The sequence below is a fragment of the Winogradskyella sp. J14-2 genome, from assembly GCF_001971725.1.
Lineage (GTDB): Bacteria > Bacteroidota > Bacteroidia > Flavobacteriales > Flavobacteriaceae > Winogradskyella.
Genome location: NZ_CP019388.1, coordinates 1,268,772 through 1,730,144 on the forward strand (window position 1 = coordinate 1,268,772; position 461,373 = coordinate 1,730,144).

General features: G+C 34.6%; 405 protein-coding genes, 5 tRNA genes and 1 pseudogene (2 of these 411 running past the window's edge). 155 read left to right on the forward strand and 256 right to left on the reverse strand.

Annotation, left to right across the window (positions count from 1 at the left end; all coding sequences use genetic code 11):
* From BWZ20_RS05930 to BWZ20_RS05940, 3 genes are all read left to right on the forward strand, one after another.
* Positions 1-220 carry the 3' end of a M1 family metallopeptidase gene (locus BWZ20_RS05930; RefSeq protein ID WP_076617644.1) on the forward strand. The gene continues 2,078 nt to the left of window position 1, outside the view, so the window shows 220 of its 2,298 coding nt (coding positions 2,079-2,298); the start codon falls outside the window, past its left edge; its stop codon occupies positions 218-220.
* 77 nt (positions 221-297) lie between these two features.
* Positions 298-588: a twin-arginine translocase TatA/TatE family subunit gene (locus BWZ20_RS05935; protein ID WP_076617647.1), complete on the forward strand. Its 291-nt coding sequence runs from the start codon at positions 298-300 to the stop codon at positions 586-588.
* Positions 589-704: 116 nt separating this feature from the next.
* On the forward strand, positions 705-2,207 hold the full coding sequence (locus BWZ20_RS05940; protein WP_076617649.1) for a S8 family peptidase: 1,503 nt from the start codon (positions 705-707) through the stop codon (positions 2,205-2,207).
* 55 nt (positions 2,208-2,262) lie between these two features.
* On the opposite strand, the gene BWZ20_RS05945 is transcribed toward BWZ20_RS05940, so the two are convergent.
* The 11 genes from BWZ20_RS05945 to kynU all read right to left on the reverse strand — a co-directional run bounded on the left by BWZ20_RS05945 (position 2,263) and on the right by kynU (position 11,771).
* Positions 2,263-2,904 (reverse strand): O-methyltransferase, encoded by a 642-nt coding sequence (locus BWZ20_RS05945; RefSeq protein WP_076617652.1) that lies wholly within the window; start codon positions 2,902-2,904, stop codon positions 2,263-2,265.
* Positions 2,905-2,933: 29 nt separating this feature from the next.
* Positions 2,934-3,164, reverse strand: coding sequence for a hypothetical protein (locus BWZ20_RS05950; RefSeq protein ID WP_076617655.1), 231 nt, complete (start codon positions 3,162-3,164; stop codon positions 2,934-2,936).
* Positions 3,165-3,219: 55 nt separating this feature from the next.
* Positions 3,220-4,305 (reverse strand): amidohydrolase family protein, encoded by a 1,086-nt coding sequence (locus tag BWZ20_RS05955; RefSeq protein ID WP_076617659.1) that lies wholly within the window; start codon positions 4,303-4,305, stop codon positions 3,220-3,222.
* A gap of 67 nt (positions 4,306-4,372) precedes the next feature.
* Positions 4,373-4,864: a 3-hydroxyanthranilate 3,4-dioxygenase gene (locus tag BWZ20_RS05960; RefSeq protein WP_076617662.1), complete on the reverse strand. Its 492-nt coding sequence runs from the start codon at positions 4,862-4,864 to the stop codon at positions 4,373-4,375.
* Positions 4,865-5,052: 188 nt separating this feature from the next.
* Positions 5,053-5,835 carry an SDR family oxidoreductase gene (locus BWZ20_RS05965; RefSeq protein WP_076617664.1) on the reverse strand — a complete coding sequence of 261 codons (783 nt, stop codon included), beginning with the start codon at positions 5,833-5,835 and terminating at the stop codon, positions 5,053-5,055.
* 33 nt (positions 5,836-5,868) lie between these two features.
* A complete protein-coding gene (locus BWZ20_RS05970) occupies positions 5,869-6,186 on the reverse strand; it encodes a GIY-YIG nuclease family protein (protein ID WP_076617667.1) in 318 nt (105 codons plus the stop codon).
* Between the two features lie 36 nt (positions 6,187-6,222).
* Positions 6,223-7,665, reverse strand: coding sequence for an aldehyde dehydrogenase (locus BWZ20_RS05975; protein WP_076617669.1), 1,443 nt, complete (start codon positions 7,663-7,665; stop codon positions 6,223-6,225).
* Positions 7,665-8,420: a hypothetical protein gene (locus BWZ20_RS05980; RefSeq protein ID WP_076617672.1), complete on the reverse strand. Its 756-nt coding sequence runs from the start codon at positions 8,418-8,420 to the stop codon at positions 7,665-7,667. Before BWZ20_RS05980 ends, BWZ20_RS05975 begins: the two co-directional genes overlap by 1 nt.
* A gap of 8 nt (positions 8,421-8,428) precedes the next feature.
* Positions 8,429-8,839, reverse strand: a complete 411-nt coding sequence (locus BWZ20_RS05985; RefSeq protein ID WP_076617674.1) for a RidA family protein — start codon at positions 8,837-8,839, stop codon at positions 8,429-8,431.
* Between the two features lie 174 nt (positions 8,840-9,013).
* A complete protein-coding gene (locus BWZ20_RS05990) occupies positions 9,014-10,432 on the reverse strand; it encodes an FAD-dependent oxidoreductase (RefSeq protein WP_076617677.1) in 1,419 nt (472 codons plus the stop codon).
* A gap of 70 nt (positions 10,433-10,502) precedes the next feature.
* Positions 10,503-11,771, reverse strand: coding sequence for a kynureninase (kynU, locus tag BWZ20_RS05995; protein ID WP_076617680.1), 1,269 nt, complete (start codon positions 11,769-11,771; stop codon positions 10,503-10,505).
* Positions 11,772-11,903: 132 nt separating this feature from the next.
* Here kynU and BWZ20_RS06000 point away from each other — a divergent pair, with 132 nt between their 5' ends.
* Positions 11,904-12,323: a (4Fe-4S)-binding protein gene (locus tag BWZ20_RS06000; RefSeq protein ID WP_076617682.1), complete on the forward strand. Its 420-nt coding sequence runs from the start codon at positions 11,904-11,906 to the stop codon at positions 12,321-12,323.
* A 147-nt stretch (positions 12,324-12,470) separates the two neighbouring features.
* Here the strand turns inward: BWZ20_RS06000 and BWZ20_RS06005 are convergent, their stop codons facing one another.
* On the reverse strand, positions 12,471-13,151 hold the full coding sequence (locus BWZ20_RS06005; RefSeq protein WP_076617685.1) for a hypothetical protein: 681 nt from the start codon (positions 13,149-13,151) through the stop codon (positions 12,471-12,473).
* Positions 13,152-13,190: 39 nt separating this feature from the next.
* Here BWZ20_RS06005 and BWZ20_RS06010 point away from each other — a divergent pair, with 39 nt between their 5' ends.
* Positions 13,191-13,991, forward strand: coding sequence for a class I SAM-dependent methyltransferase (locus BWZ20_RS06010; protein ID WP_076617688.1), 801 nt, complete (start codon positions 13,191-13,193; stop codon positions 13,989-13,991).
* A gap of 97 nt (positions 13,992-14,088) precedes the next feature.
* On the opposite strand, the gene msrA is transcribed toward BWZ20_RS06010, so the two are convergent.
* From msrA to BWZ20_RS06030, 4 genes are all read right to left on the reverse strand, one after another.
* Positions 14,089-14,751: a peptide-methionine (S)-S-oxide reductase MsrA gene (msrA, locus tag BWZ20_RS06015; protein ID WP_076617690.1), complete on the reverse strand. Its 663-nt coding sequence runs from the start codon at positions 14,749-14,751 to the stop codon at positions 14,089-14,091.
* Between the two features lie 105 nt (positions 14,752-14,856).
* A complete protein-coding gene (locus BWZ20_RS06020; RefSeq protein ID WP_157358332.1) occupies positions 14,857-15,306 on the reverse strand; it encodes a hypothetical protein in 450 nt (149 codons plus the stop codon).
* Positions 15,307-15,525: 219 nt separating this feature from the next.
* Positions 15,526-16,311: a zinc ribbon domain-containing protein gene (locus BWZ20_RS06025; RefSeq protein WP_076617696.1), complete on the reverse strand. Its 786-nt coding sequence runs from the start codon at positions 16,309-16,311 to the stop codon at positions 15,526-15,528.
* A 2-nt stretch (positions 16,312-16,313) separates the two neighbouring features.
* Entirely contained in the window at positions 16,314-17,408 is a 1,095-nt protein-coding gene (locus tag BWZ20_RS06030) for a Nif3-like dinuclear metal center hexameric protein (RefSeq protein WP_076617697.1), read from the reverse strand.
* Positions 17,409-17,448: 40 nt separating this feature from the next.
* On the opposite strand from BWZ20_RS06030, the gene lpxK reads away from it, so the two are divergent.
* Positions 17,449-18,447 carry a tetraacyldisaccharide 4'-kinase gene (lpxK, locus tag BWZ20_RS06035; protein ID WP_076617700.1) on the forward strand — a complete coding sequence of 333 codons (999 nt, stop codon included), beginning with the start codon at positions 17,449-17,451 and terminating at the stop codon, positions 18,445-18,447.
* Here the strand turns inward: lpxK and BWZ20_RS06040 are convergent.
* The 9 genes from BWZ20_RS06040 to BWZ20_RS06080 form a co-directional block, all read right to left on the reverse strand.
* Positions 18,444-20,681 carry an ATP-binding protein gene (locus BWZ20_RS06040; protein ID WP_076617703.1) on the reverse strand — a complete coding sequence of 746 codons (2,238 nt, stop codon included), beginning with the start codon at positions 20,679-20,681 and terminating at the stop codon, positions 18,444-18,446. The two genes, lpxK and BWZ20_RS06040, sit on opposite strands and share 4 nt — an antisense overlap.
* Positions 20,682-20,710: 29 nt before the next feature.
* Positions 20,711-21,727, reverse strand: coding sequence for a type I glyceraldehyde-3-phosphate dehydrogenase (gene gap, locus BWZ20_RS06045; RefSeq protein ID WP_076617705.1), 1,017 nt, complete (start codon positions 21,725-21,727; stop codon positions 20,711-20,713).
* A complete protein-coding gene (lipA, locus tag BWZ20_RS06050) occupies positions 21,727-22,599 on the reverse strand; it encodes a lipoyl synthase (protein WP_076617708.1) in 873 nt (290 codons plus the stop codon). The genes gap and lipA overlap by 1 nt, the downstream gene beginning before the upstream one ends.
* Positions 22,600-22,755: 156 nt before the next feature.
* The gene (nqrF, locus tag BWZ20_RS06055) at positions 22,756-24,066 is read right to left on the reverse strand and encodes an NADH:ubiquinone reductase (Na(+)-transporting) subunit F (RefSeq protein ID WP_076617711.1); all 1,311 of its coding nucleotides are present in this window, start codon (positions 24,064-24,066) and stop codon (positions 22,756-22,758) included.
* Between the two features lie 12 nt (positions 24,067-24,078).
* Positions 24,079-24,816 (reverse strand): NADH:ubiquinone reductase (Na(+)-transporting) subunit E, encoded by a 738-nt coding sequence (gene nqrE, locus BWZ20_RS06060; protein ID WP_076617714.1) that lies wholly within the window; start codon positions 24,814-24,816, stop codon positions 24,079-24,081.
* Positions 24,817-24,895: 79 nt separating this feature from the next.
* Complete coding sequence (locus BWZ20_RS06065) at positions 24,896-25,528, reverse strand: NADH:ubiquinone reductase (Na(+)-transporting) subunit D (RefSeq protein WP_076617716.1); 633 nt, start codon at positions 25,526-25,528, stop codon at positions 24,896-24,898.
* Between the two features lie 3 nt (positions 25,529-25,531).
* Positions 25,532-26,326, reverse strand: coding sequence for a Na(+)-translocating NADH-quinone reductase subunit C (locus BWZ20_RS06070; protein ID WP_076617719.1), 795 nt, complete (start codon positions 26,324-26,326; stop codon positions 25,532-25,534).
* Positions 26,327-26,328: 2 nt separating this feature from the next.
* Positions 26,329-27,606, reverse strand: coding sequence for an NADH:ubiquinone reductase (Na(+)-transporting) subunit B (locus BWZ20_RS06075; protein ID WP_076617722.1), 1,278 nt, complete (start codon positions 27,604-27,606; stop codon positions 26,329-26,331).
* Positions 27,606-28,955: a Na(+)-translocating NADH-quinone reductase subunit A gene (locus tag BWZ20_RS06080; protein ID WP_076617726.1), complete on the reverse strand. Its 1,350-nt coding sequence runs from the start codon at positions 28,953-28,955 to the stop codon at positions 27,606-27,608. The genes BWZ20_RS06075 and BWZ20_RS06080 overlap by 1 nt, the downstream gene beginning before the upstream one ends.
* Positions 28,956-29,117: 162 nt before the next feature.
* On the opposite strand from BWZ20_RS06080, the gene BWZ20_RS06085 reads away from it, so the two are divergent.
* Complete coding sequence (locus tag BWZ20_RS06085; protein WP_076617729.1) at positions 29,118-30,371, forward strand: DUF5103 domain-containing protein; 1,254 nt, start codon at positions 29,118-29,120, stop codon at positions 30,369-30,371.
* On the opposite strand, the gene BWZ20_RS06090 is transcribed toward BWZ20_RS06085, so the two are convergent.
* On the reverse strand, positions 30,368-30,904 hold the full coding sequence (locus tag BWZ20_RS06090) for a cysteine dioxygenase (protein ID WP_076617731.1): 537 nt from the start codon (positions 30,902-30,904) through the stop codon (positions 30,368-30,370). The genes BWZ20_RS06085 and BWZ20_RS06090 overlap by 4 nt on opposite strands.
* A 74-nt stretch (positions 30,905-30,978) precedes the next feature.
* On the opposite strand from BWZ20_RS06090, the gene BWZ20_RS06095 reads away from it, so the two are divergent.
* The gene (locus tag BWZ20_RS06095; protein ID WP_076617733.1) at positions 30,979-32,355 is read left to right on the forward strand and encodes a pyridoxal phosphate-dependent decarboxylase family protein; all 1,377 of its coding nucleotides are present in this window, start codon (positions 30,979-30,981) and stop codon (positions 32,353-32,355) included.
* A 63-nt stretch (positions 32,356-32,418) separates the two neighbouring features.
* Complete coding sequence (gene apaG / locus BWZ20_RS06100; protein ID WP_076617735.1) at positions 32,419-32,805, forward strand: Co2+/Mg2+ efflux protein ApaG; 387 nt, start codon at positions 32,419-32,421, stop codon at positions 32,803-32,805.
* A 19-nt stretch (positions 32,806-32,824) separates the two neighbouring features.
* Here the strand turns inward: apaG and BWZ20_RS06105 are convergent, their stop codons facing one another.
* The gene (locus tag BWZ20_RS06105) at positions 32,825-33,829 is read right to left on the reverse strand and encodes a DUF6695 family protein (protein WP_076617738.1); all 1,005 of its coding nucleotides are present in this window, start codon (positions 33,827-33,829) and stop codon (positions 32,825-32,827) included.
* Positions 33,830-33,971: 142 nt separating this feature from the next.
* On the opposite strand from BWZ20_RS06105, the gene pruA reads away from it, so the two are divergent.
* The gene (pruA, locus tag BWZ20_RS06110; protein ID WP_076617740.1) at positions 33,972-35,597 is read left to right on the forward strand and encodes an L-glutamate gamma-semialdehyde dehydrogenase; all 1,626 of its coding nucleotides are present in this window, start codon (positions 33,972-33,974) and stop codon (positions 35,595-35,597) included.
* Between the two features lie 146 nt (positions 35,598-35,743).
* Complete coding sequence (locus BWZ20_RS06115) at positions 35,744-37,438, forward strand: T9SS type A sorting domain-containing protein (protein WP_076617743.1); 1,695 nt, start codon at positions 35,744-35,746, stop codon at positions 37,436-37,438.
* 155 nt (positions 37,439-37,593) lie between these two features.
* Here BWZ20_RS06115 and rsmG read toward each other — a convergent pair whose 3' ends face one another.
* Positions 37,594-38,220 (reverse strand): 16S rRNA (guanine(527)-N(7))-methyltransferase RsmG, encoded by a 627-nt coding sequence (gene rsmG / locus BWZ20_RS06120; protein ID WP_076617746.1) that lies wholly within the window; start codon positions 38,218-38,220, stop codon positions 37,594-37,596.
* A 139-nt stretch (positions 38,221-38,359) separates the two neighbouring features.
* On the opposite strand from rsmG, the gene BWZ20_RS06125 reads away from it, so the two are divergent.
* From BWZ20_RS06125 to BWZ20_RS06135, 3 genes are read left to right on the forward strand one after another with little or no spacing between them, the layout of a single operon-like run.
* A complete protein-coding gene (locus BWZ20_RS06125) occupies positions 38,360-39,460 on the forward strand; it encodes a fatty acid desaturase family protein (RefSeq protein WP_076617749.1) in 1,101 nt (366 codons plus the stop codon).
* A 17-nt stretch (positions 39,461-39,477) separates the two neighbouring features.
* Complete coding sequence (locus BWZ20_RS06130) at positions 39,478-40,662, forward strand: pyridoxal phosphate-dependent aminotransferase (protein WP_076617751.1); 1,185 nt, start codon at positions 39,478-39,480, stop codon at positions 40,660-40,662.
* Between the two features lie 48 nt (positions 40,663-40,710).
* Positions 40,711-41,079 carry a hypothetical protein gene (locus BWZ20_RS06135; protein ID WP_157358336.1) on the forward strand — a complete coding sequence of 123 codons (369 nt, stop codon included), beginning with the start codon at positions 40,711-40,713 and terminating at the stop codon, positions 41,077-41,079.
* A gap of 213 nt (positions 41,080-41,292) precedes the next feature.
* On the opposite strand, the gene BWZ20_RS15260 is transcribed toward BWZ20_RS06135, so the two are convergent.
* From BWZ20_RS15260 to trkA, 4 genes are all read right to left on the reverse strand, one after another.
* On the reverse strand, positions 41,293-41,457 hold the full coding sequence (locus BWZ20_RS15260) for a hypothetical protein (RefSeq protein WP_157358338.1): 165 nt from the start codon (positions 41,455-41,457) through the stop codon (positions 41,293-41,295).
* Positions 41,458-41,575: 118 nt separating this feature from the next.
* The gene (locus tag BWZ20_RS06140; RefSeq protein ID WP_076617757.1) at positions 41,576-41,824 is read right to left on the reverse strand and encodes a hypothetical protein; all 249 of its coding nucleotides are present in this window, start codon (positions 41,822-41,824) and stop codon (positions 41,576-41,578) included.
* Positions 41,825-41,977: 153 nt separating this feature from the next.
* Positions 41,978-43,480 carry a TrkH family potassium uptake protein gene (locus BWZ20_RS06145; protein ID WP_076617759.1) on the reverse strand — a complete coding sequence of 501 codons (1,503 nt, stop codon included), beginning with the start codon at positions 43,478-43,480 and terminating at the stop codon, positions 41,978-41,980.
* A gap of 8 nt (positions 43,481-43,488) precedes the next feature.
* Complete coding sequence (gene trkA / locus BWZ20_RS06150) at positions 43,489-44,838, reverse strand: Trk system potassium transporter TrkA (protein ID WP_076617762.1); 1,350 nt, start codon at positions 44,836-44,838, stop codon at positions 43,489-43,491.
* 173 nt (positions 44,839-45,011) lie between these two features.
* Between trkA and ubiE the strand changes: the two genes are divergently transcribed.
* Both ubiE and BWZ20_RS06160 read left to right on the forward strand, forming a co-directional pair.
* Positions 45,012-45,743: a bifunctional demethylmenaquinone methyltransferase/2-methoxy-6-polyprenyl-1,4-benzoquinol methylase UbiE gene (gene ubiE, locus BWZ20_RS06155; RefSeq protein ID WP_076621274.1), complete on the forward strand. Its 732-nt coding sequence runs from the start codon at positions 45,012-45,014 to the stop codon at positions 45,741-45,743.
* 2 nt (positions 45,744-45,745) lie between these two features.
* Positions 45,746-46,462, forward strand: coding sequence for a porin family protein (locus BWZ20_RS06160; RefSeq protein ID WP_076617764.1), 717 nt, complete (start codon positions 45,746-45,748; stop codon positions 46,460-46,462).
* Here BWZ20_RS06160 and BWZ20_RS06165 read toward each other — a convergent pair.
* The gene (locus BWZ20_RS06165) at positions 46,449-47,183 is read right to left on the reverse strand and encodes a TrmH family RNA methyltransferase (RefSeq protein ID WP_076617767.1); all 735 of its coding nucleotides are present in this window, start codon (positions 47,181-47,183) and stop codon (positions 46,449-46,451) included. The two genes, BWZ20_RS06160 and BWZ20_RS06165, sit on opposite strands and share 14 nt — an antisense overlap.
* 175 nt (positions 47,184-47,358) lie before the next feature.
* Here BWZ20_RS06165 and BWZ20_RS06170 point away from each other — a divergent pair, with 175 nt between their 5' ends.
* The 3 genes from BWZ20_RS06170 (at position 47,359) to accD (ending at position 52,086) form a co-directional block, all read left to right on the forward strand.
* A complete protein-coding gene (locus BWZ20_RS06170; protein ID WP_232217144.1) occupies positions 47,359-49,851 on the forward strand; it encodes a BamA/TamA family outer membrane protein in 2,493 nt (830 codons plus the stop codon).
* A 108-nt stretch (positions 49,852-49,959) separates the two neighbouring features.
* Positions 49,960-51,027: a class II fructose-bisphosphate aldolase gene (fbaA, locus tag BWZ20_RS06175; protein ID WP_076617770.1), complete on the forward strand. Its 1,068-nt coding sequence runs from the start codon at positions 49,960-49,962 to the stop codon at positions 51,025-51,027.
* A gap of 201 nt (positions 51,028-51,228) precedes the next feature.
* Positions 51,229-52,086, forward strand: coding sequence for an acetyl-CoA carboxylase, carboxyltransferase subunit beta (gene accD, locus BWZ20_RS06180; RefSeq protein ID WP_076617773.1), 858 nt, complete (start codon positions 51,229-51,231; stop codon positions 52,084-52,086).
* A 51-nt stretch (positions 52,087-52,137) separates the two neighbouring features.
* On the opposite strand, the gene BWZ20_RS06185 is transcribed toward accD, so the two are convergent.
* The gene (locus tag BWZ20_RS06185) at positions 52,138-53,052 is read right to left on the reverse strand and encodes a hypothetical protein (protein WP_076617777.1); all 915 of its coding nucleotides are present in this window, start codon (positions 53,050-53,052) and stop codon (positions 52,138-52,140) included.
* Positions 53,053-53,122: 70 nt separating this feature from the next.
* Positions 53,123-54,229, reverse strand: a complete 1,107-nt coding sequence (locus tag BWZ20_RS06190; protein WP_076617780.1) for a sensor histidine kinase — start codon at positions 54,227-54,229, stop codon at positions 53,123-53,125.
* 182 nt (positions 54,230-54,411) lie between these two features.
* On the opposite strand from BWZ20_RS06190, the gene rpsO reads away from it, so the two are divergent.
* Together rpsO and BWZ20_RS06200 are read left to right on the forward strand one after the other, a co-directional pair.
* On the forward strand, positions 54,412-54,681 hold the full coding sequence (gene rpsO / locus BWZ20_RS06195) for a 30S ribosomal protein S15 (protein WP_076617784.1): 270 nt from the start codon (positions 54,412-54,414) through the stop codon (positions 54,679-54,681).
* A gap of 238 nt (positions 54,682-54,919) precedes the next feature.
* On the forward strand, positions 54,920-57,166 hold the full coding sequence (locus BWZ20_RS06200) for a polyribonucleotide nucleotidyltransferase (protein ID WP_076617786.1): 2,247 nt from the start codon (positions 54,920-54,922) through the stop codon (positions 57,164-57,166).
* 69 nt (positions 57,167-57,235) lie between these two features.
* Here the strand turns inward: BWZ20_RS06200 and BWZ20_RS06205 are convergent, their stop codons facing one another.
* Positions 57,236-58,918, reverse strand: a complete 1,683-nt coding sequence (locus BWZ20_RS06205; RefSeq protein WP_076617789.1) for a DUF6029 family protein — start codon at positions 58,916-58,918, stop codon at positions 57,236-57,238.
* Between the two features lie 57 nt (positions 58,919-58,975).
* On the reverse strand, positions 58,976-59,455 hold the full coding sequence (locus BWZ20_RS06210; RefSeq protein ID WP_076617793.1) for a TlpA family protein disulfide reductase: 480 nt from the start codon (positions 59,453-59,455) through the stop codon (positions 58,976-58,978).
* A gap of 122 nt (positions 59,456-59,577) precedes the next feature.
* Here BWZ20_RS06210 and BWZ20_RS06215 point away from each other — a divergent pair, with 122 nt between their 5' ends.
* The 7 genes from BWZ20_RS06215 (at position 59,578) to rpe (ending at position 66,394) form a co-directional block, all read left to right on the forward strand.
* Positions 59,578-60,696 carry an Omp28-related outer membrane protein gene (locus tag BWZ20_RS06215; protein ID WP_076617796.1) on the forward strand — a complete coding sequence of 373 codons (1,119 nt, stop codon included), beginning with the start codon at positions 59,578-59,580 and terminating at the stop codon, positions 60,694-60,696.
* 403 nt (positions 60,697-61,099) lie between these two features.
* Positions 61,100-61,906 carry a pyrroline-5-carboxylate reductase gene (gene proC, locus BWZ20_RS06220; protein WP_076617799.1) on the forward strand — a complete coding sequence of 269 codons (807 nt, stop codon included), beginning with the start codon at positions 61,100-61,102 and terminating at the stop codon, positions 61,904-61,906.
* Position 61,907: 1 nt separating this feature from the next.
* The gene (gene proB / locus BWZ20_RS06225) at positions 61,908-62,687 is read left to right on the forward strand and encodes a glutamate 5-kinase (protein ID WP_076617801.1); all 780 of its coding nucleotides are present in this window, start codon (positions 61,908-61,910) and stop codon (positions 62,685-62,687) included.
* Between the two features lie 13 nt (positions 62,688-62,700).
* A complete protein-coding gene (locus tag BWZ20_RS06230; RefSeq protein WP_076617804.1) occupies positions 62,701-63,900 on the forward strand; it encodes a glutamate-5-semialdehyde dehydrogenase in 1,200 nt (399 codons plus the stop codon).
* Between the two features lie 67 nt (positions 63,901-63,967).
* Complete coding sequence (locus tag BWZ20_RS06235) at positions 63,968-64,342, forward strand: hypothetical protein (protein ID WP_076617807.1); 375 nt, start codon at positions 63,968-63,970, stop codon at positions 64,340-64,342.
* A 93-nt stretch (positions 64,343-64,435) separates the two neighbouring features.
* The gene (locus BWZ20_RS06240; RefSeq protein WP_040247666.1) at positions 64,436-65,299 is read left to right on the forward strand and encodes an RNA polymerase sigma factor RpoD/SigA; all 864 of its coding nucleotides are present in this window, start codon (positions 64,436-64,438) and stop codon (positions 65,297-65,299) included.
* A 432-nt stretch (positions 65,300-65,731) separates the two neighbouring features.
* Positions 65,732-66,394 carry a ribulose-phosphate 3-epimerase gene (gene rpe, locus BWZ20_RS06245; RefSeq protein WP_076617809.1) on the forward strand — a complete coding sequence of 221 codons (663 nt, stop codon included), beginning with the start codon at positions 65,732-65,734 and terminating at the stop codon, positions 66,392-66,394.
* Positions 66,395-66,424: 30 nt separating this feature from the next.
* Here the strand turns inward: rpe and BWZ20_RS06250 are convergent, their stop codons facing one another.
* The 24 genes from BWZ20_RS06250 to BWZ20_RS06365 form a co-directional block, all read right to left on the reverse strand.
* A complete protein-coding gene (locus BWZ20_RS06250; protein WP_076617812.1) occupies positions 66,425-66,844 on the reverse strand; it encodes a CBS domain-containing protein in 420 nt (139 codons plus the stop codon).
* A gap of 100 nt (positions 66,845-66,944) precedes the next feature.
* Entirely contained in the window at positions 66,945-69,284 is a 2,340-nt protein-coding gene (locus BWZ20_RS06255) for a GumC family protein (RefSeq protein ID WP_076617815.1), read from the reverse strand.
* A gap of 3 nt (positions 69,285-69,287) precedes the next feature.
* Positions 69,288-70,049 carry a polysaccharide biosynthesis/export family protein gene (locus BWZ20_RS06260; RefSeq protein WP_076617817.1) on the reverse strand — a complete coding sequence of 254 codons (762 nt, stop codon included), beginning with the start codon at positions 70,047-70,049 and terminating at the stop codon, positions 69,288-69,290.
* A gap of 96 nt (positions 70,050-70,145) precedes the next feature.
* Entirely contained in the window at positions 70,146-71,237 is a 1,092-nt protein-coding gene (locus tag BWZ20_RS06265) for an MraY family glycosyltransferase (RefSeq protein ID WP_076617819.1), read from the reverse strand.
* 85 nt (positions 71,238-71,322) lie between these two features.
* A complete protein-coding gene (gene wecB, locus BWZ20_RS06270) occupies positions 71,323-72,420 on the reverse strand; it encodes a non-hydrolyzing UDP-N-acetylglucosamine 2-epimerase (RefSeq protein WP_076617822.1) in 1,098 nt (365 codons plus the stop codon).
* A gap of 260 nt (positions 72,421-72,680) precedes the next feature.
* Positions 72,681-73,379 (reverse strand): WecB/TagA/CpsF family glycosyltransferase, encoded by a 699-nt coding sequence (locus BWZ20_RS06275; protein WP_076617825.1) that lies wholly within the window; start codon positions 73,377-73,379, stop codon positions 72,681-72,683.
* Positions 73,380-73,381: 2 nt separating this feature from the next.
* Entirely contained in the window at positions 73,382-74,575 is a 1,194-nt protein-coding gene (locus tag BWZ20_RS06280; RefSeq protein ID WP_198034975.1) for a delta-aminolevulinic acid dehydratase, read from the reverse strand.
* Positions 74,576-75,048: 473 nt separating this feature from the next.
* The gene (locus tag BWZ20_RS06285) at positions 75,049-77,187 is read right to left on the reverse strand and encodes a bi-domain-containing oxidoreductase (protein WP_076617827.1); all 2,139 of its coding nucleotides are present in this window, start codon (positions 77,185-77,187) and stop codon (positions 75,049-75,051) included.
* Positions 77,188-78,276 (reverse strand): glycosyltransferase family 4 protein, encoded by a 1,089-nt coding sequence (locus BWZ20_RS06290; protein WP_076617830.1) that lies wholly within the window; start codon positions 78,274-78,276, stop codon positions 77,188-77,190.
* Complete coding sequence (locus tag BWZ20_RS06295) at positions 78,269-78,832, reverse strand: acyltransferase (protein WP_076617832.1); 564 nt, start codon at positions 78,830-78,832, stop codon at positions 78,269-78,271. The genes BWZ20_RS06290 and BWZ20_RS06295 overlap by 8 nt, the downstream gene beginning before the upstream one ends.
* A gap of 1 nt (position 78,833) precedes the next feature.
* Positions 78,834-79,583 (reverse strand): sulfotransferase family 2 domain-containing protein, encoded by a 750-nt coding sequence (locus BWZ20_RS06300; protein ID WP_410529707.1) that lies wholly within the window; start codon positions 79,581-79,583, stop codon positions 78,834-78,836.
* 85 nt (positions 79,584-79,668) lie between these two features.
* Positions 79,669-80,550, reverse strand: coding sequence for a sulfotransferase domain-containing protein (locus BWZ20_RS06305; RefSeq protein WP_076617837.1), 882 nt, complete (start codon positions 80,548-80,550; stop codon positions 79,669-79,671).
* Positions 80,551-81,393: a sulfotransferase family protein gene (locus BWZ20_RS06310; protein ID WP_083677167.1), complete on the reverse strand. Its 843-nt coding sequence runs from the start codon at positions 81,391-81,393 to the stop codon at positions 80,551-80,553.
* On the reverse strand, positions 81,390-82,586 hold the full coding sequence (locus BWZ20_RS06315; protein ID WP_083677168.1) for an O-antigen ligase family protein: 1,197 nt from the start codon (positions 82,584-82,586) through the stop codon (positions 81,390-81,392). The genes BWZ20_RS06310 and BWZ20_RS06315 overlap by 4 nt, the downstream gene beginning before the upstream one ends.
* Before the next feature lie 12 nt (positions 82,587-82,598).
* Positions 82,599-83,609, reverse strand: a complete 1,011-nt coding sequence (locus BWZ20_RS06320; RefSeq protein ID WP_076617845.1) for a glycosyltransferase family 52 — start codon at positions 83,607-83,609, stop codon at positions 82,599-82,601.
* 3 nt (positions 83,610-83,612) lie between these two features.
* Complete coding sequence (locus tag BWZ20_RS06325; protein WP_076617847.1) at positions 83,613-84,872, reverse strand: lipopolysaccharide biosynthesis protein; 1,260 nt, start codon at positions 84,870-84,872, stop codon at positions 83,613-83,615.
* Between the two features lie 50 nt (positions 84,873-84,922).
* On the reverse strand, positions 84,923-85,750 hold the full coding sequence (locus BWZ20_RS06330; RefSeq protein WP_076617850.1) for a hypothetical protein: 828 nt from the start codon (positions 85,748-85,750) through the stop codon (positions 84,923-84,925).
* On the reverse strand, positions 85,743-86,426 hold the full coding sequence (locus tag BWZ20_RS06335; RefSeq protein ID WP_076617852.1) for a cytidylyltransferase domain-containing protein: 684 nt from the start codon (positions 86,424-86,426) through the stop codon (positions 85,743-85,745). The genes BWZ20_RS06330 and BWZ20_RS06335 overlap by 8 nt, the downstream gene beginning before the upstream one ends.
* 1 nt (position 86,427) lies before the next feature.
* Positions 86,428-87,474 (reverse strand): nucleotidyltransferase family protein, encoded by a 1,047-nt coding sequence (locus BWZ20_RS06340; protein ID WP_076617854.1) that lies wholly within the window; start codon positions 87,472-87,474, stop codon positions 86,428-86,430.
* Positions 87,461-88,567: a UDP-N-acetylglucosamine 2-epimerase gene (gene neuC, locus BWZ20_RS06345; RefSeq protein WP_076617857.1), complete on the reverse strand. Its 1,107-nt coding sequence runs from the start codon at positions 88,565-88,567 to the stop codon at positions 87,461-87,463. Before neuC ends, BWZ20_RS06340 begins: the two co-directional genes overlap by 14 nt.
* A complete protein-coding gene (gene neuB / locus BWZ20_RS06350; protein ID WP_076617860.1) occupies positions 88,564-89,586 on the reverse strand; it encodes an N-acetylneuraminate synthase in 1,023 nt (340 codons plus the stop codon). The genes neuC and neuB overlap by 4 nt, the downstream gene beginning before the upstream one ends.
* Positions 89,583-90,479, reverse strand: coding sequence for a methionyl-tRNA formyltransferase (locus BWZ20_RS06355; RefSeq protein WP_076617862.1), 897 nt, complete (start codon positions 90,477-90,479; stop codon positions 89,583-89,585). Before BWZ20_RS06355 ends, neuB begins: the two co-directional genes overlap by 4 nt.
* On the reverse strand, positions 90,476-91,624 hold the full coding sequence (locus BWZ20_RS06360; protein WP_076617865.1) for a LegC family aminotransferase: 1,149 nt from the start codon (positions 91,622-91,624) through the stop codon (positions 90,476-90,478). The genes BWZ20_RS06355 and BWZ20_RS06360 overlap by 4 nt, the downstream gene beginning before the upstream one ends.
* 1 nt (position 91,625) lies before the next feature.
* Positions 91,626-92,813, reverse strand: a complete 1,188-nt coding sequence (locus tag BWZ20_RS06365; protein WP_076617868.1) for a UDP-N-acetylglucosamine 4,6-dehydratase — start codon at positions 92,811-92,813, stop codon at positions 91,626-91,628.
* A gap of 298 nt (positions 92,814-93,111) precedes the next feature.
* On the opposite strand from BWZ20_RS06365, the gene BWZ20_RS06370 reads away from it, so the two are divergent.
* The 6 genes from BWZ20_RS06370 (at position 93,112) to BWZ20_RS06390 (ending at position 101,892) form a co-directional block, all read left to right on the forward strand.
* Positions 93,112-96,231: a beta strand repeat-containing protein gene (locus BWZ20_RS06370; RefSeq protein WP_076617871.1), complete on the forward strand. Its 3,120-nt coding sequence runs from the start codon at positions 93,112-93,114 to the stop codon at positions 96,229-96,231.
* Between the two features lie 170 nt (positions 96,232-96,401).
* Positions 96,402-98,648 carry a T9SS type A sorting domain-containing protein gene (locus BWZ20_RS06375; RefSeq protein WP_076617874.1) on the forward strand — a complete coding sequence of 749 codons (2,247 nt, stop codon included), beginning with the start codon at positions 96,402-96,404 and terminating at the stop codon, positions 98,646-98,648.
* A gap of 166 nt (positions 98,649-98,814) precedes the next feature.
* Entirely contained in the window at positions 98,815-99,000 is a 186-nt protein-coding gene (locus BWZ20_RS15265; protein WP_157358340.1) for a hypothetical protein, read from the forward strand.
* A 13-nt stretch (positions 99,001-99,013) separates the two neighbouring features.
* Positions 99,014-100,147 (forward strand): hypothetical protein, encoded by a 1,134-nt coding sequence (locus BWZ20_RS06380; protein ID WP_076617878.1) that lies wholly within the window; start codon positions 99,014-99,016, stop codon positions 100,145-100,147.
* Positions 100,148-100,175: 28 nt separating this feature from the next.
* Positions 100,176-101,234, forward strand: coding sequence for a nucleotidyltransferase family protein (locus tag BWZ20_RS06385; protein WP_076617881.1), 1,059 nt, complete (start codon positions 100,176-100,178; stop codon positions 101,232-101,234).
* Between the two features lie 91 nt (positions 101,235-101,325).
* Complete coding sequence (locus BWZ20_RS06390) at positions 101,326-101,892, forward strand: hypothetical protein (protein WP_076617885.1); 567 nt, start codon at positions 101,326-101,328, stop codon at positions 101,890-101,892.
* A gap of 80 nt (positions 101,893-101,972) precedes the next feature.
* Here the strand turns inward: BWZ20_RS06390 and BWZ20_RS06395 are convergent, their stop codons facing one another.
* Together BWZ20_RS06395 and BWZ20_RS06400 are read right to left on the reverse strand one after the other, a co-directional pair.
* Entirely contained in the window at positions 101,973-102,920 is a 948-nt protein-coding gene (locus tag BWZ20_RS06395) for a UDP-glucuronic acid decarboxylase family protein (protein ID WP_076617888.1), read from the reverse strand.
* Positions 102,921-102,969: 49 nt separating this feature from the next.
* Positions 102,970-103,773, reverse strand: coding sequence for a zinc-dependent peptidase (locus tag BWZ20_RS06400; protein ID WP_076617892.1), 804 nt, complete (start codon positions 103,771-103,773; stop codon positions 102,970-102,972).
* Positions 103,774-104,324: 551 nt separating this feature from the next.
* Here BWZ20_RS06400 and BWZ20_RS15525 point away from each other — a divergent pair.
* Entirely contained in the window at positions 104,325-107,009 is a 2,685-nt protein-coding gene (locus BWZ20_RS15525) for an HYR domain-containing protein (protein ID WP_076617895.1), read from the forward strand.
* A gap of 457 nt (positions 107,010-107,466) precedes the next feature.
* Here the strand turns inward: BWZ20_RS15525 and BWZ20_RS06410 are convergent.
* The 15 genes from BWZ20_RS06410 to mraZ all read right to left on the reverse strand — a co-directional run bounded on the left by BWZ20_RS06410 (position 107,467) and on the right by mraZ (position 123,929).
* Positions 107,467-107,540, reverse strand: a tRNA-Arg gene (locus tag BWZ20_RS06410).
* A gap of 32 nt (positions 107,541-107,572) precedes the next feature.
* Complete coding sequence (locus BWZ20_RS06415; protein WP_076617898.1) at positions 107,573-108,022, reverse strand: GatB/YqeY domain-containing protein; 450 nt, start codon at positions 108,020-108,022, stop codon at positions 107,573-107,575.
* 146 nt (positions 108,023-108,168) lie between these two features.
* A complete protein-coding gene (gene ftsZ / locus BWZ20_RS06420; protein ID WP_076617900.1) occupies positions 108,169-110,094 on the reverse strand; it encodes a cell division protein FtsZ in 1,926 nt (641 codons plus the stop codon).
* A gap of 48 nt (positions 110,095-110,142) precedes the next feature.
* On the reverse strand, positions 110,143-111,474 hold the full coding sequence (ftsA, locus tag BWZ20_RS06425; protein ID WP_076617903.1) for a cell division protein FtsA: 1,332 nt from the start codon (positions 111,472-111,474) through the stop codon (positions 110,143-110,145).
* Positions 111,475-111,477: 3 nt separating this feature from the next.
* Complete coding sequence (locus tag BWZ20_RS06430; protein WP_232217145.1) at positions 111,478-112,152, reverse strand: cell division protein FtsQ/DivIB; 675 nt, start codon at positions 112,150-112,152, stop codon at positions 111,478-111,480.
* Positions 112,153-112,186: 34 nt separating this feature from the next.
* On the reverse strand, positions 112,187-113,485 hold the full coding sequence (murC, locus tag BWZ20_RS06435; RefSeq protein ID WP_232217158.1) for a UDP-N-acetylmuramate--L-alanine ligase: 1,299 nt from the start codon (positions 113,483-113,485) through the stop codon (positions 112,187-112,189).
* 103 nt (positions 113,486-113,588) lie between these two features.
* A complete protein-coding gene (murG, locus tag BWZ20_RS06440; protein ID WP_076617912.1) occupies positions 113,589-114,728 on the reverse strand; it encodes an undecaprenyldiphospho-muramoylpentapeptide beta-N-acetylglucosaminyltransferase in 1,140 nt (379 codons plus the stop codon).
* Positions 114,728-115,924 carry an FtsW/RodA/SpoVE family cell cycle protein gene (locus BWZ20_RS06445; RefSeq protein WP_076617915.1) on the reverse strand — a complete coding sequence of 399 codons (1,197 nt, stop codon included), beginning with the start codon at positions 115,922-115,924 and terminating at the stop codon, positions 114,728-114,730. The genes murG and BWZ20_RS06445 overlap by 1 nt, the downstream gene beginning before the upstream one ends.
* Positions 115,925-115,969: 45 nt before the next feature.
* Positions 115,970-117,373: a UDP-N-acetylmuramoyl-L-alanine--D-glutamate ligase gene (murD, locus tag BWZ20_RS06450; protein WP_083677258.1), complete on the reverse strand. Its 1,404-nt coding sequence runs from the start codon at positions 117,371-117,373 to the stop codon at positions 115,970-115,972.
* 80 nt (positions 117,374-117,453) lie between these two features.
* Complete coding sequence (mraY, locus tag BWZ20_RS06455) at positions 117,454-118,695, reverse strand: phospho-N-acetylmuramoyl-pentapeptide-transferase (RefSeq protein ID WP_076617917.1); 1,242 nt, start codon at positions 118,693-118,695, stop codon at positions 117,454-117,456.
* Positions 118,696-120,159, reverse strand: a complete 1,464-nt coding sequence (locus BWZ20_RS06460; protein WP_076617920.1) for a UDP-N-acetylmuramoyl-L-alanyl-D-glutamate--2,6-diaminopimelate ligase — start codon at positions 120,157-120,159, stop codon at positions 118,696-118,698.
* A complete protein-coding gene (locus BWZ20_RS06465; RefSeq protein ID WP_076617923.1) occupies positions 120,156-122,117 on the reverse strand; it encodes a penicillin-binding protein in 1,962 nt (653 codons plus the stop codon). Before BWZ20_RS06465 ends, BWZ20_RS06460 begins: the two co-directional genes overlap by 4 nt.
* Positions 122,118-122,174: 57 nt before the next feature.
* A complete protein-coding gene (locus BWZ20_RS06470) occupies positions 122,175-122,498 on the reverse strand; it encodes an FtsL-like putative cell division protein (RefSeq protein WP_076617925.1) in 324 nt (107 codons plus the stop codon).
* Between the two features lie 77 nt (positions 122,499-122,575).
* On the reverse strand, positions 122,576-123,472 hold the full coding sequence (rsmH, locus tag BWZ20_RS06475) for a 16S rRNA (cytosine(1402)-N(4))-methyltransferase RsmH (RefSeq protein WP_076621278.1): 897 nt from the start codon (positions 123,470-123,472) through the stop codon (positions 122,576-122,578).
* A complete protein-coding gene (mraZ, locus tag BWZ20_RS06480) occupies positions 123,459-123,929 on the reverse strand; it encodes a division/cell wall cluster transcriptional repressor MraZ (protein ID WP_076617928.1) in 471 nt (156 codons plus the stop codon). The genes rsmH and mraZ overlap by 14 nt, the downstream gene beginning before the upstream one ends.
* 284 nt (positions 123,930-124,213) lie before the next feature.
* Here mraZ and BWZ20_RS06485 point away from each other — a divergent pair, with 284 nt between their 5' ends.
* Positions 124,214-124,978: an alpha/beta fold hydrolase gene (locus BWZ20_RS06485; RefSeq protein WP_076617931.1), complete on the forward strand. Its 765-nt coding sequence runs from the start codon at positions 124,214-124,216 to the stop codon at positions 124,976-124,978.
* Between the two features lie 83 nt (positions 124,979-125,061).
* Positions 125,062-125,676: a ribosome biogenesis GTP-binding protein YihA/YsxC gene (yihA, locus tag BWZ20_RS06490; protein ID WP_076617933.1), complete on the forward strand. Its 615-nt coding sequence runs from the start codon at positions 125,062-125,064 to the stop codon at positions 125,674-125,676.
* 1 nt (position 125,677) lies between these two features.
* Here yihA and BWZ20_RS06495 read toward each other — a convergent pair whose 3' ends face one another.
* Positions 125,678-126,772: an ABC transporter permease gene (locus BWZ20_RS06495; RefSeq protein ID WP_076617936.1), complete on the reverse strand. Its 1,095-nt coding sequence runs from the start codon at positions 126,770-126,772 to the stop codon at positions 125,678-125,680.
* A gap of 50 nt (positions 126,773-126,822) precedes the next feature.
* The gene (locus BWZ20_RS06500) at positions 126,823-129,000 is read right to left on the reverse strand and encodes a carboxy terminal-processing peptidase (RefSeq protein WP_076617939.1); all 2,178 of its coding nucleotides are present in this window, start codon (positions 128,998-129,000) and stop codon (positions 126,823-126,825) included.
* Between the two features lie 169 nt (positions 129,001-129,169).
* Between BWZ20_RS06500 and surE the strand changes: the two genes are divergently transcribed.
* The 7 genes from surE to BWZ20_RS06535 all read left to right on the forward strand — a co-directional run bounded on the left by surE (position 129,170) and on the right by BWZ20_RS06535 (position 137,406).
* On the forward strand, positions 129,170-129,940 hold the full coding sequence (gene surE, locus BWZ20_RS06505; protein ID WP_076617941.1) for a 5'/3'-nucleotidase SurE: 771 nt from the start codon (positions 129,170-129,172) through the stop codon (positions 129,938-129,940).
* A gap of 13 nt (positions 129,941-129,953) precedes the next feature.
* Positions 129,954-130,268: a hypothetical protein gene (locus BWZ20_RS06510; protein ID WP_076617944.1), complete on the forward strand. Its 315-nt coding sequence runs from the start codon at positions 129,954-129,956 to the stop codon at positions 130,266-130,268.
* Positions 130,269-130,270: 2 nt separating this feature from the next.
* Positions 130,271-131,389: a lipid-A-disaccharide synthase gene (lpxB, locus tag BWZ20_RS06515; protein WP_076617946.1), complete on the forward strand. Its 1,119-nt coding sequence runs from the start codon at positions 130,271-130,273 to the stop codon at positions 131,387-131,389.
* A gap of 24 nt (positions 131,390-131,413) precedes the next feature.
* Positions 131,414-131,926 (forward strand): C40 family peptidase, encoded by a 513-nt coding sequence (locus BWZ20_RS06520; protein ID WP_076617949.1) that lies wholly within the window; start codon positions 131,414-131,416, stop codon positions 131,924-131,926.
* Positions 131,927-132,068: 142 nt separating this feature from the next.
* Positions 132,069-133,526: an alkaline phosphatase PhoX gene (locus tag BWZ20_RS06525; protein WP_076617951.1), complete on the forward strand. Its 1,458-nt coding sequence runs from the start codon at positions 132,069-132,071 to the stop codon at positions 133,524-133,526.
* A gap of 1 nt (position 133,527) precedes the next feature.
* Complete coding sequence (locus BWZ20_RS06530) at positions 133,528-135,333, forward strand: cytochrome-c peroxidase (protein ID WP_076617954.1); 1,806 nt, start codon at positions 133,528-133,530, stop codon at positions 135,331-135,333.
* Positions 135,334-135,378: 45 nt separating this feature from the next.
* Complete coding sequence (locus BWZ20_RS06535) at positions 135,379-137,406, forward strand: ComEC/Rec2 family competence protein (protein WP_076617957.1); 2,028 nt, start codon at positions 135,379-135,381, stop codon at positions 137,404-137,406.
* Positions 137,407-137,411: 5 nt separating this feature from the next.
* Here the strand turns inward: BWZ20_RS06535 and BWZ20_RS06540 are convergent, their stop codons facing one another.
* From BWZ20_RS06540 to BWZ20_RS06555, 4 genes are all read right to left on the reverse strand, one after another.
* Entirely contained in the window at positions 137,412-137,981 is a 570-nt protein-coding gene (locus tag BWZ20_RS06540) for a thioredoxin family protein (protein ID WP_076617959.1), read from the reverse strand.
* Positions 137,982-138,087: 106 nt separating this feature from the next.
* Positions 138,088-139,863 (reverse strand): peptide MFS transporter, encoded by a 1,776-nt coding sequence (locus BWZ20_RS06545; protein WP_076617962.1) that lies wholly within the window; start codon positions 139,861-139,863, stop codon positions 138,088-138,090.
* A 70-nt stretch (positions 139,864-139,933) separates the two neighbouring features.
* Positions 139,934-141,760, reverse strand: coding sequence for a peptide MFS transporter (locus BWZ20_RS06550; RefSeq protein WP_076617966.1), 1,827 nt, complete (start codon positions 141,758-141,760; stop codon positions 139,934-139,936).
* A gap of 28 nt (positions 141,761-141,788) precedes the next feature.
* Positions 141,789-144,020, reverse strand: a complete 2,232-nt coding sequence (locus tag BWZ20_RS06555) for a S9 family peptidase (protein WP_076617969.1) — start codon at positions 144,018-144,020, stop codon at positions 141,789-141,791.
* A 149-nt stretch (positions 144,021-144,169) separates the two neighbouring features.
* Here BWZ20_RS06555 and BWZ20_RS06560 point away from each other — a divergent pair, with 149 nt between their 5' ends.
* Together BWZ20_RS06560 and BWZ20_RS06570 are read left to right on the forward strand one after the other, a co-directional pair.
* Positions 144,170-145,474 carry a hydroxymethylglutaryl-CoA reductase, degradative gene (locus BWZ20_RS06560; RefSeq protein WP_076617972.1) on the forward strand — a complete coding sequence of 435 codons (1,305 nt, stop codon included), beginning with the start codon at positions 144,170-144,172 and terminating at the stop codon, positions 145,472-145,474.
* A 49-nt stretch (positions 145,475-145,523) separates the two neighbouring features.
* On the forward strand, positions 145,524-146,819 hold the full coding sequence (locus BWZ20_RS06570; RefSeq protein ID WP_083677169.1) for a GYDIA family GHMP kinase: 1,296 nt from the start codon (positions 145,524-145,526) through the stop codon (positions 146,817-146,819).
* A gap of 115 nt (positions 146,820-146,934) precedes the next feature.
* Here the strand turns inward: BWZ20_RS06570 and BWZ20_RS06575 are convergent, their stop codons facing one another.
* The 7 genes from BWZ20_RS06575 to BWZ20_RS06605 form a co-directional block, all read right to left on the reverse strand.
* Positions 146,935-149,091 (reverse strand): SurA N-terminal domain-containing protein, encoded by a 2,157-nt coding sequence (locus BWZ20_RS06575; RefSeq protein ID WP_076617976.1) that lies wholly within the window; start codon positions 149,089-149,091, stop codon positions 146,935-146,937.
* A 94-nt stretch (positions 149,092-149,185) separates the two neighbouring features.
* A complete protein-coding gene (locus BWZ20_RS06580; protein WP_076617978.1) occupies positions 149,186-150,475 on the reverse strand; it encodes a hemolysin family protein in 1,290 nt (429 codons plus the stop codon).
* Positions 150,476-150,478: 3 nt separating this feature from the next.
* On the reverse strand, positions 150,479-150,670 hold the full coding sequence (locus BWZ20_RS06585; protein WP_076617981.1) for a hypothetical protein: 192 nt from the start codon (positions 150,668-150,670) through the stop codon (positions 150,479-150,481).
* Between the two features lie 37 nt (positions 150,671-150,707).
* Positions 150,708-151,274, reverse strand: a complete 567-nt coding sequence (lptC, locus tag BWZ20_RS06590) for an LPS export ABC transporter periplasmic protein LptC (protein ID WP_076617983.1) — start codon at positions 151,272-151,274, stop codon at positions 150,708-150,710.
* Positions 151,274-152,635 carry a hypothetical protein gene (locus BWZ20_RS06595; RefSeq protein WP_076617986.1) on the reverse strand — a complete coding sequence of 454 codons (1,362 nt, stop codon included), beginning with the start codon at positions 152,633-152,635 and terminating at the stop codon, positions 151,274-151,276. Before BWZ20_RS06595 ends, lptC begins: the two co-directional genes overlap by 1 nt.
* Positions 152,636-152,648: 13 nt before the next feature.
* The gene (locus BWZ20_RS06600) at positions 152,649-153,971 is read right to left on the reverse strand and encodes a hypothetical protein (RefSeq protein ID WP_076617989.1); all 1,323 of its coding nucleotides are present in this window, start codon (positions 153,969-153,971) and stop codon (positions 152,649-152,651) included.
* A complete protein-coding gene (locus BWZ20_RS06605; protein ID WP_076617993.1) occupies positions 153,971-154,699 on the reverse strand; it encodes a type III pantothenate kinase in 729 nt (242 codons plus the stop codon). The genes BWZ20_RS06600 and BWZ20_RS06605 overlap by 1 nt, the downstream gene beginning before the upstream one ends.
* A 102-nt stretch (positions 154,700-154,801) precedes the next feature.
* On the opposite strand from BWZ20_RS06605, the gene BWZ20_RS06610 reads away from it, so the two are divergent.
* The 3 genes from BWZ20_RS06610 to BWZ20_RS06620 all read left to right on the forward strand — a co-directional run bounded on the left by BWZ20_RS06610 (position 154,802) and on the right by BWZ20_RS06620 (position 156,860).
* Positions 154,802-154,877, forward strand: a tRNA-Phe gene (locus BWZ20_RS06610).
* A gap of 344 nt (positions 154,878-155,221) precedes the next feature.
* A complete protein-coding gene (locus BWZ20_RS06615) occupies positions 155,222-155,560 on the forward strand; it encodes a P-II family nitrogen regulator (RefSeq protein ID WP_076617996.1) in 339 nt (112 codons plus the stop codon).
* Positions 155,561-155,564: 4 nt separating this feature from the next.
* Positions 155,565-156,860, forward strand: a complete 1,296-nt coding sequence (locus BWZ20_RS06620; RefSeq protein ID WP_076617998.1) for an ammonium transporter — start codon at positions 155,565-155,567, stop codon at positions 156,858-156,860.
* A 96-nt stretch (positions 156,861-156,956) separates the two neighbouring features.
* Here BWZ20_RS06620 and BWZ20_RS06625 read toward each other — a convergent pair whose 3' ends face one another.
* The gene (locus BWZ20_RS06625) at positions 156,957-159,536 is read right to left on the reverse strand and encodes a phosphoenolpyruvate carboxylase (RefSeq protein ID WP_076618002.1); all 2,580 of its coding nucleotides are present in this window, start codon (positions 159,534-159,536) and stop codon (positions 156,957-156,959) included.
* A 171-nt stretch (positions 159,537-159,707) separates the two neighbouring features.
* On the opposite strand from BWZ20_RS06625, the gene BWZ20_RS06630 reads away from it, so the two are divergent.
* From BWZ20_RS06630 to BWZ20_RS06700, 15 genes and pseudogenes are all read left to right on the forward strand, one after another.
* Positions 159,708-160,181 carry a nucleoside deaminase gene (locus BWZ20_RS06630; protein ID WP_076618005.1) on the forward strand — a complete coding sequence of 158 codons (474 nt, stop codon included), beginning with the start codon at positions 159,708-159,710 and terminating at the stop codon, positions 160,179-160,181.
* A 134-nt stretch (positions 160,182-160,315) separates the two neighbouring features.
* Complete coding sequence (locus BWZ20_RS06635; protein ID WP_076618007.1) at positions 160,316-160,651, forward strand: arsenosugar biosynthesis-associated peroxidase-like protein; 336 nt, start codon at positions 160,316-160,318, stop codon at positions 160,649-160,651.
* Positions 160,652-160,721: 70 nt separating this feature from the next.
* Positions 160,722-161,777: an arsenosugar biosynthesis radical SAM (seleno)protein ArsS gene (gene arsS / locus BWZ20_RS06640; protein ID WP_076618010.1), complete on the forward strand. Its 1,056-nt coding sequence runs from the start codon at positions 160,722-160,724 to the stop codon at positions 161,775-161,777.
* Positions 161,778-161,783: 6 nt separating this feature from the next.
* Positions 161,784-162,464: a DUF2064 domain-containing protein gene (locus BWZ20_RS06645; RefSeq protein WP_076618013.1), complete on the forward strand. Its 681-nt coding sequence runs from the start codon at positions 161,784-161,786 to the stop codon at positions 162,462-162,464.
* A 73-nt stretch (positions 162,465-162,537) separates the two neighbouring features.
* The gene (locus BWZ20_RS06650) at positions 162,538-165,732 is read left to right on the forward strand and encodes a SusC/RagA family TonB-linked outer membrane protein (protein WP_076618016.1); all 3,195 of its coding nucleotides are present in this window, start codon (positions 162,538-162,540) and stop codon (positions 165,730-165,732) included.
* Between the two features lie 10 nt (positions 165,733-165,742).
* Positions 165,743-167,185 carry a SusD/RagB family nutrient-binding outer membrane lipoprotein gene (locus tag BWZ20_RS06655; protein WP_076618018.1) on the forward strand — a complete coding sequence of 481 codons (1,443 nt, stop codon included), beginning with the start codon at positions 165,743-165,745 and terminating at the stop codon, positions 167,183-167,185.
* Between the two features lie 5 nt (positions 167,186-167,190).
* Positions 167,191-168,534 (forward strand): sodium:solute symporter, encoded by a 1,344-nt coding sequence (locus BWZ20_RS06660; protein ID WP_076618021.1) that lies wholly within the window; start codon positions 167,191-167,193, stop codon positions 168,532-168,534.
* Entirely contained in the window at positions 168,510-169,337 is an 828-nt protein-coding gene (locus BWZ20_RS06665; RefSeq protein WP_076621280.1) for a metallophosphoesterase family protein, read from the forward strand. Before BWZ20_RS06660 ends, BWZ20_RS06665 begins: the two co-directional genes overlap by 25 nt.
* Before the next feature lie 30 nt (positions 169,338-169,367).
* Entirely contained in the window at positions 169,368-169,862 is a 495-nt protein-coding gene (locus tag BWZ20_RS06670; protein ID WP_076618023.1) for a rhodanese-like domain-containing protein, read from the forward strand.
* Complete coding sequence (locus BWZ20_RS06675; protein ID WP_076618026.1) at positions 169,855-170,484, forward strand: TIGR04282 family arsenosugar biosynthesis glycosyltransferase; 630 nt, start codon at positions 169,855-169,857, stop codon at positions 170,482-170,484. The genes BWZ20_RS06670 and BWZ20_RS06675 overlap by 8 nt, the downstream gene beginning before the upstream one ends.
* A complete protein-coding gene (locus BWZ20_RS06680) occupies positions 170,477-171,289 on the forward strand; it encodes a purine-nucleoside phosphorylase (protein ID WP_076618029.1) in 813 nt (270 codons plus the stop codon). Before BWZ20_RS06675 ends, BWZ20_RS06680 begins: the two co-directional genes overlap by 8 nt.
* A 33-nt stretch (positions 171,290-171,322) precedes the next feature.
* Positions 171,323-172,216 carry a sterol desaturase family protein gene (locus BWZ20_RS06685; protein ID WP_076618031.1) on the forward strand — a complete coding sequence of 298 codons (894 nt, stop codon included), beginning with the start codon at positions 171,323-171,325 and terminating at the stop codon, positions 172,214-172,216.
* Between the two features lie 75 nt (positions 172,217-172,291).
* Positions 172,292-172,720 (forward strand): annotated as a pseudogene (locus BWZ20_RS15570) (DUF547 domain-containing protein); the annotation flags it as partial.
* Positions 172,721-172,998: 278 nt separating this feature from the next.
* The gene (locus tag BWZ20_RS06695) at positions 172,999-173,739 is read left to right on the forward strand and encodes a TIGR04283 family arsenosugar biosynthesis glycosyltransferase (protein ID WP_076618037.1); all 741 of its coding nucleotides are present in this window, start codon (positions 172,999-173,001) and stop codon (positions 173,737-173,739) included.
* A gap of 124 nt (positions 173,740-173,863) precedes the next feature.
* Complete coding sequence (locus BWZ20_RS06700; protein WP_076618041.1) at positions 173,864-175,483, forward strand: carboxypeptidase-like regulatory domain-containing protein; 1,620 nt, start codon at positions 173,864-173,866, stop codon at positions 175,481-175,483.
* A 34-nt stretch (positions 175,484-175,517) separates the two neighbouring features.
* Here BWZ20_RS06700 and BWZ20_RS06705 read toward each other — a convergent pair whose 3' ends face one another.
* The 3 genes from BWZ20_RS06705 to BWZ20_RS06715 form a co-directional block, all read right to left on the reverse strand.
* Complete coding sequence (locus tag BWZ20_RS06705) at positions 175,518-176,246, reverse strand: metallophosphoesterase family protein (RefSeq protein WP_076618043.1); 729 nt, start codon at positions 176,244-176,246, stop codon at positions 175,518-175,520.
* A 63-nt stretch (positions 176,247-176,309) separates the two neighbouring features.
* Complete coding sequence (locus BWZ20_RS06710) at positions 176,310-177,584, reverse strand: POTRA domain-containing protein (protein ID WP_076621281.1); 1,275 nt, start codon at positions 177,582-177,584, stop codon at positions 176,310-176,312.
* Between the two features lie 108 nt (positions 177,585-177,692).
* Positions 177,693-178,700 (reverse strand): glycoside hydrolase family 113, encoded by a 1,008-nt coding sequence (locus BWZ20_RS06715; RefSeq protein WP_076618046.1) that lies wholly within the window; start codon positions 178,698-178,700, stop codon positions 177,693-177,695.
* A gap of 141 nt (positions 178,701-178,841) precedes the next feature.
* On the opposite strand from BWZ20_RS06715, the gene BWZ20_RS06720 reads away from it, so the two are divergent.
* Both BWZ20_RS06720 and BWZ20_RS06725 read left to right on the forward strand, forming a co-directional pair.
* Positions 178,842-180,146: an NAD(P)/FAD-dependent oxidoreductase gene (locus BWZ20_RS06720; protein ID WP_076618049.1), complete on the forward strand. Its 1,305-nt coding sequence runs from the start codon at positions 178,842-178,844 to the stop codon at positions 180,144-180,146.
* Between the two features lies 1 nt (position 180,147).
* The gene (locus tag BWZ20_RS06725) at positions 180,148-181,731 is read left to right on the forward strand and encodes a 4Fe-4S binding protein (RefSeq protein ID WP_076618052.1); all 1,584 of its coding nucleotides are present in this window, start codon (positions 180,148-180,150) and stop codon (positions 181,729-181,731) included.
* Between the two features lie 89 nt (positions 181,732-181,820).
* Here BWZ20_RS06725 and BWZ20_RS06730 read toward each other — a convergent pair whose 3' ends face one another.
* Together BWZ20_RS06730 and BWZ20_RS06735 are read right to left on the reverse strand one after the other, a co-directional pair.
* Positions 181,821-182,822 carry a fasciclin domain-containing protein gene (locus tag BWZ20_RS06730; protein ID WP_076618056.1) on the reverse strand — a complete coding sequence of 334 codons (1,002 nt, stop codon included), beginning with the start codon at positions 182,820-182,822 and terminating at the stop codon, positions 181,821-181,823.
* A gap of 52 nt (positions 182,823-182,874) precedes the next feature.
* Positions 182,875-183,762 (reverse strand): hypothetical protein, encoded by an 888-nt coding sequence (locus BWZ20_RS06735; RefSeq protein WP_076621282.1) that lies wholly within the window; start codon positions 183,760-183,762, stop codon positions 182,875-182,877.
* A gap of 274 nt (positions 183,763-184,036) precedes the next feature.
* Here BWZ20_RS06735 and BWZ20_RS06740 point away from each other — a divergent pair, with 274 nt between their 5' ends.
* The 4 genes from BWZ20_RS06740 (at position 184,037) to BWZ20_RS06755 (ending at position 188,471) form a co-directional block, all read left to right on the forward strand.
* Positions 184,037-184,504: a toxin-antitoxin system YwqK family antitoxin gene (locus tag BWZ20_RS06740; RefSeq protein WP_076618059.1), complete on the forward strand. Its 468-nt coding sequence runs from the start codon at positions 184,037-184,039 to the stop codon at positions 184,502-184,504.
* Positions 184,505-185,212 (forward strand): glycosyltransferase family 2 protein, encoded by a 708-nt coding sequence (locus tag BWZ20_RS06745; RefSeq protein WP_076618061.1) that lies wholly within the window; start codon positions 184,505-184,507, stop codon positions 185,210-185,212.
* A 56-nt stretch (positions 185,213-185,268) separates the two neighbouring features.
* On the forward strand, positions 185,269-186,702 hold the full coding sequence (locus BWZ20_RS06750) for a cellulose synthase family protein (protein WP_198034981.1): 1,434 nt from the start codon (positions 185,269-185,271) through the stop codon (positions 186,700-186,702).
* Between the two features lie 275 nt (positions 186,703-186,977).
* The gene (locus BWZ20_RS06755) at positions 186,978-188,471 is read left to right on the forward strand and encodes a mannosyltransferase (RefSeq protein ID WP_232217146.1); all 1,494 of its coding nucleotides are present in this window, start codon (positions 186,978-186,980) and stop codon (positions 188,469-188,471) included.
* Between the two features lie 15 nt (positions 188,472-188,486).
* Here the strand turns inward: BWZ20_RS06755 and BWZ20_RS06760 are convergent, their stop codons facing one another.
* The 7 genes from BWZ20_RS06760 to BWZ20_RS06790 form a co-directional block, all read right to left on the reverse strand.
* Positions 188,487-188,855: a hypothetical protein gene (locus tag BWZ20_RS06760; protein WP_076618067.1), complete on the reverse strand. Its 369-nt coding sequence runs from the start codon at positions 188,853-188,855 to the stop codon at positions 188,487-188,489.
* A gap of 164 nt (positions 188,856-189,019) precedes the next feature.
* Complete coding sequence (locus BWZ20_RS06765) at positions 189,020-189,796, reverse strand: RMD1 family protein (RefSeq protein WP_076618070.1); 777 nt, start codon at positions 189,794-189,796, stop codon at positions 189,020-189,022.
* The gene (locus BWZ20_RS06770; protein ID WP_076618072.1) at positions 189,796-190,209 is read right to left on the reverse strand and encodes a VOC family protein; all 414 of its coding nucleotides are present in this window, start codon (positions 190,207-190,209) and stop codon (positions 189,796-189,798) included. Before BWZ20_RS06770 ends, BWZ20_RS06765 begins: the two co-directional genes overlap by 1 nt.
* Positions 190,210-190,283: 74 nt before the next feature.
* Complete coding sequence (locus BWZ20_RS06775; RefSeq protein WP_076618075.1) at positions 190,284-190,610, reverse strand: hypothetical protein; 327 nt, start codon at positions 190,608-190,610, stop codon at positions 190,284-190,286.
* A 15-nt stretch (positions 190,611-190,625) separates the two neighbouring features.
* Positions 190,626-191,603: a deoxyhypusine synthase family protein gene (locus BWZ20_RS06780; RefSeq protein WP_076618077.1), complete on the reverse strand. Its 978-nt coding sequence runs from the start codon at positions 191,601-191,603 to the stop codon at positions 190,626-190,628.
* Complete coding sequence (gene speB, locus BWZ20_RS06785) at positions 191,593-192,534, reverse strand: agmatinase (protein WP_076618080.1); 942 nt, start codon at positions 192,532-192,534, stop codon at positions 191,593-191,595. Before speB ends, BWZ20_RS06780 begins: the two co-directional genes overlap by 11 nt.
* A gap of 111 nt (positions 192,535-192,645) precedes the next feature.
* Entirely contained in the window at positions 192,646-194,037 is a 1,392-nt protein-coding gene (locus BWZ20_RS06790; protein ID WP_076618083.1) for an arginine decarboxylase, read from the reverse strand.
* A gap of 557 nt (positions 194,038-194,594) precedes the next feature.
* On the opposite strand from BWZ20_RS06790, the gene BWZ20_RS06795 reads away from it, so the two are divergent.
* The 3 genes from BWZ20_RS06795 to BWZ20_RS06805 all read left to right on the forward strand — a co-directional run bounded on the left by BWZ20_RS06795 (position 194,595) and on the right by BWZ20_RS06805 (position 196,968).
* Positions 194,595-195,359: a sulfotransferase gene (locus BWZ20_RS06795; RefSeq protein WP_076618085.1), complete on the forward strand. Its 765-nt coding sequence runs from the start codon at positions 194,595-194,597 to the stop codon at positions 195,357-195,359.
* Positions 195,360-195,522: 163 nt separating this feature from the next.
* Positions 195,523-195,939 carry a carboxypeptidase-like regulatory domain-containing protein gene (locus tag BWZ20_RS06800; protein ID WP_076618088.1) on the forward strand — a complete coding sequence of 139 codons (417 nt, stop codon included), beginning with the start codon at positions 195,523-195,525 and terminating at the stop codon, positions 195,937-195,939.
* A gap of 33 nt (positions 195,940-195,972) precedes the next feature.
* On the forward strand, positions 195,973-196,968 hold the full coding sequence (locus BWZ20_RS06805) for a hypothetical protein (RefSeq protein ID WP_232217147.1): 996 nt from the start codon (positions 195,973-195,975) through the stop codon (positions 196,966-196,968).
* Here the strand turns inward: BWZ20_RS06805 and BWZ20_RS06810 are convergent, their stop codons facing one another.
* The 3 genes from BWZ20_RS06810 to BWZ20_RS06820 all read right to left on the reverse strand — a co-directional run bounded on the left by BWZ20_RS06810 (position 196,969) and on the right by BWZ20_RS06820 (position 198,607).
* A complete protein-coding gene (locus tag BWZ20_RS06810; RefSeq protein WP_076621284.1) occupies positions 196,969-197,808 on the reverse strand; it encodes a pseudouridine synthase in 840 nt (279 codons plus the stop codon).
* 80 nt (positions 197,809-197,888) lie between these two features.
* On the reverse strand, positions 197,889-198,167 hold the full coding sequence (locus BWZ20_RS06815; protein ID WP_076618093.1) for a hypothetical protein: 279 nt from the start codon (positions 198,165-198,167) through the stop codon (positions 197,889-197,891).
* Positions 198,164-198,607: a hypothetical protein gene (locus BWZ20_RS06820; RefSeq protein ID WP_076618096.1), complete on the reverse strand. Its 444-nt coding sequence runs from the start codon at positions 198,605-198,607 to the stop codon at positions 198,164-198,166. Before BWZ20_RS06820 ends, BWZ20_RS06815 begins: the two co-directional genes overlap by 4 nt.
* Before the next feature lie 118 nt (positions 198,608-198,725).
* Between BWZ20_RS06820 and BWZ20_RS15575 the strand changes: the two genes are divergently transcribed.
* Entirely contained in the window at positions 198,726-198,818 is a 93-nt protein-coding gene (locus BWZ20_RS15575) for a helix-turn-helix domain-containing protein (protein WP_157358342.1), read from the forward strand.
* Positions 198,819-199,062: 244 nt separating this feature from the next.
* Here the strand turns inward: BWZ20_RS15575 and BWZ20_RS06825 are convergent, their stop codons facing one another.
* From BWZ20_RS06825 to BWZ20_RS06850, 6 genes are all read right to left on the reverse strand, one after another.
* Positions 199,063-200,010 carry a carbon-nitrogen hydrolase family protein gene (locus BWZ20_RS06825; protein ID WP_076618098.1) on the reverse strand — a complete coding sequence of 316 codons (948 nt, stop codon included), beginning with the start codon at positions 200,008-200,010 and terminating at the stop codon, positions 199,063-199,065.
* Position 200,011: 1 nt separating this feature from the next.
* Positions 200,012-200,914 (reverse strand): geranylgeranylglycerol-phosphate geranylgeranyltransferase, encoded by a 903-nt coding sequence (locus tag BWZ20_RS06830; RefSeq protein ID WP_076618101.1) that lies wholly within the window; start codon positions 200,912-200,914, stop codon positions 200,012-200,014.
* 66 nt (positions 200,915-200,980) lie between these two features.
* Entirely contained in the window at positions 200,981-201,910 is a 930-nt protein-coding gene (locus BWZ20_RS06835; RefSeq protein ID WP_076618103.1) for a mevalonate kinase, read from the reverse strand.
* Between the two features lie 78 nt (positions 201,911-201,988).
* Positions 201,989-203,116, reverse strand: a complete 1,128-nt coding sequence (locus BWZ20_RS06840) for a diphosphomevalonate/mevalonate 3,5-bisphosphate decarboxylase family protein (protein ID WP_076618106.1) — start codon at positions 203,114-203,116, stop codon at positions 201,989-201,991.
* 3 nt (positions 203,117-203,119) lie between these two features.
* Positions 203,120-203,656: a DUF1697 domain-containing protein gene (locus BWZ20_RS06845; RefSeq protein WP_076618109.1), complete on the reverse strand. Its 537-nt coding sequence runs from the start codon at positions 203,654-203,656 to the stop codon at positions 203,120-203,122.
* Positions 203,653-204,870 carry an NAD(P)/FAD-dependent oxidoreductase gene (locus BWZ20_RS06850; RefSeq protein ID WP_232217149.1) on the reverse strand — a complete coding sequence of 406 codons (1,218 nt, stop codon included), beginning with the start codon at positions 204,868-204,870 and terminating at the stop codon, positions 203,653-203,655. The genes BWZ20_RS06845 and BWZ20_RS06850 overlap by 4 nt, the downstream gene beginning before the upstream one ends.
* Before the next feature lie 85 nt (positions 204,871-204,955).
* On the opposite strand from BWZ20_RS06850, the gene BWZ20_RS06855 reads away from it, so the two are divergent.
* On the forward strand, positions 204,956-205,765 hold the full coding sequence (locus BWZ20_RS06855; protein WP_076621285.1) for an SdiA-regulated domain-containing protein: 810 nt from the start codon (positions 204,956-204,958) through the stop codon (positions 205,763-205,765).
* Here the strand turns inward: BWZ20_RS06855 and BWZ20_RS06860 are convergent.
* Both BWZ20_RS06860 and BWZ20_RS06865 read right to left on the reverse strand, forming a co-directional pair.
* Positions 205,762-209,478, reverse strand: coding sequence for a metallophosphoesterase (locus tag BWZ20_RS06860; RefSeq protein WP_076618114.1), 3,717 nt, complete (start codon positions 209,476-209,478; stop codon positions 205,762-205,764). The genes BWZ20_RS06855 and BWZ20_RS06860 overlap by 4 nt on opposite strands.
* A gap of 37 nt (positions 209,479-209,515) precedes the next feature.
* Entirely contained in the window at positions 209,516-211,078 is a 1,563-nt protein-coding gene (locus BWZ20_RS06865) for a protein adenylyltransferase SelO (protein ID WP_076618116.1), read from the reverse strand.
* Between the two features lie 171 nt (positions 211,079-211,249).
* Between BWZ20_RS06865 and BWZ20_RS06870 the strand changes: the two genes are divergently transcribed.
* Positions 211,250-212,521 carry a Pycsar system effector family protein gene (locus tag BWZ20_RS06870; RefSeq protein ID WP_083677170.1) on the forward strand — a complete coding sequence of 424 codons (1,272 nt, stop codon included), beginning with the start codon at positions 211,250-211,252 and terminating at the stop codon, positions 212,519-212,521.
* On the opposite strand, the gene BWZ20_RS06875 is transcribed toward BWZ20_RS06870, so the two are convergent.
* The 12 genes from BWZ20_RS06875 to BWZ20_RS06930 form a co-directional block, all read right to left on the reverse strand.
* The gene (locus tag BWZ20_RS06875) at positions 212,511-214,889 is read right to left on the reverse strand and encodes a GAF domain-containing protein (RefSeq protein ID WP_076618119.1); all 2,379 of its coding nucleotides are present in this window, start codon (positions 214,887-214,889) and stop codon (positions 212,511-212,513) included. The two genes, BWZ20_RS06870 and BWZ20_RS06875, sit on opposite strands and share 11 nt — an antisense overlap.
* A 128-nt stretch (positions 214,890-215,017) precedes the next feature.
* A complete protein-coding gene (locus tag BWZ20_RS06880) occupies positions 215,018-217,129 on the reverse strand; it encodes a glycoside hydrolase family 97 protein (RefSeq protein ID WP_076618122.1) in 2,112 nt (703 codons plus the stop codon).
* A gap of 21 nt (positions 217,130-217,150) precedes the next feature.
* Positions 217,151-218,809 carry an alpha-amylase family glycosyl hydrolase gene (locus BWZ20_RS06885; protein WP_076618125.1) on the reverse strand — a complete coding sequence of 553 codons (1,659 nt, stop codon included), beginning with the start codon at positions 218,807-218,809 and terminating at the stop codon, positions 217,151-217,153.
* On the reverse strand, positions 218,809-220,224 hold the full coding sequence (locus tag BWZ20_RS06890) for an alpha-amylase family glycosyl hydrolase (protein WP_076618127.1): 1,416 nt from the start codon (positions 220,222-220,224) through the stop codon (positions 218,809-218,811). Before BWZ20_RS06890 ends, BWZ20_RS06885 begins: the two co-directional genes overlap by 1 nt.
* 2 nt (positions 220,225-220,226) lie before the next feature.
* Entirely contained in the window at positions 220,227-222,119 is a 1,893-nt protein-coding gene (locus BWZ20_RS06895; protein WP_076618130.1) for an alpha-amylase family glycosyl hydrolase, read from the reverse strand.
* A gap of 54 nt (positions 222,120-222,173) precedes the next feature.
* Positions 222,174-224,654, reverse strand: a complete 2,481-nt coding sequence (locus BWZ20_RS06900; protein ID WP_076618132.1) for a TIM-barrel domain-containing protein — start codon at positions 224,652-224,654, stop codon at positions 222,174-222,176.
* Between the two features lie 48 nt (positions 224,655-224,702).
* A complete protein-coding gene (locus BWZ20_RS06905) occupies positions 224,703-225,677 on the reverse strand; it encodes an alpha/beta hydrolase (RefSeq protein WP_232217150.1) in 975 nt (324 codons plus the stop codon).
* Between the two features lie 17 nt (positions 225,678-225,694).
* Positions 225,695-227,656 carry a glycoside hydrolase family 13 protein gene (locus tag BWZ20_RS06910; RefSeq protein WP_076618137.1) on the reverse strand — a complete coding sequence of 654 codons (1,962 nt, stop codon included), beginning with the start codon at positions 227,654-227,656 and terminating at the stop codon, positions 225,695-225,697.
* A 35-nt stretch (positions 227,657-227,691) separates the two neighbouring features.
* Positions 227,692-229,998 (reverse strand): glycoside hydrolase family 65 protein, encoded by a 2,307-nt coding sequence (locus tag BWZ20_RS06915; RefSeq protein WP_076618140.1) that lies wholly within the window; start codon positions 229,996-229,998, stop codon positions 227,692-227,694.
* A gap of 36 nt (positions 229,999-230,034) precedes the next feature.
* On the reverse strand, positions 230,035-230,691 hold the full coding sequence (gene pgmB / locus BWZ20_RS06920) for a beta-phosphoglucomutase (protein ID WP_076618144.1): 657 nt from the start codon (positions 230,689-230,691) through the stop codon (positions 230,035-230,037).
* Positions 230,691-232,061 (reverse strand): MFS transporter, encoded by a 1,371-nt coding sequence (locus BWZ20_RS06925; protein ID WP_076618147.1) that lies wholly within the window; start codon positions 232,059-232,061, stop codon positions 230,691-230,693. The genes pgmB and BWZ20_RS06925 overlap by 1 nt, the downstream gene beginning before the upstream one ends.
* 130 nt (positions 232,062-232,191) lie before the next feature.
* Entirely contained in the window at positions 232,192-233,238 is a 1,047-nt protein-coding gene (locus BWZ20_RS06930; protein WP_076618149.1) for a LacI family DNA-binding transcriptional regulator, read from the reverse strand.
* 271 nt (positions 233,239-233,509) lie between these two features.
* Between BWZ20_RS06930 and BWZ20_RS06935 the strand changes: the two genes are divergently transcribed.
* The 4 genes from BWZ20_RS06935 to BWZ20_RS06950 all read left to right on the forward strand — a co-directional run bounded on the left by BWZ20_RS06935 (position 233,510) and on the right by BWZ20_RS06950 (position 242,423).
* The gene (locus BWZ20_RS06935) at positions 233,510-236,413 is read left to right on the forward strand and encodes a SusC/RagA family TonB-linked outer membrane protein (protein ID WP_076618152.1); all 2,904 of its coding nucleotides are present in this window, start codon (positions 233,510-233,512) and stop codon (positions 236,411-236,413) included.
* 39 nt (positions 236,414-236,452) lie between these two features.
* Positions 236,453-238,072 (forward strand): RagB/SusD family nutrient uptake outer membrane protein, encoded by a 1,620-nt coding sequence (locus BWZ20_RS06940; RefSeq protein WP_076621286.1) that lies wholly within the window; start codon positions 236,453-236,455, stop codon positions 238,070-238,072.
* Between the two features lie 10 nt (positions 238,073-238,082).
* Positions 238,083-239,459, forward strand: coding sequence for a SusE domain-containing protein (locus BWZ20_RS06945; RefSeq protein ID WP_076618155.1), 1,377 nt, complete (start codon positions 238,083-238,085; stop codon positions 239,457-239,459).
* Positions 239,460-239,546: 87 nt separating this feature from the next.
* Positions 239,547-242,423 (forward strand): alpha-amylase family glycosyl hydrolase, encoded by a 2,877-nt coding sequence (locus BWZ20_RS06950; protein ID WP_076618157.1) that lies wholly within the window; start codon positions 239,547-239,549, stop codon positions 242,421-242,423.
* Positions 242,424-242,648: 225 nt separating this feature from the next.
* Here the strand turns inward: BWZ20_RS06950 and BWZ20_RS06955 are convergent.
* Positions 242,649-242,730 (reverse strand) — tRNA-Leu (locus BWZ20_RS06955).
* Between the two features lie 105 nt (positions 242,731-242,835).
* Here BWZ20_RS06955 and BWZ20_RS06960 point away from each other — a divergent pair.
* Positions 242,836-244,230, forward strand: a complete 1,395-nt coding sequence (locus BWZ20_RS06960) for a dipeptidase (RefSeq protein ID WP_076618160.1) — start codon at positions 242,836-242,838, stop codon at positions 244,228-244,230.
* 2 nt (positions 244,231-244,232) lie between these two features.
* Here the strand turns inward: BWZ20_RS06960 and BWZ20_RS06965 are convergent, their stop codons facing one another.
* A complete protein-coding gene (locus tag BWZ20_RS06965; RefSeq protein WP_076618163.1) occupies positions 244,233-245,621 on the reverse strand; it encodes a M28 family peptidase in 1,389 nt (462 codons plus the stop codon).
* A gap of 121 nt (positions 245,622-245,742) precedes the next feature.
* Between BWZ20_RS06965 and BWZ20_RS06970 the strand changes: the two genes are divergently transcribed.
* The 4 genes from BWZ20_RS06970 (at position 245,743) to BWZ20_RS06985 (ending at position 251,047) form a co-directional block, all read left to right on the forward strand.
* Positions 245,743-246,108 (forward strand): BlaI/MecI/CopY family transcriptional regulator, encoded by a 366-nt coding sequence (locus tag BWZ20_RS06970; protein ID WP_076618165.1) that lies wholly within the window; start codon positions 245,743-245,745, stop codon positions 246,106-246,108.
* A gap of 2 nt (positions 246,109-246,110) precedes the next feature.
* Entirely contained in the window at positions 246,111-249,305 is a 3,195-nt protein-coding gene (locus tag BWZ20_RS06975) for a M56 family metallopeptidase (protein ID WP_083677171.1), read from the forward strand.
* Positions 249,306-249,437: 132 nt separating this feature from the next.
* Entirely contained in the window at positions 249,438-250,538 is a 1,101-nt protein-coding gene (locus BWZ20_RS06980) for a DUF4407 domain-containing protein (RefSeq protein WP_076618171.1), read from the forward strand.
* 65 nt (positions 250,539-250,603) lie between these two features.
* The gene (locus tag BWZ20_RS06985) at positions 250,604-251,047 is read left to right on the forward strand and encodes a YybH family protein (protein ID WP_076618173.1); all 444 of its coding nucleotides are present in this window, start codon (positions 250,604-250,606) and stop codon (positions 251,045-251,047) included.
* Between the two features lie 82 nt (positions 251,048-251,129).
* On the opposite strand, the gene BWZ20_RS06990 is transcribed toward BWZ20_RS06985, so the two are convergent.
* From BWZ20_RS06990 to BWZ20_RS07155, 34 genes are all read right to left on the reverse strand, one after another.
* Positions 251,130-251,444, reverse strand: a complete 315-nt coding sequence (locus BWZ20_RS06990) for an STAS domain-containing protein (protein WP_076618176.1) — start codon at positions 251,442-251,444, stop codon at positions 251,130-251,132.
* Positions 251,445-251,659: 215 nt separating this feature from the next.
* Complete coding sequence (locus tag BWZ20_RS06995; protein ID WP_076618178.1) at positions 251,660-251,923, reverse strand: DUF1272 domain-containing protein; 264 nt, start codon at positions 251,921-251,923, stop codon at positions 251,660-251,662.
* Between the two features lie 185 nt (positions 251,924-252,108).
* Positions 252,109-252,672, reverse strand: coding sequence for a PhnA domain-containing protein (locus BWZ20_RS07000; RefSeq protein ID WP_076618181.1), 564 nt, complete (start codon positions 252,670-252,672; stop codon positions 252,109-252,111).
* 221 nt (positions 252,673-252,893) lie between these two features.
* Positions 252,894-253,172, reverse strand: a complete 279-nt coding sequence (locus BWZ20_RS07005; RefSeq protein ID WP_076618185.1) for an STAS domain-containing protein — start codon at positions 253,170-253,172, stop codon at positions 252,894-252,896.
* Between the two features lie 96 nt (positions 253,173-253,268).
* Positions 253,269-253,745, reverse strand: a complete 477-nt coding sequence (locus BWZ20_RS07010) for a hypothetical protein (RefSeq protein WP_076618189.1) — start codon at positions 253,743-253,745, stop codon at positions 253,269-253,271.
* Between the two features lie 29 nt (positions 253,746-253,774).
* Positions 253,775-254,962 (reverse strand): glycosyltransferase family 2 protein, encoded by a 1,188-nt coding sequence (locus BWZ20_RS07015; protein WP_076618192.1) that lies wholly within the window; start codon positions 254,960-254,962, stop codon positions 253,775-253,777.
* Between the two features lie 124 nt (positions 254,963-255,086).
* Positions 255,087-255,710 (reverse strand): acyltransferase, encoded by a 624-nt coding sequence (locus BWZ20_RS15555; protein WP_042241222.1) that lies wholly within the window; start codon positions 255,708-255,710, stop codon positions 255,087-255,089.
* A gap of 2 nt (positions 255,711-255,712) precedes the next feature.
* Positions 255,713-256,915, reverse strand: a complete 1,203-nt coding sequence (locus BWZ20_RS07025) for a glycosyltransferase (protein ID WP_076618196.1) — start codon at positions 256,913-256,915, stop codon at positions 255,713-255,715.
* A gap of 5 nt (positions 256,916-256,920) precedes the next feature.
* On the reverse strand, positions 256,921-258,078 hold the full coding sequence (locus BWZ20_RS07030; RefSeq protein ID WP_083677172.1) for a glycosyltransferase family 4 protein: 1,158 nt from the start codon (positions 258,076-258,078) through the stop codon (positions 256,921-256,923).
* 1 nt (position 258,079) lies between these two features.
* Positions 258,080-259,291: a glycosyltransferase gene (locus tag BWZ20_RS07035; protein WP_076618200.1), complete on the reverse strand. Its 1,212-nt coding sequence runs from the start codon at positions 259,289-259,291 to the stop codon at positions 258,080-258,082.
* A gap of 27 nt (positions 259,292-259,318) precedes the next feature.
* Positions 259,319-260,284 carry a phosphoribosyltransferase family protein gene (locus BWZ20_RS07040; RefSeq protein WP_076618203.1) on the reverse strand — a complete coding sequence of 322 codons (966 nt, stop codon included), beginning with the start codon at positions 260,282-260,284 and terminating at the stop codon, positions 259,319-259,321.
* Between the two features lie 11 nt (positions 260,285-260,295).
* Positions 260,296-261,768: an O-antigen ligase family protein gene (locus tag BWZ20_RS07045; RefSeq protein WP_083677173.1), complete on the reverse strand. Its 1,473-nt coding sequence runs from the start codon at positions 261,766-261,768 to the stop codon at positions 260,296-260,298.
* 222 nt (positions 261,769-261,990) lie between these two features.
* Positions 261,991-263,361: a lipopolysaccharide biosynthesis protein gene (locus BWZ20_RS07050; RefSeq protein WP_076618206.1), complete on the reverse strand. Its 1,371-nt coding sequence runs from the start codon at positions 263,359-263,361 to the stop codon at positions 261,991-261,993.
* A gap of 2 nt (positions 263,362-263,363) precedes the next feature.
* Positions 263,364-265,688 (reverse strand): GumC family protein, encoded by a 2,325-nt coding sequence (locus BWZ20_RS07055; protein WP_076618209.1) that lies wholly within the window; start codon positions 265,686-265,688, stop codon positions 263,364-263,366.
* 18 nt (positions 265,689-265,706) lie between these two features.
* Positions 265,707-266,441 (reverse strand): TolC family protein, encoded by a 735-nt coding sequence (locus BWZ20_RS07060; RefSeq protein ID WP_198034976.1) that lies wholly within the window; start codon positions 266,439-266,441, stop codon positions 265,707-265,709.
* Between the two features lie 216 nt (positions 266,442-266,657).
* The gene (locus BWZ20_RS15560; protein WP_076618215.1) at positions 266,658-267,845 is read right to left on the reverse strand and encodes a sugar transferase; all 1,188 of its coding nucleotides are present in this window, start codon (positions 267,843-267,845) and stop codon (positions 266,658-266,660) included.
* A 40-nt stretch (positions 267,846-267,885) separates the two neighbouring features.
* Positions 267,886-268,272, reverse strand: coding sequence for a response regulator transcription factor (locus BWZ20_RS07070; RefSeq protein ID WP_076618218.1), 387 nt, complete (start codon positions 268,270-268,272; stop codon positions 267,886-267,888).
* A gap of 20 nt (positions 268,273-268,292) precedes the next feature.
* On the reverse strand, positions 268,293-269,234 hold the full coding sequence (locus BWZ20_RS07075; RefSeq protein ID WP_076618221.1) for a UDP-glucuronic acid decarboxylase family protein: 942 nt from the start codon (positions 269,232-269,234) through the stop codon (positions 268,293-268,295).
* A gap of 27 nt (positions 269,235-269,261) precedes the next feature.
* Entirely contained in the window at positions 269,262-270,626 is a 1,365-nt protein-coding gene (locus tag BWZ20_RS07080; protein ID WP_076618222.1) for a UDP-glucose dehydrogenase family protein, read from the reverse strand.
* Positions 270,627-271,373: 747 nt separating this feature from the next.
* The gene (locus BWZ20_RS07085; protein ID WP_076618225.1) at positions 271,374-272,087 is read right to left on the reverse strand and encodes a LytR/AlgR family response regulator transcription factor; all 714 of its coding nucleotides are present in this window, start codon (positions 272,085-272,087) and stop codon (positions 271,374-271,376) included.
* 9 nt (positions 272,088-272,096) lie between these two features.
* Positions 272,097-272,414 (reverse strand): histidine kinase, encoded by a 318-nt coding sequence (locus BWZ20_RS07090; protein ID WP_076618228.1) that lies wholly within the window; start codon positions 272,412-272,414, stop codon positions 272,097-272,099.
* Between the two features lie 4 nt (positions 272,415-272,418).
* Positions 272,419-273,567: a sensor histidine kinase gene (locus BWZ20_RS07095; RefSeq protein WP_076618231.1), complete on the reverse strand. Its 1,149-nt coding sequence runs from the start codon at positions 273,565-273,567 to the stop codon at positions 272,419-272,421.
* On the reverse strand, positions 273,567-274,664 hold the full coding sequence (locus tag BWZ20_RS07100; RefSeq protein WP_076618234.1) for an FIST signal transduction protein: 1,098 nt from the start codon (positions 274,662-274,664) through the stop codon (positions 273,567-273,569). The genes BWZ20_RS07095 and BWZ20_RS07100 overlap by 1 nt, the downstream gene beginning before the upstream one ends.
* A gap of 1 nt (position 274,665) precedes the next feature.
* Complete coding sequence (locus BWZ20_RS07105) at positions 274,666-276,648, reverse strand: PAS domain-containing sensor histidine kinase (RefSeq protein ID WP_076618236.1); 1,983 nt, start codon at positions 276,646-276,648, stop codon at positions 274,666-274,668.
* Entirely contained in the window at positions 276,645-277,187 is a 543-nt protein-coding gene (locus BWZ20_RS07110; RefSeq protein WP_076618239.1) for a heme NO-binding domain-containing protein, read from the reverse strand. The genes BWZ20_RS07105 and BWZ20_RS07110 overlap by 4 nt, the downstream gene beginning before the upstream one ends.
* A 103-nt stretch (positions 277,188-277,290) precedes the next feature.
* Positions 277,291-277,665: a response regulator gene (locus BWZ20_RS07115; protein ID WP_410529709.1), complete on the reverse strand. Its 375-nt coding sequence runs from the start codon at positions 277,663-277,665 to the stop codon at positions 277,291-277,293.
* A 162-nt stretch (positions 277,666-277,827) separates the two neighbouring features.
* Positions 277,828-278,184 carry a hypothetical protein gene (locus BWZ20_RS07120; protein ID WP_076618245.1) on the reverse strand — a complete coding sequence of 119 codons (357 nt, stop codon included), beginning with the start codon at positions 278,182-278,184 and terminating at the stop codon, positions 277,828-277,830.
* 135 nt (positions 278,185-278,319) lie between these two features.
* Positions 278,320-278,649 carry an MmcQ/YjbR family DNA-binding protein gene (locus BWZ20_RS07125; protein ID WP_317041694.1) on the reverse strand — a complete coding sequence of 110 codons (330 nt, stop codon included), beginning with the start codon at positions 278,647-278,649 and terminating at the stop codon, positions 278,320-278,322.
* 116 nt (positions 278,650-278,765) lie between these two features.
* Positions 278,766-279,374, reverse strand: coding sequence for a DUF4230 domain-containing protein (locus BWZ20_RS07130; RefSeq protein WP_076618250.1), 609 nt, complete (start codon positions 279,372-279,374; stop codon positions 278,766-278,768).
* 100 nt (positions 279,375-279,474) lie between these two features.
* Positions 279,475-280,224: a cyclase family protein gene (locus tag BWZ20_RS07135; RefSeq protein WP_076618252.1), complete on the reverse strand. Its 750-nt coding sequence runs from the start codon at positions 280,222-280,224 to the stop codon at positions 279,475-279,477.
* Positions 280,221-281,447, reverse strand: coding sequence for a radical SAM family heme chaperone HemW (gene hemW, locus BWZ20_RS07140; protein ID WP_083677174.1), 1,227 nt, complete (start codon positions 281,445-281,447; stop codon positions 280,221-280,223). Before hemW ends, BWZ20_RS07135 begins: the two co-directional genes overlap by 4 nt.
* 5 nt (positions 281,448-281,452) lie before the next feature.
* Complete coding sequence (gene ruvC / locus BWZ20_RS07145; protein WP_076618255.1) at positions 281,453-282,031, reverse strand: crossover junction endodeoxyribonuclease RuvC; 579 nt, start codon at positions 282,029-282,031, stop codon at positions 281,453-281,455.
* A gap of 38 nt (positions 282,032-282,069) precedes the next feature.
* Positions 282,070-282,627, reverse strand: coding sequence for an energy transducer TonB (locus BWZ20_RS07150; RefSeq protein ID WP_076618258.1), 558 nt, complete (start codon positions 282,625-282,627; stop codon positions 282,070-282,072).
* Positions 282,628-282,708: 81 nt separating this feature from the next.
* Positions 282,709-283,350 carry a cell envelope biogenesis protein OmpA gene (locus BWZ20_RS07155; RefSeq protein WP_076618260.1) on the reverse strand — a complete coding sequence of 214 codons (642 nt, stop codon included), beginning with the start codon at positions 283,348-283,350 and terminating at the stop codon, positions 282,709-282,711.
* Positions 283,351-283,377: 27 nt separating this feature from the next.
* On the opposite strand from BWZ20_RS07155, the gene BWZ20_RS07160 reads away from it, so the two are divergent.
* The 4 genes from BWZ20_RS07160 (at position 283,378) to BWZ20_RS07175 (ending at position 287,179) form a co-directional block, all read left to right on the forward strand.
* Positions 283,378-284,346, forward strand: coding sequence for a lysylphosphatidylglycerol synthase domain-containing protein (locus BWZ20_RS07160; protein ID WP_076618263.1), 969 nt, complete (start codon positions 283,378-283,380; stop codon positions 284,344-284,346).
* Positions 284,343-285,485 carry a glycosyltransferase gene (locus BWZ20_RS07165; protein ID WP_076618265.1) on the forward strand — a complete coding sequence of 381 codons (1,143 nt, stop codon included), beginning with the start codon at positions 284,343-284,345 and terminating at the stop codon, positions 285,483-285,485. The genes BWZ20_RS07160 and BWZ20_RS07165 overlap by 4 nt, the downstream gene beginning before the upstream one ends.
* A 90-nt stretch (positions 285,486-285,575) precedes the next feature.
* Entirely contained in the window at positions 285,576-286,439 is an 864-nt protein-coding gene (locus BWZ20_RS07170; RefSeq protein WP_076618268.1) for a hypothetical protein, read from the forward strand.
* A 2-nt stretch (positions 286,440-286,441) separates the two neighbouring features.
* Positions 286,442-287,179, forward strand: coding sequence for a Bax inhibitor-1/YccA family protein (locus BWZ20_RS07175; RefSeq protein ID WP_076618271.1), 738 nt, complete (start codon positions 286,442-286,444; stop codon positions 287,177-287,179).
* A 114-nt stretch (positions 287,180-287,293) separates the two neighbouring features.
* Here BWZ20_RS07175 and BWZ20_RS07180 read toward each other — a convergent pair whose 3' ends face one another.
* From BWZ20_RS07180 to BWZ20_RS07190, 3 genes are all read right to left on the reverse strand, one after another.
* Entirely contained in the window at positions 287,294-287,770 is a 477-nt protein-coding gene (locus BWZ20_RS07180) for a hypothetical protein (protein ID WP_076618273.1), read from the reverse strand.
* A gap of 74 nt (positions 287,771-287,844) precedes the next feature.
* Positions 287,845-289,812, reverse strand: a complete 1,968-nt coding sequence (locus BWZ20_RS07185) for a M56 family metallopeptidase (RefSeq protein WP_076618275.1) — start codon at positions 289,810-289,812, stop codon at positions 287,845-287,847.
* Between the two features lie 2 nt (positions 289,813-289,814).
* On the reverse strand, positions 289,815-290,174 hold the full coding sequence (locus BWZ20_RS07190; protein WP_076618278.1) for a BlaI/MecI/CopY family transcriptional regulator: 360 nt from the start codon (positions 290,172-290,174) through the stop codon (positions 289,815-289,817).
* A 211-nt stretch (positions 290,175-290,385) separates the two neighbouring features.
* On the opposite strand from BWZ20_RS07190, the gene BWZ20_RS07195 reads away from it, so the two are divergent.
* On the forward strand, positions 290,386-290,883 hold the full coding sequence (locus BWZ20_RS07195; RefSeq protein ID WP_076618281.1) for a DUF456 domain-containing protein: 498 nt from the start codon (positions 290,386-290,388) through the stop codon (positions 290,881-290,883).
* Between the two features lie 246 nt (positions 290,884-291,129).
* Here BWZ20_RS07195 and BWZ20_RS07200 read toward each other — a convergent pair whose 3' ends face one another.
* From BWZ20_RS07200 to BWZ20_RS07240, 10 genes are all read right to left on the reverse strand, one after another.
* Positions 291,130-291,798 (reverse strand): response regulator, encoded by a 669-nt coding sequence (locus tag BWZ20_RS07200; protein ID WP_076618283.1) that lies wholly within the window; start codon positions 291,796-291,798, stop codon positions 291,130-291,132.
* A gap of 75 nt (positions 291,799-291,873) precedes the next feature.
* Positions 291,874-293,874: a tetratricopeptide repeat protein gene (locus BWZ20_RS07205; RefSeq protein ID WP_198034977.1), complete on the reverse strand. Its 2,001-nt coding sequence runs from the start codon at positions 293,872-293,874 to the stop codon at positions 291,874-291,876.
* 183 nt (positions 293,875-294,057) lie between these two features.
* Positions 294,058-294,228: a hypothetical protein gene (locus BWZ20_RS15275; protein WP_157358344.1), complete on the reverse strand. Its 171-nt coding sequence runs from the start codon at positions 294,226-294,228 to the stop codon at positions 294,058-294,060.
* A gap of 458 nt (positions 294,229-294,686) precedes the next feature.
* Positions 294,687-294,760, reverse strand: a tRNA-Asp gene (locus tag BWZ20_RS07210).
* Positions 294,761-294,835: 75 nt separating this feature from the next.
* The gene (locus tag BWZ20_RS07215) at positions 294,836-295,765 is read right to left on the reverse strand and encodes a DUF58 domain-containing protein (RefSeq protein WP_076618286.1); all 930 of its coding nucleotides are present in this window, start codon (positions 295,763-295,765) and stop codon (positions 294,836-294,838) included.
* Between the two features lie 176 nt (positions 295,766-295,941).
* Positions 295,942-296,259 carry a thioredoxin gene (gene trxA, locus BWZ20_RS07220; RefSeq protein WP_076618289.1) on the reverse strand — a complete coding sequence of 106 codons (318 nt, stop codon included), beginning with the start codon at positions 296,257-296,259 and terminating at the stop codon, positions 295,942-295,944.
* A gap of 114 nt (positions 296,260-296,373) precedes the next feature.
* Positions 296,374-300,759, reverse strand: a complete 4,386-nt coding sequence (dnaE, locus tag BWZ20_RS07225; protein WP_076618291.1) for a DNA polymerase III subunit alpha — start codon at positions 300,757-300,759, stop codon at positions 296,374-296,376.
* Positions 300,760-300,922: 163 nt separating this feature from the next.
* Entirely contained in the window at positions 300,923-301,372 is a 450-nt protein-coding gene (locus BWZ20_RS07230; RefSeq protein WP_076618294.1) for a ferritin-like domain-containing protein, read from the reverse strand.
* 137 nt (positions 301,373-301,509) lie between these two features.
* Positions 301,510-301,974 carry a ferritin-like domain-containing protein gene (locus BWZ20_RS07235; RefSeq protein ID WP_232217152.1) on the reverse strand — a complete coding sequence of 155 codons (465 nt, stop codon included), beginning with the start codon at positions 301,972-301,974 and terminating at the stop codon, positions 301,510-301,512.
* Positions 301,975-302,155: 181 nt separating this feature from the next.
* Positions 302,156-303,412, reverse strand: a complete 1,257-nt coding sequence (locus BWZ20_RS07240) for a DUF6252 family protein (RefSeq protein ID WP_076618297.1) — start codon at positions 303,410-303,412, stop codon at positions 302,156-302,158.
* 214 nt (positions 303,413-303,626) lie between these two features.
* Here BWZ20_RS07240 and BWZ20_RS07245 point away from each other — a divergent pair, with 214 nt between their 5' ends.
* From BWZ20_RS07245 to BWZ20_RS07270, 6 genes are all read left to right on the forward strand, one after another.
* Positions 303,627-304,127, forward strand: coding sequence for a 30S ribosomal protein S16 (locus BWZ20_RS07245; RefSeq protein WP_076618300.1), 501 nt, complete (start codon positions 303,627-303,629; stop codon positions 304,125-304,127).
* 157 nt (positions 304,128-304,284) lie between these two features.
* On the forward strand, positions 304,285-304,818 hold the full coding sequence (gene rimM, locus BWZ20_RS07250; protein WP_076618303.1) for a ribosome maturation factor RimM: 534 nt from the start codon (positions 304,285-304,287) through the stop codon (positions 304,816-304,818).
* 31 nt (positions 304,819-304,849) lie between these two features.
* Entirely contained in the window at positions 304,850-305,563 is a 714-nt protein-coding gene (locus tag BWZ20_RS07255; protein WP_076618306.1) for a tRNA1(Val) (adenine(37)-N6)-methyltransferase, read from the forward strand.
* 111 nt (positions 305,564-305,674) lie between these two features.
* Complete coding sequence (locus BWZ20_RS07260; RefSeq protein ID WP_076618310.1) at positions 305,675-306,853, forward strand: acyl-CoA dehydrogenase family protein; 1,179 nt, start codon at positions 305,675-305,677, stop codon at positions 306,851-306,853.
* Between the two features lie 88 nt (positions 306,854-306,941).
* Positions 306,942-307,658, forward strand: a complete 717-nt coding sequence (locus tag BWZ20_RS07265) for an SGNH/GDSL hydrolase family protein (RefSeq protein WP_076618313.1) — start codon at positions 306,942-306,944, stop codon at positions 307,656-307,658.
* A gap of 35 nt (positions 307,659-307,693) precedes the next feature.
* Entirely contained in the window at positions 307,694-308,590 is an 897-nt protein-coding gene (locus tag BWZ20_RS07270; RefSeq protein ID WP_076618315.1) for a metallophosphoesterase, read from the forward strand.
* Between the two features lie 143 nt (positions 308,591-308,733).
* Here the strand turns inward: BWZ20_RS07270 and BWZ20_RS07275 are convergent, their stop codons facing one another.
* The 8 genes from BWZ20_RS07275 to trmB all read right to left on the reverse strand — a co-directional run bounded on the left by BWZ20_RS07275 (position 308,734) and on the right by trmB (position 313,705).
* Entirely contained in the window at positions 308,734-309,060 is a 327-nt protein-coding gene (locus BWZ20_RS07275; RefSeq protein WP_076618318.1) for a 2Fe-2S iron-sulfur cluster-binding protein, read from the reverse strand.
* Between the two features lie 26 nt (positions 309,061-309,086).
* Positions 309,087-309,437, reverse strand: a complete 351-nt coding sequence (locus BWZ20_RS07280; protein WP_076618321.1) for a four helix bundle protein — start codon at positions 309,435-309,437, stop codon at positions 309,087-309,089.
* Positions 309,438-309,465: 28 nt separating this feature from the next.
* The gene (locus BWZ20_RS07285) at positions 309,466-310,518 is read right to left on the reverse strand and encodes an NAD(P)/FAD-dependent oxidoreductase (protein ID WP_076618324.1); all 1,053 of its coding nucleotides are present in this window, start codon (positions 310,516-310,518) and stop codon (positions 309,466-309,468) included.
* A 67-nt stretch (positions 310,519-310,585) separates the two neighbouring features.
* A complete protein-coding gene (locus tag BWZ20_RS07290; RefSeq protein ID WP_076618326.1) occupies positions 310,586-310,825 on the reverse strand; it encodes a NifU family protein in 240 nt (79 codons plus the stop codon).
* The gene (locus tag BWZ20_RS07295) at positions 310,826-311,965 is read right to left on the reverse strand and encodes an Mrp/NBP35 family ATP-binding protein (RefSeq protein WP_076618328.1); all 1,140 of its coding nucleotides are present in this window, start codon (positions 311,963-311,965) and stop codon (positions 310,826-310,828) included. It abuts the gene before it with no gap.
* A gap of 94 nt (positions 311,966-312,059) precedes the next feature.
* Positions 312,060-312,398, reverse strand: coding sequence for an MGMT family protein (locus BWZ20_RS07300; RefSeq protein WP_076618331.1), 339 nt, complete (start codon positions 312,396-312,398; stop codon positions 312,060-312,062).
* The gene (locus tag BWZ20_RS07305; protein ID WP_076618333.1) at positions 312,398-313,027 is read right to left on the reverse strand and encodes a LysE family transporter; all 630 of its coding nucleotides are present in this window, start codon (positions 313,025-313,027) and stop codon (positions 312,398-312,400) included. Before BWZ20_RS07305 ends, BWZ20_RS07300 begins: the two co-directional genes overlap by 1 nt.
* Before the next feature lie 3 nt (positions 313,028-313,030).
* Positions 313,031-313,705, reverse strand: a complete 675-nt coding sequence (gene trmB / locus BWZ20_RS07310) for a tRNA (guanosine(46)-N7)-methyltransferase TrmB (RefSeq protein ID WP_076618336.1) — start codon at positions 313,703-313,705, stop codon at positions 313,031-313,033.
* Between the two features lie 65 nt (positions 313,706-313,770).
* Here trmB and BWZ20_RS07315 point away from each other — a divergent pair, with 65 nt between their 5' ends.
* Positions 313,771-314,814, forward strand: a complete 1,044-nt coding sequence (locus tag BWZ20_RS07315) for a glycosyltransferase (RefSeq protein WP_076618338.1) — start codon at positions 313,771-313,773, stop codon at positions 314,812-314,814.
* On the opposite strand, the gene BWZ20_RS07320 is transcribed toward BWZ20_RS07315, so the two are convergent.
* Positions 314,797-315,840 (reverse strand): sensor histidine kinase, encoded by a 1,044-nt coding sequence (locus tag BWZ20_RS07320; protein WP_076618341.1) that lies wholly within the window; start codon positions 315,838-315,840, stop codon positions 314,797-314,799. The two genes, BWZ20_RS07315 and BWZ20_RS07320, sit on opposite strands and share 18 nt — an antisense overlap.
* Positions 315,840-316,523 (reverse strand): response regulator transcription factor, encoded by a 684-nt coding sequence (locus tag BWZ20_RS07325; RefSeq protein ID WP_076618344.1) that lies wholly within the window; start codon positions 316,521-316,523, stop codon positions 315,840-315,842. Before BWZ20_RS07325 ends, BWZ20_RS07320 begins: the two co-directional genes overlap by 1 nt.
* 229 nt (positions 316,524-316,752) lie before the next feature.
* Here BWZ20_RS07325 and BWZ20_RS07330 point away from each other — a divergent pair, with 229 nt between their 5' ends.
* On the forward strand, positions 316,753-319,179 hold the full coding sequence (locus BWZ20_RS07330; protein ID WP_076618347.1) for a lamin tail domain-containing protein: 2,427 nt from the start codon (positions 316,753-316,755) through the stop codon (positions 319,177-319,179).
* Between the two features lie 73 nt (positions 319,180-319,252).
* On the forward strand, positions 319,253-320,233 hold the full coding sequence (locus tag BWZ20_RS07335) for an acyl transferase (RefSeq protein WP_076618350.1): 981 nt from the start codon (positions 319,253-319,255) through the stop codon (positions 320,231-320,233).
* A gap of 102 nt (positions 320,234-320,335) precedes the next feature.
* Here BWZ20_RS07335 and tyrS read toward each other — a convergent pair whose 3' ends face one another.
* Positions 320,336-321,634, reverse strand: a complete 1,299-nt coding sequence (gene tyrS / locus BWZ20_RS07340; RefSeq protein ID WP_076618352.1) for a tyrosine--tRNA ligase — start codon at positions 321,632-321,634, stop codon at positions 320,336-320,338.
* A 137-nt stretch (positions 321,635-321,771) separates the two neighbouring features.
* Between tyrS and BWZ20_RS07345 the strand changes: the two genes are divergently transcribed.
* Complete coding sequence (locus BWZ20_RS07345) at positions 321,772-322,797, forward strand: NAD-dependent epimerase/dehydratase family protein (protein WP_076618354.1); 1,026 nt, start codon at positions 321,772-321,774, stop codon at positions 322,795-322,797.
* A 1-nt stretch (position 322,798) separates the two neighbouring features.
* Here the strand turns inward: BWZ20_RS07345 and BWZ20_RS07350 are convergent, their stop codons facing one another.
* Genes BWZ20_RS07350 through BWZ20_RS07360 form a run of 3 tightly spaced genes read right to left on the reverse strand, consistent with a single transcriptional unit; the run spans position 322,799 to position 325,319 of the window.
* Positions 322,799-323,248 carry a DUF4296 domain-containing protein gene (locus BWZ20_RS07350; RefSeq protein WP_076618357.1) on the reverse strand — a complete coding sequence of 150 codons (450 nt, stop codon included), beginning with the start codon at positions 323,246-323,248 and terminating at the stop codon, positions 322,799-322,801.
* Complete coding sequence (locus BWZ20_RS07355) at positions 323,245-324,588, reverse strand: dihydroorotase (protein WP_076618359.1); 1,344 nt, start codon at positions 324,586-324,588, stop codon at positions 323,245-323,247. The genes BWZ20_RS07350 and BWZ20_RS07355 overlap by 4 nt, the downstream gene beginning before the upstream one ends.
* Positions 324,589-324,593: 5 nt before the next feature.
* Positions 324,594-325,319, reverse strand: coding sequence for a polyprenol monophosphomannose synthase (locus BWZ20_RS07360; protein WP_076618362.1), 726 nt, complete (start codon positions 325,317-325,319; stop codon positions 324,594-324,596).
* 140 nt (positions 325,320-325,459) lie between these two features.
* Between BWZ20_RS07360 and BWZ20_RS07365 the strand changes: the two genes are divergently transcribed.
* Complete coding sequence (locus tag BWZ20_RS07365; protein WP_076618365.1) at positions 325,460-326,110, forward strand: DUF4271 domain-containing protein; 651 nt, start codon at positions 325,460-325,462, stop codon at positions 326,108-326,110.
* Positions 326,111-326,126: 16 nt separating this feature from the next.
* Positions 326,127-326,876, forward strand: a complete 750-nt coding sequence (locus BWZ20_RS07370) for a uroporphyrinogen-III synthase (protein ID WP_076618367.1) — start codon at positions 326,127-326,129, stop codon at positions 326,874-326,876.
* A gap of 75 nt (positions 326,877-326,951) precedes the next feature.
* Here BWZ20_RS07370 and pckA read toward each other — a convergent pair whose 3' ends face one another.
* Together pckA and BWZ20_RS07380 are read right to left on the reverse strand one after the other, a co-directional pair.
* Positions 326,952-328,571 (reverse strand): phosphoenolpyruvate carboxykinase (ATP), encoded by a 1,620-nt coding sequence (gene pckA, locus BWZ20_RS07375; protein WP_076618370.1) that lies wholly within the window; start codon positions 328,569-328,571, stop codon positions 326,952-326,954.
* A gap of 65 nt (positions 328,572-328,636) precedes the next feature.
* A complete protein-coding gene (locus BWZ20_RS07380) occupies positions 328,637-329,026 on the reverse strand; it encodes a DUF423 domain-containing protein (RefSeq protein ID WP_076618373.1) in 390 nt (129 codons plus the stop codon).
* Between the two features lie 81 nt (positions 329,027-329,107).
* On the opposite strand from BWZ20_RS07380, the gene BWZ20_RS07385 reads away from it, so the two are divergent.
* From BWZ20_RS07385 to BWZ20_RS07395, 3 genes are all read left to right on the forward strand, one after another.
* Complete coding sequence (locus tag BWZ20_RS07385) at positions 329,108-330,472, forward strand: saccharopine dehydrogenase family protein (protein ID WP_076618376.1); 1,365 nt, start codon at positions 329,108-329,110, stop codon at positions 330,470-330,472.
* Positions 330,473-330,522: 50 nt separating this feature from the next.
* Entirely contained in the window at positions 330,523-330,993 is a 471-nt protein-coding gene (locus BWZ20_RS07390) for an Lrp/AsnC ligand binding domain-containing protein (RefSeq protein WP_076618378.1), read from the forward strand.
* Between the two features lie 99 nt (positions 330,994-331,092).
* Entirely contained in the window at positions 331,093-331,692 is a 600-nt protein-coding gene (locus BWZ20_RS07395; RefSeq protein WP_076618381.1) for an MCP four helix bundle domain-containing protein, read from the forward strand.
* 60 nt (positions 331,693-331,752) lie between these two features.
* On the opposite strand, the gene BWZ20_RS07400 is transcribed toward BWZ20_RS07395, so the two are convergent.
* The 4 genes from BWZ20_RS07400 to BWZ20_RS07415 form a co-directional block, all read right to left on the reverse strand.
* Positions 331,753-332,448 carry a zinc metallopeptidase gene (locus BWZ20_RS07400; RefSeq protein WP_076618384.1) on the reverse strand — a complete coding sequence of 232 codons (696 nt, stop codon included), beginning with the start codon at positions 332,446-332,448 and terminating at the stop codon, positions 331,753-331,755.
* 92 nt (positions 332,449-332,540) lie between these two features.
* On the reverse strand, positions 332,541-333,641 hold the full coding sequence (gene ald, locus BWZ20_RS07405) for an alanine dehydrogenase (RefSeq protein WP_076618388.1): 1,101 nt from the start codon (positions 333,639-333,641) through the stop codon (positions 332,541-332,543).
* 530 nt (positions 333,642-334,171) lie between these two features.
* A complete protein-coding gene (locus BWZ20_RS07410; RefSeq protein ID WP_076618391.1) occupies positions 334,172-334,525 on the reverse strand; it encodes a hypothetical protein in 354 nt (117 codons plus the stop codon).
* A gap of 135 nt (positions 334,526-334,660) precedes the next feature.
* The gene (locus BWZ20_RS07415) at positions 334,661-337,810 is read right to left on the reverse strand and encodes a leucine--tRNA ligase (RefSeq protein WP_076618393.1); all 3,150 of its coding nucleotides are present in this window, start codon (positions 337,808-337,810) and stop codon (positions 334,661-334,663) included.
* Between the two features lie 197 nt (positions 337,811-338,007).
* On the opposite strand from BWZ20_RS07415, the gene BWZ20_RS07420 reads away from it, so the two are divergent.
* The 6 genes from BWZ20_RS07420 to BWZ20_RS07445 all read left to right on the forward strand — a co-directional run bounded on the left by BWZ20_RS07420 (position 338,008) and on the right by BWZ20_RS07445 (position 342,311).
* Positions 338,008-338,886, forward strand: coding sequence for a cell division protein FtsX (locus BWZ20_RS07420; protein ID WP_076618397.1), 879 nt, complete (start codon positions 338,008-338,010; stop codon positions 338,884-338,886).
* 67 nt (positions 338,887-338,953) lie between these two features.
* Entirely contained in the window at positions 338,954-339,211 is a 258-nt protein-coding gene (locus tag BWZ20_RS07425; RefSeq protein ID WP_076618400.1) for a DUF3098 domain-containing protein, read from the forward strand.
* Between the two features lie 94 nt (positions 339,212-339,305).
* Entirely contained in the window at positions 339,306-339,773 is a 468-nt protein-coding gene (locus tag BWZ20_RS15155; protein ID WP_232217161.1) for an RDD family protein, read from the forward strand.
* A gap of 56 nt (positions 339,774-339,829) precedes the next feature.
* Positions 339,830-340,624, forward strand: a complete 795-nt coding sequence (locus BWZ20_RS07435) for an undecaprenyl-diphosphate phosphatase (protein WP_076618405.1) — start codon at positions 339,830-339,832, stop codon at positions 340,622-340,624.
* On the forward strand, positions 340,621-341,331 hold the full coding sequence (gene truB, locus BWZ20_RS07440) for a tRNA pseudouridine(55) synthase TruB (RefSeq protein WP_076618407.1): 711 nt from the start codon (positions 340,621-340,623) through the stop codon (positions 341,329-341,331). The genes BWZ20_RS07435 and truB overlap by 4 nt, the downstream gene beginning before the upstream one ends.
* A gap of 245 nt (positions 341,332-341,576) precedes the next feature.
* Positions 341,577-342,311: a hypothetical protein gene (locus BWZ20_RS07445; protein WP_083677177.1), complete on the forward strand. Its 735-nt coding sequence runs from the start codon at positions 341,577-341,579 to the stop codon at positions 342,309-342,311.
* Between the two features lie 27 nt (positions 342,312-342,338).
* Here BWZ20_RS07445 and BWZ20_RS07450 read toward each other — a convergent pair whose 3' ends face one another.
* Positions 342,339-342,956: a thioredoxin family protein gene (locus BWZ20_RS07450; protein ID WP_076618409.1), complete on the reverse strand. Its 618-nt coding sequence runs from the start codon at positions 342,954-342,956 to the stop codon at positions 342,339-342,341.
* A 107-nt stretch (positions 342,957-343,063) separates the two neighbouring features.
* Here BWZ20_RS07450 and BWZ20_RS07455 point away from each other — a divergent pair, with 107 nt between their 5' ends.
* From BWZ20_RS07455 to BWZ20_RS07465, 3 genes are read left to right on the forward strand one after another with little or no spacing between them, the layout of a single operon-like run.
* Positions 343,064-343,627 carry a DNA-3-methyladenine glycosylase I gene (locus tag BWZ20_RS07455; protein WP_076618412.1) on the forward strand — a complete coding sequence of 188 codons (564 nt, stop codon included), beginning with the start codon at positions 343,064-343,066 and terminating at the stop codon, positions 343,625-343,627.
* A 3-nt stretch (positions 343,628-343,630) separates the two neighbouring features.
* Positions 343,631-344,209, forward strand: a complete 579-nt coding sequence (locus BWZ20_RS07460) for a hypothetical protein (protein WP_157358346.1) — start codon at positions 343,631-343,633, stop codon at positions 344,207-344,209.
* On the forward strand, positions 344,196-344,879 hold the full coding sequence (locus BWZ20_RS07465; RefSeq protein ID WP_076618417.1) for a DUF2490 domain-containing protein: 684 nt from the start codon (positions 344,196-344,198) through the stop codon (positions 344,877-344,879). The genes BWZ20_RS07460 and BWZ20_RS07465 overlap by 14 nt, the downstream gene beginning before the upstream one ends.
* On the opposite strand, the gene aat is transcribed toward BWZ20_RS07465, so the two are convergent.
* From aat to BWZ20_RS07480, 3 genes are all read right to left on the reverse strand, one after another.
* Positions 344,876-345,499, reverse strand: a complete 624-nt coding sequence (gene aat, locus BWZ20_RS07470) for a leucyl/phenylalanyl-tRNA--protein transferase (RefSeq protein WP_076618419.1) — start codon at positions 345,497-345,499, stop codon at positions 344,876-344,878. The two genes, BWZ20_RS07465 and aat, sit on opposite strands and share 4 nt — an antisense overlap.
* 265 nt (positions 345,500-345,764) lie before the next feature.
* Positions 345,765-346,142: a DUF3127 domain-containing protein gene (locus BWZ20_RS07475; protein ID WP_076618421.1), complete on the reverse strand. Its 378-nt coding sequence runs from the start codon at positions 346,140-346,142 to the stop codon at positions 345,765-345,767.
* Positions 346,143-346,184: 42 nt separating this feature from the next.
* On the reverse strand, positions 346,185-347,054 hold the full coding sequence (locus BWZ20_RS07480) for a flavin reductase family protein (protein ID WP_076618423.1): 870 nt from the start codon (positions 347,052-347,054) through the stop codon (positions 346,185-346,187).
* Positions 347,055-347,176: 122 nt separating this feature from the next.
* On the opposite strand from BWZ20_RS07480, the gene BWZ20_RS07485 reads away from it, so the two are divergent.
* Complete coding sequence (locus BWZ20_RS07485) at positions 347,177-348,337, forward strand: sensor histidine kinase (protein ID WP_076618425.1); 1,161 nt, start codon at positions 347,177-347,179, stop codon at positions 348,335-348,337.
* Between the two features lie 78 nt (positions 348,338-348,415).
* The gene (locus BWZ20_RS07490; RefSeq protein ID WP_076618427.1) at positions 348,416-348,772 is read left to right on the forward strand and encodes a hypothetical protein; all 357 of its coding nucleotides are present in this window, start codon (positions 348,416-348,418) and stop codon (positions 348,770-348,772) included.
* Here the strand turns inward: BWZ20_RS07490 and BWZ20_RS07495 are convergent.
* Together BWZ20_RS07495 and greA are read right to left on the reverse strand one after the other, a co-directional pair.
* Positions 348,769-349,161 carry an HIT family protein gene (locus BWZ20_RS07495; RefSeq protein WP_076618430.1) on the reverse strand — a complete coding sequence of 131 codons (393 nt, stop codon included), beginning with the start codon at positions 349,159-349,161 and terminating at the stop codon, positions 348,769-348,771. The genes BWZ20_RS07490 and BWZ20_RS07495 overlap by 4 nt on opposite strands.
* A gap of 102 nt (positions 349,162-349,263) precedes the next feature.
* Positions 349,264-349,737 carry a transcription elongation factor GreA gene (gene greA / locus BWZ20_RS07500; RefSeq protein WP_076618432.1) on the reverse strand — a complete coding sequence of 158 codons (474 nt, stop codon included), beginning with the start codon at positions 349,735-349,737 and terminating at the stop codon, positions 349,264-349,266.
* A 167-nt stretch (positions 349,738-349,904) separates the two neighbouring features.
* Between greA and BWZ20_RS07505 the strand changes: the two genes are divergently transcribed.
* Positions 349,905-350,342, forward strand: a complete 438-nt coding sequence (locus tag BWZ20_RS07505; RefSeq protein WP_076618434.1) for a hypothetical protein — start codon at positions 349,905-349,907, stop codon at positions 350,340-350,342.
* A gap of 74 nt (positions 350,343-350,416) precedes the next feature.
* Here BWZ20_RS07505 and BWZ20_RS07510 read toward each other — a convergent pair whose 3' ends face one another.
* From BWZ20_RS07510 to BWZ20_RS07545, 8 genes are all read right to left on the reverse strand, one after another.
* Positions 350,417-352,843 (reverse strand): TonB-dependent receptor, encoded by a 2,427-nt coding sequence (locus tag BWZ20_RS07510; protein ID WP_083677178.1) that lies wholly within the window; start codon positions 352,841-352,843, stop codon positions 350,417-350,419.
* A gap of 443 nt (positions 352,844-353,286) precedes the next feature.
* On the reverse strand, positions 353,287-353,691 hold the full coding sequence (gene arfB, locus BWZ20_RS07515; RefSeq protein ID WP_076618438.1) for an alternative ribosome rescue aminoacyl-tRNA hydrolase ArfB: 405 nt from the start codon (positions 353,689-353,691) through the stop codon (positions 353,287-353,289).
* A gap of 2 nt (positions 353,692-353,693) precedes the next feature.
* A complete protein-coding gene (locus BWZ20_RS07520; RefSeq protein ID WP_076618441.1) occupies positions 353,694-355,250 on the reverse strand; it encodes a DUF4301 family protein in 1,557 nt (518 codons plus the stop codon).
* Positions 355,247-355,816 carry an AAA family ATPase gene (locus tag BWZ20_RS07525; protein ID WP_076618445.1) on the reverse strand — a complete coding sequence of 190 codons (570 nt, stop codon included), beginning with the start codon at positions 355,814-355,816 and terminating at the stop codon, positions 355,247-355,249. The genes BWZ20_RS07520 and BWZ20_RS07525 overlap by 4 nt, the downstream gene beginning before the upstream one ends.
* On the reverse strand, positions 355,777-356,409 hold the full coding sequence (pnuC, locus tag BWZ20_RS07530) for a nicotinamide riboside transporter PnuC (protein ID WP_076618447.1): 633 nt from the start codon (positions 356,407-356,409) through the stop codon (positions 355,777-355,779). The genes BWZ20_RS07525 and pnuC overlap by 40 nt, the downstream gene beginning before the upstream one ends.
* Before the next feature lie 12 nt (positions 356,410-356,421).
* A complete protein-coding gene (locus BWZ20_RS07535) occupies positions 356,422-356,682 on the reverse strand; it encodes a hypothetical protein (protein ID WP_076618451.1) in 261 nt (86 codons plus the stop codon).
* A 2-nt stretch (positions 356,683-356,684) separates the two neighbouring features.
* Positions 356,685-357,407, reverse strand: coding sequence for a geranylgeranylglyceryl/heptaprenylglyceryl phosphate synthase (locus tag BWZ20_RS07540; protein WP_076618454.1), 723 nt, complete (start codon positions 357,405-357,407; stop codon positions 356,685-356,687).
* A 3-nt stretch (positions 357,408-357,410) separates the two neighbouring features.
* A complete protein-coding gene (locus tag BWZ20_RS07545; protein WP_076618457.1) occupies positions 357,411-358,037 on the reverse strand; it encodes a 4'-phosphopantetheinyl transferase family protein in 627 nt (208 codons plus the stop codon).
* A gap of 133 nt (positions 358,038-358,170) precedes the next feature.
* On the opposite strand from BWZ20_RS07545, the gene ahcY reads away from it, so the two are divergent.
* Positions 358,171-359,487 (forward strand): adenosylhomocysteinase, encoded by a 1,317-nt coding sequence (gene ahcY, locus BWZ20_RS07550; RefSeq protein WP_076621294.1) that lies wholly within the window; start codon positions 358,171-358,173, stop codon positions 359,485-359,487.
* A gap of 139 nt (positions 359,488-359,626) precedes the next feature.
* Positions 359,627-360,898 (forward strand): DNA (cytosine-5-)-methyltransferase, encoded by a 1,272-nt coding sequence (dcm, locus tag BWZ20_RS07555; RefSeq protein ID WP_076618459.1) that lies wholly within the window; start codon positions 359,627-359,629, stop codon positions 360,896-360,898.
* Here dcm and BWZ20_RS07560 read toward each other — a convergent pair.
* Positions 360,884-361,663: an Eco47II family restriction endonuclease gene (locus tag BWZ20_RS07560; RefSeq protein ID WP_076618462.1), complete on the reverse strand. Its 780-nt coding sequence runs from the start codon at positions 361,661-361,663 to the stop codon at positions 360,884-360,886. The genes dcm and BWZ20_RS07560 overlap by 15 nt on opposite strands.
* A 24-nt stretch (positions 361,664-361,687) precedes the next feature.
* Between BWZ20_RS07560 and BWZ20_RS07565 the strand changes: the two genes are divergently transcribed.
* Positions 361,688-362,167: a very short patch repair endonuclease gene (locus tag BWZ20_RS07565; RefSeq protein WP_076618466.1), complete on the forward strand. Its 480-nt coding sequence runs from the start codon at positions 361,688-361,690 to the stop codon at positions 362,165-362,167.
* A 127-nt stretch (positions 362,168-362,294) separates the two neighbouring features.
* On the opposite strand, the gene BWZ20_RS07570 is transcribed toward BWZ20_RS07565, so the two are convergent.
* Positions 362,295-364,382: a S46 family peptidase gene (locus tag BWZ20_RS07570; RefSeq protein WP_076618469.1), complete on the reverse strand. Its 2,088-nt coding sequence runs from the start codon at positions 364,380-364,382 to the stop codon at positions 362,295-362,297.
* Positions 364,383-364,464: 82 nt separating this feature from the next.
* Here BWZ20_RS07570 and BWZ20_RS07575 point away from each other — a divergent pair, with 82 nt between their 5' ends.
* The 4 genes from BWZ20_RS07575 (at position 364,465) to BWZ20_RS07590 (ending at position 367,486) form a co-directional block, all read left to right on the forward strand.
* Positions 364,465-365,607: a methionine aminotransferase gene (locus BWZ20_RS07575; RefSeq protein WP_157358451.1), complete on the forward strand. Its 1,143-nt coding sequence runs from the start codon at positions 364,465-364,467 to the stop codon at positions 365,605-365,607.
* A gap of 81 nt (positions 365,608-365,688) precedes the next feature.
* Positions 365,689-366,213, forward strand: coding sequence for a hypothetical protein (locus tag BWZ20_RS07580; RefSeq protein WP_076618475.1), 525 nt, complete (start codon positions 365,689-365,691; stop codon positions 366,211-366,213).
* A gap of 4 nt (positions 366,214-366,217) precedes the next feature.
* Complete coding sequence (locus BWZ20_RS07585; protein ID WP_157358348.1) at positions 366,218-366,706, forward strand: hypothetical protein; 489 nt, start codon at positions 366,218-366,220, stop codon at positions 366,704-366,706.
* A complete protein-coding gene (locus BWZ20_RS07590; RefSeq protein WP_076618481.1) occupies positions 366,707-367,486 on the forward strand; it encodes an amidohydrolase in 780 nt (259 codons plus the stop codon).
* Here BWZ20_RS07590 and BWZ20_RS07595 read toward each other — a convergent pair.
* Positions 367,470-369,086, reverse strand: a complete 1,617-nt coding sequence (locus BWZ20_RS07595) for an Ig-like domain-containing protein (RefSeq protein ID WP_076618484.1) — start codon at positions 369,084-369,086, stop codon at positions 367,470-367,472. The genes BWZ20_RS07590 and BWZ20_RS07595 overlap by 17 nt on opposite strands.
* Before the next feature lie 56 nt (positions 369,087-369,142).
* Positions 369,143-369,802, reverse strand: coding sequence for a ComF family protein (locus BWZ20_RS07600; protein ID WP_083677179.1), 660 nt, complete (start codon positions 369,800-369,802; stop codon positions 369,143-369,145).
* Between the two features lie 83 nt (positions 369,803-369,885).
* Here BWZ20_RS07600 and BWZ20_RS07605 point away from each other — a divergent pair, with 83 nt between their 5' ends.
* Together BWZ20_RS07605 and BWZ20_RS07610 are read left to right on the forward strand one after the other, a co-directional pair.
* A complete protein-coding gene (locus BWZ20_RS07605; RefSeq protein WP_157358350.1) occupies positions 369,886-370,773 on the forward strand; it encodes a hypothetical protein in 888 nt (295 codons plus the stop codon).
* Between the two features lie 62 nt (positions 370,774-370,835).
* On the forward strand, positions 370,836-372,380 hold the full coding sequence (locus BWZ20_RS07610) for a glycine--tRNA ligase (protein WP_076618492.1): 1,545 nt from the start codon (positions 370,836-370,838) through the stop codon (positions 372,378-372,380).
* An 86-nt stretch (positions 372,381-372,466) separates the two neighbouring features.
* On the opposite strand, the gene BWZ20_RS07615 is transcribed toward BWZ20_RS07610, so the two are convergent.
* Together BWZ20_RS07615 and BWZ20_RS07620 are read right to left on the reverse strand one after the other, a co-directional pair.
* The gene (locus BWZ20_RS07615) at positions 372,467-373,018 is read right to left on the reverse strand and encodes a DUF3575 domain-containing protein (protein ID WP_076618495.1); all 552 of its coding nucleotides are present in this window, start codon (positions 373,016-373,018) and stop codon (positions 372,467-372,469) included.
* Positions 373,019-373,116: 98 nt separating this feature from the next.
* Positions 373,117-376,563: a hypothetical protein gene (locus BWZ20_RS07620; protein ID WP_076618497.1), complete on the reverse strand. Its 3,447-nt coding sequence runs from the start codon at positions 376,561-376,563 to the stop codon at positions 373,117-373,119.
* 134 nt (positions 376,564-376,697) lie between these two features.
* Here BWZ20_RS07620 and BWZ20_RS07625 point away from each other — a divergent pair, with 134 nt between their 5' ends.
* From BWZ20_RS07625 to BWZ20_RS07655, 7 genes are all read left to right on the forward strand, one after another.
* Entirely contained in the window at positions 376,698-377,459 is a 762-nt protein-coding gene (locus BWZ20_RS07625) for an exodeoxyribonuclease III (RefSeq protein WP_076618500.1), read from the forward strand.
* 24 nt (positions 377,460-377,483) lie between these two features.
* On the forward strand, positions 377,484-378,443 hold the full coding sequence (locus BWZ20_RS07630; protein WP_076618502.1) for an OmpA family protein: 960 nt from the start codon (positions 377,484-377,486) through the stop codon (positions 378,441-378,443).
* Positions 378,444-378,629: 186 nt separating this feature from the next.
* Positions 378,630-379,667 carry an aldo/keto reductase gene (locus tag BWZ20_RS07635; RefSeq protein ID WP_076618504.1) on the forward strand — a complete coding sequence of 346 codons (1,038 nt, stop codon included), beginning with the start codon at positions 378,630-378,632 and terminating at the stop codon, positions 379,665-379,667.
* A 179-nt stretch (positions 379,668-379,846) separates the two neighbouring features.
* Positions 379,847-382,255: an efflux RND transporter permease subunit gene (locus tag BWZ20_RS07640; protein ID WP_076618506.1), complete on the forward strand. Its 2,409-nt coding sequence runs from the start codon at positions 379,847-379,849 to the stop codon at positions 382,253-382,255.
* 35 nt (positions 382,256-382,290) lie between these two features.
* The gene (asnS, locus tag BWZ20_RS07645) at positions 382,291-383,736 is read left to right on the forward strand and encodes an asparagine--tRNA ligase (RefSeq protein WP_076618509.1); all 1,446 of its coding nucleotides are present in this window, start codon (positions 382,291-382,293) and stop codon (positions 383,734-383,736) included.
* Positions 383,737-383,811: 75 nt separating this feature from the next.
* Positions 383,812-385,275 (forward strand): RNA polymerase factor sigma-54, encoded by a 1,464-nt coding sequence (rpoN, locus tag BWZ20_RS07650; protein WP_076618512.1) that lies wholly within the window; start codon positions 383,812-383,814, stop codon positions 385,273-385,275.
* A 12-nt stretch (positions 385,276-385,287) separates the two neighbouring features.
* Positions 385,288-385,896 carry a hypothetical protein gene (locus BWZ20_RS07655; protein ID WP_076618514.1) on the forward strand — a complete coding sequence of 203 codons (609 nt, stop codon included), beginning with the start codon at positions 385,288-385,290 and terminating at the stop codon, positions 385,894-385,896.
* Here the strand turns inward: BWZ20_RS07655 and BWZ20_RS07660 are convergent.
* From BWZ20_RS07660 to BWZ20_RS07695, 8 genes are all read right to left on the reverse strand, one after another.
* A complete protein-coding gene (locus BWZ20_RS07660; protein ID WP_076618517.1) occupies positions 385,891-386,589 on the reverse strand; it encodes a porin family protein in 699 nt (232 codons plus the stop codon). The two genes, BWZ20_RS07655 and BWZ20_RS07660, sit on opposite strands and share 6 nt — an antisense overlap.
* 88 nt (positions 386,590-386,677) lie before the next feature.
* On the reverse strand, positions 386,678-387,139 hold the full coding sequence (locus BWZ20_RS07665) for an ExbD/TolR family protein (protein ID WP_076618519.1): 462 nt from the start codon (positions 387,137-387,139) through the stop codon (positions 386,678-386,680).
* A gap of 12 nt (positions 387,140-387,151) precedes the next feature.
* Positions 387,152-387,766 carry an ExbD/TolR family protein gene (locus BWZ20_RS07670; protein WP_076618537.1) on the reverse strand — a complete coding sequence of 205 codons (615 nt, stop codon included), beginning with the start codon at positions 387,764-387,766 and terminating at the stop codon, positions 387,152-387,154.
* A gap of 6 nt (positions 387,767-387,772) precedes the next feature.
* A complete protein-coding gene (locus BWZ20_RS07675) occupies positions 387,773-388,213 on the reverse strand; it encodes a hypothetical protein (protein WP_076618540.1) in 441 nt (146 codons plus the stop codon).
* 15 nt (positions 388,214-388,228) lie between these two features.
* A complete protein-coding gene (locus tag BWZ20_RS07680; protein WP_076618544.1) occupies positions 388,229-388,999 on the reverse strand; it encodes a MotA/TolQ/ExbB proton channel family protein in 771 nt (256 codons plus the stop codon).
* A gap of 75 nt (positions 389,000-389,074) precedes the next feature.
* Positions 389,075-389,162: transfer RNA gene (locus BWZ20_RS07685), tRNA-Ser, on the reverse strand.
* A 74-nt stretch (positions 389,163-389,236) separates the two neighbouring features.
* Positions 389,237-390,262 (reverse strand): asparaginase, encoded by a 1,026-nt coding sequence (locus BWZ20_RS07690; protein WP_076618547.1) that lies wholly within the window; start codon positions 390,260-390,262, stop codon positions 389,237-389,239.
* A 1-nt stretch (position 390,263) separates the two neighbouring features.
* A complete protein-coding gene (locus BWZ20_RS07695) occupies positions 390,264-391,031 on the reverse strand; it encodes a TatD family hydrolase (RefSeq protein ID WP_076618551.1) in 768 nt (255 codons plus the stop codon).
* Between the two features lie 47 nt (positions 391,032-391,078).
* On the opposite strand from BWZ20_RS07695, the gene BWZ20_RS07700 reads away from it, so the two are divergent.
* Together BWZ20_RS07700 and BWZ20_RS07705 are read left to right on the forward strand one after the other, a co-directional pair.
* On the forward strand, positions 391,079-391,531 hold the full coding sequence (locus tag BWZ20_RS07700; RefSeq protein WP_076618554.1) for a TIGR02281 family clan AA aspartic protease: 453 nt from the start codon (positions 391,079-391,081) through the stop codon (positions 391,529-391,531).
* Positions 391,532-391,578: 47 nt separating this feature from the next.
* Positions 391,579-392,202, forward strand: a complete 624-nt coding sequence (locus BWZ20_RS07705; protein WP_076618557.1) for a response regulator — start codon at positions 391,579-391,581, stop codon at positions 392,200-392,202.
* A gap of 508 nt (positions 392,203-392,710) precedes the next feature.
* On the opposite strand, the gene odhB is transcribed toward BWZ20_RS07705, so the two are convergent.
* Positions 392,711-393,967 (reverse strand): 2-oxoglutarate dehydrogenase complex dihydrolipoyllysine-residue succinyltransferase, encoded by a 1,257-nt coding sequence (gene odhB / locus BWZ20_RS07710; protein WP_076618559.1) that lies wholly within the window; start codon positions 393,965-393,967, stop codon positions 392,711-392,713.
* A 43-nt stretch (positions 393,968-394,010) separates the two neighbouring features.
* Positions 394,011-396,773 carry a 2-oxoglutarate dehydrogenase E1 component gene (locus BWZ20_RS07715; protein ID WP_076618562.1) on the reverse strand — a complete coding sequence of 921 codons (2,763 nt, stop codon included), beginning with the start codon at positions 396,771-396,773 and terminating at the stop codon, positions 394,011-394,013.
* A gap of 114 nt (positions 396,774-396,887) precedes the next feature.
* Between BWZ20_RS07715 and BWZ20_RS07720 the strand changes: the two genes are divergently transcribed.
* Positions 396,888-397,430: an alpha-ketoglutarate decarboxylase gene (locus tag BWZ20_RS07720; RefSeq protein ID WP_076618565.1), complete on the forward strand. Its 543-nt coding sequence runs from the start codon at positions 396,888-396,890 to the stop codon at positions 397,428-397,430.
* Between the two features lie 32 nt (positions 397,431-397,462).
* Here the strand turns inward: BWZ20_RS07720 and BWZ20_RS07725 are convergent, their stop codons facing one another.
* Together BWZ20_RS07725 and BWZ20_RS07730 are read right to left on the reverse strand one after the other, a co-directional pair.
* Positions 397,463-397,810, reverse strand: coding sequence for a hypothetical protein (locus BWZ20_RS07725; protein ID WP_076618567.1), 348 nt, complete (start codon positions 397,808-397,810; stop codon positions 397,463-397,465).
* The gene (locus BWZ20_RS07730; RefSeq protein WP_076618570.1) at positions 397,810-398,784 is read right to left on the reverse strand and encodes a polyprenyl synthetase family protein; all 975 of its coding nucleotides are present in this window, start codon (positions 398,782-398,784) and stop codon (positions 397,810-397,812) included. The genes BWZ20_RS07725 and BWZ20_RS07730 overlap by 1 nt, the downstream gene beginning before the upstream one ends.
* Before the next feature lie 118 nt (positions 398,785-398,902).
* Between BWZ20_RS07730 and BWZ20_RS07735 the strand changes: the two genes are divergently transcribed.
* The 8 genes from BWZ20_RS07735 (at position 398,903) to BWZ20_RS07770 (ending at position 409,823) form a co-directional block, all read left to right on the forward strand.
* A complete protein-coding gene (locus BWZ20_RS07735; protein ID WP_076618572.1) occupies positions 398,903-399,520 on the forward strand; it encodes a TetR/AcrR family transcriptional regulator in 618 nt (205 codons plus the stop codon).
* The gene (locus BWZ20_RS07740) at positions 399,520-400,845 is read left to right on the forward strand and encodes a TolC family protein (protein WP_076618575.1); all 1,326 of its coding nucleotides are present in this window, start codon (positions 399,520-399,522) and stop codon (positions 400,843-400,845) included. Before BWZ20_RS07735 ends, BWZ20_RS07740 begins: the two co-directional genes overlap by 1 nt.
* A 10-nt stretch (positions 400,846-400,855) precedes the next feature.
* Positions 400,856-402,037: an efflux RND transporter periplasmic adaptor subunit gene (locus BWZ20_RS07745; protein ID WP_076618578.1), complete on the forward strand. Its 1,182-nt coding sequence runs from the start codon at positions 400,856-400,858 to the stop codon at positions 402,035-402,037.
* A 14-nt stretch (positions 402,038-402,051) separates the two neighbouring features.
* A complete protein-coding gene (locus BWZ20_RS07750; protein ID WP_076618580.1) occupies positions 402,052-405,591 on the forward strand; it encodes an efflux RND transporter permease subunit in 3,540 nt (1,179 codons plus the stop codon).
* Between the two features lie 102 nt (positions 405,592-405,693).
* On the forward strand, positions 405,694-407,448 hold the full coding sequence (gene aspS / locus BWZ20_RS07755; protein WP_076618583.1) for an aspartate--tRNA ligase: 1,755 nt from the start codon (positions 405,694-405,696) through the stop codon (positions 407,446-407,448).
* Positions 407,449-407,493: 45 nt separating this feature from the next.
* Entirely contained in the window at positions 407,494-409,275 is a 1,782-nt protein-coding gene (locus tag BWZ20_RS07760; RefSeq protein WP_076618586.1) for a chloride channel protein, read from the forward strand.
* An 11-nt stretch (positions 409,276-409,286) separates the two neighbouring features.
* On the forward strand, positions 409,287-409,532 hold the full coding sequence (locus BWZ20_RS07765; RefSeq protein WP_076618588.1) for a hypothetical protein: 246 nt from the start codon (positions 409,287-409,289) through the stop codon (positions 409,530-409,532).
* A 99-nt stretch (positions 409,533-409,631) separates the two neighbouring features.
* On the forward strand, positions 409,632-409,823 hold the full coding sequence (locus BWZ20_RS07770; protein WP_076618591.1) for a cold-shock protein: 192 nt from the start codon (positions 409,632-409,634) through the stop codon (positions 409,821-409,823).
* A gap of 52 nt (positions 409,824-409,875) precedes the next feature.
* Here the strand turns inward: BWZ20_RS07770 and BWZ20_RS07775 are convergent, their stop codons facing one another.
* Together BWZ20_RS07775 and BWZ20_RS07780 are read right to left on the reverse strand one after the other, a co-directional pair.
* Positions 409,876-410,328 carry a protease complex subunit PrcB family protein gene (locus tag BWZ20_RS07775; protein WP_076618594.1) on the reverse strand — a complete coding sequence of 151 codons (453 nt, stop codon included), beginning with the start codon at positions 410,326-410,328 and terminating at the stop codon, positions 409,876-409,878.
* Positions 410,329-410,339: 11 nt separating this feature from the next.
* Positions 410,340-410,789 (reverse strand): nucleoside deaminase, encoded by a 450-nt coding sequence (locus tag BWZ20_RS07780; RefSeq protein WP_076618596.1) that lies wholly within the window; start codon positions 410,787-410,789, stop codon positions 410,340-410,342.
* A 40-nt stretch (positions 410,790-410,829) separates the two neighbouring features.
* Between BWZ20_RS07780 and BWZ20_RS07785 the strand changes: the two genes are divergently transcribed.
* Positions 410,830-412,599 carry a 1-deoxy-D-xylulose-5-phosphate synthase gene (locus BWZ20_RS07785; protein ID WP_076618599.1) on the forward strand — a complete coding sequence of 590 codons (1,770 nt, stop codon included), beginning with the start codon at positions 410,830-410,832 and terminating at the stop codon, positions 412,597-412,599.
* Here the strand turns inward: BWZ20_RS07785 and BWZ20_RS15280 are convergent.
* The gene (locus BWZ20_RS15280) at positions 412,573-412,743 is read right to left on the reverse strand and encodes a hypothetical protein (protein ID WP_157358354.1); all 171 of its coding nucleotides are present in this window, start codon (positions 412,741-412,743) and stop codon (positions 412,573-412,575) included. The two genes, BWZ20_RS07785 and BWZ20_RS15280, sit on opposite strands and share 27 nt — an antisense overlap.
* Positions 412,744-412,825: 82 nt before the next feature.
* Positions 412,826-414,166, reverse strand: coding sequence for a deoxyguanosinetriphosphate triphosphohydrolase (locus BWZ20_RS07790; RefSeq protein WP_076618602.1), 1,341 nt, complete (start codon positions 414,164-414,166; stop codon positions 412,826-412,828).
* Positions 414,167-414,412: 246 nt separating this feature from the next.
* On the opposite strand from BWZ20_RS07790, the gene BWZ20_RS07795 reads away from it, so the two are divergent.
* Together BWZ20_RS07795 and BWZ20_RS07800 are read left to right on the forward strand one after the other, a co-directional pair.
* A complete protein-coding gene (locus tag BWZ20_RS07795) occupies positions 414,413-415,687 on the forward strand; it encodes a hypothetical protein (protein ID WP_076618604.1) in 1,275 nt (424 codons plus the stop codon).
* A 66-nt stretch (positions 415,688-415,753) separates the two neighbouring features.
* Positions 415,754-418,588 (forward strand): TonB-dependent receptor, encoded by a 2,835-nt coding sequence (locus BWZ20_RS07800; RefSeq protein ID WP_076618607.1) that lies wholly within the window; start codon positions 415,754-415,756, stop codon positions 418,586-418,588.
* Between the two features lie 75 nt (positions 418,589-418,663).
* Here BWZ20_RS07800 and BWZ20_RS07805 read toward each other — a convergent pair whose 3' ends face one another.
* Complete coding sequence (locus tag BWZ20_RS07805) at positions 418,664-419,020, reverse strand: toxin-antitoxin system YwqK family antitoxin (RefSeq protein WP_076621295.1); 357 nt, start codon at positions 419,018-419,020, stop codon at positions 418,664-418,666.
* A gap of 287 nt (positions 419,021-419,307) precedes the next feature.
* Between BWZ20_RS07805 and BWZ20_RS07810 the strand changes: the two genes are divergently transcribed.
* Complete coding sequence (locus BWZ20_RS07810) at positions 419,308-421,581, forward strand: inorganic phosphate transporter (protein ID WP_076618610.1); 2,274 nt, start codon at positions 419,308-419,310, stop codon at positions 421,579-421,581.
* A 129-nt stretch (positions 421,582-421,710) separates the two neighbouring features.
* A complete protein-coding gene (locus tag BWZ20_RS07815) occupies positions 421,711-422,562 on the forward strand; it encodes a flagellar motor protein MotB (protein ID WP_076618612.1) in 852 nt (283 codons plus the stop codon).
* A 93-nt stretch (positions 422,563-422,655) separates the two neighbouring features.
* Here BWZ20_RS07815 and BWZ20_RS07820 read toward each other — a convergent pair whose 3' ends face one another.
* Together BWZ20_RS07820 and BWZ20_RS07825 are read right to left on the reverse strand one after the other, a co-directional pair.
* Positions 422,656-423,159 carry an RDD family protein gene (locus BWZ20_RS07820; protein WP_076618615.1) on the reverse strand — a complete coding sequence of 168 codons (504 nt, stop codon included), beginning with the start codon at positions 423,157-423,159 and terminating at the stop codon, positions 422,656-422,658.
* A gap of 340 nt (positions 423,160-423,499) precedes the next feature.
* A complete protein-coding gene (locus BWZ20_RS07825) occupies positions 423,500-424,069 on the reverse strand; it encodes a DUF3109 family protein (RefSeq protein WP_076618618.1) in 570 nt (189 codons plus the stop codon).
* 90 nt (positions 424,070-424,159) lie between these two features.
* On the opposite strand from BWZ20_RS07825, the gene BWZ20_RS07830 reads away from it, so the two are divergent.
* From BWZ20_RS07830 to BWZ20_RS07840, 3 genes are read left to right on the forward strand one after another with little or no spacing between them, the layout of a single operon-like run.
* Positions 424,160-424,741, forward strand: a complete 582-nt coding sequence (locus tag BWZ20_RS07830) for a MarC family protein (RefSeq protein ID WP_076621296.1) — start codon at positions 424,160-424,162, stop codon at positions 424,739-424,741.
* Positions 424,742-424,752: 11 nt separating this feature from the next.
* Positions 424,753-424,956, forward strand: a complete 204-nt coding sequence (locus BWZ20_RS07835) for a hypothetical protein (protein ID WP_076618621.1) — start codon at positions 424,753-424,755, stop codon at positions 424,954-424,956.
* Complete coding sequence (locus BWZ20_RS07840; protein WP_076618624.1) at positions 424,953-425,564, forward strand: FAD-dependent oxidoreductase; 612 nt, start codon at positions 424,953-424,955, stop codon at positions 425,562-425,564. The genes BWZ20_RS07835 and BWZ20_RS07840 overlap by 4 nt, the downstream gene beginning before the upstream one ends.
* On the opposite strand, the gene BWZ20_RS07845 is transcribed toward BWZ20_RS07840, so the two are convergent.
* The 4 genes from BWZ20_RS07845 to BWZ20_RS07860 form a co-directional block, all read right to left on the reverse strand.
* Positions 425,554-427,161 carry a S41 family peptidase gene (locus BWZ20_RS07845; RefSeq protein WP_076618626.1) on the reverse strand — a complete coding sequence of 536 codons (1,608 nt, stop codon included), beginning with the start codon at positions 427,159-427,161 and terminating at the stop codon, positions 425,554-425,556. The genes BWZ20_RS07840 and BWZ20_RS07845 overlap by 11 nt on opposite strands.
* On the reverse strand, positions 427,161-427,592 hold the full coding sequence (locus tag BWZ20_RS07850) for a deoxycytidylate deaminase (RefSeq protein ID WP_076618628.1): 432 nt from the start codon (positions 427,590-427,592) through the stop codon (positions 427,161-427,163). The genes BWZ20_RS07845 and BWZ20_RS07850 overlap by 1 nt, the downstream gene beginning before the upstream one ends.
* Positions 427,593-427,680: 88 nt before the next feature.
* A complete protein-coding gene (locus tag BWZ20_RS07855; protein WP_076618630.1) occupies positions 427,681-428,271 on the reverse strand; it encodes a HupE/UreJ family protein in 591 nt (196 codons plus the stop codon).
* Between the two features lie 63 nt (positions 428,272-428,334).
* A complete protein-coding gene (locus BWZ20_RS07860) occupies positions 428,335-429,723 on the reverse strand; it encodes a tetratricopeptide repeat protein (RefSeq protein WP_076618633.1) in 1,389 nt (462 codons plus the stop codon).
* 603 nt (positions 429,724-430,326) lie between these two features.
* Here BWZ20_RS07860 and BWZ20_RS07865 point away from each other — a divergent pair.
* Both BWZ20_RS07865 and BWZ20_RS07870 read left to right on the forward strand, forming a co-directional pair.
* Entirely contained in the window at positions 430,327-430,515 is a 189-nt protein-coding gene (locus BWZ20_RS07865) for a hypothetical protein (RefSeq protein WP_076618636.1), read from the forward strand.
* Positions 430,516-430,660: 145 nt separating this feature from the next.
* Positions 430,661-432,388: a hypothetical protein gene (locus BWZ20_RS07870; RefSeq protein WP_076618639.1), complete on the forward strand. Its 1,728-nt coding sequence runs from the start codon at positions 430,661-430,663 to the stop codon at positions 432,386-432,388.
* 35 nt (positions 432,389-432,423) lie between these two features.
* On the opposite strand, the gene BWZ20_RS07875 is transcribed toward BWZ20_RS07870, so the two are convergent.
* The 8 genes from BWZ20_RS07875 to BWZ20_RS07910 form a co-directional block, all read right to left on the reverse strand.
* Positions 432,424-434,082: a solute:sodium symporter family transporter gene (locus BWZ20_RS07875; RefSeq protein WP_076618641.1), complete on the reverse strand. Its 1,659-nt coding sequence runs from the start codon at positions 434,080-434,082 to the stop codon at positions 432,424-432,426.
* 124 nt (positions 434,083-434,206) lie between these two features.
* Positions 434,207-435,409, reverse strand: coding sequence for a T9SS type A sorting domain-containing protein (locus BWZ20_RS07880; protein WP_076618644.1), 1,203 nt, complete (start codon positions 435,407-435,409; stop codon positions 434,207-434,209).
* Positions 435,410-435,524: 115 nt separating this feature from the next.
* A complete protein-coding gene (locus BWZ20_RS07885; RefSeq protein ID WP_157358356.1) occupies positions 435,525-435,875 on the reverse strand; it encodes a hypothetical protein in 351 nt (116 codons plus the stop codon).
* Between the two features lie 23 nt (positions 435,876-435,898).
* Complete coding sequence (locus BWZ20_RS07890; RefSeq protein WP_076618649.1) at positions 435,899-437,638, reverse strand: hypothetical protein; 1,740 nt, start codon at positions 437,636-437,638, stop codon at positions 435,899-435,901.
* 110 nt (positions 437,639-437,748) lie between these two features.
* Complete coding sequence (locus tag BWZ20_RS07895) at positions 437,749-440,412, reverse strand: T9SS type A sorting domain-containing protein (protein ID WP_076618652.1); 2,664 nt, start codon at positions 440,410-440,412, stop codon at positions 437,749-437,751.
* A 54-nt stretch (positions 440,413-440,466) separates the two neighbouring features.
* Positions 440,467-441,396: a sugar phosphate isomerase/epimerase family protein gene (locus BWZ20_RS07900; RefSeq protein ID WP_083677181.1), complete on the reverse strand. Its 930-nt coding sequence runs from the start codon at positions 441,394-441,396 to the stop codon at positions 440,467-440,469.
* On the reverse strand, positions 441,396-442,418 hold the full coding sequence (locus BWZ20_RS07905) for an aldose 1-epimerase family protein (protein ID WP_083677182.1): 1,023 nt from the start codon (positions 442,416-442,418) through the stop codon (positions 441,396-441,398). The genes BWZ20_RS07900 and BWZ20_RS07905 overlap by 1 nt, the downstream gene beginning before the upstream one ends.
* A gap of 12 nt (positions 442,419-442,430) precedes the next feature.
* Positions 442,431-444,221, reverse strand: coding sequence for a T9SS type A sorting domain-containing protein (locus BWZ20_RS07910; RefSeq protein WP_076618657.1), 1,791 nt, complete (start codon positions 444,219-444,221; stop codon positions 442,431-442,433).
* Between the two features lie 206 nt (positions 444,222-444,427).
* Here BWZ20_RS07910 and BWZ20_RS07915 point away from each other — a divergent pair, with 206 nt between their 5' ends.
* Positions 444,428-447,859, forward strand: coding sequence for a T9SS type A sorting domain-containing protein (locus tag BWZ20_RS07915; RefSeq protein WP_083677183.1), 3,432 nt, complete (start codon positions 444,428-444,430; stop codon positions 447,857-447,859).
* 105 nt (positions 447,860-447,964) lie between these two features.
* Here BWZ20_RS07915 and BWZ20_RS07920 read toward each other — a convergent pair whose 3' ends face one another.
* From BWZ20_RS07920 to BWZ20_RS07960, 9 genes are all read right to left on the reverse strand, one after another.
* Positions 447,965-449,644 (reverse strand): sulfatase, encoded by a 1,680-nt coding sequence (locus BWZ20_RS07920; protein ID WP_076618662.1) that lies wholly within the window; start codon positions 449,642-449,644, stop codon positions 447,965-447,967.
* Positions 449,644-451,389, reverse strand: a complete 1,746-nt coding sequence (locus tag BWZ20_RS07925) for an endo-1,4-beta-xylanase (protein ID WP_076618666.1) — start codon at positions 451,387-451,389, stop codon at positions 449,644-449,646. Before BWZ20_RS07925 ends, BWZ20_RS07920 begins: the two co-directional genes overlap by 1 nt.
* A 1-nt stretch (position 451,390) precedes the next feature.
* Positions 451,391-452,461, reverse strand: a complete 1,071-nt coding sequence (locus BWZ20_RS07930; protein WP_076618669.1) for an SGNH/GDSL hydrolase family protein — start codon at positions 452,459-452,461, stop codon at positions 451,391-451,393.
* A 1-nt stretch (position 452,462) separates the two neighbouring features.
* Complete coding sequence (locus BWZ20_RS07935; protein WP_083677184.1) at positions 452,463-453,908, reverse strand: sulfatase; 1,446 nt, start codon at positions 453,906-453,908, stop codon at positions 452,463-452,465.
* A 1-nt stretch (position 453,909) separates the two neighbouring features.
* Entirely contained in the window at positions 453,910-455,328 is a 1,419-nt protein-coding gene (locus BWZ20_RS07940; RefSeq protein ID WP_076618677.1) for a sulfatase, read from the reverse strand.
* Positions 455,321-457,120 carry an alpha-L-fucosidase gene (locus tag BWZ20_RS07945; protein WP_076618680.1) on the reverse strand — a complete coding sequence of 600 codons (1,800 nt, stop codon included), beginning with the start codon at positions 457,118-457,120 and terminating at the stop codon, positions 455,321-455,323. Before BWZ20_RS07945 ends, BWZ20_RS07940 begins: the two co-directional genes overlap by 8 nt.
* A 22-nt stretch (positions 457,121-457,142) precedes the next feature.
* Positions 457,143-458,591: a sulfatase gene (locus BWZ20_RS07950; protein ID WP_076618682.1), complete on the reverse strand. Its 1,449-nt coding sequence runs from the start codon at positions 458,589-458,591 to the stop codon at positions 457,143-457,145.
* 115 nt (positions 458,592-458,706) lie between these two features.
* A complete protein-coding gene (locus tag BWZ20_RS07955; RefSeq protein WP_083677186.1) occupies positions 458,707-460,305 on the reverse strand; it encodes a sulfatase in 1,599 nt (532 codons plus the stop codon).
* Positions 460,306-460,309: 4 nt separating this feature from the next.
* A protein-coding gene (locus tag BWZ20_RS07960) for a sulfatase (protein WP_083677187.1) crosses the window boundary here: on the reverse strand, positions 460,310-461,373 show its 3' portion. The gene runs 577 nt beyond the window's last position; 1,064 of the gene's 1,641 nt are visible here — the last part of the coding sequence; its start codon lies off the right edge, out of view — the gene reads right to left on this strand; its stop codon occupies positions 460,310-460,312.

Sequence of the window (461,373 nt, forward strand, 5' to 3'; positions counted from 1 at the left end):
ATATGCCGATGGGTCCAAAGAAAAAATTACCTATCCTGCTCAGATTTGGAGATTAAATGATAATGAAGTAAGTAGAGCTATTGCAACAGATAAGGAGATTGTTGCCATAACTGTAGATCCAGAGCTAGAAACCGCAGATATTGATACTTCTAACAACTCTTGGCCAAGAGAAACTAAAGAAAGTGATTTTGATAAGTTTAAAAACAAAATTAAGGATTAAGAAAAATTAATTCTAAAATTAAGCCGACTTTAACGAGTCGGCTTTTTTATTACACAAAGTCACTTTATATTTGTATCGTGATACAAACAACAACATTATTATTTATCGGTGGCACCGAGATAGTCTTTATACTATTTATAGTGGTATTGGTATTTGGCGCAGATAAGCTGCCCGAAATTGCTAGAGGGCTGGGCAAAGGTATGCGAACATTAAGAGATGCTACCAACGATATAAAGCATGAGGTTACAAAAAGTGCCAAGGACAGCAATATTGTAGATACCGATACGACCAAAGAAATTCAACAACAAATTAATAAGGTCAAAGATGATCTTGAGAATTTTACAGGCTCAGTAAAGCGAAACATGTAAGATGAAATATTATATATTTTTATATTAATTTTTTACCACATCCCTAATATTTTATGTGTTTTTAGAAGAATAATTTAATATATTTAGACAATTACTAACCACCTAAATCATATTAAATGAAAAAAAGTTTTTTCAAACTATTTCTACTAGCTGCAATAGTGTTAGTATCATGTTCTAAAGATGATACGAATGTTGAAACCCAACCAGAAACAGTTCAATTTCCTGAAAACCCACTTACCATTGAACAAATTAATTCGAGAATTTCAGAAACTTTAGAAAACACAGGTGATTTTGATTGGAATGCCGTAGACGAATATTTTTTATGGAGTGCCGTTGTACATGGACAGAACGTATTAACTATAGGCTATGGAAATCCAGGTCAAAGTTTTAGTGAAACAAAAGATGCTAATTTAGAATCCAAAAAAACTACTTTGATTGATATTATTCTTAAAAATGAAGCTATCGATAACAGAAAATTAAGGTTAGTAGAACACGAAATTATTACCGTATTTGATGTAGAAATTACAAAAATTGAAACCATAATTGAGCTTAGAAAAAGCAAATACGTGCGCTACTTAGAACCAAATGGCTATAATCAATACACCGCTGCTATAGAGAAAAGTAATTCTGGCTGCGATAAAAATCCAGACAGTATAAATCCTACTCACTACACAACTACCAGTCCAAACAATGCGCAAATTTCTTGGCATTTTAATGAGCATAATATTCCTCAAGCTTGGAATCACAGTACTGGCTCTGGTGTAACAATAGGCCTTATAGATACTGGTGTTTCTGCTTCACAATATTTATTAAACTCATCAGGATTTAATGATGGTGCTTCTACGGGTAGATTTATACAGAAATACGGAACATTTATTGACTCTTGGTGGTGGTGGAGCAACAATTATGATGGCCCACATGACAAATGCGGACATGGTACCGCTATGGCTTCTGCTATGGCTGCACCCAGAAACAATGATGGCATGCCTGTTGGTGTGGCTTACAATGCTAACCTTGTAGCTTACAGAGCAACAGAAGATGTATTATTAAACGATTACCACGAGCGCAAGGGAGTATCTATGGCTTTAACACAGCTAGGAAACAGAAACGATGTTAAAATTATCTCAATGTCTATAGGCTATATTTGGTCTATAGGCAATATTAAAGACGCTGTAAGGTATGCTCACAGTAAAGGAAAATTAATCTTTGCGGCCGGCGGAACCTCAACGAGTTTCACCAATGGTTTTGGAGTAATTTTTCCTGCAACTATGAGCGAAACTGTTGCAGTTACAGGTGTGAATGATGGCTCTAGCTATGAACGATGCAATACATGTCATAGTGGAAGCAAAATAGATTTTACAATCATTATGGAAGGTGATAACAACACAAGTAAAGCTCCACCAGTTTTAGGATTTAACACAGGACAAAGAAGGTATACGGGTGGCTCGTCAGTTGCTACTGCAACAACAGCAGGTATAGCAGCCTTAATTTGGTCTAAATATCCTAGTTGGTCTAGGACTCAGGTAATCAACAGATTAAAGCAATCTGCAGAATTTTATCCTTACAAGAATGGTAGTTTTGGTTACGGTAATATAGATGCCTTACAAGCTGTACAATAACAATAACCAATCATTAACTAAAAAGAGCTTTGCAAATTAAAGCTAAGCTCTTTTTTTATTTCTTCCTACTGATTGTTAGTCCGTCTCGTATGGGCAACAATACTGTTTCAATCCTACTATCTTCCTTTAAAAGTGTATTATAATCCAAAACAGCTTTTGTAGATACATCTTTATCATTTAAAGGTTCAACCACTTTTCCGTGCCATAAGACATTATCAGAAAGTATAATGCCTCCCGAATTCAACCTGTCAATTACAGCATGAAAATAATTAGAATAATTAGGCTTGTCTGCATCGATAAAAATTAAATCAAAAGTTAGATCTAATTCAGGAATGACATCTAACGCATTTCCAGTATGCTGAATAATTTGATGGCCATAATCAGATTTATCAAAATACTTTCTTTGAAAATCGTGAAGTTCTTCATTTATATCAACGGTATGAATAACACCATCACTTTGCAATCCTTCGGCTAAGCATAAGGTAGCATAGCCTGTAAATGTTCCTAGTTCTAAAATAGATTTAGGATTTACCAACTTAGAAATCATACTCAGCACTCTACCCTGGTAAGGACCACTGAGCATGATAGGTTGTAAAATTTTTTGATATGTTTCTCGTGTTAACTGTTGTAATAACTCTGGCTCTTGCTCAGAATGTGAAACAACGTAATTGTCTAAAGCCTCTGGCAAAAAATACATATCAAAATAATTTTAAAATAAATATTAATTTATTCAGCTTTTTCTGGCTCTTCAGGAAGTTCTAATTCTACCTCTTCAGCCTCTGGCTTACCTAAAAAGAATAATGCAGCACCAATAACTACTAAGCCTATTTTTATAGCCCAAGCTGGTGTTTCCCCCAATTCATCAATCATTCCAAATAATCTAAGGGTTAAACCAAAATAAGGTAAGATAATTAAAGCAAGTCCTATTACAATCGCATATAGACCGATTTTTCTCATAATATATAGTTGATGATTAGAATTTAAATATAGACAAAATTTGAAAATTGTAATTCTAAGAAGTAATTCTGGTTATAAGATCTTCTTTAGCCTGTTCATCATTACCACACAACCACTGTACAATATTATCTTCCCAAATGGCATGGCGTTCAGACTCATTTATGATTTTTCGTTCTATGGCCAAATCTAAAATTTTACCAGGATACGACGATTGTTTAGCACTTTCCATTTCACCTAATGGATAAGGGTCATCTAATCCCATTATAACTTGTTTTGAACCTTGATTTTTTATCAGTAATTCTAAAGAACCTGTATCATGCACTAAAGTGTCAAAAAAGATATTTTTATGGCCTACCGCTTTACGAGGATGCTTTTTACCTTCAAACAAATCTGGTCTACCATCAAACCCTTGAATGCGACGACCAAGATTAATCTGTGCTAACTGTCCTCCATGAGCAAAACAAATTCGCATATTAGGATACTTTTCGTAGTAACCATTTAAGGTTAAAAAATGATAAGCATCTGCACATTGCGCCAGCATCCAAATTAAATGAAAACGCCATGATGTGTTTTCTAGTTTAATGAATTTTTCGCCATCGTATGGGTGAATTTCAACCGCTAAATTATACTTATCTGCCAGCTCAAAAATAGGTTCGTTTTCTTCATCAAAAATACAACGCCAAGTCCCAATAGTATCCATATAATGTGTTGGCAAACACAACAAACGCATTCCTAAAACCTCAACACATCGCTCTATTTCCCAACAAGCACCACGCACAAAACCAGGGTGCACCACAAAACCCGTTGTAAATTTACTTGGGTGATCGTGCTGTATGCGTGCATTAAAATCATTCTGAAATCTAAGCGCCTGCTTCATTTCCTCTAGACGCAAACCGTTACCATAAAGTTGCGACAAATTAAGAACAACAGCATGGTCAATTTTAAAATGCTCCATCCAAGCCAATTTCTCATTTAAGAAAAAGCTAGAATCTGTAATAGGTCTGTTCCAATCTTTTTGAAGCATGAATTTACGGTCCTTATCGACCCAAAAAATGCCTTTATCTTTCATAAATTCAGGGATTTCTTCAGGATAAGGAAGAAGATGAGAATGACCGTTAATTCTTAGTTTGCGTTTGCTCATTTGTTAAAGGGATTACCAAATTTTAAATTTTAGTAACTGTTCTTGTGTTGGTTAGATATATTTTGGTTTATTTTTTAAAAGCACCCTTTTTAACCATGTCGTTATAACGGTCAAAAATAGCGGGCATATCAGTTTCTATATTATCAAGCATAAATTCTTCTTCATAAATCAAACTTGTGTCCTCTTCAGAGTACCATTGTAATTTATCCATAACACCTTCTGGTCTTGGATACTCGATAACCAAACCAACTGTATTTGCGCTACGTTGAGGTGAATGTGGTACTTTTGGTGGTAACACAAAAATCTCACCTTCTCTTATGTGGATATCCTTTGATTCACCATCTTCAATCACTTTTAAAACCATATCACCTTCAATTTGATAGAAAAATTCAGGTGTTTCGTTATAGTGATAATCTTGTCTGTCGTTTGGCCCACCAACAACCATAACAATAACATCGGCATCCTTCCAAACCACTTTATTACCTACTGGTGGCTTTAATAAGTGACGGTTTTCTTCAATCCATGCTTTAAAATTAATAGGCGGAAATAATTTGCTCATAATATAATATTTTGGGCGTTACCCTATCGGGTCAGGCTTTACGCTATATCTTTTTTACTTGTTTTCGATACATTTTGCTCATGCTTCGCAAAACACTCAAACTGACGTAAAAAAGGATGTCGCTTCAATCCTTAACGCAGATTCATCAATTCAATAAAATTAAGAATAATATTTTTGAAATATCAGGCTTATAAACTTTTTGTTCTACCACCATCAACCGGAAGGTTAATGCCGTTAATGTAACTCGCTTTTTCACTTGCTAAAAAGGTGATAGCTGCAGCTAATTCTTCTGGTTTTGCAAAACGTTTTGCTGGAACAGCGCTTTTCATGGCGTTAGCAGCTTCGTCTTCTGTTTTGCCTGTTTTAGCACTTTTGTTTTTAATAATTTCGGTTAGACGTTCTGTACCAGTTGCACCTGGTAAAACATTATTTACGGTAATGCCATACTGTCCAAGCTCGTTAGCTAAGGTTTTACTCCAGTTAGCTACTGCACCACGAATGGTATTACTTACACCAAGTCCATCTAATGGCTGTTTTACAGATGTTGAAATCACATTAATTATACGTCCATATTCTTCAGCTTTCATAAACGGAACAACAGCTTGAGCTAATACATGATTACATTTTAAATGTTGTGTGAAAGCGCTTTCAAATTCTTCAATTTTTGCATTAAAAACTGGTCCACCAGCTGGTCCGCCAGTGTTGTTTACCAACACATGAAATCCGTGATTGTTTTTAATATAGCTTTCAACTTTTTCTTTTAATTCCATTGGATTAGAAAAATCAGCTACAATATAATCGTGATTTCTGTGTTTTGGCAGTTCAGCTAAAACTGCCTTTAGCTTGTCTTCGTTTCTTGCAACTAGTGTGATATTTGCACCTTCTTCGGCTAACGCTAAAGCAGTTGCTTTACCAATACCTGCTGTGCTACCACAAACCAGTGCGTATTTGTTGTTTAAGTTTAGATTCATAATTCTGTCTGGTCGAGCGCAGTCGAGACCTACTTAACTGTTCAGTTTATAATTAGAATGTGTTGCATTTCTACATTCGGCTAAAATCTGCAACAAATTATACTCTCCATTAGCTAAAGCAAATTTCTTTTTTGCACTCCATTTTTTTATTTTCTTTTCAAAATATATTGCTTGTTCTGCATTGTTAAACTCTTGTTGAAATATTAATTCTAAAGGCCTTCTGTTATATGTAAAACATGTTTTATTTAATCCGTTTTGGTGTTCTTCAAATCTCCTAGATATGTTATTTGTTATTCCTGTATAAGTTAACCCATCTGAACATTTCAATATGTAAACATAATACGTTTTCATAATTAACCTCTCGACTGCGCTCGAGGCGACATCAAATTAATACTTTACACACACATTTTTAGCCTCAGTAAAAAAGCGTAAAGCTTCAAATCCACCTTCGCGACCAACGCCACTTGCTTTTACGCCACCAAAAGGTGTACGTAAATCGCGCATCATCCAAGTGTTTACCCAAACAATTCCTGCTTGTAGTTGGTTGCTCATTCGCATCGTTCGTTTTAGGTTATTTGTCCAAAGCGTTGCTGATAATCCGTATTTTACTTTGTTAGCCATCTCTAAAACGTCGTTTTCAGTTTTAAATGGCATAATGGTAACGACTGGACCAAAAATTTCTTCTTGATTCACGCGACATTCATCTGTATTTACCTCAACAACCGTTGGTTGTAAATAGTAACCGTTTTCGTAACCTTCAACAGTAACTTCATTACCGCCACATAAAAGAGTTGCACCTTCTTCTTTTGCAATTTCGATATAGCTTTTCACCTTTTCAAGATGCGGTTTTGAAACTAAAGCACCAATATTAGTATCTTTTTCAGAAGGATGACCAACTTTTAAGGCATTTACTTTTTTCACAAAGTCTGTTTTGAATTTCCCATAAATCGCTTCCTCTACAAAAATTCGGCTTCCGCATAAACAAATCTGACCTTGATTGGCAAACGACGAGCGTACCGTTGTGTTCAACATATCGTCATAATCGCAATCAGCAAAAATGATGTTTGGGTTTTTTCCACCTAATTCTAAAGACAATTTTTTAAACATTGGTGCTGCAACTTTGGCAATATGTGCGCCAGTTGCTGTTCCGCCAGTAAAACTAATGGCTTTAATACTTGGATGCTCTACTATAGCTTGACCTGTCGTAGTGCCTAAACCGTGAACAATATTTAAAACGCCTTTAGGTAAACCTGCTTCGTTGCAAATTTCGCCTAACAAATACGCTGTCATTGGTGTGACTTCGCTTGGTTTGGCTACGACGCAATTACCTGCTGCGATTGCCGGTGCGATTTTCCAAGTGAATAGATACAAAGGTAAATTCCAAGGACTAATGCAGCCTACAACACCAATAGGTTGGCGTAATGTATAATTTACAGCGTTTTGACCAACGCTTTCGTGACTTTCGCTTGCAAATTGGGTAATGGCATTTCCGAAAAACCTGAAATTACTTGCTGCTCTTGGTATATCAACCATTTTGGCGAGACTTATGGGTTTTCCGTTGTCCTTACTTTCGGCTTCAGCAAAACGGTCTAAATTGGCTTCTAATAATTCTGAAATCTTAATTAGAATTCTGCTACGCTCTTCTAATGTAGTTTGACTCCAACTAGGAAAAGCAGATTTAGCACTTTGATAAGCTTGTTCTACGTCGTCTTTTGAAGAGTTTGGAATTTGTCCATAGACTTCACCATTTGAAGGGTTGTAGTTGTCAATCCACCCATTAGCAATGGGAAGCAAGAAATCTCCGTTTATGTAGTTTTTGATTCTAGACATTAAATTATATCACCTAAAAAATTAACAAATTTAATTGTGTTATCAATTTTTGATTTTACTGAAGGATTATTGGTTTCCTTATTATCCATTTTAAATACATCGATAATATTATCAACAGAAACAACAAATTCGTCAGAATCTATTGTTTCTCTAGACGTTAGCTTTAGTACATATTCATCAGAATTACTTGTTGTATGTTTATATGGTACTTTATATTCAATTGCGAATTTTTTTAAAAAATCTAATAATTCAATATCATTAAAACTTCTTATTTTTTCAATTATGGAATTGTCTATAACGGTACCTGCCCAGTTTTGACTTTCAGCTTTAATATGAGAATTTACTATTCCTTTGCCATAAATAGTATTAGCATTATAATAACCACCTGTCTTCGTTTTCATCTTGCCGTCCAAAATATATATTTCATCATATATAATTGCCCCTCTGATTGGAAAATTCCAATTGTTTTGAGACCAGTTAAATTCATAGCAAACTTCCAATAATTCTTTGAAAGATTCAATGGAATCGTCCTTAGTCCAAAACAATACTGTGTCGGATATATTTACAGTTATTAATGGTGATTCACTTACATCATTTATAATCTGTCCCGCTCTATGATAATATTTTCCTTTAGCTAATGCAGACTCTATGTCTCTTTGTATATGACCAACTCTAATGTGATGATGTTCACTATCATTATTCATAATAAACTCTTTGTACCCTAAATAATCAAAATAAGCAATGAACTTTTTCATCTTGTAAACTACTTTTTATAAGCCATCACCTTAATCTCAACCAGCAAATCAGGATGTGGTAATTGGTGCACAGCAACGGTTGTTCTTGTTGGTCCTGTTTCTTTTTCAAAAAACTCAGCGTAGGCTTTATTGTAACCAGCAAAATCGTTCATATTTACTAAAAATGTGGTCACATCAACAACGTCTTTTAGACTTGCGCCAACAGTTTGTAAATTTTTATCGATGTTTTTTAAAACTTCTCTGGTTTGAACTTCGATATCTAATTTTTTGGTATTCATTTCGTCAATAAGTTCTACACCAGCAATGGTATTGTCTGCGCGTCTTGAACTGGTTCCTGACACGAAAATGAAATCGCCTACCACTTTTACGTGTGGATATGCGCCTCTTGGTGTTACTTTGGTTCCTGCGTTTGTATTCATAATGATCGTCTCTCTGAATTGTCACACTGAGCCTGTCGAAGTGTTGATTCAGAATTTATTTTTATAATTATTGGGTCATAATGAGCCAATAGAGCTGTCTTTTGGATAGACTTCTCGACTACGCTCGAAGTGACAGTTTATACTTTTTTTTGAGATTCCTGCTTTCGCAGGAATTTAGTGATGCATTGTTTTTGCAACGTTGTCATCATCAATAATATCATTAGTTTTTTCTTGTACTTTTTGTAAAGCCTTTTCTAATTGCTCATAAGTCATATCTGCTGTTATCGATATCTCGTTATCTACAATCATGTTTAAAATGGCTTTATCTTGCGCACGACCTTTAGTCATGGCTTCATGATAACCAATATTTTCATTGAATGTTACCATCGAGTATTTTGAAAAATAGTGCTCTGGAAAATGCTTTTCTAGCTGCACTTCTAGCTGGCGTTTTTTCTTGAACATTGGATTAGCAACGTGATCGCGCATTTCGTAATAATTCTCTTGAGCTAATTCGCCAATAGCATCTGCATCTGCTTTTCTTACGTTTTGATAGGTTTTGAAAATCGTTTCCCAGTCTCCTTCGTGCTTATCGATAACACTATCTAGAACTGCGACATCTTCAAAAGATGCATTCATCCCTTGACCGTAAAACGGAACAACAGCATGCGCTGCATCACCTAAAATTAAGGTGTTGCCTTTAAAATGCCATGGTGAACACTTAATAGTACCCAAAGGTCCCGTTGGATTGTTAGCAAATTCATCTGCTATGTTTGGAATTAATGCTAACGCATCTGGAAATTGTGCTTGAAAAAAGGCTCTAATCTTGTCTTCTGTATCTAGATCTTTGAAATTATACTCGCCTTCTTCATGACTTAAAAATAAGGTTACGGTGAAACTTCCATCTAAATTTGGCAAGGCAATTAACATATAACCACCTCTTGGCCAAATGTGTAGATAATCTTTGCTTATTTGATGACTTCTGTCTTTTGCTGCGGGAATTTCTAACTCTTTATAACCATGGGTTAAAAAATTCTGAGAAAAACTAAATAAGAATTTACGTTGTAAAAAGTAGCTTTTTCTTAATTCTGAACCCGCTCCATCGGCACCAAATATAACGTCTGCAGTGACGTTAAAGGTTTCTTTTGTATTTCGGTTTGTAAAATGAACAGTATTGGTATCTAAATCTACCGTTTCGCATTCGGTATTAAAATGAATGGTGAGATTGTCGTATGTATCGGCTTCGGTTAATAGCATTCCGTTTAAATCGCCTCTTGAAATTGAGTTGATGTATTCGTTATCGCGACCAGAATAGTTGGACGCAAAGGTATTACCTTCGGTATCGTGCATGAGTCTGCCTTTCATTGGGATACATATCTCACGCGCTTTATCTTCAACATTAGCTAAACGTAAGGCTTTGAATCCGCGATCTGATAAAGCAAGATTGATAGAACGACCTGCGGAAATATCTGTTGTGCGTAGATCTGGTCTACTTTCGTAAACATTGACATTATATCCTCTTTGTGCTAATCGTAATGCTAAAAGTGAGCCGCATAAACCTGCACCAATGATTAATATGTTTTCTTTTTGTTTCATTATTTTTGTTGTCTGGTTGAGCCCAGTAGAGACCTTTTTATGACCTCTCGACTGCGCTCGAGATGACAGTTTAATTTAAAATTTCTTTCAACTTTTCTACCATTCTAAATACATCTTCAAAACTGTTATAAAATGGTACTGGTGCACAACGGATCACATCAGGTTCGCGCCAATCACTTATAACACCTGCATCCGTAAGTTTTTGGTGTAGTGATTTATCTGCATTTAAAACTTGAATAGATAGTTGGCAACCTCGTTCCTCAGGATTAGATGGAGTAATAATTCTTATAACATCTTCTCCTAACTGTTGCAACAAAAACTCAAAATAACCTGTCAGTTTCTTAGATTTTTCTGTGAGTTTATCCATCCCAACTTCGTTAAACATATCTAATGATGCCTTAATTGCCGCCATTGATAAAATAGGTGGATTACTCAGCTGCCAACCTTCGGCTCCAGGCAATACATCGAACTCATGACGCATATTGAAACGCGTTTCTTTATTATGGCTCCACCAGCCTGCAAAGCGGTTTAAGCTTTTATCATAAGCGTGTCGCTCGTGTACAAAACAACCTGATAAACTTCCTGGTCCAGAATTTAAATATTTGTAGGTACACCATACTGCAAAATCAGCACCAGAATTATGCAAGTCTAATTTTACATTGCCTGCGCCATGTGCACAGTCGAAACCAACCATACAACCGTGGCTATGACCTAATTTGGCAACGCGTTTTAAATCGAAATATTGCCCAGTATAATAGTTAACACCACCAATCATTATTAACGCTATTTCATTACCATGAGTTTCAAGAATTTGTTCTAAATCCTCATAGTTAAGTAGTTCTTCGCCTGTCCTTGGCTTCCATAACAACAATCCTTCCTTATCATCAAAACCATGATGACGCAATTGTGACTCTACTGCGTATTTATCAGAAGGAAATGCATCGCTTTCTATTAAAATTTTATAACGTTTTTTTGTTGGCTTGTAAAAAGACGCCATCATAAAATGCAGGTTTGCCGTTAACGAGTTCATCGTAACCACTTCGATAGGTTTTGCTCCTACTAATTTTGCTGAAGCTTCTGTTAAAAACTCATGATAAGGCATCCATGGGTTTTTAGCATGTGTATGTCCTTCAACCCCTAGATTTGCCCAATCCTCTAATTCTTGATTTATGTACTCTTTTGTGGATTTTGGTTGTAATCCAAGAGAATTTCCACATAGATAGATCAGCTCATTTCCGTTATTATCTTTTGGGATATAAAATTGTTTTCTGTAATGGGATAAGTTATCTAACTCATCTTGCTGTTTAGCGTATTCTAGGTTAGTTTGAAAGTTGAACAATTTGAGATAGATTTTTCGGTTTGTAACAAAAATAAGGATTTAAAGTGTAGTATTAAAAGGCTGATTGAGGATTAAATTTTAGTACCTTTAAAGAAAAAGAGTTGAATTCTAATTTTAAAAATCTAATTATAGATGGGCAATACAAAAGAATATTCTAACGGCGAAGTCACAGTTGTTTGGGAGGCTGAAAAATGCATTCATTCAGCAATGTGTGTAAAGGGCTTACCAGATGTGTTTCAACCTAAGGAGCGACCTTGGATAAAAATTGATTCAGGCACAACCGACAACATCATTAAAACGGTTAAAAAATGCCCATCAGGAGCACTAAGCTATTATATGACTGATAGTGAGGACAAAACTTCAGAGATTTTAGAAACTAAAGTTGAAATTTTAGAAAACGGTCCGCTATTAATTTATGGCACGCTAAAAGTCACCCACAAAGACGGAAAACAAGAAACCAAAAATAAGACTACCGCGTTTTGCCGATGTGGTGCTTCGCAAAATAAGCCTTACTGTGATGGAGCCCATGTTAAACAAGATTTTAAAGGATAAAAAGCACTTTAGCTTGTATAAACTAAAGTGCTTGAATATATATAGACGCCAAAAGGCGGAAAATGTAAGCTATACGTTCTAAGTCTTAACGACCCACGTGAAACTTACATTATAGATTACAAAAGTAATGCCAAAATTTTAATCTCTTTATTTAAGCGTTATGCTTACATCTGTAAAATTTAAGTTCCAATTACCATTATCTTTTTTGTGGTCTATTGCTATTTTTATACCGTTGAAATCTTGATAATTTTCAAAGGTATTACTTAAGGATGGCTCTGGTGAATTTCCTTGTCTATACGTCCATTCTCTAATCAAATAATCTTCATCAAAATAAATATCATAGGCATCACCAGGTGTGTAACCACCTTCATCAGGATAGGTAATTGTAATCATCTCCAATTGTTCTTTGTTAATTGGCGATTCTACTTTTTTTGGCTCAGAAATTGTCGCAGATGTATCCCAAACCAATTGAAATGGTACTAGAAGCCAAAATTTGTCATTTATAAAGGCTTTATCTACATTGGCTGCCACACTGTCTAGATTTTTCCTAGAGTATCTTACTTCTTGTGTTCCTGCCTTCATATAAACACTATCGTTCTTTGGAAACCAAACCCATGAACGACCGCTACCTTTTATAGTATCTCTGTCTACTTTGAAAGTGAATGCTACTTTTTCAACATTCACCCAGTTCTCATAACCGTGAGCATTCGCTATTTTTTCTACGATACGTAATTCAGCTTCTTTTGTTTTGTTTGGAGTTTCTTTCTTTTCAGATTTGCATGATGAAAGAATTAGCAGACATATAAAGCTTAGGTAAAATGGTTTCATATAAAAAGATGTTTTAAATTACATCAAAATTAATCAACCATGGATAAGTACGCTAATTATTTTGACGTTAATAAGGAAACCTGGAATAAAAAAGTAGCTATACATGCAGAAAGCAAAATGTATGATTTAGAAACTTTTAAAGCTGGAAAAACTTCTTTAATGCCTTATGAACTGAATGCTTTAGGCAATGTTAAAGGAAAATCACTTTTGCATTTGCAATGCCATTTCGGACAAGACACTTTAAGTTGGCAACGCAAGGGAGCGCAATGTGTTGGTGTAGATTTAAGTGATGAAGGCATAAAACTCGCAAAACAATTAAACAACGAATTAAACCTTGATGCTGAGTTTGTATGTTGTAATGTTTTGGATACTTCAAAGCACATTAATAAAACCTTTGATATTGTTTATACGAGTTATGGAGTTATTGGGTGGTTGCCAGATTTAAAACCTTGGGCTAAAATGATTTCTGAACGTCTTAAGGTTGGTGGTACTTTTTATATGGTAGAGTTTCATCCTATCTTATGGATGTTTGATTATGTGGATGATGAGCCAAAAATGAAACACCATTACAACCAAGATGAAGTGATTTATGAAGAATACGAAGGTACGTATGCCAATCAATCTTCTAAAATGGTAAGTAGGGAATATGGTTGGAATCATGGACTTTCACAGGTGGTTAATGCACTTATTGAAGCTGGCTTGCAGATTGAGTATCTTAATGAACATGATGAAAGCCCTTATGATGTTTTTCCTAATTTAGTTAAAACTGAATCTGGCATGTACAAAATGAAACATCAATTATTTCCAATGATTTTTGAGATTAAGGCGATTAAGAAATAATAGATAATATTCTGTCATTTCGAGCGTAGTCGAGAAATCTTGAAACTATTAAGTCATATAGACATCTCGACTGCGCTCGATGTGACAATGGAAAAAATTAATGCTTCTCTTCATCCTTCAGTAACTCAGGAAACTTAGCTTTAAAACGATTTAATCGAGGAATAGAAACAGCTCTTACATAACTCTGGTTTGGATTTCGCTTTTCAAAATCCTGATGATAGTCTGACGCTTTATAAAATTTTAAAAATGGATATACTTCAGCGGCTATTGTCGCATCTAATTCTTTTGCAAGCGCTGCTTTCTTATTCTCTATAATTTCTTTTTGCTCATCATTTTGATAAAATATAATAGAACGGTATTGCGGCCCTTTATCTGGTCCTTGACCATTAACTTGTGTTGGATTCTGAGAACCAAAATATACATCTACCAATGTTGAAAAACTCACTACTTCTGGATCGTAAACTACCTCCACAGCTTCTGCATGGCCTGTTGTACCTGAGTGACTTTTCTCGTACGTAATGTCATCTGTATGTCCACCTGAAAAACCACTGTAGACTTCTTCAACACCTTTTACACTTTCGTAAATTGCTTCTACGCACCAAAAACATCCACTTGCAAAGTAGGCTTTTGCTTTACCATCCTCCATAGGAACTTCTACAGGTTCTGCATTAATAATTTCTTGTTGTTTTGGATTGGATTGTGCCTGGTTGTGGCAGCTAAAGTAAAGCGATATGCTTAATACAATGAGTAACTTTTTCATCTGCTAATATTTATTTTTTTTCTTTTTCTATAGACGTATAAAAATACAATTCCTTAAAGAAATCTTTTAAAGTTTTACTAAATAAGTCTACAAAAAAATTTTAGGCTAATAGTTAATAATCCAATCATTATTTAAGTAGTAATACAAACTTATAGGCATAGAAAGACAAGAATATGGCATGTTATCTATTTGTATAAAAACTGTATCCATTGATTTATTAAAAAAGGGCTTTGATAATGCCATAAATCCTTTAGGACAAAGTGAGTCCATAACCCGAATCCTTTCATCTCTATCTTTAATCCTAACAATTGAATCTGCCAATCGAGCTGGTATTAATTTATACCCACTTTCAATTATTGTTGTATTAAGATTAACTTGTTTTGAAAGTGTATTGAGACTATCTTTTTCTCCTTGTGATTTTATATTAGTCCATTTCATAATTTCCTTTTCCATATTGCCAGTTGGACGTTCTATTTTCATATAGTCCAACAAGGTATGTCTGGGTTCTATTACACAATTACAATTAAAATCTTGATATTTTAGTAATGTAGCCACAAACTCATTAGCCTTTTTATTATAGAGATCTTGTGGTTATTGATTTTCTTTAGAGCTGCATCCAATACAAATAATTAGCAACAGAATAGTAAAGAATTTTATTTTTTTCAAAATTGATTTATTGTTTTTTACAAACAACTAATTTATTTTCTAATTATTGTATTACACAAAAAAGCCCTCACAAATCGTGAAGGCTTTTAGAATATTATTTAACGGTAATTACTTTGCTAGTTTAGCAAATAACTTATCCATTTTTTCTTTTTCTTCATCTGCTAAAGCAGCATCTACTAGAATACGACCACTGTGCTCATCTGTAATTACTTTTTTACGAGAAGCAATTTCTACCTGTACTTGTGGCGGAATAGTAAAGAAAGAACCACCAGATGCACCACGCTCTATTGGCACAACAGCTAAACCGTTTTTTACGTTATTTCTAATTCTCAAATACGCTTTTACTAAACGTTCATCAATTTTCTTTTGGTACTCTTCAGATTTACTAATAAGCGCTTCTTCTTCTTTTTCAGTTTCTTTTAAGATTTCGTTTAATTCACCTTTTTTGTGCTTAAGGTGCTCTTTACGATCTTTTAAACGGTCTTTAGTTTCAGAAATAACTTCTTTTTTCTGCTCTATCTGAGCCTTAAATTCTTTGATGTGTTTTTCAGCTAACTGAATCTCTAGTTCCTGAAATTCAATCTCTTTCGTTAATGAATTGTATTCTCTGTTATTTCTAACGTTATTTTGTTGCTCGCTATATTTTTTGATTAAAGCCTTAGCTTCTTCGATTAAATTTTTCTTTCCTTTAATCTCATCATCAATAACAGCAAGGCTATCATTTAATTTCTCTAGTCTGGTATTTAACCCTTCTACCTCATCTTCTAAATCTCTTACTTCTAAAGGAAGCTCACCTCTCACATTTCTTATTTCGTCTACTCTAGAGTCTATTAACTGTAAATCGTAAAGCGCTCTTAAACGCTCTTCTACAGTAACTTCAGCTTTTTTCGCCATAATTATAAATACTTTACCGGATTTGTATTTGTCTTTGATAAAATGACTGCAAAATTAGTAATTTTTTTCGAGAGATAGTCTACTAAAAACGATTTTGTGAACTGTTCACTCTCATAATGACCAATATCTGCTAACAAAATATTGTTTTCTGCACTAAAAAAGTCGTGATATTTAAGATCTGCTGTTACTAACAAGTCTGCACCAGATGCCTTAGCTGCGCTTATGGCAAAGCTTCCAGAACCTCCTAAAACCGCTATTTTTTTTATGGATTTATTGAGGAGTTTTGAATGTCTCACGCATTTGGTATTCATTTTTTGCTTTACGTAATTTAAACAGTCTAACTCATGCATCTCTTCTGCCAAATCACCAATCATTCCCATACCTATATACTGGTTGGTATTATCTAACGTGGTAACTTCGTAAGCGACTTCTTCATAAGGATGTGTATTAAAAAGTGTTTTTAAAATTTTAGATTCTAGATGCTTTGCAAATACTGCTGAAATTAAGGTTTCATTTTCGGTATGTAATTTGCCTTTTTCACCTATTGTTGGATTTGATTCTTCATTTCCTCTATAAGTTCCTTTGCCTTCAAGATTAAAACTACAAGCATCGTAATTACCTATATTGCCTGCACCTGCATTAAATAATGCTGCCCTTAATGCTTCAGCATTTTCGTTAGGTACATAGGTTTGTAACTTTTTTAAGGTGCCAGTTTGTGGTATTAAAATCTTTTTATTCTGTAATTGTAACTGATCGCAGATTATTGAATTAACACCTTGAAATGCGTTATCTAAAGCCGTATGTATTGAGAAAATTGCGATTTTATGCTGAATTGCTTTTATAACAACGCGCTCTACATAGGTTTTACCGGTCAGTTTTTTTAGGCCTTTAAAAATGATAGGATGAAAACTCACAATGAGATTGCAGTTGTTTTCTATAGCTTCATCTACAACAGCTTCAAGCGTATCTAAAGTTACCAAAACACCTGTGACTCTTTGATTTTTATCACCTACCAAAAGGCCTACATTATCAAAATCTTCGGCATAATTTAAAGGTGCCAAATCGTGTAAATGATTTATTACATCTTGTACTAGCATAAGTGTATATTTGTTTCAAAAATAATATAATTTAGTGCTTGTGAAATTTCTACGCATCATATTGTTTCCTGTTGTGCCAATTTACTACTTGGTGACCTGGCTAAGAAATTGGCTATATGATAAAGGTGTTAAGTCTTCAAAATCATATGACATTCCGATTATTTGTGTTGGAAATCTTAGTACTGGTGGTACAGGAAAAACACCTATGATAGAATACTTGATTCGTTTGCTCAAAGATGAAAAGTCTGTTGCTACACTGAGCAGAGGTTACAAACGTATAACCGAAGGTTATGAGTTGGCAGACCAAGGTGCAACAGCTGATACCATTGGTGATGAGCCGTTTCAATTCTTCAGAAAATTTAAGGATATAAAAGTTGCTGTTGATGGTAATCGCCAAAATGGAATTGCTCAGTTGCTACTACTAGAAGACAAACCCGAGGTTATTTTACTAGACGATGCTTACCAGCACAGAAAGGTAAAAGCTGGTTTCAATATTTTGCTAACCGCATATTACAATCTCTATAGCAATGATATTGTTTTGCCTACTGGAAACTTACGAGAACCAAGATCTGGTGCCAAAAGAGCTGATATAATTGTAGTAACAAAATGTCCCTCGGATATTTCTGAAAGTGAAAAGCATAAAATTTCTAATAGGTTAGGGATTAAACCACATCAGCAATTAGTGTTTAGTTCTATAAGTTACGCTGAAAGGGTTATTTCAGCACATTCTAAGATGACATTACAATCTTTACCAGAATTTACACTTGTAACTGGTATAGCCAATGCAACGCCTTTGGTTGAATTTTTAAAAACTAAGGGATTAAATTTTGATCATTTGGAGTTTCCTGATCATTATAGCTTCCGGATAAATGATATTGAAGAATTGGCAAAAAAAGAATTGATAATTACAACAGAGAAAGATTTTGTAAGACTTGTAGATAATGAAAGCTTAGTCGCTAAATTATTCTACCTTCCGATTGAATTAACAATTGACAAAAAAGATGCTTTTGACACGTCTATAAAGACTTTTGTAGGTTAAAAATAATTAGAAACTACCTCTTTACCAGAAAGTACATCATATAACTTTCCTTCAAAGTCCTCTTGCTTAAAGGGTTTAGAAATAATGTCATTAAAACCGGCTTCCCCAAACTCGTGCATCTTATCTTCTAATGTAACGGCAGTCAGTGCAAAGATTACCAAATCTTTATTGAACTCTCTAATGAGTTTTGTGGCCTCTAACCCACTGATGCCAGGCATATGGATGTCCATTAAAACAACATTGTAATCTGTGGCTTTAACTTGCTCTACGGCAGCTTCGCCATTATCAACCACATCACAATAAAGCCCCATTTTGTTTAGGATTTTTTTAGTGATCATCTGGTTAATTTTATTGTCCTCAACAATTAAAATCTTAACATTGCTTAGATCCAAATCTTCCATCTTATTTGATTGTTTAGTTTCTTCTACCGTAGGTGTCTCAATGGTTTCTGCCTTCTCTAGAGGGATCTCAAAGAAAAATGTTGTGCCTTTTCCAAGTTCACTCTTCAGATAGATTTTACCATTAAGAATTTTGATGAGTCCCTTTACAATAGATAATCCAAGACCTGTTCCGCCATATTTGCGGTTAATTTGTACGGATCCTTGTGAGAAGCTCTCAAACATCTGATCTTGTTTTTCTTTTGTAATACCGATGCCATTATCCTCTATTTCAAAGCGCAGAGTGTACTTATTGTCCTTTTGGTCAATCTTGTAAGCTCTTACCCAGATGTCTCCATCTTTTGTAAATTTAATGGCATTTCCTAGTAGGTTAATTAAGATTTGGGATAATTTTAATTGGTCACCATTATAAGTTTCTGGCAACCCATCTTCATAGTTAAGATGTAATTTAGTACCGTTGTCCTTAGCCGAATTATCTAAGGCAGACATTACATTCTCTATTTTACTTTTTAGGTTGAATATTTCCGGATCTAGTTCAACTTTATTGGCTTCGATTTTATTGATTTGAAGAATATCATTAATAAAGGTTAATAAATAATCCCCAGAAAACTTCAGTGATTTTAAATGTGGTATTTGATGCTCTTTTGGGTTTTCATCTAGTAACATATTCGTTAAACCTGTGACTGCGTAGAGCGGAGTTCTCAACTCATGCGTTACTGTAGATAAAAAATTAGCTTTTGTTTTTGAAGCCAACTCAGCTTTTTCTTTGGCAACAATGAGCTCATCATTTTTTTTGTGCAACATATTGTTGGTCTTAAGCCTAATGTTATTGTTTTTGTAGAGTGACAGGGTTAATAACGACAAAATTGTTATTAAAGCTATGCTTAATATTGTGGTAATTCTTGTAAAATTACTTTCGGCACTTACTTCATCTATTTGCTGCTTAAGCTGCTCGTTTTGTGCATCTTTATATTTATTGATGATTTGACTTGAAACGCCTGGAGCTAAGTTTTCACGTTTAACATCTAGTATAGAATCCGAGAGTCGTATGTGCTTTGTTATATTTTCTAAAGAACTTTTATAGTCACCTCTTTTTTTATGTATATCACTTAAGGTTAAGTAAGCTTCATTAACGTTTTCAACAATATCATAGGTTTTTGCTATTGCAAGACCTTCTTCAACCTGAGATAATGCCAAGTCGATATTACCGAGTGAGCTCGAGGCTTTACTAGACTGAATCAATGCACTGCTTAAAACTCTTTGTTGATCGTACTTTTTAGCAATTATAATGGTCTTTTCTAGCTGTGTTTTCGCTTCTTCGTATCTATTGAGAGCAATGTAGGCTTTGGCTTCATTTAGGGTAACTTCTGAAATATATTCTTCTAGATCTTCTTGTTCAAACAGGTTTTTGGCAGATTTATAGTAATCTAATGCAAGCCCATACTTTTGGTCAGTACTGTAAACAACCCCTTGTATGTTATAACTAAGGGCAAGGTTTCCGTAATCGTTATTTTCTCGCTGTAGCTGTATTGCTTTTTGAAGGTCTATGTTGGCTTTATCTCTTTCTCCTACCAAATAGCGAACTTTGGCAATTTTTGTAAGTGTAGTCCCTTGACTAATTTTATCATCGATAGTTTTGGCAATTTCTAAAGCTTTTTCTAAGTTATTTAAGGCATTATAGTAATCGCTTCTATCGCTCTCTAATTTTGCTTGATTTACACGTTCTTGCAGACGTAGTGCCAACATGTCTGAATCTTCCTCAAGACCCTGCTGAGAGAAAATTAGACTAGAGAAACTTGCTAAAAACACAAATAAGTTATATTTGATTCGGGACATTTCAGCTTTATTTATTAAAGCAAATATAATTATTTATTCGATAAAAGTGCTTTTTTATCCGATAAATTGCAAATTAAATCTAAAATTCTCGAGCTATAGCCCGTTTCATTATCGTACCAGCCCACTATTTTCATCATGTTTCCGATAACGGAAGTCATCTGAGAGTCGAATATACAAGAGTGTCTATTACCTACAATATCTATTGAAACTATTGGATCTTCTGTATACTCTAAAATATTTTTTAATGACCCTTTTGAAGCGTTCTTAAATATAGAATTTACTTCTTCTATAGTAGTATCAGTTTCTACATTAATAGTTATGTCAGTTAGTGAGCCGTTTGCTACAGGAACTCTTATACCACAGCCTCCGATAACATCGCTTAAATCAGGAAATATTTTTGTCAGAGCCTTTGCAGCTCCTGTTGTTGTTGGCACAATAGATTGGCCTGCAGCTCTGGAGCGTCTTAAGTCTTTATGTGGCTGGTCGTGCAGACTTTGGTCTGTAGTGTATGAATGAACCGTTGTAATATAAGCCTGTTTTATACCAAAATGTTCTTTTATTAAAGCTATCATTGGTGCTGCGTTGTTGGTGGTGCAAGAAGCATTTGATATAATAGACTCTGAGCCTACGATAGCGTCTTCGTTGACACCAAGAACTATAGTTTTGATGTCATCATCCGTAGGCGGAACAGACAAGATCACTTTTTTTGAACCATTAGTAATATGGTGTTGTAATTCTGCTTTGGATTTAAATTTTCCGGTTGATTCAACAACTATATCGGGTTGAGTTGATTTCCAGTTGATTGTTTTAGGATGCTTTTCGTTGAATAAAGGGATTGCATCACCGTCTATAATAATACTATTAGCACTGTAGGTAACATGTTTATGAAGCACACCATGTATGCTGTCGTATTTAAGAAGGTGACCCAATGTTTTGGCATCTGATATATCGTTAATAGCAACGATTTTTATTTTTGGATGGTCTAATGCTAATCTAAATACACGTCGGCCAATTCTACCGAATCCATTTATGGCAACCTTTATCATTAATTAATATGTTTCTGTGCCTTGTAAGAAGATCTCACTAATGCGCTACTTTCTACGTGCCTAAACCCAAGATCTAAACCAATTTCTTTGTATTCATTAAACTCGTCTGGATTGATAAATCGTTGTACAGGTAGATGTTTTTTGGTTGGTTGAAGATACTGACCAATAGTGACAACATCGACATCGTTTTCTCTAAGATCGTGAAGTGTTTCAATAACTTCTTCCCTTGCCTCTCCGAGACCTAGCATTATTCCAGACTTAGTTCTACGTTGTCCTTGTTGTTTTAGGTATTTTAATACATCCATACTGCGGTCATATTTTGCTTGAATACGAACTTCCCTCGTTAATCGTCTCACAGTCTCGATATTATGTGATACCACCTCTGGTGCCACCTCAACTATTCTATCAATATGACGCTCTATACCTTGAAAATCTGGAATTAATGTTTCTAGGGTGGTTTCAGGGTTCATTCGTCTCACAGCCTTTACGGTTTCTGCCCACATGATGCTTCCCATATCTTTAAGATCGTCTCTATCTACACTTGTTAAAACAGCATGCTTTATTTGCATAAGCTTTATAGAACGTGCTACTTTTTCAGGCTCATCCCAATCAACAGTTTCTGGTCTTCCAGTTTTTACACCGCAAAATCCGCAAGAACGTGTACAGACATTGCCTAATATCATAAATGTAGCCGTTCCTTCTCCCCAACATTCTCCCATGTTTGGGCAACTTCCGGATGTACAAATAGTATTTAACTTGTACTTGTCTACTAAACTTCTTAGTTCTGTATATTTTTTACCTGTTGGTAATTTGACTCTTAACCATTTAGGCTTACGTTCTGGTAATATATTTGAAGCTACTTTTGTTTCCATGCATTTTCTTTTTCTGTATAACAAAGATACGAAGTAAATAATTAAAGAACGATGATATTACACAAACCATTACCTCGGCTAAAAGAATAGTAAGGGTACAAAAAAACCTATTCGAAATAGCATCAGAATAGGATTTTTTGTTGTTTATTTTGGTGCTTATCCACCAAAGTCATCGAATCGTATATGCTCGTCTGGGATACCAAAATCTTCTCCCATCTTCTGAACAGCTTGATTCATTAACGGTGGGCCACAGAAGTACAATTCTATATCTTCTGGCGCTTCATGATGGTTTAGATAATTATCAATAACACAGTTATGTATAAATCCTACAAAACCATCCCCTTCTTCATCATTAATATCTTTTTTCACTTTCCAATTATCTTCTTCTAACGGTTCTGATAATGCCATATAGAATTTAAAATTAGGAAAATCTTTCTCTAATTCTCTAAAGTGCTCAATGTAAAATAACTCTCTCTTTGAGCGTCCACCATACCAGTATGTTACTTTACGACCTGTTTTTAAGGTTTTGAATAAGTGATATAGGTGCGAACGCATAGGTGCCATACCTGCACCTCCGCCAACATAAAGCATTTCACTCTCTGACTCATTGATAAAAAATTCGCCATAGGGACCAGATATTACTACTTTATCACCTGGCTTTTGAGCAAAAATGTATGATGATGCTACACCTGGGTTTACATTCATCCATTGGTTTTTTGCGCGATCCCATGGTGGAGTAGCAATACGTACGTTAAGCATAATCTCTCTACCTTCCGCCGGGTAAGAAGCCATGGAGTATGCACGCTCTACAGTTTCTGTGTTTTTCATTACTAATGGCCAAAGACCAAACTTATCCCATTCTGCTTGAAACTTATCTGGTGTATCATGCTCTTCTGGGTGTGCGGTAATATCTATATCAGAATATTTAATTTCGCATGGTGGTATTTCAATCTGAATGTAACCTCCTGCTTTGTAATTCATATCTTCAGGTATTTCAACAACAAACTCTTTAATAAAAGACGCAACATTATAGTTACGAACAACGGTTGCTTCCCATTTTTTAATACCAAATACTTCTTCGGGAATAGTAATTTCCATGTCTTGTTTGACTTTTACCTGACATGCTAAACGAGCACCATGCTGAAGTTCCTTTCTTGAGAAGTGAGGTGTTTCAGTAGGTAAAGCTTCTCCTCCGCCAGATAGTACGTGACATTCGCACTGAATGCATGTTCCACCACCACCACATGCAGACGGTAAGAATACTTTATTACTTCCTAATGTTGATAGTAGGGTACCACCTGAGGCCACTTCAATCTCTTTTTCGCCATTAATTAGGATTTTTACTGGTCCAGAAGGCGATAATTTTTGTTTTACAAATAATAATAGTGCTACTAGTAATAGCGTCACTAATAAAAAGGCTCCAACTGTTGCTACTACAGTTCCGATTGTATTTGCGGCTAATATCATCATGCTCATCAATTACTTATTTATATTTTCAGCTAATTCTAAATCAGACTCAGGCTTAGTCTCTTGTTGTTCAACATCTTCTTGAATTCTTTCTATTGCAGCGGATTTGTCTTCAGTTTTTCCTTCATCATCTCCACCTGTTAGCATTCCACCAAAACTCATAAAGCCGATTGCCATTAATCCTGTAATTATAAAAGTGATACCAAGCCCTCTCAACGGCGCTGGCACGTTGCTGTATCTTATTTTTTCTCGGATTGCTGCAATAGCTAAAATGGCTAAGAACCAACCTATACCAGAACCAACACCGTAGTTTAGTGCCAGACCTAGGGTTGCAATTTCACGGGATTGCATAAATAAAGATCCACCTAAAATTGCACAGTTTACAGCAATTAATGGTAAAAATATACCTAAAGAGTTGTATAAGGAAGGTGAAAATTTCTCTACTATAATTTCTACCAACTGCACCATAGTTGCTATGGTAGCGATAAACATAATAAATGATAAGAAACTTAAATCGTAGCTTGCATACTCAGCACCTAACCAAGATAAGGCGCCTGGTTGTAAAATATACTGATCTAATAACCAGTTTAAGGGCACTGTAATCGCTAATACGAATATTACAGCAGCACCAAGACCAACAGCTGTTGATACTTTCTTAGATACCGCTAGGTATGAGCACATTCCTAAGAATGTTGCAAATACCATATTATCTATAAATATTGATTTAAAAAATAATTCTACGTGTTCCATATTCTTTTAAGTATTGAGTTTTGAGCAATTAGTATATTGAGAAGATTAAATTCTCATTACTAAAATCTCATTACTACATTTAATCTTCTATTAATGCTTTGTTTCTTGTTCGTTGCACCCAAATAATAATTCCAACTACAATTAGAGCCATTGGTGATAACAGCATAAAACCGTTATTCTCATATCCTAAGGCGTATAAACCGGTTTTTTCTATTGGATCCCCTAACACAGGAATTCCTAGTAGCGTTCCCGAACCTAAAAGCTCTCTGAAGAATCCTACAATTATTAATATAATCCCATAGCCTAACGCATTACCAATACCGTCTAGAAATGACCTATACGGTCCATTACCCAAAGCAAAAGCCTCAAAACGCCCCATAATGATACAGTTAGTAATGATTAGTCCAACGAATACAGATAACGTTTTACTTAGTTCGTAAGCAAAAGCCTTTAAAACCAAATCTACTATGATTACAAGTGTCGCTACAACAATAAGCTGTGCTATAATTCTAATTTTTGAAGGAATAATGTTTCTCATCAAAGAGATGACAACGTTTCCTACACCCATTACAAACAACACCGAAATAGACATTACGATAGATGCTTCTAACTCAGCAGTAATTGCAAGTGCTGAACAAATACCTAATACCTGAATAGTAATTGGATTATTATCTGTTAGTGGGTCTAATATTAATCTGCTATCTTTTGCCATCGCTTATTTTCCTTTTAATGAATTAAAGTAAGGTAAGTATAATTTTAAATCTTTCTTAATCATTGCTGTTACACCGTCACCCGTAATTGTTGCACCAGCAATAGCGTCTACCTCATTGTCTGTTTTATCGTTATTCTTTGGATCTGCATTACCCTTTGCTACTGTTATTCCTTTAAAGGCTCCATTTTTAGTTAGCAGATGCTCACCGTAAAAGTCGTCCATAAAATAACGCTGCTTTATGTTAGCGCCAAGACCTGGTGTTTCCCCTTTATGATCAAAATAGGCACCTCTAACAATCATATCCTCGTCCATCGCTACATAACCCCAAATAGCATCCCAAAGTCCTTTACCATAGATTGGCGCAACATAGACTTTTTTACCTTCTGGGTTCTTACCCACAAATAAGGGAAGCTTTCTATTTCCTCCAGCTTTTACACTTGCTTGCTGCTTCTTAACGTCTATAAGATAAGGTTCTTGGTTCGTCTCCTTAAAATACTCGTCTCTATTCTGAGTTTTAATTACTTTACCATTAGCATCCACAGTAATAACAATTTGATCAGTGACATTGTTATCAAAAGCCTCAGGAGCTTTGTCGGTAGAGATGAATACTGCACTTGTTTCGTCGTTTTCATTTATGCCCATAGCATAGAGAATATTCTGCTGCTTTTCTAACCTTTGGTTTTCTGTGATTTTTGGTTTAAGCGTCGAGGCTAGGTATGCTAACAAAGCACCAACTACGATTACCATTCCGATGGCAAATATGATGGTGTAAGAATTTTTATCTGTTTTATTTTCCATGATTATGCAACTTTCGCTTTTAATCGTTTCATTCGTTTTTTAACATTGGCCTGAACTACATAGTGGTCTATGGTAGGCGCAAATACATTCATTAACAAAATCGCTAAGAATACACCTTCAGGATAAGCCGGATTAAAGACACGTATCATAATTGAAATAAATCCGATTAAAAAACCATATATCCATTTTCCTTTATTTGTTTGTGATGCGGTTACAGGATCAGTAGCCATGTAAACGGCACCAAACAATATACTTCCAATGATAAGGTGTTGCCAAAATGGAACACTCATTAGTCCGTAGAATTTACTTGTTTCGCCAATCCAACCAGCATCGACAACCCCATTAAAAATTAATCCCATAACTAATGCACCAATTACTGTACTTAGCATTATTCTCCAACTTCCTATTTTAGTAAAAATTAAAAATAGAGCACCAACGATAATTAAGAACTTTGAAGTCTCACCTACTGAACCAGGTATAATACCCCAGAACATATCTGCATAAGAGTATAATTCTTCTGCTCTAGCACCATAAGTGGTTACTGTATCTGTCCCTGCTACAGTTAACTCTTGTCCGGATTTAGCATAATACCCTAACAAAGTTTCGCCAGAGATCGCATCTAAATTAGCGCCATTTGCAATGGCTTGATCACGTTCTACAGCGCCATGGACCCATACTTTATCTCCAGACATCCAAGTTGGATAAGCAAAAAATAAAAATGCTCTGATAGTTAACGCGGGATTAAGAATATTCATTCCCGTGCCACCAAATACTTCTTTGCCAATGATTACACCAAAGATTACAGCTACCGCTAACATCCACAATGGAATGTCTACCGGTACAATTAATGGTACTAACATTCCTGTTACCAAATAACCTTCTTCTACTTCGTGCCCTTTGATAATAGCAAATACAAATTCTACAGCTAAGCCAACACCGTACGATACCACTACCAATGGTAAAACTTGCCATAGACCAATAACAAAATTGTCCCATGTCCAGAAAGATGCACCTAAAAACCCGTCTGCAGATTCTATTAAGCCCTGTGCTAGGTAATGCTGGTAACCAGCATTAAACATCCCAAAAATTAAACATGGCACTAAAGCCATTATTACCGTATTCATGGTACGCTTAAGATCATCTGCCGCTTTTATATGAGTACCATTATGTGTAGTCTCGTTTGGCATGTACAAAAAAGTAAAAAGGGCATTAAATCCTGGAAGCCACTTTTTATCTTTATTTTTCTCTTTAAAATTGTGTAAATTTTGTTTTAAACCCATTATCCTATCTCTTTAAGCATTAAGTCTAATCCTTCTCTTATTATTTTTTGATGTGGTTGTTTAGACACACAAATAAATTCTGTCAACGCAAAGTCTTCCGGTGCTACTTCGTACATGCCTAGAGCTTCCATTTCATCTAAGTCATTATACATACATGCTTTTAATATTTGCATTGGGTAAATATCCAAAGGAAATACCTCTTCGTAGCTACCTGTAACCACAAAAGCACGATGCTCACCGTTTGTGTTAGTATTGAGGTTGTACTTTTTCTTAGGGTTTAACCATGAAAAAGTTAAAGCTCTAGATGTAGAAATCTTATTGAATACTGGCTTATTCCACCCAAAGAATTCATAGTCATCACCTTCTGGTATCACAGTAATGGCATTACTGTAATAATCTAAAGCTCCATCTGGTGCTACTTTTTTTCCTGTTAATACATTTCCTGAAATAATCCTGTCGTTACCATCTTTGTCTACACCATTGTCATAGACCATAGTAGCAACTTCAGAACCAATTTTTGTTCTAAAATATCTTGGTTTCTTAACAGAAGAACCTGTAAGAGCAACAATACGTTCTGCATTAAATCTCCCTGTTAATAATAACTCGCCGATAATTACTAAATCTTGGGCATTAACAGTCCATACTACTTCACCTTTGTTGATTGGGTCTACTTTATTAATTAAAGTACCAACATTACCTGAAGGATGTGGTCCAGAAACTTTATGAGTAGTTACATTATCTAATCCTGCTAATGGAGAATCAGAACTTCCTATAGCAACATGAACACTCCCTTCAGTAAGTTTGGAAAGTGCAGTAACAGCAGCTTGCAATTCTGCTTCTTTGCCTGCTAAGGTATAATCTAAATCAGCAGCTAAAGGCGCACTAGCATACCCTGAAATGAAAATTCCTTTTGGAATGCTATTAGCTTTTGCCACAACATCGTATGGACGTTGCTTAATAAAAGCCCAACAACCAGATGCCAGTAGATGTGCTTTTAGTTTATCTGCATCAGATGACATATCAAACTTACCGTGATCTACATAAGATTGTTCTTTGTCTGCAGTAATTTTTATTGCGTCGATACGACGTCTTGCACCACGTTGTATTTCAGTTATCTCGCCCGAAACAGGTGAAACAAACTTCATATCCTCCATGTCCTTGTTGTAAAACAGCGTTTCACCCGCTTTTACACGTGTACCTTCTTTAGCAACAAGTTTTGGAATAATACTGTGGAAATCTTCTGGTCTGATATAATAAAAATTACTAACAATAGCATTTTCGATTGTTTTCTCAGCTTCGCCGACTAGTTTTATATCTAAACCTTTTTTTATTCTGATGTCCTTTGACATATAGTTAAAGATTAGTTATCTAAAAATCCGTGCAAATTTAAGAATTAAAGAGGAAAATATTTTCAATTTAACATCAACATTCTTATTTATAATGATTATAAATAACCTCTTTGTCTAAAGGCATAGATTTTGATTATCTTTATACCATTCTACATTTATCATATGACAACAAAGAATTTTTATTTTATTTTATATTTTTTAGTAATACCAATTACTTTATTTTCTCAGGTAGAAGAGGTAAGCCCACCAGATTTTATAAAAACCATAACCTTTAAAAGCAACACTACACAAGGTCAGTTACCGGTTTTAAAACTAGGCGAACCTTTAATCTTAGAATTCGATGCACTTAACGCCAATGAAGAGGACTTTTATTACATTATAGAACACTTTAATTTTGACTGGACACCTTCTATTCTTGCCAAAGCTGAATACCTGAGAGGGTTAGATAATCAGCGTATATTAGAATATTACAATTCTTTCAACACTTACCAAGTTTACTCTCATTACAAGTTACAGATACCAAATATTCAGACAAGAGGGCTATTGAAAAGTGGTAATTACATGATTTCTATATATGACGAATATGATGAACTGATGTTCAGCAGGAAATTTATGATTTACGAAGATTTGGTTAACGTTGGTGTTAGAGTAAAACGCTCAAGGGATGTTACAGTCATTGATGAAAAACAATCGGTTGACCTTACCATTTCAACAAATAGCATTAATTTTAACAATCCGCTCGAAACGATTAAAACGGTTATTATTCAAAACAACAACCTTAACACGTCAATATCAGATTTAAAACCACAATACACATTGGGTAACGAACTTATTTACCGTTACGATACAGAGTCTGCTTTTTGGGGTGGCAATGAGTATTTATGGTTTGAAAATAAAGACGTTAGAACCTCTAACGTTGGTGTACAGTTTATTGATTTAAAAGATATTTACCAAAGCTATTTATACACAAATATTCCCAGAGCAGGAAGACCTTACACTTACAACCCTGATCTTAATGGTGTTTTTCAGGTAACGGCAGCTGACAGATTAGACACCGATATTGAAGCCGACTACACTATGGTTCATTTTTCTCTCGCCCAAGAAAAACTTATAGGTAAGGATATACATGTTTATGGAAACTTTAATGCCTTTGCCATTGAGCCTTTAACCAAATTAGAATACAATGCCGAAAAAGGTGAGTACCAAACTAGTTTTAGACTAAAACAGGGATTTTATAATTACAAATACGTTGTGGTAGATAGCACAACTGGTGAGCTAGATGAGGGCGCTATTAGTGGCGATTATTGGCAAACCGAAAACAACTACAAAGTTTTAGTCTATTACAGAGATCTAGGCGCTCGGTTTGATAGACTTATTGGTTATGGCGAAGCTACCTCTGTAGATATTTCAAACTAAATTACCTCAGAAGACACAACACCTTTATAGGTGTCGTAACTCAATTTTTTATCAACCAACTTTCCTAAAGCATCATCAAAAGTAAGACTTTGCGCTATTGGCTTTGCGTACACATGAAGACTTATTGCTCTACTTTTAGTACTATTTCCTAAACTATGAAATACATCATGCCCTTCAGATTTAGTGATTTCATTTGGCCTTAAAATCTGAGATGATTTATATTCTAATTGCCCAGAATCATCCAACTCATAAAAATCCTCTTCTAACTCACCTTCTAAGAGATATACCCAACATTCTTCACCATTATGATTATGAATAGCCGTTTTTTGTCCCTTATCCCAACAAATTAAAATCAGCTCAAAATTTTTATCCTTATAAAAACAGTTTCTTGTATAATCATGGGGTTTCCAATGTTCTATTTCCGAAAAGTCTATATCCTGAAAATTAAAATTTAAGAGAATGTTTGTGTAATCTTTTTTAGAAGACTCCGTCAGTAAGTTAATGAGTGTATTAATGAGTGCTTGTGTTTTCAATATTTATTAAAATAATTCTTTAATACCGAAAAATAGGAATAAATTTATGCTATGCAAAATTTGAAATCAATCTAATGCAAAAAGATCTCGATATATTTTTAGAACTCGCCGAACAGTTATTGGTTGAAGAAAATAAACAGCCTGTAGCCAAAAAAATATCCACTTCTAAACTATACCAAACACTAGACTTATCTTTAGATGAAGATGGTATAGTTGATAATGCCCTAATTGGTAATCTAAAAAATATTATAAAAAGCACGCCCAAAACAGCTTCAAAATCCTTTTTTAATCAACTGTTTGGAGGAAGAATAAGCAAAGCAACTTTAGGGGATTTATTAGCCGTAATGCTCAATAACAGCATGTATACCTACAAGGTAGCAGGACCACAAGTTGGCATAGAAAAACAAGTTCTCAAAAACATCTCTAAACTCGCAGGATATCCAGAAAATAGTGATGGCACGTTTGCACCAGGAGGCTCCATGAGTAATATGATGGCACTTATTATGGCAAGAGATGCCAAAAATGAGTACATCAGATTAAAAGGTCTAACCTCAAAAATGATTGTTTACACATCTGCAGAATCCCATTATTCCATAGCAAAAAATGCAGCTTTAACTGGTATTGGACGCGAGCAGGTACGTCTTGTTAATACCAATGACAAAGGTGAAATGCAAGCCAGTCATTTAGAAACTTTGATAATAGAAGACCTCAAAAACCAACACATACCATTTTTTATAAATGCCACCGCAGGTACAACGGTTTTGGGTGCTTTTGACCATATTGATACTATCAGTAGTATGAGCAAAAAATATAAGCTTTGGCTTCATGTTGATGGTGCTTATTGTGGCGGAGTCATCTTCAGTAAAAAATATAAACATCTAGTCAACGGATTAGAACATTCAGATTCGTTTAGTATTAATGCACATAAAATGCTTGGCACACCGTTAAGTTGCTCTATTATTGTTACAAAACATCCTGAGCAACTGCACCATTCATTTTCTAACGAAGCTGATTATTTATACCAAACCGATGGCGATGATTTTAATCTAGGTAAAACCTCAATGCAATGTGGTAGACGCAATGACGCTCTTAAAATATGGACACTATGGAAATCCGTTGGCACCAAAGGATTAGAGAAAATTGTTGACAAGCAGTTTGAAATGGCTGAAGTTGCCAGAAAATACATCAAAAAAAACAAAGACTATAAACTTTATAGTTTTGATGATTCTATTTCTGTCTGCTTTAACTACAAGGATGTTGACGCTAAAGCACTTTGTACATCCTTATATGAAAACTCGGATCTTATGGTTGGTTTTGGGTCTTTTAAGGATGAGCAGTTTGTTCGTATGGTAACTATTAATAGCGTCTTGGAAGAAACTGATATTTTAGCATTTTTTAAAACTCTAGAAATGCATGTTAACGATAAAATGTTAAAAATATCTACCTCTTAGCTTAAAAATATGGCTTCAATGAAAATTTATTATATTTTAGCAGATACAACACACAGATAATCAATGGTACAACAAGTTACAAGCGGTATAAAAATTTCCGTAGAAACCAATTTTGAAGGCACTTTTTATAAAAATTATAAAGTGCATTTTGCTTTTGGATATAAGGTAACTATTGAAAACCAAAGTAAAGATTCTGTTCAGTTACATTCTCGCCACTGGAAAATCCTTGATGCCCTTAATAACGAAGAGATTATTGAAGGTGAAGGTGTTATTGGAAAAAAACCTGTACTTAAACCAGGTGAAAAACACACTTATAATTCTGGTTGTCTACTAACTTCTCCTTTTGGCGCTATGCAAGGCCATTATAATATGGTAAACTTTACCAAAGCTAGTAAGTTTAAGGTATATATTCCTTCTTTTAAATTAAGTGCTCCTTTTGCACTTAATTAGGTTTCGACTGCTCTTAACCTTACATATAATCTTTTATAAGATTAAACCTAAAAATCTTTCCTTCTTGTTCCACATTAAAAAACAAACAATTAGAGTAATGAACAAACTGATAATGTTCAGAAATATCAAAGCTATCATCATTCACTTTGTAAATGCCATCACAGTCCATATTTCCATAAGGTGAAATTCTTCTAAAACGGTATTCTGAATCGTGTCCTAAATCATGTAACTCAAACCAGGCACCTGCAGCAATACCACTCAGCCATTGCGCATGTTCTTCCTTAACTTCATTGTGTTTGGGCTCGAGCGTTCCAACCAAACTTGGATTATAGCCTTTGAGCCTATCTAAAAACAACCTTCTATTTTCTCTACTCACGGTAGATTTAAATTCAGATATAACACCTTTTTCATTTACCAAATGGACAAAATCTTCTGTATCAGCGATAACAACATTTCCAATGGTACTTGGTGTAAACCATTTAGATCGAATGAGTTTTTTCTTAATTTTCACATCTAAAACACCTGCTATTAATGCATCAGTTACAAACCTAGCACAATTACAAGCATCCTTTATAAATGCCGCATACCTAATAAAGCCTTTAGCTTGCATGGTATCGATATGATTTCGGGCTGACGCATAATCCACGGCATTACAAACCGATGCATACAAATGACCATCACCATGCGTCAATTTTGGATTGATAGCTAAAAACTCAAGAATTTCATCTAAATTTTTAATCGTATTGCCTTCTATTTTTGCTTTTACAGGAAAATGCAATTCAAAATCAGTCTCTCGTCCCCTTACACGTCCGTTAGGTTCTGAGGTGATGTAGCGTCCAAAATCGTGATACTCTAAAACACCTGTTTCTTTATGAATTAAAACCATGGCTGCATGACCAGCTCTCACATGATTTTTATTTCCGATTGAAAGGTATTTTAAATACTTAGAATACCATTCCTCTGCATGAGACACAATAGTTTCAGGATAAGCAAGGGTTAAAATAAAGGCATCATTTTTCAACATGCTTCTTTGTAGAAAATTTCGCTAGCAACTTACAAAAAATTATGCTTGTAAGTTTCACAGAACTATAACGTTTGAAACCAACTTTCTACTTTAAAAATTGTACCTTTGCACTTTCAAAAATTCAAACAAAAACAATCATATTATGTCAAAAGGATTCTTTAATGTACCTGTAGCGGTTAATGAGCCTGTAAAGTCTTATGCACCAGGTTCACCAGAGCGTAAAGCTGCAGCCGAAACTTACAAAGCTATGTTTAACAGCAAAGTAGAAGTCCCTTTATATATTAATGGAAAGGATGTAAAAACTGGAAACACCAGAACCATGTCTCCTCCTCACGACCACCAACATATCGTAGGTGAATACCATGTAGCTGAGCAAACTCACGTTGAAGAAGCCATTGCTACAGCATTAGAGGCTCGTAAGACGTGGTCTCAATTACCTTGGGAACAGCGTGCTGGTATTTTTCTTAAAGCTGCAGAGTTAATTGCTGGTCCATATAGAGCAAAGATTAATGCTGCAACTATGATTGCACAATCTAAAACAATCCACCAGGCAGAGATTGATTCCGCATGTGAGCTTATAGACTTTTTACGTTTTAATGTACAGTTTATGACTGACATCTACATGGAACAACCAGAAAGCACCAGCGATGCTTGGAACCGTGTAGAATATCGTCCGCTTGAAGGCTTTACTTATGCCGTAACCCCTTTTAATTTTACTGCAATTGCAGGTAACTTACCTGCTTGTATGGCATTAATGGGTAATGTGGTTGTTTGGAAACCAAGTGATAGCCAAGTGTATTCTGCTAAAGTAATAATGGATGTGTTTAAAGAAGCAGGTGTGCCAGATGGTGTAATTAATGTTGTATTTGGAGATCCAGTAATGATTACCAATACTGTTTTAGCTAGTCCAGATTTTTCTGGTTTACACTTCACCGGTTCTACATTTATATTTAAAGAATTGTGGAAACAAATCGGAGAGAACATTCACAACTATAAGACTTATCCTAGAATTGTTGGGGAAACAGGTGGTAAAGATTTCATCGTAGCTCACAAATCTGCTAATGCTAAACAAGTAGCTACTGCTATTTCTCGTGGTGCTTTTGAATTTCAAGGTCAAAAATGTAGTGCTGCGTCTAGAGCATACATTCCAAAAGGTATTTGGGCAGATGTTAAAAACTATGTGTTAGAAGACCTTGCTTCTTTTAAAATGGGTTCTCCTGAAGACATGAGCAACTTTATCACTGCAGTAATTCATGAAGGTTCATTTGATAAATTAGCTAAATATATAGACCAAGCAAAAGCTGATAGTGATGCTGAAATCATTGCTGGTGGTAATTATGATAAATCTAAAGGGTATTTTATAGAGCCAACAGTTATAGTAACTACCGACCCAAAATACACGACCATGTGTACAGAGTTATTTGGCCCTGTGATTACAATCTATGTTTACGGAGATGATGCCTATTCTGAGACTTTAAAACTTGTTGATGAAACAAGTGAGTACGCCTTAACTGGCGCGATTCTATCTACCGATAGATATGCTATTGAAGAAGCTACAAAAGCACTTCAAAACGCTGCCGGAAACTTCTACATCAACGACAAACCAACTGGTGCTGTTGTTGGCCAACAACCATTTGGTGGTGCCAGAGCATCAGGAACAAACGACAAAGCAGGTAGTGCTCAAAATTTATTACGTTGGGTGTCTCCAAGGTTAATTAAAGAAACATTTGTAACACCAACGGATTACAGATATCCTTTCTTAGGATAAGACTTATAATAATCTGAAATACAAATCCTTAAAAGCATAATGCTTTTAAGGATTTTTTTTGCTTTTAATAGAATATTACTGAACTATTGGTTGCTGACCTTATGAAACTTTGTATCTTTCAGTCTAAAACCAAAAAACCCATCAATATGAAGAAACTTTACATTTTATTCTTTTTAATTAGTCCTTCTTTAGTTATCGCTCAAATTTCTTTCACTTCGAGTATAACACCAGATTTATCAGCTTATGGTGAAGCAAATAATTATCCTGGTGAAGGTGAATATCAGATTTTTCTAGATACTGATGATGGTATTTTAGACAAACCTATCATTGTAGTTGACGGCTTTGACCCAACAGATTCAAGAGATATTCCTGGGTTATACAGTTTATTGGATTTTACTGGCAGTTCTGGTTCCCAAAACTTAGCAGACTTAGTTAGAGCAGAAGGTTTTGATGTTGTTATCTTAAACTTTCCTGTTTATGTAAGAGCTGCTGATGGCGCAACAATAGATGGCGGTACTGACTTTATAGAACGTAATGCCATGCTACTTGTAGAGCTTTTAGACATTATAAACACCTCAAAAGCTAGTGCCAGTAACCCTGAGCAAAATGTCATTATTGGTCCAAGTATGGGTGGATTAATATCTCGTTATGCCTTAAATTATATGGAAGCGAACATGCTAGATGCCGATACGAGACTATATATGTCTTTTGATTCTCCTCATCATGGAGCTAATGTTCCTATAGGTTTACAGCATCAATTAAATTTTCTTGCTAATAATGGCACACAACCCATTGCAGAGGTACAACCACTCATAGATTCTTTTTTAAAATCTGCTGCTGCAAGACAATTACTGGTCGATCATTTTGAAGCACATCTTCAATCTGGTAGTTCAGTAAATTTTGATGCCACGTTAACACTTCCACAAGCTCACCCATTTAGAACTCAGTTTGAAAATAACATCAATAGTTTTAATACTTCTGGTTTTCCCGAAAACACAAGAAACGTTGCAATAATAAATGGCAGTGGTATTGGTAGCTCATATTTTGCAATAGGTAATAGTGGTCCAACGGTTACCAATGGGTATTCAGTAATTAGCACTAGTTTTAATGTGCCTGCTGGTATATTTACAGCTATTGTAGATGTAGATATCAACTTTACACCAGCAGCTGGCATAACATCTACAGTAAGTGATATTTCTATTTCTCTTTTTGGAATAGAAGTAGAAGGATCTGAAGCAAGTAGCCAATCGTTCTCTTATTCTGACGGCTTAGATTCGGCACCTGGTGGACTTTTTGATTTGGCCGCGTTAACTGGCGATATTGCCTCTGGTGGTGGTACAGCAGGAGATTTTATAAATGCGCTTCAAATTGATAAATTTAGTTTTATCCCTTCGGTAAGTGCTTTAGCCTTAGAAATTACTGATGATGAAATAGATTGGCATCACGACATTAATCTAACTAGCCGAGGAACAACTAATATTACTCCTTTTGACAATACATTTTTACCAGATGATAATGAACCTCACGTTCAGTTAACAGAGGATAATGTAAATTTTGCATTAACAGAAATATTAACTCCTCCACTAGCAATTTTAGATAATGAGGCTATAACATTTCAATTAGAAGAAAATCCTGTGAGAAATGAATTGGTACTATTAACGGATAGAGAATTAAATGCATCAATACAAGTCATAGATGTTTCAGGAAAGGTAGTTTATAACACATCAATGTTATTGAATAATAGAACTACAATTCCTATAAATCTAGCTTCAGGGTTTTACATATTGAATGTAAGCGCAGAAAACAATACTAGCTTCACAACTAAGTTTGTTTCTAACTAATCTAATTTTAGCATAAAAAAGAGGCTGTCTAAAAAGTCTGAAAATCTGTCATTCTGAATTTATTTCAGAATCTCAATAAGCAGATTTTTAGTTTTTTTTGAGTTTGAAACCAGTTCAAATTGACAAAACACTGACTTTTTAGACAGCCTCTTTATTTAGTTATGCTTAAGTGGTAAATGAATCACTTTTTTAGTTTCAAAGAATTCTTCTTCAAAATAATCTGATAATAGATAGGCTTTAACCGCAGAATATGGCTTTAATTCTTCGGTTAGATCGCCTCCTTTTAGATACAGAATACCATTTTTTAATTTATTTCGTCGTTTTTTGGTGGTTTTACCTTTTACCCATTTGGTAAATTCTGGCATGGCTGTTACTGCTCTACTGACAATAAAATCATATGTTTCGTCAATAGCCTCTACTCTACTATGTGTTGTTCTTACATTCGTTAACTCAACTGCCTCACAAACCGCATTAATAACTTTTAATTTTTTATTAATACTATCTACCAAATGAAATTGACAATTAGGAAACATAATGGCCAAAGGCACGCCAGGAAAACCACCTCCAGTGCCTACATCTAAGATTGAGGTATCATCTGCAAACTGAATAACCTTAGCAATGCCCAAAGAGTGCAGTACATGTCTAAGATAGAGTTCCTCTATATCTTTGCGCGATACCACATTTATTTTTGAATTCCACTCTTTATAAAGTGTTTCGAGAGCTGCAAATTGCCTAATTTGATGTTCTGTTAAATCAGGAAAATATTTTAGAATTACATCCATCTATTTCAATTTGTGCAAAAATAACTATTTTAGTGTGCATAATTTAACGCCTTATGCTAAGGCTTCGTTTTATTTATTAATTATCTTTGGCAACCTATAATTAACGTAATCCCTTTTCGTTATAGATAAAAATAGTTTTATGGCTCAACAAACCTTATCATTTTCTCGTGTCGACTCTGCAAAGTTTTTTAGAACTTTAAATAAGCGTGTAAACAATTATTTTAAAGAAAATAACATAAAAAGAACAGGTAATTGGCAACTTTGGTTAAAAACAGTTGTTATGTTTGCTATCTTTTTAACACCATATTTTTTACTACTTACTTTAGATATTCCTACCTGGGCGCAACTACTGTTAACAATTGTAATGGGTATAGGTATGGCCGGAGTTGGCATGAATGTAATGCACGATGGTAATCACGGTTCGTTCTCTAACAAAGAATGGGTAAACCGTTTAATGGGTAGCAGTATCTATATTTTGGCAGGTAATGTATACAACTGGCAAGTACAGCACAATGTTCTTCATCATACTTATACTAATATTCATGGCCATGACGAAGATTTAGAAGCTGGTAGGATTTTAAGATTTTCTGAACATGCAGAGTGGCACAAGCATCATAGATTTCAACATTACTATTCTATTTTCTTATACGGATTACTTACTATCAACTGGGCTATTACCACAGATTTTCAGCAAATGAAGCGCTACATGAAACGCAAACTGTCTTACGGCAAATTTCCTAATCCAATTGTTAATTGGAGTAAATTGGTGATCTCTAAATTGGTTTATGTCTCGATGTGGATTGTTCTTCCAATACTTTTAACTGATCTGGCCTGGTACGAAGTATTAATTGGATTTTTTATTATGCATTATGTTGCTGGTCTTATACTGAGCGTTGTTTTTCAGTTAGCACATGTCATGGACGAAGCTGAAATGCCTATGCCAGAAAAGGATGGCACCATGAAGAATACATGGGCAATTCATCAGCTTAAAACTACGGTTAATTTTGGTGCTAAAAACTGGTTAGTAAACTGGTATACTGGTGGTTTAAATCATCAGGTAGAACATCATATTTTCCCTAATATAAGTCACATCCATTATGGCAAAATAGCTAAAATTGTGAAGGATACTGCAAAAGAATTTAATTTACCCTACAAAGAATACGAAACCACAAGGAAAGCAATAATTGCGCACTTCAGATTTTTGAAAGAAATGGGTACACAACCAGCAATGCAAGCATAATTCTATTACTTTAGCACATGAACCAACTTTCTGATAGAATTAACAATCTATCGACTTCAGCAACCCTAGCTATGGCTGCAAAAGCCAGAGAACTCAGAGCAGAGGGTAAAGATATTATTGGGCTAAGCCTAGGCGAACCAGATTTTAACACACCAGATTTTGTCAAAGAGGCAGCCATAAAGGCTGTAAATGACAACTACAATAGTTACACACCTGTTGACGGTTATGTAGAACTAAAAGATGCGATTATCACCAAATTTAAACGCGATAATGGTTTAGATTATACCAGATCTCAAATTGTAGTATCTACTGGCGCTAAACAAGCTTTATTTAATATTGCCTCTGTAATGCTTAATGACGGTGATGAAGTTATTTTACCATGCCCATATTGGGTTAGCTATGCTGATATCGTAAAATTAAATGGAGGAGTTCCTGTTGAAGTAAAAACAGATATCAGCAACGATTTTAAAATGACAGCTGAACAATTAAGAGCTGCCATTACTCCAAAAACTAAAATGATTTGGTACAGTTCACCCTGTAACCCAAGCGGTTCTGTTTATAGCAAGGATGAGCTTAGAGCTATTGCAGATGTTTTACAGGAGTTCCCTAATATTTATGTAGTTTCTGATGAAATCTATGAGCATATCAACTTTATTGGTGGTCACCATAGCATGGCTCAATTTAATGATATGTACGATAGAACAATCACTGTAAATGGTGTCTCTAAAGCCTTTGCTATGACAGGTTGGAGAATCGGTTATATTGGTGCGCCAGACTGGATTGCAAAAGCTTGTAACAAAATGCAAGGCCAAGTCACTAGTGGAGCAAACTGTATTGCACAGCGCGCAGTGATTGCTGCTTTAGAAGCTGACCCTTCCAAAATTCAATATATGATAGACGAGTTTAAAGAACGTCGTCAATTAATTTTAAACTTATTAGAAGGAATAGAGGGTTTTAAAACTAACCAGCCAGAAGGAGCATTCTACGTCTTCCCAAATGTGTCTGCATATTTTGGAAAAACCATCAAAGGAAAAACCATTAATAATGCAACTGACATGTCATTATTCTTATTAGAGGAAGCTTTAGTTGCTACAGTAACTGGTGAAGCTTTTGGAAATAAGGATTGCATACGTATATCTTATGCTGCATCGAAAGAACAGATTACTGAAGCCCTTAAAAGAATTAAGGAGGCTTTGAATTAAGTTATGTCTCATTAAATTTATTGAATTATTTCTTTTAACTTGACCAAATTGAGTTCTAAAATAAAAGAAAGACTCATAATAGGAGGGATTTTTACAACACTTTTTGTAGGTGGATTTCTTCATAACAAAACTCATTTTGATGAACTTTCTGAATTTGGTGAAATTACAGAAGCTACAATAATTAGTTTTAGATACAGAAGTGATGCCAGATATAATTTAACTTTCGAATATTATGTAGATGGTAAAAGATATATTAGTTCGGAGGCTGTTTCTTTTTTTAGATGCAACGAAACAGATAATGACAACAAAGGTTGCATCGGCAAAATATTTAAATTAACATACTCTAACAAAGATCCAAATGTTTGCGAAATTGATTTAGGCAAGTACAATTGGACTAAAGGTTATAAACCACATTGAATAACTTGATAAACTATAAAAAAGCCATTACACAAATTCTGTGCAATAGCTTTTCTTTTACAATGCAAATAGCATCCAAATCCAAATTCTATTTGTTCAATAGGTTAACAACTGTATTATACCACCTCTTGAAGCAAGAAAGACAGCTACAAGAATCAAAAAAAGAATTATTGTCACCACTACCACTTTTGCCATTCTAATCCTATGCTCTTCTTATAATTGTTTAGCTATTTTACCAAGCTGCTTCTTAGATGCCTTTGGCAGGTTATACTCTGTATTACCGGCATCATAACTACCTAAAGTGTTTCTAAGCTTTTTTCGTTTAGAAAGAAGATTAAGATTATTCTTAATACTTGTTGACATGTAACTTGCAGACATCGCTTCTTAGTTTAAAATTATAGTATAGATTACTGGCAGTTTGTATGTGCACATTATTCGTAGGAAATAAAAGATATTAAAAATATCAGTTAGAGTAAAAAAAAGTAAGCTGTATGAATTAGAAAATAGCGATTAAAGCTATCACAAATAGGAACAACTTTAATATTGCAGCTACGTGGTCTACTTTGCTCAATTGTGAAGCCTTAACACGTTGTCTAATTCCGAACACAGATTTTGCAGTAGACTTACTAAAATTGTGCTTTACAATAGATTTGTAACTAGAATTTAACAAACCATTTGATGTGTAATGTGATACCGCAATGGGTTCTGGTAAAGATTCTAATTCTTGATGTAATACTAATTCCATGATTGATAATTTTTAATTGGTTACGTAAATACGACGCTATACAAGTAAAAATGTTACACTCACTATCACTACAATCGCTTGGTTTTGAGCATATAAAACTTAAAAACTAGTAGTAAAATTATAGGCTGGCTAAATTCTAAAAAAATTAAAATTTTATCTGTTTCTCCAGAAAAAAGGTGTTAGTATTATCAGTACAGTAAATAATTCTAGTCTACCAATCAGCATTAAAAAAGAAGCCCACCATTTCCCTAGAGGTGGTAAACCAGCATAATTATTCACAGGTCCGAAATCACCAAGTGCTGGCCCAACGTTACCTAAGCTCGAGGCTGATAAGCCTATTGCAGATTCAAAATCTATTTGAAACATTGAGAACACTAGAGCGCCAATAATAAACGACAGCATATAAAGAATAAAGAATCCTAACACATTAAATACAATATCTTTAGAAATAGATTTTGTATTATATCTAACTGGTAAAATAGCATTGGGATGCAATGAACGCTTAAATTCTAAAAAACCGTTCTTTATTAAAAGTAGGTGTCTTACCACTTTAACACCACCAGAAGTACTACCAGCAGAGCCACCCAAAAACATTAAACCAAAGAAAAATACCGTTAAAAAAGGCGTCCATAGGGTATAATCTGCAGTAACAAAACCTGTAGTTGTAACAACTGCCAATACTTGAAACAGCGCATGACGTAGAGCACTTTCTCCTTCTCCCAAAACCATAGGATGTGCAATAGTAGATTGAGAAACATCTGCTCTAAAATAAATTAAAATCGCAGCGATCATGGTAAAGATAGCTATGAATTTAAAATATAATTTAAACTCATCATCCTTAATGATTTTGGTAACATTACCTTTAAAAAGATAGTAACTCAGTACAAAATTGGTACCAGCCATGAACATGAAGAAAATGATAATATATTGTATTGCTGGGTTATCATTCCAATACGCTACACTAGCATTTTTAGTTGAAAAACCTCCTGTAGACAAGGTACTTAATGCATGATTGATAGCATCAAAAAACGACATGCCTGCAACTTGCAACAAAATTGTTTCGGCTACTGTATACCCAAAATATATAAGCCATAATCGTTTTGCTGTATCTGTAATTCTTGGGTGTAATTTATCTCCTCCAGGACCAGGCGCTTCTGCTGCAAACAACTGCATACCACCTACTCCTAATAACGGTAGTATGGCAATGGCAAGCACGATGATTCCCATACCTCCTATCCAATGGGTCATACTTCTCCAAAACAATACACCTTCTGGTAGCACTTCAATATCATTAATAATGCTTGCACCAGTGGTTGTGTAGCCAGACATGGTCTCAAAAAATGCTTCTGTAAACGTTGGCATAGATTCCGTTGCCAAGTAAGGCAATGTGCCACTTAAGGACATCACTATCCAACCAAAGGCTACAACTATATAGCCTTCTCTTTTATTCATCTCTTTACTGTGGTTTTTAGTGCCATACATAGCAAGACTACCGATTAGTAAAGTAAATAAACTGGCTAAAAACAAATTTAAGGTTACACCATCTTTATAAATAAGACTAATCAGCGTTGCCAACATCATAAAACCACCATTGAAAAGCAAAAGCAATCCAAAAAAATGGAAAATAATTTTATAATTGAGTCGAATTATAGACATAATACTAATTAAGAGAAAAAGGCCTCGACCTCAGAAATAGAACGCGGTAAACAACAGACAACAACTCTATCTCCAGCTTCAATTTTAAAGCTTCCCAGAGGAATCATACCTTCTCCATCTCTAATAACACCACCGAAGATAGCCGATCTTGGAAAATTTAAATCCTTAATAAGCCTATTTGTTATTTTAGAATTAGGCTTTACCACAAATTCTAATAATTCAGCATTCATATTGGTAAGCTTGGTCATAGCCACAACCTCACCCTTTCTTATATATCTAAAAATATTGTTTGCTGCTAAAAGCTTTTTGTTAATTAGCGTATCTATACCAATAGATTGCGAGAGCTGGTAGTAATCCATATTTTCTACCAAGGCAATTGTTTTTCTAACACCCTTTGATTTTGCTAACAGACAAGACATAATGTTAGTTTCTGAGTTGCCAGTAACAGATATAAATGCGTCCATATCTGTAATATTTTCTTCTTCTAAAATTTCCACATTTCTACCATCACCGCAAATAATAAGTGCATTTGGAAGTCGGTCTGCTAAATCCTCTGCCATAGACTGCCTGTTTTCTACAAGCTTTACATTAAACTTACTTTTACAAAGGTCTCTTGCTGTTTTAAAACCAATTTTACTTCCTCCAAGAATCATTACATTTTTTATATCAGTCTTTACTTTTCCAGAGAGTTCAAATAATTCTGCATCTCCGCCTTTAGAAGTCATAAATACCACTTTATCACCTTCTTTAAATTGTGTATCACCTCGCGGAATGATGGTATATTGCGTTCCGTAACGTTGAATTGCAATGGGTATAAAGTGTAACTCAGAATAGATTTCTGCTGCCTCCTTTACAGTTTTTCCTACGAACTTTGCGGTTCTAGAAAGCCTTAAGCCTAACATAGTCAGTGCACCTCCCTCAAATTCGTAGGTATCGTTAAAACCATATTGGTTTAGTAGTAGTTCTATCTCTGATGCGGCTAAAGACTCTGGTGAGATTAACTCGTCTATACCAAACTGTGAAAAACCAATGGTTTCTTTTTCATCAATAAACTCAGTATTAGATATTCTGGCAATTGTACGCTGAGCGCCGAGTTGTTTTGCCAGCACACATGCAGTAATATTTGTGGTCTCTGAGGATGTAACAGCTATAAACAAATCTACCGACTCGATACGCGCATCTCTTAAGATAGAAATTGAGGTGGCATCGCCTTTGATTGTTTTTATATCCAGATGCTCACCAGCATAGGTTAAGTTATCCTTTTTGGTGTCTATTAGAGTAATTTCTTGAGACTCGTAGGATAAAAGTTTAGCTAAATGAAACCCTACCTCTCCTGCACCTGCGATAATTATTTTCATCTATATTTTATTCAAAATAACGTACAAATATAGTAAGAAGTAATAAGTTAATATGCTATTAAGATTTAAACTTAAAAGTTATCTGTAATCTGTAATAGCTTGAGAATTGTTTTAATTAGTATTTTGTGGATTTTGAAACGAAAAAATTCATGTATTTTTGCAAAAAAATTTTAATGGCTGATAAAGTTAAACCGTACAAAAACAGTGACGCTTCTAAAAAAGAACAAGTCACCGAAATGTTTGACACCATTTCTAACGAATATGACGGACTAAATCGTGTTATTTCCTTTGGTATAGATGTAAAGTGGCGAAATAAAGTTGTTAAAATCGTTAGTCAAAAACAGCCTGAACGTATCCTAGATATTGCTACTGGCACAGGAGATTTAGCTATAAGTCTTACAGCAACCCATGCTAAAGAAATAATTGGCTTAGACATAAGCAATGGTATGTTAGACGTTGGAAGAAAAAAAATTGCTTCGAAAAAGTTAGAAAATATTATCTCTATGGTTATTGGTGACTCCGAAAATCTGCCATTTGAGGATAATACCTTTGATGCAATTACCGTTGCTTTTGGTGTTAGAAATTTTGAAAACTTAGAAAAAGGACTTTCCGAAATACTAAGAGTATTGAAGCAAAATGGAATTTTTGTTATTTTAGAAACTTCGGTGCCAACAAACCCTATTTATAAATTTGGGTATAACATCTATTCTAGATTTATTTTACCAACTATTGGCAAATTATTTTCAAAAGATAAAATAGCATACAATTACCTAAGTGAGTCCGCTTCTGTTTTTCCTTACGGTGAGGAGTTAAACAATATTTTGAGAAAAATTGGGTTTATTAATGTCAAAGATCAACCACAAACAATGGGTGTGGCAACAATATACACAGCATCTAAAGCATAGTTATGAGGAAAATTTTTGTTTTCTTAACATTCATAATATTAACACAATCTATTAAAGCACAGCTTTTTACAAAAGAAAAAGTAGCTAACAACATAGATAATCTTGACCAAAAATTCTTGTCATGGGGTTATTTCTTAGGTTTTAATCAATACGATTTTAAGTTTGAGTACGAAGAAAACCTTGACGACATATTGGTAGACAACACCTTTGGATTTCACTTAGGCCTCATTGGTGACATGCGTATTAACGATTACATGAACCTAAGGTTAGAACCTGGTGTGTTTTTTACTACAAGAAACTTAATGTATAATGAAAGTTATTTTGCAGGTACAGATTTTAATGATGCTGACTTATTGCGAGAAGTAAAATCTACTTACATTCATATTCCTCTATTACTAAAAGTATCTACTAAGCGAATAAATAATTTTAAACCATTTATTGTTGGTGGTTTTTCTACAGCTTTAAACCTTTCTAGTAATCAAGACAACCCAGATGACAACAGTGCTGGCGAGTTTAGAATGAAAAAAAACACCTATTTCTACGAAATTGGTTTTGGGATAGATTTATATCTACTTTACTTTAAGTTTACACCTTCAATTCGTGGTGTTTTTGCAATAAATGACGAAATTGTTAGAGATACAGACCCAAACAGTCCTTGGACTGGTAATGTTGCTAAAATGCAAACCAGAGGCATCTTTATCAACTTTACATTTCAATAGTTCGTCTTCTAAACTCACTTAAAACGATAGCTGCAGCGTTGGCAACGTTTAGGCTCTCTGTATCCTTACCAATTCCAAATTGAGGAATTGTTATTTTTTTATCTATTATTGAATTTATTGTTTCTGAGATACCATTTGCTTCATTACCAAAAACAATGAGAGCTTCATTTGGTAGGTGAGCATTGTAAATACTTTCCCCATTCATATAAGTCCCAAAAACACTAACCTTTCTGTTTTGTATAAATTTTGAAAGCTCTGTGTAAGTAATATTAACTCGCGTTAAAGACCCCATTGTAGCCTGTACTACTTTAGGATTATAACAATCTACAGTGGAATTACTACACACCATATTTTTTACTCCATACCAATCACAAAGCCTAATAATTGTGCCTAAATTTCCAGGATCTCGCACATCATCTAAGGCTACAATCAATCCTTTGTCTTCTACTTCAACTGGCTTCGGAATCTCAAAAACTGCCAATGCAGTATTTGGGTTTTTTAAAGCTGAAATTTTTCTTAGTTCATTGCCAGAGATCTCTATAATTTGATTTTTTGGCGCACTAAAGATTTGTTTAGTAGTATATAATTTGCTGAGTTTAATATTAGAATTTAAAAATTCTTCAATGCCTTTTACACCCTCTACAGTGAACAACTCTAACTGCTGTCTATATTTTTTTTGACTTAAACTTTTAATTACCTTTATTTCTTGCTTAGTAACCATTAAAATGTATTTACTTTTGTTGTGCTAATTACAAAGTAAACCTTTTTTGGACTAATTTTTGTTTATAGCAACCAATATCAAAAAAATCATACATTAAATAAGCTTGCAAATTCAATCTTCAATAGTATCAAAATGTTTTAAAGTACTGTATTGCACTTTATTTTTGGTTTTTATCTTGTTTCTTAATTCGTGTAATGTAGTTAAACGTGTAAAAAACAAAGAACATTTAATTACAAAAAACACAATAATAGAAGACGGCAAGGCTGTTAAAGAAGAACGTATTAACAACATTATTCTTCAGAAAACCAACTCTGGCATGAACAGTTTACTAGGCTTTCCGCTAAAACTCCATGTCTATAACTTAGCCAGACCTAACATAGACTCAATTATAGAGGCCAAAATACTAAGTGACACTTCTAAAGTGCGATGGAAAACAAAACTACTATCTAAAAAACAATTTGATAGAGAAATAGAAGCTAGAAAAATATTTAATAGCTGGCTAAAACGTACAGGTGAAGCACCTGTAATCTATAATAAAGACAAAACAGAAAAGACAACAATTAACCTAAGAAAGTACTATTACAGCAAAGGGTGGTTTAATAATGAAGTAACTTTTGAGGTTGATAAGGACAGTAACAAAAGAGCTGAAGTTACCTATAAGGTTACTAAAAACAAGCCTTATTTTTTAGACTCTTTAAAACCCATTATCAGCAGCCCTTTAATAGACACTCTATATCCTAAATTTATTAAGGGCACATTACTAAAAAAAGGGCAGCAATACGACGAACAAAATTATGAAGATGAACGAGAACGAATAAACTATTATTTAAGAAATTCTGGCTTCTACTATTTTGCTCAAGATTATATAAGGTTTGAAACTGACACGATAGACACAAACCACAAAGTTAACACAGACCTCATCATAGCAAACAGATCTATACGTACCGAAGACTCTACAAGAACAGAACCTTTTAAAATCTATAAAATAAAAGAGGTTAATATTTTTACCGACGAAAGTTTTAACAATCAAGATAAAGCAATTTCAGACACTACCGTATACGATAACTATAATCTTTACAGCAAAGAGAAATTAAGATTTAGACCAAAAGCACTTACAGATGCTGTTTTTATAAACAAAGGAGACATCTATACCGACTTAGCCCGAAGCAGATCCTTAAGCTATCTCAACGATCTACAAATGTTTAGATATCCAAGCATAGAATATTTAGAAAATCCTGTAGATACCACCCTAACCGCAAATATATACTTAGAACCTAGAAAAAAATATGCGCTAAGCTTAGATTTAGATGTATCGCAAAGTAATATACAAACCATTGGTTTTTCTGTAACACCTGGCTTAAAAATTAGAAATATTTTTAGGGGTGCCGAAACCTTAGAAATAAGCGGTATCGCCGCCATAGGTGCCTCTAAAGACGGTAGTGACGACGATGACAGCTTCTTTGACATTAATGAGTTTGGTGGTAATATAAGACTTACTATTCCACGTTTATTTACACCATTTAATACCGATCGTATTATACCAAAATACATGTCGCCTAACACAGCCATAAACCTTTCTATTACCAGCCAACAAAATATTGGTCTAGATAAACAAACTCTATCAGGACTTTTAAGCTATAATTGGTCGCCTTCCAGAACTGTTACCAACACCTTAGAGCTCTTTAATGTTCAGTTTGTAAAAAACCTAAACACAAGCAACTACTTCGGTGTTTACACAAACTCATACGGTAGACTTAATAATATTGCCCAAAATATTGGTTACATAAACTCTAATGAAAACTTAACCATCCCAACAGAAGCCGATCAATTTATTAACGATGTACTAGGCGGAAACACAGCTTTAACCTCAGCAGATGAAGACTTTATTACCGTAAATAATATTGAAGAACGCAAACAACGTCTAACAGAAAATAACCTTATTTTCTCATCAAGCTTTGATTATAAAAAGGATAGACGTTCAAGCATTTTTGATAACGATTTTTCTGTTTTTAAATGGCGTGTAGAATTAGCAGGTAATTTACTCTCAAATCTTTCTGAAATCTTTGGTGTTCCAGAAAATGAAAATGGTGACTATGAGGTTTTTGATGTGGTGTTCTCTCAATATTTTAAAACAGAAATTGACTACATTAAATATTTTGACTTAGGCAATAACAATGTGTTTGCATTTAGGAGTTATGCAGGTATAGCAATACCTTATGGCAACTCTAATAGCATTCCTTTTGCAGAAAGTTTCTTTGCTGGCGGACCAAACGATAACAGAGCATGGACAGCCTACAACTTAGGACCAGGAAGCTCAAATACAACTAACGAGTTTAACGAAGCTAACTTTAAAATTCACTTAAGTGCAGAACAGCGTTTTAGCCTATTTGGCGATTTAAGAGGTGCACTTTTTATAGATGCAGGAAATATTTGGAATGTACTAGACAACGTTGAAGATAACAATGCAACTTTAACTGACTTAAATTCTCTAAAGGATATTGCTGTAGGCTCAGGCTTAGGCCTTCGTTACGATTTTAACTTTTTTGTGCTTCGCTTTGATACTGGTTTTAAAACCTATGACCCATCGCAGAATGAAGGAAATCGATGGTTTAGAGATTATAACTTTAGAAATGCCGTGTACAACATTGGTATTAATTATCCTTTTTAGAAAAATAAGCAATTTTACCTATATCGTTTTCGGTTTTTATCTTCTAAAACACTCAAAAAGATGCCTAAAATTATGTATTTTTGAGAACTAATTTTCAATCATAAAAACATGAGTCACAATATCAAACCTGGAGTTGCAACAGGAAGAGAAGTTCAGGAAATTTTTAAATTAGCTAAAGAAAAAGGGTTTGCTCTACCAGCCGTTAATGTTATTGGTTCAAACTCCATAAATGGTGTTTTAGAGACCGCCAAGGCTTTAAATGCTCCAGTAATTATTCAGTTTTCTAATGGAGGTGCGCAATTCAATGCTGGCAAAGGCTTAGGAAACGACAACCAAAAAGGCGCCATTGCAGGTGCTATTGCTGGCGCAAAACACGTACATCACATGGCCGAAGCTTATGGAGTTCCTGTAATTTTGCACACAGATCACTGCGCAAAAAAACTATTGCCATGGATTGATGGGTTATTAGATGCCAGTGAGAAACATTTTAAAGAAACAGGAAAACCACTTTACAGCTCTCATATGATTGACTTGTCTGAAGAGCCCATTGAAGAAAATATAGAAACTTGTAAAAAATACTTAGCTCGTATGAGCAAAATGGGAATGACCCTAGAGATTGAACTTGGTATTACTGGTGGTGAGGAAGATGGTGTTGATAATAGCGATGTAGATGCCTCAAAATTATATACACAGCCAGAAGAAGTGGCTTATGCCTATGAAGAGTTAAGTAAAGTTAGTGACCAATTTACTGTTGCCGCAGCTTTTGGTAATGTACATGGTGTGTACAAACCAGGAAATGTAAAGTTAACGCCTAAAATCTTAAAGAATTCTCAAGAATATATTACAGAAAAATACAATGTTGGTCATAACCATATCGATTTTGTATTCCATGGTGGATCTGGTTCTACCGTAGAAGAAATAAGAGAAGCGATAGGTTATGGTGTTATAAAAATGAATATAGACACTGACATGCAATGGGCATTCTTAAGTGGTGTAAGAGATTATGTACAAGATAATCGCAACTATCTGCAAACCCAAATTGGTAATCCTGATGGTGACGATGTACCAAATAAAAAGTACTACGACCCAAGAGTTTGGTTAAGAAAAGGAGAACAAGCTTTTGTTGAGCGTCTTAAAAAAGCATTTGAAGACTTAAATAATGTAGATACCTTATAATTAAGTAAGCAATATTTTTAAAACCTATCAATGCTTTTTTTTAGCTTTGATAGGTTTACTTATTTTAATAATTACATGGCACAACTACTTTTGAGTTTAATTAATTAATAGTAATTTTGTCTCAACTAACTAGTAAACGTTTATTTTAGATACTGCCATTTTGGTTTATCTAAAATTGCAACACTAAAATCGTAAATCAATATGGCTTGGTTTAAAAGAAAAGATAAAGGGATTCAAACTTCAACTGAAGAAAAAAAAGATACACCTAAAGGACTTTGGTACAAGTCGCCTACCGGAAAAATAATAGACACTAAAGAATTAGAACAAAACTATTACGTTAGTCCAGAAGACGGTTACCACGTAAGAATTGGAAGTAAAGAGTATTTTGAGATTCTTTTTGACGACAATAAATTTAAAGAATTAGATACAAATTTAACTTCTAAAGACCCTCTAAAATTTGTAGACACCAAGAAATATCCAGACCGCTTAAAAGCAGCACAAGCTAAAACTAATCTTAAAGATGCTGTGCGTACAGCGGTAGGAAAATCTATGGGAGAAGATTTAGTCATTGCCTGCATGGATTTTGGCTTTATTGGTGGCTCAATGGGAAGTGTGGTTGGAGAAAAAATTGCTAGAGCAGCAGATTATGCCTTAAAAAAGAAAACACCGTTTATGATAATTAGTAAATCTGGTGGCGCTCGTATGATGGAAGCTGCATTATCTTTAATGCAGTTAGCCAAAACATCGGCAAAATTAGCTCAATTGGCAGATGCAAAAATACCTTACATTTCATTGTGTACAGACCCAACAACAGGAGGCACGACAGCATCATTTGCAATGCTAGGTGACATAAATATAGCAGAACCAGGTGCTCTAATTGGATTTGCAGGCCCAAGAGTTGTTAGAGACACTACAGGGCAAGAATTACCGGAAGGATTTCAAACTGCTGAGTTCTTGTTAGAGCATGGTTTCTTAGACTTTATTTCGCATAGAAAAGATTTAAAGAAACAGGTAAACCTATATATAGATTTGATAAAAAACCAACCTCTAAGGGTATAAAAAAAGCGAGCTTAACAGCTCGCTTTTTTAATCCAATCCACTATTTTAAACCTAATTTAGCACAATAGGTATTTCTGTACCATTATTAAAAGTGAAGGTGGCTTGGTTATCACAATCTCCCTCTCCATAATCAAAAATACCACCAAAGTTGGTTCGCTCCACATCAAAGGAACCACTAACAAAGTAAGCACAAACAACCTCTCTTCTTAGCGGCACTAAAACTTGGTAATTATGCGTATTACCATTTACAAAAGTTGCAGTCCAGTTACCAGTAATTTCAAAAACGTTATCACTGAAGGTTCCACTACCAAAACCTTCAACCCACTCTCTAATTCTGGTGCCTTCTCTAGAGGCTTGCACTCCATTTGGCCAAATAACTGTAATACTTAGATTGTGGGTAAACTGAGGATTTCCGTTATCATTAGATAATTCTTTCAAAATAGAACGACTTGCAATTACGTTTTTAGCATCAAAATAAAAATCTACTAAATTGTAATTAATCATAATCTGTTGTGCTTCAGTATTTCTTGTATAATCAAAAACAATCTGCCCTTGTATAATATGTCCGCTAATCTCACAGCCTTCTGTACCAAAATCTAATGTTACCTCTCTGTAATTCTGTTGTGCTACTACAGTTACTGTAACACATTCTGGTAGGTCTTTTGCATAACTATCTAAACCATTTGTTGATGCTCCGGTTCTACTGGCAGTAGCTTCCTGCGCTTCGTAAGCATCAATAACCAAATCGCCTAATATATTGTCTATTTGATCAATCTCGGCCGAGCGTTGTACTTCAGTAGTATCTTGAGAAAGATCTTCTGCTTCAGTGGTGTCCTCGTTATTACTACAAGACGCGGTTACTACGAGCAAAATTAAAAGGCCTAGAATATTTTTTGCTAAGGGATTAAAGTTTTTACCCATATCATCTTTACTATTTTTTTTGAGTTTGAGATTTAAATAATTCATGATTACTTTTTTATTGTTAATATACTACTAAGACTACGACAACTAAAAAAAGTTTAATCACAGAAAAAAATTATGCTTTTCTAAAGTAGATTGAAAACTCCGTGCCTACATTTACCTTACTGGTAACGGTAACTTTTCCGCCTAAGGATTCTATATGGTTTTTTGTAATAAAAAGTCCAATGCCTATAGCATTTTCGTTACAATGAAAGGTTTTGTACATCTTAAACAATTCGTCGCCAAATCTTTTCATATCAATACCTAAACCATTGTCTTTAATTTTAAACACAATATAAGCACCATTAATTATAGAACTTAGTTCAATAACAGGCTCCCTCGTTAGTGATTTGTACTTTATGGCATTGGTAAGAAAATTTAGAATAATACTGTCTAAATAAGCGGGCACACCCAAAATATTGTGTGTTTCATCTATTAGATTATAAATTAAGGCATTTGCGTTTTGTGCCATTGCAATAATGTTATACATGGCTTTTTCCACAAAATTGTAAAGATTAAGCTTTTGTAATTTTGATGCCTCTATTTCCCTAATTTTTGCTACTTCGGTGAGGTGCGCAACAGTTTCTTGCAAATTACCTACGGCTTGTTTAAGCAGCTTATAATTTTCATTATGGATAATATCTTCAAAATCACCTTCTAAAAATTCGCTTAGAGATACTAAATTTCCTGAATGCGCCCTTAAATTGTGAGTTACAATATTTGCAAAAGAGGTCAATCTATCATTTTGCTCTTTGGCAACGCTGAGCATGGTTTTTAACTTTTCTTGATTTTTTTGACGGTTAGTAATATCTGTAAACTGCCATATCATATGTGGTCTGTCCTCTTTAAAAAAAACAAGAGTCACGTAGATTAATACCCAAATTACATTACCATTTTTATGAAAATAACGTTGCTTAACCCTATATTTATCTATTTTACCATTTATTAATTTCTCAAACTTCTTTTCGTGCACACCTAGGTCTTCAATAAAGACCATATTATCAATATCCATATTAAAAAGTTCGGATTTGGTATAACCAAAAATATCAGAAACTGCTTCATTCATTTTTAGCCAATTTCCGTCCAAGCTAACAACCGCAATGCCATTATAAGTATTGTTAAACACACGATCGAGGACATCAAAGGCATTGGCAACATGTTGAGAAGATCGAATAGCTTTCATCCTAAAAGTTTTTTTAAGGATCAATAGGAAGAAGCTCTTAACGCGTTCAGGGGAACTTACTTAAACTAAATAGTACAGATTAAAAGTTACGAAAAAAACCTCAAATAACAAAAAAGTAGTATATTTGCCGCTTGAGAGAAAATCTTTCAAAGTACATAACAATCATTTACAACAATATTAGAATGTATTTAACTAAAGAGACAAAAGAAGAAATCTTCGCAAAACACGGTAAAGGAAAAAATGATACTGGTTCTGCAGAAGGACAAATTGCGTTATTTACGCACAGAATTAACCACTTAACTGAGCATTTAAAAAACAATCGCAAAGACTATAACTCTGAGCGTTCATTGGTAAAACTAGTAGGTAAACGTCGTGCGTTACTAGATTACTTAACAAAGAAAGATATCTTAAGATACCGTGCTATCGTTAAAGAATTAGGATTAAGAAAATAATCTAAATACAAAGACCACGCTTTTAGCGTGGTTTTTTGTTTTGGACACTGAGGTAAAGTCAAAGTGATACAACGTCCTCGAAAGCGTTTAATTTTCGAATTGAAATAGCAGATGAGATCCTAAAATTAGTTTGGGACTTCGGTTTTTCATTGGTCATAACAACTACACAACAACACAACGACCATTGTTTAACATTGCTGATATGTGCTGCATATCCGCAAAAGAATTTTTAATTTTTATGATTCCAAAAACTTACAAAGAGGTCATAGACCTAGGTGATGGTAGAGAAATTTCTATCGAAACCGGAAAACTAGCAAAACAGGCACACGGATCTGTTGTTGTACAATCAGGAAAATGTATGCTACTATGTACAGTCGTTTCTAATTATCATCAAGCCGATGTAGATTTTTTACCTTTAACTGTTGATTACAGAGAGAAATTTGCTGCTGCAGGTCGCTATCCTGGTGGATTTTTTAAACGTGAGGCGAGACCAAGCGATGGCGAGGTACTTACTATGCGTTTAGTAGACCGTGTTTTGCGCCCACTATTCCCAAAAGACTATCATGCCGAAACTCAAGTTATGATTCAACTAATGTCTCATGACGATGACGTTATGCCAGATGCTATGGCAGGTTTAGCCGCTTCCGCAGCAATTCAATTATCAGATATTCCTTTCGAGACGGCAATATCAGAGGTTAGAGTTGCTCGCGTAAATGGTGAATTTATTATTAACCCAACATTTTCTCAATTAGCCGAGTCTGATATTGACATGATGATCGGTGCTTCTGCAGATTCTGTGATGATGGTTGAAGGCGAAATGGATGAGATTTCTGAAGAAGAAATGGTAGAAGCTATTAAGGCAGCTCATGAAGCAATTAAAGTGCAATGCGAAGCGCAGTTAAAATTAGCGGAAGCCTTTGGTAAAAAGGAAACGCGCGAATATGAGCCAGAAGTTGAAGACGAAGAATTAGCCAAGAAAATTCATGAGATGGTTTACGATAAAACGTATGCCATAGCTAAAGCAGGTTCTGCAAAACACGAAAGAGGTGCTGCATTTTCTGAAATTAAAGAAGAAGTATTCAATTCATTTTCTGAAGAAGAACAAGATGAATTAGGCAAACTTATTCATAAATATGTTGCTAAAGCTCAAAAAGAAGCTATTAGAAATTTAACCTTAGACGAAGGATTACGTTTAGATGGTCGTAAAACTACAGATATAAGACCTATTTGGTGTGAGGTAGATTATTTACCATCCACTCACGGCTCAGCCATATTTACACGTGGTGAAACCCAAGCGTTGGCTACCGTAACCTTAGGAACTTCTAGAGAAGCAAACGTTATTGACATGCCATCTTATGAAGGTGAAGAACGTTTTTATTTACACTACAATTTCCCGCCGTTTTCAACCGGTGAAGCTAGACCTATTAGAGGAACTTCAAGAAGAGAAGTTGGCCACGGAAACTTAGCACAACGTGCACTCAAAGGAATGGTTCCTGAAGATTGTCCTTACACGGTAAGAGTAGTTTCAGAAGTCTTGGAATCTAATGGTTCGTCTTCTATGGCAACGGTCTGTTCTGGTACAATGGCTCTTATGGATGCAGGTGTACAGTTAAAAAAGCCTGTTTCTGGTATTGCTATGGGATTAATCTCCGATGGTGATAAATACGCTGTACTTTCAGATATTTTAGGAGATGAAGATCACTTAGGTGATATGGACTTTAAAGTTACCGGAACCGCAGATGGTATTACAGCAACCCAAATGGATATTAAGATCAAAGGTCTATCTTATGAAATCTTGGTAAAAGCACTAATGCAAGCTAGAGAAGGACGTTTACACATCTTAAAACATCTTACAGATACAATTGCACAACCTAATGCTAATGTTAAAGATCATGCACCTACCATGGTGACAACACGTATTCCAAATGAATTCATCGGAGCATTAATTGGGCCTGGTGGCAAAGTGATTCAGGAATTACAAAAAGAAACCGAAACCACTATAGTAATTAATGAAGATCCTGTGACTGAAGAGGGTATTGTTGAGATTCTTGGTGTTGGCAATAAAGGTATTGACGCTGTAATGGCTCATATAGATGCCATGATGTTTAAACCAGAGGTTGGTAGCATTTATGAAGTAAAAGTGATTAAAATGCTAGACTTTGGTGCCGTTGTAGAGTATACTGAAGCGCCTGGTAATGAAGTTTTACTTCACGTCAGCGAACTCGCTTGGGAACGCACAGAGAATGTTTCTGATGTCGTTAACATGGGAGATGTATTTGATGTAAAATACTTTGGTATAGACCCTAGAACTCGAAAAGAAAAAGTATCTCGCAAAGCTATTTTACCAAAACCTGAAGGTTGGGAAGATAGACCAAAACGCGATAACAGCCGTAACAGAGACAATAATCGAGGACGCGATAACCGTAACAGAGGTAATAATCGCAGAGACGATAGAAACCGAAGAGACAATAACAAAGAAGATTAATTACGCTTTTTATGTTTAATAAAAAAAGCCCATCAAAATTGATGGGCTTTTTTTATTAAACGTCCATTTCTAAAACGACATTAACAAACTCGCAGAAAGTCCTGTAGCCTCCGGAACAAAACGACAAACACCACCTACACAGACTAATCCTGCACGTTGTCTACCATAATTTAAAGAAAAACGTGTAGAGCCTTTGTTAAAGCTACCACCAAAATTGTAATAATGATTTTCTGAAGTACTACTATCAGTTCCGCTATTATAGATATCGTTAACGTAAAATGATAATCTCGGACTTGCATTATATTCTATAGTTCCACCTACCCAATCATGATTTTCAGTGTTAGACCATAGTTTCTGCAATTCTAAGCGTACAGACTGTCCTATTCTACCAAACTTATAAAAGGTTTCACCAACAATAATATTAGTTTTAATTTGTTCACCAGAAAAATTATCTTCTATAGTTCTTTGGTTATAGTATTGGTTTACGTAGTAAAAAATAGAATTCATCTTTTTGTTCCATTTTTTTCTGATCTCTAAACTAACATCAGAAAAATACTTTTCACCAAAACCAAAATAATCTACGTCATAAGTTAAATTATCAAAATCATAATCTCCTTTAAGACCTGCCCAATACGACGCATTAAATGCTAGTTTTGTACCATATTTACCACCAAGTGCTGTTCCTTTTTTAATGTTATAAAATACATCAATCTGCCCTCCAATTTCACCTGCCTCCATAAGTTGTGGATCTGCAAAAACAACTTGAGACTGTGCCTGATACACAAAAATATTAGTCAATAAATAATCGTGCTGCTTTGTTAGTGCAGGCGTAAAATTGATATTATTCTCTAAAAAAACATTTCCTGTTTTTTCACGCTCAGAAAAGAATCCCATATTTTCTAAGCGTCTAAATGTGGCATCTAGTCCAAAACCTTTTTTAGAAAACCCAGTATTGAATAATAAAGCATTACCTGGATTAACAAAGGAATTAATGACTTGTCCGTTAATAACAAAGACATCATCAGACTTGGTAACGTACTCTGCATTGGCATAAAAGTTACCTTTAGAGAAATCTATGCGACCAGAAAAAGCATTAGTTAACTCGTCAAAATTTGGGTCTTCTATATCTGTTTTTTCTTGCCTACCAACATAACTAATCCCAAGATTTAATGAGGAACTCTCAAACTTAAAAATATTAGAAATATCGATTTCAGTATTGAAACCAAAAATATCACTGTCGGCAGTTTCAAAGCCAACACGTTGTTTTCCATACAACCCTGTTAAAGACAAAAAGTTTGTGGGCATGTATTTTACTCTTCCGCCCAAAAGTGCATTATTGAGACCTAGTTGTCGATCTTCCCAGTTCCTAAGGATGAGACCACTACCAAATTGCTCATAATAATGTCCTGCACTTGCTTCTAGTTTATCACTTCTGTAATTGAGTGAATAAATCCCAAAGTCTGTACCTTCAAAATTTGGTGAATAATTTAATAAAGCTAATGGCTCGTATGATTCTATTTGAACCGTCGCTGTAAAACTTTCAAGAAAATCATAGTCTAGTTTTAGGTAAGAATTGACCCTTACATGCTCATCACCATCATTATTTTCACCATCAAAAAAAGGTCCTGTGCGTTTGTCATCATTATACCACGCCATGTTAGACTCGAGACCAACACGCAAGTTATCTAGCAATTGTGCTGACATTTGGTTTACCGTAAAACAAAATGTTAACAGCATTAAAAGCTTTTTCATATATGATTGTAAATTTTAGTTAGGTTAGTTAGGTTATTGTTGTTGTTTTGTCTACAGTTATTTAGAATGTTCTTTTACGACCTCATATAGTTCCTCTTCACTTCCAGGTGTGTAGCCTGTTCTGGTATGGATAATTTCACCATTTTTAACCACAACAACATATGGTAGCACATTAATATTTAGAGCGCGTTTAAGATCTTGATTTTCATCTAATAAAATCTGGTATTCCCAGCCTTTTCCATTCACTAAAGGAATAACGCGTTTCTTAGTTCTAGCATCATCTGTAGAGACTGCTATAAGCTCTACGTTGGTTTCATCTTGCCAATCTTCATAGACATCAGCTATAGCATCTAGCTCATTAATACAAGGCACACACCAAGTCGCCCAAAAGCTAAAAATTTTTATATCGCTAGAGTCCGCAAGCGCTTTTACAGAAATACTATTTCCATCGAGATTATTTAGGTTTATGTCTGGAAATTCCTGACTATGCATTAGTAATGAGATACTTATAAAAAAAGCAGCAAATAGATATTTCATGTTTTTAAAATTTTAGTTTTTTTTAACATTTTGCAATAATAATACCACTTTTTTAAAAAATTAGTATAATTTGCATTTTTTTAAACAAAACCTTAAAAATTTTTTATTAAAACTCATAATTTATGAAAACTAAACATCTATTTAATCTTTTATTTATGGCCTTAGCTATAAGCTTTGGCGCTTGCAGTAGCGACAGTGATGGTGACGGAAACGGCAATGGAAATGGAAATGGAAACGGCAATGGAAACGGTAATGACATAACAAGCATCTCTGTTGAAATATCAAGTTCTGTCGCCTGTGGCATTTACGCTGGTGACACTGTGAGTTTTGCTGTTATGGGCAACAATAACACAGATGTTACCAATTCGGCTACAATCTCTGTTAACGGTACAGCCATATCTGGCAATACATATACTACAACCCAAGCAGGTTCGTTACAAGTCTCTGCGACGTATCAAGATATAAGTACAACTAATAATTTAAACGTAAATGTTGCAGTTGATAACGCTAAATTTACTAAGCACGTAGTCATAGAAGATTTCACAGGGACTTGGTGTGGTTACTGCCCAAGAGTATCTTATGCTATTGAACAGGTCAAGGAGCAAACAGATCAAATAAGTGTAGTTGCTATTCACAGATACAATTCTGATCCTTCTCAAAATGGTTATGACCCATTTAATTTTGATGAAGCGGCAGTTATGGGTGTCAATAGTTACCCAACAGCTAAAGTTAATAGAGGTTCTGAATGGACATTCCCTGAGCCGAGTAATATAGACCAAATTGTCGACCAAACTGTCTGTGACAATGCACCTCTAGGTTTAGCAATTACACCGTCGTTATCTGGTAATACAATGACCGTTAAAGTAGATGCCAAATTTAGCCAAGACTTTGATTTTAATAATACCAAACTTATTGTTTATGTGTTAGAAGACAACCTAATTGCAGATCAAGAAAATTATACAAGCTATTATGGTGGTGTAAGTATTCTTTCTAATTTTGAGCATGACCATGTGCTTAGGGCTAGCTTAACCAATATTTTAGGCGACGACCTTCCTAATAATGAAGTTACTAATTCTGTTTATAGTAGGACTTTCACTGCTAATGTACCATCAAATGTTGTAGATACAAATGAAATGAGTATCGTTGCATTCATTACCAATGAAAATTTTACAGGTGATGCTTTTGCCATCAACTCAAGAGTCGCTCATTTTGGGGATGCACAAACCTTTGAAGAGAATTAATTCTAAAACTAAAGGATTTTAGTATTTCCTTCAGTTAAAAAAAGGAGACCGATTAATATCGATCTCCTTTTTTTATTTGTTTTTCTAAACTTTTATAAATTAAGCACCAAGATATTATATAAAAACGCTTTTAAAGACATATCTTAAATATCATAAAACGCTTCGGTTTTATAATAAAAATCACATTTTGTCACCGACATACTGACAGTTTTAATGTATTTAACATTTCTTAAGATTCACATATCCTTAAGCATACAAGCAATATTTTGGCATATCCTCAACAATTCCACTTTTTCTTTTTAAACTTCAAAAAACTTAAAATCAACTTTTTAGTTTGGCACTATCGCATAGTGTTTGCGGCTTACATAGCTACTGACAAGTAAAGTTTAATTAAAACACAAGTATGAAAGTATTAGTAATAGGTGCCGGAAATATGGGCTTAACCTATTCAGAAGGCATGGCAGATTCTTCTTTATTAGGAAAACAAAAGTTAAGAATCTATGACACTGACCCTAACAAAATCGAAACACTCAGACAAAACCCAAGATTTGATGTATACACCTCTTTAGAGAATGGTTTACCGCAGTCGGACATTGTATTTTTAGCAGTAAAACCATATCACTGCGAAGATTTATTCAAAAAAATGAAGCCGCTTATTCATAGCGAACAAATATTTGTATCGCTAATGGCAGGTGTAAGCATAGAAACAATACAAGATGGTTTAGGAATTAAAAAAGTAATACGCACCATGCCAAATCTACCAGCTAAAGTAGGCAAAGGTGTAACCTCGTACACTGGCGCAAAAGCCATATCTCGTGTAGAGTTACTAATGGTGCGCCAACTATTAGACACAACAGGGACTTCTATACATGTAGACTCCGAGAAGTTTATCGATGCCTCTACAGGTATTTCTGGTAGTGGGCCAGCTTATGTATTCTACTTTATGCAATCTATGTTAGAAGCTGCTCAAAAAATGGGCTTTTCAGACTATGATTCTAAAGTTTTGGTAAGCAACACTTTTGAAGGAGCTATTGAATTGTTTAACCAGTCTAATATTTCACCTGAGCGCTGGATTGACAAAGTAGCATCAAAAGGCGGCACTACACAAGCCGCAATAGACTCTATGGAAGATAATAATGTAAAACAACTCATACAGGATGCAGCTTATGCCGCATTTGATAGAGCTGTTGAATTAGGAAAAGATAAATAAAATGAAAGATGACATTAAACGTGTGGTTGTAAAAGTAGGCACCAACGTTTTAACAAATAAAGACAATAGAATTTTAGGACCAGTACTAAGAGAGTTAGTTCGCCAAATCGCTGTATTATATGAAGAAGATATCATGGTAATTTTGGTATCTTCTGGCTCTGCAATTGCAGGTATGGAAGTTTTGGGCGATACTAAAATAGATAACAAATCTGTAAGAAGACAAGTATATTCTGCCGTAGGACAACCCAGAATGATGCGTCATTACTACAGTATTTTCCATGACTATGGAATGCGCTGCGCGCAAATTTTGGCAACCAAACGCGATTTTGACCCTGGGAAACATCGTCAGAACATGATAAACTGCTATGAAGGATTATTGGCCGAAGGTGTAATTCCGATTGCAAATGAAGACGATGCCGTCTCTTTAACCATGTCCATGTTCTCTGATAATGACGAGCTGGCGAGTTTAGTCGCAGAACTACTCGATGCAGATCGCCTAATCATACTATCAGATACCGACGGACTCTACACAGGCCACCCAGACGATGACGAATCTAGAAAATTAAACGTCGTAAAAACAAACCAAAATGTAGAAAAGTATGTTTGCGCTTCTAATAAAAAAGAAGGCGAAGGACGTGGAGGCATGGCTTCTAAACTAAAGATAGCCAAAGGTACTGCCAAAAAGAATATTCCTACTTACATCGCAAACGGCAAGCGCGAAAACGTCATTGTAGACATTATTAATAACAAAGAAGTTGGCACAAAATTTATTAGTGCCTAAAATCGAAACAATTATGAAACTTTTAAATACAGAAATAAAAAATAAGGTATTAACATCCATGGCAGATATTTTAGATCGCAAACGCGATGCTATTATAGAAGCCAATAAAAAAGACTTAGAAGCTTTTAAAAAGGAAGACCAGGCGCTTTTTGATCGCCTCATTGTAAACAGTAAAAAGGTTGACGAAATGATAGAAGCCGTAAACTCGGTAAGACTTCAAGACGATCCTGTTGGTCAGGAAATTTCTAATACAACCTTAAAAAATGGACTTAATATAGTGAATACTACTGCCCCATTCGGCACCATTCTTATTATCTATGAATCGCGACCAGATGTTACCATTGAAGCCGCTGTATTGGCATTTAAGGCCAATAATAAAATCTTACTAAAAGGTGGTAAAGAAGCTTATAACAGTAATATTATTTTAGAGCAATGCTGGCACGAAGCTTTAACTAAAAACGGACTTTCAAAAGATTGGATTAAGCTATTACATTTAAAACGAGAAGAAACCCAAGAGTTTTTGAAAAATCCAACCGAACCGTTAGATTTAATTGTGCCAAGAGGTGGTGAGCGTCTTATTGAGTTCGTTAAAACGCATGCAAGTTGTGCAGTACTCGTTAGTGGCAGAGGAAACAATTTTTTATATGTCTCAGAAAAAGCAGATTGGAGCAAAGCTGTTAATGTTATTATTAATGCCAAAACCGATAAAATTTCGGGATGTAACGCTCTAGATAAGGTGCTTATTAATAAAAACATTCCAGAATATGAGACAAAATTAAAAATGCTGCAGCAAAAATTAGAACAATATAACGTTGAGATTATTGCTGATAAAAGTGTTTCAAACGTAATAGAAGACGCTAAAGAGATATCTAAAAAAAGTGTTTGGTTTGAAGAGTTCTTGGCTTTAAAGCTCCTCATCGCCGCAGTTAATAACATTGACGAGGCAACAGATATGATTAACAAATATTCAGGAAAACATTCTGCAGCCATAATAACAGAAGATAAAAATGAGGCTTTAACATTTATGAACAACGTTGATAGTGCAGCCGTTTACCATAACGCGTCTACTCGATTTACCGATGGCGGACAGATGGGTGTTGGTGCCGAACTTGCAATAAGTACAGACAAATTACACCATAGAGGGCCGTTGGGACTAAAGCAGTTGGTAACTAATAAATATTATATTTTTGGCGATGGACAAGTAAGAGTATAGCGTAATTAAACCGCTTAAACACGTTTGTAATTTGGAATTTTCATTTCTAATTATTATATTTTGTGTTATGATTTCAGAAGACAAAAAAAAATACAGCGAAGAATTGAGTAACTCCATAAGCTATTTAGAAAACTTAGGATACAATAACATTAAAGCAGATTTAGAGGGCTATGAAACGCCCAAATCGTATCACAAAAGAGGTAGCGATATAGATATAACGCCAGATATTGTTGCTGAAAAAGAAGGTAGAAAGCATATTTTTGATTTAAGTCTAAAGTCTGAAAGACCTAAACTATTAAAATCAAAATGGTTATTTCTAAACACCCTCAGTCAACTCAAGTCTTATCGCTTTAGATTAATTACAACACGAGGACACTACAAATTTACTAATGACACTATGGATGCCATCCATCTCGATACCGTAAAATTGCTAAAAATTTAATTTTTTTTCCAAACGCTGTAACATTTTGATGCTTATTTACGTATAATAAAAGCAACAACAATGTTGTATAATTGCACAAACCATAAAAAGTAAATGAGACAGCTCAAAATCACCAAGCAGGTTACTAACAGAGAAACCGCTTCATTAGACAAATACCTACAAGAAATTGGTAAAGTCGATTTAATTACAGCAGATGAGGAAGTAGAATTAGCACAGCGCATTAAAGCAGGTGACCAAGTTGCTTTAGAAAAATTAACCAAGGCAAACCTACGCTTCGTTGTATCTGTAGCAAAGCAATACCAAAACCAAGGATTAACATTACCAGACTTAATTAACGAAGGAAATTTAGGTCTAATTAAAGCCGCACAGCGTTTTGATGAAACACGTGGTTTTAAGTTTATATCTTATGCCGTATGGTGGATTCGTCAGTCCATATTACAAGCATTAGCAGAGCAATCTCGTATTGTGCGTTTACCGCTCAATAAGATTGGTTCAATAAATAAAATTAATAAGACATTTGCCTTTTTAGAGCAAAGTCATGAGCGTCCACCATCAGCTGAAGAAATCGCAAAAGAATTAGACATGACTATTAACGATGTTAAGGAGTCCATGAAAAATTCTGGTCGTCACGTAAGTATGGATGCACCACTTGTAGAGGGTGAGGACTCTAACCTTTACGATGTATTACGTAGTGGTGAGTCGCCAAATCCTGATAAAGATTTATTGCACGAATCTTTAAGAACCGAGATTGAGCGCGCGCTAGAAACCCTTACTCCACGAGAAGCTGATGTGATTCGATTGTATTTTGGACTTGGTAATCAACACCCAATGACTCTAGAAGAAATTGGTGAGACTTTCGATTTAACTCGTGAGCGTGTTAGACAAATTAAAGAAAAAGCAATTCGCAGATTAAAACATACGTCTAGAAGTAAAATATTAAAAACCTATTTAGGCTAACCTCGACTAGGCTCAGTTACCAATACTATAAAACAAAATATAATTTGGTCATTGAGCGAAGCCGAAATAACAGCAAAAAAACTTATTTAGATTAACTCTTGTAACAGAGTGCTTTAAGTATTATTATTCAAAATAATTATAAAAGTATTTAGAGTTAAAATGAAATATTGGCTTAATTAGATGTGTTTTTTTGTATATTTAAAAACAAACTAATAAAGGTAACAACAGTTACAAAACATAACTGTTCGTTTTTTGATTGATGAAAGAACCCACGGCTGATTACCGTGGGTTCACTTTTGTATAAGCCCATGCCTAAATCCTTTCTTGTTAATTATAGACTTTTATTTGCAATTAAAAACACTAAAGCGTTCATTAACTATCTTTAACATTTTAAGTACATTTGCACTGTAATTTATAAAATGACTTAAAAAAATGGCTTCAAAATTAATAGCACCTTCTATGTTAGCCGCAGATTTTGGCAACTTACAACGCGATACAGAAATGGTAAACAATAGCGATGCCGACTGGTTTCATATAGATGTTATGGACGGTCATTTTGTACCAAATATTTCTTATGGTATGCCAGTAATAGCGGCTATAAAAAAGCATGCAACAAAAACATTAGATGTACATTTAATGATAGAAAAACCTGAACGCTATATTGAAGAATTTGCTAAAGTGGGAGCAGATATTATTACGGTACATTATGAATCCACCGTTCATCTGCACAGAACATTACGACAAATAAAAGATGCTGGTTGCAAAGCAGGTGTTGTGCTTAACATTACAACACCCATACACGTTTTAGAAGATATTTTACCAGAATGCTACATGGTATTATTAATGTCTATTAATCCTGGTTTTGGAGGCCAAAAATTTGAAGACGTGACCTATCAGCGAATCAAGAAACTTCGCGACTTAATAGATAAGCAAGGACTAGATACCCGAATTGAAATAGATGGTGGTGTTACGGATAAAAATATTGAAAAATTGGTAGACGCTGGCGCAGACACTTTCGTTGCTGGAAGTCATGTTTTTAAAAGTGACGATCCTATGGCAACAATTAAAAATTTAAAGACACTTGCCAATTTATAAAAAGCGCCTTATAGGCGCTTTTCTCTTTTTTTACAACTGTTCTAAAAGATAATTTATTAAATCTGTAGTGGTAACAATACCTACAAGGTTTCCGTTATCCACAATGGGCAAAGCATGAAATTCTTTTTCTGCCAATATTTTAGCAACGTCTTTTATAGTGGCAGTTGGTGAGACTGTTACTACATTTTTAACCATAACTTGATCAATTGTAAACATATTGTATACAAGGGTGTCTACTTCTTCTTCTGTGTCATAGACTGCATCGGCAAAACTGATGCGTAGCAAATCAGAGTAGCTAAGCATACCTATAATAACTTCGCCATTTACCACAGGAATATGTCTTATTTTATGTCTCTTAAAAAGTATTTCGGCAGTTTCTAGATCATCGTCTCGGTTAAGCGCAATGATGTTTGTACTCATTATTTCAGAAATTGGCGGTATATATCTCATAACTATTAGGTTTATATTTCACTATTAAAAGTAATGTATAAAACCGATAGAAATTATGATAAATATCATGTAAGAAACTGAAACTAAGACAGTCTAGCGCCTACATATTGTCCGTCTTACCGTAACCATAACTATAACCATAATTATAGCCATAGCCTTGAGACTTACTTGCTCCAACACTATTAATAACATAGGCCATATTCTTTAACTTACCGCTATCTGATAGATCTTTAGAGAATTTTAATAAGTTTTTCTCGGTGTAATTGGCCCTAGCAATATAGATCGTAGCATCTGCTAATTGCGAAATTAACATGGTATCAGTCACTAAAATCGTTGGTGCTGTATCTACAACAACATAGTCGTATACTTCTCGCGCTTCTTCGATTAGTTTTTTAAAGCGTCCGTTGGTTAGTAAGTGTGCAGGATTAGGAGGAATGCTTCCTGAAAGTATAATATTATGGTTTGGATGCTTTTCAAAACCTTTAATTAAAGCATTTTTCCAATCGTAATTAACATCATGAAGATAATTTGATAAGCCTGGTTTTTGTTTATCCTCGCTAATATGTGTGTGTATCTGAGGGTTTCTTAAGTCGGCACCTATAAGCAATACTCTTTTATTGATGCTAGAAAGTGCTAAAGATAAATTTAGGCTTACATATGTTTTTCCCTCTCCTTTAATTGTACTTGTACAATAGATAACTTTACCTTTTTCACCGTCTTTAACAGGTAAAATATAATCTACATTAGAACTTAGAATTCTAAAGGATTCTGCAAGCGGAGAGCGATCATTAGGATCGTTAAAAATAAGATCTTTTTTCTTCTTTAAATCGGGTATTTCACCAATAACCGGAATTTTAGAAGTAACCTCGACGATATCTTCTTTGCTGTGTAATTTAGTATCTAGCATAAAAATGAGATATAACACTCCAAAAGGTATCAAAACGCCGGCTAGTAGAGCACCTGCATAGACTATGGTTGGTTTTGGTGATATTGGTTTTATGCTAGAAAGTGCTCTTTCAACTTCTTTTATAGATGGTTCTGTAATGGCTAAATTTATGGCAGCCTCCTCACGTTTTTGAAGTAATAGAAGGTAAAGACTCTCCTTTATTTTCTGCTGTCGATCAATAGCCTTAAATAATCGTTCTTGTTCAGGTATTTGAGATACTCTTCCTGCTAATTGTCTATTTTTTCTTTTTAATTGGTTTAAAGACGCCTTAACTTGGGCTGAGTATGTTCTTAGAGATTTATCTATACTAGATTTTAAATTTTGTACCTCACTAATAGCAAGTTGCACCATTGGGTTATTATCGCCACCACTGCTTATTAACTTATCTCGGTTTATAACCGCAGTGTTATATTCTGAAATGAGTTGGTTTATACTTACATTCTCTATACCAATATTAGCTGGCAATAAGGCAGATTCAGAATCACTAATTAGAGAGTTAACTAATAAATTAGAAAGCTCGAGCTGGTTTTCTAAAGCAAATACTTCTTCTTCTGATTTTGTTCGTTGTTGAAGCCCAAGCTCTGCATCTGTTTGGATATCTACGATGTTATTATCTTGTTTAAAACCTTGTCTATCGATTTCTATAGAGTCTAACTCTTTGGCTAAAAATTCAAATCTAGCATCTATAAAGTCTAAGGTGCGTTCAGAAACTAACTGTCTGTCTTTTATTCCATCTTTATCAAAAACCTCCATTAAGGTATTTAAAATGTTTTCTGACAGTACTTTACTTTCTCCTTTAATAGAGAGTTTTAATAAATCGCTTTGTTCACCAATGGCCTCAACGACTATTTTACTTTTTAAAGCTAAGGTCGCATCCTTTACAGTTTTAAAGATAATATTGTATGACGTATCTATAATATCAGCCAAAGGAATCTGATTATTTAACTTTAGATTAAAAGGTAATCTATGGTTTTGAGCAAAGGTGGAATGCTCATTAAAGTTAAAGACTTTATCTGTATCTAAATTAGTAATTTGAAATCCCTTATCGGTTATTACCAGTTTATAAGACATGGTATTTGCCACACTATCGGCTTGTATTATCTGACTATAATCTAGCGGTAAAGATTCTATTTGTTTTGTTTGAATTGTACCTTCCTCGTAAAAGACCGTATTTAAGTTTAGCGCTCTAACCACTTTCTCCATGATAAGGAAAGAACTTATTATTTCAATTTCGTTTTCGAGATTAATATTAGTGCGCTTAAATACAAAGGCAGATGTTGGCAACTCTAGGCCTTCGGATTCATCTAAAATTTTCACCTTAGAATAGGTCTCAAAAATACGTGGCGCATATCGTAAATATATGTAGGCACTTAATAATGAAACCACCACAGCAATAACAAACCATGGCCAATAGGTTAAGTATTGTCTCACTAATTGCTTTACATCAATTTTATCCTCTTCACCAAAAAAACTACTATTCAACTGATTATCCATACCTTATCTTGTTAGTAAAATTGTAACACTAAGGGCTAATGACGCAATTGTTAAGATAGTACCTACATTACCTACAAAACCTGCACTTTTCACCTTTGGATTATTAGGACTTACTATTATATTGTCATTGGGTTTTATAAAATAAAATTCACTGTTCATAAATGAAGCCGAAGTTAAGTCTATGTGAGATATTTTACGCACACCATCTACTTCCCTTGTGATTAAAATATCATCTCGTTTACCATTAATGGTTAGATCTCCTGCATAACCTAAAGCTTGTAATATAGTAATGTTTTGTTCGGTAAAGCTGTAGGTGCCAGGCTTATTAACCTCACCTAAAATAGTAACCTTAGCGTTTATAAGTCTTACGTTTACAGTTGGATCTAAAAGATGACCTCCAGAGATTAGGCGATCTTTTATTTCTGCTTCTAACGCCTTAGTGGTTTTGTTTGCTGTTGAAATTTCGCCTAAAACCGGAAACTTTATGGTATTATCTACCGAAACTAAGTAACCATCTAATTGAAGTACTTGAAGATTTTGAGGTTGTGCACCTATAGCTCTAGATTTATTGTAAGGTATTGCTGCTTCTGGTATAGTACTTTCAACAGTTATTTTTAATATGTCATTAGGTTGAATGTTTGCAGATTCATAGTTTACTTCGCTATTGTTTTGCTCTATTGCATCTTGCATGTAGAGTATTTCTTTTTTTGAAGCACAAGAGCTTAAAACAATTAATACGAATAGACTTAAAATTCTTTTTTTCATTAAAAACTTATATAATTACAAGTGTAGCAAATATAACCGCATTTAGAGGACTAACAAAAGCTAATGTAATATAAAAAAATAAGCTTCATACTGCGCTCAATTATTAGCTGACTTCTTAATGAGAAATGGCAACGTATAAAGCGTAGAACCATACAGTAGTAAAAAAATAATTTGTGTATTAAGATTAAGGTGTAGTAAATTAAAGGCAATACCTATTATAATTACATTGATGGTACAAATTAAAATGGTTGTCATTAAATGGCTATAGCCCCTTTTTATAAATCTATGGTGAATATGATTTTTATCTGCTTTAAAGGGACTCGTTTTATGAATTACTATCCTTATAAAAAATATTCTTAGGGTATCTATTAGAGGGTAGAATAATAAGGCAAATGCTAGAGCTGGCGACGCTTTAAAATATGCAGAATCTTTATCTAATTGCGCTATATTTATAAAACTAATGGTGAAAAAAGCTAATAAAAATCCTACTATCATTGAGCCCGTATCACCCATAAAAATTTTATTTTTCTGAGAGAAATTAAGCCGTAAAAAGGCTAAAAGGCATCCACAAAGCGCAATAGCTATCGTTGCCAAACTCAATTCATTAGAATTTACAAAGAGATGCACAAAAATACCACTAATGCTTAATGCTATAGTTCCTGCAAGTCCATCTACGCCATCAATTAAGTTGTATGCGTTAATAATAAGAATATAAACAAAAAGGGTAAAGCCTACCGATATCCAATATGGCAACACATCGATATCTAAAATTTTTGAAAATCCAATTATCCTAGTATCTGTAAACACAATAAGCAGACCAGCCGCAAGTAATTGCCCCATAAACTTCTTCCTTGCAGAGAGTACAGTTAAATCATCTTTAAGTCCTAAAAAGAAGAGCATCGTGAGACCTCCCATTACCAAAAGTAAAACCTTGGTATTTAAAAAGGCCCCTACAATAGTCATTACAACAATGAGTCCTACAAAAATACCAATGCCACCAAGGGTTGGTGTTTTATCAGAATGCACACTTCTACTATCTGGTTCATCCATTAAATGCTTTTCTTTTGCTACATATAATATGGTTGGAAATGTTTGATAAGCAATAAAGAATGCTAACAAAAATGCTGCTGTTAGCCAGATGGCTATATTATTTTCGGGAGTAAAGTTCTCCAACAATGTTTCAATCATATGGTTGATTTTAAAACATCTTAGGGGATCAGAAATATACAACTTTCTAAACGAAGTCTAAGATGTTTAGACAAAAATCTACAAATTATTTCTTAGCAAAATTTAGGATATGTGCTACTATTCTTTCAGCGGTTTTACCATCCCATAGCGGAATTGTTTTGTAATCTTTCCATTCTCCATTAAAAAGTTTTTCTAAGTAAGGTTTAATAGCCTGCGGATTAGTTCCTACCAACTCATTAGTCCCTAAGGTTATCGTTTCTGGTCGCTCAGTATTATCACGAAGCGTCATACAAGGTACGTTCATAACTGATGTTTCTTCTGTAATACCACCTGAATCTGTAATGACTGCTTTAGCGTTTTCTACTAAGTAATTAAATTCTAAATAGCTTAAAGGTGCCACCATATGCAATCTAGGATGTGACACTTTTAAATGCTCTAGGATCTTAGCTGTTCTTGGATGCACAGGAAAAATTAATGGTAAGTCTTTAGTATTCCCAACAATCTCTTCTATCATAGCCTTTAACTGACCCTCTTCATCGACGTTTGCTGGTCTGTGAAGCGTCATTACGATATACGATTTTGGCTTGAGACCTAATTTACCATAGACCTCTGGTGCTTTAAAGTTTGGTCTATGTTTTAAAAGGGTATCTATCATTGTATTTCCTACGTAAAATATTTGGTTAGCTTTAACACCACTCTTTAAGAGGTTTTGATTTGCTAATTCTGAAGTCGTAAAAAAATAGTTGGTAATACTATCAGTAACTAATCTGTTAATCTCTTCTGGCATTGTCCAGTCATAAGAGCGAATACCTGCCTCTACATGGGCCACCTTAGTATGCAGTTTTTGCGCTACTAAAGCACAAGCCATTGTTGATGTTACATCACCAACCACCAAAACCAAATCTGCAGGATTTGTCATTAATTCCTTTTCAAAACTTACTAAAATTGCTGCTGTTTGCTCAGCTTGTGTGCCGCCACTGCACTCTAAGTTAATATGTGGTTCTGGGATGCTAAGCTGTTCAAAAAAGCTGCCAGACATATTTTTATCGTAGTGCTGACCAGTGTGTACTAATCTATAGTCTATTGCTTTGCCATTCTGTTTAGCATTTTTTATAGCATGAATTATGGGTGCAATTTTCATAAAGTTTGGCCTTGCACCTGCTATTATTGTAATATGATACATGATAGTTTTGGGTTGATTGGTTTTATTACAGCTATACTACTGATGCTACAAATTTATGTTTTTTTAATAACTCTGTTACCATGAACTAAAGTCTTTAAATTCCAACTTTTAGGATTTGTAAGAAAAAACTACAGCTGACCCGAATATGACCCGAATATGACCCGAGTTAGACCCGAGTTAGACCCGACGGAGCTCCTCAATGAGGTATTGCTGAGTTACATTATAAAATTTTGGTACAAACTTATGATATTACTTAATTTCTAATATTTCCCTAACATTAAATTTGCTAAAAAACGCACCAGATGTATTTGACGCTTTATTCTTGATGGCTGGTTAATGAGCCTGTATGCCCATTCTAGATTGTTTTTTACCCACCATTTTGGGGCACGTTTTACATGACCTGTATAGACATCAAAACTTCCTCCTAAGCCTTGATATACGGCTTGATGTTTTTGCTGTATGCGTTCCATGAGTAGTTCTTGCTTTGGTGAGCCCATAGCTACAAAGACAACATCTGGCTGGTGTTTAACGATATCTTGAATAAGCGCTTTTTCTTGAACTTCATTCTTTATGTAGCCATTTCTGTAGTTACATATGTTAATGCCCTTAAAGTTTTCTTTTAGCTTTGCAACGGTTTGATCTATAACTTCTTGTTTCCCACCTACCAAATAAAACGTCTTTGTTTTATGGTGTTTTGCTACAATATCTAGCCAAAGTTCGCATCCTGGGATTTTAACGACCTCTTTATGTCCTTTTTTATGTAATGCCCAAACAGCACCTATACCATCTGGATAGCCTAAGTTTCGGTTAATAATAGCGCGACTTTGATCTGTAGCATGTAGAATCTTTTCTGCATTTACTGCCACCAATATTTTATGATGCTCAAAAGCGTAGTCTATAAGTTGATCTCTAGATTTTGGCGCGTAAGTAATGACGTTATTTAGGGCTTGAAACTGCATAGTTATTTGTTTATTTCTAAATAATAATGTGCCATAGCATTGAACATAAAGGCATTACTCCATCGCATATATGAAATTTTTGAACTCAATCCTTGCCTGTATTGGTAATAAAAGAAGCCTTTTTTAGACTGCATATTTTCTATCGTCCAGTTTAGTGTACGCTCTAATAATTCTAAATGTTTTGTAAAGGTGTTCAATTTTGAGGCTGTTACTATAACTTGTGCTGGGCAATGGATATCTATAGGATAGGTTTTATCGTGATAATATTTTGGTTTGCCGTCTGCTTCAAAAAAGTGTTCTGTGTAATAGTCCCAACCTTTATCTATGTATTTTTGAAATGCGGTATCGTCTGTATTTTGCTGATAGGTTTCTAAGGCATCTAAATTAAAACCCGTATGAAAACTGTCTTTCCAAGATTGTACTGGTAATAATCCATAAATCCAAGAGCCATCGTCTTCTTGTAAATCGCAGGCCGCTACCACTGCTTTTTTTGCCATGTCTAAATACGTTTGCTTTTTTTTGTATTTGTAGGCATAGCTTAAAATTTTTGCTCCTAATAACGAGGCATTGATTACCGTATTGTTACCGTCTTTGATACTGTAAGAAAAGATGTGTCCAGTACCGTGTTCGGTTCTGGATAAATCTTGCAATACAAATTCTGCTGATGACAGGGCTGTATTTAGCACGTTTTCGTCTTGTGTTATTTTATAGCTTTCTATTAGTGCCTCTACGCAAAAGGCAGTGGCCACTACTGTTGGTGTATTTTTTTTGAATAGAAATAGTCGTCTTGCCTGCCAATCGAAGTTATAGCCCCAACATGCGCCTGCATAGCCTTCTACTTTCATGTCTAAAAGTAGTTGGGTTAGATACTTAATTTTCTCTACAAGTGTTTCTGAGGTTCCGAATTCGATTTTGCCTTGACTTGCTGCTTCGTAAAGCCTACAGTAGCCCAGAAGAAATAATGCTATCCCTTTTGAGTTGTGCTGCTTAGGCACCAGCAATAGTTTCCTAAGATTAATAGGACTACGCTTAAAGCCCTGTATCCAAGCCAATCTTGCTATGTCCCAATGTTTTAAAGGCAATGCTTGAAACACTTTAGAATTTAAACCATCATAAGGGTCCCAGCCTGCGAAGTTTTGGTCTTCGCAGTAGGATTTGAGGTTTTGGAAGCTATCATTAAATTTTATGGTTCTCAATACGTAATTGTTTTGATAGGTAGGATGATAAATCCTTTTAAGACCTCAAATTTAGGGTCTTTATTTTGAACTCTTATACAATTCGTTACAATTTAATTTCGCCTGTTCCTTAATGAACTTGGGAACCCAATTTGGCGCTTTAATATAGATGTTCATTTTTTGCTTGACCAGGACCCTTCGACTGCGCTCAGGGCAGGCTTCCCAAAAAACTCAAGACTGCCGATGTTCTCGCTAAACATTATGCTCGCTTCGGCATAAAAATAAAGGGCATTGGAAGTATTTTAGATTTGAACTCCCCAATGCTCTTTTTGTTTCCTAGATTAGGATTAGTCTCCAACGATTTTTATTTAACCCATTGCTTCACTGCATGTTTTACGCTCAATCCTCGGAGGTCAACTAAAAAAATTGTAGTTTTTGCATTGGTTCTCGATACATCCCGACGCAAACGGTCGGGACACTCGAACTGACGTTAATTATACATCGACTTGTTCTCCACCACGCTTTATAGATTCTAATACTTTAAATGACGCTTTTGTTACTGCTACTATATCTTTAAAGGGGATTGGTGCCTGACCCTCTTTAAGTAAACCATCAACAAAAGCTTCTACCATTTCCTTTTGACCTTTATTCTGATTAAGGATCTTTTTCTTTTTTGGCTTCCCTTTTCCGTAAATTTTTAACTCTTTAAAATCGCTCAATGTTGCAGACATACCCGCTGAGAATACCTCAACATACTCTTTGGTCATTGCTTTAGGTCCATTAGCGTAATACCCAATAACACCTGAAGACCCATTTTCAAATTGAATTAAAATATTTAGCGTATCATTTAACTGATTGGCGTCTGGTAATGCTGATGCCGTAATCTTTGTTGGCAAACTTCCGTTGAGATATGTTAAGTAGTCTATAAAATGGCAGGCTTCTCCTAGAATTCTACCACCACCTATTTCGGCATCTTGTATCCATGTATCTTTTGGTATAGCACCTGCATTAACTCTGTAGATCATGGTCATTGGGTTATTACCAACTGCTTTTTTAAGTTTCTTGGTTAAAGGCGAAAAGCGTCTATTAAAGCCAACCATTACTGCTTTTTTACTTGTTGCTTGTGCTTCAATAATTTGCTCTAATTCTGACTCTAGCAAGCACAACGGTTTTTCTACAAACACATTTTTATTGGCTTGCAGGCTTTTTAAAACATAAGGCCCATGCGAATCGTGACGCGTCGCCACAAAAACTGTATTGGTTTTATCGTCTAAAACATCGGCTTCTTCTGTAGCACAAAATTGAAACTTAAACTTTTCTGCGACACGCTTTGATGTTGTCCCTGTATTTGTTAATACACCTACTCTACCGACTTCTGAAGTTTCTGGAATATTTGGCAATAAATTGCCCTGGGCATAACTCCCAGCGCCAATAAAAGATATATTAACCTTTCCGAGCTTAGTAGCAGCTGATGTTGCTATTTTAGCTTTAGAAATGTCCTTAGATGTATCGTATTTTAGAGCAATACCTGTGAACGGTTCTGATTTAGACACTACCAAATCGAAAGCATCCTTGGCATTATCGAAATCAAACTCATGTGTGGTTAAGTAGCCAATATTAATACGACCAGTTGCTATTAAACTCTGAAAGGCCTCCATGTTTCGTTTTTCTGTCCAACGCACGTAAGGCAATGGGTAGTCTATACCTTTTTCTTCATAATTAAGATCATAGCGCCCTGGCCCATAAGAACATGCCATTTTTAATTCTAACTCTTTACGATACCAATACGGATCGCGATCGAACCCTGTTGGCACAGCACCCAGAACCACTACTTTACCTTTTTTGCGCGCCATAGCACCAGCAAAATTAATTGGATCTACACTTGAGGTTGCCGCAGCTATAATCACCGCATCAGCTCCATGACCTTTTGTAGCATTTAAGATTTGCTCTTCAACTCCAGCTGCATGTCGCGTTAATCCTAAATCAACAACGTTATTTTCTACAGCTTGATTAACCGCAGCTTCTGACACGTCTACACCAATCACCGTAACACCAGATGCTTTGAGGATTAATGCAGCTAGCTGACCCAATAGACCTAAGCCGATGACCACACAAGATTCTCCTAATCTTAAATCTGCCTGACGCACTCCTTGCATAGAAATAGCACCCAATGTATTGTAGGCTGCATCTTTAAGGTTGGCATCGTTTTCTAATTTTACACAAAGGTTTACCGGAACCGCTACAATTTCAGCATGGTTAGCGTATCCTGCGCCTGCACATGCTACCTTATCACCAATTTCAAACTCAGTGACTCCCTCACCAACCTCTATCACTTCACCAGCACAACTGTAACCTAACGGTGAATAGGCATCGAGCTTTTTCATCACTGCTCTATAGGTTTGTACGGGCCCTTGCTTTTTTAAGGTATCAATCACTTGTTTTACTTGTTGCGGGCGCTCTTTTGCTTTACCAATAAGACTTTTGCGAGCGGCTACCACCGTTGAGCCTTCTGTACCTGCGCTTATGATGGAATAATGGTTTTTTACAATGACCATGCCTTTGCCTAATTGCGGATAGGGTACGTCTTGTATCATCATATCTCCTGAGCCTAGTTTTTGTGTGAGTTGTTGCATTTAATTAAGTAAATCTGAATAAATCTCTGTAATCTGATTAAAAATTTGATGTGCCGAAAACCTTTTAATATCCTTAAGATTGTTTTGGCTTATCGTTTTTCTTAATTCTTTGTCTTTATAACAATGTAGTACTGCATTAACGATTTCGTCAACATTGCCAGGTGTAACCAAAAATCCATTTCTAGGTACCGTAATTACATCTGGTATGCCAGATATATTAGTTGAAATTATTGGCAATCCAAAATTCATTGCTTCTAAAATAGAGATTGGCATACCTTCTTTGTAAGATGGCAGTATAAAGGTATCGGATTTTTTATAAAGGTTGTCTTTATCTTCTCCAGAAACCCATCCTATATAATCTACACTTTGCGACAATTGATGCTCTGTAATGAATTTGTTGATGTATGCTTCTAATTCGCCTTTACCTGCAATGGTTAACTTAATACTTGAATAACTCCTGTCTTTAAGTTGTTTCATGGCCATTAATAGATCTTTTATTCCTTTAGATTCTATTAAAAACCCAACAAAGGCTAGAGTAAACTCATTATCGTTGTTTGCTATCTTATGGTCTTGATTAGATATGTTTTCAAGATTTATAGGGTTTGCTATTCTGACCACATGCTTTAAGTTATAGGCTTCCCTTAACTTATTTTCCCAATCTGTACATAATACAACAATCCTATCAGCTCTGTTAAATATAAAGTTAATATATCTTTTTAATCGTCTATTCTTTGTTAGAAAAAACCCATAAAAATCGCTAGAATGTAAATGCAATATTATTTTCCTACCAGTTATCTTACTTAACAGAAGAAATATAGATTTTCTAAAAAAACTGACTTTTGCAGAAGAATGTATATGTACAATTTTCACCTTCTTAAACAGTATAAAATACAGACACTGAAAGAATGCTTTGAACAAAATTAGAACTTCGAAAACCAGTGATTTGTCTTTATAATGATTGGTCTTAAGCAAAAACAATTTAAAAGGAAACTCTTTTGATTGATAAGCCTTGTAATGTGATTTTATTACACTAGCGATACCGCCATTACTAGTTAGGTCTGCACCAATTACTAAAATATTCTTACTCATTGAGTCTTTTAATTATTTTGAATGGTACACCAGCCACTATACAATTATCTGGCACATCTTTATTAACTACTGTATTTGCCGCAACAATTACATTATTACCTATAGTCACCCCTTTTAAAACAACAGCCTTATCAGCAATCCATACATTATTTCCTATTTGTATTTTATCTGTATCATACCCCTCTAAAACCAAATCATCTCCTTTAAAGTCATAATGATGATCATGATCTAAAACTGAGACAAACTGAGCAATGGTAACATTATTACCTATAGATATGTCACTAAAAGCAATAACTCTTGAATATTTATTTAAGTAAAAATTTTCACCAATTGTAAGATTTCCTTTTGCCTTTAATTCTGCATATTTAAACAGTCTGGCTTTACCATTTAAACTAATTTTACCTTGATCTTTAATACCAATAACAGCTCCTTTTTCTACAACAAAAGTTCGTTTGGTTTTAAGTTTATTACCGTACAGTAACTTTATAAACCAAAACTTCAATACACCAATGGAGTTAGAAAGGATACTAAATTTGTATGAAATGTTATTGAGCAAATTATTGTTTTTTATGTGCTAAAGGTTCTATTATTTTCTCAGTAAATAGCCTTGTTGCTTTGATGAGATTATATCTTAAACGATTGTATTTATAATCACTGTTTTCTTCTTTAAATTTAACAAGATCTTGTTCCAAATTACCCTTATACTTTTTTACAAATTCTGGGTACAATTGCGTCTTGGCCTCATTATATAATTTAATATCTAAGCTATTATTTGCTATTATTTTTTCTTGAACTTCAACTGACAGATCTATAAACTTTACTTTTTTCTCATTGAGAGAATCATTCTTTACTTCGTAGTTTGGTCTTATCTTTTTATTGAACACCAATTGATTGAGCAAAAGTAAGGATTCATCATAACTTTCAAACACGCCTATAAAATCATAATGATTTTTTAAATTGTATAATGCTATATCAATATCTTCACTACCAGCAACGCGCCTTGTTATACAATTATTGAACTTATCTTCATTGATAAAAGACTCTATCGTCCAATCGATACCTTTTTTATTGACTTGGTGGTTAAAATGAGACATGTATCTTGCTATAGGATCTCTTAAAAATGTAAAATATTTGATATTTTTATTTACGACATCTTCATAGTTTGCATAGGTTCTTGTCGTATGCCCACCAATGCCACTCAAAAAAGGGTAAAGTTTTATAATTCTTTTTAACTCTAAACTCGATAGATAATTATTGGGTTCATTAGACCAAAAATACCATGGCTTAAGCGATAAATATGTGGGCATATTATATTTAAGAGAATGACTAAAGGTTGTTCCTGCACATTTTTCGATATGGATAAAGCAATAAAAATCTTTCATAACAACATACTTAATTTCTAAAACCCCACAGTTGCTCCAAGTCTTTACCTGTGAGTGTCGCTGTTTCTATAACTTGAGGTCTAAACTTTTGTTCTAAAAGCTTTTGAGTGCTTTGACTTATCGTTGTTTCAATTTTTTTATCTCCTATATTTTTTTGCTCTAGTGCCTTACCCAACCTTTTTCTGTATCGGAGTGGTAATAACGGCTTTAAAATCTTTGTTAAACCAGATTTTCGCATCACATAATTATAGAACTTAGACTTCGGCTGTGCGCTTGCATTAAGATGTACATACTTGAATTGAAAGCCATTATCTATACCCAAAAAATCACACACCTCTTTCATAACGTTTAGCTGTTTTTGTTTATCTATAAGTTCTTCAAATAGTACAAAGTGGCAATTTTCCCTTCCAAACATGTTAATAAACGGTTGTATTTGCTCCGCATAATAACCATGCTTTAGGTAAGTATTATTAGATTGTTGCTCAAAGGTGTTTAACTCTCCTTTAAGTTCTGCCTCAATTGCTTGCTCAAAGGTGTTTTCTTCACGTAATGTTCTCTTAAAATAATTATATGCAGAAGTCGCTCTTTTTATTGGATTTCTTAGGCAAATAATGATCTTAATGTCTTTATTATAGTCTTGTATTCTTTGGCAAGCTTTGTTATGAAAATACATGTAATTAACTGCACCATGCAGCGCTATATCTGTATCTCCTTTTTTGTAAAAGGATTCTAAATGCTTAATTCCTTTTTTAAAGAAATCTTCATTAGTAAAAAAATGATAATCTTTTATTTCTTCTGGTGCAAGCACCTGAGGATGTTGCCCTAACCAATCGTATAGACTTGTAGTACCTGCTTTTTGCGCACCAATTAAGAATGTGTTAATTTTTTTCATTTAAGACGAAAAATAATCATTATACACCTTACTATAAAAAGGTTTGCATAGTTTTATGAGAAACTTTTCATCGGGCTTTAAATTATGTTTCCATTTCTCTACAGAGTGTTTGGAAATCCCTTTTGTTTGTTCTCTGTTATAACTCGATCCTTTTACTTTAATTTGTAACAGTGCGTCTGAATATGCTATTGATAAGAAATTACATAGTCTTTTTATTTCGCCCTCACTGTTACTTAATAAGTTCTCATATTTTATAATAATAGCGTCATTTGAGTTCGAATATTTTTTAAGGATTATACTATACCAAATCATCTGAATAAGCACGTATAGCATTATTGTTTTTCGGTTTACAAAATCACTTTTTAAAATCGGAAACTTAGATGAGCCTTTTATTTTAGTTTTCATAATTATTTCTGATGAACAAATTGCTCTGGGATCTCTCACTAAAAATATGATTTTAGAATTTGGATACCATCTTTTGAACTTTGATAAAAATGAAAAATGAAAAGGAAACTTAGCACCTATGATTTTCGCTTCTGATTTATTGATATTAGCTTTTTGAAACATCAATTCCTTAAAAACCGTTTTAGGTTCTTTTTTTTTCAGAATCGTATTAACATTATTAAGTTCTTCTGTAAACTGAATGAATTTTGGACTTATCTTTTTTAAGTCCTCTACAGCTGGGTGGTCGGTATTAGACAGGTATTTATATACACTTTTTGAATATGGGTTGTAAAATCCTAATTCTGGTGCTGTATATACCTCGAAGTGGTTATCTAGTATTTGTTTGGTCATTTTTGAACCTGACCTACTTAAGCCTAAAATTGTAAACGAATACTTCATGCTTTACTTAATCTATTACTTAGATATGGTATTATATGTTTTAAATACACAACACCCAACAAATATCCTAATGAGATGCTCAAGACAATACTATCTGTTCTGTTGGTACCAGAAAATAAGCCTCTTCCAAAGAATACGGTTAAACAAAATAACAGTAATGTATATAAGTAATTATCGTATTTTTTTAATCTTTTAATGTTTTTATAAAACCTTACCAATAGGTAAGACCACAAAGTAAGCCCTATTAATCCTAAATCTATGAGGTATTCTACAAAATCATTATGAGCAACGTGTCCTTCTATTTTTGGTGATGCATAAAAGCCAAATCCAAATATCTGATTAAACAAAGATGCATCTGCCCAAAAGAACAGCAAAGTTTTCCATATAACATCTCTGCCTGAGCCAACTGTACCACGTTTCTCATTTTCTATGTTTACCATTCTGTGCATTAAACTATCATAAGCACTCTCTACAAAGTAAAGTCCGGCCAACAGTAGAACCCCAATAAAAATGATGGCTCTCCAGTCTAATTTAAAATTTCTAAAAACTTTTCTGAAGTTTTTTGACGCATAGATAATTAAAATAACAAAAACTACCACGGCACCACGTTTACCAGAGAAAAGTGTTAATACTAGGCACATGGCAAACATCCAAAAATTTTGCTTTCTGTATCTGTGCATTAAAATTGGTAATAACATTAAAAAAATGTAGCCTGCTGAGGTATTTACAACCTCCACGCCTAATTTTACCTCTCTATTATTTAGTGCAATAACGACCTCCGTAATGCCGTTAAACATTAAAACGGCAATAAGCATTGTTAATGTCTTACCCACTAAATGTCTGTTTACAGTAGCATTATAGAAAAAATAGATTGTTGTTAAGATATATATTAGGATAATAGCAGACCTTACATTAACGCTTGCATACTCTGAAGGAAATCCTATAAGACTGAAAAAAAAATAGGCTACACCTGTGATAACAAAAAACAGCCAAACTTTAAGAAACCCAAAAAACTTCCATAACTTAGGTCGTTTTCCTAGGTAATAGACGTTATACACCAACATACCTATAAGTGAAGCTCCAGCCACTAGCTGAACAATTGGTCGCTCTGCTTTCTCTTCGCCTCTGATAAGTACATCTGCACCCAAATAACAGAGTACCAATATTAATGTTATGTAAAAGACTTGCTTCATTAACTTCAGCGCTTATAACTCTAATAATGTTTTTACATTAACAACTTTAATATTATTCTGAACAAAAAACTCATAAACCTCATCTATTCTATTCCAATTGGCATTACCTCTCCAATCTCTATTTATAGCAATTGCCATAAACTGGGTATTAAAACTCATTCTACTTAATACATAAAGAGAGGTGGAGAAATACCCAAGAATAAATTTAGGTCTTTTGCTAGCTTTGAAATAAAACATCTCAAAAGGCATGGTATTTTTTACAATTTCAAAATCAATTCTTCTATCTAAATTTTCAACCCTGTGTGGAAAATACTTTATTTTTAAATGATTATTCTCAGCAAATACTTTTAATGTTTTAAAAACTGTATTGCTTGCTTCTTGTGTAATAAATTGTTTTTCTAAAAGAGGGCTACCTAAAAACCACACTTCGTTAATTAGTTCTACTTGGTTATCTAAATATTTTTGCTTTGTATAACTAAAATTATTGATTAATAGTTCGTCTTGTTTGCCTGGCAAAATATTGAAGCACGTAAAAAAGGTAATGCTCTTTGGTAGTGGTTTTTTAGGGTTTAAAAACAAAAACTCCAAAAATCCTTTTTGATTTAGAATAGTTCCTCTACTTGTTCTGTATTGGTTTTTATTTCTAAGTTTTAGTATGTTTATTGTTGCCGCTCCATCATCAACGACAACAGGCCTCGTTTTGCGCACATTTTTAAGAACGTACTTAGACCAATGATTATCTAAATTACCTACTATAGGTGTGTGTGTATTAAATTGATTTAATAATTTTTTAGTTTTTAAGAATCTTAGCCAGTAATTGCCCTTGCCCAACATTGGTATATGTATATTAGCAAATTGCTTTATTTCATCAAATTCATTTACAATCTGGTTTATGGCAATTTGTCTTTCTGATAGTAAAACAAGTTCACAATCACTATAATCAATGCTCTTAGCATGAAGATATTCTAATACATTGATGAATTGAAATGGGCTTAAAACCAGAAGAACATATCTCTTTGTCATACTTTAATTTCTTTTGGCTTTTTTGAGAAACACATAATAATTAAACATATTAATACATTCTGTAACTGCAGCTGCTATAGACACTCCTAAAAGTAAATCATCATATATTGTTACAAACACGTATGAACAGATTAACAAACTAAACAGCCTAAACGAAATTAAATACTTAAAGAATTTAAACTCTTTAAGACTATTAAGCGCCACATGAAACACCGTATTAACGCTATAAAACACACCAGAAAATACCATTATCTGAGCTGCTAAAATACCGTCTTTATATTTAGGAAACACTATTGGAATAGCATAAGGCAATAAAAACACTAATACCAAGCCAACACCTAGCATTACCAAAAAGAGATATTTAACGGTCTGTAATGCTGTTTTAAATACATTTTCTTTATTCCCATCTTGACCAAATTTAAAGGTCATTTTAGGGAATAAGTATCTGTTTAAAAATTTTGGAATTGCTAAAACCGCATTATTAATATTGGCTGCAGGAGCAAATAAACCGACTAGTAGCGGACTTCCAAAAATCACTAAGACCAATCTTGGTACTGAGCGCGAGATTACACCAATATAGTTCCAGAAAAAAATTGGGAAACCAACTTTAAACAGGTCTATAAAATCTTCCTTGTTGAAGTTGTATTTTATTTTATAAGGTCGGTATATTTTGAATAAAATCACAAAAACACCATTAATAACAAATTGATAAGCAACGTAACCCCAAATATCAAAAACGTATATTAATGGAATAAGCAACACATAAAGCGCACTTATTGCCAACTGGATATTGGTAAGCTTAGCAAATTCCTTGGACGTTCTGTAAGTTGCTCCCAGGAAACTTCTTTGAATATTGAAAAATGCCAAAGACCCTGCAAACATTAACATTGCCAGACCTTCCTTTTCTATCGTTTTAGTAGTATATAATACTATAGCTACAATTGTTAAAACTACATATAGAGCAACCACCAACTTGTTTATAAATGCACCAGCGGTTTTTAATTTTGCCAATGCTGTATCTATACGATCTTTACCTAACCAATACGGTAACTCTCTGTTAATACCTTGCGGTATTCCTAAGGCAAGTAATTGCACATAACCAATAAAAACCGTGTAACTCTGCCATCTCCCTAGTTCTTCAGGTTTAATCCAACTCAGCACTATAAAACCTGTAATAAGAGATGTAAAGGTCATCAAAAGACCAGACACTACATATCTACCACCTGCTGAATGCTTTTTTATATTGGTTAGTTTTTTTTTCAATTATCACGAAATTAAAAGAATACATGGTCAAAATTAAACCCTAACTTTATTTATGTATTCTTATTAGCTTGTATAGATTTTTTAGTCAACACATAATTCCAATCTTGGTCAAATTTTTCATTTATTTCTAACACAGTATTAGGGTTGAGCATAAATTTTTTACCAAAATCAGGTAAATATTTCTGACAAATTTTACGAGGAGTAATATTTAAAAACTTGAAAAGTTTACTATACAGCAACTTAAATCTAAACATCTTATGAAACTTAATATCTATATAATTTAAGCGGTATAATAATTTTGTTTGAAAATTAGTACGAATACCTGAATTCACCTTTTTTGATTCAAAATTTATAGATGCGTCTTCTAACCCTAAAAATTCTGAAAACGACTTATGAAATGATTCCATTGCTCTTAAATCGTCTAACGTGTAGATAAAAACATCTTCAAAATTATGTTGTATTACTTCAATAAAACTTCTAAAAACTACATCTTCTTGTTTTAAAACACCTGTATTCTCAAAATTGAAAAAATCTTTAAACTTTAAAGCATTCCCTTCATGCAGGAATTGCTTGTAAGATGACAATATATAATCTGAATGCTTCCTAAAACCAACAACAATTTTAGCCTCTGGATACATTTCTTTTATGCTATTGATTGTACTAATACACTCTTCTAATTTATTTCCACCAAATAATCTTCCACTTAAGTTTTCTTCGGATATTAAGACAGGTTGTTTAGCTATATTCATACCCATTAATACCTTGTAATACGGCTCACTGGCTTTAATGTATTTTAGTGCTAATTGTGGAAAATACTCCCTTTGCAGATATGTTGTGCCTGTTTTATGTAAACCTATATGAAATATAATGTTACTCATCCATTTTAAAAATTTCTTCGGCTACTTTCCAATCCATTACTGTATCTATATCATGGGAGCTTAATTCATCCATTTCAAACTTTTTCACTTTAACCAGTTGTGCTAAAGAATTAGCTTCAATTGATCTTGTATTTATGATATAAATAGCACCATTAAGTTCCCAAACTTTTGGCACATCTTGCCTTCTGGTGGCATTAGATACTTTAGACTTTACCAAATACCCTTGCTCGTTTTCTTCTCTAAGTACGTAATAAGGATTAGATTTTGTTTCTTTTACCGAAACCAGCATATCTAAGTTGTCATTATAGTGAGTTAAAGCATCCTTAATATGTTGGGCTGTTCTAAAAGGTGATGTAGGTTGAAGCAATATTAATGTATCTGCATGGTATCCTCTTTCTGCATAGAATGTTAAGGCATGTTTTATAACACTTTCTGAGGTTGCAGTATCCGTTGCTAATACCTTTGGACGTAGAAAAGGGACTTCTAAACCAAAGGATTCGACTGTGCTTTTTATTTTTTGGTCATCAGTGGAGACACATATTACATGATCATTAAATATCGCTCTAGCAGCATCAATAGTGTATTGTATTAAAGGTTTACCGTTTAGCAACTTAATGTTTTTTCCCGGCACACCTTTAGACCCTCCTCTGGCTGGTATTAGAACTAATGGTCTCAAATTAGAATTTTATGGTGTTAATATCTATTTGTGCTTTTTCAAAATCTTCGTGCTTACCCACGTCTAGCCAATACCCAATTAATGGAAAAGAAATTACTTTTTTGTTCATTTCTATAAGTTTTTCCATTAAATCCGTGGCGTTAAAAAATACATTTTTAGGAATGACGTCTAGTACTTCTTTTTTCATTAAATAAATACCACCATTAGAATAATAGGTATAGGTTGGTTTTTCTTTAAAATCTATAATATGATTATTAGATGTCTCTAATACAGCATAAGGTATACTTACATTGTAAGGTATTGTAACTACAGCCAAATCCGCATCTTGCTTTATAAAATCTAAGTAAAATGCTTCGTAATCTAAATTGGTTAACACATCTGAATTGGATATTAAAACATGATTATGCTTAAAATCTTTGATTTTAGAAACGGAACCAATGGTACCTAGAGGCTCATCTTCCCAAACGTAACTAATAGCACAGTTCTTTTCACTACCATCACTAAAGTAATCTTCTATCTGCTCACCTAAATATCTTACAGAAAACCAAAAATCGTCTATACCGTAAAGTGCTAAACGGTCTACATTGTGCTCCATAATGGGTTTACCTCCTACATTAAGAAGCGGTTTTGGGGTTGTATCTGTGAGTGGTCTTAATCGTTGCCCTCTGCCTCCTGCCATAATAACGGCATCTACAGGCAAGTATGAACGCATAAATCTAAAATTAACGATATTAATAACTCTATCGTCTTTATCTAAAACTGGTATAATTTTAAAGTTTCGTTCTCTAAACTCTATAATTTGAAGTATATCTCTTTCGTCTTTTCTTATAAATTTAGGATTATCTTGTATTATAGCTTCTACAGACTCATCTATGTTAACTCCTTTAAGCAAACCTCTACGCACATCACCATCTGTTAATGAGCCTATAAGTTTATCTGAATCATCTACAACAAAAACAACAGCATTAGCTGCCAAAACGTCTAATTTTGCCAAAGCTTCGCGTATGGTTGTTTTATTAAGAACTAAATGCTCTCTATAGTTTATCATGCTCTTTAATTATTTTTATAATCGTATTAGCTGTGTTTTCGTTATAATACGTGTTTTCACCTGAATAAGCAGGTAAGCTTAAAACTTCCTTTACTTTATTTACAATATTTACCGCATTAAAATCTACATCAAAGGTATTTTTACTCTGTGCCCTTCCTTTTTGCCTATCCCCAACATTGACCACATATTTTTTGAAAGATGCAGCTTCAATAATTCCGCTAGACGTATTTCCTATTAATAGGGTTGAATAATGCATTGCTGAAAAATAATTTGCCTTTCCAAAATTTTCAACCAAGACCACCTTATCAGGAACATTTTCTTTGAGTTTGTTAATCTCATTTCTATACACACCACCTAAGGTGTCTGCATTTGGCATTGTAACCACAATCTGTAATTCGCTTGTTAAAGCTTCCAAAGCGATTCGCATTTGCGAAGCATACTCATTATTACGCTCTACAGCAACAGTCTCTGGATGAAATGTAACCAACGCAAAGGGTGCGTCCTTAATATTAAATTCGCCGAATATCTTTTGTCTTTCAACAGGTATAAAGTCCTTAATACCATCTAAGCTTAATGCTCCTACGTTAAAACTATCTGCACTCTCAATAAGCTGTTGTACTTTTTTCTTATAATCTAATGTAGCAACAAAGTGTAACTTTGAAGCTAGTGTTAATTGATGCCTATATATATTATCTATAGCACCTAAAGTAGTTTCCCCTCCATGTATATGAGCCATGGGCACTCCGTAAGGAATACTTGCTTGAACTGCGGCACTCATCTCAAATCTATCGCCCAAACAGAAGACCAAATCGAACGTATGTGTTTTCCAAAAATCAGCAAACTTTAAAACTGTATTTCCATAAGATTTGGTAATGCCATATTGGCTATCGTCAGCCTCTAAGGAAGAAATTGTATGAATCGTTTTAAAACCATCTTTCTTAATATCGCTTAACGTGTATCCATGTAATTTTGACAAATGTGTACCAAAGGCAATAATCTCCATTTGGAAAAAAGGATCTATCTCTAATTGTTTTAATAATGGTAGATAAATTCCGTAATCTGCTCTAGAGCTTGTTAGGACACCTATTTTCATACAATATCGGACCAGGTTAATTTGTCAAACTTTTTAACATCTTTTGCGAGTGTTTTACCCACAATGTCATTCCATCGCATTGGCGAAATACCGTCTCCAGGACGTAAAGGCAATAGGTCTGATTCTGAAATAACATCACCAGCAACCATATCTTTTGCCATATGTAGGCTCTTTCTAGCTATACTAATATTTTTTTGCTCACTTTTTGATGGCTCTTTTTTGCCATTACCTGACATTGCCTTCTCTATATTTCTTATGGCTTTGACCATTTCTTTTAATTCATTAGGCTCTAACGATGCTTTATGGTCTGGCCCAGACATGGTCTTATCTAACGTAAAGTGTTTTTCTATAACTTTTGCCCCTAGAGCAACTGCTGCTACAGGCACCTCAATACCCAATGTATGGTCTGAATAACCTACAGTAACACCTAGTTCCTTTTCGATAGTAAGCATTGCTTTAAGATTTACATCTTCCATAGGAGTTGGGTACTCCGTGTTACAGTGTAAAATTATGACATTCTCTTTTTTTACACCATTATTTTGAAGCACTTCTAGCGCTACCTTTATTTCTTCTATATCAGCCATTCCGGTTGACAAAATCGCTAACTTGTTTGTTTTTGCAATAGCTTTTAAATAAGGATAGTTTGTAATTTCTCCGCTTGGTACTTTAAATATATCTAAGCCTAGATCATCTAAATATTTAACACCCTCAGCATCAAAAGCACTTGACAAGAATTTAATATTCTTTCCTTTACAATAAGCAATTAAATCTAAGTGATCTTGATGATTAATTTCAAGACTCTTAAGCATATTGTATTGTGAGTTATCACTATCCTGCATATTTTTTGCTTGATAAACGGCTTTACTAGCATCAGGGCTTGCTAACTTATCTGCTTTGAAACTTTGAAACTTTACATAGTCTACCTTGGCATCAACAGCTGCATCAATTAGCTTTTTCGCTAAACTTATATCTCCATTATGATTTACTCCTGCCTCAGCAATTATAATTACTTTACTCATTTTCCTAATTTATCACCTACTCTTATTTTTCCATCTACATCTAATATTTCAATAAAAGAGTCTTTAGTTTTTACCAAAAATCCTGATTCTGTTTTACTAAGCACTTGGCCAACGGTACCAATATAATTTGGGACATCAGGAATTAACCTTGACTTATTGATTTTTATTTCTTGCGAGTTATTGACAGTTCTTGCTATTGGACCTGGTGTAGATATTGAACGTATGAAGTTAAATAAGTTTCTTGAAGTGTCATTCCAATTAATAATTTCGTCACCAACACCTCTTCTTCCGCAATAAAAACCAACAGGATGAATGGTCTTTTGATCTATGCGTTCATAATCATTTTCTGCTATTTTCACTAAAGCATCGTATAACAAACGAGAACATTCTACAAATGCTACTTCTAAAAGAGAAGCGTAATCATCTTCATCCGTTATAGGGAAAGTATCTTGCAGAATAATATCTCCTGTATCTATACCTTCATCAACAAAATGTACTGTGATACCAAATTCTTTTTCATCATTAATAAGCGCCCAATTCAAGATATTTCTCCCTCTATAAAAAGGTAATTTACCTGCATGACAATTAATAATACCTTTTGGTGTTAGATTAATTATGCCTTTTCTGAAAATCTGATTAAAACTCATTGACACTAAAACATCGCAATCGTATGTTTTAATCTTTTCTAAACTAGAAGGTGAATTAACATTATCTAATTTAAAATAATCTATATTATATTTCTTAGAAAAATCAGACAACACCATGTCTGTTGTATCTGTTCTAGGTACAATAAACTGAATATCGAATCTATCATCATTATTGATTATTTCAAAAGCTCTATGTGACCATGGTCCATCAGCAAAATAACCAATTCTTAACTTCTTTTGACTCATATAACACTACTTGGTATATTAACAATTCGTTCTTCCAAAAATATAGCATTTTTTTGACTGTCTCTTGTACAATCCTTATACATTGGCAATCTAAACATTAGTTGCCATATAGGTCTGGTCATAACACCTTGAGCATTTGTAGTCTCTAAAAACAGATTACGTTCTTCTTTGTTTGCTAACTCAACACACATTAACCAGTAATTGGCTTTTGTATCTTGTGTTTCTGTTCTAAAAACAATGCCTTTTGTACTAAAATATGCTTTATAACTTGATGCTAATTTTCTTTTTTTCTTTAAAAAACCTTGCAATTGCTCCAATTGCGCACATGCCAAAGCTGCATTGACATTAGGCATTCTGTAATTATACCCTAAAGTGTCATGATAATACTCATAAGCATGCGGTTGCTTTGCAGTGGTAGTGAGATACTTTCCTTGGTCTGCAAGTGCTTTATTGTTGGTAACAATGGCACCACCACCACCAGAAGTGGCTATTTTGTTTCCATTAAAAGAAAACACACCCAATTCACCAAAACTTCCGGTAGGTTTACCCTTATAAAGGCTACCTAAAGATTCTGCAGCATCTTCTACAATAGGGATATTCCATTTATTGCAAACCACTATAAGCTCATCTAAATGTACCGGAAAACCAAAGGTATGCATAGGTAAACAAGCACTTATTTTACGTCCTGTTGATTTATTATAGCAACCATCTTCACGCAGGTCTCCATGTTCTTCTAAAAAGTCTGAAACCGCATTTGGAGATAAACCCATAGTATCTAAATCAACATCTAAAAAGACAGGATGCGCATTATTGTATAGTATAGCATTTGCTGTAGCCACAAAAGTTAATGCTTGAGTGAGCACCTCATCACCTGCACGCACACCTACTAAGTGCAGCGCCACTTGTATGCCTGCAGTACCGTTAACCACAGCAACGGCACGATTAGTTTGCGCTGTAGTTGCTATTTGTTCTTCAAACTGATCTACAAATTTACCCACAGAAGACACAAAGGTAGTGTCTATACATTCGTTAAGATACCGTTTTTCATTACCTGAAAAATGCGGCACATGTAAAGGGATAAAATCTGTTGTTTGAAACGTTTCTTGAATAAAACAAATGGTTTGGTTTAAATAAAGGTCTCTCATATTACATTTTGGCCTCTAAATACTTTCCGGTTTCTTTATGATTGAAGTTTGGAATCATTTTATTGAATACATCCACTAGTTGCTGTTTCTCCCAACTGCCATGCTTTCGCAGGCTTAAAATAGTGTTTTCAAAAAATTCTAGTTTATCAGCTTCAATGTTTAGAGAATTTTTTATAATTCCTAAACTCTTAAAACGACTCATATCTAAGGTTTCTGATGCTGTAAAAAACTCTTCAAAGTCTTTTTCGCCTGTAGTATCACTTTTCACAAATAAGCATGGCCATTTTTTCTGACGAGAAAGCTCCTTCACTTTAGCTCTTGCCTCATCTTCCGAATATACAATTATAGGCTCATAACCTCGCTGCCTTAAATAACGCTCTGCTATGTCTGCAAATGTAATTAGATGCAAACCTTCATTTAACTTTGGAAAAAATATATCTCTATTATCTCCAAAAATCGTTGACATTAAACATAATTCACCTGCTTCTTTAGGAATAACGAAATAACGTCTAATATCACTTGGTGCTACTATAGGTTGCTGTTTTAACATACGCTGATTAAATCCATGAAGTAGAGAACCATCAGAAAACGCCACATTTGCAAAACGTGCTGTAGATATACAAATATCCTGGCTTTTTTGCATTAAAAACATTTCCATAATCCTTTTAGACGCACCCATCATATTTACCGGGTTGGCTGCCTTATCGGTAGAGACGCAGAAATATTTTTTTGCCTTACCTACAACAGCATGTTCTATGGTTTTAATGGTATTGAAAATGTTAACATCGACCATACGCATTAGAGTGAATGAATCTTTCTCGCTACGCACATGCTTTAATGCTGACAAATTTAGAACGTAATCGTATTTACCATCAGACTTTATAAAGGCATCATATATATCTGACCCACAATCTAAAGCAAAGGTTTTAAATTCACCCGAAATATAACCTACAGAACTGCGCAGATCTCTAACCAATTCTACCAGATTGTTTTCGCTAATATCAACAACATGAAGTTTTTTGGGGTTTCTTTTAAAAATCTCGGTCGTAACAGCCTGACCAATTGAACCAGCACCACCAATTACCAAAAATGTTGAAGAACTGACAATTTTATTTAAATCATCACTATGCTTGGCAATATCTTCAACAAATAATTCTGCTTCTCTTCCTATTAGAGGTAGAATTTCCATCTCTGTACTTATTATCAATTACACCCAACAAAACTAAACTAATTCCCCAAACCTCATAACAAAGCAAACTTTAAATTAAAGAAAACAACAGCTTTACTGTAATAAAAACACCAGCACCAATAAAAACCTAATTCAATAATAAGCTAACTATTAATAACACCATAAAATACTATTAACGCTTTGTTAATATCTAAATATAGGGTAGATATAATGTTTTACTATATTTGCAATCCCTTTCTACTGTAGTGTTTTTAGCCTGCACTAATTTTTATCGATAAACAACATATTTCTTAGACATATGAAACATTTTTACACATTTTTAGTTGCTATTTTATTTACTGGTTTTGGGTTTGGGCAGACTCTATCACAGGGTGATTTAGCTATCATCGGAGTTAGCGTTGATAACGAAGAGATTCTAGTGGTTGCGCTGGAAGATATTCCTGCTGGAGAATCCGTTTTCTTTACTGATGATGAGTGGAGCGGTAACGCTTTTAATACTGGTGAAGGTTTTTATGAATGGTTAACACCATCAATTACTGCTGGTACTGTTATTACTATTACAACGACTGGAACAACTGCAGGTGGTTCTGTAAATCTACAAGCAGGTAGTTTTGCTTTAAGTAATAGTGGTGATGGAGTGTTTTTGTATCAAACTTCTACCAATACTTACAACACAGGGACATATACTTTACTTGGCTTTGCTGGTGAAGACGGTGGTGATGCCGGAACATTAACTGGCTCTGGATTAACACTAGGCACTACAGCAATTTATTATGGAGGAGATAATGGAATTTACACTGGAACTAGAACAGGGCAAGATAAAGCTACTTATTTATCATTAATATATGACAGTGGAAATTGGGCTACATCAGGTTCTGCACAGACATTTGATACAACTGCATTTACTTTTTCTGGTGGTTCACCAAGCACTTCTGTAGAATTTGCAACAGCTTCAGCATCTGTATCTGAAGGAGTAGGAACAACCGATTTAATTTTTTCGATTACAAATCCAGACGGCACCAATGCTACCTCTTTTGATGTAGAATTAATCATAGGTGATAACGCAGACATTAACGGATATACAACACAGACTGTTACGTTTCCTGCTGGTTCTTCTACCGATGAAACTGTAACTATAACAGTTACTGATGACACTGTTTTTGAAGGAGATGAAACCTTAATATTCACCATTACAGGCGTAACTGGTGGGAATAACGCAACTTTAGGTACGCAATCTACATTTGAGTTAACAATAGAGGAAAATGATCCAAATCCAGCGGTGGCTTTTTGGCACGAGCCTTTCAATAACAATAACCTCTATACAGTAACTATTGGTGGTGAGGGTAATGACGGAACTGCAGATTATTTTCAGATAACTGATGGTTTAAACATCAACCAATCCTACACTAATATAGACGGAACCTTCCACGCCTCTCAAGACATTGATGATGGAGGATGGACAAATAGTGCTGCGCCAAGTCAACTAACATGGACAGGAATTGATATCAGTGAATTCACGACATTATCCTTTAAAGGTTCTTTTGCTTCTAATGGTGGTGGTATTGATGAGTCAGACTTTGTCTTGGTTGAGTATCAAATTGATAATGGTGGCTGGATGAATTTATTAGCTTTTGAAAATACTGGAGGTTTTAATAACAATTTTTTTGAGGATACCGATTTTGATGGTACAGGAGATGGCTTAGAACTTTCAGACACATTTCAAGAGTTTGAAAAATCAATTCCTATCGGTTCTAGTTTAGACTTAAGAATTACAGTTTCGGTAGATTCTGGTGGTGAAGATTTGGCTTTTGACAACTTTAAAGTTGAGGGTATCTATAACGGTTATGCATATTCTAACGGTTCTTGGTATCCTACAAATCCTGATAACACAACAGGAGCATCAAACGCTATTGTTGTTGATGGTGTTGCTATTTTCACTACAGATGTTAATCTTAATGATGTGGTTGTTAGTCCAGGGGCAGGTTTAGATGTTGAAACTGGTAACACTTTAACTGTTAACAGTCTTAATTTAGAATCCACATCAACAACCTTCTCCAGCTTAATTTCTGATGGAACTATAACAGGTACTGTAACATATAACCGTTACATAAACACAAATAATGCTGTAAATGGTAACGACTTAATTAGTGCTCCTTTAAGCGGACAAAATTTTGATGTCTTTATTGGCAACAATACCAACATATTAACAAATCCAAGTGGACCAGAGGTTCTATTCGGTGGTTTTGACAATGATAATGCCAGCGCACCATATGAACTATGGAACGACACTGACACCACACCACTTACTGCTGGTATCGGATACCGCACAGGTATTGAGGTTGGGGCTCCTACTAACCTCGTATCTTTTGAAGGTACTGTAAATACTGGTTTGGTAGAGGTTGCTATAAACCAAGGTTCAGCAAGTATTCTTAATTTGGTAGGTAACCCGTTCCCTTCTTACTTGGATGCCCAAGCTTTTTTAACTCAAAATGCTGCGGTTTTAGATCCGAGTGCCGTGGTGATTTATGGTTATAATGACAGTACTGACGGTACTTCTGCTGATGATTACACGATTATCAGTGCCATAGAAAACAATACACTAAACATTGCCCCTGGTCAAGGGTTCTTTGTAGCTTCTAATGTTGTTGGTGGCAACCTTCAGTTTACAACAAGCACTCCAGATATGCGTATTATATCTACCGATGACGACTTTATTGCTGGTAGATCGGCTATATCGAACGTTAATATCAATTTAAGTAATGCTACAGACAATTTTATCACTAAGGTATATTTTACAGCCTCTAGTGGCTTAGGTTTAGACCCTGGTTACGATGCTAGTCTGCTTGGTGGTGTGGCACCAGCTTTTTCCTTGTTTTCACACTTAGTAGAAGAGAATATGGACGTGCCGTTTGCAACGCAGGCCATTGGAAAAACAGATTATAACGACACAACTATTGCACTGGGTGTTAATGCTAATATGGGTGAGCAGTTGACTTTTAGCATTGCTGAAAACACAATGCCAGCCTCTATTGAAGTGTATTTGGACGATACACTAACCAGCACCTCTACTCTATTAAACGCTGCTGATTATGTCTTAACCCCTTCTGAGGATTTAAATGGTACGGGACGTTTTTACTTAAGGTTCTCTAATAGTGCATTGTCTACAACAGATGCTATTTTTGATGGTATTTCAATCTATGGCAACCAGACCAACAGAACTATCAGTATCGCAGGACAGCTAACCGAAGGGACCTCTGCTAATGTATATGATATACAAGGACGTTTAGTTACTGCGAGACCGTTAGTATCTGACTCAACATTACAGACTATTGATGCCAGCAACTTACATACAGGCGTGTATATTGTGAAGCTCGTTAATGGCAATGTCGTTAAAGCTGAAAAAATTATATTGAAATAAAGAGAAAAAATTCTCATTAATAATAAAACGCACTCAGTATTGGGTGCGTTTTTTTATTGTTTTAGAAATACCGATCTATGAACTTTAGATCAGTAAGATGTATTAAATCTGAAAAAAAAACTATATTTGGTTTTATCTAATTATCATAATATCACATCTATAATAAGCTTATGAGACAGTTTTACATTTTTATTTCATTTTTGTTTTGCGCACTTACTTCTTTTGCTCAAGTTACCTATAATGGTAATGGTAATTCTGGTTTTGGAGGAGCAGTTGGTGGTAGCAATATGACTATTACAGACAACGGAACAGACATCACCATTACGTTTAATCGAGGTCCAGGCACTTTTGACAACGAAATGGTTATCTATATCGATAGCAGAACAGGTGGGTTTAGTTCTACGGTGGATTTTGCTGACCCAGATAATGGTGACAAGTTACGCAGAGCCATAAATGGTGCTGGTACTTTTGCTGGTGCTACACGCTCTACAGTAAATTTTCCTGTGGGAATGGAAGCTGATTTTGCTATTGCTGTGAACACCTCTTTTGGTGGACTATGGGAATTGGTTAATAACGCTTCGTTTCCTTTTATATCGGGTGTTGGAAACCCAACTAGTAATACCGAAACTAGCTTCACGATGAGCTTTTCAAAGGCAGATATTGGTATTGGTGTCAGTGACGCCATTGAATTTACATTTGTTGTTACCTATCTTGATGGTTTTGGTGGTGGTGGAGTATTTAGATCAGATGAAGGCTATGGAAATGGATTACCCACAGGCAATCCAGGAACTAGTGATATTACCTTTACAACATCAGAGTTATACCGAGAGTCTACCACATATACCTATAACAGTTCTTGGTCTCCAAGTGATCCCAACGGTACATCTACTCTAAATGATATATTTTTAATAACGTCAGATAATGCTATCATTTCAACAAATACTAATGCAAAACTCGTCACTGTAAGTCCAGGAGCGGCTTTAACAATAAATTCAGGTGTTAACCTCAATGTGGCGGATGCTCTAACTTTAGAATCTGTTTCAAATAGTTACTCTAGTCTTATACCAGTAGGAACGGTTACGGGTACTGTAATCTATAATCGTTATGTTAATGATAATGGACCTATTAACGGTAATGACTTAATTAGCGCACCTGTTTCTGGTCAACAATTCAATACTTTTATAGGGAACAACACCAATATTTTAGCCAATCCTTCAGGCACAGATGTTCTTTTCGGTGGTTTTGACAATGATAATGCTACGGAACCGTATGAGCTTTGGGATGAAACTGATACTACACCACTTACCGCAGGTGTTGGTTACCGTAGCGGTATTGATCCTGTTGCCGGTTCAAATTTAGTATCTTTTGAAGGTACTGTAAATACTGGTTTGGTAGAGGTTGCTATAAACCAAGGTTCAGCAAGTATTCTTAATTTGGTAGGTAACCCGTTCCCTTCTTACTTGGATGCCCAAGCTTTTTTAACTCAAAATGCTGCGGTTTTAGATCCGAGTGCCGTGGTGATTTATGGTTATAATGACAGTACTAACGGTACTTCTGCTGATGATTACACGATTATCAGTGCCATAGAAAACAATACACTAAACATTGCCCCTGGTCAAGGGTTCTTTGTAGCTTCTAGTGTTGTTGGTGGCAACCTTCAGTTTACAACAAGCACTCCAGATATGCGTATTATATCTACCGATGACGACTTTATTGCAGGTAGATCGGCTATATCGAACGTTAATATCAATTTAAGTAATGCTACAGACAATTTTATCACTAAGGTATATTTTACGGCCTCTAGCGGCTTAGGTTTAGACCCTGGTTACGATGCTAGTCTGCTTGGTGGTGTGGCACCAGCTTTTTCCTTGTTTTCACACTTAGTAGAAGAGAATATGGACGTGCCGTTTGCAACGCAGGCCATTGGAAAAACAGATTATAACGACACCACTATTGCACTGGGTGTTAATGCTAATATGGGTGAGCAGTTGACTTTTAGCATTGCTGAAAACACAATGCCAGCCTCTATTGAAGTGTATTTGGACGATACACTAACCAGCACCTCTACACTATTAAACGCTGCTGATTATGTATTAACGCCTTCTGAGGATTTAAATGGTACGGGACGTTTTTACTTAAGGTTCTCTAATAGTGCATTGTCTACAACAGATGCTATTTTTGATGGTATTTCAATCTATGGCAACCAGACCAACAGAACTATCAGTATCGCAGGACAGCTAACCGAAGGGACCTCTGCTAATGTATATGATATACAAGGACGTTTGGTTACTGCGAGACCGTTAGTATCTGACTCAACATTACAGACTATCGATGCCAGCAACTTACATACAGGCGTGTATATTGTGAAGCTCGTTAATGGTAATGCCGTTAAAACTGAAAAAGTTATTTTGAAATAGTAAAAACTAAAACACTGTAATTTTCGTAAGTTTAGCAAAGGTGAAAGGTTTTTTGATTTTATTTCTATTTGAGTATACTAATTGAATTGAAAAACCTTACTTTTAAACATTAGTTTGAATAAACCTTTTTACATTTTTTATTGATAAATAAATTATTTTATTATTTTTGAACCGAAATCTAGGCTTGGCCATGAAAAAAGATAACCATACCGATAAAATCACTCGTAAAGACGCTATTAAAAAAATGGGCAAATATGCAGCTTTAACTGCTGTTGGAACATTTGTGATTTTAAATCCACTCAAAGCACAGTCCTCTTCACCTCCAGATCCAGGAGGTAACCCTTTTGATTAATTTGTAACATACATTGAAAAACAACTTAGCGCCAACATATCAATATTTGTTTGGTCATTACTGGGTGCTTTGGTATAAAGAGTCTAATAGTTACAGTATAGTAGATAGGGATTTTAAACATTTGCTATACATGTATCTTCAAGCTCCGTCGCTTAACAAATTTAAATCTGGTCTATTCGCTGTTGATTCTAGTTTAGATGCTGATACTGTTGCCAATAATCTACAAGCTTATTTAATGCAATGCAATACGGCACAGCATGATGATACCACATTGAGCGCCGATTTTATTGCTACCAGATCTAATATATTCAAGACATACGTTTTTAATGACAAGGCGTTTCAGGTTAATTTTGATTCTGAATTAGTAGAAAAAACCATTCATCCAAGTATCGCCCATTTAGAAATAAAAGAACCCATTACACCACATACGACCTACAATATTTATGTAGAAAATGACCAACTGTGTTTGTTTAGAAATGAAACATTGATAAGCATGGTTCCTAAACGCGACTACCATCTTATACAAGGCAAGTTTGCAATGGAACTTCTTTCATTTGCGCACAGTAAAGAAGAATCGGATTGGTTGGGAACTTTTCATGGCTCAACCATTGCCGACGGAAACCATTCTATTTTATTCATAGGAGCGTCTGGCAAGGGTAAAAGTACATTATGTGCTTTATTGGCAACCAAAGGTTTTGAGTTAGTTGCGGATGACGTTTCACCTATGCTCGCTTCTAATTTTAACATTTACCACAACCCATCTGCAGTATCGATAAAGGAAGGATCTTTTGAATTGTTACGCCCATTGATTGGTGATTTTGATAGTTTCCCAAACACAGTTTTTAATAAAACCAAAGGCATCATTAAATATGTACCTTGCAAAAATCCCATAAATGATAAATACCCTTGTAAAGCTATTATTATGGTGAATTACAAAAAGAGAAGCAAAACCAAACTTGAATCCATATCAATAAAAGAAGCTCTAGAAACTCTTATTCCTGAGTCTTGGTTATCTCCAAATCCTTTTCATGCAAAACAGTTTTTAGATTGGCTGTCCCAAACACCCGTTTATAAACTCACATACAGCAATACAGAAAGTGTAACCAGAGAAATAGCGAATTGTTTTGAGCAATTTAACTACCATTAATTATATTAGTGGTTACTAATTTTATCTTATGGGTAATTTAGCAAACACATACCAATATATCGCTGATATTTTGAGTTTTAGATCTTCTAAAGATGAATTAGAAAAAGTACTTGGCAACAAAGATTTTAATTGGGATAATATAGTCATTGAAGGCAGCAAACATCTTGTATTACCAACAATTTACTGTCGGTTAAAATCGAAACAACTTACGTATGTTTTACCAAAAGAATTAGATTCGTATCTAGAAGAAATTACCTCTTTAAACAGAAACAGAAACACACAAATAATATCTCAAGTACACGCACTAACAGAGTTGTTAAAGGCTCATAACATAGAACATGTATTCTTAAAAGGTGCTGCATTAATCTCTTGCTGTTATTATGGTGACATAGCAGAACGCATGCTCGGAGATATCGATATTTTGGTTAACGAAGATCACCTTGACTTGGCCTTTAATATTTTAAAAAACAATAGTTATTACCCTATAGAACAGACATTGGGTAACGATTTTTTTGAGCACAAGCATTTACCAAGATTAAAAACAGACAAATATATATGTGCGGTTGAATTGCACAAAAAGCTTTTTGTAACCTATAAAAACGAAGAATTACAAAGTCCAAAAGTACTATCTTCAAAAACAATTGTAAATGGTATTTTCGTTCCTTCACCAAAACACTTATTACTTCATAATATTCTAAACTATCAGATTAATGACAAAGGCAATCTTTACAACAGTATAAATTTTAGATCGGCTTATGATTGTATTGTGTTGTACAACAAAGCAAATATAGATTTACCAAAAAATTCTAAAACAATTAGAAAGTATTACAACTTATTAGGTCTATTTTTTAGTGATATTCCTAATAAACACAAAAATACAAATAGCACAACAAGTTTTTATTTCTACAAATTAAATCATATTGGTTTTTATAAGGTTTGGAATAAACTCTTAAAACTTCTAGATTTTTCATGGACAGTAATGAGCAGAGTTCCTTATTTAATAGGTAATAAAGCATATAGAATGGCTTTATTTAAAGACCGAAAGCGAATTTTAACCTATATTAGTTCTGTTTTAAAACGCACATAATTATATTTACATTTAATATTAAATAACTTTGTACCTATATTTGTTTTCTAAATCATAAAGTTTAACTTTGATTTTTAAATAAATTTTTTTTATGAAAAAATTACTCATACTAACAGCCTTTTTTACACTAACTTTAAACTCATACAGCCAGTCAAATTCAGCTGAGTGGTTTGGAAGCGTAGGTCTTAACGCTGTTAACAGCGCCGGAACTCGGTCTCCTATTAATGGGATGACAGATTGGGCCATTAATTTGCCTATTTCACTTGGTGTAGAGGTGGGTTGGACTTCTGGTTTATCAATTGAGCAAGCCTTTACCTTAAATTCATTTGCGAAGGGTGATAAGATCGATAATTTTGAACTTCAAGAGGATTATACCTATTACTCTTTTGACACACATGCAAAATACTATTTTGGTAAGCATATTTTTCCATCAGCAGATTGGATAGATTTTTACGGTAATGCAGGTGTTGGTTTCTTTAATATAGACGAAACTAATATATCTTTAAATCTTGGTGGTGGTGTTTTATTTTGGTTAAATAGACGACAAACGTTTGGAATAAGAGCACAGATTATTGGAAAATTTGCTTTAGACCATGCTGAAAGTGGTTTAGATAACAATCATTATCAAACACACATACAAGCGGTATTTGCATTGTAAAACAACGTGTACAAGATTAACTAATAAAAAAAGTCTCTTTTAAAAGAGACTTTTTTTATTAGTTAATCAATTTAAAAATACTAACGCCCTTCTCTCAATAACTGGTCAAAATAATCAATAGTACTTCTTAACCCATCCTGTAGATTTATTTTTGGTTTCCAACCATCTAGTTCTTTTTGAGCCAAACTTATATCTGGTTGACGCTGCATGGGATCATCTTCTGGAAGTGGCAAGTACACTACCTTAGACTTTGAGCCTGTGAGATCAATGATTTGATCCGCCAGCTGAAGCATAGTAAACTCTTTTGGATTGCCAATATTAACAGGGCCTATAAAAGCATCTCGAGTACCCATCATCCTAACAGTTCCTTCAATTAAGTCATCGACATATTGAAAACTTCTGGTTTGCCTGCCATCGCCAAATACCGTTATATTTTTACCCTTTAGCGCTTGTACTATAAAATTAGATACCACTCTACCATCTTGAGGGTGCATCCTAGGACCATATGTATTAAATATGCGTATTATCTTAATTTTTACTTTATTTTCCTTATGATAGTCCATAAATAAAGTCTCAGCACATCGTTTGCCTTCATCATAGCAAGAACGTGTACCAATAGGGTTTACGTTTCCCCAGTAAGTTTCTCTTTGTGGATGTACAGTAGGATCGCCATAAACCTCGCTTGTAGAGGCTTGCAATATTTTAGCTTTAACGCGTTTAGCCAACCCTAACATATTAATGGCACCCATTACTGAAGTTTTGGTAGTTTTTATAGGGTTGTATTGATAATGTACAGGAGATGCTGGACATGCAAAATTGTATATTTCATCAACTTCAGCCATAAATGGATTTGTAATATCATGTCTCACCAATTCAAAATAATGATGATCCATAAGATGCTCAATATTTTGTTTAGAACCTGTAAAATAATTATCTAAACAGATTACTTCATTCCCCTCGTTTAACAAACGTTCACAAAGATGTGAGCCAACAAAACCCGCGCCACCTGTTACTAATATTCTCTTCATTTATTAACTAATTACTTGTACCTCAAAAATAATGCTTATTTCTTACTCTTCAGTATCCAGCAAAATTAAAGTTCAACATTCGTTTCATGTATTGATATAACTCTGGGTAATTAGTTCTGAACATCTCTGGTGTTTCAATAAAGTTTTCTAGCAGTACAGCAAAAAATTCAAATTGATTGGTGTACGCATATGCTCTAAAGTATTTTGATGTTGTTAAGTGATCTCTAACCTGCTTATGGGCTTGCAAATAACGCGTTAATCTACTAAAGCCCTGTTTAAAAATCTCACTGCTAATATCCTTATTGCTATAAGCGTTTAAATGAATTGCATGCCCAAACTCATGTATGCCCAAGTTTAAATTATCATCACCTATGCGGTATCCTTTCTTAAAATCTTGCCAAGAAAAAACAATGGCTTTTAGTTGCGGATTCGTTTCTCCTCTATGGTAGGTTTCATTTATTTTTGAATAATACTCTCTGGGGTAAATAATAATCTTATCTATCAACGTTATAAGATAGTTTCTAAAACCAAAAGTTAACATTACCGCTGTTGCAGAAATTAGTGTAATCATCTCTTGGTTTACTGTTAAACCCTCCCTGCCTATAAACTGTTTACTCTCCATAAATACTGCAAGTCTATGTCTAAAAATAGCTTGCTCGTTTTCATTGAGTCTATTGTAGAAAAGAAATTTATTATTTAAAATGGATAATTGATCTTTGGTTAGCCTCTTTCTAAATACTATAAGGTTTAAAAAAAAAGGCTTATTGTATTCTAAGCCATACATAGATTCAAAAAAAACATAAAACCTATACACCACTATAACAGCAAAACCAACAAAAAAGATGATTAACATAATTAGTCTAAGAGTAGGTTACGTTCTTGGATTTTGAATTCCCAAATAATAAAATCACTGACCAAATATAGAAATAAAAAGAATCAAACTATTACTCATACGTTTTTAGAAACCCAAATGCTGAGGTAGGCTCGACTAATTAATACAAGAAATAGCAAACCCTAGCAAACTTCAACAACTAGTTAACATAGGTTTATAATGCCTACTAATGTTTCTAAACAAATATTCTAGTGCTTAATTTTTAGCTTTTTGATAAGTTTTATAATGACAATACGATATCCTCATTTTTAAGAGCATTTTGTCGGAAATTTACAAATTCAATGGCTTTCAAAATATTAGTTTTACCAAAATGCTGAAAACGGAAAAATTAAAGATGTGCAAATTTCATTAATATTAAAGCTAAAGCTAGCCAACACATTTACTTTACTTTCTAGATACTTTCTGAAGGTTTTTTCTATTATTTATAATAGACAACCCCCTTATCAGTAAGCTTAGATAGAATACAAAAAATCATTAATTAAAATATTTTAACCCCATTTAAATTAAATCTTATGAAACAACTTTTACCTATTATTTATGTCGTATTACTAGCTTTAAGCTCAGGAATACAAGCCCAAGAATCTGGGACACAAAACCTTCTAAATTGTCCTGAAACTATAAACCAAACAACAGATCAAGGTCAGTGTGGTGCTACTGTAAGTTACATTGTAGACGATACAATTACCGAAATTTTTGAATATACTGGTAGTGTCAACACCTTCACCGTACCGCCAGGCGTTACGTCATTGAATATTTCGGCTTTTGGTGCCGAAGGTGGTTCTAGTAGTATGGCCAGTGGAGGTCTTGGTGCTCATATAGTTGGTGATTTAGCCGTAACACCTGGCCAAGTTTTACAAATATTGGTCGGACAAAAAGGAACTGATGGCGGTAACTTTGCTGGCGGTGGCGGTGGCGGTTCATTTGTTATTTTAGGCAATGATGTTGCAACCGGAACACTCCTTATCGCTGCTGGTGGTGGTGGCGGACGCGGTGCTGGTTTTGCTGGTGGTAGTCAAAACCCAGGAGGGCTTGGCGGTGATGGACAGCTTACAGAAAACGGCGGTGCAGCTATTGGTGGTGAATGCAACCCGTGCTCTGGTACTGCAGGAACAAACGGCAATGGTGCCACAGGTGGTGATAGTTTTGGTGGTCTTGGCGGCGGCGGCGGAGCCGGTTTATTGACAAATGGTGGAGACCGCTCTGGTGGTGCTTTAGGAGCAACAGGCGGGCAGGCTATTATTAATGGCGGTGCTGGTGGTGCCACCCTTACAAACGATGGTATCCCAGGCGGTTTTGGTGGTGGTGGTGCTGGTGGTTCTTCATCTGCTGCTGGTGGTGGCGGTGGTGGCGGTTACAGCGGTGGTGCTGGCGGTGGCCAAGGTGGTGTTGTTGGAAGTGGCGGCGGTGGCGGCGGTTCTTTTAACAGCGGAACAAACCAAGTAAATACTGCTGGTGTTAGGTCTGGTGACGGAGAAATTATTATTACTTACAATGCAATCCTTACACAAACCGCAGGACTACCTAATAATTCTTACTTTCCTATTGGAGAAACTATTAATACTTTTGAAACTATTGATGGCTCAGGAAATACAATATCTTGTAGTTTTAGTGTAATAATAACCGATGACGAAGATCCAATCCTTACGGTACCAGCAGATATATTGCAAGATACGACTAATGATACTTGTGGGGCTATTGTAAATTATTCAGTTTCTGGCACTGATAATTGTGCAAGCGGAGAAATAATATTTACAGCATCAGGTACAGTTGAAACTTTTACCGTACCGCCTGGCGTTACGTCATTGAATATTTCGGCTTTTGGTGCCGAAGGTGGTTCTAGTAGTATGGCCAGTGGAGGTCTTGGTGCTCATATAGTTGGTGATTTAGCCGTAACACCTGGCCAAGTTTTACAAATAATGGTCGGACAAAAAGGAACTGATGGCGGTAACTTTGCTGGCGGTGGCGGTGGCGGTTCATTTGTTATTTTAGGCAATGATGTTGCAACCGGAACACTCCTTATCGCTGCTGGTGGTGGTGGCGGACGCGGTGCTGGTTTTGCTGGTGGTAGTCAAAACCCAGGAGGACTTGGCGGTGATGGACAGCTTACAGAAAACGGCGGTGCAGCTATTGGTGGTGAATGCAACCCGTGCTCTGGTACTGCAGGAACAAACGGCAATGGTGCCACAGGTGGTGATAGTTTTGGTGGTCTTGGCGGCGGCGGCGGAGCCGGTTTATTGACAAATGGTGGAGACCGCTCTGGTGGTGCTTTAGGAGCAACAGGCGGGCAGGCTATTATTAATGGCGGTGCTGGTGGTGCCACCCTTACAAACGATGGTATCCCAGGCGGTTTTGGTGGTGGTGGTGCTGGTGGTTCTTCATCTGCTGCTGGTGGTGGCGGTGGTGGCGGTTACAGCGGTGGTGCTGGCGGTGGCCAAGGTGGTGTTGTTGGAAGTGGCGGCGGTGGCGGCGGTTCTTTTAACAGCGGAACAAACCAAGTAAATACTGCTGGTGTTAGGTCTGGTGACGGAGAAATTATTATTACTTATGAAATTAGTCCTATTCAAACTGCAGGTCTTCCTAGCGGAAGTGAATTTCCTGTCGGAACCACTACAAATACTTTTACACTTACAGATACTTCCGGAAATTCAATTACCCAAAGCTTTGATGTTGTAATTACCGATAACCAAGACCCTACGATTAATTGTCCTGCTGACTTTACTGTCAATGCGGCATCTAACGGGACATACACAATTGAAGATTACACCTCTATTGCTAGCGATAATTGCACAGCTGAAGATAACCTTATAATTACACAAAACCCTATTGCTGGTTCTGTTGTAAATACTGGAGTTACTGCAGTCACTGTAAACGTTGAAGACGCTTCGGGGAACATATCTGAGTGCACTTTCGAAATAACCGTTGACGCATCACTCGGTATAGAAGATGGATATCTTAATAATAACACAGTTAATGTTTATCCCAACCCTTCAAATAATGTTATAAATATTAACATAGAAAACTCAACTATTGATTCTGTAGCACTATTTGATCTTAGCGGTAGACAAATTAAATCTTTTAATACGCAATCAAACAATAACGTTCAGATATCTTTACAAGACGTATCAACCGGAACATATCTACTAAAAATAGTTTCGGGTTCTGAGCAAATAACAAAGCAAATAGTTAGAAAGGATTAATATTAGTTTCTAATTTATCAATGACCAAAAGAGACTGTTTAAATGACAGTCTCTTTTTTTTCTATTTTCCTATTATAATTAATTTTAAAAATGAAACTTTAACAGATAAGTTGATCATAAGGTAGACGCTCTACTAATGGAAAAAAGGTGTTCTATTTTTATGAACTACTAAGATTGAAACTAAACCTTGTGGTTTGTCCTTGTTTATAATGCTCTTTGAGATTGACGCTTCATGACATGGTTTAACGCGTATCATTTTAAACATTGACACATTTAAGTACTATTGATTTCAACACTGAAGTTTTTAGATATTGATGTTACACTAAGTACTTGATGGCATCTAAAAAACATTTGAAAATACGTGATCTTCACCACATAAAAAGCAAATTTTATAAAACTAAAAAGGGATAAAACAGAATAAAGTTAATTCCGTATTTTATCCCTTTTAAATTAAATGTGACCACGGTAGGATTCAAACCTACGACCGCTGGAGCCGAAATCCAGTGCTCTATTCAGCTGAGCTACGTGGCCATATATTTCTACTTTTGCAGAAACGTAGTAATTTAAGCTAATTTTGCTTTTACAATCGTAGAAATGGTTTTTCCATCTGCTTGGCCTGCCAGCTCTTTACTCACAATACCCATAACCTTACCCATATCTTTCATGCCTTCTGCACCAATATTGTCTATGGTCATTACAACAACTTTCTCAATTTCTTCTTCGCTTAAAGCTTCTGGTAAAAATTGACTGATCACTTCGGCTTGGTCTAATTCTGGTTGCGCCAAATCCTCTCGTCCTTGTTCTTGAAAAATGGTTGCACTGTCTTTACGTTGCTTTACCATTTTAGAAAGAATCTTTATCTCTTGTTCTTCCGATAACTCATCGCTTCCATCAGAGGCTGTTTTGGCTAATAAAATTTCAGATTTTACAGCTCTTAATGCGGCCAATGCTGTTTGGTTCTTTTCTTTCATTGCTACCTTCATAGCAGACATAACGTTATCTTGTAAACTCATATTACCGTAATCTATTTTGAGGTGCGAAGATACTAAAAAGTTAGGTTTCTTTTTGATTTAAAACTCTTGAAAACAAAAAGCTCAAAAAGTTTGAGGACACTTTTTGAACTTGACAGTGGTGTGATAACACTAAACTGAATTTGCTATTAATCTACGTTATCGTGTAAAAATGAATTATTGCTTCTTAACTGAATGTCGTCATTATCATCTGTACCGACAGACAGCCTCGAGGCATTAGTCTCAGAAGAATGCTGCGCTTCTTCTAAATTAACACCTTGTCTTTTGTAAGCAGGCTCTTTTTCTATTTCGTCAATCTTAGCTGTATTGAACTTATAATTAAAGTCTTTCATGTGCTTTCTGCGTTCGTCTGCACGGGCTTTTATTAAGTCTGAAATTGGACTGTTCATTGGGTCAATTTCATCCTCTGAAATAGCTTCTGTTTCTTCAACAGGAAGTACTTTCTTTTCAAAAACGACTTCTTCCTTGACTTCTGTTTCTGTTTTCGTATTCATTGAAGACTCGTAGGCCTCAACATCATCTAGTGCATAACGCTTTTCACCTTGTTCATTAACCTCTGTGACCGAAATTATTTCTACGGGCTCATTTACATTAATATCTTTTACGTCTTCATCTAAACTAAAGAACATCATTTCTTCGCCAGATTCTGGCTCTTCTACTGTTTCTTGTTCATTATTATTAGACAATGGCAAATCAAAAGTTAGTGTAATCTGCTCTTCTTTCTCTTCAATAATGGGCTCTGCCTTATTTTCTATTGGTGTAATAATGAATTCCTCAGGCTCTTCATTTAACTCTGCTCTTGTGTCTAATACTTCATCGTATACTACATCGATGTTTCTTAATAAATCTGTAGTTGCAATTAAATCCCTATTAGGCGTTGCAGATGTGTCTGGGTCTTCCTCATCTAAAAGCGTATGACGCACTATCGGGTCTTCTTTCTTTTCTTCGAGAACAATGTCTGGCGTTATAATGGCAGGTTCTTTTTCTTGCGTACTTACTTCTTCAATAACTTCTTCTTCTAAAGCATGAATGACTTTTTTAGTTTCGGTATTAGAGATTTCATTTTGCTGATCGATATTGAAACCTGTTGCAATAATGGTTACCGCGATAGATTCCTCTAGTGAATCATCTTCACCAACACCCATAATAATGTTTGCACCATGGCCTGCTTCATTTTGTATATGGTCATTAATCTCACCGATTTCATCGATAGTAATTTCTTGAGAACCTGAAACGATCAGCAACAATACGTTTTTAGCTCCAGTGATTTTATTATCGTTGAGTAATGGCGAATCTAAAGCTTTCATAATAGCTTCTTGCGCTCTGGTCTGACCAGAGGCTGTAGCCGATCCCATAATGGCTGTTCCGCTGTTACTCAATACTGTTTTAGCATCACGTAAATCGATGTTTTGTGTGTAGTGATGTGTTATAACTTCTGCTATACCTCTTGATGCTGTTGATAAGACTTCATCTGCTTTAGAGAACCCTGCTTTAAATCCAAGATTACCATAAACTTCACGAAGCTTATTATTATTAATTACAATCAGCGAATCCACATGCTCTCTTAGGTTTTCGATACCACGTTGTGCTTGCTCATTACGCATTTTCCCTTCAAACTGAAATGGCATAGTAACGATACCAACAGTAAGTATATCTAATTCCTTAGCCATTTTTGCGATGATTGGCGCTGCACCAGTACCTGTACCACCACCCATTCCGGCAGTGATAAATACCATTTTGGTATTGGTATCTAGCATTCTTCGGATATCTTCTAAACTTTCTACTGCCGCTTGCTCACCAACATCTGGGTTAGCACCAGCACCTAATCCTTCAGTTAAGTTAACTCCTAATTGTATTTTATTTGGAACACCACTATTTTGAAGCGCTTGTGCATCTGTATTACAGATTACGAAATCTACTCCTTTAATACCTTGCTGAAACATGTGATTAATGGCATTACTACCTCCACCACCTACACCAATAACCTTGATGACGTTAGATTGATGTTTTGGTAAATCGAATGCGATATTTCCAAATTCGTTGCTGTTACTCATATTTTTTGAGATTATGGGATTCTATGTCTTAATTAATTATTGTTACGTCTATTCTGCGTTGTCTAAAAATTCTTTAACACGCTCTGTTAACTTATCTAAGAATGAACGACGCTCTTTCTTAGGTTCTTCTGTTACAATGTCTTGTTGCGCTTCAGAAATTGTTCCTTCACTTTCATTTTCAACAACCTCTTCAGCAACTTGTTCTGCTTTTTTACGATCTTGTCGCTTAAGACCATCCATTACTAAACCAACTGCCGTTGCAAATAATGGACTAGCGATATCTTCATCACTATCACCTGCTAAATGCTCATTTGGATATCCTATTCTAGTATCCATTCCTGTGATATACTCTACTAATTGCTTTAAATGTTTTAACTGGCTTCCACCTCCTGTTAAAACAATACCAGCAATCAGCTTTTTCTTTTGCTCTTCGTGTCCGTAGTTTTTAATTTCTACATAAACCTGCTCAATAATTTCTACAACTCTTGCATGTATAATCTTTGACAAGTTCTTTAGGGTGATTTCTTTTGGTTCTCTTCCTCGTAGTCCTGGGATAGAAACAATTTCATTATCCTTATTTTCGCCTGGCCACGCAGAGCCAAATTTTATCTTTAAAAGTTCTGCTTGCTTTTCTATAATTGAGCAACCTTCTTTAATATCTTCTGTGATCACATTTCCACCAAATGGAATTACGGCTGTGTGGCGAATAATACCATCTTTGAATACGGCTAAATCGGTTGTACCACCACCTATATCAATCAATGCCACACCTGCTTCTTTCTCTTCCTGGCTTAACACTGCATTTGCGGATGCTAAAGGTTCTAAAGTGATACCCTCTAACTCCAGGCCTGCACTTTTAACACAGCGACCAATATTTCTGATTGATGATACTTGCCCTACAACAACATGAAAGTTAGCCTCTAGCCTTCCTCCATACATACCGATTGGCTCTTTGATTTCTGCCTGGCCATCAACCTTAAATTCTTGCGGTAAAACATGAATAATTTCCTCTCCTGGAAGCATCACTAGTTTATGCACCTGATTTATTAAACGATCAATATCTGTTTCGTCAATAACCAATTCAGAATTTGGTCTTGTGATGTAATCGCTATGTTGCAGACTACGAATATGCTGGCCTGCAATACCTACGGTTACATCTTCTATCTTTTCTGATGCTGCAGCTTCTGCTTCTTGTACCGCTTGCTGGATAGATTGTATCGTCTGTGTAATATTGTTTACCACACCACGATGCACACCTAAACTTTTGGATTTACCTACACCAAGTATCTCAACTTTACCGTACTCATTTTTACGACCAATCATGGCCACAATTTTTGTGGTTCCTATATCTAAACCTACCGAAATTTGATGCTTGTCCATAGTCTAAATTTTGGTGCAAATCACTTGTTCGTCAAATTTGAGATTTACAAGCTTATAGTTATCTAAAATCTTATCTTTTAAAGCCTTCTGATAGAAGGCTTTGAAATTATTTATCTTCTTTTGAAGCTGATTTAAGGTTCCTAAGTGAACTTTAAAATTGCTTTTTCTAATTCTAAAATCAATGGTTTCATCCTCATTTTGATGAATTTCAATGACATGCTTTTTTAAGAATTCGTCCTCATCTACAGCCTTTGCAAATTGAAATACTGTATTGAGGTTATTTTTCTTAATATTACCAGTAACTAATGGCACTCTAGCTGCAAAATTTGAAGACAAGGGCATATACGAGCCCTCATCATCAATGTAATACGATGCATTAGTATGCACTCTAGCGATAGGTCGTTTTTGTTCAATTTCTGCTGAAAGCTCACCGTTTACTGACATAAACACCTCTGCTTTCTTTATCATCGGATTAGAATTTAGGGCAGCTTCTAAATCGTTCAAATCTATAATTTCTTTAGGTTGTCCCGTAACTGCGGCTTGATTTTGTATTAACAATTTACTAACAGTGGCCTCTGTTATAAACAACTTATTTTCTCCTGTAAATTCTATGTTTGGCTCCGACACTTTTCGGTTGTCATTTCTGTAATTAGAAAACGCAAAAAGGAAGCTAACCAAAATCAGTAACACTATGACTTTTATGTAGTTAAGATTAACTCGCAATACTAAAGGCTTCTTTTATCTGTTTTACTTCTACTCCAATATCTCCAGCACCTATTGTTAAAACAACATGTGCATCAGAAACTTTAATTTCATCAATTATAGCTGACTTAGAAATCAGCTTTTTATTAGGATTTTCAATTTTACTTAATAGCCATTCCGACGTTACTCCTTCAATTGGTAATTCTCTTGCCGGATAAATATCCAAGAGCAGTATTTCATCAAACTTTGAAAGACTTTGTGCAAACCCATCAACAAAATCTCTGGTGCGACTGTACAAATGCGGCTGAAAAATTGCCAACACCTTTTTATCTGGATACATTTCGCGAACCGCTTGGTGCACTGCATTTATCTCTTCAGGATGATGTGCATAATCATCAATAAATACAAAATTTTCAGTTTTAATCTGGTATGTAAATCGACGTTTAACACCCTTGTAAGATGCTAAACCCTTGGCGAGCTGGTTGTAAGGGCAACCGTAGTCAGCAGCCATCGCCAAGGCGATTATTGCATTCGACAAATTATGTCTACCAGGTAGGTTAAATTGAAAATCTTTATGTGTTCCGTTAGGTGTTTTCAAATCAAACACATAACTGCCGTTTTTTATTCTAATATTTTTTGCACTGTAATCAGCGTTGTCATCTACTCCGTATGTAATGCCTTTTAGTGGCAACCCATTTTTTACAAAAAGCTTACCGTGAGGCTTTATACATTCTGAAAATGCTTTAAACGTTTTTGTAAGTTCATTAGCATTACCATAAATATCGAGATGATCTGCATCCATTGATGTGATGCAAGCCAAATCTGGCGATAAGGTTAAAAAAGAACGATCAAATTCATCTGCCTCCACTACTGTAACCTCTGTACCATTTATGATTAAGTTAGAGTTATAGTTTTCGCTAATTCCCCCTAAAAATGCTATAACTGGAGCATTACACTCATTTAACAAATGCCCTAAAATGCTTGTCGTTGTGGTTTTACCATGTGTTCCTGCAACCGCGAGACAGGTTGTTTGCCTAGTAACTTCACCAAGTACTTGAGAACGTTTATACACCTTAAAACCATTATCTTTAAAGTAGTTTAACTCTGAATGGCTTTTTGGAATTGCTGGTGTAAACACAACCAAAGTCGTTTCTTTATCTAAAAACTCTTGTTTAACTTCTGAAATACTATCATTAAAATGGACCTCAACACCTGACTCTTGCAAAAGCGTTGTAATATCTGAAGGTGTTTTGTCATAGCCAGCAACGTGCTTTCCGTTAGCCACAAAATAACGCGCCAGTGCACTCATACCGATACCACCAATACCGATAAAATAGATGTTAGAAGCCCATCCCAAACCCTTCCCAGCAGGAAGGGCTTTTTCACTGTTGCTTATATTTTTTTTGTCTTTTTTATTCATTTTCTTTGAGTTTCTTCCCTAGGGAAGACGGAAGATGGGCTTTATTCAATAATTTTTCAACCTCATCAACAATATCGTTGGTTGCATTCACCAATGCTAAGGCTTCAATATTTTTACTAAGTTCTGTCTGTTTTTCTTCATTAGTAATTAATTCAGAAAAATGCTTCTGAAAGTCATTATCTAAATCACTCTCCTTTATTAAAATCGCTGCATTTTTTTCCGCGACAGCAAGCGCATTCTTTGTTTGATGATCTTCTGCCACATTAGGCGATGGTATAAAAATGGTTGGCTTACCAACGATACAAAGTTCAGAAACTGAAATAGCTCCAGCTCTAGAAATAATAACATCTGCAGCCGCATATGCCATATCCATATTATTTAGAAAGGTATGCACCTGAACATGTTTTAAATCATTATACTGCTTGTATTTATCGTAATACAACTTACCACACTGCCAAATAAGCTGTACATTTTGGGCTTCAAAAAAATCGAGATTCGCCTCAATCAACTCATTGATACGTCTTGCGCCAAGACTACCGCCTAACACCAACAATGTATGTTTACTATGAATAAGATTAAAAGCATCTTTACCTTCAATATGCCTACCTTTTACAGCTAACAACTCTTTTCTTATTGGGTTACCAGTAAGCTTTAATTTTTCTTTTGGAAAGAATTTATCCAAACCATCATAAGCCACACAGATCGTATCTACTTTCTTACCTAACAATTTATTAGTAATTCCAGGATACGAATTCTGCTCTTGTATTAAACACGGTACACCTTTGGACGTTGCCATTTGCAATAATGGTCCGCTTGCAAATCCACCAGTACCTATGACCACATCAGGCTTGAAGGTTTTTATGATTTTTCTAGATCTCAATAAGCTTGTCATTAACTTAAAAGGAAACATTAAATTCTTCAGCGTCAATTTTCTTTGAATACCAGAAATCCATAGTCCTTCAATTGTATAACCAGCCTGAGGCACCTTATCCATTTCCATACGGTCAGAGGCACCTACAAATAAAAATTCAGCATTTGGATAACGCGATTTTAATTCGTTAGCAATAGCGATAGCAGGATAAATATGACCTCCTGTACCGCCTCCTGACAATATGAATTTATAATTACTCATTAAATTGTTTCACTTAAAATATCTAAAGGATTATCACCTTCCAAAACTTCATTTTCTTTTATTTCCTGGCGTTTTGCACTCACACTTAATATTATTCCTATTGCCATACAAGTCATCCAAATGGACGTACCTCCACTACTTATTAATGGCAATGTTTGTCCTGTAACCGGAAATAATTCAACTGCAACTGCCATATTAATTAAGGCCTGAAACACAATTGGCAGGCCAACACCAAGCACCAACAACATACCGAAAGTGGTATCAGCTTTTTGCGACACCACAACAATTCTAAACAACAGCCAAGAGTACATTATCAATAAAAAAATACCACCAAACAAACCATACTCTTCAATGATGATTGCGAATATGAAATCTGATGATGATTGTGGTAAAAAGTTTTTCTGAACACTTTTTCCTGGACCCAATGGCTTTATTCCTGTTGCAATTGCAATTTTTGCTTTTTCAATTTGATAGTCTGCCTCTGTGTCTTCGCCATTTGCAAAATTTTCAATTCTGCTCATCCATGTATCTACACGATTTGGCATGGCATCTGGAAATGCCTTCGCCACCAAAATAAATAGCACCAAAGCCAACAAACCTGAACCAATTATTACTGCGAGATACTTTATTGGATAACCACCTATGAATGCCAGCATCATTACCATAGTAAAAATGATTGCTGTTGTAGAAAAATTAGCAGGAAGAATGAGAATTAGAACAAAAAATACTGGTCCCCAAAGTGGTAAAATAGTGTCTTTAAAACTTACACTTTTCTCTCTAATCTTTGAAAGGTATCGCGCCACATAAACCATTAAAACAACTGCCGCAAATGTCGATGTCTGAAAGGACATATTTACAATTGGAATTTGTATCCAACGGCTTGTGTTTGTGCCTTGACTGTTAGTTGACCCTTGTAAAATTGTAATGAGAAGAAGTACTAAAACTACAGGAATCAACACCATAGAAAGTCCTTTAAAATACCTATACGGAATTTTATGAACTGCATACATTATTGCAAAGCCTAAGGAAAGGTGCATAAAGTGTTTCACAAAAAAAGAAAAAGTATTACCTGTACCACCAACATATGCCAAATTACTGGCAGCACTATAAACTGGTAAAAATGAGAATATCGCCAATAGCGTTACTATTGCCCAAATTGCTCTATCTCCTTTTATTTGTGAAAAAATATTTTGCACGCTTAACCTTTTATCGCTGCCTCCCTAATTCAGCGTTTTAAATTTTTATAAATTTCTCACAGCATCTTTAAATTGACGTCCGCGATCCTCATAGTTTTCAAACAAATCGAAGCTAGCACATGCTGGTGACAATAATACATTATCGCCTGCCTCAGCTACTTTGTAAGCAATCTTAACAGCCTCGCTCATGTATTGTGTTTCCACAATAACATCTACCATATTACCAAAAGCTTCTATTAGTTTTTTGTTGTCTACACCAAGACAGATTATCGCTTTTACTTTCTCATTAACAAACTGAAACAATTCTTTATAATCATTACCTTTATCTACACCTCCAACAATCCAAACTGTTGGTGCATCCATACTTTCTAGTGCAAAATATGTTGCATTAACGTTTGTCGCTTTAGAATCGTTGATGTACTGTACTTTATTAATTTTAAGTACGTGTTCTAGACGATGCTCTACCCCTTGAAAGTTCTCTAAACTCTCTCTTATAGTTTGCTTTCTTATCTTGAGCAAATGCGCTACGGTAGAGGCAGCCATAGCGTTTTTAACGTTATGCTTACCCTCTAAGGTTATGTTTTCTGTTGGCATAATTATTTTGGTGTTATCTATTGTTATTATTATTTTATTGTCTTTATAGTAAGCCCCTTCTTCGATTTCTTTTATTAGTGAAAAAGGCAACTTTTTAGATTGAATCTCATGGTTTTGTAACCAATCTGTTATAACCTTATCATCTGCATCGTAAATGAAATAATCATCTTCGGTTTGGTTTTCTACAATTCTAAATTTTGAAGCGATGTAGTTTTCAAACTTATAATCGTAGCGATCTAAATGATCTGGTGTTATATTGGTTAAGACTGCTATTTTGGGTTTGAAATCATGGATGTCATCTAACTGAAAGCTGCTTACCTCTAACACGTAATTCTCATGATTCTTCTCCAAAATTTGCTTTGCAAAACTGTCTCCGATATTTCCTGCTAACCCAACATCTAATTCTTGCTTTAACAAATGATGCGTTAGTGTTGCCGTTGTTGTCTTGCCATTACTACCTGTTATTGCAACCAATGTGGCATCCGTATAGCTTGAAGCAAATTCGATCTCGGAAACCACCTTAATACCAGCATCTCGAATCTGTTTCACCAAAGTCACTTTATCTGGAATACCAGGACTTTTCATTACGATGTCTGCATTCAGAATTTTAGATTCTGTATGCTGTTCATCTTCAAATTCAATCTCATTATTTAAAAGAACGTCTCTGTACTTTTCTTTAATTTTTCCTTTGTCGGACACAAATACTTCATATCCTTCTGCCTTCGCTAAAAGTGCTGTACCCACACCACTTTCTCCACCGCCAAGAATTACTAAAAGCCCTTTCTGCCCCTTCCTAAATCCTTCTCCAGAAGGGAAGGACTTCTTTAACTTTTGCTGACTCTTTTCATTTTGCATCATATTTCTGCTCTAACCAGCCTTTTTCTATACTATTTATAATTTTTTGATCACTCTAAATTCCCTCCCTCTGAGTGGGTTTACCTAATCTTCAATGTCACGATTGAAATGATAGCTAACAGAATGCCCACAATCCAAAATCGTGTGACTATTTTACTTTCGTGGTATCCTGATTTTTGATAATGATGGTGCAATGGAGACATCTTAAAAATCCGCCTACCTTCACCATATTTTTTCTTTGTGTATTTGAAATAACTCACCTGCATCATTACTGATAAGTTTTCAGCTAGGAAGATGCCACATAGTACAGGTATTAGCCATTCTTTTCTTACTGCTATTGCTATTACAGCAATGATTCCACCAATAGTTAAACTTCCTGTATCTCCCATAAATACTTGTGCTGGATAAGCATTATACCATAGGAATCCGACGAGTGCTCCCACAAATGCTGCGATGTATATCGTGATTTCCTCTACTTGAGGGATATACATGATGTTGAGATATTTAGAAAAAATAATATTACCAGATACCCAAGCAAAAATCCCTAAAGTCAATACTACTATAGCAGATGTTCCTGCTGCCAAACCATCAATACCATCGGTTAAATTTGCACCATTGGATACAGCCGTTACAATGATGATGCTCACCAACACGAAAATGATCCAAGCGTAGCTTTCTAAATCTGGACTTATCCAAGTGATTAAATCAGAATAATCGAACTCATTATTTTTTACAAACGGAATTGTTGTTTTTGTTGACTTTTTAGCCACATCAAACAATTGCGCTTCAGGTACGTTAGGATTTTCAGCCAACAATTCTTGTTGTTGCTGCAGCGGTAATTCTTCTTTTATGGTTACATCGTCATGAAAATACAAAGTCAAACCAATGATAAGCCCTAAACCTACCTGTCCTAAAACTTTAAACTTTCCTTTTAGACCTTCTTTATCATTTTTGAATTTTTTGATGTAATCATCGATAAACCCAATAGTTCCCATCCAAAGTGTCGTAATGATGAGTAGGATGATATAGATGTTTTCAAGTTTAGCTATTAATAATACAGGAAGTAACGTCGCCAGTATAATTATAAGTCCACCCATAGTTGGTGTACCTGCTTTTTCTACCTGACCTTCTAAGCCTAAATCGCGTATAGTTTCACCAACTTGTTTTTTACGTAAAAACTCTATAATACGTTTACCATAAATAGTAGAAATTAACAATGACAAAATAACTGCCATTGCCGCCCTAAAGGTTAAGAACCCAAACAGTGATGCTCCAGGAAACTGGAATTGTTTTTCTAAATATTCGAATAAATAATATAGCATCTACTTCTGTAATTGTTTTAAAAATTCTTGTACTATTTTATAGTCATCAAAATCAAAGCGTTCGCCCTTAATTTCTTGATACGTCTCGTGCCCTTTACCCGCAATTAAGATGATATCTTTAGCTTCAGCCATCTGACATGCTGTTTTTATGGCTTGTTTTCTATCTGTAATTGATAATGTCTTTTTGAAATTTTGAGGCTCAACTCCTTTTTCCATATCCTCAATGATCGCCTCAGGAACTTCTGTGCGTGGATTATCGCTCGTAAAAATCACTTTTGTGCTTAATGCCGAAGCAATATGCGCCATCTTTGGCCGCTTGGTTTTGTCTCTATCTCCTCCACAACCCACAACTGTAATTAGCTCTTCATTTTTAGTACGAATACTATTTATGGTTTCGAGTACATTTTTTAGAGCATCTGGCGTGTGCGCATAATCAACAATAGCAGTTATTTTTTCGTCTGAAATAAAATATTGAAAACGACCAGAGACATTATCTAATTCGCTTATTAACCTTAAAATTTCATCTTTTTCTAAGCCTAATAATTCTGCTGCACCATAGATTGCCAAAATGTTGTATGCGTTAAAACTTCCGATAAGCTTTGTCCACAGCTCGCTATCATTCACCTTTAACAACAAACCACTGAATTCGTTTTCTAAAATCTGTGCTCTGTAATCTGAATAATTCTTTAAAGCATAAGTATATTTCTTCGCTTCAGTATTTTGAAGCATTATCAATCCATTTTTATCATCCATATTAGACAATGCAAATGCATTTTTTGGTAAGTGATCGAAAAATGATTTTTTTACATCTCTGTATTCTGCGAAAGACTCATGATAATCTAAATGATCATGAGATAGATTTGTAAAAATGCCTCCTGTAAATTTTAAACCTTCAGTTCTGCTTTGATGTATACCGTGCGAACTCGCTTCCATAAAGCAAAATTCCACACCTTCTTCGTTCATAAGTTTTAAATACTTATTGATAGTTAAAGAATCTGGTGTTGTATGGGTTGCCTTATATTCGGTATTATCTACCATAATTTTTACGGTAGACAATAAGCCAACTTTATAACCTGCTTTTTTAAACAACTGATACAACAAACTCGTTACTGTTGTTTTACCATTGGTACCTGTAACACCAACAAGTTTTAAATTCTCGGAAGGGTGCTCAAAGTAATTTGCAGCCATAAAAGCCAATGCTTGGTTAGAATTAGCAACTTCCACATAGGTAATTCCATCTTGCAAAGTTTCAGGCAACACTTCACAAACTATAGATGTTGCACCATCTGCAATTGCTTTATCTATATACTTATGGCCATCAGTAAGCGTTCCTCTTACGGCCACAAAAACATCATTGGTTTCAATTTTACGAGAATCGAATTCAATTTTGTTTACGGCAGCGCTTGTACTACCTACAACAGCATTTAAAGTAACCTTGTATAATATGTCTTTTAGTAGCTTCATGATGCTTCGAGGACTATTGTTTGGTTAGGCTTTAATTTTTGATGTCTTTCAACAGATTGTGATCTTACGGTCCCACTACCCTTTAATTTCACTGTAACATTAACCTGAAGATTTTCTAATAAGGCAACAGCATCCATTGCTGGCATACCAACGACACTAGGCATTAACTCCTTGTACTTATTTACATTATCGAAATAATTTTCATAATCTTCATTAACGAGCTTACTCTTAAAGTCTAATGTTTTTACCTCGTCAACTAATGGTGTGTCTGTGTATATTTTTTGAGCGATTCGTTTAAAAACAGGGCCAGAAACATCTGCACCATAATAGCCTATTTTAGTACTTGGCTTATGAATTACTACAATGCATGAATACTTAGGATTTTCAGCTGGAAAATAACCCGCAAACGATGAGACGTATTTTTTATCTTTTTTCCACTCTTCAAAGTTGGCATAATCTGTCCAAGCAGTTCCTGTCTTTCCTGCCATAGAGAATGTCTCAGAATACATACTTTTACCAGTACCTCGAATAACAACATTCTTAAGAATATCTTGAATTTCATTCAAAGTTTTATCTGAACAAAGCTTCTCAACTAAAACCTCTTTTTGAAAGGTTTCAATGGCCTTATCAAAAGATTTTACTGAACGTATAAACCTTGGCTTAATTAGCTCTCCATCATTGGCTATCGCATTATAAAATGCTAAGGTTTGTAAAGGAGTCATTTTCATATTGTACCCATAAGCCATTGATGGCAAGGCATTTTTACTCCAGTTAGCTGCACCTGGTCTTGGAATATCTGGCTTACCCTCACCAATTATAGACACGCCAAGCGGCTGGTCTAGTTTCCACTTACTTAAGCGATCTAGAAATTTTTCTGGCTTTTTTGAATAATAATCATCTACAATTGTTGCCAAACCAATGTTTGAAGATACCTCTAAGGCTTTTGCGGCAGAAATTTTACCATAACCACCACGATGCGAGTCGCTAATAGTTCTGCCATAAAAATACTTTGTTCCGCTTTTTGTATCAATTATAGTAGCGGTATCTATCACTCTATCTTCTAAAGCAGCCATTAAGGCCATGGTCTTAAAGGTAGATCCAGGTTCATGGCTCTCACCCACAGCATAGTTTAGTTTCTCGTAATATGTTCCTTTAGAAGTTCTTGCCAAATTAGAAATTGCTCTAATCTCACCTGTTTTTACCTCCATAACAACAACGCAACCATGCTCAGCTTCGTAAGTTTCTAGCTGTTTTAAAAGCGAATGATGCGCAATATCTTGAATATTTACATCTATAGTTGTATACACATCATAACCATCTTGCGGTTCAACTTGATCAAAATCAGCAATTGGTTTCCATTGCCCATTCCCTATTTTCTGTTTTAAGCGTTTTCCTTTAACACCTCGTAAATATTTTTCACCGAAAGCACCATCAATCCCAACTCTGGTTGCATACTGATTCTCATCAATACGCTCATAACCTATAGATCTTGCTGCTATCTCACCCATTGGATGCTCGCGCCTTGTAGTCTGCTCCACAATTAAGCCTCCACCAATAGCACCTTTATTAAGAAGCGGAAAGTTTCTTAATCTTATATAGTCTGAATAACTGATATTTCGAGCTAGCAAAAAGTATCTATTCTTATTTCTACGTGCCTTACGTATAATATCTTTATAGTAACTTGCCGATTTACCTTTGTAAGCTGAAAGCGAATCTGCCAAAGCACTAATATGCTCATCAAAAACGGCTTGCTGAGCTTGTACTGCATCAAGTCTTATATCGTATTTAGGTATAGACGTAGCCAATAAACTTCCATCAGCAGAATACACATTACCTCTATTAGGTTCAATATCAAAATCTTTTACCGTACGCTTTTCTGCCAATTGACGGTACTCTTCACCCTGAATAAACTGAATGCTAACCAACTTAAATACCACAGCAAGTGCAAACACAAACATGCTACCTGCCACAAAGTATAATCTGTTTAATATGTTAGTTTCTGTTGTTGCCAAAGTTTATTTTTCAACTGATGATTTAACTTTAATTTTTGTTGGTGGAATCTCAGAAATGTGGATTCCTTTGTCCGCTACTTTTCTTATTATGGTCGATTCCATTTTTAATCGCATTAACTTTGAACGACCATCAACAAATGCAGATCTTAATTCTTTTACTTCATTATTCAATTTTGCAATTTCATGTACTTTTTTATCAGCACTATGAGAGCTCGCAATCATTATAATGGCGAGGAACGAAATAAAAATGATGATGCGCCAATTTTTAAACGAATCATCACTGATTAGAAACTTACCTCTTAATATGCTGTAGATACTTTTCTTCATACGACTTACTGCGTAGGCAGGAATCTTTTATTCTTTATTCTATTTCGTTGTGGCTTCGAGAGCCTCAGCCACCACTCTCATATTTTTTCAGCAATTCGAAGTTTTGCACTTCGCGCTCTATTGTTCATTTTTATTTCTGACTCTGTTGGCACAATTAAGCCACCTACTTTTTTTAATGGCACTTCAAAATTGCCAAACACATCACGTTCTGGCTCTCCTTCAAACATGCCGTTTCTTATAAAGCGTTTTACCAATCGGTCTTCTAGCGAGTGATAAGAAATAAAACTCAACCTCCCTCCTTTTTTTAAAATCTCTGGCATTTGCAAAAGCAACTCTTTTAAAACTTCAATCTCTTGATTGACCTCTATTCTTATAGCTTGATAGATTTGGGCTAAAATCTTATTCTCCTTCCTATGATTCAGAAACTTCTTCAACACCAATTTTAACTGCTCACTTGTTTCAATTGGATCATCCTTGCGTTCTGAAACTATCACTCTCGCCATTGCTGGCGCTTGCCTTAACTCACCGTACTGCAACAAAACATCTCTTAGCTGCTCTTCCTCATATTCGTTGATGACCTCAAAGGCAGATAACTTCTTATCCTGATTCATTCGCATATCCAACTTTGCTTCAAATCGTGTTGAAAACCCGCGTTCAGCAACATCAAACTGATGCGAAGACACACCAAAATCCGCTAAGACTCCATCAACCTCTTTCACACCATAAAACCTCAAAAAACGCTTGATATACCTAAAGTTTTCATTGATAAGAACAAAACGGTCATCATCAATTTTATTTGCTAAAGCATCTTTGTCCTGATCGAACGCATATAGCTTTCCTTCATCACCCAACCTTGACAAGATTTCCCGACTATGTCCACCACCACCAAATGTGACATCCACATAAACACCATCTGGTTTTATGTTTAAGCCATCAACCGTTTCTTTGAGTAAAACTGCATTATGATATTCCATTGTCATCATCATCTTGTCCCATTACTTCTTCTGCTAAATCCGCAAAATCAGACGCAGCATCATCAATAGCCTGTTCATATTTGTCCTTATCCCATATTTCAATGATGTTTACCGCAGAAGCTAACACTACTTCTTTTGTAATTCCGGAGAAACCAACTAAGTCTTTTGGAATTAATAAGCGACCTGCACTATCAACCTCGACCACCTTAACACCTGCCGTAAAACGTCTAATGAAGTCGTTATTCTTTTTCTTAAAGCGATTAAGCTTATTAATTTTCGCCATCAAAGCATTCCACTCAGACATAGGATACAACTCCAAGCAAGGTTGAAACACAGCACGCTTAAGCACAAAACCATCTTGTAAAGCAGCAGACATTTGCTTTTTTAGAGCAGCAGGAACCATTAACCTCCCTTTTGCATCTGCTTTACACTCGTATGTTCCAATAAATGAATTCAATACCCTTGATTTTCCACTTTAACGTTTAAGAATCAAATATATTGAAAATTTTACCACATTTTACCACATACTCCCACTTTTGTTGATAAGTTTTAAATTTTCGAATTGAGAAAAATCAAAAAGCACAATGAAATAAACCTCCAGCGCTTCAATTTTGAAGTGGTAATTATCAACAACATTCAATCGTAAAAAATCACTCCAAAAGCATTCAATAGGAATAATTGTATTTGTTTTAAAAAGGATTTAGTTATATTTGTTTTTAACACTAAGCACTGATATTATAGATGGCACACCTTTTAAAAAAAGAAAAGGATTATAGATATATTGAAGTAGGAGAAGGCACACCAATCATAGTGCTTCACGGTTTAATGGGAGGTTTAAGTAATTTTGATGCTGTAACTGGTTTTTTTAGTGAGAATGGGTACAAAATTATCATTCCAGAACTCCCAATCTACACAATGTCGCTTTTAAAAACCAATGTAAAAAGCTTTGCAAACTACTTAAAGGATTTTATAGAGTTTAAGGGCTTAGAAAATGTTATCCTTTTAGGAAATTCATTAGGTGGACATATAGGGCTTTATCACACCAAATTATATCCCGAAAAAGTAAAAGCTCTGGTAATTACTGGCAGTTCTGGTTTGTATGAAAGTGCTATGGGAAGTGGTTATACAAAGCGCAGTGATTATGAGGTAATAAAAAAGAAAGCTCAAGATGTTTTTTACGATCCTGCTGTTGCTACAAAGGAAATTGTGGATGAAGTTTACGAAACTGTAAATGATAGAAATAAACTTGTAAAAACCTTAGCTATTGCAAAAAGTGCAATACGACACAACATGGCAAAAGACTTACCTAAAATGAATACACCAACGTGTATTATTTGGGGAAAGAATGACAACGTAACTCCACCTGAAGTTGCGGAAGAATTCCACGAACTTTTACCAGATTCTGACTTATTCTGGATTGATAAATGCGGCCATGCTGCAATGATGGAGCACCCTGAAGAGTTTAATAAAATTTTGAATTCTTGGCTTGAGAAGCGTGGATTTTGAAGCTCTCATAAAGTTGCTATGGCAAAGATTATAATTCAATAAGTTTAATTTAAAAGAGATTCTCACTTCAGTGAGAACTGAAGATGAAGATAAAATCAGCTGAGTTTGTAATGAGTAATTCTGATGTGGCAAAATGCCCTAAGAATCGTATTCCTGAATATGCTTTTATTGGTAGAAGTAATGTAGGCAAGTCTTCACTTATTAATATGCTTACGGACAGAAAAAGCTTAGCAAAAACCTCTGGTCGACCAGGAAAAACACAATTAATCAATCATTTTATTATTAACGACGAGTGGTATTTGGTTGATTTGCCGGGTTATGGTTATGCCAGAGTTTCAAAAACTTCAAAAAAGAAATTTCAGAAATTTATAACCAATTATTTTGAACAAAGACAACAATTGGTTTCTGCTTTTGTTCTTGTTGATATTAGACATGAGCCTCAAACTATAGATTTAGAATTTATGCAATACTTGGGTGAAAATGGAATTCCGTTTGGAATTATTTTCACCAAAGCAGATAAGCTAAAACCCAATGCTATAGATAATCATGTTGAAGACTATTGCAAAGAACTATTAAAAACTTGGGAAGAGTTGCCTCCTTATTTTATTACATCGTCTTCTAAGAAGATAGGTCAGGATGATGTTTTAAACTTTATTGAGGCTACTAATGAAGAGATTGAGGCTTTGAAAAACGAATAGACTAAGTTTTTACATCTAGAGCGTCTCTTAGAGCATTTCCAACCAACATAAATGCCATTACCAAAAGCATGATACAAATTCCAGGTATTAATGCTAAATACGGTTTCCCAAGAATGATGTAATTATAATGATCTTTAATCATAGCTCCCCAACTAGCCATTGGTGGTTGTGCACCAATTCCTAAAAAGCTCAGTCCACTTTCAATAAGTATTGCTGCTGCGAAATTTGCTGCGGAAATTACTATTAATGGTCCAAATATATTAGGTAAAATATGCTTTGTTATAATTCTGTAATCTGTATATCCTAATGCTCTTGCTGCGGTAATATACTGCATCTCTTTGGCACTTATAATCTGCCCTCTTACAACTCTTGCCACCTCAACCCACATGGTTAAACCCACGGCAATAAAGACTTGCCAAAAGCCTTTACCCAATGCTAATGTTATCGCTATGACTAAAAGTAAGGTTGGTATGGACCATGTGACATTTATAATCCACATTACAACTGCATCTATTTTACCTCCATAATAACCTGCCAAACTTCCCATTAGCAAACCAACCATCAAAGAAATAAAGACAGCAATAAAACCAATAAAAAATGAAATACGAGACCCAATTAAAATACGACTCAGGTAGTCTCTTCCATATTTATCTGTACCAAAAACGAAACTCCTATTTTCTATAAAAGATTTGTAAACGGAATTAGGAAAACGCTCTAAATCTATTTGCTCTTCTATGCCTTGGAGACCATCTGAAGCATATTCAACGTAAGTCAATACGTCATCTTTTACAGCATAAGATTGTATCGGAATTTCGGTATCAGTATTTTCAGAACCAAAAAAAAGTTTAGATAAAAAACCTTGCTCAGATTTAATACTTGAGGGAAGTGTAAGTATCTGCACTTTAAATCCAGGAGGTTTTGAATGAATAGACAAATGCATTTGATTGGCATTCTTAGAAGCATCTGGCGCAAATATGTATGCAAAAACCGAAACCAAACCTATACAAACAATTATCCCCAAACTGAAAACGCCCCAAAAGTTTTTTTTAAACTTTTGAAGCGCTAAACTTGTTAATGAGTTGGTTCTATTCAAAATTAGCTTATATAAAATGCTTCGACAAGCTCAGCATGACATCCAAATTTTAATTAATTCTTTACTTCTGCTACTTTATTTTTAATAGCATAGGTCATTTTTAAATCGTGCAGTACATTTAGAGCCTCCTCGATATAAACATCCTTGGCTAAACTTTGATGCCAGCGATTTCGCTTTTCTTTAAGCACAGAGTCTTGTTCCATAAGCTTAATTTCGTATGGCAATGAGGTAAAGGTTAGATTTGTTTGATACTCTGATAATTTTTCAAAACGCTTTGCCTCTTCTTCATTGAGCTCCATTTCTCTTTTGTAGTTTTCATAATTTAAAGAATAGCTCTCGCGATCTCTTATTTTCTTTACCCATTTAGCATTAGCATCGATTAACTTTAATTGTTCGTTAGCAGCCATACGTGCCTTGCTTTTAGCTATAGTAGTATCGTAATCAAAATAATTACCCCAAACATCATAATCTACAGCATCTATTTTATCCCAAGGCAGCGGATTTTCCTGATCCTTTTCACCTATATCGATATAGCTATATCTATCTGGCACTACCACATCACTCTTAACACCTTCTAGCTGGGTAGAACCTCCATTTACTCTATAGAACTTCTGCGTTGTAAACTTTAATGCTCCTAAATCTCCATTGGAATTATTTCGAACCAATCGGTTTAGATCTAACACATTCTGAACAGTTCCTTTTCCGTAAGTTTGCTTACTACCAATCACTATTGCACGTTTATAATCTTGCATTGCTGCCGCTAAGATTTCAGATGCTGAAGCCGATAATTCATTTACCAAAATCACCAAAGGCCCATCCCAAACAATAGATTTGTCTCTATCTTTTAAAACCTCTTTTGGCTGGCCAGTCTCTTTAACCTGCACCACAGGTCCTTCTTCTATAAATAAGCCTGCTATATCGACAACCGTCTGCAACGATCCGCCACCATTATTTCTTAAGTCGAGTACTAAACCTTCAACGCCTTCTTGCTTTAATCTAATAATTTCTTGTTTTATATCTGATGCAGCATTTCTGTTCTTATAGTCTTCAAAATCGACATAAAATTTTGGAAGGTTTATGACGCCAAATTTCTTATCATCCTTTATAACAGTAGATGACTTTGCATAGGTTTCTTCCAATTCTACGATATCTCTGGTAATTGAAATATCTTCGATAGTACCATCAACTTTCTTTAGGGTTAAAACTACTGTTGTACCTTTTGGTCCTTTTATCAACTTAATAGCATCATCGAGACGCATACCAACAATATTCACTGGCTTTTCTTCATTTGATTGACGCACTTTTAAAATTTGATCACCTACTTCTAATTCATTAGCTCTCCAAGCAGGACCACCACTAATGATTTCATTTACCATAATAGCGTCCATTTTCTTTTGAAGTCTTGCACCAATTCCTTCAAAATTACCAGACATCGCTACATCAAAACGGTCTTTGTCTTCTGGTGCAAAATAGAATGTGTGTGGGTCAAACTCTTCAACAATGGCATTGATGTAAACCGCAAACCAATCTTTGCGTTGTCTGTCATCAATGAAATCGTATAACTCATCAAGAGAACGTTTTGTTGCTTCTCTTGCTTCCTTTTCTAGGGCTTTTAAAGATTTTTTATCTTTTGGTTTTGATTTTTCATTTTGAGCTGAAAAGACACTTTCTGGAAGCGCATTAGCCTCTAGATCTGTATTTCGCTGTGAAATGGCATCATCATAATTAGCAATGGTTGAAAACTTAAGTTGTTGCCTCCAACGCTCTTTCATTTCGCGCTTGCTCTTAACGTACTCTAAGGTTTCATAATCAGCCGTATAACTTTCGTCTTTTGTAAAATCGAATGGCTTTTCTAAAATTTCTGCATAAATAACTTTAGACTCTTCAATTCGCTTTAACAAACGCTCGTGCGTTAAATTGAAAAATGCCACATCGTAATCCTTAATCTGATCATCTAATTGTGTTCTAAAGGCCTCAAATTCCTTGATGTCAGACTCATAGAAATAACGCTTAAATGGATCTAACTGATTTAAGTAATCTTCAAATACATTTTCAGAAAAATTATCATTTAAATCTTGTGGATTAAAATGACCATTATCCAGCACATAGGTAATAAGCTGTATAAGCAATTTATCTTTATCTGGATTATCATCAAATTTCTTACTCGTAAAGCTACATGAGGCAAATGCTATTAAAAATGCCAACAGTAAAAACTTATAATTCCCTTTCATGTTTCTAATTTTTCTAATTACAATAAGTGGATAGTGATTAATGTTACTAAAATAGAAGAAAAAACCATGCCATAAAAAATCATGGCACTAATTTTTTGTTAAAGGTATAAATACTTCTACTTCTTAAGGTTTTTAGTATTTTTACGCTAGTTAAAACCTCTAGTAGATTATGGCAAATCGCCCTTTAATTTTAGTGACTAATGATGATGGCATAACTGCTCCTGGCATACGTACACTAATTAGTGTAATGAACGCTATTGGAGATGTTGTGGTCGTTGCACCAGACAGTCCGCAGAGTGCCATGGGACATGCTATTACTGTAAACTCAACACTCTACATAGAAAAAGTAAATATTGACGGAAAACAGCCAGAATACAGCTGCTCTGGTACACCTGCCGACTGTGTTAAACTGGCAGTTAGAGAAATTTTGGATCGTAAACCAGATATTTGTGTTTCTGGCATTAATCATGGTTCTAACTCTTCTATAAATGTGATTTATTCGGGCACTATGAGTGCTGCTTTAGAGGCTGGTATCGAAGGGATTCCGGCAATTGGCTTTTCGCTTTTAGATTATAACTGGAATGCTAATTTTGAGCATTGCAAATCTTTTGTTGAAACCATTACCAGACAAGTTTTAGAACATGGCTTACCTGATGGAGTGGTATTGAATGTCAACTTACCCAACCTTCACAAAAAAGATATTAAGGGTATAAAAGTTTGCAGACAAGCACGCGCCAATTGGGTTGAAGAGTTTGATAAACGTATTAATCCAATGGGTAGAGAATACTATTGGTTAGCAGGAAAATTTGTGAATATGGATAATGGTGAAGACACAGATGAATGGGCTTTAGAACATGGCTATGTATCAATTGTTCCTGTTCAGTTTGATTTAACTGCTCATCATACTATTCAATCCCTCAATACATGGAAATTGAATTAATCTTCAGAATGAAATGACATTAACACCAACTAAAAATGCAAATTTAAATAAAGATATAGCTATTGGGTTTTTAGTTGCTATTATTGGTACATTTTTAGGGCTTTTAATAACTACACAAATTTTTGGAAATGACGATGATTGGCTATTAGTGTTAAGGCAAAGTGTACACCGTGGTATTTTAACCAAGATGATTAGTCTCGGTGCCTTACCTAATCTGGCGCTTTTCTTTTTCTTTTTAAGAAAGAAAAAAGATCATAGAGCGCAAGGTGTTCTTATAGCGACAATGTTAATTTTTATAATAACCATGATTATTAAATTTTTTAATTAATAATGAAATATTACATCATTGCTGGCGAAGCCTCTGGCGATTTACATGGATCTAACCTTATGAAAGCTTTATTAAAAGAAGATAGTAAAGCCGATATTCGTTTTTGGGGAGGTGATTTAATGAAAGAGGTTGGTGGTGAATTGGTGTTGCACTATAAGGAGCGTCAGTTTATGGGTTTTGCTGAAGTGATTATGAATCTTAGAAAAATTTCTGGTCATATAAAATTCTGCAAAAAAGATATTGCGCAGTTTCAACCAGATGTCATCATATTTATAGATAATTCTGGTTTTAACTTAAGAATTGCCAAATGGGCAAAAGCACAAAACTTTAGAACGCACTATTATATTTCTCCTCAGGTTTGGGCATCTAGAGCAAGTCGTGTTGAAAAAATAAAACGTGATGTGGATGCTATGTATTGTATCCTTCCGTTTGAAAAAGCGTTTTATAAAACGTATGATTATGATGTTAATTTTGTTGGCCATCCATTAATTGATGCCATTGCAGACCGACCACAAGTTGACGAAACTGAATTTAGAAAAACACATCGGTTAAATAATCAACCTATTATTGCATTATTGCCAGGAAGTAGAAAACAAGAAATCACCAAAATGCTTGGTGTTATGCTGAGCCTAGTTGATGATTTTAAAGATTATCAATTTGTAATTGCTGGTGCTCCGAGTCAAGATTATGAGTTTTACAAAACCTTTATTAAAAAGAACAACGTTAGTTTCATTTCCAATAAAACCTATGACCTGCTGAGCATTTCTTATGCTGCTTTGGTGACATCTGGTACTGCCACCTTAGAAACAGCATTATATAAAGTTCCGCAAGTTGTATGCTATAAAGCAAATGCTATTTCTTATCATATTGCAAAGCGCATTATTACTTTAAAATTTATTTCGCTCGTAAACCTTATTATGGACAGAGAAGTTGTTACTGAGCTTATACAAGGTAACCTCAACAAAAAGCGTTTAAAACAGGAGTTAAACGCTATTTTAAATTCAGATAAACGAGACCAATTATTTTTAGATTATTTTGAACTTGAAAAGAAACTAGGAGGTAAAGGAGCAAGTGCAAAAGCGGCTAAACTTATTGTTGAATCAGTAAACAGTATTCAGTAGATAGTATTCAGTATATAAAATCTTATGAAAAAAATTATATTACTTATTTGTGTTATTACCGTCTTAACGAGTTGTAAAGCCAAGAAATCATATTCTACCGCAAAGAAGCGACAAACACATACAGTAAAAGTAAACCCAAATATTAAACCTACACAAGAAGGAGTAGCTATTGCCAGATATGCTAAAAAATTTAATGGCACACGTTACAAGTATGGTGGCACAACAAAGCGTGGTATGGATTGCTCTGGATTGGTCTACACTACATTTAAAAACAATAACGTTTCTGTACCAAGAACAACTGGTAGCCTATCCTCTTATGGAGATTGGGTAGATCTAAAAGAAGTTAATGTTGGTGACTTGGTCTTCTTTGCTACAAAAAAAAATAGCAGAAAAGTTAATCATGTTGGTATTGTAACCAATGTACGTACTGGTAATGTAGAATTCATACATGCCTCAACAAGTAGAGGAGTTATGATTTCTTCTTTAGCAGAAAAATACTGGTATTTTGCATTTGTGCAGGCTAGGCGCGTACTTTAATGATACGACTTATTTATTATCATTCTATTTATTAATAATTAAATAACAAAGTTTACGATAGAAATACTTTTTCTTAATGATGCATTGAAAATGTGTTAATACGGTCCAAGTAGTTTTGTATTAATTAATCAATATAACTACAATGAAAACATTAAAACACATTACATTATTAGTCATTTTTGCTTGTTTTGCATCGTGCAAAAACGATGATAACAACAACAGCCAACCTCAAAATTTGGTTGAGTTAAACTCTCACTCTCAGACACCTGTTTTTCTAAAGCTAGAACCTGAGTTTTCTAACGTAAACATTTACAATTTTTTATCTTCCGAAGATCAGCTAGCAGACACACCAAACTTTGTATATGGTTCTATGGCAGATGGTGCTGGCCTCTTAAAAAACTCAGACAACACTTACACGCTTATAAATAATATTGAGGCAGATTACTCTATTGCTAGAGTTACATTAGATGAAACTTTTAAACCTATCGCTGGCGAATATATACTTAATGCCGCTGCCACTGCTGCTACTGCTCAATGCTCTGGCTCTTTAATCACTATGGAAGAGCATGGATTTGGCCCACTATATCTTTCTGGTGGTGAATGGGGAGGTGCATCTAAAGGTGTATTTGCAACAGACCCTTATAAATCTGCAAACTCTGCCTCTTCTGCGTTAATGCTTCCTGCTTTTGGGCAATGGTCTACAGAAAATGCTGTGGTAATAGGCAAAGATGCTTACCCAAATAAAACGGTTGCTTTTATTGGCGACGATCATTCAGACAACGCAATTCCTTCTGGACAATTAGGTATGTATGTTGGTGACTTTGCTGATTTAAATGGTGGACAGCTTTACGGACTAAGAGTAACACAAGCTGGTATTAACTTTGAAATGGATATGCAAGAAGGGCAATCTTACCCAATTGATTTTGTTGCTTTAAACGAAACTAATATCGATTTGTTAGATGCCGAAGCAAAAACCAAAGGTGTAATGGGCTTTTCTAGATTAGAAGATATTGATTGGAGAAGAGGTTCTGCATCAAACAATAGAGAAATTTATTTCTGTGTTACTGGCAGAAAAAAGCCAGATTTAGTAGGTAAAGGTACAATTTACGGCCGTATATATAAAGTTGTTTTAAATGATAATGATCCTACAGGTGCTGGTACAATAATATGCGTATTAGACGGTGATTTACAAAATGGCATCGCTAAAGCTTTTCATAGCCCAGACAATATTTTAGTAACAGAAAACTATGCGTACATTCAAGAAGATCCAAATGGTTACTTTGATAATGCAGACAAAATGCACTACGCTCGTTTATATCAATATAACCTAAATACTGGTGCACTAAAAGTTGTACTAGAATGCGACCAAGAAACAGCTTCTGCTCAAGGCTACGGTACCACTACTGGTGTTTGGGAATTAACTGGTATGATTGATATCTCGGATATCATTGGCATAGATGAATCCTTTGTTTTAATTACCCAAAATCACGGTTGGGAACCTGCAGATGGTTCTGCTTTTACTGACCCTAATGCCAACCCAGCAGCAGATAGCAGAAAAGAAGGAAGCATGTTATACGTATTACAAGGATTAGATAGATAAGATGAATATAACCACATTAAAAAAGGCATACATTTTACTGGTATGCCTTTTTGCTTTAAATTACAGTTGCAAAAACGACAAAGATTATACTGCTGTATCTCAAAATGAGAAAGCAATTCCACTTGCGCTTTTAGAAAACCACTATAAGACAAAGTTGAGCCAATGCATTAACGCTCTTGAGGCACTTGAAAATGCAACAAGTTTTGAAACCGCTCTTTCTAATTACAAAGATGCCAGAAACCATTTTAAAAGCATAGAGCCAATCCTGGCATTTGTAGATAAGAACAATTATATGTCCTTAAATGCACCTAACATTTTAAAAGTTGAAGAGGAAGATGCGACAGACATAAAAATCAAAACACCGTTTGGCTTTCAGGTTATAGAAGAAAAACTGCACGACGAACCTTTAGACCTTAAATCTGTTGCAAAAATTACCAAAAAAACCAAAAATAGATTACAGCTTATTGAACAAAACACCTATGTAAAGCTTAAAGATTATCATGTCATTTGGCTTATTAGAGATCAAATTGCTAGAATTGCTTTAACAGGTATTACTGGTTTTGATTCGCCTGTATTAGAAGCTTCTTTAACCGAAGCTCAACTAGGTTATGCAACCGTTAAAAATATTTTAAATACATATACTGAAAACTTTTCTGACCCAGCGTTATTAAAAAAGTGGAATACTGAAATAAAGGCATCAATTAAAGCACTTCAAACAGACTTTAATAATTTTGACAGGTATCTTTTCATTAAAAATCATACACATAAGCAACTAGCACTACTCAATAATACTGTGAAAGATTGGAATGTAGAGTTCCCTTTTGAATTAGCTTTCAACAATACGATGACATCGCTATTTTCTAATAACACTTTTAATATTGATTTTTTTGCAGACTACGTAGAAATTGATTCTTTAAAACACAATAAACAACAGCTAGGAAAGACCCTTTTTAATGATAGGAAACTATCAGCCAACAATGCGATGAGTTGTGCAACTTGCCACAAACAAGAATTAGCGTTTACAGATGGTTTAAAGATTTTTCCAAAGCAGAAACGCAATACACCAACGTTAACCTATGCTGCATTGCAGCAAAGCTTTTTCTACGATGGAAGAACAGGTAATTTAGAAGGGCAAATTGTAGATGTGGTAAACAATGTTAACGAGTTTCATAGCGATTTATCAAATTTGCAAACGGTAATAAAAACGGATAGCACTTACGTTAAATTCTTCAACAAACTATATCCAAATGGTGTTACAGATGCTAATATTAGAAATGCTATTGCAGTATACATTAGAAGTTTGAATACATTCAACTCTAAATTTGACAATAACATCAACGACATTGAGCAAACTATTAGCCAATCTGAGATTAATGGTTTTAATCTATTTATGGGAAAAGCAAAATGTGCCACTTGTCATTTTGCACCAGTTTTTAACGGTACAGTACCTCCAAATTTTACAGAAACTGAATTTGAACTTTTAGGTGTGCCAAAATCAACCAATTTGCCTGCTATTGCAGACACAGATTTTGGAAGGTATGATGTGTTTAAAACCGAAGAGCGAAAGCACTTTTTTAAAACACCAACGGTTAGAAACATTTCTAAAACTGCACCATACATGCACAATGGTGTTTACGCAGATTTAGAAGCCCTAATGGATTTTTATAATAACGGAGGTGGTGCTGGTCTGGGCTTAGAATTTGAATACCAAACTCTCCCTCCAGATTCATTAAACTTACAACCAAATGAGATAAAAGATATTATTGCATTTATGAATAGCCTAGAAGATAAACAACCTATACTATAAATAAGAAACAGACTACAAATTTTATTATATTAGTAACTCACAATCATGAAGTTACTAAATTTTACCATAATAAAACTTACAGTTTGTCTTATTCTAGGCATTTGTATTGCCCATTATTTTAAACCAAGTTTTAGCATAGCCATTTACCTATCCTTAGGTTTAATGGCTATACTTTTTCTCTACTATTTAATACTAAAAGGCAAGCATAGCAAACAACCACTCTTTGGATTAATTTCTTATTTCTGCATGATAAGTCTAGGAATTAATGCTTATAATTTTGAGAACGAGAAGATCCATCAAACCCATTACAGCAACTTAGATTTTAATGCCTTAATTGAATTAAGATTAAAAATCAAAGAGCGCCTAAAATCAGATCTCTATAACGATAAGTATATTGCTTCATTGATTTCTGCTAATAAGCGTGAAGCATCAGGACAACTACTTATTAATATTAAAAGAGATTCTTCATCAAGCCCATTACCTGTTGATGCTATTATTTACACTAAATCAGTTTTAAAAGATATTCAGAAACCGCTGAATCCGCATCAATTTGATTACAGCAGATATTTAGAACTAAGACAAGTTTATAGTCAAATCTATCTTCAACACAATCAATTCTTAATTCTTTTTGACCAACCTACTACTGTTTATGGTTTTGCTGACTTATTTAGGACTTCCATCAACAAAAAATTGATTGATGCTGGTTTTAAGGATGAAGTTTTAAGTATTATTAACGCATTACTTTTAGGTCAAAGACAGACAATTGATAAAAGCATCTATAATAATTATGTGAATTCTGGCACTATTCATATTCTAGCTGTTTCTGGTCTGCATGTTGGAATTTTATTACTGATTCTCAATTTTGTTTTTAGACCTCTACTACTCTTTAAATACGGATACGTTCTTAGACCAATAATTATTATTACTATACTTTGGTTATTTGCCGTTATTGCCGGATTATCACCTTCAGTTACCAGAGCCGTAACCATGTTTAGCGTTATAAGTTTTGCCATGCATCTTAAACGGCCTGCAAATATCTATAACACACTAGCCATATCAGCCTTTTTTATTCTACTTGTAAAGCCTACATTTTTGTTTGAAGTTGGTTTTCAGATGAGCTATTTAGCTGTTTTAGGCATTGTAAGTATTCAACCTATTTTATATAAACTCTGGCAACCAAAATATTGGATTTTAGATAAACCTTGGCAAATATTTACAGTAACATTAGCAGCACAAGCTGGTGTTCTACCGATTAGTCTATTCTATTTTCATCAGTTTCCTGGCTTGTTTTTTATATCTAATCTTGTGGTGATTCCGTTTTTAGGATTAATTCTTGGTTTTGGCCTTTTTGTAATTGCTATGGCTTTAGTTGGTTTTCTTCCTAAACCTATAGTTGAAATTTATAGTTTAATTATAGAGTCGTTAAATGGATTTATTGCTTGGATTGCTCAGTTTGAAGACTTTTTATTTAAAGACATTCCCTTTACCTTGATGCAGGTGTTGTGTGCTTATAGCATAATAATAAGCGGTATTCAGGTTTATAAATTAAGAACTTTTAAATGGTTGGCTATTTGCCTTGTTAGCATTATTACTTTGCAAGGCACTTATCTTTTTAATAAGTTTCAAAGTAAAGATGAAGCTTTTATCGTTTTTAACAAAAGTCGCTTTTCTGTTATAGGATTTAAACAGAGTGACAGACTTGTGGTTCATCATAATCTAGATACTTCAAAACTTAAAAATGATAACATTATCAAGAATTATAAAGTTGGTGAATTAATTGACAGTGTAGCTCAATCTAATCTGCAAGATATTTATCAATTTAAAAACAAGCGATTATTAATTATAGATAGCTTAGGAGTATACAGAAATCTGTCTTTTCAACCAGACCTCATCTTACTTCGTGATTCACCAAAGGTTAATTTAGAAAGAGTTATTGATAGTATTAAACCTGAGCAAATTATTGCAGATGCAAGTAATTACAAGACTTACATAAAACGTTGGAAAACTACATGCAGAAACAAAAAAATCCCTTTCCATTATACGAATGAAAAGGGAGCATTTATCTTGAAATAAAACCACTACTCCTTAAAAGAAGGTTCGAAGTTTTTATAATACTCATTAAACTTCTCTTGGGTATCCATTTCTTTGTACTTATCTGTCTTAAATAGTTTTAAGTACAATTCTATTTGGCGTGGTTTTAAATATCCAGAAATTGGGGCAATATACTCACCCTTTTCGTCAAAAAACACCATTGTTGGGTACGCTCTTACACCAAGTGTACGCGTTAGCTCGTGGGCACTATTACGTCTATTTGCCTTTGCAGGATCGTAATTAGGATTGGAGTATGTTTTGTCTTTATAGGTTACGGTGTCATTACCTTCACCATTAAATTTTACGGCATAATAATGCTTATTTATATAATCTACAACATCCGCATTATGAAATGTGTGTTTATCAAGCATTTTGCAAGGGCCACACCAATTGGTGTACACATCCATAATAATTTTTTTAGGTGCTTTTTCCTGAAGCTTAATAGCTTCCTCTAAAGTCATCCAATTAATCTCTTTTTCTAAGGGTTCACTTGCGTTTTGAAACGAAACCAATGTTCCAAAAGCTATAAAGGCTATAAGTAATTTTATTTTTTTCATTTTATGCTGAATTTATTTCAGTACCTATTTTGTTGCAAATCTTGTACCGAACTTACAAAAAATGCTCCTAATGTGGAGCATTTTCTATTATTTTTAACGGTAAGTACTAACGTACTCCATGCATTAAACGCTTTAATAATGGATGTAATGCAAATGAGACCAGTCCTAATGCAATTGGCACAACCGTAAATATTAAGAAGAAGTATGACAGACCATCTTCTTTTGTAATTTTCTCAATATCACCACCTACATAATGTGCCATTTTATTTCCTATAGCTATTGCTAAGTAATATACACCGAACATAAAGGCCACCATTCTCGCTGGCACTAATTTACTTAGGTATGATAATCCCATTGGTGACAAACATAATTCACCAAGCGTGTGAAATAAATAAGCCAGCACTAGCCAAATCATACTTAACTTTGCTGTTTCTGCACCTAAAGGTACATTTCTGGTAGCAAAGGCTAACAACCCAAAGCCAATAGCCATAATTATGAGGCCCAAACCGTATTTTACAGATGCTGGCGGATTGTATTTACTATCCCACCATTTTGTGAATAATGGTGCGAAAACAATAATGAATAATGAATTAAGAATGGCAAACCATGTTATTTCAACTTCTTTAGCTTCTGCACTAAAATTGATATAAAGCTTATAGATTACCAAAGCCCAGATAATAACAAAACTTATTGCTAAAACAATATTTGAAAAACCTATTCTACTAAATGTTTGTCTGAATAAACTTATTAAAACATAGGTTATAATTCCGATAGGTACAATAGTCACAATTGCATCTATAATTTTAAATATTGAAGCTGCGTTTCCTTCCAGAACTCTATCAGTAAAATCTCTAGTGTAAATCGGCAATGAACCTGCTGCTTGCTCAAACGCAGCCCAAAAGAAGATTGTAAAAATACAGAAGATTGTAAAAGCAATCATTCGGTCTCTCACAACTCTTTCATATCGCGGAATTCTAACAACAAGGATTAAAATAAATACTATTGCCGCTAACAACGCAAAAAATAGTGAGTCAGTCATACCTGCGACTGTAAAATTTAACGTGTTGATGTTACCTATTTTACTTAATGGATCGTTGACTATAAAAATGAGTGCAGAAATGATAAAAACACCTATTAAAACATAATCAACAGTCACAAAATAATTTAGCTTACCACTTATCTTTTCTTTAGAAGTTTCTAAACCTTCAGACAATGTATCTATTATACCCTTCTTCTCATTTTTAGGTCTGGCGCCTACATCTCCAAATAATGGCTGTGCATAATAAAACTGAACCATACCTAAAAACATAAAAATTCCAGCTAATCCAAAGCCATAACTCCAACCTACGTTTTCGCCAAGCCAACCGCAAAGCATAATTCCGAGAAAAGCACCAGCATTTACTCCCATATAAAAGATATTATACGCGCCATCTTTCTTTTCATCATGACCTTCATACATTTTAGATATTATTGATGTCATATTAGGTTTAAAAAATCCGTTTCCTAATATTAAAAGGGCAATTCCTATGTAAAGAAACGTAGGTGTTTCTACTGCCATAGATGCGTGTCCAAGTGTCATAAGCAGTGCACCTATAACAACAGCTAATCTATAGCCAATTTTGTTGTCTGCTAACCAACCACCAACAATTGGTGTTAAATAAACAAACATAGCGTACGTTCCTAATAGCGATAAGGCGGCTGGCTTATCCCAACCCCAACCAGGATTGTCACCAACAAGAGCACCTGTTAAAAATATAACAAGAATAGCGCGCATTCCGTAATACGAAAAACGCTCCCACATTTCGGTAAAGAATAGAACAAATAAACCTGCTGGATGTCCCATTACTTTAGTTTCGAAAAAATTTTCGGATGAATTATTCATAAATCTTAAAGTATTTAGTTAGTAGAGAAAACCCTTGTAAAAGATAATCTACAAGGGAATTGATTTATTGTTAGTTATTAATATCTGGATCGGCCAGTTCATACTTTTCTGCTTCAAGCATTTCGTGTTCATTATCCTCTGCACCGTGTGTTAACTTCTTTAATTTCTTTAAAAACAAGATAAGAAGCAAGCCAAATGCAACAGTAAAAATTACCAACCATTTAAAAGTAGTATATTCTACCTCACTTTGTTGCTCTTCTAAAACAAAAGACACACCATAATCTTTACCATCGCCTTTATTTTCTGTTATTTGAGCCTTATCCTTATCCTTTTCAAAAACTAGTTTAGCATGATATGGGTTAGAAGCTGTAATATTATTTTCTTTTAAAGTTGCTAAAAGCTCTGATGTGTTAGAATCTTCTTTTTTAGAAAGCTCAAATATGCTATTTAGATCTGTTCCTTTTTCATATTCTTTAAAAATCACTTTATCGTTCTCAGAGTAAACAGATGCTTTTACCGTAAAGTTTTTGTCTTCATTTATCGGATAATCAAAAATCTTTTTTATTCCACTTTCTGTCTTCACCTCAATTGTATCTTTACTCATAAATGGTATTACTGCTTCTTTACTGACGGTCATCTGCCCCTTAAATGGTTCTAATTGAGCAGACTCACCAATACTTCCTGCAAGTTTATTTCCAAAACCTGTTGCTGCAAAATACACACCCATCATAATTGAAGCATATTTTAAAGGCGCTAATTTAGTAATGAACGACAGTGCAACTGGCGAAGTACACAATTCACCAATGGTATGAAATAGGTATGCTAAGAAAATCCATATCATAGCTGCTTTACCAAAGGTTTCTGCACTTGCTTCTTTTGAGGCAAGCATCATAAAAACATAACCAAGTCCCATTATAATGGTACCAATTGCCATTTTAAATAATGAAGAAGACTCTTTTCCTTTCTTTTTCCACCAGATCCAGAAACCACCAATTAAGGTTCCAAAAATAATGATGTAACCTGCATTTAACGACTGAAATACGGCAGCTGGTATTTCTTCTAACCAACTCCACCCTGTTGTTCTATCTACTTTTGCATCTGTGTAAAGATTCATTAATCCTCCGGCTTGCTCAAAAGCTCCCCAAAACACTACTACAATTAAAAAGGAAATAAGTAATACTACTACTCTATCCTTTTCAATTTTATTTAAAGGTCGTTTTGAAGCTTCTTGTTCTGCCAACGAAGCTTCCTTTCCTCCAGAAAACTCACCAACACCTTTTAAGAATTTTTGTCCCCAAACAAACACTAATTGCCCAAGTAACATACCTATACCTGCTAAACCAAATCCGTAATGCCAACCATAGTAATATGCCACAAGACCTACAGTGATACTAGCTAAAAATGCACCTATATTAATACCAATATAAAATATTGTAAATCCACTATCTCTTCTAATGTCCCCTTCTTTGTACAATCCACCAACCATAGTAGAAATGTTAGGCTTAAGACCACCAACACCTAAGATGATTAAAAGTAATCCAGTAAAAAACGCCCAATCTTGCGGTATTGCTAAAATACCATGTCCAAAACAGAGTAAAAGTCCACCAAGCATTACGGTCTTCTTTTGACCCAAAAACTTATCAGCAATCCAACCGCCTGGTATTGAAGCAACATACACCAACATTGTATACCATCCGTACAACCAAATAGCATCTTTATTTGTCCATCCTAATCCTGGATCTATTGCTGTAGCAGAAGTTGCCATATATAATACCAAGATACCACGCATACCATAATAAGAAAAACGCTCCCACATTTCGGTAAAAAACAAAATGAATAAACCTACTGGATGCCCAAATAGTTCTTTTTGGTGCGGTTGTTTAATTGCTGTTGACATATAATTTAATTTAGTTAGTTATTTTTAGCTAGCCTTTAATTTTAGATGACTCTTTCTCTTCTTTCTTATTGTCTTCTATTTTATCGCCCAAAGTCTTGTGAATAAAATTTGTCATCTTTTTGTAAAGGTGTAATCTTGTGTTACCGCCATAGATACCATGATTTTTATCTGGATAAATCATCCATTCAAATTGCTTATCTGCTTGTATTAAAGCTTCAACCATACGCATGGTATTCTGCACATGTACATTATCATCTCCTGTTCCATGTATTAATAAAAAGTCTCCTTTTAATTTATCGACATGGTTTATTGGAGAATTGTCGTCATAACCACTAGGATTTTCGTCTGGCGTGGTCATGTAACGCTCGGTGTAAATAGTATCATAAAACCTCCAACTTGTAACAGGTGCTACTGCAATGGCCATTTTAAAAACATCATTGCCTTTAAATAAAGCATTACTACTCATAAAACCGCCATAGCTCCAACCCCAAATTCCGATGCGAGAAGCATCTATATAAGGCAATGCACCTAACTTTTTAGCCGCTTCTATTTGGTCTTCAACTTCATATTTCCCTAATTCTTTCTGCGTTACTTTTTTAAAGTCTGCCCCTTTAAAACCAGTACCTCTACCATCAACACAGACTACAATATAACCTTGTTGTGCTAGCATCTGATACCAATAATCATTAGCACCATTCCAACGGTTGGCTACTTGCTGAGAACCTGGACCTGAGTATTGATACATAAATAATGGATACTGTTTATTTTCGTCAAAATCAGCAGGTTTTATCATCCACATATTTAAATCGTTGCCATTAACATTTATAGTACTAAACTCTTTTTTAGACGTTACATAGTCTCCTACTTTTTGAGCTAAGCGATCGTTATCCTTAATTCCTTTTACAAGATTTCCATTCTTAGAATCATGCAAGGTATATTCGTAAGGTGTGGTTGCACTAGAGTGCGTATTGATAAAATAAGTGAAATCAGCACTAAAAGAAGCACTGTTAGTTCCTTCGGTTTTTGTTAATTGTGTTTTATTCTTACCGTTTAGCTTAATGGAATACACATCTCTGTTTATAGAACCGTTTTCAGTAGATTGATAATAAATAGTATTGGCCTTTTCATTAAAGCCATAATAATCTGTAACTTCCCAATTACCATCTGTTACCTGATTAATCAACTTTCCTGATTTGTCATAGTGATAAATATGATTAAAACCATCTTTTTCACTCGTCCAGATAAAGCTATTATCTTTCAAGAATGTTAAATTGAAGGTTACATCGATATACGCATCATCCTTTTCTTGCAAAACTAAATCATAATCTATAGCATAGGTATCTATAAACCAGAGGTCTAATTCATTTTGATGACGGTTCATGTATTGGGCACTTAGCACATTAGGATCGTTTGTCCACTTTATTCTTGGAATATAAAAGTCCTCATAAGTTTTATCAACTTCTAGTTCTTGTAGTTTATTTGCCTGTAAATCGTATAAATGAAGTGATACTTTAGAGTTTTTCTCACCAGCTTTAGGATACTTAAAAACCTGCTGTGTTTGATAAAGACCAGAACCATACACATCCATAGAAAACTCTGGAACTTCAGATTCATCAAAACGGATAAAAGCGATTAAGTTGCTATCTGCATTCCAATCAAACGCCCTTACGAAGCTAAATTCTTCTTCGTAAACCCAATCCGTAATACCGTTGATGATTTTATTCTTCTCACCATCATCAGTAACTTGTGTCACTTTACCTGAATTTAAATCTTTTATATAGAGGTTATTTTCAAAACCATAAGCAATTTTAGTTCCATCTGGCGATAATGTTGGTTCTTGCACCATTTGATCAGACACCTTAGTCAACTGCTTCGTATTGATATCATATACATAATATTCACCTAAAGCAGATCTTCTATAGACAGGAATTTCGTTGGTTGTTAAAACCACTTTAGACTCATCTTTGCTAAACGTATAATCAAAAAAACCTCGTATCTCTTGTATATCTTCAGAAGACACCAAGGTTTTTACCTTTTTTAAAGTTTTGTAATCATAAATATCTATGGTAGCTGTACCGTTTTGTCTGTTGTAGTTTAATACGGAATACTGTGTGCCGTTATTCATAGAGTGTAAGGCTTGCATACCTTCTGTTCTAAAGACTCCACTCCAAATGTCTTCGAGGGTAATTTGTTTATCCTGACTGTAAATCAAGGAGGTAGTTAGAAATCCAACAATGGCTACGAAGTATCTCAATTTCATATTAATCTTTTTTCAATAAAGCAATGCCAAGTTTACTAAAAAATATGCAAAAATCAGGCATTATTAACAGTAAATCGGCAATAATAGTGGAATAGGGACACATTTTATGCCAATCCTAAGTATCTTTGCAATTCAAAATCAATTTAACTATGCCAACCGCTATTTCTGGCTTCTCTAAACTATCTAAAGCTGAAAAGATTGAATGGCTTTTAGACACTTATTTTTCTAACAAAGAACATGCACGAAAACTAGTACAACAGTACTGGAATTCTGACGAAAAGCTTCAAAAGCTTCACGATGAGTTTATAGAAAACACCATTACTAATTATTATTTACCTCTTGGTGTTGCTCCAAATTTCTCAATCAACAACAAACTCTACACCATCCCAATGGCAATAGAAGAAAGTTCTGTGGTAGCAGCAGCTAGTAAGGCGGCAAAATTTTGGCTAGATAGAGGTGGTTTTAAGGCTGAAGTGATTTCGACAGAAAAAATTGGTCAAGTTCATTTTACGTATACTGGTAATTTCGAAAAGCTACAATCTTTCTTCGAAATTGTAAAACCGAAACTGATTGAAGACACTAAAGCCATCACTAAAAATATGGAACGCCGTGGTGGAGGTATTCTAGATATTGAACTTAAAAATAAAACCAAAGATTTAGAGCACTACTACCAATTGCATGCTACCTTTGAAACACTAGATGCAATGGGTGCCAACTTTATAAATTCTTGTTTAGAACAATTTGCTAAAACCTTTAAAGCCGAAGCCCAAGCACAATTAGAAGACGATGTGAATATCGTAATGAGTATTCTCTCTAACTATGTACCTAATTGTCTGGTTAGAGCTGAAGTGTCTTGCCCTATCGCTGATTTAAAAAGTAAAGACATAACAAACCCAACCCTATTTGCCGAAAAATTTAAACAAGCGGTTAACATCGCTGAAATTGAACCTTACAGAGCTGTAACACACAACAAAGGTATAATGAACGGTATTGATGCTGTGGTTTTAGCAACAGGTAACGATTTTAGAGCTGTTGAAGCTGGCGTACATGCTTATGCTGCAAAAGATGGAAAATATAAAAGCTTAACGCACTGTTCTATTGAAAACGATACTTTTAAATTTTGGATTGAAATTCCACTTGCATTAGGAACAGTTGGAGGCTTAACAAGTTTACACCCTTTAGTTAAGTTTGCTTTAGAAATGCTAGAAAAACCATCTGCAAAAGACCTAATGCAAATTGTTGCTGTAGCAGGTTTAGCTCAGAATTTTGCAGCTGTAAAATCCTTAACGACTACTGGTATTCAAGAAGGCCATATGAAGATGCATTTAATGAACATATTAAATCAGTTTGAAGCTACCTCAGAAGAAAAAGAAAAAATAGTAGCGCATTTTAAAACTAACGTGGTAACACATAGTGCAGTTGTTGAAGCTATTGAAAACGTAAGGAAAATTTAATTTTAACTGGTGACTGAGCGTAGTCGAAGTCACATTATTAGTCATATAAATGCCAAAAGGATACGTTTATATATTAGAATGCGCTGATGGTTCTTACTATACTGGTAGTACTATTGATATTGAAAAACGTATTGCAGAACACATTGATGGTAAAGGTGCTAATCATACAAAAAAGCGTCTACCTGTAGCGCTAAAATATATTGAAGAGTTTCAAAGAATAGATGATGCTTTTTACAGAGAGAAACAAATTCAAGGTTGGAGTAGAGCAAAAAAAGAAGCTTTAATCAGCAACAACTCTGACAAATTACCAGAACTTTCTTTGGCTTATAGAGATAAGAAAAATCAATATGGTGGCTTCGAGAGCCTCAGCCATCAAAAATACGAGGACAACAATAAGTTGAACAAACCGGTGCCTGAGGCACTCGAAAGCACATTATATTATAAAAGCAACGGAAAATTATTAATCACTGGTGAATACGTTGTGCTAGATGGTGCAAAATCATTTGCCATACCAACAAAATATGGTCAAAGCCTTAAAGTTGAAGAAACCAGTAGCAATACCTTAACATGGAAGAGCTATGATGAAAAGGATAATGTTTGGTTTGAGAATAGTTTCACTTTAGAAAATGGTGAGCTTCTTAAAACCATTGAGAATGATAATGATGTTTCTACTCGATTAGTACAGATTCTTAAAGCCGCTCAACAACTAAATCCAAACTTTTTAGAAAACGAAAAAGGGTATAAGATTTCAACGCATTTAGAGTTTAACAGAAAATGGGGTCTTGGAACCTCCTCTACATTGATAAACAATATTGCGCAATGGGCAGATGTTAATGCTTATCAACTTTTAGAAAAAACTTTTGGCGGTAGTGGTTACGATATTGCTTGTGCCCAACATGACACACCGATAACATTTCAGTTAAAGCCAACTAATTCGCCTATTGTTAACGCAGTTGAATTTAATCCATCTTTTAAGAACAACCTATACTTTATCTATCTCAACCAAAAGCAAAATAGCAGAGACGGTATTAAAGCGTATAGAGCATTAAATAAATTGAATAGTAACATAATTAGTGAAGTCAATTCGCTTACGGAAAGCATTATCAATTGCTCTGAACTTACTGTTTTTGAAAATCTGATAACTAAACATGAAGAACTAATAGGTGAATTAATTAATCAAACACCTATTAAATCAAGGCTATTTGACGATTATAATGGATCTATTAAGAGCTTGGGAGCTTGGGGAGGAGACTTTATCTTGGCAACTTCAGAAAGTGATCCTAGCAACTACTTTAAATCAAAAGGACTAGATGTTATCATTCCTTTCACTGAAATGGTAAAATAATAGGTTTTAGACTATTAGATCTTTAGATTTTTTGACAAATAGCAAGTAATTAGAAATAAAAAAGGCTTTACAAATATGTAAAGCCTTTTAAATATATTAAAACTTATGCTATAATTTATAAAACAGTTTTCGCTCTATTGTCTTCGATATCGGCAGCTTTTTCTAATGCCTGATACACTTTTCCTTGCACAGCACCGCGTCTTGTGTTATTTAGACGATTCATTATTGGTGTGTAGTTATCTAACTCAGTAGCTTCAGTTACTTTGGTAACTTCAATTACATAAACACCTTTTTCACCATCAATTGGTTTAGAGGTTTTACCTTGCTCTAACCCAAATGCAGCACCAATTACTTTTGGCTCTACACCAGCACCTGCAAGGGTAGTATTCTTTAAGGTTAAAGCGGCAGCTGTTTTAGGACTCTGACCTTGATTTTTGGCAATTTCATCTACAGAAGATGCCTTAATCTTCTCACGGATCATTTTTGCTTTCTTCTCTTTTCTTATTTCAGGAAGTGCTGTTACCGAAGCATCTTCAACACTCATTAAGCCCTCTTCGTTCTTCTCCACTAACTTAGCAACGATAAATCCAAAACCAGAAATTGGGAAGTTTTTGTAATCGCCAATATCTGTAGTTTCTTCAAATGCCCAACGTACAACTTGTCTCTGACTTCCTAAACCTGGAATATTTTCGTCTAATTCTTTAAACGTTATTGGTTTTACAGCCAACTCACGTTCTTTAGCCAATTCGGTAAAATCGCCATCTTTTGCTGCGATTTCAAACTTAGACATTTTGTTAAATACCTCGTCTAATGTTTTTTGAGATGGTTCTATTTTTCGGGCTACAGTGCCTATCTTATATGCATTATTAAAACTTTTTTGTTCTAAGATTTCAATAATATGGTAACCAAAGGAGGTACCAACAACATCAATATCACCTTTCTTGTTATCAAAAGCAAAGGCTTTAAATTCTGGTGCCATACCTGCATTGTACGCAAATTCTATTTCACCATCGTCTTCATTACTCACTTTATCTGATGATAAGTCTAATAAATCTAAAAATTTAGTACCACCTTTAATTTTAGCTAGTATACTATCTGCAGTTTTCTTAGCTTCTTCTGGTGTTTTAGTAACAGAGGCATCAGCTCTCTGACCACCAGCATACGGTATTAAAATGTGCCTTACTTTTACCGTATCTGGCATTTGCTTTTTAGCAAGCATTTTTGAAAGTTTAAAATACTCACCATCTCTGTAAGGTCCATAATACTCTCCTACTTCTAACTTTATTATACTATCTTTTGCTACAGCGGGAATCTGAGCTGTTCTTAAAAATGTATCATTAAACTTAATATCTGAATTAGAATTTATGAATTCAGCAACATCAGTAACACTGTCAAAACCAGGAATAGTATCCGTGTTTCCACTACTCTCGTTATATAAAGGTTGATCACTTTTTAATTTTAAAAGTGAAGCCTTTATAGCATCTTCGTCTTCTTTAGATGCTTCCTCCTTAAATTCTACATAAACGACTTCTCGGCTTGCGTCTGCTTTAAATTGTTCTTCATGTTCTTTTATGTAAGCCTTAATATCAGACTTAGACACTTGCACCAAACTGTCTGCAATAGTTGTGTAAGGGATTTGAACAAAGCGAATATCTACATTTTTTGCATCAGCTAAATACTCATCTTTTGCTTCAGCTATGGTGGTACTTACACCAGCTTTAATCATATTGTAATACGTTTGCTGAAGCGCATTCGTTGCAATAGATTGCTCGTTATTTGTCCAGATATCGTAATTGATATTGAATGACTGTCCTGCAGAAGTTAATGGTGCAGAATCTGGGCTAATATCTTTTAAGTTACTAATGAAAGCATTTAGGCGGTTCACATCAAAATTTCCGTTTTCGTCCTGAAACTCTGGGTAAGACTGAAAGCTATTTTTTAACAAATCGCGCATTTCATCTTTTTCTACAGATAATCCAAGCGCCTCGTACTCTTCATTTAATATAATTTTGCGCAACTCTTGGTTGTAAATAGCATTTACTGCCTGAGTGGACGAAATTCTGCCACCTGCTCTGTCTTGATAGTTCTTAACTTTTTGCTGAAAATCATTTCTGTCTATATCAGTTCCATTAACTGTTGCGACAACACCTTGAGAGTTTGAGAATGCATTTGGGTTATCAATTACACCTTGTATAACAAAAGCAAACAATGCTAATGCTATTACTAATATTAAAATTAGTGAACGCTGTCTAATTTTATTTAAAATCGCCATCTGTTTATTTTTTCGTATAAATAAGTCTGCGAAAATAGTATTTTCTAGTAAATAATAAAAGGAGAAGTATAGTTTTTGTAAGCCGCTGTAGTCTTTAATCTACATCTAGGATTTTAAGCCTTACAATATCTATTTTTGTGGAGGACACTTCCTCGATGGTGAACTTAAAATTTTTCACTAAAATGTCTTCGTTTTTTTCAGGTATACCTTCGGTTTCATCAACAATTAGGCCGCCTAAAGTTTCATAGGTCTCACTTTCAGGAAGGTCTAATTTATAAGTTTCATTTATATAATCTACTTCTAACCTTGCGGAAAACCTGTAGGTGTTATCATCTATTTGTTCTTCTGTCATTTCTAGAGTATCATGCTCATCTTCAATCTCACCAAATAATTCTTCGACGATGTCTTCTACGGACATAAGGCCAGAAGTACCACCATATTCATCAATAACAACTGCGATACTTTGCCGCTTTTTTGTTAAAATATTGAGCACATCTTTTATAAGTATAGTCTCTGGAACAAAGCTTACTGGGATAATTATAGACTTAATATCCTTGGGCTTTTTAAACAATTCAAAAGCATGCACGTAGCCTAGAATATCATCTATGTTATCTTTGTAGACGATGATTTTTGTTCGTCCTGTTTCTATAAATAGCTGTGATAAATTCTCTATAGATTCCGAAATATCTACAGCAGAAATTTCAGTACGCGGCACCATCACTTCCCTTGCCTTAACGTCTGAAAACTCTAATGCATTTTGAAAAATTTGAATCTCACTATCTACCTCTTCATGATCTTCTACGGACTCCATTTGCTCACTTATGTAATTACCAAGCTCTACTTTGGTCATTGCCAATACAACATCCTCTCCTTTAGCCTTAAAAACATGTTTTAAAACCGCATCAGAAATCCAAAGTACAAAGTCAGAAATCCAACTAAAAATTAAATAAAAGATATAGGTTGGCAATGCCAAAACCTTCATTAAGGTATTGGCATAAATCTGAAAAAATACTTTAGGAAGAAACTCGGCTGTGACCAAAATGACGAAGGTTGATATTATGGTTTGACTGAGTAACTGTAAATCGTTAAAAACATAGTTTAAGAGCATACTACTAGAAGGCAATATGGACTGAAACCACCTCACTAATACATCGCCCATTTTTAGTCCATAAATAACCAACGCTATATTATTGCCAATTAGCATAGTGGCAATATATTTTGATGGCTTAGCTGTTAACTTGGTTAGTATTTTTCCTAAAAAATCTTCTTGCTTTTTCTCGAGCTCTATATGTATTTTGTTTGAAGACACATAAGCTATCTCCATCCCAGAAAAAAAAGCTGAAAGTATAAGTGTAACTATGATTATGACTACATCTAGAGTCATAGTTTAGTCTTTGTTTCTGTCATTAAATTTGCTAGCGAAACGCTTTCTAAAAAAGAACATAAATATTGCCAAGGCAACAAAAAAGAGCGACATATAAGCTCTGTTTCTGTCTACCGACCAGTTTGCAATAGCATCCCAAAGAAATAAAACAGCAAATATGATGTAAGCGTATTGAAATATTTTAAGAAGTTTCATGTGTTAAATATCTAAGTAAGATTAGGTGCAAAGATAGTTAATTATCAAATTCAAAATCTCCTCCCATTTCTAACATTTGAAATTTCTTAAAGTCCTTATCAGAATCAAAACCTATACCATGTTTAGGACCATCTATTTTGGTAAATACCCACGGCTCATTGGTAAAAACCCATTCTAACTTTTCGTTGTAGAATAATTGATCTGTTACGAGCTTTTCGTTTTGGTGTGTAGTAATGGTAACATTTCCTCTTAGGTCTATAATATCCGTATCTTTAAAAAAAATAGCGTAGCGAGAAGTTATTGTTGTTATTTTGCCTTCTGTATCGTAGACCTTAAGCACAATACCATCTGGAAACTCTGAGAACGCAAAATCTCGATTTGAATAATCGAGCATTTTTGGGCTGAGCAAATTTGCTTTTAATCTTACAGAATCTTCGATAAACTCGGTATATTTTAGATCTATATTTTCTGCCTCACCAATAGGCTGGTTTTGTAATACACCAACTTTCTGAACCTCGTCAAAATCGTTTTCACATGAAAAAAACAAAGTCACAGTTAATACTGTGACTAAGTTTGTTGTAATATGTAAAAATCTTAACTTCATTAAATATTTGGTACTGTTACAGAACGCCCAATCCAGCAACCAACTCTAATAGTTTGTCCTGCATTACCCTCTGTAAAAATATCGGATTTTGAAGGTGCGCTGGCTCTGTAGCTTGCGGCAGTTTTTGCTGCTGCAGATTTTAAACGACCATCTACTCTACCTGCTTTTTCTGCTTCTAAAGCTGCTAACCAAAATACTGCTCTTTTATTAAAGTTAGAGTCGCCACAGTTATTAGCACTCTTTGCGTACATTGCCGCAATAGATAAGTAAGGTGATCCATCAGATGGGTTTAACTTCATAGATTCCATATAGTATTGTCTTGCTTGGCTGTAACTACCTTTAGATTTTAATTCATTAGCTAGTTTCTTGTACAGTCTTGCTTTTTTTAACGGATCTGATTCTAATTCTAAAGTCTGATCAAAATATTTTTGCTCGCCTGTTAGTAGATACAAATAGTAAGATGTATCTGCACTTGGTTCAATACTATTCTTCTGCTGCACCAGCTTTAAGAATAATGGTTCTTCTTTACAGCCTTTAGCGTACATACGGTTCATAGCTCTCTGTAACCAAACACCGTCATTTTTATTATCTTCGTAATTTTTTTCATATAGAGGAATCAATACTTCACAGTTAGCTCTATCACCCAGCTTTTTATCCATGCTTCCTAAAATCTGATTTTCAAAAGCTTCAATATTAGACTCATAACTAGACTTGTATTTAGCTTCTTTTTTTGTTAAAGTACCAGCTTCTTCTTTTGCTGCATAGGTGTTGAGTTTTGTAGTATATCCGGCAATTAAATTTTCGATTAACTCATTAACATCATCATATTTATCAAACATTTCTTGCGCTGGTTTCTTACCTGCATCAAATAAATCTACTGCTAGAGAAAAATATGTGTAAAGCCCTTTGGCGCTCGTAAAATTTTTGGCATCTTTTACGTAAGCACTATCAAACATGTTATACAACTGCTCGTCTGTTTTGTTAAGCTCATCTTTATACTTGTATGCCAGATTGGCTTTATCAACTAAAACTTCGCCTTCATCATATTTTGATGGAAAATTCACTCTGCTTTGATCGTAAAGCAACATTAAATCATTGATGTGCCCTACTTGCTCTGCTCCTGTTGTATTTTCAATCTTGTGCATTAATATTTTTTCACCATGTACATAGATCGCTCTATTAAATTTTGGGCATTTATTTCGAACAATTTTCCATGGCTCGTAAGCATCGTCATATTTTTTTGTTTTTACATAACTATCAAAAATTGATAGATTGTTCATACACTCTTCATCTTGCTGAGCAAAACCAATACTGAAGCTTACAAAAATAGCTGCTAATAGTATAGTAATTCTAGTCTTCATTTTATTTTTATTGTTAGTTGTACTTCTTTTGTCTAAACCATCTAGAGTTTAAAGATAAACTTACATTGAAGTTTATAAAATTCTCTTGGATTAAATTATTGTTAGTTGTTCCACGTTTTCCGATTTCAAGACCTAGGTTTAAATTCGAGAAAGGATCGCGCGATCTTTGACCAACTGGTAATCCTAGACCAAAAGATATGCCAAACTCTTTAATCGATTCGTTTTTTACTACCAACCCTGTATTAGCAAAGTTTATTCCTGCTCTATAAACCACACGTTTAAAGTACCCTGTAAACGCATCAAAATCAGGAATATAAAAACCACCTAGAGACACCTGAGATGCGTTCTCAAAAGTAGAAACATCGTTGCTATAAAAAGGGTTAGAAAAACGACTTGTGTTTTGGTGCGTGTACTCAGCACCAATAAACCAAGATTGAGGCTTACCTAAGCCGGTACCAATAGACCAACGAGAAGGAAGTGTTAAATCTGTATTTCTTAAATTTTGACTTTCTAAATCAATATCTACTGTGTTTAAAACTGTTTCTGTTCCTGTTGCAGTTACATCTATTGTAGAAATTGCACGTGTATTATCTGAAGACAGTTTGCTTTCTGGGGCAAAAGTTGCGGTAGCAGAAAGTTCTAACTTTTCGGATAGCTTTGTTTTGTAAGCTAATCCAAAATTGAGATTTAGACCGCTTAAATCAGATCTACTGTCTTCTCTAGTTTGCAACTCTACCAAATCTCCATCATCTGTGTAAGCAAACTCGATTGCAGAATTCTGCACATTACCAAAGTTGTAATTAATATCAACGCCTGCACTTAATTTCTTTGAAATCTGGTAGCCAAATCCAGCAAAAACTCTATTTACACCACCCTCACCTCTAAAACGATTAACAATAGCATCATTATTATTTATATCATCGAGCTTATATCCAACCGAGGTATATGGCATTAAACCAAATCCAAATCCAAATTTACCAATAGGTACAGATAACGCAATATAATCAAAAATAGCACTGTTGCCCTCGGCTTCACCAGAGTCGCTCTTTAAGGTTACGTTAGATGAAGTACCTGCAACCGCAAACTTTACAGGCCTACTCTCACCATCATAAGGGTAAGCGTCTACGTTTTTACCAACATACGAAGCAGGGTTTCTTAAGTTAAGATGTATACTGTCTAAATAAACACCGATTCCTCCCATACTACGGTTTTCTACAGTACCCTTAAACTTAAGACTGCCTATACCGTAAAATGAATAGGGCGAGGCTGTTCCTTGTTGTGCAAAACCACAAGAACTTATAATTGCAATACAAATTACAATGAGTCTCTTTATCATTATTTTGAATTAAAATCTAGAATGTAATTCAAACCCTCTAGCAGAAAATTTGAATTCGCAAATATGCTATTTTTTAATTGGTTTGACAAAAAATTGGCATCACCACCTGTTAAAATAACTGTTAAATCTTGGTGTTCAGCTCTATATTGGTCAATAACACCATCAATTTCTTTAATCAAACCCAGAACTACGCCAGAGTGTATTGAAGATTCCGTTGATCTACCAATTAAACTTTTTGGATGTTGTTTATCTAATAACGGGAGGTTAGCTGTTAAATTATGGAGTGCGCTATATCTTAGTCTAATGCCAGGTGAAATTGCACCACCAAGATACTCATTTATTTCGGTTACAAAATCATAGGTTACACAAGTGCCTGCATCAATAATCAACACCTTATTTTTTGGAAATTGACTTACCGACGCGCTCACAAGGGCTATGCGATCTACACCAAGTGTTTGTGGTGTTTTGTATAGGTTTTTAAAAGGCAATTTTATCTTATGGTTCAATTCCAAAACTTTTAAATCTTGCTCTAGTAACTCTATTTGCTTTAGAGATAATTTACCCACAGAAGAAAGTATAGCTTGTTTTAATTTCGGAAAATCTTTTTTAAGCTTTTTGTATTCCTTTTTAAACTCCGAAACTTTAAAACTAACTTTGTAAATTAGCGCATCTTTTTGAAAAACAGCTAATTTTACAAAAGTATTACCTACATCAACAATAAGATTCATATGCGTTTTATATTGAACAAATTTATAAAATCAAATTTTACAATTTTCTTTTTGGTAATACTAAAAATGAATTTATATTTGCATCCGCTTAATTAAGCAATTGGTGCCTTAGCTCAGTTGGTAGAGCAAAGGACTGAAAATCCTTGTGTCCCTGGTTCGATTCCTGGAGGCACCACCAGTAAAGACCCAACTCCATCGAGTTGGGTTTTTGGTTTATAAAAATCTTCAATAAATTAAATCCTCCTAGTTACGGTTATTTATTAATCATTTGTTGTAATTTAACATATTAGCAATTCCTAGTTAAAGACAAAACCTTAATACATCACTTTGATTTTAAAACTAGGATTGAATAATTCCTGAAATTTTATAAATTTATTATATACCCTATTAAATAAATAGTATATAATTCCGAAAATCATAAATTTAAACAATACACCCCTATAAAAATAGGGGTGTATTGTTTAATAATATAAATTTGAATAACTACTAAGACCATTCTGAATTAAAAAATCGATTGATAAAATGAAAAAAGTTGAAGCTATTATTAGAAAATCAAAATTTTCGGCTGTTAAAAGCGCACTGCATGACGTAGGTGTAAATTTCTTCTCTTATTGGGACGTTACAGGTCTTGGTAATGAAAAAGAAGGCCATGTTTACAGAGGTGTTTCATATAGCACGAGTGATATTCAAAGACGATACCTATCTATTGTAGTGAATAACGATTTTGAAGAAGTAACTATAAAAGCCATCTTAGAATCTGCTTCAACTGGCGAAGTTGGTGACGGTAAAATCTTTGTATCTGACATTAAGGAATGTTACAGAATACGAACGGGAGAAAAAGGTGGTCAAACTTTAAACTAAAGCAATGGAATTATTTACTACAAACAATGTTTGGATGATGATTTGCACAGCCCTAGTTTTCTTTATGCATCTTGGGTTTGCTTTTTTAGAAATAGGATTAACACGTCAAAAAAACACTCTCAACATATTATTCAAAAACATTTTTATCATCACATCTGGTCTTTTACTTTATTACGTTATAGGTTTCAACCTTATGTATCCTGGTGAGTTTAACGGTTACATAGGATTCTCTGGATTTGGGTTAGATGCTCCATTGACAGATTCTGGCACTTTAGACTTAACCTACAATGAAGGCTACACGTTTTGGACAGACTTTTTATTTCAAGGTATGTTTGCAGCAACCGCGGCTACTATAGTTTCTGGCGCCGTTGCAGAACGCATTAAAATTGGTCCATTTATGGTTTTTGCAGTTTTATATGTAGGACTAATTTACCCTATAGCTGGCTCTTGGAAATGGGGAGGCGGATTTTTAGACAAACTTGGTTTCTATGACTTTGCAGGCTCAACACTTGTGCACTCTGTTGGTGGCTGGGCTGCATTAGTAGCCGTTTGTTTATTAGGTGCAAGAATCGGAAAATTTAAAGACGGAAAACTACAAGCCATACCTGGCCACAATATACCAATCGCCACTGCTGGAGTTTTAATCCTATGGTTAGGCTGGTTTGGATTTAATGGTGGCTCTGTACTTTCTGCAAATCCAGAAGCGACATCATTAACTTTAGTAACCACCTGCCTTGCTGCTGCGGCTGGCGGAGTTTTTTCAGCGATGACCTCTACAATTATGTTTAAAAATCTTGACCTTACCATGTTTTTAAATGGTATACTTGGTGGATTAGTTGGTATTACCGCAGGAGCCGATGTTATGAGTCCTACAGATGCTATTATAATTGGTGCTGTCTCAGGAATTATTATTGTACTAGCTGTTAGTTTTATTGACAAACTTAAACTGGATGACCCAGTTGGAGCTATAGCTGTACATCTTGTATGCGGTATTTGGGGAACTTTAGCAGTAGGGATTTTTGGTTTTAAACCATTAACTAATGATACTGGTGAATTTTTAAATACGAATGGCAATGTGGTAGCTTCTGCATTAGAAGCCGCTAACGAACTATCATTTTTGCCTCAACTTTATGGTGTATTGGCTTATGCTGCCATCTGCCTTACGTCTTCATTTTTAATCATTTTTACGTTAAAGAAAACTGTAGGTATTAGAGTTTCTGAACTTGAAGAATTAGAAGGTCTTGATGCACATGAGCATGGCATGGATGCTTACCCAGACTTCAGATTGAACGAACATTAATCGTTATATATAACCTGTTTTAATTTAAATTTTAAAAAACACCCTCTAATTAATTTTAGAGGGTGTTTTGTTTTATAAATTTTTCTGACTGCTTTTTTAAGCAGAATTTCTACTAGCATTAATATTACCAAATAAAGATCTTGTTACCATCTTTTCAAAAACCTCAATCTTATCAAGATCTTTTTTATCAGCACGTTTTAATTCCTGCATTTTCTTTAATGCATATTGCTGAATCGTTAACAAGGGCAGCACTATAGATTCTCTAACAGCAATTGAAGCTTTTGCTACAGGTTCATTTTCCATTAATTCATTAAAACCTGTAAGTTTTAAAATAAGACGTTTTGTTGTTTCGTATTCTTTGTAAATCAATTTCCAGAACTCACCATATTCAGGATCATCAGCCATATAACGCGTTAAGTCAAAGAACGACTTAGACAAAGACATCATACTATTAGCAATTAAGGTTCTAAAGAATCGTGATTCTTTATACAAATGCTGAACTTTTTCAAACTCATCCTTATCTTCATAATGCTTTAAAGCTGTACCAACACCAAAGAATCCAGGTACATTTTGTTTTAACTGACTCCAAGAACCCACAAAAGGGATGGCTCTAAGATCATTAAAATCTAACCCTTCAGACTTACCTCGCTTTGAAGGTCGACTACCAATATTTGTCTTAGCATAATACTTTAATGTACTCATATGCTCTAAGTAAGACAAAAATTTAGGATGTCCTTTAAAATCTACATAGGCTTGATAACTTAACTCAGCTAAGTGGTTCATAACCGCTTTATCTTCTGGAGCCATTTCAGTATTCTTATCATTAAGGCGATTCATAATACCAGAACTTATAAGCTGCTCCATATTGTATTGTGAAGAATCTAAAGTTCCGAAGTTAGAACTAATCGTCTGCCCTTGAATGGTCAATTGAATTTCTTTATCCTCAATAGTTGGCCCTAAAGATGCATAAAACTGATGTGTTTTTCCGCCTCCACGCGCAGGTGGCCCACCTCTACCATCAAAGAAAATAACATCGATATCATACTGTCTAGACAACGTTGTTAAAGCTTCCTTAGCCTTAAAAATTGCCCAGTTAGCCATAAGATAACCACCATCTTTGGTACCATCACTAAACCCTAGCATTATGGTTTGTTTGTTATTTCTATTTTCTAAATGTGCGCGGTAATGAGGATTGGTGTACAAATCCTCCATTACTTTTGGTGCAGCAATTAAATCAGTCACAGTCTCAAAAAGCGGCACTACATCAGCGGTTAAATTATCATTAAATGCTACAATTTTTAGCATAGCAAACAACTGTAACACATTCATTGTGGTTTGATTATTACTAATAATGTAACGACTACATGCTATTTCACCATTAGTCTCTTGTATAGACTTCATAGCTCTAATGGTTTCTACGATATCTTGAGAAAGTTCTTCTTTAAATTCTAGATCGCCTATAGAACCATTAATTGCGGCCAAATGCAATTTTTGGTCCTCCTCAGGTAATTCAAAGAAATTCTTTGGAAACAATTCACTGCCATTGTCTATCAATTCACCTACTAATGATCTAAACATTTTATCATGCACACGACTATCTTGTCTTATATCCAAACTCGCAAAATGATAACCAAATAAGGTTAATTTGTTAATTAATGAGGTTACTTGGTCTAAGTACAATGATTGATGATCTTCGATTAATCGCGTTCTTATTGCATTTAAACCAGATTTTAGCTCCTCTAATGAGATTTGGTTTTCCCTGTAAAGCAGCGTATTGTATAACTTGTGGTTTATGTCTATAATGTGCTCTCTTATACCTCTAAATGTTAGACGCCTTCTAAGGTACTTTACATCTTTGATGTAGTTTTTTATAATAGATTCCTTTAGTTTTTTAGCAACATTTAATGTGATTTCTGGTGTAACAAAAGGATTTCCATCTCTATCACCTCCTGGCCAAAAACCAATGTTTACAATGGGATTATTTATCGCTTCATAATCAAAAATATTTTGTTGTACATAATCGTAAATACTACCAAAAGAATGGTAAAATACATTTTTTAAATACCAGATTAAATTTACTGCTTCGTCATATGGAGTTGGTTTGTGATCTTTAAAGAATGGTGTTTTTCCTAACTGCCCTAGCAGATCACTTATTTCGGTTAAATTATCTGTTTTAATAGCTTTAGCTAAATCTGTAATAATGCCTAAGACTGCCCCAGGATAAAACTGTGTTGGGTGCGCTGTTAAAACAATACGTACGTTAAAGGTTTCTAGATATTCCTTTAAAAGTTGTTTCTTGTGTTGTGCAGTGGCATTTTCTTTTAAACTTCTTAAAGACCCAACACCCTCCATGTTATTAACAATAGAAAAAGCAGCGTCTTCAACAGCATCAAACAATACAACTTGCCGCTCTATATATTGAATAAAACGAAACAATAAATCTATCTGTTCTTTTTCACTCAACTGACTTTGGTATTTCTCAAAAAAGGTATTTACTATGGTTGAAGGATCATTTTTTTCTTCAAAACCCATTTTACAAGTTTCATAGAATAATGGCAACAAGGCCACTGTTTTAGACAATGTATCAAAAGGCAGCGTCATAAATATGCTATTATATATCTGATATTTAGACAACACATTTTGATTAAAGCGTGCTAATTTTGGTTCCGTATGCATGAAAAAATTTAAGTTTTAAAATCGCTTTGTTCTTAATTTCTTTTGAATCTTAAAGATATTGTTTTTAGACCTAAACCTAAAGCAATTAACAATATTTAGCGATTAAATAATCGTTATTAAAGGTATGGCTACTTATTTTTACAAATTGAATAATAATGTTGATTTTTTACTATGACTGAAAAAGAGAAATTTATGTTAGAAGCCGTAAATGCGGCTTTAAAAGGGATGAACAATAATGAAGGTGGCCCTTTTGGGTGTGTTATTGTTAAAGATGGCAGAATAGTAGGTAGAGGCAACAATAAAGTAACCTCAACCAACGACCCTACTGCTCATGCCGAAATTACAGCAATTAGAGATGCCTGCAAAAATTTAGGTTCATTTCAATTAGAAGGATGTACCGTTTATACTTCTTGCGAACCTTGCCCAATGTGCTTAGGTGCCATCTACTGGGCGAGACCAGAAAAGGTGTATTACGGCAGCAGTCAAAATGATGCTGCAAACATAGGCTTTGACGACGCCTATATCTATAAAGAAATTCCATTGCCATACAATGAGCGTAGCATTCCTTTTCAACAACTTGCTAGAGAAATTGCCTTAGAGCCCTTTAAAGAATGGTCTAAAAAAGAAGATAAGAGAATTTATTAGATTGATGATCAGACACATTTTAAAAAGTAAATAAAAATTCTAAGTGATTTATTCAGGTTTTGTGTAATCATTAAGATTTAAACTCGACATAAAGTATTATCTTGATTTTTTATACAATCCTTAAACAAATATTTATGTCTAAAACATATTACGACCCAGCAGACCTTAGAAAATTTGGAAACATCACCGAATGGAACGAAGAACTCGGTAATAAATTTTTTGAATACTACGGAAAAGTCTTTGAGGAAGGCGCATTAACGGCTCGCGAAAAATCATTAATTGCATTGGCTGTTGCTCATACAGAACAATGCCCTTATTGTATCGATGCTTATACAAAAGACGGACTGCAACGCGGTGTAACCAAAGAAGAAATGATGGAAGCTATCCATGTTGGTGCAGCAATTAAAAGTGGTGCAACGCTTGTGCACGGTGTACAAATGATGAATAAAGTCAATAAACTAGACGGTTAACCACTAATAATTCAAAAAAATAAAACTAACTGAAACTAATTCTCGTAAATATAAAAAAGACACATTATTAATGGCAATAAACTCCTTAAAAAAACGCGAAAGTGATTTAGCAAAAAGCAAAAAGCAACTCGAAATTTTATCTAATGGAATTTTTAAAAATGGAGAACTACCCACCTTTAAAGATAAAATTGCCGAAACCAATCAGTTTCCGTTAAAAGCTAAGAAGCTCGAAATTTTACAAATCAACGTTGGCTATATGTGCAATCAGGTTTGCGAGCATTGCCACGTTGACGCAGGTCCCGACCGAAAGGAAATAATGACCAGAGAAACGATGCAACAATGCTTAGAGGTTATCAAAAACACAGAAGCACATACGTTGGACTTAACGGGTGGCGCACCAGAAATGAATCCAGATTTTAGATGGTTTGTAGAAGAGGCTTCAAAAGCAGGTATCAAAGATTTTATTGTGCGCTCTAACCTTACGATAATTAGAGCCAATAAAAAATATTACGACTTGCCAGAATTTTTTAAAAAGCATAATGTACACGTCGTGAGCTCAATGCCACACTGGACACGCGGAAAAACCGACAAACAAAGAGGTAATGGTGTTTTTGATAAGTCTATAAAAGCCTTGCAAGAATTAAATGCTGTTGGCTACGGAATGCCAGACAGTGATTTAAGATTGGATTTGGTGTATAATCCGTCTGGTGCATTTTTGCCAAGTGACCAAGCCTCTATGGAAAAGGATTTCAAAAAGGCATTGATGGAAGATTTTGGTATTCATTTTCATAATCTTTTTGCAATTACAAACTTGCCAATTGCTAGGTTTTTAGATTATTTAATTGCTTCAGAAAATTACGAAGATTATATGTATCAGCTTGTAGAGGCTTACAATCCCGCCGCAGTTGCCAACGTAATGTGCACCAACACACTTTCGGTGAGCTGGGATGGTTACTTATATGACTGTGATTTTAACCAAATGTTAGATTTACCCGTTAATAGCAAAGTAAAACATATTTCAGAATATAATGAAGGCCTTTTGGAAGGCAGAAATATTGTGATTTCACAACATTGTTATGGCTGTACGGCTGGTGCAGGCAGTAGTTGTCAAGGTAGTGTAGCTTAGTTGCAAATGAATAAACAAACGGCCATATTAATTTTTGCTAACTCTGGCAAGAAAACACTTCATTCCAAAAGAATTTCTGACTATGAGTTTTTCAATATTATTGATACCAAAACCCTTGAAGTTGTAAAAAAAACAGGGTTACCGTTTTTTCATTTTAGTGAAGATCAACAAATCGGTTTTAGCTTTGGTGAGCGTTTTTCAAACGCAATTGCCTCCGTTTTTGAAAAAGGATACCAAAACATCATTACAATTGGTAATGACATACCAAACCTTAACACTAAAATTCTAAATAAAGCTGAAAAACATCTTGAAAACAAATCCCATGTTTTAGGACCTTCTACAGATGGAGGTTTTTATTTAATGGGATTTCAACAAAGAGATTTTAATAAAGAAGAATTTGCAAGTTTGCCTTGGGAAACCAAACGGTTAAAACAAAGTTTTATCGATGTTTTAGCCTCTAAAAATCTTAATTTTTCATTTCTAGAAACACTGACAGATATAGACGCTTCAGCCGATATTGATGCTGTACTAAAATCGTCTAGATTTCTAAACAAATTCCTAAAAAGCTTATTAAGTAAGCTTACAGCATTTTCAAAACACTTTATCACGCCCAACAGAACGGTTTACAAAATCCATTGCATAAGTTACCTTTTCAACAAAGGTTCTCCTTTTTTACTTCATATTTAATAGGATTACAAACTGTTAATCCTGCAAAATCAATAAATAACCCTTATAAACACGCCACTCTAAGTGGAAAGATATGAAGTACATTTACACTTGCATAATTGTTATGTTATGCATTTTTGGTAACGCACAAATTAGCGTTTCTGGCAAAGTTACCGATGCTAAAACCAAGGAACCTATTCCGTTTGTAAATATTACAACCTCAAACGGAAAGGGTACAACAACCGATGATGATGGATTTTATAGCATTGTCGTAAACAGCCAACAAGACCAACTCACCTACTCGTTTTTAGGTTATAAAACCGAAATTATTCTCATAGGTGAACAAACCACAATCAATGTTACGCTTATTGAAGATGCCTCTGCTCTAAACGAAGTTGTGATTACTGCTTTAGGGCTAGAACGCGATACCAGAGAGCTGGGTTATGCCGTACAAGCTATAGATTCTGAAAAACTCACCGAAGTAAAAACCGTTAATTTTTTAGACAACTTACAAGGAAAGCTTGCAGGTGTTACCGTAACACAAGGTGCAACAGGCGTTGGCTCTTCGTCTAAAATTACTATTAGAGGCGAAGCATCCTTTTCTAACAACAATCCGCTTTTTGTTGTAGACGGTGTACCAATAAATAACGAAACTGTTTTCAATTTTACAAATGAAGCAGCAGCTGGTTTTCAAGAAATTGATTTTGGAAATGGTGCTATGGAAGTTAATCCAGATGACATTGCCTCACTTACCGTTTTAAAAGGGCCAAGTGCTGCTGCACTTTATGGCACAAGAGCTTCAAATGGTGTTATTGTTATTGAAACTAAAAACGGCACTAATGCCAAAGGACTTGGTATTAGTTACAACACATCCATTTTTGTAGATACAGCGTTTAAATTGCCAGAGTTTCAAAATGCCTACGGACAAGGAAATTCTGGTCAGTTTGAATATGTTGATGGCCTTGGTGGTGGTATTAATGATAATATTACCTATTCTTGGGGACCACGATTGGATGTTGGGTTATTGATTCCTCAGTTTGATAGCCCTGTAGAGCTCGCCAATGGTACTATTGTAAGAGGTGGTGACACATCGGTATATTCTGGTTTAGAAATTACACCGACACCCTTTGTTTCAAATCCTGATAACCTTAAAGATTTCTACGAAACCGGAATTACAACCATCAACAATCTTTCTATTTCCAACGGATTTAATACCGGTAATTATAGATTATCGTTTACGGATTTAAGAAGCGAAGCCATTATACCTGGTGTTAACTTAGATCGCCAAACCGTCAATGCCAAACTCAATTTTAAACCAAGTGACAACACCGAGTTTAAAGCGGCTATCAGTTATATAAATTCCAGTAGTGACAACAGACCTTCTAATGGCTATGGAAGTGAAAACGTTAACTATTCTTTAGTAGCTTGGGGACCACGATCTTTAAACATTAATAGCCTTAGAGACTACTGGCAACCTGGCTTAAGAGATCTTCAGCAATATTCGTTTAACTACACTTTTTTTGACAATCCCTACTTCATCCTTAACGAAAATACCAATTCATTTAATCGTGATAGAATTTTTGGAAACGTGTCTTTTAAACAACACATTACATCAAACTTAAGTCTTACCCTACGCTCTGGAATAGATTATAGTACCGAGAAACGGGAACTACGACGTGCCTACAGTAGTAATCGTTTTCAAAATGGTGCTTATGCAGAACACGATGTTGAATTTAGAGAGGTGAATACCGACTTTTTATTCAATTACAAAAACAACTTCAGTGATTTTTCAGTCGATCTCTATTTTGGTGGTAACCGATTGAATCAAACGGCTTCAAACAGACAATCGCAGACCGTAAGTTTGGCTCAGCCTGGTATTTTTAATTTGAATAATGCTGCTTCACCTATTGAAGTCTTTCAATTTAAAAGTGAAAAACGTATCAATTCTCTCTATGGTATCGCCAAGTTAGGATATAAAGACTTTTTATTCCTAGATATTACAGGAAGAAATGATTGGTCTAGTGCATTGGCTACCCCTTTTTCGGCAGATAATAGTTCTTTCTTTTATCCATCTGTATCTTCTAGTGTAATTCTTTCTAATGTTTTAGATCTACCTAAAGCTATATCATTTGCTAAATTTAGGGCTAGTATAGCACAAGTTGGTAACGATACTAATGCTTATCAGACCTCTAGTGCTTTTGTGGCACAAACACCGTTTGATAGTCAACCAACCTTTAGCAATCAAGATTTTATTGCAAATTCTAATTTAAAACCAGAACGTACGACATCTTACGAAATTGGCACGGATTTACGATTTTTTGACAGCAAACTGCGTTTAGATTTTACCTATTATAATGCCACGACAACAGATCAAATTATTTCATTACCTGTCGCCATTTCATCAGGCTACAACCAACAAGTAGTTAATGGTGGTAAAGTAAACACACAAGGTATTGAAATCATCTTGGGTACAACCCCTTTACAAAATGAAAATTTCACTTGGAATAGCACCTTCAATTTTGCTACTAACAGAGCGGTTATTAAAGATTTACCGCAAGCCGATGGAAGACTAACCTTGGCTTATAGTAGAATCTACGATAGTGCCAACCAAACGGTTTGGTTTCAAGTTGAAGAAGGTGGGCGGATTGGTGATTTTTATGGCACAGGTTATCAAAGAAATGAAAACGGCGAGTTTTTAATAGATGATAATGGCAACTTTATTGCAGACAACAACCTTAAGAAATTGGGTAACTACAATCCAGATTTCACGTTGGGTTGGAACAACAATTTCACTTACAAAAACTGGAATCTGAGTTTTCTTTTAGACTGGCGACAAGGTGGCGAAATTGTATCGCGTACAAGAGCTCTAGGAAATGTTGGCGGCCAACTTGCCGAAACTGGTTTTAGACCAGAAAATGGCATCGTAGCACAAGGGGTTAATGTTAATACTGGTCAGCCCAATACGGTTGCAATTTCTGCCGAGAGCTATTACAGACAATTTTATGACCGCAATCACGAAGAAAACAACATCTACGATGCGTCTTTTTTAAAGTTAAGACAAATGTCTATCGGATATTCATTTAGCACAAAAAATGGCTTTTTGGGCCTAAAAGATGGAATGGACATTAGTCTTTCCTTAGTGGGAAACAACTTGTTTGCCATTACCGAAAATCCACATTTTGACCCAGAACAACTTGCCGTACAGGACAATGGATTTGTTAGTGGCGTAGAGGATATGAGCTACGCAACCACAAGAAGTATTGGCTTTAAAGCCGGATTTAATTTTTAATCTATAAACAATGAAAACAATACAATATATACTATCCGTTTTTAGTTTTTTGATAATTACCAGTTGTACTGAAGATTTTGAAGAGATCAATACCAACCCTAATTCGCCAAGTACGGTACAACCCAGTTTGTTGTTAAGACAGGTGATTTATGATTTTGGTGAAAATATGAGCTATGAAGGTTTTGTTGCTGGAGACTTATTAGCACAACACAGGACGGCTCTGGACTTTAATCTTTTTGATCGGCACGATTTAAAATCACCACAACTTGGAGGCAATCCCTGGCCAGTATTCTTCACCAATTTAAGAGATAATGAAATTATTCTCAACCAGGCAAGAACGACAGAAACCAATGCTGTTTACGAAGGACCAGCACTTATTTTAAAAGCCTATATGGCAGCTGGTTTAACCGATTTATTTGGTGATGTTCCTTATTTTGAAGCCTTTAATGGTATTGAAGGTACCGTAACACCGGCTTACGATAAGCAAGAAGACATCTACCTAAATGAAAATGGCATTTTAGATAATTTAGATAAAGGCATTGCAGCCATTGAAGCTTACAGCGATGTCATTCCGCTGGAAGGTGACATTCTTTTTAATGGAAATCTTCAGGCGTGGATAAAATTTGCCAATGCACTAAAAATAAAACACCTGTTGCGTATTTCAGATAAGGTCGATGTTTCAAATGAACTTCAAGCACTTTTTAACGATGGTAATTTCATTAGTACAAATAGTGAAAATGCCATTTTCAACTTTACAAACACAGACCCAAACAGCTTTAGATTAGCCCAACTTCGTATTGGAGACTTTAATAATTTTGTGTTGTCTGAAACTATGGAAGCTATTTTAAATGATCTCAACGACCCAAGAATGGCGACATTATTTAGACCATTTGCTAATTCTACCACCAACGAATTCAACGGTCTTTTAAACGGTATTGATGCGTCTTCGACATCTATAGCCTTGGCAGATTATTCTCTAGCCAGTTCAGCTTTTAGAGAAGACACCTCTACACTAGATGCCAATTTTATCACTGCTTGGGAAGTTCATTTTGCATTAGCAGAAGCGGCTGAAAAGGGATATATTTCTGCAGATGCACAAACACTTTATGAAACTGGTGTTGCCTTAGCTTTTGAATATTGGAACACCGAATTACCGGCTAACTACCTCTCTGGCTCTGCTTCGTATAATGCAACTGGTACAAATCCTATTGAGCAAATTATAACCCAGAAATGGATTGCAAGTGTTATTAATGGTTATGAAGGTTGGGTAGAATACAGGCGCACGGGTTTTCCACAGTTAAGAACAATCTCTGCGAGTTTAAACAATGACCTTATTCCTATAAGAATGCCGTATCCTGCAGAAGAAGAAGCTTTAAATTCTGAAAACTACGCCGTTGCAGCCTCAGAAACCAATAACAATAGTATTAACGTCCCTGTTTGGTGGCACGAATAAAATATATGAGCGCAATTAATTGGCAGTGGCTACTTATTATTTTGTCTAGTGTTATTCTCTTTTTGTTATCGCCTTTAGCGAAGACTACAGAACAGTTTTTTAAAGCAACGCATAATAAGAAGGCACCAAACAGTTTAGTACTTATGGGTAGTCTTGTGATTTCATGGATTTTTGCCAAGAGTATTACAAACGCTGCCAACCTTGGTCTTAGTTTTGGGTTGGTAGGCGGAGTAGCTTATGCTGGTTATTACCTCTCTTTTGCTGTTGCTGGAATTGTACTTTACAAGATTAGAGTTGAAGGCAAATTCAACAGTATTCATCATTTTTTAACTTCAAAATTTGGTAAAGGTGCTATGGCCCTTTTCTCCGTTTTAATTGCCATAAGGCTTTTTAACGAGGTTTGGAGTAACACAATGGTAATTGGCAGTTACTTTGGTGATATTGGCAGCAGCAGTTACTATTGGGCCATCATCATTTTTACACTACTTACCTTAGCTTATGCTATAAAAGGTGGACTGAGCAGCTCTATTTTTACCGATGTGATTCAGATGGTATTGTTTGGTATTTTGCTAATTGTTATTCTTTGGAATATCTTTTCGGTAAAAGATTTTACCATAAACAAAGTGCTGCATTCTGGAACTTGGAGTTTTGAACTAGGTTTAAACCTATTATTTGCAGCCTTAATACAATCGTTTAGCTATCCATTTCACGATCCGGTTTTAACCGATCGTGCATTTATTAGTTCGCCCAAAGTTACCCAAAAAAGTTTTCTTTGGGCAAGTCTTCTTGGCGCACTATGTATTATTTTGTTTAGTATTATTGGCGTGTTTGCCCAGCACCAAGGCCTGAAAGGGCAAGCAGCAGTAGAGGTTGGTCAGTTTTTTGGTATTATTGTTTTACTCGTTATCAACTTTATTATGATTACATCTGCCGCATCAACCTTAGACTCTACCTTTTCATCGTTTTCAAAACTCTTGGTTATAGATTTAAGAGCCATTAACAATTTAAGCTTTGGTCGCCTATCTATGGTAATAATAGCTATTCTTGGCACCTTACCTGTTTTCTTGGATGCAGAAATCTTATCGGCCACAACTATTTCTGGAACAATGGTTATTGGGTTAACACCTGTTTTTATTTTCTGGAAAAAAAATGTACCCAAAATTAGTTTCTTTTTAAGTGTTACAACAGGAATTATATTTGGGTTTTTATTAATTTTTGAAAGCTTTCCAAATAGTCTAATTTTCACAAGCGGAAACTATGCCGATTTGCTTTGGGTAAATATCTGGGGCATTAGTTGTTGTATATTGTTTTATTTATTACCATTATGGATAAAAAAATTAAAAACTTAGGGACGCTAAACGGAAAAATACTACTCTTTGGTGGTGTTTATAGTAATCTTCAAGCCTTAGAAGCTTTAATTGAAGTAGCAAAGCAAGAAGATATTCCATCAGAACATTGTATATGCACTGGCGATATTGTTGGCTATTGTGCCCAACCAGAGGAAACCATTCAAACCTTTAAAAACTGGAATCCGCACAGTATTGTTGGCAATGTAGAAATTCAACTAACCAATAATGAAGATGATTGCGGCTGCGATTTTAAATCTGGTTCTCGCTGTGATAACTTCTCTCAACAATGGTACCCTTATGCTAAAAGTAAAGTTTCGAAAAATGCTCTGGGTTATTTAGGGAGACTGCCCGATTACATAAAATTCACCTATAACAATTTTAACGTTTTTGTGGTTCACGGATCCTATTCAAATGTTTCAGAATATATTTTTAAATCCACACCTTGGGATGTAAAACAAGAGACTTTTTACAAGACAAACAGTGATATCATTGTGGCAGGACATTCTGGATTACCATTTATAGATGCAAAAGACAACAAAACCTGGATTAATCCTGGCGTTATTGGTATGCCTGCCAACGACGGAACTACTGAGGTTTGGTATGCCATTTTAGACGATAGCACAAAACCGTATTGCATAAATTTCCGTAAGTTAGCATACAACCATACACTGACAAACCGGTTGATGCTAAATGGTTTGCTCCCTAAGTCTTATGCCAAAACTATCATCGATGGTATTTGGGACAATATGGAAATTTTACCAAATGAAGAGCAACGATTGCAAGGAAAACTAATAGAACTGTAAGGTTAACTAAATTCATTCAACTAACAAAAAATGAGAATTTTCTTCACATTGTGTTTTATCGCTTTAAGTCTCATTGGCAACTGCCAAAAGGATATTAAGACCTTACTAGAAAAACACAACAAAGGAGATATTCCGTATATATCGGTTCAAGAATTGGCAATGCCAAAAACTGAAGCTGTAGTGCTCGATGCCAGAGAAACAATCGAATTTGAAACTAGCCACATTGAAGATGCCATCCACGTTGGCTATAACGCGTTCGACTTAGATATTGTGAAAGAGAACGTTCCAGACAAAACCTCAAAAATCGTAGTATATTGCTCATTAGGCATTCGCTCAGAACATATTGCCGAGCGATTAAAAAATGAAGGGTATACCAATGTATTCAATTTATTTGGTGGTATTTTTGAATGGAAAAATAATGACTTTGTGGTTTACGACCAAAATAATGAACCTACAGAAAATGTGCACGCATTCTCTAAAGCATGGAGCAAATGGCTCTTAAAAGGAAATAAGATATATGACTGATGCCCTTGTAATCGTTTTTGTAAAAAACATAAAATTAGGAACTGTAAAAACCAGATTAGCAAAAACCATAGGCGACTTTGGTGCTTTTGAGGTATATACCGAGTTGGTAAAGATTACCGAGAAAGCCACAGCAAATCTGCCTATAGACAAACGTATTTATTTTTCTGACGCTATTGTCGACTCTCAATGGCCTAATGATTTTAAAGCCGTTCAAAAAGGTTTTGATCTCGGCGAACGTATGTGCAATGCTTTTAAAGATGGATTTAGAAATGGGTATAAAAAAATAGTGTTGATTGGCTCAGATTTACCAAACATTAACTCAAAACATATTGAAAATGGTATAGAAGCCTTAGAAAAGAATGAGGCGGTGTTTGGTCCGGCACAAGATGGCGGCTACTATCTCATAGGCCTTTCAAAACTGCATCCATCCATTTTTCAAAACAAACCCTGGAGCCAACCCAATCTCTTAAATCTTACGTTGCAAGAGTTACATAATAGCAATATTAAAGTCGCTACTTTAGATACCTTAAATGATATTGATACTTATGAAGATTTAATCGCTTCAGATTTTTATAAAAACAACCAAAAATTACAAGAAAAAATACAACAGCTCAATGATTAAACAAATAACCGAAAGCACCGATTATCTTAAGAATAAAGGTTTCGACAAACCTGAAATTGGAATTATTTTAGGCACAGGATTAGGTCAATTAATTAATGAGATAGATATAAAAGCAGAAGCTAGCTATAATCACATACCAAATTTTCCGACTGCCACGGTAGAGTTTCACAAAGGCAAATTAATCTATGGAAATCTTGAAGGTAAGAATGTCGTTGTTATGCAAGGGCGTTTTCATGTTTATGAAAGTTACACGCTTCAAGATGTAACGTTTCCTGTAAGAATTATGGAAAAACTAGGTATAAATACCTTATTGGTATCTAACGCTGCTGGTGCTGTGAATTTAGATTTTAAAAAAGGTGAACTCATGGTTATTGACGACCATATTAATCTTCAAGGCAGTTCGCCATTGGCTTTTAAAGGTGTTTCTGAATTAGGAGAACGTTTTGCAGATATGAGTGCTCCATATGATACAGAAATTATCTCGAAGTTTGAGGCCATTGCAAAGGCAAATAACATTGCACTGCATAAAGGCATATATGCCTCTGTTGTAGGGCCTCAGCTCGAAACTAGAGCAGAATACCGAATGCTAAAAATTATTGGTGCAGATGCGGTAGGAATGAGCACAGTACCAGAAATTATCGTTGCTAATCATTTAGGGTTAAAGGCTGCTGCTGTATCAGTGCTAACCGATGAGTGCGACCCAAGCAATCTAAAACCAGTAAATATTGAAGAAATTATTGAAATGGCTAAGAAAGCAGAGCCTGGTATGATTATGCTTTTTAAAGAATTAATTAAAACACTATAACAGAATAAGCTTCTCATTGCTATTGCTTATTGTATGGACAAATATATAGACATTATTAAAAATTCATATTCAGGCTATTGGAATTACCTAAAGCACGAGCTTATTGACCTCTATCATTGGGATAATTATTTTTATGGACTTATTATAATTTCTGTTGTTGTTTGGTTGCTCGAAATTGCATTTCCTTGGAGAAAAAATCAAGCTATATTTAGAAAAGACTTCTGGCTAGACACGTTTTATATGTTTTTTAATTTCTTTCTATTAAATCTCATTATTCTTATCGCGCTCTCTAATACCGCAGCTGAATTTTTTAATGACATTTTAGCAACAGTTGGGTTATCTGTTAAGCGTTTTGAACTATTTAATGTAAACCAACTACCAAAATGGCTCGGGCTTTTCATTTTTTTTATAGTAGCCGATTTTGTACAATGGAATACACACCGCCTACTCCATAGATTTGATTGGTTGTGGAATTTTCATAAAGTACACCATAGCGTTAAAGAAATGGGATTTGCAGCGCACTTACGCTACCATTGGATGGAACCCGTTGTTTATAAATCATTACTCTACATACCCATTGCAGTTATTGGTGGTTTTGATGCGCAAGATGTAGCTATTGTTCACTTTTTTAATATTGCAATTGGTCATCTTAACCATGCCAATTTGGGTTGGGACTACGGTTTTTTAAAATATATTTTTAATAATCCTAAGATGCATATTTGGCATCACGCCAAAGAATTACCTCAACATGTAAGGTATGGCGTAAATTTTGGACTAACCTTGAGTCTTTGGGATTATCTTTTTAAAACCGATTACATTCCGCATAACGGAAGAGATATAGAACTTGGGTTTAAAGGTGATGAACATTTTCCAAAAGATTTTGTGCACCAAGAGTTGTATCCTGCTTTCTCAAAAAAGCGAAAATAATCCTTAAGCATCCCTAGAAATATGAAGTATCTTTTAGTGTTAACAATTACAGTCTCAACTATTCTGAATTTGACTATGTCTAATGATAATTTAGTATTTAATGACCTTTTTAATCACTCTAAATGGAATACTCTTGTGAACGACAACGTATCAAATAATGGACAGGTAGATTACAGCAGTTTTAAAACTAATAATGCTGATTTGCAAGCTTATATAGAGGCGCTTCAGGACCATTACCCAAATGTTGAAAATGCTTCAAAAAATGAAAAATTAGCCTACTGGATTAACGCTTACAACGCATTGACAATAGATTTAATAATTAAAAATTTCCCTTTAAAAAGTATCAAGGACATAAAAGATCCTTGGGACCAGCGCTTATGGAAATTTGGAGACAAATGGCTAACACTAAATGAGATTGAACACAACATTCTTCGTAAAATGGACGAACCTCGTATACACTTTGCCATTGTCTGTGCCTCAGAGTCGTGCCCAAAACTTCAAAATACAGCTTTCACGGCAGATAATTTAGAAGAACAACTTACCAAGGCCACTAAGGAATTTTTGGCTGATGAAACCAAAAACAGCATTTCAGAAAACGACTTAAAACTCTCTAAAATTTTTAAATGGTTTAAAAAAGATTTTGAACAAGGTGGTAGTCTTATCGATTTTTTAAATCGCTACTCAGACATTACCATTTCAGATAACGCCAAAAAAAGCTTTAAAAATTATAGTTGGGAATTGAACGACTAAAACTCTTCACCAAATTTTTCCGTAGATAGGCTATGATTAGCATAATAATACCTGTACTTAACGAAGCCGAAAACATCGGTAAGTTATTGCTGTATCTTAGGGAAAATTCCGATTCTGAGAACATCTCAGATATCATAGTTGTAGATGGTGGCAGTAGTGATGGTACCAAAGATATTGTATCGCAATTTATCTCTTCTAGAGATTATCAAGATTCTGAAAAAAGTTTAGAATTGACAAATCAAATAACTGTTAAGCTACTCAGTTCGCCAAAAGGCAGAGCCAAGCAAATGAACTTTGGCGCCAAATATGCTAAAAGTGAAATTTTATATTTTCTGCATGCTGATTCGTTTCCACCCAAACATTTTGACCGATACATTATCAACGAAGTAAGAAAGGGAAACGAGGCAGGCTGTTTTAGGATGCAATTTGAAAGTAACCATTGGTGGCTTAGATTAGCAAGTTGGCTAACGCAATTTTCTTGGCGTGCTTGTAGAGGCGGAGATCAGAGCCAATTTATTACAAAATCACTTTTTGACGAGATTGGTGGTTACAATGAAAATTATATTATTTATGAAGACAACATATTAATTAACGAGCTCTATAAACGTAAGCAGTTTGTAGTTATTAACAAAACACTAAGAACCTCAGCTAGGCTGTATAAAGAAGTAGGTATTTGGAAATTACAATACCACTTTTGGACAATATATGTAAAACGCTGGTTTGGTGCTTCTCCTGAAGAGATGTTGGCTTATTATAAGAAGAACATCGTGTAAAGATTATCTTTTACTCCACCAGCACTGAGCTATTTAAAGTAGTGCACATTTTATAGTTTAATCGTACAATAACGGTATTTTACTGTACAAATAGTTAACTTTAGTGATACTAACTTAGTATCTCGTGAGAAAATTAATCCTTTTAATACTATTAAGTAATTGTTTTAACCCTATTATTCTGTCGCAAAACACAGAACAACTTTTAGCCAAGGTTATAGATGCAGAAACCTTAGAGCCATTGTCTTATGCCACCGTTAGAATAAAGAATTCAGACCAAGGCATAGTCACGGACTACAATGGAGAATTCAGAATTCCGATACATTATAAAGATGCTATTATACTAATTACCTCCATTGGATATGAAGCTAAAGAAGTCTCTTTAAACAAAATTAACTTGGATGGTCTAAATATTATTAAATTAAAAACTCAAATTGAAGCATTAGACCCAGTTTTTATTAGTGTAAAAAACAAGGTAAAAAGTACTGAGGTAAATCCAGAAGAAATAGTTAAAAAAAGTAGAGAACTATCTGCTAAAGAAATAGTATTGAAGGCAATTGGTAAAATCCCAAATAATCTCAGTGACAAAGCCCATTCTTATATTGGTTATTACAGGGATTATCAATTAATCAACAATAAATTCATTAACTTAAACGAAGGTATTATAGAAACTTTTGATGAAGGCATTAGCACAAGCTTTCTTGAGGACAATGGTGTTTCTTCTGTAATTTATAGTTTTGGTCAAAATAAAAACTTCACTATAGACCCCTCACTTACCAAAGCTTATGATGGAGTAACTAAATACATAAAACATTCGCAAATTCTGCCGCGCGGTGGTAATGATTATACAATATTAAACATACACAATCCTATACGAAACCACAACATCAATACATTTTCTTATGTCTATAGAATGGATAAAGATTTTCCAGAATTACATCAATTCCGAAAGGACAAGATTATATTCTTAAATAATGAACCCCTTATTATAATAAAGTTCAAGAAAGCTAAGCCTCATGATAATAGCCTTTATGGTTTAAAAACTGGACGCAATGATAATATTGATTACGTACAAGGCTCTTTATATATTTCCATTGTTGATTATGCGATTCATAGGTTTAACTATAAAGTTCACCCACCAAAATCGAAGAAACCTCTCTACAATGTTAGCTTAGAGTATGCAAGGCAAAATAATAAAATGTATTTAAATTATATTACGTTTAATAACTCATTTGAAATAGGTGCAAAATATGTACTTAAAGAAGAGAAAGTGGAATTTGACAAAGCAGAACAAGCTTTTTACATAACTTTTAATAACACGAAAGCTAATCTAGACATGCGTACCATAATCCTGAAAAATTTTCGATTTAAATTTAAAGGAAAAAGTCTAAAAACTACCAACATTGATAAGGAATCTGGTAGAGTCTTTAAAATTAAGGTTGAAAGTTATGATGGATCTCTGATAGACATAAATACTGAAAATATAAAGGAATTGAGTTATAAGCTTAAACGGATAAAGGATGTAATCGGAAGAGAAATATACCAACATGAAACGGTTAAGGGAAATCAATTTAGAGAGTTTTTCGTTCAAAGAGTTAATGAAAACAAATCTTTATCAGATAGTCTAAATATTATGGCCAAAAACAGACCTATTAAGGAATCTGTTTTAAATGATTTTCTAGAAAAAAATCAATACTGGATCAATACCCCTTTAATGGATAAAATGTATAGAAATAAAAAGGACTAAATAGAATTACTAAATTCTAATTATCATGCTTTCATTACTTGTTTCTTCCCATTTCATTGGGATATAAATGCATTAAGGTATCACTTTGAAAAACTTCTTTTGTAGTTATATCTACAGCAGATAATTTTCCTGTAAACGCTGCACCTGTATCTATATTCCAAACATTTGCGGCATTCATAGGTTGGTATTTATGGTATCGTGTTGTTGGTGTATGCCCAATGTAGATCTCTCTATAATGCTTAAGTCGCTTAGGAAATAATTCTGAACTTTGTTGTATCCGTTTATCCATAGTTAGTGCCATTTCCCAAAGTGTTCGGTCGTAATAAAGCACTTCTTTCTGAATCTCTTTTTTAACTCCGTGCATGGATGTAAAACCTGCATGTATAAATAAACGATTTTTGTTGTCTAAATGATATAAGGGCATGGATTCAAAAAAATCGAGATGTACTTGCTTCTGAGCTTTTGTATAACCTTTGTAACTTTCTATAGTCTCTTTTCCACCATGTATGTACCAAACATTATTAACATTACCATCGGCCAGCCATTGTTCGCACCATACATCATGGTTTCCCTTTATAAACACACAGTGGTTGGTTTTTGAGAATTTAATAAGGAAGCTAATTACCTGAGCCGATTCGCTCCAGCCGTCTACATAATCGCCAAGAAAGATTAATTTATCATTAGATGTTACTTCTGCTCTTTCAAATACTTGGATTAAGGCCCTAAATCCGCCATGAATATCTCCGATTACAAGTGTTCTCATCCTCTCTTTTTACAAAATTAATGGATAAAAACGAACCTCGCTTTTTTAAAGATTACTATAGTGTTAAAAATACTGCCCAATTCCAAAAACTACACCGTTGTTAGCTTTATCACCAAGGCTTATACCATAATCTATCCTAAACACAGCATTAAAAATTCTTTTGTGTATAAATCTTAAGCCTAAACCTGTGAACAGACTCGCGTTATTACCCTTTACTAAATCCTCTAATTCACCACCAGGATCTTGCCAAGTACCAGCATCAATAAATGCGTTGGTTTGCATGGCAAACCAGTCTTTTTCGTAAATCGTATATCTATATTCGGTATTCAATACAACAGAAGCGGTGCCTCTATCTACAACATTTCCTACACCACGTAAGTTAAGCTGATTATCTAATGCAAATGGTGCAAAAGGTGTAGTGTCATTAGTAGCATAACCCAATCTAAGACGGTTTGCCCAATTACCTTTGGCTCCTATTCGCTTAAAATATTCGAAATCGTTTCTGCCTATAAAAAAGTTTTTGAGCAACTCTGTATTCCCTTCTGCTAAAGCTGTTAAATTAAATGTGAATACACTTCTAAAACCTTCAACATACTGATACTCGTTTGTTATGTCATTGTATTCATATTCACCAATAATTGAAAAACGATTTAGACTAAGATGTTCTGGTATATCAGAAGGCAAGTTACCGTCTAGATAATCATAGTCTTCATTCGCAATATTAAAACCAAGCTCAAAACGATTGTTAAAATTGTGCTCATAAAAGACCCTAAACTCAAAAGCTCTCGCATTGAACTTGTAATTGACATCGCGTTCGTCTTCAAAAAATATAGGTTGTTGTAAAACATTATTCTGGTAGTTGAGCCCTATTCCCCATTTTCTGGTAAAAAGGTTAGGTGCCTCCCAAAACACACCATAAGAATCAAATACATTTCTACTATAAAAACCACCAACAATTTGATTTTGTCCAAACAAATTAAAATCGAATAGTGATAGTCTGTATGCCAGATCTTCATTGACATCTTGAGAAACATTGAGACCTGGAATTATTGCAAAATTCTCTACCACCTTATACGTGAGCTTATAAGTATTATTGGCTAATTTTTCAGTGGTAAACGACGCACTGGCAACAGAAGGCAAGAGTCTAAATCGTCTTACATCTGATACTATGTCTGTGGAATCTAGATTACTTCCAACTTTTACATAGGCCAAGCGTTTCAAAAAACTTTCGGTGGTTCTTTTATTACCTTCTATATCGATCTCTGTAATTGTATTTTGAGAAAAACTAACTTGGGCAAAAGTCATGGCCAAGACATAATATACTAATCTAAGTTTCATTGTAAGTATTGTTTTCTGAAACATAATTCAGATCTGGTTCGTCATTGTTTTAATTAAAAAATTAGACGCATCTCTACAATTTACATTACAAAGAACTCTTGTTTTAGCTTATTTAAACGTAGCATAGGTTTTTGAAATAACAGCCTGAGCGGGTTTATTTTGCGGAGTAAACATTGTGTTATCATGCCCACCAACTTTATCGTGCATTATAAACCATTTCCATATAAAACCACCAGCAAACCAGTTCTCACCCCAAAAGGTATCTAGTAATGCTTGGGTTGCATTAACTTGTGCTTTAAGATTAACATCTTTCATCGTATGGTCAGATAGCCATGGCTGCTTACCAGAAAAATCTACACTTCTGTAACCGTATTCTGTAAATAAAATTGATTTTTTTAATGCTTGCGATAGTTGTTTTAGAATTGGTTTGTGAGATGTCCACCCCTCTATACAATCCTCATAACTTGGTGTTTCTTTATCACTTACAGGAAAGTATGCATCGACACCAATATAATCTAATTGATTCCAAAACGGTGTTCTTACAAACTCATCCCAATTGGCAGCATAAGTGAGTTTACCGTTATAAATAGATTTAATTTTTTTAATAAGTTGCGACCAATATTCAGGCCTATGTTTTATAAACGACTCCAACTCCGTTCCTATACAAAATAGCTCGGCATTTACCTTTTCTGCCATATCAGCATATTCTATTATAAAACTTGTGTAAGAAGTTTCTAATGTTTGCCAGTCCTCTTCATTAGTCATTGTAATCTCGCCTGTAAATTCACCACGCCAAACCCAGATTTGTGGTTTTACCATGACGTTAATATTAGCTTTTCGTAATTCTGTAATATACTGCTCTGCACCAGCTCTGGTCTCACCAAACCATTGTCTATCTGTATTATGAATAATTTCTGGATGTTTAAGGTTTTTTATAAAACCAAATGGCATAATTGCGGCGTAGTTGGCATTTACATTAACAACAGGTGCAACATGGCTGCTGTCTACAGCGTCTCTAGCTGCAACAAAACTTACACCATTAATTTTACTTTTCTTATAAGGTGCTACAGAGCAGCCTAAAGTGAAAGCTATAAAAAATAAGACTGCGATCCTCATAATGTAAATTTAAAGAAAAGCGATGTGTTTAAAAAGTTTACGGCCTTACAAAGCTAGAATAATTTAAATCGCTTCTAAATTGATTTCAATAATTAAGGTATTATCTTTAAGTGCGACCTAATGAATAACTAAATTAAAATAATGGAGCATATTGCCATCATAGGTAACGGTATTTCTGGTGTTACCCTTGCAAGACACATTAGAAAACTTTCAGACAAAAAGATTACTTTAATTTCAGCAGAGAGTGATTATTTTTTTTCGCGTACAGCATTGATGTATGTGTATATGGGACATATGAAGTTTGAGCACACTCAACCCTATGAAAATTGGTTTTGGAAAAAAAATAACATTCAACTAAAGAAAGGTTATGTTAATAACATTGACACCGAGAATAAAAAACTTCATTTTACCGAAGGAGATACATTAGCTTATGATAAACTTGTTATAGCCAGCGGAAGTAAACCCAACAAGTTTGGTTGGCCAGGAGAAGATCTAAAAGGCGTACAAGGCTTATACAGCAAACAAGACTTAGAAAATATTGAAACCTACGCACCAAATAACAAAGTGTGCAAACGTGCTGTCATTGTTGGCGGAGGGTTAATTGGTATTGAATTAGCAGAAATGCTTAACTCCAGAAGTATTCCTGTAACATTTTTAGTGCGCGAACGTAGTTTTTGGAATGGTGTTTTACCAGAAGGCGAAAGCCAAATGATTAACAGACACATTAAAAATCATCATATCGATTTAAGACTTTCAACTAATTTAAAAGAAATCATTTCTGATGATAACGGAAAAGTAAAGTCAATCATCGTTGAAGAAACTGGCGAAGAAATTCCTTGTGATTTTGTAGGGTTAACAGCTGGTGTAACACCAAATATTTCGTTTTTAAAAGAAAGTAGTATCACAACCAATAAAGGGGTTTTAGTCAATCGGTTTTTAGAAACAAATATTAAAGATGTTTATGCCATAGGTGACTGTGCCGAACAACAAGAGACGATCGGTAATCGCAGACCGATAGAAGCTGTTTGGTATACAGGACGCATGATGGGCGAAACCTTAGCACAAACCATTTGCGGCAACCCAACAACTTACAATCCTGGTCATTGGTTTAATAGTGCCAAATTTTTTGATATCGAATACCAAACCTATGGTTGGGTACACGGTCAAAAAGGAAAACCAGACTACGAGTCTCATTTTCACTGGAAACATAAAGATGACACCAAATGTATTACCGTAGCTTACCACAAAGACACTAATCTATTTCTAGGCATAAACACCTTTGGCATTAGGCTACGACACGAAGTTTTTGACAAATGGCTAACCGAAAAGCGAGATGTAGACTATGTCATTAATCATCTAGAGCAAGCCAATTTTGATCCAGAATTTTACAAACGATTTGAAAACGAGATAAAAGAAAAATACAATAACACCTTACAAACTAACTAACATGAGCTTAAAATTAAACTACAGCATGTCTTTGGCTAATTCTTACGGATTAACAAAAACTCAAAAAATAGCCTCCGCAGTTGGAATATTAGGACTTTTTATTTTGGTGTTAGCATTATTTAATGTTCAATTCCCTAACAAAACTATAGCTTTATCTATCGCTTTAACCTTAATGTTTATTGGGACTATATGGTTTTCTAATAGTTTATACTTAAACAAATCTAAAGGCATTAAAAATGATGGCGTTTGGTTTAAATCCTTATCTTCAAGAGGTTTAGTCGGTTGGCTAATTGGTGTCGTTTTAACCTTATTTTACATTGTACTTTATTTTTATCCTCAATATTTGGGATTAGCTCAAAAAGGTGAAGAAAACACAGGTTTAGTTGCGCTTTTTGATCCTTTAAGTCAACTTTTAAGCGTAAGAGACGCTAGCCAATGGTTTGTTTACGGTACGCTATATACGGTTGCGATTTTGGTTTTTGGTTATAAATTCATTTTAAAATATCGACACAATCGCTATGAGCAAATCAGGACTATTTCGGTCATGTTTTTTCAATTGGCTTTTGCGTTTTTAATTCCAGAATTTATGTACGTAATGAATAGTGATTTACCGTACTACGATTTAAAAAACATTTGGCCATTAAACTATTATAATTTTGAACAATATCGAGTAAAAGCCTTTATAAGTGCTGGTAATATTGGGCTAGCTATGTTAATCTTTGGTATTGTTTCCATCTTTATTATAACACCTATTTTAACATACAAATATGGAAAGCGCTGGTACTGCTCATGGGTTTGCGGTTGCGGTGGACTAGCGGAAACTGCTGGTGATAGTTTTAGGCAATTGAGTGACAAGTCTAGGTTTGCTTGGAAGGTTGAGCGCTGGGTAATCCATTCTGTATTGGTATTTGTTATACTAATGACAACTGCGGTGATACATAGCTATTTAGGAAACGACACTAATAAATATTGGCTTACAAAATCCTCTTTTTTGATAGGTGTAGGTGTATTATTAACACTAGTTTTTGCTTTCACTATGATTTATAAGCGTAAAGAATTGGCTAAAGATGCTAAATATGGTGCTATAGGCTATTTCATTGTTATAGCCACGTTATTTGCAATGTATTTTTTTAGCAAAGACAACACTTTGTTTTTATTTAAATCTGAAAGTTTAAGAAAAAGTTATGGCTTTTTAATTGGTTCAATTTTCTCAGGTGTAATTGGTACTGGTTTCTATCCAATTTTTGGAAATCGTGTTTGGTGCAGGTTTGGTTGTCCTATGGCAGCAATATTAGGATTTCAACAGCGTTTATTTTCAAAATTTAGAATCACAACTAATGGTGGGCAATGCATCTCTTGCGGAAATTGTTCTACATACTGCGAAATGGGAATTGATGTGCGTGCTTACGCTCAAAAAGGTGAAAACATTGTACGCTCAAGTTGTGTAGGTTGCGGTATTTGTTCGGCAGTTTGCCCTAGAGGTGTACTAAAACTAGAAAATGATACTATGGAAGGTCGTATTAACCCAAACGAGATTTTACTTGGAAACGATGTGGATTTAATGACTTTAGTTAACAACAAATAGATTTTCTATAACCCTATCTTTAAATTCAAAAAAGCCACACCGTTTATTGATGTGGCCTTTAAGACAATTAACTAAAAACTCAGAACATTTTATAGATTGGGTAATAAAACCTTGTCGATGACATGTACAATTCCGTTTGTAGTTTGCACATCTGGTATTACCATATTGGCCGGTTCGCCTCCATTACCAGCGCCAGTAACAGTAAGTGTTCCGTTTGTAAAAGCACCCAATGTTAAGTCATCACCACCCAATGGTGTTATCGCTCCTTGATTAAGCTCTGGTGTAAATTTACCATCGTTAGCTATAACGTGATTTAAAAGTACAGCCGTAACCACTTCTACTGGCAGCTGTCTAATATCTGATGGCTGTGTAAAAGTTAAACCTAATGCAGCACCCAAATCGATAAAGGCCTGGTCTGTAGGAGCAAATACAGTGAAGGAAGGGCTGCCTTCCGACGCAGTCAATGCACCTGCTAAATCAGCATACAATACGGCTTCTACTAAAAAAGATAATTCAGGATTGATAAAAACGTTAGCACTTTGCAATGCTATTGCAGACTGTACGATATCAACACCTGTTGCAATCATTACCTTGTCTATAACATGTACAGTTCCGTTGCTTGCCATAACATCAGTTGCTAATATTTGCGAGCCATTAATATAAGTTGCGCCATCTCTGGTTATAAAGCGTCTATCGACACCTATTGCAGATGTAGAGCTACCGCCTGCCATGATTTCATTACCAGCTAAATTACCATTAGATACGTGGTATAATAATGTGTTTGTTAAAAACGATTTTTGCAATACACCTAGCGTTTCAGAATTCAATCCTAGCCTTGCAAAAGCATCATTTGTAGGTGCAAATACGGTATATGCGCCAGAGGGATCATTAGGGTTAGGGTTACTTAACGGACCTGCAACTCCACCAGTTACAGCCGCAGCTTCTAAAGTACTAAAATTAGGATTAGATACCGCTATATAAGCTATTGAAGGGTCCTCGTCTTCGTAATTAGAAGGTGTTTCGCATGAGTTTAAAAAGCCTATCAAAAGAAATGCAGTGATGGCATTTTTCAGTATATGTAAATTTTTCATAATTATATTTTTAAAGTTTTTTAAGCCTATTATTATTGTGTTACTAGGTTAATTAGAATGAATACACCAAGCCGCCATAAAAGCCTGTAGATTTACCAATATTTCTACCAGCAATATAAGTGTTGGCGCCCGCTGTGAGTCCTATACCATCAAAAAACGGCACATACCCATTAACTCCAACTCTTGTATAATTAACTCTTGTTGCTGGGAAAAAACCAGTAAATCCTTCACCCAATATATCTACACCATCTTTTTCTGAGAGTTGGTTGGCAATAAATGCATCTAAATAAAATTTTGAGCATGCATAACCTAATTTTAACTCACTTATTAAAGCATCTGGCACACTATTTCCTCGAAAGCTATAGCCGACCTGTCCTGTAGTAAATAGTCCCGACTTTGTTTTAAACGTGGCAATACCAAATGTGTTAAAACTAGAGGCTTCATTACCAATAGCAATTATAGATTGCAAACCTTCATCCGCGCTATAATCACCAAGTGGTGTTTCTAAACCTACGGAACCAATAAAATCTAAAGTATTTTCGCCTAATTTAAAGCTGTGAAATCTATATTTTACATAGACCTTTAAATCTTGAATACCACTTCTTTCGTTTTCAAAGCCATTATTAGCTAATGTAGCATCAGTTGCGTTACCCTCTGCTTGAATGTAAGGGACGTTAAGAACAATGTTTAAATTGTCAGAAATACCAATATCGCCGTATAAAGAGATACTAGTTTTTGAAACGTCGTTAAACACAGGCACACCGTTAACCTCCTCTGGCACAAGAAATACCTTATCATACGATTCGTAAGAATATGTTAGAGATAACCCTCCTTCACCTGCTTTCTGCATAAAACCATTAACAGGGCTTTGTGCAAAACTTACTCCTATTGCAAAGAAACAACAGGCTGTAATAATTTTTTTTGTAATGTTTTTTGTCATAATAATCATGGTTTAATTGTTTACTAACACTCTACTTACGAAAGTTTAGACAAGACGGTTTTCGTTTTTTTTTAAAACCTAGAGTTGAATATTTACGTAACTATAATAGCACATTAGAGATTTTACTATCAGAGAAAGGTGTTTTTTTGTTTGATAAAAAACAATTCTAAATTCAACGTTTTTGCTAAGAAAAAGACAGGGTAACTTTTAGTTGTTTTTGTTATGAACAAAATCTAGAAAACACCTAGTAAGCAATTTTAAACTAAATAAGATAATGAAGGCTATTTACGTCATCGCATTTTTTCTATTCCTATCGCATGCAGAAGCTCAAAAAGAATATGTACGCAATTATGATATTGAAGGAAATTTAATTTCGGAAGGTTGGGAAAAAAACACAAAAAAGACCGATTTTTGGACTTTTTATTATCCCAATGGCGCAATAGCAAAAAAAGGGCATTATTTTAAAGGAAAGAAAACTGGGTATTGGTATTTTTACACCGAAAATAATATTTTATATAAGGAAGGAAGCTACGTTAATAACGAAGCTAATAATTGGTGGATTTTTTACCAGCACAATAAAACTGTAAAAATTCAATTTAAGGATGGTCTAAAAAACGGATATGCTTTGTTTTATAACAATGGAAAGCTAAAAAAAGCAGAACGTTATGATGACGATAAAAAAACTGGCGAATGGACTTCTTATTTTAAATTTAGGAGAGACAATAGACATTTAGAACTTTAGATGAATCAAAACATAAAAGTTATTATTCCTGCATACAATGAAGAGGCCTCTATTGCTTTAGTAATAAATGATATTCCTAATTTAGTTGAAGAAATTATTGTTGTTAGTAATAACTCTACAGACAAAACCGAGGAAGCTGCAAGACAAGCAGGTGCAACCGTTTTGCTAGAACCTCAAAAAGGATATGGCTATGCATGCTTAAAAGGTATGGAATACATAGCTTCTACATCCCTAAAAAATCCATCAAAAACACCAGATATTATAGTGTTTTTAGATGGCGATTACAGCGACTACCCTAAAGAACTTATTAATATTGTTCAACCCATTATAGAAGAAAATATTGATTTTGTGGTTGGTGCACGCGTCAAAGAACTACGCGAAAATAACTCGATGACTGGGCCTCAGATTTTTGGTAATTGGTTGGCCACACGATTAATGCGACTCTTATTTAATTCTAAGTTCACAGATTTGGGGCCTTTTAGAGCTATTAAATACCAAAGACTTTTAGATTTAAAAATGGAAGACAAAACTTACGGCTGGACGGTAGAGATGCAACTTAAGGTTTTGAAACAAAAATTAACGTACAGAGAAATACCTGTTAGATATAAAAACAGAATAGGCGTCTCAAAAGTTTCAGGAACGGTAAAAGGTGCTATATTTGCAGGCGTAAAAATCTTAACATGGATTTTTAAATATAGTTTTAAGTGATCTATCTACATTACTTCATTATTGCTGTTTACACGATTGCTATTGTACTTATTTTTATGTATGCATTAGCGCAATTAAACCTACTTTATAATTACTTATCGTCTAAAAAGAAACGCACTACTTGCGAGAAATTTGACTTAAATAATCCTGATGAAATACCTTATGTTACTATACAGCTGCCTGTATTTAACGAAATGTACGTCATGGAGCGTTTGCTAGATAACATTGCCGAGCTAGACTACCCAAAAGACAAATTAGAAATCCAAGTGCTAGATGATTCTACCGATGAAACTGTGCATTCTACTAAAGCACATGTAGAAAAATTAGCAGCTACAGGCCTAGACATAAAACACATTACAAGGACAAAACGTACGGGCTTTAAAGCTGGTGCTTTAAAAGAAGGTTTAGAGATTGCCAAAGGTGAGTACATCGCTATTTTTGATGCTGATTTCTTACCAAAGCCAAATTGGTTAAAACGCACAGTGCCCTATTTTAAAGATCGTAAAATTGGTGTTGTACAAACGCGTTGGGGACATATAAATAGAAACTACTCGCTATTAACCAGAATACAGGCTTTTGCGTTAGATGCCCACTTTACATTAGAGCAAGTTGGGCGTAATAGTAAAGGCCACTTTATTAATTTTAATGGTACTGCTGGCATTTGGAGAAAAGAATGCATTTTAGATGCAGGAAATTGGGAAGGCGACACCCTTACAGAAGATTTAGATTTAAGCTATAGAGCACAACTTAAAAAATGGAAGTTTAAATACCTCGAAGACGTTGAGACTCCTGCTGAATTACCCATAGTGATCAGCGCAGCAAGATCTCAACAATTTCGCTGGAATAAAGGTGGTGCAGAAAACTTTAGAAAAATGCTTTGGCGTGTTATTAGATCTAAAAACATTTCTGCTAAAACAAAAATACATGGCTTGTTGCATTTACTCAATAGCTCTATGTTTTTAAGCATATTCATAGTCGCTATTTTAAGTATACCTATGCTGTACATTAAGAATGAGTATGCTCATTTAAGAGATTATTTCTATGTAATGAGCTTCTTTATAATGAGTACCATAATATTCTTTGTTTGCTACTGGTTTATGTATAGAAATATTTATGGGAGTGGGTTTAAAAAATTTTTTGGGTATATAGGTATGTTCTTTACCTTCTTTTCTATTGCTATGGGCTTCTCCCTTCATAATTCTATTGCGGTGATAGAAGGCCACGTCGGTAAAAAAAGTGAATTTGTAAGAACACCAAAATTTAATATTAAAAGCTTTAAAGACAATTGGAAAAACAATAAATACCTTAAGAAATCATTATCTAAAAATGTAGTTTTAGAAGGTATTTTAATGCTGTATTTTGCCTTTGGCCTCTACAGTGCTTTTATTGTTGGTGATCAAGGTGGTGATTTTGGTTTGTTTCCTTTTCACCTAATGCTTTGTGTAGGTTTTGGTTATGTGTTTTTTAAGTCTATCGGGTCTAAAGTATAGCTTTACCCCTCCTTGTCTAAAAGGAACACAAAAGTTCTTCATTTAAAAAACTTTAAACGCTTCATTAAAACTGACCAACAAAAAAGAAATACTCAATGTAATTTACGCTCTATTGAATTTTTTAAAGTAATAAAAAACCTGTGCTGGTAACTAGTCTAAATAAATACTTCAAGCATCCCTTTTATTAGCCATTTTTATCTTAAAGTTATTTTCTTTTTTTATTTCGATGGCCTACCAGGTTTAAATAATTCTATCTTTGATTTTTTATCGTAGAATTGACCCATAGTTATAAACACAAAAAGACAACGCTAGCTTACATCTTAGTAAGCTGCATTCTTTACGTTTGGTTTGCTTACTTTACAGCGCGGACCGATGCTTTACAAGTCGTTTTACTTTATGGTATCTTGTTTGTTTTAGGCTATTATATTTTGAAAGCCTTTGGATTCTACATCTCGAATTCGCTCGGTAAAGGCTATAGAGTTTTGGCATTAGTATCAGTTTTATTTAGAATATTGTTACTCTTTGCAATACCCAATTTATCTCAAGACTTCTATCGTTTTATTTGGGATGGACAAATGCTCTTAGAGGGCTTTAATCCTTATTTATATAAACCCGATAATGTAATACTTTGGAATACTTCGATTTCTTCAGCTCAAGAATTATATGATGGCATGGGAAAACTCAGCGCCTCTCACTTTACCAATTACCCACCTCTAAATCAATTGTGCTTCGTACTCGGAAACTTGTTTCCCGGTAAAACTATTTTAACCTCCGTTATAGGTATGCGGCTCATAATAATTGCCGCAGATATCGGTACGCTATACTTTGGAAAAAAAATCTTAGAGGTCTTAAAACTACCTTCTAATAGAATTTTTTGGTACATTTTAAATCCTTTTATTATCATAGAGCTTACGGGTAATCTTCATTTTGAAGGCGTTATGATTTTCTTTTTGGTGTGGAGTTTATACCTACTGCATAAAGGCTATTGGAAATGGGCTGCCGTTATCTATGCTTGTTCTATTTCAGTAAAATTAATTCCATTAATGTTTTTGCCATTGTTTTTTGGTTGGTTCCTTTCGACAAGCTCAAGGACCACACTTTCGACAAGCTCAAGGACCACAAATTCGACTTCGCTCAGTAACCAAAAGAACAGTCAACGAAAATGGATTAGCTACGCTGAATCTAAAGGTTTGTTTGCCTTTGCAGGAATTACAAAATTAATTGTATTCTATACCATTGTTGGTATCACCCTAATTGTGTTTTTCCTTCCATTTTTTTCAATAGAATTTGTAGACAACTATTCTAAAACTGTAGCGCTATGGTTTAATAATTTTGAATTTAATGCGAGTATTTACTATATCTTAAGAGCTATTGGCTATAGTCTCACAGGCTATAATGAAATTGGGTTTATTGGCAAGATACTTCCGGTTATACCTGTCCTTTTTATTTTAGGATTTTCATTTTTAAAAACCAATAATTCTATTCCAAAACTTAGTAACTCATTTTTATTAGTACTTACAATCTATTTGTTTTTTAGCACAACTGTACATCCTTGGTATATTGCTAGTTTGGTGATACTATGTGTGTTTACTAATTACAGGTACCCTCTTATTTGGAGTGCGGTAATCATTCTAAGCTATCTTTCTTATCTTGGTATTGGCACTGCGGATAAAGCTGAAAACTTATGGATTATTGCCTTAGAGTACACCATTGTGTTTTTGGTATTTACTTGGGAGGTTATTCTAAAAAAAAGACTGCCTATTTTATAAGCAGTCTTTTTAACATTACATCTTTTTAATCTTTATGATGGTGTATTTTTCGTACGTTTCTTTATAACCATACTCATCTTCTTCTTCATAGGTTTCAATCTTATAGGTTATTTGAAAACGCTTACCTATAAGATCATCAGATTTAAGGTTTGCAACCTTTAATGCTTCTTCGGTAACTTCATAAAAGTACATTATGTCTTCATCTTCCTCGTCATCTTCCCCAGATACCAAGAAAGCATAACCATCTTCTTCATTATAACCATCAAATACAGCTACGATTGTTTCTGTATCTTGCTCTTGTGATATGTTTTTATTCGCTTTAATTGCGTTGACATTAAAGACAACAATTAAAAATATAAATACTAGAAATTGCTTATTTTTCATTTTTACTTAGTGTATGTTTTATAACATTCCCATGTTTTCACTTATGGGAATCTTTATTATTTTTATTTCTGTTGGGTATTTACCACCTCAAGCCCAAAACTTTTAGAACATTATCCTAGATAATGATATCTGTGGTTTATTTGTGAAGAATATACTGTCTTAGCCTAAAACAATTTTAGAATGAACAAATCAACGACTTCTACTAAGATTAGAATAATAATAATCCACTCTAACCTACTGCTTTCTCTATGATCCATAATATCTTTAAAGAGTTCTAAATTTTCTTTTATGATATCAATTCTATTATGGATAATATGGTAACGATCTTTAAGATCGAAGGTCTGTTTTAAATCAGAATTTAATTTGTTTAACTGTTCGTCTTCCCAAGTAATTTCTGGTGAGTCAAAGATGTATAGATTTTCTGTTATCTTGTTTTTTATATTTAGAATCTTACCTATAAATCGTTTTAACTTATTGCCTGAAATATCGAGCTTTCCTTTAGCTTCTAGATATTTTGTGTGTTCGTTGGTTTCTATTAATAGCGCTTCTGTAATTTCCGAAAAACGATTTAATGCTACAGATTGAGAAGCATTTAGCATTACTAATCGTATCATTTCACTGTTAAAATCTGGTAATATAATACTCTCAAAATTTACTTGTAATGTATTGGCTTTTACCTCTACATTAACCTGTTCAGAAATTTTGTCTGTAAAATAAGTATCGCATAATGGTTTGATAGTATCTAAAGCTTCATTTATTTCAGTTCTCGAAAGGTTAAAAAAGCTTACCATTCCATATTGAAATAGGTAGATATACTTGTCTTTTGAGTGTAAGTAAAACAACTCATCACTATCCTGAAACAGTAATTGCCACTGCAATTGCTGTCTGTTAGCTTTTATATTGATAGTATTTGCTACTTGATAAGCAACAACTGGTAACATTATGCTAAAAACATATCTTTAGGTTCTTTAAAACTCTTAAATTCTAACATATAATCGTTAGGATCTTTAATGAAAAACGAAAGGTGCTCTCCCGTTTTATCCTTTAAAAAAGTGGTTTTGGTTACAACTTCTAACGCTTGTTTGGTTAGCTTGGTATAGATTTTTTTCCAAGTATCAACACCTACAATAATACCAAAGTGAAATGAAGGTAAGATTTTACCTTCAAAAACGTAATTCGGACTATTAAAATTAAATTTTTCAGCTTTTGTAAACGTAATTTGATGGCTAAACAGATTTATGTCTACCCAATTTTCAGAAGTTCTCCCTACAGAGGCGCCTATGTTATTGATGTAAAAGTCTTGGGTGTCCTTTACACTCAAACACGGTAATGACATGTGAAATGACGTTTCCATAATTTAAGCATTTAGAGTTTATAACTTTTTAGTTTTAAGAAAGTTACAAAATAATACAACACCAATTACAACAATTAATCAAAATCATCTTCGTCAGAATCATCAGCCATTTCTGGGTCTTGTACCGCTTCTGGATCATCATTGTCATAATCCTCATAATCATCCTCGTCGTAATTCTCCATGGTAACAGCAAGTTTTGTGCTTACTTTAACCAAATATTTAGTATCCTCAGTGGTTACCTCAACAGCATCAATAATTTCGTTTTTTGCGTTTCTAAATGTGATAATGTGATCTTCATCGTAACCATCAGGATATTTCTCCACCAATAAAGCAAGAATTTCTGGTGTTAATTTTTTAAAGTCGACAATGACACGTTTTAAATGTTGGTCTTTTCTGTTCATCTTTTAAGGTTAGATTTACATACCCAAAAGGTACGCAAAAATTAATGGCGCAACAATAGTTGCATCACTTTCTATGATAAATTTAGGTGTATTTATATCTAATTTTCCCCAAGTTATTTTTTCGTTTGGCACTGCTCCAGAATACGATCCGTAACTTGTTGTACTGTCGCTAATTTGACAGAAGTAACTCCAGAATGGTGTGTCTGTACGTTCCATATCTTGGTAAAGCATTGGCACTACACAGATTGGAAAATCGCCTGCAATACCTCCACCAATTTGAAAGAAACCTATGCCTTTCTCTGAATTCTCTGTGTACCAATCTGCTAAAAACGTCATGTATTCAATACCAGATTTCATGGTGCTTGCTTTAAGTTCTCTTTTTAGCACATAGCTTGCAAAAATATTACCCATAGTACTGTCTTCCCATCCTGGGCAAACAATTGGTAAGTTTTTTTCTGCTGCTGCGTACATCCAAGAGTCTTTTAAATCTATTTCGTAGTACTCTTCTAAAACACCAGACAATAACAATTTGTACATGTACTCATGTGGTAAGTAGCGCTCGCCTTTGGCTTCTGCGTCTTTCCAAATCTTTACAATATGTTGCTGTATGCGTCTAAATGCTTCCTCCTCTGGTATACAGGTATCTGTAACGCGGTTTAATCCTTTTTCTAACAAATCCCATTCATCTTGCGGAGTTAAATCGCGATAATTAGGCACGCGTTTGTAATGGCTATGTGCTACCAAATTCATGATGTCCTCCTCAAGGTTGGCACCTGTACAAGAAATAATGTGTACTTTATCTTGACGAATCATTTCTGCAAAAATCTTACCTAACTCTGCAGTACTCATGGCGCCAGCTAAAGATACTAACATCTTAGCTCCGTTACTAAGCTGGTCTTCGTAACCTTTGGCGGCATCTACCAAGGCTGCTGCGTTAAAGTGCAGGTAATACTTTTCTATAAACTGTGATATGTGTCCTTTATTAGTACTCATCTTCGTCATTAAATTTAGAAAATTTGTTTGTTCCGTTTGATGCGTTATTAAAATTACTTTCAAAATCGTCTGTTGCGTCTTGATCTTGAAACTTATAACTTAACATTTTGTAATACAATTTTGCAGCTAAAAAGTCTGAGGACTTTTCGTTTTCATTTGGGCAGAGCTCAACAATATCAAAACCTACAACGTTCTTTTCTTCAAACACTTGTTTTAAAAACTCTAGCGTTTCGTAAAACAACAAACCTCCAGGCTCTGGTGTACCAGTACTTGGCATTATTGAAGGATCAAAAGCATCTAAATCAAAAGTAATAAAAACATTTTCTGTCATTTGATCTATTGCAGAATCCATCCAGCTATCATCTACAGCCATCTCATGCGCAAAATATGTCTTTTCTTCGTCCATTACTGTCTTCTCAATAGCATCCATAGAACGAATACCAACCTGAATAAGGTTTGTGGTTTGGCTCGCCTCATACACAGCACAAGCATGGTTACATTTAGAACCTTCATAACTTTCGCGAAGATCTGCATGCGCATCGATATGTAATACGGTTAAATCTTCAAACATTTCGTTGAAAGCTCTAATAGTACCAATAGATATTGAATGCTCACCACCAAAAACAGTTACAAATTTGTTCTTTTTTATAAACTTTTTGGTTGCTTGGTGCACTGCTTCTACCATTGCTTCTGGCGATGCATTTTCTGTTACTGCATCTGCTAAGTGAATACCCTGAAGGTACACCTCAGAATCTGTTTCGATATCGTACAACTCCATGTTTTCTGAAGCGTGTAAAAATGCTTCTGGACCTTTATCTGCTCCTTTTTGCCATGTACTTGTACCATCGTAAGGTACTGGGATTAAAACAATCTTTGATTGATCTAATTTTGAATGCTCTGCTGGAATGCCAGCGTAAGTTTTTGTGTTCATTTTTTTAATTCCTGAAAGGGAAATTTGTTATTTATTCTTGTTGTTTAATTATTATTTTTGGGCTTCGATAGCACTTCGACAAGCTCAGTGTGACACCTTTGCCTTTATACTTTAATATCCTAAAATATTTAGTAAATCTTCACTTTTTTGTTGTTCTGCGAAAACTTCTGTTGTTAAGTTTCCGTTATCATCGCGTTGTATTAGTATATGTTTTGGACTTGGTATTAAACAGTGCTGCAATCCGCCAAAACCACCAATGGTTTCTTGATAGGCTCCAGTATTAAAGAAACCTATATACAATGGTTTGTCTTTGTGATACTTTGGCAAGTAAATAGCATTGACATGTTGCTCGCTATTGTAATAATCATCACTATCGCAAGTTAGTCCTCCTAATAAGACACGCTCATAACTATCTTGCCAACGATTTATAGGTAGCATAATAAAGCGCTTATTTATTGCCCAAGAATCTGGTAGTGTTGTAATGAAAGATGAATTGATCATGTTCCACTTTTCGCGATCGTTTTGTTGCTTTTGGTAAAGTACTTTGTAAATGGCTCCACCACTTTCGCCAACTGTAAAACTTCCAAACTCCGTAAAAATATGTGGTACATCAACCTCTTCTTCCTCGCAAACGGTTTTTATTTGGTTTACAATTTCATCTACCATATAGGCATAATCAAAATCGAAAGCCAGTGAGTTTTTAATAGGGAAGCCTCCTCCAATATTTAAACTATCTAAAGATGGACAAATCTTTTTTAAAGAGGTGTATACCTTTAGACATTTTGTAAGCTCGTTCCAGTAGTAAGCATTATCTCTAATACCAGTATTGATAAAGAAGTGTAACATCTTAAGCTCTACTTGCTCATTATTCTGAATTTGGTTTTTGTAAAATGGCACAATGTTTCTGTAACCAATACCAAGGCGTGAGGTGTAAAACTCAAACTTTGGCTCTTCTTCAGACGCAATTCTTATACCTACTTTAAACTTGCCGTTGATTTCTTCTGTAAGCAAATCTAACTCTTCGTAGTTATCTATAATTGGTATACAGTTCTGATGACCTCCGTTTATTAAATCGGCAATATTATTAATGTACTTTTCGCGCTTAAAACCGTTACTGATTACAAAGGTTTTGTCTGTGATTTTACCTTCTTTTTTAAGGCTGTTTACAATATCAATATCAAAAGCCGAGGAGGTTTCAATATGTATGTCGTTTTTTAAACCTTCGTCTAAAACATGTTTAAAGTGCGAGCTCTTAGTGCAGTAGCAATAATTGTAGGTTGCCTTATAATTGTGCTTGGCAAAAGCATCTGCAAACCATGTTTTGGCGCGCTGAATGTTGTTAGAAATTTGTGGTAAATAGGTGAACTTTAGTGGTGCACCATACTCGGCTATCAATTGCATGAGGTCTATGCCATGAAATTGAAGTGCGTTGTCCTCTAGATAAAATTCTTCTTGTGGAAAATAAAAGGATTGATCTACAAGATCAATGTATTTAGTATTCATTATTGTTTAATTCTCGTTTGTTTTCAGAAAAAATAAAGGTATAAAGTTATATTCAAAATTAATGTTAACTCAATATCAAATCTGAAATTGGTTTTGCGTAGTAGGCATAAAACCAAAAATGTGCTGGCTGGCAGCAATTAGAGAAACGGAAGTTAGCTTTAAATTTCGGACACTTATCTTATAAGCAGCTTTTGAGTATGACTTCCTAATTTTCAAAAGCCCGAACGTAAAAACAGATTTCAATGTGTTCAGCTAAACTTAGAATCTGTTGTGTTAATGATTCTAAATTTTGGGACAAATGTATAGTATTTTTTAATACACAAAACAATTTTATTGTTTTTTTAAAAAAACATAACAGACTAACAAACAATGTTTTAGATTTTTTAGTTTAAATATATTGCGATTTTATTGTCCTCTACTAGAAATATTGCGCTTGCAAAGTGCTGTATAATGCCCAGATAATTAAATAATTGTAATGCTTAAAAAAGGCTGTAAATCTGTACAGTATAATACACTGCTTTTTGCTAATTTTATAGCAAACTATTTAAGAAACATACATGATAAATAAACTAAAGTCTATTTACTCTAAACTATTAAGTTTTAAGTACAGAACAACAAATAAACTATTTGGTAACAAGGACTACAAGAAGTTTGTAATAATAAGCACTTCTAGAACAGGGTCAACATTAGTAATGGCTCTTTTAAATAACCACAAAAATGTGATTTGTGATGGAGAGTTATTTAAAAATTTAAATGGCAAGAGCTGTAAACATGTATGGAATGATTTTTTTAACCACAAACCAAAAGATACACAGCAGGTAGGGTTTAAGCTTTTTTATTCTCATCCAAGAGATGATGATAAAACCGTTTGGGATATTATTAAACAAGACAAGAGCATTAAAATTATACATCTAATGAGAAGAAATATTTTAAGAATTTTTCTTTCCCAAAGGATAGGTATTAAAACAAAACGTTGGACAGAAAATGTAAATAGACCTCATAACATTTCTTTAGAATCTAAAAAAGTAGATGTTGACTATAAAGAATGTACAGAAGCATTTAATAAAATTACCGACTACCAGAATAAAACAAAGCAAATGTTTAAAGAACATGACTACTTAGAAGTATATTACGAAGATATTGTTAACGATAGAGAATCTGAATTAGACAAGATATTTGATTTTTTAGATGTTGAAAAAATGCAAGTGACAGCTAATAATAAGAAACAAAATCCCGAACGTATTGATGAGCTTATTAACAACTATGAGGAATTGAAAAACAAGTTTACCAACACCAAATGGGAATATTTATTTGAAAATTAAATGTGTGCAAATACAGTAAACGGCATATACTAAAATATTAAACAGTTTACTGTTTCCCTATTTTTAATAGCCTCTTTACTCAACCAAAGGTACTAATAACTCAAACATGTTTTATATCTTTAAACAAACACTTTAGCTTAGTGGTAAACAAAATACTGATATTATGAATACACAAACACTAACACAAGAAAACACCATCAAAACTTTTAGTTTTTTAATGATTTTTATGATGAGTTTATTTTCAGTAAACATTACTTTTGGACAAACAACCCAAGCCACACAACAACGAACCATAAAAGGATTAGTCTCTAATGAAGATGGTCCGTTGCCTGGTGCTAACATTACATTAGATGGCACAAGAGTTGGTGCCATAACAGACGATGACGGTAAGTTTACCTTTCCAAAGCAATTAAAAACTGGAGATGTTTTAGTCTTTAGCTATCTTGGCTACGTTTCGCAAAAGGTCTCTATTACTGATAAAACAAGCTTTATTACCTTAGAACTTACACCAGATATGGTAGAGATGATTGGTGCGGTAGACGCTAACAAACCTTACAAATCAAAACGTAAAAACAACTAACTGTAAGCTTTGCTCAAAACGTTTCAACTATTATTGCTTTTAATAAGTTTAGCTAGACTAAATGCTCAAATAAAAGACTTTAGCCATCTAAATTTTAAAAAGGCAGACAGTATTGCCTTGGCTTTAAAAGATGAAACTCTTACAAATCTACCTGAACTTTCTTTTAAACTTACCTATGCACTAAATACAGATGCTGAAAAATTTCGAGCTATTTACAGATGGGTTTGCGACAATATTGCTAATGATTATTCGCTCTATCTAAAAAATGATAGACAGCGACAACGTTTTAAAGACGATAGCCTAAAGCTTGACGCGTGGAATATAAAATTTAGAACTGTACTCTTTAAAAGATTACTTAAGAAAAAACGAACGATCTGCACAGGTTATGCCTATTTGCTAAAAAATCTGGCTGACTTTGCAAATCTAAAATGCGAAATTGTACAAGGGTTTGGGCGTGTAAGTACAACAAATGTTGAAACTTTAGATTTACCCAATCACTCATGGAATGTCGTAAACCTCAATGGCAAATGGTATTTGTGCGATCCAACTTGGGCTAGTGGTATTCCTAACCCTATTACTAATAAATTTACTTTTACTTATAATGATGGTTTCTTCTTAGCCAACCCAAAGTTATTTGCTGTAAATCATTTTCCTATTGACCAACGCTGGTGGTTATTAGATGATAAAGAGATCCCTTCGTTTGATGCTTTTTTAAAAGCACCTATTCTGTACGGTAATGCATACAAACACCTTGAGTTGCATAGTTTACCTCAGCAAATGCACCACCATATAAAGCAACACGAAAAAGTAATTTTTAAGTATCAATTAAAAAACAACCTAAAGGCAAAAGATGTAAAACTTGGTTTTGATAACGGTTTTAGTACTTGGAAAGACCAACCTACTTCAATTTTTATTAACGGTAAATCTCTAGAATTTGAACATCAGTTTAACCAAACAGGATTTTATGATGTACACTTATACATTCACAATGAGTTAATCTCTACGTATACTGTAGACGTTAAAAAGTGATTATAACATCTTTAAGGTATTAATCTCCTGTTCTGTAAGATGCTTCCAATGACCTCTCGGAATGTCTTTTTTGGTTAAATGACCTATAGCCACGCAGTCTATCTTAACCAAATCGTATTTAAAGGTTTCAAAAATGGTTCTAAGTATTGAGTTTCCGGTGTTTTTAATCTTTATACCAATATTGTTTTTTGGTTCTCCTTCAATATAACTTATCTCTTCAACCGTGATTAAATTACCATCTACATTAAAGCCTTCTTGAATCTTCTTTAAATCCTCATACTTTAGGTTTCTATCCAACTCTACTTGAAATAATCGTGCTACACCATTTTTAGAATTAGTAAACTTTTGTACTACTTTGTCATCATTAGTAAATAGTAAAAGACCAAGCGAGTTTCTACCCAAACGTCCTATTGGCCTAATGTTAGCATTGGTTGCATTAGCTACTAAATCCATAACAGTTCTACCTTTGCCCTCTGCTGTAGTTGTGGCAAATCCTTTAGGCTTGTTTAGTAATACATACACTTTTGGCTCTGGTGCAATACGCTGTCCATCAAAACGTACATCGTCTGTACGTTTTACTTTGTAGCCCATTTCGGTCACTACCTTGCCATTAACAGTTACCAAGCCTATGGCTATATTTTCATCGGCTTCTCTACGCGAACATATACCAGAATTGGCAATATACTTATTTAAGCGAATTTCATCTGGATTTGATGCTGTATTTGGTTTTGATTTCTTTTTGAAAGGAGCATTACCTCTAGCAAAACTTTTTGATTTGCTGTTAGCTTGTCCTCTTCCTGAAGCTTTTCCTTTCCCCTTGCTATCTTGATGTCTGCTCATATTAAAATTTTTGGCAAAGGTATAATAAAAAAGAGAGCCTAAGCTCTCTTTCATTAACATTTACATAATCTAATTTCTTTTTAAAAAAAGAATTTTTGAATAGTTACAGTTACAAAGAAAACACCCACACCCAATAAAGCTAAACTTTTCAATTTAGCTTTTTTAAACTTTTCAGGTGACTTCAAATAATTATATAAGCCAATCACTATAAGGATTGAAAAGTATATCGACATTATAAGATAAAACCATTTCATAATAAATCTATTTTTACCCCACATACAATGAGCAAAATCTGCTACAATTAGTGCTGCACCAATCCACGCTAAAGTCCTTGTTGCAACTCTTCCTACTGCTCTCAAAAGTGCTCTTCTGTTAGAAAAAGAATTCCAAAACCCTGGTGAAACGCATCTAAACCTGTAGCTCGTAATAAACAATCGACCGCATCAGCTTTTTGGAGAGAAGAAGATCCTTCGTACTCGACTATTCCCATGGAAAGATACAAAATCTCAGGATTGTCCAAACTACCAAACTCATCAATAATTTCTTGATTACTAATACCCTCACTATTAAGCAACTTAATTGTTTCATTTATCACAGGCATAAGTATAGTTTTAGATTGATTCTCATCCCAACTAGCCACATTTGAAAAATCGATTTTTTTAATCTCGTCTTCAATGTTTATTACATTGGATTTAGCAAAAACTTCTTCGCTAATGATTTGTTCATTTAAATTTACTTCTTCTTTTGAACATGAGGCGAAAATCAATAGAACAACTAATAAATTACTGATTTTTTTCATAATACCATTTGTTTTAAAGATTAATAATGGAATAAAATTAGTGCCATTTTTTATGCGTTCTAATTCAGTGATTGAATATAATTAATCTATTTTTGAATTTAATCTTAAATAAATGTGAATGAATAGATTAATAGGAATAAAAATCAAGAAACTTAGAACGGATCAAAACTATTCACAGGAAGAAGTTGCTGATATGCTTAACGTCTCTTAGGCTACTTATAGCAGGATAGAAAACGGCAGCACAAGTGCTTGGATAAATTATATTGATTGATTAAGTGAGCTTTACAACATAGCTATTGACGATTTCCTAAAACTAGATAAGATTATTCCTCAAAATCAATCTGAAGAGGATAGCTTAATGAACAGGCTTATTGAACAATATGAAACAAGATTAAAAGAAAAAGATATCTTAATTAGAGACTTAAACAATAGAATAGACAAACTCATCGATAAAATCAATTAATCTCAACTGTAGTCTGTCGTTCTCTATTAACTATGAGTTTTGTAACATCTGGTCTGGAGTAATGTCCTACAGGATCAAAATTTTGCCGTTCTTCCAATACACGATTATAATCTATCGTATGAATAATTAAGCCCTCTGTATTCAAAACAGGTTCTACGACCCATTCACCATCCGGACCAGCAATACAACTGCCACCATTTGCTAAAGTTTCTGGTGCGTTTTTTAGAATCTTATCTAAGTGTGGTGTATCCTTTGGGAAGTCGGTTCGGGACATTAAACTTGAGACGGAAACAACAAAAGACCTAGATTCTCGTGCAATAAAACGTGTAATGTCTTTGGTATTATGGTCACTTCCTGGCCAGACTGCAATATGTAAATTTTCTCCTTGACCGTACAATGCTGTCCTTGGCAGTGGCATCCAGTTTTCCCAACAATTTAAACCACCAACCGTAAAAGCTTTTAAAGGATGAACCTGTAAACCGTTACCATCACCAGGCGCCCAAGTTAAACGCTCATCATATGTTGGTTGTAATTTTCTATGTGCAGATTTTATTTCTCCATGTTCATTAATATAAACCAATGATGCGTATATACTGTGTCCTCCACGATCTAATGGTCTTTCAATTATACCCAAATAAATGGCTATACTATAGTCTTTTGCTAACTGACAGACTGTATTTAATTCACCTTTTTCAATACAAATGGAATTATTTACATAATGCGCGTGTAATTCTTTATTAACATCTGTGTTCCATTCTGATCCACCTGTTAATGCTAACCAAAAAGGGTAACCTGGTAGTAAAGCTTCACCAAAGACTATGAGTTCACATTTTTCTTCTGCAGCTTCTTTAATTGAGGCTTCAATCTTTTTTAAGGTAGCACTTTTATCTAACCATACAGGTGATATTTGCGCCATAGCAATCTTTAGTTTAGAATTCATTCTATAAACGATTTAATACAACTGAAACATCTATTAACAAAATGGAAAATACACCAGCAACTATAATAAACTTCAAAATATTATGAAGTATTAAATAGTGTGTTCTTTTATTAGATTTCCATAGAATAAGTAGAAAAAATAAGAGCAACATTACACTTAAATAAAAGAAATAATACATATACCCTATTTTGAAGAATAGTGTTATTACAATGCCTGATATAATGGTTAGAATAACCAAAACAGTAAGCATTAATTTGGAAGTTTTTTCACCATAAACTACAGGAACCGTTTTATAATCTAGTGCTAAATCACCTTTTATATTCTCTAAATCCTTCGTCAACTCGCGCATGGACACTAAGAGAAATAAGAATATCGCATGCGCAAAAATTACCAATTCAAAATTTTTGTAATAAATAAAAATGGCGAAAAATGGAGTTACAGTTAATATGGCTGATACTAAGTTACCTGTCATTGGCTGTTTTTTGAATTTATGAGAGTACAACCAAATCGCAAAAATATAAAGTGCAAAAAATAGCACAGCTTTGAATGAAACATAACTTGCAAAAACCACTGCTAAAAAATTCAACACAAAGTAAAATGACAGCTTTGTATTTTGACTTACCAAGCGATCTAGCATTGTTTTTCTAGGTCTATTGATTAAATCTTTTTCTGAGTCATAAAAGTTATTAATGATATAACCTGCAGCGATGGTAGCTGAAGACGCTAAAACCAACATTAGCAAGTTAACATCAAATAAAACTTGCTTTAAAGGCTTATCGTGCGCAAAAATGTAAATTGATGCTAAGTATTGTGCAATAACTACAACCAAAATATTGTAACCACGCACTACAGAAAACAGGCTGAAAAATTTTAAAAGAATATGTTTCTGCTGTCTTGTTAGCATATAGATAAATTAAAAAACCTCACAAATTACAAGAATCTGTGAGGCTTAAATGTAATATTTTTAGTTTTAAAAGTTGTAAACAACTTCTAATTTCTGACCTTGTAAGGCTTCTTTAGCTCTTTCTATATCTTCTGTGAAACCTAAGATATAGCCACCACCACCAGAACCACAAAGTTTAAGGTAGTAATCATTAGTTTCGATACCTTTTTTCCATAACTCATGAAATTGATTTGGTATCATGGGCTTAAAATTATTCAGTACAATTTTAGAGAGCTGTTTTGTATTTCTGAACAATGATTTAATGTCTCCTTTTAAGAAATCATCAACACACGCATCTGTGTGCTTTATAAATTGCTCTTTTAGCATACTACGGAATCCTTCATTCTTCATGTTTTCCATAAAAATACTAACCATAGGTGCCGTTTCTCCAACAATGCCACTATCTAATAAAAACACAGCTCCTTTACCTTCTGTGCTTTGAGAAGGTATGCCTGTAGCCTCAATATTATCTTTAGAGTTGATTAGTATTGGTAAACTCAAGTAACTATTTAAAGGATCTAATCCTGAAGACTTTCCATGGAAGAACGATTCCATTTCAGAAAAAATAGCTTTCAACTTTAATAATTTTTCACGCGTTAGATTTTCTAATACGGTAATTTTTTGGGTAGCGTATTTATCGTAAATTGCTGCTACTAAAGCTCCACTACTTCCTACTCCATAACCTTGAGGAATAGACGAATCAAAGTACATACCTGCATCTACATCCGTATTTAGTTGATCTATATCAAAAGATACTAGTTCTTTGTCTAAATTTTCTAGATAAGATGCAAAGCGTTTTAAACTTTCGTTGGACTTGAGAGCCTCTTCGGATGGATTTTCATCAACCTTTAAAGCTCCATTGTAAAAATTATAAGGTATAGATAAACCCTTAGAATCTTTAATGATTCCATACTCACCAAAGAGTAGAATTTTTGAGTAGAAAAGAGGTCCTTTCATATTGGTATTAAACAATTTCTTAGAACAAATATACGTATAAATCTACTATTTAGTTTGCAATCAACACTTAAGCCTAAGTTAATTTTTAATTAACTGCGCACCTTTACCTACAGAATCTGTAATAAAGTGACCATTTTGGCAAAATGTAGATAATTCATTCTTTATAAACTTTAGCACGCTTTCTTTTTCATTTTCAGGATATAAAACGTGTACATTGGCACCTGCATCTAAGGTAAAACAAACATTAGAACTATTCTCCGATCTGTACTTCCAAAGTTTGCTTATTATTTCTAACGTGTTGGGCTTTATTAAAATGAAGTAAGGCATACTGGTCATCATCATAGCATGAAGCGTTAAAGCCTCACTCTCAACTATTTTAACGAAAGTTTGTAAATCACCTGATGCTAAAACTCTTTTGAGTTTAGCCAAATTATCATGCGCTTGGTTAAAACGTTGCTCTGCATAAGGATGACCAAACATTAATTTATGACCAACTGTACTGCTCACCTGCTTTTCGCCTTTATCTACTAAAAGTATAGTGTCTTGATAATTTTTGAAATTAGGATGTACTTCGCCATCAAATTTAATGCCGTACAGATCTGAACTTTCTGTGCTTTCATTTTGCCCCCAAACTACCAACTCACCTTCAATACTTCTGCATGCACTACCAGAACCTAATCTGGCCAGAAAGGATGCTTTTCTTTTAAAGTAGTATTTTTCAGAAGACCTTTCGACTGCGCTAGAGGTGACATCTTCCCTTAATTTTTGTTCAATACTCATTAAGCACAATGCCAAGGCACTCATACCTGATGCGGAAGATGCAATACCTGAACTATGTGGAAAGGTATTAGAGGTCTCAATTTTAAAATGATAATCTCTTAAAAATGGTACATATGCTTCGATACGCTCAAAAAATATTTGAATTTTTGGTTTGAAGACTTCATTCTTTTCTCCTTCAAAATACACATCAAAACTAAAATCTGATGTCACCTTTAGCGCAGTCGAAAGGTCTCTTTTAGTGTAAGTAAGCTTCGTAATGGTCTTGCAATTAGAAAGCGTAAAGCTTATTGATGGATTTTCTGGAATTTGATTTTCCTTTTTTCCCCAATATTTCACTAATGCTATATTACTTGGAGACTCCCATTTTACCGAGTCACTTTCTATGTGAGCATTATAATTTTTAAGAATAAAATCTTCGACTATCATAATCTAATTTTCTGCCGACAAAGATAGTAACTTTAGCATTGTTTTGTAGTTTCTTGCTGTGGCATTGACATTTAGTTTTTTCTCAAAATAATTGAGACTAAATTTTGCATTGCCGTAACCCTTGTCTGAATAGAAATAAATGCAATCATTTATAATCTTATACTCTTCTTTTTCATAGACTTTTTCGTAAGCTTTTTGCACTAAATTTTCTTGTGGCAAATGAGATAATATTGCAAAATAACTGCTTACTCTTTTGGCTTCGGGAAAGGGACAATCGTCAAATATTTTTTGTAATTGCTGCATTGTTCTTACCATTACAGAAATGTTAAAACCAAAATAGTCGATAATTAAATTTTGAAGAGAATTTTCTATCTTTTGAACATCAGGTTCTGCAACTTTAAAAATCACATTACCACTTTGTAAATAGGTTTTTACATTAGAAAAACCATTATTGGTTAACAGGTCTCTCAACTCAGCCATTGGCACTTTTCTGTGTCCGCCAACGTTAATCCCTCTTAGTAAAGCTACATATGTTTTCATGTATTTGCTATTGATTGGGATACAATATAGGCTCCCGTCCAAGCATTCTGAAAGTTAAACCCTCCTGTTACCGCATCTACATTAATAACCTCTCCTGCAAAAAATATATTAGGTATTAACTTACTTTCAAACGTTTTAAAGTTTACTTCTTTTAAGTCTACTCCACCTGCTGTAACAAATTCTTCTTTAAAGGTACTTTTGCCTGTTACCTGAAAAACTGCTTGTGTTAACTGCGCTGCTAGTGCACTCAGCTGCTCTTTATTGAGATCTGCCCAACGTTCGTTCTCAGAAATATTTGAAGCTAAGACTAGTTTCCTCCACAATCGTTTTGGTAGATCGAACTGCGCAGTGCCACAAATCTGTTTCTTGGCTAATTCTTGTTTTAAATCTTTTAATTGATTTATACAATTTTCAAAATCTTGTTTTATAAAGTTGATTTCTATTTCAAAATTATAATTAAGCTTTGCTAACTCCACCGCTCCATAAGCCGATAATTTTAAGATTGCTGGTGCACTCATGCCTACATGTGTTACAAGTAATGGCCCTTCAGAAAAAAGGCCTGTATTTAAAACTTTTACTTCTACATTTTGGGCTACAACTCCTGGTATATCTTTTATACGTTTGTCTTTTATATCAAACGTAAATAGTGATGGCACTGGCGGAACAATGGTATGACCCATATCTTCCAATAGCTTCCATACTTTTGGGTTGCTTCCTGTTGCCAAAACTATTTTTTTGGCTTCAACATCTCCTTGAGATGTAGTAACCTTAAATCTATTATCAATTGGTTTTATTGATTTTACAGAATGATTATAGAACACCTCAACCTTATGCTTTTTGGCTTCAAACAAAAAGCAATCTATAATGGTTTGCGAAGAGTTAGAGATTGGAAACATTCTGCCATCCTCCTCAATTTTCAATTCTACTCCACGCTCTTCAAACCAAGCAATGGTATCTCCTGTCATAAAAGTATGAAATGGACCAAGTAATTCCTTTTCGCCTCTTGGATAATTTTGCACCAACTCTGAAGGTATAAACTCTGCATGTGTAACATTGCAACGTCCTCCACCAGAAATTTTTACTTTTTGGAGACCTTCTTTGCCTCGTTCTAGAACAGCAACTGACAATTCTGGATGTTGTTCTGCAATATTGATTGCAGCAAAAAAACCAGCTGCACCTCCTCCAATAACAATGATATCTTTTTGTTCTTTCAAAATTTTGATTTAAGAAGATTTTATGACTAAATCTTTGCTATTAATTATGTCAATAGTTATTCTTATCGTTAGAAAACACAGTACAATGATACACCTTAAAAGATTAATATTAATAATGCTTATTGCGGTTTCTTGCCAATCTGCTGGTCAGCTTAAAATAGAAGGCAGTATTAATAATGCATTAGAAGAAGCTTCTGCTGCAGAGTTTATACCTCAATCTGACCTCATCTGGACCATTGAAGATTCTGGAAACGACAGTGACTTGTTTGGATTAGACGCTAGTGGAAAAATTGTAAAAAAAATGGCAATAACCAACGCTAGCAATATTGATTGGGAAGATTTAACATCTGATAAACAAGGTAATTTATATATAGGCGATTTTGGAAACAATAACGAAAAACGAAAGCATTTTAGGATTTTGAAAATAAATCATGACGACCTAGACCGCGAAACTGCTGAAGCAGAAATCATTGATTTCACTGTACCAAAAAAGAAGTATTCTAAAGACTTTGAAGCATTCTTTTTGTACAAAGACGCCTTTTACATTTTTAGCAAAGAGACAAAGAAGTTTATTATCTTGAAAGTTCCTAATTCTCCGGGTAAGCATGAAGCTGTATTAAATCATGAATTTAATTTAAATGGTAAGCATAATAAAATTACCTCTGCAGATATTAGTGATGACGGCAAAACTATTGTGTTACTAAACCATGATAAACTATGGAAACTCTCTAATTTTAACGATGATGATTTCTTCTCTGGAGTGATTGAAGAACTACAGTTTAATAACAATACCCAAAAAGAAGGTGTTTGTTTTAAAACCAGTTCTGAAGTTTATATCACGGACGAACGCAATGGTGATGAAGGTGGCAATATATACAGTTTTGTGCTTAACTAAAAATTAAGTCCAAAACCAAATGAAAATCTTAAACCATCTGCACCTGTAAAGAAGTTAAACGTACCTGCTACAGACTCTGCTGCTGCTACCCAAAATCCTCCACCATAAGAGTTATGCCATTTTCTAGAATTGTCATTTTTTACCCATACTCTACCTACATCTAAACCTGAAAAAACACCGATTTGCATAGGGAACCAACCTGTTTTAAAAGTATTAAAACTATAACGTAAATCTGCGTTAGTAACTAAAGAGTTTTTACCGGTAAATCGTTCTGTACGGTAACCTCTTAGTCCTGCACCACCATCTCCAATATTTGCGCCTTGATAAAACAAAAAGTCATCTCCAAAACGCAATTGAGTTCTTATATCTGTTTTTAGAACAAGTTTTCTATTAACACTTAATGCATTGTATAATCCTAAATGTGCATTTACATAACCAAAGATGTTATTAAACGCTTCTATTTCTGTTTTTGTACCTGCTACTATATTAAAATCCATACCACGAGAGGTTGCAATTTCATCATCTGCACTGTGATATTTATACTGAGCCTCAAGAGCTGTAAAGAAACGTCTCTTGTAAAAATCCTTATTTGAAGGTGGTATAAAATCGGTAATAAATCTATTTTCAGTGGCATCTAACTCTATACCTTCAAAAACAGCTCTAAGTCCATACTCACTTCCATACCCAGAATTTTTAACTGCACCTACATTAACACCAATAATACTTGTTTTTACACGATTGTAATCTAAATCTAGATCGTCGTCATTATTTTCGGTTTCATTTCCGATACCAAAAAAGTTGTTTGTAAAATTTGCACTTGTAAAAACACCTCCTAAATTTAAATTCCACTCGCCAAAAATATTAGCAAACTGTCCTTTGTATCTTAGATCAAAACCTTTGGTGGCAAAATAATAACCTGACCTAAACTTATGCTGTTGCGAAAACGGATTGCGCTCAAACCCCTTAGTTGTTTTTGTTAAACTAACACCAACTTTAAATCCATCATCTGGATTAAAACCTATGCTAGGTGTAACAATGCTCGTTCTTTTTATAAACTTCTGAAAATCGTACAAATTAGATTTATAGTTATCGGTAAATTTAATTTTTGCGCCTTTGTTTTGTTCAATCGTATTTTTTTTAGATTTATGGTCGTACACCTTTATACGTCTACCGTTATTAATTTTATAAATATCATTGCCTTGCCCACCAATTATGCGTGTGTAAATTAAGTTATTGGCCTTACCGTTAACTTCAATAATATCATCATCGTCTAGGGCATAGACCCAAATTTCTTTAGTAACATCTCTATGATACGTTCTGTCTACAATTACATCTGCTTTTTCGCCACCTTTATTTCGCCAAATCTGCACTCTGGTTTCATTATCTGCTATTCTGGTAATTTCAATAAAATCATCCTTGTCCGTTGCTGTAAGTATTACCAATTCATCTAAATAGTTTGAATAACGCGTTGCAATGTCTAACAAGTTATCTCGCCTACCTTTTAATTTTGTCTTTATGTCTTCTATGGTTTTTCCTTGAATAGCTTTTGGTAAATTTGAAAATGCATCCTCTACCACCTCATCCGTTATTTGAGTTTGAAGAAATTTTGCCTGCTCTAACCATACGGACTTATCGGATTGTTTTATTAGTGCTTTATCTAACTTATGCCCAGCACTATTCATCCATCTTATATCTTTTAATTCTGCATCATAGACCTGAAGTTGATTGGTTGCGCTTGAAATTGCGCGTCCTACATCTAGTAAAGTACCATCAAAATTAGAAAACACCTGATCTCTATCTCTAGGGATAGCTCTATATAATTTATCGCCATTAGGTTGATTAAATTGTGCCCAGCGCCATTGGTCTTGGTGTCTATCCCAATCACCTACAAGCATATCAAATAGTCGTGCCCTAACAAAAGCAACCTCATCGATTTTGTACTCTTCGTCCTTTCTAATTTTTTCAATGATATCGTGTGTACTTTCTATATCATCTGCATATCCAAAATTTTCTTCGTCTGTGTAGTTGTCTTCTGGACGTTCTTCTATCATGTATAACTCTCCGCCATACGCATCGTTATACTTTCCTAAATGTTTATGTTTTGGTATATAATACAATTTTGGATTTGTGTGCAGTACGTGGGCTGCATCTGATAATTTAGGTATAGCCAGAAAGGCATAAGGGTGTGCAGCGGTATAGAAATCTAAAATGAGATCTTCAACAATAGTTTCGTCAAATTCATTTTTTACAAAATTATCTTTAAATACAACAGTTTGAATATACTGCGTTGCGCTCTTACGCAAAGCGCGCATGTTTAACTCCCTTCCGTCTTTTAACTTTAATCTTAAAGAACGTGTCTGGTGGCCACCACCTTTACGTACAATATCTAAGCCACCGTATAGCGTATCTAAAGTAGCGACTTTTGCTGTAATCTTTTTGCTGTAGACATCTCTGTAGTTTTCACCCCAAACAGCCTCAAAAAAACCTGTTTTATTAGTTTCTTCTTTTGAATATATAGAGACTTCTACTGTATTTGGAAAGCTATCTGGTAATTTAGAAATATCAAAATCTGGTTTGTTAGGTGGTATTATTTCTTTTTGAAAAATGGCTTTTGGCTCCCCATTTACAGCACTAAAGAACTGCACCCAAGAACTACCATCCTTAAAAACCACAAGCTTTGCAAAACCCTGTTTACCATACGAAAACAAGCCATTATCACTTAAAGTTGCATAAGATTCTTTGGCGCCAGACCCAGAAACAATCTGTTTTATCCTTCCTTCTTCGATATATTGTAAGGTGTGCTCGTGGCCAGATACAAAAACTAATTTTGGGCTATCGACGGCCAAGGTTTCTAATCGTTTCATTAATTCATTATAACGCTCGTTGTAACGATCCTGAATTGACACACCTCCTTGTGTTCTAATTTGAGCAACAATAGTTGCTAAACCTGGCACTGGTATTTTTTTCTGGCCAGGAAAAATATGTTTTGAAGCTGCAAATTGCCCTCCATGTACGCCATTAGTATACATTGGATGATGCATTGCAAAGACAATAGTTTTATTTTGTGCTTTTTTTAATTCTCCTTCTACCTCTAAAAAAAAACGTTCTCTGGTTTTAATTTCGCAGTCGTCATTTATTCCTGGATTATCATTCCAATTTTCTAGGTACCATTGTGTGTCTATAATAATAAGTTGTACGGTTTCACTAACATCTAAGCTTTCTAGAGGGCAACCATTTTCTGGTTGAAATGTGTTTTTCCCTAACGCTTTTTCTATATACTTTTCTTGGCGCTTTACTCCTTTTATTCCATCTGCATACCAATCGTGGTTACCAGGAATAAATATGGTTTCTCCTTTAAAACCGTTAACTGCACCAATTTGAGCGTTAAGTGCATTCTCAGCATCAGTTCTGTTTTTATGTTCTTTTTTTGGTAAACCTGCAGGGTAAATATTATCACCTAAGTAAATTGCATAGTCGTCTTTAGAATTGTTTTGGACAGCAAGATGTTTTTTAAAAGCCATTAAAGCGTCCGAATAACCATTTATTGGAGATTTACCAGCATCACCTACCAAATAAAACACATTGTCAACTGGCTTATCTGGTAAATTTTGAATGGTAAAATCGTCTTTTGCATACTGTACTTTATATGTAGCACATGCATGACTTAAAATAACTAAAATAAGTATTGTAATTTTTCTGTATATCAATTTCATATTTTGTTTTTGTAGCTTAAAATGGTATGAGATAAAGTTAAGAACTGCATGAGAGCATGGAGCATCCTGCTTTGTGTCTTGCCCATTCTGGGCGTTTAGCAAACCACTTTTGGTTTTCTGGTTGATTATTATATGGTTTTTTTAGCATTTTGAATAATTCATCAATTAAACTATAATCACCTTCGTTTGCTTTGTCTATTGCTAACTGTGCCATATAATTTCTAAGTACGTACTTAGGGTTTATGGCGTTCATTTTTAATTGTCTCTCGGAATCTGTTAATGATTCTGAATTTAATCTTTTATCGTATGTATTAAACCATACTTCCCATTTTTTTTTCTTGTCATCCCTTATTTCTTCTGGATTGTAAAAGGCAGCTTGAACTGTTTTTATTCCCTCATCAACACTACCTTTCTCATGATTAGATAGTAAACGATAAAAAATCGTCATATCCGTTTCTGAAAGTAAAAGGCAATCTTCTAAATCTTTAATTAATTGTTTATCGCCTTCAGCTTTGATATCTAACCCCAATTTTGAACGCATCATATCTAAAAATTGGGTTTCAAAATCTTTTTGATAGTAATTGAGTATAGTTTCAAACGGTTTTGCTTCTTCAACTAAAGGATATAAGGCATTGGCAAGTTGCAGTAAATTCCAAAGTGCAATATTGGGCTGATTACCGTAACGATAACGCTTATGCTCTCGGTCTGTAGTGTTTGGTGTCCAGCCAAAATCAAAACCTTCTAACCAGCCATAAGGTCCATAGTCTATTGTTAATCCTAAAATTGACATATTATCAGTATTCATTACGCCGTGTACAAAACCGACACGTTGCCAATGAATAATCATTTTTAAAGTTTTATCTGTAACTGCTTTAAAAAAGTGTATATAGACATCTTTTGAAGGTGTACCGAGTTCTGGATAAAAATGCTTTATAGTGTAATCTGTAAGCTTTTTAAGACTTTCCGTATCGTTTCTAGAAGCAAACAATTCAAAATTACCAAAACGAATAAATGAAGGTGCTACTCTGCACACAATAGCCCCTTTTTCATAAGCTGCATTACCATTATATAGCATATCTCTTAAAACATTGTCCCCAGAGCTTATAAGGCTTAAAGCTCTTGTTGTTGGCACTCCTAAATGATGCATAGCTTCGCTACACAAATATTCTCTTACCGAAGATCTTAAAACGGCTAACCCATCGCCTTGTCTAGAGTAGGGTGTTTCTCCAGCACCTTTAAGCTGTACAGCCCAGCGTTTTTGGTTGTGTTGTACTTCGAATAAATTGATTGCTCTACCATCTCCTAGCTGACCAGCCCAATTACCAAATTGATGGCCTGCATAGGCCATTGCATATGGGTGGGTATTTTTATACACCTCAGCACCAGAAAAAATATTTAAAAAAGCATCAGAATCAACTTCATTGTTTTTTATCCCTAAATTTTTAATCATTTCTGGTGATGCATGGATTAATTTTGGAGACGTGGGTACTTTTGGGGTAACAAAAGAAAACATTGCGCCAAATACTTTACGTCTCGTATTTTCTAAATTTCTGTCTGGCGATAACACTTTATTAAATGTGTCTGCAATATTTAAATTCATTAAGCGAAGTTAGCTTTTGTTTTGTATGAAATTATTCCTTGTCTTAACAGACAGACTAAGAAGCATGTCTGATTTATAAAAATACGATTTAGTAATTACTAATAGCTCTAATTAAATGTTAAGTCTTGTAATTTTTGTAATTTAGACGTAACAAAATAATGTACGTTACTTATGGCACAGTCTCTTATTGAAGACACACAAAAATATGTTTTTAACCTCTTAACCGATAAGCTTCCTAATACTTTTATATACCATAACTATACGCATACACAGCGTGTATTAAAAAGCACTAAAGAGCTTATTGAAAATTCTGATGTGTCTAAAGAAGAAGCTGAAATACTCGAACTCGCAGCCTTGTTACATGATATTGGCTATTCTGTTAGTGCTGAAAATCATGAGACCGAAAGTGTAAAACTTGCAAAGATTTTTTTGAAAGAAAAGGGAGTTGACGAGAGAATTATTGCAGCTGTTTCAGCCTGCATAATGGCAACAAAATTTGATGAAAAGCCTAATAATAAACTTCAAGAAATTATTAGAGATGCCGATGCTTCGCACTTTGGTAAAAAATACTTTGATGAAGCTAGTGAATTTCTTAGAAAAGAGCTAGAGTTACGTGGCATTAAAAATTATACTCCTGCCGAGTGGCGTACAGAAAACATAAGGGTTCTAACAGAGCATAATTTTTACACAGAATATGCACTAAAAAACTGGCAACCTCGAAAAGAGAAGAACTTAGCCAAGTTAATGGGCAAAAAGAAAAAACGCAAAAAGAAACTTGATGTTGAAAAACTAAAAGCTAAATACAAAGCACAGTATAAAAATGAGAGTCCAGAGCGCGGTGTACAAACATTTTACAGAACTGCACTAAGAAATCATATTAAATTGAGTGACATTGCAGATACTAAAGCCAATATATTACTTTCGGTAAATGCTATTATTATTTCGGTTGTACTTGCTAATCTTATTTCTAAGTTAGATACTAACCCATATTTAACGTGGCCAACTATTATTTTCTTGTTCTTTTGTGTTATTTCTATGGTACTTTCTATAATTGCTACTAGACCTAACGTTACTAGTGGTGAATTTACCAAGGAGGATGTAAGAAACCAAGAGGTTAACCTCAGTTTTTTTGGTAACTTTCATAAAATGGAACTAAAGGAATTTGAATGGGCTATTACAGAAATGGTAAAAGATAAAGACTACATTTATAAAGCCTTAACTAAAGACTTATACTTCTTAGGGAAAGTATTGGAGCGAAAATACAGATTACTTCGCATTACCTATACTGTTTTTATGATTGGTATCATTATATCCCTAGTATCTTTTGCTATTGCGGTTAAGAACAACCCTAACGTTGATATTGAAGACGTAATACCTGAAACTAATACTGAAACAGGTTTTATTAACTTTACAAAACACAGTAATAACGACTTTACGATTTAATAGTATCCATTAAATCGTTATAGGTATAAAAGTTTTTATTATCATTTTTATTATGATATAAAATACTAACCCTCAAAGCCTTAAGCCCTGTAACACCTTGTAAGTCTTCGAGCTCTAACACTTCTAAATCTTTATCTAATATATTTTTTGACTGAAGAAAACCAATATATCTTTTGTATTCGTCCTCATCCTCCTTTTGCGAATATACTATGGTTAACTTGCCTTTTTCGGTAATTCGTTCTTCAGTTCCTTTAATAAACGCCTTGTCTACACGTTTTTTTACTACTTCGTAACGTGCGTTGTAAGTACCATCAACATCAAACCGCTTTTCATCCATTCTAAAACGAATAGAAAGTGGCTGGTTAAATACCAAGACCATTGAGGCAACATCTAGGCTAATTGGATATTCGTGCTGATTTTGGTAGTAATAATTTTCCATTTCGCACATGACCTGCAACTGCCATAATCTTAAGTTATAAAGGTAAATTACATTAAAACTATCTTGCTTAGTAATGGACTCGCCAATATACATATTATGCTCAACACCATCGGTTTTAAAACGTTCAAAAAAATGTGGATACATGGCTTGAGCCTCTAATTGCTTCTCATCAATTAAAGATGACATGTTAGTATTAATCAATTTTACAGTATCGTCATAGTGCTTTCTATAAAAGTAGATAACACTTAGATCTTTATCTATCTTATTTAAGTAGTCTTCAACATCTTCTATTAAGTCTGAATGGGTTTTTGCAATTAAATCAAAAACAGGCTTAACTTCATCCCTCAAAAATACTGTAATCTCGTGTTCGCTATCTACCTTAAAATCGGTCTTGAGGCTATTATAATACTCACTTACCTGAAATTTAATCTGCTCAAATATTGGTAAGCTTCTATTTTTAATGGCTTTAGTTAGTATTTTTTCTGCTAAATTTAACTGAAGGGATAAATCTTTTTGAGTTGCTTCGTTTCTTGCATTGGAAGATCCTTTAACATCTACTTGGCCATATAATGGGTAAACATTTTCAAAGACAATTTTTCCAAAAGTTGGTGATTCTCCAGTTTCGTACTCGGTTTTTATGAAGGTTTTGGCTTTTTGCACAAATTTCCAATGTACACTTGGGTGTATAGATGTGCATTCTTTTTGAATAATGGCTTCTATTAGGTTCTCTTCTTCACTCTTTGAGCGCTCAACAGCAGATACAATATAGGGCATAATATCTACCAATTTAATAGCATTAATACTGTTAAGGAGCTTTGGTTCTTTAGATACAATTTCTAACACACCCATTAAACCTGTTTCATTGGCTATAGGTGCTAAAATAGCACTTTTAAAACCTTGCAAATGTAATGCGCTTAGATGTGGTGACTTACCCTGAGATTTATTGTAAAAATGATCAACATCTGAAATAGAAAAATAAGAGTTGTCCTCTAACAATTTTTTGTAAGACCAACTGCATAAAGCATCTTCACAAACTATCTTGTCTTCCTTATTAAGTAAAAAACTTTTTATGCCTGCACCATTTACGCGCTCAAAAGCATTATCTTCTTCATTATAGATAGAAAAACCTACTTCTATATTTCTAAATCCAAATAGGGATCTGAAAATTTCGTAGAAATTTTGCATGAAATTTTCATCTTGACGCTTATTTTCACTAATTAATGAGGATTTTATATTAGATATAGACTGGTCGTCCGTTACATCAAAAATGTTAGAAATAACAAATCCTTTAAAGTCATAGCTATTGGGTGGAAATTTTTCTTTCCATAATTCTAAATTATCAAAGTTATCTAGCAGCTCCTCATAGTCTTTTTCTGTAATTTTTGGCGCATTAGGTCTTGGTAAAATTTCCATAAAATCTACATTGTATAAGATTTTATAGTACCTAGTTATACCCTTAACGTCTGGTATTTCGTACAAAAAAGGACGTTTAAAGTTTAGATCGTAACCATAGCAATCCTTTAAAATTATAGTACAGGCTAAGATATATGTTTGCTCTATTGGCGTGTCCATAACCTTGAGGCGAAAGTTGTCACCAGCATTTCTTATAATGGTCTTGAGACGCTCTGAACAACTAAAAACGTGGTCGTAAAACGGTACTACCGCTGCTTTTATCTCATTGTGAGTTAATAGTGGATTAAACGTATCCCTTAATATTATCGCAATATTTTCTTCTTGTTTTTCAAATACCGAAAGGTCACTAAACCCATCTTTTAAGACAGGGTTAGTATTGGCTATCTCTAGAATTTGCTTAGCATTCTCAACTACAGCCTTATTGTCAGATTCTAAAAACTCCTCGTACTTTTCTAGAAGTTTATTAAAGCTAACTTTGAGAATAAAAGGTGATTCTATCTGTTGATTTATATCCATACTTTAGGGATCTTTGCAATGTAAAGTTACAAATATTATGGTAGTCGTTTATGTATAGACTTCCTTACAGACAATTTGTGACCCTAAAACTTTAGTTTATCACTTCTTTTAGCGCTATTATCTTGTGGTTATATTTTAATCAAGCTTATTGCAAAACCTCCACCTTCAGCTAGATTTACACTCAATTTTGAACCTTTTGAAATATCAATTTTTTCAATGGAAATGTCTAACGGATTATTGTCCCAATGAGCATTTTCACCATCCCTATAAATAATGGCTTCATATTTTTGGTCCTCATCTAAAAAGTCGAAGGTTAGATCTAGGGTTCTGGCATTTTCATCGGTAATACCACCAACAAACCAATTACCCGTTTCTCGCTCTTGCCTAGCTATAGTTACATAATCACCAACTTCGCCATTTAACACTTTGGTTTGTTGCCAGTCTACACCAACATCTTTTATAAATTGAAAGGGTTCTGGATTGGCTTCGTAATGCTCTACCAAATCTGCTGCCATTTGTATAGGACTATAAATTACAACATATAACGCTAATTGTTGCGCAATAGTAGTATTCACCTGATTATTTGGCTTGTATTCATCAAACTTAATATTGAAAATTCCTGGCGTATAATCAATTGGTCCTGCTAACATTCTTGTAAATGCCACTATTGGCAGGTGCTCTGGTGGGTTACCACCATCGCTTGCCCAAGCGTTAAACTCTTGTCCACGCAGACCTTCGCGAGAGATAATATTTGGGTAAGTTCTACGTAGACCTGTAGCTTTAATAGGTTCGTGTGCGTTTACTGCCACTTGATATTTTGCAGCTTTTATGGCCGCATTGTTATAGTGGTTGACCATGTATTGACCGTGATGATATTCTCCTTTTGGGAGAATTTTACCAACATAACCCGACTTTACGGAATGCATTCCGTATTTCTGCATTAATGCGTAAGCTGTATCCTGTTGTTTAGTGTAGGTCTCCGTAGCAGCAGACGTTTCGTGGTGCATTATAATTTCTACACCTTTTTCATTGGCGTATCTTGTTACTTCCTCTAAATCGTAATCTGGGTATGGTGTTACAAAATCAAAAACCCCTTCTCTGTCTTCAAAACCAATCCAATGTTCCCAACCAGTGTTCCAACCTTCAACCAAAACACCACCAATATTATTTTTTGCTGAAAAATCAATGAAACGTTTTACGTTTTCTGTGGTAGCTCCGTGTTTTCCGTGTGCACCACCTGTGTCTGTCCATGTACTCATATTTTGGGTCATTCCGTAATCCCAAGACGATTTTCCCAGGTGCATTTCCCACCAGATCCCTGTGTACTTCATTGGTGTAAACCAAGACATGTCGTGGATTTTAGTTGGCTCATTAAGGTTTACAATTAGGTTAGATTCTATTAGGTCTGGTGCATTATCGGTAATTTGAATTGTTCTCCAAGGTGTTTTAAAAGGTAGTTGTCGCTTTACCTTGTAATCTGTGTTTTCTGAACCTACTAAAATACTTTCAAAAGTTAAATTTTTGGTATCTACACCAAGTGTCATACCCGAATAATCTATTAGACCTGCCTCATGTAAACTTAAATGCAACCCGTCTTCTCCAACCAAAGTTACAGGTGTATTTACTGCATTATTAGGTATATAAGTTTGTGCTAGGTTTTGGTGATTTGCGTATTGCAATGCGTCAATTTCCGATAGTTTTGTGGTATTGTATAGATGCTCATAAATATCCCAATCACCGGGAATCCAGAAAGTTTTATAATCTTCTGTAAGATTAAATTGTGTCTTTTCTTCTTTAATTAAAGCTTCCGTCCAGCCCTCTTGCTGCTGAAATTCGTACCTAAAGCCAATACCATCGTCATGAACTCTAAATACAACATTAACAGATCTCTCTGTATCCTTTTCAATTAAAAACACAATAAGTTCATTGTATGTATTTTCTACTTTTAACTGTTCTCCCCAAGGCATTTCCCAAGGGTCATCTTTAGATACTGTCCCGAAAGCTTTTATTTCGAAATTGTCTTTAAGAGGAGCTGCATCTGTAAACTCAAATCCTAAAAATGAGGTATCTACTACCACTCTGTTTCTATACAGCACTTGGTATGTTGGCTCACCTTTTTCCGTTAAATTAAAATTAACTGTTACTGCTTGGTTTGGTGAACTGACACTTGCTTTTTTTAGAGACGAACTACATGATACCATTAAAAGTGCTAGGACAATTATTGAAGCGATATATTTCATGTTTTATTTAAGTGTGTTGTTTTATTGTTTTTCTATAAGTACGATATTATGATCTGAATCTAAAATTATATTTCCATTTTTTACAGTTGCCTTTTCACCTGAGTAGGCGTCGTGCAGTTTATCACCCTCTTCAAAAATCTTTGAAACATCAATCACTTTTTTTCCTTTTGGTAAATCTAAACCTACAATGACTAAATCTTTGTAGTCTCCGTTTTGATAACTTCTATAAAACAAATAAGGGTCTTGAGTTATCATTTGATGTCTACCAGCTCCGATAGCAGGATGTCTTTCTCTAAATTTACCTAATTTTTGCCAATGTGTTAGAATGGCTTTTGTTTTTTCGTCTGAATTTATGGCATCCCAATTCATAAATGAGCGCAATGTTGCATCACCTTGCGTATCTTCAATTATCAAAGGTCTTGCAGACTCGTCGCCGTAATATACTTGTGAAGTACCTGGAGATAACAGTAATTTGTTAGCGGTTTCTAATGGTTTTTCCCTTTGGGGATCAAACGGGCTACCGTCATCGTGAGAACTTAGATAATTTAAAACGCCAAAGCCATTTAGTTCACCATTCAATATATCTGAATACTTTTTGAACAACGCTTGATTATCCAGTTCTTTTGCATTCCATTTAAACTCAAAATTGATTTGTTCGGTAAACATATCGTCATAAAAGTTTACTTTTTTATCTCCATAATCAAATAGCTTTCCACCACTGACACCATAGTTGTATACCTCGCCTACCAAATAAAAATCATTGTCGTCTAAAACTTTATCTGGATTGTTCTTTTTGTATTTGGCAAACGCGTAATCACATTCTTTTTTAAACTCCTCCCAAACATAAGCTTCCGTATGCTTTACCGTATCACATCTGTAACCGTCAACACCAAATTCGGTGATATAATCCGTTAGCCACTTCATAATATAAAAACGTGGTGCTCTAGGATGTCCTGTTCTTTCAAAAAAGGCATCGAGTTCTTTCATTTCTTGTTCGTAGCGGCCTTCTGCTTTCCATTTCTTTACCAATTGAGGTGGTAATTCTACATTTTCGTTGCTATCCGTTTTTATGTCTGGTAAATTTTTTACCAACGTACACGTTACCGTGTTTTCGTAATTATTGTATTGACACTGTGGACTTGTCCTCACCCAATCTTCTGGCCAAACCGGATCTTTTTCAGTAACAGGACCTGTGTGGTTAATCACAGCATCTAAAACAACGCGAATACCATTATTGTGAGCAACTTTCACTAACTCATGTAAATCTTCTTTTGTGCCATAATTTGGGTCTATGTTTGTCCAGTCCTTAGCCCAATACCCATGGAAACCATAAGTTACTCCAGTGCCTTCATCAGTTCCGCCATGGATTTGCTCTACAATTGGTGTCATCCAAATGGCATTTATACCCAAATCGGTGAAATAGCCTTCGTTAATTTTTTGTGTAATCCCTTTGATATCGCCACCTTTAAAACCTCTAAGCTTTCCGGTTTCTTTTGTTCTATCGAAGTTGATGTCATTAGATGTGTCACCGTTATTAAAACGATCTGTTAGCAAAAAATAAAGATTAGCCCCTTCCCAATCAAAGCGTGTTTGTTGTTCCTTATCATCTCTATTAACGTTTTGAGCTTTACAACCAAATAATGAAAAAGCTAGAATTATTACTAAAAAATATCTATACATTACTTCTTAATTAAAATTTTATATTCCCAAGGGTTAAGTTCAAAAGCATCACCCACTAATTCCAATTCTTCATTAGACAAATAATTCAAAAACTTGCCTTTTGGCATCGCAATTTTATTTCCTGCATCAGAAAAATTACCAACAAACAAAAGTGTCTGTTCATCTTTAGAACGCTCAAACATTAAAATATCGCTTTCTGTATTCAGTCGTTTATAATCTGCAGCATTTTTACCACCATTAAGCGCTGGATTAGTGTTTTTAAGTTCACCTAATTTTTTCAACAGATTGAAATATTCGCCTTTTGTTTTAGGAATTGAATCCTTTTCAAAAAACTTAAGACGGTGATCCATATCGTATTCTTGTCCGCTGTAAATTAAAGGCATTCCAGGCATCAAAAACTTAAGTGCTGTGAACAATTCCTTTTTATCACCCATTCGTTCTTTTATCGTACCATTCCAAGAATTCTCATCGTGATTGGTGATGAAGTTCATTAAGATATCGTCTTCATCATAATCGTTTGAAACCTTGTTTATGTATGCATCAAAATCTTCTGTTGTTTTTTCGCCTTTTGCCATTGCGTTCATTAAATGATGGCCATCCCAAGCATACGCCATATCAAACAAATCTCCATCTAATAATTCTGGTTCCCAAGCTTCGGCAAGCATAAAAACGTTGGTTTCACTTCTTAATATTGAAATAGCCGTTTTCCAGAAATCTAGTGGTACCGAACCTGCAACATCACATCTAAAGCCATCTACACCTTCTTCCTTTACCCAGTACAACATATCTTCAATCATTTCTTGGCGCATACTTTGATTGTCGTAATTGAGATCTGCGACGTCTGTCCAATCCGTGCCTTTTGGATGAATGATTTCACCAGACTCGTTTTTTGTATAATATTCAGGATGATTTTTTATCCATTCGTGATCCCAACCTGTATGGTTTGGTACCCAATCTAAAATCACGTAAATTCCGTTTTCGTGAGCGGTTTTAACTAGTTCTCTAAAATCTTCTTTGTTACCAAATTCAGGGTTGATTTTAGTAAAATCTGTTACTGCGTAATAACTTCCTAAATATTTAGCTTGTTCTTCTTCTGGGAATTCTGAAGCAAACTTTCCTCCTTCAGCCTTTCGTTTCGTTTCTGAAATTGGGAATACAGGCATTAACCATATCACTTTGACTCCCAACGCTTTTAGCGTTGGAATGTCTTTTGTAAATTCATCAAAAGTACCTTCTGGTGAATATTGACGAATGTTAGCTTCGTAAATCACGGCAGTTTCCAAAACCTCATCTGAAATCGGTTCAATTTCAACACTCGTTTTTGGCTCGTCTTCTATTATTTTGCTTTCTTTTTTTTCTTCTTTACAATTTGCAAACAGCGCAATTGCAAAAAAGGTAAATATTAGTTTTTTCATGATTACTTTATCTTAAGTATAAATGATTCTAAAGGTTTTATATCAATACGAACTTGGGCTTTACCGCCTTCAACTTTTAAAGTTGAAGTATAATTCTTGTACAACTGGTCTTCAACTTGATAGTCGCCATCTTTCAACTTTAATTTTGAGATTAAATCTTCTGGTAATTGCAATTCAAAACCATAAATGTTTTCAGCATTAAAGTTTGAAATTATAATGAGTTTTTCATTAGCACTCCAACGTGCAAAACTTAAGACTTTATCGTTATACCATTCTGTATGTTGCTGATTATAGTGTTGCAAATCTTGATAGTCTCCCATTAAAGCATCACTGGTAATGGTGAAGTTTAACAAGCGCTTGTAGAAATCTCTCAAGTTTTTTTCGGCTTCGGTAGATTGGCCGCCATCAAACTGTTTGTTGTTTACCCAACGCACAACGCTAGGCACACTTCCGTAATCGAAAATGGATGTTCGTATTGGGTCACCAAAACCTAAATCTTCTTCAGCTTTTTCACCCAATTCCTGACCAAAATAGACCATTGTTGGTGAGGTACTTATGGTTGCAGAAACGACCATTGCTGGTTTTCCTTTTTCAGCATTACCAGCAAAATCTGGACTTGCAATACGTTGCTCGTCGTGATTTTCTAAAAAGTGAAGCATATGATGCTCAATATCTTTTAAATCCTCTTGAATTGGAGGAATGTTGTACGTACTTCCATGACCTTGCATTACGTGTTTTAAGGTATCATACAATTGTACCTTGTCGTACAAGTAATCCATTTTTCCTTTTTTGATGTAAGCTCTATACAAATGTGGTTGGTAAACCTCAGCCAATAAAAATGCCTCTGGATTCTTCATTTTAATGTGGGAATTCATGTAACTCCAAAATTCTACAGGCACCATTTCTGCCATATCAAATCGGAAACCATCTACACCTTTGGCTGTCCAATACAGGGCAACGTCTTTAAACTTTACCCAAGAACTAGGCACTGTTTTGTCTTTCCAAAAGTTATAATGTGCTTTATAATCTTTGTTATCGAAACCTTCAGGAAGTTCGTCAAAATCTTTTTTGCCATCTGGATTGATTCCATAGTTCACTTTTACGGTTTCGTACCAATCGTTCATATTGGGCTGCGACGCTCTTGAACCATTACCTGTCCATTTTGCAGGAATTTCTTCAAACTTTCCGTCAGCTTTGGGATGATTTTCGCCTCCTAAAGGCTGATAACCGTTTTTCCAATTGGGCACTTTAAAAGCTTCACCTGGATTGTAATAAAAGTTGTTATTGACTGCGTAAGTCACAGTTTTATCATCTTCTGCTCCAAAATCCGTTGTGCCTTCAGGATTAGTTAAACTCTGATAATTTCGAGCCACGTGGTTTGGAACAATATCTATTAACACTTTTAAACCTGCGTTGTGCGAACGCTCGATTAAGGCTTCAAACTCTTGTAATCGGTTTTCTACATTTTCAGCTAAATCTGGATTTACATTATAATAATCCTTAACCGCATAAGGCGAACCTGCACGACCTTTAACGACATCAGGATCATCGTTAGAAATTCCGTATTTTGAATAGTCGGTAATTACACCGTGATGTGGCACACCTGTGTACCAAATATGTGTCACTCCCAAATCCTTAATTTCAGCAAGTGCTTTATCCGTGAAATCGTTGAATTTACCAACTCCATTTTCTTCTAAAGTTCCCCAAGGTTTGTTGTTGGTATTGGTATTTCCGAATAAACGTGTAAACACCTGATATACGACTTCTTTCTTTTTTATTTTGGGCATTTTTTCTTCGGTTTTGTCGGTAAGTGTAGTCCTTTCTTTGGTTTCATCTTTGCAAGCCAAAATGGTAAGCAATAGAAACGCTATAATGTATGTTGTTTTTGTTTTCATTATTGTTAGTAGACCTGCGAGGTTTTAAAACCTGCTAGGTCTTGGTATTTGGTTTTATCTCTTTAACTTTATTTTAATTTCCTTTTCGGTTGAAGTATCCCAACTCACATTTAGGGTTAAGGTTTTATGTTTTGAATTATAAGTTCCTTCAACCTTTTTCTTACCTACTTTAATTTTTTTAGGTTCCTTCTTGATGTTATGAATGGTTAAGTCTATCGTTCTTGATTTAGCTGAATAGTTTTTGCCAGTTTCAGCTTCAAATTCTATTTCTAACCAATTGCCATCAACTTCAGCTTCGAACTCTAAAATCTGATAAGCTTCGTTCTCGATTGGATTGGCTGTTTTTCCATCATCAAAATAGAATTCTCGCTCAGATTCTTTTATAGAATCATCGTGGTAGTATTGCAATTGAAACCTACTGTCATCATAATCTTCTGTAGTCTGAACCATATCGGTTAATGGAATAAATGCACCTGCTCTTACATAAACGGGAATAAAATCTTCTCGCAACTGAACGGTCTTTGTTGTGCCTCCTTCTGTAATCTTATCAGTCTCAATATCAAACCACTTTGAACCTTTTGGAAAGTAAATTTCTTGCTCTTTTTTACCTGCTTCTAAAACTGGCGATACTAAAATATCATTTCCCCATAAATAGGTTTTGGTATAATTGAATAATTCAGGATTGTTAGGTTCTTCAAATAATAATGGACGCATTAATGGCTTTCCATACTTGTGATTTTCGTATACCAAATTATAGTTATATGGTAATAATCTGTATCGCATTGCAATGGCAAAACTCGCTAATCGCTTGGCTTTTTCACTTCTGTAAATTGGCTCGCTTGGTACATCTTCTTGAGCGTGCGGTCTAAAAATTGGATTGAATGCTCCATACTGCAACCAACGTACATAAAGCTCATCATCTAAATTTGCGCCTGCAAAACCACCTAAATCACTATGCATATACGCCAAACCTTGCATTCCCATTTGCAATGCAATTTCAGGTTGACTTTGCAGTCCTCCCCAAGTTCGGTTAACATCGCCAGACCAAGGTATCATTCCGTAACGTTGACTACCAGAATACCCAGCACGCATTAAAATAAATGGCCTTGTTTCTGGGAAATCGCGTTCGTAACCTTCATAGATTAAACGTGCCCAATCGTGGCCGTAAATATTATGCACTTCGGAAGCCGAACCAGTATGATGTTGTACCCAATCTGGATGGACTTCTGGTTCACCTAAATCTCCCCAAACACCAGCCACACCTTTATTGGCCAAATCTTTATAAATATCCCAAAACCATTGTTCGCCTTCTGGTTTGTAGATGTCAATAATGCCAGTGTTTCCGAAGTAAAAATCGTACCTAGCATCGTTTCCTAAAGAATCTTTAGCTAATATATTTTTAGCCACAGCTTCATCCCACTTTTTAGAGGTCGTCAATATAAAAGGTTCTGTAATCGGAATGGCCTTGACACCTTTATCGTTAAGGCGTTTTACCATACCTTCAAAATCTGGAAATGAATCTCGGAAGATTTCCAAATTTCCCATAGTGCCTTTAATATCTTTACCAAACCAGTATAAGTCTAAAATAATGGCATCTACAGGAATTTTTTCTTCTTTGAATTTTGCTATGGTTTCCTCAACTTCTTGTTGTGAATGGTATCCAAATCGGCTCGAAAAATTACCTAAAGCCCAACGTGGTAGCATCGGTTGCTTTCCTGTGAGATTGGTATAATTATTCAACATATCGTACCACGATTCTCCTACGATGATTTGATAGGTTTTACGACCAGAAACGGTTTCGTAAGTTAAGGTGTTATCGCCTTTGTTGTCCAAATCCAAATACCCAATTGGTGCATTGTCAAAGTGAATCATATATTGATTGGACGACAATACGATTGGCATTGTGTAATTCATCAACTCGCTATGCGTTTCGTAACCATAATGCGCTCGGTTGTACAATGGCAACCTGTATCCTCTGCGGTTCATACCTAAAGCTCTTGCGCCTCCGCCATAAAGGACTTCATCTTTTAATAGGTTGAATTCAATTTTTTCGGTGGAATCGGCAACGATGTTGTCTTTTACCATATCCATTGGCTCGTGCTTACTTTTGTAGTAGCCGCGTTTTTCGGAAGTAATGAATTTGTCTTTGTAGTAATATGAAATTTGGAAAGGTGATTTCTGGATTTTTACTGTTGTAAAATAGTTGCAATTGAGGTTTGAAGGCAAACAATCCTTTAAACTGTTTGAACCAATAAATTCTAGAATACCACCATTAGTTATTTTAAGACTCACATCAGAGTTTTTAGTATGTTGAGCTACAGCATGACTTTCTTTTTTTTGACTTTCGCCTTTTGGAATAAACGTGGTCTCAATAGTATTTTGAGAATAAAATTGAAATATATATTCACCATCGTTAGTGGTAACGCTTAATTTTCCATTTTCAAGTTGATGCGATTGGTATACACGGTTTGGGTTTTGTGCAACTACTGAAACCGTTATGAAGAAAATTGAGATGTATAGGATGATATGTTTCATATAATTTAATAAGATCCTGAAACGAGTTCAGGATGACAATTAATGGATTTAGTTACCTAACAAAAACGTTAACGGTTGATCTAACCTTGCATTCCAAGAATTTTCAGAATGGTCTGTACCTTCAAAAAATAAGTTCTTAGCGTTGTCTTCTGTATATCCTTTTTGTTTTAAAATAGCGTCAACTCTTGGTGCGTATTGTGGATAATGTTGGTCTAAAGTTTTGTTACCGTAATCGAAATACAATTTGTGTTGTCCTGCTTGTGGCAGATTATCCTCCATATATTTAAATATAGCATCTGGTATAGGATTATCTTCTCTTGGTGCAGCACCAATCCAATGCGTAGACAAACAAGCAGCTCCTCCAAATACTTCAGGATATTCACTAATAGCATACATAGACATTAATCCTCCCATACTAGAACCCATTACAAAAGTGTGTTCTTGGTCTGTATACACAGAATACGTGCTATCTATTACAGGTTTTAATTCTTCAACAATAAACTTTAAATAATTATTGCCATAAAATTTAGTATCCTTATCAGCATTTACAGCTTCTTCTAATAAGCTTTCACGAGTTTCTTCGTCTAAATAAGAATCGAACGCCTTTTGAGGAAATAAATCTTGCCATCGGTTTTTAGGTATATTATTAATACCAACTATAATAAAATTCTCGACTCTATCATCTTCTCTTAATTGTGTTGCCCACTCATCAATTTTCCATTCTTGTTTGTTCCATGTTGTGGTACTATCAAACAACATTTGTCCATCGTGCATATATAAGACGTTGTATTTTTTATCTTCGGAATAGTCTTCAGGCAACCAAACATCAACTGGTCTTGGTTTTATGTATTCTGATGGAAAATCTTCAACTCGCAACAATTTTCCTGAAGCTAGTTTGGCATCTTCAACCATTTTGAATTTAACCATAGATTGTTCTTCACTATTCTGTACTGGTGTTGATGTGTCATGCTTTTTAGTGTCTTCTTTGCAAGAAAATACCAGTAAACTGAAGCAAATTATCATGCTCAATTTTTTCATCTTTATAGCTTTGTGGTTAGAATAGTAACACCTTTAGATTTTAGTTCTATAACTTCTCCCCATTTTTCGGTTTCGCCAGTAATAATATTTTTAAGTGTCTTGCCTTTTAATCCCATTTCCTCTTGGTAATTAAGATCAATCGTAATGAGTTCTTCATTCTTATTAAGAATTAAAACCACGGTTTCATCTCCTAATGTACGATACAAAAAGTACGTACCTACGAATGGTGCAAAATGCACTGTTTTTCCGTCGTGAATGGCTTTACTATGTTTTCTGTAATTGAAAAGCTTTTTAATGAACATCTGCATATCTTTCTGTTCATCTGTTAAGCCTTTACCTGTAAACGCATTAACAGCATCACCTTCCCAACCACCCGGAAAATCAGTTCTGATTAAACCATGGTCACCAGGTTTTTCAAAATCGTCCATTAAGATTTCAGTACCGTAATACATCTGCATAATTCTTGGCAATACGGCGTAGGTCGCCATTGCCATTTTGGTATTGGTAATATCACCTTCCATTTCTGTGAATATTCGGCTTTTATCATGGTTACCTTCAAAAACCATAATGTCTTTTGGACTCGCATAATGGAAGTCGTTTGCCAAACCTTCATAGATTTTTACCAAACCTTTGTCCCAAGCTTCATCTTCCTTTATACCATCAACAACGAGCTTTTGCATCGCAAAGTCCATTGTAGAACGCAAATTAGAATCGTAACCATCTCTGTTATTGGCACCTTCTTGCCAATACCCAATTAATAACGGATTGTAGCTCCACTCTTCGCCTACAATACTAAAATTTGGATACTCGGTCATTATAGCGCCAGCCCAATCACTCATAAAATCCTTGTCTGGATAAGGATAAGTGTCTTGACGAATACCACCAAGTTGGGCAGTTTCAATCCACCAAATACTATTTTGAATGATGTACTTGGCCATAAAAGGATTTTTTTGATTCAAATCTGGCATTGTCGCTACAAACCAACCTTGAGACATGCCATCATGGTCGGCTTTTGAAGCATAAATATCTTGATTTGTAGTACGTCTATGATTAGAATTAATTGTGAAATCATTGCCCCAATTTTCTATGTTTTCCTCGTAATTTTCTTGAAGATTTACCCAGTCCTTAAATGGTAAATCTTTCATCCACCAATGGTATAATCCACAATGGTTGGCCACTTGATCCATTACGAGTTTCATCCCTTTTTCTCTCAGCTTAGCTGATAACTCTTTGTAATCCTCTAAAGTTCCGAAGCGTGGATCAATTTGATACAGATCTGTTACCGCGTAACCATGATAAGACCCTCTTTTCATATCGTTGGTTAATAGAGGTTGTGGCCAAACTGCGGTGAAACCTAAATCGTGAATGTAATCAATGTGTTTTATAACTCCTTCAATATCACCACCATGTCTTGCATAGTCATCATTTCTATTTATGGTTTGCTCTTTCATTTTAGGACCACCCTCAATGCCCAATGGTGTATCATTTAGAGTATTTCCATTAACAAAACGGTCTGGCGTAATAAGATAAATGGCATCTGAACTATTGAAACCTACATAATCTTCAGCAGATTTTTCTCGTGCTTTTAACTCGTAAGTTTGCGTTAATTCGGTGCCATCTTTCTGTTTAAAAAAAATATTGAATTTACCTGGCTTAGCACTCTCAGCAATTTCTAAATCTAAAAACAGATAGTTTGGACTATCGGCTTTATGGACTTCTTTAAGTGTGATTCCAGATTTTGAAATTTCAACTTTAGCATTACCAATATTTGGATGTTTAACCAAAAGTTGAAGCGCTTTGTTTTGAAAGCCTGTCCACCAAAATGGTGGTTCAACTCTGTCAATGTCATTCACTTCAACTACTGGTTTATCTTCAGTTTCAGTCGTAGTAGACTCTGCCTCTTCTTTACAAGACCACATTAAAACGATTGAAAAAAGTGTTATAACTAATGATAGTTTCTTCATAATAATAAGTTTAATGTTCTTGTAAAATTTAACAGCTAAACTGTTACTAAGTTGTTTGGCGAAATGGTTACGTTTTCATCATTAACTATTATTTGTAAATCTCGGTCTCCATCAACTTCAAAGTGTGTTTTACCTTGATTAACGATAACCTTCAAGATTTGATGTCTAAAATTCACTTTGAATGAGTAGCCTTCCCATTGCTCAGGAATACGAGGTTCAAACGTTAGCCTATTGTCCTTAACACGCATACCACCAAAACCTTCTACAATACTCATCCAAGTACCTGCCATAGAAGTAATGTGAAGTCCTTCGTGCACTTCGTGGTTATAGTCATCTAAATCTAAACGCGATGTTCTTAAATAGAACGTGTATGCTTGTTCCATTCGGCCTAACTTCGCAGCCTGGATACTGTGAACGCAGGGTGACAACGAACTTTCGTGAACCGTAAATGGCTCATAAAAATCGAAATGACGCTCTAATTCTTCAGTTGTAAAATGGTCTTCAAAGAAATAGAATCCTTGTAATGTATCAGCTTGCTTAATGTATGGCGAACGTAAAATTCTGTCCCAAGACCACTTTTGGTTAATTGGGCGTTGCGACTTGTCTAAATCTGCCACAGTGATTAATTCCTTATCTAAGAAACCATCTTGTTGTAAATACACATTGTGTTCTTCAGAATAAGGGAAGTATATATTATTTGCCACTTCTAGCCACTCTTTAACTTCAGCTTTTGAGAGTTTAGCTTTGTTCATAATACGTGTGTAATCAGTATTATAATCAGCTTCAACCTTGTCTATGCATTCTGCAGTATACTTTATACACCATTGTGCAATGTAGTTGGTGTACCAATTATTATTGATGTTGTTTTCGTATTCGTTTGGACCTGTTACACCAAGAATGACATACTTATTTCTGTATGTTGAAAATGTAGCACGTTGGTGCCAGAATCTTGCGATACCGATTAATACTTCTAGTCCCATTTCTGGCACATAACTAAAGTCTCCTGTATAACGGAAATAGTTGTAAATAGCGAACGCTATCGCACCATTTCTGTGGATTTCTTCAAAGGTAATTTCCCACTCGTTATGGCATTCTTCACCATTCATGGTTACCATTGGATATAAAGCCGCACCATTTTTGAAGCCTAATTTTTCGGCATTTTCAATAGCTTTTTCTAAGTGCTTATATCTATAGGTTAACAACATCCTGGCAACACTTTGATCTTTGGTTGCCATATAAAATGGAATGCAATAGGCTTCGGTGTCCCAATACGTACTTCCACCATATTTTTCGCCTGTAAATCCTTTAGGACCTATGTTTAATTGTGGGTCAGTTCCTAAATAAGTTTGATTTAAATGAAAGATATTAAATCGAATGCCTTGTTGCGCTTTTAAATCACCGTCTATAGTGATGTCTGCCATATCCCAAATCTTAGCCCAAGCTTCTTTTTGAGAATCTAGTAAACTTGAAAAACCAGCATTTACAGCTGTATCTAAAACTGAACTTGCAGCATTGATTAATCGGTCTTTATCGTGATTCCTATCAACCGTATAACCACCAAATTTATGGATAGAAACAGTTTCACCTTGCTTCGCATCTTGCGTATACGTAAAAGCTATTTTGTTTGACGTTTTATCAACTGTTGCGTTTGCTTCAACTGAGGTTCCATTGAGGAAAATTCGAGATTCCATAAATGTACAGGTATGGAATTCCGTTTTCATTGTTTTGGCCTTGATGAATGCCTTTTCACCATCTTGAACCACATCTTGCGTATCCCAAAACTGGTCGTCCCAGTTGGTATCTTCATTTGTAATTCCGCTATCTAAATAGGGTTGAAAGGTTACCTTAACATCAGAATTTAGTGGTTTTATTTCATAGTTTATTGCACCAACTTCATCTTCAGTAAGACTTAAAAAACGCTTTACATTAACTTCAACCTCTACGTCATTTTGAAGTGTTGCAGTAAAACTTCTGGACAGCCAACCTTCTTTCATATGAAGCTGGCGTTTAAAGTTTTCGACCTTTTTACAGGTATGCAAGTCTAAGGTTTCATCATTAATCATAACGTTTATACCAATCCAACTTGGTGCGTTTAACACCTTAGCAAAATACTCTGGATAACCGTTTTTCCACCAACCTACTCTTGTTTTATCTGGATAGTAAACACCTGCTATGTAACTTCCTTGAAACGTAGGTCCGGAATACCTCTCTTCAAAATTGGCACGTTGTCCCATTGCACCATTTCCTAAGCTAAAGATACTTTCTGAAGCTTTTACTTTGTTTGGGTCGAATCCTTCTTCTATGATTGACCAAGCGTTAGGTATGATATAATCTAAGTTCATTTGTTTCTTTTTTGAGCCAAGAAAAAGGCTTAATTTTTATTTGTTTATAAGTTGTTCTATGAAGTCTTCTGAGATTTCAGTAAAATCCTTGAAGACATAATTTGCGCTGCCTAATATATCCTTGCTACCAATACCTATAGATATCATATCGGCAACATTGGCAGCTTCTACACCTGCTACTGAATCTTCAAAAACAATGCATTTTTCGGGTGCTACATTTAACAATTTTGCTGCTATTAAAAACACTTCTGGGTCTGGCTTTGCTTTGGTAACATCGTTACCATCTACAACAGCATCGAATTGTTCTTTTAGGTTAACACGCTCTAGAATGATTCTGGCATTTTTACTTGCAGAACCTAAGGATATAGGCTGCTTATTTTCACTCAAAAAGTTGAGTACTTTTGGCACGTCTGGAAGAATTTCAGATTCGTCCATTTTAGCAATATAGCTTAAGTAGTCATCATTTTTCTTAGCCATTTGCGCGTTAAATTCATTTTCTGAGAGGGTCTTATTTCCCCAAGCTAATATCTTTTCGAGCGATTTTACTCGGCTTACTCCTTTAAGTTGTTCGTTTTCTTCTTCGGTAAAGTCTATACCCAAATCATTAGCCAGTTTTTTCCAAGCCAAGAAATGGTATTTTGCGGTGTCTACGATAACACCATCTAAATCGAATATGAAGCCTTTTTTGTTCATTAATTTACTGTTGTAATTTTATCTTTTGTATCGTTAATTTTGAAAGACAATAAGCCAGCCACAATTAAACTTACACCACTGATTACAATGGCGAAAATAGCTTGGTTACCGTAAACATACTTTACCAAGGGGCCACCAATAATTCCGTTGATAATTTGAGGAATTACAATAAAAAAATTGAAAATACCCATGTATACACCCATCTTTTTTGGTGATATAGATCCGGCCAACATAGCGTAAGGCATGGATAGAATACTTGCCCAAGCAATGCCGATTAAAACCATAGGTAAAATAAGACCATATTCGTTTGAGGTAAAATAAATAAGAATTAGTCCTAATCCTCCTGCAAATAATGCGTAAGCATGTGTTTTTTTTCGGCTTATGCGTTTCGCAATTATAGGAAGTAAAAATGCGACTATTGCAGATATACCGTTATAAATACCAAATAAAATACCTACCCAGTTTCCTGCTTCTTGGTATTGTTCACTACTAGAATCGTCTGCTGGCAGACCATAGATGTGCTGAGCTATTGCTGGCACGGCAAAAACCCACATACCAAAAAGGGCAAACCAAGAAAAAAACTGTACCCAACTTAGTTGGCGCATTGTCTCTGGCATTTTAACAAAATCTTCAAAGATATCCGCAAGCTTTGCTTTAGGCTGTTCGCCTTCAATTTTTACAGCTTCATCCTGTATATGCTTTGTATTTTCAAATTGTTGCAGTTCTTCGGGCGAGTATTCATTGGTTGTAAATATGGTTACCAATATTGAACCAATAAGCACCATAGCACCAATGATAAATGACCATAATAAATTTTCGGGAACAGTGCCTTCTGGTGATGTTTTTTCAAAATTAAACCAATTGGTAAGCATCCAAGGTAACCAAGATCCGATAACAGCACCAATACCTATGAGCGCTGTTTGGATACTGAAGCCCTTGGTCGTTTGCTCGTCAGACAAATTATCTGCCACCAAAGCTCTAAACGGTTCCATAGCAATATTGAATGAGGCATCCATTATCATGAGCATACCAGCACCTACCCACAAGGCAGGTAAAATTGCAATCATAAAATCTGCTTGCGGAATGAGCACCATACCAATAGAAGCCAACACAGCACCTAAGAGAAAGAAAGGCTTTCTTCTACCAAAACGTGTCCAGGTATTGTCACTATAATGACCTATAATAGGCTGTACGATTAATCCCATAATTGGCGCAATGAGCCAAAACCATGAGAGTTCGTGGACATCCGCACCAAAAATTTGTAAAATTCTGCTAGCATTGGCATTTTGCAGGGCGAAACCCATCTGTATACCTAAGAAACCGAAACTCATGTTCCAAATTTCCCAGAATCCGAGAATACGCTTTTTCATAAAATAGTATATTTAATTAATACTATTCTGACAAGCAAAGGCTTATCAAAACTTATTGTGAGAAGTGAAAATATAAGTTTTGATTATCGGGTAAAGATATAAAAGATTTTAGAACACCAATGTTAAATTTCTATTTAGTGGATTCGCGCTCAATCAATTCAGTTTCAATAATAATGGTTTGAAACCTTTCCTCTTCTATTTCTATTTTATTTTCTAATTTATTAATAAGTAAATTTGCTGCACTCTCACCCATCTGTTGTGCATGTTGGCTAACCGTGGTTAAACTCGGTGTTGAATGTTTAGACAAAACACCGTCAGTAAACCCAATAACTTGTATATCATTTGGAATATCTAGACCCAATTTTCTAGCGACCTTCATTGCCGACAAAGCATAAAGTTCGTTAACCGCAAAAATCCCGTCTATTTCATCATTGGATTTAAAGAGTTGCTCAACTTCATGTTCTAATGCCTCTAAATTAGACTCGTAGTCTAGGGTATCATCAATCTTTAAAATCAGCTCTGCCTTTGGTTGTATTTTATGATTTTCTAATGCGTTGAGATACCCTTGTGTTCTAAGCTTGCCGACACTTACGTAATCTTTTGTGGTAATTAAAGCAATAGATTTACATTTATTTTCTATCAACTTCTCCACAGCATTCTTAGCTCCATTTAAGTCATCTACAATAACCTTATCGCAATTAATATCCGAGACCACACGATCAAACATTACAATGGGCATGCCCTGACTCATGGTTTCGTTAAAATGATGGTAATCTTGAAGCTGTTGTGTTTCTTTAGATATTGAAAGGATAAAACCATCAATGCTACCGTTGGCAAGCATTTCCATATTGATTACCTCTTTTGAAAAAGACTCATTTGAAAGCCCTACAATAACATTATAGCCTCTTTTGTTGGCCACCAACTCTACACCACGAATTACTTTAGAAAAGAAATGATGGACAATTTCAGGAATAATAATACCTATTGTATTGGTTTTTCTGTTTTTAAGGCTTAATGCAATATTATTAGGTCTGTAATTATATAATTTAGCAAACGCTTGTACTTTTTGCTTGGTATCTTCGCTTATTTCTGCACTATTTCTCAAGGCTTTTGAAACTGTAGAAATAGAAACCTCTAATTCCCTTGCTATTTGTTTTAATGTAATTTTTCGTTTCATATTTTAGCTATAAATCAATAGACGAAGATAACCTTATTTAAGAAATATAATTCTTAAGTCTTTAATTTTAATTCGTTCATATTGCGAATTTCTTATTTTTTTGGTATTTTTCTAAAAATGTTAATGATTGTTAAAAAGTTTTTAACACGAAAACGTTTTCGTGACGAATGTCATGTTTTTTAACATTCAAATCACACTAATTTTACATAGATTTAACCCAAGAAGTGAAAATATAAACCAATTAACTAAGCAATTAACTTAAAAACATTGTATGAAAACATTCTTAAATGCTTTACTGTTCTGTTTGATAATGGCACCGGCTACACTGTTGGCTCAAACAACTGTTTCAGGCACAGTAACAGATAAGGCAAACGCTATGCCTTTACCAGGCGTAAATGTACTGATAAAGGGAACGTCTAGAGGTGCCTCTACTGATTTTGATGGTAAATTCTCCATAGACGTTAACCAAGGAGAAACTGTAGTGGTTTCTTATGTTGGTTACAAAACTCAAGAAATAATTTTTAATGGCCAATCTACAATTGATGTTTCTTTAGAAGAAGATGCCGCACAACTAGATGAAGTAGTACTTATAGGTTACGGTTCTACAACAAAGCAAGATGCTACGGGTGTTGTAGAACAGGTAAGCTCAGACGAGTTTAATAAAGGAGCTATTGTTGCACCGCAACAATTAATTGCGGGTAAAGCAGCAGGTGTAAGAGTCACTCCTGGCGGTGGTGCTGCCGGTGAAGGTGGAGAAATTAGAATACGTGGTGGCGCTTCCTTAACAGCGTCTAATGCGCCTTTGATTGTAATTGATGGATTACCGATAGATCAAAGAGGTGGTGCCCAAGGAAGCCGAAACGCACTAAATGCTATTAACCCAGAAGATATTAAAGATTTTGTTGTCCTTAAAGATGCGTCTGCTACAGCCATTTATGGGTCGCGTGCATCAAATGGTGTAATCTTAATTACTACTAAAAAAGGAAGAGCAAACCAACCTCTAAAATTAGAATATGGTTTACAAGTCTCAACTCGCCGTGTAGCAAACATGACAGACGTTCTAGGTGCAGAACGCTTTAGAACCATTGCACTCGACAACGGTATTGACCCCTCTGAATTAGGAAATTCTAATACAGATTGGCAAGATGAACTTTTTACAACTGGAATAGGCGCTATACACAATATAACAGCCTCTAAAGGGTATGAAAATTTTAACTTCAGAATTAATTTTAACCACACCTCTCAAGAAGGACCACTTCAGGATTTATATGAACGTAACGGTATAAACACCTCTTTTGAACAACGTCTTTTGGATAATGACTTAAAATTAACTTTAGTGGCAAGAGCGGTTCAAGACGAATATGATTATGCTAACCAAGGTGCAATAGGACAAGCTATAAGATTCGACCCTACGCAGCCTATTAGAAACGAAAACGGTGAGTTTTATCAATATGGACAAGGTGCTCCTTTAGCACCTGCCAATCCTCTTTGGACAATAGATAACGCTAACTACAATGATAGACAAACAATTAAACGCATTATATCTAACTTTAATATAGATTATAAATTTTGGTTTTTACCAGAATTGAAATTCAATCTTAATGCAGGTTTAGATTATGCAGAAAATGATGGATATCGCTTTTCTAGAGGTAATCCAAACAACCCAGACGCCGTTGATTTTAATGGCATATCATCTGGTCTCAATCGAAATACAAACCTAGATTTCACATTTAATTATAAAAAGTATGTAGAATCGTTAGATACAAAAGTAGATTTAATGGCAGGATATGCCTTCCAAGAGTTTTATATTCGTACAGACGTAGATGAACAATCAAATATTTCTTTTGTAGATACGACGATAGATAGAAATGCTTTAGAGTCTTACTTTGCCAGAGCTAGCTTTGATATTGCGGATAAATATTTAATATCTGGTATTATTAGAACAGACGGTTCTTCTAGATTTTCAGAAGATAATCGCTGGGGTGTATTCCCTGGTGTATCTGTAGGTTGGAAAATTATGAATGAGCCATGGATGGAAAATTCATTCTTTTCTAATTTAAAAATAAGAGGTGGTTGGGGTGTTACAGGCCAACAAGAAATTAATGAAAATTATGGTTATCTAGGTCTTTACACACCATCATTAAATAACGCGGCTAATGTTCAATTTGGTTTTTTAGCTAATGGAGACCCTAGATTTATATCTACGCTACGTCCACAAGGCTTAGACGCAAACAGAACATGGGAAGAAACAACGCAATATAACGCTGGTTTAGATTTTGGTTTCTTCAATAATCGTCTCGCAGGTACTGTTGATTTATACTATCGCGAAACTGATGACTTACTTGCAACAGTTCCTGTTCCGGCTGGAGCTAACCTTACTGACTTATTATTAACCAATATTGGTTCTGTAACGAGCAGAGGTCTAGAAATAGCTGTTAATGGTGTTATTGCCCAAAACGACAACTTTAGATGGGACTCTAATTTTAATATCACATTTCAGGAGCAAGAAATTACAAAATTGAGTCTTAATGATGCCTCTGGTTTTATAATTCCAACTGGAGGGATATCTGGAGGTGTAGGTAATCAAATTCAATTGTTTAAACCAGGTTTTGATCCTTTCACCTTCTTTGTATTTAGACAAGTTTATGATGATGAAGGTAATCCTATACAAGGATCATACGTAGATGTAAACGGTGATAACCAAATTACAGAGGCTGATAGGCAGCCTTACAAGAAGGCAACTCCAGATGCATTCTTTGGTTTCACTAATAGTTTTTCGTACAAAAACTTTGATCTCAACTTTACCTTCCGTGGATCCATTGGTAATCATGTCTATAATAATAATGCCTCTGATACTGGTAACTTAAATTCAATCATTAATCAACCTGGTTACATAGCTAATGCTCATGCTAGTTTCTTAGACTCTAATTTTAGTAATCAAGAATTATTTTCAGATTACTATATAGAGCGTGCAGATTTTGTAAGATTAGATAACTTGTCTTTAGGCTACACTCTCCCTTTTGACAAAATGACTTTACGCACATCACTTACAGCTACAAACCTATTTGTTATAACAGACTATAGCGGTTTAGATCCGGAAATTAGTAATGGTATAGAAAATAGTCCGTACCCTCGAACAAGAGATATAGTACTTGGACTTAACTTAACATTTTAAAAAACGATGAAAATTAAATATTTAAATTTTAAAGCTATGATGAAAAGAACGACAGTACTTCTGTTTGTAGCGTTTCTGAGTTTGATATTGGTACAATCTTGTGCTGATAGACTCGACCTGCAACCAGAGGATGAAAGACTTGTTGGTGACGCTGCTTTTGATGACCCTGCCTCTTACGAGCAATTTCTAGGTAAACTTTATGCCGGAATAAGCTTAAGTGGGCAGCAAGGTCCTGCAGGACAGCCTGACCTACAAGGGTTAGATGAAGGATTTTCCAACTATTTAAGATTATATTGGAAAATGCAAGAATTAACCACAGACGAAGCAATAATTGCTTGGAATGATGGAACAATTCAGGATTTACACAATCAAGTGTGGACCTCTGGAAACGAGTTTATACGAACCATGTACAGCAGAATAATGTATCAGGTAGCTTTATGCAATGAGTTTTTAAGACAAACTACAGACGGTAAACTAAGCGACAGAGGTGTAGAACAAAATCTTATCGCTGAGATACAAATATATCGTGCAGAGGCGAGATTTCTTCGTGCCCTATCGTATTGGCATGCCATGGATTTGTATGCAAATCCGCCATTTGTAACTGAAAACGATCCAATAGGAGCATTCTTACCGCCTCAAATCTCGAGAACAGATTTGTTCAATTATATTGAAAATGAGCTAATTGATATATTAGATGAAATGGCACCAGCAAATGCTGACCCTATGATATACTATGGTAGAGCTGATCGTGGTGCTGCGTGGATGCTTTTAGCAAAATTATATCTTAATGCCGAAGTTTACACAGGTACTGCTAGATATAGCGATGCTTTAACCTATGTTAATAATATTATAGGTGCAGGTTATAACATAGATACATCTATACCTTATGGTCACTCATTTTTAGCAGATAATTCTACAAATGGGGCACAATCAGAAGTTATTTTCACCATACCGTTTGATGGACTAAGAACTCAAGCTTTTGGTGGAATGACTTTCTTGACACATGCACCAGTAGGTGGAACCATGAATGACGTAGCAACTTCTTTTTTTGGTATTAATGGAGGTTGGTTTGGCATTAGAACTACTCCAACTTTTGTAGAATTATTTCCGGATGAAGAAAACTCTGCAGATGGCAGAGCCCTGCTGTGGACTGATGGCCAAGAAAAAGATATTAATTCTATAACAACATTTACAGACGGCTACGGTATTTTTAAATATCGCAACGTAGACGTTGATGGTAACCAAGGCTCTGATACAACCGGAGATCATACTGATATTGACTTTCCTATGTTTAGATTGGCAGATGCTTATTTAATGTACGCTGAAATCGTAGCGCGTGGCGCTGGTGGTGATATTAATACCGCAGTATCTTACATTAATACTCTAAGAGAGCGTGCCTATGGTAATGCAAGCGGTAATATTTCAGCCGGAGACATTACCTTAGATTTTATAATTAACGAGCGTGGTCGTGAACTATATTGGGAAGCCCACAGACGAACTGATTTAATTCGCTTCAACCAATTTTCTGAAAATGGTGTATGGCAATGGAAAGGTGGAATACAATCTGGTACCACAACTGAGGCCTTTAGAGATATTATGCCTATACCAGAAACAGACTTAGGACTAAACACTAACTTAGAACAAAACCCAGGATATTAATAAATTAACTATGAAAAAATTATCAATTTTAGGCTTTTTCATCTTTGCCTTAATAAACCTTAATAGTTGTGAAATGGAAGATGACGTTGTTTTCACAACACAAGACCCAGAAGGATTTGTATTTACAAATTCGCTTCAAGACAATTATATATTATCGAACGCTACTTCTGGAAACTTAGGTGAGCGTTTCACTTGGGGTAATGCTGATTTTGGTTCACCTACCAACATCACATACGAACTCCAAAGATCTATTACTGGTGATTTTAGTGATGCAGTTGTAGTGAGTTCTTCTACCGACAATGAGATAGCAATGAGTATAGGACAAATGATTACGGTTGCTACCGAAGCAGGTTTAGACAATGATCCAGGCACGGCTGCACCAAACACTGGTTCCTTCTCTGTAAGATTAAGAGCTTTTCCTGGAGATACAGGCAGTGGGACCGAGGCTTTCTCTGATGTCTTAATTTTAAATGTAGAATTATTAGAGCAAATGGACACAGGAGGTGGCGGTATTATGCCAGTTTCTTGGGGTGTTGTAGGATCTGGATACAATGATTGGGGTAATGCTGGACCAGATGGTACGTTTTATTCTACTATGGACGCAGATGTAATTGTAGCTTATGTTACATTAGTTGATGGACAAATTAAGTTTAGAGAAAATAATGACTGGAGCAGCGGAACAGATTTAGGTGATTCAAATGGTGACGGTATCTTAGATCAAGATCCGGATAATAATATTAACGTTACAGCTGGTAATTACAGAATTACGTTCAATACATCTACAAACGCATATTCAATCGATGAGTTTTCTTGGGGTGTTGTTGGTTCTGGTTATAATGATTGGGGTAACGCTGGACCAGATGCAAAGTTCTACTATGATTACACATCAGATTCTTTTAAGGTAAGCGTAGTTTTAGTAGATGGTCAAATCAAATTTAGAACCAATAATGATTGGGGAAGTGGTGATGACTTAGGTGATGCAGGTGATGATGGTATTCTAGATCAAGATGCTGATAATAATATTGATGTTACGGCTGGTAATTATCTTATCACTATCAACTTTAATGACAACAGCTACAGTATTGTTGAAAATGATGTTTGGGGTGTTGTTGGTTCTGGTTATAATGATTGGGGCTCAGCAGGTCCTGACTTTGCACTTACAGAAATCCAAGATGGTATTCTTGTTGGGGATTTAGCACCGCTGATTGACGGTCAAATTAAATTTAGAACTAACAATGATTGGGGAAGTGGTGACGATTTAGGTGATGCTGGTAATGATGGTACCCTTGACCAAGATCCAGACAACAATATAGATGTAACGGCTGGGAATTACAGAGTAAGAATAGACTTAAACGACAACAGCTATCTACTAAATAGAATTAATTAATTTAAATTTTATTTAACGTTTAAAAGGACTACTTGAAAATCCTAAATAAGTGATTTCCAGTTAGTCCTTTTTTTAAAAAAAAGAATTATGAAAAAGTATTACTCAATAATATTAACATTAGTGGGCTTCACTCTTTCCTATGGTCAAGTCACAATCAGTCCAGATCCATTCGAGGTAGATGAAAGCATCACAATCACATTAAACACTAATAGCAGCGCCACAGACTGTAACGGTTTTAGTAATCCAACAAAAGTGTACATGCATTCTGGAGTTGGTGATGGTAACAATGCATTTGGCATAAGTGTTATCGGAAACTGGGGACAAGATGACGGTGTTGGTGAGATGACAAACGAAGGTGGTGGCATTTACTCCATAACTATAGTGCCAGAAACTTATTACAATCTTACGCCTCAGCAAGTGTCTAACGTTATACAGATGGGGATGGTTTTTAGAAATGAAGATGGCTCACAAGAATACAAAGCCAGTGGCTGTCAAGATTTTATATTTCAAGTGGGATCATTTCAGGTAAGCCTGAGTGCACCGACTCAAGATACAACCATTATTAATTCTGGGGACAATTTTAATATAGCAGCAAGTAACATTGGCGGTAATGCTAGTTATACCCTAACAGCCAACGGATCAGTTATTAATTCTAACCCAAGTACTGCTAACTATTCCTACACAGCCACAAATATTACAACTAACACCTCTTACGAATTAACTGCGGTTTTAGATGGGACAACCATAACACGGAGTTTTAGTGTTATTGTAGATCCAGGTTCCATTCTTGGGTTTATGACAGAGAATTACCACGAAGGTATTAATTACGTTGATGATAACACCGTTGTATTAGTGCTTTATGCTACTGGTAAAGATTTTGTTTACGTAGCTGGAAGTTTCAATAACTATCAACCTGACTTAAGCTATGCCATGAAACGTGATTTTTCACGTAACTTGTTTTGGCTAGAAATTACGGGTCTAACACCAGGACAAATTGAAACCTTTGAATACTGGGTAGGAGATAAAACACCTGCAACAAATTCTCCTTCAATTGTATATGTTGCAGATCCCTACTCAACACTAGTATTATCAGAATTCGATGATCCTTGGATACCAGCTTCAACATATCCTAATCTCCCTTCTTTTCCGCAAGAGGCAGCAGGTTTTGAGGTATCAGTCTTAGAAACTGGACAAACACCCTATAATTGGCAAGTCCCTGACTTTACAAAGCCTAAAAAAGAGGATTTAATAGTTTATGAAGTTTTAGTTAGAGATTTTGATGCAGACAGAAATTATCAAGACTTAATTGATAAAATCGATTATTTTAAAAATTTAAATATCAATGCAATTCACCTAATGCCTGTAATGGAATTCGAAGGCAATGAAAGTTGGGGATATAACACTTCTTATCATATGGCACTCGATAAGTTCTACGGAACACCTGATAAGCTAAAGGAGTTTATCGATCTATGTCATCAAAACGGAATCGCCGTAATCTTAGACTTGGTACTAAATCATGCCTTTGGTCGCTCTCCAATGGTTAGAATGTGGATGAGTGATCCCGACGGTAACGGTTTTGGTGATCCAACCTCTCAGAATCCATACTTTAACCTTCAAGCAACCCACAGTTACAGTGTAGGGTACGACTATAATCATCAAAACAATGTAGTTAAAAACTACGTAAAGCGTGTAATTAAGCATTGGATTGAAGAATATAATATAGACGGTTTCCGTTGGGATTTAACCAAAGGGTTTACCCAAAATTGCTCTCCTGGTAACGAAGGTTGTACTAATACCTACCAACAAGATCGTGTCGATGTGCTTAAAGAATATGCAGATTATTCGTGGTCAATTGACGATGATCACTACGTTATTTTTGAACATTTAGGGAGTGAGAACGAAGAAAAAGAATGGGCAAATTATAGGTATTCTGAAGGAAAAGGTGTTATGATGTGGGGCAAAATGACAGATCCTTATAATGAATTAACCATGGGGCAAAACGGTAACAAAAATATTAATGGTATTGGACACAAATCAAGATCGTCTTTCGATGGGCCAAGAGTTTTAGGTTATCCAGAAAGTCATGACGAAGAACGCTTAATGTATAAAAATCTTCAGTTTGGAAATACAAGTAATAGTAGCCACAATGTACAAGATTTAAATACTGCGTTATCTCGCATGTCTGCTTTAGCTGCGGTATCAGTCATGGTTCCTGGACCAAAAATGATTTGGCATTTTGGTGATTTAGGAATGGAAAACTCAATCTTTACATGTAACAATGGCACAGTTAATCTACCTGGAGGTGGTGATGGCGATTGTAAGTTAGACACCAAACCGCAACCACAATGGGTAAATAATTGGCTCACTGATGCCATAAGAGGACAGATTTACGAAGACTGGTCTAAATTACATAAGCTTAAAATTGAAGAGCCTGTATTTGAAGGTGATTACACCATGTCGTCTGGAGATTTCACTCCTCGAATTGATATTTTTGACACCGCTATACCAGCAACAGAGCTTAGAAATGTTATAATTCTTGCTAATTTTGATGTTAACACGCAAACCGTTAATACTAATTTCCCAGCAGGTGTAACCACTACGTGGTATGATTTAATGGACCCGACCGGAAATACTACGGTTTCTAATTCAACAGCAACGATATCATTACCCGCTGGCCAATTCAGAATTTTAGGTAACCAACCATCGAACGTGTTAAGTATAGATGACCAAACGCAATCTGTATTTTCAATTTATCCAAATCCTACGCAATCATCATTTAATATAAATTCTAATGTTTCTGATATTGAAATTTATGACTTAACTGGTAAAATGGTAAAATCATTTAGAGGTAATTTTACCAAAAATGACACTTTTAATATTTCTAGTTTAAATACTGGAATGTACATTGTTAAGGTTGAAGATGGTAACAACAAAACCAGAACAACTAAGTTAGTCAAGCTCTAATTATTAAGTGTTTATTTGAGCAAAAAAGACTTCTCAATGAGAAGTCTTTTTTATTTTTAGAGGTTTTTGAGAACAAAAGTTATAACCTTTTGCGAGCTAACTTGTACTCTAAATGGTTTTACATTTTTTTTTAAATGTGAGAAATACGTTATTATATAACAAAAACCTAAAAATCAAAAATGGAAAACAAAAAAGCCGAAAACAAGTGTTTCGGCTTTTTATCTGTACAGGCGGCGAGACTCGAACTCGCACACCTCGCGGCACTAGATCCTAAGTCTAGCGTGTCTACCAATTCCACCACGCCTGCAAAAGGACTGCAAATATAAACAATAGTTTCAATATTCAAATAGGTTTTAATTAAGAAAATAATCCTTTCATTATTATTACTTTTGTTAGAAATCAAATAACTACTATGCAAAACATAAATTCTTATATCAATGAGCACAAACAACGCTTTATTGACGAGCTAATTGATTTACTAAAAATCCCTTCTATAAGTGCAGATTCAGCTTACAAAAAAGATGTACTTAACACAGCAGATGCTATTAAAGTGAGTTTAGAGAAAGCAGGATGTAATAAGATTGAAATTTGTGAAACAGACGGTTATCCCATTGTATATGGCGAAAAAATAATTGACAAAAATTTACCTACTGTGTTGGTATATGGTCACTATGATGTACAACCACCAGATCCGTTAGATTTATGGAATTCACCTCCTTTTGAACCTCTAATACAAAAAACGGAAAAACATCCCGAAGGTGCCATTTTTGCAAGAGGTGCTTGTGACGACAAAGGCCAAATGTACATGCACGTAAAAGCTTTAGAATACATGACAACCAATAATGAGCTACCGTGTAATGTAAAGTTTATGATTGAAGGTGAAGAGGAAGTTGGTAGTGCCAATCTTGGGAAATTTGTCGCTGCTAATCGTGAAAAGTTAGAAAACGACGTAATACTAATTTCTGATACTGGCATGATTGCTAAAGATGTGCCTTCAATTACAACGGGACTCCGTGGTCTTAGTTATGTTGAAGTTGAAGTTACCGGACCAAATAGAGATTTACACTCTGGCTTATATGGAGGTGCTGTAGCAAACCCGATAAATGTATTAACTAAAATGATTGCATCGCTTCATGATGAAAACAACCATATTACCATTCCTGGTTTTTATGATAAGGTTGAAAACCTTTCGGACAAAGAACGTGCAGAAATGGCAAAAGCTCCATTTTCGTTAGACAACTATAAAAAGGCTTTAGATATTGATGCTGTTTATGGTGAAGACGGCTATACTACTAACGAGCGTAATTCTATAAGGCCAACATTAGATGTTAATGGAATTTGGGGAGGCTACATTGGCGAAGGCGCCAAAACAGTTATTGCTAGTAAAGCTTATGCTAAAATCTCGATGCGTTTAGTGCCAAACCAAGATTGGGAAGAGATTACACAATTGTTTAAAACCCATTTTGAAAGTATTGCTCCAGATGCTGTAAAAGTTAAAGTAACACCTCATCATGGAGGGCAAGGCTATGTAACACCAATTGACAGTATTGGATATCAAGCGGCTTCAAAAGCCTATGAAGAGACTTTTGGAAAAACGCCTATTCCGCAACGTAGTGGCGGAAGTATTCCTATTGTATCGCTTTTTGAAAAAGAACTAAAAAGCAAAACAATCCTTATGGGCTTTGGTTTAGATAGCGATGCCATACATTCACCAAACGAACATTTTGGTATTTGGAATTACTTAAAAGGCATTGAAACTATCCCTTGGTTTTATAAGTATTTTACTGAGTTAAAAACAGCCGAATAACTCTATTCTTTAATGATTTTATAATTTGAAGCTTTAGTTTTAGACTTAATCGTTACAAAATAAACTCCTGAAGCAGTACTATCGAATTCAATTTCAATATATGCTTTTTGGGAGTTTGTTTTTTTAATCACTTTCCCTGAAATAGTATTAATTGTGATATCAATTTCGGACTCTGTAAAATTATCAATCTTAATGACTGAATCTACTGGATTTGGATATACTTTAATTTCGTTAGGCAAAAATTCTTCCGAAGACAAAACCGAAAAATTAACGCAATTGCTTATTTCAGTACAATCTCCATTGGTCACTTCAACAGCATAATTCCCATTGGTGGAAGGCGCGAAGGATTGATTTGTTTCTCCTGATATTGGTGTATTGGTATCACAATTAAACCACTGATATGTTCCTGTAGTTTGATTAGATATTAAAGCTGTTGCTGTTTGCGTAATAGTATTATCTACACCAATTAAACCTGCTTTGGTCGCTGTATAAGCCAACACTAATTTAGTCAACTCCGTCATATACTGAAAATCAATATCCTCTACTCTATCATTAGAGGTGTGATAATCTGGAGTTTGATCGTTAGTTTCCCAAGACTCGCCAACTAACACTGCTGAATATCCTTGATTCCAAAAACGAGAATGATCACTGGCAGTGGTGCCTGGATTAACAACTATTTCGTGTAAATCGAATGTGTAAGTTCCTAAAATACTAAGCAAATCATCTTTTATAGCAATTGAATTTGCAATATCTCTAACATCAATATCAAACTGATTATCTCCAGGAGTACCAGGTGCATCACCATCATACCCAATCATGTCCATATTAATTACACCTAAAATATTATCTCGTGTATTGCCATTAGTTTCGTCAGCAGATTGCTGTGCATAATAATTAGCACCGCGTAAACCTATTTCCTCTTCGTCCCAAAGTGCATAAACAATGGTATTATCTGTACATTGATTTGAAAGGAGTCTTGCTATTTCCATAACTGCCGCAACGCCAGTAGCGTTATCATCTGCACAGTAGGTTGTTACAGAGTCGTAATGTGCGCAAATAATATAAATATTATCAGGATTGGTTTGTCCTAACTGCGTAGCGATAACATTCTTTCCTGTTGTATTAAAATCCTGAAATTCGACATTAAGGTTAGGCAATGCCTCTAAACGTTCTTTTATATAATCTGCTGCTAAATCATTAGCGCTATGAACCCGAGAGGGTATCGTTTGCATACTCCCATTTATGATTGCCGACTGCTCACCAGAAAGCTGTGCTACATTAGTTTGAAGATTAACCGTGCTTACTTGACTCATTAAATCTTCAATAGACTGCGCTTTAACACAAGATGCTAAAAAGGCAATAAAACAAAATAGGAGTAAAGATTTTTTCATTAATAGATAACGTATAAAAGTTACCTCAAAGATAGTGAAATGTAAAAAATTGAAAATCAAATGTTTTGAAATTAAAATTTTTATTCTACATTCGTAGAGTTAATTCTAATTTTGTAGAACAATGGAACTTTCTAAAACCGAAGAACAACTCATGCAATACCTCTGGAAGCTAGAAAAAGCTTTTATGAAAGACATCTTAGAGGTCTATCCTGAGCCAAAACCAGCAACAACAACTGTTGCTACGTTATTAAAACGCATGATTGGAAAAGGTTTTGTTGATTATAAAACCTACGGTAAGTCGCGAGAGTATTATCCATTGGTTAAAAAAGAAGATTATTTTTCTAAGCATGTTAATGGATTAATTAAAACTTTTTTTAACGATAGTGCATCCCAGTTTGCATCCTTCTTTACTCGAAAAACGGATTTAACCAAAAAAGAGTTAGAAGAGTTAAAAGCCATTATAGACAAGGAAATTAAAAGTAAGTAATCATGGAACTATTTCTGTTGAAATTTTCGGCTTGTCTATTAGTGTTTTGGCTAACCTATGTGCTACTCTTAGAAAAGCAACAAATGCACCACTTTAAAAGATTTTATCTGTTGGGTGTGTTTGCCTTTGCTTTAATAATTCCGCAGCTTACCATTGTTGAATATATAGAACCTACTATTCAAGATTTTGAAATTACAACTGCATTTATTCCCATAGCAGCAGAAGTTATACCTCAACCCGTTGAGACCTCACCTGTACTTACTTTAGAAACTATTCTTTGGTCTATCTACATACTTGGAGCAACACTATTTGCAATTCGTTTTGCGGTTAACCTTTTTAAACTATACAGACAAATTGCAACAAACGACAAGCAACGTAACCATAGTGTTATCTATGTATTATTAAAAACATATCGTATACCACATTCCTTCTTTAAATACATTTTTGTTAACAAGCAACAATTTATAAACAACCAAATACCTGAAGAAGTTAGACTACACGAAGAGGCGCACGCCAAGCAATGGCACAGCTTAGATATTTTGTTGCTAGAACTGTTTCAAATTGTCTTTTGGTTTCATCCGTTGGTGTACATTTTAAAACATCATGTAAAACTAAATCACGAGTTTTTAGCAGATGACGCTGTATTGCAGCAAGGTGTTACTACTAAAAGTTATCAGAATATATTATTACAATTTTCATCAAACACTCACAATCATCAATTAGCGAGTGCCATCAATTATTCATCATTCAAAAAACGATTTACAGTTATGAAAACACAAACCTCCAAAACCCGAATTTGGTTAAGTACCTTATTGGTATTACCAATTTTAGCTATTCTTTTTTACAGCTTTGCTGAACGCGAATACGTTGAAAAAGACAAAACAGAAAACCCTATATCTGAAACTAACTCATTTTTAGTTTTTGTAGAAAAAACCGGTAACACTTTAGAGCTTAGATGCGAAAACGGCTGTCGATGGAGTCATTTAGTACTTGAGCCTAACTCAAAACCTTACATCATTAATGACTTTGGCTTCTCTGAAGGCAACACTTTAGATACCGATAAGTTTGCATTTTCTATTGAGCCTAATCAATCTGGTGTAACCCTCAGTGGATTGAAAGGTACAGCTTGGGTTGATTTGGCATTTTCTTTACCAAAAAACCAAAAACAAGCTGTTAATCAATTGGGCATGACCAATGAAACAGTTCCTGACCTAGAACGAATTAGTGAGGACTTACAAAAGAAAGCAGAAGAAAATTATTATAAAAATCAATTTTTTGTAGTAAAAGACAAGCAAGGTCGTAAAGTAAGTAAACGATTTTTTGAATTAGATTATAATAACAAAATTAAGTGGGTATATGCCAATGAGATTCCTTATCATAGAATTGATGTTACAGAAGCACATTTTGAAGAAGCTAAAAACTCAAAAAACTACATTATTAAAGTCGATGGAAACTATATATCTAAAGACGACTTAAAAAAATACAAAGCATCAGACTTTATAACATTTTCTTACACACCAATTTCAGAATTAGCAGAAATGAAAGAACACTCTGTTCTAAACTTAGTAACACCAGATGCCTATAATTTATTTGTTAGATTAATGATAAGTCATTATATACAAACATTAGAAGATTATGAAAATGAAATAACATTATCTGAAAACAAAAGAAAAATAAATTCTAAAGAGTTAGTAAGAACCTACGAATTTCTATACTACAATTACAAAAAGTTCACGCCAGAAATTATTAAGCGTAATCAATTAATTCCTCCAACACCAATAGCGTCAAAAGAAAATGACTGGCAACAATTTGAAGATATTTTAGAGCAAAAAGAGCTAACTGCTTCAGAAATATCTGAATACAATGCTTGGGCTAAAAATATAAACGCAAAAAGTAAAAAGCTCTCAAATGATGCTACATGGTATCCACCTACTGACGAGCAAGACTTAATAAAATTTACAGAAATTTATAAAAGAATGTCTCAACATCAGAAAAATGAAGCTGTTGAATTTCCTTTTCCTAATCTTGATGCGAAACCTAACAAACAACAAAAAGCGTCAAAACAACAGATAGCAGAATACAATGCTTGGGCTAAAAAGATGACTAAAGCCATTGAAAAATCTGGTTTAGGTAATTATAAAGGAGATGAGTATCCATTTTTTGATTTTAAAGAATATCAGAAATATGAAAAGATATATATAGGACTAATGACTCCTGAACAAAGAGAAAAGGCAGAATCATTTCCTAAATTACTTCCACCTCCTCCACCGCCTCCTCCTACTCCAGAAACTCCAACAGTAAAAAAGGGAGATGGTGAAATTCCGCCACCTCCACCACCTCCACCTGCTCCAGAACTTCCTAAGAAATCTTCTAAAGGTGGTCCTAATGCTAGTGGAGTTTCTCAAACCAATAAAATTCAACCTATTGAAATCTATATTGATGGTAAGAATAATATTCAATTTAACGGAAAGGAAGTTGAAGTAACTAACATTAATAATAAAGTAAAAAAACTCAACAAACATTTATCTACAGAAGAGCATAGAAAATATGTTATGGCTTCAATTGCTATTGAAAAGAATAAAAGTGCAGATTTAGCAAAGTCTATTCAATCTAAACTCAAAGAGGCAAATGTTTGGTCTACATGTATATATTATAATGAAAGTATTGCTAAATCTAACCTACCAAAAAGATCATTAAACTTATACGCTGGATTAACCGTTGAAGAAGCCAAAGCCAAGGAAAGGAAAATTTTCAGTAATACTGGAGACACTGAAAAAAAGATAGATAGTATTAACAATTCTAATGGTCCGTGGAAAGTAAGCTATGGCACAGCGTCTTATGAATTTATAGATGATGATGGTAATAGTAGTGGTAAAGTTAATTTAGTGTCAGCGTCATTAGATAAATCAAACAAAACACCAGTAATATACGTCAATGAAAAGGAACCTATAAAAGGTCATATAGCTTTAACAAAAGAAGAGCTAAAAAAATTAAATCTAACCTTATCTGAAGGAAATGTTAAGAATTTCAAACTAAAAATACCAGGAATAAAAACCGACTTTATAAAAGGGAACACAATTTCAGTAACTAGCATTAAAAATCTTAAAAACTTTGAAGAAGGCATGATTACAGTATTTGACATTAAAGACGAAAAAGAAAATCGACTTCCCCCTATAATCATTCAATTAAAGAAATAGATTTCATGTAAGAGCCTCGAACTTCGAGGCTTTTTTATCTCAAAAATGTAACAAAATCAAAGTTTTAGCGTTCTAATAAACACTGAAAGTAGTTCAGTGTTACAAATCATCAATCAATCAAAACAAACAGTTATGTTAAAACAATTCTTTATCCTATGTTCGGGAGCAGACACCAATATTCTAGAAAACTGCTCTAATGGCGAGCAAAACAAATATGCTGGCATTGGTGCTACTGTGTTTTTCACAGCATTAATGGCAACTATTGCAGCGAGCTATGCACTCTACACCGTTTTTGACAATTTATACACATCTATTTTTTTCGGAATCATTTGGGGTTTACTCATATTTAATTTAGATCGTTACATCGTTTCTACCATAAAAAAGCGCGATAATGTTCTGGATGAAATCCTACAAGCTACACCACGAATTTTTCTGGCTGTGATAATTGCTGTAGTCATTTCAAAACCTTTAGAACTTAAGATTTTTGAAAAGGAGATCAATCAAGTACTATTAGAACAGAAAAATGATTTAACACTTGCCAATCAAAACCAAATTGCGCAACAATTCAATCCTAAAATAGCAGAATTAGAAGGTCAGATTTTAGGCTTACAAAATGAAATAGATGTTAAAGAAACTGAAGTCAACGCACTTTATGACACCTATATCACAGAAGCCGAAGGGACATCTGGCACTATGAAGCTTGGCAAAGGACCCGTTTACAAAGAAAAACACGAGAAACACGATGCCGCTTTAGCAGAGTTACAACAACTAAAAACCGACAACAAAGTAAAAATTACAACTTTAGAGAATGAAATTATCGTTTTACAAGGCGATTATAAAGCCAACGTTACAGCATCGCAACCTATTATTGATAATTTTGATGGCTTAATGGCTAGAGTCAATGCCTTAGGTAAATTGCCATGGTTACCTTCTTTCTTTATCTTCTTGTTGTTTCTTGCTATTGAAACTTCACCTATTATCGCAAAACTTTTATCACCAAAAGGCGAGTACGACTACAAACTAGAAGATCAAGAAACCGTCATTAAATCCTGGGTTAGCCAACAAGTTGCAGAACGTCAACTACTTGTTAAAACAGATAATGACATTAATAATAAAGTGTATACAGAAATTGCAGATGAAGAAGAGGTTATGAACTACAAACGTAAAAAAGCTAGAGAGTTGATGCAACATCAAGCTGATGCATTTTTAAAGAAGCAAAAGGGAGTGCTTTAAAAACACTCTTATGTAGATTTACTTGTAAATCATTACTTTTAGGAAAACCTAAAACCCTATTTGTAATGAAATTTATCTATTTTGTACTAGCGCTTTTACTTTTTAATTGCAGTAATAATCAAGAACAACAAAAAGTCAATTTAGAAAGAGATAAAGCAGAAATTTTAGATGTACTAAACACTCAGGAAAAGGCATGGAATAATCATGACTTAAAAGGCTTTATGGATGGCTACTGGAGGAACGACTCTTTAAAATTCTATGGTAGCAGAGGATTAACTTACGGTTGGGAGAACACATTAAACAATTACAAAAAGGGGTATCCCACCAAAGCTGAAAGTGGCACATTAAAGTTTATTATTAATGATATTTCAAAAATCGAAGGAGATAATTACTGGGTAATGGGTGAATATCATCTAAAACGAGATGCTGGCAATGCAAATGGCATTTTCATTATCATCTTTAAAAAAATAAACGGCGCGTGGAAAATTATTGCAGATATGTCTTGCTAAATAAAAAGTGCTCACAAGTCGCTTATCTGTCACCATAAACGCACCAGAGAGCACTTCTGTAAATATATCTTAATCTCGCGGTTTACGCAGCCACAATTGAACCTGCAGATACCTGTATGGTTGCTGACTCTTCAGACTTAAAGTGATCATATAGCTCTTTACAACCTAAACCGACTATAGATAGCTTTTTCGATTTTGTAATAGACTCATTATGCAATCTGGCCAAGGCCATTACACCAGCCCTATCAATACTTTCCACACTTTCAATATCAAGTAAGACATTATCAAGTCTATCAAAAATATTAGCAAAATGCGAATTAAATGTTTTAAGACTTAATTTGTTTAATGTCCCTTTAATGTGAAAACGGTTGTTGTAATTGGTAATTTGTAAATCCATAATAAATAATGTTAAATCATTAATAATAAATTAGGGCTATTAATCTGTAAATCTGGTGCTATTAATTCTTAAGGGATGACTCTAATATCTGACTATATATTCTCTACTCACCAGAAATTCGACAAATGGTGTTTTTGCTTAGATAATTTGAAATTGCATGTCTTTTTTTTCGATAAACAACACATTTACAAACATATAGATTGTAAGAAAAATAACTACTTAATCTTTAGTTTTGAGTAGTGCTCCTTAAAGTCTACAGGCTTATAAATTATCTTAGCAGAAACAGGATATTTTTGGAGTAATGTTTCAGGACGCCTAGGTCGTTTTTCAAAACCACCACCACAGTTTGGACAGATATGATGTAAAAGCTCTACACAATCTTTACAAAAGGTACATTCAAAAGTGCAAATCATAGCCTCATTAGAGTTATACGGCAACTTTTTGTTACAATTTTCGCAACTTGGTCTTATTTGCAACATTTTGGTTTTTATATTGAATAAAATAAATAAGGAATTTACCTTTACGTCATGAAATATAAATATAAGGTAATATTAATGGTTATTCTTGCCGGAATAACACTATTTGGATTAATAACTGGACGTTATTTATTTTTAGTTTTTATGATACCATTGAGTTTTGACTTTTTCAATAAAAAAAAAAAAGATTAAATCTTTTTAACGTACTGGGTAATAATGACGATTTGCTGACCATCTACTTTGCCTTCTATATACTCGGCATTTTCATGATCTAATCTAATATTTCTAACAGCAGTTCCTTGTTTGGCTACCATGCTAGAGCCTTTAACTTTGAGATCTTTGATAAGCACAACTGAATCGCCATGCTCTAAAACCACACCATTAACATCGCGATGCGTAATTTTATTTTCATCATCCACTCCATCACCCGATGCTTTTGCTATTTCTAACAATTCATCTTCAATGTAAAACATATTGAGTAAATCTTGTGTCCAGTCTGCATCAATTCTGTGAAGCATTCTCCAAGCCATGATTTTAACAGCATCATGCTCGCTCCACATACTATCATTAAGACATCTCCAATGGTTCGCATCAATTTTATGAGCATCGTTCATCTGTTCTATACAAGTTTCTGAAGCATACAAAGCCATATCTTTGGCATCAGGAACAATATAAACCGCTAATTTTTCTGTATCACCACTTAGCTCACAACGATTTCCACTTCGCTTTTGAAGTTCTCTTTCTAAACTCATCAAAATTTAATTTTAAAGATGAGCAAATATAGAATTATAAGGCTACTAAATAGCTACTTTTTTATTTAGCGAGTCTTCTTCTCTTACGTATACATCTAAAATTTATATTTACAATTTTCGATGAGACTTTGATTTTAACGTAATAGCCATTGTACAAATTCTTCATTAAAACTGATCTCAATGTTATTACGCTTGCTCTTATTTCGAACTCTTAATAGACACTATGCGACATAATTGGTACTTGGGCTGCCACAAAGTTCCTCACAAACATTACCAGTAATTAAAAGTGATTGACTTTCTTTTTTAGAATAATTAGATAATTTCTTTAAAACTGAAAAACCTGTTGAATCTATTTCCGTAAGTTCGTTAATGTTTATTACCACATTATCACAGTATAGTAAAAGTAATTCTATGTGGTTTTTCAATAGTTTTGCAGTCTCGGCATTAAGTGAGCCTTTCACCGTAAAAACACCGTTATTTTCCATAATTTTTAATGCCATAACAAGTCATTTTTTGAGTTAATTTCGGTGTAAAATTATATTGTAATCGCTCAGTTCTCTAGAATATTCTGCGATAACACCTACTCCTTAGGTGGTTTACTTTTTACTATCGACGAGCCGTAAAGTTGTTTCCAAATTTATTTTTTTTAAACTTTCTGAAACAGAAAACAAGCTTTGATAATACGTCTGCCTAATTTTTTGATTAGCCATTTCGCGTTGGTTAAATTCTATAATAGGCTTGTAATATTCTATAAACGCTTTTAATTCTTCTAAAATTTCAAAAGTATTTAACCCTACAATATACCCTACATACTTTAAGTTATTATGATTGTACAAATACCTTGCGCCAGCTTTGACTGAAGCTGTATTAGATTTTTTACGTTTATTATTTACAACTGTTGTATTTTCGTTTTGATGCCCTATTTCTGAAAGAATTTCAAAAACCTGATCGCTACTATTATTGCACACCAAACACATCTTAACATCTTTAAGTTTATTAATTGATGAGATAAAATTGCTCTTCAGCGCTTCATTTTTAAAATCATTAAACACTATAATGAGGCCTACATACATAATCCTGAAAATTTATCTTTAATTTTTAATTAAGCGGCTCTTTTTGCGCGTTCCCAATTCACAGATTGCGTATTATTCATAAATCTGAAGAAACCTAGAACCACCGATAAATTCATAATAAAGAAGTAATACGGCACAAATAACACTTTTATTCTTGTGGCATTATGTTCTAACAACCAACCTAATAAAGCCGACAAATACATTGCTATTTGCAACCAAAAGAACACTGTGTAAAATTGAAAATTATTGAGTCCTTCATTGAAAGCTAAACCTGCTGAAACCGGTATTAATAATAGCAAGCTTAAAGGTGTTATCGTCCAACGTAATACGCGATGCGATATGTATTGAAATGACAATAATCCGTATTTAAAAACATTAAGTAACGAACGCAATCTGATTACTGATTGAATGCCACCTGCTGAAATCCTAATTTTTCGTTTTAATTCTTCTTTTACATTAGCCGAAGCAGTTTCAATAGCATAGGCTTCTGGGTTATATTGAATAGTATACCCTTTTTGTGCAACTCTTAATGAGATAATAAAATCATCCAAAAGCGTATCTTGCTCTACTTCATTATACAACGCAGTTCTTATAGCAAATAATTCACCCGCAGCACCAACTGCTGAATACAATTCTGCATCCCATTTTTTTAAGGTAGATTCATACTTCCAATACAAACCTTCGCCTGCGCCTGCTGCTGCATCACTATCCTTATTTACAATACGCTTTTCACCAGAAACACAACCTACTTTCTCATCGTTAAAACAGTTTACAATGTGCATAATTGAGTCTTCGCCAAGGTTGGTATTTGCATCACTAAAAATCACAATTGGTGTTTTTATATGTGGCATCACTCGGTTCATCGCATTTATTTTTCCTTTTCTTTCATCTTTATGGAACAACTGTACATTCTCGTAGTTTTCTAAAAGTGAATGTGTACCATCGTTAGAGCCATCGGTTACCCAAACTATGTTTAATTTATCTTTTGGATAATTAAGGTTCTGCGTGTTTTTCATCTTTTGAAACACATAATCTTTTTCGTTGTACGCAGGAATTAAAAGCGAAACTTCTGGCAATTCTTCAACAGTATTGACACTGGCTTTTTTTGAAAATAATCGCTTGATTTTCACCATTACATACAAGATAATGCCATAACCTACATAGGTGTAAAAAATGATCAATAGTAAAATCCAGAATAGTATTTTTAGAGTTTCCATAACGTTGATTTTTGAGTAAAATTAGCTGACTTTTTGCGGTGACTTTTTAATATTCTTTAATGCGACTTTCAGCTTAGATTAATGGCCATTTAGTGTCGGTAGACTGCTTTTTAAGTTGGCTTAATTATTTGTGATTTACCTTTTCCCAAGTTTTAGTTTCAAAATTATATTGCTTTAAAACCCTTGCCGGATTACCAGCAGCAACAGCATATTGAGGAATATCTTTAGTCACAACGCTACCTGCTGCAACTATAGAATGTTTGCCAATGGTAACACCTGGAACTATCACTACGTTTGCACCAATCCAAGATTCGTTTTCTATAACAATAGGTTTTGTAGATACACCTTGCTCGTGAATTGGACTATCAATTTCAGCATAGTTATGATTTAAACCAGACAGCACTACGTTTTGCGCCAACCTTACATCATCACCAATTTTTACAGGACCAATAATGGTATTGCTTAATCCAACACGCGATCTATCACCAATAATTACATCGCCTACGCCATTGTTTACAGCTGAAAAATCCTCAATGGTAGATGCTTCGCCAAGCGTAAATTTATTCCAAGGAACAACGTCTAATCTGGTACGTTTTCTTATGCACGATTTTTTTCCTCTTTTATGAATAAATGGATTAACAAACCATTTAATCCATAATCTTGGTCGTGCTTGATCTGGAATTAAAATTGACCAATGTGCTAATTGTTTAAGTGTAGTATTCGATTTTATTTTTGCTGCTAATTCCATAATTATATGCTTTTTAAAGTTGCTTCCATTGCCATATAAATATCCTTTACACTGTTTGTCCAGGTATGTTTGTTGGCAAATTCAATGTGCTGTTTTGCTTTGGTGGCAGAGTGTTCTGTTAAAGCTTTTTCGATTAGTGTTACGTAATCGTCCTTAGTTTCCCCTAAATAGGTGAAGTCTTTAAACATCTGCATTGCTTTGGTTTTTGTTGCTACTACTGGTTTTCCCATCGCTAGATATTCATCTATTTTTCTTGGGTAATTTCCAATGGTAATTTCGTTAACGACTTGCGGATTTATAGCTACATCAAACCCTTTGATATATGACGCCAATTGATCTGCTGGTTTGTTGCCAAAAAAGTGAACATTTTGTAATTGATGCAAGCTAGATTGCTTAAAGTTTTCATCCTCTGGCCCAACTAAAACAATGTTCCAGTCTTGTCTTTGTTTTGCGATAAATGCTATCAATTCTATATCTAATCGCAATGTGGTCAATGAACCTACGTAGCCAATTACTGGTCCGCTAATGGTTTTAAATTCTTCTGGAATAGGAATATTTCCTTCGGAATCATCAAACATTGTAACATCACAACCTTGGCCAACCATTATGCTATTTTGGTTATATTTTGAAGTGTAGTCTACATAATACTCTGAGTTGTTAACCACAACATCTGCGCTTGCTATCACTTTTGGTTCTAGCTGCTCACCGTGTTTTTTCCAGTAAGGCACTTTTACCAAATTGTCTCTTACATAATACGTATATAATTCTGGTTGTAAATAGTCTTTTAAATGGAGCCCTAAAAGCATCGAACTATCATTAAATAACAGCACATCTTTAAAACCTAAACGACTTACAGCTTTTTTAATATCATCTGCAAAACGTTTTGTATTGCGTTTGTTTAAGGTATTATAAAGCTGATGATTTGGCACCCAATTAATCGACTCGATTAATGTTTTTGGATATAAGTTCCATAAGTTTTCATCTATTTTTTCAATATCAGACTGCTGTCCTTTTGAGATTTTTATACGTTTTTGAATGCTTTCTTTATGCTTTTGCTTGTATCTCGTAATTCTGTCTAAAGGTGGATTGACGTAAAGCACGCGATTATCTTTTGCAAATTCTGTTGCAATATTTTTACAATTGCTACCAATTTCGATATCCCAAGGTTGAATGCCGACAATAATTATATCTCTTCCTTTTATCATAATTCCTAAATGTTTTTGTGGTTAAATTGTTGATAGATGTTTAACACTTTTTTTGCTGCATTTTCCCAAGAAAATGATTGGTATTGCTTCAATCCTTTTTCAACCAATTCATTTTTAAAAATTTTGTTTGATTGAATTTTTTGAATTGCTTCAAAAATCGCTTTCTCATTATTTGGATCTACCAACAACGCTGCATCGCCAGCAACTTCTGGCATTGAAGATGTGTTTGAAGTAATTACAGGAACGCCACAAGCCATAGCTTCTATAATCGGTATTCCAAAACCTTCACGCAATGATGGAAATAAAAACACTTCTGAAAGGTTAAATATTACTGGTAAATCTTCATCTGAAACATATCCGGTTAATACAATTTTATCTGCTAATTCATTTTCTAAATCAAAATTTTTTAAAATGATGCTCAGTTTTGTGTTATCAAGACCTACTAAAACAAGTTTTGTGTCTTTAGATAAAGTATTGACATACCTATTAAATGCTTTTAAAACTCGTGCTGTATTTTTCCTTGGATCTGTATTTCCTATATGTAGCAAAAACTGATTTGGAAGGTTGTATTTTTTTCTAACATTATCTTTTTTAGACGCACTAATTTCAGTTGTAAAACTTGCATTTACACCATTATGAACGGTTTGTATTTTTGAATCATCCAAACCGCAAACATTAGAAATATTCTGCTTTTCAAAATTTGAAACCGTTATTATTTGGTGGCTTTTGTTTACAACAGCATCTACAATTAAACGTCTGTATAGGTTTCCTATTTTTTGGTACCACGATGCACTAGTGGTCAGTTGGCTAAGTATACTGCCTTCTTTAAAAATAACATCGTGAAGTGTTGTGATTAATGGAATTTTCGCATTTAATGGCGCTGTATTGCTTGTGCAATGCAACACATCGCAGTTATAAGATTTTACCACTTTTGGCAGTTTAACCTGTTCCCAAATAGGATACAATCCGCCTTCAATTTCAACAATTTTAAAGTTTTCAGTTTCTTCAATTGCGGTATGGTCTTCATCTGGTTTTACAAAAATGAAATACTGATTTTCTTTATCCAACACTTGCAAATTCTTAATTAACTCAAGTGCTACTCTGTCCATTCCGTGTTTATGCGGTCTAAATAATCGCTGTGCCTCTATACCAATTCTCATCATCTTAACTTTTAATTACACCGTGCGATGTGTGAATAAATTTGGTGTTTGCACCTTTTAAGTTGAACAACAAACGAAACATTCTAAAAAACGCTGAAGGCATAGAAATCATAGCTTTTAGCGTTGCCGAATTATAAAAAGATGTTGGAAGCGCTAATACAAATGCAGCTACTAAAAGTCCAAAATTGATTAACCAAAACTGACTAGAAACAAATGTTGTGATACCAAGACCGAAATCTAAAACACAATAGATAAGTGTTGAAATTGTTGTAATTCCTAAAAGCAAAATTCTTGGTGGCACAACCATTTGGAACACTTTATCAAAGAAGTTTATATTGCCTTTTAAAAGAGCTTTAAATCCTAATTTATAGTTACGTTTTAAGTATATAAATTGTGTTGCCAACCAACGTTTTCTTTGTTTAGAAAAATCTGAAGATTTTTGAACTTTTTCATCTAAAACCACTGTATCTTGAAGATACTCTATGGTGATGTTTTGTTTAGCAAATTCAAACTCTAATTCTTTATCAAAACCACCAACAGCTTTTACAGTTTTCATAATAGATTTGAATAAACTATACTCAAATCCCATACCCGACCCGATTAATCCAGACGATAAGCCCAATGCACTGTGACCTCTTCTGTAAATGTGATTGTTTATTTCTTCACTAGCTGCATCTAAAATGGCAAATGACGTATTTAGATTTTTAGCTTTTCTATGTGCTTGCACCACTTTATAACCTTTGTTAAATGCTGTATTCATTTTGGTTAAAAAATGGGGTTCCATAATGTTATCCGCATCAAGTACTATGGCATAATCATACGTTTTTGGCAAGCCATTCATTGCAGCATTTAAAGCTTTGGCTTTGGTACTGTTTTCAAAACTTACTTCAACTACTTTAAGTGGTAATTCTTTTAAATTATTTAGGGTTTCATTTTGTAATGAATCTGCAATGACAATGACATCAAAAAAGCTTGGTGGATACTGTTGGAACAAGGCTTTTTTAGCCACATCAACAATCACTGAATCTTCTTTATACGCTGGTATAAACACTGCTATTTTATTAAGTTTATCGTAAGTGACTTGTTTAAGTTTTTTATAAAAATGTCCTGCGATAGCAAACACCAAAACATACAAGCACGATATAGCGAAATAGATTACCAAAGCAACTTCTAAAGTCTGTAAAATGTAGCTAAATATTTGGTTGAGAATTTCCATTGGTTTTGACTTTAATTGGTTGAATAATTAGTTAGATTTTAGTGATAATTCTCTGCTTTTCAGCTTTTGGAATAGTGCTCTTAATTGCAATGCTGTTTCTCTTAAAAACGGAAGATATTTTCCGCTTTTGATGTTGTAAGTCAAAGATTCTGACTCATAAATCATTTTGAAGTTTTCAGTACAAAAAACAGGCTTTTTGGTTAACTTATTAATTTCAATTGCTTGTTTTAAATCACTTTCTACAAACAGATTGTATTTACTGTTTTTAAAGGTGTTTGCCTTGTGGCTTCCATGACAATTAGCTTTTTGTCTTGCTTTCATATCTGGCAAGTCCAACATCACTAATTTATCGTATTTAATACCGTGATTTTTTAACCAAGTTTCGGTTTCTGCTCTGTACTTTTCTAATCTTGAAGTCACTAAAGTCCCAATTTTACTACCAGGAATGTATAATGGTGCAGCATTCAATAAAAACGAAACATATTTTGGTCCATCATCATTCTGTTCCTTTGTTGGATCTACACAAAGCACACCATCAATATCAAAACACGCTTTATCTAAAGTTGAATGGTTAAAAATATTCCATTGAAAATAACGTGGTGTCGCAACCGTTTCTAAAGCAATATCTACCGCTTTTTCTTTTTCTGGTGATGCATAAACCACACAATATTTAAAATTGAATGTTACGTTTAAATGCTCTAAACTTTTTTTACATTCTGCCAACGCAGCACCTGAAGCAATACTATCATCTACTACCAAAATATTTTTATATTCTGAAGTTTCAAAAAATTGCTTTCTTGCACCAGCTTTATATACAAAACCTTTAATAAAAGAGTGAATATCTGTATAAGGTAAATTAAGGTAAAGCGCCAATAAATTAGCTGGTAACATGCCACTTCTTGGTACGCCAACCACCAAATCGATATCTCTCGGAATAACGTGAAGTTTCCTTAATATTGTTTCATTTAAATCGTTAATACTTCTATAATTCATCACTTAAAATTTTATGCGTTTGTTAAACTTTTCTTTTTATCTAATTGCGGTGAAATAAACATAAACACCATAGTTACGTACATAAGAATACCTGATGGCATTTGTCCAAATACACCATTTCCGTAAGATGCCATCATTATACCTGCCATGCCACAGGTAAGCGCTGTAATCTGGACTTTTAAATTATTATCTTTTATTTTGAACATCACACTTCTGGCACCAGAAATGAGAATAAAAAACAGCATAAACAAGTAATACACTAAGCCTACTGCGCCAGTATCTGCCCAAATCATCACGTACCAACTATCTGTTGCTGTATTGGCCAAAAAACTGTGTGGCGTAAAGCGTTGTCCCCAATTTCCTGTTGCACCTAGTCCGCCACCAAAAGGTCTTGAAGCCAAATAACCTTTAAGTTTTCTTTGATTAGCCAAACGTACTTGTAGCGATGCTTCGTTAGGATCAAAAGCTGTTCGCATTCTTCTAATTTCAGCATTACCTTGCCCAATAGTTGTATGCGCAAAAAACACATAAACACCAATGCCTAAAATGGCACCCAAGACAAGAACTTTAATGTTTTTTCGAAGAATTAAAAACATAAAACCACCTAGAGCAGGCACAGCAATAGCGCCTCGTGTTCCAGAGATAAGCATCCCTAAAAAACCAGCCATTGCTACGCCAATAAAAAATGCTCTAAGTTTAAAACTTGTCTTTTTGAATACTGCCAAAATGCCAAACACAACGCCTGCGTGCGCTTGTGAAGCACCATATTGTCCTGCATCTGAATAGAATGAAAACACTCTAAGCTTGCCAAAAAGCACGTGTGTTTCTGCACCACCTTGATCTAGCCAACGCTGCTCAAAAGGGTCTACACCAAAATAGAATTGCTGCAGGCCTTTTAAAGTTCCTATTACCGAAAGAATGCCCCAAATAATGAAGAAATTATCTAAATCTTTCTGTTTATTAAAGAGCATAAACAGCAACGGAATGGCCAAAAATTGATATAAAGCAACACCTCGCATTGCATAAAACCAGGCTTCTCTACTTAACACTTCTGGGTTGCCTAATTCTAAAAACACATAAGCCATCCATATGCTAACAACTAGAGTTAAGCTAGATTTTGCCTTAATCCACGGTAATTTTATTGCAAATCCTTTAAAAAATAAAGCCACATAAATAAGTACAAGAACAGCGTCTATAGTTAATCCCCAAGGTGCTACAACGTATCTAGCTGCACCTGTAACAAAAAAGCCTAAAATGATAAGTAGATAAATACCAACTTTAGGTGTTTTAAATACAGTGTAAACCAAAGCTGTTACAAACAATAAGCCCATACATAAAGTAAATCCTAAAACCTCGGTCTTTATAATAATAAGCCCTAAAACGCTTAATAACCCAACCACTGTAATTACGGTATTTAGGTTTGTAATACGCATAGAACCAGAATTAGTTTCAAAGGGATTTGTATGATTTTTTATGGTGTTCATTTTATGTTTTAAAAAAACTAGCTTACTGCTTGTTTTACACTGCAAACATAGCTTTAAGACAGAGAGAATTCTGTTAGATTTCGATGGGTGAACGTTAAGTGTAGACGAATAGAAACCTAATATTGACGAAGCCGTTTTAACGTTTATAACTTTGAGTTTTACCTATAAAAAAAGCTACAACTTTTATAGTGTAGCTTATAGCATTGCTATTAATCTCAACTTTTATAAATCAGGATATCTTCTTCTAAATTGCTTAGATTTAAACCATAAATTCTTGTAAAACAAATTGGCACTTTTGAAAATTTCGACTACAGAAACTTTAATGTTTTTATTGAGAAAATAGGCACCAACCACAATACCAACGGTTGTAAAAACCAGTGTTGATACGGCGACCATTTCAATAGAATGAAATACGTAAATTGATACCAAATCACCTATAATATTTGCCACCAACATAACAAGCACCTTTATAGCGTTTATATTAGGTTTGTTAATGCTATCAAGACCAATTCCTGTCATTCTATCGATTGGTAATAACACACCATATATGGATAGTATTTTTACAATTGAAACGATGTTTATTCCTGTAATGGTTTCATCTAAATATTGTGTTCCTGAAATGAGAATTACAAATTCTTTAGCAAAAATAAAAGTGACTAGCGACACTGCAAAAAACAAATAGGTTATGGCGCCAGAATACACATTAAAGAGTTCTTTAACCTGATGAGGTTTTCCTTCCAAACTCGCTTTTGACATTTTTGGAAATGCTGTTGCGGTAAAACTTCGCAACGGTATTTGCTGTATTTCAGTCAACTTTAAAGGAATACTAAACAAAGCTACAGCCGTACTACCAAAAGGACTAATACTTATAATTAAAATGTCTGCGTTGCGCAATAAATTTGTACCAATTAGTGTGAATGTGCTATACTTTCCAAAATTGAGCAGTGTATTTAAAGTGGCTTTATTTGCTTTTTTATATAGTAATAAACCATCCCAAGATTTTCTAATACATACCAAAGACGTTAAGGTGTTAATTACTAAAAAAACAATTGTAATTTCTAAAATTGAACGTTTTAAAACCAGTGTATTTACCACCAAAAAACTAAAAAACAACCCACTACTTAAGGCTTTAATAAAAAGGATGTTATTATATTTCATTTTAGCCTGTTGTACTACAAGCGCATTGTTTAGCGGTAAATTTAAAAACGCCAAAACAGGATACCAATTAAAAAATAACGCATAAGACGACCCATTAATCGCATTGCTAAATATTAGTTTTATTGTAATTAATAAGGTTGCTATTATCAATGTGGCAAAAACACTAATAACAACATTTGCACCAATAAATCTTTCTTTGTTTTGATCTGTAGCACCAGATAAAAATCTAACCAATCCATTGTTGGTAATACCGTAGCGTAGCATTTCTACTAATGATCCACCAGAGATAAACAGTACCCATTGTGCAAATTCTTCGGTGTCTAAACGTCTTGCCAACAGTGCAAATCCGCCAAAACCGAGTAATGCGATAACTAGGTTTCCTGACAAGGATAAAAAGTTATCTTCTCTAATTAGTCTATGTATTAGTTTTTTCATTCTTAAATATGGTTGCTAGTGAAAAACTGAAAACGGAACATATTTTTTATTCTAACTCTAGTTTTTGATCGTTGTTTAGGTAATTCACCTAAAACCGTTTCAACTTCTTTAATATCTACACCGTTGATGATGAATTTAATCTTCTCACCTACTAATCCTTTTACGTGGTCTAGAATATTATGGTCTGCTTTTGTCCATAAACGGTTAGAGCGACAAACTAGTAATGCCAAATCTGAATTTGCTATTAATTCTGATGGGTAATTAAACTCGATTAAGTTTGGTAATTCTATTAAAATATAATCTGTGTTTTGGTTGTTTTTTTCTGATACTTCAAAGCTTAATTCATCATAATTTTTAACATCTCTATAAGCTATACTTTTGTTATAAACATAGTATTCTGAAGCACTTAAACCAGCTGTTGTTTGTGATAAGAACGGATGATTATAATCTATTCTCGGATCTTGATACCCTAAAAATTTATACAACCAAGGTGATTTAGAAACACTTGTTTTAGACTTATCTTCATTTGAATGATTTAATACTAAAACTGAGTATCCAGAAGCTTTTAATCGTTTAGCAATATTTGCGGTAATCACACTTTTACCTTCGTTACTTTTGGTACTAAAAACCGTAATAATTTTTGGTGTTTTGGTATTATTTTGCGCCTTAAAATTTTGATGAAAATTTTGCATCACAAAATCCATTAATCGGTCTTGCATTTTTACCAAATCTAAATGAGGTTTTGCTCTAAAAAGCTTTGGCAACATACCAATTGATGGGATTTGTAATTTTTCTGAAGCCTTTTGCTCATTTTTTAAGGTATCATCAAAAAATTCCATAAACAAAATGGTAGCCAGTATTATAATTCCGGTGATAAAAACTATGGCTATAATAATGATTTTTCGTTTTGACGGCATTGGCTTTAACGGATAAAAAGGCGGATCTACAGCAGTTAAATTACTAGACAATTGTGCATCTTGAAACTTTAGTTTTGCCAAATTAAGTCCATGTAAAATCTCTAAATATTCTTGTTCTGCCACATTAATTTCGCGTTCTATACGCTTAAGGTTGGCACCAGCTGGTGCGTAGGTAGCAAATTGTTTTTCAATAGCTTTGTTTTGTTGATTCATCACAGAAAGTTTTGCTTTTAAATCTTCACTTTCTACTGTTTTGTCTACCCAATCTGGCAAAACTTTTTTAATAGGAACACCATCGGTTGAGTTTTGAAAAGTGTACAACTCATCTACATTAGTTTTAATTTCCTTTTGAAGTGCTTTTGCCTGCTTTTTAAGGTTTTCTAAATGTTGTTTTGATGTTTCGTTATTACTAGATTTTGCAGCATACATTCCTATTTTATAGTTAAGTTCGCCCAATTCTTTTTTGCTATCTACAATGGCATTATTTTTTTGTTGAATTAACTCTTGTATTGCCAACTTTTGTTCTAATCGCTGCGCAGAAGCCTCAGACCCTGCCAATTGCGCCATTCCTTTTTTGTAGGCCACATCCATATCTTCTTTAACAATAGCAACTGCTTTACTCTGTTCGTAATAGTTAATGATATTGTTATCTTGATTAAATTTTAGTAGCTTTTGCTCTATCGCTTTCAGCTTTTTTTCAGATTCTGAAAGTTGTGCTTCAAAATATTTTACCACGGTATCAGACCCATTTTCCTTTAAATCTTTATATTTTTTTGTACAAACATCAATGTATATTTTTAGGGTTTGTTGGCAAATACCAGGATCGTCAATTTCGTAGCTTAATTTTACCAAATCACTAGAAGAAATACGCTCAACCTTTACTTTAGAAATGGCTTCGAGCGAATAATGTGGATCATCAAAACTCAACAACGAATACACAAAATTAGAGTTGTCGCTGTTCATCAACTCGGTTAAGTATAAGACGGTTGTCTCGTAATCTAAATTTCCGTTTTCATCTAGGTTTTTATTAGTTGCCAAATAGCTTTTTAAATCTTCTGGAAGTATTTCCATCAATGCCTCATAAGATTCATCTGAAATAAATTTATGATTTGGTTTTCTTAGGGATAAATGCTGACTTAACAACCGTATAGCCACTTCTTCTTGCGTATCTCTAGATTTTATAACATTAATCAAGTTATCAAACGCATTGTTGGCTGCCAGATAATTAAATGTTTTGTCCATTTCTATAGACGAACCTGAAGCAATACCAGTGTACAACATTGTTTCTGAGTAGTAACTTCGTTTTGGATTAATGGTAAGCAATACGGCCAGCAACCCAAAAATTAAGGGTACAACTGTTAGAATAGTCTTGTGCTTTAGAATAAGTTTTATAAAATCAATTGGTTTCATCTTGCTGTGTTTAAGACATTAGTTGATTTGAATACCTGTATAGTTTTCTAGAAGTTTTTTAGCGAGAAGTAAGTTAGATTTCGCCTTTTCAAACTCAGTAGCAACACCAGCTGTGATGTCAGAAATTCTGATATACTCATAAATTTCTATTTGTCCGTTGGTAAACTCTTTTTTTGCCATTTCCATATTGACTTTAGCATCGCTAAGATTAATGGCCTGAATTTCTAATAATTGCTCTTTAAGAATTAAATCCTCGTAAAAGCGTATAACAGTTTCTCTAATCTCATACTCTTGGAATTTTACCAAATTTTCGGCTTGAGAAATTTCTGTTTTAGCTTGTTTGATTTCAGATTTTCTATTGAAAATATCAAATACAGGTATCTTAAGATATAACCCAACACCATAGTTAGTCTGTGTTGTAGCACTTGCCAACGTTACAACATCATTACCGCTAACGTTATTAGAGAAATTATTAAAATTACCATATCTGGTATCTGCCTGTATCCCAAAATTTCTGGTCCAGTTACGACGTTTAGATTTTAGGTTGGCCTTTTTTACTTCAATTTCATCTTTTCTATACCCTAACATGCCGTTATTTGCTAATGCAGAATCTATTAATACTTCGAGCTCTGGTATTAACAATTTAAACGATTCTGTTTGATTTGCATCTACGATAGAATCTTGAGCGAAAGCTAATTTGGCAGTCAACAAGAAAGTTAAAAGCACCTTAGATATCTTAAAAATCTGTTTCATAATTTTAAACATTTGTCTTTGTTAGACCAGTTGTAATTTGATACAAACTTACGTTACCGATAGGGCGAATTCTGTTATATTTCGATGGATGAACGGTAAGTATAGATGAGCAGGTAAGATGTTATGACTAAGTTATTTTAGACGTATTTAAATAAAAAAGCTACCATTTCAACACCATGAAATAGTAGCTATATAACAATAGTCAAATTAATAAAACTATACTGTACTTTTCTGAAATAATGCAGGTATGGTGCTAAGCAAAATTTTTATATCAAACCAAAATGAGTAGTTGTTACCTGTAAAATAATCAGCATATTTATTATCTAATGCTATTCGTTCCTCTTCAGACATATTGCCACCTTTCCCTCTAAGTTCTACTTGCCAAATTCCTGTAATTCCAGCAGGTGCTAAAAAGCGTTTAGACAGTTGGTCTTTGGTTAAGCACTCTGCCTCATAAACTGGCAATGGTCTATTACCTACTAAAGACATATCACCTTTTATGACGTTAATTAACTGCGGCAACTCATCTATACTTGTATTTCTTATAACCTTACCAATTTTTGTAATTCTTGGATCGTCTACAATTTTGATGAAACTAGATTTTTTGTTCTGAGCCACTTCTTTGCGATAATTATACATATAGTCGCAAACTTTCTCATTTTCAGCATATTTTAACGGTGAGCAATAATAACCTTCTGGCAATTTTGCACATTCAGGACACGGTTGGTCTTCTTTTAAATCTTCATTTTCAGTTAAAGTGTTGCTATACTGATTTTTTTTGGCGGCTAACTCTTTTAATAATTTATCTGAGCCTTCTTTCATAGAACGCAGCTTATAAAAATCAAAGGTTTTTCTACCAACACGTTTTGCAGTGTAGTAAACTTTCCCTTTAGATTCTAATCGAATAGCCAGAATAGTTACTAACAAAAATGGCGATAATACAATAAGTATTGATGAGGCTACTACAACATCAAAGATGCGTTTTGATAACGGAATTTTGTAAGATACTTTAGCGTTTATTTTGCCGTTCTCAACTTTAGTTTCAGAATTTTGTTTTGCTAAAACCTGGCATCTTTCAGTAATTTGTTTTTTAGACGTTGTTGTAAGTACAAAAAAGTCGTTTACACCAGCCTGAAATGCTTTTTTAAATACCGTTTGATTGTATTCCTTTACTAAAAGAATGAATGGAATTTTTGCGAGGTTTTCTTCTTTTAGCTTATTGTAGAAAAACAAGCCGTTGTTTCCGGTTAATTCGTAATCTGAAACTACAACATCTATTTTTGTGCTAGATTTAAGTATCTTGATAGCTTCTAACCCATTTCGTTTTACGATAACAGCTGTCTTTTTTTCTTCTTTTAACTGATTGATTAATTCTAAATCGTTTCCTACGTAAAGTACTTTCATAACTTGATGGTTTTGATTTTTTTTGAATGATTACAATTAATTACCAAGCACTTGCATAATGAATTGGATATAGATTTTTCTTTACAACCTCATCCAATTCTTCTGGGTTAAATGGTTTTGTTAGATAATCTTGGGCACCTAATTGGTAACATTTTACACGTTCTTTACTTTCGGCTTTACCAGAAAGCATTACAACTGGCGTATGTTTAGTGTAACCCCTTAATCTAAATTGTTTTAAAAACTCAAAGCCGTCCATATCTTCCATTTGAATATCGCTTATGACTAAATCTGGTAAATTTGCGTCTAACCAATTCAGAGCTTCTTTGGCTGAATATACTGAAACCACTTCGTAGTTATTTCCTAAAAAGAATTCTAAAAGCGTTGTCATTGTGAGCTCGTCATCAATAACTAATATTTTTTTCTTCATAATAATTTGATTGAAATTGATTATTTGATAAGTGCTTTGAAAAATGAAATGGTTTGTTCAAGACCGTCGTCTAGGTTTACTTTTGGTTCCCAATCCAATGCTTGTTTTGCCAAAGAAATATCTGGTTTTCTCATCATTGGGTCGTCAGACGGTAAGTCTTTATAAATTATTTTAGATTTTGAATTTGTAAGCTTAATTACCTTTTCTGCCAATTCAATAATCTTAAACTCCACAGGATTACCAATGTTTACAGGATTAGTAAATGATGCATCGGTATTCATTGTTCTTATCATACCTTCTACAAGATCATCAACAAATTGAAAGCTTCTAGTTTGATTACCTTTACCATAAACCGTAATGTCTTCGTTTTTTAAAGCCTGCACGATAAAATTAGACACTACTCTACCATCGTTTGGATGCATTCTTGGGCCGTAAGTATTAAAGATTCTAACAATTTTGGTCTCTACATTATTCTGGCTGTTGTAATCTCTAAACAAGGTTTCTGCTGCGCGTTTACCTTCGTCGTAGCACGAACGCTCACCAACAGGATTTACATTTCCCCAATAGGATTCTGGTTGAGGGTGCACTAAAGGATTACCGTAAACTTCGCTCGTTGACGCTTGTAAAATCTTAGCATTAACACGCTTTGCTAATCCCAACATATTTATGGCGCCCATAACCGATGTTTTTATGGTTTTAATTGGGTTGTATTGATAATGCACTGGCGAAGCTGGACAAGCCAAGTTATAAATTTCATCTACTTCTATTAAGTAAGGGTTAATAACATCATGACGAATAAGCTCAAAATACGGGTTAGACATTAAATGAAGAATGTTCTGTTTTTGTCCTGTAAAAAAGTTGTCTAAACAATAGACTTCGTGTCCTTCTGAAAGTAATCTTTCACAAAGGTGAGAACCTACAAATCCTGCGCCACCTGTAACTAATATTCTTTTTTTGACCATAATATTTGGGATTTATGAACTAGTGGATTAACCCACTAGTTCTAAACTTTTATTTGTTTCTTTTTTTGTTTGAACTGTTTTAACACCAATACAAGAATATTGGTAACCAAGATTGTGCATCTCTTCTTTATCGTAGATGTTTCTTCCATCAAAAACAACCGCTTCGTTTAACAGGTGTTTCATTATTTTAAAGTTAGGAATCTTAAACTCTGACCATTCTGTTAGTACTGCCAAACAATCTGCACCAATTAAAGCTTCGTATTGTTCTTCACAATAATTTATTGTATCACCAAAATGATGTTTTGCCTCTTCTGCTGCAACAGGGTCGTATGCATTTACAGTTGCACCAGCCGCAAGTAATTCCTTTATGATTTGTAATGATGGTGCTTCACGCATATCATCGGTTTGTGGTTTAAAGGATAATCCCCAAACTGCAATGGTTTTCCCTCTTAAATCACCTTTAAAATGTGAATTTATTTTATTGAACAACACTAACTTCTGAGATTTATTTACAGCCTCAACCGCTTTAAGCACTTGTAGTTCGTATTTGTTTTCGCTTGCTGTTCTAATTAGAGCTTGTACATCTTTAGGAAAGCAAGATCCGCCGTAACCAATACCTGGATAAATAAATTTTGTACCGATACGAGAATCTGAACCAATACCTTTTCTAACATTATTAATATCCGCACCAACAACTTCACATAAGTTTGCAATATCATTGATGAAACTAATTTTAGTTGCCAACATTGCGTTTGCAGCATACTTTGTCATTTCAGCAGAAACGATATCCATAAAAATTATGGGATGACCATTTAATGTAAATGGCTTGTAAAGTTTGTTAAGTAATTTTTCTGCTCTTTCACTTTCTGTACCAACTACAATGCGGTCTGGTTTCATAAAATCGTCAATTGCAGCACCTTCTTTTAAAAATTCTGGGTTTGAAGCTACATCAAACGGAATGTCTGTCTTACGTTTATCCAACTCTTCTTGAACTGCATTTTTCACTTTTATTGAGGTACCAACTGGTACTGTACTTTTTGTTACGATTAGTTTATAATCGTTCATAGTTCTACCACACTCGCGTGCTACAGCCAATACGTGTTTTAAATCTGCACTACCATCTTCATCTGGTGGTGTACCTACACTTATAAATACCACTTCAGAATCTGATATAGAATCTGCTAAACTGGTTGAAAAGCTCAATCGGTTTTTTTCCATATTACGCGTAATCATTTTTTCTAATCCTGGTTCGTAAATGGGAATGATGCCATTGTTTAAGTTGTCTATTTTCTTTTTGTCAACATCAACACATACAACGTCGATACCTACTTCCGAAAAACAAGCGCCTGTAACTAAGCCTACATAGCCACTTCCTACAATTGTTATTTTCATAATTAATGGTTTTTAGTTTTTAAATTCTGGGGCAAACTTAGTTGCGATGGCACTGTTAGTTCAATAAATTTCGATGGGTAAACAGTAAGTGTAGACCAATGGACAATAACAATTGGTGTTTTGTTTTACAGTAAAACAGATTGGATTTAGGCAGCTGTTTTAACGTACAAAGTGAGTATTTAGTTTTCTGAAGTTGTTTGCTTTAAGCTCAAATCTAAAAAAAGGAGATTGCTTTTAAGACATAGATTACTTATAAAAAACAAAAGGCAAAAACTAAGGTTTTTGCCTTTCTGACTGCGTTATTAATTAGGGTTAAATAATAATCGATTATGAAGTATTAAAACACTACTTACTACTGTGCGTTTGTGCTGTTAATCATTTTTTTGAAAGACAAAGGCTTTCGCCTTTGCCTTTTCAAACCATCAATCCAAAAACCATAAAAACTTATGATCCTCTCACAAAAGTAGTATTAAAGGATACTGTAAGCCTCTACTTTTTGTTGAATGGACTTAATCTACATATAGAATGCAATTATGTGTCGACGAACGGTAACTGAGTTGTATTTTTTAATCAAATAAAAAAGGCAGAACGCTCTTTGCGTCTGCCTTTAATTGCTATTAATTCAATATTTAAACCTACCTTTTTGAATATGGTACAAATATAGAGTAGGTACTTGAGTAAAGGCACTATAATTCGCTAGTTATCCTTATTGAAACGTTGAATAGCGATTTAGTGTCGGTGAGTTGTTTATAACAGGTTTAATCGCTTCATTAATTCTGGACGGTTAGAGCGACTTACCGGAACAACATCCTTTTTAATTAACACGCTATTGTCTTCTATATCGATGATTTTATCGACATTAATAATATAAGAACGGTGAATTTTTAAGAATAGACTATCTGGTAATTTATCTTCAATCTTTTTTAAAGTAGAATGAACGGTATAATTCTTATTTTCTGTTTTAATTTGAATATAATCTCCTTTAGCTTCTACCAAGTAAATGCTCGGAATGTCTATTTTAATAAGGCGTCTATCTATATTGACGTAAAGATCATTACCTGAGGTGGTTTCTACCTCATCTGAAGTTTTTGGTTTTGCCTCGATTGGCTGTGTAGTGCTTTCAGCCTTTTGTATAGCTTTAGCAAAGCGTTCTGGTGTGATGGGTTTTACCAAATAATCTACAATACAATCGTACTCAAAAGCCTGTATAGCAAAATTGGCATCTGATGTAGTTAATATTATTTTTGGAGGATTCTTGATGGTTTCAATAAAATCGAAACCTGTAAAATCTGGCATATGAATATCTAGTAAAATTAAATCTACTTCATTTTGGTTGAGATATTTTATGGCCTGGATGGCGTTTGGAAATTCTGCGAGAACGTTAAGGTTAGTTACATTGGAACAAAGTTGGGATATAATTGCTCTTGCTGTTGCTTCATCATCAATAATTATACAATTCATACAGTAGGATTATAAGGTCTTTAAAAAATCAGTTATGTTTTGTAAAATTGCTTCAAATTCAATTTTACCCTCTGTACTGTGCGCCATGAGGTTATTCTCATAATTAACAGCCATAGCATAACTATTCTCAAGGCCTAAAATACTAATTTTATGTTTAAGCTTGTGTACATTTTCGGCAGTTTGTTTGTAGTTATTGGCTTCTAAATTTTTAAAATATATTGCCTTTTCTTGAGGAAATTCGGTTTTGATGATATGTATTATTTTTTTTTCAAAGTCTTTATTTCCACCAGACATGTTGTAGATGTAATTAAGATTAGGTTGTTCCATCTGGTTATTTTTTTATAGTAAAAAAGAATGTTGTGCCCTCACTGACTTTAGAAGTTAACCAAATATTTCCGCCATATATATCTACGATTTTCTTTGCTATAGATAAACCTATTCCGGTAGATTCTAGATTATTTTCAAGTTTCTCAAAGGTGTTAAAAATTTTATCAAAATACTTTTTTTCTATGCCTTTGCCGTTGTCTTTAACATAAAACTGCCAAAAGTGGTTTTTCTCCTGGACACCTATTTCAATGATCCCTTTTTCCTTGTCGTTATAGTTTAAGGCATTGGTAATTAAATTCTGAAACAACTGTTGCAGCCTGTATTTATCGCCTCTAATAACCGGCAGATTTCTTTTTATAATTGAAAAATGACTTGGTACATGTAGGCTTTCTGAAATATCGTCTATAAGCTTGTTGGTATCTACATCATAAACTTCAACTTTGTTTTTACCAATCGTAGAATATTCTAATATACCATTTATTAGTGCATCCATTTTATCTACACTACTGCGAATTAATCCTAGACTTTCCTTTCCTTTATCATCTAACTTAGCGTCGTAATCTTCTTTTAACCACGTTGCTAAGGAATCTATACTACGCAAAGGCGATTTTAAATCGTGAGATACCATGTGTGCATAGTCACTTAACTCTTTGTTTTGCACCTCTAAATTATTAAGCAGTTGTTCTTGCTCTTTAAATGCTTTACATGCTTTGAGGTTGATTGTAAATTTACTTATTACCGGTTCTAGTTGCAATACATCTTTTTTGGTAAGATTATCTTTTTTTGAATATAAAAACAAATAGCCTCCATCTTGTAAATTAAATATTGCGGTTATACCTCCATCTATAGCAATTGGCGCCATGGTTGAAATCTCATTACCAGAACTAACTATTTGTGCAAAATCTATATGATCTAGTAGCGCTGATTTGGCTTCATCTTTTTCTACTTCAATTTCTTTACCCAGCGGAATAGCATAAGTAGACTTTAGCACATTGTCTCTAGACTCTAAAATCCAAGCTGCATTGAGGTTTTTTCGCTTTAGTACAAGTTTAAGAAAAAGGTCACAACTTTCTTTATAATCTAAAGACTTTCCTATAGCCATAGCGTACTCATAAAGTTGCAATATGTCTAATATGTGGTCTTCTATTTTCATTATTCAAACAATCCTACAACTATGGTTTTATTATAAAACTCTAAAAAGCCTTCGCCATAAGATGAAATTTCGCCTAATGTTAATGCACCTCCAATAGATACATTATTAAAACTCTCTTCTAAAGTACCAGTTACTGCCGACAACTCTTTATCAAAATTTTTGTCTAGAAATAAAATCCTCGAGATGCAGTCTATAAGAATAGCTTTTCTTGGGGCTGATGCTTGCTTAATGCTCTCTTGAGTTGCTGACTTAGCTGCCTGTATTAATGATTCTTCATTTCCGTTTAGAATATCGACAACCGTATTATCCTCTAACTCGCCAACACAAACTATTTCTCCTTTTTCATTTACCATTAATGGGTCTCTAACGATACACTCGGCACTTTCTTTTAGAATTCCAAAAGGATAGCCCTTAGCGATTTCAAAGAAATTATCTTCTGTAAAGATTTTACCAGAGTGTTCTTCTACAGTTTCCTTATAGACTTCAAAAGGATTTTTCCAGTTTATCTCTTTTATAATATTACCTTCAGCTCTTGTAACAATAAAGGGGCCAGCCACCTTACTCCAGCCGTGTTTTACACCAATACTAGATGACATTTTCATTATGCCAAAAACGGCTGCATCTTTAAAAACACCTTCGTTATTAAACACACATGGCTGCTGTTTTAACGACAGGCTCCCTGCGCCTCCACCAAAGTAAGTAGTTTGCATTCCGTAATTTTCGTAAAGCTTACTTAAGTAATGCGAAATATTGGATGTTAAACCATCTACATAAGTAAAAAGGCTATAGTTTTGGTCTTTTTCAAAATTAACTTTAGGTATGGTATAGCTTTTAGAACTTATGTTGTTTATTAAGAACATAGAATCTAACTTATTTAGTGTATTAACTACAATACCTTTATCTAAAATAGAATTACCATGAATAACTTTTGGAAACAACCCACCCATAAACTTTAGTCCCGCATCATTAAGTTGACCAATTATATCTTTTATATCAATTTCCGTCTGCTCTCCAATAGTAATTAAAGCAGCATTTTTACCTACGTGATTAGAAATTGCATTTACAATTTCAGAAGTTTTTGTTGTTGTTATTAGCATACTATTTTGTTAATGTAAAATGAAATGTGGTGCCTACACCTGGTGTGCTCTCCAACCATATTTTACCATCGTGGAGATCAACTATTTTTTTTACTATAGAAAGACCTACGCCTGTTGAGTCTTTACTTTTATTTAGTGAGTGAAATATTTTAAAAATTTTATTGTGAAACTTTTCTTCAATACCAATACCATTATCTGAGATTGAAAATTGATAGTGGTATGGTAATTCCTTTAGTTTTATATCTATTTTTCCCTTTGGCTTATCAATAAATTTAACAGCGTTACTAATAAGGTTTTGAAACAATTGCTGAAGCTTGGTTTTTTCGCCAGTAAGGACAGGTAACTTATCATGAATTTTAACCTCTATATGCTCTGGAATATATAATATTTTTAATAGGTCTTTAACCATAGTATCTGTATTTACTGGTTTGCTTTGACCTTTCTCTGACCTAATACTGGAGTATTCTAAAACATCTGAAATTAGTTGCTCCATCTTCTCTAGCGTCGTTTCTATAAGATTTAAATTTTGTAAACTTGCATCGTCGAGCTTATTCTCATTGTCTTCTTTAATCCATTGTACCAAAGCATCAATACTGCGTAATGGCGACTTTAAATCGTGAGACACTATGTGCGCGTATTCTTGCAACTCGTCATTACTTTTTTCGAGTTTATGGAGTAGGTTTTCTTTTTGTAACTCAAGACTTTTCAGGTCTGTAATATCTAAATGGATACCTATTGAGCCAACGACCTTTCCGTTAATATCGTAATTTGGGGCACCACTGATTAGCCAATATCTTGTTTCGCCATTTTTTATTTTTACTTTAATCTCGTAGGAATTTGATTCGCCTTTTAAACGTTTTTTACTCTCGTTTTTAATCTTTTGAACTTCCTTGTCTGTTGTAAAGATTTTTCTTCCTTGCTTGCCAATGAGTTCTTTTTCGGTATAACCAGAAATTTCTGCAAAACTCTGATTAATCATGAGTATACGATCGTTGTTGTCCACTTCCATTAATCCCAAATTCATATTGGCAATAATGTTTCTGTACTTTTCGCGCTCTACCTCAATACTGTGTCGGTATTTTCTGCTTAATGTAACATCTCTATATCTCCATAAATGGCCTTTGTATGTTGCATCACTAAAGACGGGAATATAATCGCGTTCAAGGATGTTTCCATTTAGCATTTTTAACTCATCACCGATAACCAATTCCTTTTTTTCTACAATATCGTTGATTCTTTTTACAAAACCTTCTGAATTAGAAAACATATCTTTACTTTGCTGGGCGGAGTTGGTACAGTCTTCACCTACCAATTGACTGGGCTTTAGAGGTATGTTAAATAAGTCACAAAATTTGTTATTTGTAAGTATTATTTTTCTGTTCTCATCTTCGAGCAAAACTCCAGAGTCTAAATTACGTATTAGTGTAGAAAGTCTATTTTTTGATTCAATTAGCTGCTCTTCTGCTTGTTTATCTTTGGTAATATCTCTAACAATACCTTGTGCTGCTATAGGCTTGTTGTCTGGTCCTAATATAATGCTGGCATTGATTTGAACCAGTTTTTGTTCGCCAAATTTAGTATTAATCTTTACTTGAAAGTTGGTAACAGCACCTTCGGACATTAAAAGGTCAAAGGCTTCCATTACGTTGTCTATCTCAGTTTGGTCTGCTAAAGTTACAAGGTTAAAGTCTTCCTCTTTTTTATCGTACCCTAAGAGATGTACTGCTGCATCATTCATCTTTAGAACATTACCCCATAAATCCATAACTACATATGCATCGATGATATTTTCAAAAACACCCTTTAGCTCTAATGTGCGTTCTTTAACTAGTTTTTCGAGCTTAGTATTAGATGTTTTTAATTTTTGGGTAAGATTATAGAGTTCCGTAGATTTTTCTTCGAGAATTTTTTCAGCTGCTTTTCTAGAAGCCCTTTCGCGTGCTAAAGCTCTTTTTAGAATGTCTATCTCATCGTGTTGGTTCATAGTGTCTTTTTAATAAAAAAACGTACTTCTGTACCAGCTTTATTTAGTTTTTTAAAATTAATTTCTACCGGTGTTTTGAAAAGCTTAAATGTTTCTTGCATAAGACCCATGCCTAACATATACAAAGCTTTATCTGATTTGTAAACCAAAGTCATCTCATTTGCTGTTCTGTCTTCTAATTGAAAGGTTGGCAATTGTGCATCTGGATAAATTTTTTGTACTTCTACATGGATATGACTTTCTATAGAAGCCAGTAAACTCATAGGATCCTCGTAGTGCTCTACGAGATTTGGGTGCGATCGCACAAGCGCCTTAAACAAATGCTCTGAGTAAACTAGTAATAAATCGTCTTTTGAAATATCCGTGTGTTTACTTAAGTGTGTAAGCAGTTGAAGCATTTCTGAAAACTCATAAGTTCCTACTGATGTATAGATGCCACCAGATGGCAGTTGGGACTGGGTTATGATTTTATCTACCATAGCTAATCCAAACTTTTCTTCTACTAGTTCTAAAAACTCGGTAAATATTAGTCCTTTCATGTGTTATGTGTATTGCTTTTTTTTAATGGTTATGTAGAACCATTGTTAATAAAAACAATTGTTTTAGCGTCGGTAAAGGGTTATTTTTAATGTATCTGTTACCTTATACTGTAATCAGTTCATTAATGCTCCAATATGCTAATAAATTTTCAATTTTTGAAACATATTCCTCGTATTTTAGAGGTTTTAAGATATAGCCTGCTATCCCAACCCTAAAACATTCTAAAAGATCACGTTGATTGCTGGAAGTGGTTAAAATTATTGTTGGAATATATTTTAAACGTTCATCGGTTTTTAAGATTTTTAAAAACTCAATACCATTTATCTTTGGCATATTTAGATCTAAAAGAATAATATCTGGAAGACTGTCTTTTTTCTCTAATAATTGTAGAGCTTCCTCGCCATTATTAGCTTCTGTAATTTTATGATTTAGTTGCAAAGAATCTGTAGCTCTTTTAAGCTTCATCACTTCGATCATGTCATCTTCTATGAGTAAAATATTGAGGGATTTCAAAACAATTGGTTTTTTTTTCGTTTAGCGTTACAAAATACACTCATAAAGTAGTAAAAACTCATGTTTTCGACTAATCTTAATTTACTGTCGATGAATAACAGATAAGTATCGACGAATGGTTTTTTGCTATGCAGCTTTAAAAGACTGTTTATTTAATATTTTAGCCATTTTTAGTGCGGATAGTTGTGCTTCGCGCTTAGTTTTTTCGAATTCTAGAAGAAACTCAACGGATAAACTATTATAATTATTTTCACCCAGATACATCTCTAGTTGTGATATAAAGTCTAAATGTTTAAGGCTTTTATTTAAAATAGCATGATTCTTTTGATCAATCTTTTCGCTCGAAGTTTGTGCTGTTACAGTACCTTTTTCTTCTGTGTTATTAGAACTAAAAATCGGGTTATTATGTCTGCTAGCCTTTATTATTTTGCGTATACTTAATACGATTTTTAGCTTTGCTAGTTGTTTGAGTAGATTGCTCATTTTAGAGGGAAGTTTAGCTTTTGTTGTAACAAATTTAAAACCTCAAGTATCTCTAAAATACGTTTTTTAGACGAGTTAACATTTGTGAGCGACGAATGGAAGATTCTACCCTTTAACCCGAATTACAAGTATAATTTACAAATTGTCTCTGATTTTTTTAGGAAGACTTTTTACGACCTCATCGTAAGAATGGTCTATTAATTCTAAGATATGTTTTGTTGAGATGTCCGTATTATGAACTTTAACGCTATTCCATAGTTTTTTGTGCATGTGGTAACCTGGAGTAACACCCTCAAATTCTGCACGTAACTCTTCTGCATGATCTGGATTGCACTTTAGGTTTATAAAGCCTTCTTCGTTTTCCCATTTTGATAAAGAGGCTAGTGCAAACATTTTATTACAAACCTTAAAAACCAGTACATCGTCATCAAAAGGAAAATGCTCTGTAACTTCCTTTTTTTTCATGCAATAATTTCTAAAATCTTCTATGTTCATATAACTACCTGCGAAAGCAGGGTTCTTATTAAATTATAGTCTTTGCTCTAGATTGCCACGTTTTATCGTCCTTGCAATGACAAATACTATTTTAAGAGCTTTTTGTCTTCGCCTTCAATTTTTAAGCCAGTGTAATCTAAGGTCCAACCAATGGTTTGTACAAGATTTTCTATAAGTTTAATTGCCTCTAACGCTTCTAACTTTGCAACATTATATAATCCGCTTTCTGGGATTTTTTCCAAAATATGCGCTTTTGCTTTTGTGTGCAGTTCGGTAAGGTCCGAAGCTTCAAACTTATTGAACATTCCGTCTTTTTTATCGTAGTAGTTTATATCACTCTCTATAGATAAGACTTCGGGCTGAGGAAAATGAGAAAGCACAACAGTTTTAGATTTTAAATCTGAATGCATTTGTACTTTACTGAGATCGAAACCTACATGCGCTTTGGCATTAATAACTACTAGCGCTTTTTTTTTGCTTGAGATAAGTTTCAGAAATTTTTCCTTTACGTCTTCGTAATGATAAATCTCTGCAAAGTCTCCTTCTACAGTTATAAATTTACAAACACGCTTTATTTTATCTAATAAAACGATGGATTGTTCGCTGGTTTTCTTTTTGGTTTTCCATTGTCTAAATACGGTTACCAAACCTAGTGTAACTAGTATACTAATGATTATTATAAAAAATGTTTCCATATGTTTGTTAGACCCTTTTGTTATGGTACTGTCACTTTGCTATAGTTTATATAAAGCATGAGATGCCAAAATAGATTTAGCACGCCTAGTTTTTATCTATCTAGTCTAATATTTTATACAACACAGGTTTACTCGGTGAAGCATCATTTTCAAAAGGTGCTATTTGAAGGTTAAGAATGTATTTACCATCTTTAATCTTGTTAGATACGTACACAAACTCTGTTATTGTGGCGTCTTTTCTAATATTGCCTTTTGTGTTCCAAAATGTATTATGCCCTTTTAATTCACCACCATCTTCTTCTCTATCGATACTAGGCAAATCAACTAATAGGTGCTTTATTCCTTTTTTTACCAATAGTTTAATGGCTTCTTCTTCAAAGTAGGTCCAGTTGGAGTTAGAATATTGCTTGGTTTTTTTATGCTTAGTATTGGGTATGGTTCTTACCACTAGAGCTTCTCGTTTTTTATTACCAATAGCAAATTGTAGTTGCTTAGCAGATATTACATAATCTTCGCCTTGTTTTTCTGGCGCTACGGTAATTACTTCGGCCAAAAAGAAAAATCGCTTTAAATGTTTATTTATGGAGTATTTTTCTTTTGTTATATGACCCACAGTTTCTGTATGTGTACCATGAGAATGTGGATTAAAAGTAATCCTATTAAAATTAACTGACGCTCCATTTTCTACACTAATGACATCTTCCTCAAAAACCTCAGGTTCTATTTTTGGCGGACCAATATACCACGCATTTACATTTGAAACGCCATCTTTTATTGGTATTGAAATATCTAATGGCTGATTTAAATCTATCTTTAATTTTTTGGAGTTGTATTGAATTTGTGCAATCACGCTAAGTTAAGTTTAAAGAGTTCGCTGGCTATACCATCACTTAAAAACTGACCTTTTTTAGTGACGCGTATGTGCTTATCATCAATATACAATAAATGTTGATTTATAAAAGTTTCGGCTTGTTCTTTTAAGTATTCTTTATAAGTTTTTCCAAAATCTTCTTCAATCTTATCTAAAGAAACTCCCCAAATGGTTCTTAAACCTGTCATTATATACTCGTTGTAACGGTCTGTTGTGGTTAAAGTTTCAATCTCAATTGGCAGCTCGTTTTGTTCTATTGTTTTGATGTACTTAGTATTATTTCTAACATTCCAACCACGTTGTTTACCATTAAAAGAGTGTGCAGATGGCCCAATACCAATATATGGTTTACCTTGCCAATAGGCCGAATTGTTTTTACTAAAGTAACCTTCTTTCCCGAAATTAGACAGCTCGTAATGTATAAAGTCAGAGGCTTCAAGTTTAGCCTTGAGCAAATAAAATTGTTCATGTGCTTGCTCATCGTTTACATCATCTATTATTCCTTTTTTTATAAATGACGCCAAAGCTGTTTTGGGCTCAACGGTTAATGCATAACTCGAAATATGAGGAACATTATAACTCAATGCTATATCAATATTTTGAAGCCATTGTGTATTTGAAGCTCCTTGAATTCCGTAAATTAAATCGATTGAAATATTATCGAAATATTTGGTAGCCACCTCTAGACAAGCCTTTGCTTCTTGCGCATTGTGTGCACGATTCATCAGTTTTAAATCACTCTCAAAAAAGGATTGAATACCAATACTTAGTCTGTTAATACCAATACTTCTATAATTTTCGTAAAGACCTCTCGACTGCGCTCGAGGTGACAACTGAGTTCCTATCAAATCATCTGGATTGGCTTCGAGCGTGATTTCGGGATTGTTAGTTACCTTATAATTTTTGTAAACTTCTTCAATTAATAATCTTAATTCGTCATTCGTCAATAGGCTAGGTGTTCCGCCACCGAAATAGATGCTTTGTACTTCAATGTTTTTGAATTCATCTTTACGTAATTGTATTTCTTTTAATAAAGCGTTTACCAATTCATCTTTCTTTTTCATAGATGTTGAAAAATGAAAATCGCAGTAATAACAAGCCTGTTTACAAAATGGTATGTGGATGTAGATGCCTCCAGCCCCTTCTAACTTCCCCAAAGGGTAAGAAGGATAACTCAATCCTTTTTTTGATTGTTTATCCATTAGATTTATTTTCCCCTTTGAGGATTAAGGGGCTTTTTAACCCTATCCTCATTCTGTTTTACAAAAGCTGCCCAGCCTGTATAACTTTTACCAATGGCTACGCGACCTTGGTTGTAAAAATGACAAACAGCCGCTGCCAAACCGTCTGTAGAATCTAAGTTTTTTGGTAGTTCTTTTAGATTTAGGGTGCTTTGCAACATCTTTGCCACCTGTTCTTTACTGGCGTTACCATTACCTGTAATTGCCATTTTAATTTTCTTAGGCGAATATTCGGTAATAGGTACTTCACGAGATAATCCTGCTGCCATGGCAACACCTTGAGCACGACCAAGTTTTAGCATACTTTGAACGTTTTTACCAAAGAAAGGTGCTTCAATGGCTATTTCATCAGGATGATAGGTGTCGATGAGTTCTACAGTACGCTCAAATATGAGCTTAAGTTTTAAATAATGATCATCGTACTTTTTGAGCTGTAACTCATTAAGTTGCATAAACTGCATCTGTTTCCCAACCACTTTAATAAGTCCAAAGCCCATAATAGTTGTTCCTGGATCTATTCCTAATATTATCTTTTCTTTACTCATTTAGATACTCAAAGCCTTTAAATATATGGCTAAGATAACTATTGTTTATCAGCTTTAGTAGTCTTTTCTGGTATAGCATATACTATAGGTAAAACATAGGCTACTTTTACAACTTCACCTTGGTGCTCTCCTGGTATAAACCTAGGCAAAAGCTTAACGACTCGCTCTGCTTCCTTTTCGATTTCTGGGTGCGCACCGCGAGCTTCCAAATCTACTATATTACCTGAAGTATCAAACTTAAATCTAACTAAAATACGTTGCACGCTTGGTGTTAAACCTAGCGCTGCACCTAAACCCGTATTGAAATTTTTTTTGCTATGGTTCTGTATATATTCTACGGTACACTTTTTTAGTTTTGCTTTTGTCTTATAAGACTCACAGTCTAGGGGATAAGGCACTTTGTCTACAACAGAAAATGGTATAAATTCTGATTCGTCGATTTCTAGAATTTCTACTTTTTCGGTAATTTCAACACTATCGGATTCTTTTTTTGTTTTCTTGTCTTGACCGTAGCTTAAACCTAATGTAAATGTTAGTACAATAAAAGTAAGCAGAGCATTCTTAATTTGTAATTTAATAATGGCTATTAAAGGCATAGTACTAGTGTTTTAATTAATCGGCAATTTAAACATTAAAGGTACAATTACTGTTACTTTAATAATTGAGAAACCCCTTATTTAATCGCAGTACTGGCAACCACTTAATGACACCGCAATACCGAAAGTAACATTAAAAACACTACCATTGAATGCTCCTAAACCACTTAATGCAGGATCATAGTCATCTAAAGAGGTTACACCATAAATATATGCCACATCTGTGTAGACAGACACTTTTTCGTTAATGGCATAGTGCAATTCTAAACCGCCTAAAAGGTTTAAAAAAGATTGCTTATTATCACCTAAATTTCCAAGTGGTTTTGCAAAACTAAATCCTGGTCCTGCGTGTAGAATGGTTCTAAAACGTGGTGGAAAAAAACCTAAATGTTCTGTAGGGTCAAATACAAATTGTGCATTTACACGCGAGTAATTAATCTTAAATTCTGGTGATGCATCATCATTTCTAAAACGATTAAAGCCATAATCTAACTTTACACCATAAGTGCGCTTAAACATGTGTTGCACACCAATATTTACCGTAGGAAAATTAACGGACTGCGCATATGTGCCATCTACAAAACCATCTCTTGTAGGGTAATTAAAACCTACGGCAAAAAGTGCTTTCCACTTACTCGTTGCTTTGGTAAATTGTGCGTTTACCTGCATAGAAAGACATAAAATACCAACTAAAAAAAGGTATTGTTTTAAATTTAGCTTCATGTATGAGTTTTTGATTTAATTTGCAGCATGTTTAGCAACTTATCTTACAAAACTAAGCAATTCTTCTTTGTGCTGATTAAGTTAAGCATCGTTGTAGGTGCATTTTATTTTATTTATTGTAAACTCACCGAAAATGGGCAACTTCAGCCTAGTGATTTTATAGCTTTTTTAAAAGAAAACAACATATTTTCTGCAAAAAACATCGTTTTTTTAGTCATTTTAAGTGGTTTTAATTGGTTTTTTGAAATTTTGAAATGGAAAACTTTAGTTAAAACCATTAAAACAATTTCTTTTAAAGAAGCTCTAGAGCAAAGTCTTGGTGGTTTAACAGCATCGCTAATTACACCAAACAGAATTGGCGATTATGGTGCAAAAGCTGCCTACTTTACCAAAACCTATAGAAAACGTGTTTTACTACTTAATCTCTTGGGTAATATTGGGCAAATGACCATAACAACCATTTTTGGTGTTACAGGACTAGTAATTTTTATTAATCGCTATCAACTAGAATTTGATTATTATAAAGTCACAAGATTTGGTGCTTTAATTTTATTGATTTCTGTTTTTGCTATTTTCGGAATAAAGCATAAATGCTTTAATATTAGAGGGTATTCTTTTAATCAAATTATAGATTATATTAAAAACATTACATTAAAAGTGCATGTAAGTAATATTATCTTATCACTATTACGATACATTATTTTTTCATTTCAATTTTATTATCTGTTAACAATTTTTGAAGTTAACCTTAGCTATTATGACAATATGGTTGTCATTACAAGCACGTATTTATTAGCGTCTATAATACCAACAATTTCTATATTCGATGTTGTAATAAAAGGAAGTGTGGCTGTTTTTTTATTTACTCATATTGGTGTAGATGAGCTAACCATTTTATGCATTGTTTTAATTATGTGGATACTAAATTTTGCCATCCCAAGTGTGCTTGGCAGCTATTTTGTTTTAAATTTTAAACTCCCTAAAACCAAAGCATGATTTCTACAATACTCATAACAATTGTAATTGTCTATTTAATTTTTATAGTTGGCTTTATCTATGGTTTTGACAAGGTTGAAGATTTTGAGCTTCAGGATTTAGAACCAAAAACGAAATTTTCTGTTGTAATTCCTTTTAAAGATGAGGCTGAAAATTTACGTGAACTACTGAACTCAATACATAGATTGAATTATCCAAAGTCAATGTTTGAAATTATTTTGGTTGATGATGATTCTAACGATGGTTCTGTGGAAGTGATTAATAATTTTCTTCACAAAAGACCTTTCGACTGCGCTCAAGGTGACATTAGAATTATTCAGAATATACGTGTTACTAATTCACCAAAAAAAGATGCAATTAGTTCTGCCATTGCTATTGCAAAATACGATTGGATTATTACCACAGATGCAGATTGCGTCTTACCAAAATATTGGCTAGACACTTTTGATGAATGTATTCAAACTTACCAGCCTAATTGTATTGTTGCTCCGGTGACATATAATGATGGTGGTTCCTTTTTAAAGCGTTTTCAAATCCTTGATGTTTTAAGTTTACAAGGCGCTACTATTGGTGGCTTTGGACTTAAACTTCCGTTCCTTTGCAATGGTGCTAATTTTGCGTATAAAAAATCTACTTTTCAGTTGGTTAATGGTTTTTATAGAAACGATGATATAGCGAGTGGTGACGATATTTTTCTACTTGAAAAAATCAAAAAACTTCATCCTAAAAAAGTTTTTTACTTAAAATCTGACAAGGCTATTGTTACCACAAAACCTGTTTCAAACCTCAGTACTTTAATTCAACAACGGTTACGCTGGGCTTCTAAAACCAGTCATAACCCTAATTGGTTTTCAAAGTTAGTTGGACTCATTATTTTTTTAGGAAATCTTGCTTGTATCTCTGTACTTCCGCTTTTGTTTTTTAGATTCATACCAACTAGAATTGCAATAGCCTTATTGATTATAAAATTCAGTATTGATTTTCTCTTATTATTTAAAACCTCACGTTTTTTTAAACAAGAAAGCGTCTTGTTTTCATATGTTTGGTCTTGCCTAATTTATCCTTTCTTTAGCATATACATTGTTTTACTATCGCTTTTTAAGCCATACAAATGGAAAGGTAGAACTTTTAAAAAGTGACCTTTACTTAAGATATTTTTAATAGCTTTACTAACACCAACACTCATAATCAGTAGTTGGTCCACCACAAATCACTAAAAAACCTAACAAATGAAAAAAATTATTATCCTCATACTGTTCTGTTTAGCTTTTCAAATAAATTATAGCCAACAAACCTATACTGTTAATGGAGAATCTTTAGAACTTAAAACCGAAATTGAGGGCAAGCTCGATTTACTTTGGAATGTTATTGAGGGCAAATTCCGTTATTTTATTAAAACCGAAGATGGTAGTATTATTGAATTGAAGAATACCAAAGATGATAATAATGATTATCAAGAAGAATATAAATCTACACTTAGCAGCCTTACCAATGGTATGCCTACAGACAAGCTAAAGTTAACACTTTACAGCATTAAAAGTTATTTAGACAATTATAATGCTTCGGTAGATTCTAACTACACCTCAACTAGTACTGCACGTAAGGTACAACTGAGATTAGGTTTTTCTGGCGGCATTACCAATAATCCATTTGTGGGCAATCCTGACAACACTAAAACACCAATGCTTGGTGCAGAACTAGAAATCTTTGAAGCAAATAGCTTACCAAGACATTCCGGATTTTTACAAGCTAGACACGCTTTTGAAAGTGATGATTTTCCTTACAGTACTACAGAATTTTCGTTAGGATATCGTTACAGATTTATAAACAAAGAAACGTTTTCTATTTACGGACAAGTAAAATTAGCGACAGTCAATTTTTCGGATTTTACATTCTTAGATGAAAGTGATATGGAAGTAAACTCTTACGAAACTTCATTTGATATTCCATTTATTTTTGGTGTTGGCTCTGATATTAAAGTAGGTAACAATAGCTACATTACTATTATTTATGGCGAATTATTTGCGGCATTTTTAGATAATCAAGGTAATTTTTCTACAGATATTGCCATTGGTTACAAATTTAACTTATAGCAATGCGTTTGAAGAATTTTAAAACCTCTAATCCTATTTTTAACGACTATTTTTGGGATGATGGCAAATCGTCTGCAAAAACCATGTCTGTTGCTGGTATTTTCTTTAAATCTATAATGGGTATTTTGGTTATTGCAGCCATTACAGCTTATTTATGGAAACTTAATGAAACTGGGACGCCAATGCGATGGTTTACTTTAGGTGGCATGCTAGGCGCTATTGTTTTGAGTATTTTAATTTCTGTACGACAAAACTGGGCACATATATTAGTGCCGCTTTACGTTATTGCCAAAGGCCTTTTTTTAGGTGGCTTTTCCTCTTATGCACACCGAAATTTTCCTGATTTACCATACCAGGCCATTGGTGTAACCATCATTACGTTTTTTATAATGCTTTTGCTTTATCAATTTAGGATTATTGTAATCACCAAAAAAATCCGAAGCGTTATCATAACAGCCACTGTGAGCATTATGGTTGTATACCTCCTCTCTTTTATTTTAAGTTTTTTTGGTATAAAAACTTACATTTGGGGAACATCTTGGTTTGCGATTATTTTTAATATTCTGGCGGCTATAGCAGCATCTTTTGCACTACTTTTAGATTTTGATTACATAGAACGCTACAAAAACAAAGCGCCAAAACACAAAGAATGGCTAGCAACTTGGGGACTTTTAGCAACGCTTATTTGGCTGTATGTAGAAGTATTACGATTGATGCAGAAATTGGCTATACGGTTTTAGTTTTCCTCGCTAAGGCGCAAAGACGCAAAGTTTTTTCTGTTTTCATCTAATTGATTTACAACTGCCAACCACTAACTACTAACTACTAACTACTAACTACTAACTACTAACAAACTAATCTATCCTAACTATAACAGGCAATTCAAAAGCTGTTGTAACCTGTTGCCCTCTCTTTATAGCAGGAAATATTTTCGGTACACCTTTTAAACTTTGATGCAATAAACTATCTATATGAGGAATTTGATATTCGGTTTCTGGTTTTAAGGTAATATCTTCAATTTGTAAAAGTCCTTTGTTGTCAATGATTAATTTTAATCGAATGGTATCATAAACATCTTCTGCAACTATGATGTTCTGACTTCCTAAATACTCATTAACGTTCTGTAATAAAGTATTCTGAAAACAAACCCTACTATCCTCTTTAGTTGTCATAGCCTCACAACTATCGAAAGTTGGATACGTGTCTACATCGTTCCAATTGAAGGTTTGTAATTCTTCTTCGAGCAAATCTTCTGAATTTACTTTTTGCTTCTCAAAGTAGTCGCAAGCGGTTAGCAGAAAAATTAATAAAAAACTAGCTAGTCGGTTCATTAGCACATTTCTAATAGCGAAATGTACAATATTTTTGGGATTTATTCTGAATCTATTACCAATGAGATTAAGACCTAATTCTTAGGTGATTGTTTAGCCTTTTTGATTTTTTGCTTCAATTCTTCAATCTGTTTATTTAGTTGTATCACTACTGGATTTTTTTCACTTGAGTTCTTTAAAATTCGATCTCTTTGTGCTATCATTTCTTTTAAGCTTTTGTTTAACCCTTCAATACTAGTATCAGCTATCTGTAAAACTATTGGCAAAGCAAATGGCACAGCAACCACCTCACCGTTTTGACGACCTGGTATAAATTGAGGTAATAAGCTTAGAACTCGTATTGTTTCCTCCTCTAAAACCTTACTAGCTGCTCTGGCTTGAATTCTGGTTACATTACCATCTGTATCTATTAAAAAACGTGCAAAAATCCGCTTTTTATGTAACTCCGAATTCTTCTCTACATTTGTATTGAAATGCTTTTTAACATGAGCATTAACAAACTCAGAGAAACATTGCTTTTTTTCTTCTTTTGACATTAAATTTTCACAATCTTTGTGTGATGGTGCTTCATCCACAGCACTAAATGGAACTTCTACCACTTCGACTTTATCTTCTTCTATAAGTAAAGGAGAATCAATAACCAAGGTGGTTTTTCCGTCAGTAACAATAAGCTTTTTGTAATATGAATCTGTTTCTAGTTGTTTCATTAGATCATCAAAGCGTTTTTGTTCTTCTTGGGTTTTATTAGCCATATCCTCAACAAATAGTCTTAGGGCATTATCTCTAGCGCTTGACATCCAACGCTCTTTAGCTTCATCTGTTCTTTTCCATTCTAAATAATCCGCATAGCTCTTATGAGGGCCTTCAGAAATTTTTTTGCGCATCTCCTCATCATAATCGGTTAATTCTCCTTGTTCAGATTTTGTTTTTATGCTTTTATCTGCTATATATCTTAGAAATGCCTTAAACTTTAAATAATCTTCTCTTGGTTTTATATACCTGTCTAATTTTCCATCTCCGAAACCTACATATTTTGAAATTTCATAGAACTTAGTTCCCTCTTCTTCCATTTTAAGAATCTCATTATAGTAAATTTCAAGAAGCTCTTCATCAGTTAATTCCTGATGCATTTCTGTTTTAACATCAGGTTTTTCCTGTGCTTTAACTTCTGTTGATGTATAAACCAACATTGCAAATATCACAGGAAATAAAAGTGCATATTTAAGCAAACGCTTTTGGCTAGATTTTGATTTTTGTAACATAACAATTCGTTTTTTGATTAATGATTTTTTGAAAAATGTATTGGTAAAAGACAGCGCGTTAGTGTCTAATATTTGATGTAACAAACTTTGATAATAATTAGACTTACCTTGATGTTTTACAGCGTTGGCATCTGCAATAAACTCGTGCAATTCTTTAACTCTATTTTGGTAGATATAAACCAAAGGACTAAACCAAAAGAGGATCCTTAGAACTTCAAAAAATAACAGATCTAAACTGTGCTTTTCTCTAACATGAACCAATTCGTGTTGATATATAGTGTCCTTCTCGGAACTTGGAATGTTATCTCCTAAAAAAACGGTGTTAAAAAATGAAAATGCAGCTGAACTTTTAAGAAGATTAACAATAAGAATATCTCCCTTCCAGCGTTTAGGGTTATTGTTTTTTATAAAATAGAGTTTTGCAAGTTTTACTACAAACACTAGTGCTGCTAATACCATACCTGTGTATAACACTATCTGCCATATTGGTAATTGTGAGCTTGTAACAGCTACTTCATTTACTTGTTCTACTAAATATGGATTTGTACTAATGTTTGAAGCTTCATCAATAAAGACTTCTGGTAATCTTATTACGGTTTCTTGTGTTGTAACTTTTCTTAATTCTTGAAGTTTTACAAATGGTAACACAATAGAAAAAACCGATGTTAGCAATAGATAGATTCTGTTATAATTAAAAAAGGTTTCGCGCCTTAAAAACAGATCGTACACTAATAAAAAAAGTGTTTGAAACAATACAATTTGAATGATACTGTACAACATAATTACTTCTCTTTATTAATTTCATTCAGTAAACGCTCTATATCATTAATATCTACATCATTCTTTTTCACAAAAAAAGACACCATACTCTTAAAAGAGCCTTGAAAATAATTGTCTATTAACTTATTTATAGACTGATTACTATACGCTTCTTTTGCAACGATTGGGAAGTAGGTGTGCCCTTTACCTTCCTTTTCATAATCCACAAAACATTTAGATTCTAAAATTCTAACAATTGTAGACACTGTATTATAAGCTGGTTTTGGCTCTGGCAAGACTTTAATTATAGATTTTACATTAGCCTTTTTTAGCTGCCAAAGGGCTTGCATTATTTCTTCTTCTGCTTTGGTTAATTGTTTCATGTGTTAATATTTATTTTTTCAAAGGTCACATGGAACACCCAGTTAACATTCTGCTGTGTGATTAAAGTTTGATAATAGGTGTTTCATTTAACTAATTTTTTAGTTGAAGATTAAAACAAATATAACTAAATATTTAGTTTAAACTAATTTTTTAGTTAAAATGTAACTAAAATAGTATTCTCACGTCATATACGTAAACACACAATATTATATGGAAATTTTTCTGGTCGCACTCGGTGCTCTATTAATGATCTTAGGCATTTTGGGAAGCTTTCTTCCTGTAATACCTGGTCCACTTACGAGTTGGTTTGGACTCTTAGTTTTACATTTTACCGAAGGCGTAAAACTCGGTAATACATTTTTAATTGTTACGCTATTATTCGCCATATTTATTTATGTGTTAGATTATATTATACCTGCGCTAGGAACAAAACGCTTTGGTGGCAGTAACGAAGGTATGATTGGTACTACTTTAGGCTTGGTTGTTGGATTAATAACACCTATTCCTTTGGGAATTATAATAGGTCCCTTTATTGGTGCTTTAGTAGGAGAAATGGTTCATAGAAATGATATTAATAAGGCTATAAAGGCAGCCTTTGGTTCGTTTTTGGGATTTATAGCTTCAACTTTCTTAAAGTTTATTGTCGCTATAATTTATTTGGGGCTTTTTATAGCCAAACTAATGGAGCATAATGCGAGTTGGTACTAATAAAAAAAGAAAAAAACCTAGTCGTTATTAGAACAACTAGGTTTAATTTTCTTGCTATTAACTCAACAATTACTTAAATGAGGGATTAATTAATTCTTGTTGACTTATGGTAAATATATAATATCATTTTGGTTTTTTGTTGTGGAAAAACCACAGACTTGTTACGGAAAAACCGTAGTTTTCAACAATGACAACGGTTTTGAGCTAATTTTTGAGTACGGCAAAACGCATTTTTTTCACTTTTTTTTATAAAAACCCCTTCTCTCTTGCTTCTTGAAGCAATGTTTCGTCCTTTCCGTCGGAGATAGAGAACAATAATTTTAGCTGTTTTTTCCGCTTTTCTATTGCGCTGGTCGATAATGGAATATATTCACTCAAACTTTTAGTTTTTATGCCTTGAGCCAATAGATGTAAAATTTTTCTATTGACATCGTCTACATAAATTTCGCTACTAAATGTTTTTTTTACATAATTATTTACTGTACTGCTGTAATAAGGAGGATATCTGAGTATTTGCTGAAAAGCATCAGCTAATTCCATAGACGTTAAATCACTTTTTATAAGAAAACCGTCTGGATTTATTTCTTTTATGATATTGTGAATTCTAAACGATTCATTGAACATTGTAAGAATAATAATTTTAGCTTTTGGCAATACTTTCTTAGTTAATAATGCCAAGTCTTCACCAGAAGCGTATTTACCGTCTTCAGATGGTGGCAAACTAATATCAAAAAAACAAACATCGTAGGGAGTTTCTTTAGCAGCTTTATTTATCATTAACTGCGCCGTGTCGCAGTTATTCGCTGTATCTATAAGTAGGGTTTGGTCGTCTTCTTTGGTAGCCATTAACACATTTTGGTAACCTTCAATAATAATGGGATGGTCATCTACCATTAAGATGTTAATATGTTTCATCTGGTTATTTTTTAGTCTTTAATAAGACAGATGCAATGCGTTAGAATAAAATTTAAATTATTATAAACTTCTGCTCTAACTCATGTCATGCCTAGATTGGTTATTATAGGGAATCTTAACATTAACAGTTGTACCATTACCAGACTGAGAAGTGAAGGTGATTTTACCGTTAATCTCATCAACACGAGATGTCATGTTCTTTAAACCAATTCCTTTTTTACTTTTTGATGTATCAAAGCCTTCTCCATCATCGATGATTTCTAAGCAAATTACATTTTTTTCTATAGAAATACTAATTTTTATGGCTTTTGCGTTGGCATGTTTATATATATTTTGCATGGACTCTTGTATAATCCTGTAGATATTAATCTTTGTTTTATTAGACACAAAGTCCCAACTGATATCATCCGTGTAATCAAACTTATACGTTAAGCCATATGCTTGTGTTTGATTTTCAATAAGTTCTGAAACTATATCCATAAACCCAGAGCCAGAAACAAAATCTGTGTTTAGTTCGTGAGAAATCTTACGTATATCTTCTTCTATCGTTTTTAACTGATCGATATAACTTGCTCTAGTCACCATAGCCTCTTTGCCGTCTTTAAAATTTATACTGTCCAGACTTAAGCGTGTACCAAACAATCGTCCTAAAACACCATCGTGTAGTTCTTCTGAAATACGTTTTTTTTCTAATGTTCTGGCCTCATCGACTTTATCTTGTTGGCTGAGCATTAGATTATAAATATCTTCATTGGCTTTTTGTTGCACTTGGATAAGTTTTAGTTTTCTATTTTTAGCGCGTTGAGAGATAACCAAATACACCAATACTGCTGTAAGCAATAGACCAGCAGATAAAATAAGGAGGTAAAAGTTTTCTTTGGATATTTGTTCATTTTCGGCTTCGAGCTGATCGGTTTCGTATTCTATTCTTGCAAATTTATTTCTAACCGCTCTTTCGACTTTCAGTAGGCTATCGCTTAATTTAATATGCTCATTAAGGTATTTCTTACTCTCCTCCCCTTTTGTTAAGTCAGACAACAAAAGCATCGATTCTAAGAGTAAATCATTTATTGGTATGTCCTTAGAAATCCTGTAGCTCTTCTTTGAGTATTTTAAAGCTGCACCAAGCTTGTCGTTCGCTTTATAAAATTTTGCCAAATCTATTGAGGCTGCTAGCTTTGTATACGAATCGTCTATACTATCAGCTATTTTTAGTGCTCTCTGAAAATCATTTTCCAGAGATTTATAATTATAATTTCCCTTTAAAAACTTGGTGAATGCATAATTGCTCAATATTAAGGCATAGAATGTTATATCATTTTCTTTTAATTCATCGTTTTGAAGTAACTCCACAAAGATCTCAAGAGATTTATCTAAGTCGCCTTTTTCTCGGTAAGCAAAAGCTAAATTATTCAAACTCTGTAAGGCCTTAGACTCACCATCATCAATAATTTTAGTTACTTCTAATGCCTGATTATGATAATCTATAGATTGCTCATAATTTTCAAGCTTTAAGGAGACTAGGCCTAGAAGATTGTACGCATAGTATTTATCTATATTTTGAGTTTTATATGCATCTAAACTATTAATGATTTTTAGCGCCTCTATTGCATTTTGTTCGCTCCCCAGATAATCCTTTTCATCGTCTTGAATAGTTGCCAATGCTGTTAAAACAGCAGCCTTTTCATTTAAAATATTTAAAGCATCATAATATTTTAGTGCCTGTAGATAATAACCATAAGATTCTGATATATTATCATCTATCTGATAGTAATAAAAACCGAGATTACTGCTAGATGTAGCTATAGCAGAGGAATCATTGAGCTTTTTAGCAAATAACAGATTTTTAAGTGTAGCATCTCTAAACAAGTCATATTCACCTGTTAGTAGGTAAACGTAAGAAAGATTTCTTTCGCTTTTTAAGACCGTTGAATCACTTTTAATCTTTAATGAAAGTTGAACCGCTTTTTCAGCATAGTCTATCCGCTCTTCCTTTGACAAGGATGGGTTTTTAGAGTTTTCCCTAAGAAGAAAAATAGAGTCTAACAGTTTATTCTTCTCTTGACTAAAAATCACAGAGGGGATTACAAAAAAAATTAAGAGAAAAAATATTCTAACCTCCAAAAGTGTCGTTTTATACTCTCAAAGTTATAATTTTTTTAGCAAGTATCTAAAATTAAATTATCAAAAGTCCACAACAAATTTAGCCTACAGTTCTTATAAGAATGTAGGCTAAAAACTATGGTATATAAATAAAATTTATCCTTGAGTTGGCAGTTTTATTTCTTTTTTACCATGTGCCAATAAATCAATTTTTGTTGGCTGGGTAACATTACTCTTTTCAGCAGTTTCAAATTTATCAGATTCTACACCAGATAAAGTTAACAAAGCAACAGCTACTAAAGCTAAAGTAATTTTTAGGGTTTTCATAAGTATCAATTTAGGGTTAAATAGTTAACATTTTATTTTTTAGCGATAATCGCTACGTTGAGGGAAGGCAATGGACTATTAACTATTCTAAGGTTTTCACCTTAAATTGTACTAAAATAAAACGAGGGACGTTTTAGTAAATGTTTAATGGATATTTTCTTGAAAGTATGATTTGAGGGCTTACAAGGATTACAAATATATAAGTATTTGCCATACACACAAACAAATCATCGATAAAAAGCATAAAAACATCGTTTATATGTAGGAATTGATTTAAATTATCCTTTCTTTATAATAAAAACAAAAAAGCATCCCGATTTTCTGTAAAGAAAAAAGGAAAGCCTTTCATTGGTAAATATCCATATTAAATTGGATTTCTACTACGTCTCAGATATTACTCTGAGCACAACACAACGTCTTTTATACTAAAAAAGCTTCCTATTACCAGAAGCTTTTTGCGGTCTGGACGGGACTCGAACCCGCGACCCCCTGCGTGACAGGCAGATATTCTAACCAACTGAACTACCAGACCGTTGCGTAATTGCGAGGGCAAATATACATTGTCTTTTTAATTCCACAAACAAAAAATAAAAAAATATTCACCACTCTAAATAAATTTTTGACGCTCAATCATATAACTAGTAAGTATTTGATTAAAGCCTTTTTTTATGTCCGCCTCCACATACTTTATTCTATACTGCCCACATTTTAACCTTAAGGTTTTGAAGTACTCACTTACAGCCTTTTCATAATTCCCCTTAATATTATCTGGATACAAATTGATAAAATCGCCTGTCTCAATGTCGATAAATCGTTTTGGTCGATTGTCGAAATCAAAGGTCAGCTCCTTGTCCCTATCAAATACATGAAAGAGCACAACTTCATGTTTATTATACTTTAAATGCCTTAATGCTTCAAATAATTTTTCATCTTCTTCTGAGGTTTGAAACATATCCGTAAACACAAAAATTAAAGAGCGTCTATGAATCTTTTCTGCAATTTGATGCAAATACGCATATGTCTCCGTACTCCTTGATTCTGGTTTTGACACTACAGCCTCACTCAGTTTACTTAATAACATTTGGTGATGGCGTTCACTTCCTTTCTCCGGTGCATAAAAATCATAAGCATCACTGTAAATACTTAAGCCAACGGCATCACGCTGTTTTTTTAAAATATGCATTAAAGATGCGCATGCCAACGCAGAAAAAGCAGATTTATTAAGGTTATCTATTGTTTTACCAGCAGATTCAGGATAGTGCATAGAAGTACTGTTATCCAAGATGAGATGACATCTTAAATTGGTTTCTTCATCATAGCGCTTAGTGTACAACCGATCTGTTTTAGCAAAAAGCTTCCAATCAATATGCTTGGTGCTTTCACCTTGATTGTAAATCTTATGTTCAGCAAACTCTGCCGAAAAGCCATGAAACGGACTTTTATGCATCCCAGCAATAAAGCCTTCAACAACTTGTTTTGCTAAAAGTTCAAGGTTTTTAAAACCACCTGCTTTGTTTAATTCTTGTTGTAAATTCAAAATATCCTATAGAAAATCTTTTATTCATCTATCATTTCGAGCGCAGTCGAGAAATCTCTATTGCAGACCTCTCGACTGCGCTCGATGTGACAGAATACTTTGATTAAGATAATACCGAAACTAAAAAAGGTTTGCCGTAAAGACAAACCTTTTATCATTTCTTTTTGAAAGTATGTTTACAAAAGCGCATCGATTGCTTCAGCGTAAGCATTTTTTGGTGCTACACCTACTTGGCGACCTACAACTTCTCCATTTTGAAATACTAAAACCGTAGGGATATTTCTTACGCCATACTTAGCTGCAAACTCTTGGTTAGCATCTACATCTACTTTACCTACAACAGCTTTACCTTCGTATTCTGTAGAGATTTCGTCAATGATTGGTCCTACCATACGACATGGCCCACACCAAGCTGCCCAAAAATCTACCATTACTGGTTTATCACTTTTTAATACTGTTTCTTCAAACGTTGCATCTGTTATTTCTAATGCCATAAAATCTAATATTAATTTAATTCTACTTTAGTTACACAAAATTAGTCAAAAATTCTGCCAAACCTTACAATGCTTGTATTTGTTTTGATTATACATTTATTGTTTTGGCTTATACTAATTCAGCTTATACTTTACGTCTAGACCTTTTAACTCATTTAATAATTCCTGAGAAATCTTAACTTTTTGCTTTCTACTTGGCATGGTTAGTTTTAGTTTTTCTGAATTGTCGTAGACTAAAAAATTTAAGCTTTTATTGCCTTCATGCATTCGCATCAGATCTTGCAATCGAGTTATTGTGTCTTCTTCTAAATCGTGAATATTTAGCTGAATAGATAACTTCTTAGCATAGGTCTCCATTACATCATGCAATAATTGAAAATTATTAAACTGAATTCTAGGATCTCCTTTCTGGCCTGTTTCTCTATTAGTCCAACCTTCACGCACAAACGCGCGCACATAAACAAATGAATTTACCACAAAGAAATGTCTAAACTTTAGATAATCCTCCCCAAAAATTCTAAACTCATAACTATCTGTATAATCTTCGATGGTAAATAATGCCCAGCCTTTGCCTTGCTTACTTACACGATGTTGCACGTCTGTAACAACACCACCAAAAGTAATTTCTCTATTAACGATTGCTTCTAAATCATTAAAAACAGAGATGGTACCATTACAGAAATTCTTCATTTCAATTTTGAAATCATCTAGCGGATGACCAGAAATATAAATACCAACCACTTCCTTTTCTCTTGAAAGTTTTTCCATCGTTCCCCAATCTTCACAAGGTGGTACTTGTGGTTCTGCAATTTCTACTCCACTGGCCTCACCAAATAAACTCACTTGTGCAGAATTTTCATTTTCTTGGTGTTTAGCACCATACTTCATGGCCTTTTCTAAAAAGGTAATACCATCACCATCGTGAGCAAAATATTGAGCACGGTGTGTATCTTCAAAACAATCAAAACCACCAGCATAAGCTAAACCTTCGAATGATTTTTTATTGGCTGCTCTTAGATCTACACGTTTGGCTAAATCAAAAATAGACTTATAGTTGCCGTCTTTCTTTCTATTTTCTACAATGGTTTTTACAGCTCCATGACCAACACCTTTTATAGCTCCCATACCAAAACGAACTGCATTATCTTGATTTACCGAGAATTTATAATAACTCTCGTTAACACTTGGTCCAAGCACTGGTAAACGCATACGTTTACACTCTTCCATAAAGAAGGTTACGGACTTAATATCGTTCATATTATTAGACAATACCGCAGCCATATATTCTGCTGGATAATGCGCCTTTAAATATGCCGTTTGGTATGCAATCCAAGCATAGCACGTAGAATGAGATTTATTGAAAGCGTAACTCGCAAAGGCCTCCCAATCTTTCCAGATTTTTTCAAGCTTCGTTTTATCCATACCTTTAGCAGCTGCCTGTTCAATGAATTTAGGTTTCATTTTATCTAGTACTGCTTTTTGCTTTTTACCCATGGCCTTACGCAACACATCGGCTTCACCCTTGGTAAAATCAGCCAGTTTCTGGGACAATAGCATTACTTGCTCTTGATAAACCGTAATACCATAAGTTTCCTTGAGGTATTCTTCCATTTCAGGTAAATCGTAGATAATCTCTTCTTTACCATGTTTTCTATTAATAAAACTTGGAATATATTCCATAGGTCCAGGACGATACAAGGCGTTCATTGCAATGAGGTCATCAAAAACTGTTGGCTTAAGATGCTTCATATGCTTTTGCATTCCTGGCGATTCATACTGAAAAATCCCAACCGTTTCACCTCTTTGGAACAACGCATACGTTTCTTCGTCATCTAACGGAAAGTTTTCAGGATCGAGTTCAATACCGTGTCGTGCCTTTACAATCTTAACCGTATCTTTAATTAAAGTTAAGGTCTTTAATCCCAAGAAATCCATCTTCAGTAATCCAGCACTTTCTACAACAGAGTTATCAAACTGCGTAACGTATAAATCTGAATCTTTAGCTACCGAAACAGGTACATAATTGGTAATGTCACCTGGTGTAATGATAACACCACAAGCATGAATGCCAGTATTTCTTACAGAACCTTCTAAAACTCTTGCTTGGTTTACCGTTTCTGCCTGTAAATCTGAACCGTCTGAGATATTTAATAGTTGATTGACTTTTTCTAATTCTTCAGCTCTAAACTTGCTTGCTAATTCTTTTTCGCTCTTACCAAATATCTTTCCGAGTTTGGACATATTCGGAATGAGTTTAGCAATATGATCCGCTTCATTTAATGGCAAATCCAACACACGTGCCGTATCTCTAATTGAAGATTTAGCAGCCATTGTACCATAAGTAATGATCTGCGCCACCTGATTAGCTCCATATTTATCGATAACGTATTGCATAACGCGACCACGACCTTCATCATCAAAATCGATATCGATATCTGGCATACTCACACGATCTGGATTTAAGAAACGCTCAAAAAGTAAATCGTACTTTATTGGATCTATGTTGGTAATCCACAAACAGTATGCTACTACCGAACCTGCTGCCGAACCACGACCAGGACCAACGGACACATCCATTTTTCGGGCTTCGCGAATGAAATCCTCTACAATAAGGAAGTAACCAGGATATCCTGTATTTTCAATAACGCTCAACTCAAAATCGAGACGTTCTGCTATTTCTGGTGTAATCTCTCCATAGCGCTTTTTAGCACCTTCGTATGTTAAGTGTCTTAAATAGGCATTTTCTCCGCGCTTACCATTATCTACTTCATCCTCTTGATGTTTGAATTCATCTGGTATATCAAAAGCAGGAAGTAATACATCACGAGCCAATTCAAACGGTTCAATTTTATCAACCACTTCTTGAATGTTCACAATAGCCTCAGGAATGTCTCTAAAGAGCGCTTTCATCTCTTCAGTTGACTTAAAGTAATATTCTTGATTTGGCAATCCGTAACGATAACCACGACCACGACCTATTGGTGTGGCTTGTTTTTCACCATCTTTTACACACAATAAAATATCGTGTGCATTGGCGTTTTCTTGTTCTACGTAGTAAGTATTATTTGTAGCAATTAGCTTCACATCGTGCTTATGAGCAAATTGAATAAGTACTTGATTAACACGATTTTCATCTTCCTGATTATGACGCATCAACTCGATATACAAATCATCTGCAAAGGTGTCCTTCCACCAGATTAAGGCTTCTTCGGCTTGGTTTTCACCAATATTTAGGACTTTACTCGGCACTTCACCATAGAGGTTTCCTGTGAGACAAATGAGGTCTTCTTTGTACTGCTCTATGAGTTTTTTATCAATTCTTGGTACATAATAAAACCCATCAGTAAAAGCTGCAGAAGACAGCTTTGCCAAATTGTGATAGCCTTTTTTATTCTTTGCTAAAAGAACAATTTGGTAACCGTTATCTTTTCGGGTTTTATCGGTATGATCTTCGCAAACAAAAAACTCACAACCGATAATAGGTTTTATTAGTTTCCCTTTCTTTTCTTCACCATTTTCTTCAGCCTCTTTATGCTTTGCTTTTACAGACTTGTTATGGTTAGAAACTGCTTGAACAAAGTGAAAGGCGCCCATCATATTTCCGTGATCTGTTAGCGCAACGGCAGGCATATTTTCTTTTGCCGCTGCCGCTACTAAATCACCAATACTGATGGTAGATTGTAAAATTGAAAACTGAGAATGGTTATGCAAATGCACAAACGCTGCATCAGCCAATTTTGCAATAGCTTCTTTGTTTGTTTGTGTTGGTATTTCTTGAGACTGCTCCTTTTGAAGCCTTGCATTTATCTTGGCACTTTCGCGTTTAAGATTAAGATGTTTTAGTCCAATTAGCTGAATTGGTTGCGGATTGGCTTCTGAAAATTTTACAAAATAATCTGGTTGAACATCTAACTGTTCTTTAGTATATTCTTTTCGCCTAACTAATTCTAAAAAACAACGTGTCGTGGCTTCAACATCGGCAGTTGCGTTATGGGCTTCGGCAAATGGCTGGTTGAATAAAAACTCGTGTAACTCTGTTAAGGTTGGCAGTTTAAACTTTCCTCCTCTACCGCCAGGAATTTTACACAATTCGGCCGTATGCTCTGTACAGGTATCTAATACTGGTAATTCTTGTAATTGGTTTGCTACATCCTCTCTAACAAATTCGGCTCCCATAATATTGAGATCGAACCCAACATTCTGACCAACCACAAATTTAGTTTTCTCTAAAACAGCATTAAATTTTTCTAAAACTTCGGCAAGAGAAATACCTTGCTCTTCTGCCAATTCTGTAGAAATACCATGGATTTTCTCAGCATCATATGGAATATTAAAGCCATCTGGCTTAACCAAATAATCTTGATGATCTATACAATTACCCATAGCATCATGCAACTGCCATGCTATCTGAATACACCTTGGCCAGTTATCTGTATCTGTTATTGGTGCATCCCAACGCTTTGGTAAACCTGTGGTTTCAGTATCGAAGATTAAGTACATAAATTACCTGTTTTAGACCTTGAAAAAGAATATGAATTTGTCGTAAAAATAGCCCTTAAAATTACATAGAATTTCGACTTACTTTAATGGAAGTTGTTAAGAGTTTTAAACATAAAAAAAGCCATGCACTTTGCATGGCTTTTTGCTTAACAATCTATTTTATTTATGACACTATGGTTTCAAAATTTTCAGCACTTCTGATGGCTGTCTCAATGGCACTTTTTTGATTTTTGAGAGTGTTGATAATAGGCGATGGTATTGCATGTCCAGAAATAACTTCATTATATTCTTTTAAACTTGTTTTTTCTATTCTTACAGTTTCTTGTAGCATAGCTTCTTCATCGTTTGATGAAAAAAGCGACTTAAGAGACATCCAGTTTTGATGCAGTTCTCCTTTAATATTACCTGAATTTTCTGGTATATCTTTATTTTCCCAAACTTCGCTTCGTAGCTCCTTCACAAATCTTGCGCGCTCTTCTGCTCTAGACTTAAAAAAGTTTTTTATGTCAGCGCTGTCAACCTTTTCGATAGCCTTTTCATAACTATCCTTGGCGTTCATATTCTTCTCTATAAGTTCGTTTAATTTATTTGATATTTCTTTGGTATTGTTCATTATGTTTTGTGTTTTGTTTACAGTAGTTAATTTGATGCCTACTGATTTTGCATCTACTAGCGTTGTTTAGTCAAGTAATTTTTAAAATAAAAGCCATGAAAATCATGGCTTTTAGGGTCTTAATCTAACTTAAGATATTATGATAAGACTTCTTCATAAAGTTTTACTGAGTTGATAGCTGCTTCTATCGCATTTCTTTGTTCGCGTAATAGCTCTATTAATCTTGATGGAAAATTATTGTCGCTTAGCAACTCATTATATTCTTCTAGACTGGCTTTTTCGCCTCTTAAGGCTTCATTTAAAATGGTCTCTTCATTATTGGAGGAGAAGGTGGCTTTTAGACTCATCCAATTTCTATGCATTATTCCTTTTAAGCTTCCTGAATCTTCTGGTATTTCACCATAAGTCAAAATTTCTGTTCTCAATTGACGTGCAAATTTGGAGCGTTCTTCCGCTCTGTTTTTAAAGAAGTTTTTAACACTAACGTTGTCTACTTCTTGCATAGCGTTGATGTAACCTTTTTCGGCGTCATAATTTTTTACTAATAATTCATTTAACTTGTCTGAAACTATTTTTTCGTACTTCATAATATCTTTAATCATTTTTTAATTTCAATAAGTTCTTTATAGATGCGTATTGTTTCACATCTGCACTTATAGTATAACATTCATACACCACGAAGTCAAGTTATTTAACACCATTTAATAGTCTTTAACAGCCTTTAACAAAAAAAGCGCTATTTGAAAATTTCAAATAGCGCTTTTAATTTTACTTTTTGCTTTTTTATACCTGTAGATAATCTGGCACACCATCTCCATCTACATCATCATTAGTTGGGTCTCCATCCATGTTGGCGTCTTCGTTTATGGTTAGTATACCATCACCATCATCGTCTGTATCTAAATAATCTGCATCACCATCTCCATCGGTATCTGTAGGATTACCATTACCATCTAATTGCAACTCTAAAGATGTTGGCACACTATCACCATCATCGTCGTCATCTAAGTAATTTGCTATACCATCCATATCTGTGTCGTCATTAGTAATATCACCATCTCCATTAAAATCTTCAAACACGTTTGGTACGCCATCTCCATCATCGTCGCTACAATCTAAATCATCGATTACCGCTTGAATTGCACCATCGTCATCACCACAAAAATCTATTTGCTCCTGCAGAAACTGCTGATATTGCGAGCAATTTGCATCAAATGTGCCCATAGTTGCAGTATTGTACTGCACTTCAGCTTCGTTTCTATTGTTTGTTGCTATTTCACAACTTATTTGACAATCACCCAGATCATCAATTCTTTGTTGAATTGAGCCATCTAAATCACCACAGTAATCGCGTTGCATCATTAACGACTGTCTGTAGGCGCTACAAGCAATTTCAAACTCAGAACTACTAACAAATCCATCATCACCAACTTGCTGTGCTGCAATATATGTAGCCTCAGCTGTTTCGGTGGCAATTTCTGTATCTGTACACGTTATAGGATCTGCCGGAATTGTTCCAGAAATTAAGGGCACTCTGTAAAACACACCTCCATAAATTGGCCCATTTTGTCCTGTTACAGGATCTAAACCAACCTCACCTGTTAAACCAGTGAAATTTACTGATTGAAGGCCTGATTCGTTAAAGGCTGTAAATCTAAATGTCCCTGTAAACCTATTATTTTCTATCTCATTTATACGTATTTCCCCATACTCTGGATATATAGACACATCTGGATGCGGCCTGTTGTTTGTAGAATATATTGTGCCGTCTGCAGTTGTAAATCTTGCTTCAATGGTATTAACATCACCAAAGACATAAACACCAACAGCAACAGTAGGCACTATTAACTCTAAAGTCTCGATATTGTTTGAACCAAAAAGCGTTAAAAAATCATTTTCATCTATACTTGCGGAAAAGGCTTTTGCTCTCCAAGACGTACCATCTAGGGAACCTTGAAATGCTGGTGTGTTAAATTCTACTTCATCACCACAGCTAAATACCGATATTAAGATAAGAGATAAGACTATTAATTTTTTCATTATTAAGCGGAAATTAATCGTTGTTTCAAATATAACGAAACAAGAATCTCAAAAGTATAATATTTTTTTATACTAGACTTACTCTTCTTCAGCACTTTTGTTTAAAGTGATAATCTTTTAGTTAAAATGACCAAAAGGCTTGAAAATTAAAAAATTGTATTATCTTTGCGCCCTTATTAATAACAGAGGTCGCGAACCTCACTAATTAATCATTATGCCTGTAAAAATTAGATTACAAAGACACGGTAAAAAAGGAAAACCTTATTACTGGATCGTAGCCGCGGACTCTCGCGCTAAAAGAGATGGTAAGTACTTAGAAAAATTAGGTGCTTACAATCCAAACACAAATCCTGCAACAATAGACCTTGATGTAGATGGTGCTGTAAAGTGGTTAGAAAACGGTGCACAACCAACAGATACTGCTAAAGCAATATTATCTTACAAAGGAGCTTTATTAAAGAAGCATTTAGCAGGTGGTGTTAAAAAAGGTGCTTTAACCGAAGAGCAAGCAGAAGCTAAATTTAACGCTTGGTTAGAAGAAAAGGCAGCTAAAGTACAAGCTAAAGCAGATGGCTTATCTAAAGCAGATGCCGATGCTAAAGCTAAAGCACTTGAAGCAGAAAAAGCAGTTAACGAAGCTCGTATTGCTGCAAATGCACCAGTAGTTGAAGAAGAAGTTGCTGAAGAGACAACGGCTTCTAACGAAGAAGAGTAAAAAATTTATTTTTATACTTTTAAACCCTGACATTTATTGTCAGGGTTTTTTATGCAAAAAACTTTCTTTTGTATAATGCCGAATTTGTTTCAGTATCTAAAACCAGAACGATTAAAGACCCTGAAATAAATTCAGATTGATAAATCAGTAATTTGTTATGAAAAAAGAAGATTGTTTTTACTTAGGGAAAATTGTAAAAAAATACAGTTATAAAGGAGAACTACTCGCTAAGCTAGACACGGACGAACCAGACCTTTATGAAAATATTGATGCGGTTTTTATAGATCTTAGAGGTAATCTTGTACCGTTTTTTATCGAATCTTCGCAATTACACAAATCTGATTTACTTAGATTAAAGTTTGAAGATGTAGATAATGAAGCTGATGCAGATGCCTTAATAAAGGCCGAATTGTATTTACCTCTAGACTTGCTTCCTAAATTAGAAGGAGATAAGTTTTACTACCACGAAGTTATAGGTTTTACTATCACAGACAGCAATTTTGGCACTGTTGGAATTATAAAAGCTATTAATGATACTACAGCACAAGCGCTTTTTGAAATTGACAGAAATGGTATTGAAATTTTAATACCTATGAATGATGAGTTTATCGTTAAAGTAGATAAACCAAACAAAATCATAGAGGTTGAAACTCCCGAAGGATTAATAGAACTTTACACAAGCCCATCCTAAATCCTTCCCAAAGGGAAGGACTTTCTCTCTCATGGAAAAGCCTTTTAAATTCAAACAATTCTCAGTCAACCAAGATCGTTGTGCCATGAAAATTGGTACAGATGGTGTTTTACTAGGTTCCTGGACTTCTGTAAAACATAATCCTTTTCACATTTTAGACATTGGCTCTGGCACAGGAATTCTAAGTCTTATGATGGCTCAAAGAAGTTATGCAGAGCAAATTGAAGCAATAGAAATTGATGACGATGCTTATGAACAGTGCTCTGAAAACTTCGAGAATTCACCTTGGAACGATCGCTTGTTTTGTTACCATGCTTCGCTTTTAGAGTTTGTTGAAGAGGTTGAAGATGCTTTCGATTTAATTATTTGTAATCCACCTTTTTATTCCGAAGATTATAAAACCGAAAATAAATCCAGAAACTTGGCGCGTTTTAACGATGCTATGCCTTTTAAACATATTATCTATGCTGTAGAACATTTACTAGCCGAAGATGGTTTGTTTTCAATAGTTATTCCCAGAAAAGAGGAAAAGGATTTTATAGCTTTAGCCAATACAATTGGCCTTTTTCCCAATCGAATTCTTTACGTTCGAGGCAATCCAGATGCCGATGTAAAACGCAGCTTAATTGAATTTAGCTATGCTGAAAAAGACGTTGAAGCTTCAGACTTAATTATTGAAACTGAACGTCACAACTACACTAAGGATTACATCAATCTAACAAAAGATTTTTATTTGAAAATGTAACACTTCTGTTGGGCAATGAAATCGATTTCGTTACTTTTGTGAAACTAATAAAATAACAGCTCCTATTTTGATAAATCTTCAAAATTAGAAGTTATAAATATCATAATCAGAATGAAACCAGATTTATTTGAAGCTCCTGACTATTATAACTTAGACGAATTACTCACTGAAGAACACAAATTGGTTCGTGATGCAGCCAGAGAATGGGTAAAACGAGATGTTTCTCCAATAATAGAAGAGGCTGCTCAAAAAGCAGAATTTCCAAAATCTATTATTGGTGGGTTAGCAGAAATTGGTGCTTTTGGACCATACATTCCTGAAGAATACGGTGGCGCAGGATTAGACCAGATTTCTTACGGTTTAATTATGCAAGAAATAGAACGTGGAGATTCCGGAGTACGCAGTACGGCATCCGTACAGTCGTCTTTAGTAATGTATCCTATCTGGAAATATGGTACAGAAGAACAACGTCAAAAATATTTGCCAAAATTAGCTTCTGGTGAATGGATGGGTTCTTTCGGTTTAACTGAACCAGATCATGGAAGTAATCCAGGTGGCATGACGACCAATTATAAAGATATGGGAGATCACTACCTTTTAAATGGTGCTAAAATGTGGATTTCTAACGCTCCTTTCTGCCAAGTAGCTGTAGTTTGGGCAAAAAATGAAGAAGGACGTATTCACGGCTTAATTGTTGAGCGTGGTATGGAAGGATTCTCTACACCTGAAACGCATAACAAATGGTCGCTTAGAGCTTCTGCTACAGGTGAGCTAATTTTTGATAACGTTAAAGTTCCTAAAGAAAATTTATTACCAAACAAATCTGGTTTAGGTGCACCACTTGGCTGCTTAGATTCTGCACGTTATGGTATTGCTTGGGGAGCGATTGGTGCAGCTATGGACTGTTACGATACGGCTTTGAGATATAGCAAAGAGCGTATTCAATTTGGTAAGCCTATTGGCCAGTTTCAGTTACAACAAAAGAAGTTAGCCGAAATGATTACCGAAATTACCAAAGCACAATTGTTAACATGGCGATTAGGTGTATTGCGTAACGAAGACAAGGCTACTTCTGCACAAATTTCTATGGCGAAACGTAACAATGTGGAAATGGCTATAAACATTGCTCGAGAAGCAAGACAAATGCTTGGAGGAATGGGAATTACTGGTGAGTACAGCATAATGCGTCATTCTATGAACTTAGAAAGTGTAATAACCTATGAGGGTACGCACGACATCCACTTACTAATTACAGGCTTAGATATTACAGGTTTAAATGCCTTTAAATAATAAATTAAAAGCCTTGATATCTCAAGGCTTTTAATTTAGCATAGACTTTTAGGAAACTAATTAGTAATACATTATATTTTTATTTAAGATGAAAATTATCTTTTACAAATTATTATTTAGTACGCTATTATGTTTCTTTTATTCGTGCAGTGCGTCCGAAGATTATAATACTGATGATTTACAAGACCCTATTGATAACTCAAAAAGAATTCTAAGTTTGGGTGACAGCTACACCATAGGCCAAAGTGTCTGTGAGAGCTGTAGTTTCCCAAAGCAATTAAAGGATAGCCTAGTAAATAACAACGATGGCGTTACTTTTGAGTTAAACATAATAGCCCAAACAGGATGGACCACAAGCGATCTAATTAGTAATATTGTTTCCGAAAACCCATCAAACAACTATGACTTAGTTACCTTATTGATAGGCGTAAACAACCAATACCAAGGCGCACCCTTCTCGCTTTACGAATCAGAATTTCCGCAATTAGTACAGATGGCAATGAGTAAAGTACAAGGAGATAAAACTAAAGTGATTATAGTGTCAATTCCAGATTATGCCTACACACCATTTGGGCAGTTTAGTGGCGATCCGTCCTTAACTTCAACAGAAATTGACATGTACAATGCATTTGCAGAAAACTATTGCAATGAAAACAATATTACTTTTGTAAATATAACCGATATCACTCGCGAAGGATTAAACAATCCTGATTTGGTAGCTTCGGATGACTTGCATCCATCAGAACTTGCTTATACAAGATTTGTAGAAAGACTACTTCCTTTGGCCATCGAAAAAATCCAATAAGTTTTCCTATTTTAGTTATTTAGTAAACTATACTGATGTCATCAAAATCGAGATTAGATCGTGCTTACAAAAATGCTCATCGCATTGGTTTTGATGACGCTTCAAAATTCATTTTATTTAGTGATTGCCATCGTGGTGATAACAGCTTTGCAGACGATTTCGCTAATAACAGGAACATATATTTTCATGCACTGAAACATTATTATACCGAAGGTTTTAGTTATTGCGAACTAGGTGATGGTGACGAACTATGGGAAAATTTGTCGTTTGAATCTATATTAAATGCACACAAGAATGTCTACTTGCTCATGAAGCAATTTCATGAAGAGGATAGATTGCACATGATTTGGGGAAATCACGATATGGTATATCGCGACCCTAAATATGTAGAGAAATATTTATCTACCTATTTTGATCCTAAAGTGGGAGAAGATGTTGACCTGTTTTGTAATATACAATATCATGAAGGTATTGTTTTAAAACATTCTGAAACAGGACAAGAATTGTTTCTCTGCCATGGCCACCAAGCGGATTGGTGGAATTACCTATTCTGGAAATGGAGCCGGTTTATGGTTCGTATTCTTTGGAAACCCTTAAATGTTATGGGAATAGCAGACCCTACAAGTCCTGCTAAAAACTACAAAGAGCTCATAAAAGTAGAACGCAGAACTAAAAAGTGGATTTTAGAAAACAACAACTTGGTAACCATTGCTGGTCATACACATAGACCGCGTTTCCCAGAGCCAGGTGATATTGCTTTTTTTAACGATGGTAGCTGTGTACATCCAAGAAGTATTACTGGTCTTGAGATTGAAAACGGAAAAATTTCTCTCATTAAATGGCAAATCGTCACTACCGAAGATGGTACATTAAAAATTGATCGTTTTTTGTTAGAAGGACCTACTCCTTTGATTGACTATAAGACGGAATAAATTGCTTCAAAATAAATCAGATGCTTAATAACAACTCTTGGAAATAAAAAACTCTCACATGTTTTAGAAAACCTATGAAGTGTTAGTTACTATATACAGTAGTTTGTGTAGTTAAATAAGAGATTCCTGCTTCCGCAGGAATTTTAGCTTTCTGGTGCCAGCTCTACTTCCAAACCTTCTAGCTCTGGCGTAATTGGTATCTGGCAACCTAATCGAGAATTGTCTTTTACATAAAAAGCTTCGGAAAGCATAGCCTCTTCATCATCCTGCATTTCTGGTAATTCGGTATCACTTAAGACATAGCATTGGCAAGATGCACACATGGCCATGCCACCACAAACACCAATGGTACCTTCAGGAGCTAGTTCGTAAGAACGTACTACTTCCATAAGATTCATTGCCATATCTGTTGGTGCTTCGATTTGATGTGTTACACCATCGCGATCAATGATTGTTATATTTATGTCCATAGTAATTAGTTGTTAGGAAATAGTAGTTAGTTTTTGATAGATTTGATTAAACCATGTAACATTTTAGAAATCTCGTTGTTCATTTCTATTAATTCTCTTGATTCATCTTGACTTAAAAAATTTAAACTAATAGATAAATATAACATTGACCTTACTTCACTATTCGATGACAAAGCTATATATAAAAATCTTGAAAAGTCTGCATTTGAGTTCCTATCAAAACCTTCTGCAATGTTATTAGAAATTGAAACTGACGCTCTTTTTATTTGATCTCTAAAAGAAAAGTCATTATTATCTTTGAAAACCTTATAAATAGTAACAGCTAAAGCCTGAGACTTTTGCCAAACTAATAAATCTTCAAATTTTTGAACGGCCATTTACTAATTACTTTCTACTATTTACTAACTACTCAATAGCCTTTACAACGGCTTTTGGTGCTTCTTTACGTGTACCATCAAAACCATCAACGCCAGCAACTGTTGTATATTTTAACACATAACGTTTTCCTGGGTTAATAATCTGATAAGCTGCCTGACACATCAAAGTTGCCTCATGGAAACCACAAAGAATTAGTTTTAATTTTCCTGGATAAGTATTAACATCTCCAATAGCAAAGATCCCTGGAATATTAGTCTGATAATCCAAAGCATTATTAACCTTTATAGCATTTTTTTCAATCTCTAATCCCCAATTTGCAATTGGCCCTAATTTTGGAGACAAGCCAAATAATGGTATAAAATGATCACATTCCTTCTTAAAAACTTTGGCTTCTTGCTTAATGGTAACACTTTCTATTTTTCCATCACCTTCTAATCCAATAACTTCCGCTGGTGTGATTAAATTAATTTTACCCTCAGACTTTAATTCTTGGACTTTTTCAACAGAATCTAAATGACCTCTAAATTCATTTCGTCTATGAATTAATGTAACTTCGGAAGCAACATCAGCCAGAAAAATACTCCAATCTAATGCAGAATCTCCACCTCCAGCTATGACCACACGCTTGTTACGGTACATTTCTGGCTCTTTAATCATGTACTCCACACCTTTGTCTTCGTAGTTGGCAATGGTATCTATCAGCGGCTTTCTAGGCTCAAAACTACCTAAACCGCCTGCAATGGCAACCACTGGTGCTTTATGCTTAGTTCCTTTGTTTGTAGTTACAATAAACGACCCATCTTCTTGCTTCTCAATGGTATCAGCACGTTCTCCTAGAGTAAAACCAGGCTCAAACTGCTTACACTGTTCCATTAATTTATCGGTTAAATCGCCTGCTAATATCTCTGGATAAGCCGGAATATCGTAAATGGGTTTTTTGGGGTAAATCTCTGAACATTGTCCTCCTGGTTGTGGAAGTGCATCGATAAGGTGACATTTTAACTTCAATAATCCTGCTTCAAAAACAGTAAATAGCCCAGTAGGGCCAGCACCTATAATGAGTATGTCTGTTGTAATCATGTTATTTAGAATTGGAGACAAATTTAATAATGTGGTATGACTTAGAAAGTGACAAATGTCACACTAGTTATTCTACATTAATGACGCGTTCTATTTGTGGTGCGTACTTTTTAATTGTCATCTCCACGCCAGACTTTAAAGTCATTTGATTTACGCTACAAGATGTACATGCACCAACTAATTGTACTTTAACTAATTTGCCGTCATCTATGGATAAAAGGTTAATATCACCTCCATCGCTTTGTAAAAACGGACGGATTTCGTCTAACGCCTTTTCTACATTTAATTTAAGTTCTTCTGGGCTCATCTACTTTTTCTTTACTGCAGAACATCCTGCCATTGTTGTAATTTTTATTGCCTCGGTTGCTGGTAAATTTTCGTTTCTATCAACAACTTGTTGCACTACATTTTTAGTTATATCTTCAAACGCTTTTTCTACTGGTGTTGCAGTCTGTAAAGCGGCAGGCCTACCTACATCTCCTGCTTCTCTTATGGTTTGTACAATTGGTACTTCCCCCAAAAACGGAACGTCTAAATCTTCGGCTAAATTCTTAGCTCCTTCTTGCCCAAAAATATAATATTTATTCTCTGGTAATTCGGCTGGTGTAAAATACGCCATATTTTCAATGATACCTAACACAGGTACATTGATACTGTCTTGCTGAAACATTGCTACACCTTTTTTAGCATCTGCTAAAGCTACATTTTGAGGTGTACTTACAACAACTGCACCTGTTATAGGAAGTGCCTGCATAATACTAAGGTGAATGTCTCCTGTTCCTGGTGGCAAATCGAGCAAGAGAAAATCTAATTCGCCCCAGGCTGCATCAAATATCATTTGGTTTAATGCTTTTGACGCCATTGGCCCTCGCCATATCACTGCCTGATCCGGTTTTGTAAAAAAGCCTATAGAAAGCACTTTAACTCCGTAACTCTCTACAGGTTTCATCTTAGATTTACCGTCTACGTTGACAGACAGTGGCCTTTCGTTTGCCACATCGAACATTATTGGAATTGAAGGTCCATAGATATCTGCATCTAACACTCCAACCTTAAAGCCCATTTTAGCTAATGTTACTGCCAAGTTAGCTGTTACCGTAGATTTACCAACACCACCTTTACCAGAGGCTACAGCGACAATATTTTGTATTCCAGGAATTGGTTTTCCTTTAATTTCGTTTTTTGTTGGTTTAGCAGGTGCATCTACCTTGATATTTACTTTTATTTTTGCCTTTTCATAAACCTCTTTATGGATGGTTTGCAAAATTTCAACCTCAGTTTTTTTCTTCGCCTGAAGGCTCGGATTTTTAATAGTTACATCTACGATAACCTCATCTGCAAATGTTACAACGTTTGTCACCGCGCCACTATCTACCATATTTTCTCCTTCACCAGGAGCAGTGATGGTTTTTAGGGCTTCTAATATATCTTTCTTATTAAGTTTCACGTTTTTATCTAGATTTAATCTAAATGCAAAGATACTGCTAAAAGTTTAGATTTTGAAGTCCTTAAATTGAATTGAAGAATGGATGGATTGGGTTTTATAATTCTCCCAACTCTTTTGAAGGATCCCAAAATAATGTATCAAAATTTTGTATTTGATTTTCTACAACCTCAACCCCTTCATTCTCTAAAAGTTGCTGCATAAGATTTGTTCCTTCAAAATGGTGCTTTCCTGTTAGCAATCCTTTTCTGTTAACTACTCGGTGCGCTGGCACATCTTTTCCACCAGAATTATTCATAGCATAACCAACGATACGTGCGCTTTTGGTGGCTCCTAAATATTTTGCAATTGCACCATAGCTGGAGACTCTTCCGTATGGAATACACCTAACTACATTATACACTTTTTCAAAAAAACCGAGTGTTTCATGTTTCATTACAACTCTTTAAGAATATTTATAAAGGTGACTAAAGCTACGATTCCTGTTATGATCCCAATACTGTAGTTCATACTTTTTTGAGACGTGAATTTTTTATCTTTTATCTTGTCGAAAAAGAAAATATAGAAGTAAAGCATTACAAACGTACCCATAGCAGCACCTGTAACGTAGGTTACAATGCTGGTTTTCTCAAAGTTCATCCAACCGAAAGAAGCCAAAGTTATGGTCATATAAGCTTGATACGGAATTGGGAAAACATTAAGGGCAGATAGAAGCATACCATGAAAAAAACGACTTCTTTTGCTTCGAGTATCTGCTTCAACTTTTGTTTCTTTTTGATTTCTTGCAATAACCAAAAAATAAATCGTAATAAGCACAAAAATCACAAAAGCGACGCGCTGAAGAATCTCAACAATATCTGGCCTGTTGGATAAATACCGTGCAAAAATGGCTGCTATATAGGTTTGAATAAAAACAACTAAGCACACTCCTGAAGAAAACGTAATACCACGTCCGGGACCTTCTTTAAGACTTATCCTTGCGGCTGTCATATTAAGCAAACCTGGTGGAATAACACCAATAAGCGCTACAAAAAGTCCGAGGAAGAAAACAACTGTAATACTCAAGTTTTAGTTGATTTTGAATCTAATATACGTAATTGCTTTGTCTTTTTCTAAATACTGATTCTCGTAAAAGGTCTGAATCTGTGTTACCTCATCTGGGCTGCCCTCTAATTTGTAAACATTGTGGTTGGCATATAACACTTCACAACCTAAGCCATGTAATAGACCGAGTGTATAGCCATGCATAAATTCACTGTCGGTTTTAAGATGCATTAATCCATTTGGTTTAAGAACCTTTTTGTACCGCTCTAAAAATTGAATATTGGTTAGTCTATGCTTTGTTCTTTTGTACTTAATCTGTGGATCTGGAAATGTAATCCATATCTCATCCACTTCATTTTCACCAAAAGCAAATTCTATTAACTCTATTTGTGTTCTAAAAAAAGCAGCATTGTTTATACCCTCTTCTATTGCAGTTTTTGCTCCTCTCCAAAATCGAGCTCCTTTTATATCTATGCCAATAAAATTTTTGTTTGGGTAACGTTGTGCTAAACCAACAGTGTATTCGCCTTTGCCGCAACCTAGTTCTAATACTAAAGGATTTTTGTTTTTAAATACCTTTTCTCTCCATTTACCTTTTAAGCTGAAATTACCACCTGTAAGTTCGTCTCTGGTTGGTTGAAACACATTATCAAAGGTTTCGTTTTCTCTAAATCTTTTAAGTTTATTTTTACTTCCCACGTTTTACTGCTTATTAATAATTTGGTAAAATTAAGGAAACATTTTAAGGTTTATCTTTGCTTTTAATGAAAAGGATTTTAGTAGCTCCATTAAATTGGGGTTTAGGACATGCAACCAGAAGCATTCCTATTATAAATGCTTTAATAGCAAATAAATTTGAACCAGTTATTGCTAGTGACGGTGAGGCTTTAAGGTTATTGCAAAAAGAGTATCCGCAACTTCAAACTCTTGAGCTTCCTTCTTACAATATCACCTATTCTAAAAAGGCCAATAGTTTTAAGCTAAAGCTCATTAAAGACTCCCCTAGTCTGCTCAAAACAATAAAGAGAGAGAAAAAGATTACTGAAAGTATTGTGGAGTCTGAAAATATTTCTGGTATTATTTCAGATAACAGATTTGGTGTTAGGGATAAAAGTATTCCCTCTGTTTTTATTACACACCAGCTGCGTGTGCTCAGCGGAAGCACAACTTGGTTAAGCTCTAAACTCCATCAAAACATCATCTCTAAATTTGATGAGTGTTGGGTACCAGACCATACAGGAACAAATAATTTAAGTGGTGCCTTGGGCCATATTGAAGGCTATGAATCCTCTATAAAGTATTTAGGTCCTTTGAGTAGATTTGAAAAACAAGATCTAGAAAAAAAATACGACCTTCTTGTGGTTTTATCGGGCCCAGAACCTCAACGCTCATTTTTAGAAGTAAAACTTTTTGACGAACTTCAACATTTTAATGGTAAAATCTGTTTTGTAAAAGGTCTTATTGAAAAGGAACAACGCAAGACACAAATTAACCATATTACAACCTACAATTTTATGGCAAGCCAAGAACTTGAAAAAGCTCTTAATGAGAGTGAGTTGGTTTTAAGCCGATCTGGTTATACCTCTATTATGGACTATGCAAAGCTCGAAAAAAAAGCCTTTTTTATACCAACTCCTGGTCAATTTGAGCAAGAATATTTAGCTAAAAGGTTTGAAGAAGAACAAGTTGCGCCTACCTGCAAACAGAGGGACTTTAAAACGGAAATGCTTAATGAAATAGAAAATTATCACGGCTTTAAATATTTACAGTACGACCTTAATTACAAAAAGCTATTCGGTCTTTTCTAGCGTAAAGGAAAACTCACTACCCACTCCCAATTCGCTCTCTACATACATCTTTTCTTCGTGAGCTTCTATAATGTGTTTAACAATAGATAGTCCCAGGCCAGAGCCACCTTCTTTTCGAGAACCACTTTTATCAACTCTGTAAAACCTTTCAAACAAACGTGGTAGATTTTCTTTCTTTATTCCCTCACCATTATCGGTTACTCTTATTATGGCTTTATTTTTTATAAGGTTTTCTATACTTACCTCCGTGGTTCCTTTTTTTCTCCCGTATTTTATAGAATTTACTATAAGATTGGTCAGTACCTGCTGAATTCGCTCTATATCTGCATAAACATAAATTGGGTTTGGGTAATCCATATCAAAGGTGAGCGTAATATCTTTTTTTGCGGCTTTCATTTCAAAAAGTTCAAATACATTCTGAACGAGTTTTACAATATCAAATTTCTCTTTGTTTAGGCTCAGATCACCCACTTCGAGTTTTGTAATCATATCCAAGTCTTTGATAATGTAGGTTAAACGCTCAACTCCTTTACTAGCCCTTTGTAAATATTTTTTTCTTATTTTTTCGTCTTCTATACCACCATCTAACAACGTGTCTATATAACCTTGAACAGTAAACAAAGGGGTTTTAAGCTCGTGAGATACATTGCCAATAAATTCTTTTCTATACTCCTCTCTAACCTTTAAAGTTTCTATTTCAATTTTTTTGTCTCTTGCATACTTATCAATCTCCTTGGTTAGCGTGCCCATATCTGTTGTTATAGGTTGTTGTCTTAGGCTTGTGGATTCTAAAAGCGTGAGATCGTCGTATATTTTTTTTACCCGTCTGTAGATAAAATGTTCTACTCTATATTGAATAATAGCAAAACATAGCGGGAAACAAATTACCGGAAAAAGAATAACCTGCCAGTTAAATGTATGGTAGTAGTATAAAAAAACACTCACAAGGAGTGTTGCAAAAAGCGTAACATATAACGATGTTCTTATAGCAAACTTATATGTTTTTTTTAGATTTTTTTTATGCATTAGTCTACAAACTTGTAACCAACGCCTTTTACGGTTTTAAAAGATTTGTCTCCTATCTTTTCGCGAAGCTTTCTTATGTGTACATCGATGGTTCTACCACCAACAACAACTTCATTTCCCCAAACTTTGTCTAAAATTTCTTCGCGTTTAAAAACTTTACCAGGCTTAGTTGCCAGCAAAGATAATAATTCAAACTCTTTTCTTGGTAGAATAATTTCTTCACCCTTTTTGGTAATCTTATATTCCTCTCTATTAATTACCAAATCACCAATTTTAACAGAGTCATTTGGGTTATCGGTATCTTTTAGTCGTCTTAGCAGGGCTTTTACTTTACTTACAAGTACTTTTGGCTTTATCGGTTTTGTAATATAGTCGTCTGCACCTGCATCAAAACCAGCAACTTGAGAATAATCTTCACCTCTTGCAGTTAAAAACGTAATAATGGTATTATTGAGTTTTGAGTCTTGACGTATGCGCTCACAGGCTTCAATACCGTCCATTTCTGGCATCATTACATCTAGTATAATTAAATGAGGTTTGTGTTTTTTTGCTTTTTCAATAGCTTCAACACCATTTTCTCCAGTTATAACCTGATATCCTTCTGAAGATAAATTATAACCAACAATTTCTAAGATATCTGGTTCATCATCAACCAGTAGAATCTTAATGTCCTTTTTTTTCACTGTTAAGATAATTTTAAGCTAGCGTAAAGATAAAATATATCTTCTTAAGTAGACATTATATGGAAATTGATAACAATTCTCTAACATTGAAATTTAACATAATGATTAGAAAACAATTAGTGAAATATGGATGTTAACTTATTGTAAAAAAGCAGGTTGTTTATAAAAACATCCACTAAAACTCGGTATTTGTTAGTATATTTGAAGTCTAATTATTTAAAAATCAATTATGAAAAAAATTTACTTTTTATTATTTAGTTTATTAGGTGTTTTTGCTTTTGGTCAAGACTTAGTAATCACAGGTGCGTTTGATGGTCCATTATCTGGAGGAACGCCTAAAGGTGTTGAAATATATGTAATTAATGATATTGCAGATTTAAGTACTTATGGTATAGGAAGCGCAAACAATGGTGGTGGAACTGATGGAGTAGAGTTTACATTTCCTGCAGATGCTGTTACATCTGGCTCTTTTATTTATGTAGCTACAGAAGCAGTTGAATTTGCCAACTTCTTTGGTTTTGCTCCAAACTATACTGCAGGTGCTATGGGTATTAATGGTGATGACGCTGTAGAACTTTTTTCAAATGTCGATACAACTCCCGTTGTAATTGATGTTTTTGGAACTATTGACTGCGACCCAAACGCTGGTGGTTCTCCATGTCCTGAGTGGGAACATACAGATGGATGGGCCTACAGATTGGACAGCACTGGCCCAGAAGGTTCTACCTTTACTTCATCTAACTGGACTTACAGTGGCACAAACCAACTCGAAGGTGGAACTACAAACGCTACGTGTACTTCCCCTTTCCCTATCGGCACATTTAGTTATTCAGGATCACCTTGTGGTGTTGTTTTTGGTGCCGAATCATACAACTGCCAGAGCAGCACTATTGGAGACAATAACGATGGTGTTATTGTAGAAATCCCTTACACCGGCTCTAACAATACAATAGTTTCGGTTTCAGTAACAGGTGGAACTCTTGGTGGTGATGACCCAGCTTTAACTGCCGATGGTACAATTACTATTTCTGGTGTAACTGAAGGAGATGCTTGGAGCGTGACTTTAAATGGTGGCGATTGCGATGGTACAACTACTTCTGGCACTGTACCAGCTGCTGAATGTGACCCAACGCCAAGCACATGTTACGATATTAGTACTGGTATAGAATTATTTGAATTGGTAACTGTTGCATCAAATTCTGACAATGATGAGTGGACAGAAGCAGGAGGAACATATTCTATGAATGGTTTCTGTGGTGGCGGATGTATGGAAGAATCTAACACTTGGTTAATATTTGGCCCCTTAGATATGACAGGCGTTACAGACTTAGAATTACTTTTTGATGCTACTGAAGGTTTTGATGGTACAGATTTAAACGTTCAATATACAACTGACTATAGTGCAAATTGCCCAGATGGAGCAACTTGGACTTCTGCTTTAACGGTTAGTGCTTCTGGTTCTTACAGCGCAGATTTATCTGGTGTTTCGGGAACTGGCATTTTCATTGGTATCCAATATTTAGATAGTGACGGAAGCTTTTCTTCTTGGGATCTTTCTAACGTCAGCTTAGCTGCTTTTGGTGTTTGTCCTGCATTAGGTGTTAGACCTATTTCTGATTGTGCTGTTTGTGATGTTACCCTAGGCACAGAAAACTACACCTGTATTACCAACACTGTTGGAGATAATAATGACAACGTTACTGTTAACATTCCTTATACAGGATCTGACAATACTATAGCAAGTGTTATTGTTACTGGTGGCACACTTGGTGGTGATGATCCGGCATTAACTGCAGACGGTACAATTACAATTTCTGGTTTGACCGAAGGTGACAATTGGAGTGTAACTCTAAATGGAGGTGATTGTAACGGTACTACCCTATCAGGAATAGTACCTGCCGCTCAGTGCGACCCTGTTACTGCTGATTTGGTTATAAACGAAATACTTGCTGATCCTGCTGGCGACCTTACAGGTGATGCTAATGGCGATGGCACTAGAGATGGTTCTGAAGATGAATTTGTAGAATTATATAACGTAGGCGGTAGTAGTTTAGATATATCCGGATTTACTATTGAGGACGGTTTTGGTTTGAGACACACTTTCCCAGGCGGAACTATTATACCTAGCAACAGTTTTATAACAGTATTTGGTGGTGGTACACCAACAGGTATTTCTGGATTGGTGCAAGTTGCTTCTGAAGGAGGTTTAGGCCTTAACAACGGAGGTGATGATGTTATTATTAGAAATGGTGCAGGTGTTGTTGTTGTCTCTTACACCTATACTGGTGCAACAGATCAGTCCGTTGGACGTAGCCCTGATTTTACAGGTATGTTTGTAGACCACTCAACCATTTCAGGCAACGGAGGTGCATTGTTCTCTCCTGGCAATGAAAACGACGTTACGCTTTCTACAGCAAATGTTTCTAGAACAACTTTTAGTATTTATCCTAACCCAACAAGTACAGGTAATGTAACAATTTCGTCATCTAATAATGATGCTATATCTGTGCAAGTGTTTGATGTTCTTGGTAAGCAAGTTAAAAATGAAACATTAACTAATAACACGCTTAACGTTTCTGATTTAAACACTGGTTTATATATTTTAAAGATTACTCAAAATAATGCCTCTACGACTAAAAAATTAGTTATTAGATAATCATTATTTTTAATCATAAAGAAAGCGTAGCTAACATTTAGCTACGCTTTTTTATTTTCAATACTTTTGCAAAATGATTTCTAAAGATGCTATTTTTAATATAAAAACCCATGCTGAGTTTGAGGCACTAGCTCTTAATGCCTTTAGATTTCAGTTTGAGAACAATAGTGTCTATCGCTCATTTTGCGATTTACTTTACAGGCATCCATCCGATGTAAAACATCTTAGAGATATTCCTTTTTTACCTATTCAATTCTTTAAAACACATGAGGTTTTAAGCTCTCAAAATAAAGTTGAAAAAATTTTTACCAGCTCTGGTACAACAGGAAGTGTAACTAGTAAACATTTAGTAACTGACCTCAATATTTATGAAGAAAGCTATTTAAAAGGTTTTCAGCATTTTTATGGCAATGTTAAAGACTATGTTATTTTGGCTTTACTACCTTCTTATTTAGAGCGAGAAGGTTCCTCATTAATTTACATGGTTAACGATTTAATACAAAAATCTAAACATCCTGAAAGTGGCTTCTATCTCAACAATCTTCAGGACCTTTCTGAAACCTTAAAACAACTTGAAGCTAATGGACAAAAAACACTTTTAATTGGTGTTTCTTTTGCGCTATTAGATGTCGTTGAACAGTTTCAATTTAATTTAAAACATACCATAGTAATGGAAACTGGAGGTATGAAAGGTAGACGAAAAGAAATCATACGACAAGAACTTCACGATAGACTTAAAGGAGGGTTCGGTGTTAACCATATACATAGTGAATATGGCATGACAGAACTTTTGAGTCAAGCCTATTCTAAAGGAAATGGGATTTTTGATTGCCCTCCTTGGATGAAAATCATTATTAGAGATACAGAGGATGCTTTAACCATATTACCACCAAATAAAACAGGCGGCCTTAATATTATTGACTTAGCCAACATTAATTCCTGTTCATTTATTGCCTCTCAAGATTTAGGTAAAACCTCTGAAAATGGACAATTTGAAATCATAGGCAGATTCGACAACTCTGATATTAGAGGTTGCAATTTAATGGCCTTGTAAGGTTTATTAATCTATTACGACTGAATAAGTGCTATCGAAAAGAAAGATTTTCAATAGTTGATTGATTGGTTAGATGTGCCCAAAAGAGATTTTGGGCACTTTTTATTGGTCAACCTTTATAATGTAGGTATTCTTCTTCCCTTTATTAAGAATAATATAAGTATCGTTGATTAAGTCTTCAGAAGTTAACAGATAATCTTCTTTTACTTTTTCTTTATTTACTGAAATTGCATTTTCTTTTAAGGCTCTTCTGGCTTCGCCATTAGATTTTAAGAAACTGGTTTTTGCGGCTAGGGCACCAATCATATCTAACCCTTCATTAAATTCGGCTTTTGAGATATAGGCTTGTGGTACTCCTTCAAAAACATCTAAAAATGTAGCCTCATCTAAAGTCTTAATATCTTCTTTAAACGTCTTACTGAATAAAATATTTGAAGCTTTTGCCGCGTTCTCATACTCTTCTTTAGAGTGTACCATTGTGGTTATTTCTTCGGCTAACTTCTTTTGCAATGTTCTTAAATGTGGTGCTTCACTATGAGTTTCTACAACTGCTTTAATGTCTTCTTTTGTTAAAAACGTGAAAATCTTGATATATTTTTCGGCATCTTCATCACTAGAGTTTAACCAATATTGGTAAAACTTATAAGGTGACGTTCTTTTAGCATCTAGCCAAACGTTTCCTCCTTCAGACTTACCGAATTTTGAGCCATCGCTCTTTGTAATCAATGGACATGTAATGGCAAAGCCTTTGCCGTTACCAATACGACGTATAAGCTCCGTACCTGTTGTGATATTTCCCCACTGGTCACTTCCTCCCATCTGAATGGTACAATCATTCTCTCTGTATAAATGCAAAAAGTCATAACCCTGTACTAACTGATAGGTAAATTCGGTAAAACTCATGCCATCGTTGGCAGATTCGCCAGATATTCTGCTCTTTACCGAGTCTTTAGCCATCATATAGTTCACCGTAATATGTTTACCAACATCTCTGATAAACTCTAAGAATGAAAAATCTTTCATCCAATCATAGTTGTTTACCAAAACTGCTGCATTGGCATCATTGCTTTCAAAATCTAAAAAATGAGACAGTTGCTTTTTTATAGATTCTTGGTTGTGACGGAGTGTTTTTTCATCTAACAAATTACGTTCGCTAGATTTACCTGAGGGATCACCAATCATACCTGTGGCACCACCAACCAAGGCTACTGGTTTATGACCACAACGCTGGTAATGGGCTAACAACATTATAGGCACCAAATTACCAATATGTAAAGAATCTGCAGTTGGGTCAAAACCCACATAAGCACTTCGCATAGTTTCTAGCAAGTGCTCTTCTACTCCTGGCATGTCTTGATGTAACATACCTCTCCATTTTAATTCTTCGACAAAATTTTTCATTATAATAGTGGTGTCATTTGATGTTGGCAAAGATATGTTTCCACTTTAAAAGACAAAAGACAATTTTAACGTAATTTTACTTCGGCTTCGCTCAGCGACCAAGTCAGTAACCACAAATAAATTTAAGTCTATTTTAAATGATATTAGTTACAGGAGGAACAGGATTAGTAGGTTCGCATTTACTCTACAGGTTAGTCTCTGATGGACAACAAAAGGTACGTGCAATATACAGGCGTAAAAAAACCTTAAAACGTGTTGCTCACGTGTTTAGTTATTTTTCTGATGATGCAGAGACGCTATTTAACACCATTGACTGGGTAGAAGCCGACCTTAATGATATTCCAAAACTTCAGAGGGCTTTTAAAGGTATTACACATGTTTATCATTGTGCAGCTTTTGTTTCTTTTGAACCAGATAAGTACCATCAATTACGCAAAATTAATATTGAAGGTACCGCCAACATTGTTAACCTTTGTATAAGCAATGCAGTAGACAAACTATGTTACGTAAGCTCTATTGCTGCTATTGGACATCATGAAGATTCCTCAAAACTCATTACAGAAAAAACCACTTGGAATCCTGAAGACGACAACAGTGTTTATGCCATTACCAAATATGGTGCAGAGCTCGAAGTATGGAGAGGCACGCAAGAAGGACTTAATGCTATTATTGTAAACCCTGGAATTATACTTGGTGCTGGCTACTGGAATGGTGGTAGTAGTGGTAATTTATTTAGAAAAATACATAGCGGTATGGTGTATTATGTAAAAGGTGTTGTTGGGTATGTTGATGTTTTTGATGTAGTTGATACAATGGCAGCGTTGATGAAAAGTTCTATAAAAAATGAACGTTTTATTTTAGTTTCTGAAAATCTCAGTTTTAAAGATTTTCAAATTAAAGTTGCTAATGAGTTAAGTGTTAATCCGCCTAAAAAGGAGGCAAAAGCATGGCTTCTAAGCATCGCTTGGCGCTTAGACTGGTTAAGGCACAAAATTACGGGCTCTCGAAGAAGTTTTTCAAAACATACTGCAAAATCTGCTGTTAGTATTACAAAGTATGACAATACCAAGATTAAAGATGCGTTAGGTTTTTTATTTAAACCTATTGACCAATCCATAAACGAAATTTGCGAATTGTATAAAAAAGATTTAAAGCGCCTTTAAATTAATTACTTACTTGTGCTTTTAAAGCTTTTTTTATAGAATCTCGTCTCTTTTCATTTAATTTAGTAATAGAGTCTCGTCTTTTCTGAGCTTTTTTGCTCTCTTTCTCTTCTAGAGCTTCAATTGATGTTTTTTTGTTTTCTAGCCTAACTTTTACTTTCTCCACCATTTCTTTATATAAATCCGGATCAAAAGCATAATAAGCATTGCTCTCTGCAAACTGAACACTATCTATTAAATGTTTGTTTAAGATGTAAGACTCTGGCACCACACCATTATCTTCTAAGAGTTTTCTGTTAACCCCTTTAGCTGCATTGATTACATATAAGTCATACAGAATATCTTCCATCTGTTCTTTAGAAATAAGATTATTAGGTTTTGGTGGTTTGTTTTTCTTATCACAAGAAAACACCAAGATCAATAACACTATTACAAGTAAATACTTTTTCATCTATTAAAGGTTAGTCGCTTTGCAGCTTTAACATTTAGTACCTTAAAATTGTTGTATACCAACTGGCCATTTAAAATGGTGTGTGTTACTCTACTCTTAAAGGTATTACCCTCAAAAGGTGACCAACCACATTTATATAAAATATTTCCTTTGTTAACCGTCCAAGGGTTATTAATATCTACAATAACTAAATCTGCATAATAACCTTCTCTGATATAACCGCGTTTCTCTACATCAAAAAGAATAGCAGGATTATGACATGCTTTTTCAACGATTTTTTCAATAGAAATTTTGCCCTGATGATGCATTTCTAGCAATGCAACTAAGGCGTGTTGCACTAATGGACCTCCGGAAGGAGCGCTTGTGTAAGGATTACTTTTCTCTTCGAGGGTATGCGGCGCGTGGTCTGTAGCTATGACATCGATTCTGTCGTCTAGTAATGCCTTTAGCAATTGCGCTCTGTCATTCGCTGTTTTTACCGCAGGATTCCATTTGATATGACTTCCCTTCTTAGCGTAATCTTCGTCCGAAAACCAAAGGTGGTGTATACAAACCTCTGATGTAATTTTTTTATCTTTTAAAGGGATTTTATTGGTAAAGAGGTTAGTTTCCTTTCCTGTAGATAAATGAAAAACGTGCAATCTGGCACCTGTCTTTTTTGCTAGTTCTATAGCTTTTGAAGATGACAAATAGCATGCCTCCTCACTTCTAATAACTGGGTGTAATTCCATTGGGATATTGTCACCGTATTCTGCTTTGTATTTTGCTAAGTTTTTGCGTATTGTGGCTTCATCTTCGCAATGTACTGAGATCACCATATCGGTACTAGAAAAAATTTTCTCAAGCACTTTTGGGTTGTCTACTAACATGTTTCCGGTAGATGAGCCTAGAAACAATTTTAATCCTGCAACGGTTTTGGGATTTACTTTTAATATCTCATCTAGATTATCATTGGTACCTCCAAACATAAATGAATAGTTAGCGTAAGAGGTCTCTGCAGCCATGGCAAATTTTTCTTCAAGCTTTTCTACAGTTGTGGTTTGAGGGTTGGTATTTGGCATTTCTATAAACGAAGTAATACCACCTGCTAATGCAGCCTTAGACTCTGTTTGTATATTTGCTTTGTGTGTTAGTCCTGGCTCTCTAAAATGCACTTGATCATCAATCATGCCTGGCAGAACGTAATTGCCTTCGGCATCAATCACCGTTATGTCCGCAGACTTTACGCTAATAGAACTATCTATTTCTTTAATAAAATCGTCTTCAATGTGTATATCGCCTTCAACTATTTTTCCTTCGTTGACAATTTTGGCATTTTTAATGAGGGTTTGTCGTTTCATCCTTCTTAATACTTTGTAATTAAACTTTTCAATTTCAAACTAATAACTCCAAAAATAGCTTCAAAAATTATGCTTCCGCTCATTTTTGATTTGCCTTTAATTCTATCTTTAAAAATAACAGGAATTTCTACAATTTTAAAACCTTTTTTGTGCGCTTTAAATTTCATTTCAATCTGAAAAGCATAGCCCACAAACTTCACTTTGTCAAGATTTATAGATTCTAATACGTTTTTCTTATAGCATACAAAACCTGCTGTAGAATCTTTTACCTGCATACCTGTAATTAATCTAACATAACGTGATGCACCGTAAGACAATAATATTCTAGATAGAGGCCAGTTAACTACTGTAATGCCCTTAACATATCTTGAGCCAACTGCTATATCGGCATTATGAACTGCGCATGCATTGTACAACTTTATTAAATCATCTGGATTATGAGAAAAATCGGCATCCATTTCAAAAACGTAGTTATAAGCATGCTCTAACGCCCATTTAAAACCTGCAATATAGGCTGCACCAAGACCATCTTTTTGTTTGCGTTGTAAAAGATGTAATTGCACAGCGTACGCTTTCTGAAGGGATTTAACCTCTTTAGCAGTGCCATCTGGTGAGTTATCGTCGACCACTAAAACATGAAATGATTTGTCTTGTGAAAATACAGCTCTTATTATGGTTTCTATATTTTCGACCTCATTATATGTTGGGATTATAACAAGTGCGTCCGACATGTAAATACTTTTAAAAAAACTTGCTTTTGTGTTGCTGATAGAATTTTGACAAATGTAAAGTTTTTAGCGCATTAAAAACTGTTATAGCTTTATTAAGATTTTAATTATGTATTGCCTTAATTTCTTTATAATTTAGCATTATGAGGGATTACGTTACTTACGAGTGGTTTACGATACTGACTATATTGGGGATTTTTGCTCTAACAACGGCTAAGTATATTAACGCATTACGTTTCAGTGATTTTATATCCATTATAGGAAACTCCAAGTATTTAAAAATATATAGTAAAGACCAGAAATTTATAGATCCTTTTGACGGTCTACTGTTTCTTAATCTAACCTTTTCGGGTAGTATTTTTTTATTTTTTGCCTACTCTATCTTTGTTTCTCCATTGACCTTTGAGTTGGTTTCATTCTTAAAATTACTTTTAGCACTTGCAACTGTAGTTATTATTAAAACGCTTCTAGAGCGTCTTATAGCTAGTCTTTTTGAAATAGACAATATTGTAGACGCCTACCTGTTTCAAAAGATTACTTTTCTTAATTATTCTGGTTTAATCCTCATTTTAAGTAATTTATTGTTATTGTATACAAGCTTAGATTCAAAAATTGTGATAATTACATCTTTTGGTACGATTTTATTAATAAATCTCATTGGATTTATGACATCATTTAAAAACCATCAAAAAATAATAAATCCCAACTTTTTCTATTTTTTATTGTATCTTTGCGCTCTCGAAATTGCACCTTATATCCTTTTATATAAGGTAATTAGCGAGTATAACGTATAAATAAAGGGGTTTACATATGAAAGTGAAGACGATTTTAGTATCGCAGCCAGAGCCTAAAATAGAAAATTCTCCATACTTTGACTTGCAAGAAAAGCAAAAGGTTAAAGTTGACTTTAGACCTTTTATACACGTAGAGGGTGTTTCTGCAAAAGAAATTAGACAGCAAAAAATAGATCTTAATAAGTTTACTGCAATTATTCTTACCAGTAGAAATTCTGTAGATCACTTCTTTAGAGTAGCAGATGAAATGCGCTTTAAAGTGCCCGACACCATGAAATACTTCTGTCAATCCGAGGCTGTTGCCTACTATTTACAAAAGTATGTCGTCTATAGAAAGCGAAAGATATATGTAGGTAAGCGTAATTTTGAAGATTTAACACCTTTAATTAAAAAGTACAAGGACGAATCATTTTTATTACCTACCACAGATAAGGTTAAACCCATTATTCCTGAAACTTTAGATAGTCTAGAGGTAAATTGGAAACAAGCTACGTTTTACAGAACGGTAATCAGTGATTTATCTGATTTAGCTAATGTATACTATGATATTTTGGTGTTTTTTAGTCCATCAGGTATTGAATCTTTGTTTCATAATTTCCCAGACTTTAAGCAAAACGATACGCGTATCGCAGTATTTGGAAACACAACCATAAAGGCTGTAAAAGAAAAGGGCTTGCGCGTAGATATTGCTGCCCCAACACCAGAAACACCATCTATGACTATGGCACTACAGAAGTACATTGATAGTGTTAACAAAGGAAAATAACAAGACAACATTGATATAAAAAAGCGATTCTAAATTTAGAATCGCTTTTTTGTTTATTTATATACTATGTTTATCTTAAAATGCATAACGTTGTGGCCCACCTCTTCTTATTTCTTCTGAAGCGTAAGACTCAAATTGTTTAAAATTATTTCTAAATGAGTTGGCGAGTTTAAACGCCATTTTATAATAAGCCTCATCATCGTTCCAAGTTGTTCTTGGACTTAACACTTCTGTTGGGACACCAGGACATTGTCTCGGTTGAGCTACACCAAATACAGAATGAATGTGGTAATGATCATAATCGTAAAGACCCAAATCACCATTTAATGCGGCATTAATCATGGCTCTTGTATATTTTAGTTTCATACGTGTGCCCACTCCGTAAGGGCCGCCTGTCCAACCAGTATTTACCAACCAAACATTTACACCAGCTTCTTTCATTTTTTTGCTGAGCATATCTGCATATTCTGCTGGGTGCAGTGGCATAAAAGGAGCACCAAAACAAGCAGAGAACGACGGCTGTGGTTCAACCACACCTGCTTCGGTACCAGCAACTTTTGCCGTGTAACCAGATATAAAGTGATAAGCAGCTTGTGCTGGCGTTAGCTTAGAAATTGGAGGTAATACACCAAAGGCATCTGCGGTTAAAAAGAAAATATTTTTAGGGTTTTTGCCTATAGAAGGCTGTTGTATATTGTCTATGTGATAAATTGGATAACTGACCCTTGTATTTTGTGTAATAGATGTATCTGCAAAGTCAACATTACCTTGGTCATCCATAATAATATTTTCTAACAAGGCGCCTGGTTTAATGGCACCAAAAATTTCTGGCTCTTGTTCTTCCGAGAGATTAATGGCCTTAGCATAACAACCACCTTCAAAGTTAAATACGGTATTTTCTGCTGTCCATCCATGCTCATCATCTCCAATTAACCTTCTACTATGATCTGTAGATAGCGTTGTTTTTCCTGTACCAGAAAGACCAAAGAAAATAGCAGTTTCACCGTTTTCACCAACATTAGCTGAGCAATGCATTGGCAGTACGTTTTTTTCAACAGGTAAGATAAAATTCAAGGCTGTAAAGATACCTTTCTTCATTTCACCAGTGTACGCAGAACCACCAACAAGAGCAATTTTCTTTGTAAAATTGAGAATAGAGAAGTTTCCTTGCCTTAAACCATGAGCTTCTGGGTTTGGACATTCGTAACCAGGTGCACAAAGCACTAACCATTCTTCTTTAAAATCTTTCAACTCTTCTTCAGAAGGTCTCAAAAACATGTTGTAAACAAACATATTAGACCAAGGGTATTCAGTAATGGTTCTAACGTTCATTTTATAATTTGGATCCGCGCACACATAGCCATCCCTTGCATAGATTTCTTTACCACTTAAGTAGTTTTCGATTTCGCTTTGTAGAAAATCGAAGTGTTCTGAAGAGATCGGTTTATTAGACTTGCCCCACCAAATGCGATCTTCGGTGTAATTATCTTTAACTAAAAAACGATCTTCGGGAGAACGGCCAGTGAATTTACCAGTACTTATTGCCAAAGTACCGTTGGCAGTTTCTTTTCCCATGCCTTTTTCTAAAGTAATTTCTTGAAGCTTTGATGGTTCTAGCTGATAATGAACCTTAGCGTTTTTAATGCCATAATTTTCTAACGAAATCGATTTCGTCGATTGTGTATGGTTTACCATAATTTTTGTGTTGTTTAAGTCGCAAAATTATAACTTTATTTTAAAAAAGTCATTGCTTAAGGCCATTAATCGGGTCCATTGTTTATAATACCGATTAACAATAAGACCCACGCACTAATTAATAGTAATCCGCCTACAGGTGTAATCATTGCAATAGTCTTAAAATCAAAACTAAACAATACGTTGGTTGCCAATCCATAAATTGAACCAGAAAAGAATAAAATACCAATTAATATAAGATAAAAAATAACCTTTTTAAACTTAAGATTTACAAAAGAAGTTCCGCCCAACATTAAAAGAAAAAAGGCATGATATATTTGATAGCGCACCCCTGTTTCAAATGTATTTAGAGCATTAACGTCAACCAATTTTTCTAAACCATGTGCTGCAAAGGCTCCCAGAATAATTCCTAAGATTCCTAAAACTGAACCTGTAATTAATATTTTTTTGTTCATAAGTAAAGTAGGGTTTTGGTTTTGTTTGCTCGGTGTATTTATTACATTCGTGCATTACAAATTTACTCATATAAAGTCACTATGCGAAAGATTTTAATCATTGGTGCAGGAAAATCCTCATCATACCTCATAAAATATTTACTAGATAAATCTCAGCCTGAAAACCTTGAAATTACTATTGGAGATGTCAACGTTGAAAATGCAGAAAAGCTTGTTGGAAAAAACGCTGATGTTAATATCATTCACTTAGATGTTTTTAATTCAGAATCTAGAAGTAAAGCTGTAAAAGATGCTGATATTGTAATTTCTATGTTGCCAGCACGTTTTCATATTGAAGTAGCCAAAGATTGTATTACTTATAAGAAACATATGGTTACGGCATCTTACGTGAGCAAAGAAATGGAAGCTTTGGATGATGATGCCAAAGCCAACAACCTTATTTTTATGAATGAAATAGGTGTAGATCCAGGTATTGACCACATGAGCGCCATGCAAGTCATTGATCGTATTAGAGATAATGGTGGTAAAATGATATTATTTGAATCTTTTACAGGAGGACTTGTAGCACCAGAAAGTGATGATAATCTGTGGAATTATAAGTTTACCTGGAATCCAAGAAATGTCGTTGTTGCGGGACAAGGCGGTGCTGCGAAATTTTTACAAGAAAATCAGTTTAAGTACATACCCTATGGTAGATTGTTTAGACGTACAGAGTTTTTAGATATTGATGGTTATGGTCGTTTTGAAGCCTATGCGAATAGAGACTCTTTAAAGTATCAGCATGTTTATGGCTTAGACCATGCGCATACATTATACAGGGGCACTATGAGACGAGTTGGTTTTAGTAGGGCGTGGCATGTTTTTGTACAACTTGGTATGACAGACGATAGCTATACTATAGACGATAGTATTAACATGAGCTATCGCGATTTTGTTAATGCGTTTTTACCATACAGCCCAACAGATTCTGTAGAGTTAAAGTTTAGGCATGCACTCAAAATTGACCAAGATGATATTGTTTGGGATAAGTTTTTAGAGCTCGATCTTTTTAGTGCTGATAAAATGGTAGAATTAGATAAAGCAACTCCAGCTCAAATTCTACAGAAAATTTTAATGGATAGCTGGACGCTAGACCATGAAGATAAGGACATGATAGTGATGTATCATAAATTTGGCTATGAGCTTAATGGTGAAAAGCGCCAAATAGATGCTACTATGGTTGTGGTTGGTGAAGATCAAACATATACTGCAATGTCTAAAACTGTGGGTTTACCAGTGGCCATGGCGACGTTAGATATTTTAAATGGAAAGATCGAAACGCCTGGTGTACAAATTCCTATCTCTAAAGAAGTTTATACACCTATTTTAGAAGAACTGAAAACTTATGGTGTTCAATTTAATGAGAAGAAAGTACCATATTTAGGGTATAACCTACTTAATCTTTAAAAATTTATAATCCTTTTATTACTTTTAGCTTTCAATTCAATACATATATCATGAAAGTTAGTGACAAAGGAATTTACATAGACGGCATTGATAAAAAGATACTAAGAGCCTTAATGGAAGATGCCAGAACTCCAATTTTAGAAATTGCCAGAAATGTAGGTATTTCTGGTGCTGCCATTCATCAGCGTCTTAAAAAACTAGAAAAATCAGGTCTTTTAGCAGGCTCTAAGTTTATCATTAACCCTAGAGTTCTTGGGTATAATACTATGGCTTTTGTTGGTGTATACTTAGATAAAGCTGTGAGTAATCCTGAAGCTGTAAAACAGCTTCTGCGTGTACCAGAAGTTATAGAATGTCACTACACTACCGGAGAGTGGAGTATTTTTATAAAAATACTTTCTAAAGACAATGAACACTTAATGCATTTACTTAATACAGAAATACAGGCAATTAAAGGAGTGTCTCGGACTGAAACTTTTATTTCTCTACAACAACAGATTAATAGACAGATTAAAATCTAATGGTTTATCAATAAAATTGTTAAATAGACGCTAATTGCCCTGTAAAATTTAGTTCTATTATTTATATTTAGATATTATCAACTTTAAATTCATCCCTTCATGACGTTCTTCAATAAAATAAAATGGATTCTGGGTATTCTTTTGGTTTTTGTATTGATTGCTATTACTAATCTTATTGATAGAAACAACTTTGTAAGAGTAAGAGATTCTGTTGTAACAATCTATGAAGACCGATTGGTAGCTAAGGAATTAATCTACAAAATTTCTAAATCGGTTAATAAAAAGGAAATCGCTTTAACAACAAGAGATTCTAGCTTTTTTATAGAAAAAAACCCAAAACTAAACAGCCAGATAAACAACTACATATCACGTTTTGAACAAACAAAGCTTACTCAAGAAGAAAGTAAAATATTTGAAGATTTAAAATCAAACTTTAACTCGTTATTTGATGCTGAGAAGAACAAACTAAATTCAAATGCCGAAAACTACACAACATTATTTGCCCTTATTGCTGATATAAATGATAATTTAGATGATCTGTCTATAATACAAATTAGTGAGGGCAGTAAACAATTGGCTATCAGCAAAAAAGCAATAAATACAGTAGAACTTTTTACACAGATTGAAATTTATCTATTAGTATTTCTTGCTATAGTTATACAAATTATTGTTATCTATAATCCTAAAGTGAAAAAATAATAGGTACTTTCTAAAAACACAAAGCCCTGATTTCTCAGGGCCTTTTTTATTATAATTTTTTTAATCTCTTCCGCCAAACACTTGTAGCGCCCAATATAATAATGAGGCTAACGCACCTATTGCGGCTACTAAATACGTCCGAGCTGCCCATTTAAGCGCATCTTCAGAGCCTTTATATTCTTCTGGAGTCACCATGTTTTTTGCTTTTAACCAAGCTAAGGCTCTGTTACTTGCATCGTATTCTACAGGTAATGTTATAAAGCTAAATAATGTCGCAAAGCCCATAAATACCAAACCAGCTACAGCTACCCAGTAGCCTAAGCCCACACCAGCTGCTGCACCCAAAATTAAACCACCGATCACTAACCATTGTGACATTCCAGAAGTAACACTAACTATTGGCACCAAAGCAGAGCGCATACCCAACGCACCATACGCTTGCGCATGTTGTACCGCGTGACCAACCTCATGAGCTGCAACAGCAGCGGCGGCGGCATTGCGCTGATTATAAACGGCTTCACTAAGGTTTACTGTCTTGTTCTTTGGGTTATAGTGATCTGTTAATTGTCCTGGTGTAGAAATCACCTCTACATCGTATATTCCATTATCCGCAAGCATTTTCTCTGCAATTTCTCTACCTGACATACCATTTCTTAACTGGACTTTTGAATACTTTGCAAATTTACGCTTTAGCTGGCTGCTTACTGCCCAGCTTACAAGCGCAATGGCTCCAATCAATATATAATATCCTAACATAATTTTCTTTTTTTAATTTATGTAAATGTACTAAATGAATAGCAAAAAATGCGCCAAATTAACGTTAAGTAAAAATGTCAGTTATTGAAATTTCAAATAGCATCTACCGACCAATTGAAAGCTTCTGCAATCTCTTCATAAATAATTTTACCCTTAGCTATATTTATTCCTTTTTTCAGCGATTGGTCTTTAGCACAAGCTACTTCCCAGCCTTGATTGGCCAATCTAATCACATAAGGTAAAGTGACATTTGTTAACGCTAATGTCGATGTATATGGCACAGCTCCCGGCATATTTGCCACACAATAGTGTACCACATCATCTATAATGTAAGTTGGGTCTTCGTGAGTAGTTGGTTTTGAAGTCTCCACACAACCTCCTTGATCTACGGCAACATCAACTATAACAGTTCCTGGTCGCATATCTTTAAGCATATCTCTGGTGATTAAGTTTGGCGCTTTTGCGCCTTTTAATAATACACCACCAACTATTAAATCGTGATCTTTAATACGTTTTCTAATATTGAATTCGCTAGAAAATTCCGTAACTACATGGTTTGGCATTACATCATTAACATAACGTAATTGCTTCATGTTAATATCCATAATCGTAACATGAGCACCCAAACCGGCTGCCATTTTAGCGGCTTGTGTACCAACAGTACCAGCACCTAAAACCAGTACTTTTCCTGGTGGTACTCCAGGCACACCTCCGAGTAAAACTCCACGTCCTTTAATTGGTTTTTCAAGATATTTTGCTCCTTGTTGAATCGCCATACGACCTGCCACTTCAGACATTGGTGTTAATAATGGTAATGTGCCATCTTCGTCTTCAACAGTTTCATAGGCAATACAAACTGCTTTGCTTTTTAACATCGCTTTAGTTAGGGGTTCGCTAGACGCAAAATGGAAATAGGTAAATACCACATGATGTGGTTTAATTAAATCATATTCAACGGTAATAGGTTCTTTTACTTTTACAATCATTTCGGCAGAAGCATAAACCTCCTCTATCGTATCGAGAATGGTAGCGCCAACCTCTTTGTAATCTTCATCAAAAAAGCCACTGCCTAATCCAGCATTTTTTTGAACATAAACAGTGTGGTCATTTTTAATAAGTTCATAAACGCCAGCTGGTGTCATACCAACACGGTTTTCGTTGTTCTTGATTTCTTCTGGGACTCCGATTTTCATTTGCTGTTGTATTGTGGTTAATAGCACTATGAAATACACTCAAAAAATCTAGCTATCCAAATAATAAGGTGATTTGAGCATCATTTTTACGGAATTATTATTTTGAAGATTTTATTTTAAACTATTCGAAATAAAACACTGTTATCCAAGATAATACAGCAATAGATGAAATTATTATTTTTTCGATTAAGGGAAAACTACAATGTCACATCAAGCGTTTCTAAGTCACAAAGAAAAAGTATATCCTCTGATAGTTCTCGATAGTTCTGCAGAGCTTGTCGAAGTGCAAAATCACGTTATAGAGATTTCACTCGAACTGACAAAGTGAAAAACAACAGAACGTCACATCGAGTGATTTTGAGGCACGAAAAATTGTATCGAGATGCTTTTAAAAATATGCCTAAAAATAGTTCTCGATATAAAATCGCTTATGGCGATTTCACTCGAACTGACGTGAACTAAAAACAACATAGCGTCACATCGAGTGATTTTGAGGCACGAAAAATTGTATCGAGATGCTATGACGAAACTTAATCAACAGCTAAAGAAACATCTTCAACACGTTCATTTTTAAAAACAATAAGTAAATACTCTTTTTGAGATGAAAAAAAACTTGGCGGATCTCCAATAGTATAAATAAAAGCGTCTTTTGATGTATGTAGTTTTGAATCTGGTTGACCTAAAATTTCAATAATTTCAGACTTTGACTTGCCTAATAACATTTGAGATTCTATGATATCGTCTACCATTTCGTAGCGTTTTAATGGTTCTGATTGCCACTTTTGCGCATCAAAAGGTTTCTCTAAAGCATTAAAAAGAATAAACGCTAAAATTACAGCTACTAAAAAGAATAGACTTATTTTACCAATTCTTTTTAGTTGCATAATCTTTTATTTTATTTATTAGCTATTACGTTCTCGATACATTCCGACACTACCGGTTGGAATACTCGAATTGACGATTGATATTGAGATTCCTGCTTTCACTTCGACAAGCTCAGTGTGACACGCAGGAATTAGTTACCCTACAATATTCACAATCTTACCTGGTACTACTATCACTTTTTTAGGTGTGCGACCTTGTAACTGCTCTTGTGTTTTGTCGTGTGCTAACACTGTTTTTTCAATCTCATCCTTGCTCATATCTAATGGTAATTCTAGCGTGAAACGCATTTTACCATTAAATGAAATCGGATAATTTTTAGAACGCTCTACCAAATGTTTTTCCTCAAATTTTGGGAAAGGCGCTGTAGAAATTGATGCTGTGTGACCTAGTTGTTCCCACAATTCTTCAGCTATGTGTGGCGCATAAGGCGACACTAACACTAATAGTGGCTCTAGTATAGCTTTACTTGTACACTTTTGCGCTGTTAACTCGTTTACCGCAATCATAAACGTAGAAACCGACGTATTAAATGAGAAGTTCTCGATGTCTTCCTCAACCTTTTTTATGGTTTTATGAAGCGTCTTTAAATTGTCCTTCGTAGGCTCAACATCAGTCACTTTAGAACCATTTTCGTCGTTATATAGCTTCCAAAGTTTTTTAAGGAAACCGTGTACTCCTGTGATACCTGCTGTATTCCAAGGTTTGTATTGTTCTAATGGACCAAGGAACATTTCGTACAAACGTAAACTGTCTGCTCCATAATCTGCTACAATATCATCTGGATTAACAACATTATATTTTGATTTTGACATTTTTTCAACATCTCTAAAAGTCTTTATTTCATTATCTTCATCTTTAATCAATACAGCATTTTTATAATCTTTATACAAAGGGCTAGATCGAAATTTATCAACATCTAATTTATCAGAAGCGTCGACTAAATTGACATCAACATGTAGATTATTAGCTACATAAGATAAAACATATTTCTGTTCATTGAAAAATTTATAATCTTTCGTATCAACAGACTTCTTGATTCCTTCTCTAACTAACTTTCCCCTATTAATTCCAATATTTGCATCAAAAGGTTTACTTGTATCAATTCCTTTTGACTTATAGTATTCTTTATCATTAAGTAAATGACATGAAGCCAAAATTGGATTTTTTAAATCTAACTCACCAACCATTTCACCCATCTTAACTGACTTAAGTAATCCTAAATTTTTACTAATGATTTCGCATTTATGCACTATAACTTTATTAATTCTAGTTACAAAAGCACTAGTGCCAAGTATCATCCCTTGGTTAATCAGCTTTTTAAATGGCTCATCAACTCCAACAAAACCTCTATCGTATAAAAACTTTACCCAAAAACGAGAGTACAATAAGTGACCTGTAGCGTGCTCGCTACCACCAATGTATAAATCTACATTTTCCCAATATTTTAGCGCATCTTCTGTAGCAAAAGCTTCGTCTCTGTTGGCTTGCTCTTCCATATAGCGGAAGAAGTACCAAGAGCTCCCAGCCCAACCTGGCATGGTGTTGAGTTCTAATGGGTAGATGCCGTCATCGGACACTGAGGTTCTCGAAGTGTCTGATTTTGTGGCTTCGAGTGCCTCAGCCACCAGATCATTTGACACAACCGTATTGGTATTAGTGTCCCAAGCCCAAACGTCTGCACGTCCTAATGGTGGCTCACCTTCTTCGGTTGGTAAGTATTTTTCAACTTCTGGTAAGGTTAATGGCAAATGCTTTTCGTCTATCATTTGTGGCATACCATCCTTGTAATACACTGGGAATGGCTCGCCCCAATAACGTTGACGACTAAACACCGCATCACGCAAACGATAATTGGTTTTTCCTTCGCCTTGACCGATTTGTTCTAATTCGAAAATAGCGCGCTTTGTTGCTTTTTTATAATTTAAACCATCTAAGAAATCGCTATTGGCAATCTTAACATTATCCTTAGATGCAAAGGCTTCTTCAGAAATATCGACACCATCAAAAATATTTGGTATCGGAATATTGAAGTGCTTCGCAAAATCATAATCACGCTGATCTCCACAAGGCACTGCCATAACGGCTCCTGTGCCGTAGCTTGCCAATACATAATCGCCTATCCAAATCGGAATTGGTTCTTTGGTAAATGGATGCTCGGCATATGCACCCGTAAACACCCCTGAAATGGTTTTTACATCTGCCATACGGTCGCGCTCACTACGTTTTGCGGTGGCTTCTATGTAGGCTTCAACCTCAGCTTTTTGTTCGCCTGTTGTAATTTGTGATACAAGCTCGTGCTCTGGTGCAAGGGTCATAAACGACACACCGAAAATGGTATCAGGTCTTGTGGTGAAGACTTCGATTTGAGACTTCTCGACTGCGCTCGAAGTGACAGCATCATTTGGAATGACATTGAAAGTTACTGAAGCACCAACCGATTTTCCAATCCAGTTTTTTTGAATGTCTTTAAGCGCATCTGTCCAATCAATCGTATCTAAACCTTGAAGTAAACGTTCTGCGTAAGCCGAAATACGCATACTCCATTGGGTCATTTTTTTACGGATTACAGGATGGCCTCCACGTTCTGAAACACCATTTACAATTTCGTCATTGGCTAGAACAGTTCCTAAAGCAGGACACCAATTTACTTCGGTTTCTGCTAAATAGGTCAATCTGTATTTTAAAAGAATATTTTGTTTTTCAGTCTCTGAAAAAGCGTTCCATTCTTTAGCAGTAAACAGATTAATATCCTCATCGCAGGCTGCATTTACATTAGCATTTCCATCAGCTTCAAACATTTTGATTAAGGTATCAATATGCTCAGCTTTGTTGCTATCGTAGTTGTACCACGATTCAAACAGCTGGATGAAAATCCATTGTGTCCATTTGTAATATTCCGGATTACTTGTGCGTACTTCTCTACTCCAATCGAATGAAAACCCGATTTGGTCTAACTGACGACGATAGGTTTTAATATTCGCCTCTGTTGTTACTGCAGGATGCTGACCTGTTTGTATCGCATACTGTTCCGCAGGTAAACCAAACGAATCGTAGCCTTGTGGATGCAACACGTTAAACCCTTTATGACGCTTGTAACGCGCATAAATATCACTTGCTATATAACCCAGCGGATGCCCAACGTGCAAACCAGCTCCACTTGGGTAAGGGAACATATCTAACACGTAGTATTTTGGTTTGTCGCTGTTATTAGACGCTTTAAAGGTTTCGTTTTTTGCCCAGTAGTCTTGCCACTTTTTCTCTATGTCGTTGAAGTTGTATTTCATAATACTGCTTACCGTGTTTTCTCGCAAAGTCGCAGAGACGCAAAGTTAAATTCAGAAAATAATCTTTGCAGCTTAGTGGCTTTGCGTGCATTTAAGTCTGCAAATTTAGTGGTATTACAACACAATAAAAAACTAAACGTTGTATTACTCTACATAAGCATTTTCTTTTTTATTTTTACATCATTAATCCACATTATATGGCATCATCTTTTGACAAGTATCAAAAACGAAAATTAATATCATCATACATCTCTGTAGTGATTAGTATTGCGTTGGTTTTGTTTCTTTTAGGCTGTCTTGGTCTTTTGGTTATTAATTCTAAAAAAGTAGCTGATCATTTTAAGGAGCAAGTGGTTATGACAATTTATTTGAATGATACTGCAAAAGAGGTTGAAGTGAATCAGCTAAAGAAAAGTTTAGCCATGGCTGAGTATTCTAAAGAAGCTACCTATGTCTCTAAAGAAGAAGCTGCCGAGATGATGAAAGCAGAAACTGGCGAAGATTTTATGGATTTTGTGGGTTATAATCCGTTAAAAAATTCGATTGACGTATACTTAAAAGCTGATTTTGTAACAACTGAAAAGTTAAGTGAAATCTCAGAAAGCCTTTCAACCAAATCGTTTATTGAAGACATAAGATACGATAATGATCTTGTAGAACTAATGAACGATAATGTTAAAAAGATTAGTTTCTGGATCCTTATCATTAGTGGGTTATTTACACTTATCGCTGTACTATTAATTAACAGTTCTATTCGTTTAGCTGTATACTCAAAACGATTTATTATTAAAACTATGCAAATGGTTGGTGCGACAAAGAGTTTTATCCGTAGACCGTTTGTTTGGAAAAGCGTTCAACTTGGCATCATTGGTGCTATAGTGGCTTTAGCAGGCATGGCAGTTGTTTTATATTATTTAGACCAGTATTTCCCAGAGTTAGAATTGCTTAGAAATACTGTTATGATCGCAGGTCTTTTTATTGGTGTTTTTGTATTGGGCGTAATCATCACTTGGATTAGCACTTTTATTGCTACGCAACGCTTCTTGAATTTAAAGACGGATCAGTTGTATTATTAAATTTTAGATGCTCTTAACGCAAAAGTTTTAAATAAAACTATTACTTTGCAATTATAATCCAATAAATATGGGCGAACAAAAACGTAAAGAACAATCTAAAGCAGAGTTTATCTTCGGAAAAAAGAACTACAAGTTTATGCTTATAGGTTTGGCATGTATTGTTGTTGGGTTTATCCTTATGTCTGGTGGTGGAAGTGACGATCCTAATGTTTGGAATCCAGATGTTTTTAGCTGGAGACGTATTCGCTTAGCACCAACCTTAGTGCTTATTGGTTTTGGATTTCAGGTATATGCCATTCTATTGAATCCTGATAAAAAGAAATAATGCCACTTGGTAGTTTTAAATTAAGAGTGATAGCTTTTGCATTAGATTTAGTCATTGTCTATCATTTTTTATTGGGATTTTATCTCAACTATTTATAAGCAGTGCATTTTTTAATTATTCAAAAAAAGAATTACTAACCTCAATAGCATTAGCACTATTATTTCCTATTTATAAAATCATAACCGAATGGAAATTTGGTTATACTGTCGGTAAAAAAATCGTTGGTTTAAAAATAGTAAACACCGAATTTCATTCAATTTCTCTAAAAGCTTCATTAATCAGAAACGGTTATTTGGTTTTGTATTTTGCTATTCCAGGCATCTTTCTTTTACTATCGTACAACACATTTTTCAACCACCATTCAGGTGGCAATTATATTGATATAGCTATTTCTGGTATTGAACGTCTCTTTAAAGGCTTTATAGCTCTAGTCATTTATCTTATTTACATCCTAGTTTGGTGTTTTTTCGTATTTCTAACTTCTGTTTCTGCGGCAGACAGTGATAAAAAGCAGACCTTGTTCGATCAGTTGTCTAAAACCCTTGCTGTGGCTTCAAAGTAAAGTTTTGATCCTTCTTTTTTTGGATTTTGTTAATTGTTAATTGATATTTGTCACCTATGGAAATTATTGATGCTATTATCTTAGGGATTGTACAGGGTTTAACTGAGTTTTTACCTGTATCTTCCAGTGGTCATTTAGAATTAGGAAAAGCCATTCTTGGTGATAATTCTCTACCAAAAGAAAGTTTATTATTTACAGTAGTGCTTCACTTTGCTACAGCACTAAGTACCATTGTTATTTTTAGAAAAGATATTATAGATATCATAAAAGGTATCTTGAAATTTGAATGGAACGAAGATTTACAATTTCTAAGCAAAATTGTAATCTCCATGATACCTGCTGTAATTGTTGGTTTGTTTTTTGAAGAACAGCTCGAGGCTCTTTTTAACGGCAATATCTTACTAGTTGGCATTATGTTAATTGTTACGGCAATTCTATTATTTATGGCAGATAGAGCTAAGGACACCAACAAAAATGTAACCTTTAGTAATGCGTTTGTTATTGGTATTTCTCAAGCTATTGCTATGTTGCCTGGTATCTCTCGTTCTGGTGCTACCATTTCTACTTCGGTATTATTGGGTAATGACAAAACCAAGGCTGCACGTTTTTCATTTTTAATGGTTGTTCCTTTAATTTTTGGAAAAATTGCTAAAGATATTTTAGGTGGTGAAATCACTTACGACAGTGCTAACTTTACAACACTAGGCATTGGTTTTATAGCTGCTTTTGTAGCAGGATTATTTGCTTGTAAATGGATGATTGCTTTGGTAAAACAAAGTAAACTCACTTACTTTTCTATCTACTGCATCATCGTTGGTCTAATCGCCATAATCTGGTCATTCGCATCATGAAAACTGTGGAAGATTACAAAGAAGGTCAGGTTTTATTGATTGATAAACCTCTTACCTGGACTTCATTTCAGGCGGTCAACAAGCTACGTTGGGCCATTAGAAAAGCCTATGCCATTAAGAAAATAAAGGTTGGACATGCTGGTACTTTAGACCCGCTAGCCACAGGTTTATTAGTGATTTGCACTGGTAAAATGACCAAACAAATTAACACCTTTCAAGGTCAGGAAAAAGAATACACAGGTACTTTTGTTGTGGGTAGTACCACTCCATCTTACGATTTGGAAACCGAAATTGATGCTACCTTTCCGATAGACCATATTTCCGAAGAACTAATTCACGAAACAACCAAACAATTTATTGGTAAAATAGAGCAATTTCCTCCAGTATTTTCAGCTATAAAGAAAGATGGCAAACGCTTGTACGAATTTGCAAGAGCAGGTGAAGCTGTAGAAATTAAGTCGAGAGAAATTGAAATCTCTGAGTTCGAAATCACAGATATAAATGCACTCGACAATACCTTAGAGCTGAATTTTAGAGTGGTTTGTAGCAAAGGTACTTACATTCGATCGCTTGCGCACGACTTTGGAAAAGCCTTAAACTCTGGCGCACATCTATCGGTTTTAAGACGAACCCGAATTGGTGATTTTAAGGTTGAAAACGCACTAAGTCCTGAAGATTATATAGCTACGCTTCCACTAGATCAATGATTTACCAAGACATAAATTTTCGTCAGTTAGAGTGAATTTCACGATTGAAGTGAGTGAAATTTGCATCGAAAACAAGAAAATTTCTTTTATAACTTTACTTCTCCATACAAAATTCTTTTCAGAATTTCACTCGAATTGACGACTTAACCTTATACATCATTCAAGTTAATAAGCGTTTAGTTAATACGATTTAAACTTTTTCATGGTTATATTCGTATATCTAAACACACGAATCTCTTATAACTTTGAAGTTTATTGAACAACATAAAGCTGCAATAATTACATTCCTGCTTACAGGAATTGTGGTGTTAAGTATGTTTAGTATTCAACTAAAACAAAAAGGCAAACGCATTACAGAAAGTTATTACGAGATTTTACCAGAACCCAAAACTACTGAAGAAAAACAAGAATTAATTGATGCGCTAGACGGTAAATCTACCAACAAAGCTTTTAACGAAGACCAAGAATACAAAGACCTAATGCACAACTTTAAAACTATAAGCGCAAATGATTTTGAACGTACCACTAAAGCTTTAGAAGAAGCCAAAACAAGTGATATTACAGAAGAAACCAGTATTACCAAATCGTATGCCAACAGTAATGCTTATGCATTAAACTCTGAAGAAACCGAATCTTATAAAAAACTTCAGGAAGAATTAAACAAGCGTTTAGAAAATAAAAAAATAGCGGACGAACACGCTAAAACTAAAAGTACACTTATCTATTCTCTAGTAGGAAGAACGATGCAAGACTATGATATTCCGCGCTACTTATGTGAAAGCGGTGGTAAAATAGTCGTAAACATTGTGGTAAATGGAAAAGGCATCGTTACCGATGCCACTGTTAATGGTTCTTCAAATTCCAGCAACCAATGTTTAATAAATCGTGCTTTAGAATATGCTAAAGAAACTCAATTCGATACTTCTTCTCAGAATAAGCAAATTGGTACAATTACATTTTTGTTTAGAGGAAAAAGTTGACTTCGACTGCGCTCAGTCAGCTATAATTTAACTTAAAAGTTTAACCAAGTCTTCAATTGTAGATTGTCCTTTATCCTTATTGTACCAACGTTGTAAATCTTCTTTAAATTCTGTTGTTAGCTTTCCATGTTGCGCTTTATATACATTAACCATTTCTGTGGCTATTGAAGGTCTTGGGCCAAAAGTATCTAAAACCTCTAATGTTTCATTATCAATCGCAATTAACTTCGGTATAGCCTTACCTCCATTGGTTAAAAACTGATTCATTAAAACTTCATTCTCATCTCTCAGTACTACTTTATAATCTATATTTTTATTTTGCTCAGCCACCTTGTTAATTACAGGCATTATATGCGCTGCGTCTCCACACCAACTTTCGGTTAGCACTAACCAAGTTACATTTTTAGTATATGCAGTAATTTTTTCAATAGCATCATACGATAGTCTGACCGTTTTATCCCAACGCTTCATACGTCTGTCATTCATTTTTGTATAATCTACCAAGGCTTCTGTTTTTTCATTCCCTGTTGTTGATTGTTGTTCAACAAGAGAGGCAACTAAAGTTCGGTAATCTTGGTAGCTTATTGATTTATTTAAACTTTCTTTGATGATATCTGTAATCATTGTGCTTTTTACGATTTCCATATTAAATATCTTTTGCAGGCTGTTATGTTTAGCAAAAATAAAGGTAATTAGCCATTAATTATGTGACTCTTGTTACCTTAGTAGCATAAAAATCTAAACCTTACAAAATGACAAAGCACAGATGTGGCTGGTGTGTTGGCGATCCGCTTTATGAAGCCTACCACGACCAAGAATGGGGAGTTCCTATTTATGATGATGACACCTTATTTGAATTCTTAATTCTCGAAACTTTTCAGGCTGGTCTGAGTTGGATTACTGTTTTACGCAAGCGTGAAAATTTCAGAAAAGCTTTTGATAATTTTGATTATAACAAGATTGCAAACTATAAGCAAGCTAAAATTGAAACACTTCTTCAGGATAAAGGTATAATAAGAAACAAGTTGAAGGTCAATGCTACAGTGACTAATGCAGAAGCTTTTATGAAAATACAGGACGAGTTTGGGAGTTTTTCAAAATACATTTGGGATTTTGTAGATGGAAAACCTATAAAGAACAGTGTTAAAAATTATAAAGAAGCGCCAGCCAATACTGAGCTTAGCGACAAAATAAGTAAGGACCTCAAAAAAAGAGGGTTTAAATTTGTTGGCACTACTGTTATTTATGCACACATGCAAGCTACTGGTATGGTAAACGACCATGAAGTTTCTTGTTTTAGATATAACGAAGTTTAAAAAATGAAGACAAAAACACTCTTTGCTTTAATGCTTATTTGCCAATTCGTTTTTAGTCAAACTAAAAATGAAAAGGAAGAGCGTATCACTAAATCAGAATTTCCAGAAGTTGCTATTGAAGTTATAAAGAACCTACCTGATGATTGTAAGCGTTTAAAATTCTACAAAGAAACTGATGGTGAAAAACAGAGTTTTGAGGTGAAATTCAAATACAAAAAAAAGCGCTATAGCCTTGAGTTTACGAATGATGGAGTTATTGAAGATTTGGAAGTCCTTACCAAATTTAAAACTATAAACGAATCAAAAAAATCTAAAATTAAAAACTATTTTAAATCTAACTTCAGCAAATACAAAGTTATAAAAGTACAAAAGCAATTTATCTATAAAAAAGAATTAGACCCAGTGGCTTTTATTAAAAACATATTGAAAAACACAGCAACCGAAGCTCCAAATTTTGAAATCATTGCAGAAGTTAAAACAGATAAAAAACGAGATATTAGAGAGTTTACGTTCAACACATCTGGCGAATTTGTGAATTTTAGAATTATAAACCCAACCTCATACGAGCATGTCTTATATTAAAATACTTTTAGTTTTATTGGCATGTTTCTCAGTCCATAATACCTTATTTTCTCAGTCTAATTTTGAAGGTTTAGGTGAATCTAGTTTTGCAGTTAACGCAGACCTTAGTAGTATTTACAAAGTAAATTTCGCTATTCGTTCTAGGTATTATTTATATCAATATGAAGATTTTAACTTTGAAAACAGACAACTCGATTTTGTTCATTTTTCAACATTAAACTTAGATTATAATCATTCTGTTAGCTTAGGCATACAATACCGTATCAGAGAATCTATAGATGGTGGTAGCAATGAACTGCGTTTAACCCAGCAGTTTAATTATACAAAAAAACAAGAAGCCATACGATTTGGGCACCGCCTACGATTTGAACAACGTATTTTAGAAGATTTAACCATCCTCAGATCTCGTTATCGTTTTGCCTTAGATTTTCCACTTAATGGCGAAAAATTAGATATTGGTGAGGCCTATTTTGTTGGTTCTATGGAAGGGCTATTAAGTAACAGCAAAAACGAAAAACCAGAAATAGACCATAGAACAACAGCCCACTTAGGATGGTTAGTCTCAAAACCTCTAAAGCTTCAACTAGGTATGGAGTATCGATTTGAAGCTCTTAATCTAAAAACTGAGCAAAGACTGTTTCTTTTAACTTCAGCAATTCTTAAGATTTAGAGAAATTTTAAAAAATCAGTCCTTGAAATATTTTTTGCACCCAAGCTTTCTAGGTGCTTGGTGTGTACCTGACAGTCTATTAAGTTATAACAAGAGTTTTGTACAAAGGTTATAAACCCAAATTTACTAGCATTGCTGACTTTGGCAAACATGCTCTCTCCACAAAATACGTTGTTGCCCAAATCTACACCATAAAGTCCGCCAACTAATTTGCTGTTTTGCCATACCTCAACTGACTTAGCGTATCCTAATTGATGAAGTTTAATGTAAGCCTCTATCATTTGGTTCGTAATCCAGGTACCATTTTGCCCTTCGCGCTTTGCTACAGCGCATTCCTCAATAACCGTTTTAAAGTTCTTATTAACAGTAACTTTAAATTCACCTTTTTTCAAAACCTGTTTCATACTCTTTGAAATTTTCAAATTTTTAGGAAACAGTACAAATCTTGGGTCTGGTGACCACCATAGTAGTGGTTCTTCGTCTTCAAACCACGGGAAAATCCCACTAGAATATGCATGTATTAAGCGTTCTGGAGACAAATCGCCACCAATGGCCAATAGGCCTTCATAAGTGGCTTTAGACACGTCCGGAAACTCTATTTTATCAGTTAAAAAGTACATCAGTTAAGCTTTTTAGCGATTTTTACTGTTAAAAAAAGGGCTTGGTTTTGATAGTATAAGAATTTTATTGATATTTGAACTGATCTTTATTAAATAAATTTTTTGTTCATCATTGCTTTTTTTTTAAGTTTGTTTGTGAAGGTCAAAACCTAAAACCACAATACTAAGTCCCAACTAACCATTGGGACTTTTTTATTTCACATAAAAAAAGACTTGTTTATTTTTTTAACAAGTCTTTTTTTTAATTGTATAATGTTTTTAATCACTAAAAAGGTAGATCGTCATGATCGTCTTCATTTAAATCACTAACAGGTTCAAAAGCTTCTGTTGGTGGTACTGGTGGCATATCGCCACTAGGCGCATCAGCTTGTAAAGCTTCTATTCTCCATCCTTGTATAGAGTTAAAATATTTAGTTTCGCCTTGTGGATTAACCCACTCACGTCCTCTTAGGTTAATACTTACCTTAACCTGCTGCCCTACTTGATAGTTATTTAGTAAATCTGTTTTGTCTTGAATAAACTCTATCATAAGGTGCTGAGGATATTGTTCTTCTGTTGTTACAACTACCTCTCTTTTTCTAAACCCGTTACTTCCAAAAGTTTGAGTCTCTCCAATCACCTTAATTCTTCCTTGTACTTCCATTTTGTTTAATCTAATTTTGTTTTCTTTCTATATTAATTGAGTTTACGAAAGTAATAACTTCCATGCACTTTCTACATCGCCATAGCTTAAATAATTTCTTGCCAGCTTATGTTTTTCTCTATGTGTTGCTGTTTTAATATCTGGGTAACGCTCGCTAATATCGTTTACAAATTGCTTAACCTCGGCTTTAGTTGGCAAGGTTGCTACGTTTGCCAGCATCCCTAAGTTGTTTCCTGTTAAAATCATACTATTTCTAACATGGTCTGGCAAATTATCAACACCTATTCCTAGAGTTTGTAGTGGTTTTGGGATTTCAAAAAATCCACTTTTAGCTCTGCTATAATAACTGCCGCCTGCTCTAGCAACTAAATCTAAATCTTCTTGATTTATAGTGTGATCTTCATTCAATACTTCTTCTGAAATATGAAGCTTTACCACCTCACAAATCACTAAATTTCCGGCTCCGCCTTCAGTACCTAGTGTTACAATATCATTGACTTTACATTCCATTTGAATTGGTGATTCTGCAACTCTAAAGGGTTTTACATTTTCTGAAGCCAACATTGTTAAACCAGCTTTTTCAAACTCATTAACACCTTCAGGATATTCTGTACTACTCAAAGACATTTGGTGTACAATATCATAATTTACAACATTAATCACTACTTCGTTAACCGCTTCAACATTTTCTAATGTATGCTTTGTTGTATTATTTCTTACACGCCTGGCAGGAGAAAAAATTAATATCGGTGGGTTTGCACTAAATACATTAAAAAAACTAAAAGGAGATAAATTTGGATTCCCCTTTTTGTCAATTGTGCTAGCAAAAGCAATAGGTCTAGGTGCTACCGCACTTAGTAAATACCCGTGTAGCTTACTTGTTGAAAGGTCTTTTGGATCAAATGAAATCATGTAGCCTGCTGATTTTCAACAAAGATAATTATATTGCCACGCCAATGAAAATGTTTTACCATTGTATCTAAACAATATTATTAACAGTTTTGCATTATATTTAAAAGAAATTGTATTCACTAATGGCCATTAGATTAAATCGTAATGTCTTCCGTTGGGTAATTATAGCCTCATCCTTTATTATTATATCGCTCATTCTCTGGAATACGTATTCCTTTTTTCAAAAATTTAAGGCTGAAGAACGCGTAAAAATTAAAACTTGGTCTGTTGCTCAAAATAATTTTTTAAGAAGTATAGATGACTTAGAGGCAGAGGTAGATCCTGTAACCACATATGTGCTTACGGAGACTACGACTAGTACTCCAATGTTAGTCATAGACAAACATGGTAAAGTTAATAATCATATAAATCTTAATGAAGAAAAACTCAAAGACCCAATCTACATTAGCTATTTAATAAAGAAATTCTCAAGTGAAAATGACCCTATAGAAGTAATAATAAAAGACGAAGTCTTTCTTACTATATATTATGGCAACTCTCCTCTTCTTAAAAAAATAGGATATTATCCACTAGCTTTATTACTCATTATTTTGCTATTCGCTTCTGTTGTTTACTTTTTTTACAAAAGCACCAAAACTGCTGAACAAAATAAACTCTGGACAGGCATGGCAAAAGAAACTGCACACCAAATCGGCACTCCATTATCGTCACTTGTGGGGTGGACAGAAATTTTGAAAACCGAAAATGTAAAACCAGATTACATTGCAGAAATTGAAAAAGACATCGATCGCTTACAAACCATTACAGATCGGTTTAGTAAAATTGGTTCTGCACCAACTTTAGAAACTTTAGATGTAGTCGCCGTAACTATAGCTTCTTATGAATATTTAAAGTCTAGATCTTCAAAGCTCATTAATTTTGAAATAGAACATCCTGACACTGAAATTTCTGTAAATTTAAATGCACAATTATACAGTTGGACGATTGAAAATTTAGTAAAAAATGCCATTGATGCCATGAAAGGTAAAGGCGACTTAAAACTAAGTATTTCTCAAATTGAAAAGCAAGTATATGTAAATATTTCTGACACTGGCAAAGGAATCCCTAAACAATTGTTTACTAAAATTTTTGAACCTGGTTACACCACAAAAAAACGTGGTTGGGGACTTGGCTTATCGTTAGCCAAACGTATCATTGAAGATTATCATAAAGGAAAAATAAAAGTGATTCAGTCTGAAATTGGTAAAGGCACTACCATACAGATTTGCTTAAAAACTGTATAAACTAAAATAAACGTTTAATTCTGTGTTTTTGTAAACAATTCATCTTTAAGGATTTAAAAAAATACTTTAAATTTGGGTATGGGTTCTTCAAAATTCTTTACGCTAAAGGAAGCTAGACTAAGCAATAATTGCCCAGAGTGTTACGCTAATGACGGTCTAGAGATTACCTTTAAACAAAAGTTAACAGAAAATATTTTTTACAAGGCTATAACTTCCGAAACATCGCAGCATATACACTGTTACAATTGCAATACCGATATCTTCCCAATACGTTGGACCGATGATATTGAGCGTGTTGTAGATTATCAGCAACGTGCTGTAGACCTTAGACCAAAATCTATAAAGCTAAAACCACTAGCGTGGGCATTTATCCTTTTTGATTTACTGATTGTAACGACAATAATCTTATTTGCAACAGGTGTAATTTCTTTTTAGCTAAAGTTATCGGCTATTTTTTTGGCTATAGTTTCAAATTCTTCTGAAGTCAATTTTTCTTTATGGGTAAAACGTGCGTTTTCCATAGTATGAAGCGGTATTAAATGTACATGTACATGAGGCACTTCTAGACCAATAACAGACATGCCTACACGCTGGCAAGGAATTACCTTTTCTATAGCCAGTGCTACCCGTCTAGAAAACTGCATTAGACCCATGTAAGTTGCCTCGTCCAAGTCAAAAATTTTATCAACTTCTTTTTTAGGAATGCAAAGGGTGTGGCCTTTTGAGTTGGGATTAATATCTAAAAACGCATAAAAGTCTTCTGTTTCTGCAACTTTATAAGACGGAATCTCTCCATTAATAATTTTTGTAAACAGTGTGGCCATTGTAAAGGTATTTTCAGTACTCCATAAATATAAAAAGATTCCTTGAGTAAGGAATCTTTTATATGTTTTATAATTTGAGATTTCTACTTTCGCAAAACTGAACTATCTCGATATTTCTAAAATATCAAACTTCAAGATCCCGTTGGGCACTTGGATTTCGGCTACATCACCAACAGATTTACCCAACAAACCTTTGCCTATTGGCGAGTTTACAGAGATTTTACCCGATGCTAAATCGGCTTCACTTTCAGCAACTAAAGTGTAAGTCATTTCCATGCCATTGGTTTGATTCTTAATCTTCACCTTAGATAAGGCCAATACTTTTGAAGTATCTAATTGAGATTCGTCTATAACACGAGCATTTGCTAAAGTTTCCTCCATTTTAGAAATTTTCATTTCTAACATACCTTGTGCTTCTTTAGCTGCATCGTACTCAGCATTTTCACTTAAATCCCCTTTATCTCTAGCCTCTGCAATAGCTTGAGACGCTTTTGGGCGCTCTACGTCTTTAAGATGATTTAATTCTTCTCTTAATTTTTTTAATCCTTCTGCCGTATAATAAGATACTTTACTCATAGTTCATTCGTTTTATATACTGTAATCTCTAGTGCTATTCCAAAAAAGATCCCGAAGCGAGTTCGGGACTAAAGAAAAAATCTCGCGCCAACGAGATTACCAGTACAAATATATAAAATATTTACTGCATAGCTTAAATAATTGTAAATTGAACCCCAAAATTTAAGATGAAAAAACTGATTATAATCCTCTCAATAATAGCGCTGTCTTGTAATAGTGACGATAATAACATCAATAACTGTAACTTCTTATTTGATGCTGGTGTTAACCTAACAGTAAACACCAATTTTCCGCAATTTAACCAACTACAGTTTAACGGTAATGCTGTCTTTGTTGCCAACCAAGGTAATAACGGTATTTGGTTATACCGTTTAACCTCTTCTACGCTTTATGCTTGGGATGCTGCAGACCCAAGCCATGCACCAGCAGCTTGTTCTACACTTACAGACTCTGGCAGTGGCGATATTGTTGTCTGTGGTTGTGAGGACGCTAACCGATACAGTTTAGCCACCGGTTTAGGTTTAGACGGAAACACACAACCCTGTACCCTACAGCCATACAGGGTTGATGATTTGGGAAATGGCCAATTTTTAGTCTCTAATTAATAAAATAATTTATTTTTATATAAAAACCCTGTAAGCTAATCTTACAGGGTTTTTATATTAAAGTTTTACATTTTCTAAAAATTCAAGGTCATACCCACCAAAAAGTTAGTGGTTGCCTGTGGATAAAAACCTGAGAAAAAGCCTGTGGAAATACCTGTTGGACTATTAGGGTCTTCAAAATCGAACGATCCAAAGTAACCATTAGACACATACTTTTCATTGAATATATTATTCACTAAACCTGTAAAAACTATCGATTTAAAAAATGAATCGGTTTCTATTTTATAGGTAACATTAAAGTCATTAACAAAAAAGCTATCTAATTTTGATTCAGGGTTTTCTGTATTGCCCATAAATTGTTCACCAACGTACTTACTTAATAAAGATATTTGTAAACGCTTTACTGGTTGAAATACAATAGCGTTGGCAGCAACTATTTCTGGTGAAAAGGCTATGTCGGTTTTATCCAAATTGATTAACTCACCATTTAGAGATACGATGGTTTCCCTATTCTTGTTAGTACTTAATGTCATATTTGGTTGTAATGTTAATTTTGATGCTATAGGAATTATAGCTTCCAATTCTAATCCTAATCGGTAACTTTCGCCACTATTTCGTCTCAATTGAGCGCCCACATCATTTATCTCTCCTGTAAGTACTAACTGTTGATTGTACAACATCGCAAAACCGTTGGCATTAAAACTAAAGTTGCCTTTTTTATGTCTCCATCCCAATTCAAAATCGTTGAGTTGTTCGGGCTCTATGTTTGAGTCATTTTCAAATTCGTCTCGCGTTGGTTCTCTATTGGCTCTAGCATACGAAAAATACAAATCATTATTTGCATCCACTTTATAGGTTAAACCCGCTTTTGGGTTAAAAAACGTATAGTTTTCGTCAACATTAAAAAGCGTTAGATTAGAGTTAATACCAGATGTTTCGTAATTAACATTTCTCACTTGCACATCGGCATATAATTGAATTTTATCACTTAATCTGTAATTAGCTTTAGCAAATGTTGAGAAGTCATTCTTTTTACCGTTTCCCTCATAATATCTATCTCTTATCTCACTCTGGCTGGCAAATTCTGCCCAAATAACCTCACCAAAATGATCTCCATCGTAATGACTAAAAGATCCACCAAAAACGACATCGATATCAGAGGTTTTGTAATTTGCTGTGGCGTTAATTACATAAAAATCATTATCTAACCAACGACGACGAATAAGATCTGTAGTATTTACGGTTTCGCCATTAACGGTCAGTTCTTCAAAACCATAAATAGAAAAATCATCGTCTTCTCTAAACTGCTCAAAATAGCCACGACCGTAGGTGTAGTTTAAGCCTAAAGTTGTAGACCAACGGTTGTTGTAACGTTGATTCCAATGCAATTGATAGTGGTCTTGGCTGTAGTTGTCTACTTCATTATCGTAAAACCGCGTGTTACCATCATCGTCTGTGTAAATTCCGGCAAAATTAAACGTTCTGTCTTCCTCTAAAGTTTGCGCATCAATACCATACCACGCTTGGTAGGTTACTTCATTACCACCAAAAACTATTGCTTTTAGCAAGGTATTATTATCGACATAAGCTCCTTGTAAAAAGTACGATTTTAAGTCTGCTGAGGCACGATCAATATAACCGTCCGAAGAAATATTAGACAAACGACCAGCAATCTCGAAATGGTCGTTCATTAATCCTGTACTAAATTTTACGGTATGCTTTCTAGTATTAAAACTACCGAAAGAATTTGAAATTTCTCCATAAGCATCCTTAGAAACAGCATCTGTTAATACATTTATACTTGCACCAAACGCACCTGAGCCATTGGTAGAGGTACCCACACCACGTTGCAACTGTAAGCTTTCTACAGAAGAAGCTATGTCGCCTAAATTAACCCAAAATGTTCCTAAAGATTCGGCATCATTATAAGGTATACCATTAATAGTAACGTTGGTAGATTGTGGACTTACACCTCTTACTCTAATGCCTGTATAGCCAACACCAGCACCTGCATCAGTAGTTGTTACCACTGAGGGTAGAAAGTTTAACAATATAGGTATGTCTTGCCCTAAATTACGTTTTGCAATCTCTTCTTTAGTAACGTTAGAGTGCGTAATTGGCGCTCTTTCTTTTACGCGAACGGCTTTTACCAATACTTCATCTAGCTTGCCAAGCTGTTCATTAATTTCTACATTTAGTACTAGGTCTCTATCCAAAATAATTGCTTTCTGAATAGGATTTGGAGCCATATAACCGAACACCAATTCATATTCACCTCGTGGAAGACTCAATACATATTTACCGTCCAGATCGGTTTGTACACTTTTTTCGGTTCCTTGCACGTACACACTTACTCCAGGCAAAGGCTCTGCATCAATTGTTACCATACCTGAAACTGTAAATTTTTCTTGTCCATAAGCTGAACAAAGGCTTAAAATAAAAATGAAAATTGTTAATCTCTGTCGTTTTATTTTTGAGAGATTGTTGAATAAAAATTTCATGCGACTATAAGTTTATAATCGAATAAAAAGAGGTCATTATTCTTTGTTAATAATTGGTTTGTTGAGCAGCTTTAGAATGAGACTTGATGCTTGTTGGTAAAATTCTAAAGCATTAAATGGATATTTTCACGTCATTAAATGCTTAGAAGTAAACCAACATTGATGACCTAATCGCACTCGCTAAAAATGTCTTCAAAACATTTTCTTGATGCTCGCTTCCTAAACAGCATTACCTGTTCTAGGTTCAATGGGTATGATCTCAGCCTTTTTTAGTATTAAGCATGAAGTAAAAGTGTAAAGTAGCTTCTCTGTTCCTGCTTACTGATTACTGCTTACTGATTACTGCTTACTAAAAATAGCACCCCTTTTTTGAGAACGCTACAAAGATAAAACCTAATTACGATTTTTGAATGACGATTTTTGATTTTTTTCAATGTAAAATCCTAATCGATTTTAGGCGGTTTTCTATTTGCCTTTTTTTCAGCGTTTTTTCGTTTGGTATCGAGACGCTTGCGTTTTGCTGCCTTGGGTACTTTGGTTGTTTTTCGCTCTTTTTCTTCTTTTAAGCCTTCTACAATAAGATCTAAAAACTTTTGGGTGACTAAGGCTTTATTTCTAAACTGGCTTCGGCTTTCGCTAGAGTCTAATATTAAAACACCTTGCTTGTTTAACCTGTTTTGAAAAAATTCAGCCAAGCGTGCTTTTTCGTCATCAGTAAATTGTACTGAAGTTTCAAGATTAAAATATAGCACAACTTTTGAAGCTACCTTATTTACGTGTTGCCCACCACTACCAGAGCTTCGGACGGCTTTATAAGTTAACTTAGATTTTAAAGCTTCAACATCCACAACTAGTCGATTTGATGTGGAGCTTTTAGTAAGTCATTTACAGTTTTTACAGGGTTAAATGTAATGATAGGCACCTCAACAAAAATAGTGTTCCAATGTGCCATACTACCATTCCATAGTCCTGGTAACTCTAAAGCTTTAAGGTCTTTACCTAATTTGGTTTTTGCTGTAATGAATGCTGCATTGTGGTCCACAAAATCTTCGAGATCAAACTTTTCTCCTTTGTAGTTTTTAACACCACACACTAAATCAACCGGGTTAAAATGTGTTGCGTTTGTAAGAATGTCTTTTTGATTCTTATTCTTAAGATTTATTTGGGCAGACTCAACAATTTGTAGGGATAAATTACCATACATATCTCTAACCCAAAATGGGCCTCCGCCAGGTTCTCCTTCATTTTTAACCATACCGCAGATACGAATTGGTCTGTTTAATTTTTCTTTTAAGTATTCAATTTTGTACTTATTTAGGTATTTTTTGTACTCTCCCGAAATTTTAATGCACATCTTATTGGTTAAAAAGGTTTCTATAGTTTCAAACTCACTGTCTGAAATATTGTCCTTATCTAACACTCTGAGACATTCAAATGACTCTTTTTGTAGTTTTAATAAAATTCCGGCGAGGACTTTCTTATACTTAGCAACCTCTTCCTTATATTGTTTTACTACTACATTATCTATATTTTTAATAAATATAACGTCGGCATCTAATGCATTTAAGTTTTTTAATAGTGCACCATGGCCAGATGGCCTAAAGAGCAACGTATCATCATCATTTCTAAAAGGTACATCCTTAGGTGTTACAGCTATAGTATCTGTAGATTCTTGCTGATACGAAAATGAAATATTAAATGATACACATGTGTTTTCTTCAACATACTCCTCAATACGTCTAAACTCTTCAGTAAATTTGTCTCTATAGCGCTCAGATATTGTAAAATGAAGTTCAGCCTTATTATCTTCTGAAGCATATAAGGCTGCCTCGTATAAATGCTCTTCAAAAGCAGTGGAAATATAACCGTTTTTATATTTATGAAATGGAAGCAGTCCTTTTGGTGAATTACCAAAATTGAGCTCATTTTCATTAAGCATTATTTGTATAAAATGGATTGCCTTGTCTTGGGTAGATAACGTTTTAAAATCTATTCCTTTTTCGTGTAAGCGTTCTAAAACTTGGTCATAAAATGGAAATTTTTCTAATCCAACTAAAAAAAACGCTAAGTCCTTAGAGTCATTCTTATTGATAAAAGCATTTAAAGATTCTTTTTGTGGGTTGTATTCTTTTAAAAACTTAAATAGAAATTTAAACATTCTTGTGGCTGCGCCTGATGCAGGTACAAACTTTAGAAGCGACAAGCCTTTTTTATTACTTTCAAAATGTGATATGGCTTCTTCTTTCTGACGTTCGGATAAATCTAGGATTCCATCACCAATAGTAGCAGCTGCAGCAATGTTTGTAAAAGGTATTCCTGTTTTAAACAATTCTATTTGAGACTCTATTTGCGGCAGCGTTAGGCCTTTAGCCTTAATTTGTTTAATGTCGTTTTCTGTAAAACTCATTGTTTATTTTTAAGTAGGTTATCAATATGTTCAACCGCTATTTTCAAACGCTCCTCTTTATTTCCTTTTAATAGCACATATGGTCTGTTGTACTTTATGAGGGTATTTTCAAATGCTTTGAACATCAGTTCTCTTTCATTGGGCTTATCACGTAAATCGTCTTTTTCCCAAGGCGTGTCAATATAGGTTAAAAAATAGAGGTCATACGAATTTTTTAGAGCATGTGCTTCTAAAATCGGGTCACATGTACCAGAGTAGTATGACTCGCTATAGACCTTAGTTTCAAGTATATCTGTATCGCAAATAAGAACCGAGTCTGTTTTTTGAGCCAAGTCATTTTCTAATTTCATTTGGCCAATGGCTATTGGCAATAAATCGTGAGGCTCACAAGTTTTTCTTTCGTTATTCCACTTGTTTTGCAAGTATTCTCTTGCATACTCTGGCACCCAAACCGAATTGTAATGTCTGGCTAACTGTCTAGATAGTGTTGTTTTACCAGTAGACTCTGGACCAAACAACACAACTTTTATGCAGTTGCTTGGTTGCTGTTTAAGTGCTTCTTCCATGCTAAGTATCCAAATATTGCAATAATTGTAAAGCCAAGATATTGAAAACTCGTGAAAGTAAACCCCTTATAAAAATATAAAGGCACTGAGATAATATCTCCTATAATCCAAAAGATCCAGTTTTCAATTTTTCGTCGCGCCATAAGCCACATACCAACAAAGAAAATAGCTGTTGTTATAGTATCTACATACGCTACCCAACCGTTCCATTTATCGAAAGTTTTATAGACTACAAAAACAAAAACCAAAGTCGCTAAAAAGATACCAAAGCTTAGTGATCTTTCTTTTGATGTGGTTCTCGAAATTGGTGTTACGTGTGTTTCATCAACCTTTCGGGTCCAAACAAACCAGCCATAAACACTCATGGCAAAATAATATGCGTTAATCATCATATCGCCTAAGAGTTCCCACTTTAGTAACAGGTACACAAATATGACGGTACTAATCATTCCGGTTGGAAAGACTAAAATGTTATTTTGTTTAGAAAACCAAACCGACAAAAACCCAAATACGACCGCAACAATTTCTAAAATAATATCAGTTGTAGCATATTCGGCATATTGCGAAAAGAAAAAATCAAAAATTTGGCTCATAAACAAAGGGCTTTAAAAATGCGCCTCGTACTCACTTCTGTTTGTTTTTACAACTTTCATGGTGAGCACGCTAATATCTGTATTTTCAAAAGACGTTTTAATGGCATCATTTAAAAATGGCATTAATTCATCAAATTCCCCAAAAATCTGTGTACTTAATGGATTTTCTAAAACCATAAATTTTGAAGCTCTCAAGGCTTTAATGAAATTTATAATATGAGCTTCGTAATCGTTTTGTAAAGGAGATAAGGTTAAGTCTACTGATATTTGCATAATTATAATTTTAGTTGTTCAAAAAAATGTTGATTCGTTTCAAAGGCTGTGCCTATAACCACAAGATCTGCTCCTGCTTTATAGGCTGCTTCCAATTCGGTTTTAGATCTTATACCTCCACCAACAATAAGCGGTATATTTAAAGTGTTTTTTACTGCTGAAATAATCTCAGGCTCAATTGGATGTGTTGCTCCGCTTCCGGCTTCAAGGTAGATTAGTTGCATCCCTAAAAGCGCTCCTGCTTTGGCCGTATCTACAATATGTTGCTTATTCGATCTACTTAACGGTTTGGTATTACTTACACGCTCTACAGCAGTTTGCTTTCCGTTTTCAATAAGAATATATCCTGTTGGAAGCACTTCTAGTTGTGTTTTGGCTAATTTTGAAACTGCTTCTACATGTTTACCAATCAGGTAATCCGGATTTCGACCTGAAATTAAAGACAAAAACAGAACACCATCAGCTTCATCTGTAATTTGTATTACATCACCAGGAAAGAGTATTACAGGTAGTGTTGTATATCGCTTAATGGCTTGTACTACAACTTCAGTATCACCTTCTTCTACTTCACTTCCACCAACAAAAATGTGAGTTGCTACAGATTGATTGACTTTTGTTACGATGCCTTCAATCGTGTCAAGTTCCGTTTTATCCGGATCGATTAAAACCGCAAGTAACCTTTTGCCTTCTGCTATAGACTTTTTTATGTTAGAATAAATGCTCATTGATTAAGGCACTACATAAGCGCAAGTAAAGCCTTCAAACTCTAAAAACGCAGTATTATATCTGTATTTTCTGCCTTTATAATCTATCCAAGCAATGGTTTCACCTTCATCAAACGTGAATGGAATCACTAAAAAATGTGCTGCAAATAACATACCTGGCGTTGCAAAAAGTTTATACAACGATTCCTTTACTCCCCAAATTACAGTAAGCTTATTAATGTAATCGTCTGCAGATTTATCTAAATAATTAAACTCGTAGTCCACAAATTTATGAGCGATAATCTTTATCTTATCTCGTTGTTTTTCAATATCTATACCAACTTCTTTATCACTAACAATAACTCCTGAAAAGGTAAAACTGTGCGTTATAGAAATATGCTTGCCATCTTTGAGATGTGGTTTTCCGTTATCATCATAAAATAAATCCTGATCTGTATAACCAAACTCACGCAGCAAGTGTCGCACACTTAAAAAACCACGTTGATGTAGTTCACTTTTCATACCCAACACACGCTCAAGACTTTGAGGTTTTAAATCTAAAGGCTGCATTAAATCCTCATAAGATTCTTCAATCTTCCAGATTTTAACAGTAGTTTGTGAGTTTACATTAATGGTTTTGTAAAGTGGCATTTAATATTGTAAAACCTATTGATTATCTTTGCACTGCCTAAGGCAGATTTGGCATTTTTTGGTAAGCGAATTTAACCATTTCAATGTTAAACCCAAAGGTAAGAACCATTTTAAAAATTTGAGAAAAAACAATATGAGTACAAAAACAATTCCTTATGTACCAAACAAGGTAAAGGACATGTCGTTAGCGGCTTGGGGAAGAAAAGAGATTGAATTAGCCGAAGCAGAAATGCCAGGTTTAATGAGCTTACGTGAAGAGTATAAAAACGAGCAACCGTTAAAAGGTGCACGTATTGCAGGTTGTTTGCACATGACCATACAAACTGCTGTTTTAATTGAAACTTTACAAGCATTAGGTGCAGAGGTAACTTGGAGTTCTTGTAACATTTTCTCTACTCAAGATCAAGCTGCTGCTGCCGTTGCTGAGGCTGGAACTGCTGTTTATGCTTGGAAAGATATGACAGAAGAAGAGTTTGACTGGTGTATAGAACAGACCTTATTTTTTGGAGAAGACCGCAAGCCATTAAACATGATTTTGGATGATGGTGGAGATTTAACAAATATGGTCTTAGATAAATACCCAGAATTAGCTTCTGGAATTAAAGGTCTATCTGAAGAAACTACAACAGGTGTGCACCGTTTATACGAGCGTGTTAAAAACGGAACATTACCAATGCCTGCAATTAATGTAAACGACTCGGTTACTAAATCTAAATTTGATAACAAGTATGGTTGTCGCGAAAGTGCTGTAGATGCTATTCGTCGCGCAACAGACGTTATGTTAGCTGGTAAACGTGTTGTAGTTTGTGGTTACGGAGATGTTGGTAAAGGTACTGCTGCGTCTTTCAAAGGAGCAGGAAGTATTGTAACAGTAACTGAGATTGATCCAATCTGTGCATTACAAGCTGCAATGGACGGTTTTGAAGTTAAAAAATTAGAAACTGTAGTTGGTAATGCAGATATCGTAATTACTACAACTGGAAACAAAGACATTGTACGTGCAGAGCACTTTAAAGCAATGAAAGATAAAACCATAGTTTGTAACATTGGGCATTTTGATAACGAAATACAAATGGCTTGGTTAAACGAAAACTATGGCAACACTAAAAACACGATTAAACCTCAAGTAGATAAATATACTATTGATGGTAATGATATTATCATTTTAGCTGAAGGACGTTTAGTAAACCTAGGTTGTGCCACTGGTCATCCAAGTTTTGTAATGAGTAACTCTTTTACTAACCAAACGTTAGCGCAAATAGAACTTTGGAACCACTCTGATAAGTACAACAATGAAGTGTACATGTTACCGAAGCATTTAGATGAAAAAGTAGCTAAATTACACTTAGAAAAAATTGGTGTTGAGCTTACAGAACTTAAGCAAGACCAGGCTGAATATATTGGCGTAACAGTTGAAGGTCCTTTTAAACCAGAACACTACAGATATTAAGAATTCCTGCTTTCGCAGGAATCTCAAATTCCAAAAGTTAAATCCCAAGCAGAAATGTTTGGGATTTTTTTGTTAATAACTTAATTTTAAACTTAACTTTAATACATTAAATTTGTAACCATATATAAGGTTGTATAATATGGTTATTAAAGATTATTACTCGATTTCTGAAGCTGCTAAAATACTTGATAAAAACCCAGAAACATTAAGAAGATGGGATAATGAAGGTAGACTCAAGGCTGTGCGTGAACCTATAAGCAACTATCGTGTTTATAAAAAAGAGCAGTTAGAAATATTTCCTGAATATAAATCTTATTTTGATAAACTTGATGAAGGTAATTACGTTGAAGCACTTAAAGAATTTCAAGTTTTGGAGTTATTCGCAGGTGCTGGCGGATTGGCAATTGGAATGGAAAAAGCAGGTCTTAAATGCAAAGCACTAAACGAAATTGACAAATGGGCTTGTAAAACACTTCGTACCAATAGACCTAATTGGAATGTCATAGAAGAGGATATTAAAAATATTGATTTTTCCAGCTATAGAGGAGAAGTAGATGTGGTCACTGGTGGTTTTCCTTGTCAAGCATTTAGTTATGCTGGAAAAAAACTTGGTCTGGAAGATGCTCGTGGGACATTATTTTATGAATTTGCTAGAGCTGTTCAAGAAACACAACCAAAAATTTGTATAGGCGAAAATGTACGAGGTCTTTTGAGCCATGATGGAGGAAAAACACTTGAAGGCATGATGTCTATCTTAGATGAGATTGGATACAGAGTAGTTTTGCCTGTCAAGGTTTTAAAAGCAATTAATTACAATGTGCCTCAAAAAAGAGAACGTTTAATTTTGGTTGCGGTTAGAAAAGACATAGGTATTGATTATTTATATCCAAAGCCTTTTTCGGAAATATACACATTGAAGGATGCACTAAAAAAAGGCTCACTTTACGACAGAAAAGTTCCTAAGTCTAAAGGAGCATCATACCCAGAACATAAGAAAAAGGTTTTAGATTTAGTTCCGCCTAAAGGATATTGGCGAGATTTGCCCTTGAATATCCAAAAAGAGTATATGCAAAAAAGTTTTTACTTAGGTGGTGGTAAAACAGGAATGGCGAGACGTATTGGATGGGATGAACCTTGTCTAACACTAACCTGTAGTCCTGCCCAGAAACAGACCGAACGTTGTCATCCGGATGAAACTAGACCATTTACGGTGAGAGAATATGCCAGAATCCAAACTTTTCCAGATGAATGGAAATTTGAAGGCTCAATATCTCAGCAATACAAACAAATCGGTAATGCGGTTCCTGTAAATCTAGCCAAAGAGATTGGGTATTCTATCATTTCTTTTCTAAATAAAACTTTAGAAGTTAAAAAACAGGATTCGAAGAAAAATATTTCAATTGCTATTTAATTCATCAAAACCTTCATAATGATAAAAATTCTCAAAAGTAATTTCGTCTAAAATTGTTCTTTTCGATTTTTTAGCACTTTCAGAAATGTCATTTAGAATACTATTTTCTTTTATTTCCTTACTTTCTACAGATGCTAAAAATTTATTGACCGCTTCAGGCAGAACTTTGTAAAGTTTAAACAGTGCATTTTTATCACCAGTCAATAATCCATAAAACCTATCACCTGAAATCATATAAACTCTACTATGGCTATACTCTTTCCCATTAATGATTGCTTGCCATCTCTTTTCAAAACTCTTTTTAGCTAATATTTGCACTAAATAACATTTAGCCTTTTTATTATCATCTGCAAATCTTGCCAATTTTTGAAAAGCGCTCTCAGCAGAACTACTGTTCATTGTATTATGCTTATTTTTAATTTCTGCAAAAAGTGAATCATCATCAGCTTTTATATCATAACCACTTAACTTACCACTACTGAAGCCTTTTACACCTCCTAATATTTCTTCATGAAAAGTACCAATAGCATTATTTACAGACTTATCTATTTGTCTTGTCATTTCAACTTTAATTAAATCTTCCTCAGATATATCGTTGAATTTTGAATCAAAAGTTAATTTAAAAGTGTCTACCTTATTATTGTAAAATTTAACTTTCGTAAAAGCCTTTTTTGCTTGCTGATAAGAACTATAAAGATTAGAAATACAACTCATTAAATGCTCATCTGACACAAAATCTACATATTTATTTTTTGATTGACTCATTTTCTATTAAATTAAAGAGTAATTATGTCCTACGAAGATAAAAAAATAAAAGTCCCAAGATTCAACGAGGAATCTGGTTTCTATACCACAAAGAAGCGCTCTAAAATTATGAGTAAAATTCGTGGTAAAGATACTAAGCCAGAACACCAGTTTAGAAAAGCACTTTGGAAAGAAGGTGTAAGATACAGGGTTGATAGTAAAACATTACCTGGACGACCAGACGTAAGCATTAAAAAGTATAAACTGGCTATTTTTATTGATGGCGAATTTTGGCACGGCTATAATTGGGATGAGCGTAAACCAACCATAAAAAGCAATCGTGGATTTTGGATTCCTAAGATAGAACGCAATATGCAACGTGACAGAGAAGTGAACCAACAACTAAAGGAAATAGACTTTACAGTCTTTCGGTTTTGGACGCACGAGGTCAAGGATAACCTTAAAACTTGCATTAACGATGTGATGATGTATTTGGATTTGGCAAAAGGAAATACCACCATTTAAATTGGTTCTCGATACAAAATTCTTTGCAAGTATTTCACTCGAACTGACGTCTCAACTTCAATGTATTTCACAAAAAACCTCACAAACATTGGTGATTGTGAGGTTCAATTTTATAAATAATATATTACTACTTCTTCGGATGCACTAACTTCATTTCATCAATTAAGTGTTTTGCACCAGCATATTTATCGACGATAAAAAGCACATAGCGTAAATCTACCATTATGTTGCGGCAGATTTCTGGGTCGTAGTTCATATCACTCATTGTACCTTCCCAAACACGGTCAAAGTTTAAACCTACCAAATTCCCTTCGGCATCAATGGCCGGACTACCAGAATTACCACCAGTCGTGTGGTTTGTTCCTAAAAAGCAAACAGGCATATCACCATTGCTATCAGCATATTGACCATAATCCTTGGCTTCATAAAGGTCGATTAGCTTTTGAGGTACATCAAACTCATAATCACCTGGCACATACTTTTCCATGACGCCTTTGAGATGGCTCACAGGCTCATAATACACAGCATCTCTTGGTGAATACCCTCTTACTTGACCATAAGTAACGCGCAACGTACTATTTGCATCTGGGAAATAACGCTCGTTTGGTAAGGCTTTCATTAAAGCCGTCATATACTCAGTTTGTAATGCTGAAATACTTTCATTTTTTTGTTGAAATTCTGCGTCAATCGTAGTAAAAAATTCATCAATGATTGGTTTCGCATAAGCATAAGCCGCATCATTGTTTAAGTTTTTAATCACAGTTTTGGCATCACCTTCTAATAATTTTAAAGCCGAATCTAAATCCGTAAATGCCGTTTTATCATAGATTGAAGCATCAACTGGTTTTCCATATAATGGCATTACATTTAAATACACACCTTTATCTACATTGGCATCAAAGTTTTTCAGAATACCTTCAAAACGGCCTTTTAGACTTGCTTTGGCACGTTCTAAACTTTCAGGATTTGCCAAAAGTGCTTGCTCAACCTGATACGCTCTAAAGGTTATTTGCATCAACTCACTTGTTACCAAAAAGACTTCAACAAAATTTCTTCGCTTAATATTTATTGGACCAAATTCTTTGTAAAGCTTATCAAACTCAGGTAAAATATGACCATACTTTGCCTCTAGTCCATTTTCCTTTAATGCTTTTTTAAAAGTTGCTTCAAATTCACGACGCTTAGCTACAGCATCACTTTTTTCAATACCTAAGTTTTCACCAATCCACTTTTTCCAGGCGTTTGCAATTCTGGCTTGTTTAGACGCATACTTAATACGCACCTCATCGCTGGCTTTCATATTGGCATCAATCACTTTTAAAGCCGCTTCTCTAATTTCGATATTTGTTGGGTTGAATTCCTTAGTAATATGCTCAATCGCTACAGCTGGCAGATATTCATTGGTACGACCAGGAAAGCCAAAAACCATTGTAAAATCGCCTTCTTCAACACCATCTAAGGACACTGGCAAATAATGCTTTGGTTTGTAAGGCACATTGTCTTTGCTGTATTTTGCTGGTCTGTTATTCTTATCGGCATAAATTCTGAACATAGAAAAATCGCCTGTATGTCTCGGAAACACCCAGTTATCTGTATCGCTACCAAACTTACCAATACTGCTTGGTGGTGCACCAACCAATCTAATATCTTCAAAACGTTCAGTTACAAATAAGAAATACTGATTACCTTCGTAAAACGACTTTGTTTTAACGTCTTGCCATTTTTCTTTTGGCCAGGATGCCATTGCAGCATTGCTGTTTCTGGTAATTAAGGATTGTTTTTCCTTTTCAGTCATAGTTTCGTTTACGCCATTTAAAACAGTATCTGTAACATCGTGAATGCTTACAATAAACTCAATAAACAACCCTTCATTTGGTAGTTCTTCTTCGAGAGACATTGCCCAAAATCCATTTTTTATATAATCGTTTTCTAAAGACGAATGCGACTGAATCTGGCTAAATCCACAGTGATGATTGGTAAGCACTAAACCTTTGTCAGAAATCACTTCGCTGGTACAACCACCATTAAAATGACCAATAGCGTCCTTAAGACTAGAATTGTTAACATCGTAAATGTCTTTGGCAGTTAATTTACTACCAAGGCTTTGCATTTCGTCTTCATTCATGCCTTCTAAAAGTGAGGGAATCCACATACCGCCTTGTTGAGCAGACACCTGAAAAACAACAAAAAAACAGAGTAATTTTATGAATCGCATAATATATATTTTATTGATTTTGTAAAGATAGAAAAAGCACATTTTATATCTTTAAAACTTATAGAATTAAAACTGCAGTATGATAAAACACCAATCTAAACTACCCAATGTAGGCACTACCATTTTTACGGTGATGAGTGCATTGGCCAACGAATATAAAGCCTTAAACCTATCGCAAGGTTTCCCAAATTATCCTAGTCCACAACAATTAAATGACTTGGTTGCCAAGGCAATGTACAAAGGTTACAACCAGTACGCACCAATGCCTGGCAACTTGGATTTGCGCTTGGCCATTGCGAATAAATTCCAACAACTTTACAACACAAGTTATCATCCAGATACCGAAATCACAGTTACTGCTGGTGCAACACAAGCTATCTATACAATCATTTCGGCTTTTGTAAAACCAAATGATGAAGTCATCATTTTTAAACCTGCTTACGATTGTTATCAACCTGCCATTGAAGTTAATGGCGGAAAGACGATTTCTATTCAATTATCTGCACCAGGCTATAGCGTGAATTGGGAAGAAGTGGCTTCAAAAATTTCGTCTAAAACCAAGATGATAATCATCAATACACCTCATAATCCTAGTGGTACCATTTGGTCTGAAGAGGATATGCTTCGGCTTGAAAAATTAACCAAAAACACCGACATCATCGTTTTAAGTGACGAAGTTTACGAGCATATTGTTTTTGATAACGAACAGCACCACAGTGCTTGCAAGTTTCCAGATTTAAAAGCACGAAGTTTTATTACAGCTTCCTTTGGCAAAACATTTCATAATACAGGTTGGAAAATAGGCTACTGTTGCGCACCTAAAGATTTAATGAACGAGTTTAGAAAAGTACACCAATTCAATGTGTTTTCTGTAAATCATCCTGCTCAAAAAGGCATTGCAGATTATATGACTGATGCTGAAACTTATCTTAGTTTGAACGCTTTCTTTCAGCAAAAACGTGATTTATTTTTGAATTTAATTGCAGAATCTCGTTTTAAATTCACACCATCAAAAGGTACGTATTTTCAGGTGTTAGATTATTCTGAAATTACCGATGAATACGATGTAGATTTTGCCAAACGGCTTACTAAAGAATTTAAAATAGCTTCGATTCCGCTTTCAGTATTTAATGAAAATAACAAAGATGACAAAGTGCTTCGATTTTGCTTTGCCAAAACTGATGAAACTTTAGTAAAAGCAGCAGAAGTGCTAAACAGAATATAAATGTTAAAACTATTGTAAATGATGTGACTTTGTCTGTTTTTTTGTGTTTAATAAACGTACAACAAAGAATATTAAAAAATCATGAAAGCACTAAATTACTTATATATATTGCTTGCTATCTTAGCAACATCTTGCGGTAGTTATGAAAAAGTTATTGCAAACGATGGTACTGTATATGAAGTTAAAGGAAACAAGATTAAGTTAAACGGAGAAGAGGTTACCGAAAATCTAAGCTATAAGGAGCAGGCAGAAATTAAACAGCTACTGGCCGATAAAATTGAAGAAAGAAAAGCTGCCGAAAAAAAACAAAAAGAACTTGAGAACCAAAAAGAGCGCCAAGAAGAAATAGAAAGAGAAGCTAAAGAAAAGCAAGAAGCCTTAGAGGAAAAAAAAGAAGCTCTAGAAGATAAATTAAAAGCAAAAAAAGAAGCTAGAGAAAATTATATTGAGTTAAAAAGAAAGTATGATAAAGAATTGAGAAGTTTTAAAAAATTAAAGCGAAAAGGAGAACTCTCTCCCAACGATATTAAAGATTGGGAAGCTAAACTAAGTGATTTAAAAACAAAAACAACTTCTGCAAGAGCAGAACTAAAAAAGTTTGATTAAAAAGATGAAATATTTTACACTACTATTATTTTTTGTGTTCTCCATATCTGGTTTTTCACAGAAAATTGAAAAAGAAGGTAAGGTCTACGACGTTAAAAATGAAAAAATCTACCTAAACGGCAAAGATATTACTCAAACATTACATCCAGAACACAAAGATGCTATTCTAGAACAAGCCCAAGCAATAAATGCAAAAAACAAAGCGAAGAAAGACACAGAAAAAGAGACCAAGAAGTTAGAAAAAGAAAAGAAAAAAGCCGAAAAGGGTCAAAAAAAAGCCGAGAAAGCACAAAAGAAAGCTGAGAAGGCTTTAAAAAAATCAGAAAAACTTCAGAAGAATTATAAAAAAGCACAAGACCATCTTAAAAAAGCCCAAAAGAAATACGAAAAGTTAAAAAAGAAAGGTAAATTATCTCCTGTAGACGAAGCGAAGTGGTTAGATAAAATTGAAAAGCTTACCCAAAAAGTAGACAAAGCTAAAGGAAAACTATAAATGACAAATGACAAACTTAACGTTGCATTAGTGCAAACCACCTTAGCTTGGGAAAACCCAAAAGCTAACAGAACACATATAGAAAATAAGGTCGGCTCCATTACAGCTGACCTTATTGTTTTACCAGAAATGTTTAGCTCTGGTTTTACAATGAATGCCTCTAGTGTAGCTGAAACCATGGTTGGTGAAACAATTACCTGGCTAAAAAAATTATCTAAAACCAAAAATACTGCAATCGTTGGCAGTTTAGTAATTATCGAAAACAATAATTACTATAATCGCTTAATATTTGTAGAGCCAAACGGCAACTTAACCACTTACGATAAGCGACATACATTTACTTTGGCTGGTGAACACAAAGTATACACAGCTGGGTCTAAAAAAATAATTATAGATTACAAAGGTTTTAAAATTTGCCCCTTAGTCTGTTACGATTTACGCTTCCCAGTTTGGGCAAGAAATTCTGAAGACTATGATGTACTTATCTTTGTGGCTAACTGGCCAAAGGTACGCATTACTGCTTGGGACACACTCCTTAAAGCACGCGCCATAGAAAACATGAGTTATTGTATTGGTGTAAATCGTGTTGGCTTAGATGGCAATAATTACGAGTATTCTGGGCATTCAGCAGCCTATGACGTTCTGGGAAACCGTATGGATTCAATACCTGAAAGCACAGAAACTGTTGAAATCGTTACTTTAGAAAAATCTCATATTACCAAATACCGAGAAAGACTTGGCTTCTTAAAAGACAGAGATACTTTTAGTCTAGAAGTGTAAATTCGTAGATAAAATCGAAACTAGCTCTTACTTCCTCAAGCTGAGCTGAAGGCATATAGCTTACACGTTCTGGTTGTATGCCTAAAAGGTAATTACCTGTATCATATTTACCATTTTTATTGGTGTCGTAAACCACTCTAATATCATATAATTTTGGTACAATATTAGTAAAATCTACTACTGGTAAGTCTGTGGTATAACGCTCGTATTCCACTTCACCCTTATTATTAACCATTTGAACAATCAATGGAAACTTGGCATTAATTAGTTTAACTCTAACATTTCCATACTCTGACTTCATTTTAGTGTTAATAACATCTGTTATTGTATCCTTATTGGTATGGCCATAAAAGTCTGTAAAAGTACCTGGTAACATTTTTACAGCATATTTTTGGCCTTCTTCTTTTTTAAATGGTATCTTAAATTGATTTAAAATAGAATCATACTTTGTATTAAATTCAATAGAAACAGAGTCTTTATCTATTATACTTATTTTAGAGACGTCTATGGTTTCTAGAGGTGTACTTGCTTGTAAAGTAAAGTGTTTGTCGTAATTTAAATTTCTGGGAGAGATAATTTTTGTACTTAGCGTATCTGCATCAAGATTTCTAAAACGGTGTTTAAAGGTATCTATATATTTCTCATTTGTAACGATAAAAAACGTTGTATCTATTTCAAATTTTGGCTTATACCAATAGTAAAGCGTATCGGTTTCAGTGTCTTTTGTAATTCTAGTACTATAACCCTCTGGCGTGTCTCCTAAAACTTTAATACGCATATTTTCATAACTCCCTTCATAAGGAAACATAATTTTCGTTTCGCCTTCTTGCTTTGGTTTTACAGCCTTAAAATTAGGCTTTTCCCTAAACAACGTAAGCTTATAATCTTTATCAGTTGGTACAGTTATAAACTCTTGATAAAAACCAATCTTATCGTTTTTCTGGTCAAAAGTATAATTACTGTTTTTATCCTTTAGGGCAATTAGCTTGTACGTACCTGCTTTTATATTGTCTATACTAAAGGTGGTAACACTATCTAAGGTATTGGTAATATATCTTGGTTTTTCTTTGTAAACTATAGAATCTGAATAGGTAGAATCTACTTCATACAACATTACTGAAATAAAAGTTTCTGGCTTCTTTAAAAGTGCATCTTCAACATAGCCTTTTACCGAAAGTGAATCTATGGTCTCGCCTGTTGAAAACACATAACGGTAATATGGATACGGGTTCTCTTCATTATTATCTACAATACTTTCTCCAAAATTAAAAGCATAAGTGGTATTGGGCATTAAAGTGTCTTTTATTTCTATAGAAATATACTTGCTTGCACCTCCCATGGGATAAATTATTGGATCCGTATCCATCGGTGGCGAAATGATGAGTTGCTTTCTAAGATCCTTAATTTTAATATACTCGTTAAAGGTTATTCGTATTTTATTACCATTAAAATTAGTCGAAAAATTTTTAGGGCTTTCATCGGTAATTATAGGTGGTTCAGTATCTTCCTCACCGCCAGACGGAGAACCTCGATTAGCGCAGCTAGCAATTACTAATGCTAAGGTGGCAATGCCTAAAATTTGTGTAAGATATGACCGCATTTAACAAAATTAATTTTGCACAAAGAAACAATTTTTAAACTTTAGAAACGAAAAAATCAATCTGCAATTGCCATGGTAGCAAGACTTAACTTAATATTATCAATTTTTAACAATTCTGTAGCACAGGCCTCTGCCGTTGCTCCTGTAGTAATTATATCATCTACAAGTAAGATGTGCTTTCCTCTCAACGCTACGTCTTCACTAATTGCAAAAACAGCTCCATCATCATTCCACCTAGAAATTCTACCCTCAAATACTTTAGTTTTTGTAGATTTTGTTTTTATGAGTACAGTATCATTATAGTCTGCATTTAATGCTTTGGCTATTGCTTTTCCAAATTGCTCAACTTGATTATAACCGCGTTGCCTTAGCTTTGTTTTGTAAAGTGGTACTGGGATTACTATTTCTATCTCATTGTAGGCATCAATTGTTTTTAATTCTGCTCCTAGCCAACGACCAAAAAAACCACTGATGTGCTGGTGTCCTCTATACTTTAAATTATGAAGTAACTGTTGTACCGCACCTTTTTTTGAAAAGTGAAGAAGTGCGGTTGCTAGTTCTAGTTTTACACGACCGTAAACTACTTTTTTAACAGTATCTGTATTATCGAAATGAAAATTGGTAACAGGTAAATCGTGCCGACATTGGGTACAAATAATCAATTCATTATCTGCTAAAGCACGGTTACAGGCTTCGCAGACTTTAGGAAAGAACAAGTTCAACAAATTTTTTACCACTTAATCGAATAAAATAAAAATGCACTCTAATATACTCTAATTTCGTTTTAACTAAGAAATTAATGATGATAGTTAACCCTCAATTATTTAACTACAGATTAATTATAAGTTCTTTATTAGTTGTTTTAACAGTTTTGGGAGTCTACAGCTTTGCAAATTATAAATCCATTAAATCCTACGAGGATTTCCTAAAGCAAGAAAAAGTTTTGATAGAAAAAGAACTGTCAGAAATTTTAGTAAGTTATGACCAACTAAGCCAAGATTATGATCTTATGTCTTCGCAGCTCCAAGAAGCAAAACTAGAAACTAAAATTGCTTTAGATTCTTTAAGGTTATTAAAAAGTGACTTATCAATAATCACAAAGTTCAAAGACCAGCTTTTGGTGTTAAAAACTAAAAGCAAAATATTATTGGCTACAGTAGATTCTCTTAATATGGCTAATCTAAGATTAGAAAGAGAAAAGCGCTATGCCATGAATACTATAAAAAACAATAACCTTACTATTAACGCACTTGAGCAGGCCAACGATTCTCTTAACCAAACTATAGATAATGCCGCCATCCTTAGGGCCAATGCAGTTAATGTTGAAGCATTTAAAATCAATAACTCCAAAAAGAAAGCTACTCTTAGAGCTAAGCGAGTTAATGCCTTAGAAGTATGTGTTGCACTTACAGAAAACCCATTGACCGAAAAAGGAACAAAAACAATTTACATACAGATTGTTAGTCCAAATAACAACGTTATTGCAGATAAAGGCGAAGTTTTTTTTAGCAACACCTCTCTAATTTACAGCAAAAAAGAGGTGATAAACTTTGACAATAAAAATTTAGACATCTGCACTACAGTAGCTACTTACAAAGAAGATAGGCCTCTTAAAAAAGGTACTTATTTTATTAATGTTTTTCACGAAAACAGAAAACTTGGAAGTACCAGTATTGTACTAAAATAAATCAATCTCATTATTTTTAAAAAACCGCTGAATTAATTTGAGCGGTTTTTTATTTTTGTGCCATGGCAAACGACGACAAATTCAAAAAGGTAATCTCTCATGCAAAAGAGTATGGTTACGTATTTCAGAGCAGCGAAATCTATGATGGTTTAAGTGCTGTATATGATTACGCACAAAATGGTGCAGAATTAAAGAAAAACATAAGAGACTATTGGTGGAAAGCCATGGTACAAATGCACGATAATATTGTTGGTATCGATGCCGCAATATTTATGCATCCAACCACTTGGAAAGCCTCTGGGCACGTAGATGCGTTCAACGATCCACTAATAGATAACAAAGACTCTAAAAAGCGATACAGGGCAGATGTTTTAGTAGAAGATTATTGTGCTAAAATTGAAGCTAAAATCGAAAAAGAGATTAAAAAAGCCGAAAAACGTTTTGGTGATGCCTTTAACAAAGAAGAATTTGTATCTACAAATGGTAGAGTTCTTGGTTACCAAGAAAAAATCGATTCTATTCTAAAGCGTTTAGGTCAGTCTTTAGAAAAAGAAGATTTAGCCGATGTAAAAGCCTTAATTGAAGAATTAGAAATTGCCGATCCGTTAACAGGAAGTCGTAACTGGACAGATGTTAAGCAATTCAACCTTATGTTTGGCACCAAGCTAGGAGCCAGTGCCGAACACGCTATGGATTTATATCTTAGACCAGAAACAGCTCAAGGTATTTTTGTAAACTTCTTAAATGTTCAGAAAACTGGACGACTAAAAATTCCTTTCGGAATTGCACAGACAGGTAAAGCCTTTAGAAATGAAATTGTAGCCAGACAATTTATCTTTAGAATGCGCGAGTTTGAACAAATGGAAATGCAGTTCTTCATTAAACCAGGAACGCAAAAAGAATGGTTTAACTATTGGAAAGAAACCCGTTTAAAATGGCATAAATCTTTAGGTATGGGAGACGACAATTACCGTTTCCATGACCACGAAAAATTAGCACACTACGCAGATGCTGCTACAGATATAGAATTTAATTTCCCATTTGGTTTTAAAGAATTAGAAGGGATTCACTCACGTACAGATTTCGATTTAAAACAACACGAAGAGCACTCTGGAAAAAAGCTACAGTACTTCGATCACGAAGACAACGAAAGTTACACTCCCTATGTCTTAGAAACATCCATAGGTCTAGATCGTATGTTCTTAGCGGTTTTCTCCAATAGTCTACAAGACGAAACTTTAGAAGACGGAAGCGAAAGAACGGTATTAAAACTGCCTGCTGTATTAGCACCTACTAAAGCCGCTATTCTACCTTTGGTAAGAAAGGATGAAGCCTTAACCAAAATGGCAAAAGACATTGTTGACGATCTTAAATGGGATTTCAACGTGGTATATGATGAAAAAGACGCTGTAGGTAGACGTTACAGAAGACAAGATGCTGCTGGCACACCATTTTGTATTACGGTAGATGGCGAAAGTTTAGAAGACAACACAGTAACCATACGCCATAGAGATACTATGGAACAAAAGCGCGTTAAAGTTGAAGTATTAAGAGATATCATTAAAAAAGAAGTGGATGTTAAGGAATGGTTGCTGAAGATGAAATAATAAATACCAATAAAAGTATTTACAGACCTGTCAGTTTTTAAAATCTGATAGGTCTTTTTATTTAACCTACATATCAATCCTAGAGCCTAAAATCTATAACCAATACTTATACCTCCTTTGCCAATTAAATCATATTCAGATTCATCTGCTTTAAAAAGATTTCGACCATAACCAACATAAATTTCCCCTATGAATCCACTTTTAGTTATCCATTTACCTCCTAAGCCAATACCAAGAGCAAAATCTGTCACATAATTCTCTTCACCGTCATCAAAAAGTAAATCTAAATCTCGTTCGGAAGAGTTTAGCATTCCAAACCCTTCCAAAAAGAATCCTGCAGCATATTTCTCACCAAAATAATATCTATAATATGGTGAAATAAAATATTGAATATTGTCTCTAATACTATCATCATAAGCAACCATTGCGTGAATTCCTAAACTAGATTCTTCTTTTAAAATATACTCATAACCAACGTCAATTGCCCCAGCAATAAGGAATAGTGCATTTAACTTAACTTCTTGTTTGCCAAAATACACATCAGTATTAGTTTGTTCTTCTTGATTAGATTGTTCGTGTTGGGCGTAAATGGCTAAAATTGAGAAACCCATTAGCAATACAAGTAGTAGCTTTTTCATTATAGATTGTTTAATTGATTAAGTTTATAATTAATATTACAATTATAACTTATAGATGATTTAATATACAAATGGTTGCGTAAGAAATCTCTTTATTTTTAAAAATAAGCCTTCAACTGTATGGTGCCTGTATGGATGGTTTTAGATGTCTCGGTTTTACGACCAAAATAATTGAGGTTTAAGTCTAAAAACTTAGTCAGCTTCTTTTGTGCCAATAAACTCCAGGTGAAGTTTTTTCCTGGCTGTAAACCTTCTAACATTTGGTAAGCTACTGGTGTGTTTGGATTGCCTTCATATTCATTTTGAAACATATTAAATTCACCAGTTAATGCAATTTTTTCAGCTTTGTTATAAGTAAAAGAAAACCCATAATTGTTTTGCGATAATGCTTCTAAACTTCCAATAGTATTTTCTTTCGAGGTGTATTGATAAAAGACATCAAACTGCGCATTTTCACTAAACAAATACGATAATTTAGGTTGAAAACGCTCTTCTTCAATCAGGTAATTTCTGTTAGTAAAGTTTTCACTTAGACTTTCATCTGTACCAAAACTTGCTAGCGCATTTGCCAACCAATTAGTGGCAAATTTATGGTTAAAATTCAACTGATGATTGGTGAGTTTATTTTCCTGAAAACCTATAGACAATAGACTTCTACTTGTATTGGTTAAAAACGTATAAGAAGTGGTATAGCGCTGTTTTCCTCTGTTGTAAAACAATACATTTCTCACACTATTATTTAAAGCTAATTGGTTGTCCTCATCAGCTTCAAAAGGATTTAAATTAAAATTATTGCCTTCTCTTCTAATCTTCCTATCAATAAGATATGATGTTTGATTATAAAAATGCGAAAAGAACTTTTTGGTTCTATCCTCAGAACCACTCCATTGCATCGGATTTATGGTCAACGTCTGACTCAATCTATTTTGATGCGTCCTAACAAAAACCTGGTTTGGCAATAATACACGTATGTAGTTGCCTTGGTCTGTAAATTGTGCTATTTCAAACTCATTGAGTTCTTGTATGCCATTTTCATTATAGTCAATCCATGTATAAGCACCTTGTCCAGCCTCAACCTCTACATAGGTAAAATCTTGCTGTGGCAACGTACCCGAATTGGTTTCAAAACTTGTGTTCCAAAGTACAAGATTGTTAAACAGTTTTTGGTTATAGTTTAATCTGCTGTTTAAACTTTGTTCGTCTTTATTGGTCTCTGAGCTTGTCGAAGAGTCGTCTTCAGCCTTCAAACTTCTATAATTCACAAAAAGCTGAAGATTGGTATTTTTATTTTGAATTAATCGCGACTTAAGATAATAGGTGTTTGAAGCATTCACGCGCTCAACCAAGTTATTTCTTAAGCTATCATTGAAGCGTTTTATGTAACCAACCTCAGCATAGACTTTAGTACTATCTCCTATTCCCACAAAGGTTTCGTAAGCTGAAAATCGCTGACTCAATGGTGTCAATGAATCGGTAGCTATAACGGTTTGCTCATTGTCCTCTGTAGTAAATTTTGCACCAATCCATTTATTGTTTTTGGCATAAACCAAGCGGTTAAAGGATCTCAAAAACGTAGAACGATTTACGGTGCCCTCGTTATTAAGAAAACTTGAATTTGTAAAAATCCTGAAATTACCCAAACGTAAGTCTGCCATAAGATTATGACGACTTCCACTAAAATTATTAGCGTAATCTAAATATTCAAAATTATAAGAAGCCAATCCCTTTTTAGCATGCGATAATTGCAATCCTGAGGTAAGCAAAAGTTGGTTCCCTAAGATAAAATTTCCTTGATCGTCTCTATTATCTTCAAGGTTCCAATCACGATTAAATTCGGCTCTATACAAACGCTGAATGGTTCTAAAGTTCTCTTGAATAAAATCGGCATCAATCAAAGCTGATAAATTCCAAAGGCTATCGTGTTTTATTAGCTTTTGATTCACTTTAAACTTCCCAGCAAAACCATCATTATCATCATCATCTAAACTCGAAAACAAGTTAATATCGTTTTTACTTCCTGCCAATTCAAAAAACACATCTGTTTTTTCGGTAGGCTGGTAACGACCATTGAGCACTGCAATTTGTAAGCGTTCTGGCGCCACGAGTTGGGTAATAGGTTCGTAATTTCCTTGCGGAACGCCAGCAATCGGTGCAACATATTCAAAAATATTACTCACGGCATTGTCGTTACTAAGCACGTAGTTTCCTTGGTTAGCACCAACCAAGGTAAACCGAACTCGGAATAATTGATCCTCAGGATTTTGAGAAAAAACAAAAATTTCTTCGCCACCTACAATTTCTTTTCGGTAGAGAATTCTGTTTTCAGAAAACGATTCTTCCGTCGCGGAAGGTGCCACCATTAAGCTGGTATCATCTCCTGCATTGGCTAAAATTTCCGTTTGCTCTGTGGATAGGTTTTGCTGCAATGGCTGATTTTTGGCATCACTTTCAGAATATACAGAAACGTTTAACTGTAATTTTTCGGTTTCAAAAGTACTACCTCCAAAAACTGTAAAGCGTGAGTAATTTCGCTCACTAAACTGGTAATCTACCGTAATACGCATTTCGGAAGTAATGGGATAAGTTGAATTGAAAATAATTTCACCAGCATTATAATCTATAATATAATCGTGGTTTTCTCCGCGCTCTAAGGGCACACCATTTACATAAACCGTTTCACTGCCAGAAACAATAAGCACAAACAACTCGTTATTTGGACCTCGCAATTTATACGGACCTTGATTGCCTTCTTGGGCCGTAAACTGTGTTGTTGTAAACTGACCTCTCACCAACGCACCAGAGGCAAAAACAGAAGTTTTGTCACTCAAATTAGCGTTTACCAATAAACCTTGCACGCGTTTAGAAAAATTGGCAAAATAACTTTTGGTATTAACCAAATCTATATCACCTGCTCTTATATTCCAGTTGTCACTAAAAAGTTCTATAAAAACTTGATCGAACTCATCTAAGCGTTGCGAATATCCACTTTCTTGCAGTGGAATATTAGCATCCTGTATTGAGGCTCTAAGCGATACCTTGTCACTCAATTTTCCTGAAATTTGCAAATCGAGTTCACTATTTAAAACAGAATTTTGGTTATTACCTATTGTTACACCTCTAGAGATACTTCCAGAAGTTGTTAGACCATCAAAGGGAGTAAAAAGATTTCTGCCCGAGGTGTTTTCTAACCTATACAAGGTTTCTATACCAGCTACGGAGCGATCTACAATAACATCTTCGTCTAGTTGTTTATAAACCTTGGTCATAAAATTTGGATAGCGCAAATATTCAATATCAACAGAATCTATTTCAACCTGTTGGTTAAATTTCAAAATAGACTTTGAAAAATCAACGTTATAAAGTGTAGCATCCAGAATAACACCTTGCTTAGTTTTTACACTAAATTTTGAAGGATTTATACTCACAGAATCAATGACTATTGAATCTGCCACAGCAACGCGTATTTTCTTATAATTACCCGATTTTTCTTGGGCAAAACCCCAAAAACACATTAATATGATAATAAGAAATAGCGCTTTTTTCATCTAAAATAATAACTGCATAACGTTTGAAATATTTTATCGTTAAAAGCAGTATAAATTTATAGTGTAAAAGTACTCTATTATTTATTTTAGCTGAATAGCTAGAAAAACAACTCAAATCAGGAAATTAAAGTAACATGAAAATAGCTTCGTACAATGTTAATGGTATAAGAGCTGCCATAAATAAAGGGTTTATAGATTGGCTACAAGCCACAAATCCAGACGTTATTTGTCTACAGGAAATTAAAGCTATGGAAGACCAACTCGATTTAGACCTTTTTACAAATGCAGGCTATGAGTATAATTATTGGTTTAGCGCACAAAAAAAAGGCTATAGTGGTGTTGCCATTCTCTGCAAAAAAGAACCCAACCATGTTGAGTTTGGCACAGGAATAGAATCTATGGATTTTGAAGGCAGAAACCTTAGAGTAGACTACGACATGGTATCTGTTATGAGCATGTACTTACCTTCTGGTACCAACGATGCAAGATTGGCTCATAAATTTGAATATATGGATTTAATCCATGAGTATTTAAATGAACTACAAAACGAAAAACCTAATCTTGTGGTTTGTGGAGACTACAATATTTGCCATGAGCCTATTGATATTCATAACCCAAAAATGAAAGGCGTTTCTGGTTTTTTACCAGAAGAACGCGAATGGTTAGGTGATTTTATTGATAGTGGTTTTATTGACAGTTTTAGATACTTACATCCTGAAAAACAAGAGTTTTCTTGGTGGAGTTACAGAGCCAACTCACGAGCCAACAATAAAGGTTGGAGATTAGACTATGCAATGGTTAGCCAACCCTTACAAGAAAACATAAAACGAAGCGTTATACTCACTGAAGCAATACACAGCGATCATTGCCCTATTTTACTAGAATTAGACTTATAAACATCTCTTAACTTAAATTAAAACATGATAAAAAAAATTTCATTATTAGCATTTTTATTATTGTCAATAACCTCTTGTGTCTCAAAAAAAATATACACCGATCTAGAGGACAAATATGCCAATCTAAAAAAAGACAACAGAGCCTTAACTGAAGAGGTAGAAGCGCTATCTGCAGACAAAAACAAATTAACTAATGACCTAAACAGCCTGCAAGCTGCCTATGACGAGGCTGTAAAAGAACGAGATCAATTACGCTCAGACTATGCAGCTACAAAAACTAATCTCGACAATTTAAAAGCATCTTACGATGCATTAGAAAAAAATAGTTCTGCTGAAATTGCCAAAAACTCTCAAAAAAACAGAGAACTTCTAGCCCAATTAGAAGCCAAAGAACAAGCCCTTATTGCCGAAAATGAGCGTTTAGAAAAATTAAAAAAAGAACTGGAAAGCAGATCGCAACGCGTTGCAGAATTAGAAAGCGTAATTGCCGCTAAAGACGCTAACATGCGTGCTCTAAAAGATGCTATTTCTAAAGCCTTAACTAATTTTGAAGGCAAAGGTCTTACCGTAGAGCAACGCGATGGTAAAGTTTACGTATCCATGGAAAACAAGTTGCTTTTTGAATCTGGCAGTTGGTATGTTGGTGCACAAGGAAAGCAAGCCGTAAAACAATTAGGAAGCGTTTTGGCAGAAAATCCAGACATTGCCATTTTAATAGAAGGCCATACAGACAATGTACCTTACAAAGGCAATGCGCAATTAAGTGGTAACTGGGATTTATCGACCAAGCGTGCTACAGCAATCGTAAATATTCTAAGAGAAAATAATGCGATTAATCCTGAAAACTTAACAGCTGCAGGACGAGGCGAATATGCACCTGTTGCCTCTAATGACACTTCAGAAGGCAGGGCAAAAAATCGTAGAATTGAAGTGATTTTAACACCAAAACTTGATGAGATTTCAAAATTGTTGAATGATATTTAATCATCCTGCATTGGTCACTGAGCGAAATCGAAGTGAGACAGCAATCATTTCTAACAAAAACCTTAACATAGATTTAGACCTTTCGTGTTTTTACAACATGAAAGGTCTTCTTATTTTTGTAGTAGTGATGAGCAAATGTTCTATGAGATTCTGAATCAAGTTCAGAATGACAAAATTTAATTTTTTATGAAATATACAACCTTACCAAATACAGATATAAAAGTTAGTAAAATATGTTTAGGCACCATGACTTGGGGCAATCAAAACACACAAGATGAAGGGTTTGCCCAAATGGATTTGGCTTTAGACAAAGGCGTTAACTTTTTTGATGTTGCTGAACTATATCCTGTACCAGCAACAGCCGAAACCTATGCTGAAACTGAGCGTATTATTGGTAACTGGTTTACAAAAACAGGTAATAGAGATAAGGTTGTTTTAGCTACTAAAATTGCTGGTCCTGGCGATTATACTGCTCACATAAGAACTACTGGTTTTAGCAAACAAGCATTAAATGAAGCTGTTGACAACAGTCTAAAACGATTACAAACAGATTACATAGATTTATACCAATTGCACTGGCCAGAGCGCAGTACAAACACATTTGGCCTAAGAGATTATGTTCATAATGCCAATGATGGCTGGGAAGATAATTTCAATGAAATTTTACACAATCTTGATGAAATTATTAAATCTGGAAAAATTAGACACATAGGTTTATCTAATGAGAAAGCTTGGGGAACCATGCGCTACTTAGAAGAGTCTAAATACAATAATTTACCAAGAATGATTACCATTCAGAATGCATATTCTCTTCTATGCAGACCTTTTGAAGGTGATTTGGCAGAAATTGCACACAGAGAAAATATTGGTTTACTAGCCTACTCACCTATGGCATTTGGTGTTTTATCTGGTAAGTACATCAAAGGTACTGCTGCAGATAATGCAAGGTTAAAACTGTTTCCAAGATTTGCTAGATATAGTAGTGATCAGGCAACAGAAGCCACTAAGCGATACCTACAAATAGCCGAAGATAATAATATGTCTTTAGCGCAAATGTCTTTGGCATTTGTTAACCAAAGACCTTTTGTAACAAGTAATATTATTGGCGCTACAAGTATAAAACAGCTTGAAGAAAACATTGAAAGTATCAACATAACCTTATCAAATGATATGCTAAAAGCCATTAATGATGTTCATGCATCCATACCAAATCCTGCAACTTAGTTTTTAAAAAATAAAAGGATAATCCTTTAGAAAGCACCAAGGGCTTATACTTTTACATCTAAACATTCCTACTATTATATTAGTGTTAATTCCTTAGCCAATCCTTAGGTTTTTTCTACCTTTGCGGCTCGTTTCAAATTAAGGCATTATTTGCTATTTAAAGACGCAGAAACTTATACATGTTTAAACTGTTGACTACTGGATTTTGGGAAGGTGTTGCGAGGATTATCCTTCGCAATAAAATCTTCATTCTTCTTGTCATCATATTAGCTACAGTGTTCTTGAGTATGCAATGGAAACATATGCGCTTTACTTACACGGAAGCCAATATGTTGCCTGATGACCATGAAGTCAATCTCATATACAACGATTTTTTAGAAGTATTTGGAGAAGAAGGTAATCTCATTGTTTTAGGTGTTAAAGATTCTAGTGTATTTACGGTTAATCAGTTTAATGCTTGGAACAACCTTGCAGAATCCTTTAAACCTTATGATGAAGTTGAAACTGTTCTTTCAATAAAAGATCTTCAAAAACTGGTAAAGAACAACGAAAAGAAACAGTTTGATTTAGTTCCATTCATAAAAGATTCTATATCTAGTCTTAATGAAATTAAGAAACTACAAGAAGACCTTTTTAAGAAGTATCCATTTTACGATAACTTTTTATTTAATGCAGAAAACAAAACACTTCGTACTGCTATTTATCTAAAGAAAGAGATCGTTAATACGTCTGCCAGAAAAGAATTTATCATAAATATTCTTGAAGAAAGAATACAAGAATTTGAAGCAAAACACCCTAAGCTAGATGTAAAAGTATCTGGCATGCCTTACATTAGAACATTAAATTCTCAAAACATTGTTGACGAAATTCCGATTTTTATTGGTGCCGCTTTGTTTGTAACATCTTTCATTTTCTTTTTATTCTTTAGATCGTTTAGAGCCACCTTTATATCACTTATTGTGGTCTGTACTGGCGTAATGTGGACCTTTGGAATTTTAGGGCTGTTAGGTTATGAAATCACTGTACTTACGGCTTTAATTCCGCCATTAATCATTGTTATTGGTATACCAAACTGTATTTTCTTAATTAATAAATACCAGCACGAAGTAAGGTCTCATGGTAACAAAGTAAAATCCTTGCAACGCGTTATCACCAAAGTTGGTAATGCCACTTTAATGACCAATGTTACCACTGCATCTGGTTTTGCAACGTTTATTTTAACAGAAAGTAAATTACTTAAAGAGTTTGGTATCGTAGCTTCATTGAGTATTCTTGCAATATTTATACTCTGTTTGCTTATTATACCCATAATATACACGTTTTTACCTTATCCTAAAGAGCGTCATTTAGAACACTTAAACAAACGCTGGATTGGCGGTTTTGTAGATTGGATGGAACGTATGGTAAAACATAAAAAAATAACTATTTACGTTACGGCGTTTATTCTAATTATGGCCAGTATGATTGGTATTAATCAGATGATAATATCTGGTAGTTTGATTGAAGATATGCCAAAAGACAAACAGTTTTTTAAAGATATTCGCTTCTTTGAAGAAGAGTTTAACGGCATTATGCCTTTAGAAATTATGGTAGACACCAAACGTAAAAAAGGTGTTATGAAGTTGTCTACCCTAAAACGTATTAATGAATTAGAAGAACTTATTGAAGAAACGCCAGAGTTATCTAAACCAATCTCAGTAGTAAGTTTAATAAAGTATAGCAAGCAAGCTTACTTTAATGGCAATCCTAAATATTACCAACTACCTACTAGCCAAGAAAACAGTTTCATTCTTTCTTATGCTAAAAACTCATCTTCTGATGTAGATTTGCTTAAGAATTTTGTAGACAGTACTGGCCAATATGCTCGCATAACAACATTTATGAAAGATATTGGCACTGACAAAATGGAGCGTATTCAAGAAAACCTTCAGAATAAAATTAACAAAGTTTTTCCCAAAGAACGTTATGAGGTAACAATGACTGGTAAAGCTTTAGTATTTCAAAAAGGCACAAAATACTTAGTAAGAAACTTAGTAATATCATTAACACTAGCCATTGTGCTTATCTCATTGTTTATGGCCTATCTGTTTCGTTCTTTTAGAATGATAATTGTATCCCTAATACCAAACCTACTACCGTTACTTGTAACTGCTGGGTTAATGGGTTATTTAGGAGTGCCTATTAAACCATCAACAATATTAGTCTTTAGTATTGCTTTTGGTATTTCGGTAGACGATACTATACACTTCTTGGCAAAATACAGACAAGAATTACAGGCCAACCACTGGAAAATTAGAAAATCTGTATATGCCGCACTGCGAGAAACTGGTGTAAGCATGTTTTATACCTCTATTGTATTATTCTTTGGGTTCTCTGTTTTTACAATATCTAGCTTTGGTGGTACGGTAGCCCTAGGTGCATTGGTGTCTATAACCTTATTGTTTGCAATGCTATCTAACTTATTGTTGTTACCATCATTATTACTATCACTAGAGCGCAATATTGCTAACAAAGAAGTGCTAAGAAAACCAACAATTGATATTATACCATCAGAAGACCATAACGAAGAAATCCAAAAAAATAAATAGAAAAATTATCTTAGCATTTTCAAAATAATTTTAAAATGATAACAAAAACCGTAGCAGAATTATTATCAGCAGATATCACTTTACAAGATGTTTCTGTAAAAGGATGGGTAAAAACATTTAGAGCCAATCGCTTTATAGCCTTAAATGATGGTTCTACAATAAATAATGTTCAGTGTGTTGTTGATTTTGAAAATTTTGATGAAGCATTATTAAAACGCGTTACAACTGGTGCTGCTATTCACGTTAAGGGTGAGTTGGTAGAAAGTCAAGGTAAAGGTCAATCTGTCGAAATTCAAGTCAAGGAACTTGAAGTTTTAGGTGATTCTGATCCTGAAACTTACCCTATTCAACCAAAAAAACACACCTTCGAGTTTTTAAGAGAAAACGCTCATCTGCGCACAAGAACAAATACCTTTAGCGCTGTAATGCGTTTAAGATCTTCATTGTCGTTTGCTATTCACAAGTATTTTAACGAAAATGGTTTCTATTACATGCACACACCAATTATAACTGGCAGTGATGCAGAAGGCGCAGGTGAAATGTTTAGAGTAAGTACTTTAGACGCGAAAAAGCCACCATTAACAGAAGATGGTGATGTAAATTATAAAGAAGATTTCTTCGGAAAAGAAACCAACCTAACTGTTTCTGGACAATTAGAAGCCGAAACTTTTGCGATGTCTTTAGGTAAGGTGTATACTTTTGGCCCTACATTTAGAGCAGAAAATTCAAACACATCTCGACACTTGGCTGAATTCTGGATGATAGAACCCGAAGTGGCTTTTATGGATTTGGCTGGTAACATGGATTTGGCCGAAGATTTCTTAAAGTCAGTTTTAGGCTATGTTCTAGAACACAATAAAGACGATTTAGAGTTTTTAGACAAACGCCTACAAGATGCTGAAAAAACCCTACCACAAGCAGAACGTAGCTCAATGAACTTAATTGACAAAATTAAGTTTGTTGTAGACAATAACTTTAAACGTGTAAGCTATACAGAAGCTATAGATATCCTTAGAAACAGTAAGCCTAATAAGAAAAAGAAGTTCAAGTTTATAATCAAGGAATGGGGAGCCGATCTACAATCCGAACACGAGCGTTATTTAGTTGAAAAACACTTTAAATGCCCTGTAATTTTATTTGATTATCCAGCTAATATTAAGGCATTTTACATGCGCCTAAATGAACCTGACCATGAGGGAAGAGAAACTGTAAGAGCAATGGATATACTTTTCCCAGGCATTGGCGAAATGGTAGGTGGATCTCAGCGTGAAGAGCGTTTAGAGGTTCTTAAAGAAAAAATGAAGGCCCTCGATATCCCAGAAGAAGAATTATGGTGGTACCTGGATCTTAGAAAATACGGTACAGCTGTGCACTCTGGTTTTGGCCTAGGTTTTGAAAGACTCGTCATGTTTGCAACAGGAATGGGTAATATTAGAGACGTTATTCCTTACCCAAGGACACCTCAGAACGCTGAGTTTTAAATCTAGTATTAAACCTGTAAGGTATAAGTTCCCTCACAGGTTTTTTTCTTACTTTTATATGCAACAGAAATTTCAATGTCCCTAAAACAGTATTTACAATTTAAGTTATCGCAAAAGCTGTCGCCACAGCAAATTCAGCTTATGAAGTTGATACAACTTCCTACGCAAGCTTTTGAACAACGCTTAAAGCAAGAACTCGAAGAAAATCCTGCTCTAGATACCGGAAAAGACGAATCTACAAATGATGAATTTGATGAATTTGACAATTCTACCGACGATTACAATGACAACGATACCATTGATGCCGACGATATAAATGTTGATGAATATTTAAGTGATGATGAAATACCAGATTACCGAACACAAGCCAACAACTACAGCTCTGATGACGAAGAAAAAAACGTACCCTACGCTGCAGGAACATCCTTTACGCAACATTTAATTAATCAGCTTAACACCTTCAGACTTTCTGAACAAGAAGAAGAGGTTGCTTATTTCTTAGTTGGTAGCGTAGATGAAAGTGGTTATATAAGACGGTCTTTATCTGATATCACTGATGATTTAGCATTCACTCAAAATGTCTATACTTCTGAAGAAGAGGTTGAAAAAGTTCTTAAGGTGGTGCAACAATTAGATCCTGCTGGTGTTGGTGCACGTAACTTACAAGAGTGCTTAAGTATTCAGCTAAGTCGAAAAGAGCAAAATCCAGATGTAGAATTAGCCAGCAAAATCATAGATAAGGCTTTTGAACAGTTTACCAAAAAGCATTATAAGAAATTGATGCAAAAGTTTAGTATTGATGAAGAGCAACTCAAAGATGCCATTGAAGAAGTAGAACGACTTAATCCGAAACCAGGTGGTTCTTATGCTGGTAACAATAAAATAGTTGAGCATATCGTTCCAGACTTTGCTATTAAAATTGTGGATGGTGATCTCGAGTTAACCCTTAATGGAAGAAATGCGCCAGAGCTCCATGTCTCGAGAGAATATAGTAACATGCTTAAAGGCTATAAGGATACCAAAGAAAAATCTAAAGCTCAAAAAGATGCAGTTCTATTCATAAAACAAAAATTAGATGCTGCAAAGTGGTTTATTGAAGCTGTAAGACAACGTCAACAGACGCTCTTTGTTACGATGAGTGCCATTATGCACTATCAAAAAGAATACTTTCTTACTGGTGATGAGCGTAAGCTTAGGCCAATGATTTTAAAAGATATTGCAGACGAAATTGAAATGGATGTTTCAACAATTTCGAGAGTTGCAAACAGTAAATATGTAGACACACCTTACGGAACAAAATTGATAAAGGAATTCTTCTCTGAGTCCATGACCAATGACCAAGGTGAAGAAGTTTCCACTAGAGAGATAAAAAAGATTCTTGAAACTGTAATAGAGGAGGAAAATAAAAAGAAGCCTTTAACAGATGAAGCGCTTTCTAAAATTTTAAAAGAAAAAGGCTATCCCATTGCCAGACGTACCGTTGCTAAATACAGAGAGCAGCTAGATATTCCTGTCGCTAGGTTAAGAAAAGAACTATAATGTAACGTTTGGATGAAAAATTTTATTCTTAAAAGTATATCCTTTGTGTTTCATCCCTTAATTATGCCTTTGCTCGGTGTTGTGTTTTATTTTCATAAGACACCTCGCTATATACCTAAGCCTATACAGAATGCTAAAATCTTCTCTATAGTAATACTTACAATAATACTTCCTATACTGTTATTTTTTTTGTTAAAAACCATTAACAAGGTAGATTCCATATACTTAAAAAGTACAAAAGAGCGTCTTATCCCATTACTCATTAATTGTGTTATAACTACCTTAATTTTAATTAGGGTATTAACACCCAATGAAATTATTGAGCTGTATTATTTCTTTTTGGGCATATTGTGTTCTACACTAGCTTGTTTTATTATGGCAATATTTAAGATTAAAGCAAGTATACACATGATTGCAGCCTCTGGTTTTTTTATGTTTGCCGTAGCTGTAGGACTTCATTATAAAATTAATATAAACGGCACAATAGCTTTAATGATGATTATTCTGGGTGCAATCGCCACGTCTCGTCTCCATCTTAAAGCACACACCAATCAAGAGCTTCTAATTGGTCTACTTACAGGATTATTTCCACAGGTACTTTTTATGAAATATTGGTTATAGAATGTAGAAGATTAAACCAATTTTAAATGAACTCATGTTAAGTACATTACCATCTAATTTTGCAGAATCTTCAAATATTGGATTTAACCCATAATAGGCATGGATATTCCATGTACCGTAACCAGCGCTTAAGGTTAGGCCATATTGTAGTCGATTGAAGGTATCAATATTTGATAGCTTAACATTGTCTTGGTCACTTTTTAATTTTGTTGAATTATAAAATAAATATCCTAATTTAAAACCTGGATAAACCCTTAAAAAGCTATATGTGGTTGGGCTAGATTTTCTAAACCTAAACTCAAATGGGATCTCAAGCAGATATGTTGTAAATTTATTTTTAGAGACATTAATTTCACTCTCATCAATGACATTAAATAATATTTGTTCATCAGCTTTGGTTATCGCTATATTCTGGTTATAAGAATTTGCAGATAAGCCTAAACCTATACCAAAAGCAACTGTTCGCTCTTTATTAACTGGCATATCTCTAATAAACCCAAAATGAAACCCTGTAGAAAATCCATTCTGGCTAACAGCATTTGGTTTTTCGTTAAGTAGATTGTAAGTTACCGAAATATAAAACTGGTCCTCGCGGTAGTTTTTATATAAATCAGATGTTTCCTTATTATTTCTATTTTGCGAAAACGCGAAAAAACTTACAGCGATAAAAACAACTATAATGATATTCTTCATAGATATAAATCTACAAAATCTTTGTACGATATAAAATAAAAACGCCCTGATTACTCAGGACGTTTTTAGTTATAAAATTAAGACTAGTTTATTCTGCTTTAACGCTCGTAATATACATTACTTTTAAAGTATTAGCCTGCCTAAGTTCTTGTTTAATATCAGAAACCAAACCAGAATGGGTATCCTTATCTACCTTAAAACCTACCACAAACTTTGGTTGTAGCTCTTCGGTTAATTCTTGCTGGGCAGCAAGCACACTCGCTTGTACTTCTTCGACCTTAATAATCTTGTCATTAAACTGTATTACCGGTTCTGTTCCTAATTGTTTAAACTGGCTACTTGGCTTACCTGCATATATAAAAGCAGTTCTATCTTTCTGAAGCTTCTCTACTTGTTCTGCTGCTGGTAGTCTATTTTCTATCATAAGAGAGCTATCTCTCATTACTGTTGCAACCATAAAGAAGAAAAGTAACATAAATACAATATCTGGCAAAGATGCCGTTGATATAGCAGGCAAATCTCCTTGTTTTCCTTTTTTAAACTTTGACATAGTTGTTACTTTTTAATTTTTGTCTGGTTCTGCTTCAGATAATATCTGAGGATACATTTTTTGAATTCTCTTAATCTGATCATTTAATTTTTCGTCCTTCTTAAATTGATTTTTTGCTTTTTCTTCAAGCATGGATTTAAATGATCTATTGTAAAGACGTTGAGCTTCTCTATCTCTTAAAAACGCATAGGCTGATAGTAATTCGTCTTGTACTTCGATATATTTCTCGTACGTAGTTTCTCTATCATATTTATATGAGATAATGGCTTTATCTGGATGATCAGACGAAGATGGATCTCTTTTTCCTTTACAATAATCGCAAGTTTCTCCTTCTGCATTGGTACCACCACCATTATCTATAAAATCGATAGCTGCTTGTCTTAGGTTTTTTACTTCCATAAGTTCATCTTCAACTAATAACTGATTTTTTCTGTTTAAAAGAACTGTAAATAAATTCTTTTGTTTAATAATTGGAGGCTCAACATTTTGATCTTGAATTGGCGGTAACCCAAGTAATTGTCCCTTATCTTTTTCTATAGTGGTTGTTACCAAGAAAAAGATAAGTAGTAAGAAGGCAATGTCAGCCATTGAACCTGCATTAACTTCTGGTGCTGCTCTTTTTGCCATACCTAATTATTTACTTATTACTTTTTTAACTCCAGAGAAAATCATTGCTAATGCTGCAACAATTATTAAAACATAGAATGCTGTTAGCCCTGCTCCTACCATGTGAGACTGACCTTCTGTAGCAACGCCCTCTTGTAATTTATATTTCATGGTGTCGCCACCAGATACTATATACGAGATTATTAAGACGGCAGCAAAAGCACCTACTCCTATTAACGTGTTTTTTAGACCAGACGTATTGGTGAAAAGATTTTTTATTACAAAAACCACAACAAACGCTAGAACTAAAATTAAAATGATGTAAGCGATGTAGGCCATTGGGTCTACTAAACCTGCCTTTTCGCCAGTTTTAATTGCTTCGTCACCTGCAGCAATAATTCTAATCAGGGACACAATCCCTGCCAGACTTAAAATTGCGGCAATTATTTTTAATATTTTATGTAACATAGTTTATGTGATCTTTTATTTTTTGTGTCTTACCAATAAGTCCATCAATGTTATTGATGCATCTTCCATGTCGTTTACGATACTATCTATCTTAGCGATAATATAGTTGTAGAATATTTGAAGAATAATAGCCACAATAAGACCAAAAACTGTTGTTAAAAGTGCTACTTTAATACCACCTGCAACTAGTGATGGTTGCATGTCACCTGCTGCTTCAATCTTATCAAAAGCTTGAATCATACCAATTACAGTACCCATGAAACCAAGCATTGGTGCTAATGCGATAAATAAAGATATCCAAGATACATTCTTTTCTAATTGCCCCATTTGCACACCTCCATAAGCTACAACTGCTTTTTCGGCAGCGTCTATATCTTCATCTGCTCTATCTAGACCTTGATAAAAAATAGAGGCAACTGGCCCTTTTGTGTTTCTGCATACTTCCTTAGCGGCTTCTATACCACCAGAGGCAAGTGCATCTTCTACATTTTGAGTTAATTTTTTAGTGTTTGTAGTTGAAAGGTTTAAAAAGATAATTCTCTCAATAGCTATTGCTAAACCAAGAATTAAACATAATAATACAATACCCATAAAACCTGGGCCACCTTCAATAAAACGCTTTTTTAATTCTTGATGGAAACTCAAATTTTCACTTGCTGTTTCGTCAGCAGCTTGAGTTACTGTAGTAATAGTTGCTGTTGTAGATGCTAATGTTGTTGCATTGGCATTAACAGTTCCGATAGCCATTAAACATGTTATGGCAAGAATAGAAAATAATCTTTTCATTGTTCTTAATCTTAATTTTATTAGTTAAAGTGTTAAAGATAAAAAAAATAATGTAACAATCGCCTAAAATCTATGCAGAGAGGAAGGGATTCGAACCCTCGATACCCTTTTGGAGTATACACACTTTCCAGGCGTGCGCCTTCGACCACTCGGCCACCTCTCTCTAAATTTTGTCAAAAATTACGGTGTGCCAAATAACAAAAAAAACTTTAAACACTAAAATTTGTGTCGTTAATTTTAAGTCATTTCCCCTCGTAGACATGTTTCGAATGTTTTTTTGAATTCTGAGTGTGCTATTTTCACTCCCAAAAGATACATTAATTTAGCAGCTGCAGCTTCTGTGGTAATATCTTTACCAGAAATAACTCCTATAGCCTTTAATTTAGAACTAGTTTCATACTGACCCATATTTACACTTCCGCCCGCACATTGCGATACGTTTACAACATGAAGCCCTCGAGAAATGGCATTTTGTAACAATTCTATAAACCATTTTTCGTTTGTTGCATTTCCAGATCCATACGTCTCAAGTATTACTCCTTTTAATGTTTTACAACCTAATATTGTTTTAACTAAAGACTTTGAAATTCCTGGAAATAATTTTAAAATTCCAATATTGGTATTCATTGTTTTACGAACCACTAATTGATGGGTAAGTTCTGCTCTCCACAAATACTCCTTATTTACATTAAGGTGTACACCAGACTCTGCCAAATTTGGATAATTAAAGGATTCAAAGGCTTCAAAATGTTCTGCGTTAATCTTAGTAGTTCTATTGCCTCTATATAATTTGTATTCAAAATAAAGTCCTACTTCTCTAATAACAGGCAAACCGTCTTTTTGCAAAGATGCCATCTGAATAGAGGTAATTAAATTCTCCTTTGCATCGGTCCTTAGGTCGCCAATAGGCAGCTGAGATCCTGTAAAAATTACGGGTTTAGCTAAATTCTCTAGCATAAAGCTTAAGGCAGAAGCCGAATAGCTCATTGTATCACTGCCGTGCAGTACTACAAAACCATCAAACGCTTGGTAATTTACCTCAATAATCTGAGCAATATCTGCCCAGTATGTAGGATTCATATTAGAGGAGTCTATTGGGCTTTCAAACGAAATAGTTTCAATATTACAATCTAAAAGACGAATCTCTGGAATACGCGTTAGGATGCTATCGAAATCAAAAGTTCGTAACGCTCCTGTATCGGCATCTTTTATCATACCTATTGTTCCGCCTGTATATATTAATAAGATGTTAGGTTTTTGCATACTATATACCAAATACTTGTTTTGAATTTTCTGTTGTGATAGCTGCTATCTCTTCAACACTTATGCCGTAAAGTTCGGATAATTTTTCTAATACTTTAATAATATATACACTTTCATTTCGTTTGCCACGATAGGGTTTTGGCGCTAAATAAGGCGCGTCTGTTTCTAAGACTATATGCTCCAGACCTATGCTATTGATGAACTGATCTATTTTTCCATTCTTAAAGGTCACTACTCCACCTATTCCTAACTTCATATTAAACGAAATTGCTTGTTGAGCTTGTTCTAATGTACCGGTAAAACAGTGGAAAATTCCAAACAAATCATCTGATTTTTCTTGTGCTAAAACTTCAAAAATCTCATTAAATGCTTCTCTGCAATGAATAACAATGGGTAAATTATATTTTTTTGCTAAATTAATTTGATGTCTAAATGCTTCAATCTGTATGCCCAAGGTTGATTTGTCCCAATACAAATCAATTCCTATTTCTCCTACTGCATAAAATTTTCGTTGCGATAACATGTCTTCTACATGCGCCAACTCCTTTTTAAAATTTTCCTTTACATGAGTGGGATGCAATCCCATCATTAAAAAAATATTTTCAGGAAAATCGTTTTCGAGTTGAAGCATGGCTTTAGTGTAAGTAGAGTCTATAGCCGGAATAAAAAATCGTGAAACATTGGCATCTATAGCTCGCCTTATCATAGCCGACCTATCTTCATCAAAAGCTTCACTATATAAATGGGTATGTGTATCTGTAATAATCATTTGCCAAAAATAAACGTTTAGTATTTATATTTACACAAAATTTTACAATGGAAACACTAAAGGATTTTCTTTTAGACAAAGGGTACTCAAAAATTAAGCTTAAACTAACAAAAACAAATCATTTTGAAATTAAAGCGACAATTAATGGAGTTAAGGGACGATTTATTTTAGATACCGGAGCCTCTAGCAGTTGTGTTGGTTTTGAAGCAATTGATAGATTTAACCTAAAAGTGAAGGATTCTGAAATTAAAGCTGTTGGTGCCGGAGCATCTGACATGTTAACACAGATCTCTAAATCTAATAATCTAAAAATTGGCAAATGGAAGAAGAACAGAGTGGCGTTAATTCTATTTAATCTTTCGCACGTTAATAACGGACTAATTAATCATAATGCAGATCCTGTAGATGGCATTATCGGTGCAGATGTATTAAAAAAAGGGAAAGCAATTATTGATTATGACAAAAAGTACCTCTATTTAAAACTTAAAGAAATTTCCTAACCCATAGATTCTTTTTATATTTAACCCTCCAGTTGATTAATAGCCTTATGAACCCTACCATCATAATAGCCGATGACCACCCTTTGGTGCTAAAAGGTCTTCAGGATTTTTTGCACGAAAAACAATATAATGTTCTTGCCTGTGCAAAAAACGGCAAGGAAGCCCTAACATTAATAAGAGCCCATGTACCCGATATTGCTATTTTAGATATTAAAATGCCTTTTTATACAGGTTTGCAAATTGCAGAAAAATGTAAAAAAGAAAACCTTAGAACAAAAATAATCCTCATTACTTTTGAAAAAGATGAGAAAACGTACAACGAAGCTAAGTCTTTGGGAATCTATGGTTATGTATTAAAGGAATTTGCATTAGACGAAATTGAAAATTGTATTTCTTCAGTAGTTAAAAACAAAATCTATTTTAGCCCTGAACTTTTAGAATTTATTGAAGTAGACGAAGCACCCGAAGCATTAAAATCCTTAACACCTACTGAAACTAAGGTTTTTAAGCATATTGCCTCAAACAAAACAGCTACCGAGATTGCAAAAGAATTATTTATTTCTATCAGAACCGTCGAAAAGCATAAAACAAACATTCGCCGAAAACTTGCTTTAGACTCTAAATCGGCGACTTTGTACATTTTCGCTAAAGAAAATGTAAAATACCTCTAAAAATACGTAGTTCTACGTATAGTATTGCATTAAAATTATTCTGAATTTTACACTGTTATTAATTAAGGGTTAATAACGAGCTATTAATTAGTTCTTAGGGGATTATTATGAGCCTTGGAAATATTTCCAAGGCTCTTTTCTTGAAAAAAAACCTAAAAAATACGTAGTTCTACGTATAGTATTGTATTAAAATTATTCTGAATTTTACAAAGCTATTAATCAACGCCTCAGATTATATTTTAAAAAGCTCTGGGCAGAGTATAAAGTTCAGAGCTTTTTTTTAAAAAGTTTGAAAAATACTATGGAGACAATGAAAAACAATATGGCACGAAGGGATAAAATTTTTATGATTCTATTAATTGTAAGTTCTATTATAGTAATCTCAGCAAATATAGCTGTTAATTTTTTTTAGTTAATTTTAGTTAGTTACTCTTTGTTAGTTAGGGAGTAAAAAAGCGCAATTAATTACAAATTGCGCTTTTTGATTTATTCGGTATTTAAAAATAATTTACATTTCTAATGCCTTTTTAGGATTATTATCCATCAATAATTCTATAGGGTTTTCTAAAGCTTCTTTAACGGCTACTAAGAATCCTACAGATTCTTTACCATCAATAATTCTATGATCATAAGATAAGGCCACATACATAATAGGTCTAATTTCAACCTTCCCTTCTATTGCTACAGGACGTTCTACAATGTTGTGCATTCCTAATATACCACTTTGTGGAGGGTTAATAATTGGAGTAGATAGCATACTACCAAATACACCTCCGTTAGAAATTGTGAATGTACCTCCTGTCATTTCATCAACAGTAATCTGCCCATCTCTAGCTCTTAATGCTAAACGCTTTACTTCAGACTCTACACCTCTAAAGGTTAGGTTTTCAGCATTTCTAATTACTGGTACCATTAACCCTTTGGGGCCAGAAACAGCAATACTGATATCACAGAAATCGTAAGAAATCATTTCTTTACCATCGATCATTGAATTAACTGCTGGGTACATTTTTAATGCTCTCACCACAGCCAAGGTAAAGAAACTCATAAAGCCTAGACCTACTCCATGCTTTGCCTTAAAGTCTTCCTTGTATTGTTTACGCAAATCAAAAATAGGAGACATATCAACCTCATTAAATGTGGTTAACATTGCTGTTGTATTCTTTGCTTCTACTAAACGTTCTGCAACTTTACGACGCAACATAGACATTTTGCTCCGAGATGTTCCTCTGTTCCCACCTGTTGGTGTACCCATAGATGGTACGGCATTTACAGCATCATCTTTAGTAATACGACCATCTCTACCAGTTCCTTTTACAGCGCCAGCATCAATTCCCTTTTCTTCTAAAATCTTTTTAGCTGCAGGACTTGGTGTGCCAGATGCATAGGTTTCTTTTGCAGGATTTGGTGCTTTCTCACCAGTCTTATCGGTATTGTCTTGTTTGTTTGCTAACTCCTCTTCAACATTGTCGTCATTTCCGCCTTCGTCACCACCTTTGTATGTTGTTGTTGCATCTGCCTTAGGTTCTGCGCTAGTATCAATTAAGCAAACAACTTGCCCAACGGCAACAGCATCACCTTCTTCAGCTTTTAAAGTAATTGTACCACTAGCCTCGGCTGGTAACTCTAATGTTGCCTTATCGCTGTCAACCTCAGCAATAGCTTGGTCTTTTTCTACATAATCCCCATCTTCAACTAACCACTCTGCAATTTCTACCTCAGTAATTGATTCGCCTGGTGAAGGCACTTTCATTTCTAAAATCATGCGTTTATTGTATTTAACCTTTTTTTAGGTTTTCTAATTATTCTTAATTTCTTATTTGGTTATTCTTGCTTTTATCAAAAACGTAATCTATCACTTCTTGATGTCTTATTTTAGAACGCATGGAGCTACCTGCAGCAGGAGCACCATAAGGTCTTCTACTTGCTGCTCTCCATGTTTTTGCTTCTTCTAAATGCATCATCATGTGGCCGTAAGCTCCCATATTTCTTGGTTCTTCTTGCGCCCAAACAATATCTTCTGCGTTGCTATATTTACCTAATATATTTTTAATTTCGTCTGTTGGCAATGGAAATAACTGTTCTATTCTTACCAGAGCTACATCGTCCCTCCCTAGTTTCTCTTGTTGTTCCATGAGGTCGTAATAGAACTTACCTGTTAAAAATACTAAAGTTTTAACTTTCTCAACATTTGCATTTGGATCATCTATTACAGTTTGAAAACCTCCGTTTGCAAACTCATCTACAGTTGAAATTACCTTTGGATGACGTAACAAGCTTTTTGGAGTAAATACGATTAAAGGTTTTCTGTAATTAGCCTTCATTTGCTTTCGTAACAGATGAAACATGTTGGCAGGAGTTGTACAGTCTGCTATAAACATATTGTCTTTTGCGCATAATTGTAAATAGCGCTCCATACGAGCAGAAGAGTGCTCAGCACCTTGCCCTTCGTAACCATGCGGTAGCAACATTACCAATCCGTTGGAGGTTTTCCACTTATCTTCGCCAGAAGAAATGTATTGGTCTATCATTATTTGGGCACCATTGCTAAAATCTCCAAACTGTGCTTCCCAAATGGTAAGGGTATTAGGACTTGCCATGGCATAACCATAATCAAATCCTACAACACCGTACTCTGATAATAATGAGTTGTAAATATTGAACTGCCCTTGGTTGTCTGAAATAGTTTTATGTAAGATTATTTCTTCCTCGCTGTCTTCTACTTTAACAACGGCATGCCTATGGGAAAATGTGCCTCGCTCTACATCCTGACCAGAAATTCTAACATTATATCCTTCTGCCAGTAATGTTCCATAAGCCAAATGCTCGGCCATAGCCCAATCTAGTCTGTCTTCGTCAAACATCGTTTGGCGCGATTCTACCAAACGTTGAATCTTTCTGATAAACTTTTTATCCTCAGGCAAATTAGAAATAACTTTAGTAATATCTGAAAGTAGTTCTTTTGAAACCGTTGTATCAATTGGTTTCATCATTTCGCTTTCATCTACGCGTTCAAAATCTTTCCATTGCTCGTGCATAAATGGAGAAATTACAGTCTTCTCTATTTTACGTGAATCCTCGAGTTTTTCTTCAAGTCTATCCTTGTATTCTTTTTCAATTTTTGAAACATAATCTTTATCGATTATGCCTTCTCCTATTAATCGTTCGGCATAAATATCTCTCGGGTTTTTATGCTTAGAAATAGCTTTGTATAGGAGTGGCTGTGTAAACTTTGGTTCATCACCTTCGTTGTGTCCATACTTTCTGTACCCTAATAGATCTATAAAAACATCGCGCTTAAATTTCATTCTAAAATGAAGTGCAAATAATGTTGCATGTACAACAGACTCAGCATCGTCTGCGTTAACGTGAAGCACTGGAGACAACGTTACTTTACCAACATCGGTACAATACGTACTAGAACGGCCATCTAAATAGTTTGTAGTAAAACCAATTTGGTTGTTAACTACAATATGTACGGTTCCGTTTGTTTTATAACCATCTAACTGTGCCATCTGCACAACTTCGTACACTATGCCTTGACCAGCAATTGCTGCATCACCATGAACTATAATCGGTAAAACTTGTGAGGCATCCTCAATTTCTGGCTTGTCTTGTTTTGCTCTAGATATACCTTCTACAACTGCACCAACAGTTTCTAGGTGAGAAGGGTTTGGAGCTATACTTAAATTTATTTTTTTACCTGAGTCGGTTTCACGATCGCTGGTCCAGCCTAAATGATATTTTACATCACCATCAAAAACCTGTTCTTCGTAATCTTTACCATCAAACTCACTGAAAATATCCTTTGCAGACTTGCCAAAAATATTTGTAAGTGTACTTAAACGACCACGATGTGCCATACCCATAACAAATTCTTTAACTCCATATTCTGCCGCTGTTTCTATCATGGCGTCTAGGGCTGGAATCAATGACTCATTACCTTCTAAGGAAAATCGTTTTTGACCTACATATTTGGTATGTAAGAAATTCTCGAAGGAAACCGCTTCATTTAATTTTCTTAGAATATTTTTCTTTTGGTCTGGCGAAAACTGAGGGTGATTATCATTAACATTCAGTTTTTCTTGTATCCACTGAATTTCCTCTGGTTTTCTTATATACATATATTCTACACCGATAGAGTCACAATATATGCGCTCTAGGTGGTCTATAATATTTTGTAAGGTAGATGTACCAATACCAATGATTTCTCCGGCAGAGAAAACAGTGTTTAAATCACTTTTGGAAAGCCCAAAATTTTCAATCTCTAAAGTTGGAGCATATTTTCTCCGGGCTCTAACAGGATTGGTTTTTGTAAACAAGTGCCCTCTATTTCTGTAACCATCTATAAGTTTTACGACCTGAAATTCCTTTTGAAGCTGTTCTGGTATTTGAGCAGAAACACCTTCTACTATTTCACCATCAAATCCATAATTCTCAGACCCAAAGTCGTAACCTTGAAAAAAGGCTCGCCAACTCGGTTCTATGGCATCAGGATTTTTAAGGTATTGGTCGTATAAGTCAGCAAAGTATGCTGTATGTGCTGCGTTGAGAAAGGAATATTTATCCATTATTTTTACGAGACGTTGTCGTTTCAACAAAATTTCTTCAAAAATACAACTTTTAGCAGATATACTATCCGTTTTATTATATTTATAACAAATAAGGATTTAAGAATTACCAAGATGATAAAAATTAGGCTAAATACAAATCAAAAAATAATTTTAAGCAGTATTCTTTTATATTTTTTTGTGAATTTCTCAAATGCACAAAGTATTAGTAATAATGATGGTTTTTGGCAAAACGTTCAATTTGGTGGTGGTGTTGGCTTAAACTTTGGCGATGGTTTTTTTAGTGCAGCTATTGCTCCTAATGCTTTGTACAACTTTAATCCCTATGTAGCCGCTGGTGTAGGACTCAATTTTCAATATAGCTCTCAGCGTGATGTTTTTAAATCTACTGTGGTTGGTGGCAGTATTATTGGCTTATTTAATCCTTACAGAGAATTACAAATTTCTACTGAGTTTGAACAGCTATACGTAAACCGTGACTTTGATGAGGGTTTTGAAAATAATGTAGACAACAGCTATTGGTATCCTGCGTTATTTTTGGGAGCCGGTTATAGAAGTGGAAACATTACTTTTGGTATTAGATATGACATTTTATACGATGAAGATAGAAGTATACAAAACCAAGCATGGATGCCTTTTGTAAGGTTTTGGTTTTGACCTCGCCTGCCCTGTGACACCATATCATTATTTCAGAGCTTATTTTTATACCAAACCTTTTGCCACTCGCGTTGCAATATTAAAAAGGTAACCTCTTCCGAGAGTTTGGTGATATCTTCAGTATGCAGTGCGCGAATTTTTAATTCCGAAACATCTACTTGATAAAGCAAATTAAGATAGTCCGAAAATTTATGTTGAATTAGATGATGCACCGTATCTTGCAACACCAATTTTAAACTGGTTGGTAGCGTTTCTAAATCCAATTGAAGATCAACATTGGCAAAAAGTAAATCTTTATTAAGCTGAATAATTAGCTTTCTGTAAAGGTTTGAAGCGTTTGCAACTTCTATTAAATCGTTAAAAGATTGTGGCAAAGCCATTACACGCGTCTATTCATTAATTGCTCCCCAAACAATCGGAGCATTTGTTTTTTGTTTTCAGAAATATTTAGCTTTTCTAAAACCGCAAAGGCTTTTTGGGTGTAATCTTTTACAGCGTTTTGTGTGGCTTCTGCTGCGCCAGAATTTTTAAAAAGTGCTTTAACACTTTCTACTTTAGCATCATTTTCAATTGTGTTGCTTGCCATTAGTGCAATAAGCTCGTTTTTTTCAGCCTTACTGCCTAAGGCCAGGGTTTTGAGGTACAAATAGGTTTTTTTGTTTTCAAGAATATCACCACCTACCTGCTTTCCAAAGGTTTCAGGATTACCAAACGCATCTAAATAATCGTCTTGTAACTGAAACGCAATACCCAAATAACGACCAAAATCATAAATAGCATTTTGGTCCTCTAACGAAGCATTAGCTACAATGGCACCCATTTTCATAGCTGCACCAACCAAAACCGCTGTTTTATATTCTATCATCTTTAGATAATCGGGTATGGTAACATCAGTTCTAGTTTCAAAATCAATGTCGTATTGCTGCCCTTCACAAACTTCTAAAGCTGTTTTACTGAATAATTTTGCCAAGGCCTGAAAAGTGTCTGGCTCGTAATTCTCAAACAACTGATAAGCTAAAATAAGCATGGCATCACCTGAAAGAATCCCAGTATTCAAATCCCACTTTTCGTGCACAGTTTCTCTTCCTCTGCGCAAAGGCGCATCGTCCATAATATCATCATGGATTAATGAAAAGTTATGAAAAACCTCTACAGAAAGAGCAGCATTGATGGCATCTTTAGCCTTGCTTCCAAAAATATCAGCAGTCATTAACGTTAATACTGGTCTTAAACGCTTTCCTCCCAATTTTAAAATATAATTTATAGGCTCATAAAGGCTTTTTGGCTCTTTTTCCTCAGTAAAATCTTCTAAATACTTTAAGAAAGATTCTTGATAAGTCTTAATATTTTGCATAAAGCAAAAATAGGCTTTAAGCAAATTTAAAGCTAAAGTTATGAATGTTAAATAATTATTAAAACTTAAGAAACTTTTTTTGTTTTAAAAGTTTCCGTTGCTATTTTTGTAATCTATTATGAGAGATAAAATAATACACAAAGCTTCAGAACTTTTCCTTAGCCTTGGTTTTAAAAGTGTTACCATGGATGATATTGCTAATGAACTTGGTATTTCTAAAAAGACCATTTATGTGCACTTCCCTAATAAAACGAAGTTGGTAGAGGCAACTACATCTCATGTTTTTGAAACTATTTCTTGTGGAATTGATCATATATGTGGTCTTGAAAAAAATCCCATTGAAGAGGTTTTTGAGATCAAAAGGTTTGTAATGGACCACCTTAAGGATGAGAAATCATCCCCTCAATACCAATTACAGAAGTATTACCCAAAAATTTTCTCGTCATTAAAGGCAAAACAATTTGAAGTTATGCAAGGATGCGTTGTAGAAAACCTTAACAGAGGCATTGCGTTGGGACTATATAGAGAAAACCTAGACGTTAATTTTATTTCGAGAATATACTTTAATTGTATGGTAATACTTAAGGACCAAGAGCTATTTCCTTTAAAAAACTTTTCAATGAATGCCTTAATGGAAAACTATTTAGAGTACCACTTAAGAGGTATCTGTACACCAAAAGGTATAGACTATTTAGATAAGCACCTAAAAATCAATCAAAACACAACATACAACTAATGAGAAATACGCTTTCACTACTTTTTATAACTTTTGTATTTATTGGCTATTCTCAAGAGGAGCCTATGAGCTTTACATTACAAGAGGCTATAGATTATGCACTAGAAAATAACCGAAAAGCTAAAAACGCAGTTAGAGACATTGAGGCTGCCAAACAGCAAAAATGGGAGACCACAGCAACAGGACTCCCTCAACTAAATGCTAATATCGATTATCAAAACTTTTTGAAACAACAATTTGATCAACCCTTCGATCTTGGCGAGGATGGCTTTATAGATTTTGGTGCTCCGCAGTCGGTTACTGCTGGCGCTAGTCTTACTCAAAAAATATTCGACGGTACCTACTTGGTAGGTCTACAATCTGCAAAAGTATTTTTAGAAATCTCAAAAAACGCTAAAGACAAAACCGATTTAGAAGTTAGAAAAGCTGTTATAAATGCCTATGGAAATGTCCTTCTTTCTGAAGAAAGTATTACCATTTACGAAAAAAACATTTTAGTATTAAGAAAAAACCTTGACGAAACAACTAAAATCTATGAAAACGGTCTTGAAGAAGAAGAAAGCGTAGAGCAATTGCAAATAACCCTTTCTAACCTCGAGAGCGGATTAAATAATGCCAAGAGGCTTCAAAGCATAGCCTATCAAATGTTTAACATCACTTTAGGACTAGATTATAATACCAGCGTAGCTCTAACAGAAAATCTTGAAAATTTAGCCGAAAAAAATATTTCTCTAGAAGTGCTAGACAAAGAAAATGATATTACTTCAACCGTAGACTACAAGATAGCAGAGAACGATAAACGCTCTAAAGAGTTGTTGCTAAAATTAGAAAAAAGTAAAGCGCTCCCTACATTAAACGCAAGTTTATCTGGTGCTTACTTAGCCAATAGAGAATCTTTTAATTTCTTAGACTTTAATAATCCTTGGGTTGGTATAGCAACATTTGGTGCAACTCTAAATATACCTATCTTTAGTTCTGGCATGCGTAGTGCCGCAACACAACGTGCAAAAATTAATTTAGAAAAATCTAAAGACGATCTTACAGAAACCCAACAACGCCTAAATTTAGAAATAGAAACCGCAAGGAGCAATTATAGGTTTGCAACTGAAGATTACAACAACAAAAAACAAAATCTTGCTCTTGCGCAACGCATTGAGCAAAAAAACCAAACTAAGTTTTTTGAAGGTATAGGCTCTAGCTTTGAGCTAAGACAAGCACAAACACAATTATATACAGCTCAACAAGAGTTACTTCAAGCAATGCTAGATGTCATTAGCACAAAAGCTGAGCTAGAGACACTAACAAACCAAATAACCAACTTTTAAAACTATCATCATGAAAAAAATATATAGTGTAATCTTTATAACAACCGTTTTACTGGCTTGCTCAGGTGAGAAAAAACAATCTGTAGAAGAGCTAATAGCATCTAACAGTGCGGAGGCCATTCAACAGAGAAAAGACGAATTAGTAAATCAACAGCAGGCACTCGCTATTCAAATTAAACAGCTAGACGAAAAACTGCAGAGCATAAACCCAGACAGAAACGTCCCGTTGATTACAACATTTAAAGCAAATACAGAAGAATTTAAACACTACTTAGAACTTCAAGGTAGTGTAGAAACAAAGCAAAATATAGTTATAACACCAGAGACTAACGGCATAATAACACGTATTTATGTAAAGGAAGGGCAAAACGTTGGTAAAGGCCAATTATTAGCTTCTATTGATGACGGTGGTCTAAGTCAACAAAAAGCACAATTAGAAATCCAAGCAGATTTAGCAAAAACGACTTTTGAGCGCCAAAAACGACTTTGGGATCAAAAAATAGGTAGTGAGATACAATACCTACAAGCCAAATCTCAATACGAGGGCTTACAAAAAAGTATTGCTCAAATAAATCAGCAATTGGCCAAAAATAGCGTAAGAGCCCCTTTTTCTGGAGTTATTGATGATGTTATCACAGAAGAAGGGAATGTTGCTGCAGCTGGCCAAACCCCTTTAATGCGTTTGGTTAACTTAAGTGAAATGTACATTAAAACAGATATACCCGAAAGTTATATTACGAGCATCACAAAAGGAAAAGCTGTCGAAGTAATGTTTCCTGTTTTGGGTAAAACCCTAAATTCTGAAGTTAGACAAACTGGAAATTTTATAAATCCTGCCAACCGAACTTTTGATGTTGAAATTGCCGTACCAAATAAAAGTGGAGACATTAAACCTAATCTTACAGCGCGTTTAAAAATTAACGATTACACCAACGACAAAGCCATATTAATTCCTCAAAGCATTATTTCAGAAAATGCTGAAGGAGAACAGTACATTTATGCAATAACAGATAAACAAGAAGGTAAAGCCACCGCAAAACAAGTTATCATAGAAACTGGCAAAACACAAGGCGATTTAATTGAGGTTTTATCTGGTATTGAAGGTGAAACTGAAATTATAAAAGAAGGTGCACGTAGTGTTAAAGATGGTCAAACTGTTAAAGTTATCAACTCTAAAAATTCCAACGACTAATCATATACCAACCAATGGCAAAAAAGAAAAAAGAAAAAAAGAACGTCGATAAAGAATTTGGATTATCCTCTTGGGCTATAAATAATAAAACCACAATGTATGTGGCTATAATTTTAATTCTCATACTAGGAGGCTCTGCTTATTTCAGTATGCCAAGAGAAAGTTTCCCAGAAATTAGAGAAACTAAAATATACATTAGTTCGCTTTATCCTGGTAATACAGCTGAAGATATTGAAAAACTCATCACAGACCCTATAGAAGATAAACTTAAAAATGTTAGTAACGTAGTTGAAATAACCTCAACCTCGCAAGAAGATTACTCTATGGTTATCGTTGAGTTTGACGAGGATATTTCTGTTGATGCAGCAAAGCAAAAAGTTAAGGATGAGATTGACTCAGAAACGGCAAGCGAAGATTGGCCAACCTTTAATGGCGCAAAGGTAGAGCCCAATGTTTTTGAATTAAGCCTTTCTGAAGAAATGCCAATCCTCAACATTAATATTTCTGGCGACTATACTGTAGAGCGTCTTAAGGAATTTGGCGAATATCTCGAAGATGAAATAGAAGATCTCGATGAAATTAAACAAGTAGATATTAGAGGCGCTCAAGAAAAAGAAGTCGAAGTTGCTGTAGATGTTTACAAGATGATGGCATCTAAAGTAAATTTTGATGATATTGTTGGTGCTATCGGCAATGGAAATATGACAATGTCTGCCGGTAACCTTATCACAAGCGGACAACGTCGTACAATTAGAATATTGGGAGAAATTGAAAATCCTCAGGATTTACAAGATTTCGTTGTTAAATCCGAAAATAACAATCCTATTTATTTAAAGGACATTGCTAGAATAACGTTTAGACCAAAGGATAAAACCACTTATGCACGCGAATATATCACAGAAAAAGGCAAAAGCGATGCAGTTGTAATGTTAGACGTTAAAAAACGCTCCGGTAAAAATATGGTTGCAGCAGCAGAAAAAATCGAAAAAATTGTTGCAGACGCAAAAGCTAATGTTTTACCTACCAATCTGCGCATTACTATTGCAAATGACCAATCATCCAAGACCATCGGTCAGGTAGATGATTTGGTAAATAATATCATCTTTGGTATCATCCTCGTGGTAACCGTATTGATGTTTTTCTTAGGTTTTAAAAATGCTCTTTTTGTTGGTTTTGCAATACCAATGTCCATGTTTATGTCCCTAATGATATTAAATCTATTAGGTTTTACAATGAACACTATGATTCTCTTCGGATTAATAATGGGTCTTGGTATGCTCGTAGACAACGGTATTGTACTCGTTGAAAACGTATATCGTTTAATGGAGCAAGAAGGATTATCACGTAAGGAAGCGGCAAAAAAAGGTATTGGAGAAATAGCTTTCCCTATCATTATTTCTACGGCAACTACAGTAGCAGCATTTATTCCGCTAGGCCTTTGGCCAGGATTGATGGGGCAGTTTATGGTATATTTCCCTAAAACTTTAGGTGTTGTATTGGGTTCTTCATTAGTTGTAGCAATATTCTTCAATTCAGTATTGGTATCTCAATTTATGACCATTGAAGACAAAGAAATGTCACTTAAGCGAATTATATATATCACATCAATAGTAGGTGGCATAGGTCTTCTTATATTATTATTTGGTGGCACTTATAGAGGATTAGGGACTGTAATGGTTTTTACAGCTATAATGCTATGGATTTACAGGTTAATCCTTAGAAAAGCAGCTAATAACTTTCAGACCAAAACACTCGTTAGGCTAGAAAACTTCTACGAAAACACCCTAAAAGGCGCATTACGAGGATGGTGGCCACAGATTATAGCTATAGGTAGTTTTATACTCTTCTTCCTTGCATTTGGAAGTTTTGGAGCGTCTGTAGATAGTAAGCGCACTAAAATAGAATTCTTTCCAGATAACAAGCCGAATCAAATTATTGTTTATATAGAATACCCAGAAGGTACAGACATAAAAAAAACCAATGAAATCACTAAAGAAATAGAAGATAAAGTTTACGAAATTCTATACGATGATACCTACATGGCAAAGGGTAAAAACTTTATGGTAGAAAGTTCGGTCTCTCAGGTAGGCGAGGGTGCTGGCAATCCTCAAACCGATGGTGGTTCTGCAGCAGAAATGCCTCATAAAGGAAAAATTACGGCATCTATGCGCGAGTATAAATACCGAAAAGGAAAGGATAGTGAAGAACTTCGTAAAAAAGTACAAGAAGCTTTATCTGGCATTTTTCCTGGTGTTTTAATTTCGGTTGAAAAAGATGCCAACGGACCACCTGTTGGCCCACCAATAAACATTGAAATTGAGGGCAGTGATTACAACGAACTTATTGCAGTTGCCGAGCAAATGAGAACATACATTAACTCCAAAAACATTTCAGCAATTGATGAACTTAAAATAGACGTTAATAAGTCTAAACCAGGTATGCAAGTTGTTGTAGACAGAGAAAAAGCAGGCGAGCTTGGTGTAAGTACTGGCCAGGTTGGTCAACAGTTGCGCAATTCACTATTTGGTGCAAAGGCTGGTATTTACAAAGAAGACGGTGACGATTTTGACATCTATGTACGTTTTAATGAAGACCTGCGCTACAACACAAGTGCACTGTTTAATCAAAATATTATTTTTAGAGATATGGCCTCTGGCCAAATAAAAGAAATCCCTGTTTCTACAGTAGCTAAACAAAGAAATAATTCTGGTTTTAGCGCTATTAAACACAAAGAGACCAAGCGCGTGGTAACTGTATATTCTGCTTTGGCACCTGGCTATACAGATGCTGGTGCCGTGGTAAGTCAAATTCAAAATGAAATGAAGAATTTTGATGGATTACCATCAGACATTAAGATAGATTACACAGGTCAAATTGAAGAACAAAATAAGGAAATGGCCTTTTTAATGAGTGCGTTCTTTACAGGACTAGGCTTAATTTTCTTCATCTTAATTTTCCAATTTAATTCAGTCTCTAAACCAGCAATTATTATGATTGCTATTTTCCTGAGTTTAATTGGTGTGTTTGGCGGTATTGTCATTACAGGAGATTCGTTTGTGATTTTAATGACAATGATGGGAATTATTTCACTTGCCGGAATAGTTGTAAACAATGGAGTGGTGCTCTTAGATTACGCACAACTTTTAATAGACCGAAAGAAAAACGAGTTAGACTTAGATGAATCTGAAAATTTACCAAAACAAGAACTCTTATCGCAAATTATTAAAGCCGGCAAAGCACGTTTAAGACCCGTATTGCTAACAGCAATTACTACGATTCTAGGACTTATTCCGTTAGCAATCGGATTAAACATCAATTTCTTTACCTTAGTCAGTGAGTTCGATGCTAACATTTACTTTGGTGGAGACAATGTTATTTTTTGGGGACCTCTAGCTTGGACGGTAATTTACGGATTATTCATTGCTACCTTCTTAACGCTAATCGTCGTTCCTGTACTGTTCTATTTATCCATAAGATTAAAGGTTTGGATGAAAACAAAATTTAGCCGAGTTGAAGAATTTCAATCTTCTAAAGAAGAAACACTTCCACTATAATAATAGCATATTGGTTAATAGCCAAAAAGCCTCAACAATTGTTGAGGCTTTTTATTTTTTTATCCTTTAAGTTGATTAAATTTGCACGATTAATTTTTGAATATGTACAGAAGTCATAACTGTGGAGAATTAAGAGCCACTCACAACAATACAGAAGTCACACTTGCAGGTTGGGTACAAGGAGTTAGAGATAAAGGTTTTATGATCTATGTAGATCTCAGAGACCGCTATGGAATAACACAGCTTTACTTTGATGAAGATCAAAGTACTAAAGCACTGATGGAAACGGCTCAAAAATTAGGACGCGAATTTGTAATTCAGGTCAAAGGAAAGGTACAAGAGCGTACCTCTAAAAACCCTAATATTCCTACAGGTGATGTTGAGATTTTAGTTTCAGAATTAAGTGTGCTTAACGGTTCAAAAACACCTCCATTTACTATTGAAGATGAAACTGATGGTGGAGATGATTTACGTATGAAATACCGTTATTTGGATATTCGTCGCAATCCTGTGAAGGACAGTTTAGTGTTTAGACATAAAGTAGCACAAGCCGTTAGAAATTATCTTTCTAATGATGGCTTTATTGAAGTTGAAACACCATATCTAATAAAATCTACACCAGAAGGTGCTCGAGATTTTGTGGTGCCTTCTCGCATGAACGAAGGTCAGTTTTATGCCTTACCACAATCACCACAAACCTTTAAGCAGCTGCTTATGGTTGGTGGCATGGACAAATATTTTCAGATTGTAAAATGTTTTAGAGATGAGGATCTCAGAGCAGACCGTCAGCCAGAGTTTACACAAATAGACTGCGAAATGGCGTTTGTAGAACAAGAAGATATTTTAAATACGTTTGAAGGATTAACACGTCATTTACTTAAAGAAATTAATGGTGTTGAGGTTGATAAATTCCCAAGAATGCTATATGATGACGCAATGCGTCTGTATGGTAACGACAAACCAGATATTAGATTTGGAATGGAGTTTGGCGAGTTAAACGAGGTAGCACAGCACAAAGATTTTAACGTATTTAATTCTGCTGAATTGGTGGTTGGTATCGCTGTACCTGGCGGAAATGCATATACCAGAAAAGAGATAGACAAACTTATTGATTGGGTAAAGCGTCCGCAAGTTGGTGCTTTAGGTATGGTATATTGTCGTTGTAACGAAGATGGCACTTTTAAATCTTCAGTAGACAAATTCTACGATCAAGACGATTTAGCAAAATGGGCAGAAGTTACAGGTGCTAAAGCAGGCGATTTAATTTGTGTACTTTCAGGAAACACCAATAAAGTGAGAGCACAATTAAGTGCTTTACGTATGGAGTTGGCAGAACGTCTTGGCTTACGCAAGTCAGATGAATTTGCTCCACTATGGGTTATGGATTTCCCGCTTTTAGAATGGGATGAAGAGACAGAACGTTACCACGCTATGCACCATCCATTTACGTCCCCAAAACCAGGACAATTAGAATTATTAGATTCTAAACCAGGTGAAGTAAAAGCTAATGCTTACGATTTAGTATTAAATGGTAACGAAATTGGTGGTGGTTCTATTCGTATTCACAATAAAGCAACACAAGCAATTATGCTAAAACACTTAGGATTCTCTGAGGAAGAAGCCAGATCTCAATTTGGTTTCTTAATGGATGCTTTTGAGTATGGTGCACCTCCACATGGTGGTATTGCTTTTGGTTTGGATAGACTTGTTGCTATTTTAGGCGGACAAGAAACCATTAGAGATTTTATTGCCTTCCCAAAAAACAATTCTGGCAGAGATGTAATGATAGATGCACCTGCACCAATAGATGATGAACAATTGCAGGAACTCAATTTAAAATTGAATTTAAAATCATAAATATTAAATCCTGCTTCTTGCAGGATTTTTTGTTAGATTTAGAGTATGCCAACTAAGTCCAACTTATTAAAACGATTACTCATTTGGAGATACAAACATGTCTCCGAAAAGAACTTTATTTTTTTACTAAGTCTCATCATTGGTTTATTAGCTGGATTGATTTCAGTTTTCATTAAAAACATAACCTTTGCTATTGAAGCTATTTTTGAAAAAGGCATTATACTTTCAGAAAATAGCATCTATTTTATTTTACCAATTGTTGGTTTGTTTTTGGTTTACTTGTTTGTAAAATACATTTCAAAACAACCAAGCGAACATGCCATTCCATCCATCCTCTTTGCCTTATCTAAAAGAGATGGCATCATAAATAAGAAAAAGATATACTATCCTTTAATCACAGCTCCATTAACTGTAGGTTTTGGTGGTTCGGTAGGTTTGTTAGGACCTGCTATTGCTTCGGCTTCTGCATTAAGTTCTAACTTTAGTCGTTTATTACATATTGATAGAAAAACCAGAAGTTTGTTAATTGCCTGTGCAGCAGCAGGCGCAATTGCTTCTATTTTTAAATCACCAATTGCTGCTATTATTTTTGCTATTGAAGTCTTTAGCTTAGACCTAACATTTGCTTCACTCCTTCCTTTATTGATGGCTTCAGTGTCTTCTGTAATTACATCCTACTTTTTTCTGGGAGATAGTGTATTATTTGATTTTAGCGTTTCAGACAAATTTGTAATTAAGGATACACTATTTTACATTCTTTTAGGTGTAGGAACTGGTATTGCTTCTATCTATTTTTCAAAAATTTACTTCGGAGTTACGTCAATATTTAATCGTTTTAAATCCGCTAGACAAAAACTAATTGTTGGTGGTTTAGCTATTGGTGTTATGCTCTTTTTTATCCCTCCACTCTATGGTGAAGGTTTTGGCTTTATAAATAACCTTTTACTCGGTAACGATATTGCCGCCTTGGGCAAAACGCCATTCGATTCGCATTTAGACAATATCTGGATTGTTATCGGACTTTTATTTGGCATTACCATTTTTAAAGCCATTGCCATGACCACAACGTTTGCAGCTGGTGGAACAGGCGGAATTATAATTCCAACCTTGGTTATGGGAAGCGCTTTAGGTAATGTGGTTGCCAAAGTCATTAACAATTGTGGTTTAGGATTTAATGTATCTGAAGCCAACTTTACTTTAATTGGCATGGCTGGTCTTATTGCTGGTGTGCTTCATGCTCCCTTAACTGCCATTTTCTTAATTGCCGAAATTACGGGTGGCTACCAATTGTTTGTGCCTTTAATGATCACAGCATCCATGTCTTTTATTATAAATAAAAATGGCTTAGATCACACTATTTACACCAAAGAATTATTAGAAAAAGGTGCGCTTCTCACTCAAAATAAAGACAAAAGCGTTCTTACTTTAATGAAGTTAGATTCTGTTATTGAACAAAATTTTGTAGAACTACATCCAGACATGACATTGGGAGACATGCTAAAAAATGGAGTTTCTAAATCGAACCGAAATTTGTTTCCTGTTACTGATGATGAAAAGAACTTTATAGGCATCATTTTACTAGACAATATAAGATCGGTAATGTTTGACCAAACTCTTTATAACTCAACTACGGTTGAAACCTTTATGCAAAAACCACCTGAAATCATTTACTATGAAGAGGACTCAATGGAAAAGGTGATGAAGAAATTTCAACGCTCAAAAGCCTGGAATTTACCCGTAATTAGAAATGATAAATATTATGGTTTTGTATCAAAATCTAAGCTTTTAACAGCGTATCGTCGTGAATTGATTAATTTTACATCTTAGAATTTATATTAATGAAGCCAATTCATATTATTACACTCATTGCTTTTTTGGCATCTTTATGCAGCATTGTTTGTGGATTGATATTAGATGTAGACTATTCTCAAAAGCTGGTAGGCTTTGGTGTATTAGGTTTATTCTTGGTTGTTTTTCCATTATTTTCTTATTACAGATGGAAAGGAAAAGACGTTAAGGACTACATGTTAACCAAGGAAAATCTTGATAAAATGCGCGAAAACCAAAAGAAAAACAACCACTGATTAAGTTGTTAACTATCAATATTTTAAAATAAAACAATTAATTAACCTTGCACGTTAATTAATATCTTACCTTTGTGCTTTAATTTTTATTTTTTTATAATGACTGGAACAGTTAAATTTTTCAATGATTCAAAAGGATTTGGATTCATTACAAACGAAGAAACAGGAAAAGATATCTTCGTTCACGTATCAAACCTTAATGGCGTAGAATTACGCGAAGGTGACAATGTAGAGTACACAGAAGAAGAAGGCAGAAAAGGAATGGTTGCTGCAAATGTAAGCGTTCTTTAAGCGATATACTTTATTTTTAGTGCAACGCTCAACCTTTGGTTGGGCGTTTTTTTTATTTAAAATCTATTGGTAAACTAGGTTTAGGAATTTTTACAATATGATAGGGTTGTGTCATAACTGAAGTTGCTATACCATCTGGTGATTTTCGTAATACCTCTATTAAAATTTTGTCCTTAGTTTCTTCAACAACGAGATTTAAGCTGTGACCTCCTGAATTTTTAACCTCATCAAATACTGCAAGCACAGTATATTTTGAAAAATCAATATCAGTTTCAGAAAAACTATTGGAAACCTTATTAACTGAGTTTATGCTATTAAGCAAATTCTGCCATTCTTCTGAAGAGGTAACTATTAAATTCTGTTGCTCTATACCTTCAGCACCAGAGCCATGCAGGTTACCTTTTCCAATAAGAATAATATTTTCTTGTGTCATTTTTGCTTTATTTTCTGCTGATTTACAGTTTAAGGCAAACAGTAAAACTACAATTCCTAGTAACTTATGCATAAATATTTGTGTTAATTCAAATTACGCTTTTCAATAAAAAAACGTTTCATTAATTCTGATGCTTCTTCTGCTAAAACACCACTAACAACCTTAGTTTTAGGATGCAATTTGGTTCCCATAGCTGTAAAACCACGCTGCTCGTCTGAAGCTCCGTAAACTATTTTTGCAATCTGGCTCCAATACAAGGCACCAGCACACATTTGGCATGGTTCTAAGGTTACATAGAGTGTGCACTTAGTCAAATATTTTCCACCTAAAAAATTGGCTGCAGAAGTAATAGCCTGCATCTCTGCGTGTGCTGTAACATCGTTTAGTAGCTCAGTAAGATTATGCGTTCTGGCTATAATTCTGTCTTCTACTACAATAACTGCACCAACAGGAATTTCACCTTTTTCAAAAGCAACCTCAGCCTCCTGAAGGGCTTTTTTCATGTAATATGTATCGTCAAATGGCTTTATCATTATTGTAAAAATACAAATTCAAATGGTACATTTGTATTTAATGAAGCGTCTTCTCAAACATATCAACTTACCTGAAGACTTACGTCGACTCAAAGCTGAAGATTTACCTCAAGTAGCTAAAGAATTACGTGAGTTTATCATCAACGTTGTGGCTACAAAAGAAGGCCATCTTGGTGCCAGTTTAGGTGTTATAGAATTGACTATTGCACTACATTACACCTTTAACACGCCTGAAGATTTACTCATTTGGGATGTTGGTCACCAAGCCTATGGTCATAAAATTTTAACCGGAAGAAAAGATCGTTTTGAAACCAACAGACAACTTAATGGTATTAGCGGTTTTCCAAAACGAACTGAAAGTGATTATGATACCTTTGGAGTAGGGCACTCTTCCACTTCAATCTCGGCAGCTTTAGGTATGGCCATTGCATCACAACTTAAAGGTGAAAACAAACATCATATTGCAGTTATTGGTGATGCTTCTATCGCAAGCGGAATGGCTTTTGAAGGTCTTAACCATGCTGGAGTTACAGATGCTAACTTATTAGTCATTCTCAATGACAATGCCATCGGCATAGACCCAAGCGTTGGTGCGTTAAAACAGTACTTAACCAATGTAAAAAAGGGCACACAAAAACAAGATAACATTTTTGAAGCCTTAAACTTTAACTATTCTGGTCCTATTGACGGTCATGACTTACCGCTGTTAATTTCTGAATTAGAACGGTTAAAAACTGTAAAAGGTCCAAAGTTTTTGCACGTAATTACCACTAAAGGTAAAGGTCTAAAACAAGCAGAAGCAAACCAAGTTAAATACCATGCACCTGGTAAATTTGACGCAAAAACAGGAGAACTTATTACAAAATCAAGTACTGTTGAGCCTCCAAAATATCAAGATGTTTTTGGTGAAACTATTGTAGAATTGGCCAGAAAAAACGAAAAAATTATTGGCATTACACCAGCTATGCCAACTGGGAGTTCTTTAAAATACATGATGGAAATATTTCCTAATCGTGCTTTTGATGTAGGTATTGCAGAGCAACATGCTGTTACTCTTGCAGCTGGTATGGCAACACAAGGATTAATTCCGTTTTGTAATATCTACTCTACCTTTTTGCAACGTGCTTACGACCAGATTATACATGATGTGGCGTTGCAAAATTTACCTGTTGTGTTTTGTTTGGACAGAGCAGGTTTAGTTGGCGAAGACGGCGCAACACATCATGGTGTTTTTGATTTGGCTTACCTTAATTGTGTACCTAATTTGGTGATTTTTGCACCAAGAGATGCTATTGCTTTACGAAATATAATGTACACCGCTCAATTAGGAATTGATTTCCCAATTGCCATACGCTATCCACGTGGTAGAGGTCATCTTTTAGAATGGAAGCTACCTTATAAAACCATTGAAATTGGCAAGGGCGAATGCCTCAAAAAGGGAAAAGATATAGCCATATTATCTATTGGTACTATGGCAAAGCATGCTGAAGATGCTATTGTAGATTTAGATGTTTCGCATTATGACCTGCAATTTGTAAAGCCTCTTGATGAAACATTGCTACACGAAATTTTTAAAACACACAAAACTATTGTCACCATAGAAGATGGTACCATAGTAGGTGGTTTTGGAAGTGCTGTTTTAGCTTTTGCAAATAAGCACAACTATAAACAATATGTTGAGATATTAGGAATTGAAGATAAATTTACAGACCATGGCTCTGTGTTGCAATTGCAACAATTACAACAGCTGGATTCCGCTTCAATTAAAAAGAATGTAGAACAACTACTCGCTGTCCTCAACAACAGCTAAATCTGTTTTTCCTTCAATCTGTTCAATTTGTGCAGATTCCTTTTGTACTTCCTGATCTTTAACATTAGATATGTCGTCTAGCATTAATAGGCAAGTCAATACTACTACAAAAATGACTAAGCCTCCGAGTATATTATTTCTCATAAGTAGGTTTTTTTGAGACTAATTCTAGATTAAAATAAAACAAAATATCGCTTAAAAACAAATTTAATCGACCAAATGCATTCTATAAGATGTTACCCTTCAGTTTTTTATGTAATAACATGGCATTTGTATCTGATAATTTTGAAATAAACAAACACACAGAGAGTAGATTATTGTAAAGAGATCCATTCGATAGATTAATGGTTTCTGGTAAGAGTTCTTGCAATAGTTTATCATAGTTAGATAAGCTATCATTATATACATTATATGCTAAATTTCCATAAGCATTTAACAACTGATTTAAAATTTCATAACCTGCTACCTCCTTATTTATAACTTCTTTTGATCGGTAGACTTTTTTAATACTTAAATTTATAATATCTTTTATCTGGGCTTTATACTGACTAGTGTCTAAAAGCGCTGTTTCAAATTTTCCGTCTAAAATGGCCTCTTCATTTTTCATAAATATCGATGCTGCTTCATCAATTAAAGTACTAATAGCTAATGCGCGCAAATAACTAACTCTATCTTGTATAGTTTGTAGGGCATTATAGTTTTGAGTTATAATTCTCCCTTTTACAAGTTTTATTAAATACTCTAAAGCATAATCTTCTTCAATTAATCCAAGATTTATTCCATCTTCAAAATCTATAATAGTGTAACAAATATCATCGGCTGCTTCTACCAAATAGGCTAATGGATGCCTATTATAGTTTAGATCTTTTTGGCTTCGTGAAATTAAACCTAGTTCCGAAGCTACTTCTTTAAACATGTCTTTTTCACTTTGAAAAAAACCATACTTTTTATCAACTATATGTTTTGTTGGTTTTTTAGGTAGTGATTCCTTTGGGTATTTCATAAAAGCTCCGAGTGTGGCATAACTTAACCTCAATCCTCCCAGCCTTCCAGCCCTACTTTCGGTTAAGATCTTAAATCCGTTGGCATTACCTTCAAAATCACACAAATCCTGATATTCTTTATCCGTTAAATTAGGTTTAAATTGCAATCCATTACCATTTTTAAAATATGCACCTATTGCCTTTTCGCCAGAATGTCCAAATGGTGGATTTCCAATATCGTGCGCTAATGCAGCAGCCGCTACTATAGCACCAAAATCATTAATCTTATAACCGTGTACATTTTCTAATTGTGGATGTTTTTCTAGAAGTAGTCTACCTACTTGTCTACCTAAGGAGCGCCCAACAACACTAACTTCTAAGCTGTGTGTTAGTCTCGTATGTACAAAATCTGTCTTAGATAACGGTACTACCTGCGTTTTATCTTGTAAACTTCTAAATTCTGAAGAAAATATAATTCGGTCATAATCGACCTCAAACCCAACACGTGTTTCGTCTTGTTCTTTTCTTAGTCTTTTATTATTGTCACCAAAGCGTTTTAAGGATAATAGTTGCTCCCAGTTCATATCTTAAAATTAAACATGCAAGATAACTAAATTGGTAAAGAGTTGGTTAAGAAAAAAGCTTGCATTTGTGATACTTATCAATGTTAATAAATTGTATCGTTTATGCTAAATCAATTAATATTAAACTAACATTTAACTAACTTTTTGGTTACAAAACTTTAATCATTGAGTAACCTCTTCAAGAGAATATCACGTTTTCTTTGCATCACAATAAAACTAAAAATTGTTTACTAAAATTTTAACTCAATGAAAAAATTACTTTTAATCGCGTTAGTAGCTTCTACACTAGTATTTACTGGTTGTTTTAAAGATGATGACACACCTATTATTATTGAAGAAACTACAATAATAGTTAACGACCCAGGCAATGGTGGTGGAGATGAATGCCCTGTTATTGCTGTAACAGGAGAAATCGCCGACGGTACAGTATGGACAAACGACAACATTTATCAATTAAACCAAAAAGTTGTTGTACCTGCTGGTGCAACATTAACTATTAATCCAGGAACTATCATTAAAGGTTCTTCTGGTACAGGTTCATTAGCCTCAGCTTTAATTGTTGCAAGAGGTGGTACACTTAACGCTAATGGGTCTGCAAGTGAGCCAATTATATTTACTTCTACTGCAGATAATATTACCTGTGGGCAGACTGCTGGTACTAACCTAGATGAAGATGATAGAGGTCTTTGGGGAGGTTTAATTGTTTTAGGTAACGCTCCTTGTTCTTTCTCTGGTGATATTCCTGAGGCTCAGATCGAAGGTATTCCTGCAGATGACGCTTTTGGTCTTTATGGAGGTACTGATGCTAATGATAGTTCTGGTAGCATGAGATATATTTCTATCCGTCACGGTGGGGCTTTAATCGGTGAAGGTAACGAAATCAATGGTCTTACTTTAGGAGGTGTTGGTAACGGCACTGTAATTGACAATATCGAGGTTGTTGCAAACGTAGACGACGGTATTGAATTTTTCGGTGGTACTTGTAATGCGTCAAACTTATTAGTTTGGGCACAAGGCGATGACGCCATTGACATTGACCAAGCTTACTCTGGTACTATTGATAACGCTGTAGTTGTATTAGGAGATATTTCTGATCACGCTTTTGAAATCGATGGTCCTGAAGGAACCGCTAATGGTTCTTTTATTTTAAGAAATGCAACCATTATTGGTAACGCTGTAACTTCAAATGGTGAATATGCAGATTACAGAAGTAATGCTCAAGGTCTTACTGAAAATGTTTATGCTTTCGGTTTTCCAGCAGGCAAAGATGTTGAATTAGATAACGACGGTGTTGCTACAAACTATAATAATGGTGACTTAACTTTTGGCCCATGGGAAATTGTTTTACCTACGGGAGTAACAAATGTTGAAGATATCTTTGTAAACAATGCAGATACTGTTACAGTAACTGGATTTGGATCTTTTGCTACTGCTGTAGCAGAAGGAGCACAAACTGTTGGTGCTACTACATCTAACCTTAGCTGGACCTACTCTAATGCAGAGGGTGGCTTAGGATTTTAAAAACACTTTTCATTTACAAATAAATCCAATGTCTACGAGGTAGGCATTGGATTAATAAAACATTATATGAAACATATATTAAAAGTCTTTGCTCTTATTATATTTTTCTCAGCTACATCTACAGCTTTTTCTCAAGGGAAAGTAACTGGAACTGTAATTGACGGTGAGTTTAATGAGCCTATGGCCTTTGCTAATATTTTGGTAAAAGGTACTTCAAAAGGTGTCACTACTGACTTTGATGGAAAATACGAGTTAGAGCTAGAAGAAGGCACCTATACATTAGTTTTTTCTTTTGTAGGGTATGCTACCAAAGAAATTTCAGACGTCGTTATAAAAGAGAACGAGGTGTTTACTTTAGATGTATTAATGGAAACTAATTCTTTAGATACCGTTGTCATTACTACGACTACAAAAAGAAATACCGAGAGTGCAGTTTTAAACCTGCAAAAAAAATCAGCAGTAGTTTTAGATGGTTTATCTTCTCAGGCCATAAAGAGTACTGGCGCCAGTAATGTTGCTGCCGCTGTTAAAAGTGTTCCTGGTGTATCTATTCAGGGAGATAAGTATGTGTTTGTTCGTGGTCTGGGTGATCGTTATACAAAAACTACTTTAAATGGCATTGATATTCCTGGACTAGACCCTGACCGTAATACCATACAGATGAATTTATTTCCAACTAACATTATTGATAATGTGATAGTTGTAAAGTCCTCATCTGCCGAATATCCTGCAGATTTTACCGGAGGTTTAGTCGATATCTCCACAAAGGATTTCCCTAGCAAAGGTGAATACTCAATTTCTTTTGGCGGTGGTTATAATCCTGATATGCATTTTAACGATCAGTATCTAAAATCAGAAGGTAGTGATACTGATTTTTTTGGATACGATGATGGTACCAGAAATTTACCAATAAACAGGTACCAACAAATACCTGGTACTTTTGACAACAAGTTGTTATTAACTTCCTTAACAAGTAGGTTTTTAAATGAACTTGCTGGACAGCAGACAACCAGCGGAATGAACTATGATTTTGGTTTCACGCTAGGCAATCAATATGATGTAGGTAATGATCGATTAGGGTATCAAGCTTCATTCTCTTACAAAAATGAGACTACGTTCTATGAAGATAGACAAGACGGTGCTTTTGTTAAAAATAATGCCGATCCTTCTGATAATGATTTAAATTTCACTTTAGCCTCTACAGGTTCTGAAGGTATTAACAATGTTATTCTGAATGGAATGTTAGGTTTGACCTTTAAAACTGATAAATCTAAAATTAAGGCCAACTTACTGCATATTCAAAATGGTGAGTCAGCAGCTGGATTTTTCGATCAGGTGATATCGCAAGATGGAGTAGGCGGTGGTTTAGAGCCTTTAACAAAAAATTCTATTACATATACAGAACGCTCTATTACTAATTTACTTTTAACTGGTAAACATAGATTAAATAGTATTACAGAAGATAAGGCGTTTAACATGGAATGGAAACTGGCTCCGACGTTTTCTAAAGTTATGGATAAAGCACATAGAATCACACCACTACAGCGAGCTGATAATGGTGAATTCTTTGTAAGTCCGTCTGCTGCTACTTTCCCTATACAATTATGGAGAAATTTAGTTGAAGAAAACTGGGCTGGTAAGGTAGATTTTGATAAAACTATTGAATTATTTAATCGTCCTGCTAAAATTAAATTTGGTGGTGCATTCACCTATAAGTTTAGAGATTTTAGTACTGATGATTACACGTTTAATATACAGGGTGAAGATTCTTTTATTGCAGGAGGTGACGTTAACGAGTTATTAAACCCTAATAATATCTGGACACCAGATACTGGCAACGGAACATACTTAATCTCAATTGATACGTTTAACCCTAATGATGCTTATGAGGGCGAACAGCAAATTGGCGCAACTTACGCGTCTGCAGAGTTTAACCTGTCTGAGAAATTAAAATCTGTTATTGGCCTTAGAGCTGAAGCATTTAATTCCTATTATACGGGTCAAGACAACTCTACTGTTTTTAACAGAGCAAATATTTTAGATGAGTTAGACTTTTTCCCTTCAGCAAATTTCATTTATGCCTTAAATGATAATACAAACTTAAGGGCTTCTTACGGAAGAACAACGGCAAGACCTTCATTTAAAGAGGCTTCTGTTGCTCAAATTTTTGATCCTATTACAAATAGATTATTTATAGGTAACATTAATCTTGTGCCAACTTATGTCAATAATTTTGATTTACGTTATGAATTTATTGGTGAAAACGGACAAATGTTTGCAGTAAGTGGATTTTATAAGGATTTTACAGATCCTATAGAACAAGCCTTCTTCCAGCAAGCACCAACTCAAATAACAGTTGGCAATCTTGGAGATGCTACTGTTTTTGGTGCTGAATTTGAAATAAGACAGCGTTTAGGATTTATTTCTGAAGGGCTTAACAATTTAAGATTTGTATCTAATGTAACAGTTACAGAATCTAGGTTAACCATGGGAGAAGATGAGTTTAGCAGTAGACAACTTGCCGCCAGAGATGGTGAAACTATAGATAGAGAAAGAGATATGCAAGGTCAGGCACCTTTTGTAATAAACGCAGGGTTTGATTACAATAATACTGATATAGGCTTACAAGCAGGTTTATTCTTTAATGTTCAAGGTGAAACTCTTGAGGTTGTTGGTATCGGTTTAGTACCAGATGTATACACTCAACCTTTTAATAGTTTAAATTTTACTTTTAATAAGACCTTTGGCGAAAACGGACGTTCTTCTATAGATCTTAAAGTTAATAACATATTAGCTGACGAACGCTTAAGTGAATATGTTTCCTTTGGAACCGACAATCAGGTTTTTTCATTAAGAGAGCCAGGAACTGAAATATCCTTAGGCTACACTTTTAAGTTCTAAGACAAAAATTATAAATTGTTAATATAAAAAAGGCGCTCTAGAAAGAGCGCCTTTTTTATAAAGTACCAATAACAACTAATTATTAATGGCAACTTTAGTTTTGTTATCCCATTGGTTAACACTTACAATTTTAGAATCAATAAAATCAACTTCTTTTAAAGATTCACCCTGCCAAAAAAACCATTTGCCAACTTTTTTGCCGTTGTCATAGTTTCCTAGTGCTACTTTATTACCATCTGAGTCATAGCTTTTCCACTCACCATGGACGTTACCTTCAGCGTTAAAAACACCTTTTTGACTTATTTCACCATTATCATGATAATATGTAACGTACGTTAAGTCGCCTTTCTTTTCTAACTTTGGTTCTTTATTGTCTTGAGCATTAGAAAAGGCTACACTCAACATCATAAGAACAATTACTAAATTTCTCATATTCATTTGGGCTTTAATTAATAATTACATTACAAACATAACATTTAATTTACATTAAAACAACTTTTACGTAACATTAAATTAACATTAAACTCTTAATAATTTGATTATAAGTATTTTAATTTTTAAAATAGTCTTAATAATACATAACTTATATTTTAGTTCCCATAGATAGCGGAAAAACAATTATTTGTTTTTTTAAATGCCAAAGCATATCATAACATTTTGGTAACATAACGTTGAAATTAAAAGAAGAAATTTGCGAACAATTATAGTTACTTTTTTAAATGGAAAACCTTTATATCTATATGCTAGCTGCATTAGCGTTCTTAGCTGTTGCAGACTTAGTTGTTGGTGTAAGTAATGATGCTGTAAATTTTTTAAACTCCGCTATTGGCTCTAAAGCAGTATCTTTTAAAACCATAATGATTGTTGCCAGTATTGGTGTTGCTGTCGGTGCAATGACTTCTAGTGGCATGATGGAGGTAGCGAGAAAGGGCATCTTTAATCCAGGTGAGTTTATGTTTAATGAAATCATGGTCATTTTTATGGCTGTGATGCTAACGGATATTCTGCTTTTAGACTTCTTTAATACACTCGGTTTACCTACCTCTACCACAGTTTCAATAGTATTTGAGCTGTTGGGCGCTTCAGTTGCGGTAGCTATAATCAAAATATATGCAGACAACTCTCAGTCTATCATAGATTTAGGCAACTATATTAATAACGAAAAGGCCATTGAAATTATATTAGGTATCCTTTTGTCTGTAATTGTTGCTTTTACCATTGGTGCTATTATTCAATATGTATCGCGTTTATTACTCTCTTTTAATTTTGAAAAGAAACCAGATTGGTACAGTGCAATTTTTAGCGGTTTTGCACTAACATCCATAATGTATTTTATAATAATTAAGGGATTAAAAAATGCAACCTTTATGGATGAGTCTGTGCTAAGGTTTTTAAACGATCATCCTGTATATTTTGTTGAAGCAAGTTTTGTAGCCTTCACTTTAATAACCTATTTAGCGGTTAAGTTTTTTAACGCTAAGATCTATACTATAATAATAATCGTAGGAACATTCGCCTTAGCAGTAGCTTTTGCAGGCAATGATCTTGTAAACTTCATTGGTGTTCCAATAGCAGCATATAATTCTTATGAAGCTTGGAGTGCCAGTGGTGCAGAGCCTACTAACTATGTTATGTCTGCCCTTGGCGAACCTGTACAGACCGAACCCTATTTACTGCTTGTTGCAGGTCTTATCATGGTACTAACGCTTTGGTTTTCAAGCAAAGCCAGAGCTGTAGTAAAAACATCAGTAGACTTGTCTAGGCAAGATGAAGTTAAAGAGCGTTTTGAACCCAATTATTTATCTAGAAACGTGGTTAGGCTAACAATTGGTCTTAACGATAGTATAAATAAACTTTTACCAAACTCTTATAAAAACTGGGCCGAAAAGCAATTTTTAAAACCTAAGGCTATTATAAAACAACAAGACAAACCTGCATTTGATTTAGTAAGAGCCGCTGTTAATTTGATGGTGGCGTCTGTCCTTATTTCAATAGCTACTTCTATGAAGCTACCACTTTCTACAACCTACGTTACGTTTATGGTAGCTATGGGAACATCCTTAGCCGATAGAGCTTGGGGAAGCGAAAGTGCCGTATACAGAGTAGCAGGAGTGCTTAATGTTATTGGTGGATGGTTCTTTACCGCCTTTAGTGCTTTTATTGCTGCCGCAGTAATGGCTTTTATCCTGTATTATGGCGGAGGTTATGCCCTAGCAGGATTGTTAGTTTTAGCTATCGTTCTATTAATTCGCAGCTATTTAGCACATCGTAAAAGCTCTAAAATAATCCGCGAAGAAGATCAATTAGAAAAGGCAGAAAGTAGCTCTACCCAAGGCGTTATTCACGAAAGTGCTTCAAACATAGCTAACGTTATTAAACGCGGTAATAGAATTTATACTTCTGCCATAAATGGTCTAGCAGTGCAAGATTTAAAACTTTTAAAAAAGAACAGAAGGCATATTGATAAACTATCTAACGAAATTGATGATCTAAAAGATAACATCTTCTATTTTATTAGAAACCTAGATGAACCTAGTGTTGCTGCCAGTAATTTCTACATAAATATTCTTGCTCATTTACAAGATATAACACAATCTTTAGACTATATTTCTAAAGCTAGCTATAAACATATTAACAACAACCATAAAAAATTAAAGTTTAGCCAAGTTAAAGAGCTTAAGGACTTGGACTCTAAACTAGAATTATTATTTACTACTACCCAGAAGGCATTTGAGTCTAGATCGTTTGAACAAATAGGTGCCGTCTTAGAAAATAAATCCAAGATTTTTAATTTGGTTAGAGACAAAATACAAAAGCAAGTAGAGCGAACAAGAAGCGAAGAGTCTAGCCCTAAAAACACAACGCTTTATTTTAGTTTGTTACTAGAAACTAAAGATCTTTTAACTTCTATGATGAATTTACTAGAAGAATACTACCAATCGCATGATAGCTCTGTCGAGCCTGCTAAACTAAATACTGATCAAGAAGAATAAAATAAAAAGCCTAGTTTTCTTAGGCTTTTTTTATAGCCCAATCTAAAGAAATATTGTATTTGGACATCTAAAATCCGCATTTGGTCGTATATCCATTATACACTGCATACACTAACTTAAAACAAAAACATGAAAAAAATTTCAATGCTTTTATTAGTAACGATTTTAGTAAGTTCTTGTGTTTCAAAAAAGAAATACATGGCTTTAGAGCAAGAAAATGGTGAGATTAAAAGTCAGCTAACCAAAACCCAAGTAGAAAAAGAAGATTTAGAGAATAAGTTTGCAAAAATAAAAGAGCGAGTAGACCGCTATAACGACAAAATTAGTTCACTTAGCGAGGACGTAAAGGGTCTTAAAATTGAAAATGACATTAAGCTAGATGTTAACAAAGATGGTACAGTTATGTCTAACGACAGTAAGCAAAAAATGCTCGCCACATTAAAAAACGTGGATCCTATAAAGTTAGCTAATGCAAAAACCTTAAAAGATTCTATGAATTTGGCAATTCAATACAATCTTAAAAAAACCATGAACAGTTCAGACTTAAACGAAGAGGGAGATATTGCTGTAAACATTAATGAAACTGTTGTTATGATTTCAATATCAGACAAAATGCTATTTAATTCTGGAAGTTATAGAATAAGCAGTAAGGCAAACAACATTTTACAAAAACTGGCAGATGTCATTAATTCTGAAGAAAGTATAGATGTAATGGTAGAAGGTCATACAGATTCTAGAAGTATTAATACAGAGAAAATACAAGATAACTGGGATTTAAGCGTCTTGAGAGCGACATCGGTTGTTAGAAAACTACAACACAAATACAAAGTAGATCCTGCAAAACTCATTGCATCTGGCCGTAGTAGCTACCAACCTTTGGTAGACAATAATACTCAAGAAAACCGATCTAAAAATCGTAGAACACGCATTATTCTGATGCCTAATATTGATAAGTTCTTTGCTTTAATGGAAGCAAATTAATTAATCCATTATTTTATAAAGGTAAAAAAGCACTCTCCTATACGATTCGGTATTGAGTGCTTTTTACTGTTTAGCTTTTCTTATCTAAAAAGATTATTCAGTTAGTTTTCCTAATTCTTCAAGTCCTAATTCGGTCTCTCTTTTACTTTCAAACTTCTTTGCATCAACAACATAAGTTTTTGAAATAGAATCATGCCACCCTTTGCCAGTTTCTCCTAAAAAAGAGAATTGCTCAAAAGGGATAAACCTACATATGGTTCTTATAAAAACAGTCTCAATATTAGGCTCTATGCCTTTGTGGGTAACCACTTTGGTTTTGGTAATATACTTACCTAAAGTTCTTCCTTTGGTAAAGGTCTCAAAAGGGATGTAATAAAATAGCCAAATTAATATACCAAAGAGATACTCTACAAGTATATTACTATCTATCAAATCTAAAAGGGCATAGCTGCCGAGTAACTCTGAAATAACTCCTAAGATTAAACCAACTACAAAGGATAAGATAATTATAGCAATATAGTCGATGATAAAGTTTGCAAAGCGTAATCCTTTAGTAGCTAGAAGTTCTGGAGATACATGATTACTGTTTTGATTCATTTTGTTGATGGTTTAGTTACAAATCAAATATAAACTTCTTAGACTAATACTAATAATTAATCTGCTATATTTAAATGACAGATCTTAACTTAACCACAATTTCCTCACAATATAAAATTATTTTGTAAGTACTCACCTATGAGAGTATAACTACGTGCTCTGGTTAATATTTAATAAGTTGAGTAAGTTTAAAAAACGCCCTAAAACCATGAAAATAAACAGCTAGCTAATACCAAAAGCACATTTTAGGGTAAAAACAAGGACAACTGCAACCTCTAAACATGTGAGTAAAACAAGAATAAAGCTATCGAAAGAATACTTTGGCAACGCAATAAATCATCTATTTAAAATTATTCTCGGCCACGCTTTCTAACTCAGCATACCAATCTTCACCAAATTTTCTAATCAAAGCTTCTTTTACAAACTTATAAACAGGCACTTGTAATGCTTTGCCGAGTGTACAGGCATCATCACAAATATCCCATTTTTCATAGTTAACGGCTGAGAATTCAGAATAGTCGTTTATTCTAATAGGGTAAAGGTGGCAAGACACAGGCTTTTTCCAAGATATTTCACCTTGGTTATAAGCTTCCTCAATACCGCATAGCGCAGTATTTTTATCATCAAAAATAACATAAGCACACTCAGCACCATTAATAAGTGGAGTCTCTAACTCTCCGTAAGACGTTTTTACCCATGCACCTTGTGCATCTAGCACCTCTACACTTTCTTTTCGTAAAAAAGGCTTAACTTTTGGATAAATCTCATCTAAAATCTTTGTTTCCTCTTCATCTAAAGGGGCACCAGCGTCCCCATCTACACAGCATGCTCCTTTGCATGCCGACAAATTGCACACAAAATCTCTCTTAATGATATCTTCTGAAACTATTGTTTTTCCTAGCTGAAACATATGGCAAAAATAAATAAACTTTACGGTTATTTAATATTGTTAATCCACAATAAAATAAGACCTTTGCGCCAAATTTTAAAAACGAAAGTTATGCAGTTAGAATTTAAACAAATATTTACTGCTTTTATGGTCTTATTTGCTGTAATTGATATTGTTGGCAACATTCCAATCATTATCGATTTACGAAAAAAAGTTGGCCATATTCAGAGTGAAAAGGCATCATTAATTGCTGGTGTTATAATGATTGTTTTTCTATTTGTGGGTAAAAGTTTATTAAACCTCATTGGTATTGATGTTAACTCTTTTGCGGTTGCTGGTGCTTTTGTGCTTTTCTTTATCGCCCTAGAAATGATTTTAGGGATAACACTTTACAAAGATAATGGTGACGATGCCATAACAGCATCTATATTCCCCTTAGCATTTCCTCTAATTGCTGGTCCTGGTAGCTTAACAACTTTACTTTCACTGCGTGCAGAATTTGAGATAGAAAATATCATCGTAGCCGTTATTGTTAATGTAATAGTAATATATATTGTTCTTAAGACCTCTGCTAAAATTGAAAGAATTATAGGTAAAAACGGAATTAACATAATAAGAAAAGTTTTTGGTGTAATTTTGTTAGCAATAGCAGTGAAGTTATTTGCTCATAATATTAAAATGCTATTGGCTTAAATACTCTTAACATGAAAATTTTTATTTGGATCTTAACCGCAGTGGCTGTTGTTCTTATAGTTTTTAACGCAACAAAACTAAACCTAGATGCATTGCTAACTGGCGAAAGTCAAACCGCTATTATTACAATTATTTCTGCGCTTTGTGCCATCATCTTATTACAAATTCTAAGGATTTCTAAACAAATTGAAACGTTAAGCAAAAAAAAATCATGACTTTCGATGTTTTGATTATTGGTGCTGGTGCAGCTGGTCTATCTTGTGCTCTGGTTTTAGGGTCTGCTAAAGACAAACCGTTTGCGAAAGATAAAGCAATTGGCATTATTGCACATCAGAAAAGCTCACACCTTCATACAGCATTGTTTAATAATGTTCTGGGGCTTAAACCGGGAACTCTAGGGAAAGATATCTTAAGTGATGGTATACAACAGCTCAAAGATTTATATCCTCATGTCACTCAGATAGAAAAAGAAAAAGTAACACATATTGCGAAAAACAAGGACGGTTTTAAAGTTACTACCAATAAAAACGAACATGTATCTAAAATCGTAGTGATAGCCGTTGGCTACACCAATCTTTTTACCATAAAAGGTTTAGAAAATTATATTGAACCACACCCAAGAGCAGCAACTGAAAAGGATAGAATATGGTTAAAAAATAAAGACCACTTAATTGAAAAAAATTTATACGTTGCTGGTACACTAGCTGGCTGGCGAAGTCAGTTTGCCATTGCTTCTGGCAGTGGTGCACAAGTAGCTACCGATGTACTTACACTTTGGAATGGTGGCAAACACACCAAAATTCACGATAAGGTTACTGCTTAAAATTTGGGTACTCGTTGCTAAGAAGAATTACTTCTTGCACCATGATATCTTCCTTATTAAGGACTTCTTCAAAGGAATTGTCATCAAATAATTGCCTTGCTAAGGTTGCCTTTATAAGACGTCTTATTTCGTCATTGTACGCTACAAAAGTGATATTGGTACCTTCTTTTCGATTTACGTAATCCTGAAAACGAATAACGATATCGTCACTTACTTCAAAATTATTTATAAAATCGTATTTAGTTACATCTTGATATATGGTTCTATCTTTATCTAACTCTTCAAAAACAAAATATCCAAAATGACCTCGCCGTCTTAGATAGTTTATAGTTTCGTTATCAAATGATCGGTCTACAGGCACAAAAACATCTGGTATAATGCCTCCGCCTCCGTATACTACTTTTCCTTTAGGTGTTGTAAATTTTAATGAGTCGTCAACTTTAATGTTTTCTTCATCTGCTAATTCACCTGTGCGAAGACGTTTATAATAATCATTATAATACGAATTATTGTCTCCATTGGTATATGGCCTTTGTATAGAACGACCTGTTGGAGTATAATATCTAGAAACAGTTAAACGTACGGCACTACCGTCACCAAGTGCCATTTCACGTTGCACTAACCCTTTACCATAAGAGCGTCTACCAACTATAATTCCTTTATCATTATCTTGTAATGCACCTGCAATAACTTCACTTGCTGAAGCTGAATTTTCATTAATAAGTATAAATATTTCACCATCTTCAAAATCACCTCTTCTTGTAGCATAAGTGCGTTCTTCTCTACCTTTTTTGTCTCTTGTAAATAATATCAGCTTATCGTCTTCTAAAAACTCATCTGCGATTTGCTCTGCAATACCTAAAAATCCTCCAGGATTATCTCTTAAATCAAGTGCTAATTTTGTAGCACCTTGGTCTTGTAAATCCTCCAAAGCCGCTTTAAACTCCTTAAAACTTGTCTCTGCAAACCGATTCATTTTTATGTAACCCAACTCATCGGTAAGCATATAAGCTGCATCAATACTTTTTATGGGGATGGTTTTACGCCTTACATCAAACTCTAGAATAGTATCTTCACTTTTTCTATAAACTGTAAGTTTTACCTTAGTATTTTTATCTCCTTTTAACTTTTTTGCTACAAAATCATTAGATATCTTACGCCCATAAATGGTATCGCCGTCTGCGAGTAGAATACGGTCTCCACTCATTATACCTACACTTTCACTAGGCCCATCTTCAGTAGGCTTTATAACAGCAATTGTGTCTTTGTAAGGATAATAGTTGATACCAATACCTACAAAATCACCCTTCATATTCTCGGTAATACGTTCTAAATCTTCTTTTGGGATGTAGGTAGAATGTGGATCTAAGTTGTCTAAAATACCATTGACTGTGACATCTACAATACTATCCGTGTTTACCTCATCTACATATTCGTAATCTATATAATCTATTAATCTATTGAGTTTGTCCTTTTTACTATTGGTTGTAAAAAGATTATCTGACGTATCTGTAAAGTTCAACTTGCCCCCAATAACAACACCTGCGGCTATAGCTACGCCAATAATAAGAGGAATGTATTTGTTTTTGGTTGCCATTAGGCCGTTAAATCTTCAATATATGTTAGTTCTATACCCGCTTTTTTCAAAAAATCAATTCCAGAATCATCCTTATAAGACTGGGAATACACAACTCTTACAATACCTGCTTGATGTATTAACTTACTACACTCTTTACAAGGTGATAAGGTAATATACAATGTAGCTCCTTTACAAGATTGTGTTGAGGATGCTACTTTTAGTATCGCATTAGCTTCTGCATGGAGCACATACCATTTTGTATAGCCTTCATCATCTTCACAATAATTCTCAAATCCCGTCGGTGTACCATTATAACCATCGGAAATAATCATACGGTCTTTTACGATAAGTGCACCAACTTGTTTACGCTTGCAATGCGAAAGTTTTCCCCATTCTTTGGCAATGCGCAAATAAGCTTTATCGTAACGTAATTGTTTTTTGTTTGACATTAAGTGTTTTAAACAAAGTATTTAACGAATATAATAGGATAGAATTGTATAAGCAATTACGCTGTCGTTAAAATTTTACCAATTATCGCTAGTTTAACAGGTCGCTTCCGTAAATCATTGGTATCACCAGCCCAATAACAATTGCAGATAATACCATAACCCAATCGCGCCTCGAAAATCTAAAAATTGTTTGGAATAAAAAACCCAAAAAGAGTACAATAAACACAATAATAATCTGTGCAATTTCAATGCCCAATGCAAACTCAATAAGAAGTTCTACTTTATTTTCGGACTGACCAGCAAACATTTTAAACTCTCTCGCAAAGCCTAAACCGTGTATTAAACCAAAAAACAGGGTCGTAAAAAACAGTAATCCTATTTGTTTGCCTTTATCTTTTTTCCCTGCGGTAAACACATTATAAATTGCCGTTATTAGAATGGTCACTGGAATTAAAAACTCAACTAGTTTTCCATCAACGGAAACCACACCATAAGCAGCCAAAACTAAAGATAGTGTATGGCCGAGCGTAAACATAGAAACCAACAATAAAACACGTTTCCAGTCTTTGAAAAGATATGGCACCGCTAGTACCATTAAAAAAAGTACATGGTCATAACCATTTGGGTCTAAAACGTGGTTAATGCCATATTTTACATTAAACCAAAAATTTTCTAACATAGCTTAAATTTATTCATTTGGGTTAGCCCAAAGTTACGATTAATATTAAAAAAAATGGTATTGCTAATCGATCTTTGGCACTTTAATAGACCTATTAATCCAGCACACTGTTTTTATGGTTTTCCCAGATAAGCCGCTTAGAAAAATTTCTTCTTTAGTTGGTGCTTTGGCCAAATAACTTTGCACATAGGATTTTGCTGTACTTTGTAAAGTTGGATCGACACGAGAAGCTTTTTGCGCCTCTTCTGCTGCCAACCAATATACTGCTCTTTGATGAAAATTATCTTTCCCGCAATTTTTGTCCTTTGCGCTATCGTTATACATTTCGGCGATGTACAGATGCGGTTTCCCGTTTGAGGGATTTAACTCAAGAGCCTTTATTAAAAAATTGCGTGCTTTAGAATATTGACCTTTAACTTTTAACATAGCGCCTATTCTTAAAGCAATATTGGCTTTTTTATATGGTCTTGTTTCTAGTTTGTAGGCTTCTTCTAGATATTTATAGGCTTCTTCATCCTTTGCTTTTTTAAATAATACCGTAGCAACATACACTTTTGTGTCTGCAGATGGAGCAACTTTATCATATTGCTTAACCAATGTTTCGTAAAGATCATCATTTGTACAATCTTTATGATACATTCTACTTACTGAGCGTTTTAACCAGATAGAATCGTTTTGATGTACTTTAAAGTCTTTAGCATATAGCGGAATTAAATTACTGCAATTGGCTCTTTTATCTGCGATAATATTCATATTACTTTGAATAAGTCCGTAGTTTTTGAGATAACTTTCATAGGCTCTTTTCTTGTTATCTTCGTTGGTGGTTAGTGTGCCTCCATTATCAACTTTTTTTACCAAAGCATTTAATTTTTCAGAATAATTCTGAATTTCAACTTCTATTTTTTCGTTAACACTGTCATAGATTTTGAATAATTCGGATGCTGTTTTTTTCTGTGCATCAAATAATTCTGCCACCAAGGAGAAGTAGGTATATAAGCTTTTTGGATGTGTAAAGGTTTCTTTATCCGCATTAAAAGTGGCATCAAAACAATCAAAAAGTTCTAAATTAGTTTTGCCTAGCTCGTCTTTGTAATCGTATTGTAGTTGGCAAGCTTTAGTATTATATTCTCCTAGTGGTGTATCGCTGTTATAGTACTTTTTACGCAGAATCCATAAGTCTAACATGCTATTGATAAAGCTTTGCTGAACTTCACCTTTGGAGTTTTCAATTTTATGTTTTAATATCTTTTCTCCATCAGCATATGTAGCTAGATTTAAATCAGGACAATTCTTTTTCACATATAGCCAAGGTTCGTAAGCAGCGTCATATTTCTTAGCTTTAACAGCTTCATGAAAAATTGAAAGCTTTGTTTTGCATTCTAATTTAGTTTGAGCATTAGTCCCAAAACTCAAGAGCAAAGTCACGGAAAAAAGGATAGATTTTAGCCTCATAATATTGTTGATTTACAGTTAGTTATTAACATAAAAGCCACAAAAAATGTACCAAATCTACCTAAAACATAAAAGACAGACTTATGATTACACTTGCCGTTTGAAATTGTTTGTACAGAACATTGAACTAGTCTCTAACCAAAACATTAAGCTATTTAAAAAACCCGTATAGTCTTTATAATATTTATAAAACCTAAATGGATTGCAATAATAAACAAGAAGAATCCTTTTTCGATATCTAAAATCTATAGATAAATGAAGTTTTTAAATGTAACATTGCTAATTTTTTTTGGATTGGTGACTTATCTATTGCTGATAAGTCGGACATAAAGCTAAGAACCAATTCGTTTGAGAGCTGCTCTTTAATAGAAAATAAGCTATGACATACTCAAACGAGGAAATAATTAGTTAGCTATATTAATGCTTAGGTAGCTTATAAATCGAAATAGACTAATTTTGGTTAACCAAAATATTATCCCACTAGATGTAGAAGTATGGTATATGTCATAAAAGTTTCGATAAGAATCTTTTTTATTGATAAGACTTCTACGAATATATTTTAATACTTACTTTAGAAAACAACTTTAATAAAGTCAATATTACATGTCTGTTTTTAATAGTAACAAATCATCTGGATTAGATTCAAACAAAAACCTCATTTCACGTAAGGAAGCCCTAAAAAAGCTTGGTAAATACGCTGGCATTACGGCTATTGGTACTTTTGTTATTTTAAACCCACTAAAAGCACAAACATCTTCACCACCAGACCCAGGCGGAAATCCATTTGATTAAATAATAAGTTAAAATCTGTATATGCATTTGCATTTGAATAGTTTGTTTTTTGTCAGAATTGGTTTGTTGAAAATCTAGTTAGACCTCTATCTAACTTAAAAGAACGGATTTTTTTTATCTTGGTAGGTATTATTCCATAATAACTATGAAAAAAATATCTCTATACCTTTTAATTTTACCAATTTTTACTTTCTCTCAGATTGGAATCGGCACAACATCGCCTAATGCATCGCTAGATATTAGGTCGTCCAATCAAACAGCACCAGCAAATACCGACGGTTTGTTAATTCCTAAAATCGATGCCTTCCCGGTTGCTGATCCTGGTGTAAACCAAGATGGAATGCTCGTTTATCTTACCACGGCAGATACTCACAACAGTATTAATTACATTTCTGGATTTCATTACTGGGACAACGGTTCTACGCGATGGCTACCAATTACAAGTATCGAGCGGATTAACGACTTAATAGACGGTAAATCTGACATTGATGGGAGCAACGACGGGTCGTCAATATTCTTAGGGATATCTGCAGGCGCAGGAGATGACAGTTCCCATAACAGAAATATAGGAATAGGGTTTGAAGCCCTCAACGCTACTGTTGGAGCTGACGTCAGTGATCCAGATGGAACAAACAATGTGGCCATAGGTTTCCAATCTATGCGAAATAATACAACAGGCAGACAAAATGTAGCTATTGGTTCTTTTACTCTAGATGAAAATACTATTGGGTTTAATAATACAGCTATAGGCTACAATACGCTCACAGCAAATGTCGATGGTTTAAGAAATACGGCTGTAGGGCAATCTGCTCTATCGTCTAATACAGATGGAAATAATAATACCGCAATCGGTGGAGGTGCACTTGGAGCAAATACTTCAGGTGTTTCAAATGTTGCCATTGGTGCATTTTCTTTAACGAGGAATGAAACTGGTGTAAATAATGTTGCTGCAGGTAATCAATCACTAAGGTTTAATGAAGATGGAGGCGGAAATGTAGCCATCGGTGATTACGCCGGACGCTCAGTAGATTATACAGGTGGCACAACTGATGACAATAATGTCTTTATAGGTAGTAAAGCTGGAGATTCAGATGTAGAATCTTCAAACAATGTTTATATAGGTTTTCAGTCTGGTGCCGGAGATTATAATCCAGAGGACAATACAGGAACTTCGGAAAGTAAAAGTGGAAATATTTTTATTGGTTACCAATCAGGATATAATGAATCAAATGACAATCGACTGTATATTGAGAATTCTGATGCTGGACAAAACGGTGCTTTAGTCTATGGTCGTTTTGATAATGATCTTTTTAGAATAAACGGAACACTACAGGTAGGAAACCCAGGAGCCACAAGTGGTTATGCTTTCCCAACTATTGACGGTACTGCAAATCAGGTTTTAACTACAGACGGAGCTGGCACTGTAACTTGGGAGAACTCTAACTTGTCAATGTCAGCCGCTAGAGCTACGCTTTCAACTGCACAGACTATTACTGTAGCTAATACTTGGACAACGATTAATTTTGATACCGTTGACTTTGATTTAAACTCAGACTTTGACACTCCCAATAATCAATTTGATATTCCTGCTGATGGTATTTATAGAATTACGGCAATGTATACTTCCGATGTCAACTTAAATAACAGTAATACTTTTGGAATTAGAATATCAGTTAGTGGTGGTGCTAACCTTCAAGAGGTTAACTATAAGCACATGAACGAAAATTCGAGGATTGTGAGACAAGTAACTACTTTAGCACAACTTACAGCAGGACAAAGTATAGAGATACAAGCTCGAGCAAACGTAGCATCAGTACTTGTAATCGATACTGCATCGCGATTTACTAGCTTTTCAATTGAGCGTGTAAGATAATGCCGTTTTTTCTGCTGCCTAGTCTTATCTTGCTGCTAAGAATAATAAATATAAACACCTATAACGATTAACGTTATAATCGCACCAACAATCTTTGCATGCTTCCATGGCGTGATATCCACTTGATGTGTAAATTTTTGTTCATAGGCTACTCTTCTCGGTTTAAAGTAACCGATGGCAAGCATAATGACTACATTTAATACAAATAGTATTGCCATGATATGTAAAAAGTGAGGATAGGCTTCAACCTCTACATTCTTTAATTCTTTAATTGAAGACATTCCATTTGCCTTAGATTTTTCTAATGCAGATGAAACCATATTTGGCCGTATTACAAATTCACTGATAATATATAGTATAGAACCCGAAAACAATCCTATTTTCGCTGCTATTGCAGGTACCTTTTTAGTTACAAAACCAACAAATATAATTGTTAAAATAGGAATGCTGTAAATGCCATTAACACGTTGTAGATAATCAAAGATACTATCTAAATCAGACAAAAATGGTGCTATAAACATAGCGCCAAAAGCCAAAATCACACCAAATGTTTTGCCATATTTTACAGTGGTTTTATCATCAGCATTTTTATTGATGTGTTCTTTATAAATATCTATTCCAAATAAAGTAACAGCACTATTTAAAACACTATTGAAAGAACTAAGAATTGCACCAAACAAAACTGCCGCGAAAAAACCAATCAATTCAGCAGGTAATACTTTCTTCACTAGTTCTCCGTAGGCTTGGTCCGTTGCCGAGACATTCAACATCCCATTTTTGTTCATGTAGAATGCGATAATACCCGGCAGTACAACGATTAAAGGCCCCAAAATTTTAATAAATGAGCCCAACAATAGCCCTTTCTGCCCTTCCTTTAAATTTTTTGCACCAAGTGCTCTTTGAATGATTTGTTGGTTGGTTCCCCAATAAAATAATTGCACCAACATCATCCCAGTAAAAATAGTTGCAAACGGTACTGAAGCTGTATCACCACCAATGGAATCAAACTTTTCTGGAATATTAGATTTTAGAGCTGATATACCCTCAAAAACACTTCCGTCCCCAACAATCAACAATCCAAAAACAGGTATTAACAAACCGCCGATTAATAAACCAATTGCATTTATTGTATCAGAGACAGCTACAGCTTTTAAGCCTCCAAAAACTGCATAAATAGAACCGATGACACCAATACCCCAAACACAAACCCAAAGTGCCGCCTGATCTGAAACTCCCAATAATTCGGGAACATTAAACATACCACTAATGGCAAGTGAACCAGAATATAAAATGGTAGGTAAGAGTACGACCACGTAGCCTGTTAAAAACAACCCAGAGGTTAAGGTCTTGGTTGCGACATCAAATCGTCTTGACAAAAATTGAGGTATTGTTATTAAACCGCTCTTAAGATATCTTGGCAAAAGATACAAAGCCGTAACAACCATAGCTATAGCCGCTAAAGTCTCCCAAGCCATTACCAATATTCCTTCACTATAAGCAGAACCATTTAAACCTACAATCTGTTCTGTTGAAAGGTTTGTCAATAATAATGATCCAGCAATTACTCCAGCCGTTAAACTTCTACCACCCAAAAAATAACCATCTGATGATGTTTCATCTGTTTTTCTTGTTGCCAGGTAGGATATAATTGCAACAATAGTGGTAAAGCCTGCAAAGGATAAAATGCTTATCATTTTGATTCAGTTTAAAAAGTTAGGAGTTTATGTAGTTTTATTACATACAAAAACTGAGATTTCACTTTATAGTATTGAAATCTCAGTTTTTGAAGATTTATTAAAATTCTTAGTTTTATAAAAATTATTGTTTAATAATTCTTTTTACAGCTTTATTAGAAGTTTCATCAGTGACTCTTAATAAATACACACCTGACCTCAATTGAGAGATATCTAATTTATTATCTATTAATCGATTGGTCTCAAGAACTTTTTTTCCTGTAATATCGAATATTTCAGCATTTATAACCCCATTTAACACATTAATATATATAAATGTATCAGCTGGATTTGGAGAAACACTAAAAGAACTAATAGAATTATCAGAAGTTGATAATATGTTGTCTACAACAATACTATCAATTTCAAAAAGTCCATTCCCTTCTTGGCCAACAGTATCATCAAAAACCAATTCTACACCAGCTTTTTCACCTGTCCATGCTGGGTTTGAACCTAAATTAAAGTCGTAGGTTACAAAATCCGTATCGTTTGTTGAAATAGTTTGTGTTACGGTAACATTACCACCCATACCATCTGGATATACAATTTTTAATTGGTCATCATTAGTGTTATTTTTTAGTGTAATATGGAGATAAGGATTTCCTGTGGCATCGATTACATATAGGCTGTTTAATGCAACTTTAGAATTGTTAGTGTCCCCTGGTGTACCTGTACCAGCCAACTGAACTTCCAAATTCCCATTATTTGCAGCAACTGAACAACGTATAGTATCGTCCCATCCTTCTTCTGAAGAATCAAAAGTATAGGTGTTTTGAACGGTTGCGGGTATAGAGGGTAAAAATTCAACTGTGTCAATTTCTATGGTCTCACCTGTAGTAGAATGATTTGTTCCGCTATTTGTGCCATCATTATCTTTAAACTGAAATCTTATGTTATTCTCTGTACCACTCCAATTAGAGTCTGTAGCGTCTATGTAATAGGTAACAAAATCCGTCTGAGTGGGATCTAAAACAACTGTTTTGTAAACAAAACCACTTAGGTCGTCTTTTTGGATTCTTAAACGTAAATATGTTGGCCCACCTGCGCTTAACCTTAATGTTACCGCAGCAACGGTATTTGCATCCGCGTCTACTCCAGCCGATTCATTGGTAAAGTTTGGATTATTACCTCCATTAGTAGTTAATGTCCATGCTGTTGCTCCTGTAGCAGCCGTACAGCCTCCTCCTCTAGACCATCCATCTTCAGTGCCGGTGAATTCCCAAGGCCCTTGTGCCAAGCCAAAAAATGGAACAGCCATTAAAATAGATAATAAAGTAATTTTTCTCATAATTCGTTGTTTTGGATTAATATTTAAAATCAATTAGTACTGCCTTAGTTGGTGGCAGCACTTATCGTATCCCTACATACAATAAGTACCTTGCCAACTTGCTAACAATCAATAGTTACTCTTTTGTTTTTTCTTTACCTACTTTTCTTGCTTTCTTTTGCTTTTTGGTAAGAATATCTTTATAAATCTGTTGATTATATTTTTTGTTTATTGCTTTTCTGTCTTCTTTGCTTCCATCAGCTTTTTTTACTTTTCGCAATTCTTTAAGACGTGCAATATGCAATTCGTAAATTTTATTGCGCTGCTCGTCAGAAAGTGCCAAGGATTTATCTCCAGCAGCAACTATCTGGGCATTTAATTCTTCTACTTTCTCTGTTGCTTTAGCCTTCATTTTATCTGACTGTGCCGTAGCAGCAGTAAGACCCAAGACCATGAAACATATACTTGCTAAAATTATTTTCTTCATAATATTTATGTTATTAGTGGTTGTTATTGTGAATTGACACTGATATTATCAAATCGCCATCTTAATCTATAATCATCATCGGTTACGGTTCCTGTAACCCGTATAGCAACGTAAAAATCAGCACTTGGGTCGATAGTAAATTCCTGACGCTTGTAATCGTTGTTTCCAAAACCTTCTCCATCCATGTTAGCTACTGTTTCTGTTCCCATAATAGTCCAATCGCTTTCATTAAATGTACCTGAGCCATCATAAGCCTGTGACCAATAAAAGGTTATCGATGCTGGATTTTGATTTTTAAAGGCATAAGCACCATCAACGGTTACATCCATAAGACCACTACCTTGTAGTATAGGTGTTATAAGAACATTATCTAATTGGCCATTGCCTGCTGCATTGCTTTGTGCATTATAGAAAATATTCAATCCGTTGTCCGAAGTTCCGCTAACATCGTTTACGTCAGTGAAACTTCCTGCATTAGTGATTAAGCTTAGCACCTCTGTGTCCGGAAGCGTCTGAGTACTTAAACTGAAACTTTCAAATTGAAGTACATCTGTGAGATACGTATCCGTTCCATCATTACTTTCAAAGGTTTCCGTGTAATTAAACACAACGGCATCATTATCTGTAATGGTCAGTGTTTGCTGTTGCAAATCCAAACCTGCGTCCAAACCTCCAGTGACGTTGGTTATGTCTAAAACAATAGTTTCATCTACTTCTGTATCAGCATCGTCTTCAATGTCTAAGGTAATGCTTGCGGAAGTGCTTCCGGCTAGAATTGTAAAACTATATGGACTAGACGCTACTCCCTGGAATGTATAATCATTGCTATCTGCCGTACCTGTTGCAGTCAGTTCTACTGTTGCATCGGCAGTTGTGGCATCACTTAGATCAAAGTTTAAGGTTACGGTTCCTGCACTTTCGTCGTAAACTAATGTATTGCCAGCACTAAAATCAATGACAGGATTTGGCGGACTATCATCATTAATTATAGTTACTGTAGTTTGAGTTACAGCTCCTAAGGACAAACCACCCGAAACTTCCGTAAGCTCAAAGATTACCGATTTATCAGCTTCAAAATCACCATTATTAATGGCAACGACTTCAAAACTTGCCGATGTTGCTCCAGTTGGCACTGTGATATCAAAATTTGATACGATCTGTCCGTTGATTGAATAATCCGTTCCGAAAGCAGCATCTCCAGAAGACGAAACCGAAATGGTTCCGCCATCTGTAGTTGCCTGATTAAAAGGGATGTTAATCGTTAGGGGATTTGAAGAATCCTCTTCAATCTGGTCAGTTTCATTTTCAAAACCAACCATTGCTATTAAAGGGTTGTCATTATCTAAAATGGTAAACGTAAGTGTTGTCTGCTCCCCTAATTCTAGAGCTCCTGATGCAGCTGTAATAGTTATAATCAATACAACATCGTCCTCAATGACATCATCATCTATAGGGTTTATGGAAAACGTAGATACTAAACTTTGTGGTTCTACTTCTAAGGCAAAGTTTGAAGAACCTTGACTCGTTTCATAATCTACACCATAATTTCCACCTGTTATGGAAACATCAATGATGCCTCCGCTATGGTTAAAATTATCTATACCTATATTTAGAGTCAATGAACTTGTGGCGTTTTCTACCTCTACCAATTCAATTAGAGAAAAGTTTATAACACCTGTTCCGTTTGTGTTTTCATCATCATCTTCGCAGGCCAAAATGCAAACTAAAAAGAGCATCGAAAAAAGCAAGGGTTTTAATTTCATCTGATTAAAAATATATTGAAGTATTTAACTTATGTAAAATTCAAAAAAAACGGACGATAAGGGTTCAAAATTAGTCAGAACTCGTTTAATCTTTGGTAAAATAGACGCTTTCAATGAATAATAACTTTCTTTGTGACTTTTTGGTTCTCATTTTCAAACACGGCTACATATACTCCCGGAGCCTTATTTTCTAATTGAATCCTTTGCTCACTTAATGACGTTTCTAAATCAAAAACCGAAATTTTCCTAGCTTGTATATCATAGACGCTGAGCTTTGAGCCTTCTGCAATATTTCCTGCTACAGTTATTATATTGTTACTTGCAAATAGCCTTACAGCATTGGACACCACTTCTTGGGTGGATAAAACATTGTTGCCAACACGCAAGTAAAATCTTCCTATACCATTAATCTCTGTTTGGGTTGTTATCACATAATCCAAATCGTTTAATAGTGTAAACGTATTTTCTTCAACATCCTCTAAATAAATCATCACATCTGTTGGCATATTGAAATGAGAAAGCGAAAATATAACTTGAGTACTTTGCTGCGCATTAACACCAAGCGGAATGATTATGTTTGCTATTTCATTTGGCCCTAAGGTCTGCATTGCCATAGCTTGGTCAGAACTGTTATCTACCAACGCGGTATAAATTGAAAATGAAGGATCTGGCTCACCAAAAAACGAAGCATCATAACCAGCATCTAAACTACTTGTGGCATTTTGATTATAATAGATATTTGTTGAACGAACGGTAGTGTTGTCTGAAAGACTCACCGTAAAATTACCGATGTGATTATTGGATGTGTTTCTGCCGGCTATAAAATCGTCCGAAGCACCAATAGTGCGCATTGTAGTTGTAAAATCTACTGTTCCACCACCAGATTTTGAAGCCACAAAAAAGCCTTGGCCTGGCGTAATTAAAGTCTCTGGATTAGCATCTGAAAATGCTTGGTTCCAAATAACCCATCCATCTGATGCGTCACCATCATAACCATAAACACCTGAAGTAGCCGCATCAAATTCAGAGTTATTCTCTGTTAAGAAATCTGAAAGACTGATATATGACGCGTATGGGTTGCCTATTAAATTCCACTGTCCAAAATCACCTGTTTCTGAATTAATAGGCACACTAACATCAGTCGTTACAACTGTTCCGTGAAAGTTTAGTCCCGAAGTTTCTGCCAATGTTCCGTTGGTTCCCATTCTAAATCCATTGCCTGCACTCATCGATGTTGTAGCATCAAAATCCCAATTGACATAGACGCCAGGATTTGCAGCATTATCAAACGGCCCAAAAAGTACGGCATCGCTACTTGGGTCTTCTACAAAAAACGAGGCGTTATCGTTATAAAAATCATTGAAAGAGGTAATCTCTACTGGTGAGGCTATCAAATCATTTCCTGCCGATGCTTCTACATCGTTTACATAACGTCTAAACCTTATCTCGCCAGTTGAAGTTCCTTCAACGATTAATGAGGAAAACTGGTCGGAATCTCCTCTAAGAATCAAACTATTGTTTACTGCGGAATCTGTAACCAAATCACCTTCAACAGTTATAGAATTGCCTTTGTTAACGAGAAGTTGCTGTCCCGAAGTAATAGTCAAGTCATTTGCTGATACATCATTGTTAACCGTTATAGTATGGTTAATTACAACATTATCTGTTGCTCCAGGCACTATTCCACCAACCCATGTTGTAAAGTCACTCCAATTACCTGTTTGGGTTGACGCTATTGCATCCGGTGTTGCTGGTGTTAAATCATAATAGTCAACAATAACAGACACATTATCAAAATCAAAAGTATCTCCCAAAACAGCACTTGCAGCATTGGTTTTAACTCTTAATGCTACTCTTATTTCGTCAAAATCAGAACTTAAAGACCTGTTTAGACTGTACGATGTCCAAGCGTTTGTTAGGTTTTCATTGCCGTTGAATTGATTTACCTCTGCACTACCACCTAAAGAATGTGTGATTTGTACACCTACAGTAACAGCTGTATTGCTAGATTGGGCATCAAAATTTACGGTCACCGCATCGACTTGCTCTAATTCATTAGCAATAAAAGTGAAAAAGGAATTTTGAAGTGTATTATTGCCAGTTGCATTTTGGTCAAACGTCAATCGGCCTGCACTTCCACCTCCGTTACCAGTTGTTAAAGAGGCTGAAACATCTGAACCATCAGCAACCCAAGGAGCAAGTTCACCACCGTTATTTTCAAAATCACCGTTAGCCACAATATTTACCGAAAGTGTGTTTACGATAATAAATTGGTCTATTTTCAGTGTGCCAGCTAAATCTCCAGCAGCATTTAGCTGTACTCTTAATCCTATCCTATCTAATGTCCCTGCATTATCCGGGTTGGATGGGATCGCAAAATCGATAGTTTGGAATCCCGCACCATGAGGAATGGTTAGATTGCCTGATTGTTCTGCATTGCCAGCAGAGTTATCTCCGATATCATAATTCACGATTCTAAACGTTTCATGGTTACCGCTAGTACTGGTCAATAAGTTTTCAACGACTAATCTTACCACTGTATAGTCAGACTCTACTAAACCCAATCCATCTGGTGTTCTAATCTGCTGAAACCCTCCTGAATAATCCGTTGGTGTATCTGATGCTTCTAATACTCCACCAGATACCGTAAAACTCGGTATACCACCTTGAGTGAATCCTTCTAAATCTCCATCTGTATTAAAATCGTAATAGTAGCTTTGGCCAAAAATAAAAAATGGTACTACCGCAAAAAGTAAAATTGTAAATCTTCGCATAACCTGTATAATTGTATGTCCAAAAATAACTTAGTTAGTTTTGTTAATGGTTTGCTAATTGTCAGATAACGTTTGATTAAAGTATATCGGTAGTTTTTTATAGCAATAACAACTTAAAAACAAGTCTTTAAGCCCTTCTTCATTATCTCTTAAAATCTTTTCTGGGTCACCTCCTTTTATATGGCCAAGAATACCGATAGGACCTTTGTAACCCAAATCCAATAATTGTTGAATCATTTCTTTTTCTAAATCACCTTTGCCTATGGTGATTATTTTTGGACCATCTGTTTTCATACCGTTAAGATTGACACACCATAAATAAGGTAATAGTTTTTTAATATTTTCGGAATAATCATCTAAATCATTATGTGCATGATGAAAATTAAAGACAACACCTAAATCTTCATTTGGTAAAGCTTTAATAATCTTTAGCTGATTTTCAGGTTTCCCGTACCATCCGCCATGATTGTAGAGTGCAATTTTACAGCCTAAAGTTTTGGCACGTTTCGACAAATATTCAATCATCTTTTTTGCCTCTCGAAGTGATTCTTCTTCTGATAAGTCATTGAAGTAATTCGGTTGAAAACCGACCCAAATCTGGGTTTTTAACCCAACGGCTTTTAAATTCTTAAAAACAACTTCGCTTTGGGGTTTTAGCTTATCAACTCTGTCTTTTTTAAGATTTATGTAAAGCCAGACTGCTTTTATGTTTATACCCTTTTCTTTAGCCAATTCCCATTCTTCTTGCATTGTTGGGATGTGCTCTGGGCGGTTACCGTAAGCATATTTATTGTACCCTAAACGCTCTAGCATCTCTAATCGCTCTTTTGGTGAACGTTTTTTGACATCAAAACCAACAATGGACCAAGGAATTAAGTTGTCTTTACTAAAAAGATTTATTTTACTTGTTTTACAAGAGATGACAGAAAGTACTGCCAATGCAAATAAACAAGAAGACAAGCGGACCACCAGAAGTTTTAGCATTATAGTATTTCTATTGAAAACGAGCAGTTGAACGTTTCATTAGGCGCTAATTTCATTATACCCTCTTTTTGGGTGTAATCCTTGCTATGGTCTTTTCTGTCAGCAATGCCATACCAAGGTTCTATGCAGACAAAAGGCGAATCTTGGTTTTTGGACCAGATGCCCAAATACGGAAATCCTTTAAAATCCACGCTTAAATATTGTTTTTGTGTGGGCTCGTGTACAAAGGTTACTTTAGAAAATTTGTTTGGGTTAAAGGTTAAAGAGCCTTTATCGAAAATGGTGTCTGGCAATTTCATAACGCCAGCTTCTTCAAAAATCTCATAGGTATCTCCTTCATAAAGTCCTTTTACGTTAGAGTGGAATTTTGGTGAAATCTTTTCATCAAACACCAATTGGTATTCGTTTCGTTTTTGACCATCTTCAAAAGGGCAATTAAATGCTGGATGCGCTCCTATAGTAAAATATAAATCTTTTGATGCTGAAGGATTTTTTACAATATATTCGGTATGAAGTGTCTTCCCTTCCAACGTATATTTTACTTGTAACACATAGTCAAATGGATAAATGGTTTTGGATTTTTGGGTTGCCACCTGCTCAAACGTGATGCTTATTTCCGTTTTTTCAATAACCTCAAAATCATTATCTCTTGCAAAACCATGCTGTTTCATGGGATAGGTTTTTCCCTTGTAGGTATATTCGTGATCCTTTAATCGCCCTACTATAGGAAACAAAATCGGCGCATATCTGGGCCAAATTTTTGGGTCTGCTTGCCATACATACTCTAAACTATCGGTATTAAAACTAATCATTTCGGCACCTATTGTGTTGAATGATGCTGAAATTTCATTATTTTTTAGCGTGTATACAGACATATTCTTTTCTGTATTAATAGTACTATTTTCAACAATGATAGAAACGTCTTTTGCGATGTTTTCAGGCTGTTCTTTTTTAGAATTACAACTTACTGATATCACAAGAATGAAACAAACTATAAAAAAGTATGCTAATTTTTTTATCATTTTTAAAACTGATTATTCCTTAATAAACTTGATGCTGCTTGATTTATTTTTAATAATATAAAGCCCTGAGGCCAAACTGGAAACATCTATTTTTAATGTTCCTTGGGTGTTTGCATTGATAACCTTCAGGCGTTTTCCTAAAATATTATAAATCTCGAATGTTTCTTCAATATTCAAATTATTAAAGCTTAGGAACAAATCACTTTTAGTAGGATTAGGATATAATTTTATCTGGCCAGAATCAAATTTTTGGTTAGACAATGTAGCATCAAACTCTAAAGCACCTAAATCTGGATTAGAATCTCTTGTATTTCCATTAAAATCATCATTTGGTGCAAAATTGTCATCGGCTATATCTATGGCTGGTGAGTTGGACTGTAAATTAAAATTATGAATCGTTTCTAGTAAATGGTCGCCAACATTTACAAATAATGGATTGGCTATTGTTGTGTTTTCGTCCACATTGGTAACGTCGTTATCTTGGTTTACCGTTCCGTTGATGCCAAAAATCATATTGTCAGTAACCGTTAAGTTTGTTGTTCCGCCAGCCGATAGCGCAAAAGCGTTCCAATCGGTATCAATTACTGATATGTTATTTATCATTTTTATATCATTACTACTTTGAGCACTAATACCAATATTATTGCCTCTTTGCTCAATGGTTGGGTTTGTTTCAGGATAAGTAATGGTATTGGTGTAAGAATTCATGTAACAGGTATTGTTAATAAAATCAATCCTGTGACCATCGTTGGTATGTACACCACTAAAGCCATTCCAATAGCAGAGGTTGTTGGCTACTAAAATACGGCCGTTTCCATTTATCCATCCATTAGTATTGTTTCTTTGCAAGGATATACCTTTACCCTCATCAATCCGTGGCGTAATTATGGTTTTACTTGGCGACCAAGAATACTGTTCGTTATAGTTGTGGTGTATTTCATTACGCAATATCTTGATACTGTAATCCGAAGACCCAATAGGCTCTGTTTTGGTAACCACCAGAGCATGCGTACCAGAATAGGATTTTACTGAGCATCTGTAAATTTCATTTTCAAGAATATCCACGTACTTACTATCTGACACCCTTAAACCACCGCCAGGTGTGTGGTGTATGGTATTGTTAGTTATAATAATATGTTCTGAATTACTCATAAAAAAACCTCGTGTATCTATGTAAGACGGTCTTTTTACGTTTTCATTGCTAATGTCCGTATAGATATCTGTCTCTTCAACGATATTGTCGTTGTCATTGGTTTCATCTTCGTTTCTAAACCTAATGTCACTAGCCAATGGGTTTGTAACTGTACCTTGTAAACTGCCATTATCAGTTATGTAAACAAACTGAAGAGCATTCGCTGTAGATAATGGGATTCTTTCTACTTCCCCTTCGATATTAAAGTCTTCAATTCTCAAATATGAGCTATTGGTTACCCTAAAAATATTGGCTCCGTCACCTCTTAATACAGTATTCTCATCATGGGCTTTAATGGTAATATAATTTCCTGCCGAACCGTTTAAATTGTTAATTCTAATTGTGTTTTCAGCATGCCATAAATGCGAATCGTGTTCAACACTGTAAGAATACGATGGGTTATAGCTTGAGTTTGTGTATTCACCCACTATTTCTATGGTATCGCCTGGTGATACTTGATTTTCAGCTTCATCAAAAGTTTCAAAAGCTGTTGCTATGCTTGTTCCGTTATTGCTATCACTTCCGTTTTGTTGGTCAACGTAATATGTTGTTTGGGCAAAAAATAGATTGCAACCTAAAATGAAAGCTAAGATGTGAATTTTTTTTATCATAACAATTGAATGATTCAACAAAGCTAAATAATGTCATATTATAATAGGTTTAATAATTAACGCTTAAAGAACAAAAACAGTCAGAAAAGCCCTTATATGGTCATCACCTCAAAATTAATAGACGTTTATTAAACCTTAATAGTTAAATATGCGACCCGTAGAACATGTTAAAAACATAATTTCGAACCATAGCAACCTACTCGATTATGACATTAAAATTACGACTTGCAACAATCTATTGCTTTTTGAGCTTTTACTTGTCCTATCCCCAAATGGATATGATGAATGCTTTGCCATCCAATCTGGCTACGCATACAGCAGTGCAAAATGGCGATTGGTTTAATGCCTCTACTTGGAATGTCAATACTGTCCCATCTACAGGAGCAATAGTTTACATTCCAAATGCAATAACTGTAGATTACGAAGGCACTTCTGGTGACCATCTTTTTGCCGTTCGTGTCGATGGTAACATCAATTTTACGCAAGGTAATGCCAACCAAGCCACACGTATAAAATTCGATACATTTTTTGCTATGCATGGTTCTTTCGTTACAGCCATTGCAGATGGCGACAGCGATGGACGGATCATTTTCAATATTGAACCTTTTGATATCGAGGCCTACCGCTCAGGAAACAATATCTGGTCAACCGCAGCTGAAAATCACTTTAGGGACAATGGCGTGGTGACTTTTAAAATACGAACAGGACAAGGTGACGATAGGTACAACACTTACCAACAGGCCATAAATGGCGATTTTCAAATAGTTGAAAGTGCTGGTACAACAGTTAACGATGATGAAGGTGTTTTAGGCCGCTACAGTTGGGACCCAAAACAGTTGAGCCTTGGTTTTGTAACGATGGGGCAACTTGAAATTATTGGGCAGGAAAAAACCAACATGGTAAAATTATCTGCTGATGCATCTTCAGGCTTAAACAGCATTCAACTTTCAGAAATACCAGCAGGTTGGGAAGCAGGTGACGACATTATCATAACAAGCGGTGGTAATGCCAATACATCCAACAATGGTGAAGACCAGGTAAAAATCCAGAGCATCTCTGGAACAACAGTTACCCTACAAAACAACTTATCCAAAAATCACCTAGGTCGAAGTGCTGACGATTTGCATTGCTACGTCGGTAACTTAACAAGAAACGTCGTTTTTAAATCGCCAAATACAAGTGTGGTAACCCAACGTGGCCATGTTATGGCGATGCACAACGATACTAATGTTCAAATAAAAAACGTACAATTTTTAAGATTGGGGCGAACCGATAAATCTAAACTGTTAGACGATTTTGTTTGGAACAACTGGTTAGATCCAAAAGTATTTATTTCAAAAATCTCACCTCTTGGGCAAGAAATTGCTGAAATGAGAGCTATTCCAGTAAATGAAATGACAAATCCTAGAGGTCGTTATTCTATTCACTTGCACAAATTAGGAACAACATTTGGTTCCAATATGGCGCAAGTGACTGGAAACGTAGTTTGGGATAATCCCGGATGGGGCATTACGCACCACGACTCGCACGCCAATGTTTCGGAAAATGTGGTCTATAACGTAATAGGTGCAGGCATTGTTTCAGAGACCGGAAGCGAAACAGGGACTTGGGACAATAATTTGGTGGTCAACGTTCAACAAGGTCATACCACAGACCCTTATACAGCATCGCTGCATCACGATGATTATTTGTTTTCTGGTCAAGGCCTAGCTATGAAAGGTCGTGCCGTTTTGTGCCGAAATAATGTTATTGCAAATGCCAGACAAGGCGTTGGTGTTATTAACATGAACAATTCCATTAACAACCTGGACCGTTTGGATGCCCAAGCCTTGGCGACCACAAGACCAGGTTATAACGTAGATAATTTCCCATTGAGCAGGAACGGTTACAGCAAGGAAGACGATGGCGTAATGCCTGTTGAAGCAGCACTCATTATGGAAAACACTACCGTTATAGACTGCAACCAAGGGCTGCGTTCCATTGAGCGCGATATGGGCGTTAATAGCGAAACACGCTCAATTTTTGATGGGTTTACAGCTTGGGGCATAAAAACCGGACTTTCCATAACCTATCAGGCAGATTACAGTTTCAGGGACGTGTTTATTTCTGGCGACAACCCAAACAACGCTATTGGCATAGATATGTGGAAACACTCGCACAACCAAACCTTTGAAAATATAAAATTGGTCGATTTGAATTATGGCGTTAAAGTATCTAAAGTGGTACTTAACAATTCTCAAGGCCCAAAAACCCGAAACAATGGATTTACACCTTGGGTTTTTGTGAATCTTGAAACCAGTAACGTCAACAATTTTTATGAATTGGATGTTGACAATCCATCGGTTGACCCAAGTTTTAATTACACAGAACACACCGATAATACCATTATACTAAACAGTAGCGACATCATCTCTCGACCAACAACGTTTACCATTTTGGACGATTCAACCCTAGAAGTAGATTATTCTGAAACTGGTGATGATGCCTTGCGTTTTGAAGTTGATGGTGTTATTACCGACGATTTTGGAAGTTATGAGATGGGAATCCAACAAGCCTTGGCCCAAGGTAGTTTAAGGGAGGGATATCCTAAACGTATCTATCAATTTGCATCTCATGCGAAGTTTGAAGAATACTTACAAAACAATGGTGTTTATAAAGATGAAAATGATAATGACCAGTTATACTTCATCCTTAATGAAAGTTTACCTAACCGACGTACTTTTGAATACACAACATTTCCTGTTCGTGTAAAAATCTTGAATGCACCTAGTACAGGCGTGTTTGCAAACCCACAGGTAGAAAGTGCTGCTGCCCTCGCTCCTAAAAATCAACTTATAAGTCGATTGGCAACAGTTTCACAAAGTACAACCCGCAGCGATTTAAGTTATGACGATGGTACGCATGCTACAGCGACTATTATTTTAGAAGCTGAAAAAGCCATTGATGGCAACAACAACGGACGTATAAATGCGCAATATTACCAAAGAGGTTTAGTGCCTGTTGGAAGTTTTTCACAAACACAAAATTCAATAGAGCCCTACTACGATTTAGATTTTGGTGAGCTTAAAACTATTGACTATTTTGATATTTGGAATACGGTTGAAATTAATGGTTCTAATCTAGAAACACCTTCAACACACTTTAAAAACTTCTCAGTATTTATTTCAGATACACCTTTTACAGGAACAACATTTGCAGAATCACAAGCCCAAGCTGATTATGAATATGCAAAGAATTCAATACCTACGCTAAAATTCTCTCAAAACAACTTAAATGCTGTAGGTCGTTATATGCGTATTCAATCGTCACACACAAGTAACATTAAATTAAAATTTGCCGAAATTGAAGTTATAGGAAGAACTTATGAAGAAACTTTATCTACAGAAAATCCAGTCGAGGAAACCTTAGTTAAAATTTACCCTAATCCTACCAATGGTATAGTTAATATAAAGCTTAACAAAGAATATTCTAATGTTAGCGTTGATGTTATAAACATTCTTGGTCAAACCGTATCTACAAATAGATATGATAAACTTACTACAACTCAAATCAATATTGGGCATCAATCTGGAATCTACATTTTAAAAATAAAAGGGGATAACAACTTAAGCCTTTCAAAGAAAATTATAAAGGACTAGTTGAGTTTAATACAGGAAACAAAATTTATTTAAGTTAGTAATTTTGACGAGCGCTGTAATGATTACAGCGCTTTTCCTTTTAAAATAAAGCGATTAAATTAGTGGTTAATCTATAATGCTATTTGCAATTTCGCTTGCCTTATAACCAATACGCTCTGCTATAGTATACAGATATTGCCCTTTTACAACCTTAAAAGGTTTGCTATATAGTTGCCAACCACTATCAAAATTGATATTACTTATGGCTTTATCTGAAATGATATAAGCAATGGAAGCACCTTTAGTTTCAGTTGATAACGAAATAGTATCGTCGTCAATAACAATTTCAACTGCATTTGTTTTAGGCTGCTCAAAATTAGGCCACATACTTTTTATCATTTCTACTTCAGGCTGTAACGCTCTGTCTTCAAAACGGTTTTCTCTGAAGTCTGATAGTAGGTTGCGACCTTTTTCCAATTGACTCTTAAAATCAAAGTTTTCAGCTAAATTAACAAGATTATGTGGGTCGGTTTTTCTATTGTATAGTTCTTCTTTCGGTTTATCACTAAACCATTCTAATTGTGTTTTGTTCAGTTTTCCTACATCACGAAGTTGAAGCATTTCAGCCATCATTGGTACCTGTTTTCTGTATCCAACATCTTTGTACCACATTTTATTTGGGAAATCATTTTGGATGTAGATAAACTCCTCGAAATAAACAGTTCTGGAACGGTCTGTAAACTCATCAAAACGATCTGAAGAACCAAAAGCAGCTTCTCGCTTTTCTTTTATGTTTTTCCCTAAAAACGGTTTGCCTTGAATGTGTTTTGGAATATCCGCACCAGCAAGATGTAATACCGTTGGCGCTAAATCCACAAAAGAAACCATATTACTGCTACGGCCAATTTTACCATCAATCCCTTTGACTATAAACGGTACGTGTAACCCACTTTCATAAAGCTCACGCTTTTGTCTTGGCAGTGGTCCACCATGATCACTATAGAAAAATATAATAGTCTTATCATAAAGTCCATCTGCTTTAAGTTCTGCGATTAACTTTCCAACTTGTTTGTCTAACAATTCTATATTACTGTAAACTCTTGCAATGTCTTTTCGAGAGGTTTCTGTATCTTGATAATATGGTGGCACAGGAACTGTTGACGGCTCAACAGTTAAAGGTTTATCAGCATTTTTCCAGATTTTGCTTTCGTGGGTAACATCAAAATTAAATACAGAAAAAAATGGCTGTCCCTCTTTTCGGTTTCGCCAATGTGCTTGTTTGTTGTTTTGGTCCCAAGCTGTTACTGGTGCAGCAAATTGATAATCGGTCTTTTGGTTATTAGAAGTAAAATAACCGTCTTTACGAAGGTATTCGGTAAAACATTTTACATTTTCTGGTATGACTGTACTATATTGTATAATCTCATTGCCTTCTAAATCAAAACGATTGGTATCTGTTTTGTACTCACGTTTTCCCCAAGATTGAATATCCAAACCTGTTCGCATATGCATGGTGCCAATGCTTGTAGGATACATACCTGTAATAATGGATGATCGGCTAGGTCCACAAACGCCAACCACAGCAAAAGCGTTTTCATACACAACACTTTCTTTTGCCAAGGCATCTAAATTGGGTGTTTTAGCAGTATTATCACCATAAAATGACAATATAGGACTGATGTCTTCACAAACCACCCAAAGGATATTAGGTTGTGTTTTTTCTTGAATTTCCTCTACTTTTTTTTCAACTTTAGAATTGCATGAACTAAAAAGTATTACAATAAAAAATAGTTTAAAAACATTCATTATAATTCTATCTTATAAAAATTTGATTGCCTTGGTTTAAGTTGAAAAGTTCCTGAGACCAACTGGCCATTTTCAACAAAAGAATATTCGTACTCGCCAAAAAAACCTATTCCTGAAACCGTTCCGTCTTCAGAAGTTGTTTCGTTTAGGCTGGTCTTCCAAGCACCGTGGACTAATGAGAAATAAGCTTTACCCATAACACCAATCTCATTATCGGCATTAAAAATATCTGATTTTTTTCGACCATCTTCGGTATTTCCCCAAAACAGAAACTCTGATACATTTGGATGACTAAAAGCAGCTATCATAAAATCGCGTGTGTATTGTTCGCGCACTTTTGGGTCTTGTACATCCATAGTAAACTCCGAAATACTAATTTGCTTTCCTAAAGTAGCATAGAACGATAAAATTTCAAGCACACGTTCTGGTGGTGTTAAATCACTTCCTATATGGCTTTGTATGCCTATGCCTTGTACCAATCCGCCTGTATTTTCATCGATACGTTTTATAAAATCGTAATACCATTGTTGCTTTTGGGTGTCAATTCCGCCTTTACTTATAATGCCATACTCGTTAGTAAAACGTCTAACTTTTGGTTGTTTTTTTGCCAATGTTCTAAATCCGTTGTAAAGAATCTCTTCACTTCCTGTTGTTTTTTGTAAATCTCTATTGGTATAGGCTTCATTAACCACATCCCAATGCGTTAGTTTTCCTTTGGTTGCATCTAAAATAGAATTGACGTGGCTTTTAATTATTTCTGTTACTTTTTCAGGATTGTCCTTGTTTTGTCTTACTTCTGGCGTGAGGTAGTTAAATCCAGGCCAAATTAATACATGCCCTTTTACAGGATAACCGTCTTCCTCTAAAACATCTAATGCTTTTAATGTCATTGCGCGCTTTTTCTTGTTTTGCCAATGCTTAATTTTGAGGTCATTACCAAGAACCAAACAATTAAAAGCTTTTTTGAAATTTTTGTAATCATCAGAATTGTTTACGATATCCTCTGCAGCCATTCGTGCTCCAAAAGGGAATAAATGTTTTTTTAGTTTTACGTTAAACGATTTGCTTTTTAAAGGTTGACCGTCTTTATAGAACTGTAATGTGAATTTTCCCTGCCTAATCGATTCAATACGTTCTATGGCATCTTTTCGCCATTGTGCATCAGCTTCCATACCAGCATAAGTGATTTCGGTTTTGGGTAAATCTCCTAGTTTAGTTCCTTCTGGAAAAACTTCAAATTTAATATCCTTAATAGAAAAAGACTGCGGTCTGTAACCATATTGCATCACAAGTCCTAAATTGTCTTTGTTGATGTATCTATCTGCTTCAAAAGGTAGATAGTAGGTTTGCCACTCTGATGAAAAACTTTGCGTATAATCTATATTGCCTTTGTAATCTCCCGTTTGCTTAAAGATTATAAGTGCTTTTGCTTCGCCTGTTTCTAAACTTGCTGTTTCGGTTTTTGCCTTAAAAGACAATAAAAAAACGGTTCCTTTTTTATAGCCTTTTTTAATTATAGGAATACTGGTAGCACAATTGTAAATGAACTTTGGCTCTTCTTTAGTTTCAATTAAAAACTGAAGGTTCCCAGCAGCGTCTTTAGATTTTTCGATGTTTGATAAATTGCCCTTTGTATTTAGAAATGCAATCTTGTTTTTATTTATTAAGTCTTTGCCTTTAGGCTTATTCTGGGCAAAAGCCAACGTAATAAAACATATGAAATATAATGATGTTATGTGCTTCATCTTATTCTATAATTTTTGATAATTCCTCTGCAAACGATTTTGCGCCTGCGACACTTAAGTGCACATTATCCTTTAGATCTTCTATCGTCGTCAATTTATCGCCTTCAATTATGTAGATATTGTCGTCACCCTTTTGCTGTCTTTCTTTTATAATCTCTGTTATTGCTGCTATAAAGAGCTCTATTGGTAAATTTGTTTTTTTAGATGTTTTCCATTTTGTCGCCAAGGATACGATACAATAGATTTTGGTCTCCTTATGGGTCTCCCTTATGATGTTCAAGATGTTCTCATAGCGTTTTTTTAATGCTTCAACACCAACGCCTTCTCCATTAAAATCGTTGGTACCAATGAGAACAGTCATCATATCGATGTGCTTAAAATCATCGCGAATCATTTCTGCCATAACTTCCGATGTTTTTGAACCTCCTACAGCAGTATTAAATAACTCATAATTCAACTTTTTTGCTAAAATAAAAGGGAATGTTTCCTGAGTGGTTTGTTGCCCAGTACCATGTGAAATAGAATCGCCAAAAGCAACATAGGTCTTTCTAGTTTCCCTTTTTAAAGGTTCTAAATTATGGTTCTCTTCGAGCTCTAAACCTAGAAAATGTACATCGGTTTTTAATGGAAATGTTATAGAATACGTGACATGTTTACCTGATTTTTTAGAACTTATATCTATAGTAACTATGTTATTTGGAATGTACTTAAATTGTTTGTTTTTATCAAACACATCATCCTGAAACACACCAAAAACAGGTGCTTTATCCAAACCTTCAATAATCTTAAATCTTACTTTTACCGTTGGGCTTTTCGTTTTAAAGTTTAATGTTATCCCAGAACATGTCCTTGCCTTTAGGGGATTAAATAAATTTTCTTTTGTTGTATTCTCATATACTTTTTGATTATGTCTATGCGCAACTAATTCATTATCCTCAATTGATACATAATTACTCCCTTCAACAATAATATTTTTATCATTACAAGGAACATTGTAATAGTCTTGGGCAGCTACATTAATAGTAATCAGCAAAACAAATGATATTATTAAATTAGTCACTATATTGTTCATCTTAAAATTTATCTTTCCAATTATTAAGTTCTTTCAGTAATTGCTGAACTAATTCTGGGTTTTTACCAGAAATATCATCCAATTCTGAGGGGTCTTTTCGTAAATCATAAAGTTCTGTCCTACCTTCTTGGTACCAATTGATAAGTTTATAATTACCTTTTCTAATAGCAGATGACCTGGTGTCTCCAGTATTTACAGGTCTTGCTTTAGATGAATGCCAAAACACGGTTCTACCTGTCCATTTTTCTTTGTTTTGAAGAATTGGCAAAAAGCTTTTTCCGTTGGTTTGTAAATCCATTTTAGCTGTAATATCTAAAACCGTTGGAAACACATCCATCAACATTACCAATGATTCATCATCAGTTTTTGGTTGAAATTTTCCGTTCCATTTTACCATTAACGGCACTTTTATACCACCATCATACAACCAACCCTTTCCGGCACGTAGCGGATAGTTTGATGTTGCTAACTGTCGTTGTTTTGTACCATCGTTTGATAATCCTCCATGGTCTGATGAAAACACGATAATCGTGTTATCATCAATATTCAAGTCCTTGAGCAGTTGTAATAGCTTTCCAACATTTTCATCCATCGTTTCTACCATTGCTGCATACTTAGGATGGTCTTGACGCATTTTAGTACGACCTGTTCCTTCCTTTATATATTCTGGTTGATTTCCGAAGTCAAAATTTTTGATTTCGGTTTTGTTTCGAGCAATATCTTTTTCTTTAGCCTCCAAAGGTTGATGCACTGCATAAAAGGAAAACATCGCCATAAACGGTTTGTTTTTGTCTGCGTTTCTAATGTATTTAGCGACATTATCAGTCATCACGTCCATTAAATAATCACCTTCTTTACTTACTGAATCAACATCTGGAATTGGTTTTTTCTTGGTCTTCCCATTTCGCTTCAGTTCATTAAAAGGATATAGAAAACTAATTGGCGAACCTGCATGCCCAGCAGCAAAACTGTAGTCGTAACCAAAATCTTTTAAACTTTGTTCATCTCCTAAATGCCATTTCCCAAAGTAAGCGGTTTGGTAACCTAAAGCTTTAATATTCTTAATAAAGTTTTTTTGATCAGGAACATTATTCATTTCAAAACCATCATCTGGCACATCCCCATTTTGCACTGGGTAATTGCCTGTCATCATCGCATATCGTGATGGTACACAGCGCGGATAATTGGCATACGCATTATTAAACACAACCGATTGTTTTGCCAACGCATCAATATTTGGTGTTTGATAAATCTGGCTACCATTCATACTTAAATCGTGAAAACCTAAATCGTCTACATAAATAATGAGAATATTAGGTTTTGCCTCATTTGAATCTGAAACCGAAGCTGAATATGATTGTTGTGTCGCTTGTTTTGGTTTACAACCAAAGATTAAGCTACAAAGCACTAATGCGATTATTGGATATGATTTTAAGATCTTGTGCATATTATTGTTTGATATAGTCTGGATTTAGTTGTGGTTTTTCGTAGCCAGTTTCTGTTTTCCACTGTTGCAATCTTGCTTTTAATTTATCTATTTCGGCAGGATAGTTGTTTGACACCTCTTTAGTTTCATAAGGGTCGTTGTTCAAATTATACAAAGTAAAGTTGTTTGTTTCCACATCTTCTGTCATTTTAAAACCATCCATTTGTATCACATTCACCCAACTTGAAGCAAACTCCTGTCTTTTTTCGTTCCAACGTGCATAGTTGGTGTATTGCCAAACCAATGCATCGCGTTTAGTTTCCGAAGTTATTCCTAATAAAACAGGTGAAATGTCTTCACCATCCAAAACATAGTCTTTTGGTTTTGAGGTATTCGTCAATCCTAAAAGTGTTGGATAAATATCAACATGAATTATAGGTTCATTAGACCTTGAGCCAGCCTTAATCTTATTTTTCCATTTGAAAATATATGGTACTCGAATGCCTCCTTCTAAAGTTTGACCTTTTACACCTTTGTATGGTTGATTGAAGATATTACTTTCGGTTTTGTAGTGACCGTTATCGCTTGTAAACACAATAATAGTATCGTCTTCCAACCCTAAATCGTTTAAAGTTTTTAATAATTGACCAACACTTTCATCAAGACTTTTAATCATGGCTAAAACCTTAATTTCGTCTTTACCGACTATGGAATTATTTTTTAATTTATTTTTGAAATATGCCAAATATTCTGCTTTGGGCTCTAAAGGTTTATGTACTAAATAATAAGGTACATAAGCGAAGAAAGGTTTGTTTTCTGAAGACGCTTTTTTTATAAAATTGATGGTTTTATCAGTAATCACATCTGCGGAATATTGTGTGTTATCCAAATCTTCTTGTTGTGGTGAGGTTTTGAAATTATAGTGTCCCGTAATTTCATAACCTTCATCAAATCCTTGATTTTGGATTTGTAAATCGTTTTTTCCTAAATGCCATTTCCCATATGCTGAAGTTGTATAATTGCTGGTTTTTAAAGCTTCGGCAATGGTGATTTTATCTAAATTTAATCCTGCACCAGAACCCTTAACTCTATTGATTTCTGGTGGTAAAAAGCGCATCGCTTCCAATGTTTTTTTATCGGTTTTGTAACGATCTGCCACACGATACACTTTATGTCTTGGCACATATTGTCCTGATAAAATAGACGCTCGCGATGGTGCGCAAGTAGGATCGTTAGAATAACCATTAGTAAAATGCATACCTTCAAAAAACAGTTTATCTATATTTGGCGATTCTACCAAAGCATTACCGTTAGAATTTAAGGCATTGATACCTAAATCGTCTGCCAAAATAAAAACGATATTGGGTTTTTTAGTCAGTTCTTGTCCTTTTACAAGAAAAGAAGTCGCTAGATATGCTATGAGTATTATTGTCTTATTCATACACATTAAAAGCTGTAATTTGAATCACTCTCGTCTTTTTTGTGGGTTTTAATCGGATACCATAAATAGCATCGCCATTAAGTTTAATTCTTAAACCTTCACCAATGGTTTTACCTTTATAAATGGTATTCCAAATACCACTTTTATCTTTAGCTTCAATGAAAAACTCGCGTACACAATGCGAACGCATATTCTCACTTAATAATATGGTTTTTATGTTTTTAGCAGATTTGAAACCTAAAGTTAAACTTGGATTTTTATCTTCTTTTGAAGGTTCCCACCAAGATTTTAAGTGAATGCCTTCACTAAATACATTACCTTTTGTATTATAGATAAATTCTGGTTTGTTTTTCGCTTTTGCGAAAGTCGAAGCGCTGACATCAAACTCTTTTTTGGTTACCGGAATAGCTTTCCATGTTTCAATACTTTCAAAATTCGATGGGTTTTCAGCTAAAGTCAGTTCTACGATGTTATCAAGATTTTTGTGGAAATCCTCTTTATTAAAATGAAGCAATAACTTTCCATTTTTTATTTCATGATTTTTGAATCCAGCCGTGATACCTTCCGAAGATAAGATTTCCATAGGAAGCATCGGTAATTCAATGGTTGCACCTGTATTAGTTGCCAATTGTTGTAATACGTGGATATAAAGTTTGTTAACAACTTGTGTTGAGGCACCATAATCGCCACCAATATAAATTCCACGACGCGTATTTTTTATGGTGTTTCCGTATTGTTTTATCCATTCACCTACTTTTAAAGCTTCTTCAGCTTCTTTTTCAACGAATTCGCCTTTACCATTTGGACCTAAATTCAACAGTAAATTACCACCATTTCCTGCCACTTGAATAAGCATACTTAAAACCGTTTCATAAGGTTTTATTGGTCCCTTTGGACTGTACAACCATTTGTCGGTCATGGTCAAACAGGCTTCCCAATAGCGATGATGATTCACTGGGCCGAGACTTTGCTCTGGTGTATCGTAATCACCTCTATCCTCTAATGGCCAACCAAATCCTGTTCTAGCATTGCTTAAAATTCCTGGTTGCCATTTTTTCATATCTTTTAAAATATGATAGGAATCCCATTGCCAGTATTTGGTTGCTAAATGATCCCAAAACACACCATCAATTCTACCATATTCAGTAAACAATTGCTCAATGTGTTCCTTCATATATGGTAGATAATTTTCATAATGGTTCTCACGAAGATTATCTGGATGCGTCCAATCGGGTTGTGAATAATACCAAAACAATTTAACACCAGCATTGTGTGCAGCATCTGCCAACTCCTTACAAATATCACGACCAAAAGGTGTATTCATAATGTCATAATCAGTGTTTTTTGCATTGAAAAATGCAAATCCGTCATGATGTTTTGCGGTAAACACAATATATTCTGCACCCCAATCTTTAACTTGTTGCATCCATTTGTCTGCATCAAAATTTTTGGGGTTGAATTTTTTGTAGAGATTATCATAAACTTCAGTATCCACACCTTTGGTTGAAGGTTTTCCAGCACCAGGACGTTCGCCATGTCTTCCCCAACTTAATACATTAGTTTTTAATAAAGTTGGTCCCCAATGTACAAAGATGCCAAGCTTTGCATCTTTGAACCATTTCATATCGGATTCGGTGGCGTATAACTCTGTTTGTTGTTCTGCGGTAACATACATGGTAGCATCCTTTGCAGGAAACTGCCATTGGTCTTTGTAATTTGATTTCTTGTTTTGAGCACAAGCACATATGGTTACAAAAACCCACAAGATTGTAATTTTTAATTGTTTTAGCATTAAACTAAATTCTCCTCTTTATTTAGTTCTTCTTTTTATTCTTTCCTTGACCCTTATTGCCCCTTTTGTTTTTCTTACCAACATTCAAACGCTCTGGCACGAGGTATTCCTTTTTCCAATCTTTTAACAACTCTAGCATTTGTTCTACTTTTACTGGTTCTTTTTCGGCTAGGTTATTTTCTTCTGAAATGTCTTCCTTTAGATTATAAAGTTCGAGGGATTTAGTTTCTAGATATTGAACCAATTTATAATCGCCAGAACGGACTACAGCCATTTTACTGTCTCCAGTACTGTGAGGTCTTGCTTTTTTTGAAATCCAAAATACGGTTCTGTCTTTCCAGTTGTCTTTTTCTTTTAAAACTGATGCATAGCTTTGTCCGTCAACACCTTCAACCTTTTTATTTACAGCCAACTCTAGTAATGTTGGAAATACATCCATCCCTAAAACGATAGAATCATCATCTACACGAGGTTTTAAGTGATTGTCCCATTTTACAAATAATGGTACACGAATACCCCCTTCGTACAACCAACCTTTTCCTGCACGAAGTGGAATGTTAGTTGTAGCTAAATGACGCTCACCTTTGTGACCATCGTTTGACAGACCTCCATGATCTGAAGAAAATACAATAATGGTATTTTGATCGATTCCTAAATCTTTAAGCGTGTACAATAATTTACCAACATTCTCATCGACATTCTCAACCATTCCTGCGTAAGCTGCATCATCTTGACGCATTTTACGACGTCCTTCACCTTCATTGATATACTCTGGTGTGTCTCCAAAATCTATAGATTTTAGCTGCTCCTTGTTACGAGCTTCATCTTCTGGTTTTGCTTCAATTGGTGTATGTACCGAATAATATGCCAAAACAGCTAAAAACGGTTGCTCTTTTGGGTTGTTTTTAATAAACTCTATGGTGGCAGAGGTCATCATATCGCTAATGTAATCCCCTTCTTTACCATCTTCCACTACATCTGGCACATCATATTTCGCTGGCTTACCATTTTTTTGGATATTAAAAGGATAAAAACGTGAGCCAACACCACCAGCTTCACCTGCAGCATAAGTATGTTCGAACCCGAAATTTTTTGGTGTACTCAGCCCTTTACCTAAATGCCATTTTCCAACATAAGAGGTATTGTAACCTGCATTTTTAAATTGTTTGATAAAGTTTTTGTCTTCAGGAATGGCTCCTAGGTTGCCTTTATTTTCATTGACTGGATAAGTACCAGTAATCATTCCGTAACGCGAAGGTGTACAGCGTGGATAACTACTATAAGCATTGGTGAAGTTAACCGATTTGTTTGCCAACGCATCAATATTTGGCGTGTTGTACAACTCCGACCCTGTGATGCTTAAATCATGATAACCTAAATCATCGGTATGGATGATTAAGATGTTTGGTTTGTCTTGTCCAAAAACTCCCATTGTCAGACAAAATGCTAATAAAAACGTTATTTTTTTCATGTGTTAATAATTGTTGTTGTCTATAATTTCATGTCATTAGACATGTATTTTTTGGTTTAGTTTAATTCAGAAATTATGCCAAAAAAAGCGATAATAGAATATCGCTTTAAAAGTGTTACTGCGTTAAATGCGATTTGAGTTTTGCTTTCAAATCTTTTACCAAATCCTTATAATTTGAATCCTTAATTAAATTTCTTGTTTCTAAAGGATCTTTTTCATAATCGTACAGCTCCCTACCTACAATATTATCCTCTTTGTAAGGCATGTAACTCCTGTAATTGCTATCGTGCCATTCCGTATATCGATAACGTACGGTTCTTATACCATATCCCATTCGCGGACCTCTTCTATATTGGTGATAAGCATAATCCATACGAACTGTCGTTGAAGAATCACTATCTAATAGTGGCACTAATGACTTGCCATCGGTTTGTGAGCTTTGTGGCACATTAGCCAATTCAAAAACTGTAGGAAATAAATCCACAAGGTTTACTGGATGATGTGATTTTTGATTTTTCTCCACACCAGGGCCAGCAAACATAAAAGGAATACGTGTGGCTTGCTCAAAGTTTGAATGTTTGCACCACTCGGTATGATCTCCTAAATGAAAACCATGATCTCCCCAAAGTACAATTACTGTATCGTCTAAAATCTTACGCTTTTCTAATTCATCTAATAGCTTACCTATTTGTGCATCTATATAAGAAACACATGCCATATATCCGTGGATCAACTCACGTTGCTTAGCTTCTGGTAAAACATCTCCCTGACGTAATTTATTATCTATATCTGAAAAGGCACGTAATTCTCCAAAAGAATGAAAGGCAAATTTTGGTGTGCCTTTTGATAATTCTTGGAATTCAGCCAATTCAATTTCATTTCTATCGTACAGATCCCAGTATTTTTTCGGCGCTACAAATGGTAAATGTGGCTTTTGATATCCAACGCCCAAAAACCAAGGTTTTCCTGTTTTTTCTAAATTTTCAAGTTGTTTTAAAGCTGTTTGAGTATATAATCCATCTTGATAAGCTGTATCGCTAACATCTGCACTTTCGGTTGAAGGTTTTAAACGCTTAAACACATAGGTTCTGATTTTCCCATTCTTAGTGATGCCTTTCTCTCTTGCCTCAGTTTCTAGTGCAGCCATTTGACGCTTTGTCTCAGGAGCTTGATAATAAGAAAACGCAGCTTCACCAGCGACTGGATCAAAATTATCTGGTAATTGATGTGGCATAGACCAACTCTTACCATCATGTCCAGGTGCCGATGAGCCTTTATGATATATCTTGCCTACGGCTGTAGTTGCGTAACCTTGTGTAATGAGATACTCTGGCATTGATATTAAATCTGAAGATTCTCTAAAATCGGTATGTAAATCCCAAACTTTTGTTCTATCTGGGTTAGCTCCTGTCATGACACTGGCACGTGAAGGACCACACACTGCATATTGAACGTGAGCATTGGTAAATGTCATTCCCATTTTCGCCAAACGGTCAAAATTAGGTGTGTGCATTTGTGTTTCACCATAATTTGATAATAATGGCTTTAAATCATCTACTGCTATGAAAAGAATGTTTTTCTTTTCACCATTCGGAATGGTTTCCGTTGTATTTGAAGTAGCTGAGTTGACATTTCTAGTAGTTGATCTCTGGGCATTGCATGCCATTAAAAATATAACAATTACTATTGATGCTATGGATAGTATTTTTTTCATATTGTTAATCAGATTTACCTGTTAGGACATCTTGTACAGAAGTTTCGTCATCTTTTTTGTCAACTATCGAGCCAAAATCAGTGTCGGTAATTTTCCTGAAATCTGCCAAGGATTTATCATTGCCAGATTCTTTCATTAATTCCTTTAGTTTTGACTTTAATTGTGAAAGCACGATTGCGTACTGTGGGTCATTGATAACATTATTCATTTGGTTAGGATCTTTCTCTAGATCATATAATTCCCAAACATCAATATTGTAATAGAAATGTGCCAAAGTATATTTCTGGGTTCTAATACCATAATGTGGCTGTACATGATGCCAATACGGGAATTCGTAATAATGGTAATACATGGCCTGCTCCCAATCTTTAGGTGTTTGCCCTTCTAAGATTGATTTAAAACTCTCACCTTGCATTTTTTGATCTGTATCAATATTGGCCAAATCCAATAGGGTTGGTGCAAAGTCAATATTTGTAATGATATCATCGTTAACGCTTTCCGCTTTAACCACTTTAGGATACCTTACCATAAACGGCATACGTATAGATTCTTCATAGATAAACCTTTTATCAAAGAATCCGTGATCTCCCAAATAAAATCCCTGATCTGATGTTAATACAATAATAGTATTGTCTGTTAAATTATTTTCATCCAAATATTTCAAAACACGACCAATATTATCGTCAACAGATTTCACACAAGCTAAATAATCCTTGATATATGTTTGGTATCTCCACTTTCTACCTTCTTCTGCGTTTAAGCCTTCTGGTTGCACTACTTCTCCTGGTTTTGCGCCATAAAATGCCCACTTAATTTTTTCTTTCCCTTTTAGGTTGGCTGGTTCTTCAAATTTCATATCTCTTCGAGAGAAATATTCCATTGTCATCTCAGTATTGCCCGCAGTTAGCTCTCTGCCTTTATAATTGTCATTAAATGTTGATGGGTATGGCATTTCAATATTTTCCCAAAGTTGTTCGTACTTCTTATCAGGTTGCCATGGTCTGTGTGGTGCTTTAAACTGCAGAACCATTAAAAATGGATCGTCTTGTTTGCGCTCATTTTGCAACC

Coding starts and splice junctions, on each gene's coding strand:
- rsmH (WP_076621278.1), bottom strand. CDS start 123,472: ATGGAATATCATAATGCAGTTTTACTCAAAGAAACGGTTGATGGCTTA.
- BWZ20_RS06115 (WP_076617743.1), top strand. CDS start 35,744: ATGAAGAAACTTTACATTTTATTCTTTTTAATTAGTCCTTCTTTAGTT.
- BWZ20_RS05970 (WP_076617667.1), bottom strand. CDS start 6,186: ATGAAAACGTATTATGTTTACATATTGAAATGTTCAGATGGGTTAACT.
- BWZ20_RS07245 (WP_076618300.1), top strand. CDS start 303,627: ATGCCTGTAAAAATTAGATTACAAAGACACGGTAAAAAAGGAAAACCT.
- BWZ20_RS07510 (WP_083677178.1), bottom strand. CDS start 352,843: ATGAAATTTTTATTCAACAATCTCTCAAAAATAAAACGACAGAGATTA.
- BWZ20_RS15525 (WP_076617895.1), top strand. CDS start 104,325: ATGAAACAACTTTTACCTATTATTTATGTCGTATTACTAGCTTTAAGC.
- BWZ20_RS07930 (WP_076618669.1), bottom strand. CDS start 452,461: ATGAACAATATAGTGACTAATTTAATAATATCATTTGTTTTGCTGATT.
- BWZ20_RS07695 (WP_076618551.1), bottom strand. CDS start 391,031: ATGATTATTACAGATACACATACCCATTTATATAGTGAAGCTTTTGAT.
- BWZ20_RS06990 (WP_076618176.1), bottom strand. CDS start 251,444: ATGGATTTACAAATTACCAATTACAACAACCGTTTTCACATTAAAGGG.
- BWZ20_RS07050 (WP_076618206.1), bottom strand. CDS start 263,361: ATGAAAAAACTAATACATAGACTAATTAGAGAAGATAACTTTTTATCC.
- BWZ20_RS06750 (WP_198034981.1), top strand. CDS start 185,269: ATGTATGCATTAGCGCAATTAAACCTACTTTATAATTACTTATCGTCT.
- BWZ20_RS06310 (WP_083677167.1), bottom strand. CDS start 81,393: ATGAAGTATTCGTTTACAATTTTAGGCTTAAGTAGGTCAGGTTCAAAA.
- BWZ20_RS07355 (WP_076618359.1), bottom strand. CDS start 324,588: ATGAAACGACAAACCCTCATTAAAAATGCCAAAATTGTCAACGAAGGA.
- BWZ20_RS07780 (WP_076618596.1), bottom strand. CDS start 410,789: ATGATAAAGCCATTTGACGATACATATTACATGAAAAAAGCCCTTCAG.
- BWZ20_RS06235 (WP_076617807.1), top strand. CDS start 63,968: ATGATTTCAGAAGACAAAAAAAAATACAGCGAAGAATTGAGTAACTCC.
- BWZ20_RS06385 (WP_076617881.1), top strand. CDS start 100,176: ATGGGTAATTTAGCAAACACATACCAATATATCGCTGATATTTTGAGT.
- BWZ20_RS06865 (WP_076618116.1), bottom strand. CDS start 211,078: ATGAATTTAAATATTGCAGACACATTTAATAAAGTGTTATCGCCAGAC.
- BWZ20_RS07070 (WP_076618218.1), bottom strand. CDS start 268,272: ATGAAGAAAAAAATATTAGTTATTGATGACGAGCTCACAATGACAACG.
- BWZ20_RS06165 (WP_076617767.1), bottom strand. CDS start 47,183: ATGGTTACTAAGCAAGAAATAAAGGTAATTAAAAGTTTAAGTCAAAAA.
- BWZ20_RS07490 (WP_076618427.1), top strand. CDS start 348,416: ATGGGTTCTTCAAAATTCTTTACGCTAAAGGAAGCTAGACTAAGCAAT.
- nqrF (WP_076617711.1), bottom strand. CDS start 24,066: ATGATATTAGCCGCAAATACAATCGGAACTGTAGTAGCAACAGTTGGA.
- BWZ20_RS07330 (WP_076618347.1), top strand. CDS start 316,753: ATGAAAAAAATTTACTTTTTATTATTTAGTTTATTAGGTGTTTTTGCT.
- BWZ20_RS07165 (WP_076618265.1), top strand. CDS start 284,343: ATGATTTCTACAATACTCATAACAATTGTAATTGTCTATTTAATTTTT.
- BWZ20_RS06735 (WP_076621282.1), bottom strand. CDS start 183,762: ATGACAAAAAACATTACAAAAAAAATTATTACAGCCTGTTGTTTCTTT.
- BWZ20_RS06765 (WP_076618070.1), bottom strand. CDS start 189,796: ATGTTACCAGTTGTTGCTTATCAAGTAGCAAATACTATCAATATAAAA.
- BWZ20_RS07125 (WP_317041694.1), bottom strand. CDS start 278,649: ATGAAAAAAAAGGAAGTTACAGAGCATTTTCCTTTTGATGACGATGTA.
- BWZ20_RS07655 (WP_076618514.1), top strand. CDS start 385,288: ATGAAAAATTTTATTCTTAAAAGTATATCCTTTGTGTTTCATCCCTTA.
- BWZ20_RS06470 (WP_076617925.1), bottom strand. CDS start 122,498: ATGAAGAAAAGTATCTACAGCATATTAAGAGGTAAGTTTCTAATCAGT.
- BWZ20_RS07725 (WP_076618567.1), bottom strand. CDS start 397,810: ATGGCTTTGCCACAATCTTTTAACGATTTAATAGAAGTTGCAAACGCT.
- trxA (WP_076618289.1), bottom strand. CDS start 296,259: ATGGCATTAGAAATAACAGATGCAACGTTTGAAGAAACAGTATTAAAA.
- BWZ20_RS06360 (WP_076617865.1), bottom strand. CDS start 91,624: ATGAGAGACCTTTATTTAAACCAAACCATTTGTTTTATTCAAGAAACG.
- BWZ20_RS06160 (WP_076617764.1), top strand. CDS start 45,746: ATGAGGAAAATTTTTGTTTTCTTAACATTCATAATATTAACACAATCT.
- BWZ20_RS07435 (WP_076618405.1), top strand. CDS start 339,830: ATGGAAATTATTGATGCTATTATCTTAGGGATTGTACAGGGTTTAACT.
- BWZ20_RS07905 (WP_083677182.1), bottom strand. CDS start 442,418: ATGATAAAAAAATTAGCATACTTTTTTATAGTTTGTTTCATTCTTGTG.
- BWZ20_RS07935 (WP_083677184.1), bottom strand. CDS start 453,908: ATGCACAAGATCTTAAAATCATATCCAATAATCGCATTAGTGCTTTGT.
- BWZ20_RS07540 (WP_076618454.1), bottom strand. CDS start 357,407: ATGAGCATTTATTCTAACATAAAAAAGTCTATAGCAGAAGGCAAAAGG.
- neuB (WP_076617860.1), bottom strand. CDS start 89,586: ATGAGTAAAGTAATTATAATTGCTGAGGCAGGAGTAAATCATAATGGA.
- BWZ20_RS06010 (WP_076617688.1), top strand. CDS start 13,191: ATGGATAAGTACGCTAATTATTTTGACGTTAATAAGGAAACCTGGAAT.
- BWZ20_RS07680 (WP_076618544.1), bottom strand. CDS start 388,999: ATGAAAAGATTATTTTCTATTCTTGCCATAACATGTTTAATGGCTATC.
- BWZ20_RS05940 (WP_076617649.1), top strand. CDS start 705: ATGAAAAAAAGTTTTTTCAAACTATTTCTACTAGCTGCAATAGTGTTA.
- BWZ20_RS06130 (WP_076617751.1), top strand. CDS start 39,478: ATGAACCAACTTTCTGATAGAATTAACAATCTATCGACTTCAGCAACC.
- BWZ20_RS06745 (WP_076618061.1), top strand. CDS start 184,505: ATGAATCAAAACATAAAAGTTATTATTCCTGCATACAATGAAGAGGCC.
- BWZ20_RS06975 (WP_083677171.1), top strand. CDS start 246,111: ATGGAACTATTTCTGTTGAAATTTTCGGCTTGTCTATTAGTGTTTTGG.
- BWZ20_RS07200 (WP_076618283.1), bottom strand. CDS start 291,798: ATGAAACATATTAACATCTTAATGGTAGATGACCATCCCATTATTATT.
- murD (WP_083677258.1), bottom strand. CDS start 117,373: ATGCAAAATGAAAAGAGTCAGCAAAAGTTAAAGAAGTCCTTCCCTTCT.
- proC (WP_076617799.1), top strand. CDS start 61,100: ATGAAAGTATTAGTAATAGGTGCCGGAAATATGGGCTTAACCTATTCA.
- BWZ20_RS06830 (WP_076618101.1), bottom strand. CDS start 200,914: ATGCTAACAAGACAGCAGAAACATATTCTTTTAAAATTTTTCAGCCTG.
- yihA (WP_076617933.1), top strand. CDS start 125,062: ATGAAGATAAAATCAGCTGAGTTTGTAATGAGTAATTCTGATGTGGCA.
- BWZ20_RS07315 (WP_076618338.1), top strand. CDS start 313,771: ATGAAAAGGATTTTAGTAGCTCCATTAAATTGGGGTTTAGGACATGCA.
- BWZ20_RS06080 (WP_076617726.1), bottom strand. CDS start 28,955: ATGTCAAAGGACATCAGAATAAAAAAAGGTTTAGATATAAAACTAGTC.
- BWZ20_RS06655 (WP_076618018.1), top strand. CDS start 165,743: ATGAAAACAATACAATATATACTATCCGTTTTTAGTTTTTTGATAATT.
- BWZ20_RS07400 (WP_076618384.1), bottom strand. CDS start 332,448: ATGTTAGGATATTATATATTGATTGGAGCCATTGCGCTTGTAAGCTGG.
- BWZ20_RS06845 (WP_076618109.1), bottom strand. CDS start 203,656: ATGAAAACATATGTAGCTTTACTAAGAGGGATTAACGTTGGCGGACAC.
- BWZ20_RS07775 (WP_076618594.1), bottom strand. CDS start 410,328: ATGCATAAGTTACTAGGAATTGTAGTTTTACTGTTTGCCTTAAACTGT.
- BWZ20_RS07880 (WP_076618644.1), bottom strand. CDS start 435,409: ATGAGAAAAATTACTTTATTATCTATTTTAATGGCTGTTCCATTTTTT.
- BWZ20_RS06710 (WP_076621281.1), bottom strand. CDS start 177,584: ATGAAACTTAGATTAGTATATTATGTCTTGGCCATGACTTTTGCCCAA.
- BWZ20_RS07915 (WP_083677183.1), top strand. CDS start 444,428: ATGACATTAAAATTACGACTTGCAACAATCTATTGCTTTTTGAGCTTT.
- BWZ20_RS07365 (WP_076618365.1), top strand. CDS start 325,460: ATGAGGGATTACGTTACTTACGAGTGGTTTACGATACTGACTATATTG.
- BWZ20_RS06605 (WP_076617993.1), bottom strand. CDS start 154,699: ATGAATCTTATTGTTGATGTAGGTAATACTTTTGTAAAATTAGCTGTT.
- surE (WP_076617941.1), top strand. CDS start 129,170: ATGGCAAATCGCCCTTTAATTTTAGTGACTAATGATGATGGCATAACT.
- BWZ20_RS07625 (WP_076618500.1), top strand. CDS start 376,698: ATGAAAATAGCTTCGTACAATGTTAATGGTATAAGAGCTGCCATAAAT.
- BWZ20_RS06970 (WP_076618165.1), top strand. CDS start 245,743: ATGGAACTTTCTAAAACCGAAGAACAACTCATGCAATACCTCTGGAAG.
- BWZ20_RS07520 (WP_076618441.1), bottom strand. CDS start 355,250: ATGAGTTTTACAGAAAACGACATTAAACAAATTAAGGCTAAAGGCCTA.
- BWZ20_RS06635 (WP_076618007.1), top strand. CDS start 160,316: ATGTCTAAAACATATTACGACCCAGCAGACCTTAGAAAATTTGGAAAC.
- BWZ20_RS06730 (WP_076618056.1), bottom strand. CDS start 182,822: ATGAAAAATTTACATATACTGAAAAATGCCATCACTGCATTTCTTTTG.
- BWZ20_RS07385 (WP_076618376.1), top strand. CDS start 329,108: ATGCGAAAGATTTTAATCATTGGTGCAGGAAAATCCTCATCATACCTC.
- BWZ20_RS07865 (WP_076618636.1), top strand. CDS start 430,327: ATGTCTGTTTTTAATAGTAACAAATCATCTGGATTAGATTCAAACAAA.
- BWZ20_RS07630 (WP_076618502.1), top strand. CDS start 377,484: ATGATAAAAAAAATTTCATTATTAGCATTTTTATTATTGTCAATAACC.
- BWZ20_RS07005 (WP_076618185.1), bottom strand. CDS start 253,172: ATGGCATTAAAAATTATGGAAAATAACGGTGTTTTTACGGTGAAAGGC.
- BWZ20_RS07800 (WP_076618607.1), top strand. CDS start 415,754: ATGAAACATATATTAAAAGTCTTTGCTCTTATTATATTTTTCTCAGCT.
- apaG (WP_076617735.1), top strand. CDS start 32,419: ATGGTACAACAAGTTACAAGCGGTATAAAAATTTCCGTAGAAACCAAT.
- accD (WP_076617773.1), top strand. CDS start 51,229: ATGGCTTGGTTTAAAAGAAAAGATAAAGGGATTCAAACTTCAACTGAA.
- BWZ20_RS07730 (WP_076618570.1), bottom strand. CDS start 398,784: ATGCAAAATATTAAGACTTATCAAGAATCTTTCTTAAAGTATTTAGAA.
- BWZ20_RS07030 (WP_083677172.1), bottom strand. CDS start 258,078: ATGATGAGAATTGGTATAGAGGCACAGCGATTATTTAGACCGCATAAA.
- BWZ20_RS06910 (WP_076618137.1), bottom strand. CDS start 227,656: ATGAAGAAACTATCATTAGTTATAACACTTTTTTCAATCGTTTTAATG.
- BWZ20_RS06305 (WP_076617837.1), bottom strand. CDS start 80,550: ATGAAAAAAATTAACACATTCTTAATTGGTGCGCAAAAAGCAGGTACT.
- BWZ20_RS07415 (WP_076618393.1), bottom strand. CDS start 337,810: ATGAAATACAACTTCAACGACATAGAGAAAAAGTGGCAAGACTACTGG.
- BWZ20_RS07525 (WP_076618445.1), bottom strand. CDS start 355,816: ATGGAAGAAGCACTTAAACAGCAACCAAGCAACTGCATAAAAGTTGTG.
- BWZ20_RS07750 (WP_076618580.1), top strand. CDS start 402,052: ATGGCAAAAAAGAAAAAAGAAAAAAAGAACGTCGATAAAGAATTTGGA.
- dnaE (WP_076618291.1), bottom strand. CDS start 300,759: ATGTACTTAATCTTCGATACTGAAACCACAGGTTTACCAAAGCGTTGG.
- BWZ20_RS06695 (WP_076618037.1), top strand. CDS start 172,999: ATGATTAGCATAATAATACCTGTACTTAACGAAGCCGAAAACATCGGT.
- BWZ20_RS07590 (WP_076618481.1), top strand. CDS start 366,707: ATGACAAATGACAAACTTAACGTTGCATTAGTGCAAACCACCTTAGCT.
- BWZ20_RS07740 (WP_076618575.1), top strand. CDS start 399,520: ATGAGAAATACGCTTTCACTACTTTTTATAACTTTTGTATTTATTGGC.
- BWZ20_RS07670 (WP_076618537.1), bottom strand. CDS start 387,766: ATGGCAAAAAGAGCAGCACCAGAAGTTAATGCAGGTTCAATGGCTGAC.
- BWZ20_RS07720 (WP_076618565.1), top strand. CDS start 396,888: ATGATAAAAATTAGGCTAAATACAAATCAAAAAATAATTTTAAGCAGT.
- BWZ20_RS06680 (WP_076618029.1), top strand. CDS start 170,477: ATGATTAAACAAATAACCGAAAGCACCGATTATCTTAAGAATAAAGGT.
- BWZ20_RS07940 (WP_076618677.1), bottom strand. CDS start 455,328: ATGAATAAGACAATAATACTCATAGCATATCTAGCGACTTCTTTTCTT.
- BWZ20_RS05955 (WP_076617659.1), bottom strand. CDS start 4,305: ATGAGCAAACGCAAACTAAGAATTAACGGTCATTCTCATCTTCTTCCT.
- BWZ20_RS07835 (WP_076618621.1), top strand. CDS start 424,753: ATGAAAATTTTTATTTGGATCTTAACCGCAGTGGCTGTTGTTCTTATA.
- trkA (WP_076617762.1), bottom strand. CDS start 44,838: ATGAAAATAATTATCGCAGGTGCAGGAGAGGTAGGGTTTCATTTAGCT.
- BWZ20_RS07495 (WP_076618430.1), bottom strand. CDS start 349,161: ATGGCCACACTGTTTACAAAAATTATTAATGGAGAGATTCCGTCTTAT.
- BWZ20_RS06670 (WP_076618023.1), top strand. CDS start 169,368: ATGAGAATTTTCTTCACATTGTGTTTTATCGCTTTAAGTCTCATTGGC.
- BWZ20_RS07820 (WP_076618615.1), bottom strand. CDS start 423,159: ATGAATCAAAACAGTAATCATGTATCTCCAGAACTTCTAGCTACTAAA.
- BWZ20_RS07300 (WP_076618331.1), bottom strand. CDS start 312,398: ATGAAACATGAAACACTCGGTTTTTTTGAAAAAGTGTATAATGTAGTT.
- BWZ20_RS06795 (WP_076618085.1), top strand. CDS start 194,595: ATGATAAATAAACTAAAGTCTATTTACTCTAAACTATTAAGTTTTAAG.
- aat (WP_076618419.1), bottom strand. CDS start 345,499: ATGTACTTTTTAACTGATAAAATAGAGTTTCCGGACGTGTCTAAAGCC.
- asnS (WP_076618509.1), top strand. CDS start 382,291: ATGATAACAAAAACCGTAGCAGAATTATTATCAGCAGATATCACTTTA.
- BWZ20_RS06960 (WP_076618160.1), top strand. CDS start 242,836: ATGCAAAACATAAATTCTTATATCAATGAGCACAAACAACGCTTTATT.
- BWZ20_RS07955 (WP_083677186.1), bottom strand. CDS start 460,305: ATGAAAAAAATACTATCCATAGCATCAATAGTAATTGTTATATTTTTA.
- BWZ20_RS06840 (WP_076618106.1), bottom strand. CDS start 203,116: ATGATAGTCGAAGATTTTATTCTTAAAAATTATAATGCTCACATAGAA.
- rpsO (WP_076617784.1), top strand. CDS start 54,412: ATGTATTTAACTAAAGAGACAAAAGAAGAAATCTTCGCAAAACACGGT.
- BWZ20_RS06645 (WP_076618013.1), top strand. CDS start 161,784: ATGAATAAACAAACGGCCATATTAATTTTTGCTAACTCTGGCAAGAAA.
- BWZ20_RS15275 (WP_157358344.1), bottom strand. CDS start 294,228: ATGAAAACCCTAAAAATTACTTTAGCTTTAGTAGCTGTTGCTTTGTTA.
- BWZ20_RS07080 (WP_076618222.1), bottom strand. CDS start 270,626: ATGAAAATAACAATTGTAGGAAGTGGCTATGTAGGCTTAGTTACAGGC.
- BWZ20_RS06085 (WP_076617729.1), top strand. CDS start 29,118: ATGACAACAAAGAATTTTTATTTTATTTTATATTTTTTAGTAATACCA.
- murG (WP_076617912.1), bottom strand. CDS start 114,728: ATGAGTAATTATAAATTCATATTGTCAGGAGGCGGTACAGGAGGTCAT.
- BWZ20_RS07130 (WP_076618250.1), bottom strand. CDS start 279,374: ATGGAAACATTTTTTATAATAATCATTAGTATACTAGTTACACTAGGT.
- BWZ20_RS06895 (WP_076618130.1), bottom strand. CDS start 222,119: ATGAAAACAAAAACAACATACATTATAGCGTTTCTATTGCTTACCATT.
- BWZ20_RS07025 (WP_076618196.1), bottom strand. CDS start 256,915: ATGATAAAAGGAAGAGATATAATTATTGTCGGCATTCAACCTTGGGAT.
- BWZ20_RS07195 (WP_076618281.1), top strand. CDS start 290,386: ATGGAAATTTTTCTGGTCGCACTCGGTGCTCTATTAATGATCTTAGGC.
- BWZ20_RS06775 (WP_076618075.1), bottom strand. CDS start 190,610: ATGAACAGAAAAGACCAACATTTAAAACGTGTCATTGTCGACTTTAAA.
- neuC (WP_076617857.1), bottom strand. CDS start 88,567: ATGAAAATAGGTGTCCTAACAAGCTCTAGAGCAGATTACGGAATTTAT.
- pckA (WP_076618370.1), bottom strand. CDS start 328,571: ATGGTAAACCATACACAATCGACGAAATCGATTTCGTTAGAAAATTAT.
- BWZ20_RS06510 (WP_076617944.1), top strand. CDS start 129,954: ATGACATTAACACCAACTAAAAATGCAAATTTAAATAAAGATATAGCT.
- BWZ20_RS06215 (WP_076617796.1), top strand. CDS start 59,578: ATGAAAACTAAACATCTATTTAATCTTTTATTTATGGCCTTAGCTATA.
- lpxB (WP_076617946.1), top strand. CDS start 130,271: ATGAAATATTACATCATTGCTGGCGAAGCCTCTGGCGATTTACATGGA.
- BWZ20_RS06800 (WP_076618088.1), top strand. CDS start 195,523: ATGAATACACAAACACTAACACAAGAAAACACCATCAAAACTTTTAGT.
- BWZ20_RS07660 (WP_076618517.1), bottom strand. CDS start 386,589: ATGAAGAATATCATTATAGTTGTTTTTATCGCTGTAAGTTTTTTCGCG.
- BWZ20_RS06705 (WP_076618043.1), bottom strand. CDS start 176,246: ATGAGAACACTTGTAATCGGAGATATTCATGGCGGATTTAGGGCCTTA.
- BWZ20_RS07370 (WP_076618367.1), top strand. CDS start 326,127: ATGAAAGTGAAGACGATTTTAGTATCGCAGCCAGAGCCTAAAATAGAA.
- BWZ20_RS06595 (WP_076617986.1), bottom strand. CDS start 152,635: ATGAAGACTAGAATTACTATACTATTAGCAGCTATTTTTGTAAGCTTC.
- BWZ20_RS06890 (WP_076618127.1), bottom strand. CDS start 220,224: ATGAAAAAACTAATATTTACCTTTTTTGCAATTGCGCTGTTTGCAAAT.
- BWZ20_RS06095 (WP_076617733.1), top strand. CDS start 30,979: ATGCAAAAAGATCTCGATATATTTTTAGAACTCGCCGAACAGTTATTG.
- BWZ20_RS07120 (WP_076618245.1), bottom strand. CDS start 278,184: ATGAGCAATCTACTCAAACAACTAGCAAAGCTAAAAATCGTATTAAGT.
- BWZ20_RS06040 (WP_076617703.1), bottom strand. CDS start 20,681: ATGTCCCGAATCAAATATAACTTATTTGTGTTTTTAGCAAGTTTCTCT.
- BWZ20_RS07790 (WP_076618602.1), bottom strand. CDS start 414,166: ATGAACTGGGAGCAACTATTATCCTTAAAACGCTTTGGTGACAATAAT.
- BWZ20_RS07270 (WP_076618315.1), top strand. CDS start 307,694: ATGTCATCAAAATCGAGATTAGATCGTGCTTACAAAAATGCTCATCGC.
- BWZ20_RS07265 (WP_076618313.1), top strand. CDS start 306,942: ATGAAAATTATCTTTTACAAATTATTATTTAGTACGCTATTATGTTTC.
- BWZ20_RS06555 (WP_076617969.1), bottom strand. CDS start 144,020: ATGAAATTGAGATACTTCGTAGCCATTGTTGGATTTCTAACTACCTCC.
- BWZ20_RS06105 (WP_076617738.1), bottom strand. CDS start 33,829: ATGTTGAAAAATGATGCCTTTATTTTAACCCTTGCTTATCCTGAAACT.
- BWZ20_RS07665 (WP_076618519.1), bottom strand. CDS start 387,139: ATGTCAAAGTTTAAAAAAGGAAAACAAGGAGATTTGCCTGCTATATCA.
- BWZ20_RS15575 (WP_157358342.1), top strand. CDS start 198,726: ATGAATAGATTAATAGGAATAAAAATCAAGAAACTTAGAACGGATCAA.
- BWZ20_RS07705 (WP_076618557.1), top strand. CDS start 391,579: ATGAACCCTACCATCATAATAGCCGATGACCACCCTTTGGTGCTAAAA.
- ahcY (WP_076621294.1), top strand. CDS start 358,171: ATGAGTACAAAAACAATTCCTTATGTACCAAACAAGGTAAAGGACATG.
- rsmG (WP_076617746.1), bottom strand. CDS start 38,220: ATGGATGTAATTCTAAAATATTTTCCTGATTTAACAGAACATCAAATT.
- BWZ20_RS06185 (WP_076617777.1), bottom strand. CDS start 53,052: ATGAATTATTTAAATCTCAAACTCAAAAAAAATAGTAAAGATGATATG.
- BWZ20_RS07290 (WP_076618326.1), bottom strand. CDS start 310,825: ATGAGCCCAGAAGAACTTAAATTAAATGTAGAAAAGGCGTTAGACGAA.
- BWZ20_RS05965 (WP_076617664.1), bottom strand. CDS start 5,835: ATGAATCTAAACTTAAACAACAAATACGCACTGGTTTGTGGTAGCACA.
- BWZ20_RS07815 (WP_076618612.1), top strand. CDS start 421,711: ATGAAAAAAATTTCAATGCTTTTATTAGTAACGATTTTAGTAAGTTCT.
- BWZ20_RS07620 (WP_076618497.1), bottom strand. CDS start 376,563: ATGAAAAAAGCGCTATTTCTTATTATCATATTAATGTGTTTTTGGGGT.
- BWZ20_RS06530 (WP_076617954.1), top strand. CDS start 133,528: ATGAATATAACCACATTAAAAAAGGCATACATTTTACTGGTATGCCTT.
- BWZ20_RS06465 (WP_076617923.1), bottom strand. CDS start 122,117: ATGTTTGTGTTTGCACTTGCTGTGGTATTTAAGTTGGTTAGCATTCAG.
- BWZ20_RS07885 (WP_157358356.1), bottom strand. CDS start 435,875: ATGAAGAAAATAATTTTAGCAAGTATATGTTTCATGGTCTTGGGTCTT.
- BWZ20_RS07870 (WP_076618639.1), top strand. CDS start 430,661: ATGAAAAAAATATCTCTATACCTTTTAATTTTACCAATTTTTACTTTC.
- nqrE (WP_076617714.1), bottom strand. CDS start 24,816: ATGGAACACGTAGAATTATTTTTTAAATCAATATTTATAGATAATATG.
- BWZ20_RS07460 (WP_157358346.1), top strand. CDS start 343,631: ATGAAGACAAAAACACTCTTTGCTTTAATGCTTATTTGCCAATTCGTT.
- BWZ20_RS06065 (WP_076617716.1), bottom strand. CDS start 25,528: ATGGCAAAAGATAGCAGATTAATATTAGACCCACTAACAGATAATAAT.
- BWZ20_RS07185 (WP_076618275.1), bottom strand. CDS start 289,812: ATGTTGTACAGTATCATTCAAATTGTATTGTTTCAAACACTTTTTTTA.
- BWZ20_RS06535 (WP_076617957.1), top strand. CDS start 135,379: ATGAAGTTACTAAATTTTACCATAATAAAACTTACAGTTTGTCTTATT.
- BWZ20_RS15260 (WP_157358338.1), bottom strand. CDS start 41,457: ATGTCTGCAAGTTACATGTCAACAAGTATTAAGAATAATCTTAATCTT.
- BWZ20_RS07105 (WP_076618236.1), bottom strand. CDS start 276,648: ATGAACCAACACGATGAGATAGACATTCTAAAAAGAGCTTTAGCACGC.
- BWZ20_RS06945 (WP_076618155.1), top strand. CDS start 238,083: ATGAAAAAATTATCAATTTTAGGCTTTTTCATCTTTGCCTTAATAAAC.
- BWZ20_RS07595 (WP_076618484.1), bottom strand. CDS start 369,086: ATGCGGTCATATCTTACACAAATTTTAGGCATTGCCACCTTAGCATTA.
- lipA (WP_076617708.1), bottom strand. CDS start 22,599: ATGGAAACAAAAGTAGCTTCAAATATATTACCAGAACGTAAGCCTAAA.
- BWZ20_RS07570 (WP_076618469.1), bottom strand. CDS start 364,382: ATGCGATTCATAAAATTACTCTGTTTTTTTGTTGTTTTTCAGGTGTCT.
- BWZ20_RS07110 (WP_076618239.1), bottom strand. CDS start 277,187: ATGAAAGGACTAATATTTACCGAGTTTTTAGAACTAGTAGAAGAAAAG.
- murC (WP_232217158.1), bottom strand. CDS start 113,485: ATGAGTGCACTGGCGCGTTATTTTGTGGCTAACGGAAAGCACGTTGCT.
- greA (WP_076618432.1), bottom strand. CDS start 349,737: ATGAGTAAAGTATCTTATTATACGGCAGAAGGATTAAAAAAATTAAGA.
- fbaA (WP_076617770.1), top strand. CDS start 49,960: ATGAGTCACAATATCAAACCTGGAGTTGCAACAGGAAGAGAAGTTCAG.
- BWZ20_RS06585 (WP_076617981.1), bottom strand. CDS start 150,670: ATGAAACTTCTTAAAATATTTCAATACGCTTACATCATATTTGCTGTT.
- BWZ20_RS06875 (WP_076618119.1), bottom strand. CDS start 214,889: ATGGATATAAATCAACAGATAGAATCACCTTTTATTCTCAAAGTTAGC.
- BWZ20_RS06460 (WP_076617920.1), bottom strand. CDS start 120,159: ATGAAGCTACTAAAAGACATATTATACAAGGTTACTTTAAATGCTGTT.
- BWZ20_RS07785 (WP_076618599.1), top strand. CDS start 410,830: ATGAAGCGTCTTCTCAAACATATCAACTTACCTGAAGACTTACGTCGA.
- BWZ20_RS07855 (WP_076618630.1), bottom strand. CDS start 428,271: ATGTTAGAAAATTTTTGGTTTAATGTAAAATATGGCATTAACCACGTT.
- BWZ20_RS06650 (WP_076618016.1), top strand. CDS start 162,538: ATGAAGTACATTTACACTTGCATAATTGTTATGTTATGCATTTTTGGT.
- BWZ20_RS06950 (WP_076618157.1), top strand. CDS start 239,547: ATGAAAAAGTATTACTCAATAATATTAACATTAGTGGGCTTCACTCTT.
- rimM (WP_076618303.1), top strand. CDS start 304,285: ATGAAAAAAGAAGATTGTTTTTACTTAGGGAAAATTGTAAAAAAATAC.
- BWZ20_RS06665 (WP_076621280.1), top strand. CDS start 168,510: ATGGATAAAAAAATTAAAAACTTAGGGACGCTAAACGGAAAAATACTA.
- BWZ20_RS07690 (WP_076618547.1), bottom strand. CDS start 390,262: ATGCAAAAACCTAACATCTTATTAATATATACAGGCGGAACAATAGGT.
- BWZ20_RS06070 (WP_076617719.1), bottom strand. CDS start 26,326: ATGGAAAATAAAACAGATAAAAATTCTTACACCATCATATTTGCCATC.
- BWZ20_RS07085 (WP_076618225.1), bottom strand. CDS start 272,087: ATGAATTGTATAATTATTGATGATGAAGCAACAGCAAGAGCAATTATA.
- BWZ20_RS06025 (WP_076617696.1), bottom strand. CDS start 16,311: ATGGCGAAAAAAGCTGAAGTTACTGTAGAAGAGCGTTTAAGAGCGCTT.
- BWZ20_RS06390 (WP_076617885.1), top strand. CDS start 101,326: ATGAAAAAATTACTCATACTAACAGCCTTTTTTACACTAACTTTAAAC.
- BWZ20_RS07605 (WP_157358350.1), top strand. CDS start 369,886: ATGATGATAGTTAACCCTCAATTATTTAACTACAGATTAATTATAAGT.
- BWZ20_RS07155 (WP_076618260.1), bottom strand. CDS start 283,350: ATGAAGCTAAATTTAAAACAATACCTTTTTTTAGTTGGTATTTTATGT.
- BWZ20_RS07090 (WP_076618228.1), bottom strand. CDS start 272,414: ATGGAACAACCTAATCTTAATTACATCTACAACATGTCTGGTGGAAAT.
- BWZ20_RS06930 (WP_076618149.1), bottom strand. CDS start 233,238: ATGAAACGAAAAATTACATTAAAACAAATAGCAAGGGAATTAGAGGTT.
- BWZ20_RS07410 (WP_076618391.1), bottom strand. CDS start 334,525: ATGCAACTAAAAAGAATTGGTAAAATAAGTCTATTCTTTTTAGTAGCT.
- BWZ20_RS07545 (WP_076618457.1), bottom strand. CDS start 358,037: ATGCCACTTTACAAAACCATTAATGTAAACTCACAAACTACTGTTAAA.
- hemW (WP_083677174.1), bottom strand. CDS start 281,447: ATGGATAAACAATCAAAAAAAGGATTGAGTTATCCTTCTTACCCTTTG.
- BWZ20_RS07830 (WP_076621296.1), top strand. CDS start 424,160: ATGCAGTTAGAATTTAAACAAATATTTACTGCTTTTATGGTCTTATTT.
- BWZ20_RS06675 (WP_076618026.1), top strand. CDS start 169,855: ATGACTGATGCCCTTGTAATCGTTTTTGTAAAAAACATAAAATTAGGA.
- BWZ20_RS05980 (WP_076617672.1), bottom strand. CDS start 8,420: ATGAAAAAGTTCATTGCTTATTTTGATTATTTAGGGTACAAAGAGTTT.
- BWZ20_RS07360 (WP_076618362.1), bottom strand. CDS start 325,319: ATGTCGGACGCACTTGTTATAATCCCAACATATAATGAGGTCGAAAAT.
- BWZ20_RS07095 (WP_076618231.1), bottom strand. CDS start 273,567: ATGAAAATAGAAGACCACATATTAGACATATTGCAACTTTATGAGTAC.
- BWZ20_RS07045 (WP_083677173.1), bottom strand. CDS start 261,768: ATGAACACCATAAAAAATCATACAAATCCCTTTGAAACTAATTCTGGT.
- BWZ20_RS06395 (WP_076617888.1), bottom strand. CDS start 102,920: ATGAAGAGAATATTAGTAACAGGTGGCGCGGGTTTTGTTGGCTCACAT.
- BWZ20_RS05950 (WP_076617655.1), bottom strand. CDS start 3,164: ATGAGAAAAATCGGTCTATATGCGATTGTAATAGGACTTGCTTTAATT.
- BWZ20_RS07010 (WP_076618189.1), bottom strand. CDS start 253,745: ATGTATGTAGGCCTCATTATAGTGTTTAATGATTTTAAAAATGAAGCG.
- BWZ20_RS07950 (WP_076618682.1), bottom strand. CDS start 458,591: ATGAAAAAAATAACGTTTTTATTAGCATTTTGTCTGACAATGGGAGTT.
- BWZ20_RS07235 (WP_232217152.1), bottom strand. CDS start 301,974: ATGATTAAAGATATTATGAAGTACGAAAAAATAGTTTCAGACAAGTTA.
- BWZ20_RS07765 (WP_076618588.1), top strand. CDS start 409,287: ATGAAGCCAATTCATATTATTACACTCATTGCTTTTTTGGCATCTTTA.
- BWZ20_RS07455 (WP_076618412.1), top strand. CDS start 343,064: ATGACAAAGCACAGATGTGGCTGGTGTGTTGGCGATCCGCTTTATGAA.
- BWZ20_RS06485 (WP_076617931.1), top strand. CDS start 124,214: ATGGCACACCTTTTAAAAAAAGAAAAGGATTATAGATATATTGAAGTA.
- BWZ20_RS07565 (WP_076618466.1), top strand. CDS start 361,688: ATGTCCTACGAAGATAAAAAAATAAAAGTCCCAAGATTCAACGAGGAA.
- BWZ20_RS07845 (WP_076618626.1), bottom strand. CDS start 427,161: ATGGCAACCAAAAACAAATACATTCCTCTTATTATTGGCGTAGCTATA.
- BWZ20_RS06965 (WP_076618163.1), bottom strand. CDS start 245,621: ATGAAAAAATCTTTACTCCTATTTTGTTTTATTGCCTTTTTAGCATCT.
- BWZ20_RS07000 (WP_076618181.1), bottom strand. CDS start 252,672: ATGAGTTTAGAAAGAGAACTTCAAAAGCGAAGTGGAAATCGTTGTGAG.
- BWZ20_RS06880 (WP_076618122.1), bottom strand. CDS start 217,129: ATGAAATATATCGCTTCAATAATTGTCCTAGCACTTTTAATGGTATCA.
- rpoN (WP_076618512.1), top strand. CDS start 383,812: ATGTCCCTAAAACAGTATTTACAATTTAAGTTATCGCAAAAGCTGTCG.
- BWZ20_RS06000 (WP_076617682.1), top strand. CDS start 11,904: ATGGGCAATACAAAAGAATATTCTAACGGCGAAGTCACAGTTGTTTGG.
- BWZ20_RS07335 (WP_076618350.1), top strand. CDS start 319,253: ATGATTTCTAAAGATGCTATTTTTAATATAAAAACCCATGCTGAGTTT.
- BWZ20_RS07850 (WP_076618628.1), bottom strand. CDS start 427,592: ATGTCAAACAAAAAACAATTACGTTACGATAAAGCTTATTTGCGCATT.
- BWZ20_RS06315 (WP_083677168.1), bottom strand. CDS start 82,586: ATGAAGCAAGTCTTTTACATAACATTAATATTGGTACTCTGTTATTTG.
- BWZ20_RS07040 (WP_076618203.1), bottom strand. CDS start 260,284: ATGAATTATAGAAGTATTAACGATTTAAATGAAACAATATTAAGGAAA.
- BWZ20_RS06005 (WP_076617685.1), bottom strand. CDS start 13,151: ATGAAACCATTTTACCTAAGCTTTATATGTCTGCTAATTCTTTCATCA.
- BWZ20_RS07810 (WP_076618610.1), top strand. CDS start 419,308: ATGGAAAACCTTTATATCTATATGCTAGCTGCATTAGCGTTCTTAGCT.
- BWZ20_RS06285 (WP_076617827.1), bottom strand. CDS start 77,187: ATGCAACAACTCACACAAAAACTAGGCTCAGGAGATATGATGATACAA.
- BWZ20_RS07480 (WP_076618423.1), bottom strand. CDS start 347,054: ATGATTTCATTTGATCCAAAAGACCTTTCAACAAGTAAGCTACACGGG.
- BWZ20_RS07055 (WP_076618209.1), bottom strand. CDS start 265,688: ATGAAACCAATTGATTTTATAAAACTTATTCTAAAGCACAAGACTATT.
- BWZ20_RS06900 (WP_076618132.1), bottom strand. CDS start 224,654: ATGAAACATATCATCCTATACATCTCAATTTTCTTCATAACGGTTTCA.
- BWZ20_RS07390 (WP_076618378.1), top strand. CDS start 330,523: ATGAAAGTTAGTGACAAAGGAATTTACATAGACGGCATTGATAAAAAG.
- BWZ20_RS06915 (WP_076618140.1), bottom strand. CDS start 229,998: ATGAACTTAGATTATATCATACCTAACGCTTGGTCAATCATAGAAGAA.
- truB (WP_076618407.1), top strand. CDS start 340,621: ATGAAAACTGTGGAAGATTACAAAGAAGGTCAGGTTTTATTGATTGAT.
- BWZ20_RS06715 (WP_076618046.1), bottom strand. CDS start 178,700: ATGAGGATCGCAGTCTTATTTTTTATAGCTTTCACTTTAGGCTGCTCT.
- BWZ20_RS07475 (WP_076618421.1), bottom strand. CDS start 346,142: ATGGAAGTACAAGGAAGAATTAAGGTGATTGGAGAGACTCAAACTTTT.
- BWZ20_RS06275 (WP_076617825.1), bottom strand. CDS start 73,379: ATGCAGTTTCAAGCCCTAAATAACGTCATTACTTACGCGCCAAAATCT.
- pgmB (WP_076618144.1), bottom strand. CDS start 230,691: ATGAACAAAAAAGGCTTCATATTCGATTTAGATGGTGTTATCGTAGAC.
- BWZ20_RS07175 (WP_076618271.1), top strand. CDS start 286,442: ATGCGTTTGAAGAATTTTAAAACCTCTAATCCTATTTTTAACGACTAT.
- BWZ20_RS07420 (WP_076618397.1), top strand. CDS start 338,008: ATGGCATCATCTTTTGACAAGTATCAAAAACGAAAATTAATATCATCA.
- BWZ20_RS06770 (WP_076618072.1), bottom strand. CDS start 190,209: ATGGAAACGTCATTTCACATGTCATTACCGTGTTTGAGTGTAAAGGAC.
- BWZ20_RS07075 (WP_076618221.1), bottom strand. CDS start 269,234: ATGGTCAAAAAAAGAATATTAGTTACAGGTGGCGCAGGATTTGTAGGT.
- BWZ20_RS07425 (WP_076618400.1), top strand. CDS start 338,954: ATGGGCGAACAAAAACGTAAAGAACAATCTAAAGCAGAGTTTATCTTC.
- BWZ20_RS07585 (WP_157358348.1), top strand. CDS start 366,218: ATGAAATATTTTACACTACTATTATTTTTTGTGTTCTCCATATCTGGT.
- BWZ20_RS07910 (WP_076618657.1), bottom strand. CDS start 444,221: ATGATAAAAAAAATTCACATCTTAGCTTTCATTTTAGGTTGCAATCTA.
- BWZ20_RS07760 (WP_076618586.1), top strand. CDS start 407,494: ATGCCAACTAAGTCCAACTTATTAAAACGATTACTCATTTGGAGATAC.
- BWZ20_RS07395 (WP_076618381.1), top strand. CDS start 331,093: ATGACGTTCTTCAATAAAATAAAATGGATTCTGGGTATTCTTTTGGTT.
- BWZ20_RS05960 (WP_076617662.1), bottom strand. CDS start 4,864: ATGAGCAAATTATTTCCGCCTATTAATTTTAAAGCATGGATTGAAGAA.
- BWZ20_RS06620 (WP_076617998.1), top strand. CDS start 155,565: ATGGAATTATTTACTACAAACAATGTTTGGATGATGATTTGCACAGCC.
- BWZ20_RS06985 (WP_076618173.1), top strand. CDS start 250,604: ATGAAATTTATCTATTTTGTACTAGCGCTTTTACTTTTTAATTGCAGT.
- BWZ20_RS07160 (WP_076618263.1), top strand. CDS start 283,378: ATGTTTAGCAACTTATCTTACAAAACTAAGCAATTCTTCTTTGTGCTG.
- BWZ20_RS06580 (WP_076617978.1), bottom strand. CDS start 150,475: ATGACTCTAGATGTAGTCATAATCATAGTTACACTTATACTTTCAGCT.
- BWZ20_RS07795 (WP_076618604.1), top strand. CDS start 414,413: ATGAAAAAATTACTTTTAATCGCGTTAGTAGCTTCTACACTAGTATTT.
- ruvC (WP_076618255.1), bottom strand. CDS start 282,031: ATGAGTAAAGAAAAGATAATATTAGGAATAGATCCAGGAACAACTATT.
- pnuC (WP_076618447.1), bottom strand. CDS start 356,409: ATGAGCCAAATTTTTGATTTTTTCTTTTCGCAATATGCCGAATATGCT.
- BWZ20_RS07560 (WP_076618462.1), bottom strand. CDS start 361,663: ATGAGTCAATCAAAAAATAAATATGTAGATTTTGTGTCAGATGAGCAT.
- BWZ20_RS07285 (WP_076618324.1), bottom strand. CDS start 310,518: ATGATTACAACAGACATACTCATTATAGGTGCTGGCCCTACTGGGCTA.
- BWZ20_RS07900 (WP_083677181.1), bottom strand. CDS start 441,396: ATGCTAAAACTTCTGGTGGTCCGCTTGTCTTCTTGTTTATTTGCATTG.
- BWZ20_RS06600 (WP_076617989.1), bottom strand. CDS start 153,971: ATGATAAAGAGACTCATTGTAATTTGTATTGCAATTATAAGTTCTTGT.
- BWZ20_RS06685 (WP_076618031.1), top strand. CDS start 171,323: ATGGACAAATATATAGACATTATTAAAAATTCATATTCAGGCTATTGG.
- BWZ20_RS07170 (WP_076618268.1), top strand. CDS start 285,576: ATGAAAAAAATTATTATCCTCATACTGTTCTGTTTAGCTTTTCAAATA.
- BWZ20_RS07920 (WP_076618662.1), bottom strand. CDS start 449,644: ATGAATGTTTTTAAACTATTTTTTATTGTAATACTTTTTAGTTCATGC.
- BWZ20_RS07635 (WP_076618504.1), top strand. CDS start 378,630: ATGAAATATACAACCTTACCAAATACAGATATAAAAGTTAGTAAAATA.
- proB (WP_076617801.1), top strand. CDS start 61,908: ATGAAAGATGACATTAAACGTGTGGTTGTAAAAGTAGGCACCAACGTT.
- BWZ20_RS06340 (WP_076617854.1), bottom strand. CDS start 87,474: ATGATAAACTATAGAGAGCATTTAGTTCTTAATAAAACAACCATACGC.
- BWZ20_RS06500 (WP_076617939.1), bottom strand. CDS start 129,000: ATGAAAGGGAATTATAAGTTTTTACTGTTGGCATTTTTAATAGCATTT.
- BWZ20_RS07925 (WP_076618666.1), bottom strand. CDS start 451,389: ATGAAGCACATAACATCATTATATTTCATATGTTTTATTACGTTGGCT.
- BWZ20_RS06265 (WP_076617819.1), bottom strand. CDS start 71,237: ATGATTGAAACATTGTTGGAGAACTTTACTCCCGAAAATAATATAGCC.
- BWZ20_RS07700 (WP_076618554.1), top strand. CDS start 391,079: ATGGAAACACTAAAGGATTTTCTTTTAGACAAAGGGTACTCAAAAATT.
- BWZ20_RS06630 (WP_076618005.1), top strand. CDS start 159,708: ATGACTGAAAAAGAGAAATTTATGTTAGAAGCCGTAAATGCGGCTTTA.
- BWZ20_RS07675 (WP_076618540.1), bottom strand. CDS start 388,213: ATGTTACATAAAATATTAAAAATAATTGCCGCAATTTTAAGTCTGGCA.
- BWZ20_RS06540 (WP_076617959.1), bottom strand. CDS start 137,981: ATGAAAAAAATAAAATTACTTATAGCCTTTATAGCTTTTGGAACATTG.
- BWZ20_RS07255 (WP_076618306.1), top strand. CDS start 304,850: ATGGAAAAGCCTTTTAAATTCAAACAATTCTCAGTCAACCAAGATCGT.
- BWZ20_RS07190 (WP_076618278.1), bottom strand. CDS start 290,174: ATGAAACAATTAACCAAAGCAGAAGAAGAAATAATGCAAGCCCTTTGG.
- BWZ20_RS06365 (WP_076617868.1), bottom strand. CDS start 92,813: ATGGAAATTCTACCTCTAATAGGAAGAGAAGCAGAATTATTTGTTGAA.
- BWZ20_RS06255 (WP_076617815.1), bottom strand. CDS start 69,284: ATGGATAATCAGTTGAATAGTAGTTTTTTTGGTGAAGAGGATAAAATT.
- BWZ20_RS07840 (WP_076618624.1), top strand. CDS start 424,953: ATGACTTTCGATGTTTTGATTATTGGTGCTGGTGCAGCTGGTCTATCT.
- BWZ20_RS06720 (WP_076618049.1), top strand. CDS start 178,842: ATGGAGCATATTGCCATCATAGGTAACGGTATTTCTGGTGTTACCCTT.
- BWZ20_RS06870 (WP_083677170.1), top strand. CDS start 211,250: ATGGCACAGTCTCTTATTGAAGACACACAAAAATATGTTTTTAACCTC.
- BWZ20_RS07035 (WP_076618200.1), bottom strand. CDS start 259,291: ATGGAAATTCTCAACCAAATATTTAGCTACATTTTACAGACTTTAGAA.
- BWZ20_RS06250 (WP_076617812.1), bottom strand. CDS start 66,844: ATGAGATATATACCGCCAATTTCTGAAATAATGAGTACAAACATCATT.
- BWZ20_RS07180 (WP_076618273.1), bottom strand. CDS start 287,770: ATGAACCGACTAGCTAGTTTTTTATTAATTTTTCTGCTAACCGCTTGC.
- BWZ20_RS07615 (WP_076618495.1), bottom strand. CDS start 373,018: ATGAAAAAGCTACTACTTGTATTGCTAATGGGTTTCTCAATTTTAGCC.
- BWZ20_RS07450 (WP_076618409.1), bottom strand. CDS start 342,956: ATGGAAATCGTAAAAAGCACAATGATTACAGATATCATCAAAGAAAGT.
- ftsZ (WP_076617900.1), bottom strand. CDS start 110,094: ATGAGTAACAGCAACGAATTTGGAAATATCGCATTCGATTTACCAAAA.
- BWZ20_RS07115 (WP_410529709.1), bottom strand. CDS start 277,665: ATGATCGAAGTGATGAAGCTTAAAAGAGCTACAGATTCTTTGCAACTA.
- BWZ20_RS07280 (WP_076618321.1), bottom strand. CDS start 309,437: ATGGCCGTTCAAAAATTTGAAGATTTATTAGTTTGGCAAAAGTCTCAG.
- BWZ20_RS06375 (WP_076617874.1), top strand. CDS start 96,402: ATGAGACAGTTTTACATTTTTATTTCATTTTTGTTTTGCGCACTTACT.
- BWZ20_RS06190 (WP_076617780.1), bottom strand. CDS start 54,229: ATGAAAGCTATTCGATCTTCTCAACATGTTGCCAATGCCTTTGATGTC.
- BWZ20_RS07735 (WP_076618572.1), top strand. CDS start 398,903: ATGAGAGATAAAATAATACACAAAGCTTCAGAACTTTTCCTTAGCCTT.
- BWZ20_RS15280 (WP_157358354.1), bottom strand. CDS start 412,743: ATGAGAAATAATATACTCGGAGGCTTAGTCATTTTTGTAGTAGTATTG.
- BWZ20_RS07805 (WP_076621295.1), bottom strand. CDS start 419,020: ATGAGAAATTTAGTAATTGTTCTTATGATGTTGAGTGTAGCCTTTTCT.
- BWZ20_RS07465 (WP_076618417.1), top strand. CDS start 344,196: ATGTCTTATATTAAAATACTTTTAGTTTTATTGGCATGTTTCTCAGTC.
- BWZ20_RS06260 (WP_076617817.1), bottom strand. CDS start 70,049: ATGAAAAAAAGAATTTTAAGTCTATTCGTATTAATTGTTTTAAGCTCT.
- BWZ20_RS07945 (WP_076618680.1), bottom strand. CDS start 457,120: ATGCTAAAACAATTAAAAATTACAATCTTGTGGGTTTTTGTAACCATA.
- BWZ20_RS06370 (WP_076617871.1), top strand. CDS start 93,112: ATGAAACATTTTTACACATTTTTAGTTGCTATTTTATTTACTGGTTTT.
- rpe (WP_076617809.1), top strand. CDS start 65,732: ATGGCTTCAAAATTAATAGCACCTTCTATGTTAGCCGCAGATTTTGGC.
- BWZ20_RS06855 (WP_076621285.1), top strand. CDS start 204,956: ATGATACACCTTAAAAGATTAATATTAATAATGCTTATTGCGGTTTCT.
- BWZ20_RS07240 (WP_076618297.1), bottom strand. CDS start 303,412: ATGAAAAAATTAATAGTCTTATCTCTTATCTTAATATCGGTATTTAGC.
- BWZ20_RS06760 (WP_076618067.1), bottom strand. CDS start 188,855: ATGAAAAATAAGCAATTTCTAGTATTTATATTTTTAATTGTTGTCTTT.
- gap (WP_076617705.1), bottom strand. CDS start 21,727: ATGATAAAGGTTGCCATAAATGGATTCGGTAGAATTGGCCGACGTGTA.
- BWZ20_RS06550 (WP_076617966.1), bottom strand. CDS start 141,760: ATGTCAACAGCAATTAAACAACCGCACCAAAAAGAACTATTTGGGCAT.
- BWZ20_RS06145 (WP_076617759.1), bottom strand. CDS start 43,480: ATGTCTATAATTCGACTCAATTATAAAATTATTTTCCATTTTTTTGGA.
- BWZ20_RS06935 (WP_076618152.1), top strand. CDS start 233,510: ATGAAAACATTCTTAAATGCTTTACTGTTCTGTTTGATAATGGCACCG.
- lptC (WP_076617983.1), bottom strand. CDS start 151,274: ATGAAGTTAAGATTTTTACATATTACAACAAACTTAGTCACAGTATTA.
- BWZ20_RS06660 (WP_076618021.1), top strand. CDS start 167,191: ATGAGCGCAATTAATTGGCAGTGGCTACTTATTATTTTGTCTAGTGTT.
- BWZ20_RS06030 (WP_076617697.1), bottom strand. CDS start 17,408: ATGCTAGTACAAGATGTAATAAATCATTTACACGATTTGGCACCTTTA.
- BWZ20_RS06940 (WP_076621286.1), top strand. CDS start 236,453: ATGAAAAGAACGACAGTACTTCTGTTTGTAGCGTTTCTGAGTTTGATA.
- odhB (WP_076618559.1), bottom strand. CDS start 393,967: ATGATTTTAGAAATGAAAGTGCCTTCACCAGGCGAATCAATTACTGAG.
- BWZ20_RS06290 (WP_076617830.1), bottom strand. CDS start 78,276: ATGAGTAAGAATATTTTAGTAATTGGTGCAGACCTAACTAGTAATGGC.
- BWZ20_RS06625 (WP_076618002.1), bottom strand. CDS start 159,536: ATGCATACGGAACCAAAATTAGCACGCTTTAATCAAAATGTGTTGTCT.
- BWZ20_RS07015 (WP_076618192.1), bottom strand. CDS start 254,962: ATGGAAACTCTAAAAATACTATTCTGGATTTTACTATTGATCATTTTT.
- BWZ20_RS07770 (WP_076618591.1), top strand. CDS start 409,632: ATGACTGGAACAGTTAAATTTTTCAATGATTCAAAAGGATTTGGATTC.
- ubiE (WP_076621274.1), top strand. CDS start 45,012: ATGGCTGATAAAGTTAAACCGTACAAAAACAGTGACGCTTCTAAAAAA.
- BWZ20_RS06980 (WP_076618171.1), top strand. CDS start 249,438: ATGTTAAAACAATTCTTTATCCTATGTTCGGGAGCAGACACCAATATT.
- BWZ20_RS07610 (WP_076618492.1), top strand. CDS start 370,836: ATGGCAAACGACGACAAATTCAAAAAGGTAATCTCTCATGCAAAAGAG.
- BWZ20_RS06520 (WP_076617949.1), top strand. CDS start 131,414: ATGAAAAAAATTATATTACTTATTTGTGTTATTACCGTCTTAACGAGT.
- BWZ20_RS06725 (WP_076618052.1), top strand. CDS start 180,148: ATGAGCTTAAAATTAAACTACAGCATGTCTTTGGCTAATTCTTACGGA.
- BWZ20_RS06820 (WP_076618096.1), bottom strand. CDS start 198,607: ATGAAAAAAATCAGTAATTTATTAGTTGTTCTATTGATTTTCGCCTCA.
- BWZ20_RS06885 (WP_076618125.1), bottom strand. CDS start 218,809: ATGTATAGATATTTTTTAGTAATAATTCTAGCTTTTTCATTATTTGGT.
- BWZ20_RS07745 (WP_076618578.1), top strand. CDS start 400,856: ATGAAAAAAATATATAGTGTAATCTTTATAACAACCGTTTTACTGGCT.
- BWZ20_RS06570 (WP_083677169.1), top strand. CDS start 145,524: ATGCCAAAAGGATACGTTTATATATTAGAATGCGCTGATGGTTCTTAC.
- BWZ20_RS07230 (WP_076618294.1), bottom strand. CDS start 301,372: ATGAACAATACCAAAGAAATATCAAATAAATTAAACGAACTTATAGAG.
- BWZ20_RS06560 (WP_076617972.1), top strand. CDS start 144,170: ATGCCAACCGCTATTTCTGGCTTCTCTAAACTATCTAAAGCTGAAAAG.
- ald (WP_076618388.1), bottom strand. CDS start 333,641: ATGAAAATCGGAGTCCCAGAAGAAATCAAGAACAACGAAAACCGTGTT.
- BWZ20_RS06320 (WP_076617845.1), bottom strand. CDS start 83,609: ATGACAAAGAGATATGTTCTTCTGGTTTTAAGCCCATTTCAATTCATC.
- BWZ20_RS07640 (WP_076618506.1), top strand. CDS start 379,847: ATGTTTAAACTGTTGACTACTGGATTTTGGGAAGGTGTTGCGAGGATT.
- BWZ20_RS07875 (WP_076618641.1), bottom strand. CDS start 434,082: ATGATAAGCATTTTATCCTTTGCAGGCTTTACCACTATTGTTGCAATT.
- BWZ20_RS06355 (WP_076617862.1), bottom strand. CDS start 90,479: ATGAGTCAAAAGAAGTTAAGAATTGGTTATTTTGCTGATGGACCATGG.
- BWZ20_RS06230 (WP_076617804.1), top strand. CDS start 62,701: ATGAAACTTTTAAATACAGAAATAAAAAATAAGGTATTAACATCCATG.
- speB (WP_076618080.1), bottom strand. CDS start 192,534: ATGAACACAAAAACTTACGCTGGCATTCCAGCAGAGCATTCAAAATTA.
- BWZ20_RS05985 (WP_076617674.1), bottom strand. CDS start 8,839: ATGAATACAAACGCAGGAACCAAAGTAACACCAAGAGGCGCATATCCA.
- BWZ20_RS07100 (WP_076618234.1), bottom strand. CDS start 274,664: ATGCTAATAACAACAACAAAAACTTCTGAAATTGTAAATGCAATTTCT.
- wecB (WP_076617822.1), bottom strand. CDS start 72,420: ATGTATCATATTACAATAATAGCAGGTGCAAGGCCAAACTTTATGAAA.
- BWZ20_RS07535 (WP_076618451.1), bottom strand. CDS start 356,682: ATGCAAATATCAGTAGACTTAACCTTATCTCCTTTACAAAACGATTAC.
- BWZ20_RS06330 (WP_076617850.1), bottom strand. CDS start 85,750: ATGAGTAACATTATATTTCATATAGGTTTACATAAAACAGGCACAACA.
- BWZ20_RS06575 (WP_076617976.1), bottom strand. CDS start 149,091: ATGGCGATTTTAAATAAAATTAGACAGCGTTCACTAATTTTAATATTA.
- BWZ20_RS06790 (WP_076618083.1), bottom strand. CDS start 194,037: ATGAATACTAAATACATTGATCTTGTAGATCAATCCTTTTATTTTCCA.
- BWZ20_RS07275 (WP_076618318.1), bottom strand. CDS start 309,060: ATGGACATAAATATAACAATCATTGATCGCGATGGTGTAACACATCAA.
- mraY (WP_076617917.1), bottom strand. CDS start 118,695: ATGCTATATTATTTATTCGAATATTTAGAAAAACAATTCCAGTTTCCT.
- BWZ20_RS07715 (WP_076618562.1), bottom strand. CDS start 396,773: ATGGATAAATATTCCTTTCTCAACGCAGCACATACAGCATACTTTGCT.
- BWZ20_RS07345 (WP_076618354.1), top strand. CDS start 321,772: ATGATATTAGTTACAGGAGGAACAGGATTAGTAGGTTCGCATTTACTC.
- BWZ20_RS07860 (WP_076618633.1), bottom strand. CDS start 429,723: ATGAGGCTAAAATCTATCCTTTTTTCCGTGACTTTGCTCTTGAGTTTT.
- BWZ20_RS06240 (WP_040247666.1), top strand. CDS start 64,436: ATGAGACAGCTCAAAATCACCAAGCAGGTTACTAACAGAGAAACCGCT.
- BWZ20_RS07890 (WP_076618649.1), bottom strand. CDS start 437,638: ATGAAATTAAAACCCTTGCTTTTTTCGATGCTCTTTTTAGTTTGCATT.
- BWZ20_RS06525 (WP_076617951.1), top strand. CDS start 132,069: ATGAAAACATTAAAACACATTACATTATTAGTCATTTTTGCTTGTTTT.
- BWZ20_RS06905 (WP_232217150.1), bottom strand. CDS start 225,677: ATGATAATTTGCTTCAGTTTACTGGTATTTTCTTGCAAAGAAGACACT.
- BWZ20_RS06740 (WP_076618059.1), top strand. CDS start 184,037: ATGAAGGCTATTTACGTCATCGCATTTTTTCTATTCCTATCGCATGCA.
- BWZ20_RS06400 (WP_076617892.1), bottom strand. CDS start 103,773: ATGTTAATCATCTTTTTTGTTGGTTTTGCTGTTATAGTGGTGTATAGG.
- BWZ20_RS06810 (WP_076621284.1), bottom strand. CDS start 197,808: ATGAGCAGACATCAAGATAGCAAGGGGAAAGGAAAAGCTTCAGGAAGA.
- BWZ20_RS15560 (WP_076618215.1), bottom strand. CDS start 267,845: ATGAAAGTACTTTACGTAGGAAACGATTTAGAATTAATCAATCAGTTA.
- BWZ20_RS07380 (WP_076618373.1), bottom strand. CDS start 329,026: ATGAACAAAAAAATATTAATTACAGGTTCAGTTTTAGGAATCTTAGGA.
- BWZ20_RS07320 (WP_076618341.1), bottom strand. CDS start 315,840: ATGCATAAAAAAAATCTAAAAAAAACATATAAGTTTGCTATAAGAACA.
- pruA (WP_076617740.1), top strand. CDS start 33,972: ATGTCAAAAGGATTCTTTAATGTACCTGTAGCGGTTAATGAGCCTGTA.
- BWZ20_RS07580 (WP_076618475.1), top strand. CDS start 365,689: ATGAAAGCACTAAATTACTTATATATATTGCTTGCTATCTTAGCAACA.
- BWZ20_RS07825 (WP_076618618.1), bottom strand. CDS start 424,069: ATGTTTCAGCTAGGAAAAACAATAGTTTCAGAAGATATCATTAAGAGA.
- BWZ20_RS06200 (WP_076617786.1), top strand. CDS start 54,920: ATGATTCCAAAAACTTACAAAGAGGTCATAGACCTAGGTGATGGTAGA.
- BWZ20_RS07060 (WP_198034976.1), bottom strand. CDS start 266,441: ATGAAACAGATTTTTAAGATATCTAAGGTGCTTTTAACTTTCTTGTTG.
- BWZ20_RS06125 (WP_076617749.1), top strand. CDS start 38,360: ATGGCTCAACAAACCTTATCATTTTCTCGTGTCGACTCTGCAAAGTTT.
- BWZ20_RS06860 (WP_076618114.1), bottom strand. CDS start 209,478: ATGAAATTGATATACAGAAAAATTACAATACTTATTTTAGTTATTTTA.
- BWZ20_RS06835 (WP_076618103.1), bottom strand. CDS start 201,910: ATGAAAGGACCTCTTTTCTACTCAAAAATTCTACTCTTTGGTGAGTAT.
- BWZ20_RS07505 (WP_076618434.1), top strand. CDS start 349,905: ATGAAAAAACTGATTATAATCCTCTCAATAATAGCGCTGTCTTGTAAT.
- BWZ20_RS06780 (WP_076618077.1), bottom strand. CDS start 191,603: ATGAGTACTAATAAAGGACACATATCACAGTTTATAGAAAAGTATTAC.
- BWZ20_RS05990 (WP_076617677.1), bottom strand. CDS start 10,432: ATGAAACAAAAAGAAAACATATTAATCATTGGTGCAGGTTTATGCGGC.
- BWZ20_RS06925 (WP_076618147.1), bottom strand. CDS start 232,061: ATGAAAAAGCGTATTCTCGGATTCTGGGAAATTTGGAACATGAGTTTC.
- BWZ20_RS06615 (WP_076617996.1), top strand. CDS start 155,222: ATGAAAAAAGTTGAAGCTATTATTAGAAAATCAAAATTTTCGGCTGTT.
- aspS (WP_076618583.1), top strand. CDS start 405,694: ATGTACAGAAGTCATAACTGTGGAGAATTAAGAGCCACTCACAACAAT.
- BWZ20_RS07260 (WP_076618310.1), top strand. CDS start 305,675: ATGAAACCAGATTTATTTGAAGCTCCTGACTATTATAACTTAGACGAA.
- BWZ20_RS06300 (WP_410529707.1), bottom strand. CDS start 79,583: ATGCCCACATATTTATCGCTTAAGCCATGGTATTTTTGGTCTAATGAA.
- BWZ20_RS07150 (WP_076618258.1), bottom strand. CDS start 282,627: ATGCCTTTAATAGCCATTATTAAATTACAAATTAAGAATGCTCTGCTT.
- BWZ20_RS07485 (WP_076618425.1), top strand. CDS start 347,177: ATGGCCATTAGATTAAATCGTAATGTCTTCCGTTGGGTAATTATAGCC.
- arsS (WP_076618010.1), top strand. CDS start 160,722: ATGGCAATAAACTCCTTAAAAAAACGCGAAAGTGATTTAGCAAAAAGC.
- BWZ20_RS07895 (WP_076618652.1), bottom strand. CDS start 440,412: ATGCGAAGATTTACAATTTTACTTTTTGCGGTAGTACCATTTTTTATT.
- BWZ20_RS05975 (WP_076617669.1), bottom strand. CDS start 7,665: ATGTCTAGAATCAAAAACTACATAAACGGAGATTTCTTGCTTCCCATT.
- tyrS (WP_076618352.1), bottom strand. CDS start 321,634: ATGAAAAATTTTGTCGAAGAATTAAAATGGAGAGGTATGTTACATCAA.
- BWZ20_RS06415 (WP_076617898.1), bottom strand. CDS start 108,022: ATGAGTTTACAAGATAACGTTATGTCTGCTATGAAGGTAGCAATGAAA.
- BWZ20_RS06825 (WP_076618098.1), bottom strand. CDS start 200,010: ATGAATTCTAAACTAAAGATTGCTATGGCGCAAATATCACCTGTATGG.
- BWZ20_RS06140 (WP_076617757.1), bottom strand. CDS start 41,824: ATGGAATTAGTATTACATCAAGAATTAGAATCTTTACCAGAACCCATT.
- BWZ20_RS06075 (WP_076617722.1), bottom strand. CDS start 27,606: ATGGGTTTAAAACAAAATTTACACAATTTTAAAGAGAAAAATAAAGAT.
- BWZ20_RS07350 (WP_076618357.1), bottom strand. CDS start 323,248: ATGAAAAAGTATTTACTTGTAATAGTGTTATTGATCTTGGTGTTTTCT.
- dcm (WP_076618459.1), top strand. CDS start 359,627: ATGGTTATTAAAGATTATTACTCGATTTCTGAAGCTGCTAAAATACTT.
- BWZ20_RS06210 (WP_076617793.1), bottom strand. CDS start 59,455: ATGAAATATCTATTTGCTGCTTTTTTTATAAGTATCTCATTACTAATG.
- BWZ20_RS06545 (WP_076617962.1), bottom strand. CDS start 139,863: ATGAATAATTCATCCGAAAATTTTTTCGAAACTAAAGTAATGGGACAT.
- BWZ20_RS15555 (WP_042241222.1), bottom strand. CDS start 255,710: ATGGAATTAGCAGCAAAAATAAAATCGAATACTACACTTAAACAATTA.
- BWZ20_RS06995 (WP_076618178.1), bottom strand. CDS start 251,923: ATGTTGCAAATAAGACCAAGTTGCGAAAATTGTAACAAAAAGTTGCCG.
- BWZ20_RS05945 (WP_076617652.1), bottom strand. CDS start 2,904: ATGTATTTTTTGCCAGAGGCTTTAGACAATTACGTTGTTTCACATTCT.
- msrA (WP_076617690.1), bottom strand. CDS start 14,751: ATGAAAAAGTTACTCATTGTATTAAGCATATCGCTTTACTTTAGCTGC.
- ftsA (WP_076617903.1), bottom strand. CDS start 111,474: ATGGACAAGCATCAAATTTCGGTAGGTTTAGATATAGGAACCACAAAA.
- BWZ20_RS06205 (WP_076617789.1), bottom strand. CDS start 58,918: ATGAAAAAGCTTTTAATGCTGTTAACATTTTGTTTTACGGTAAACCAA.